The following is a 454,029-nucleotide window of genomic DNA, read 5'->3' as shown; positions in this document are numbered from 1 at the left end:
GGCGGCGTCGACGTGCTCGCGCCGCCGTACCGCTTCGACGGCGCGCGCCTGCCGGTGCGCGGTGCGCCGCCGGTGCTCGGCGCCGATACGGACGACGTGCTCGGCGGCTGGCTCGGGATGTCGATGGACGAGCTGGTGCGGCTGCGCGCGGATCGCATCGTGTAGATCGATTTTTGCCGCCGCGGCGCGGGCGGAGCAGTCGCGCGCCGGCCATCCAACAGACACCGCTCGCAATGACGAGGCGGTTGCCCTGCGGGGACTGGAGTACGCGCTAAAGCGCCAACTCTGGTCGACCGCGAAGCATGGGACCCGGGTAAGCGCTGAAGCGCCAACTCGGGTCGACCGCGAAGCATGGGACCAGAGTAAGCGCTAAAGCGCCAACTCGGGTCGACAGGAGGAGACACCATGGAGCTTTCCGTCATCGAATCGGTCACGGCGTGCCGTGACTACCAGCAGCTCGTGCGTGCGCGGCGCCGCTTCAGCTTCACGCTGACGGCGCTGATGATCGCCACCTACTACGGCTTCATCCTGCTCGTCGCGCTCGCGCCGCACGTGCTGGCCGCGCCGCTGTACCGCGGCGCGACGACCACGGTCGGGATCGTCGCGGGCGTCGCGATCATCCTGATCGCGATCGGCCTGACCGCGTGCTACGTGCTGCGCGCGAACCGTGCGTTCGACCGCCGCGTCGCCGCGATCCTGCAGCGTTCATGACATGACGGAGGCCCCCATGCGACTCACTTCGAGCGTGCTCGGCGCGCTGACCGTTCTCGTTTCCTCCGCCGCGCACGCGACCTCGGTCGCGGGCCCGATGCCCGACAAGGTCGAGCTGAACCCGGTCGCGATCGCGATGTTCTTCGCGTTCGTGTTCGCGACGCTCGCGCTCACGCGCTGGGCCGCGCGCCGCACGCGCTCGACGCGCGACTTCTACACGGCCGGCGGCGGCATCACCGGGCTGCAGAACGGGCTCGCGATCGCGGGCGACTACATGTCGGCCGCGTCGTTCCTCGGGCTCTCGGGGATGGTGTTCATGTTCGGCTTCGACGGGCTGATCTACTCGATCGGCTTCCTGGTCGGCTGGCCGTTCGTGATGTTCCTGATCGCCGAGCCGCTGCGCAATCTCGGCAAGTTCACGTTCGTCGACGTCGTCGCGTACCGCTTCGCGCAGCGGCCGATCCGGCTGCTGACGTCCGCGAACGCGCTGACGATCGTCGTGCTGTACCTGGTCGTGCAGATGGTCGGCGCAGGCAAGCTGATCCAGCTGCTGTTCGGGCTGTCGTACGGCACGGCCGAGCTGATCGTCGGCGTGCTGATGGTCGTCTACGTGTTCTTCGGCGGGATGACCGCGACCACCTGGGTGCAGGTGATCAAGGCCGTGCTGCTGCTGTGCGGCGCGACGCTGCTCGTCTTGCTCGCGCTCGGGGAATTCGGCTTCAGCATCGACGAGATGTTCCGCCGCGCGGTGGCCGTGCATCCGGGCGCGCTGTCGATCATGGGCCCCGGCAAGCTGATTCGCGATCCGGCCAACGCGCTGTCGCTCGGCATCGCGCTGATGTTCGGCACGGCCGGCTTCCCGCACATCCTGATGCGCTTCTTCACGGTGCCGAACGCGAAGGAGGCGCGCAAGTCGGTGCTGTACGCGACGGGCTTCATCGGCTACTTCTATTTGCTGACCTTCGTGATCGGCTTTTCGGCCATCGTGCTGCTCGCGCAGCATCCGGAATTCTTCCGGCTCGGCGCGAACGGCACGTTCAACCTGACGCACGACCTGCTCGGCGGCTCCAACATGGTCGCGGTGAAGCTCGCGCAGGCGGTCGGCGGCAACTGGTTCTACGGCTTCATCGCGGCCGTCACGTTCGCGACGATCCTCGCGGTGGTCGCCGGGCTGACGCTCGCCGGCGCGACCACGATCTCGCACGACCTGTATGCGCAGATGTGGGCGCGCGGCAAGCCCGACGAGCGGCTGGAAATGCGCATCTCGCGCGCGGCGACGATCGGGTTGTCGGCGATCGCGATCGCGTTGTCGATCCTGTTCGAGCACGTGAACGTCGCGTTCATGGTCGGCCTCGTCGCGGCGGTGGCCGCCAGCGCGAATTTCCCGGTGCTCGCGATGTCGATCTTCTGGCGCGGGATGACGACGCGCGGCGCGGTGCTCGGCGGCGGCCTCGGCCTCGCGTCGGCGGTCGCGCTCACGGTGCTGTCGAAGTCGGTGTGGGTCGACGTGCTGCACCACGCGCATGCGCCGGTGTTCCTCGACAATCCGGCCCTCGTGTCGGTGCCGCTCGCGTTCTTCGGGATCGTGGTCGGCTCGCTCGCGGACCGCGGCGAGCGCGCGCGGCGCGAGCGCGACGCGTTCGCGCAGCAGGAGTTCTACGCGCAGACGGGCGTGCTGGCCAGTCGCGCCGTGCAGCACTGATCCGTCCGACGAATGGCCGAATCCGTCCGGATCGCCGGACGGATATTTTCCGGAAATCCGGAATCCCGGATTTCCTTGCCTGCCGTATTATGAGAAATACAATGAAAACAACGGCTTGAGGGGTTCCGGAAACCTGGCATCGACCTTGCGATATAAACAGCACGGCCGTCCCCCCGGCCTGACTATTAAACCAAGGAGACAATCGATGACCAATGCCTTCCTCCCCTGTCGGATGACTTGAGGCATCGCTTGTTGCGGCACGGCAGCCGCGCGGGCGAATGTTTCTTTCCCCCTGACATTCGCCTGCGCGCGTGACGCCGTTTCCACCGGCTCATCTACTTCAGCAGGAACCATCGTGAAGAAGAAACCCTTCTACAAAGTGCTCTATGTGCAGGTGATTTTCGCCATCATCGTCGGCGTGATCCTCGGCCACTTCTACCCGGCGCTCGCCACCGACATGAAACCGCTCGGCGACGGCTTCATCAAGCTGATCAAGATGGTGATCGGGCCGATCATCTTCTGTACGGTCGTCACCGGCATCGCCGGCATGGAGGACATGAAGAAGGTCGGCCGCGTCGGCGGCAAGGCGCTGCTGTACTTCGAGGTCGTGTCGACCTTCGCGCTGCTGCTGGGCCTCGCGGCCACGCACATCCTGCGTCCGGGCGTCGGCTTCAACATCGATCCGGCGACGCTCGACGGCAAGGCCGTCGCATCGTACGCGGCGAAGGCGCACGGTCAGTCGACGGTCGACTTCCTGCTGCACATCATCCCGAACACGATGGTCGATGCGTTCGCGCAGGGCGAAATCCTGCAGATCCTGCTGATCGCGCTGCTGTTCGGCAGCGTGCTCGCGCACCTCGGCGAGCGCGGCAAGGTCGTCACCGACTTCATCGACGGTCTCACGCGCGTGCTGTTCGGCATCGTGCACATCGTCACGAAGCTGGCGCCGATCGGCGCGTTCGGCGCGATGGCGTTCACGATCGGCAAGTACGGCGTCGGCTCGCTGGTGCCGCTGCTCAAGCTGATCGGCACGTTCTACCTGACGTCGATCGTATTCGTGCTGGTCGTGCTCGGCACGATCGCGCGCGTCACGGGCTTCTCGATCATCCGCTTCGTGTCCTACATCAAGGAAGAGCTGCTGATCGTGCTCGGCACGAGCTCGTCGGAAGCCGCGCTGCCGCAGCTGATGGAAAAGCTCGAGAAGGCCGGCTGCTCGCGTTCGGTCGTCGGCCTCGTCGTGCCGACCGGGTACTCGTTCAACCTCGACGGCACCAACATCTACATGACGATGGCCGTGCTGTTCATCGCGCAGGCGACCAACATCGAACTGACGTGGATGCAGCAGCTCACGCTGCTCGCGGTCGCGATGCTGACCTCGAAGGGCGCGAGCGGCGTCACGGGCGCGGGCTTCATCACGCTCGCCGCGACGCTCGCCGTCGTGCCGACGATCCCGCTGTCGGGCATGGTGCTGATCCTCGGCATCGACCGCTTCATGAGCGAATGCCGTGCGCTGACCAACATCGTCGGCAACGGTGTCGCAACGGTGGTCGTGTCGGCGTGGGAGAAGGAGCTCGACCGCAACAAGCTGCGTCAGGCGCTGAGCGGCGGCGGCGAAGTCAAGACGACCGAGGCGGCCGGCGTCTGACACCATGAACGAGCAGGCGGCGGTTGCGCCCGCGGCCGCCGCGCCGCGCGGCGGCCGGGGCGGCCAGGGCGGCGATGCGGAGCCCTATGACACAATAGGCGATCCGCATCGCCAGGAAGTCACGTCCGTGAAGCGCCGCCTGCTCATCCTCGTCGTGCTTGCCGTCGCGCTCGCGGCGGCGTGCGCGCTGACGTGGACCATCACGTGGCGGCGCGGCGTCGCCGAGCTGCAGCGCAACGCCGCGGTGCGGGTCGACCGCACCACCAACGCGCTCAAGAGCACGCTCGATCGCTACGAATCGCTGCCTTATCTGCTCGGCAGCCATCCGTACGTGCAGGACCTGCTCGCCGAACCGAAGCGCGCCGATTTCACCGGGCGCGCGAACCGTTATCTCGAAGACCTCAACGAACACGCGCACGCGACCGTCACCTACGTGGTCGGCGCGGACGGCCTGTGCGTCGCCGCCAGCAACTGGCGCGCGCCCGACAGCTTCGTCGGGATCGAATACCGCTTCCGTCCTTATTTCCTCGACGCGATGAACGGCCGGGTCGGCCGCTTCTTCGGGATCGGCACGATCTCGCGCGACCCCGGCTACTACATCTCGCAGCCGGTGTGGCGCGACGGCAAGATCGCGGGTGTCGTCGTCGTGAAACTCAATCTCGAATGGTTCCAGGGCGCCGACGCGTCCGAGCCGCTCGTCGTCGCGGACGATCACGGCGTCGTGTTTCTCTCGTCCGTGCCCGCGTGGAAATACCACACGCTGCATCCGTTGACGGGGCCCGTCGCCGCGTCGATCTACGAAACGCGCCAGTACGCGCAGCAGCCCGTCACGCCGCTGCCGCTGCGCGTCGAGCAGGTGCTCGGCGCGGACGCGGAGATCGTGCGCCTCGGCCCCGGCCTGCGCGCGCCGCGCTTCCTGGCCAGCAAGCGGCGGATCGGCGAACCCGACTGGCTGCTCGTCACGCTCGCGCCGATCGCACCGATCGACGCCGATGCGCGCAACGCGACCATCGTCACGGGCTTCGGCTTCGTGTCGGTCGCGTTGCTCGCGTTCTACTGGCGCATGCGCCGCGCTCGCGTGCGCGAGATGATCCGCGGCCGCGCGCTGCTGCAGCAGGCTTATGCGGAGCTGAACCGGCGCGTCGAGGAACGCACGGCCGATCTGTCGGAAGCGAACGAGCAGTTGCAGAAGGAAGTCGGCGACCGGATCCGCGCGGAACAGGAATTGCGCGCCGCGCACGACGAACTGATCCAGGCGAGCAAGCTCGCCGCGCTCGGCCAGATGGCGGCCGGCATCACGCATGAACTGAACCAGCCGCTCGCGGCATTGCGCAGCTTCTCGGACAACACGCGCGTGTTGCTCGATCGCGGCGAGCAGGCGGCCGCGCGCGAGAACCTCGAGGCGATCGCCGCGCTGACCGAGCGGATGGGCAAGATCACCAACCAGCTGAAGCTGTTCGTCGGCCGCGCGAAGCCACGCAACGAACAGGCGCTCGTCGTGCGCGCGCTGCGCAGCGTGCTGTCGCTGCTCGGCGAACGGTTGCGCGGCGTCGCGCTCACGCTGACGCTGCAGGATGCGACCGTGTCGCCCGCGCAGGATGCGCCGCTCGACCTCGCGCGCGATTATCCGGACCTCGTCGCCCGCTGCGAGGACCTGCGCCTGGAACAGGTGCTGATCAACCTGCTCGGCAACGCGCTCGACGCGGTCGCGGGTGTCGCGGCGCCGGCGATCGAAGTGACGATCGCGGTGTCGGTCGCGACGCTGGCGGTCGAGGTGCGCGACAACGGCCCGGGCATCGCGCCCGACCTGCTGCCGCGCTTGTTCGAACCGTTCTTCACGACCAAGGAAATGGGGCGCGGGCTCGGGCTCGGCCTCGCGATCTCGTCGTCGATCGCGAGCGACGCGGGCGGCGCGCTGACCGCGCGCAATGCGCCGTCGGGCGGCGCGTTGTTCGTCTTGACGCTGCGGCGCACGCGCACGCATCATCCGGACTCCCTGTCCGAGCCGGCGGGCTCGCACTAGGGCCCGTTCGCCGCACGACCGGCATCAACGAGAGCCGCGCGCGTTTCCCGCCGCGCGGCGTGCCAGGAGCAAGTGACTACGATGGCCAACCGGCTGCAAGTGATCTATATCGAAGACGATGCGCTCGTTCGCCGGGCGAGCGTGCAGAGCCTCCAGCTCGCGGGGTTCGACGTCGTCGGGTTCGAATCGGCCGAGGCGGCCGACAAGGCGATCGTCGCGGAAACCGCCGGCGTGATCGTCAGCGACATCCGGCTGCCCGGCGCGAGCGGGCTCGACCTGCTCGCGCAGTGCCGCGAGCGCGTGCCCGACGTGCCGGTGATCCTCGTCACCGGCCACGGCGACATCTCGATGGCCGTACAGGCGATGCGCGACGGCGCGTACGACTTCATCGAAAAGCCGTTCGCGGCCGAACGGCTGATCGAGACCGTGCGCCGCGCGCTCGAGCGGCGCGAACTCGTGCTCGAGAACCATGCGCTGCGGCGCGAGCTGGCCGGGCAGAACATCGTCGCGCCGCGCATCATCGGCCGCAGTCCGGCGATCGAACAGGTGCGCAAGCTGATCGCGAACGTCGCGCCCACCGACGCATCGGTGCTGATCAACGGCGACACGGGCGCCGGCAAGGAGCTGATCGCGCGCAGCCTGCACGAGCTGTCGCCGCGTCGCGACAAGCCGTTCATCGCGGTGAATTGCGGCGCGCTGCCCGAGCCGATGTTCGAGTCGGAGATGTTCGGCTACGAGCCCGGCGCGTTTACGGGTGCCGCGAAGCGCCGCGTCGGCAAGCTCGAATATGCGTCCGGCGGCACGCTGTTCCTCGACGAAATCGAAAGCATGCCGCTCGCGCTGCAGGTGAAGCTGCTGCGCGTGCTGCAGGACGGCGTGCTCGAGCGGCTCGGCTCGAACCAGCCGATCCGCGTGAACTGCCGCGTCGTCGCGGCCGCAAAGGGCGACATGAGCGAGCTCGTCGCGGCCGGCACGTTCCGGCGCGACCTGCTGTACCGGCTCAACGTCGTGACGATCGCGCTGCCGCCGCTCGCCGAGCGCCGCGAGGACATCGTGCCGCTGTTCGAGCACTTCATGCTCGACGCGGCCGTGCGCTACGGGCGGCCGGCCCCCGTGCTGACCGACCGGCAGCGCGCGAGCCTGATGCAGCGCGACTGGCCCGGCAACGTGCGCGAGCTGCGCAACGCGGCGGACCGCTTCGTGCTCGGCGTCGCCGACATGCCGCAGGATGCGGGCGCGAGCGGCGACGATGCCGAGAGCGACCAGACGCTGAAGGAGCGCATCGAGCAGTTCGAGCGCGCGGTGATTGCGCAGGCGCTGAACCAGACGGGCGGCGCGGTCGCGGCGACGGCCGACCGGCTGCATGTCGGCAAGGCGACGCTGTACGAGAAGATGAAGCGCTACGGGCTGTCGGCGAAAGGCGAAACCGAGCGCTGAAAAACGAACGGACCGCAGTGCGGTCCGTTGTGGGGAGCAGGGCTGCATGCGCCCTGCGAGGGGAATCGAGTGGCGACGCTCAGGCCGCGTTGCCGTCGAGCGCCTTCTTGAGCAGCGCGTCGAGTTCCGCGAACTGCGGTGCGCCGACGTAGCGCTTCAGGATCTTGCCGTTCTTGTCGACGACGAAGGTCGTCGGCGTGAGCTGCACGTTGCCGAACTGCTTCGCGACGCTGCCGTCGTCGAGCGCGACCTTGAACGGCAGCTGGCGCGTCTGCGCATAGTTCGCGACGTACATCGGCGGGTCGTAATTCATCGCGACCGCGACGAATTCCAGCCCCTGACCCTTGAAGCGATTGTAGGTCTCGACCATCTGCGGCATTTCCTGCATGCAGGTCGCGCAGCTCGTCGCCCAGAAATTGACGAGGTAGACCTTGCCCTTCAGGTCGCCGGCCGTCGACACCTTCTGGCCCGACAGCAGCGTGAACGTGGCGTCCGGCACGCTGGACTTGCCGTTGAACGCAAAGAAGCCGGCAACGGCGATGGCCGCGACGACGACCGCCGCCACGATATAGCGGGCGGGGCCGGTGCGGCGCTGGGCGGGAGGCGTGGTGTTCATCTGGTGCTCTCGGAGTCGGTCGATGACGCGGATCGATGCAAAGGACGTCGAAATTCGGCGCTCATTTTAGCGCGAATGCGCGGCACGCACCGGCGGCGGCCACGGATCCGCGGTGTCAGCCTTCGCGGATAATGAGCGTTTTGCCTGCTCGATCCCTGCCATGCCGAAGGAAGTCATCGATTCGTTACGCCCCCTTTTTCGTCCGCTGCGACACTTCGCCGCGCTCGCGTGCGTGAGCGCGGCGCTGACTGCGTGCTCGCCATCCTATGACTGGCGCACGCTGCACAACGACGCCGGCTATACGATCGACCTGCCGGCGAAGCCGACCGTCGAGGACCATCCGATAGCGGTGGGCGGCGCATCGATGCCGATGCGGATGCAGGCCGCGCACGTCGACGGGGCGGTATTCGCGGTCGGCACCCTCACGCTGCCGGACGAACGCGACGACACGCGCCGCATGGCGCTCGAGTTCCTGCGCGCCGGGCTGTCGCGTAATCTCGAAGGCGCGCCGCAGACGGCCTCGGTGCCGGTGCCGCTCGCGGCCGGCGGCGCGGTAAACGGGCTCGAGCTGCGGGTCGCGGGCGCGGCCAGCGGCGGCGACCACGCGCACAAGACGATCGTCGCGCGGCTCGTGGCGCGCGGCCGGCATGCGTATCAGGCCGTCGTGATCGCCGACGGGCCGCTCGCGCAGGAACAGCTCGACCAGTTTTTCGGCTCGTTCAAACTGGACTGACACCGGCCGGCGAGGGCGCTCTGACACGTTGTGACAACTGAAAGTTCATTCGCAGCTTTCGACGCTAATCTCCGGATTTTGCGAGGATTTTTCAGCTATCCACAGCGCATGTGGATAACTTTGTTGAAAAGTCGGGCGAATCTTGCGCAAAGCCGCACCAGACGGCCTTCCGGTGCATTTCACAACTTCGGTGCCATTTGAGAAAAATCAATGGAAACAAGGGGATACGTATTTCGCGATAGCAAGCCGCTCGCGAGCGGCGATCCGGGGCCAGATTCGCTAAATTGTGCATAAGTCAAGTCTTGACAGCCGGATTTTGTCCTCCGAGGGCGCTCACAGCGCCGTGAGCGCGCGCCGGTAGCGGATTGCCTCGGCGATCTGCGCGGCCGTCGGCAACGGGTCGCCGGCCAGGTCGGCGATCGTCCGCGCGACCTTCAGCACGCGGAAATACGCGCGCGCCGACCAGCCGAAGCGCTCGCCGGCCTCGCGCAGCAGCCGCTCGCCGTCGTCGGTCGGGCGGCACAGGTCGTCGGTCTCGCGACCGCTCAGCATGTGATTCGTCTTGCCCTGCCGTTCGAACTGCAGCGCGCGCGCCTGGGCGACCCGCGTGGCGACCGTGGCGCTCGATTCGCCGTGCGCGGTCGCGCGCGCGGCGAGTTCGGCCGGCGACAGCGCGGGCAGATCGATGTGGATGTCGATCCGGTCGAGCAGCGGCCCCGACAGCTTGCGCAGATAGCGTGAGGCGACGTCCGGCGAGCAGCGGCAGCGCCCGGACGGATCGCCGTGCCAACCGCACGGGCACGGATTCATCGCGGCGATCAACTGGCACGCGGCGGGGAAATCGGCCTGCTGCGCCGCGCGCGAGATCGTGATGCGGCCGACTTCCAGCGGCTCGCGCAGCATTTCCAGCACGTGCCGGTCGAATTCGGGCAGTTCGTCGAGAAACAGCACGCCGAGGTGCGCGAGCGTGATCTCGCCCGGCTGCGGCGGATTGCGGCCGCCAACCAATGCAGCGGCGCTCGACGAATGATGCGGCGAACGGAACGGCCGCCGCCGCCACTGCGCGGGCGAGAAGCCGAGGCGGCTCGCGGAAAGGAGCGCGGCCGACGTCAGCGCCTCGTCGTCGGTCAGCGGCGGCAGGAGGCCCGGCAGCCGCGCGGCCAGCATCGACTTGCCGGCGCCGGGTGGCCCGATCATCAGCATGTGGTGTCCGCCCGCGGCGGCCACTTCGAGCGCGCGCCGGGCGCCGCGCTGGCCGATGACGTCCGCGAGATCGGGGGCGGCCGGCGCCGGCTCGCCGTCGAGGCAGGGCGCCGCGACCGGCGCGAGCCGCGCGTCCGGCGCACCGGCGAGGTGCGCGCACAGCGCGGGCAGGTCGGGCGCGCCGAACACCGTGACGCCCGGCACCAGCGCGGCCTCGGCGGCGCTGTCGAGCGGCAGGTACAGCTCGGGCGGGCGCGACGCGGCCGCCGGGCTGGCCGCTGCGTCGGACATCGCGTCGGGCCGGGCGCCGGAACCGACGCCCGATCCGGTTTTACCCGCGCGCCAGTCGCGTGCCGCGCCGCACGCCATCGCGAACGCGCCGCGCATCGGCCGCAGCGCGCCGGTCAGCGACAGCTCGCCCGCGAATTCGCGGCCGGCCAGCGCGTCGGCCGGGATCTGGCCGTTCGCGGCGAGGATGCCGAGCGCGATCGGCAGATCGAAGCGGCCCGACTCCTTCGGCAGGTCGGCCGGTGCGAGGTTGACCGTGATGCGGCGCACGGGGAATTCGAATCCGCAGTTCTGCAGCGCGGCGCGCACGCGCTCGCGGCTTTCGCGGACTTCGAGATCGGGCAGGCCGACGATCGAGAACGACGGCAACCCGTTGGCAAGATGGACTTCGACGGTGACGTCCGGCGCGCGGCCGGCCGCCGGCGCGCGACTGCGCACCACGGCGAGCGACATGGCGAGGCTCCTGTAAATGAATCGGACGGGCAACGGCCGTTCGGGGCCGCGTGCCGCGGGAATCGGAGGAATCGGTGCGCGCTTGCCGGCGTGGCGCGAGAAAGAACGAGGAACGACGAACTGCGAAGAGCGAGGAACGACGAAGAGCGAGGAACAGCGAAGAGCGGGGGACTGCGAAGAACGACGAAACGGCTTGCCGACTGGCCGACTGGCGGGGGGCGGGCGCGGGCCGCACGAGGCGGCCCGCGCCCGGACCGGTCGGTCAGGGGGCGTCAGGCCTGGGGCGCTGCGAGCTTCTGCTCGAGTTCCGCGACGCGCTTTTCGAGTTCCTCGAGACGCACGCGGGTGCGGGCGAGCACCTGTGCCTGCGTGTCGAACTCCTCGCGCGTGACGAGATCGAGTTTCGAGAAGCCTTGCGACAGCATGGCCTTCACGTTGCGCTCGACATCCTTGGCCGGCGAGTTTTTCAGCAGGTCGCTGACGCGCGACTGCAGGTCGTTGAAAACATCGCTGGGTTGCTTCATGAGATATCCCTTCCTTGCACAAAAAATGTGCATCTTCAGTTGCGTACGTGCCCATGATGCACGCATGACCGGAAATGGTGCGCCGCTGGCGCGAATTCCGGGCATGGCGCCCGCATGGGTGAATGGCCCGGTGAACCGGGACGTGCGTGCACTCTAGCAACGATCCTTTCGACGCGCCAGCAAACTGGGCCCACGTTGACCGTTCGGCCGGGCTTCCACACCTTTCAACGGGTGATGCGCCCCCTTTTCGGAGCCGTTCGAGACGGTCCTCGCGCAAACATGGCATGCGAGTTGCTGGGAAGAGACCGTCACACCATTCCAACCAATTCGACGGGACCACCCAGCGAGAGGACTTCATGAAACTGATTACCGCAATCATCAAGCCGTTCAAGCTCGATGAGACGCGCGAAGCGCTCTCCGCGCTCGGCGTCTCGGGCATCACGGTGACGGAGGTGAAGGGCTTCGGGCGCCAGAAAGGGCACACCGAGCTGTACCGCGGCGCCGAATACGTGGTCGACTTCCTGCCGAAGATGAAGATCGAGGCGGCCGTGTCCGACGATCTCGTCGATCAGGCGGTGGAGGCGATCGAGCGGGCCGCGCGCACCGGCAAGATCGGCGACGGGAAGATCTTCGTCACGCCGATCGAGCAAGTGATCCGGATCCGGACCGGGGAGACCGGCGCAGACGCGCTGTAACAGACAAAGACAAGCAACAAGAGGAAACCCGAGATGCGCAAACTTCTGATGTCCCTGCTGATGGCAGGCTCGCTGATCGCGGCCGGTGTCGGCCCCGCGCTCGCGGACGACGCGGCTTCGGCCGCGTCCGCGCCCGCCGCAACGGCGTCCGATGCAACGGCAGCCGCTTCGGCCGCCACCGAGGCATCGGCGCCTGCCGCTGCCGCCGCCCCCGCGTCGGCCGCCGACGCATCGGCTGCCGCGGCTGCGTCCGCGCCGGCCGCACCCACCGCGCCGACCGCGCCGTTCTCCGTCGATTCGTCGAAGATCAGCGCGGGCGACACCGCGTGGATGCTGACGTCCACCGCGCTCGTGCTGTTCATGACGATCCCCGGCCTCGCGCTGTTCTACGCGGGCATGGTCCGCAAGAAGAACGTGCTCGCGACCGTGATGCAGAGCTTCGCGATCACCGCGCTGATCACGGTGCTGTGGACGGTGGTCGGCTACAGCCTCGCGTTCACGCCGGGCAACGGCTTCATCGGCGGCCTGTCGCGCGTGTTCCTGCACGGGATGACCTACGTGAAGGGCGACAAGGCGACCACGCTGACCGTCAGCCACCTGGCGACGACGATTCCGGAATCGGTCTACTTCGTCTACCAGATGACGTTCGCGATCATCACGCCGGCGCTGATCTGCGGCGCGTTCGCCGACCGGATGAAGTTCTCGGCGATGCTCGTGTTCATGACGCTCTGGTCGCTGATCGTCTACGTGCCGATCGCGCACATGGTGTGGGAGCCGACCGGCTGGCTGTCGGCGGACGGCGTGCTCGACTTCGCGGGCGGCACGGTGGTGCACATCAACGCCGGTATCGCGGGCCTCGTGTCGTGCCTGATGCTCGGCAAGCGCGTCGGCTTCGGCCGTGAATCGATGGCGCCGCACAACCTCGTGCTGACGATGATCGGCGGCTCGATGCTGTGGGTCGGCTGGTTCGGCTTCAACGCGGGTTCGGCAGTCGCAGCCGATGGCCGTGCCGGCTTCGCGATGCTGACGACGCAAGTCGCGACGGCCTGCGCGGCGCTCGGCTGGATGTTCGCCGAGTGGCTCACGCACGGCAAGCCGTCGGTGCTCGGCATCGTGTCGGGCGCGGTCGCGGGTCTCGTCGCGATCACGCCGGCGGCCGGCTTCGTCGGTGTGCCGGGTGCGCTCGTGATCGGCATCGCGGCCGGCGTCGTGTGCTACTGGTCGGCGACGTGGCTCAAGTCGAAGCTCGGCTACGACGATTCGCTCGACGCGTTCGGCGTGCACGGCGTGGGCGGGGTGCTCGGCGCACTGTTGACCGGCGTGTTCGCGGTCAAGGACATCGGCGGTTTCGACGGCAGCCTGCTGCTGCAGGCGAAGGGCGTGCTGATCACGCTGGTATACAGCGGCGTGCTGAGCTTCGTGCTGCTGAAGCTGATCGACCTGACGATCGGCCTGCGCGTGAGCGAAGAGGAAGAGCGCGAAGGCCTCGACGTGGTGCTGCACGGCGAGCACGTCGAATAAGTCGTACGGATGACGGCGGGCCGCCGCGCAGACGGCGCCCGCCACGAATGAGCGCAGCGATTTCGGCCCGCCCACCCGGCGGGCGTTTTTTTCTCCTGCGTCGTGCCGCCGCAGCGCATAACCCTTCGACCTATCGGGTCAATAGCCGAAAACTTCCTCCAAATCCTTGTGAAGCCGGGAACAATCCCCAAATGGGCAAAGCAATTGCTCTACAATCTTCATTCTCCCGCTCGCGAGTGATTCATGGTTCCCCACCTCGTTACCGCGTTGAACGGTCCGCTGCTCGAACTCGAGCAGAAGATCCTCGACGCGACGCCTGCGATCGAACGCTGGTTCAGGCTCGAATGGCAGGAACACACCCCGCCGTTCTATTGTTCGGTGGACCTGCGCAACGCCGGCTTCAAGCTGGCGCCCGTCGACGCGAACCTGTTCCCCGGCGCATTCAATAATCTGCCGTCCGAAGTGCTGCCGCTCGCCGTCCAGGCCGCGATGGCCGCGATCGAGAAGATCTGCCCGGACGCGAAGAACCTGCTCGTGATTCCCGAGCTGCCGACCCGCAACGCGTTCTACCTGGAAAACGTCGCGCGGCTCGCGACGATCATGCGCCAGGCCGGCCTGAACGTGCGTTTCGGCTCGCTCGATCCGAGCATCACCGACATGACGCCGATCACGCTGGCCGACGGCCAGAAGATCGTGCTCGAACCGCTCGAGCGTTCGCAGCGCCGCCTCGGCCTGAAGAATTTCGATCCGTGCTCGATCCTGCTGAACAATGACCTGTCGGCCGGGATTCCCGCCGTGCTGGAAAACCTGCACGAGCAGTATCTGCTGCCGCCGCTGCACGCGGGCTGGGCCGTGCGCCGCAAGTCGACGCACTTCTCGTGCTACGACGACGTCGCGAAGAAGTTCGCGAAGATGGTCGGCGTCGATCCGTGGATGGTGAATCCGTATTTCGCGCATGTCGAAGGCGTCGACTGGCAGGCGCATGAAGGCGAGCAGGCGCTCGCCGACGCGATCGACGGCGTGCTGAAGAAGATCGCGCGCAAGTACCGCGAATACGGGATCAGCGAAAAGCCGTACGTCGTCGTGAAGGCCGACGCGGGCACCGCCGGGCGCGGCGTGATGACCGTGCACGATGCGGCCGAGATCGGCCGCATGTCGAAGGCCGAGCGCACGCAGATGGCCGAGTCGAAGGCCGGCCTCGCGGTGCGCGACGTGATCGTGCAGGAAGGCGTCTATACGTTCGAGCGCGTCGGCGACGAAGTCGCGGAGCCGGTCGTGTACATGATCGATCGCTACGTGGTCGGCGGCTTCTACCGCACGCACGGCGGTCGCGAGCGCGACCAGAACCTGAACGCGCCGGGCATGCACTACGTGCCGCTCGGCTTCGAGCACACCGCGCTGCCGGATGCCGGCGCCAAGCCGGGCGCCGCGCCGCCGAACCGTTTCTACATGTACGGCGTCGTCGCGCGCCTGTCGCTGATCGCGTCGTCGATCGAACTGGAAAAGACCGATCCCGAAGCCATCCAGGTGTAACGGCTTCGCTACGTACAGGACCCGCATGGACATTCTCTTTATCGCCGACCCGCTCGAGCGCTTCAAGATCTACAAGGATTCGACCTACGCGATGATGGCGGAGGCCGCGCGGCGCGGGCATGCGGTGTACACATGCCAGCCGCACCAGCTCGCATGGACGGGCTCGGGCGTCGAGGCGGACGTGCAGCGCGTGACGATCGTCGGCGACACGGCCGACCTGCATCGCCATCCGTGGTACGAGGCGGGCGCCCATGAATCGCGTCAGATGACGTCGTTCGGCGCGGTGCTGATGCGCAAGGATCCGCCGTTCGACATGGAGTACGTGACGGCGACCTGGATGCTCGAGCTGGCCGAGCGTGCAGGCGCACGCGTGTTCAACAAGCCTCAGTCGATCCGCGATCACTCGGAGAAGCTCGCGATCGGCGAGTTTCCGCAGTTCGTCGCGCCGACGCTCGTCACGCGCGACCCCGCGCGCTTGCGTGCGTTCCACGCCGCGCACGGCGACGTGATCGTGAAGCCGCTCGACGGGATGGGCGGGATGGGTGTGTTCCGCGTGAAAGCCGACGGGATGAATCTCGGCGCAATCATCGAGATGCTCGGTCATGACGGCACGCGCTCGCTGATGATTCAGAAGTTCATCCCGGAGATCACGGCCGGCGACAAGCGCATCCTGCTGATCGCGGGCGAGCCGGTGCCGTATTCGCTCGCGCGGATCCCGCAGGGCAGCGAGGTGCGCGGCAATCTGGCCGCGGGCGGGCTGGGCGTCGCGCAGCCGCTGACGCCGCACGACCGCGAGATCGCCGAGACGCTCGGGCCGGTGCTCGCCGCGCGCGGGCTGCTGCTGGTCGGGCTCGACGCGATCGGCGACTGGCTGACCGAGGTGAACGTGACGAGCCCGACGTGCTTTCGCGAAATCATGGAGCAGACGGGTTTCGACGTCGCCGCGATGTTCATCGACGCGCTGGAGCGGGCGGCCGCGTAGCCCGCGTCGCGCGCAATTCCGGCGGCGGCCGCGCAGGCCCCCCGTCGCCGGAGCCGTTCGACCGGCCTGCTACAATGCCCGCTTGCCCGGTGCCGCGACCAGCGCGCCGAAGGCCCGGCGGTCGGGCCGAAACCGTTGCAAGGCTGAACATGAAACGATTCCCATACTCGCTATGCTCGTGGCCCCGCCGCGGGGCGTCGGCCCGCCAGGGGCGGCCGGAGGCGGTCTGACATGGCCGGGATTCTGATCATCGCGCACGCGCCGCTCGCCACCGCGTTGCGGGACTGCATCGCGCACATCTACGGCGGCGTGCCCGCGCGCATCGGCTGTATCGACGTGCTGGCGGACAGCGACCCCACCCAGGTGATGGCGTTCGCGCACGCGGAGCTCGCGCGGCTCAGGGAAGAGAACGGCGTCGTCGTGCTGACCGACATGTACGGCGCGACGCCCGCGAACATCGCGGGCCAGCTCGCGAAGCTCGACAACGTGCGCGTGCTGGCGGGCGTGAACCTGCCGATGCTGGTGCGGGCCGTCTGCTACCGTACCGTGCCGCTCGACAAGCTCGTCGACAAGGCGCTGTCCGGCGGCGCGAAGGGTGTCCATGAAGTGGCGGCCGGCACGCCGCCGCCGCCGACCGAAGCCGGCTGCGGCCAGTGCGCGCCGATTCCGCCCGAGCCGCAACCGCGCACCGAATCGCACTGACCGCCCGTTTTCCCGTTTTAGACCGAGCCGCCGCACCTCGCCGGCGGCCTCGACCGACCCGACCGAGAATCATGCTTCAACAAGAAACCACCATCGTCAACAAATTGGGGCTCCATGCACGCGCATCGGCCAAGCTTACGCAGCTGGCCGGCAACTTCCAGTCGGAAGTCTGGATGACGCGCAACGGGCGCAAGATCAACGCGAAAAGCATCATGGGCGTGATGATGCTCGCGGCGGGCATCGGCAGCTCGGTGACGATCGAGACCGAAGGTCCCGACGAGCGCGAAGCGATGGATGCGCTGCTCAAGCTGATCGCGGACAAATTCGGCGAAGGTCAGTGATCCCCGCGCGGGATCGTTGCCGTTTCCGAGCAGAATGCCGCGTTTTCCGCGGCATTTTTTTCGTCCCGAGCATTGGTGCGGAACGCACAATGCTGCGGTGCATGCAGCCAGCATGGAGGGACGGAATTTATAATCGCTACCCGGGGTCATAAGCGCATCGCAGCGGTGTGCCGCGGCTTTACTTGTACAGAGGAGGTGCGCGTGTCCTTCACGCTGCATGGCATTCCCGTCTCACGTGGTATCGCGATCGGGCGAGCGTATCTGATCGCGCCGGCGGCGCTCGACGTCGCCCATTACCTGATCGAGGCGAACCAGATCGACGCCGAGGTCGAGCGTTTTCGCACGGCGCGCGAAGTCGTGCATCGCGAACTCAACGCGCTGCGCGCCGACCTGACCGACGACACCCCGAGCGAAGTGGGCGCGTTCATTGACGTGCACACGATGATCCTGAGCGACGCGATGCTCGTGCAGGAAACCATCGATCTGGTGCGCACGCGCCGCTACAACGTCGAATGGGCGCTGACCGAGCAGCTCGAGCTGCTCACGCGCCACTTCGACGACATCGAGGACGAATACCTGCGCGAGCGCAAGGCCGACATCGAACAGGTGGTCGAGCGCGTGCTGAAGGCGCTCGCCGGCGCGCCGTCCGCGTCGCAGGCGCTCGATCGCGCGGCCGCGCGCGGCCAGAACGAGATGATCGTCGTCGCGCACGACATCGCGCCGGCCGACATGATGCAGTTCAAGTCGCAGTCGTTCCAGGCGTTCGTCACCGATCTCGGCGGCCGCACGTCGCACACGGCGATCGTCGCGCGCAGCCTCGGCATTCCGGCCGCGGTCGGCGTCCAGCATGCGAGCGCGCTGATCCGCCAGGACGACCTGATCATCGTCGACGGCGACCAGGGGATCGTGATCGTCGATCCCGCGCCGATCGTCCTCGAGGAATACTCGTACCGCCAGTCCGAGAAGCTGCTCGAGCAGCGCAAGCTGCAGCGCCTGAAGTTCTCGCCGACGCAAACGTTGTGCGGCACCAAGATCGAGCTGTACGCGAACATCGAGCTGCCCGACGACGCGAAGGCCGCCGTCGAGGCCGGCGCGGTCGGCGTCGGGCTGTTCCGCTCCGAATTCCTGTTCATGCATCAGAAGGAGATGCCGGAAGAGGAGGAGCAGTTCGCCGCGTACAAGCGTGCGGTCGAGTGGATGAAGGGCATGCCGGTGACGATCCGCACGATCGACGTCGGCGCGGACAAGCCGCTCGAGGCGCTCGACGAAGGCTACGAGACGGCGCCGAACCCCGCGCTCGGCCTGCGCGCGATCCGCTGGAGCCTGTCCGAGCCGCAGATGTTTCTCACGCAGCTGCGTGCGATCCTGCGCGCGTCCGCGTTCGGGCAGGTGAAGATCCTGATCCCGATGCTCGCGCACGCGCAGGAAATCGACCAGACGCTCGACCTGATCCGCGAGGCGAAGCGCCAGCTCGACGACGCGGGGCTCGCGTACGACCCGAACGTGCGCATCGGCGCGATGATCGAGATCCCGGCCGCGGCGATCGCGCTGCCGCTGTTCCTGAAGCGCTTCGACTTCCTGTCGATCGGCACCAACGACCTGATCCAGTACACGCTCGCGATCGACCGTGCGGACAACGCGGTCGCGCACCTGTACGACCCGCTGCATCCGGCGGTGCTGCACCTGATCTCCTATACGCTGCGCGAAGCGAAGCGCGCGGGCGTGTCGGTGTCGGTGTGCGGGGAGATGGCGGGCGATCCGACGCTCACGCGCCTGTTGCTCGGGATGGGGCTCACCGAGTTCTCGATGCATCCGAGCCAGTTGCTGGTCGTGAAGCAGGAGATCCTGCGCGCGCATCTGAAGGCGCTCGAGAAGCCGACGGCCGACGTGCTGGCCGCGTTCGAGCCCGAGGAAGTGCAGGCGGCGCTCAAGCGGCTGGCGGTCGCGGAACCGCGCGCGGACGACGCGGCCGCCTAGGCGACGCGGGCCGCGCCGTGAAACCGCCGCGAACGTAGCGAAACGTCACGCATGCGCCCGTTCGGCGCATGCATCGCGCGCGTCAGTGCCGGCCCTGGCACACGGGGCAGTCGGCCTGGCGCGCGATCTTCATCGTCGTCCACTCCATCCGCAGCGAATCGAGCATCATCAGCCGGCCGCTGAGCGTCGTGCCGATCGCGCCGATCACGCGCAGCGCTTCGGCGGCCTGCATCGCGCCGATGATCCCGACCGTCGGCGCGAACACGCCCATCGTCGCGCACGCGACTTCCTCGAACGGCTGGTCTTCCGGAAACACGCACGCGTAGCAGGGCGCGGCCGGGTCGCGGAAGTCGAACGTGCTGATCTGGCCGTCGAAGCGCAGCGCGGCGCCCGACACGAGCGGCACGCCGTGCGCGACGCACGCGCGGTTGATCGCATGGCGCGTCGCGAAGTTGTCGGTGCAGTCGAGCACGACGCCCGCCTGCGGCACGTGTTCGTCGAGCCACGCGTCGTCGACGCGCGCCGCGACCGCATGCACGGTCACTTCCGGGTTCAGCCGCGCGAGCGTGTCGCGCCCCGATTCGACCTTGCTGCGCCCGACGGAGGCCGTCGCGTGCAGGATCTGCCGCTGCAGGTTCGTGAGGTCGACCGTGTCGGCGTCGACCAGCGTGATCGTGCCGACGCCGGAGGCCGCCAGATACATCGCGGCCGGCGAGCCGAGCCCGCCCGCGCCGACCACCAGCGCATGCGCGTCGAGGAAGCGCTGCTGCGCGTCGATGCCGATTTCGTCGACGAGGATGTGGCGGGAGTAGCGAAGGAGTTGATCGTCGTTCATGGGAAGTCGTGAGCGAGGCGGCGGACGTAGCGTTATTTTAGGCGCGCATGAAAAACGGGCCATCGCGGTCTTCCCGCGATGGCCCGTCGGATGCCGGCCGGCGCTTACTGCGGTGCCGACGCGGGCTTCGGTGCGGCGGCCTTCGCGCCCGACGCCTTCGCGGGCGTCGCAGCCTTGGTGGCCGGGCTCTTCGTCGTGCTCTCGGCGAGGCGCGACTTCGATTCCTGCACCGGCTTGCCTTCGAGCTTGTTGAGCGCCTGCTGCATCATGAAGTCGTCGGCGCTGCCGAACTCGATCGGCTTGCGATCGCGGTCCTTCTGGCGTTGCTCCGGCGTCTTCTTGTCGTTCTGCTCTTCGAGGACGCGCAGCTGGTCCATCCGGCGCTGCTCGCGCTCTTCCTGTTCCTTCTTCTCGTTCGGATCCTGCGTGTTCGCGAGGTGGTTCGTGTAGTCGACCTCGCGCGTCACGAGGACGTCGTCCGGATCGCCGTCCGCGTACTGATCGACCGGCACGTCGGGCGTGATGCCCTTGTTCTGGATCGAACGGCCGCTCGGCGTGTAGTAGTAGGCGGTCGTCAGGCGCAGCGCGGTGTCGGCCGTCATCGGACGGACCGTCTGCACCGAGCCCTTGCCGAACGTCGTCTTGCCCATGATCTGCGCGCGCTTCGCATCCTGCAGCGCGCCGGCGACGATTTCCGACGCGGACGCCGAATACGCGTTCGTCAGCACGATCATCGGCACGGTCTTGAACACCGGCGGCAGGTTCTTCAGCGGATCGCCGTCGAAGGACGGCAGGCGGTAGTTGTCGTAGGTGTCGCGGTAGACCTGCTTCGAATCCGGGATCTGGCCGTTGGTCGACACGACGACGGAGTCGGGCGGCAGGAACGCGCCGGCGACGCCGACCGCGCTCTGCAGCAGGCCGCCGCCGTTGTTGCGCAGGTCGACGATCAGGCCCTTCAGGTTCGGCTGCTGGCGCGCGATGTCCTGCAGCTTCGCGGCGAGATCGGGCGTCGTGCGCTCCTGGAAGCTCGTGATCCGGATGTATGCATAGCCCGGGTCGAGCAGCTTCATCTTCACGCTCTGCACGCGGATGACCGCGCGCGTGACCGTAATCGGGAACGTGCGGTCGTCGCTCTTGCGGAAGATCGTCAGCGTGACCTTGGTGCCCGGCTCGCCGCGCATCTGCTTGACGGCCTTGTCGAGCGTCATGCCGCGCACCGGCTTGTCGTTGATGCGCGTGATCAGGTCGCCCGGACGGATGCCGGCGCGGAACGCGGGGGTGTCCTCGATCGGCGAGATCACCTTGACGAGGCCGTCTTCCTGCGAGATCTCGATGCCGAGACCCGCGAAGCGACCCTTGGTCTGCTCCTGCAGCTCGTCATAGTCGGTCTTGTCGAGGAACGACGAATGCGGGTCGAGGCTCGACACCATGCCCTTGATCGCCGCCGTCAGCAGCTTCTTGTCGTCGACCGGCTCGACGTACTCGCGCTTGATCTGGCCGAACACTTCCGCGAACAGGCGGAGCTGGTCGAGGGGAAGCGGCGCAGTGGCGGTCTGCTCGGCCGACGCCGAAACCTGCAGCGTGGCGAACACGCCCGTGGCGAGGCCCGCGGCAATCAGGCCGATGTTCTTCAATTTCATTCGCATAGAGAGTCTGGTGCGGTCGGGAAGCGCGTGGCGGTAGCGGGGATGTAGCGGACAAGTATAACTGTTCGTCCGAATACTCAGTGGAACGCTGCGGAAATGGCTCAGGTCCGGCGGTCCCGAGGCCCCGGCCCCCGGGCCCTGGCCGGGTGCCGCCGGACGCGCAGCGGATTCGAAAGCCGATTCGACAGCACAGGGGCCGCGAAGGTTCGCGCCGCCGCGCGCCCGGGCGGGCCCCGAACAGGCCGCGCGACGCGGCCTGCCGGGCGTGACGGGTGTCAGCCCGCCTTGCCCTGCTTCGCGACGGCGGCCTGCGCCTTCGCGATCGCGTCCTGGTCGCCGAGGTAGTAGTGCTTGATCGGCTTCAGGTCTTCGTCGAGTTCATACACGAGCGGCACGCCGTTCGGGATGTTCAGGCCGACGATGTCGCTGTCCGAAATGCCGTCGAGGTACTTGATCAGCGCGCGCAGCGAGTTGCCGTGCGCGGCGATCAGCACCTGCTTGCCCGAGCGGACGGCCGGCGCGATCGATTCGTTCCACAGCGGCAGCACGCGCGCGACCGTGTCCTTCAGGCACTCGGTGAGCGGCAGTTGCTCGCGCGGCACCTTCGCGTAGCGCGGGTCGTTGAACGGCGCGCGTTCGTCGGTCGGCTCGAGCGCGGGCGGCGGCGTGTCGTAGCTGCGGCGCCACACGAGCACCTGGTCGTCGCCGAACTTGGCGGCCGTTTCCGCCTTGTTCAGGCCCGACAGCGCGCCGTAGTGGCGCTCGTTCAGGCGCCACGAGTGGACGACCGGCAGGTACATCAGGTCCATCCGGTCCTGCACGTGCCACAGCGTGCGGATCGCGCGCTTGAGCACCGACGTGTACGCGATGTCGAACGTATAGCCGGCCTCCTTGAGCAATTCGCCGGCCTGGTAGGCCTCGTTGCGACCCTGTTCGGTCAGGTCGACGTCGACCCAGCCGGTGAAGCGGTTTTCCTTGTTCCACGTCGATTCGCCGTGGCGGATGAGAACGAGTTTGTACATGGATCTTGCGGTCGGTAGTGATAGGGAAGCGGGGCGCGTCGCGCGGTACCCGGCCCGGGTCCGCCATCGCGCAAGACGGTTATTTTATAATGGCGGGATTGTCCTTTTCCGATTTCTCTTTTTCCGGCGGATTTCCGTGACGTTCTTCACCGATTACACGAACCTGGCCCTTATCGCGATCCTGCTGGTTTCCGGCGGCCTGCTTGCATGGCCCGCGCTGCGTCGCGGCCGCGGCGGCCTGTCGGCCGCGGAGGCGACGCAGCTCATCAATCGCCGCAACGCGGTCGTGATCGACCTGCGCGCGGCGACCGACTTCGCTGCCGGCCACCTGCCGTCGGCGCGCCAGGTCGCCGCCGGCGAGATCGGCGCGAAAATTGCGCAGGTCGCTAAAAACAAGAGCACCCCGGTGCTGCTCGTCTGCCAGAACGGCCAGCAGTCGCAGAAGGCGGCGCGCGAGGTCCAGGCGGCGGGCTATGCCGAGGTGCACGTGCTCGAGGGCGGCGTCGCCGCGTGGCAGCAGGCCGGGATGCCGGTCGTCAAACAAGGAGTCGCGAAGTGAGCAAGGTATTGATGTACAGCACGCAGGTGTGTCCGTATTGCATTCAGGCCGAGCGCCTGCTGAAGCTGCGCGGCGTCGAGCAGATCGAGAAGGTGCTGATCGACCGCGATCCGGCCCGCCGTGACGAAATGATGACGCGCACGGGCCGCCGCACGGTGCCGCAGATCTATATCGGCGAGACCCACGTCGGCGGTTACGACGATCTGTCGAAGCTCGACCGCGAAGGCGGCCTCTTGCCGCTTCTGCAAGCCGCCTGATTAGGGCAGAATGGCCGCCGGCCGCGCCGCGGCTTGGGCGCACAGGATCCAACCGAGGCGGCCGGCGTGAAGCCGGGCCGCCCCGTCACCACTTTTAGGGAAACACCATGTCCGACGTCGAAAATCAACCGTTCTTCAACATCCAGCGCGTCTACCTGAAGGATATGTCGCTCGAGCAGCCGAATTCGCCGGCGATCTTCCTCGAGCAGGACATGCCGTCGGTTGAAGTCGAAGTCGACGTGAAGGCCGAGCGCCTGGCGGAAAGCGTGTTCGAAGTCGTCGTGTCGGGCACCGTCACCGCGAAGGTGAAGGACAAGGTCGCGTTCCTGATCGAAGCGAAGCAGGCCGGCATTTTCGACATTCGCAACATTCCCGACGAACAGCTCGACCCGCTCGTCGGCATCGCTTGCCCGACGATCCTGTTCCCGTACCTGCGCTCGAACATCGCCGACGCGATCACGCGTGCGGGCTTCCCGCCGATCCACCTGGCGGAAATCAACTTCCAGGCGCTGTACGAGCAGCGTCTCGCGCAGCTTCAGCAGCAGGCCGGCGCAGCAGGTGCGCCGAACGGCGCGCCGAATGGCACGACGCTGAACTGACGTTTCACTCCGGACCGGTGCTGGGTATGAAAGTAGCCGTTCTCGGCGCCGGTGCCTGGGGCACCGCGCTCGCGGGCCATCTGGCCGCGCGGCACGATACGCTTCTCTGGGCGCGCGACGCCGCGCTGATCGCCGGGCTGCAGGCCCGGCATGAAAATTCCCGCTATCTGGACGGCATCGCGCTGCCCGATGCGCTGCGCTACGACGCCGATCTCGGCGCCGCGCTCGCGCACGGCGCCGCGGACGACGCGCTGTGCGTGATCGCCGCGCCGGTGGCCGGCCTGCGCACGCTGTTCGGCGCGATGCGCGACGCGGGCTGCGTGCCCGCGCATGTCGTCTGGGTCTGCAAGGGTTTCGAGGCCGATACGCATCTGCTGCCGCATCAGGTGATCGCGGCCGAACTGCCGGGGCAGCACAGCAATGGCGTGCTGTCGGGGCCGAGCTTCGCCCGCGAGGTCGGGCTTGCGCTGCCCGTCGCGCTGACGGTCGCGAGCACGTCCGCCGAATGCCGCGAGCGCACGCTCGCCGCGTTCCATCACGGCGCGATGCGGATCTACACGGGTGACGACGTGGTCGGCGTCGAGGTCGGCGGCGCGGTGAAGAACGTGCTGGCGATCGCGACGGGCATCGCCGACGGGCTCGGGCTCGGGCTGAACGCGCGCGCCGCGCTGGTCACGCGCGGCCTCGCGGAAATGTCGCGCCTCGGCGTCGCGCTCGGGGGCCGCGCGGAAACCTTCACGGGCCTCACGGGCCTCGGCGACCTGATCCTCACCGCGACGGGCGACCTGTCGCGCAATCGCACGGTCGGCCTGCAACTGGCGGCCGGCCGCTCGCTGAACGACATCCTCGGTGCGCTCGGCCACGTGGCCGAAGGCGTGCGCTGCGCGCAGGCCGTGCTCGCGCTCGCGCGCGCGCAATCGATCGAAATGCCGATCACCGAAGCCGTGTGCGGCGTGCTGTTCGACGGCGTCGCACCGCGCGATGCGGTCAGCGGCCTGCTGCGGCGCGACGCGCGCGCCGAATAACAGCGACGAAACCTACCGATTTCTTGCGGCCGCGCGCGCTCGCGCAAAGCGGGCGGCGCCAAAGCGCACTACGCTTGAACAGTCTCCGGCATTTCGGGAGGGTGTCATGCTTCGGATCGGTTCCACCACGCTCGACGCGCAACGCGTCGACATCACGACGCTCGACGTCGACGCGATCGTCAACGCCGCGAACGGTTCGCTGCTCGGCGGCGGCGGTGTCGACGGCGCGATTCATCGCGCGGCCGGCCCGGGCCTGCTGGCCGAGTGCCGCACGCTCGGTGGCTGCGCGACCGGCGACGCGAAGCTCACGCGCGGCCACGGGCTGCCGGCGCGGTACGTGATTCATGCGGTCGGCCCGGTGTGGCACGGCGGTGGGCGCGGCGAGCCCGACCTGCTCGCCGCGTGCTACCGGCGCGCGATCGAGCTCGCCGAGGAGGTTGCGGCGACATCGATCGCATTCCCGGCGATCAGCTGCGGCATATACCGCTATCCGGCCGAGGAGGCCGTCGACATCGCGGTCGGCACGGTCGTCGACATGCTGCCGCAGGCGCCGAACCTCGCACGCGTGGTGTTCGCGTGTTTTTCATCCGACATCTACGACCTGTATCGCGCGCGGCTCGCGCGCAGCTAGCGCAGCCGGGCGGGTGGGGCTGGGCGTGTCACGCGCCGCCTTCGAAGCCGGCCTGGCGCCACGCCTCGAACACGACCACCGCCACCGTGTTCGACAGGTTCAGGCTGCGATTGCCCGGCCGCATCGGCAGGCGCACGCGTTGTTCGTTCGGGAAGCGCTCGAGCACGTCGGCCGGCAGGCCGCGCGTTTCCGAGCCGAACACGAACCAGTCGCCCGGCACGAACGCGTGGTCGTGAAAGCGGCCCGAACCGCGGGTCGTGAACGCGAACATGCGCGCGGGATCGGGCGCTTCGGCCGCGACGAATGCGTCCCAGTCGCGGTGCACGCGCATTTCCGCGTACTCGTGATAGTCGAGGCCCGCGCGGCGCATCTTCGCGTCGTCGAGCGGAAAGCCGAGCGGCTCGATCAGGTGCAGGCGCGCGCCGGTGTTGGCGCACAGGCGGATCACGTTGCCGGTGTTCGGCGGAATTTCGGGTGCGACGAGGATGACGTTGAACATGGTTGGGTCTGGCTGGGCCGGCCGGGGCGGCGCAACGTGCACGCGATCCCTGCCGGCCGGTTCGTGATGGCCGTCGCCGCGTGCGGGCGGCCGGCCTCTCTATCTAATTAATCCCTGGCGGTGCGCAGCGCAACCAGATTCGTCACGCGCGCGGCGCCCGCCGCCGTCAATGCCTGCGCGGCGGCCGCGAGCGTCGCGCCGGACGTCATCACGTCGTCGACGAGCGCCACGTGGCGGCCGGCGAGATCGTCCGTCACCGCGAACGCGGCGATCACGTTGTCGCGCCGCGCGCGCCGGTCGAGCCGCGACTGCGGCGCGGTTTCGGTCACGCGCGCGAGCAGTGCCGCGTCGGCGCGCACGCCGAGCCGGCGCGCGAGCGGACGCGCGATCGCCCACGCCTGGTTGTAGCCGCGCGCGACGAGCCGTCCGTGCGACAGCGGCACCGGCGCGATCACGTCGAAGCCGCCCGCCGTGCGCAGCGCGTCCGTGTCGTCGATCCGCTGCGCGAGCCGGGCCGCGAATTCGGCGCCGAGCGCGAGCCGCGCATGAAACTTCAGCCCGCGCGCGAGCCCGTCGAGCGGCGCGCGGTAATCGGCGAGCGCGAGCGTCGCGTCGAACGGCGGCGGGCTCGCGCGGCATGCATCGCACCGGTAGGCGAACGAAGCCGCGACGCCGGCATGCCGACCCCGCGATCCGTGCGGACGCGGCCGCCCGCTGCCGAGCGGCACCGCGCAGACGTCGCAGCGCAGTCGCGCTTCATTCCAGTACGCGGCATCGCAGGCGCTGCAAATCACGGCGTGTGACAAATTGCCGCACAGCGCGCACCGATTCGGCAACGCGAGCGCGACGACGCGCACGGCGAGCGCGCGAACCTGCGACAAAACGACGCGCATCTGGCGCGGGGCGAAACGGCGATCCATTCGCGAAGACTCCTGGGGGCCCCGTCTCGCTGAAGGCCGCGAGGCGAGCGAGTATACTTCGGGCTCTTCGCCAGTGTGCCCGACATGTCCCCAGCTTCGACTTCAACAGGCCGTCCGGCCAATGACGCCCGGCGTTTGCGGCGGATCTTCGATCGCCGTGCGGCCGCGTTCGACGCGGTCGCGTTCCTGCCGCGCGAGATCGCGCAGCGGATGAACGAGCGCCTCGAATACATCAAGGTGAGCCCCGCGGCCGTGCTCGATGCCGGCTGCGGCGCGGGCGACGACCTGCCGGCGCTGCGCGCGCGCTTTCCCGAAGCCCCGGTGTTCGGCGTCGACCTGTCCGGCGCGATGCTCGCGCGGGCGGGGCAGCGCGAGGTCGAGCAGACGAGCTGGCGCCGCTGGCTGCCCGCGTCGCTCGGCCGGGCACTGGGCCAGCGCGGCCCGCGCGTCGCGCACGCCGACTTCTCGATGCTGCCGTTCGCGGCCGGCGCGTTCGACCTGATCTGGTCGAATCTCGCGCTGCACTGGCATTCGCGTCCCGACACGGTGTTCCCCGAATGGCAACGCGTGCTGCGCGTGAACGGCCTGCTGATGTTCAGCACGCTCGGCCCCGACACGTTGCGCGAATTGCGCGCGGCCTGCGCGGACGCCGAAGCGGCGCTCGGCATCGCGCCGCCCGCGGCGCGCGTGATCGATTTCGTCGACATGCACGACCTCGGCGACATGCTCGTCGAGAGCGGCTTCGAGATTCCGGTGATGGACCAGGAAGTGCTCACCGTCACGTACAAGACACCCGATTCCATGCTGGCCGACGTGCGCCGCTGGGGCGCCTATCCGTTCGAGCGCGCGGCGCCGCAGCGCGCGACGCGGCGCTTTCGCGCGGCGCTCGGCGACGCGCTGGAAGCGCGCCGGCGCGCGGACGGCACGATTCCGCTTACGTTCGAGGTGATCTACGGCCACGCGTGGAAGGCCGTGCCGCGCACGACTGCCGAGGGGCACGGGATCGTGCGCATCGAAGATATCGGCAAGGGGCGTCCGAAGAATCGGTAAAGCGGTAAAGAGGGGTTTTGTTATGTCCGAAATTAGCGGTGCAAAGCGGGGTCGAATTGACGCGAAAAACGGCCGGAAAGCTTGTGGCGCTTGGCTCGCGGGCCGATAGCCGCTTGCTTGTGGATGCCATTGAACCCGCCTATAATGCGTCAGCTTGTCGTCCCGGGGTCCCCGCAATACGGGGCGACGAGTCCGATGCAGGCATGCATCGCATGCCATTCGCGTGAGGCGGCGATGGGAGCAGCGAGGGGTTTGGCGGAGACGACGAACGGTGAACCGGTCCTCGCAGACTGGCTCATGAAACGCAATTGTTCGGTGTCGCCGCGCCAGTTCGTGCTGTTTTACGCGTCGCTCGCGAGCTTCTCGCTGGTGATCGCGGCATTGCTGATGTGGCGTGGGGCCTGGCTCGTCATGCCCTTCACCGGAATCGAATTGCTGGCGGTCGGCGTCGCGTTTGCGATCTATGCCCGTCATGCGGTCGATTACGAGCGCATCAGGCTGTTTCCGCACCGGCTCGTGATCGAGCGGATGGATGCGGAGCGGTTCACGCAGATCGAATTCAACCCGCGCTGGGTGCGGGTCGAGCCGGGTGCGACGCCACGCGATCCGATTCGACTGGTATCGCGCGGGCAGACCGTCGTAATCGGGCAGCATCTCGCGCAGCACAAGCGTGCGCAGTTCGCCGACGAACTGCGCGTGTCGCTCAGGCGCTGCGGCTGACGAGGCGCGGGCACCGGCCGGAACAGGCCGGCGGCTTGCGACGGGGGAGGGGTTTGAATGGAAATTTTGGGTAAGGATGCTATGAAAACAATCAAGCGAGCCCTCACGGGCGTGCTGGCATGCAGCGGATTGCTCTTTGCCGGCGCTGCTCTGGCGGTCGGTGATAGCCCGGGCGGCCCCCGCGTCAACGAGATCAACTTTCAGCCGCCGGTCACGAAGATCGCCGAGGAGCTCTACGATCTCCACACGATGATGCTGATCCTGTGTACGGTGATCTTCGTCGGCGTGTTCGGCGTGATGTTCTATTCGATCTTCGCGCACCGCAAATCCAAAGGCCACAAGGCCGCCAATTTCCATGAAAGCACGACCGTCGAGATCATCTGGACGATCGTGCCGTTCGTCATCGTCGTGCTGATGGCGCTGCCGGCCACGAAGGCCGTCGTCGCGATGAAGGACACGACCAACGCCGATCTCACGATCAAGGTCACCGGCTACCAGTGGAAGTGGGGCTACGACTACGTGAAGGGCCCGGGCGAGGGCATCGGCTTCCTGTCGACGCTCAGCACGCCGCGTGACGAAGTGATGGGCAAGAAGCCGATCACCGAGACCTACCTGCAGGAAGTCGACAACCCGCTCGTCGTGCCGGTCAACAAGAAGATCCGCATCATCACGACCGCGAACGACGTCGTTCACTCGTGGTACGTGCCCGCATTCGGCGTGAAGCAGGATGCGATCCCCGGCTTCGTGCGCGATACGTGGTTCAAGGCCGACAAGGTCGGCACGTTCCGCGGCTTCTGTACCGAGCTGTGCGGCAAGGAACACGCGTTCATGCCGGTCGTGGTCGTTGTGCTGTCGGACGACGACTACGCGAAGTGGGTCACCGCGCAGAAGGCCAAGCTGGCCGGCGCCGCGGTCGATCCGAACAAGGTCTACACGATGGCCGAACTCGTCGCGCACGGCGAGGAAGTCTACAAGGCGAACTGCGCGGCCTGCCACCAGGTGAGCGGCAAGGGCCTCGGCGCATTCCCGGCGATGGACGGCAGCCCGATCGTGAACGGCCCGATCGCCGGCCACGTCGAGCGCGTGCTGCACGGCAAGGGCGCGATGCCGTCGTGGGCGTCGCTGTCGGACCTCGACATCGCATCGGTCGTCACGTACGAGCGCAACTCGTGGGGCAACCACAAGAACGATCTGCTGCAGCCGAAGCAAGTGGCTGACGCGCGCAACGGCAAGATGCCGGAAGACACGGCGGGCGCCGCGGCACCGGCCGAAGCGGCCTCGGCACCGGCGCAAGCCGCGTCGGGCGCGGCCGAGCAGTCGGCGGCGGCAGCGCCGGCATCGACCGCGCTGTCGACGGTCTACTTCGAAACGGGCAAGAGCGTGCTGCCGGCCGACGCGAAGGCGGCGATCGCCGCAGCGGCCGACTATGCGAAGGCACATCCGGACGCGAAGCTCGCGCTGTCGGGTTTCACCGACAAGACGGGCTCGGCCGACGCGAACGCCGAACTCGCCAAGCATCGTGCACAGGTCGTGCGCGACGCGCTGAAGGCAGCAGGCGTGGCGGAAGACCACATTATTCTCAAAAAGCCGGAAACGATCACGGGCGGGGCTGACGCGAAGGAAGCCCGGCGAGTCGAGATCGGGCCGGCGGCTTGACGTGTCGCTGAGTTAGTCGACGTATTCGCATTAGGAGATTCTCATGTCTAGCATCGGGCACGACGTAGTCGCGGACCACGCGCACGACGACCACGCGCACGAAACACCGCATGGCTGGCGGCGCTGGTTGTTCGCCACCAACCACAAGGACATCGGTACGCTGTACCTGCTGTTCTCGTTCATCATGTTCCTGTCGGGCGGCGTGATGGCCCTCGGCATCCGTGCCGAGCTGTTCGAGCCGGGCCTGCAGATCATGCGTCCGGAGTTCTTCAACGAACTCACGACGATGCACGGCCTGATCATGGTGTTCGGCGCGATCATGCCGGCGTTCGTCGGCTTCGCGAACTGGATGATTCCGCTGCAGATCGGCGCGTCCGACATGGCATTCGCGCGGATGAACAACTTCAGCTTCTGGCTGCTGCCGGTCGCGGCCGTGCTGCTGGTCGGTTCGTTCTTCGCGCCGGGCGGCGCGACGGCCGCCGGCTGGACGCTGTACGCACCGCTGTCGACGCAGATGGGCCCGGGCATGGACTTCGCGATCTTCGCGGTCCACATCATGGGCGCGTCGTCGATCATGGGCGGGATCAACATCGTCGTGACGATCCTGAACATGCGCGCACCGGGCATGACGCTGATGAAGATGCCGATGTTCGCATGGACGTGGCTGATCACGGCGTACCTGCTGATCGCCGTGATGCCGGTTCTGGCAGGCGCGATCACGATGGTGCTGTTCGACCGTCACTTCGGCACGTCGTTCTTCAACGCGGCAGGCGGCGGCGACCCGGTGATGTACCAGCACATCTTCTGGTTCTTCGGCCACCCCGAGGTGTACATCATGATTCTGCCGGCGTTCGGGATCGTGTCGCAGGTGATCCCGGCGTTCGCACGCAAGACGCTGTTCGGCTATAGCTCGATGGTGTACGCGACGGCTTCGATCGCGATCCTGTCGTTCATGGTCTGGGCGCACCACATGTTCGCGACGGGCATGCCGGTCACCGGCCAGCTGTTCTTCATGTACGCGACGATGCTGATCGCGGTGCCGACGGGCGTGAAGGTGTTCAACTGGCTCGCGACGATGTGGCGCGGCTCGATGACCTTCGAAACCCCGATGCTGTTCGCGATCGGCTTCCTGTTCGTGTTCACGTTCGGCGGCCTGACGGGCCTGATGCTGGCCATGGCGCCGCTCGACATCCAGTACCACGGCACCTACTTCGTGGTGGCGCACTTCCACTACGTGCTGGTGGCCGGGTCACTGTTCGCGCTGTTCTCGGGCTGGTACTACTGGGCGCCGAAGTGGACGGGCTGGATGTACAACGAGACGCGCGGCAAGATCCACTTCTGGGCGTCGATGATCTTCTTCAACCTGACGTTCTTCCCGATGCACTTCGTCGGTCTCGCGGGCATGCCGCGCCGCTATGCGGACTACCCGGCGCAGTTCACGGACTTCAACCAGGTGGCGACGATCGGCGCATTCGGCTTCGGCCTCGCGCAGGTGTACTTCCTGTTCGCGGTCGCGCTGCCGGCCTACCGTGGTGGCGGCGAGCTGGAAAAGGCGTCGGACAAGCCGTGGGATGGCGCGACGGGCCTCGAATGGACGGTGCCGAGCCCGGCTCCGTTCCACACGTTCGAGCAACCGCCGCACGTCGAATAAGTTTCACCCGGCGTTCCGCCGCTGCCTGCCGCGCAGGCAGGCGCGGCGGGCGCGGAATCGAGTTTCAGCGAAGTTTCAGATGAACCGGAATCCACAAGAAAGACGAACGCCCGAGCAGATTCGCGCGGGCAACAAGCGGCTCGGCCTCACCCTGCTCGTCATCGCCGCCGTTTTTTTCGTGGGTGTCGTGATCAAGCAGTGGTGGCTGTCCACCCACTGATGCAGTAACTGACGCAGTAGCGAGGAAGTCGTCGTATGTCGAAGCCGGAAGAGGGCGCAGCCGATCGCGCGTTCAATCGTTCGATGCTGGTGAAGCTCTTCGTCGTGGCCGGACTAATGTTCGGCTTCGGCTTCGCGCTGATTCCGATGTATCGCGCGATTTGCCAGATCACCGGCATCAACAACCTGGTGCAGCGGGATGTCAGCGAGCGCGAGGCGAAGAACTCGCAGGTCGACTATGGCCGCACGGTGTCGGTCGAGTTCGATGCGAATGCGCGCGGCCCGCTCGGTTTCAAGCCGGAGCACAACAGCCTCGACGTGCATCCGGGCGAACTGACGACGATCGTCTACGACGTGACCAACGGGCAGGGCCGGCCGGTGGTGGCGCAGGCGATTCCGAGCTACGCGCCGAAGCAGGCGACGGAGTTCTTCAAGAAGATCGAGTGTTTTTGCTTCACGCAGCAGACGCTGGCCGCGAACGAGTCGCGCAAGATGCCGGTGGTGTTCGTGATCGATCCGAAACTGCCGAAGGACGTGAAGACGATCACGCTGTCGTACACGTTCTTCGAACTGAATACGCCGGCCGAGCCGGCGCCGGCACCGCGCAAGACGGCGGCGCAGGGCGCGGCGAAACCGGACGCATGACGAGGGAGACGGGGCGATGACGGAGACCAAGCGGAGCGGGTCGTTCGGCCAGGCGGTGCGCGCGGTGTTGTGGTCGTTCTTCGGGGTGCGCAAGCGGCGCGACCTGGAGGCCGATGCGACGCAGCTCAATCCGCTGCATGTGCTGATCGTCGCGTTGATCGCGGCCGGCGTGTTCATCGGCGTGCTGATCCTGATCGTGCGTGCGGTCGTGGGCTGAGGCCCGCGGCCACGAAAGAATGCAGTGCGTGGCGCCCGGGCGCCGCGTGCGGGAAAGAGCGGCGGCGGTCGCGCCGCGCAAGAAATACAGCCGGAGCGGTTTCCGGTACATAAATTGGACTGAAGTGGAGAATCAAGCATGAGCGGTCAAAACCAGACCCCGTACTATTTCGTGCCGCATCCATCGCAGCATCCGATCAGCGCGGCCGTCGGCCTGCTGGTCATGCTCGGATCGGTGGCGCTGTGGATCAACGGTCACGACTGGGCGCCGTACACGGCGCTGCTCGGCCTGCTGTGGTTGCTCTTCACGCTGTATCACTGGTTCGGCGACGCGATCGCCGAGTCGGAAGGCGGTCATTACGGCAAGAACGTCGACAAGTCGTACCGCTGGAGCATGAGCTGGTTCATCTTCTCGGAAGTCATGTTCTTCGGCGCGTTCTTCGGCGCGCTGTTCTATGCGCGTGAAATCGCGTTGCACCAGCTCGGCAGCCTCGACTACAAGCTGATCTGGCCGGATTTCTCCGCCGTGTGGCCGAACGAAGGCCCCGCCGCGCTCGCCGGTCACTTCAAGACGATGGGCCCGTGGCCGATCCCGACGCTGAACACCGCGTTCCTGCTGTCGTCGGGCGTGACGCTGACGATCTCGCACCACGCGCTGCGCGACAATTACCGCAAGAAGGCGATCGCCTGGCTGGCCGCGACGCTCGCGCTCGGTATCTGCTTCCTGTTCCTGCAGGGCTTCGAGTACTACCACGCGTACAACGAACTGAACCTGACGCTGAACTCGGGCGTGTACGGCTCGACGTTCTTCCTGCTGACGGGTTTCCACGGCTTCCACGTGTTCCTCGGCGGCACGATGCTCGCGGTGGTGCTGGTGCGGATGATCCGCGGCCACTTCAAGCCGGATCACCACTTCGCATTCGAAGGCGCCGCGTGGTACTGGCACTTCGTCGACGTCGTCTGGCTCGGCCTGTACGTCGTCGTCTACTGGCTGTAAATGGAACAACGGCCCGCGCAGCGATGCGCGGGCCGTTTTCATTGGCGAAGGCGACGCAGCGGCCGGCTGCTTGCGCTCGACGCCCCCGGCGCCGCCGCGACTCAGTCAGGCGGCGCTTTTGCTTGGTGGCGCCGCCATGCGGCGAAATGTCACGGCAGCCGCCGTGGCGAATGCATCAACGCCCGATCGGCAGTCCGGTCGAATGGATCCAGCCCATCCAGTTCGCGAACAGGATGAACAGGAACAGCGACACCGACAGCCCGACGCGGGTGGCCAGCGACCAGACCATGCGCTTCGTATGGCCGCGGTCGTGCATCATGAAGTAGAGCGCCGAGCCCATGCTGGCGATGATGAGGACGAAGGCGATGGGAACGAGGATGTGCATGACACGAACCGGACGACGGCAATTCGAAAGGAAGAGGATAATTATCGCACTTCGCTTTCGCGAATGCGCCCGGCGGGCAGCCCGATGAAGATCCGCTGGCTGCCTGCGCTGCTGATTCTCGTCGTCGTCGCGATCACGATCCGCCTCGGGTTCTGGCAGCGCGACCGCGCGCACCAGAAGGAAGCGCTGCAGGCGAGCGTCGTGCGCTACGAGCACGCGGCGCCCGTCGACGTCGGTGCGCAGCCGATTCCGCTCGCGTCGATCGAGTTCCACCGCGTGCGGGCGCGCGGCCGCTTCATGCCGGAGCAGGCGGTGTTCCTCGACAATCGGCCGTATAACGACCAGCCGGGTTTTTACGTCGTGATGCCGTTTAAACTCTCGGGCGGCGGCGTCGTGCTGGTGAACCGCGGCTGGCTGCCGCGCAACATTGCCGATCGCACGGCGATCGAGCCGTTCGCGACGCCCGACGGCGACATCGAGATCGAAGGCATCGCGCGCGCCGACGCGTCGCGTGCGTTCGAGCTCGGCGAAGGCGGCTCGGCCGCGCACCAGAAGATCCGGCAGAACCTGGACGTCGCCGCGTATGCGAAGGAAACGGGGCTGCCGCTGCAGCCGTTCGTGATCCAGCAGACGAGCGACGACGGCGACAAGCTCGTGCGCGACTGGCCGGCGGCGACGACCGGCGTCGAGCGCAATTACGGTTACATGTTTCAGTGGTGGGCCATGGCGGCCGCCGCGCTCGGCTTCGGCCTGTACGCCGCGCGGCGTGCGGCGAAGAAGTCGGCCGGCGCGTGAGCGCCATGCCCGGACGCGGCGGCGGCGCCGCGGGTTCGTTTCGAGAGGTCTGATTTGTCCATGCAATCTTCCCGTCAGGGTCCGGCCGCGACGCCGGTTTCGCCGGCGGCCCGCAAGCGCGGCCGCTGGATGCTCGTGCTGCTCGGGCTCGTGTGTGCGGCGCCGATACTCGCGTCGTACTTCACCTATTACGTGATCAAGCCGAAGGGCGGCTCGACCAACTACGGCACGCTGATCGAGCCGCAGCGGCCGATCCCGGCCGACCTGCAGGTCACCGACGAAACCGGCAAGACGGTGCCGCTGTCGTCGCTGCGCGGCGTGTGGCTGTTCGTGATGACCGACCGCAGCGCGTGCGACGACGCATGTGCGCAAAAGCTCTATTTCATGCGCCAGATCCGCGTCACGCAGGCGGGCGAGCGACACCGGCTCACGATGGTGTGGCTGCGCAGCGATGCGGGCGCGGTGCCGCCGAAGGTGCTGGAAGCCTATCCGGACACGCGCCGGCTGGTCGCCGATCCGGCCGCGGTCGCCGCCTGGCTGCCGGCCGACGCCGGCACGAAGGACAGCGACCACCTCTACATGGTCGATCCGAACGGTAACCTGATGATGCGGTTCCCGAAGAACCCGAACCCCAGCAAGATCAAGGCGGACGTCACGAAGCTGCTGAAGTGGTCGAGCATCGGCTAAGGCGAGACAACGAGGCAACCATTCGATGTCGTATCTACTGCAACTCGGCCTGATCGGCTTGTGCATCGCGCTGCTGCCGCTGTCGTACGTGTGGGTGAAGGCCGACGACGACAAGTTCCGCAAGCTGGTGTGGATCACCACGTTCCTGACGCTCGACCTGGTGATGTTCGGCGGCTTCACGCGGCTGACCGATTCGGGGCTCGGCTGCCCGGACTGGCCCGGCTGCTATGGCACGTCGTCGCCGTTCATCGCGCACGCCGCGATCACGGCCGCGCACCAGGCGATGCCGACCGGCCCCGTCAGCATGACGAAGGCGTGGATCGAGATGATCCACCGCTATTTCGCGATGGCGATCGGCGTGCTGATCATCGCGCAGGTGGTGATCGCATGGTCGGCGCGGCTGCGCCGCCGCCCGCTGCACGTGTCGCCGTGGTGGCCGACGAGCCTGCTGCTGCTGATCGTCGTGCAGGGCGTGTTCGGCGCGTGGACGGTCACGATGAAGCTGCAGCCGGTGATCGTCACGACCCACCTGCTGCTCGGTCTCGCGCTGCTCGGCACGCTCGGCTGGCTCGCGGCGCGGCAGACGCCGCTGCCGTCGCATGATCCGGAGGCCGGCCGCTACCGCGCGGCCGCGCTCGCGGCGCTGGTGCTGCTGGTCGTGCAGATCGCGCTCGGCGGCTGGGTGAGCACCAACTACGCGGTGCTCGCGTGTACCGACTTCCCGACCTGCAACGGCCAGTGGCTGCCGTCGATGAACTTCGGCCAGGGCTTCCATCTGTGGCGCGCGCTCGGGATGACGAAGGACGGCGACGCGATCACGCAGGACGCGCTGGTCGCGATCCACTGGACCCACCGCACGTTCGCGTTCGTCGTCGTCGCGTATCTGGTCGCGTTCGCGCTGAAGATGCGCCGCTTCGAGTCGCTGCGGCGGCCCGCGAACGGCGTGCTGCTGGTCGTCGTGCTGCAGTTCCTGACGGGCCTCACCAATATCGTGCTGCAGTGGCCGCTGCCGGTCGCCGTCGCGCACAACGGCGGCGCCGCGATCCTGCTGCTGCTCGTCGTCATGTTAAACTTTCGCATCCTTTCAAGCCGCCCCGGCCGTGTCGTGCAGCCCGCGCGCGACGCCGCCCCGGCGTGACCGTCCCCATGCAAAGCACCCTCTCCCAATCGCCCGGTAGCCGGTTTTCGCAGTACATGGCGCTGACGAAGCCGCGTGTCACGCAGCTCGCGGTGTTCTGCGCGGTGATCGGCATGTTCCTCGCGACGCCGGGCATGGTGCCGTGGCATGTGCTGATCGGCGGCACCATCGGCATCTGGCTGCTGGCCGGCGCCGCGTTCGCGATCAACTGCCTGGTCGAGCAGAAAATCGACGCGATGATGCGCCGCACCGCGTGGCGTCCGTCCGCGCGCGGCGAGATCACGACCCCGCAGATCCTGCTGTTCTCGGCCGTGCTCGGCAGCGTCGGCGCCTGGACCCTCTATACGTTCACCAACCCGCTGACGATGTGGCTGACGATCGCGACGTTCGTCGGCTACGCGGTGGTCTATACGCTGCTGCTCAAGCCGATGACGCCGCAGAACATCGTGATCGGCGGTGCGTCGGGCGCGATGCCGCCGGCGCTCGGCTGGGCCGCGGTCACCGGCGCGGTGCCCGGCGACGCATGGATCCTCGTGCTGATCATCTTCGTGTGGACGCCGCCGCATTTCTGGGTGCTCGCGCTCTATCGCCGCAAGGACTACGAAAACGCGGGCCTGCCGATGCTGCCGGTCACGCACGGCGAGAAATTCACGCGGCTGCACATCCTGCTGTACACGGTGATCCTGTTCGCGGTCACGCTGATGCCGTTCATCTCCGGGATGAGCGGCGTCGTCTACCTGGCGAGCGCGGTGCTGCTCGGCGCGGTGTTCCTCGCGTATGCGTGGAAGATCTACCGCGATTATTCGGACGAACTCGCCCGCAAGGCTTTCCGCTACTCGATCGTCTACCTGTCGCTGCTGTTCGCCGCGCTGCTCGTCGATCACTATGCGCGCCCGCTGCTCGGCGTGTAACCGCACGGTTTGAACGCAATGCTCCATTCACGGTTCGGGCGCCGCGCGCGCCAAGGCTGGATGCTCGCCTGCGCATTCGCGGCAGCCACGCTGCTCGCGGGCTGCGACAACGCGCCGAAATTCCAGAATCTCGACATCACCGGCAACACGCAGTTCGGCAGCGATTTCTCGCTGCCCGACACGACCGGCAAGGTGCGCACGCTCGCCGATTTCAAAGGCCGTGCCGTCGTGATGTTCTTCGGTTATACGCACTGTCCGGACGTATGTCCGACGACGATGGCCGAGCTGTCCGAGGCGCTGAAGCAGCTCGGGCCCGACGCGGCGAAGCGCGTGCAGGTGTTGTTCGTCACCGTCGATCCGGAGCGCGACACGCCCGCGCTGCTCGGCCAGTACGTGCCCGCGTTCGATCCGTCGTTCATTGGCCTGCGGCCGGCCGACGAAGCGCAGCTCAAGAAGGTCACGAAGGATTTCCGCGTGTACTACGCGAAGGTGCCCGGCAAGACGCCCGGCAGCTACACGATGGATCACACCGCCGCGAGCTACGTGTTCGATCGCGACGGCAAGCTGCGCCTGTTCGTGCGCGACGGCCAGGGCCCGGGCCCGTGGGTCCACGACCTGAAACTGCTGGTCGACTGAGCGGCGCGCGCCGCATCGGCCGGGCGCCCGCCCGGCGACACGCGTGACGGCCGCGATACGCCGTCACGCATGCCTCCCTCTTTCCCTCGATCTGCATTCACCGCCTCGCGCTGCCGCGGCGGCGTGCTTGCGCACGTGCAGCGGCGCTCGCGCGCGTTACGGCAGCGCCGGCACGTTGAAACCCTGCGCGGCACGCGTGATCTTGAATTCGGTCACCCGATACGTCGCGAGCCCTTCGGTCACGAACGGGTCGGTGTCGAGGATCGCGTCCAGTTCGTCGCGATCGATGCGGGCCGCGAGGATCACGCCGCCTTCGCGCGGCACCTTCGGCCCCGCCGCGATGAAGATGCCGCGCTCGAACAGCGGCTGCAGATACGCGCGGTGGCGCTCGAGCGCATCGTCGATGTGTTCGAGCGACGCGTGGTAATGGATGTCGATGACGTACATGGATGGCCCCGGAATGTCGCCGGCGCGTGTCGCGCCGGCCCGCCGGTCTTTTTAGCACAGCGGCCGCTGCGTGTCGTGCCGGCCGTCATGCGCCGGCCGCGTGTATTCAAGTTGTAAGTCTCGCTGCCGTAAATACGGGGGCAACCGTTTGCGCGCGACCGGCCGTTCGCGCGCATCGCGGCATCGACTTCGACGACGAGGCACGCAGATGAGCAGAATGAGTTTGAACCGCAAGCTGTGGCTCGCGCTTGCGCTGGTATGGGTCGGGCTACTCGGCGTCGGCGCATGGAGCGCGTACGAGACGCGCGCGACGATGCTCGCCGAACGCAAGGCAGGCATCGCCAACCTGGTCGAATCGGCGGCCGGCATCGTCAACGCCTATCACGCGCTCGCGCAGAGCGGCACGCTGCCCGAGGCCGACGCGAAGCGCGACGCGCTCGCGAGCCTGGCGGCGATGCGCTACGGCGAGTCGGGCTACGTGTTCGTGATGGATTCGAAACCCGTCGTGCTGATGCATCCGACGCTGCCGAAGCTGGTCGGCACGCAGGTCGGCGACTATCTCGATCCGGACGGCAAGCCGCTGTTCGTCACGATCCTGAACGCCGCGAAGGCGACCGGCAGCGGCTTCGCCGAATATCGCGGGCGGCTGCCGCACAGCGAGACCGCGGTGCCGAAGATCAGCTACGTCACGCGCTTCGCGCCGTGGGACTGGAACATCTCGAGCGGCGTATTCCTGAAGGATATCGATACCGTCTACTACCGGACGCTGTTCGGTCACCTCGCGGTCGTGCTGGTGATCGGCTTCGTGATCAGCGCGGCGATGCTCGTGATCATCCGCAACGTGCGGGGCAGCCTCGGCGGCGAGCCCGATGAAGCGGCCGCGCTGGCGAGTCGCATCGCGCAGGGCGACCTGACGCGGCCGGTGCCGGTGCGCGCGGGCGACAGCACGAGCATGATGGCGGCGATGCGCGACATGCAGGCGCGCCTTCAGGCGACGATCGGCGGGATCCGTCAGTCGGCCGAGTCGATCGCGTCGGCGAGCCGCGAGATCGCGTCCGGCAACGACGACCTGTCTCAGCGCACCGAGGAGCAGGCCGCGTCGCTGGAAGAAACGGCCGCGAGCATGGAGCAGCTGACCGCGACGGTGAAGCAGAACGCCGACAACGCGCGGCAGGCGAGCGGGCTCGCGAACAACGCATCGGAGATCGCGCGGGCGGGCAACGACGTCGTGAATCGCGTGATCGGCACGATGGGCGAGATCGACGACAGCTCGCGCAAGATCGCCGACATCATCGGCGTGATCGAGGGCATCGCATTCCAGACCAACATCCTCGCGCTGAACGCGGCGGTCGAGGCCGCGCGCGCCGGCGAGCAGGGGCGCGGCTTCGCGGTGGTCGCGGGCGAGGTCCGTTCGCTCGCGCAGCGCAGCGCGACGGCCGCGAAGGAGATCCGCGAACTGATCGTCGCTTCGGTCGAGCGCGTGCGCAACGGCTCGACGCTGGTCGGCCAGGCCGGCACGACGATGGGCGAGATCCTGCAGGCGGTCGCGCGCGTGACCGACATCATGGGCGAGATCGCGGCCGCGTCCGAAGAGCAGGCGAGCGGCATCACGCAGGTCGGGCGCGCGGTCACGCAGATGGACCAGGTCACGCAGCAGAACGCGGCGCTGGTCGAAGAGGCCGCCGCGGCCGCGGCGTCGCTTCAGGAGCAGGCCGGGCGGCTGAGCGGTGCAATCGGCGCATTCCGGGTCGCCGAGGCCGGCGGCCTTCGCTGAAATGCAACTAACGGCCGAGTCGCCCGCACGCCGCGGGGCACTGCCGCGGTGCATACCCATATGAGCGGGATGTATTTCACTTCCGGCCGATCCTGTGACACCATTTGCCCCTTCCTGCGAGTCCGGGCATACCCGTATCGCGCCCCCATTTTCAGTTAGCAAGAAAGCGAGAAACAGATGAAGCGTCGCAGTCTCCTGAAGGTATTTTCCGTGCTGGCCACCGGTGCCGCGCTGACGCTGTCGGCAGGCGCGCACGCCGAAGACAAGGTGATCAAGGTCGGCACGGTGGCCGGTCCGGATTCCGAAGTGTGGCAGGTCGTGCAGAAGGTCGCGAAGGAGAAGCAAGGCCTGAACGTGAAGGTCGTCGAGTTCAACGACTACGTGCAGCCGAACGCGGCGCTCGATTCGGGTGACCTCGACGCGAACAGCTTCCAGCACCAGCCCTACCTCGACAGCCAGGTGAAGCAGCGCGGCTACAAGCTTGTCACCGCGGGCCTGACCTACATCTCGCCGATCGGCGTGTACTCGAAGAAGTTCAAGTCGCTGAAGGACCTGCCGCAAGGCGCGAAGCTCGCGGTGCCGAACGATCCGTCGAACGAGAACCGCGCGCTGCTGCTGCTGCAGACGCAAGGCGTGATCAAGCTGAAGGCGGGCGCCGGCACGGGCGGCAACAACGCGACGGTGCTCGACATCGCCGAGAACCCGAAGAAGCTGAAGATCTCCGAGCTCGACGCCGCGCAACTGCCGCGCGTGCTGTCGGACGTCGACGCGGCCGTGATCAACACGAACTACGCGCTCGCCGCCAACCTGCAGCCGACCAAGGACGCGATCGCGCTCGAATCGCTGACGAGCCCGTACGCGAACGTGATCGCCGTGCGCGCGAAGGACAAGGATCAGCCGTGGGTGAAGAAGCTGGTCAAGGCGTACCAGTCGCCGGAAGTGCGGGAATTCATCAAGAAGCAGTTCAAGGGCTCGATGGTCGCGTCGTTCTGAACGCCGCACCGCGGTCGGACCGCTGAAATCTGAAACGAAAGGGCCTGTCTCGCACAGGCCCTTTTTCATTGGCGTGGCCGCTGGACGGCCACCCGGCGCCAGGCGGTCAGCGCGTGCTCACATCTCGCCGCGCCGCGAGCAGATCGACATGATCTGCTGGATCGCGTAGTTGTCGCGCACGCCCGGCAGCGACTGCACGACGCACTCGTGAAAGCGCCGCTCGCGCGGCAGCAGCATCGCGTTGTTGCGGTACAGCGCATCGCACGAGCGCTGGATCAGTTGGGCCGCCGCGCCGTTACGGCTTTCGCGCAGCGCATTGAGCATGCAGTCGTCGTACTGCGCGTAGTCGTCGCCCAGCGCGAATACCGCGCCCGGCAGCACCAGCGCGACGGCCGCGCACGCGATCGCACGGATCGCCCGTTTCATGTGCCCTCCGATAGTGGGGATGGGGTCGGCGGACAGCATAGCGTAAAGCCGCAAGAGCGGTTGACGCGTTGCGCCGATACCGTGCGCGGACCGCCGTCGGATTCCGCTGTTTTTCTTCTGACGAAAATACCGGTTTCGTACCAGTACTGTGCGACGCGAGCGCATTACCATATACTGTATATCCATACAGTTGTGGGTGGCGTCATGCTCGCATCCTCCATTTCTCCCGAATCCCTTCATCCATCGCTCTGGCGCGGCTCGCAGCTTGCGCGCGGCGGTCCGCGCACGATCGACACGGGCTTCGCGCCGCTGTCCGCCGAACTGCCGGGCGGCGGCTGGCCGGTCGGCGGGCTCGTCGAACTGCTGGCCGCGCAGCCGGGCTGCGGCGAGATGCGGCTGCTCGCGCCGGCGCTCGCGCGTACCGTCAGCGCACGGCGTCCGCTCGCGCTCGTCGCGCCGCCGCAGTCGCCGCATGCGAGCGCGCTGGCCGGTCTCGGCGTGCCGTCCGATGCGCTGCTGTGGCTGCGCGCCGGCAGTCGCACCGATGCGTTGTGGGCCGCCGAGCAGGCGCTCAAGACGGGCTGCTGCGGTGCGCTGCTGCTCTGGCAGGACGCGCGGCCCGACGCGCTGCGGCGTCTGCATCTCGCGGCCGCGCGCACCGGCGACACGCTGTTCGTGATGCTGCGCCCGCTGGCGGCCGCGCGGCAGCCGTCGCCGGCCGTGCTGCGCGTCGCGCTGCATCCGGTGCCGGGCGGTGTGTCGCTCGATATCGTCAAGCGTCGGGGGCCCGCGCGCAGCGAGCCGCTCACGCTCGATTTGCCATCGCCCATCGTGGAGAGCCGCTATGCGCGTCTTGCTCGGCATCCATCTGCCGCGCCTGCCGCTCGACGTGTGCGCCCCGCCGCCGTCTGACGCGGAGGCCGGTGCGGCCGGCTGCGCGGTGCTCGAGCAGGGTGTCGTGCTGATCGCCGATGCGGCCGCGCGCCGGCAGGGCGTGCGCGCGGGCATGAAGCGCGGCGGCGTGCTGACGCTCGCGCCCGACACGCGGCTCGTCGAACGCGATCCCGCCCGCGAGGCCGATGCGCTGCGCGCGGTCGCGCTCGCGTTGCTGCGCTTCTCGCCGTGCGTCGCGCTCGACGACGAAGCGACGCTGCTCGTCGACGTCGGCCCGAGCCTGCGCCTGTTCGGCGGCCTGCCGTCGCTGTGCCGCCAGGTGCGCGCGACGCTCGCGGCGCTCGGCTATGCGGCGCGCCTGTCCGCCGCGCCGACCGGGCGCGGCGCGTGGCTGCTCGCGCGCACGTCGGCGCGTGCGCGTATCCGACGCCGCGTGGCCGGGCCGGCTTCGCTCGTCCGCGCGCTCGATCGTTTGCCGTGCGTGCTGCTGCCCGACGCGCGCCCGTATGCGGGCTGGTTCGACGGCCTCGGCTGCCGCACGCTCGCCGATCTGCGCCGCCTGCCGCGCGCGGGGCTGCAGCGCCGCTGCGGTCCCGCGCTGCTCGCCGCGCTCGATCGCGCGTACGGCGATGCGGTCGAGCCGCTCGCGTGGATGGCCGTGCCGCCTGTGTTCGACGTGCGGCTCGAATTGGCGGAACGCGTCGAATACGCGGAAGCCGTGCTGTTCGTCGCGCGGCGGCTCGTCGTGCAGCTTTGCGGCTGGCTGGCCGCGCGGCAGCTGTCGCTGGCCGCGATGACGTTCGAGCTCGAGCACGAGCGCGGCCGCCAGGCCGTGCCGCCGACGCCGCTCGAACTCGCGTTCGCCGCGCCCGTGCGCGACGAAGCGCACTTCATGCGGCTGCTCGGCGAGCGGCTCGCGCGCGTCGAGTTGCCGGCCGCGGTGATCGCGGTGCGGCTCACGGCCACGCGCGTCGAATCTGTCGCGCCGCCGGCCGACGATCTCTTTCCCGAGCCGGGCGGCACGAAAGAGACGCGTGCGCGGCTGTTCGAACTGCTGGTCGCGCGGCTCGGCACGGAGAACGTGCTGCGCGCGGCACCCGTTGCCGATCACCGGCCCGAAGCGGCGAACCGCTGGCTGCCGCTCGATGCGCAGGCGGCCAAGCCGGCCGGCGGCCTGCCGGCTGCGCCGCCGCGTCCCGCGTGGCTGCTGGCCGAGCCGCAGCCGCTGCTGATGCGCGCGAACCGGCCGGTGTTCCATACGCCGCTCAGGATGATGTCGTCGCCCGAGCGGATCGAGGCCGGGTGGTTCGACGGTCAGCTCGTGGCGCGCGATTACTACGTCGCGCAGGACGAGGCCGGCGCGTGCTACTGGGTCTTTCAGGAACGGTTGAGCAGCCAGGCGGATCCGCACTGGTTCCTGCACGGCCTGTTCGGGTGAGCGGCGATGGTTGCGGAATTCAGTTGGCTGCCCGATTACGCGGAGTTGTTCTGTCGTTCGAACTTCTCGTTCCTGCATGGCGCGTCGCATGCGGAGGAACTGGTCGAGCGCGCCGCCGAGCTCGGCTATCGCGGGATCGCGATCACCGACGAATGCTCGCTCGCCGGCGCGCCGCGCATGCACGTCGCGGCGAAGGCGCAAGGGCTGCCGCTGATCGTCGGTTCGTTCTTCGAAGTAACGCCCGATGAAGTCGCCCCCGGCCACGATCCGGGCCCCGGCGCGTTCGGGCTCGTGCTGCTCGCGCAGAACCGCGAGGGCTACGGCAACCTGTCAGAGCTGATCTCGTGGCGGCGCATGGCGTCGCCGAAGGGCACGTACCGGCTGACGTCGAGGATGCTGTCGGCGCCGCCCGCGGAGTTCGCCCACTTGCGCGGCATGCCCGACTGCTTCGCGATTCTCGTCCCCACGTATCCCGTGCGCGCGGACGTACTCGATGCGCAGGTCGCCTGGTTTCGCGCGACGTTCGGCGCGCGGGCGCGACTCGGGCTCGTGCAGCTGCAGCGCCCGCTCGACGGCGCGCAGCGCGAGGAGATTCGCGCGGCCGGCGAGCGGCGCGGCGTGCGCATTGTCGCGCTCGGCGACGTGACGATGCATCGGCGCTCCTGCAAGCCGCTGCAGGACGTGATGACGGCGATCCGCGTCGGGATGCCGGTTTCCGAGTGCGGGTATGCGCTCGCGCCGAATGCGGAACAGCATCTGCGCGCGCGTGGGCGAATCGCGAAGCTGTTTTCGCCGGAGGAGCTCGACGAGACCTGCGCGATTCTCGATGCGTGCGATTTCAAGCTCGACTCGCTTCAGTACGAGTATCCCGACGAGATCGTGCCGAAAGGGCTCACGCCGACGCGCCATCTGGAGCAGGAAACCTTCGCGGGGGCCGCCGCGCGTTATCCGCAGGGCATTCCGGAGAAAGTCGAGAGGCAGATCCGCTATGAACTCGACCTGATCGCGCGGCTGAGCTACGAGCCGTTCTTCCTGACCGTCTACGACATCGTCAAATACGCGCGCAGCCAGAACATCCTGTGCCAGGGCCGCGGTTCGGCGGCGAACTCGGTCGTGTGTTATTGCCTCGGCATCACCGAGGTGAATCCCGAGCAGAGCACGATGCTGTTCGAGCGCTTCATCAGCGAGGAGCGCGGCGAGCCGCCCGACATCGACGTCGACTTCGAGCATCAGCGCCGGGAAGAGGTGATCCAGCACATCTACGAAAAATACGGACACGATCGCGCCGCGCTCGCGGCGGCCGTCTCGACGTATCGCCCGCGCGGCGTGCTGCGCGAAACCGGCAAGGCGCTCGGTGTCGATCCAATGCTGGTCGATCGCGTCGCGAAGGCGCATCGCTGGTTCGACGGCAGCCGCGACCTGCTGCAGCAATTCGCGTCGACCGGGCTCGACCCCGCCACGCCGATCATTCGCGCGTGGGCCGAGCTGGCCGGTCGATTGCTGAACTTTCCGCGTCACTTGTCGCAGCACTCTGGCGGCTTCGTGATCAGCCGCGGCAAGCTCACGCGGCTCGTGCCGGTCGAGAACGCGGCGATGGACGGGCGGCGCGTGATCCAGTGGGACAAGGACGATCTCGAGGCGCTCGGGCTGATGAAGGTGGACGTGCTCGCGCTCGGCATGCTGTCGGCGCTGCATCGCGCCTTCGACCTGCGCACCGCGTGGCGCGGGTCGCAGGACGACGGCCAGCCGTTCACGCTGAAGCACATTCCGCAGGATGACGAAGCAACCTACGACATGATCTGTCGCGCCGATACGGTCGGCGTGTTCCAGATCGAATCGCGCGCGCAGATGTCGATGCTGCCGCGCCTGAAGCCGCGCAACTATTACGATCTGGTGGTCGAGGTGTCGATCGTGCGGCCGGGGCCGATCCAGGGCGGTGCCGTGCATCCGTACCTGAAGCGGCGCAGGATCCAGGCGGGCGAAGAGGAAGGGGAGATCACCTATCCGAGCGATGCGCTCAGGGTCGTGCTCGAACGCACGCTCGGCGTTCCGATCTTCCAGGAACAGGTGATGCAGATCGCGATCGTCGCAGCCGGTTTCACGCCCGGCGAGGCCGACCGGTTACGTCGTGCGATGGCGGCCTGGAAGCGCAGGGGCGATCTCGGCCCGTATCACGACAAGATCGTCGACGGCATGCTCGAACGCGGCTACACGCGCGAATTCGCCGAACAGATCTTCGAGCAGATCAAAGGCTTCGGCGAATACGGTTTCCCCGAAAGCCACGCAGCCAGCTTCGCGAAACTCGCCTATGCCAGCAGCTGGCTCAAATGCCACGAACCGGCGATCTTCCTCGCCGCGCTGCTGAACAGCCAGCCGATGGGGTTCTATCCACCGTCGCAGCTCGTGCAGGACGCGAAGCGTCACGGCGTGCAGGTCCTGCCGATCGACGTCACGCTCAGCAACTGGGAAGCGTCGCTCGAAGCGCTGCCCGATCAGCCGCCGCCGCACGGCCAGCCCGCCGTGCGGCTCGGCCTGTCGCTCGTGCGCGGCCTGGGCGAAGCCGCCGCGCGCCGGATCGAAGCGGCGCGCGCGGCCGGCCCGTTCGACAACGTCGACGTGCTGGCCCGCCGTGCGCAACTCGAACGCCGCGATCTCGAGGCGCTTGCCGCCGCGAACGCGCTCGCGACGCTCGCCGGCCATCGTCGCGATGCGTTGTGGCAGGCGGTCGCCGCGGCTCCCGAGCGCGACCTGCTCGCGGCCGCGCCGATCGACGAACCGGAGAAACCCGCGCTCGGCGCACCGTCGGAAGCCGACGACATCCTCGCCGACTACGACACCACCGGCCTCACGCTGAACCGTCATCCCGTCGCACTGCTGCGGCCCGCGTTGCGCGCGCAGCGGCTGTCGTCCGCGGCCGAGCTGCGCGATCGCGCCGACGGCCGGCTCGCGCGCGCGTGCGGCATCGTGACGGCCCGCCAGATGCCGGGCACCGCGAAAGGCGTGATGTTCATGACGCTCGAGGACGAAACGGGGTGCGTGAACGTGATCGTGCGGCCCGAACTGCTTGCGCGGCAGCGCCGCGAAACACTCGATTCGCGGCTGCTCGCGGTGTCGGGCGTGTGGCAGGTCGTCAGCGACGTGAGGCACCTCGTCGCGCAGCATTTCGAGGATCTGACGCCGCTGCTCGGCGGCCTGCGCACGTCGAGCCGCGAATTCCATTGATGCCCGCGGGCGCCGTGCCGCCAGCCTCGCGCGATGCATACCAGTCGGCTCAACTGGTTCTATCCGCGCCTCATATTCGCCGCCAAAAACCGGCCGAATCGCGCCCCGGAACTGTCCCCTTGCATACCAATCCGGGTAAATCCCTATCCCGCATTGCGTTGTAAACAAAGGCTTTCCCGCTACTAAAACGCTTGCCGGGCAAGGCTTCCGGCGATTTCCGCCGCGCTAATACCAGTTCGTTGACTGGTATTATGGTGGTTATATAATGCGTTCACTTTCGACGGTCCGAGATCGTCGTCCGACACCCGGAGGCACATGGAAACCGGCTGGTCCGAACTGGCGCCCGATCCCCTCGACGACACGCCGCTGTATCTGCAGCTCGCCCGCAACCTGGCGAGCGCGATTCACGCCGGCGCGTGGCGGGCCGGGGAGGCACTGCCGTCGGAGCGGCTGCTGTCGGGGTCGGTCGGCGTATCGCGGATCACGGCCCGCCGTGCGCTCGCGCTGCTGGTCGAGCAGGGGTTGATCAAGCGGGCGCGCGGCGCGGGCAGCTTCATCACGCCGCGTGTCGCCGATCCGCTGTCGCGTCTCGTCGGCTTCACCGCGAAGATGCAGCAGCGCGGTTTCGTTCCGGATTCGGTGTGGCTGTCGCGCACGCTGCGCGCCGCGAGCCGCGACGAGATCACGCATCTCGGCCTCGCGCCCGGCGCGACGGTCGCGCGGCTCGAACGGCTGCGCCGCGCGGACGGCATCGTGATGGCCGTCGAGCATTCGACGCTGCCGGCCGCGGTGGTGCCCGATCCGCAGGCGCTCGGCGCGTCGCTGTACGAATACCTCGACGCGCGCGGGATGACCGTGGTGCGCGCGCTGCAGCACTTTCGCGCGGCGAACGCGACGCACGAGATCGCGAAGTGGATGGCGGTGAAGCCGGGCTCGGCGCTGCTGGTCATCACGCGCATCGGCTACGGCGTCGACCAGCGCGCGATCGAAGTGACCGAAACGTATTGCCGCGACGACTATTACGACTTCGTCGCCGAACTGAAACGCTGACGCGCGAGACTGCCCGCGCGCCGTGCGCACCGAACACGACGAAGCGCAACGAAGCGCAACGGATTTGCAAATCGCGACGCGGATGTCCGCGTCACCAGATCATCAAGAGAAACGTCATGCTGACTGGAAACATCCTTACCCCCGACGGCTGGATTCACGGTTCGCTCGACAGCGAGAACGGCCGCATCACCACGCTCGACGGCACGCCCGCCGATCCCGCGAAGAACGACGCGCCGTACATCCTGCCCGGTTTCATCGACCTGCACGTGCACGGCGGCGGCGGCGCCGACGTGATGGAAGGCGGCGACGCAATCGAGACGATCGCCCGCACGCATGCGCAGTTCGGCACGACGAGCCTGCTCGCGACGACGATGACCGCGCCGCGCGACGAACTCATGGAGGTCGTCGCCAATCTCGGCAGCGTCGCGCGCACCCGCACGCCGGGTGGCGCACGCGTGCTCGGCGTGCACCTCGAAGGGCCGTACATCAACCCCGGCAAGCTCGGCGCGCAGCCGGACGCGGCCGTGTCGGCCGTGCTCGACGAAGTGCTGAAGTACCTGTCGATCGCGCCGATCCGCGTCGTCACGCTCGCGCCGGAAATCGCCGGCCACATCGAGATCATCGGCGAGATGGCCGCGCGCGGCGTGCGCGTGCAACTCGGCCACTCGCTCGCGACCTACGACGACGCCGTCGCCGCGCTCAAGCACGGCGCATGCGGCTTCACGCACCTGTTCAACGCGATGTCGCCGCTGCATCACCGCAATCCGGGCCTCGTCGGCGCGGCGCTCGCGCATGCCGAGTACGCGGAAATCATCCCCGACCTGCTGCACGTGCACCCGGGCGCGATTCGTGCGGCGCTGCGCGCGATCCCGCGCCTGTACGTCGTGACCGACAGCACGTCCGCCACCGGCATGCCCGACGGCGAATACCGGCTCGGCAGCCAGCACGTGACGAAGTGCCTCGGCGGCGTGCGGCTCGCAGACGGCACGCTCGCCGGCAGCACGCTGACGATGGACCAGGCGCTGCGCAACCTCGTGTCGCTCGGCTTGCCGATCGCCGACGTGTCGAACCGGATGTCGCGCTATGCGGCCGACTACCTCGGCATCGCCGATCGCGGCCGCCTCCAGCGCGGCGCATGGGCCGACCTCGTCGTGTTCGATCGCGACCTGAACCTCACCGCGACCTACGTCGAAGGAGAATCGATTGTCGAATATGCTTAACGAAGCGCGCGAGTCCGCCCAGGTCGTCGCCGCGCAACTCGCCGACACCACGCGCGTCGAAGCGCTCGCCGGCCAATTGCTCGATCACCCGCCGGCCGTCGCGCTGACGGTCGCGCGCGGCAGCTCGGATCACGCCGCCAGCTATTTCGCGAGCCTGACGATGAGCCGCCTCGGCGTGCCCGTCGCGTCGCTGCCGATGTCGGTCGCGACGCTGCAGCAGGCGCCGCTGAAGGTGCAGGACCAGCTCGCGCTCGCGTTCTCCCAGTCGGGCAAGAGCCCCGATCTCGTCAACACGATGGCCGCGCTGCGCGAAGCCGGCGCGCGCACCGTCGCCGCTGTCAACGTGCTGCCGTCGCCGCTCGCCGACGCGTGCGAGCACCAGTTGCCGCTGCTGGCCGGCCCCGAGCTGTCGGTGGCCGCGACCAAGAGCTATATCGCGATGCTGTCGCTGTCCGCGCAGATCGTCGCGTACTGGCAGCGCGACGCCGCGCTGGTGACCGCGTTGCGCGGCCTGCCCGACGTGCTCGCGCAAGCTGGCCAGCTCGACTGGTCGCCGGCCGTCGCCGCGCTCGCCGACATCGAACGGATGATCGTGATCGGCCGCGGCCTCGGTCTTGCGATCGCGCAGGAAGCCGCGCTGAAACTGAAGGAAACCTCCGGCATCCAGGCCGAGGCGTTCTCGAGCGCCGAAGTCCGTCACGGCCCGATGGAGCTGATCGACCGCGACTATCCGCTGCTGGTGTTCGCGCCGCCGGGGCCCGAGCAGGCCGGCCTGCTGCAGCTCGCGCAGGACATGCGCGCACGCGGCGCCGCCGTGCTGCTCGCGGCGCCTGCCGGCACGCCCGGCGCGACCTTGCCGCTGGCGCAGTCCGCCCATTCGGCGCTCGACCCGATCGCCGCCATTCTTTCGTTCTACGTGATGGCGGCGGATCTCGCCGTCGCGCGCGGCCGCAATCCCGATACGCCGCGCCACCTGAACAAAGTCACCGAAACGCACTGATAGCCGAGACAGCCGATGAGACGCGCCGAGGAGTCCCAGTTGAAGAGTTCCACCCATGATCCGATCGTCCTGCATGCCCCGCTGACCGGGCCGATCGTCGCGCTGGCCGATGTGCCCGATCCGGTGTTCTCCGGCGGGATGTTCGGCGACGGCATCGGCATCGATCCGCTCGCGGGCCGGCTCGTCGCGCCGTGCGCCGGCGTCGTGTCGCATCTCGCGCGCACCGGCCATGCGTTGACCATCACGACGCCGCAGGGCGCGGAAGTGCTGCTGCACATCGGCATCGACACCGTCGAGCTGAACGGGCAGGGTTTCACCGCGCATGTCGAAGCCGGCGCGCGGGTCGCGGCGGGCGACCTGCTGATCGAGTTCGACCAGGACGCGGTCGCGCGCAGCGCGCATTCGCTGGTGTCGGTGATCGCGATCGCGAACTCCGACGCGTTCGAGGTCGTCGAGCGCGCGAGCGGTTTCGCGACCGCCGGCGAGACGCCGCTGCTGACGCTGCGCGGCAAGGGCGAAGCCGCCGCGCAGGCGGCGCAGGCCGGCGCCGCGGCGATGCAGGAAGTGCGCCGCGAGCTCGTGCTGACACAGCCGGGCGGCCTGCATGCACGCCCGGCCGCGCGGGCGCGCGAATCCGTGCGCGGCATCGACGCGACGGTCGACGTGCAGTTCGACGGCCGCAAGGCGTCGATCACGAGCGTCGTGGGCCTGCTCGGCCTCGGCGCCGGCGAAGGCGCGACGATCGAACTGATCGGCCGCGGCGCGCACGCGCAGCAAGCCGTCGAAGCGGTCGAACGTGAATTGCTGCGCGAAGCGCACGGCGAAGTCGAGGAGAAGCCGGCGCGGCTGCGTTCGCCCGCGCCGCAGATGGCCGTGCGCAATACCGGCGCGTCGCTCGACCCGAACACGCTCGCGGGCGTCTGCGCGGCGCCCGGCATCGCGGTCGGCACGCTCGTGCGTCTCGACGATGCGGACATCGTGCCGCCCGAACAGGCGTCCGGCACGCCCGCGTCGGAAAGCCGCCGGCTCGACCAGGCGCTGAAGGCGGTCGACGCCGAACTCGACGAAACGGTGCGCAACGCGTCGGCGCGCGGCGCGGTCGGCGAGGCGGGGATCTTCGCGGTGCATCGCGTGCTGCTCGAGGACCCGACGCTGGTCGACGCGGCGCGCGACCAGATCAGCCTCGGCAAGAGCGCGGGCTTCGCGTGGCGCGCGACGATCCGCGCGCAGATCGACACGCTGTCGAAGCTCGACGACACGCTGCTCGCCGAGCGCGCGGCCGACCTGCGCGACATCGAGAAGCGCGTGCTGCGCGCGCTCGGCCACACCAGCGGCGCGACGCGCACACTGCCCGACGAGGCCGTGCTCGCCGCCGAGGAATTCACGCCGTCGGACCTGTCGTCGCTCGATCGCCAGCGCGTGACCGCGCTCGTGATGGCGCGCGGCGGCGCGACGTCGCATGCGGCGATCATCGCGCGCCAGCTCGGCATTCCGGCGCTCGTCGCGGTCGGCGACGCACTGTACGCGATTCCGGACGGCACGCAGGTCGTCGTCGATGCGAGCGCGGGCCGTCTCGAACACGCACCGACCGCGCTCGACGTCGAGCGCGCGCGCCACGAACGCCAGCGTCTGGACGGCGTGCGCGAAGCGAACCGGCAGATGGCCGGCGCCGCAGCCGCGACCACCGACGGCCGCGCGATCGAGGTCGCCGCGAACATCGCGACGCTCGACGACGCGAACACCGCGGTCGACAACGGCGCGGACGCGATCGGCCTGCTGCGCACCGAGCTGATGTTCATCCATCGCCAGTCCGCGCCGAGCGCAGTCGAGCATCAGCAGAGCTACCAGTCGATCGTCGACGCGCTGCAGGGCCGCACCGCGATCATCCGCACGCTCGACGTCGGTGCCGACAAGGAAGTCGACTACCTGACGCTGCCGCCCGAACCGAACCCGGCGCTCGGCCTGCGCGGCATCCGCCTCGCGCAGGTGCGCCCCGACTTGCTCGACGATCAGCTGCAGGGCCTGCTCGCGGTGCGGCCGTTCGGCGCGGTGCGCATCCTGCTGCCGATGGTGACGGATGCCGGCGAACTCGTGCGGCTGCGCAAGCGCATCGACGAATTCGCGCGTGCGCAGGGCCGCACCGAGCCGATCGAGGTCGGCGTGATGATCGAGGTGCCGTCGGCGGCGCTGCTTGCCGACCAGCTCGCGCAGCACGCGGATTTCCTGTCGATCGGCACCAACGACCTCACGCAGTACACGCTCGCGATGGACCGCTGCCAGGCCGATCTGGCCGCGCAATCCGACGGCCTGCATCCGGCCGTGCTGCGCCTGATCGACATTGCGGTGCGCGGCGCGGCGAAGCACGGCAAGTGGGTTGGCGTGTGCGGCGCGCTGGGCGGCGATCCGCTCGCGGTGCCGATTCTCGTCGGCCTCGGCGTGACCGAACTGTCGGTGGATCCGGTGTCGGTGCCGGGCATCAAGGCGCGCGTGCGCCGTCTCGATTACCAGTTGTGTCGCCAGCGTGCGCAGGATCTGCTCGCACTCGACTCGGCACAGGCGGTAAGGGCAGCAAGCCGCGAGGTCTGGCCGCTCGACTGAACGTCGACGGCGGGCGCGCGACCCGTTTCACCACGAAAGCAATTCGTTCAACGACGATTAACGACGAGACATGGACTGGAGGACTGAATGGACGGGAATCCGTTTCTGAAGATACAGGGCCTGGGCCGGGCGCTGATGCTGCCGATCGCGGTGTTGCCGGTCGCCGGCATCCTGCTGCGGCTCGGGCAGCCGGATGTGTTCAACATCAAGATGATCGCCGACGCCGGCGGCGCGATCTTCGACAACCTGCCGCTCTTGTTCGCGATCGGCGTGGCGGTCGGGTTCGCGAAGGACAACAACGGCGTGGCGGCACTTGCGGGCGCGATCGGCTACCTGATCGAAACCGCGATCATGAAGGACATCGATCCCAAGCTGAACATGGGCGTGCTGTCCGGGATCATCGCGGGTGTGGTCGCGGGGCTGCTGTACAACCGCTACAAGGACATCAAGCTGCCGGACTACCTCGCGTTCTTCGGCGGCAAGCGGTTCGTGCCGATCATCACGGGGCTCGCGTGCGTGATACTCGGCATCGTGTTCGGCTACGTGTGGCAGCCGGTCCAGCATGCGATCGACGCGGCCGGCCAGTGGCTCACGACGGCGGGCGCGATCGGTGCGTTCGTGTTCGGCTTCCTGAACCGCCTGCTGCTCGTCACGGGCCTGCACCACATCATCAACTCGCTCGCGTGGTTCGTGTTCGGCAACTTCACGCCGCCGGCCGGCGGCGAGATCGTGCACGGCGACCTGCACCGCTTCTTCGCGGGCGATTCGACCGCGGGCACCTTCATGGCCGGCTTCTTCCCGATCATGATGTTCGGCCTGCCGGCCGCGTGTCTCGCGATGCTGCACGAAGCGCCGAAGGAGCGCCGCGCGATGGTCGGCGGCCTGCTGTTCTCGATGGCGCTCACGTCGTTCCTGACCGGCGTGACCGAGCCGATCGAATTCAGCTTCATGTTCCTCGCGCCGGTGCTGTACGTGATCCACGCGGTGCTCACCGGGCTGTCGCTCGCGATCTGCCAGCTGCTCGGCGTGAAGCTCGGCTTCACGTTCTCGGCCGGCGCGATCGACTACGTGCTGAACTACGGGCTGTCGACGAAGGGCTGGATCGCGATTCCGCTCGGCATCGCGTACGGTGTCGCGTACTACGGGCTGTTCCGCTTCTTCATCCGCAAGTTCAACATGGCGACGCCCGGCCGCGAGCCGGCCTCGGCCGATGCGGCGACCGAGTCGTTCGCGTCGGGCGGTTTCGTCGCGCCGGCTGCCGGTGCCGCGGCGGCCGCGCCGCGTGCGCTGCGCTACATCGCCGCGCTCGGCGGGGCGGGCAACCTGACGGTCGTCGACGCATGCACGACGCGCCTGCGCCTGAGCGTCGTCGATCCGGAGAAGGTGTCGGAGCCTGAATTGAAGTCGATCGGCGCGCGCGGCGTGCTCAAGCGCGGCGGCAACAGCGTGCAGGTGATCATCGGGCCCGAGGCCGACATCATTGCCGACGAGATGCGCTCGGCGATCGGCAGCGGCGCAAGCGGCGCCGCGGCGCCGGCCACGGCCGCGGCCGCGCAGCCGGTCACGGGCGCGGCGGCCGGCCCGCTCGATCCCGATCCGCTGCGCTGGCTCGCGGTGTTCGGCGGCGCGACCAACGTCGCAACGCTCGACGCGATCGCGACCACGCGTCTGCGTGTCGTCGTGCGCGACGCATCGGCGGTCGATCGGGATCGCCTCGGTGCACTCGATGTCGCATGGGTGTCGCCGGACACGTTCCATATCGTCTGCGGCAACGCGGCGGCACGCTACGCCGAACAGCTCGGCGCACGTCTGCCGTCGACGGGCGGCGGCGCGGCCGCGCAACCGGCCTGATGCGCTGAGGGCGGCCCGGTCCGCCGGGTCGCAGGGCAGCAAAACGAAAACGGCTTGCGATGCGTCGCAAGCCGTTTTTCATTGGTGGGGGCGTATGGGCGATGCGTTCGTCTGCATCGCGCATCGCGCATCGCTTAGCCGGTCAGTCGCTCAGCCGCTTAGCCGCTCAGCGGCTCGAACACTCGATCCCTCGACCGCTCGTCGACTGATCGGCCGCTCAGCCGGTCAGCCGCTCAGCCGCTCAGCGGTCGGCGGTCGGCGGTCAGCGGTCGGCGGTCAGCGGTCAGCGGTCGGCGGTCGGCGGTCGGCGGTCAGCCGGTCAGCCGGTCAGCCGGTCAGCCGCTCAGCCGCTCAGCCGCTCGACCGCTCGACCGCTCGACCGCTCGACCGCACAGCCGCTCGACCATTCACGGGTTCGTCACCGTGAAAGTCGGCTTCCGATAGCCAATGCCGGCACGGTCGAGCTTCGGCAATTCGCGCTGCGTGACCAGCGTCGCGAAACCGGCCCAGTCGCGCTGCAGCGCGGCCGTGTCGACGCGGTGCGTGTCGCCGCGCTTGTAGCGCACGCCGGCCGTGTACGGCAGCTCCCAGTCGGCGCGGTGCCACGCGCGTTCGGCGAGCGCGAGCAGGCGCGGATACACCATGTACTCGAGGAACGTGTCGTTGCGCATCACCTCGCCCCAGGCCTGCCCCTGAATACCTTCGATGCGCGGCGCGGGGCCCGTGCCGGTCACCTCGAACGCGTTGCCGTCGCGATCGCCCATCACTTCGGCGTTCTGCGGCAGGTTCTCCGGCGCGAGCGAGAACACCTTGTACTCGTCGGTTGCCTGCGAGCCCCAGTAATAGCCGCGCTCGCGCGGGTTCAGCGTGTACGGGAAGTCGAAGTACAGGTAATCGGGCAGCGCCAGCACCGTCTGGTAGCCCTTGCCGCTGAGGTCGCGCGCGCTGTCGGATGCGCCCCAGAAGATCGTGTCCCACAGCGACACCATCACATGCCGCGTGCTGAAGTCCTGCGGCCCGTTCGCATGCTTGATGCCGTCCTGCCACGCGGCCATCGTGCCGATCCCGTTCGCGTCGACCGCCGCGCTCACCTGTTTCGCGAAGCGCGTCGGCAGCTCGTCGATCGACTTGATCTCGCCGCGCTGGAGCAGCGCCGTGCACGCGGGCGAGCGCGCCCACGGCTTGTCCTGCGCGGCGAGGTCGATGCGCCCCTTGTTCGGATCGGTGCCGTTCAACGGCTGGAAGCCGCCGCCGAGCAGGATGTTCTTCGCTTCGTCGCCGCCGTAGTGCCAGATGCGCAGCGGCGCCTGCGCGTCCGCATGCATCGCCGCGATCTCGCGGATCACCTTCGACGCGAAGTTGAGCGCGCCCGGCACGCACGGGTTCAGGTCGCTGCGCCGGTCGTAGAACTGCACCGTCGTCAGGTTCGACGTGTCCTGCGGATCGAGCAGCCGGTACGCGTTCGCGTCCTGATCGCGGCCGGCCGCATGCAGCCGGCGGTAGCGCGCCTCCATCGACACGACGGCCGCGCGCGCGTGCGCGGGCATGTCGATTTCGGGAATCACGTCGATGAAGCGGTCGGCCGCATAGCGCACGAGCGCGACGTAGTCGGCGCGCGTCAGGTAGCCGCCGCCCGAGCGATTGTCGGGTCCGGAGCCGAGTTGCGGCAGCAGGCAGCGCGTCTCGCTCGGATCGTGGCAGCGGCGCGCACCGATGTCGGTCAGCTCGGGCAGGCCGGGAATCTCGATGCGCCAGCCTTCGTCGTCCGACAGGTGCAGGTGCAGGCGATTGAGCTTGTACGCACTCATCTGGTCGATCAGGCGGCGCAGCGTCGCCGGCTGCTTGAAGTTGCGCGCGAGATCGACGTGCATCCCGCGATGCGTGAAGCGCGGCGCATCCTCGATGAGCAGCGCCGGGACCGTGCCGCCGCCGGCCGGCGCAAGCGAGAACAGCGTCTGCACGCCGTAGTAGAGGCCGGCGCGATCGTAGCCTTCGATGAGGACGCCGCGCGGCCCGATCGCGAGCCGGTAGCCGCCCGGCGTCGCGATGTCGGCCGGCAGCCGACGCGGTGCGACCGCGCCGAGCACCGGCACGCGTGCGCCGTCGAGGCCGAGCGTCGTCGCGCGCTCGCGCAGCGCCGCGACCTGCGCGTCGGGCAGGCCGGCCAGCAAGAGCTCGACGCCGCGCAGATCGAGCGCGCCGGGCAGCGGGTGCTCGCGCTTCACGCTCGGCAGCGCGCGGCTCGCGTCGGGCCGCGCGGCGACGGCCGGCGCGTTGCCCGTCGAGTTGTTCTGCGCGTCGGCCGGCAGCGATTCGACGTAGCGAAGCTCGTTGTCAGTGTCGTTGTAGCGGAGCACCGCGGGCGATGCGCCGTCGACGACGACGTACGGCCGCGGAATCACGTCGCTGTAGCGCCGCACCCAGTATTCGGCGACGAACGGCAGCTCGATGCGTTCGCCGGGCGCGAGCCGTACCGATCCCGGCTGCGGCGTCAGCTCGTACAGGTCGCCGGTGAGCCGGCGCAGCGCGAAGCCCGGACGGTCGATTCGCAGCAGGCGGCGGATGCTGTGCAGGTAGAGCTTCCAGCCGCCGTCGGCGATCGGCTGGTGGCCGCGGTTCTGCAGAAAGAGGCGGCCCGTCGCGCAGGCCGCGCCGTCGGCGCCGAGGTCCGCACACGGCACGCCGGCCGCGGCTGCGTGGTTGTTGTCCACGGACACGCGCAACGCGAGGCCGTTCGACAGCAATGCCGCGAGATCGGCCGGCTGCATGGCCGCCCGGGCGGTGCCGGCGATCGCGCCGGCGGCGGTTTGCACCGGCGCGGCGCAGGTCGCGGCCGGCAACAGCGCCGCGATCAGCAAGCCGGTCAGCAGGGAGGGCAACGTGCTCTTCATTCGAACTCCTGAGAAAAAAGGGGGGCGTCGCGGCGTCGTGGGACGACGTCGCCGCGGTCGGGTCTTTCAACGGAGCTGCGGGGACACCTGCGCCCGGCGCGAGGCGGTCGCGCCGGACGTATTCGGCACGCGAGTCGCGTGCGTTACGGAACGGGAGGCGGGCACGCGTGCCGATCCGATCGGCGAGGGCACGTCGGCGCGTTCATTGGGAAGGGGTGGCAGAGGCGGCGGCGTCGATGCGCACGTCGCCGGTGGTATCGGGGTGGTCGTGCGCGACGGCAACGGCGAGCGCCGTCACCCGGCAAGCAGCCGCCGCACGCAAGCGGCGACGCGACGCGCAGGCGCGCGCCCCACACGGGATTCGCATGTCTCCCCCACTCAAATGGATTCGGCCTGTTGGCGGCCGCGTCCAACGATCATATGAAACCTTTTATTGGTATTCAAGTGGTATCAATCTGGCGCTAAATTGGGATCGACCGGCCGCGCTCGCCCCCAAGTGTCCGGACGAAAAAAAACCTCGCATGAAGCGAGGTTCGTTCCGGATGCAGCGGCGGCGGCGCGGCGAGGTGCGCCGCCGCCGCGCTGCGTCAGTCGTGCCGTGCGCGCACCGGCGCTTCCTGCGGCTTCTGCCGCGCTTCGAGCCACATCGCGTTGACGATGCCGAACGACAGCGCGACGCCGATACCGAGAATCCAGCTGAAATACCACATGGTCCGACTCCTTGCGAAACGGTGGGCGAGGGCGCGTGCGCGCCCCCGGCCGGGTTCAATACATCGAGTGTTCGTTCTCTTCGAGCGTCTGGCGCGTGACCTTGCCGCGCATCACGCGATAGACCCAGCTCGTATAGAGCAGGACGATCGGCAGGAACACGATCACCGCGAACAGCATCACCTGCAGCGTCATGTGGCTCGACGTCGAATCCCACACGGTCAGGCTGCTGCGCGGGTCGAGCGACGACGGCATGATGAACGGGAACATCGAGAAGCCCGCGGTCAGGATCACGCCGGTGATCATCAGGCCGGTGCAGAAGAACGCCGTCTTTTCCTGCCTGGAGCCGGCGAGCAGGAGCGCGAGCAGGCCGCCCGCGATCCCGACCAGCGGCGCCGCCATCATCCACGGATACTCGCCGTAGTTCGCGAGCCACAGGCCCGAGCCGGCGGCCACATCCTTCAGCAGCGGGTTCGCGACCGTGTCGTTCGGCGCGGCGTGCGTGATGTGGAAGCCGCCGATCGTCGACGCGACCAGCACCCCGGCCAGCACGAACAGCACGACCGCCAGCAGCGCCGACACGCGCAGCGCGATCGACGCGCGGCGCGCGATCACGCCGTCGGTCTTCATCTTGATGAACGCGGCGCCGTGCGCGACGAGCATCGTGAGGCTGACGAGCCCGCAGAGCAGCGCGAACGGGTTCAGCAGCGCCCAGAAGCCGCCGTAGTAGGTCACGCGCAGGTCGCTGTCGAACTTGAACGGCACGCCCTGCAGCAGGTTGCCGAACGCGACGCCGAACACCAGCGCCGGCACGAAGCCGCCGACGAACAGGCCCCAGTCCCAGCCCGCGCGCCAGCGCGGGTCGGGCCGCTTGCTGCGATAGTCGAAGCCGACCGGCCGGAAGAACAGCGCGAACAGCACGAGCAGCATCGCGAAGTAGAAGCCGGAGAACGACGCGGCGTAGACGAGCGGCCACGCGGCGAACATCGCGCCGCCGGCCGTGATCAGCCACACCTGGTTGCCTTCCCACGTCGCGCCGACCGTGTTGACGATGATGCGGCGCTCGTCGTCGGTCTTGCCGAGGAACGGCAGCAGCGCGGTGGCGCCCATGTCGAAGCCGTCGGTGACGGCGAAGCCGATCAGCAGCACGCCGACGAGCAGCCACCAGATCAGCTTGAGAGTTGCATAGTCCATAGCGATTCCTTGTTCCGTTGCGGGTGCGTGCTCAAACCGTGGCACGCTCGCCGGCGGCGATTTCGTGGTGATAGCGGCCGGTATGCAGCGACGACGGGCCGAGGCGCGCGTACTTGAACATCAGCTTGATCTCGATGACGAACAGCGCGGTGTAGAACAGGATGAAGCCAGCGAGACTCAGGTACAGGTCGCTCGGCTGCAGGCTCGACGCCGACAGATGCGTCGGCAGCACGCCGGCGATCGTCCACGGCTGGCGGCCGAGCTCGGCGACGATCCAGCCGAATTCGATCGCGATCCACGGCAGCGGAATCGCCCACACCGCGTAGCGGAGGAACCAGCGGCGGTTGTCCTGCAGCAGCTCGCGGCGCGCGCAGAACCAGAACGCGGCAACGAACGTCGCGACGAACAGGAAGCCCAGGGCCACCATGATCCGGAACGAGAAGAACACGGGCGCGACGGGCGGGATCGTCTTCTTCGCGGCGGCCTTGATCTGCTCGGGCGTCGCGTCCGTCACGTTCGGCGTGAACTGCTTGAGCATCAGCCCGTAGCCGAGATACTGCTTGTGCTGGTCGAACAACGCGCGGGTCGCGTCGCTCGTGTCGCCCTGCTTGATCTTCTGCAGCGCGCCGTACGCGAGCATCCCGCTCTGGATGTGCTCCTCGCTGCGCTTCGCGAGCTCGCGCAGGCCGATCACCGGCTCGTCGATCGAGCGCGTCGCGATCAGGCCGAGCGCGTACGGGATCTTGATCGCATAGTCGGTGCGCTGCGCTTCCTGGTTCGGAATCCCGATCAGCGTGAACGACGCGGGCGCCGGCTGCGTTTCCCATTCGGATTCGATCGCGGCGAGCTTCATCTTCTGCACTTCGCCGGTCGTATAGCCCGATTCGTCGCCGAGCACGATCACGCACAGCGTCGCCGCGAGGCCGAAGCCGGCCGCGACCGCGAACGAGCGCAGCGCGAAGTCGACGTCGCGCTTCTTCAGCAGGTACCACGACGACACGCCGAGCACGAACATCGCCGCCGACACGTAGCCGGCCGACACGGTGTGCACGAACTTCACCTGCGCGACCGGGTTGAACAGCACGTCGAACAGGCTCGTCATCTCCATGCGCATCGTCTGGTAGTTGAACGCCGCGCCCACCGGGTTGTTCATCCAGCCGTTCGCGACGAGAATCCACAGCGCCGACAGGTTCGAGCCCAGCGCGACGAGGAACGTGACCATCAGGTGCTTGATCTTCGACAGGCGGTTCCAGCCGAAGAAGAACAGGCCGACGAACGTCGATTCGAGGAAGAACGCCATCAGGCCTTCCACCGCGAGCGGCACGCCGAAGATGTCGCCGACGTAGTGCGAGTAGTACGACCAGTTCGTGCCGAACTGGAATTCGAGCGTGATGCCGGTCGTCACGCCCATCGCGAAGTTGATCCCGAACAGCTTGCCCCAGAACTGGGTCATGTCCTTGTAGACCTGCTTGCCCGTCATCACGTAGACGGCTTCCATGATGACGAGCAGCCAGGACAGGCCGAGCGTCAGCGGCACGAACAGGAAGTGGTAGAGCGCCGTGATGCCGAACTGTAGACGTGACAGATCGACGACTTCGCTACTTATCATGGTGGTCTCCCTCGGTAGATGCAGGAGCCGGCACCGAGAGCAGCTTCTCGGCGACGACGGCAGGCGGCAGCGACATGTGCTCGGCCTGCGGATGATTGAAGAATGCGTATTTGAGCGACATCAGGAGGATCAGCTTGACGATCAGCACCAGCGTGATGTCGCGCATGAGGGTCGGGCCGCGCGCCCACGCGGCGATGCGCGCGCGCCAGCCGATCGTGCCGGCGGCCTGCGGGGGAGGCGGCGCAGGCTCTTTGTTGATCGAGATCAAGGCGATTATCCTGAATCGATTTACGTGGGTTTTGGGGCGACTTTACGTCGGATTTATGACGGCACTTAAGCTGTTTTAATCCTTTTAAGCCGACATGCCAATTTTAAAACGCCGGCTTTCCGCTGCCGAGTGCCGCGCTGCGGCAGACCGTCGCGAATCGCGGGTCAAAACTTGAGGTAGATCAACGGTATGCGGATGGGGCGGGAAACCGGCCGATAGCCGGTCAATAACGTCGATTAATTAGCGCGGCGACGCGCGAGACGACAGACAAACGACAGACGAAAAAAAACCGCTGCCGGTCGGGCAGCGGTTTTGGGTGAAGCGTGCTGAATCGCGGATTTATGCGTATTCGGCGAGGGCGGTGCGCATCTTCTTCATGGCGCTCGCTTCGATCTGGCGGATGCGTTCCGCCGACACGCCGAATTCGGCCGCGAGATCGTGCAGCGTCGAGCCGCCCGAGCCGTCGTCGTCGACGTTCAGCCAGCGCGCCTCGATGATCCGGCGGCTGCGTGCGTCGAGCGCCTCGAGCGCCTGCGCGATGCCGTCCGTCTGCAGCATGTCGCGCTGACGCGCGGCGAGCACGGCGCTCGGCTCGTTGTGCGAATCGGCCAGGTAGGCGATCGGCGCATACGACTCCTCGCCGTCGTCCACTTGCCCCTCGAGCGCGATGTCGCCGCCCGACAGGCGCGTTTCCATCTCGGTGACGTCTTCGCGCTTGACGTTGAGCTCTTGCGCGAGGCCGTCGATTTCCTCGGGCGTCATCGCCTGCATGCTCTTCTTGTGGCTGCGCAGGTTGAAGAACAGCTTGCGCTGCGCCTTCGTCGTCGCGACCTTCACCATCCGCCAGTTGCGCAGGATGTACTCGTGGATCTCGGCCTTGATCCAGTGGATCGCGTACGACACCAGGCGCACGTTTTGCGTCGGGTCGAAACGCTTCACCGCCTTCATCAGGCCGATGTTGCCTTCCTGGATCAGGTCGCCGTGCGGCAGGCCGTAGCCGAGATAGTTGCGCGCGATCGACACGACGAGCCGCAGGTGCGACAGGACGAGGCGGCGGGCCGAGTCGAGGTTGTTGTCTTCGCGGAATTCGGTCGCATAGCGGCGTTCTTCCTCGGCGGTCAGCAGCGGGATCCGGTTGACGGCCTGGATATACGCGTCGATGTTGCCAAGCTGGCCTGGCAACATCGATTGAGTTGCGAGCGCCAGCGAGCCTGCCGATGCGGCCTTGGCCGGCGTCGGGCTCAGGGTGTTCGGAAGGGTCAGGGCGTGGCTCACTAAAAAACTCCTTTGGAATCAGGGACAAACCCCTGGTCTCGGATGAGATTCCGGGGCCCATCTTAGCACTCCCGGAATCCGAGTGCTAATCCTTAGAGGGCGCGTGGGCATCCGAGTTCCCGGTTTTTCTATCGAACTTGTCGAGTCGATAGTCTAATTTGCGACTAGGGGTACGGGGAGAAGTTCCGTAAACCGTTGTTTCTGATGGTAATCAGTAGACGTTTTCGATTTTTGTAGTTTTGGAAGCAAACAATTTCGCTTCGTGATGCCGATCCGAAAAGTCCTTTACCATACCATTCAGTTCGCTCGGGCCGGCCGCTGCGGCAAGGCTCCATTCAACCCGCAAAGTTGGAGTGTCAGATGAACAATAAGAAGAATCGCCGGTCCCCTCGCCGGCTTGCGCTGGATGCGCTGCTGGCGGCATCGCTGCTGGGCGGATCGGGGGCCGCGTTCGCGGACCGCTGGGGAATCCAGGCGGGCGGCGGTTTTTCCGATCGCCACGGGATCGACAAGGCCGATCTCGCGGTGGTGTGGGATCCGGGCTGGAACTGGTGGGAAATCGGCGGCTGGCACTTCACGTTCGTGATGGAGGGCCACGCCGGCTACTGGCATACGGGCGGCAACGTTCACGCCAATATCGGGGAGTTCGGCGCGACGCCGATGTTCCGTTTCATCAAGAGCGCGGGCCAGGTTCGCCCGTTCATCGAGGCCGGCGCCGGCATCCGCTTCCTCACCCATCCGACGATCTCGAACGATCTGTCGTTGTCGACCTCCTTCCAGTTCGCGGATGTGGTCGGCGTCGGCGCGCAGTTCGGAGAACGCCAACAGTATCAGCTCGGTTACCGTTTTCAACATGTGTCTAACGCGGGTATCAAAGAGCCGAATCCTGGTATAAATTTCCACCAGTTCTACGTGCAGTACAACTTCTGATCCGCACGCCCGCGCACGGCGGGCGCGTTGCCGAGGAGTCAGGCGATGACGAAGGTGGTCGATGCGATTCGCGCACTCGAGCGCGATCGGTTCCGGGCGATGGTCGACGGCGATGGCGAGGCGCTTGACGCGCAATTGTCGGACAAGGTGTTCTTCGTGCACACCAACGGCAAACGCGAAACCAAGCAGCAGTTCATCGACGCAATCGTCGCCGGCCGCCGCCGCTATCGCCAGATCGAAATCCAGTCGCAGGATCTGCTGACCCTCGGCGACGCCACGTGCGTCGTCACCGGGCGCGCGCTGATCGAGATGGAAACGAACAACGGCGGGCTGGTGTTTCCGATCGCCTATACGGCCGTCCACACCCACGAGCAGGGCCACTGGCGCCTGCTGGCGTGGCAGGCGACGCGGTGCGCGACCGAGACATGAGCGCGCGTGGCGCTCCTTTTCATGTCCCCACCGAAGCGGCCTCCTGGGCCGCTTTTTATTGGCCCGTGCGACGCGGATCGCGCGGCGCACGAGCGGTCACGCCCGCTCCCTGACGTTCGAACCCTGAAGTGAAACCCGCTGCTCAGGCCGCCGCGCGTCGATCGGCGCAGTGCCAGGCCGAGCGGTTGATCGCGCTGACGACCGCGTCGAGCGCGGCGCTCGCCGCGTCGGCGTGCACCCCGACGCCATGCCGCAGCGGCGCATCGCCGATCCGGCAGCCGACCGATACCGCGATCCTGCCGTCCGTCGTGCGCGCGTGTTCGCACGACGCGACATCGATCGTCGCGCCGGCCGCCGTCGCGAAGGCCGCGACCATCCGCCGCACGGCATCTTCGGGCGTCGCGTCGGCCGGCGGCGCGGCCGCGATGTCGCGGTTCTGCCAGCGCGCGGCGTCGCCGTGGCGCGCGGCCGGGCCGGCGGTCTCGAAGAATTCGCGGGCGAACAGCGCGCAGATCGCATCGCCGGTCACTTCCTCGCCGGACGCGTCGGCGAGCGTCTGCACCGCGTGGCTGAATTCGATTTGCACGCGGCGCGTCGGCGTGAAGCCCATCCCGCGCTCGAGCAGGAACGTCGCGCCGCCCTTGCCGGACTGGCTGTTCACGCGGATCACCGCGTCATAGCTGCGGCCGAGGTCGGCCGGGTCGATCGGCAGGTACGGCACTTCCCACACCGCGTCGGGCCGCTGTTGCGCGAAACCCTTGCGGATCGCGTCCTGGTGCGAGCCGGAGAATGCTGTGAACACGAGGTCGCCCGCGTACGGATGGCGCGGATGCACGGGGATCTGGTTGCAGCGCTCGACCACGCGCCGCACCGCGTCGATGTCGGAGAAATCGAGGCCCGGGTCGATGCCCTGCGTATAGAGGTTCAGCGCGAGCGTGACGAGATCGACGTTGCCGGTGCGCTCGCCGTTGCCGAACAGGCAGCCCTCGATGCGATCGGCGCCCGCGAGCAGCGCGAGTTCGGCGGCCGCGACCGCGGTGCCGCGATCGTTGTGTGGATGCACGGACAGCACGATGCTGTCGCGATACGCGAGATTGCGGTCCATCCACTCGATCTGGTCGGCGAACACGTTCGGGCTCGCGGCTTCGACGGTCGCCGGCAGGTTGACGATCATCTTGTGATCGCGGGTCGGCCGCCAGGCCTGCGCGACCGCGTCGCACACTTCGCGCGCGAACGTCAGTTCGGTCATGCTGAAGGTTTCCGGCGAGTACTGGTAGGTCCAGTGTGTGTCCGGGCGGGCCGCCGCATGTTCCTTGATGAGCCGCGTGCCGTCGACCGCGAGTGCCTTCACGTCGTCCTTCGACATCCCGAACACGATGCGGCGGAACGACGGGCAGATCGCGTTGTACAGGTGCACGATCGCGCGCGGCACGCCTTCGAGCGCGTCGAAGGTGCGCGCGATCAGGTCTTCGCGCGACTGCACGAGCACTTCGATCGTCACGTCGTCGGGGATGCGCTTGTCGTCGATCAGCTTGCGCACGAAATCGAAGTCGGTTTGCGACGCCGACGGAAAACCGACTTCGATTTCCTTGAAACCGATCGCAACCAGCATGTCGAAGAATTCCAGCTTCTGCTCGATGCTCATCGGCTCGATCAGCGACTGGTTGCCGTCGCGCAGGTCGGTGCTCATCCAGACCGGCGCACGCTCGATGGTGCGGGTCGGCCAGCGGCGGCCATTGAGGCGGACGGGTTCGAACGGACGGTACTTGTCTTGCGGGTTGCGCTTCATCTTCGGGACCTCGGGTCTCAAGTCGCGAGCGAAGACGGGCGGCAGGAGCGACGGTTGGCGCTGCCTCGCACCGTGGCGCGGGAAACGCGCCGCGGATGCGGATGATCTTCGCGAATCGACCGACGGATAGACGGACGAATGCTGACGACTTCGGGTTGTAAAAACTGCGAGAAGGGTGCTGCGAGGAACTGCTGGAGGGACCGTGCGGACAGCACACGGCGCTACGAGAGCCTTAGGCTAGTCGTAGCGATAGCGACCGCGCTAGGCGGCCGGAGGTAATTCGGAGGGTGTTCGGAAAGGAACGCATGGCGACAACTCTATGCCAGGATGCGTGCGCGTGTCAAATGGTCGGTTCAAAGGTCGGCGCGAAAGGGGCGACCCGGGGCGCCGTTCACGGTGCGGTCCGGACGATTCGCACGATCGTCGCGACCTGCCGCGCAAGCGCGTCGGGCACGGGGATCTCGCCGCGCAGCACGGCGTCCGTCCAGGCGGCCGTCGTCTCCGCGTCGCGCGATTCGGGCAGTGTGACGGGCGGCGCGTCGGTCGACGAGCGCTCGGCCTCGATCAGCGTGTCGCACACGCCGTCGTGCAGCCAGTCGACCTGCACCTGGCGCCGCGTGTCGGCCGCCGCTTCGCCTTCGGTGCCGCGCGCGAGCAGCGCACCGCCGAGCGCGGCGTCCGGATGATCGCGGAACAGTTGCGCGAGGCTCTCGCGGTACGGCGGATGCGTGTAGTTGACGAGCCGCAGCCCGGCCGGCGCGAACGGCTGCAGGATCTTCACCAGCGTATGCGTGGAGTTGCGCACGCCGAGCACGCGGCGCATCGACAGCAGGCGCGCGATGCGCGGCGCCAGCGCATCGATCGGCGCGAACGCGACGCGGCGCTCGGCGAGCGTGTCCTCGATCGCGTCGTGCGACGTCGACGGCGCGATCGACAGCGCCGAGAAGATCTCCGCGCTCGTCACGCGGCCCGGATCGCGCTCGACGCCGTGCACGAGCACCGGCACGCCTTCGCGCGCGAGCAGCAGCGCGAGCAGCGGCACCAGGTTCGGCTGCTTGCGCGCGCCGTTGTAGCTCGGAATCGACACCGGGCGGAACGCGGCATCCTGCACGTGCACGGGTTCGAACGACGCCTGCGCGGCGGCGAGCATCGCGGCCAGCTCATCGGCGCTTTCACCCTTCAGGCGATAGGCGATCAGGATCGCGCCGAGCTCGACGTCCGACACGCGGCCATCGAGCATCGCGCGATAGAGCTCGAACGTGTCTTCGGCGGACAGCGCGCGTGCGCCGTTCGGGCCGCGACCGATTTCCTTGATGAAGCGGGCGCAAGGGAACGGCGAGGCTGCGGAGTCGTGGGGAGCGGTCATCGGCGTGGGGCGGGCGGTCGGCATCGGGCCGCGCTGTGAGCGGTAAGGAATGCCCCGAGTATCGCATGGGCGCGGCTGGCCCAAGCGCGCGGCCGCGCGCGTCGGCACCGCGCGGCGCGCTAAACTCGGGTTTCCCGGCGGTGCCCTGCGCATCACGTTGCCGGCCGAATACGACTACGAGAGACATCCCATGAAGCTCTACAGCTATTTCCGCAGTTCCGCGTCGTACCGCGTGCGGATTGCCCTGAACCTGAAGCAGCTGCCGTACGAAACCGTCCCCGTGCACATGCTGCGCGACGGCGGCGAGCAACTGAAGGACGCGTACCGCGCGGTGAATCCGGATGCCGTCGTGCCGACGCTGATCGACGGCGATGCCACGCTGCAGCAATCGCTCGCGATCATCGAATATCTCGAGGAAACGCATCCCGAACCCGCGTTGCTGCCGAAGCAGCCGGGCGACCGCGCGTATGTGCGGGCGATCGCGCTGCAGGTCGCGTGCGAGATCCATCCGCTGAACAACCTGCGCGTGCTCAAGTACCTGAAGCACACGCTGAAGGTGCCCGACGAAGCGAAGAACGAATGGTACCGGCACTGGATCGAGGCGGGTTTCGCGTCGCTCGAGACGCGCCTCGCGAACGATCCGCGCACCGGCAAGCTTTGCTTCGGCGACACGCCGACGCTCGCCGATATCTGCATCGTGCCGCAGGTGTTCAACGCGAACCGTTTCTCGATCGACACGACGCGCTTCCCGACGATCCAGCGGGTGGCCGATTACGCGTCGACGCTCGACGCGTTCAAGGCCGCCGAGCCCGGCGTGCAGCCCGACGCCGAATGAACGCCGAGCGACATCGAGCGATGCCTCGGCTGGCGCTTTCCGGCGCGCATGAAAAAGGGCGCCCGAAGGCGCCCCGTGCGATGCGGCCGGCAGTGTTCAGTCGAATAGCGCGTCCGCGAATTCCACGGCGTTGAACGGCTGCAGGTCCTCGACCTTTTCGCCGACGCCGATGAAGTAGACGGGCACCGGGCGCTGCCGCGCGATCGCGGCGAGAATCCCGCCCTTGGCGGTGCCGTCGAGCTTCGTGACGATCAGGCCCGTGAGGCCGAGCGCATCGTCGAAGGCCTTCACCTGCGTGAGCGCGTTCTGGCCGGTGTTCGCGTCGATCACGAGCAGCACCTCGTGCGGCGCGCCGTCGTGCGCCTTCGAGATCACGCGCTTCACCTTCTTCAACTCTTCCATCAGGTGCAGCTGCGTCGGCAGGCGGCCGGCCGTGTCGGCCATCATCACGTCGATCTTGCGCGCGCGCGCGGCGCTGACCGCGTCGAAGATCACCGCGGCCGGGTCGCCGCTTTCCTGCTGGACGACCGTCACGTTGTTGCGCTCGCCCCAGACCGCCAGCTGTTCGCGCGCGGCCGCGCGGAACGTGTCGCCCGCGGCCAGCAGCACCGACTGGTCGAAGCTCTGCAGATGCTTCGCGAGCTTGCCGATGCTGGTGGTCTTGCCCGCGCCGTTCACGCCCGTGATCATCATCACGAGCGGCTGCGCGCGGCCGAGCATCAGCGATTTCTCGAGCGGCTTCAGCAGTTCGACGAGCAGGTCGTGCAGCGCGCTCTTCACCTGCTGCGGATCGGTCAGCCGGCCCGTTTTCACTTTCTCGCGCAGCGCACCGAGCAGGTACTCTGTCGCATCGACACCGGCGTCGGACATCAGCAGCGCGGCTTCGAGTTCTTCGTACAGATCCTCGTCGATCTTCGTGTTGACGAACACGCCGGTAATGCTCGAACCCGTCTTCGCGAGCCCCGTTTTCAGGCGGGTGAGCCACGATTTCTTCGCGGATGCGTCCTGCGTCGGCGGCGGCACGATCTCGACCGCTTCGACGACGTCGTCGCTGCCGTCGTTGGTCGGCGTGACCGTCATCACGACGGCCGGCGCGGCCGGTTGCGGTTGCGCGGGGGCTGGCGGGGCTTCGATCGCCGGACGGGCATCGGCGGCGGGCGCGTCGGACGGCTCGTCCGGTTGCAGCGCGTCGGCCGATTGCGATTCCGTGGAGTCGGACTCCTGCGTTTTCTTGAATCGTTTGAAGAAGCTGAACATGGTCTGACGTCGGGAAGAGGGCGGGGCGCGGGTCGGCGCGCGGCAGGGGCTGTCGGGCGTGCGCACGGCGGCCGAAACCGTGCATTTTATCAGTGCGGCGAGGCACTCGCGTCAGCCGGTGCCGCCGCTGTGGTAACGTGCGCCTGTTTGGCGGTGCGCCCCCGTGCGCACCCGGTCCCTCCGTCGTCGATATTCCGTATGTCCCGTTCCTCTTCCGGCCGCCCGGCGGCCCCCGCCAGCCGCGGCAAGCCGCACACGATCCGCATCATCGGCGGTGACTGGAAACGCACGCCGCTTGCCGTGCTCGATCTCGACGGCCTGCGGCCGACGCCCGATCGCGTGCGCGAGACGCTGTTCAACTGGCTCGGCCAGGATCTCGACGGCCGGCGCTGCCTCGACCTGTTCGCAGGCACCGGCGCGCTCGGGTTCGAGGCCGCGTCGCGCGGCGCGGCGAGCGTCGTGATGGTCGAGCGCCATCCGCGCGCGGCGCAGCAGCTGCGCGCAATCAAGGACAAGCTCGGCGCGCGCGCGGTCGAGGTCGCGGAAGCCGACGCGCTGCGGCTCGCGGCCGGGCTGACCCCGGGCGCGTTCGACGTCGTGTTCCTCGATCCGCCGTTCGGCGAGGCGGCCGTGCTCGATCGCGTGATCGCGCTGGCGGCGCCGCTCGTCGCGCCGGACGGCCTGCTCTACGTCGAGACGGGGGCGGAGCTCGACCCGGCCGCGCACGAAGCGCTCGCCGGCTGGCAGGTGGTTAAGCACGGCAAGGCCGGTGCGGTTCACTACCATTTGCTGCAGCGCGAAAATGATGAATAATGCGCGTTCCATACGAGGCGGCGCGCCGGACAGGCGACGCGTGCCCATCTCGGCAGTGGCGTGCGCATCGCACGGCTGCCACCCCGTTTGCGTGATGACAGGAGGAGCGACATGGTAGTCGCCGTGTATCCCGGTACGTTCGATCCGCTGACGCGCGGGCACGAAGACCTCGTGCGGCGTGCGTCGAGCATTTTTGATACGCTGGTGGTCGGTGTGGCCGACAGCCGCGCGAAGAAGCCGTTCTTCTCGCTGGAAGAACGTCTGAAGATTGCGAACGAGGTGCTCGGCCATTATCCGAACGTGAAGGTGATGGGGTTCAAGGGCCTGCTGAAGGACTTTGTCCGCACCAACAACGCGCGCGTGATCGTGCGCGGCCTGCGCGCCGTGTCCGATTTCGAGTATGAGTTCCAGATGGCGGGGATGAACCGCTATCTGCTGCCCGACGTTGAAACGATGTTCATGACGCCGTCCGATCAATACCAGTTCATCTCGGGGACGATCGTGCGCGAAATCGCGCAGTTGGGCGGCGATGTCAGCAAATTCGTGTTCCCGTCCGTCGAGAAGTGGTTGACCGAGAAAGTCGCCGCGATGGGAGGCCCGGCCGCGTGATGCGGCGCCGGCCGGTTTCATTGCGAAGCCGGCCGCTGGCCTGAAGAAGTGAGATCAGTATGTCCTTGATGATTACCGACGAGTGCATCAATTTGTTATCCTGAATAATTTTGAGCGCATCGCCTATAAAGGCTTTCTAGCTTTTTCAATTGCCAGAAATTACCCTCTTGCAACTCAACCGCAACTCCGGCATAAAAGCGGCAACGCCGACGCAATGGCTGTCAGCAAGTAAAAATAAGTCGAAATGGATTTTCGGTACAGTATAAGTCGTTTTTCCCATGTTCGCGCAGATCTTGCCTTGCTCGTGCCGCTTGTTCGCAGCCTCTCGAATCGTGGCGGTGCGCGCTCTTTTGATGACTGAAGGTTCAACAGTCGACTTGATGGCCCATCCGCCCGTCAAGCACGCTCGGCAAAGGTAATCAAGGGCCTTGTCCGAAACAGTGTCGTAGGTGTTAAGCGCCGTGTCGGCAAGTATGTAGGCGACCCTAATATGCGCCTGTTCTTTTGCGTTTGGGATTTTGAATACATGTCGCTATACAGCTCTGCGACTACGTCCTAATGATCGCGTCCAACGTATTGGTGCAATGAGTCTAAGAAAGGAGCCCTGAATGGCTCGTCTTTAATAATTGAAATTTCCTGACAGGTTTTTTCAGAGGGCGTACGAGCTCGACATACTTATTCGCTATTTTTCACATCTACATGGATTGTTTCGATTTGCGTTTGGTATGTGAGCGCAAACGCGCGGGCTGTTTGGTAATCGCGCTCCGCGTTGATCGGTTCACGCCCTGCCGATCAGCGCCGGCCGGCTGCTAGAGAACTCCCGTCACGCTACCCTTCCCACCAAGTCCCATCTTGAGGAAGCCTTCATGCGCATGGGCAGCGTGATATTCGTTGAAGTTGCGTCTGTCGCAGGGGTGCGCGAGCGGGAGATAGGGCACGGTGCGTTGGCCACAGTGTAGTTCGAGCGGACGGCCGAACCCCTCCTTCGTGCGTGCGTGAACGCAAACGCCAAGGGGCTTGCCCCTCTCCATCACCTGCTTGCAGAGCAGTTGCCAGACGTTTGATCCCCAGCTGATGACTTGAACCTTAAATTCGCGGCTTGCCGCCTCGACAAGCGCGTTGAAACCTTGGGCGCAACGGTCGTACGGCTCGAAGGCGCCTTTTACCGGTTCGTTGGGCGGCCGAAAATCCGGCTTGAAGTTCAAGAACAGCAACACATCTGACTTGTTCATGATCGCCGCCGGCACCGCGCCGACGTTGATGTACTTCGTGAGGCCACGTAAACCGGCATAGCGCGACAGAGGCACGTCGACGGGGTGCGGCCTTTTGGCCCGTCGGGGGACAATGGGATACCAGTCATGCCCAAGGATAATGGTCAATCGCTGTTGATGCCTGCTCTGCCCGTAGGTCTGGAACAGCCCATGATCTGTCCACGGGCACACGCCAAGACTGAGCCCAACGCCAGTTTTTCTAGTGACCTCTCGGAGAGCGAGGCCCCGCTGCACGGGATCAGAAACGGTGGTCTCAATTTCGATGGCGCGTTTGCTCGCTTCTTCGTATTGCTCGAAGGAGGCGCTGTGAAAATCGGTCGTTAAACAGCCCCAATCTCGCCTCCGGTCGAGGTCCCAATAGTCGCGCAGTTCGGCGCCGATCGGCCCGAAGATGTGCTGGTAAGCACCGGTAATCTGCTTGACCTCGTCGCGTGTGTAGAAGACTCGTTCGATGTTTTTCATCGTGCGCATATCGGCTTTGTAGTGTGTAGGGCATCGGGTCTGCGGGTCCGGCACCCGATTACCGACGGCATTGTGGTCGTTTCGGCGATTCGTTGCGAAGCCGAGCCCAGGAGCACAAACACTGGCGATGAGCGAGCAAAATCAGAGAAACGCAAGGCGACTCTTCTGCCGAGCTACGGGGCGAATTGTCGGTCGAACCGACAGTTGCCGGCAATCAGCGACGCGCGAGCTTGATCGTGCTGCGAGACTCGGGTGATCAAAAGGCTTGCGCTGGTGCAAAGTCTTTGCCGCATGGATAGTCCTTGAGGGCAGCGATGATTTGCGCGCCGAGCTTGAGTGCCTCGCTAGCCTGTTCAGGATTGACTGTTTGCGCGTGCATCGCGGCATTGCAGACCGCAAGGACGTTCCGCAACGGTGTTCGCAAGTAGGCCAGCGTGTCGTCCTCGCCAACCAGCATATCGAACATCTTGTCGATAGATTGAAACCTACGTTGTTCCAGCTTAGAGGTGCCGCCATCCGATGAATCAATCCGACGGCCAAGGATGGTGCGAAGGAGGCGCTCAATATCGATTCGGACCTTGGCGAGCGCATACGTGACATCGTCCGACTGCAGTTCCGCCTCCACATCGTCGGCTCGCTGTCTGCCGGGGGCCTTCAAATTTTTCTCAACCTTCTCCTGCTGTCGCCTGAGCTCATCAGCGCCTGGTAGGTGCACGTTGATGTGCTGACTGATTGCGTTTGTGCTGATAACCGAAACAGTATTGCGAACTTCGTTCTTGAACTCGCGGAGCTCTTCCTTCACGGCAGCGGTTTCCTCTTTCGCCTTCTTGATTTCTAGCTCTAACTCGATTAGTGAGCCAATCTTGATTTTGCTAAAAAAGGGCAGAAAAAGAAAAAAAATGGTAAGGCCGACAAAAAGCGCATCACCGATAAGAAGATCTGCCTTCGGCGGAAAGCCAGCCTTCGCAACAAAGCCGATGCCGAAATAAAGCGCCACGATCCAAGAGGGGACTGTGAGCCACCAATTCATAGTCTTGAGTTCAACAAAACGTTGTTCACGAGATCAGTGATTAAGTCTTCGGCTTGAGCTGAAGTGAAGACCACTGCAGATGGATGCGCGGCCATGTTTCTCCGGTCTAGTCGTTCTTGAAGTATCTTGTATATTGACTTGTCGACGATGGAGGCGGTCCGGCAGACGTCGATCACTTGTCGCTCACCATACTCCTGGAAGTCGGTGCGCTTAACGATCTCCGGTAGTTTCGGATGGATCTTCGTTCTATTTGCATTGAAGGCTACCAAGTGAGCGTCGAAGATCCGGTCGCACAAGTGTGAGTACGCCAAATTCCAGCCCATCACGATTGCGGCGCGATGGGCCTTGCCGTTGCAGCACACAATCGTTTCGTCGAGGAAAGTCTGTTGATCTTTATTCGTGACAGACGACAGCAAGCCAGTCAGTAACGCATTCACCGCCGTGTTCGTTTTGCGATTGACGAGCTTGCCAACCTGTTCACGTACCGCTGCGGATAGTCGGTAACCCTGCCCATCCTTCAGCAAGCGGGCAGGACGATCCGTAGATAACCGATGTACGATGGAGTGGATGTTGCTCGGCTTCGATTCATGGGCCACCTCAAAGCACCTCAATAGATCGGTGGGGCCGAACTTCGGCTTTCCACCGTTCTCGTGCAAATACCAGCCAAAGATTTCAACCTTATCTGTGAAGCTCTTCCCACCAAAGCCGTTAATTCGACTTACGAACTCCAGAAGATCGCTCACTGACCGTTGCCCATCTTGGTTGTCACGAAGCCCTCGCCGACGTGGTTGATGGCGTAGTGACCTTTCTCAGCCCCTTTGCTGAAGCGCTTGTCACGAGTCGCCGCAAGCTCTCTCATCGGCTGGACGGGGTTCGTCGGCAGCGCCCAACCCATTACCTTATATGCGGTGTACATGTGGTCGATGCTGACCTCGTTGACAGTCTTGTAAGTCTTTAGCCAGAACGCTGCGCAGAGGTACTTCTGCATATCGCTCTTCGGCTCCTTTTGCTCGACGAATTCTGCGAAAGTAGGCTGCTCGTCATCAAATCTGATGTCCACAAGGCTCGGCGCTGCCATCTTCGGCGGCTTTCTCTGCTTTTTGGGCGCGGCAGGAGCAGAACCAGTGTGCTCTTCTTCGTGTTCGATTTCTTCGACCTGGCCAAGGTCCTCTGACGGCTCACTAGACTCATCCATTACGACCTCAGCAATGCTTCTTGTCGTGCCGAGGCGTTGCTGCATTCGCGGAGCGGCGACAACTGGCGGCCGGGAAAGTGCAGCGGTGATGCTCTTGAGGCTTTCCTGCAGCGACGCGTCGCTGCCTTCCAGTTCGAATTCGATGATTCGAACCTTCATCTTTCCGTTTTGATCGGCCTTTGGCGGCTGCTTTCCCATTGCATCCCCTTACCTGGACATGATGCTCAAATACTACATCTGTTATGGCACGTTTTGTGACGCAACATAAGTCGACGTGCGTCACCGGTGGCTGTATGACCGCGTTGGTTGTAAAGTTCTCTTAGGTACCCGCGCACGATCGCCTAGGCACAGTGTTCGCCGATAACTTTCTGAAGTGCAGTTCTGGCTCGCTCAAGGGTCATGGAGTCCCGCAGGTAGCCGTCTTCAAAGACTTCACGACTCTTGTCAGATTCGATGCGACACCGGATTGATATCTCTTGCAAGCACACCCGGAGCGGATCGTCTCTTGCTAGTCCGACGTTGGACGCCCAGAGGGCTATTGCCGATTCTGAGAGACCAAGCAACGGTGCCGGCCATGCCCGCGCTTGATTGACGTCCCGCAAAATGCTGCGTTCGAATCGAACCTTCTCTTTAAAAGACAGTTTCATTGCATTCGTCCAATGTCCATGCTGCAACAGACCGAATCCAGCGTAGCGCTCGTTCCCCAATGTCATTGGCACGTATTCGATCAAGGTCGGGAGCTGGAGCACCGCGGGTGACTGAGTGGCGAGCGGCGATGATTAGCATATATTCGTCGTCGTTCAGCGGGAACGGAATGCTAGGGATAGTGACCTGCATGGGAGACTGCGGCCCGAAAATCGGAGCGTCATTTGCCCGTGTCGACGCTATCAAGGCGACGTTCCGGCAGCAGACATACAAGATGCCACACTCGTAGATGATGGTCGACCCTAGGTTTCGCAGCGAAGTCGCAGCCTCGCTCGCGATTTCCAACAGTTCAATTATGTCTTTTCTTGCGCCGACATAACGTGCGGGCCTGCCGAGCGATTCGACGAAACTTCCGGCGCCGTCAGACCACACAGGCTTGGATTCGATGTACAAGTGCCAAGCGAAAAGATGTCCGGTTTCAAACATTTCGCGCAGCCGCCGCTCGCTGTAGAGCGAAATATCACTTTTGTTCCCCTGGAGCAGGTCGGAAATCCGGGTGTCCGCCTGCGATCGATCGCCTACTCGCGAAGTATCGACGACGTATAGAACATCTAGGTCACTGGCTGCTCCGTCATCGCCACGAGCGTGAGAACCAAAGAGGCGAATTTCTCGCACATAGGCTGTCAGTAAGCTCATCGGTGCGAAAGAAAGCGAAAAATCATGTTAGTGAAAAGGCCCAGGGAGACATAGCGAAATGTCGCGATCGCAACGGCGAGCACGTCTGGAACCTTTTCATCGAATTTGACCGGCGCGTCGATAAAGATATAAGTCGCCACAAGAATTCCGCGCCACGCCTGATGCAGATTTCGACCCAGCGGCTGCGCTAAGTCGACACCCGAGTCAAGGAGGAAAACAAGCAATCCGAGCACAGACACGGTAACGAGCATTGAGCGAACAAAGCGCCATGGATGTTCGCCGTGGCCCCAAAACCACCAGTCGCAGGTCAACCAAACAGACCGCAGAAGGTGACCGACCCGTTCCCACGACGTGTATTTGTCAACATACCACTGCGTTTTCCCGATCGCCGCTTCTAGATGGAACTGCCGCTCCGCCCTCAATTCCTCACGAACGATCAGCCGCGTTGCGCGGACGTCGCCGAGACTCTCGGCATTTACGCGAGCTGCAGTCATAAAGTCCCTTCGCAAGTTCGGACGCGCGGGCGCACTCGCGATAAGCTCCTTCGCTTCCACGTGGGTCTCGAAAAACTGTGCATAGTCGAACCTGCACTGGGAAAATGCGGTTCCGCGGAAGTTCGACCGGCTACATTTAATCGCCCTGAAATCGCAGTCCTCGAAAGTAGCGTCGCGGAAATACGCGTCCTCGAATTCGCAAAAGGAAAAGTCGCAGTTTTTAAAGTGCACTTTTGCGGCCGACACGTGCTTGAACTTGACGTGCTGGTATTTCCCGTCGGTAACGGTGCCAGAGAATTTCACGCCTTCCGCTCTTCGGATTGGAAACACGGAATATTGCGCGAGAGGCTCAGTCCGGTCGGCGTGTGTCTGATCGGTCATGGGTTGGCGTCGGTGCAATAAGACAGGGACGGATTGCAGTTTAACGTACAGCGCTACCGCCTACGGCCGCTTTGGCGCTGTTGTAGACCATAGCATCAGCGCGACAATTCAATCGGGATGGTTTTTCATTTTGTAGCGGCGTGTCGTTTCGACCTGGGTGCAGCGACGTACGCTGCATGTTGCCGAACTCCCGCCGAGGACTTGATTGGCCTGGCAAAGTGCACTTAGATCAGACAGATAGCGTGGCCCATCGAAATCGCGCGGTTCGGGCGCTGGCTCAATCCTCAGTCAAGAGCCTAGCTTGTCCATTCGGTGCTCGGAGCCCCGCCCACTTGCTCGATCAGAATGAGCACTGTTGACCGTCGTGGGTCCGACCGACAGCAATTGGCGCGCGTCTCATCTTCAGATGAGACTACTCCTTTTGCGCAGGGTGAGGAACGGTATACGATTCTCTGATTGGCTCGCAACGCCGTTGAAGGCAGCACTCCGCAGATCGCACATGGGCCGAACGAGCAGCAACAAGGCAATCTATAAGCGTCTGTAGTAAGGGAGAAGTCGCCAACCGAGGTGAAAGACATGCAAATCTCAAGAAACGAGCAGAAGAAGGCCGAAGTCCTCGCTTATCTAAACGAGATGGTGTTCAATCCGATCCTTGATTCTGACCGGGCCTCTTCGAAGCTCAAAGCAGGCATTCGCATGACGTTGACGCGTATGAGCAGTCGCGATGCAGCTGGCATCGTCCATTTTTTCTGGGCTGCAGTGACTGGAACAGAGAGGAGTGTTTCGTTTGCGCGTCAGATGCGCGAAGAGGGCTTCACACGCTTTGAAGAAATAATTGAGCCCTTCCGTGAGCGGTTCAATGACAAGTGGCTGCGGAGTTGAGTGGATCGCTCTAGATTTCAGGGCCCATCAACTGGCGTCGTTCCCGCACGCGGGCGGCCGACATCACAATTGTGCTGAAACCGTCTTACTACTCGCGGGTGGGTATGCTGTTTGGACTTTGCGCGCCGCACAATTTCTAACGTTTTTGCAACTCAGCGGCACACGGACTTTGGGAGAATTTTGCACGACCGTGCGGAAGGCTGAACAGCTATAATGCATTGTTTTTTATAGAAAAGTTGGTGGCAGTATGTCCTTGATGATTACCGACGAGTGCATCAATTGCGACGTGTGCGAGCCCGAGTGCCCGAACGGCGCGATTTCGATGGGCCCGGATATCTACGTGATCGACCCGAACAAGTGCACCGAGTGCGTCGGCCATTTCGACGAACCGCAGTGCCAGCAGGTGTGTCCGGTCGAATGCATTCCGCGCGATCCGCAGCATGACGAATCGCACGCGCAGTTGATGGAGAAGTATCACGCGTTGACCGCCGCGAAGGGCGACGACGCGCAGTGACTCCGTCGTGACGCGTGCGTCACGACGTCACGATTTCCTCGACCGGCGCCTCTCGGCGCCGGTTTCGCTTCCCGCTTGTGCTTCAGCCGATCAGCTCGCGCAGCGCCGCGACGAGCGCGTCGCATTCCGCGTCGGTGCCGACGGTGATGCGCAAGTGCTGGTCGATGCGCGGCGCGCGGAAGTGCCGCACGAAAATTTCCCGATCCTTCAGCTTTGCCGCGATCGCGCCCGCATCGTGCGCGGGATGGCGCGCGAACACGAAATTCGCGGCCGACGGCACGACGTCGAAGCCGAGCGCCTCGAGTGCTTGCGTGAGGCGCGCACGCGTGTCGATCACACGCCGGCAGGTCGCGTTGAAATAATCGGTGTCTTCGTATGCCGCCCGGGCGGCGGCCTGCGCGAGCCGGTCGAGCGGATAGGAGTTGAAGCTGTCCTTCACGCGATTGAGCGCGTCGATCAGCGCCGCATCGCCGAACGCGAAACCGACGCGCATGCCCGCGAGCGAGCGCGCCTTCGACGTCGTATGCACGACGAGCAGGTTCGGATAGCGGTCGATCAGCGTGATCGCGGATTGCGCGCCGAAATCGACATACGCTTCGTCGATCAGCACGACCGACGACGGGTTCGCGGCCGCGATCCGTTCGATGTCCGCGAGCGGCAGCGCGCGCCCGGTCGGCGCGTTCGGGTTCGGAAACAGCACTCCGCCCGCGTCGTCGAGGTAATCTTCGACACGGATCGAGAAGTCGTCCGCGAGCGGCACGACCGTGGTCTCGACGCCGTACAGGCGCGCGTAGGTCGGATAGAAGCTGTACGAAATGTCGGGAAAGCGCAGCGGCCGCTCATGCTTGAGCAGTGCCTGGAATGCATGCGCGAGCACTTCATCGGAGCCGTTGCCGACGAAGACCTGTTCGGGCTTGATGCGGTGATGGGCCGCGACCGTCTCGCGCAGTGCGCGCGCGAGCGGATCGGGATAGCGGCGCAGCGTGTCGCCGGTGTCGCCGAGTTCGCGTGCGATCGCCGCGACGACGCGCGGCGAAGGCGGATAGGGATTCTCGTTGGTGTTCAGCTTGACGGGGTGTGCGAGTGCGGGCTGTTCGCCCGGCACGTAAGGCACGAGTTGCTGAACGACGTCGCTCCAGTAACGGCTCACCGCTTGGCTCCTGACGGGCAAAAACGACCAGATTACCGCATGTGGGCGTCGCGGTGCGCAATGGCACGGCGCCGAGAGGTCGCCCGGCGCCGCCGGACGGCACGTTGCACCCTGCCGGGGCGGCTTCAGTTGCGATGCAGCTGCATCGTCGCGCGGTCGAGCTCACCCTTGACGACCATCGGCATCACGGCGAGCGCGCGCTCGATCGATGCGTCGATCACGTCCTGCTCCTCGCGGCGCGGCGGCTTCAGCACGAAGTTCGCGACGTCGGGCTTCGCGCCGGCACGCGCGCCTTCCGGGATCAGGTCGCGCGGATGGCCGATGCCGATGCGCAGCCGCCAGTACTGCTGCGACGACAGGTGCGCGGAGATGTCCTTCAGGCCGTTGTGGCCGCCGCTGCCGCCGCCGAGCTTCAGCTTCACGGTGCCGGGCGGCAGATCGAGCTCGTCGTGTGCGACGAGAATCTGGTCGGGCAGGATCTTGAAGAAACTCGCGACCGCGACGACCGACTGGCCGGAGCGGTTCATGTAGGTTTGCGGCTCGAGCAGGTGGACTTCCTCGCCGTGCAGGCGCGCTTTCGCGTAGAAGCCGTGGAAGCGGCGCTCGTCGCGCAGCGTCGCGCCGGCTTCGCGGGCGAGCTGGTCGACCAGCCAGAAGCCGGCGTTGTGGCGCGTCGCGGTGTATTCCGCCCCGGGATTGCCGAGGCCGACGATCAGTTTGATCATGACGTTTCGTAGGCGGCAGCGCCGCCTGGGCGCAGAAAAAGAAAAACCCGCCGGGCGAGCCGCGGCGGGTTGCGTCGACCGTTTCGTGAAACGGATCGAACGGGCGCGAGGGCAGCGCGTGGGCAGCGCGTGGGCAGCCCTTAGGCAGCCGGCGTTTCGCCTTCGCCTGCTGCGTCCGACACGGCGCCAGCCGGGATCGTCGCCGATGCGACAACCGGGTTTTCCGCGTCGATGTGCGCGACCAGCGCCACGCCCTTCGGCAGAGCGATGTCCTTCGCGTGCAGCGACTGACCTGCTTCGATCTTCGACAGGTCGACTTCGAGGAATTCCGGCAGTGCCGACGGCAGGCACTCGATTTCGATTTCCGTCGCGACGTGCGAGACGACTGCGCTCGACAGCTTCACTGCCGGGCTGACTTCAGCGTTCAGGAAGTGCAGCGGCACCTTCGTGTGCAGCTTCTTCTTCGCGTCGACGCGCTGGAAGTCAACGTGCAGCACGAGTTGCTTGAACGGGTGGTATTGCACGTCGCGCAGCAGAACCTGTTGCGACTGGCCGGCCACTTCGAGATCGAGGATCGACGAGTGGAAGGCTTCCTTCTTCAGTGCGTGCCACAGCGCGTTGTGATCGAGTTCGATCTTTTGCGGGGCTGCTTCGCCACCGTAGACGATACCCGTGGTCTTACCAGCGTTGCGCAGGCGGCGGCTCGCACCCGTACCTTGCTCTTGGCGCTCGAAAGCGACGACTTTCATGTGATTCTCCATTAGCTGCCCGCGACCAGGCAGTAAAACGGGGCCTGCGAAATGGCGGCCCCTGATGAAACGGGCGGGGTTTCGTCTATCCCGTCCGATTGTGCAAAAAGCGAAGCGTTGCCGCTTCGCTTTCCGCGCATGCTTTTTTGGTCGTTACGCGATCAGGATTCCGCGAACAGCGACATCACCGAGTCGCCGCGACGGATTCGCGAGAACGTTTCTGCCAGCAGGCTCGCGCTCGTCAGCGAGCGGATCTTCGAGCAGGCCAGCGATTCGGCCGACAGCGGGATCGTATCGGTGACGACCAGCTCGTCGAGTTCCGATGCGGCGATACGCTCGGCGGCGCCACCCGACAGAACCGGGTGCGTCGCGTACGCGAACACCTGCTTCGCACCGCGATTCTTCAGGACTTGCGCGGCCTTGCAGAGCGTGCCGGCGGTGTCGACCATGTCGTCCATGATCACGCAGGTGCGGCCTTCGACTTCACCGATGATGTTCATCACTTCGGCGACGTTCGCCTTGGGACGACGCTTGTCGATGATCGCGAGATCGCAGTTGAGCTGCTTCGCGAGTGCCCGGGCGCGGACCACGCCGCCGACGTCCGGCGACACGACGAGCAGATCCGCGTAGTTCTGCTTGCGCAGGTCACCCAGCAGGATCGGCGTTGCGTAGATGTTGTCGACCGGGATGTCGAAGAAGCCTTGAATCTGGTCGGCGTGCAGATCCATCGTGATGATCCGCTCGACGCCGGCGATTTCCAGCATGTTCGCGATGACCTTCGCCGAGATCGCGACGCGCGCCGAGCGCGGGCGACGGTCCTGGCGGGCATAGCCGAAGTAGGGGATGGCTGCGGTGATCCGGCCGGCGGACGCGCGCTTGAGCGCGTCGACCATGATCATCAGTTCCATCAGGTTGTCGTTCGTCGGCGCGCACGTGGATTGCAGGACGAAGACGTCCTTGCCGCGCACGTTTTCCTGGATCTCGACTTGAATCTCGCCGTCGGAGAAACGGCTGACCATTGCTTTGCCGAGGGGGATTCCAAGGATATTGACGACTTCCTGTGCGAGCGCGGGATTCGCGTTGCCAGTAAAGACCATCAGGCCATCAAGGCTGTGGCTGCTCATCGTGCACCTGCTTCAGGCTTGGGCGGGAAATGCGGGAAAATTTTTGGCAGGGGAGGAAGGACTCGAACCCTCGCATGCCGGAATCAAAATCCGGTGCCTTGACCAACTTGGCGACTCCCCTACACTTAACTGATAACTTCACCGGACTTGTAGGCCATCCGGCAAAGCAAAACTTCATGACGCGAAAGCGAAGAGCGGATGCTCGTTCAGGCTCTCGGCAACTGCACCGTTCCAACCGGTGGGCAGCTGGGCTTTCGCCGCTTCTGCCTCGTGCTTGCTTTGAAACGCTGCAAACACGCTTGCTCCGGAGCCGGTCATCCTCGCGGGGGTCACATTATACAACCATTTGACCACCTGCGCAACTTCCGCGTACTTACTTGTCACAACTTGCTGCATATCGTTCCGGCCGAAACTGTCTGGCCATCCCGCATCGCTGTTTTGCTGTGCAAGAAAGTCAGCAATTGTGACTGGCTTCGTATTTCTTGTCAACAACTCATCTGAAAAAATTTCAGCGGTGGGGACATGAACTCGCGGCGTCACAACCAGGAACCAGCGAGTCGGCAATTCTACCTCAGCTAATTCTTCTCCGATACCCTCTGCGAACGCATTTTTTCCAAAAACAAAAAACGGGACGTCGGCGCCGAGTTTCACCGCGAGCGATTGCAGTTCGGCTCGCGACAGGTCGAGCTGCCACAGGCGGTTCAGCGCGAGCAGCGTCGTCGCCGCGTCGGAGCTGCCGCCGCCGAGGCCCGCGCCCATCGGCAGGCACTTGTCGATCTCGATGTCGACGCCGGCCGTGGTGCCCGTATGCGTTTTCAGCAGGTTGGCCGCGCGCACGACGAGATCGCTTTCCTCGGGCACGCCCGGCACGTCGGTGACGCGTGCGACGCGACCGTCGTCGCGCAGCGTGAAGTGCAGCGTGTCGCCCCAGTTCAGCAACTGGAACACGCTTTGCAGATCGTGATAGCCGTTCGGGCGACGGCCGGTGATGTGCAGGAACAGGTTGAGTTTCGCGGGCGCAAGGCAGTTGCGCAGCGAGCGGGTCGAATCGGTCATGCGTATGTCGGGGCTAGGTTCACGTGCTTACTGGTCGAGCACGAGCTTGATGTCGAGCGGCGGCGTCGCGCGCACGAGGTTCACGCGTTTGACGCCGGTGGCCGGTGCGTCCGCGTAGGCGAGGTAGTCGATCGTCCAGCCGTCCTGGCGAATCTGCTTCACGTGCGTCGTGTCGGCCGGGTCGCGCACCGTCTGCGCGGGCGTCGCGGGCGCGGGCGTCGGCAGCAGCCAGTAGCGCAGGCCGGCCAGCGGCAGCGAGAAGCCGAGCGTGTTCTGCATCAGCTCGCCGACGTCGGTCGCGTACTGCGGCTGGCGGTTCGGCAGTTCGAGCGTTGCGGTCTGCGGCGTCGATTTCACGATTGCGAGCGTCTGGCCGAGCGGGCTGCGCAGCTCGAGCGACACGTCGTCGCCGTGCTCGAGCCAGTCGAAGTTGCCGTACACGTTTTGCTGCCTGCCGAGACGGTCGTTGTACTGCACCGCGAAGCGGCCATGGTATGCGTGCGTCGCGGCCGTCTGCAACGCGGCGCCGGCCGGCGCGTTCGCCGACGGCGGCGTGCTTGCGCAGCCGGCGAGCGCGAGCGCCGCGCCGGCCGCGGCCAGCGTGCGCAGCGCGCGGGAAGACAGGGAAAGCATCGGGAACATCCGCATCAGAGGCCGTTGATCTGCAGGCGCTTCAGCGTCTGCACGAGCGTGTCGTTGTCGGGCTCGAGCTTCTGCGCGGCGCGCCATGCGATACGCGCGTCGTCCTGCGCGCCGCTTTTCCACAGCACTTCACCGAGGTGCGCGCCGATCTCGGCGTTCGGCTGCAACTCGAACGCGCGCTGCAGCACCTTGGCCGCGCCGGTCGTGTCGCCCATCCGGTACTTCACCCAGCCGAGGCTGTCCATGATGTACGCGTCGTTCGGCGCGAGCGACAGGGCCTTGTCGATCAGCTTGCTGGCCTCCGGCAGGCGCTGATTGCGATCGGCCAGCGAATAGCCGAGCGCGTTGTACGCCTGCGGGTTGTCGGGCTGCGTGCGGATCAACTCGCGCAGCTGCTTTTCCATCGTCGCGTAGTGGCCGGTCTTTTCGGCCGCCATCGCGTAGTCGTAGCGCAGGTCGGGATCGTCCGGGAAGTCCTGGACCGCCTGGCCGAGCCGTGCCTCGGCTTCCGGATAGCGCTTCGCGGTGAACAGGATCGACGCGTCGGTGCGCGCGACCACGGCCGCATCGCGCGGATCGCTGATCGGCAGATCGTCGAGCACCTTGCGGGCCGCGTCGGTCTTGCCTTGTTTCTGCAGCAGCTGCGCGCGCGTGATCTGCGCCGGCAGGTAGTGCTGGCTCGTCTGGTCGACCTTGTCGAGCCATTGCGACGCCTGCGCGTCGTTGCCCTGCTCGATCGAGATCTGCGCGAGGTAGATGTAGCCCTGGCCGACGTCGAGGTTCGACTGCTTGTCGCCGAGCTGCACGTACTGTTTCAGGTACGCGCTCGCGTCGTCGAGCTTCTTCTGCTGGATCCTGATCAGCGCGAGCGCCATCAGCGGCGTCGGGTCCTTCGAGTCGAGCTTGCGCATCGTCTCGAACTGCTTCTGCGCGTCGTCGAGGCGGTCGTCGGCGAGATAGAGCTGCGACAGCGCGAGCCGCCCGTCGCGCGACTTCGGATTCTGCTGAACATATTTCTCGAACGACGCGATGCCGGCCGCGCGCTCCGCGGGGCCCATCTGCGACAGCATCAGCGCCGCCGGCAGGTAATCGGGACGGAGCTGCAGCGCCTGCTTCAGCGAGCGCGCCGCGCCTTCCTTGTCGTCGACCGCCAGTTGCTGCCGCGCGATCGCGAGCTGCGCCTCGGGGCGGTTCATGTCGTTCTTCAGCATGTCCTTCAGCACCGCGAGGCCGCCGACGCGGTCCGAGCCGCGCACCAGCAGCGCCTGCAGCGCGAGAATCGCAGGGCCGCGCGTTTCGCCGGTCGCGCGGGCCAGCTCGCGCGCGAGCATCGGCTGCGCGTCGGCCGGCTTGCCGGCGAGCACCAGCAGCGCGGCGTCGACTTGCGATGCGCGATTCGAATCGGGCGCGTACTGGCGCCACAGATTGGCCGCGGAGAGCGCATCCGCCGGGCTTTGCGCGCCGAGTGCGATCTCGGTCGCACGCTGCGCCATGCGCGGATCGCGCGTGTCGCGGGCGAGGGCGAGGTAGGTCTGGTAGGCGGGCGCCGGCTGGTTGCGCTGGAGCGCGACTTCGGCGGCCAGCACCTGGTAGACGATCTGGCTCGTCAGCGGGACGCCGGGGAGATTCTTCTGCTCGTCCGCCATCACGTGCTCGAACGCGCCCTGCGGCTGCGCGTCGTCCGATGCCGGATCCTGCGCGTGAGCCGGGAAGGCGGTGAGGGTCCAGGCGGCGAACAGCGCGGCGCCGAGCGCACGGCGGACCGGGAAGACGCGCGCGCCGTGCTCGGCGGCGGGGCGCTTCAGAAGCAGCTTCGAGGGCAGAGTCATGGAAATCCGTTCGATGTTTCAACCGATTGTAACGCGCTCGCTACAATACACGCACGATCGTGAATGCCGTTTCAGACCCGCAAAACATGCCAGAGTTGCCAGAAGTCGAAGTCACGCGCCGGGGCATCGAGCCCTTTGTCGCGGGCCGCCGCGTCGAGCGTGTCGACGTCCGTACCGCGATGCTGCGCTGGCCCGTGCCGGCGGGGCTCGCGGAGCAATTGCGCGCGCGCGAGGTGCTCGCCGTCGCGCGTCGCGGCAAGTACCTGCTGTTCGAGGTCGACGCGGGCTGGTTCATCGTGCATCTCGGGATGACGGGCACGCTGCGCGTGCTGCCCTCGGCCGGCGTGCCGGTCGCCGCGAAACACGACCACATCGACTGGATCTTCGACGAGTTCGTGCTGCGCTTTCGCGATCCGCGCCGCTTCGGCGCCGTGTTGTGGCACCCGCGCGAAGCGGGCGACGTGCACGCGCATCCGCTGCTCGCGAGCCTCGGCGTCGAGCCGTTCTCGCCGGCATTCACCGGCGCGCTGCTGCACGCGCGCACGCGCGGGCGCACGGTGTCGGTCAAGCAGGCGCTGCTCGCGGGCGACATGGTCGTCGGCGTCGGCAACATCTATGCGTCGGAGAGCCTGTTTCGCGCCGGTATCCGGCCGACGACCGCCGCCGGCAAGGTCTCGCTGCCGCGCTACGAGCGACTGGCCGACGCGGTGCGCGCGACGCTCGCCGACGCGATCGAGCGCGGCGGCAGCACATTGCGCGACTTTGTCGGCAGCAACGGCGAAAGCGGCTATTTCCAGCTCGACTGCTTCGTCTACGACCGTGCGGGGCTGCCTTGCCGCGTATGCGGCACGCCGATCCGCCAGATCGTGCAGGGCCAGCGCTCGACCTATTTCTGCCCGACCTGCCAGCGTTGAGCCCCGTTGAAACCTTTTTCCGAAGATTCGAACACTTGAAGCCGCCCCGCATTGCTCCCGCACCGTTCCCCGTCACGCCGCTGCACCGCACGTTCGCCACGCGCCTGATCGCATGGCAGCGCACGCACGGCCGCCACGACCTGCCGTGGCAGAACACCCGCGATCCGTACCGGATCTGGCTGTCGGAAATCATGCTGCAGCAGACGCAGGTATCGACGGTCATCCCGTACTACCTGCGCTTTCTCGAACGCTTTCCCGACGTCGCCGCGCTCGCGGCCGCGCCGGCCGACGACGTGATGGCGCTATGGGCCGGCCTCGGCTACTACTCGCGCGCACGCAACCTGCACCGCTGCGCGCAGGTCGTCGTCGCCGAGCATGGCGGTGTATTCCCGCCAACACCCGACGCGCTCGCCGAACTGCCGGGCATCGGCCGCTCGACGGCCGCGGCGATCGCGTCGTTCGCGTACGGTGCGCGCGCGACGATCCTCGACGGCAACGTGAAGCGCGTGCTCGCGCGGGTGTTCGGCGTCGAAGGCTTTCCGGGCGAGAAGCGTGTCGAGAACGACATGTGGGCGCTTGCCGAATCGCTGCTGCCGGATGCCGCGAACGAGGCCGACGTGAGTGCCTATACGCAGGGGCTGATGGATCTCGGCGCGACGCTGTGCGTGCGCGGCAAGCCGGATTGCGCGCGCTGTCCGTTCGCGGGCGACTGCGTCGCGCAATCGACGGGCCGGCAGCGCGAACTGCCGGCCGCGCGGCCGAAGAAGGCCGTGCCGACGCGCAAGACCTGGATGCTCGTGCTGCGCGACGGCGATGCCGTGCTGCTCGAGCGGCGTCCGCCCGCCGGCATCTGGGGCGGCCTGTGGTGCCTGCCGCAGGCGGACGGCGATGCCGCGCTCGCGGCACTCGCACGCGGCTTCGGCGGCGGCGGCCCGGTGCCGCTCGCACCGTTTACGCACACGTTCACGCATTTCAGGCTCGAGATCGAGCCGCGGCTGAGCGACATGACGAACGGCGGGCTGCCGGCCGCGCACGCGCAGGATGCCGAGACGGCGTGGGTGCCGCTGAGCGGGCTCGCTGCTTACGGCGTGCCGGCGCCGGTGCGCAAGCTGCTCGACGCGCTGAGCGGGCCGCTGCTGTAACGAAAGGGGAAGGGGGCGCGCTCGGGCAGGCGCCCGGTCGCCGCAGGGCATCCATCCGTTCGGCGACGGGCGGCAGCGGCAGCGCTGCAACGCTCAGACGCTCAGATGCTCAGATGCTCAGATGCTCAGATGCTCAGATGCTCAGATGCTCAGACGCGACCGGGTGGCCGCGATGCCTACAGCCATCCGTGCCGGTCGAGCACGTGGTGCACGGCATCGATCCGCGCGCCGACATCCGGAAACTCCATCAGCTTCTGCCGCGCGCGCAGGTCGAGCGGCAGCAGTTCCGCGAGGCGGTTCGCCACCCAGCTCGGATCGTCGAGGCGGAATGGTTCGGCGAACGGCAGCTTGCCAGGTTCGGATTTCTTCAGCGCTTCGATGATGCGCTCGAGCACCTCGGCGCACGAGCCGAATTGCGCGAGCGCCTGCTCGCCTTCGAGCGGGATGTCGTCGGGCAGCGGCTCGGCGATCCCGACCAGCAGCCCGTTGCCTTCGACGCGATACGACAGCAGCTCGAAACGCTGCGTGCCGATCGCCTCCAGGTACAGCATCCCGAATTCGCCGGTATCGCACTCGGTGATGCGCGCCATGCAGCCGATGGTCTCGGGCACCGACACGGCGCCGTCCTGCGCGACTTCGGGGCCGCTCTTGAGCAGGCACACGCCGAACGGTGCGTCGTCGCGCAGGCATGCGCGCGACATGTCGAGATAGCGCGCCTCGAACACCTTGAGCGGCAGCCAGCCACCGGGAAACAGCACCGTGTGCAGCGGAAACAGCGGCAGGTCGATCAGGGTGGTCGATAGGGTGGACATGGCGCGCCGGGAAGAGGGCGGTGTCGCTAAGGTCGGTCGACCTCGGTGACGAGCCGCGACGACGCGTCGACATCCACTGGCGCGTCACGATGCCGCACGATCACGTTCGCATCGTGCGCGAGGCGCGCGGCGAGCGTTTCCGCGATGAACACCGAGCGATGCTGACCGCCCGTGCAGCCGATGGCGACGGTCAGGTAGCTGCGGTTGTCTTCGCGAAAGTGCGGCAGCCATTTCATCAGGAACGCATGGATGTCGTCGATCATCTGGTGGACGATCGGCAATGCGTCGAGAAAGGCGATGACCGGCTGGTCCAGCCCGGTGAGCGGGCGCAGCTCATGGTCGTAGTACGGATTCGGCAGCGCGCGCACGTCGAACATCAGGTCGGCATCGAGCGGCACGCCGCGCTTGAAGCCGAATGACTCGAACATCACCATCAGGTCGTTGTTCTTCTGCTCGATGAAGCGCTTGACCCACGTGCGCAGCACGTTCGCGCGCAGGGTGCTCGTATCGATCTGGTGACCGAATTCGGCGAGCGGCGCGACCAGGTCGCGCTCGCGCTCGATCGCTTCCTCGAGCGACGACAGCAGCCCGATGTTCGCGTCGTGCGACGGCGAACCGGACAGCGGGTGGCGTCGGCGCGTTTCGGAGAAGCGCTGGATCAGCGCCTGCGTGCTCGCGTTGAGGAACAGCACGCGGACATCGTGCTCGAGCGACAGCGAGCGGATCAGGCCGGGCAATTCGTCGAGCGACGCGCTCGAGCGCGCATCGATTGCGACCGCGAGCCGATGCTGGCCGCCATCGGCCAGGTAGCGGGCGAGTTCGGGGAGCACGTGCGGCGGCAGGTTGTCGACGCAGTAGTAGCCTGCGTCTTCAAGCGCATTCAGCGCGACGGACTTGCCTGAGCCGGAGATGCCGGTGATGAGGACGATACGCATGGGAAGCTGAGAATCCTGACGTTTCATCATAGCACCGGCTCGACGCGTCGGCGCTGCGAGGCCGGCGCGGGGTGGTTACACGAGCTTGCCGGGGAACTGACTGTCGGGATCCTGCATCGCGAGCCGTTGCCGATCCATGAAATCGCGCAACGTGTCGATGCCGCGCAACTGCAGGATCGTGTTCCGCACGGCCGCCTCGACCAGCACCGCGAGGTTGCGGCCGGCCGCCACCTGGATCGTGACCTTGCTGATCGGCAAGCCGAGCACGTCGACCGTCTGGCTTTCCAGCGGCAGCCGCTGGAATTCGCCGTCCGGGCGGCGCACGAGCTGGACGATCAGCTTCAGCTTCATTTTCCGGCGCACGGCGGTTTCACCGAAGATCGTCTTGATGTCGAGCAGGCCGAGGCCGCGCACTTCGAGCAGGTTCTGCAGCAGCGGCGGGCAGCGGCCTTCGACGAAATCGGGGCCAAGTCGGACGAAGTCGACGGCGTCGTCGGCGACGAGGCCGTGGCCGCGGCTGATGAGTTCGAGGCCGAGTTCGCTCTTGCCGAGCCCGGAGTCGCCGGTGAGCAGCACGCCCATCCCGAGGATGTCGAGGAACACGCCGTGCAGCGTCGCGCGCGGGGCGAGGATGCGCGACATGTAGAGCCGCAGGCTGTCGATCACCGCGGCGGCCGACATCGGCGTCGTGAACAGCGGCGTGGACGAGCGCGTACAGCGCAGCACGAGTTCGGGCGGCGCGGCGGCGCCGCCGGCGACGACGAGAAACGGCGGTTCGAGTGCGATCAGCTCGGCCATGTGGCGCGAGCGGTCTTCGTCGGTCTGCCGCTGGTAGTAGTCGATTTCGGCTTCGCCGAGCACCTGGATCCGGTTCGGGTGGATCAGGTTCAAGTGGCCGACGAGGTCGGCGCTCGACGTCGCGTTGGCGACGGTGTCGGACGAAAAACCGCGCTCCCAGCCTTCATGCCCCGTGAGCCAGCTCAGTTTCAGCGTGGCCGCGTTGTCGTCGAAGATGCTCTGGGCGTTGATGCTGGACGTATCCATGACTTTCGTCACTCCAATGAGCCGGTGCATGTGCGCGGCGACGGGCGTCGCCATGCCGGACCGGCGCCGGGCGGCCCTGGACGGCGGCGCGTGCCGCCTCGTTCGGGAAAATATTCCGCCCGGATCAACTCAAGGTTGCCACTGAGTGAGCACGCGATGCAACTCGGCGAGATCTGTTTCGTTGTGCAGACGCTCGCGCGCGTCGCGATCGGATAGCAGTTGCGCGATTTCCGACAGGATCTCGAGGTGCTGTTGGGTAGCTTGCTCGGGGACGAGCAGGAAAATCAGGAGGCCGACCGGCTGGCCGTCGGGCGCTTCGAACGGGATCGCGTCGGCGAGCCGCACGAATGCGGCGAGCGGGTGCTTGAGCCCCTTGATGCGCCCGTGCGGAATCGCGACGCCTTCGCCGAGCCCGGTCGAGCCGAGGCGCTCGCGCGCGAACAGGTTGTCCGTGACGGTGCTGCGGGCGACGCCGTTCTGATTCTCGAACATCAGCCCGGCTTGTTCGAAGACGCGTTTCTTGCTGGTGACGGAGAGGTCGATGACGACGTTCTCTATGGGCAGGATTTTGGCTAGGCGATTCATGTTGGCAGGCGATAGGGCGGCCTGGGGTCTCCTTGCGGCGGCAGACTGATTTTCCATGTTCGGCGATATCAAGGCGTTTGGCATCGGCAACCTGCAACGCAGCTACCGCATTCAACGCCCCCCGGCGATAACCGGGACATTATAGAGCACAGCCGCGTGCGTGGCGCGGCATGGACGGACCGGTCGCACCACTGCCGCTCGGACTCAAAAAAAACGCCCGGCGAACCGGGCGGCGTGGGTGTTGCGGTGAACGTTATTGCGGCGGCAGTTCGATCTGGTCGATCGACGGCTGCAGCTTGATCGGGTCGTGCGCATGGGTCTGCAGACGCTCCATGTGCTTGACGACCTGGCGGTCCAGCTTGTCGATCAGCAGATCGATCGCAGCGTAGAGGTTGCCGTTTGCGCTTTCGACGAAGATGTCCTTGCCCTTCAGGTGCAGATTGATTTCCGCGCGCTGCTGCTTGTCCTTTTCCTTGTGGTTGTCGACCGAGAGGATCACAGTGCCATCGATCACCTGATCGCTATGGCGTAGCACCCTGTCCAGCTTGGTGATCACGTATTCGCGAATTGCAGGCGTGACTTCGAGATGATGTCCACTGATCTTCAGGTTCATAGTGCTTCTCCAAGCGAGTGACCACCCGGCCGCATCGAGGCGGCGCTCCGGTCGACTTGCCCTTGCCGCACGTGGCGGCAAATTCGCGGACAGGTCGCCCGGCTGTCCCCCGTGTGCGCGGTGGCCGGAAGACGCCTGCCGCCGGGCAGGCAGCAGGCTAAAGAGACTTGCGCAGATTCACTGCCGGGATTTTGAGGGCTTCGCGATACTTGGCAACCGTGCGGCGCGCAACCACGAAACCCTGTTCTGCCAGCAGCTCGGCAATGCGGCTGTCCGAAAGTGGCGATTTTGGGTCTTCAGCTCCTATCAGTTGCTTGATCAGGGCTCGGATGGCGGTCGACGATGCGGCGCCTCCGGTGTCGGTCGAAACGTGTGACCCGAAGAAGTACTTGAATTCCAGCGTACCGAACGGGGTCAGCATGTACTTGCCTGTTGTCACACGGCTGACAGTCGACTCGTGTAGGCCCAGCGTATCAGCTATTTCCCGCAAAACCAAGGGGCGCATGGCGATTTCACCATGCGCGAAGAAATTCTTTTGACGTTCGACAATGGCCTGCGCGACACGCAGGATCGTGTCGAATCGCTGCTGGATGTTCTTGATCAGCCAGCGTGCTTCCTGGAGCTGCTGCTTGAGCGACCCGGCCGACGGATCGCCGCGGCTGTTGCGCAGGATGTTCGCGTACAGGTTGTTGATCCGCAGCCGCGGCATCACTTCCGGATTGAGTTCCGCGAGCCAGCCCTGGCCGGCCTTCTTCACGATGATGTCGGGCACGACGTAGTCGGCCTCGGCCTTGCCATAGGCGGCGCCGGGGAACGGCTCCAGCGAGCGGATCAGCGCGTGCGCGTCGCGCAGCGCGTCGTCGCTCGCCTTCAGGTGCTTGCGCAGCCGCGTGAAGTCGCGCGCGGCGAGCAGCTCGAGGTGCTGCGACACGATCTCCAGCGCGAGCGTGCGGGTGGGGGACGGATCGAGGCGCAGCAACTGCAGCTTCAGGCATTCGGAGGCCGAGCGGGCCCCGACCCCGGCCGGGTCGAAGCTGTGCAGCAGCGCAAGCGCCGCATTCAGTTCGTCGCAATCGACTTCCAGTTCCGGCGGCAGGTCGGTGAGCACTTCGTCGAGCGACGCGGTCAGGTAGCCGTCGTCGTCGAGCGATTCGATCAGGAACATCACGAGTGCGCGATCGCGCGGGCTGGCCTGCGTGACGCGCAATTGCGCGGACAGGTGATCGCGCAGCGACGTCGCGGCTTCCTGCACCTGCAGCGGCGGGAGGTCGTCATCGTCCGATGCGCCGCTCGAGCGGCCGTACTCGTCCAGATTCCACTGCGGGCCGTCGCCGGCGTCGCTCGACCCGTAGCCGTCGTATTCGTCGGCGCCGGCCGGCTCGTCGCGCTCGGCGCGCTCGCTCGACGGGCTGCTGCCGTTCGCGGGGCCCGGCTCGATGTTCTGTCCGGAAGGCCCCTGCGCGATCAGCGATCCGTCCGACGCGACACGCAGCGGACTCGTGATCCATTCGTCTTCGTTTTCGAGCAACGGATTTTGCGCGACGGCCATCGCGACTTCCTGCTGCAGTTCGAGCGTCGACAGTTGCAGGAGCCGGATCGACTGCTGCAGTTGCGGGGTCAGCGCCAGGTGTTGCGACAGGCGGAGTTGAAGGCTGGCTTTCATGGCAGAGAGGGAGTCATACCGGCAGTTTGCCACGACCGACCCGCATTGAGCCATCGGCGATTACGCGCGGCGCGGCGCCCGGCCGCGCAGAGGGCCGCCGAGCGGGGCCGCCGAGCGGGGCACACGGGCAACACCCCGCGCGGCGATGCCGGGCGGGGTGCAGCCAGCCAAAAAAGGGGGAGGTTACATGCGGAAGTGTTCGCCGAGGTACACGCGGCGCACGCTTTCGTTTTCGATGATTTCGCTGGGCGCGCCGGCGGCGAGCACCGAACCGTCGCTGATGATGTACGCGTGGTCGCAGATGCCGAGCGTTTCGCGGACGTTGTGATCGGTGATCAACACGCCGATATTGCGCTGCTTCAGGAACTTGACGATCTTCTGGATCTCGAGCACCGCGATCGGATCGACGCCGGCGAACGGTTCGTCGAGCAGGATGAAGTTCGGGCTGGTCGCGAGCGCCCGTGCGATCTCGACGCGACGGCGTTCGCCGCCCGACAGCGACAGCGCCGGGTTCTCGCGCAGGTGGCCGATCTGCAGCTCGTCGAGCAGCTCCTCGGTGCGCGCGGCGATCGCGTCCTTCGACAGGCGCTTGCCGTCTTCGCCGTGCTGCAGCTCGAGCACCGCGCGGATGTTTTCCTCGACGGTCAGCTTGCGGAACACCGACGCTTCCTGCGGCAGGTACGACAGGCCGAGCGATGCACGCTTGTGGATCGGCAGCAGGCTGATCGAGCTGCCGTTCAGCGAGATCTCGCCCGCGTCGAGCGGCACGAGGCCGACGATCATGTAGAACGACGTCGTCTTGCCCGCGCCGTTCGGGCCGAGCAGGCCGACGACTTCGCCGCTCTTCACGTCGAGCGACACGTCCTTGACGACCGTGCGCGAGCCGTAGCGCTTCTTCAGGTTGCGCACGACGAGCGAACTCGTCGCGCCGGCCGGCTGGCGATTCGGTAGCGCGCTCATTGTCCCGGCGCTCCCTGGATCGTGGTCGACGGCGACAGCTTCGCCGGCGCGCCGTTCAGCTGGCCGGGGCCGCCGCTCTTCGGCGACAGCATCGCGCGCACGCGCCCGTTCGGATTGCCCGGCGCCGCGACGTCCTTGCCGCCCTTCGCGGTGTAGAAGTCGCGCTGGCCGTCGTACGTGATCACGCTGCCGTGCACGGTGTCGGCGATCGTCGACGTGCCCTGCAGGCGGCGCACGGTCGCGGCGGTCGTCAGGGTCGTCAGATCCTGCTTGCCGTCGTAGTCGATGCGCTCGGCGTCGCCGTCGATGTACTCGTCGAGACCTTCGCGCTTCTGGCGGAACGTCGCGTGCTTCTTGCCGCTGCCGAACGACGTCGCGTACTGATAGCCTTCCGGATCCTGGCGCACTTCGACGCGATCGCCCTTGATGATGATCGTGCCCTTCGTGATCACGACGTTGCCGGTCGCGACCGTCACCTGCTTCAGGTCGTCGTAGGTGAGGTTGTCCGCCTCGACGTTGATCGGCTTGTTCTGGTCAGCCTTCTCGGCATGGGCGAGCGGCGCCAGCCCGATGAGCGGGAGCGCCACGAGCGTCGCGGCGAGCGCGGCGCGGACGGCGCGCGCAGCGCCGCCGGAATTCTGTCGAGGGAACGGTTCGTTCATGCAGTCACGTGAGGGATGCGTCACCTGGATTGACCTTTCGAGCCGCCGGACGTGTCCGCCGCGGCGATCGTGCCGCGCACGTTGCCGTAAAGCTCGATGACCCGGGTGACGTTGTTGTACTTCATGCCGTCGGTCGCGTTGACGAGCGACAGGCCGCGCTGAAGTTTAACCGGCTTTTCGGTCTGGATCACATCGTCATTGACCAAGATCCGGAAATGCTGGGAATCGGCCTGCATCTGCGGATCGCCGCCGCCGGCCACGCGCAGGATGCGCGCGTCGTCGTACAAGTCGACGATCGACACGTCGCCGTTGACGGTGCCGCGCTTCGCGGTGGTCGTGACGACCGGCTTGCCGGGCTGGAATGCGCGCATGGCCGGAGCGGTCAGGTCGCTGTTGTCGGTGTCTTCATAGTGGATCAGCTTCGCGGCCGTCAGCCGGTACTGGGTCGTGCCCGACTGGTCGAGCTCGGTGACCGAGAAGTTGTCCGCGAAATAGTCGGGCGTATGGCGCTTCGGCTGCGCGGCGCCTTCGCCGGGCGGCGGCAGCGTCGCCTGCAGCAGCCACCACGTGATGCCCGCGAGCGCGGCGACCGCGATCAACGGCAGCAACTGGGTCCAGCGGAAATGCGTGTTCATCCGTCAGGCTCCGCAGGCAGCCGCGAGCAGCGCGTCGTAGCGGCGCTGCGCGCGCAGGATCGCGTCGCATACTTCACGCACCGCGCCGTGGCCGCCGCGGGCCTCGGCCACCCAGTGCGCGCGGGCGATCACCTCCGGGTGCGCGTTGGCCGGCGCGGCCGCGAAGCCGCAGCGCAGCAGCACCGGCAGGTCGGGCCAGTCGTCGCCCATGTAGCCGCATGCGTCGGCGCCGATGTCGAGCGACGCGGTCAGCTCGGCGAACACGGCGAGCTTGTTCTCGACACCCTGGAACAGGTGCGCGATCTTCATCTCCTTCGCGCGCGCCGCGACGATCTCGGAGTTGCGGCCGGTGATGATCGCGGTCGCGATGCCGGCCTCGCCGAGCAGCTTCACGCCATGGCCGTCGAGCGAATTGAACGACTTCATCGCGTCGCCGGACGCGGTAAACAGCAGGCCGCCGTCGGTCAGCACGCCGTCGACGTCGAAAATCATCAGCTTCACGCGGCTCGCGCGTTCGGCCGCAGTCAGCGCTGCGCTCATCAGATCACCTTCTTCGAAAACAGGTCGTGCATATTCAGCGCGCCGATCAGCGCGCCGTCGGCATCGACCACCAGCATCTGGTTGATCCGGTGGCGCTCCATCAGTTCCACGGCCTCGACCGCGAGATGGTCGGGGCCGATCGTACGCGGTTCGCGCGTCATCACGTCGACGATCGGCAGCGTGCGGAAATCGCCTTCGCGCGCGAGCACGCGGCGCAGGTCGCCATCGGTGAAGATGCCGGCCACGCGGCCGTCGGGGCCGACCACGGCCGTCATGCCCAGCCGTTTCGCGGTGATCTGGAACAGCGCGTCCGACAGCGTGGCGTCGAGCCCGACGCGCGGCACGTCGTCGCCCGAGCGCATCACGTCGCGCACATGGGTGAGCAGGCGCCGGCCGAGCGCACCGCCCGGATGCGAGCGCGCGAAATCCTCGGAGCCGAAGCCGCGCGCGTCGAGCACCGCGACGGCGAGCGCGTCGCCGAGCGCGAGCGCGGCGGTCGTGCTCGCGGTGGGCGCGAGGTTCAGCGGGCACGCTTCCTTCGACACCGCGGCGTTCAGGTTCACGTCGGCGAGCGTGCCGAGGCTCGATTCCGCACGGCCCGTGATCGCGATCAGCTTCGCGCCGATCCGCTTGACGAGCGGCAGGATCGCGACGAGCTCTTCCGATTCGCCCGAATAGGAGATGCCGATGAAGACGTCGTCCGACGTGACCATCCCGAGGTCGCCATGGCTGGCCTCGGCCGGGTGGACGAAGAAGGCCGGCGTGCCGGTGCTTGCCAGCGTGGCCGCGATCTTGCGGGCGATATGCCCCGATTTGCCGATGCCGGATACCACGACGCGGCCGCGGCAGCCGAGCAGCAGCGCGACGGCCTGCACGAAGTCGCCGTCGAGCTGGTCGCGCAGCGCGCGCACGGCGTCCGCCTCGATGTCGAGCACGTCGCGGGCGAGCGCGAGCGCCCGGTCATCATTGATTTTCGCTATCATGCGCGGAGTATAGCAAAGGCGTTTGTTCGCCGCGCCGCGCCTTCGGACTCGTCCGAGGTCGTTTGCCCCCCGCCACCACCCGCGCCCGCATTGCCGTGGCCCCGACGAACGAGGTCGCTTTGCCTGTGATTTCCCCGCTCGAAATGACCCTGCTGCTGCTGCTGGCCTCGGTGGTGGGCGTCGTCGTCTTTCGTTCGTTGAACCTGCCGCCGATGCTCGGCTACCTGACCGTCGGCATCCTGGTTGGCCCGCACTCGTTCGGCATCGCCGCGGACCTCGAACGGGCCGAGCACCTCGCGGAATTCGGCGTGGTATTCCTGATGTTCTCGATCGGCCTCGAATTCTCGCTCGCGAAGCTGAGGGCGATGCAGCGGCTCGTGTTCGGGCTCGGGCTGCTGCAGGTGGTCGTGACGCTCGTGCTCGCGGTCGCGCTCGGCGCGCTGTTCGAGCGTTGGGTGCACATCACGTGGCAGGGCAGCGTCGCGCTCGGCGGCGCGCTCGCGATGTCGTCCACGGCGATCGTGTCGAAGATGCTCGCCGAGCGGCTCGAGATCGAGACCGAGCACGGCCGCAACATCTTCGGCGTGCTGCTGTTCCAGGATCTCGCGGTGGTGCCGCTGCTGATCGTGATCGCCGCGTTCGGCGCGGAGTCGTCGAAGGATCTCGCGATCACGCTCGGCTTCGCGGCGGTCAAGATCGTGATCGCGCTCGCGCTGCTGCTCGTCATCGGCCAGCGCTTCATGACGCGCTGGCTCAACGTGGTCGCGCGGCGCCGCTCGCAGGAACTGTTCGTGCTGAACCTGCTGCTCATCACGCTCGGCGCCGCGTTCATCACCGATCGCTTCGGGCTGTCGCTCGCGCTCGGCGCGTTCATCGCGGGGATGCTGATCTCCGAGACGCCGTTCCGTCACCAGGTGGAAGAGGACATCAAGCCGTTTCGCGACGTGCTGCTCGGGCTGTTCTTCGTGACGACCGGGATGCTGCTCGATGCGCGCGTGATCTGGGAGCACCCGTTGCTCGTGCTCGGCTTCTTCGTCGGGCAGATCCTGTTCAAGGGGACGATGATCGCGGGGCTCGCGCGCCTGTTCGGCGCGACGCCGGGCGTCGCGATGCGCACCGGCATCGGGCTCGCGCAGGCCGGCGAATTCGGCTTCGTGCTGCTGAACCTGATCCTCGACCGGCATCTCGTCGATTCGACGCTGCTGCAGGCGATCCTCGCGTCGATGCTGCTGTCGATGCTCGCCGCGCCGTTCCTGATCCAGAACGCCGACCGGATCGTGATGCGGCTGTCGTCGACGGAATGGATGCAGCAGTCGCTGCAGATGACGCGGATCGCGACGCAAAGCCTCAAGCAGCGCGGCCACGTGATCATCTGCGGCTACGGCCGCGCGGGCCAGAACCTGGCGCGCATGCTCGAGCAGGAAGGCATTTCGTACGTGGCGCTGGACCTCGATCCCGATCGCGTGAGCGCGGCCGCGACGGCCGGCGAATCGGTCGTGTTCGGCGACGCCGCGCGTCGCGAGTCGCTGCTCGCGGCCGGTATCCATCGCGCGGCGGCCGTCGCGATCACGTACGCGAACACGCCGTCCGCGCTGCGCGTACTGCACCACGTGCACGAGCTGGAGCCGACGCTGCCGGCGATCGTGCGCACGGTCGACGACGCCGATCTCGAGAAGCTGCTCGCGGCCGGCGCGACCGAGGTGATTCCGGAAATCGTCGAGGGCAGCCTGATGCTCGCGTCGCACACGCTGGTGCTGGTCGGCGTGCCGATGCGCAAGGTCGTGCGGCGCGTCGAGGAGATGCGCGACGCGCGTTACCAGCTGCTGCGCGGCTATTTCCACGGCGCCGACGACGCGGACGACGACGACCACGAGCAGGTGCGGCTACAATCGGTGCCGGTCGACGCGCGCGCGGACGCGGTCGGGCGCTCGCTGGAGGAGCTCGGGCTGTATGCGCTCGGGCTGGAAGTCACGGCGATCCGCCGGCACGGGATCCGCGGTGTCGAACCCGACCCGCTGACCAAGCTGCGCGCGAGCGACATCGTCGTGCTGCGCGGGCTGCCCGAGGCGCTCGCGCTCGCGGAAGAGCGGCTGTCGCGCCATCGGCGCGAGCCGCCGGCCGCGGTCGCCTGACTCGCGCTTCGTTGACCTGACCCGTATTGATTCGAAACGGTGCCCGATCTTCGCGCACCGTTTTTTTCGGAGAGTTTCATGCCGCATTCGTCGCCGGGCGCACCGCTCGATCCGGTCGCCTTCATCCACAGCCAGATCCGCACCGTGCCCGACTGGCCGCAGCCGGGCGTGCAGTTCCGCGACATCACGACGCTGCTGCAGAGCCCGAAGGCGCTGCGCATCCTCGTTGACCTGTTCGTCGAACGCTATGTCGATGCGAAGCTCGACTACGTCGCGGGGCTCGACGCGCGCGGCTTCATCATCGCGCCGATCGTCGCGTACGAGCTGAGCGTCGGCTTCGTGCCGATCCGCAAGGTCGGCAAGCTGCCGTACAAGACGCGCTCGGAATCCTACGACCTCGAATACGGCAGCGCGACGGTCGAGATCCACGAGGACGCGTGCCGCCCCGGCGACCGCGTGATCATCATGGACGACCTGATCGCGACCGGCGGCACGATGATGGCGGGGCGCAACCTGCTGCAGCGGCTCGGCGCGGTCGTCGTCGAGGGCGCGGCGATCATCGACCTGCCCGATCTCGGCGGCTCGACGCTGCTGCGCAACGCGGGGCTGCCCGTCTATACCGTTACCGAATTCGCCGGCCACTGAACGCCGGCCCACGCCGCGAGGTCACGATGCCCAACTTCATGCTGTTTCTCGCCACGTCGATTGCGATCACGTTCGCGCCCGGTCCCGACAACCTGCAGGTGCTCGCACGCGGCATCTCGCAGGGCCGCGCGGCCGGCTTCGTCGCGGCGCTCGGCTTCACGGCCGGAATCCTGTTCCATACGACGCTCGCGGCGCTCGGCGTCGCGGCCGTGCTGCGCTCGTCGCCGGTCGCGTTCCAGATGCTGAAGCTGGCGGGTGCCGCGTACCTCGTATGGATCGGCATCAAGGCGCTGCGCAGCCAGGGCCTCGCGAACGCGCATGCGCGTGCGCCGCAGCCGCTTCGCGCGATCTTCCGGCAGAGCGTGATCGGCAACCTGATGAACCCGAAGGTCACGCTGTTCTTCGTCGTGTTCCTGCCGCAGTTCGTCGACCCGCACGGCGCGCAGGGCGTGACGCTGCAGATGTTCGAGCTCGGCGCGCTGTTCATGCTGCAGACGGCCGCGATCTTCTCGCTGTTCGGCGTCGGCGCGGGCGCGATCGGCGCATGGCTGAAGCGCCGTCCGAAGGCCGGCGTGTGGCTCGACCGCATTGCCGGCGCGACCTTCATCGCGATCGGCATCCGCGTGGCGCTGAAGGACTGAATCCGATGACGTTTCCATGTATCGCGGCCGCGCGCCGCTTCGATCCGGCCGCGCATCTGCGTTTCGAGATCGCGGGCGAGCAGGTCGGCTGGGTGCGTCGCCGCGACGTCGCGAAGCTCGAGCGCTGGCCCGACGTGTTCGAGCTGAGTGACGAGCGCGTCGTGCTGTCGGCGCGCTATGACACGGTCGATGCGCGCAGCATGGCGCTCGCGAGCGCGATCGGCGCGCTGGCGGCCGAAGGCGCGATTCCCGGCTGGCGCGACGAGATCTATGCGATCCGCAACCGCTTCGACGATCCGCCGCTCGCGTATATCGAGCGCGCCGCGTCGCGTTTTTTCGGCACGCAGACTTATGCGGTGCACCTGAACGGCATCGTAGAATATGCGGCTGCGCCGGGTTCGCCCGCCGCGCCGCAGATGTGGCTCGGCCGCCGCAGCGCGACCAAGGCCACCGACCCCGGCATGCTCGACAACGTCGTCGCGGGCGGCATCGGCTGGGGCTTGGGCGTTCACGAGACGCTCACGAAGGAATGCTGGGAAGAGGCCGGCATGCCGGCCGAACTGGCGGCGCGCGCGATCGCGGGCCGGGCGGTGCAGGTGCTGTGCTCGCTGCCGGAAGGCACGCAGTCCGAACTGATCTTCGTGTACGACCTGCCGCTGCCGCGCGACTTCGCGCCGCACAACCAGGACGGCGAAGTGGCCGAGCACCTGCTGGCCGGCGTGCCCGAGGTGATCGGCTGGTTGCGCGAAGGCCGCGCGACGATGGATGCGAGCCTCGCGATACTCGACACGCTGCTGCGCCACCGCTGGCTCGCGGCGGCCGACGCAGCGGGCATCGACGCGCTGTTCGCGCCGGCCGCGTAACGCGCCGGACGGCCTATTTGACGAATACCGAAACGAAGGGAGTAGCGGTCATGTCGACCGATCACAGCTTTATCTTGAAACTGTCGTGCCCCGACCGGCACGGCATCGTTCACGCGGTCTCGGGCTTTCTGTTCGAGCGCAGCAACAACATCCTCGACTCGGCGCAGTTCGGCGACAGCCGCACCGGCGAGTTCTTCATGCGCGTGCACTTCGAGCAGGATGCCGACGGCGCGGATGCCGCGTCGGCGCTCGACACGCTGCGCCAGGAATTCGCGCCGCTCGCCGAGCAGTTCGCGATGCGCTGGGAGCTGCACGACGCGGCCGTGAAGCCGCGCGTCGTGATCATGGTGTCGAAGATCGGCCATTGCCTGAACGATCTGCTGTTCCGCTACCGCACCGGCCAGTTGCCGATCGAGATCCCGGCGATCGTGTCGAACCACAAGGAGTTCTACCAGCTCGCCGCGAGCTATAACATCCCGTTTCATCACTTCCCGCTGGTGGGCGGCTCGTCCGATGCGGCGAAGGCCGCGCAGGAAGCGCGCGTGCTGGAAGTGATCGACGAGCACCAGGCCGATCTCGTCGTGCTCGCGCGCTACATGCAGATCCTGTCGCCGAACATGTGCCAGCAGCTCGCCGGCCGCGCGATCAACATCCATCATTCGTTCCTGCCGAGCTTCAAGGGCGCGAAGCCGTATTACCAGGCGTTCGACCGCGGCGTGAAGCTGATCGGCGCGACCGCGCACTACGTGACGACCGACCTCGACGAAGGCCCGATCATCGAGCAGGAAGTCGAGCGCGTCGACCACAGCATGACGCCCGACCAGCTCACCGCGATCGGCCGCGACGTCGAGTGCGTGACGCTCGCGCGGGCGGTGAAGTGGCACGTCGAGCACCGGATCGTGCTGAACGGGACGAAGACCGTCGTGTTCCGCTGATCGGCGGTGCGCGTCGGCCATCGGCCATCGGCCGTCAGCCGGCCCCGTAAGTAACAACGCCGCGCCCTCGGGCGCGGCGTTTTTTTTGTCGCGTGATGCGGGGCGCGTCAGATCAGCCGCAGCATGTACAGCTCGCGCTTCAGGTACGCATAGAAGATCGGCGCGGCGATCACGCCCGGCAGCCCGAACGCGGCTTCCATGATCAGCATCGCGAGCAGCAGCTCCCACGCGCGCGACTCGATCTGGCCGCCGATGATCTTCGCGTTCAGGAAATATTCGAGCTTGTGGATCACGACGAGGAACGCGAGCGACGCGATCGCGGTGCCCATGCTGACCGACAGCGACACCGCGACGATCAGCGTGTTCGAGATCAGGTTGCCGATCACCGGCAGCAGCCCGACGATGAACGTGACGAGCACGAGCGTTTTGGACAGCGGCAGCCGCTGGTGGAAGATCGGCAGCGCGACGAGCAGGTAGATGCCGGTGAAGGCCGCGTTGATCGCCGAGATCTTGATCTGCGCGAACACGATCCGGCGGAACGACTCGGCGAAGCGCGACACGCGCGTGACGAGCGCGGTCGACAGCGGCCGGCGCACCTTGCCGTGCTCGACGCCGATCGCGATCATCGCGCCGATGATCATCCCGAACAGCACATGGCCGAAGCCGCGCGCGACGCTCTTGCCGCCTTGCTGGAGCTGATCCATGTGCGAGTGCATCAGCAGCGCCGCCTTGGCTTTCATCTGTTCGACGTCGACGGGCAGCAGGTTCGCGATCCAGGCCGGCGTGCGCGCGCGCGTCTGCTCGACGATCTGCATCAGCTGGCCGAGCAGGCTCTGCAGGTTCGGCACCGTGTGCTCGAAGTGATCGATGATGCCGATCGTCAGGCCCGTGAGCCCGCCGACGATCGCGATCGACAGCAGCACGACGGAGACCCAGCGCGCGCGCATGCTCGTCGTGTGGCGTTCGATCACCGGGGCGATCGTGTGGATCAGCTGATAGACCAGCAGGCCGGCCAGCAGCCCGCCCAGCAGCTTGAGTTCGATGACGAGCACCATCGCGACGAGGGCGAACAGATAGCTGCCGATCTCGATCGCGGACAGCTTCGGCAGGCTGAAGTCGCTCGTCAGCCGCACGCTGCGCAGGTGGGGCTCGCGGCTCTGCGCGTCGCGCGACTCTTGTTGCTTCTCCATCGTGGATTCCTGTCGTTCGTGTGTCGCGCCGCGCGGTGGGCGGCAGGACGGTGCTCGCCCGGCGTCGCACCGGATTGGTGCGGATAGCGAACCTTACGACCGTAAAGTATAGCCGCCATTATGGTCTGTCACGGGACAGTTTGGCTCGTGGTGTATACGCAGAAGGGAAAACGAGGGGGCCGGCGCCGCGGGCGGGCGCCGGCAGGCGGCCGGGGCGGCCGCGCGCGGGAACGGAAGCGCTCAGCCGGCCGCCGCCTTGCGGGGCGAACGCTTGAGCAGCGGCGCGAGGTACTTGCCGGTGAAGCTGGCCTTGGTCTTCGCGATCTCCTCGGGCGTGCCCTGCGCGATGATCTGGCCGCCGCCGGCACCGCCTTCGGGGCCGAGGTCGATCACCCAGTCGGCCGTCTTGATCACGTCGAGATTGTGCTCGATGATCACGACCGTGTTGCCCTGGTCGCGCAACCGGTGGATCACCTCGAGCAGCAGCGCGATGTCGTGGAAGTGCAGGCCGGTGGTCGGCTCGTCGAGGATGTACAGCGTGCGGCCCGTGTCGCGCTTCGACAGCTCCAGCGACAGCTTCACGCGCTGCGCCTCGCCGCCCGACAGCGTCGTGGCCGACTGGCCGAGGCGGATGTAGCCGAGGCCGACGTCGAGCAGCGTCTTCAGTTTGCGGGCGATCACCGGCACCGCGCTGAAGAATTCGTACGCCTGCTCGACCGTCATGTCGAGCACTTCGCTGATGTTCTTGCCCTTGTAATGCACGTCGAGCGTTTCGCGGTTGTAGCGCTTGCCGTGGCACACGTCGCACGGCACGTAGACGTCCGGCAGGAAGTGCATCTCGACCTTCAGCACGCCGTCGCCCTGGCACGACTCGCAGCGGCCGCCCTTCACGTTGAACGAGAAGCGGCCCGGATCGTAGCCGCGCTCCTTCGCGGTCGGCACGCCCGAGAACAGCTCGCGGATCGGCGTGAACAGGCCCGTGTAGGTGGCCGGGTTCGAGCGCGGCGTGCGGCCGATCGGCGACTGGTCGACGTTGATCACCTTGTCGAAGTGTTCTAGCCCCTCGATGGCCTCGTGCGGCGCCGGCTCGGCCGACGAGCCGTACAGGTGGCGCGCGACCGCGTGATACAGCGTGTCGTTGATCAGCGTCGACTTGCCGGAGCCCGACACGCCGGTGATGCAGGTCAGCAGGCCGACCGGCAACTCGAGGTCGACGTGCTTCAGGTTGTTGCCGTGCGCGTCGACGATGCGCAGCATCCGCTCGGGATCGGGCGAGAACCGCTCGTCCGGATACTCGATCGTGCGCTTGCCGACCAGATACTGGCCCGTGAGCGACTGCGGGTTCGACTGCACCTGCTTCGGCGTGCCTTCGGCGACCACCACGCCGCCGTGCTCGCCCGCGCCGGGGCCCATGTCGACGACGTAGTCGGCCGTGCGGATCATGTCCTCGTCGTGCTCGACGACGATCACCGAGTTGCCGAGGTCGCGCAGGTGCTTGAGCGTCGCGATCAGGCGGTCGTTGTCGCGCTGGTGCAGGCCGATCGACGGCTCGTCGAGCACGTACATCACGCCGGTCAGGCCCGAGCCGATCTGCGACGCGAGCCGGATGCGCTGCGCCTCGCCGCCGGACAGCGTCTCGGCGCTGCGCTCGAGCGACAGGTAGTCGAGGCCGACGTTGTTCAGGAAGGTCAGGCGCGCGACGATTTCCTGGATCACCTTGTCGGCGATCTCGCGTTTTGCGCCGTCGAGCGACAGGCCGGCGAAATAGCCGAGCGCGTCGCGCAGCGGCCAGCCGCTGATTTCATAGATGCCGCGCGCGTAGTCGCCCGCGCCGACCCGCACGTGGCGCGCCTCGCGGCGCAGCCGCGTGCCTTCGCACGACGGGCACGGCTGGTTGTTCTGGTACTTCGAGAGCTCTTCGCGCACCGCGACCGAATCGGTCTCGCGGTAGCGGCGCTCGAGGTTCGGGATGATCCCTTCGAACACGTGCTCGCGGATCGTCGTGCGGCCGCGCTCGTTGATGTACGAGAACGGGATGGTCTGCTTGCCCGAACCGAACAGCAGCACCTTGCGGATCTTTTCCGGCAGATCCTCGAACGCGGCGTCGATGTCGAATTCGTAGAACGCCGCGAGGCTCTGCAGCATCTGGAAGTAGAACTGGTTGCGGCGGTCCCAGCCCTTCACGGCGCCCGCGGCGAGCGACAGCGACGGGTGCGCGACGACCCGCTTCGGGTCGAAGAACGTGATCTGGCCGAGGCCGTCGCATTCCGGGCACGCGCCCATCGGGTTGTTGAACGAGAACAGGCGCGGCTCGAGCTCCTGCAGCGAGTACGAGCAGATCGGGCACGCGAACTTCGAGCTGAACAGGTGCTCGTGGTCGGTGTCCATCTCGAGCGCGATCGCGCGGCCGTCGGCGAGGCGCAGCGCGGTCTCGAACGATTCCGCGAGGCGCTGCTTCATGTCCGGGCGCACCTTCAGGCGGTCGACGACGACGTCGATCGTGTGCTTGTCGTTCTTCTTGAGCTTCGGCAGCGACTCGACCTCGTAGATCTTCGCGACGCCTTCGTTCGCGGTGCCGCCGCCCGAGCGCACGCGAAAGCGCACGAAGCCCTGCGCCTGCATGTCCTCGAACAGCTCGGCGTGCTCGCCCTTGCGGTTCGCGACGACGGGCGCGAGGATCATCAGCTTGGTTTCCTCGGGCAGCGCCAGCGCCGCGTCGACCATCTGCGACACGCTCTGCGCCTCGAGCGGGATGTCGTGGTCGGGGCAGTAGGGCGTGCCGACACGTGCGAACAAAAGTCGCAGGTAGTCGTGGATCTCGGTGACCGTGCCGACGGTCGAACGCGGGTTGTGGGACGTCGCCTTCTGCTCGATCGAGATCGCGGGCGACAGCCCCTCGATCAGGTCGACATCGGGTTTCTCCATCAACTGCAGGAACTGGCGGGCGTAGGCGGACAGGCTTTCGACGTAGCGGCGCTGGCCCTCTGCATAAAGGGTATCGAACGCGAGCGACGACTTGCCCGACCCGGACAACCCGGTAATCACGATCAGCTTGTGGCGCGGCAGGTCGAGATTGACGTTTTTCAGGTTGTGGGTGCGTGCCCCACGGATACGGATCTGTTCCATGAACCTGGCGAAAATGGAGGGAACCAAACCTGCTACTATAACGGCTTTTCGAGGCCGTCGTTGGGGGCCCCCAGCCTTTGCAGCAACTGGCAGCAAGGCGGTGCCCACGCCGGGGAAGCGGCCGCGCCGCACGGCTTCGGACGGCCCGCGGGCTGCCCGTCGGACGTCCCGGAAAGCGCCAGCCAGGCCTGCCGGGCCGGTGGCCCTGATCTTCCGCCGCCCGCCGCCGGGCGGACATTCCGATCATTCGAAATTCATTCCCGATGTCCAATCCGTCCGCCACGTCTTCCCGCATGAGTGCGCCCGAACTGCGCGCGACCACGTCGCTCGCGGCGATCTTCGCGCTGCGCATGCTCGGCCTGTTCATGATCATGCCGGTGTTCTCGGTCTACGCGAAAACCATCCCGGGCGGCGACAACGTGCTGCTCGTCGGCATCGCGCTCGGGGCCTACGGCGTCACGCAGTCGCTGTTCTACATCTTCTACGGGTGGGCGTCCGACAAGTTCGGCCGCAAGCCGGTGATCGCCACGGGCCTCGTGATCTTCGCGCTCGGCAGCTTCGTCGCCGCGTTCGCGCACGACATCACGTGGATCATCGTCGGCCGCGTGATCCAGGGGATGGGCGCCGTGTCGTCCGCGGTGCTCGCGTTCATCGCCGACCTGACCTCCGAGCAGAACCGCACCAAGGCGATGGCGATGGTCGGCGGCTCGATCGGCGTGTCGTTCGCGGTCGCGATCGTCGGCGCGCCGATCGTGTTCCACTGGGTCGGGATGAGCGGGCTGTTCGCGATCGTCGGTGTGCTGTCGATCCTCGCGATCGGCGTCGTCGTGTGGATCGTGCCCGACGCGGCGAAGCCCGTGCACGTGCCGGCGCCATTCGCCGAGGTGCTGCACAACGGCGAGCTGCTGCGCCTGAACTTCGGCGTGCTCGTGCTGCACGCGACGCAGACGGCGCTGTTCCTCGTCGTGCCGCGCCTGCTGGTCGACGGCGGGCTGCCGGTCGCCGCGCACTGGAAGGTCTATCTGCCGGTGATGGGGCTCGCGTTCGTGATGATGGTCCCGGCGATCATCGTCGCGGAAAAACGGGGCAAGATGAAACCGGTGCTGCTCGGCGGGATCCTCGCTATCCTGATCGGCCAATTGTTGCTCGGCAGCGCACCGCATACCATTCTCATTGTGGCGGCGATCCTGTTCGTGTACTTCCTGGGCTTCAACATCCTGGAAGCATCGCAGCCGTCGCTCGTGTCGAAGCTCGCGCCCGGTTCGCGCAAGGGCGCGGCCACGGGCGTCTATAACACCACGCAATCGATCGGGCTCGCGCTCGGCGGCATCGTGGGCGGCTGGCTGCTGAAGCACGGCGGCGCGAACACCGTCTTTTATGCGTGTTCTGGGCTCGTGGCGGCGTGGCTTATAATCGCGGCCAGCATGAAAGCGCCGCCGCGCAAGGCCTGAACCTACTTTTCGGACACGCACGGGCGGCGCTCGCCGGCTTGTCCGGCGGGCCGCTCCGACGTCTGTCGCGGGCGGCCCGGCATCGAATTTACTGGAGAAACACATGGCATCCGTCAACAAGGTCATCCTCGTCGGCAATCTCGGCGCCGATCCTGAAGTCCGTTACCTGCCGAGCGGCGACGCGGTTGCGAACATCCGTCTCGCGACGACCGATCGCTACAAGGACAAGGCGAGCGGCGATTTCAAGGAAATGACCGAGTGGCACCGCGTGGCGTTCTTCGGCCGTCTCGCCGAAATCGTCAGCGAATACCTGAAGAAGGGCTCGTCGGTCTATATCGAAGGGCGCATCCGCACGCGCAAGTGGCAGGGCCAGGACGGCCAGGATCGCTACTCGACCGAAATCGTCGCCGACCAGATGCAGATGCTCGGCGGCCGCGGCGGCGCGGGCGGCGGCGGTGGCGGCAGTGACGAAGGCGGTTACGGCGGCGGCTACGGTGGTGGTGGCGGCGGCGGTCGCGGCGGCGAGCAGATGGAGCGCGGCGGTGGCGGTGCTGGCGGCGCACCGCGCGGCGGCGCAGCAGGCGGCGGCCAGAGCCGTCCGAGCGCGCCGGCAGGCGGCGGCTTCGACGAGATGGACGACGATATTCCGTTCTAAGAGGAACGTTGGTTCCCGCTGTACGGATGGGCCCGAACTTCCGAGCTAAATCAGTGATTTGGCCTGGAGCTTCGGGTCTTTTTTCGTGTGCAGGTTTTTCGATTCGGCTGGAACGTGCCTAATCGGATGGTTCCGTTCCGTCGAACGGAGGCTGGCGTGACGCGATACGCAGTTCGTGAACTGCCGATGGCATCGACCAACGCCTTCGGCGGAATCATCGATGCGATGGCGTCGCGTGTGCGCGCTGAACTAACTGGCGCCGAGCGCGCCGGAGAACCAGCGAATTACGCTTCCGTGATCGCGACCAGATTGCTGACGCGCTCAACCGACTTTCCGCCCTTCGGCCACCGCACCAACGCGTCGCTACCGTGGACCGACAGGACCACGCCGTCGCTGCGGTCGACTGTGCCCGTGAACGTGACGCGGTTCACTTTGGCCGCGGGCGCGAACGTCGCCTTGCTGCGGCCCGGCAGCATGTCCATCAGAAACGAAAATACGGGGTACACGATTGCTCCTTCGCGAGCTTGAACTAAGGGTTTTCACCTAGTTTAGCACCGCGTATGCGGCACTGCAACATTTCGCCCCCCTTCCGCCGAGGGCGCGCCGCGTGCCGGCAACGTTTTCATTTCTGGTGCGGTGCCGCGCATCTGACTTATGTCACCCCGTCGCCACGATTGACCGGCTAAACTGGTTCTTTCGACGTTTCGATCGAAGGAGACACCATGCGGCGGGTCGTATTCAACCAGAAGGGCGGCGTGGGCAAATCGACGATCGTCTGCAACCTGGCGGCGATCAGCGCGAGCGAAGGACTGCGCACGCTCGTCATCGATCTCGACGCGCAGGCGAATTCCACCCGCTATCTGCTCGGCGACGCCGCGAGCGACGTGCATCCCGGCGTCGCCGAATTCTTCGAGACGGCGCTGACGTTCAACTTCCGGCCGGTCGACGTCGCGTCGTTCATCCATCCGACGCCGTTCGACGGGCTCGACGTGATGCCCGCGCATCCGGACCTCGACACGCTGCACGGCAAGCTCGAGTCGCGCTACAAGATCTACAAGCTGCGCGACGCGCTGAACGAGCTCGACACCTATGACGCCATCTACATCGACACGCCGCCCGCGCTGAACTTCTACACGCGCTCGGCGCTGATCGCGGTCGAGCGCTGCCTGATTCCGTTCGACTGCGACGACTTCTCGCGCCGCGCGCTCTACACGCTGCTCGAGAACGTGAAGGAAATCCAGCAGGACCATAACGCGGCGCTCGAGGTCGAAGGGATCGTCATCAACCAGTTCCAGCCGCGTGCGAGCCTCCCGCAGCGGCTGGTTGACGAACTCATCGACGAAGGATTGCCGGTGCTCGCGTCGCGGCTGTCGGCATCGGTGAAGATCCGCGAGTCGCATCAGCAGTCGACGCCGGTGATCCATCTCGAGCCGGCGCACAAGCTCGCGCAGGAGTTTCGCGCGCTGCATCGCGAGCTGGTCGGGTGACGCCGTCGGCATTATGCGCGGCAATTCATCCGATAATTGAATCGGTTGTTAATAATTCCGATTACGATTTCGGAAATAATCCTGGTAACGATTTCAGAATAAATCCGCAGAAAAACGATTACATAGCGGATTGGGCCGTTTCCATGCACACCTGTTTTACCATAACGGAAATAGTGACGCGGTAAATATTGCGAATCAGTACGGTGCATGCTGCTGTAAAATTGGGAAAATTGTTTAAGCGTGAGGCGTTGCGGCCTGACCCCACTGCGCAAAGCCCGGCCGGAATGGCGGTCATGTCGAGTTGTAAGGGTTTTCACCTAGCATTAATGCCATTTAATTGACAATTAATGCATCTAAAATGCCTTCTTCAGCTTCTCGCACTCAATGCCGTGTGCGGGTTGAAAATAAGGGAGCAGGCTGTCGATCTGACTTCCATTTCCTTTGTGTCGTCTCTCGCAATTGCCACCAGGAGCTATCCGATGTCCGTATTTGCCCCCGAAAAATTCGCCGCCGATTACCAGTCCGGAATCGCCGCATGGTTCGCACTTGCCCGTCCGGCGATCAACGGTTTCGAGGCTGTCGTCGAACTCAATGTACAGGCGGCCAAGACGGCGCTGGAGGAATACGAGGACACGCTGAAGAACGCGTTCAACACCAGCAACCCGGCCGCGGGCTTCGCGCAGCAGGTCGCCGTTCCGCAGGAAGCGGCCGGCAAGGCCGTCGCGTACGGCCGCCATCTGTTCGACATCGCGGTGTCGACGCAGGCCGAGTGGGCGAAGGTCGCGCAGGTTCAGTACGAGCAGAACGACAAGCGCATGAAGGACGTGTTCGGCGAACTGTCGAAGCACGCGCCGGCCGGTTCGGCCCCGGTGGTCGCCGCGCTGAACTCGGCGCTGTCCGCGGCGACGGCCGCGGCCGACACCGTGCGCGCAGCGGCGGGGCAGGCGATCGAGGCCGCGCAAAGCGGTTTCGACGCGGTCAGCGAAACGGCGGCGCGCGGTGCCAAGCAGACGGCCACCGCCGCACGCAAGGAAGCGGCTTCGCGCGACTCCGCTGCGTGAGCGCGTGTCGCGCGCAGGCGCGACACGAGTAAGGAATGAGCGGTGCCGGAAGGCGCCGGCCGCCGCGTGTGCCGCGTGGCGGCCGGCGAGCTTTCCGCTCGCCGCGGCGTGTCCGGATACGGCCGGAGCACGCGGATGTGCCGCGCGCATGCGCGCGCGAACGTGCAGCCGCATCGCGAGCCGCGCGGCGCTCACGCGCCGTCGCCGGCCGCAGTGCCGTGCCGGCATCGGCACACAATTCGGATCGACCCACTGATTTCAAAGCAGGAACTGAACATGACGGACGTAGTGATCGTATCGGCCGCGCGGACCGCGGTCGGCAAATTCGGCGGCTCGCTCGCGAAGATCGCGGCACCGGAACTGGGCGCGACGGTGATTCGCGCGGTGCTGGAGCGCTCGGGCGTGAAGCCCGACCAGGTGAGCGAAGTGATCATGGGCCAGGTGCTGGCGGCAGGCTCGGGGCAGAACCCGGCGCGTCAGTCGCTGATCAAGGCCGGCCTGCCGAGCGCGGTGCCGGGCATGACGATCAACAAGGTGTGCGGCTCGGGCCTGAAGGCCGTGATGCTGGCGGCGAACGCGATCGCGGCGGGCGACGCGGAGATCGTGATCGCGGGTGGCCAGGAAAACATGAGCGCGGCGCCGCACGTGCTGCCGGGCTCGCGCGACGGATTCCGGATGGGGGATGCGAAGCTGGTCGACACGATGATCGTCGACGGCCTGTGGGACGTGTACAACCAGTACCACATGGGCATCACGGCGGAGAACGTCGCGAAGGAATACGGGATCACGCGCGAAGAGCAGGACGCGTTCGCGGCGCTGTCGCAGAACAAGGCGGAAGCCGCGCAGAAGGCCGGCCGCTTCAACGACGAGATCGTGCCGGTGTCGATTCCGCAGCGCAAGGGCGAGCCGCTGCAGTTCGCGACCGACGAGTTCGTGCGTCACGGCGTGACGGCGGAATCGCTGGCGGGCCTGAAGCCGGCGTTCGCGAAGGAAGGCACGGTGACGGCGGCGAACGCGTCGGGGCTGAACGACGGCGCGGCGGCGGTACTGGTGATGTCAGCGCAGAAGGCGGCGGCGCTGGGCCTGACGCCGCTGGCGCGGATCAAGGCGTACGCGAATGCGGGCGTGGATCCGAGCGTGATGGGCATGGGCCCGGTGCCGGCATCGCGTCGCGCGCTGGAGCGTGCGGGCTGGACGCCGGGCGACCTGGACCTGATGGAAATCAACGAGGCCTTCGCGGCGCAGGCGCTGGCCGTGCACAAGCAGATGGGCTGGGACACGTCGAAGGTGAACGTGAACGGCGGGGCGATCGCGATCGGTCACCCGATCGGCGCATCGGGCTGCCGGATCCTGGTGACGCTGCTGCACGAGATGGTCAAGCGCGATGCGAAGCGCGGTCTGGCGTCGCTGTGCATCGGCGGCGGGATGGGTGTCGCACTCGCGGTCGAACGCGGTTGAGTCAGGCCTGACGAGCATGCACGTGTTCGGCGCGGGCCTGCGACGCGCACGCGCGAAGCAGGTTGCGCGCGCAACGGGCAACCCGCGACAGGTGTGATGTTCCGGTGCGCGCCGCGTCAGCGACGCGGGCGCATCGAAGCGGTGGGGCGGCGGCATGTGCCATGTCGTCGCCGCGCACCATTGATTACTTTACTTCTCGGTAACTAATAGGATGACTAAGCGAATTGCAGTTGTGACGGGTGGGATGGGCGGTCTTGGCGAAGCGATCAGCATCCGGTTGAACGACGCTGGCTACCAGGTCGTTGTCACGTATTCGCCGAACAATACCGGTGCCGATCGCTGGCTGACCGAGATGCACGCGGCCGGTCGCGAATTCCACGCTTATCCGGTGGATGTGGCCGATTACGATTCGTGCCAGCAATGCATCGAGAAAATCGTCCGGGAAGTCGGCCCGGTCGACATCCTGGTGAACAACGCGGGCATCACGCGCGACATGACGCTGCGCAAGCTCGACAAGGTCAACTGGGATGCGGTGATCCGCACCAACCTCGATTCCGTGTTCAACATGACGAAGCCGGTTTGCGACGGCATGGTCGAGCGCGGCTGGGGACGCATCGTCAACATCGCGTCGGTCAATGGCTCGAAGGGCTCGGTCGGCCAGACCAACTACGCGGCCGCGAAGGCCGGCATGCACGGCTTCACGAAATCGCTCGCGCTCGAGACCGCGCGCAAGGGCGTGACGGTGAACAGCGTGTCGCCGGGCTATCTCGCGACGAAGATGGTCACGGCGATCCCGCAGGACATCCTCGATACGAAGATCCTCCCGCAGATTCCGGCGGGCCGGCTCGGCAAGCCCGAGGAAGTCGCGGGGCTGGTCGCGTATCTGTGCTCGGAGGAGGCCGGCTTCGTGACGGGCTCCAACATCGCGATCAACGGCGGCCAGCACATGCAGTGACGCGCGGCGGCCCGGGCGGCGTTCGCGCGTGCGTCCGGGCCGTGCTCCCGCTGTATCCAGCGCCGGAGCGGCGCGGCATGCGTGCGGTGATGGATCATGGACGCAGGGTCGCCGCACATGCGGCGGGCCGGATGCGTCCGCGCTCCTGCTACCGCGTCGCGGCAGGCGTGCCGCCCCGGCCTCGCATTCCGGAGGAGGCATGGGTGAAACCTGGATGGGACTCGCGATCGGCGGCTCGGCACTGGCCGTCGCGCTGACGATGGCGATAGCGCTTCACTGGCTCGAGCGGCGCCGCGCGCGGCTGCTGCGAAATTTCGATCATCGCGATTGCTGGTTCGTCGCGTACGGCAAGTGCCTCGCGCGCAGGCCGGCGCGGCGCACGCGCAACGGCGCGCGATGACGGTGGCGGTGCGGCAGCGGCGCACTCAAGCGTCGTGCCGCATCCCGCGCATCCTGCCTGCGCTGCGCGGGACGCTCACACTCAATCGCTCTTCTGCGCGCCTTCGCCCGAATCGTTCTTGTGGAAGATTCGCTTCGTCGTGCGCTTGGTGGCATCCCAGCCCTCGCGCGACACATGCGCGATGCCGTGACCGACCGTCTTCGCGGCGCTCGCGGTCGCATGGCCGAAGCTGCGTGCAGCCTCGCCGGTCTTGTGCGCGGCTTCCTTCGAATCGCGCTTGATGTCCTGCTTCACTTCCGACATGTCCGCGTGCGCGATCGGGCTGATCAGGGCGAGGACGATTGCGCTGCAAATGAACTGACGTGCTTTCACGACCTGGTTTCCTTGGGCAAATTCATCGGGGGCCTGCGTGGCCGGCCGGCGGCGGAACGCGTGCGCCGGCCGCCGATGCATCGAGCATCACCACCGCGCGGCCGCTAAGCAGCACGCGATCGTCGCAGCGCAGCGCGAAGCCGTACAGCACGGAATGGTCGTCGCCGCCGATGCGTTCGGCGTCGACGATCAGCGGCAGCGCGAACGTGTCGAGCCGATCGACGAACGCGTCGACGTTGCGCACGCTCGCGAGATAACCGGCGCGCGGCCGCGCTTGTTCCGTGTGCTCCTGTTGCGCACTGAGCAGCGCGCCATGCACGGCCATCGCCTGCGCCGCATATTCGATCCCGCAGACCGACGCGAGCCGGCCGCGCGAGCGCAGCGGGTTGTGCGGATCGCGGTGGCTCGTCGCGCTGCAGCGGATGCGCGCGGCATCCCATGCTTCGACTCGATCGAGCACGCACATCGCGCCGTCATGCGGAATGTGCGCGGCGATCCAGGCGCGATCGAGCGTCGTCGTCGGCGGCGGCATCGGCGTCGAGACGGGCGCCGTCATGGCGCGTGCTCAGCGGCGGCATACGGCAGCGCGATATCGACCTGCACGCGCGCGTCTTCCAGATAGTCGAGCACGACGCGCGTCGCACGCCGCGCGGCGAGCGCGTCGAGCAGCGGCAGCGCACGCGCGGCCGGATTGCCGGTGCGCAGCGCGTCGAGTTCGCGGTTCGCGAGCGTCGTCGCCGGCGCGTCGGTCAGCTGCACGTCGATGCGCGCGAGCGTGCGTTCGCTTGCGTCGGGCGCGAACACGAACGCGACGCCGAATGCGTCGACGATCGGCCGCACCGCGCGCAGCGGCTCCGGGTAGTCGGTGTCGTAAGCGATCAGCAGGCTCGGCACGCGATCGACCGCGACCTGGCACAGGCTCTCGAGCAGGCCCGCGGCAAAGCTGCCGTCGTGCGCGCACAGCACGTTCGACGTCGCCATCGCACGGGTGGCGATGCTCCAGTAGCCGGCCGGCGCGTTGTGCACGGAATTGTGAAAGCGCGTGGGCGACAGGTGGCGGTCGTCGCCGGCGAGCGTCTCGCAGATCGCATGGCAATTCTGGCCGTCGCCGCCGGACGCGCTGAACACGGTCGCGAGCGTGGCGGGATCGCGCCCGCTCGCGGCTGCCGCTTCGAGTCCGACCGCGAGCGCGACGCGCACCACGGGGCCGGTGCGGCGGCGTTCCGCTGGCGGCAGGCCGGCCGGCGGCGGCAGCACGGTGCGCGCGCTCGCATAGGGCGTGCGCCCGGCGAGCACGTCGGCCGCGTGCGGCCAGTCGTTCAGTCCCGGCCCGATGAGGCCGACACTTTCGATGAAGGCGGTGACGGTCATGTCGGCTCCCGGCGGCGGGCGTGCTCGGCGCGGCCGAGGATCAGGCTGCAATTCGTGCCGCCGAAGCCGAACGAATTGGACAGGACCGCACGCAGGTGCGCGTCGCGGCTCGCGAGCACGTAGTCGGCGGCCAGCGCCGGGTCGGGTTGCGTCGTGTTGACGCCGGCCGGCACGAACTGCTCGCGCAGCGCGAGCGCGGCGACGACCGCTTCGAGCGCGCCGGCGGCGCCGAGCGTGTGACCGGTCGCCCCCTTCGTCGAGCTGCACGGCGTGCGCGCGAGCAGCGCGCCCACGGCGCGGCTTTCGGCGGCGTCGTTGCTGGGCGTCGCGGTGCCGTGCAGGTTCACGTAGTCGATGTCGCTCGCGTCGAGGCCGGCCGATGCGAGCGCCTGTTCGATCGCGACGCGCGCGCCGAGCCCGTCCGGATGCGGCGACGACATGTGATGCGCATCGCTCGATTCGCCGACGCCGAGCAGCAGGATCGCGTCGTCATCGAGCGCAGTGCGTGCGTCCGGCACGCGTTCGAGCAGCGCGAACGCGGCGGCCTCGCCGATCGAGATGCCGTCGCGCGCGACGTCGAACGGCCGGCACGGCCGGCGCGACAACAGTTCGAGCGAATTGAAGCCGTACAGCGTCGTCAGGCACAGCGAATCGACGCCGCCGACGACGGCCGCATCGATCAGCCCCGCTTCGATCATCCGGCGCGCGGAGCCGAATACCTTCGCGCCGGACGAACACGCGGACGAGATCGCCATCGCCGGCCCGCGCAGCCCGAAATACGCGCGCACGAATGCGGCCGGCGAATACGGGTTGTGGGTGTGCGCATAGCGGAACCCGGCGGGCAGTGCGCCGCTCGCCGGATCGCGTTGCTCGTACGCGCGTTCGGTCTCGAGGATGCCGGACGTGCTCGTGCCGATGAACACGCCGACGCGTGCGGCGCCATGGCGCGACACGGCCGCCGCGACGCGCGCGTCGAAGCCGTCCTGGACGAGGCCGAGCTGCGCGAGGCGGTTGTTGCGGCAGTCGAAGTCGGCGAGATCCGCGCGCACGGGCTGCGCATCGACGCCGTCCACCGAGCCGATCCACGTGTCGAGTTCGGCGCGTTCGAAGTCGCACGGCGTGAGAGCGCCGCGCGCGTGGCGCAGCGCGTTGAGGGTCGCGTCGAGGCCGCGTCCGATGCAGCTGGTGGCGGTGAAGTGCGAGAGCAGCAGAGGTTTCACGAGGGTCGCATCCGGTGGCCGGAACGGGCGCCGCAGCAGGGCTGGCGGGCGCGCCGCGCATGGTCAGATTTTATCAAACGGGGGTGCCGGCATCCCCGGCTGGCCGGGCGGTTCGGACGGTTCGGGCGTGAGCGCGGCGCGCAGCGTGGTCCACTGCAACCGCGCTTCGGCGGCCGCGCGCAGCAGCGCCGGCAGCACGTCGAGCACGACCGGTTCGCCGCGCGCATCGCGCGCCGCATGGCCGTCATGCACGAGCAGGATGTCCTGGGGCGCGAGGCCGTTCAGCAGGCGGCGCGTGACGGTGTCCGCATCGTGCTCGCGCGTGTCGAAGCCGCGTCGCGTCCAGCTGGCGAGCTGCAGGCCGAGCTCGCAGAGCACCGGCTCGAGAAACGGATTGCGCAGGCCGGCCGGCGCGCGGAAGAAGCGCGGTCGCGTGCCGGCGATCTCGGTCAGCGTCTGCTGCGCGGCGGCGATTTCGCGCCGCAGCGCGGCGGGGCCCGACAGCGAGAACGTATGCCGGTGCCGCTGGCTGTGATTCTCGACCGCGTGGCCGCGCGCGACGATCGCTTCGATCCATTGCGGATGGCGTCGCGCGAGATCGCCGATGCAGAAGAACGTCGCGCGTGCATCGTAACAATCGAGCAGGTCGAGCACGCGCGGCGTGACGTCGGGGTCCGGGCCGTCGTCGATCGTCAGCGCGATCCGGCGGCCGGCACCGGCCGGCAGCCGCGTCCAGTTCGGCCCGAGCAATGCGCTGCGCGGCCACAGGCCGGCGGCCGTCAGCGCGAGATGCGAGGCGACCACGCCGCCGGCGGCCCACGGCCACGCGGCCGGCTGCGCGACGACGGCCGCGAGCGCGCCCGCATGCAGCGCGGCGGTGCCCGCGATCAGCGGCGTCGGCTTCCAGCGGCGCGCATCGCCGGGCTGCGGCGGTGAAACGGATGACGGCGCGTTCATGCGCGAGCTCCTGTCGGATCATGGGGACGGCCGTTCGCGGCCGCGGCGCGCGGCGCGAGAATCGCCGCGAACGCCAGCGCGAGCATCGCGCCGGGGCCGACGGTCAGCCCGAAGGTTTCGAGCAGCGGCACGCGTGACAGCGCGAGCAGGCCGAAGCCGGCGACCGTCGCGAGGTTCGCGATCAGCAGCGACACGAGCGTGTATGGCGTGACCGGTTGCGCGTCGTCGCGCTTGCAGAAGAACAGCGCATAGTTCGAGCCGACCGCGACGATCAGCAGCATCCCGACGAGGTGCAGGATCGTCAACTGCACGCCGGCGAGCGCGAAGCCGGCCGTCACCACGACTACGGCCGCGACGAGCGGCGCGAGCGCGCGCACGACGCGGCGCGGCGAGCGCAGCGCGATCAGCAGCAGCACGGCGATCGCCGCGAAACCCGCGAGCGACAGCCGGATGTCCTCGTGCACGTAGTTCACGTACAGGCGGTCGGCCTCGGCCTTCATGTCGACGAACAGCGCGTCGGGTACGCCGGCGCGCGCGACGGCCGCGCGGATCGGCGCGGCATCGAGTGCTGGCTCGGCGGCTGACGCAGTGCGCGCAGCGTCCGGCGCGCGCAGCGGCAGCATCGCGCTCCAGCGGCCCGCGCGCTCGGTCAGCAGCGCGTCGACGGCGAGCGCCATCGACGTGCCGCGCAGGTCGGCGCGCGTGAGCAGCGGCGCGTGGCGCGCGGCTTCGACATCGGCGACGAACGGTGCGAACACCTCCGGCCTGACCGAGATCGGCTGGTTCGCGACGGCCGCGCGCATCCGCGCGGCGAGCGCGTCCGCGTCCGGCAGGCTCGCCTGGCGCGCGCGCTGCGCGGCGTCGCTCGGCAGATAGCGCGCGGGACTTTCGAAACCCGCGAGCGCGCCGCGATCGACGAGCGGCTGCAATTGCGCGGCGACCCGTTCCGTGCGTTCGAGCGCGGCCTGTTCGGTCGGTGCGGAAATCACGACGAGGTAGCGCACGTCCGGCGCACCGACATCGGCGCGCAGGCGCGCGTCGAGTGCCTGCGCGCGGGCGGGAACGGGGCTGAGCGCCGCGAGCTCGCGGCTCCACAGGCCGTCGCGATGCAGCACGAGCGTCGTGCACGCGGCGAGCACGAGCACGGCGAGCGGCCAGCGCAGCCGCGGCGCCGCGGCGGCCGCACGCGCGAGCACCGCGCCGATGCGCGACACGTCGCGAATCGCGACGTGCTCGCCGCGCAGATGCGGCAGCACGTAGCGCGTGACGAGCGCGGCGGCCGTCAGCCCGACGATCGAATAGAGCCCGAGCTGCACGAGGCCCGGAAAGCCGGAGAACAGCATCGACGCGAAGCCGCAAACGGACGTGAGCACGCCGAGCCGGATCGTCGGCCAGTATGCGGCGAGCCACGCGCGCATTGCGTCGGCGGGCCGCGCCGCGCCGCGCGAGCCGGCCTGCGACGATTGCACGAACAGGTAGATCGAATAGTCGACGGCCTCGCCGATCAGCGTCGTGCCGAAGCCGAGCGTCAGCCCGTGGACGGTGCCGAACGCGACGCTGACCGCCGCGATGCCGGCCGCGATGCCCGTCAGCACCGGCAGCAGCCCCAGCGCGAGCGTGCGCGGCGAGCGGTACAGCGTCAGCAGCAGCGCGACGATCAGCACGAGGCTCGCGGTCGACAGCCGCTCGACGTCGTGCCGGATCGTGTCGCGCGTATCGACGGAGAACACGCCGGGGCCGGTCATCGCGAGCGTGTACGCGGCCGGGTTCGGCAGCGTCTGCGTCGCGGCGGAGAACGCGCGGCGCACCGCGTCGATCGCGCGGGCCTGCGCGTCGGTGTCGGAGCCGGCGGCGGCCGTCTGCACGACGAGCACCGCGCGCGTGCCGTCGCGCGATGCCCACACGCCGTCGCGCACGGCCGGCTGCGCGCCGCTATCGAGCTGGTCGACGAGCGCGGTCACTTCGCCCGTCGGGTCGCGCGGCAGCATCGCCTTCGCGACGAGGCCCGCCGACGAGCCCAGCAGGTCGAGGCTGTCGCCGAGCGCCTGGTGCAGGCCGTCCGCGCTGAAGCGTTGCGGCGTGACGGCCGGGCTCAGCAGGTAGCGATGATCGAACACGAACTGCTGGTCGCGCGCGTCGTTCACGGCCTCGCCGTTGTTGATCGCCGAGAATTGCCGGTCGGCGCGCAGCGTGCCGGCGACGCGCCGCGACAGCGCGGCGCGCGCGGCCGCATCGCCGCCGTCGATCGCGACGAGGATCAGTCGCGACACGATGCCGTCGCGCAGTTGCTCGACGAGCACGCGCTGCCCGGCGCTCGGCGCGCGCGGCAGGAACGCGGACAAATCGGCCGTGAAATTCGCGCGGGCGATCGCGATCGCGCATGCGACGAGCGCGAGCAGCCACACGAGCACCGCGCGTTGCCGCCAGGCGGGCAGGCGCCGGGTGACGGGAGCGGTCAGCCGGGTGCGTTCGTCCATCAGTTCGCCGGGACGGGTTGCAGGCGCATCGTCGAATGGTCGCCGTCGGCCTGCCGGATCGCGACGCTGCGCAACACGTCGCGCGTGCCGTCGAGCGTGATCGTGCTGACGACCTTCAGCATCCGCGAATCGAGCGGCGTGAGCGTCAGCGTCCAGTCGTCGCCACGGCCGGCGAGCGCGACCTTGTACACCTGCTCGAGCGCATAGCGGTTGCCGGCGAGCGTCGCGCGGATACTGTCGATGAATGCGCCGAGCTCGGGGTAGCGCGCGAGCGCGAGCGTGAATTTGCGGTTGTTGCGCTCGACGGTGAGCATGTCGCCGTCGACGACCAGATGTTCGGGCTTCGGGCTCAGCGTGTGCTTCTCGAGATGATCGGGCGCGACGAACACGAGCTCGCCCGACGATTCGAGCGGCTGCGCGGCGATCGACAGCGTCTTCGTCTCGGTGAACGTCGCACGCCCGGACTTGTGCTGCGCGAGCGTCGACATCAGCCGGTCGAGGGTCCATGCCGAACCGGTGTCGGCCGCCTGCGCGGGCAGCGCGAGCGCGAAGGCGGCCGTGACGGCGAACACGCGTGCGGCGCGGTGCGGCGTGAACAGGGGCGACTGCGGGAACAGCGACAGGAAGCGGCGAACGGCGGTCATGCGTCGGAATCCCTCGGGGTGGACAGCCCGGTGCACGCGCGCGCATCGTCGCGGCGCGCGGCGGCGTTGCCGGTCTGCCAGAAATCGAAATAGTTGAACCAGTTGTACGGCGCCGCGCGGCAATACCGGTCGAGCAGCGCGACGTAGCGCGCGAGCGCCGCATCGACGGCCGCCGCGCGCGTGTCGCGGCGCACGTCGGAGAAATCGGCGAGCGTCTCGAAGTGCACGTCGTAGCGATTGCCGTCGCGATAGAGGCCGGTCATGAACAGCACCGGGCGCCGCAGCATCGCGGCCATGTAGAGCGGCCCGAGCGGGAATGCGGCCGGCGCGCCCAGCAGCGGCAGCCGCCGCATCGACGCGGCCGCGTCGTCGAGCAGCGTGCGGTCGGCGAGCATCCCGACCATGCAGTTCGCGTCGAGGCGCTCGCGCACCTTCAGCATCGAGTCGACCTGCCCGAGCGGAATCACTTCCGGCTTCGCGGCCGGATTCACGGCGGCGAGCGTCGCGTTGATCTTGCGCGCGTTCTCTTCGAACATCGTGACGACGACGCGCAGGTCCGGACGCGTGCGGCCGATCGCGCGCACGACTTCGAAGCTGCCGAGGTGCGCGCCCATCAGCACTGCGCCGCGCCCGCCGGCGAGCGCTTCGTCCACCCGCGTTTCGCCGTGCAGCCGGATGTCGAACAGGTCGAAGCGGCCGTTCATCAGGTAGATGCGGTCGTGGATCGTCGCCGCGAACGTGAACACGTGCCGGTACACGTCGCGCCAGCGCGCCGGACGGCCTAGCACGCGGCGCAGGTAGTCGCGCGATGCCGCGCGGGCGACCGGCGAGAACAGCACGAAATAGGCCGCGATCGCGTGCAGCACGACGCGCGACGGCTGCCGGCCGAACCGCAGCGAGATCCAGGTCATCGCGCGCAGCAGCGCCGCGTTGCTGCGTTCCTGGCGCTCGGCCCATGCGGTGCGCTTCATGGCTGCGCGCCTTCCGGTGCGGCCGGCGGCGCGGACAGCACGCCGGTCGCGACGTCGCGCGCGCCGGCGCGCAGCGTGAAGCGGATCGCACCGCCGGCCGCCGCGTCGAACGCGAGATCGAGCGGTTCGCCGGGCGCGACCGGGCTCAGGAATTTCGCGGAAGCGAGCCGCCACGTATCCAGCGGGCGGTTCAGCGAGGCGCCGAGCGCGGCGATCGCGTGATCGAGCAGCACGACGCCCGGCACGATCGGATGACCGGGGAAATGACCGGGCAGCGCCGGGTGATCGGCGGGAATCGTGAACGCGAGCGGCGCATCCGTCTCGCTGCGCTCGCCCCCGTCGGCCGCGCCGGCGCGCGTGTGCCGTGCGACGAGCGCGGCGAGCACGTCGCGCGGCAGCTTGCCCGTTTCGTTGCGCGGCAACGCGTCGACGAATACGAGCGGACGCGGCATGAACGCGGGATCGATCCGTTCGCGCAGCGCGCGTTGCAGATCGGCCGCGGCGAGCGTCGGGGCGACCACGAGCGCGACGAGGCGCGTGACCGGTTCGCGGGCCGCATCGGCGTGGGCCGGCGCGGCTTCGTCCGGCATGAAGAACACGCCGTCGACGACGCCGGCAATCGCGTTCAATTGATGATTCAGATAGGCGAGCGACGTGCGCTTGCCGGCGATGTTGACGAGGTCGGCCTTGCGGCCATGCAGCAGGAACCGGCCGTCGCCGAGCAGCTCGAGCGCGTCGCCCATTGGCACGGGGGCCTCGACGTGTCCGCCCGATACCCACATGGTCGGGCCACTGTCGTCGGCCGCGGCCTCGCCGTGCGACGCGTCATGCGCATCACGCGCATCGAGCCGGATGTCCGGGAACAGTTGCCAGGTCGCACCCTGCGACGTACGGCGCGTCGCGATCTGCCCGGTCTCGGTGCTGCCGTAGATCTCAACGAGCGGCGCGCCGAGCGCGGCCTCGGCTTCGCACGCGAGTTTTTCCGACAGCGGCGCGGTGGCCGACAGCACGAGCGCGGCCGGCGGCAGCGCATGGCCGGCCGACAGCAGCGCGCGCAGGTGGATCGGCGACGTGACGAGCACGCGCGGCTGCGGGATCGCGTCGAGTTCGTCGCGAATGTCGCCCGGATAGAACGGCTGGCGATTGCTGAACGCGAGGCCGCCGATCAGCGCGAGCAACACCGTCGACTCGAAGCCGTACATGTGCTGCGCGGGCACGGTGCCGATCAGCGTGGCCGCGCGGCCGTCGAGCAGGCCGAGGCGGTCGGCCGCCGCGCGCACGCAGCCGACCAGGAATCCCCAGGTCTTGCGGTGCGGCACCGGCGCGCCCGTCGAGCCGGAGGTGAACACGTACGCCATGATCCGCGCCGCATCGATCCGCGGCACCACGCAGGGTGTGTCGTCGGGAAGATCGCCGGCCGCGGCGTCCGGATACGCGAAGCGCGGCAGGTCGATCGTGCAGTCGGGCGCGTCGTGCAGGCAGAACGCGTCCGGTGCGAACGACGCGAGCTGGCGCACCATCTCCGGCGTATGCGTCGACGGCAGCAGGCTGATCCTGCCGGAGACGAGCGCCGCGCACAGGCTGACCGCGAAGCGGTAGCGGTCGCGGCACACGTTGAACACGTGGCCGCCGGCGGGCAGCGCGGCGGCCACGCGCGCGACGTCGGCGACGAACGTGCGCACGGTGACGGGCGCGCCGTCGCGCCAGGCGATCGTCTGGTCCGGCGACGAATGGAATACCAGCGGGTGAGTCGGCATAAATCGGCTAGAGCGGGAAGCGGTGACCGGCGTGGCCGCGATGCGGCGCCGCGCCGGCCATGAATTCATCGTGACGGTTGGGTCGACGCGCGGTACGCGCGCACCGCGTCGACCATGCCTGCCCGCGCTTCGTGCGGCAGCGCGAAGCGCCGGCACGCATGCTCGGCGGCGAACATCACGGCGACGAGCGGCAGCGACAGGTAGTTCGCGAACGTCGACCACGCGACGATCGGCGCGGTCGCGAACATCAGCGTCGACACGGCGGCGATCGCGACGAAGAACAGCGTCCACGCGAGCGTGATGCGCCGCGTGTAGCGCGCGACGGCCGGCGTGATCGTGCCGTGGATCATCGTCGCGAAACGTGTGCACAGCGGCACCTGGCCGGCCGCGAGCGTGCGGCCGAACAGCAGCGCCATCGCGAGGTTGAAGCTCGCGTGTTCCAGATACAGTCCCCATTCGAAATGGCGCGCGAGCGGGATGCGCGCGGCCCACAGTGCGACGGCGGCCAGTAGCCACGCCGGCACGAGCCACGCGCGCCGCGGCGAGCGCCATGCCGCACCGAGCGCGAGCAGCAGCGGCGGCACGAGCGCCATCGCGAGGCCGACGCCATGCGCGCCGGGCGTCGCAGCCGCGTAATGCGCGCCGATCTGGTACGCCGCCACCGCGGCGAGCGCGCCGACGCCGCGCACGATCGCGAGCGGCGTGCTCATCGCGGCGCTCCCGGCGCGCGATGTGGGCGCGCGTCGCCGCCGGCGGCCGCGGCACGGCGGCGCACGGGCGGGCAAACGGGGGCGAGGCAAATGGACGGGCGCGGCATGGCTGCTGGAAACATCGGGCGTATCGTGAGGCCGGACGCGTTCGTCGGGCCGTCAAACATCATATGAATGGCGGCCGGGACGCTTGTCCGGGCCGGCTGTCGTGCTCGCCATTTTAGGGCCGCTGCGTGGCCGTTCGAGACCGGCGCGGTCAGGTTTTGTAACCGAATGTATGGCAGCGCACCGACGCTTTCGCGGCGGCGATCCATTTCCATCCGAAGCGGCTCAAGCATCTGCTGCGATCGGGGCCCGAAACCGGCCGCGGCGCGGCCCTTCAGTCTGTAACCATTCACGGTATACGCACCGATACCCATCCACTAGAATCCGCGTAACTTTTACAAACGACCCCCAATAACGCAGGCGGGGAAGCCGGCAGACGCCGGAGGGACGGAGATTCGCGCGGGCTTCGCACGCGCCGGGCATGCATGACGGTTGCCGTTTCCGGGTGCCTCCCGCTGCCACGGGCCGCCTGCCCGCAAGCATGATGAACGCACTGGAACAAGAGCTCGCCACGCTGATCATCGGCGAACTGAATCTCGAAGACGTCCCGCTCGAAACGGTGACGGCCGGGACCCCGCTGTACGGCGAGGGCTTCGGGCTCGACTCCATCGACATCCTCGAAATCGCGCTGCTGATCTCGAAGAAATACGGCTTCGAGCTGCGCTCGGACAATCCGGATAACAAACAGATCTTCGCGACGCTCGGCGCGCTCGCCGCATACGTCGCCGCGCATCGCACGAAGTGACGGGCGCGCACGGCGCGGCACACGGATGATTACCGCACGCGGCGGCCGTCGCTGGACGACAGGCCGCCACGTCGATCGAGGTGAAACGCGATGAACGGAGCAAGTCGATGCGGGCGCTCGTAACGGGCGGCAGCGGCGCACTCGGGCAGGCGATCTGCACGGCGCTCGCGCAGGCCGGTCACGAAGTCTGGGTGCACGCGAACCGGAATCTCGCGCAGGCGGAGGCCGTCGCGCAGCAGATCGTCGCGGCCGGCGGCACCGCGCACGCGATCGCATTCGACGTGACCGATGGCGACGCGACGCTCGCCGCGCTCGCGCCGTTCGTCGACGACGCGCCGGTGCAGATCCTCGTCAACAACGCGGGCATTCACGACGACGCGCCGATGGCCGGCATGTCGCGCCGGCAATGGCACAGCGTGATCGACGTGACGCTCAACGGTTTTTTCAACGTCACGCAACCGCTGTTGCTGCCGATGATCCGCACGCGGCGCGGCCGGATCGTCAACATCGCGTCGGTCGCGGGCGTGACCGGCAACCGCGGGCAGGTCAACTACGCGGCCGCGAAGGCGGGGCTGATCGGCGCGACGAAGTCGCTGTCGCTGGAGCTTGCATCGCGCGGCATCACGGTGAACGCGGTCGCGCCCGGCATCATCGAATCGCCGATGGCCGCCCCTGCGTTTCCCGCCGAACGGATCAAGCAGCTCGTGCCGGCGCAACGCGCGGGCCGGCCCGACGAAGTCGCGGCGATGGTCGCGTATCTGGTATCCGATGCGGCCGCCTATGTGACGGGACAAGTGCTGTCCGTCAACGGCGGGCTCGCATGACGACGCGCGCAGCGTCGGCTTGACGCGAAGCAACGGCGCGCAACGCGGCGCGTGGCCCCGGTGCCGCGAGCCTGCGCCGCATAGTGAGGAAATCGAAGTGTCAGTGCATCCAGTCGACGCCGAACGGCGAGCGTGTTCCCTGTCGTCCGCCCCGACCGCGGTCGCGCACGGACACACGGCAGCCGCGCCTGCCGCTTCGCGAGCGGGCATCCCGCTCGCAGCGAAGGGCGGCAGCCGTGGGCTGCGGCTCGCCCGGATCGATCACGCACGGCTGGCCGCGCTGCTGCACGCTGCGCAGCAGCGGGGCGACGCATTCGAGCACCTCTTTCCCGGTGCGCTGGGCGCGGTGTGCATCGGCGCGGCCGGATCGCCGGCCGATGCGCTGGCACGCATGCTCGCCGTCGCCGCGCCCGACCTGCCACTCGCACCGGTGCCGATGACGCTGCTCGATGCCGGCGGCCACGCACGCGGCGGCGCGGTCTGCGAAATCTGGCAGTGCGACGCGCCCGACTTGCGCAGCGCGCGACGCGGTGCGCTGCAGTACCGCTACAGCGAAACCGCGGGGCTCGTGTTCGGCAGCATCGTCGTGCAGGAAACGCAGGAAACGGCCGATATGGATCACGACGGCGGCACGCCGCTCGAACGCGCGACATACGGCGCCTACCGCGCGCTGTTCGACGTGCTCGATACGCTCGGTCTCCCGCATCCACTGCGCATCTGGAACACGGTGCCGGCGATCAATGCGCAGCAGTTCGGGATCGAACGCTATCGTCAGTTCAATATCGGCAGGCAGCGGGCGTTCGACGCGTGCCGCCGCGCGCTGACGGGCGGCGTGCCGGCCGCCTGCGCGCTCGGTTCGGTCGTGCCGGTCACGGGCGACACGCCGCCGGCCGCGCCGCTCGCGATCCATTTCATCGCGAGCCGCACGCCGGCCGATCCGGTCGAGAACCCGCGCCAGGTCAGCGCGTATCACTACCCGGCCGAGTACGGCCCGCGTGCGCCGACGTTCGCGCGCGCGGCCGCATGGACCGACGGCGCTGCGGCACCGCTGCTGTTCGTGTCGGGCACCGCCAGCATCGTCGGGCACCGCACCCTGCATCGTGGCGATGTCGTCGCGCAAACGCGCGAGACGATCGCGAACCTGGCGGCCGTGCTCGAGCAGGCGGCGCGGCAGGGGCATGGCCCGTTCACGCTTGCGGACTTGAGCTATCGCGTCTACGTGCGCGACGCGGGCGACACCGCGGCGCTCGCCGCGATCGAACGCGCGCTGCGCGATGCGGCCGGCGCCGACGTGCGCGCCCTGTTCGTCCACGCGCACGTGTGCCGCGACGATCTGCTGGTCGAGATCGACGCGAGCGCCGGCCATCCGCTGGAGCAACTGTCGTGAAGCGCGAGGGCCTGTCGCTGCGCGAACCGTCGCCGCAGCCGGGCGGCGTCGAGGAAGCCTGTCGGCGCGCGCCCGCAGGTCATACACTTTTGTCAGGATCATCGTCTTCGCAATCGGCCGTTCCCATGTCCAAGCTGCACGCCTCGTCCACCCATCTCGTGTTGATTCCGAGCTACAACCCGGGCATCAAGGTCGACACGACCGTGCGCAACGCCCGCGCGCAGTGGAATCCGGTGTGGGTCGTCGTCGACGGCAGCACCGACGGCAGCGCCGAGCGGCTGCAGGCGATGGCCGAGCGCGATCCGGGGCTGCGCGTGATCGTCCTGCCGCAGAACCGCGGCAAGGGCGCGGCGGTGCTGGCCGGCCTCGACGCGGCGGCCGCGAGCGGCTTCACGCACGTGCTGACGATGGATTCCGACGGCCAGCATCCGGCCGAGCTGATCCCCGAATTCATGGCCGTATCGCAGGCGAGCCCGGACGCGATGGTGCTCGGCCTGCCGAAGTTCGACGCGAGCGCGCCGCAGTTGCGCGTGCAGGGCCGGCGGTTGTCGAACGGCTGGGCCGACCTCGAGACGCTGTGGGCCGGGATCGGCGATTCGCTGTACGGCTTTCGCGTGTATCCGGTCGCGCCGCTCGCCGCGATCATGCATCGGCAGCCGTGGATGCGCGGCTTCGACTTCGATCCGGAAGCGGCCGTGCGGCTGTGCTGGGCCGGCGTGCGGCCGATCCGCATCGAGGCGCCGGTGCGCTACTTCGGCGCGCACGAGGGCGGTGTGTCGCATTTCCACTACGGTCGCGACAACGCGCTGCTCGCGTGGATGCACCTGCGGCTGTTTGCCGGTTTCGTGGTGCGGCTGCCGATGCTGGCCGCGCGGCGGCTGATGCGCCGGCCGCGTACCGCATTCAGCCGGTCGCCCGGCCGCCGCGATTGACCGCCGGTTCGTCATCAATCGGTTGAGGAATTGCGCCGTTCATTCCGCATCGGCCGGTAATCAACCTGTCATTCGATGTAAACATCTGGTAATTTTCTGCCGGATTATGCAAAATCGCCGCTCCCAACTACAACTACCGAGGGATCCGGGATGCATATCAAGAAAGCAGCGGCAGCGTGTGGCATGGCGTTCCTGTTGAGCGCATGCGGCGGCGTGCAGAATCTCGACGCGAACAGCCTCACGTCGGCGGGGACCAACCTGTACAAGGCGGCGACGCTGTCGGACAGCGACATCGCGGCACTGTCGAACGACTCGTGCAAGTCGAGCGACGCCGAATCGAAGATCGCCGCGCCGAACAGCGCGTACGCGAAGCGCCTGACGAAGGTGATGAAGGGCTTCGGCGACATGACGCTGAACGGCCAGAAGATCAACTACAAGGTCTACATGACCAAGGACGTCAACGCGTGGGCGATGGGCAACGGCTGCGTGCGCGTGTACAGCGGCCTGATGGACATGATGAACGACGACGAACTGCGCGGCGTGATCGGTCATGAAATGGGCCACGTCGCACTGGGTCACTCGAAGAAGGCGATGCAGACCGCCTACGCGGTCAGCGCGGCGCGCACCGCGGCCGGCGCGGCATCGCCGGGCGTCGCGACCCTGACGAGCTCGCAGCTCGGCGACATCACCGAGAAGTTCATCAACGCGCAGTTCTCGCAGACGCAGGAAAGCGCGGCCGACGACTACTCGTTCGACCTGATGAAGCAAAAGAGCATGAACCAGAAGGGCCTCGTCACCGCGTTCCAGAAACTCGCGCAACTCGATGGCGGCAAGAGCTCGATGATGAGCTCGCACCCGTCCTCGTCGAGCCGTGCGCAGCACATCCAGGATCGCATCGCGAAGGGCAGCTGATCGCCGATCGCGGCGCCGGCTTCGTCCGGCGCCCGGGATGAACCAAACCCCACGCTCTTTCGGGCGTGGGGTTTTGTTTTTTGGAGCCCGGAAAGCGGCCGCGCCGCGTGCTTACGGCACCATTCCCGGCAGCACGTAGGCCTGCACGAGCGTGATCAGGCCGACGATCACCGCGAACAGCAGGCTGTGGCGCACCGTGAAGCGGAACAGATCGGACTCCTTGCCGACCAGGCCGGTCGCCGCGCATGCCACCGCGATCGACTGCGGCGAGATCATCTTCGCGGTCACGCCGCCCGTCGTGTTCGCGGCGACCGCGAGCGTCTCGGGCACGCCGAGCTGGTGCGCGGTCGCCTGCTGCAGCGAGCAGAACAGCGCGTTCGACGACGTGTCCGAGCCGGTCAGGAACACGCCGAGCCAGCCGAGGAACGGCGAGAAGAACGGGAACGCGGCGCCGGTGCCGGCCAGCATCAACGCGAGCGTCGACGACATCCCCGAGTAATTCGCGACGAACGCGAACGCGAGCACGAGGCCGATCGACAGGATCGGGCGCGTGAGTTCCTTCAGCGTCTCGCCGAACGTGACGAGCGCGTCGCGCGGCTTCATCCGCAGCAGCGCCATCGAGATCAGCGCGGTCACGAGGATCGCGCTGCCCACCGCCGACACGAGGTCGAGCTTCAGCACCGCGTCGAGTGCCTTCGGCGTCGCGGCGATCGGCGCGGTCTTCACGACGAGCTGGTCGAGCCCGGCAACGTGGAACTTCAGGACGGTCGACGCGAGCGCGCCGTGCGCGGCGAACAGCGCCTTGAACGGCGCGATGCTCCACACGGTGACGACGGCCGTCAGGATCAGGAACGGCGACCACGCGCGCACGGTCTGCGCGAGCGAGTACGGCGACGCCTGGCGGCTTGCGCCCGACCCGTTGCCGCCCGCGCCGAACCCCGCGAGCGCCGCGCCGCCGCCGGACGTGACGACGCCGCCTGCCGTCTGCTTCGCGCTGCTCGGCTGCCACACCTTCAGGAATACGGCCAGCGACACGAGGCTGACCAGCGACGACGTGATGTCCGGCAGCTCGGGCCCGATGTGGTTCGACGTGAAGTACTGCGTGACCGCGAAGCTGCCGCCCGCGACGAGCGCGGCCGGCCACGTCTGACGCACGCCGCGCAGCCCGTCCATCATGAACACGAGCCAGAACGGCACCGCGAGCGACAGCAGCGGCAACTGGCGGCCGGCCATCGCGCCGATGTGGAGCGGGTCGATGCCCGTCACCTGCCCGGCGACGATGATCGGAATGCCCATCGCGCCGAACGCGACCGGCGCGGTGTTCGCGATCAGGCACAGTCCGGCCGCGTGCAGCGGCTTGAAGCCGAGGCCGACGAGCAGCGCGGCCGTGATCGCGACGGGCGCGCCGAAGCCGGCGGCGCCTTCGAGGAACGCGCCGAACGAGAAGCCGATCAGCAGCATCTGCAGCCGCTGGTCGTCGGTGATCGACAGCACCGACGCGCGGATGATGTCGAACTGGCCGGTCTTCACGACGATCTTGTACAGGAACACGGCCGCGACGATGATCCACGCGATCGGCCACAGGCCGTACGCGAAGCCGAAGCCGGCCGCCGCGAGCGCCTGCGGCACGGGCATCCCGTACGCGACGATCGCGACGCCGAGCGACAGCAGCAGCGTGATCGCGGCGGCCACGTGCCCCTTCATCCGCAAGGCGGCGAGCGCGATGAAAAAGAAGATGATCGGAATTGCGGCGACGAACGCCGACAGCCCGAGGCTGCCGAGCGGCGTGTAGATCTGATGCCAAACCTGCATGGTTGTCTCCTCCATGGATTTATCGGGGTACGGGTTTGAAAGCGGGGTGTTCTATTCGGGCTGGCCGCGCGCGCGCAGCAGGTCGGACAGGCTGCGCGGCGCCGGCTCGAGCGGCGTGCGGTGCTGGGTCCAGCCCATCTGCTTCGCGGGCGTCAGCGCGCGCAGCCGCGTCGCGGTCCAGCGGAACGCGCGATACGCGCGCGGATGCGCGAACGCGCCCGACCAGAAGCGCCACACGAGGTCTTCCGCGCGGTTGTAGTTCGCGCCCTGGCCGCGCAGCGGATGCGCGACGGGTTCGTCGGGCTTGCGGTTCGCCTCGGTGCGCAGCCGCACCAGCAGCTGCGGGATCGGAATCCGGACCGGGCACACCTCGCCGCACGCGCCGCACAGCGTCGACGCGGTCGGCAGGTCGGCCGTCGCGTCGAGGCCGAGCAGGTGCGGCGAGATGATCTTGCCGATCGGGCCGGGATAGGTCGTCCCGTACGCGTGGCCGCCGATGCGCGTATAGACGGGGCAATGGTTCATGCACGCGCCGCAGCGGATGCACTGCAGCGTCGCGCGCAGCTGTTCGTCCGCGTAGGCCTGCGTGCGGCCGTTGTCGAGCAGCACGAGATGCAGCTCGCGCGGGCCGTCGCGTTCGCCTTCGCGGCGCGGGCCCGAGATCAGGTTGAAGTAGGTCGTGATCGCCTGGCCGGTGGCCGAACGCGTCAGCAGGCTCGACAGCGGCACGATGTGCTCGAGCTTCTCGACGACCTTCTCGATCCCCATGATCGCGACGTGCGTATCGGGTACGGTGGTCGACAGCCGGCCGTTGCCCTCGTTCTCGACGAGCCACAGCGTGCCCGTGTCGGCCGCCGCGAAGTTCACGCCGGACAGGCCGATGTCGGCTTCCGCGAACGCGCGGCGCAGCGCGCGCCGGCCGGTCTGGATCAGCTCGTCGACGTCCTCCGTGTAGCGCGTGCCGGGGATGTGCCGCTCGAACAGCTCGGCGATGTCGCCGCGGGTCTTGTGGATCGCCGGCATCACGATGTGCGACGGCTTCTCGCCCGCGAGCTGCACGATGAACTCGCCCATGTCGGACTCGATGCAGTCGACGCCGTGATCCGCGAGGTAATGGTTCAGCTCGATTTCCTCGCTCGCCATCGACTTGCCCTTGATCACGCGGCGCGCATGGTTCGCCTGCGCGATGCCGAGCACGATCGCGTTCGCGTCGGCGGCCGTCTCGGCCCAGTGCACCTGCACGCCGGCGGCGGTGAGCTTTGCCTCCAGCTGTTCGAGCAGCGCCGGCAGTTGCGCGAGCGCGTGCTGCCGCACGGCTTCGCCGAGATCGCGCAGCTGCTGCAGCTCGGTGTCGTCGGGGAACTGGGACGTACGCTTGCCCTGCAGGAAGTCCATCGCGCCGCGAAAGCTTTGGCGCAGCGCGGGATCGTCGAGCGCGGCGCGCGCACGGGCCTTGAAGTCGCCGGGGGTGACGAATTGCAGCGGTTGGTCGCTCATCGCGGCAGCTCCTGGCAGGCGGTTGCGGCCGGTTCGGCGGCCGGCCCGGTGACGATCACGACCCAGAGGTGGCGCGGGCCGTGGGCGCCGTACGCGAGGGTCTGCTGGATATCGGACGTCTTCGACGGGCCCGACACCAGCACGACGTTGGTCGGCATGCCGGCGTGCCAGCGCTCCGCGTGCACGGCCGCGTGAAGGTCGGCATGCAGCGTGTTCGCGTGGACGAGTGCGATGTGCAGCGGCGGCACCAGCGACACCGTGCGCGGCGTGCCGGCATCGGGCGCGAGCACCACGGTGCCGGTCGTCGCGATCCCCGAGCGCGCGACGGTGAAGCCCGCGTCGATCGTGTCGAACAGCTCGGCTTTCCACGCGTCGATCGGCCGGTCGAACGGCACCGGCGCGACCCCGTCGGGCAGCGCCCGCGCGAGCGCCGCGGATTCGGCGCGTGCCGGGTCGAGCAGCAGGCGGCGCACGCCGGCGTCGGCCAGACGCGCGGCCAGCTGCGCGGGCCACGCGTCGGCGCTCGCGCACCAGACATCGGCATGCGACGCGGCGAGCGCGGCCTGCATCGTCTGCGCGAGTACAAGCGGGTCGGGTGCGGCAGGCGCGCGCCGCGCGGCGTAATGCGTGTCGATGCGCGCATCGAGCGCCGATGCGGCGTTCGCGGCGACGCCGGGCGCGGCGGCGCGCAGGCGCGCGAGGATCGCGTCGCGCGCGCTCATTGCGCATCCCCGCGCAGCGAGCCGGCGCCAGCCGTGCGGCGCCACAGGAAGCTCGCGAAATGCTCGACGGGCAGGGGAGCGCCAGCCTTCTCGGCCGCGTGACCGATGTTCAGCAGGCAGCCGCAGTCCGCCGACACGAGGCGCTCGCAACCGGTCGCGCAGGCCGATGCGACCTTGTCGCTCACCATCGCGCCGGAGATGTCGGGATGTTTCAGCGAGAACGTGCCGCCGAAGCCGCAGCATTCCGATTCGCGTTCGTGTTCGATGCGCGTGACGCCCGGCAGCGCGTCGACGAGCGCGACGCCGTGCACGCGGGTGCCCATCTCGCGGCGGGCCGCGCACGACGTGTGCAGCACCACGCGTTCGTCCGGGCCGGCATTCGCGGTGACGGCATCGAGCCGCACGTGGAGCACATGGACGAGGAATTCGGCGAGTTCGTAGGTGCGCTCCGCGATCGCGCGGGCCTTCGGGCCGTGCACGGGATCGTCGGCGAACAGCGCCGGCCAATGGTGCCGGATCATGCCCGCGCACGAGCCGGACGGCACGATCACCGGCCAGGGCTCGGCGAACAGGTCGAGCTGCGCGGCCGCGACACGGCGTGCCTCGTCGGGATTGCCGCTGCTGTACGCAGGCTGCCCGCAGCAACTCTGGCCGCGCGGATAGTGGACGGTCAGGTCTTCGCGTTCCAGCAGGCGGACCGTGTCGAGCCCGGCTTCGGGGACGAACAGGTCGACCAGGCAGGTCGCGAACAGGTAGACGTGCGCGGGGGCGGCGGTGGGGTAGTGCCTTTCGTTCATGTCTCGCTCCAGGTGCGGCGGCCCGGCATGCGCATGCGGGACGACGATTTCGCTTTCGCTGCATAATTCCCGCGACGGCGCCGAAGCTCAAATTGGTTGGGCCAATCGACGCGACGAGTATTCCGGATGGGGAGACGGCGATGGCGGCGATGACGGCACGGGGCCGGACCGAAGTGGTGATGCGCAAGATCGAGACGGCGCTGCTCGACGGCACGTGGCAGGCCGGCGCGCGGCTGCCGGCCGAGCGCGTGCTCGCGCAGCAGTACGGCGTCGCGCGCAACACGGTGCGCGAGGCGACCCAGCGGCTCGTCGCGCGCGGGCTGCTGCAGAGCCGGCGCGGCGCGGGCGTGTACGTGACGGACCAGTTGCGCGCGGGCATCGCGTCGCCGTGGGGCCAGCTGGTCGCCGACCACCCGGCGTTGCGCGACGACATTCTCGAATTCCGTCGCGTGCTCGAAGGCGCGACCGCGTATTTCGCCGCGCTGCGCGCCGACGCGAGCGACCGGCGCCGGATCCGCGCGCTGCTGCGCGAGCTCGAAACCGCGCACGCAAACGACGATGCGGCCGTCGAGGCATCGGCCGATGCGAAGCTGCACGAGGCGATCGCGCTCGCGTCGCACAACACGATGTTCCTGCACCTGCATACGAGCGTGATCGGGATGCTGCGCGAGCACATCTCGATCAACGTCGCGGGGATGACGACGCACGAGCAGGCGTCCGAGTTGCTGCTGCAGCAGCACCGGGTGGTGTGTGACGCGATCTGCGCGCAGCGGCCCGAGGAGGCGCGCACCGCGATGCAGACGCATATCGACTACGTGCGCAGCCACTTCGAGCGAAGTGGCGACGCGCCGTGAGATTGGTTGGACCATGGCCGCCTCAGGCCCGCACGGCGGACGATCGCGAGCCGCAGGCCGCCGGGCCGGGGCGCGCGCCGCGGGCGACGCGCGTTTTGCTGCGGCGCGGCGCCACCCGCGCCGGCCGCGCGATTGACCGGTTCATCCGGCGCCCACTAGAATCGGCTGGAGCCGCCTGTCAGCCGCGCGCCGCGGTGATCGCGGACCCATTGATCCGCCTGTCGAGGAAGTTTCCGTGCTTACGTCTTTGATTCGGCGCGCGCCGGCCGCGCTGTCGTGGCGCGCCGTGTGCCGCCCGGCCCGCGCGCTGATCGTCTGCGCGCTGCTGCCGCTCGTCGCCTGCGCGACGCACCCGCCCGCCACCTCGCTCGATCGCCCCGTGTCCCACGCGTTGTCTGCCGATACCGCGACCCCGCTGCGCGATGCGCTGGCCGCGCCGGGAGCCGCGCATCCGGGGCAGTCGGGCTTCCGCTTGCTGGCCGACGGCGCCACCGCATTGCAGATGCGCATCGCGCTCGCGCGCGCGGCGACGAAGACGCTCGACATGCAGTACTACATCGCGACCGAGGATACGACCGGCAAGCTGCTGCTCGGCGCGGCGCTGTACGCGGCCGATCGCGGCGTGCGCGTGCGGATGCTGGTGGACGACCTGAACTTCGACGACATCGACCGCGTGATGGCCGCGCTGAATACGCATCAGAACATCGAGATCCGCGTGTTCAACCCGTTCGGCGCGTCGCAGCGCGGCATGGTCGAGCGCACGGCCAACTTCTTCACGCGGATCGACAGCTTCACGCGCCGGATGCACAACAAGGCGATGATCGCGGATAACCAGCTCGCGATCGTCGGCGGCCGCAATCTCGGCGACGAATATTTCAGCGCGAGCCCGACGCTGCAGTTCCGCGATCTCGACGTGCTCGCGGCCGGCCCCGTGACGCACGACATCTCGAAGAGCTTCGACGACTACTGGGCGAGCGCGAGCAGCTATCCGCTGCGCGTGCTGAATCATCAGAAGTTCGATCCGAAGGATCTCGACGCGATGCGCGACGAGCTGCGCGAGCACTGGCGCAAGAACGCCGACCCATACAACGCGAAGCCGCTGAACGCGACGCCGCTCGCGCAGCAGATCGCGCGCGACCAGCTCGAGCTCGTGTGGGCGCCGGCCGAATTCAAGGTCGATGCGCCGGACAAGATCGCGCGGCCGACCGACGCGTACGTGAGCCCGCCGATGCAGCGCCTGGGCGAGCTCGCGCGCGGCGCGCGCAAGGAATTCCTCGCGTTCTCGCCGTACTTCGTGCCGCACGACGCCGGCGTGAAGATCCTCGGCGATACGACCGCGCGCGGCGTGCGCGTCGCGATCGTCACGAATTCGCTCGCGGCGACCGACGCGGTCGCGGTGCAGGCCGGCTATGCGCCTTATCGCATCCCGTTGCTGCAGCGCGGGGTCGAGCTGTACGAATTCAAGGCGCAGCCGGACCAGCAGCCTGCCCGACTGTTCGGCTCGCGCTCGCGGGCGAGCCTGCATGCGAAGGCGTACGTGATCGACCGGCAAATCCTCGTGATCGGGTCGCTGAACCTCGACCCGCGCTCCGCGCACCTCAACACCGAGCTCGCGCTCGTGATCCACAGCCCGGTGCTCGCGCAGCAGGCCGCGGCGATCTTCGCGCGCGTGACGGCGCCCGACGAAAGCTATCGCGTCACGCTCGCGAAGCAGGCTGACGGCGGCCGGCCTTCGCTCGAATGGACCGGCGTGGACGGCGGTCAGCCGAGCACGTATCACGTCGATCCGCATGCCGGGCTGAAGCGCAACGTGATGACCGGCATCTTCATGTTGCTGCCGGTCGACGATCAGCTGTAAGGGCCGGAACGGCTCAGGCCAAACCCGCGATTCCGCTGCGCGGGGAAAGGTGATATGGTTGTGTGCGCAACGATATGCGCATCGTGAAGGCGCCGGCGGACGGCTCGCGCAATGCGCGCCGAACCGGCGCCGAACCACGCGCCTGACGACGCCGAACCAGCCGCCACGCCGCGTGCGACGCCAGCAGACGCCCGACAATGCACGCAGCCGCCGCCCGCGCGGCCGCGCCCGTCCGCCACCGGAGTGCCCCATGCAACGTGTACCGAACCAGCCGTTCACGCGTCCCGCCCGTTTCTCCGAGGCCGAATGGCAGGCGCGCGTGCAGCTCGCGGCCGCCTACCGGATCTTCGACCATCTCGGCTGGACCGAGCTGATCTACAACCATATCTCGCTGCGCGTGCCGGGCGAGGACGGCCATTTCCTGATCAACCCGTTCGGGCTCCATTACCGCGAGGTATGCGCGTCGAACCTCGTGAAGATCGACATCGACGGCAACGTGATCGGCCATTCCGACTGGCCGATCAACCCGGCGGGCTTCACGTTCCACAGCGCGATCCATGCGGCGCTGCCCGACGCGCACTGCGTGATGCACGTGCATACGACGCCGACGATGGCCGTGTGCTGCTCGCGCGACGGGCTGTCGTTCTCGAACTTCTATTCGGCGCAGCTCTACGGGAAGATCGCGTATCACGATTTCGAGGGCATCACCGTGCATCTCGAGGAAGGGCGGCGCATCGTCGAGAGCGCCGGCGGGCGGCCCGTGCTGCTGCTGCGCAACCACGGGCCCGTGACGATCGGCGCGACGCTCGCGCAGACTTTCTCGCTGATGTGGCTGCTCAATCGCGCGTGCGAGGTGCAGGTCGCGACCCACGCGATCGGCGGCGCACTGCCGATCGCGCCGCCGGTGCTCGAGGGCTGCGTGCGCGATTCGCTGAATTTCGATCCGAAGCACGGCGCGGGGCAGGACGCGTTCGACGCATTGCAGCGCATCGTCGATCGCATCGATCCCGGCTATCGCGCGTGAGGCAGGCGGCGCGCGCCGGCTAGAACCGGTAGCCGAGACCGGCCTGGATCACGTCGGTGTCGCGGTTGTAGCGCGTGACCACGCGGTTCCACGTGACGCGTGTGAGCCAGCGATCGGAGATCCGGTAGCTCGCCGAAATCGACACGATGCCGGAGAGCCGGCCGCCGGCCGCGTTCGGCTCGGCTGCGCGATTGTGCTGGTCGATCGTGACGTATGCGCCGGCGCCGGCCGACAGCGTGACCTTGTCGTTCAGGAATGCGCGCGTGAGCCACAGCTGGGATGCGATGCCGTTGCGACGGACGCCCTGTTTCGCGCCTTCGTACAGCCACGTCGCGGTCCAGTCGATCGAGCGGGTGAGGCCGCGCCGGTATTCGAGACTGCCGCCGAGCGTCGACGGCGACGAGCGGCTGTTGAGGATCGTCTCGCCGAGCATCGCGGTGACTTCGTTGTTCGTGACTTTGCGCGTGCGCGGCAGCGCGGTGTCGCGCGGGCCCGGCGTGTCGGGCGCATCGAGCTGGTAGCCGACGCCGAACATCACCGACGTCGTGGCCGGGCCGCTGAACACCTGCGCGCGATTGAGCTGAAGCTGCGCGATCCAGCGGTGCGACGTGTAATACGCGGCGCGCACGCTCATCAGCACGCCCCAGCCGTGCGTGTTCGAGTAGCCGCGGCCTTCGCCGGCCGGCACGGTGTCGAAGTAGCGATACGGGCCGACGCCGGCCGACAGCACGAAGCGGCGATTCTCGAGCGGCACGCGGCCCCAGAACTGCACGGCCTGGCCATCGCGGTGATGATTCGGTATGTGGCCCTCGTTGTACCAGGTAAACCCGAGCGCGGTATGCGCGCTCAAGCCTTCCTGATAATCGAACGCCCACGCATACGAGCGGTCGCCGCCGCCCCACAGCGAGCCGGCGAACAGCGAGAAGTCCTGCGCGTCGGCAGGTGCGCCGTAAAACGCGGCGATGGAGCAGAGGCTCGCCAGCAGCGGGCGGACACGGACGGGGCGGGTCGGGCAGGGCATCGGGAGGTGGGCCGGCACGGTTCACTTTGCAGTCACGACAACACCCGGGCATTGTCCCGCGCGCGCAAGCCGGTGTCGACGCGGGTTTGCACAACAACCTGTTACGAAGCATGACCGTGCGCGCGGTGCGTCGTCACGTCGTCGTGTCGGACGGTGGCCGTGCCGCGCGGGCAAAAAAAAACGCGGCCGGATGGCCGCGTGAATACTCGCAGACTCCTTCGGACGAAGGAAACAAGCAACTGTGAAACGAAGTGTAGCGAAAGGCCGCGCACGGATTCAGCGCTCCCGCTGGAAAGGTCTGTTCCAGATTCCGGCAGGCGCCGACGCCGCGCGGGGCTGCCGGATCGGCGGCGATCGTCTACCATCATGTCACGTCCCCATCCGGGTGGCGTACCACGTCGTTCAAGGAGGATTCATGCCGAAGCTGCGTTTGCTCCAGGTGGCGTTGCTCGCGGGCGTGCTGGCCGCCGGCGGTGCCGCTGCCGAAACGGTGCGCCTGTCCGCCAACCTGCAGCCGTCGAGCGAGGTGCCGCCCACCGCGACGAAGGGCTCCGGCGCCGTCGACGCCACCTACGACACGGCCACCCACATGCTGCACTGGACGGCGACGTACGAACACCTCACCGGGCCGGCGACCGCCGCGCACTTCCACGGGCCCGCGCCGGTCGGCCAGAACGCCGGCGTGCAGGTGCCGGTCCCGAAGGACGAGCTGGCGAGCCCGATGAAGGGGGCGAAGGAGCTCACCGACGCGCAGGTGACCGACCTGATGAGCGGCAAGTGGTACTTCAACGTGCACACGAAGGAGCATCCATCCGGCGAGATCCGCGGCCAGATGATGCCGGCGAACTGAGCCGGCCGGGCGCGCGCCGGCGTTTGATATAGAGGCTCCCGTCGAGCGGCGCGGCGGCGATCGCACGTACCATCGTGACACTGCGATGACGGAGTGTGTTCGATGAGTTGGCAAAGCAAGTTCGCGTGCTGGCTGCTGCGCTGGCAGTTTCGTCCCGAGACGACGCGCCCGGTGCTCGATCCTGCCCGCGCGCGGCGCTTCACCGACCTGAGAATGATCGTGCCGCGTCGCGCGCCGTCGGGCTACCGGCTGCGCGAGTGCTACGGCCCCGGCGACGCGCCGCTGCGCGGCGAATGGCTCGAACGCACCGACGCGGTCGCCGCTCGCGGGCCCGGCCGCACGCTGCTGTACTTCCACGGCGGCGGCTACTACTTCTGTTCGACGAAAACCCATCGGCCGCTCGTGTTCGGCCTCACGAAGCGCGCCGGCGTGCGCGCGTTCTCGCTCGACTACCGGCTTGCCCCCGAAAACCGTTTCCCGGCCGCGCTCGACGACGCGCTGGCCGCCTACCGGCAATTGCTCGCGCTCGGCACGCCGCCCGAATCGATCGTGTTCGGCGGCGATTCGGCGGGCGGCGGCCTCGCGCTCGCGACGCTCGTTGCGCTGCGCGACCGCGGCGAACCGTTGCCGGCCGGCGCGATCCTGTTCTCGCCGTGGACCGACCTGGCCGGCACGGGCGGCACGATGCGCAGCAACGACGGCCCCGACCCGATGTTCGCGGGCGCGGCGCTGCCGAAGGCGGCGAAGCTGTATCTGGGGGATGCGTCGGCCACGCATCCGTATGCGTCGCCGTTCTATGCGGATTTCACCGGGCTGCCGCCGCTCTTTATCCAGGTTGGCAGCACCGAGGTGCTGCTCGACGATTCGCGCCGCGTCGCCGACAAGGCGAAGGCGGCCGGCGTGCCGGTGGAGCTCGAGGTGTGGCCCGACATGCCGCACGTGTGGCAGCTGTACGCGCCGATGGTGCCGGAGGCGCGCGATGCGCTCGACCGGGCGGCCGCGTTCGTGCGCCGCGTCGCGGTCGAGCGGGCGGTTCAGCGCGTCGGCGAGCCGTCGATCGCCTGATACGCGGCTTTCACGGCCACCGAGCCGTACTTGCGCTCGAGCCGGCGCACGGTGAAGTGGCCGTGCGCCATCTGCTGGAAGTGGTCGATGAACAGCGTGTTGACGGTCGCGCCGAGCACCGCGCCGATCGCCGGGATCGACTTCGCGGCCATCTGCTCGGTGACCTGCACCGAGAAGCGCGACGCGACCGTCTGCACGAGCTTGAACACGGCCGCCGAGCTGTGCGCGGCGATCCCTTTCGTCGTGATGTCCGACGATGCCTTCGAAATCGCCTGCGCGAGCGCGCCGCGCAGCACGAAATAGCCGAGATCGGCGTCCTCTTCGTCCTTGTCCGGGTTGCCGCCCATGCCGAGCACGGCCAGGCACTGCAGCTGCGTATCCACCGAGCCCAGATCCTCGCCCTCGCTGCGCGCGATGTCGCACACCGAGCGGAAGATCAGCGTCGTCGTCACCGGCAGCTCGACCGGCAGCGCAAGGAAGCCGAATGCGCCGCCGGCGGCGCCGGTCGTCGCGACCGCGAGCTTGTGCAGCAGGTTGCTCGGCTTGTCCGGCTCGGCATCGGGCGTCTGCGGCTTGCCGAGCGTGCGCAGCGCGATGTTCAGGCACTTGCGCAGCGCGAGCTGCGTTGCGTCGTTGATCTTGCCGGTCGCGAAGTCCGGCAGCCGCGCGATCATCTTCTCGACTGGCGCGCCCAGCATGCCCGTCAGCTTCATCGTCAGTGACGGGCTTTCCAGCACCTGCTTCGCGCGCCGCAGCGCGTCCTGATCCTCCGGCGACAGCGTCGCGGCAGGCGTGATTGAAATCGGTTCCATCTTTCTCCTTGGCGGCCGGGGCGGGGTGAACCGTCGCCATCCTAGATTACTCCGGCGTGCTAGAATTTTGAGATTGTTTGACTCGTCAAAAGTTGCATCAACAAAAAATGGCCGTCCATACTGCCGCCCACCATTCGAGCGGGCAAGTCCTGCCGTTCCGCGAATCGCTGCTGGCGATGATCGGGATCTCGTTCGTCACTATGCTCGTCGCGCTCGACCAGACGGTTGTCGGCACCGCGTTGCCGACCATCGTCGCCGAACTCAGGGGCTTCGACCTGTATGCGTGGGTGGCGACCTCGTACCTGCTCAGTTCCGTAATCACCGTGCCGATCTTCGGCCGCCTCGGCGACTATTACGGCCGAAAGCCGTTCGTCATCGCGTCGATCGTCGTGTTCACCGGCGCGTCGGTGCTGTGCGGAATGGCGAACGACATGCTGTACCTGGTGCTCGCGCGCGGGCTGCAGGGGATCGGCGGCGGGATGCTGGTCGGCACCGCGTTCGCGTGCATTCCCGACCTGTTCCCCGACTCCATCGTGCGGCTGCGCTGGCAGGTGCTGATGAGTTCCGCGTTCGGCATCGCGAACGCGGTCGGGCCGTCGCTCGGCGGGATCCTGACGCAGTCGTTCGGCTGGCGCTCGGTGTTCTACGTGAATCTGCCGATTGGCCTGCTGTCGCTGTTCTTCGTGTGGCGCTATCTGCCGCACCTGAGGCATGTCGCGCACGACCGCAAGATGCGGCTCGACTGGCCGGGCGCGCTGCTGATCGCGCTGTCGCTCGGCGCGCTGCAGCTGTTCGTCGAATGGCTGCCGAAGTACGGCGTCATGAGCTGGGCGTCGCTGCTGCTGGTCGTCGCGGTCGGCGCCGGTATCGGGTTGTGGCAGTGGGAAAAGCGCTGCGCGCAGCCGATCCTGCCGTTCGACATGTTCGGCAACCGCGCGCTGTCGGCGCTGTTCGTGCTCGCGATCCTCGCCGGCTTCTCGATGTTCTCGCTGCTGTTCTACGCGCCGCTGCTGTTCCAGGGCGGCTTCGGGATGTCGCCGAAGGAGGCGGGGCTCGTGATCACGCCGCTCGTCGTGTTCATCACGATCGGCAGCATCATGAACGGCCGCGTCATCACGCGCATCCGCCATCCGAACGCGATGCTGCACGTCGGCTTCGTGCTGTTCGCGATCGCGTGCGCGGGTATCGTCGTGTCGACGCACGCGACGCCGACCTGGATGCTGATGGCGCTGATGGTCGCCGGCGGCATCGGCCTCGGTTTCGTGCTGCCCAACCTCACCGTGTTCGCGCAGCAGACGGCCGGCCGCGAGCACCTCGGCATCGCGACCGCGCTGCTGCAGTCGCTGCGGATGGTCGGCGGGATGCTCGGCACGGCGCTGACGGGCACGCTCGTCAACCAGATGTATTCGAGCGGCGTGCGCGATGCGCTGTCGGGCGACCACGCGCTGCAATGGCATGCGCGGCTCGCCGATCCGCAGATCCTGATCGACCGCGCCGCGCAAGGCGGTCTCGTCGCGGAGCTGACCCGCGCCGGGCATAATGGCGCGCTGCTGCTGGAAGCGGCCCGCGAATCGCTGGTCGGCGCGATTCACCTGGGGGTCGCGATGGCGGCCGTCGTCGCCGTGGTGTCGGTGTGGCAGTGCCGCCGCGTGCCGCCGATCGCGCTGCGGCACAAGATCGAGCCGCATGTCGCGGCCGATTGACCGATTCAATGATTCACCGGACACGAATTCACCGCATGGAAGAACAGGACCGCGTCGCGATCTTGCAGCAATTCGGACGCACGTATCGCGCGTTCATGACCGCATTCGAAACGAACGTCGGGCAGCCGATGCCGCGCTGGCGGATCATGGTCGCGCTGCACACGATGGACGGGCATGCGTCGCAGAAGAAGCTCGTCGAAGTGCTGCGCATCGATCCGGGCGCGCTCACGCGCCAGCTGAAATCGCTCGATGCGCTCGGCTGGATCGAGCGCGCGTCCGATGCCCGCGACAACCGCGTGACCAACGTCACGCTGACCGACGCCGGCCGCGCCGCATTCGACGCGTGCCTGCCGCGCCGCAAGGCGTTCCTCGAACAGACGATGGCGCAATTGCCGGACGACGTGCTGAATGCGCTGTCGGGCGCGCTGGCGATGCTGGAGTCGCGGATCGCGGATGTCGGGTCGCCGCCGGCATCGCATTGAAGAGCAGGGCGGTAAGCGGCGCGCACTCGGCGTTCGATCGCGGCCTGGACCGTGGTCGGCGCGGCGCCTGAGGCTGGCGGGCCGCACCGGGCGCACGAACCCGCCGCCGCCCGGCGCTCCACCACACTTCATTTCAACGTGATTTACAGTTCGATGCGCGTGCCGAGCAGCACGAGGAACTGCGCGAGCCAGGCCGGATGCGCGGGCCACGCGGGTGCGGTGACGAACGGTGCGTCGGTCACCGCCGCATCGACCGGAATGTCCGCGTATTCGCCGCCCGCGAGCTTCACTTCGGGCGCGCAGGCCGGGTAGGCCGAGATGCGCTTGCCGCGGATCACGTCGGCGGCCGCGAGCAGCTGCGCCGCATGGCAGATCGCGGCGATCGGCTTGCCGGCTTCCGCGAACGCGCGCACCAGCGCGATCACCTTCGAATCCAGGCGCAGGTATTCGGGCGCACGGCCGCCCGCGATCGCGAGCGCGTCGTAGCCTGACGCATCGACGTCGTCGAACGTCGCGTTCAGCGTGAACAGGTGGCCCGGTTTTTCGGTGTAGGTCTGGTCGCCCTCGAAATCGTGAATCGCGGTCTTGATCTTGTCGCCCGCGCGCTTGCCCGGGCACACTGCATCGACGTGATGGCCGACGGCCTGCAGCGCCTGGAACGGCACCATCGTTTCGTAGTCTTCGGCGAAATCGCCGGTCAGGAACAGGATCTTCTTCGCGGCCATGGCTTTCTCCATTGAACAGCATTGAGGGCCGTTCGCGCCGCGCGCGGCAGACGGCGCTACGGCGGCGAAGCGGCCCCGAGGACGAAAGCGCAGTGTACTCCGGCAGATTGAAGCGCGCGTGACGGCCGCCCCGCGCGGCGGCGGGGCGGCGTGCGCGGGGCGTCAGAAGAACGTTTCGACGACTTCCGTCACGCGGAATTGCGGATCGAGGACGAGCAGCTGGCGCCACTTGTCGAACGTCAGGCACGGGTGCGAAATGTCGAACGCGACCATGTCGCCGACCTTCACGTCCGCGCCCGGCGGGATCTGCAGGTACGCGTGCTGGTCCATCATCCCGGTGACGGCCCAGCCTTCGCTCGCGGCGACGTCGCGCGGCGCGCTGTCGCGGCCCGGGCGGAAGTGGCGCGCCGGCTCGGGCAGGCCCGCGTCGAACGCCGCGTCGCGCTTGCCGAGCGCGATGATCGCGCGATCCTGCTCCGGCACCGACTGCACGTACGCCCACAGCTGGAGTGCCGGCAGCAGCCCTTCACCCATCCTGCGGGCGATCGGGTTGCGCGCGAACACGTCGGTCTGCGCCTTCTTGTAGATGCCGACGTCGTGCGTCAGGTAGCAGCCCGGACGCAGCACGACTTCCGCGAAACCGGCGTCGGACGCCTTCGCGAATTCCTCCGCGACCACGTCGTACCACGCCGAGCCGGCGCCCGACAGGATCGCCGGCGTGCGCGCGAAACGGCCGGCTTCGGCCAGCTCGCGCGTGAGCGCGACCGCGTCCTGCAGGAACGCGCGGATCTCGCCTTCCTCCTTCAGCACGCCTTCGTAGAGTTCGATGCCGGCCAGCTTCAGCGTGTCCGGATAGCGCGCGATCGCGTCGAGCACGGCTTTGCGCTGCGCGGCATCGCGCACGCCCGCGCGGCCGCCCGGCACGCCGAGCTCGAGCAGCACGTTCAGCGTTTTCTTCGCGTCGCCGAAGAAGCGGCCGAGCTGGTCGACGCTGTCAGCCGAATCGACGAGGCAGAAGAATTCGAAGTCGGGGTCGGACAGCAGCTCCGCGATGATCGTCATGTTCTGGCGGCCGACCAGCTGGTTCGCCAGCAGCACGCGCCGCACGCCGCCGTGATACGCGGCCTGCGTCTGGTGCGCGGTCGCGAGCGTGATGCCCCATGCGCCGGCGGCGAGCTGGCGGCGGAACAGTTGCGGCGCCATCGTCGTCTTGCCGTGCGGCGCGAACTGGGCGCCGTACTGCTGGACGAACGCCTGCATCCAGTTCAGATTGTGTTCGATGCGATCCGCGTACAGCACCGCGGCCGGCAGGCTGACGTCTTCCGCGAGCAGGTTCCACTCGAGGCGGGTTGCGTCGCCGAGCGGCACGCTCGCGCTCGGCAGGTTGCCGAGGCCCTTGCCCAACGGATTGATTGTCGGTTCCTGATAGTTTGTAACTTTCATGTCATCCCGCTCCATCATCACTATGCATTGCACTGAAGTTGACATGCCGATGGTACAGAAAGTAGCATCGGCGCGGTGATGTTATTTAGTAACATAAAGCGCCCACCCTTTCAGCAGATGAATTCGCGAACCACCCCGTCAACGCCATTCGCCGCCGACCCCACGGCTGCGGTCGCCCCGCCGCTCCTCGATATCGTCGCGCGCATCGCCGAATGCGCGCCCGAGCTGCGCGAAGCCGAACGCAAGGTCGCGGCATACATCCTCGCCGATCTCGCGCGCGCCGCGCATGCGAGCATCGGCGCGCTGGCGCGCGACGCGGGGGTCAGCGTCGCGACGGTCACGCGTTTCGCGAAGGCCGTCGGCTGCCGCGACGTGCGCGAACTGAAGGTGCTCGTCGCGCAGGCCGCGGCCGTCGGCCAGCGCTTCCTCGTGCCGTCCGACGCGCATCCCGCCGAAGACGCGAGCCCCGCATCGGTCGTCTACGACGAGATCCGCGTGGCGCTCGCGCACAACCACCAGCTGCTGCGCAACACGTCGTTCGACGCGGCGGCCGACCTGCTGGCCGGCGCGAAGATGGTCTACGTGTACGGGCAGGGCGGCGGTTCGACCGCGCTCGCCGACGAGCTGCGCTTCCGGCTCGTGCGCTTCGGCCGGCCGGTCGCGAGCTACCAGGACAGCCTGCTGCAGCGCATGGTGGCCGCGACGCTGTCGCGCGACGCCGTGGTCGTCGCGCTGTCGGTGAGCGGGCGCGTGCCCGAGCTGCTCGAGAGCTGCCGCCTCGCGAAGCGCTACGGCGCGACGCTGATCGCGATCACCGCGCCGGCTTCGCCGCTCGCAAAGCTCGCCGACCACCTGATCCCGGTCGTCGCGTTCGAAACCGATTTCATTTACAAGCCTTCGACATCGCGCTACGCGATGATGATGGCGATCGACGTGCTCGTCACCGGAGTCGCGCTGCGGCTCGGCGATGCGGGCCGAGAATCGCTGCGCCGCATCAAGCATGCGCTCGATGCGCACCGCGGCGGCGGAGACCGTCAACCGGTAGGAGACTGACCATGCATTCGCATCCCGAAGCCGCCGATACGCTGATCGTCGGTGCGCAGCTGTACGACGGCACCGGCGCGCCGCCCGTCACGCGCGACGTCGCGATCCGCAACGGCGTGATCGCGGCGATCGGCAACTTGTCGAACTGGCTCGCCGAAACCGTCGTCGATGCGAACGGCCGCGCGCTCGCGCCGGGCTTCGTCGACGTGCACACGCACGACGACACGCACGTGATCCGCGCGCCGGAGATGCTGCCGAAGATCTCGCAGGGCGTGACGACCGTGATCGTCGGCAACTGCGGGATCAGCGCGTCGCCGGTGACGCTCGCGGGCGATCCGCCCGATCCGATGAACCTGCTCGGTGATCGCGACGCGTTCCGCTACCCGACCTTCGCTGCCTATGTCGCGGCCGTGAACGATGCGCGTCCGGCCGTCAACGTCGCGGCGCTCGTCGGGCACACGGCGTTGCGCAACAACCAGATGGACCGCCTCGACCGCGCGGCGACCGACGGCGAAATCGCCGGGATGCGCACGCAGCTCGAGGAGGCGCTCGCGAACGGGGCGCTCGGGCTGTCGTCGGGCCTGGCCTACGGCTCCGCGTTCGCGGCGCCGGCCGAGGAAGTGATGGCGCTCGCCGAGCCGCTCGCGAATGCGGGCGCGCTGTACACGACGCACATGCGAACCGAGTTCGACGCGATCCTCGACGCGATGGACGAGGCCTACCGCGTCGGCCGTCACGCGCAGGTGCCGGTCGTGATCTCGCACCTGAAGTGCGCGGGCCCGTCGAACTGGGGGCGCAGCACCGAGGTGCTCGCGTCGCTCGAAGGCGCGCGCCGCTACCAGCCGGTCGGCTGCGACTGCTATCCGTACAGCCGCAGCTCGTCGACGCTCGACCTGAAGCAGGTGACGGGCGACATCGACATCACGATCACGTGGTCGGAGCCGCATCCGGAAGTCGCCGGCAAGCTGCTTAAGGCGATCGCGGCCGACTGGGGCGTGACCGAGCAGGAGGCCGCGCAGCGGATCCGCCCGGCCGGTGCCGTGTACCACAACATGTCCGAGGACGACGTGCGCCGGATCCTGTCGCACCCGGCGACGATGGTCGGCTCGGACGGCCTGCCGAACGATCCGCTGCCGCACCCGCGGCTGTGGGGCGCGTTCCCGCGCGTGCTCGGCCATTACGTGCGCGACACGAACCTGCTGCCGCTCGAGGAAGCGATCCGCAAGATGACGTCGCTGTCCGCGCGCCGCTACGGAATCGCGCGGCGCGGCGAAGTGCAGGTCGGCTACCACGCGGATCTCGTGCTGTTCGATCCGGCGCGCGTGATCGATGCCGCGACGTTCGACAAGCCGCAGCAACCCGCGCACGGGATCGACGCGGTGTGGGTGAACGGCGTGCTGACCTATGAGAACGGCCAGCCGACCGGCGAGCGCGCCGGCGGTTTCGTCGCACGCGGCGAGCGCGTGCCGGCGAGTGCCGACGCCGCGTTCTGAGCGCGGTCTCCAACCGATTTGCCGCGTGCGCCATGTCGGCGCGCGCATCCGCAACCGTGCGTTGCATGGGCTGGCGCGGGCGCTGACGTGCCGATGCCGGTCGACAAACCAGGAGTGAAACGATGAAGCGATATGGCGTGGGCGAAGCGAAGGGTACCGGCGGCCAGGTGATGCCGTTTGCACGCGCGGTCGAGGCCGACGGCTGGCTGTACGTGTCGGGCCAGACACCGATGGTGAACGGCGAGGTCGTCGAAGGCGGGATCGTCACGCAGTCGAAGCAGACGATCGAGAACGTGATCGCGATCCTGAAGGAAGCCGGCTACGGCCTCGAGCACGTCGTGCGCTGCGGCGTGTGGCTCGACGACGCACGCGATTTCGCGTCGTTCAACAAGGTGTTCGTGTCGTACTTCGGCGAGCATCCGCCGGCACGCGCGTGCGTGCAGTCGAGCATGGTCATCGATTGCAAGGTCGAGGTCGATTGCATCGCTTATAAGGCGCCGGCGAAGTAACGCGCACGTTTCCCGCGCACACAGCAAAACAGCCCCGTCGGCGCGAGCCGGCGGGGCTGTTTCGTTACGGGCTCATGATTGCCGGTGGCCGCGGCTCGCGGCGATTGCCCGCCAAGCGCCGTTACTGCCGCGCAGTCCGCGCATTATCCGGCATCGGCTGGTTGTAGTTCGTGCGGAACGGGTTGATGTCCAGCCCGCCGCGGCGCGTATAGCGCGCATACACCGCGAGCTTCAACGGTTTGCACGCATGCAGGATGTCGAGGAAGATGCGCTCGACGCACTGCTCGTGAAAGCCCGTGTGATTGCGGAACGAAATGATGTAGCGCAGCAGCCCCGCATGGTCGATCTGCGGCCCCACGTAGTGGATCTGCACGCTGCCCCAGTCGGGCTGGCCGGTGACCGGGCAATTCGAGCGCAGCAGGTCCGACACGAGCGTCTCCTCGACCGGCGCTTCGTCCTGGGCCGCCGACAGCAGCGACGGATCCGGTTCGTACACGTCGGTGTCGAGGTCGAGCCGGTCGAGCGACAGCCCGTCGAGCTCTTCCATCTGAAGCTTGCCGAAGTCGTGCGGCGACACGAGCTGCACCGACACGCTCGCGCCGCACGCGGCCGACACGTCGCGCTTCAACGTGTCGCGCACCGCGTCGAGCGAGTCGAACTTCGATTGGGCGAACGAGCCGAGATACAGCTTGAACGACTTCGATTCGACGATGTTCGGCGATTCGGCCGGCACGTAGAACGTCGCGACCGCGAGCTGCGGCTTGCCGCGCGCGTTGAGCCACGACAGCTCGTACGCGTTCCAGATGTCGGTGCCGAAGAACGGCAGCGCCGACGTGATGCCGAGCTGCTCGCGCGCGCCGGCGCGCGGGATCGGGAACAGCAGCGACGCGTCGTACTGGGCGGCATAGACGGTGGCCTTGCCGAGCGGGGAATGTTCGGGATTCATTGCACGAAGCCTTTACGACAGGAAGAGCCGGTACGCCGGATTGGCGCTCTCTTCGACATACGGATAGCCGAGCGCCGCGAGGAAGCGTTCGAACTCGGCGCGATCGGCCTGCGGCACCTGCAGCCCGACGAGGATCGAGCTGTAGTCCGCACCCTGGTTGCGATAGTGGAACAGGCTGATGTTCCAGTCCGGCGCCATCGACGACAGGAACTTCATCAGCGCGCCCGGCCGTTCCGGGAATTCGAAGCGGAACAGGCGTTCGTCGAGCGCGAGCGGCGAGCGGCCGCCCACCATGTAGCGGATGTGTTCCTTCGACAGCTCGTCGTGCGTCAGGTCGACGGTCTTGAAGCCGTGCGACTCGAAATTCGCGGCGATCTCGGCCGATTCGCCGCGCCGCTTGATCTGCACGCCGACGAAGATATGCGCGGCCTGCGCATCGGCGATCCGGTAGTTGAACTCGGTCACGTTGCGTTCGCCGACGAGCGAGCAGAAGCGCTTGAAGCTGCCGCGCTCCTCGGGGATCGTGACCGCGAACACGGCTTCGCGCGCCTCGCCGACTTCCGCGCGTTCGGCAACGAAACGCATCCGGTCGAAGTTCATGTTCGCGCCGGACGTGACCGCGACGAGCGTCTGGTTCTCGATCCCTTCGCGCTCCGCGTAGCGTTTCGCGCCCGCCACCGCGAGCGCGCCGGACGGCTCGAGCACGCTGCGCGTGTCCTGGAACACGTCCTTGATCGCCGCGCACAGCGCGTCGGTGTCGACCGTCACGACGCCGTCGAGGAACTCGCTGCAGAGCCGGAAGGTTTCCTCGCCGACGAGCTTCACCGCGGTGCCGTCCGCGAACAGCCCGACCTCGCTCAGCTCGACGCGCTCGCCTTTCTCAAGCGACTGCGCCATCGCGCACGAATCCTCGGCCTGCACGCCGAACACCTTGATCTCCGGCCGCACCGCCTTGACGTACGCGGCCACGCCGGCCGCGAGGCCGCCGCCGCCGATCGGCACGAAGATCGCGTGAATCGGGCCCTGGTGCTGCCGCAGGATTTCCATCGCGATCGTGCCCTGGCCGGCGATCACGTACGGATCGTCGAACGGGTGCACGAACGTGAGGTCGCGTTCGGCCTGCACCTTCACGGCATGCGCATACGCATCGCTGTACGACTCGCCCGCCTGGATCACCTCGACGCTCGGGCCGCCGTGCGCGCGCACCGCGTCGACCTTCACCTGCGGCGTCGTGACGGGCACGACGATCACGGCCTTGATGCCCATCCGGGCCGCCGAGAACGCGACGCCCTGCGCATGATTGCCGGCCGATGCCGTGATCACGCCGCGCGCGAGCGCGTCGGCCGGAATGTGCGCCATCTTGTTGTACGCGCCGCGCAGCTTGAACGAGAACACCGGCTGGTTGTCCTCGCGCTTCAGGTAAACGGGGTTGCGCAGTCGCGCCGACAGGTTGCGGGCGGGTTCGAGTTCCGTCTCGAGCGCGACGTCGTAGACGCGCGCGGTGAGGATTTTCTTCAGGTAATCGTGGGATGCCATGGGCGCTCGCGTGCGGTGCGGAAGCAGACGGTAAAACGCCAATGATAGCGCCAAGGCTCCGCCCGTACGCAAGCGACATGCCGGGCGCGCCGTCGCGAAACCGCGCCGGCGGGGGTGTTTGCCGCGCGACGCGTCCCTGTTTACCGGCTTAACCGCATGGTTACCGACCGGACGGACGGCGAATGTCGCCGCAAAATCGTGCCGAACCAGGCCTGGTGCGGGTTGCGGCGAAAGCCCCACGACCTGTCCGGCCTGTCACGGACGGCGCGATCATGGGTTAGAATTCTGTTTTGAATCAAGGATCGGAAGATGCAGAGGCACCCTCGGATCGCCCCGTTGAAGCCGACGCCGCGCGCAGCCAGCCCTGCGGCGGAACGGCATGCGCGCCGCGCGCGATCGTGCTGATGGCTCCGAGTGCCGCCAGGCCCTGCCAACCCGGAACGGTGAGTCCAGACCCGCTCCGGCCCCATGCGAAATAATCGCGCGCCTGGCAACAGAACAGATTTCCCCAAGATTGCGCCAACGCGCTTGCCGACGCCCGTGCACGGTGTATCGGCCCTCCGAGTCGTCCGAACATGAACGCACCACAAGTTTTCGATCCGCATGGCGCGGCTGCCGCCGTCGCCGCCGACCCCGCGCCCCGACTGCGCGAGATTCCCTATAACTACACGTCCTTCTCCGACCGCGAGATCGTGATCCGCCTGCTCGGCGCGGACGCGTGGTCGGTGCTCGACGAGCTGCGCGCCGAACGCCGCACGGGCCGCTCGGCCCGGATGCTGTATGAAGTGCTCGGCGACATCTGGGTCGTGCGCCGCAACCCGTACCTGCAGGACGACCTGCTCGACAACCCGAAGCGCCGCGCGCTGCTGATCGAGGCGCTGAACCACCGTCTGACCGAGATCGGCAAGCGCCGCCGCGCCGACCTCACCGCGCACCACGACGACGCCGGCCGCGAACGCGCGGAACGTGTCGAGATGCTCGAAGCCGCCGCGCAGCGCGCGGTCGACGAATTCGCCGACGAATTCGACAAGATGGCCGACCTGCGCCGCCGCGCGACCAAGGCGCTCGGCCGCTGCACGCAGAAGGACAACATCCGCTTCGACGGGCTGTCGCGCGTGTCGCACGTGACCGATGCGACCGACTGGCGCGTCGAATACCCGTTCGTCGTGCTGACCCCCGATACCGAAGCCGAGATCGCGGCACTGATCAAGGCGTGCTTCGAACTCGGCCTGACCGTGATCCCGCGCGGCGGCGGCACCGGCTACACGGGCGGCGCGGTGCCGCTCACGCCGTTCTCCGCGGTGATCAACACCGAGAAGCTCGAACAGCTCGGCGCGGTCGAGCTCACCGAACTGCCGGGCGTCGCGCACAAGGTGCCGACGATCTTCTCCGGCGCGGGCGTCGTCACGCGCCGCGTGACGGAAGCGGCCGAAGCGGCCGGCTACGTGTTCGCGGTCGATCCGACCTCGCTCGACGCATCGTGCATCGGCGGCAACGTCGCGATGAACGCCGGCGGCAAGAAGGCCGTGCTGTGGGGCACCGCGCTCGACAACCTCGCCTGGTGGCGGATGGTCGACCCGGAGGGCAACTGGCTCGAAGTCACGCGCCACGAGCACAACCAGGGCAAGATCCACGACATCGCGGTCGCGCGCTTCGAGCTGAAGTGGTTCGACGGCGCGTATGCGCCGGGCGAGAAGCTGCTGAAGACCGAGATGCTCGAGATCGAAGGCCGCCGGTTCCGCAAGGAAGGCCTCGGCAAGGACGTCACCGACAAGTTCCTCGCCGGCCTGCCGGGCGTGCAGAAGGAAGGCTGCGACGGGCTGATCACGTCCGCGCGCTGGGTGCTGCACAAGATGCCCGCGCACACGCGCACCGTCTGTCTCGAATTCTTCGGCCAGGCGCGCGAGGCGATCCCGAGCATCGTCGAAATCAAGGACTACCTGTTCGAGACGTCGAAGCAGGGCGGCGCGATCCTCGCGGGCCTCGAGCACCTCGACGAGCGCTATCTGCGCGCGGTCGGCTACGCGACCAAGAGCAAGCGCAACGCCTTCCCGAAGATGGTGCTGATCGGCGACATCGTCGGCGACGACGCCGATGCGGTCGCACAAGCGACGTCCGAAGTGATCCGGATGGCGAACGGCAAGAGCGGCGAAGGCTTCGTCGCGGTCAGCGCGGAGGCGCGCAAGCGCTTCTGGCTCGACCGCAGCCGCACGGCCGCGATCGCGAAGCACACGAACGCGTTCAAGATCAACGAGGACGTCGTCATCCCGCTGAACCGGATGGGCGAGTACACCGACGGCATCGAGCGGATCAACATCGAGCTGTCGCTGAAGAACAAGCTTCAATTGGTCGACGCGCTCGAGGCGTTCTTCCGCGGCGGCAACCTGCCGCTCGGCAAGACCGACGACGCGAACGAGATTCCGAGCGCCGAGTTGCTCGAGGATCGCGTGCAGCAGGCGCTCGAGTTGCTCAAGCGCGTGCGGGCCCGCTGGGAATTCGTGCGCGACCGGCTCGACCAGCCGCTGCGCGAGGCGCAGCACTACCTCGTGCAGCTCGGCTACGAGGCGCTTGCCGAGAAGTTCGCCGATCGTGCGGACGACCAGCCGGGCGCGACCGTGTTCCACATCACGCAGGACCGCACGGTCCGCATCTCCTGGAAGCAGGAGATCCGCGCGGAGCTGCGCGCGATCTTCAACGGCGGCGCGTTCAAGCAGATCCTCGACGAAGCGCAGGCGATCCACAAGCGCGTGCTGCGCGGCCGCGTGTTCGTCGCGCTGCACATGCACGCGGGCGACGGCAACGTCCACACCAACATCCCGGTCAACTCCGACAACTACGAGATGCTGCAGGACGCGCACGCGTCGGTCGCACGCATCATGAAGCTCGCGCGCTCGCTCGACGGCGTGATCTCCGGCGAGCACGGGATCGGCATCACGAAGCTCGAGTTCCTGACCGACGACGAGATCGCCGAATTCCGCGCGTACAAGCAGCGCGTCGACCCGCACGGCCGCTTCAACAAGGGCAAGCTGCTCGACGGCGCCGACCTGCGCAACGCGTACACGCCGAGCTTCGGGCTGATGGGCTACGAGTCGCTGATCATGCAGCAGTCCGACATCGGCGCGATCGCCGATTCGGTGAAGGACTGCCTGCGCTGCGGCAAGTGCAAGCCGGTGTGCGCGACCCACGTGCCGCGCGCGAACCTGCTGTACAGCCCGCGCAACAAGATCCTCGCGACCTCGTTGCTGGTCGAGGCGTTCCTGTATGAGGAACAGACGCGCCGCGGCGTGTCGATCAAGCACTGGGACGAGTTCAACGACGTGGCCGACCACTGCACGGTGTGCCACAAGTGCGCGACGCCGTGCCCGGTGAAGATCGACTTCGGCGACGTCACGATGAACATGCGCAACCTGTTGCGCAAGATGGGCAAGAAGAAATTCAACGCCGGCAATGCGGCGGGCATGTTCTTCCTGAACGCGACCAACCCGCAGACGATCAACCTCGCGCGCGGCGCGATGATGGGCGTCGGCTACAAGGTGCAGCGCTTCGCGAACGACATGCTGAAGAAGGTCGTGACGAAGCAGACGCAGCACCCGCCGGCGACGGTCGGCAAGCCGCCCGTGGTCGAGCAGGTGATCCACTTCGTCAACAAGAAGATGCCGGGCAACCTGCCGAAGAAGACGGCGCGCGCGCTGCTCGACATCGAGGACAACAAGATCGTGCCGATCATCCGCAACCCGAAGTCGACGACGGTCGATTCGGAAGCGGTGTTCTACTTCCCGGGCTGCGGCTCCGAGCGCCTGTTCTCGCAGGTCGGCCTCGCGACGCAGGCGATGCTGTGGGAAGCGGGCGTGCAGACGGTCTTGCCGCCGGGCTACCTGTGCTGCGGCTATCCGCAGCGCGGCTCGGGCCAGTACGACAAGGCCGAGAAGATCGTCACCGACAACCGCGTGCTGTTCCACCGGGTCGCCAACACGCTGAACTACCTCGACATCAAGACGGTGGTCGTGTCGTGCGGCACCTGCTACGACCAGCTTGCAGGCTACGAATTCGACAAGATCTTCCCGGGCTGCCGGATCATCGATATCCACGAGTTCCTGCTCGAGAAGGGGATGAAGCTCGACGGCGTGACGGGCACGCGCTACATGTATCACGACCCGTGCCACACGCCGATCAAGACGATGGATCCGGTCAAGCTCGTCAACGAGCTGATGGGCGCGGAGAAGGACGGCTACAAGATCGAGAAGAACGATCGCTGCTGCGGCGAATCGGGCACGCTCGCGGTCACGCGTCCGGACATCTCCACGCAGGTCCGCTTCCGCAAGGAAGAGGAAATCCGCAAGGGTGCCGCGAAGCTGCGCAGCATCCCGGTCGTGGCCGGCAACGCGCCGGCGCCGGCCGCCGCCGCGAACGGCCCGGACGTGAAGATCCTGACGAGCTGCCCGTCGTGCCTGCAGGGCCTGTCGCGCTACAACGAGGACGCGAATATCGAGGCCGACTACATCGTGGTCGAAATCGCGCGCCAGGTGCTCGGCGAGAACTGGATGGCCGACTATGTCGCACACGCGAACAATGGCGGGATCGAGCGCGTGCTGGTCTAATGCGGGCATGACGACCGCCCGGCCGGGCTTGGGATGAGCGGGCGCCGGCGCATGAGCGCCGGCGCCCGTCCACATGGGAGCGACGATGGAATGCGTGTTTTGCCGTGAAGACGGCGGCGAGGTGCTCTGGCAGGACGACATGCTGCGCGTCGTCCTCGCGGCGGGCGAGCACGACTACCCGGGCTTCTGCCGGGTGATCTGGGGCGCGCACGTGGCCGAGTTCTCCGATCTCGGCGAGCCCGAGCGGGCACATCTGATGCGCATCGTCTACGCGGTGGAGCGTGCGGTGCGCCGCGTGATGCAGCCGAACAAGGTGAATCTCGCGAGCCTCGGCAACATGGTGCCGCACGTGCACTGGCACGTGATCCCGCGCTTCTCGAACGACGCCCATTTCCCGCAGCCCGTGTGGGCGCCGCGCCAGCGCAGCGTGTCCGAGGCGCTGCTGCGCTCGCGCGCGGCGCAGGCCTCGCTGCTGCACAATGCGGTGCGCGAGGAAATTCAACGAACGACCGATTCGAGGCAGCCATGAGCGGTTTGACTTCCACGACGCCGATTCCGTCCGGCGTCGTCGTGCACGCGGTGTCGCGCGTGCTCGAATTGCAATACCCGAACGGAGAGAACTTCCGGATCCCGTTCGAGCTGATGCGCGTCTATTCGCCGTCGGCCGAGGTACGCGGCCACGGGCCCGGCCAGGAGACGCTGCAGACCGGCAAGCGCGAGGTGACGATCACCGCGCTCGAGGGCGTGGGCAACTACGCGCTGCAGCCGACGTTCTCCGACGGCCATTCGACCGGCATCTACTCGTGGGATCTGCTGTACGAACTGGCGACGCAGCAGGACGCGCTGTGGCGCGACTATTTCGACAAACTGAAGGCGGCGGGCGTCGAGCGCGACGCGCCGATGCAGGCGGCACCCGCGCCGCACGGCCACTGCCACTGAAATCGACGGCGCCCGCTCGGCGCCGTCTTGCCATTTACTGAGGATCAACGCGATGAGTAAAACCCACTTCGGCTTCGAAAGCGTCGAGGAAACCGAAAAAGCGAAGAAAGTGGCAGGCGTGTTCCATTCGGTCGCGAGCAACTACGATCTGATGAACGACCTGATGTCGGCCGGCATGCACCGCGCGTGGAAGGCGTTCACGATCGCGCAGGCGAACGTGCGCCCCGGCTTCAAGGTGCTCGACATCGCGGCCGGCACGGGCGACCTGACCAAGTCGTTCGCGAAGGCGGCCGGCCCGACGGGCGAGGTCTGGCACACCGACATCAACGAATCGATGCTGCGCGTCGGCCGCGACCGGCTGCTCGACAAGGGCATCGTGACGCCGTCGCTGCTGTGCGACGCGGAGAAAACTCCGTTTCCGGACAACTACTTCGATGTGGTCACGGTCGCGTTCGGGCTGCGCAACATGACGCACAAGGACGCCGCGCTCGCCGAGATGCGCCGCGTGACGAAGCCTGGCGGCCGCGTGATGGTGCTGGAATTCTCGAAAGTCTGGGATCCGCTGAAAAAAGCGTACGATCTGTATTCTTTCAAAGTATTACCGTGGCTTGGCGACAAGTTCGCGAAAGATGCTGAAAGTTACCGGTATCTTGCTGAATCTATCCGGATGCACCCCGATCAGGACACGCTGAAGACGATGATGGAACAAGCGGGCCTCGATGCCGTCAAATATTACAATTTGTCAGGTGGCGTGGTAGCTTTACACCTAGGAACCAAGTACTAAGGGGTTCTTCCCATACATTCGCCTTACATCTGGAGAAACTGATGTCCGAATCGCGTTCGTTGTTCAACCGTAGCAAGCCGTCGAAGCCGTGGGCTCGACGGGCCGGCACGCTGCTGATGGTCGGCCTGCTCACGGCCGGCACGTTCGCATCGCTCGACGCCGAGGCCAAGCGCATGGGCGGCGGGCGCAGCATCGGCCGTCAGAGTTCCACCGTCACGCAGCGCCAGGCCACGCCGCCCGCGCAGCAGCCGATGCAGCAGGCCGCACCGAATCAGGCGCAGCGCGCGAACCCGGCCGCACCGGCACCGGCCGCGCAGCCGAATCGCTCGCGCTGGCTCGGGCCGATCGCCGGTCTCGCGGCCGGCCTCGGCATCGCGGCGCTGCTGTCGCACTTCGGCCTGGGCGGCGCGTTCGCGAGCATGATGGCGAACGTCATCGTGATCGCACTGCTCGCGATGATCGGCATCTGGCTGGTCCGCAAGTTCATGAACCGCCGCCGTGCGCAGGAGCCGGCGTATTCGGTCGGCGGCTCGGCATCGTCGTCGGGTGGCTACTCGCAAAGTCCGTCGTTCCAGCAGGGCAGCACCGGCAACAACTATGCGGGCAGCGGCAGCAGCTATGCGAACGAAGCGCAAGGCGTGTTCGGCGGCGGCGCGGCGGCTGCCGGTGCGGCGGGCGCGATGGCGGCCGCACCGCTGCAGGTGCCGGCCGGCTTCGACACCGAAGCGTTCCTGCGTAGCGCGAAGGTCTACTTCGTGCGCCTGCAGGCGGCATGGGACCAGGGCAACCTGGCCGACATCCGCGAGTTCACGACGCCGGAAATGTTCGCCGAGATCAAGATCGATCTCGATTCGCGCGGCAACGAAGCGAACCAGACCGATGTCGTGCAGCTCGACGCGGAGCTGGTCGCGATCGAGGATCGCGGCATCGAGCAGTCGGCGAGCGTGCGCTTCCACGGGCTGATCCGCGAATCGGCGAATGCGCCGGCCGCGCCGCTCGACGAGGTGTGGAACCTGTCGAAGTCGGGCAGCCAGGGGTGGCTGCTCGCGGGTATCCAGCAGATCAACACGCACTGAGCGTGACCGGCGGCCGGCTTGCCGGCTGCCCGGGCGACGGTCGTCGCACTGCGACCGCTTGCCGCCCGGGTGTGCGGTTGGCCGCGGTCTGCCGACGATCCGACGTTACAATAGAAACCCGCGTAGGCGCCCGCCTGCGCGGGTTTTTCTTTCCCAGCCCGATGACCTTTGCCGCCAAGCCTTTTGCTGCTGCTGTCAATCACCTGCTCGCGCGCGAATCGTGGGCGCGCGACCGCCTGATCCCCTACGCGGGCAAGACCGCCCGGCTCGACGTGCCGCCCGTCACGCTCACGCTGCTCGTGCAGCCCGACGGCTATCTGTCCGCGGTGGACGCGCACGATGCGCAACACGTCGACGTGTCGATCGCGCTCGCGGGCGATACGGTCGCCGCATTCCTGCAGGGCGGCCAGCCCGCCGTGATGAAGCACGTGAAGATCGAGGGCGACGCGGAGTTCGCGACGCAGATCGCGAAGCTGGCCGAGCACCTGCGCTGGGAACCTGAAGAAGATCTCGCGAAGCTGGTCGGCGACGCGGCGGCGCACCGGATCGCGACGCTCGTGCGTGACGCCGGCGCGCGCGCGCGCCGCACCGGCCGCAACGTGCTCGATTCCGTCGCCGAGTACTGGCTCGACGAGAACCCGCAAGTCGTTCGGCGCACGGTGCTCGGCGGCTTCGACGCCGAACTGGCGCGTGCGCGCGACGCGCTCGCGCGGGTCGAAAAACGGATCGAGCGACTCGAACAAAAAATCGGCGCGCGCACGGGTTCCGGCCCGCGCGGCGCGCACTGAGGGCCGCAGGGCATGCGCATTTTCCGTTTCATCAAGATTGTCTACACCGTCATCCGCTTCGGCCTCGACGAGGTGATGCTGTCCCGGATCGACGACCGGCGCGTGAAGCTGCTGCTGCGGATCACGACGATCGGCCGCCGCTATTCCGATCCGCCCGCCGTGCGGCTGCGTCACGCGCTCGAGAGCCTCGGCCCGATCTTCGTGAAGTTCGGCCAGGTGCTGTCGACGCGCCGCGACCTGCTGTCGGTCGATTTCGCGAACGAACTCGCGAAGCTGCAGGACCAGGTGCCGCCGTTCGATTCGGCTGTCGCGATAGCGATCATCGAGAAGTCGCTCGGCGCGCCGGTCGACGAGCTGTTCGACGAATTCGAGCGCGAGCCGATCGCGAGCGCGTCGATCGCGCAGGTGCATTTCGGGAAGTTGAAGCAGGGCGTGCACGCGGGCAAGGCCGTCGCGGTCAAGGTGCTGCGCCCGAACATGCTGCCGGTGATCGATTCCGACCTCGCGCTGATGCGCGACATCGCGACGTGGACCGAGCGCATGTGGGCCGACGGCCGGCGCCTGAAGCCGCGCGAAGTCGTCGCCGAATTCGACAAGTACCTGCACGACGAGCTCGACCTGATGCGCGAGGCCGCGAACGGCAGCCAGCTGCGCCGCAACTTCGCGGGCCTCGACCTGCTGCTCGTGCCCGAGATGTTCTGGGATTTCTCGACGTCGCAGGTGCTCGTGATGGAGCGCATGACCGGCGTGCCGATCAGCCAGGTCGAGACGCTGCGCACCGCGGGCGTCGACATCAAGAAGCTCGCGCGCGAAGGCGTCGAGATCTTCTTCACGCAGGTGTTCCGCGACGGGTTCTTCCATGCGGATATGCACCCCGGCAACATCCAGGTGAGTCTCGACCCGAAGACGTTCGGCCGCTATATCGCGCTCGATTTCGGGATCGTCGGCGCGTTGTCGGATTTCGACAAGAACTACCTCGCGCAGAACTTCCTCGCGTTCTTCAAGCGCGATTACCACCGCGTCGCGACGCTGCACCTCGAATCGGGCTGGGTGCCGCCCGAGACGCGCGTCGAGGAACTCGAAAGCGCGATCCGTGCGGTGTGCGAGCCGTATTTCGACCGCGCGCTGAAGGACATCTCGCTCGGCCAGGTGCTGATGCGCCTGTTCTCGACGTCGCGCCGCTTCAACGTCGAGATCCAGCCGCAGCTCGTGCTACTGCAGAAGACGATGCTGAACGTCGAGGGGCTCGGCCGCTCGCTCGATCCCGAACTCGACCTGTGGAAGACCGCGAAGCCGTATCTCGAGCGCTGGATGACCGAGCAGATCGGCCTGCGCGGCTGGTACGAGCGCTTCAAGGTCGAGGCGCCGCAGTGGAGCAAGACGCTGCCGCAACTGCCGCGCCTGATCCACCATGCGATGGCGGCGCGCCACGATGCGCCGCGTGCGGCGAGCGAGGACCTGATGCGTCAGGTCCTCGTCGAGCAGAAACGGACCAACCGGCTGTTGCAGGCATTGCTGATCTTCGGTCTTGCCGTCGGCGTCGGGGCGCTCGTCGCGCGCGTGCTGCTCGCGCTCGCGTACGGCGCGTGACCGAAAGGAGCCGCGCGATGTCCGAGCCGAAGCCACCGTCCACGCCGGGCGCCGCCGATTTCGCGACGCGCGACCCGAGCGACGCATCGTTCTGGGACGAGCGTTTCGCGCGCGGCGTGACGCCGTGGGAATTCGGCGGCGTGCCGCAAGGGTTTCGCGCGTTTGCGCAGCGGCTCGGGCCGTGCGCGGTGCTGATTCCCGGCTGCGGCAGTGCGCGGGAGGCCGGCTGGCTCGCGCAGGCCGGCTGGCCCGTGCGCGCGATCGATTTCGCCGCGCAGGCGGTGGCGGCCGCGAAGGCGCAGCTCGGTGCGCATGCGGACGTCGTCGAGCAGGCCGATTTCTTCGTGTATCGGCCGCCGTTCGACGTGCAGTGGGTGTACGAGCGCGCGTTCCTGTGCGCGCTGCCGCCGAGCCTGCGCGCCGGCTATGCGGCGCGGATGGCCGAATTGCTGTCCGCCGGCGCGTTGCTGGCCGGTTATTTCTTCGTGACGAAGAAACCGAAGGGCCCGCCGTTCGGCATCGAGCGCGCCGAACTCGATGCGCTGCTCGCGCCGCGCTTCGAGCTGATCGAGGATCTGCCCGTGACCGATTCGCTGGCCGTGTTCGAAGGACACGAGCGCTGGCTCACGTGGCGCCGTCGCTGAAGCCCGGCGTGTCGCGGCCGTTGCCGGAGCGCGCCGGGGTTTCGGATATAATTCAAGGTTTTGCAAGCCGTTTCCAGTTTCCGCGGGAAAAATATCATGCCGATCTACGCCTATCGATGCGAAGCGTGCGGTTTCGCGAAGGACATGCTCCAGAAGATGAGCGACGCGCCGCTGTCGCAGTGCCCCGAATGCGGGAAGGATGCTTTTCGCAAGCAGGTCACCGCCGCCGGCTTCCAGCTGAAGGGCTCCGGCTGGTATGTCACCGATTTCCGCGGTGGCTCGGGCGGCACCAGCGCGCCGGCGACGGCGACGGGCGAAGCGGGGGCTGCGGCACCCGCTGCCGCGGCGCCGGCGGCCGCCGCCACGAGTTCCGAAAGTACGACGACGAGCGCCGCGCCGGCCCCGGCTGCGGCGCCCGCCGCCGGCAGTTGACAGTCGCGGCCCGTCCGGGCCGCGTCCACACCGCGCTTCCGGCGCGGTTCATTGACGGCAGATGATGAAAAAGACGACCCTGAAATCGGTGTTTCTGACCGGCCTGCTGGTTCTCGTCCCGCTCGCGATCACGCTGTGGGTGCTCGGTCTCATCATCGGCACGATGGACCAGACGCTGCTGCTGCTGCCCGAATCGTGGCAGCCGGAGCGGGCGCTCGGCTTCCGCCTGCCGGGGCTCGGCGCGGTGCTGACGCTCGCGTTCATCTTCGTCGTCGGGCTGGCCACGCAGAACTTCATCGGCCAGAAGCTCGTCACGTGGTGGAACGCGGTCGTGCGTCACATCCCGGTCGTCGGGCCGATCTACACGAGCGTCAAGCAGGTGTCGGACACGCTGCTGTCGAGCAGCGGCAACGCGTTCCGCAAGGCGCTGCTGATCGAATACCCGCGTCGCGGCTCGTATACGATCGCGTTTCTGACCGGCGCGCCCGGCGGCGACGTGGTCAACCATCTGACGGAAGAGTACGTGAGCGTGTACGTGCCCACGACACCGAACCCGACGTCGGGCTTCTTCCTGATGCTCCCGAAGAGCGAAGTCATCGAACTCGACATGTCGGTCGATGCCGCGCTCAAGTACATCGTCTCGATGGGCGTCGTGGCGCCGTCGGCGCCGGCTCCGGTGCCCGCCCGCCGCCCCGTCGAGCCGCCGCTGTAAGTAAAGAATCATCGCCCGGGCCGCGCGTTGCGGCACCCGTTGATCAAACCGAACGAAAGCAAACATCATGTCGATGCGTACTGAATACTGCGGTCTCGTGACCGAACACCTGCTGGGCCAAACCGTGTCGCTGTGCGGCTGGGTGCAGCGCCGCCGCGATCACGGCGGTGTGATCTTCATCGACCTGCGCGATCGTGAAGGCCTCGTGCAGGTGGTGTGCGACCCGGATCGCGCGGAAATGTTCGCGACCGCCGAAGGCGTGCGCAACGAGTTCTGCGTGCAGATCAAGGGTCTCGTGCGCAACCGTCCGGAAGGCACGGTCAACGCCGGCCTGAAGAGCGGCAAGATCGAAGTGCTGTGTCACGAACTGAACGTGCTGAATGCGTCGGTCACGCCGCCGTTCCAGCTCGACGACGACAACCTGTCGGAAACGACGCGCCTCACGCACCGCGTGCTCGACCTGCGCCGTCCGCAGATGCAGCACAACCTGCGCCTGCGCTACCGCGTCGCGATCGAAGCGCGCAAGTACCTCGACGAGCAGGGCTTCATCGACATCGAAACGCCGATGCTGACGAAGAGCACGCCGGAAGGCGCGCGCGACTACCTGGTGCCGTCGCGCGTGAACGCGGGCCAGTTCTTCGCGCTGCCGCAGTCGCCGCAGCTGTTCAAGCAGCTGCTGATGGTCGCGAACTTCGACCGTTACTACCAGATCACCAAGTGCTTCCGCGACGAAGACCTGCGCGCCGACCGCCAGCCGGAATTCACGCAGATCGACTGCGAGACGTCGTTCCTCGGCGAGCAGGAAATCCGTGATCTCTTCGAAGACATGATCCGTCACATCTTCAAGACGACGATCGACGTCGAACTCGACGCGAAATTCCCGGTGATGCCGTACTCGGAAGCGATGGCGCGTTTCGGTTCGGACAAGCCGGACCTGCGCGTGCAGCTCGAATTCACCGAGCTGACCGACGCGATGAAGGACGTCGACTTCAAGGTGTTCAGCACGCCGGCCAACGCGAAGGACGGCCGTGTCGCGGCGCTGCGCGTGCCGAAGGGTGGCGAGCTGTCGCGTGGCGACATCGACGGCTACACGGAATTCGTGCGCATCTACGGCGCGAAGGGCCTCGCGTGGATCAAGGTCAACGAGAAGGCGAAGGGCCGCGACGGCCTGCAGAGCCCGATCGTCAAGAACCTGCACGACGCATCGATCGCGGCGATCCTCGAGCGCACCGGTGCTGAAGACGGCGACATCATCTTCTTCGCGGCCGACCGCGCGAAGGTCGTCAACGACAGCCTCGGCGCGCTGCGCCTGAAGATCGGTCATTCGGAATTCGGCAAGGCGAACGGCCTCGTCCAGGCCGGCTGGAAGCCGCTGTGGGTTGTCGATTTCCCGATGTTCGAATACGACGACGAAGACGCGCGCTACGTCGCGGCGCACCACCCGTTCACGAGCCCGAAGGACGAGCACCTCGAATACCTCGAGACCGATCCGGGCCGCTGCCTCGCGAAGGCGTACGACATGGTGCTGAACGGCTGGGAAATCGGCGGCGGCTCGGTGCGTATCCACCGCGAGGAAGTGCAGAGCAAGGTGTTCCGCGCGCTGAAGATCGGCGCGGAAGAAGCGCAGCTGAAGTTCGGCTTCCTGCTGGACGCGCTGCAGTACGGCGCGCCGCCGCACGGCGGTATCGCGTTCGGTCTCGACCGCATCGTCACGATGATGGCCGGTGCCGACTCGATCCGCGACGTGATCGCGTTCCCGAAGACGCAGCGTGCGCAGGATCTGCTCACGCAGGCGCCGAGCCCGGTCGACGAGCGTCAGCTGCGCGAACTGCACATCCGTCTGCGTCAGCCGGAACAGCCGAAGGCGTAACGCCTGTCGCAGGTCGTGCGCACGGCGACGCGCGCACGACACCCCAACGAAACAGGCGCCCCGATGCGCCTGTTTCGTTTTTTGCGGTACAGTCGCAGCACTTGCCGCACGTTCGGGCACAGGCCCGGCGCACGGCCCTGTGTCGCATGAAACAAAGATGACGAAGCCGCCGAAAATTCCCGAATCCGTTCTCGTCGTGATCTACACGCCCGAACTCGACGTGCTGGTGATCAAGCGTGCCGACCAGCCCGATTTCTGGCAATCGGTGACCGGATCGAAGGACGCGCTCGACGAGCCGCTCGCGCTCACGGCCGCGCGCGAAGTCGCCGAGGAAACCGGCATCCTGGTCGGTACGCACGACGTGCCGGCCACCGCGCTGATCGACTGGCACCACCAGATCGAATACACGATCTATCCGCAATACCTGCATCGCTATGGGCCGGGCGTCACGCGCAACGTCGAGCACTGGTTCGGCCTGTGCGTGCCGCACCGCGTCGACGTGACGCTGTCGCCGCGCGAGCATGTCGACCATGCATGGCTGCCGTACCGCGAAGCGGCCGCGCGCTGCTACTCGCCGTCGAACGCCGAGGCGATCCTGCAATTGCCCGTGCGCGTGTCGCTCGCGCGGGCGCCGCACGGCTCGTCCGCATGAATTCGGAAACCCGCAAGCGCTTCGCGCAATTGCGGCAGATGTTCCTGCAGGAACGCGGCTCCGCGTCGCGGCTCGCATTCACCGCCGGCAACACGGTGCGGCTGTGCACGACCGGCGGCGAATTCTTCCAGGCGCTGATCGAGCGGATCGAGGCGGCGCGCGAGCAGGTGATGCTCGAAACCTACATCTTCTGCGACGATGCGGCCGGCCGACCGGTGTCGGATGCGCTGATCCGCGCGGCGCAGCGCGGCGTGCGCGTGCGCGTGATCACCGACGGCGTCGGCACCGCGCGCCTGCCGCTGTTCGACACGTGGGCCGACGCCGGCGTCGAGCACTGCATCTACAACCGCTACCTGTTCGGCCGCTTCGGCTTTTCGCGCACGCACCGCAAGCTCGCGGTGATCGATCATGCGGTCGCGTACTGCGGCGGCATCAACATCGTCGACGACTACACGCAGGGCACCGCGACGCTGCCGTTTCCGCGCTGGGATTTCGCGGTCGAGATGGCCGGGCCGGCGGTGTCGGACGTGCGCGCCGCGTTCGAGCTGCAGTGGCACCGGATCCAGTTCGGCCACAAGCCGTATGCGCAGTACGCGGCCGGGCTGCACGGCGGCGAGGCGTTCCCGGACATGTTCCGGCGCTGGATGCGCAGCCACCGATGGATCAAGGCCGGTGCGCTGCGGGTCGTCACCGAGCCGAGCGTCGCGTTCGTCGCGCGCGACAACGTCGTGAACCGCCGCGCGATCGAGAAGGCGTATCTCGCCGCGATCGGGCGGGCGCGACAGCGGATCCTGCTCGCGAACCCGTATTTCATGCCGGGCCGCAAGCTGCGCCGTGCGCTGACGGGGGCCGCGCGGCGCGGCGTCGACGTGCGGATCCTGATCGGCCGCAACGAGTTCACGGCGCTCGATACGGCCGTGCCGTTCCTGTATCACGCACTGCTGCGCGCGGGCGTGCGCGTGTCGGAATACGACAAGACGATCCTGCACGGCAAGGTCGCGGTGATCGACGACAACTGGGCGACGGTCGGCTCGTCGAATCTGGACGCGCTGAGCCTGATGCTCAACAATGAGGCCAATGTCGTGCTGGTGCGCTACGATGCGCTCACCAACGAGCTGCGCGACGCGATCACGAGCGCGTTCGCCGAAGGCCGCGAGATCGACGCCGCCCGCTACGCCGCCCGGCCACGCATCGAGCGTATGCTGAGCTGGCTCGCGTACAACACGTACCGCGTCGTGATGAAGGCGTTGACGGTCGGCGGTTACGACTAAGCATCCGCTTCAAAAAATCTGTCCGCACGTTCGTGCGGAAAAGCCGCTCCGGCCCCGCCGGAATCGCGCAAAATAGCGGCTCGGTTAGACACCGGTTTCTAATAATTTCCTTGTTTCGCGAGCGGCCGCACTCAATAATAGTACGGCCGTTCGATTTTATTCGAACCCCCGAACGGTTAAGAAAAAGCTATGCGAAAAGGCGAACAGACGCGTGCCGCGATACTCGAAGCTGCTTTGGACCTCGCCAGCCGTGACGGGCTGGAGGGGCTGACGATCGGCCTGCTGGCCGAGCGCATGCAGATGAGCAAGAGCGGTGTGTTCGCGCACTTCGGATCGCGCGAAGACCTCCAGGTCGAGGTCGTCCGCGAATATCACCATCGTTTCGAAAACGAGGTGTTCTTTCCGAGCCTGCGCGAGCCGCGAGGCTTGCCGCGCCTTCGGGCGATGCTGGCGCGCTGGACGGAGAAGCGCATCCAGGAGGTGACGACCGGATGCATCTACATCAGCGGAGCCGTCGAGTACGACGACCGGCCTGACAGCCCCGTGCGCGAGCAGCTGATCGCGAGCGTGACGGCCTGGCGTGCCGCGATGCTGCGTGCCATTTCGCAGGCGAAGGAAGAAGGCCATTTGCGTGCGGATACCGATCCGGACCTGATGCTCTTCGAGTTGTACAGCTTCACGCTCGGCCTGCATCACGACGCACGCTTCCTGCATTCGCCGGATGCCGTGCGCCTCACGTGGGCCGCGCTGGAAAAGACGATCGTTTCGTATCAGAGCGAGAGCCGTTAGCGGCGCGTGACCCGCCCGCCAGGAGCTCGAGCCGTTTGCCCACTTTGGAGAGAGTCATGGGACAGTACGCCGCGCCGCTGCGCGACATGCAATTCGTGTTGCACGAGCTTCTGAACGTCGAAGCCGAGGTCAAGCAAATGCCGCGGCATGCGGACCTCGACGCCGACACGATCAACCAGGTTCTCGAGGAGGCGGGCAAGTTCTGCTCCGAGGTGCTGTTCCCGCTGAATCAGGTCGGCGACCGCGAAGGCTGTACGTATGAAGGCGACGGCGTCGTGAAGACCCCGACCGGCTTCAAGGAAGCGTACCGGCAGTACGTCGAGGCCGGCTGGCCGGCGCTCGGCTGCGATCCGGACTACGGCGGCCAGGGCCTGCCCGCGTTCGTGAACAACGCGCTCTACGAAATGCTGAATTCGGCGAACCAGGCATGGACGATGTATCCGGGCCTGTCGCACGGCGCCTACGAATGCCTGCACGCGCACGGCGCGCCGGAACTGCAGCAGCAATATCTGCCGAAGCTCGTGTCGGGCGAATGGACGGGCACGATGTGCCTGACCGAGCCGCACTGCGGCACCGACCTCGGCATCCTGCGCACCAAGGCCGAGCCGAACGTCGACGGCTCGTACTCGATCAGCGGCACGAAGATCTTCATCTCGAGCGGCGAGCACGACATGTCGAAGAACATCGTCCACCTCGTGCTCGCGCGCCTGCCGGACGCGCCGCAAGGCACGAAGGGGATCTCGCTGTTCATCGTGCCGAAGTTCGTGCCGGACGCCGCGGGCGAGCCGGGCGAGCGCAACGGCATCAAGTGCGGCTCGATCGAGCACAAGATGGGCATCCACGGCAACTCGACGTGCGTGATGAACCTCGACAACGCGAAGGGCTGGATGGTCGGCGAGCCGAACAAGGGCCTCAACGCGATGTTCGTGATGATGAACGCCGCGCGTCTCGGCGTCGGCATGCAGGGCCTGGGCCTGACGGAAGTCGCGTACCAGAACTCGCTGGCGTACGCGAAGGAACGCCTGCAGATGCGCTCGCTGACGGGCCCGAAGGCACCGGACAAGCCGGCCGACCCGATCATCGTGCACCCGGACGTGCGCCGCATGCTGCTCACGCAGAAGGCCTACGCGGAAGGCGCGCGCGCGTTCACGTACTGGTCCGCGCTGCAGATCGACAAGGAGCTGTCGCACGGTGACGAAGCGGTGCGCAAGGAAGCGGCCGACCTCGTCGCGCTGCTCACGCCGATCATCAAGGCGTTCCTGACCGACAACGCGTTCGAGTCGACCAACCACGCGATGCAGATCTACGGCGGCCACGGCTTCATCTCCGAGTGGGGCATGGAGCAGTACGTGCGCGACGCGCGGATCAACATGATCTACGAAGGCACGAACTCGATCCAGTCGCTCGACCTGCTGGGCCGCAAGGTGCTCGGCGACATGGGCGCGAAGCTGAAGAAGTTCGGCAAGCTCGTGACCGAATTCGCGGAAGCCGAAGGCGTGAAGCCGGAGATGGCCGAGTTCATCAACCCGCTCGCCGACATCGGCGACAAGGTGCAGAAGCTGACGATGGAAATCGGCATGAAGGCGATGCAGAACCCGGACGAAGTCGGCGCCGCCGCCGTGCCGTACCTGCGCACCGTCGGCCATCTGGTGTTCGCGTACTTCTGGGCGCGCATGGCGCGCATCGCTCTCGACAACGAAGCGTCGGGCGACCCCTTCTACAAGTCGAAGCTCGCGACGGCACGCTTCTACTTCGCGCGCCTGCTGCCCGAGACGGCAGCGACGATCCGCGCCGCGCGCGCCGGCTCGAAGACGCTGATGGAAGTCGACGAATCGCTGTTCTGATGCGAGTCGGGGCGGTGCGCGCCGCGCGCCGCCCCGACGCAACGGTTCCTGGTACTCACTTCGCCGTGCAGCCCTCACAACCCGCGCTGCACGACACTATCCGGAGACATCCCGTGAGCAATTTCCTGATTCGCAAGGTCGCCGTGCTGGGCGCCGGCGTGATGGGCGCGCAGATCGCCGCGCACCTCGTCAACGCGCGCGTGCCGGTACTGCTGTTCGACCTGCCGGCCAAGGAAGGCCCGAAGAACGCGATCGCGCTGAAGGCGATCGAGAACCTGAAGAAGCTGTCGCCCGCGCCGTTCGGCGTGAAGGACGACGCGAAATACCTCGAAGCCGCGAACTACGAGGACGACATCGCGAAGCTCGCCGAGTGCGACGTCGTGATCGAGGCGATCGCCGAGCGGATGGACTGGAAGCACGACCTGTACAAGAAGGTCGCGCCGCACATCGCGCCGAATGCGATCTTCGCGACCAACACGTCGGGCCTGTCGATCACGAAGCTGTCCGAAGGTTTCTCGGACGAACTGAAGTCGCGCTTCTGCGGCGTGCACTTCTTCAACCCGCCGCGCTACATGCACCTGGTCGAGCTGATCCCGACCGCGCATACGCGTGCCGACATCCTCGACCAGCTCGAAACGTTCCTGACGAGCATCGTCGGCAAGGGCGTCGTGCGCGCGAAGGACACGCCGAACTTCATCGCGAACCGCGTCGGCATCTTCTCGATCCTCGCGGTGATCACCGAGGCCGCGAAGTTCGGCCTGCGCTTCGACGAAGTCGACGATCTGACGGGCAGCCGCCTCGGCCGCGCGAAGTCGGCGACGTTCCGCACCGCGGACGTGGTCGGCCTCGACACGATGGCGCACGTGATCAAGACGATGCAGGACAACCTCGCCGACGATCCGTTCTTCCCGGTCTACCAGACGCCTGCCGTGCTCGCCGAGCTGGTGAAGCAGGGCGCGCTCGGCCAGAAGACGGGCGGCGGTTTCTACAAGAAGGAAGGCAAGGCGATCAAGGTGCTCGACGCGAAGACGGGCACCTACGTGGATGCGGGCGCGAAGGCGGACGAAACCGTCGGCCGCATCCTGAAGCGCCCGCCGGCGGAGCGCCTGAAGCTGCTGCGCGAGACGGATCATCCGCACGCGCAGTTCCTGTGGTCGATCTTCCGCGACGTGTTCCACTACATCGGCGTGCATCTCGAGTCGATCGCCGACAACGCGCGCGACGTCGACCTCGCGATCCGCTGGGGCTTCGGCTGGAACGAAGGCCCGTTCGAAGGCTGGCAGGCCGCCGGCTGGAAGCAGGTCGCCGAGTGGGTGCAGGAAGACATCGCGGCCGGCAAGGCGCTCGCGAACGTGCCGCTGCCGTCGTGGGTGCTCGAAGGCCCGGTCGCCGAGCAGGGCGGCGTGCACACGGCCGAAGGCTCGTGGGCACCGGCGTCGAAGCGCTTCGTGCCGCGTTCCGACCTCGCCGTGTACGGCCGGCAGGTGTTCCGCGCGCCGCTGATCGGCGAAACCGGCGCGGACCCGAAGACGTACGGCAAGACGCTGTTCGAAACCGACGCGGTGCGTGCGTGGGTCGACGACCGTGCAGGTGAAGACGACGTCGTGATCGTGTCGTTCAAGTCGAAGATGAACACGATCGGGCCGAGCGTGATCGACGGCCTCGTGCAGGCGATCGAACTCGCGGAGAAGGATTACAAGGGCGTGGTGATCTGGCAGCCGACGTCGCTGAAGCTCGGCACGCCGGGCGGCCCGTTCTCGGCCGGCGCGAACCTCGAGGAGGCGATGCCCGCGTTCATGATGGGCGGCGCGAAGGGCATCGAGCCGTTCGTGAAGAAGTTCCAGGAAGGCATGCTGCGCGTGAAGTACGCGAACGTGCCGGTCGTCGCGGCCGTGTCGGGCATCGCGCTCGGCGGCGGTTGCGAGCTGATGCTGCACAGCGCGAAGCGCGTGGTGCACGTCGAGAGCTACATCGGTCTCGTCGAAGTGGGCGTCGGCCTCGTGCCGGCGGGCGGCGGCCTGAAGGAAGCGGCGCTGCGCGCGGCGGAGGCGGCCACGGCCGCGAACGCGACCACCGACATCCTGAAGTTCGTCACGAAGTCGTTCGAGAACGCGGCGATGGCGAAGGTGTCGTCGTCGGCGCACGATGCGCGCGCGATGGGCTACCTGAAGCCTTCCGACACGATCGTCTTCAACGTGTTCGAACTGCTCGACACCGCGAAGAAGGAAGCGCGTGCGCTGGCCGACGTCGGCTATCGCGCCCCGCTGCGCGCGAAGGACGTGCCGGTGGCGGGCCGCTCGGCGATCGCGACGATCAAGGCCTCGCTCGTCAACATGCGTGACGGCCGCTTCATCAGCGATCACGACTACCTGATCGCGAGCCGCATCGCCGAAGCCGTGTGCGGCGGCGACGTCGAAGCCGGCAGCCTCGTCGACGAGCAGTGGCTGCTCGCGCTCGAGCGCCGTGCGTTCGTCGAGCTGCTCGGCACGCAGAAGACGCAGGAACGGATCATGGGCATGTTGCAGACCGGCAAGCCGGTGCGTAACTGAGTGAGCGAATGCATAGCATGGGACCAGAGTAAGCGCTGAAGCGCCAACTCCGGTCGACAGGCCAAGGAGTTTCAAATGAGCAAACAATTGCAAGACGCATACATCGTCGCCGCCAGCCGCACCCCGATCGGCAAGGCCCCGCGCGGAGTCTTCAAGAACACGCGTCCCGACGAGCTGCTGGTTCACGCGATCCGCTCGGCGGTCGCGCAGGTGCCCGGCTTCGACACGAAGCTGATCGAGGACGCGATCATCGGCTGCGCGATTCCGGAAGCCGAGCAGGGCCTGAACGTCGCGCGCATGGGCGCGCTGCTCGCGGGCCTGCCGCAGACGGTCGGCGGCGTGACGGTCAACCGCTTCTGCGCGTCGGGCATCACGGCGCTGGCGATGGCGGCCGACCGCATCCGCGTCGGCGAATCCGACGCGATGCTCGCGGGCGGCTGCGAATCGATGAGCATGGTGCCGATGATGGGCAACAAGCCGTCGATGTCGCCGCACATCTTCGATCGCAGCGAAGACTTCGGCATCGCGTACGGGATGGGCCTGACCGCCGAGCGCGTCGCCGAGCAGTGGAAGGTGAGCCGCGAAGACCAGGACGCGTTCTCGGTCGAATCGCATCGCAAGGCGCTCGCCGCGCAGCAGGCCGGCGAGTTCGGCGACGAAATCGCCGCGTACACGCTCACCGAGCGTTTCCCGAACCTCGCGACAGGCGAAGTCGACGTGAAGACGCGCGAGATCGCGCTCGACGAAGGTCCGCGCGCGGATACGTCGCTCGAAGGCCTCGCGAAGCTGCGCACGGTGTTCGCGAACAAGGGCTCGGTCACGGCCGGCAACAGCTCGCAGACGTCGGACGGCGCGGGTGCGCTGCTCGTCGTGTCGGAGAAGGTGCTCAAGCAATTCAACCTGACGCCGCTCGCGCGCTTCGTGAGCTTCGCGGTGCGCGGCGTGCCGCCGGAAATCATGGGCATCGGTCCGAAGGAAGCGATTCCGGCCGCGCTGAAGGCCGCCGGCCTGAAGCAGGACGATCTCGACTGGATCGAGCTGAACGAGGCATTTGCCGCGCAGTCGCTGGCGGTGATCCGCGATCTTGGCCTCGACCCGTCGAAGGTCAACCCGGTCGGCGGCGCGATCGCGCTCGGCCACCCGCTCGGCGCGACCGGCGCGATCCGCGCGGCGACCGTCGTGCACGGCCTGCGCCGCCGCAACCTGAAGTACGGGATGGTCACGATGTGCGTCGGCACCGGCATGGGTGCGGCGGGCATCATCGAACGCCTGTAAGCGGGACGCGACGACAAGCGACGACGGTGCGCGGGCCACGAGCTCGCGCACCGTTTTTTCATTCCGGTAGAGGACGTCAAAGGAGACGGTTGTGGCCGAAATTCAAGTGGAACGCGCCGACGGCGTGATGACGATCACGATCGCACGCCCGGCGAAGAAGAACGCGCTGACGGCGGCGATGTACCAGACGATGGCCGATGCGCTCGCCGACGCGCAGGAAGACAAGGCGATCCGCGTGATCCTGCTGCGCGGCAGCGACGGCAACTTCAGCGCGGGGAACGATCTCGAGGATTTCCTGAAGGCGCCGCCGAACGACGAGAACGCGCCGGTGTTTCAGTTCCTTGCGCGGATCAGCCAGGCAAGCAAGCCGATCGTCGCCGCGGTGCCGGGCGTCGCGGTCGGCGTCGGCGTGACGATGCTGCTGCACTGCGACCTCGTCTACGCGGCCGACGTCGCGACGTTCTCGCTGCCGTTCGCGCAGCTCGGGCTGTGTCCGGAAGCCGCGTCGAGCGCGCTGCTGCCGCGTCTGGCCGGCCATCAGGTCGCGGCCGAGAAGCTGCTGCTCGGCGAAGCGTTCGATGCGCTGGAAGCGTACCGGATCGGCATCGTCAATCGCGTGCTGCCGGCCGCCGAGCTCGACGCATTCGCGGCGAAGCAGGCCGCGAAGCTCGCGGCGCTGCCGGCGTCGTCGCTGCGCGTGACGAAGGCGCTGTTGAAGGATACGGGCGGGGTCGCGGTTGCCGCGCGGATCGCCGAGGAAGCCGGCCACTTCTCCACGATGCTGCGCGCGCCGGAAGCGCGCGAGGCGATGACGGCGTTCTTCGAGAAGCGCAAGCCGGATTTCCGTCAGTTCGACTGACGCGGCGGGCCGCGCCGGCACGGACCCGCCGGCGCGCCCCGCACGGCAGGATGGCCGGCGTCAGGCCGTGCCGTAATCGACGTGGCCGGTTTCGCGGCAGAAGCTGACGAGCCGCAGGCCGGCCGCCTTTGCGATCTCGATCGCGAGCGACGACGGCGCGGAGATCGTCGCGACCATCGGGATGCCGACCCGCGCCGACTTGCGCACGAGCTCGTAGCTGGCCCGGCTCGACAGGAACACGAAGCCGTCGGTCGCGTCGGCGCGTGCCAGCACGAGCGAGCCGATCAGCTTGTCGAGCGCGTTGTGGCGGCCGACATCCTCGAACGCCATCCGGATCGTGCCCGTTGCATCGCACCATGCGGCTGCATGCAGGCCGCCGGTCAGCCGCGTGAGGGCCTGATGGGCCGGCAGCGCGTGGGCCGCGCGCGCGAGCGCGTCGGGCGCGAGGCGCGCGAGAAAGCCGGTGTCGGGCACCCGTTCGGGTGCGAGATCGAGCAGGTCGATACTTTCGATCCCGCATACGCCGCAGCCGGTGCGCCCGGCAAGCGCGCGGCGCCGGTCCTTCAGCGCGGCGAACGCCTGCTGGACGACCTCCAGATGCACCTCCGCGTGCGGCAGCGGCGCGTCGGCGTGCAGGATCACGTCGATGTCCTTGATGTCGCTGCCGCGCTCGACGATCCCTTCCGAGATCGCGAAGCCGACCGCGAACGCCTCGAGGTCGCGCGGCGTGCACATCATCACCGCGTGCGAGATACCGTTGAAGACCAGTGCGACCGGCCATTCCTGGCCGACGTAGTCGTGGGCCGTCTCGACCGCGCCGCCGCGCGTGCGGCGCACGGACAGCTCGATCGCGCCGCGCGGTTCTTCTGTTTCAGTCGGATTCACGAGCACTCCCGTTGATTCGACGCAGCGGCGGCGACGATCGTGTGCGCCGCTTGCGCGCAGAGGTTCTAAAATACCCCAGGCAGGCCGGCCGCGCCGGCATCCGCCACTCGGGTAACGACCATGGGACTCAGCGACGCTCCGCTGCTATTCAATTTCGAACACGAATCGTCGGAAAACCTGACGTACATTCCGATGATCGTGCGTTTCAATCTCGACCGCTTCGGTCTGCGGATTTCACTGGAGCAGTGGCAACTGCTGCCACTCGAGGACCGCAAGCTGCTCGCGCGCTTTCCGGCCGACGACGACACCCTGATCGAGCCCAATTTCGATCACGCGCTGTTCGAAATGCTGCGCACGCATGCCGATCTCGAACCGTCGTGGTTCCAGCCGGACGAGCAGCCGAGCTGGCGCGCGACCGACACGGTGCCGGATGCGCTCGTGCAGCAGAGCGCGCTGGCCGGGCTGCCGGCGCCCGCGCTCGCGCAGTGGCAGCGGCTCGCGCCGTTCCAGCGCTACGTGCTGATGAAGCTGTCGCGCAAGCCGACGCTCAATCACGACTTCGTGCCAGCGATGCGCGAGTTCGGGCTGACGGCCACGCACTGACGGGCCCCGGGGAGCGCCGCCTGCGGCGCCGCGGCGCGGCGCGTGCGGATCAGAGCGGCGGCAGTTGACGCGGCTTGCGGTCGGGGCCGGTTGCCACATAGGTGAGCGTCGCTTCGGTCACCTTCACGATTTCGCCCATCAGGCGCATGCGCTGCGCGTAGACCTCGACGTCGACCGTCACCGACGTGTTGCCGGTGCGGATGATGGTCGCGTAGAAGCTCAGCAAGTCGCCGACGAACACCGGCTGCTTGAACACGAACGAATTGACCGCGACCGTCGCTACGCGGCCGTTCGCCCGCTGGCTCGCGGGGATCGAGCCGGCGATGTCGACCTGCGACATGATCCAGCCGCCGAACACGTCGCCGTGGACGTTTGCGTCGTGCGGTTGCGGGACGACGCGCAGCGCGGGCTGCTTTGCCGGGAGTTCGAGGGTCGAATCGGTCATGGCGGGGGCTTTCATCCTGTAATGAATTTGCCGCCGCGCGCAGCCCGGCCGGCGAGGGCGCCGGCAGCGGCGCGAGGCGGCTTCTGCGACAATACAACGTTCGCAAATTGTACGAGAAAGCGGGCGAGTCGGCCGCTGCAGCACGCGTCCGGCAGCACCGCCGATCCTTCCCCCCATGCGCCGATATTCCGCTTCCGGCGAGCCCGCGCCGGCTCCGACCGGGCCACGCAACGACTGGCAGACCATCCGGTCGCTGCTGCCGTACCTGGCCACCTACAAATGGCGCGTCGCGCTCGCGCTCGGCTGCCTGATCGGCGCGAAGGTCGCGAACCTCGGCGTGCCGGTCGTGATGAAGCGCATCGTCGATCACCTGTCCGCCGTGCAGCAGCTCACCGCGCTCGGCCGCGCCGAGCAGTCGGCCGGCATCGTGCTCGCGGGCGGCGTCGGCCTGCTAGTCGTCGCATATGCGTTCGTGCGGCTGTCGACGTCGCTCTTCACCGAGCTGCGCGAAATCCTGTTCTCGAAAGTCACCGAGAGCGCGGTGCGCCAGCTCGCGCTGCAGGTGTTCCGGCATCTGCACGGGCTGTCGCTGCGCTTCCATCTCGAACGCCAGACGGGCGGCATGTCGCGCGACATCGAGCGCGGCACGCGCGGCATCCAGCAGCTGATTTCCTATTCGCTGTACAGCATCCTGCCGACGCTCGTCGAGGTCGGGCTCGTGCTCGGCTTCTTCGTGGTCAAGTACGAGGCGTACTACGCGTACGTGACGTTCGCGGCGCTCGTCACGTACATCGTGTTCACCGTGAAGGTCACCAACTGGCGCACGCACTTTCGCCGCACGATGAACGAGCTCGATTCGCGCGCGAACTCGCGGGCGATCGATTCGCTGATCAACTACGAGACGGTGAAGTACTTCGGCAACGAGGAGTGGGAGGCGCAGCGCTACGACGAGAACCTGAAGCGCTACCGCAAGGCCGCGATCCGCTCGCAGAACTCGCTGTCGGTGCTGAACTTCGGCCAGCAGGCGATCATCGGCACCGGGCTCGTGTTCATCCTGTGGCGCGCGACGCAGGGCGTGCTGGCAGGCAAGCTGACGCTCGGCGATCTCGTGCTGATCAACACGTTCATGCTGCAGTTGTACATTCCGCTGAATTTTCTCGGCGTCGTGTATCGCGAGCTGAAGCAGAGCCTCACCGACATGGACCGGATGTTCGGGCTGCTGGCGGCCGCGAAGGAAGTCCCGGACGCGCCCGACGCGCGGCCGCTCGCGGTGGCCGGCGCGCAGGTGCGCTTCGAGCACGTGAACTTCTCGTACGAAGCGTCGCGGCAGATCCTGCACGACGTGACGTTTACGATCGACGCGGGCACGACGACGGCGGTGGTCGGTCACAGCGGCTCCGGCAAGTCGACGCTGTCGCGCCTGCTGTTCCGCTTCTACGATCTCGACCGGCAGGCGGGCGGCGCGATCCGCATCGACGGCCAGGACATCCGCGACGTCACGCAGGACTCGCTGCGCGCGTCGATCGGGATCGTGCCGCAGGACACCGTGCTGTTCAACGACTCGATCTACTACAACATCGCGTACGGCCGGCCGACCGCGAGCCGCGACGAAGTGATCGCGGCCGCGCGCGCCGCGCACATCCACGACTTCATCGAGAGCTTGCCGAAGGGCTATGACACGCCGGTCGGCGAGCGCGGGCTGAAGCTGTCGGGCGGCGAGAAGCAGCGCGTCGCGATCGCGCGCACGCTGCTGAAGGATCCGCCGGTGCTGCTGTTCGACGAGGCGACGTCGGCGCTCGATTCACGCTCGGAGCGCGCGATCCAGCACGAGCTCGACAACATCGCGCGGCACCGCACGACGCTCGTGATCGCGCACCGGCTGTCGACGGTCGTGCATGCGCAGCAGATTCTCGTGATGGACCACGGGCGCATCGTCGAGCGCGGCACCCACGACGAGCTCGTGCGCGCGGACGGCCTCTATGCGCAGATGTGGGCGCTGCAGCAACAGCGCGCGGCAGCGGGCGGGGAAGCGGCCGAAGCCGCGTGAGCGTGGCTGCCCGCGCGCGGCGCGAGCGGGTGGTTTGCCGGCCGTCCGGAATCGGCCGGCGTTGCGCGGTCACCGCCGGGTCGCCCGGCGGTCGGCCGCGAAACGATCAGCCCGCGGCGCGCAGCCGCGCGTCGAGTTCGCCGAGCTGCGCGGGCGTGCCGACGTTCTCCCAGATACCTTCATACAATTCGCCACTCGCGCGGCCGGCCTCGATGGTCGCCCTGAAGTAGGGCGACAGCGCGCGGTGCGTGCCGGGCACGATGTCGTGGAACATCCGCGTGTCGTACACGCCGATGCTGCCGAACGTGACGCGTGCGGCGCCGGCGAGCGCGAGCCGGCCGTCGTCGCGGAGCACGAAATCGCCGTCCGGATGGAACGGCGGGTTCGGCACCATCACGAGATGCATCGCGGGCGCATCCAGCGTGGCCATTCGAGCGGCACGGGCGGCGAGCGTCCCGTAGTCGAATGTGCAGTACACGTCGCCCGCGACGCCCGCGAACACCGTGGGCCGGCCGTCGCGCTCGAGCAGCGGCAGCGCCTGCGCGATGCCGCCTGCGGTTTCCAGCGCGTCGCCTTCGGCCGAATACGCGAGGCGCACGCCCCAGCGCGAGCCGTCGCCGAGCGTCGCCTCGAACTGTTCGCCGAGCCACGCGTGGTTGATCACGATCGTCTCGATGCCCGCGCGGGCGAGTGCTTCGATCTGCCAGACGATCAGCGGCTTGCCGCCGGCTTCGAGCAGCGGCTTCGGGCGGGCGTCGGTCAGCGGACGCATCCGCTCGCCGCGCCCGGCGGCGAAGATCATCGCCGTGGTGAGGGTAGTGCTCATGTTGTTCGTCTGAATATGAGAGCGGTCAGAACGGTCAGAATGTATAGCCGACGTCGGCCGCGCCCTTGCCCTCGAGCTCGTCGAGCAGCTTCGCGAACGGCACGAGCGGGCGGTAGCGCAGCGCGACCTTGCGCGCATAGGCGACAAAGCGCGGCAGGTCGTTCAGGTAGTGCGGCTTGCCGTCGCGGTAGTTGATGCGCGCGAACAGGCCGAGGATCTTGATGTGGCGCTGCAGCCCCATCCATTCGAGCTGGCGGTAGAACTCGCCGAAGTCCGGATCGACCGGCAGACCGGCCTTCTTCGCCCGCTCCCAGTAGTACGCGAAGCAGTCGAGCTCGAACTCCTCGTCCCAGCTGATGAACGCGTCGCGCAGCAGCGACACGACGTCGTACGTGAGCGGCCCGTACACGGCGTCCTGGAAGTCGAGCACGCCCGGGTTCGGCTCGCAGACCATCAGGTTGCGCGGCATGAAATCGCGCAGCATGAAGCCCTGCGGCTGCGCATGGGCGCTCGCGACCAGCAGCGCGAAGGTGCGATCGAGCGTGCCGCGCATCGCGTCGGTGACGGGCCTGCCGAGGTGCCGGCCGACGAACCATTCGGGCAGCAGCTCCATCTCGCGGCGCAGGAACGCCTCGTCGAACGGCGGCAGCACGTCCGGCCGCGACGTCAGCTGGAAGCGGATCAGCGCGTCGAGCGCGTCGCGCATCAGCGGGCGTGCCGCGACCGGGTCGGCCGGATCGAGCACCGAGATGTACGACGTGCGGCCGAGGTCGGTCACGAGCATGAAGCCTGCGTCGAAATCGTGGGCCAGCACGTCCGGCACGTGGTCGCCGGCCGCGGCGAGCAGCTGCGCGACCTGGACGAATTCACGGCACTTCTCGGGCGGCGGCGCGTCGACCGCGATCAGCGAGCCGCCGGGGCGCGTGGCCGACGCGACACGGAAATAGCGGCGGAAACTGGCGTCCGACGACGCGGGTGCGAGGGTCGACAGGTCGAGGGCGAAGCGCTCGGCGAGCGGGCGCAGCCACGCGGTCAGTGCTTCGAGGCGGGCGTCGGGCTGGGATGCGGCGGATGGGGGCGTCATGAAACTCGGCGGAGGGGGGAACGTCTTGCCATATAATACCCCACGACTTTTTTGACGCGCCCCGCGTCAGCTTGCGCCGCGCAGGCCCGCCGCCTGTCGCGCCGTCCGCCCGATCGCCTCCCCGGTTTGCGCTCCGCCGCAGTCGCGGTGCGACGGCGTGGGCCGCCGCGCGCGAACGAATGTGCCGCCGGTGCGGTTGACAAGGGGCGATTCGCCAAACGATAGATGCCGCCCAAACCGCTATTCCCGAATGTTTTCCCCGGTGACGGGGCGCCGCGCAAACGGCGGCTCGCGCTCGCGCTCCTGGCCGTGCCGGGCCTCGTGCCGGCCGTGTCGTACGCGCAGCTGTCGGGCGCGGCCGCGCAGCCGCAGCCGCTCGACTCGCCGTGGGATCTGCGTCTCGCCCCGCAGCTCGAGGATCATCCGCTGAAGGACGGCGCGAAGCCGGCCGCCTTCGTGATTGCCGACCATACGAGCGGCACGGCCGAACAGGACCTCGCCGCGAAGGGCTCGGCCGAGCTGCGCCGCGGCGATGCCGTCGTGAAGGCCGACGCGCTCCACTACGATCAGGATACCGACATGGCCGATGCGTACGGCCAGGTCCGGGTGATCAACGGCGGCACGTCGTTCGCGGGCCCCGAAGCGCATCTGAAGGTCGAGGCGAACCAGGGCTTCATGACGGCGCCGAAGTACCACTTCAACGTGACGGGCGGGTCCGGCAGCGCGGAGCGCGTCGACCTGCTCGACAGCGAGCGCTCGGTGTTCGTCAACGGCACCTACACCGCGTGCCAGTGCGCGACGGACCCCGCGTGGTACATCAAGGGCAGCCGCTTCGATTTCGATACGGGCGCCGACGAAGGCACCGCGCGCAACGGCGTGCTGTTCTTCCAGGGCGTGCCGATCTTCGCGAGCCCGTGGTTGACGTTCCCGCTGTCGGGCGAGCGGCGCAGCGGCCTGCTGCCGCCGACGTTCTCGTTGACCTCGAACAACGGGTTCGAGCTGACGCTGCCGTACTACTTCAACATCGCGCCGAACCGCGACCTGACGATCACGCCGCGCATCATCTCGCGGCGCGGCGTGCAGACCGAAGCGTCGTTCCGCTACCTGTCGCCAACGTATTCCGGCACGCTGACGGCCAATTACCTGCCGGATGACCGGCTCGCGCACCGCAACCGCTACGCGATCTACTGGCAGCACCAGCAGAACTTCGGCGGCGGTTTCGGCGGCTACGTCTACTTCAACAAGGTCTCGGACAACACGTATCCGGAAGACCTCGGGTCGACGAACGAGTTCATCAACGGCACGCAGACGCTGTACCAGCAGGAAGCCGGGCTCACGTACAACAACGGCCCGTGGTCGGTGCTCGCGCGCTACCAGCACTGGCAGACGCTGCCGCCGTCGATCGCGCCGTACAGTCGCGAGCCGCAGTTGAACGTGAAGTACACGAAGTACAACGTCGGCGGCTTCGACTTCGGCGCGGAAGCCGACTATTCGCGGTTCCGCATCACGACCGCCGATGCGACCGAAGGCGACCGGATCGTCTTCAACCCGTACATCGCGTACGGCGTGTACGGCCCCGGCTACTTCGTCGTGCCGAAGGTCCAGTACCACTTCGCGTCGTACGACCTGAACTACCTGTCGTCGAGCACGCCGAACAGCCCGAAGCGCTTCACCGAGTCGATCCCGACCGTGAGCTTCGACACGGGCCTGATCTTCGACCGCTCGGTGCGCCTGTTCGGCCAGGACTTCATCCAGACCCTCGAGCCGCGCCTGTACTACGTGTACACGCCGTATCGCGACCAGTCGAACGCGCCGCTGTTCGACACCGCGGAATCCGACTTCGGCCTCGCGGAGATCTACCAGCCGAACACGTTCGTCGGCAACGACCGCATCGCGGACGCGAACCGGATCACGGCCGGCCTGACGTCGCGCTTCATCGATCCGCGCACCGGCGACGAACGCGCGCGCTTCGTGATCGCGCAGCAGTACTACTTTGCCAATCAGCGCGTCACGCTGAACTCGGTGCAGGCGCCCGTGCAGGCGCGCCACTCGGACCTGATCGTCGGTGCCGCGCTCAAGCTCGGCTCCGGCTTCATGTCGGAAACCGCGTTCCAGTACAACCAGAACAACAACCAGCTCGTGAAGTCGAGCATCGGTTTCGGCTTCAGCCCGGGCGAGCGCCGCGTGATCAACGTCGGCTACCGCTATACGCGCGCGAACACGACGCTCGACAACCAGCCGATCAACCAGTTCCTGGTGTCCGCGCAATGGCCGCTCACGCGCCGCCTGTACGCGGTCGGCCGCTTCAACTACGACCTGGCCGCCAACCGGGTCGTCGACGGTCTGCTCGGCTTACAATACGACGCGGATTGCTGGGCGCTCGGCGTCGGTGCCCAGCGCTTCGCGAACGGCGTGAACTCGTCGGGGCAGCAGAACTCGTCGACGCGATTCATGATGCAGCTGACGTTGAAGGGGCTGTCGAGCATCGACAACGGTCTGGTGGCGGCTTTCCGCGCCGGGGTGCCGGGCTATACGGCGCTGCCGTCCGCGCCGCCGCCGATGTCCCGCTTCAGTAACTACGAGTAACGCCGGCTTGTCTGCACCGGTCAGCACGATTTCAATGGAGTATCAGTGGCAATGAAGAAAACCCTTCGTTTCGCGGCAGTCGTGTCCAGCCTCGCCGCGTCCGCCGCGCTGCTCGCCGCCGCGCCGGCCGCGGCGCAGGCGCTTGGTTCGCGAGGCGCGCAGCTCGCCGACGAAGTCGTCGCGGTCGTCAACAACGACGTGATCACGGGCCGCGAACTCGACCAGCGCGTCGGCCTGATCGCACGCCGGCTGCAGCAGCAGAACGCACCGGTGCCGCCGGCCGACCAGTTGCGTGCGCAGGTGCTGAACCAGATGGTCCTCGAACGCATCCAGGTGCAGAAGGCCAAGGACGACGGGATCCGCATCGACGATGCGACCGTGCAGTCCACGCTGCAGCGCCTCGCGCAGGCGAACGGGATGACGCTCGAACAGTATCGCGCGCGTCTCGAGGCGCAAGGCGTGCCCTGGAGCGTGTTCACGAGCGACGCCCGCACCGAGCTGATGCTGTCGAAGCTGCGCGAGCGCGAGGTCGACGGCAAGATCACCGTGTCGGACGCCGAGGTCGTGAACTACATCGCGAGCCAGCGCGGGCCGAGCGCGGCGCAGCAGCAGGACCTGCGCTTCCAGCACATCTTCATCAAGGCGCCGACCAACGCGCCGCAGGCCGAGATCGAAGTCGCGCAGAAGAAGGCCGAAGCGCTGCTCCAGCAGGCCACGTCGGGCGCCGATTTCGAGAAGCTCGCGAAGAACAATTCGGAAGCGAACGACGCGAAGAAGGGCGGCGACCTCGGCTTCAAGGCGCCGGGCGCGCTGCCGGCGGAGGTTGTCGACGCCGCATCGAAGCTGCGTCCGGGCCAGGTCAACCCGACGCTGATCCGCGTGCCGGACGGCTTCGAGATCGTGCGTCTCGTCGACCGCCGCCAGAGCCAGGGCACGAGCGCCGCCGCACCGAAGATCGTCCAGACGCACGTGCGCCACATCCTGTTGCGCGTCGGCGAGGGCAAGTCGGAAGGCCAGGCCCGTCAGCAGTTGCAGGACATTCGCCGGCAGGTCGAGGCCGGCGGCGATTTCGCGAAGTTCGCGCGCACCTACTCGCAGGACGGTTCGGCGTCGCAGGGCGGCGATCTCGGCTGGATCAGCCCGGGCGAGACCGTGCCGGAATTCGAGCGCGCGATGAACAACCTGCAGGACGGCCAGATCAGCCAGCCGGTGCGTACCGAGTACGGTTACCACCTGATCCAGGTGATCGATCGCCGCGAGTCGGAAGGCTCGGTGCAGCAGCAGATGGATATCGCACGCCAGGCGATCGGCCAGCGCAAGGCCGAGCAGGCGTATGCCGACTGGCTGCGCGAGCTGCGCGATTCGTCCTACGTGCAGTACAAGATCGGCGGCGTCGGCCCGGCGAACTGAGCGAGCTTCACATGACGGCATCCGCGCTGCAGATCGCGATCACGACCGGCGAACCCGCGGGTGTCGGCCCGGAGCTGACCGTGCAGGCGCTGCAGGATGCCGCGCGGCGCTGGCCCGGCGCGCATTTCACCGTGCTGGGCGACGCCGCGCTGCTCGACGCGCGCGCGGCGGCCGTCGGGGCCGACCGGGCGGTGCTCGCCGGCGGCGGGCCGGTGTCGGTCGAGCATCATCCGCTCGCCGCGCCCGCGCAGGCGGGCAAGCTCGACGCGGCCAACGGCCGCTACGTGCTCGCGCTGCTCGATGCCGCGATCGACGGCGCGCTGGCCGGCCGGTTCGACGCGATCGTCACCGCGCCGCTGCAGAAGAGCACGATCAACGATGCCGGCGTGCCGTTTACCGGCCATACCGAATACCTGGCGGAGCGCACCCACACGCCGCGCGTCGTAATGATGCTGGCGGGCACGGGCGAGCGGCCGCTGCGCGTCGCGCTCGCGACCACGCATCTGCCGCTGAAGGACGTATCGGCCGCGCTGACGATCGACGGCCTCGTCGACACGCTCGCGATCATCGATCGCGACCTGCGGCGCGACTTCGGTCTCGCGGCGCCGCGCATCCTCGTGACGGGGCTGAACCCGCACGCGGGCGAGAACGGCTATCTCGGGCGCGAGGAGATCGACGTGATTTCCCCGGCGCTCGCACGCGCGCAAGCGCAGGGCATCGACGCGCGCGGCCCGTATCCGGCCGACACGCTGTTCCAGCCGCGCCATCTCGAGGGCGCCGATTGCGTGCTCGCGATGTTCCACGATCAGGGCTTGCCCGTGCTGAAGTATGCGACGTTCGGCGAGGGCATCAACGTCACGCTCGGCCTGCCGATCATCCGCACGTCGGTCGATCACGGCACCGCGCTGGATCTGGCCGGTACCGGCAGCGCGGATCCGGGCAGCATGGTCGCCGCCCTCGACACGGCCGTCGCGATGGCGCGCCATCGCCGCGCGTCGTGACACACCCAGGCGCAGGCCTGACCTAACTCGTCGTATTTTTCGTTTTTCTCAGTCGATGTCGAACAGCAGACAGCACCAAGGCCACTTCGCGCGCAAGCGCTTCGGGCAGAACTTCCTCGTCGATCACGGCGTGATCGACTCGATCGTCACGACGATCGGCCCCGCGCGCGGCCAGCGAATGGTCGAGATCGGCCCCGGGCTCGGCGCGCTGACCGAGCCGCTGATCGCGCGACTCGCGACGCCCGAGTCGCCGCTGCATGCGGTCGAACTCGACCGCGACCTGATCGGCCGCCTGCAGCAGCGCTTCGGCCCGCTGCTGGAGCTGCATGCGGGCGACGCGCTCGCGTTCGACTTCCGCTCGCTCGCGGCACCCGGCGACAAGCCGTCGCTGCGGATCGTCGGCAACCTGCCGTACAACATTTCCAGCCCGCTGCTGTTTCACCTGATGACGTTCGCCGATGCGGTCATCGACCAGCATTTCATGCTGCAAAACGAAGTCGTCGAACGGATGGTCGCGGAGCCGGGCACGAAGGCGTTCTCGCGGCTGTCGGTGATGCTGCAGTATCGCTACGTGATGGAGAAGATGCTCGACGTGCCGCCGGAATCGTTCCAGCCGCCGCCGAAGGTCGATTCGGCGATCGTCCGGATGATTCCGTACGAACCGCACGAGTTGCCGGACGTCGATCCGGTGCTGCTCGGCGAAGTCGTCACGGCCGCGTTCTCGCAGCGCCGCAAGATGCTGCGCAATACGCTCGGCGACTATCGCGAGACGATCGATTTCGACGGGCTCGGCTTCGATCTCGCGCGACGCGCGGAGGATGTGAGCGTGGCCGAATATGTCGGTGTCGCGCAGGCGCTGGCGGCACGGCGCAAGGCTGCGGAGTAACGGCGAGCCGCGGGCCGGGAAACGCGCGCCGGCTCGAGATTCATGAGGCTGTCCTGACGGGCAGCCTTTTTATTTTCCCGATCCGCTTTCGTGGATTTCGTCACTTTCGTCGATGAAGGACCGCGGCCGCGCGCGTTACGCGCGCCGGCGTGGCGGCGCGTTGACGAGCGCGATCCCGGTCAGCACCAGCGCGGCCGCCGACATGAAGCGCCAGCCGACCGATTCGCCGAGCAGCAGCACGCCGAACGCGACGCCGAACAGCGGCGACAGGAACGTGAACACGGACAGCCGCGACGCGCTGTAGCGCGTCAGCAGCCAGAACCACGACAGATAGCTGACGAACGCGACGATCACCGACTGGTAGGCGAGGCTCGCGAGCGCGACCGGCGTGACCTGCGCGAACGACATCTGGCCGAGCAGCGCGGCGAGCGCGACCAGCACGACGGCCGACACCGCGAGCTGGTAGAACAGCGTCTTGCTCGCGCTGGCCCGCGCGAGCGACGTCGAGCGCACGACGACCGTCGTCGCGGCCCACATCGCGCCGCCGAGGATCCCGAGTGCGTCGCCGGCGAGCCCCGCCAGAACCGACGCGCCGGGCGCGCGCGGCTTGAGGAAGCCGTCCGCGAACGCGAGCGCGATGCCGGCGAACGCGAGGCCGACGCCGGCCCACTGAACCCGTTGCAGCCGCTCGCCCGGCGTGAACAGGTGCAGGCCGAGCGCCGTGAAGCACGGTGCCGTGTACAGGAAGATCGCCATGTGCGATGCGCTCGTCAGCGTCAACCCGAAGAACACGCAGATGAACTCGCCGGCGAACAGCGCGCCGGCGGCGATGCCCGCGCCGAGCGTGCCGTCCGCGCGGAACAGCGGCGTGCCGCGCGAGTGCGCCCAACCCCACAGCAGCAGCGCGGCGATCACCGAGCGCAGCCCGGCCTGGAACATCGGCGGGATCGCCGCGTTCGTGCTCTTGATCGCGACCTGCTGGAAGCCCCAGATCGCGCACAGCAGCAGCATCACGCCGATGGCGCGCGTGTCGAGCGCGCGGCGCACGGGCGAGCCGGCAAGCGCGGTCATCGGCGGACCTCGCCGACGCGGCGGAGCGGGGGCACGGACATCGGCAGGGGCAGCGGCGGGCGGACGGCGTGTCCGGCACGCCCGAATCGGCGGTTTCGCACGGCAGGCGGTGGGGCTGAATGGGGTGGTGGTGGTCGCGTTCCAGCGGCGGCGCGCATGCCCGCTTTTGGTGCGAAGTGGAAGGATGTTACCCGATCGGCCGGGATGGCGGGCATCGTCGAACGGCAGGCTTTCACCGGCGCACGGACGTCGGGCCACTGCGCGGCTGCGCGATATCAGCGGGCGACAGACGAGGCGGCGTCGGCGAGATTCACGTGACTCCGGTAGAATTTCCGGCTCTGGAAAGTCCCCACAGGAGTACAACAATGCGTTTGCTGCATACGATGCTGCGAGTCGGCGATCTCGACCGCTCGATCAAGTTCTACACCGAATTGCTCGGCATGAAGCTGCTGCGGCGCGAGGATTATCCGGAAGGCAAGTTCACGCTCGCGTTCGTCGGCTATGAAGCGGAAAGCACGGGCACCGTGATCGAGCTGACCCATAACTGGGATACGCCGTCCTACGATCTCGGCAACGGCTTCGGTCACCTGGCGGTGGAAGTCGACGACGCGTACGCGGCCTGCGACAAGATCAAGGCGCAAGGCGGCAAGGTGACCCGCGAAGCGGGCCCGATGAAGCACGGCACGACGGTGATCGCGTTCGTCGAGGATCCGGACGGCTACAAGATCGAGTTCATCCAGAAGAAGGCGCGCTGAGCGCGGGATGAGCGGCTCGCGGCGCACGATGTGCGTCGCGGGCAACGAAAACGGGCGATGCGAAGGAATCCGCATCGCCCGTTTGCATTGTGGGTGCGACTGATCGCGCTACAGTGCCGGCAGCAGTTCGGGCGGGTGATGCTTGAGCGTGTGCCGTGCTTCGCGGAATTCCGGGAAGATCGATTCGACGGTCTGCCAGAAGGCCGGGCTGTGGTTCATTTCGCGCAGGTGCGACAGCTCGTGCGCGACGACGTAGTCGACGATCGACATCGGGAAATGGATCAGCCGCCAGTTCAGCCGGATCTTGCCGTCGCTCGAGCAGCTGCCCCAGCGCGTCGCGGCCGACGACAGCGCGTACATCGAATACGTGACGCCGAGCTTTTCCGCGTAGACCACCAGCCGTTCGCCGAAGATCCGCTTCGCTTCGCCCTGCAGCCAGCCCTGCACGCGATCCTTGATCTGCTGCATGTCCGCCTGCACGGGCAGCGGCAGCGACAGCCGCAGCGCGTCGGCGTCGAATGCGACGGCACCCGCGCCGAGCGCGATCGTGATCGTCTTGCCGAGATACGGGAGTTGCGCGCCGTCGCGCCAGTCGATTTGCGGCAGCGCGCGCTGCTCGGTGCGGGTCTTCCACTCCGCGAGCTTCGCGAAGATCCAGCGCTGCTTCTCGGCGATCGCCGCTTCGATGTCGGCGAGCGTGACCCAGCGCGGCGCGGTGATCGACAGGCCGCTGCCGTCGATCGTGAAGCCGATCGTGCGGCGCGCGGAGCGCTTGAGCCGGTATTCGAGCACGCGGCTGTCGAGTGCGAACGTACGGACGCGGGAGCGATCGCGCGCGGGGCCCGGATCGAGCGGTGCGGTGGGCACCGCGGGTGCCGCAGCCGCTTCAGGTGGCGCGGGCGACGCGGCGGGCGCCGACGCTGCCGGCGAGGCTGCGGCCGGCCCGTCGAAGAGCGGCAGGTCCATCTGGCGATGATCGAGGGCCACGACGGCAGGCCGTGGCCGCGGACGCTTTTTCATCAGTTCGCTTCGTTTCGTCGTTCGCAACGGCTGCAATCCGGGTGATTCAGACGCGCGCGGCATCGCGCGTGCCGGCGTTGCCCGGCTGGCGATACGCATCGGGATCGATGCGGCGCATTTCCGCTTCGATCCAGGCTTCGACCTGCGAGTTCAATACGTCGGGCGTCTTGCCGTCGACGGGAATCGGCTTGCCGATCGACACGGTGACGACGCCCGGGAACTTCGTGAACGAATTGCGCGGCCACACACGACCTGCATTGTGCGCGATCGGCACGACCGGCGTATTGGTTTCGATCGCGAAGCGCGCGCCGCCCGTCTTGTACTTGCCCTGCTTGCCGACCGGCGTGCGCGTGCCTTCCGGGAACATGATCATCCACGCGCCTTCCGACAGGCGCTTCTTGCCCTGGCGGATCACCGACGTGAACGCGTTCTTGCCTTCCTTGCGGTCGATGTTGACCATGTGCAGCAGCCCGAGCGCCCAGCCGAAGAACGGCACGTACAGCAGTTCGCGCTTGAACACGTAGCACAGCGGCTTCGGCATCAGCGCCGGAAACGCGAGCGTCTCCCACGCCGACTGGTGCTTCGACAGCAGCACGGCCGGGCCGTCGGGCAGGTTTTCCATCCCTTCGATCCGGTAGTGGATGCCGTTCAGCCAGCGCACGACCCATAGCGTCGACTTGCACCAGCCGGCCGCCATCCAGTAGCGCGCGTCGGGGCGCATGAACGGGAACGCGATGAAGCACGCGGTGGCGTACGGCACCGTGTACAGGATGAAGTAGATCAGCAGCAGCAGGGAGCGGACGAAGCGCATCGGCGTGGGTCTGAGGGTAAGGAGGATGCGCGCGGCGGCCGCATCACTCGTGTTCGTGTGAAAGGAAGTCGAGCGCGAACGCGCGCAGGTCGTCGTGGACCTTCGTGCCGTCCGGCAGATTGCCCGCGGCGAGCGTCTTCTTGCCCTTGCCGGTCAGCACGAGGTGCGGCCGGAAGCCGACCGCGACGGCGGCCTGCAGGTCGCGCAGCGAATCGCCGACGGCCGGCGTGTGACCGGGATCGATCTCGAAGCGCTCGGCGATCATCTGCATCATGCCGGGTTTCGGCTTGCGGCATTCGCAACGATCTTCCGCCACGTGCGGGCAGAAGAACACCGCGTCGATGCGCGCGCCGACCGCGGCCGCCGCGCGATGCATCTTCTGGTGCATCTCGTTGAGCGCGGCCATGTCGAACAGCCCGCGGCCGATGCCGGACTGGTTGGTCGCGACGACCACGCGATAACCTGCGTGGTTGAGCCGTGCGATCGCCTCGAGGCTGCCGGGCAGCGCGATCCATTCGTCGGGCGTCTTGATGAACGCGTCCGAATCGACGTTGATCACGCCGTCCCGGTCGAGGACGACGAGCTTGCGGTTGGGGCTGATCGGCATCGTTCGGCCTTTATGCGGCGAGCTTCGAGATGTCGGCGACACAGTTCATCTGCTGATGCAGCGCGAACAGCAGCGCGAGACGGTTGGCGCGCAGCGCGGGATCCTCGGCGTTGACCATCACGTCGTTGAAGAACGTATCGACCGGTGCGCGTAGCGCGGCGAGCGCCGACAGCGCGCCCGTGTACGCATGTGCTTCGAGCTGCGACTGCACGTGCGGCGTCACGGCCGCGAGCTGTTCGTGCAGCGCCTTTTCGGCGGCTTCGACGAGCAGCGTCGGCTGCACCGTGCCGTTCGCGCCGCCTTCCGACTTCTTCAGGATGTTCGAGATCCGCTTGTTCGCGGCCGCGAGCGCCTCGGCTTCCGCGAGAAGCGTGAATTCGCGCACCGCGTCGAGGCGCGCGACGAGATCGTCGACGCGCGTCGGGTTCAGGCTCAGCACCGCGTCGACTTCGCCGGCCGAGTAGCCGCGTTCGCGCAACAGGCCGCGCAGGCGGTCCATGAAGAACGCGAAGATCGCGTCGGTCGATTCGGCGACGCCCGGCACGCCTTCGAAGCGTGCATGGGCCGTGCGCAGCAGCGCGACGAGATCGAGCGGCAGCTGCTTCTCGAGCAGCAGGCGCAGCACGCCGAGCGCGTGGCGGCGCAGCGCGAACGGATCCTTTTCGCCCGTGGGCGCGAGGCCGATGCCCCAGATGCCGACGATCGTCTCGAGCTTGTCGGCCAGCGCGACGGCGGTCGACACCGGCGTGGTCGGCAGCGCGTCGCCGGAGAAGCGCGGCTGGTAGTGCTCGGCGCACGCGAGCGCGACGTCGTCGGGCTCGCCGTCGTGACGCGCGTAGTACGTGCCCATCGTGCCCTGCAGTTCCGGGAACTCTCCGACCATGTCGGTCAGCAGATCGGCCTTCGCGAGGCGCGCGGCGCGCTTCGCGTGCGCGGCGTCGGCGCCGATCGCGGGCGCGATCTCGCCGGCCAGCGCCTCGAGGCGCTCGACGCGCGCGAGCGCCGAACCGAGCTTGTTGTGATAGACGACGTTCGCGAGCAGCGGCACGCGGTCGGCGAGCGGCTTCTTCTTGTCCTGCTCGAAGAAGAACTTCGCGTCGGCGAGGCGCGGGCGCACGACGCGCTCGTTGCCTTCGATGATCTCGCCCGGCGTCTTCGTGTCGATGTTCGACACGATCAGGAAGCGCGAGCGCAGCTTGCCGCCGACGTCGGTCAGCGCGAAGTACTTCTGGTTCGTCTGCATCGTGAGGATCAGGCATTCCTGCGGCACCTGCAGGAATTCGTCCTCGAAGCGGCACGGATAGACGACCGGCCATTCGACCAGCGACGTCACTTCGTCGAGCAGCGATTCGGGCATCACGACCGTGTCGCCGTTCGCGTGTTCGTTCAGCTGCGTGCGGATCGTTTCGCGGCGGTCGGCGAAGTGCGCGATCACGCGGCCCTTGTCGCGCAGCGTGTCGGCATACGCGTGCGCATGCTGGATCGCGACGAGGCCGTCGGACAGGAAGCGGTGGCCGAGCGTGGTGTCGCCGGCGTCGATGCCGAACGCGGTCACGGGCACGACGCGATCGTCGTGCAGCACGGTCAGGCGGTGCACCGGGCGCACGAACTTCACGTCGGTGCCGTCCGGGCGCTGGTAGGTCATGAACTTCGGGATCGGCAGCTTCGCGAGGGTTTCGTCGAGCGCGGCCTGCAGGCCGTCGGCGAGCGTCGCGCCGGCTGCCGAGTAATTGACGAAGAACGCTTCGGCCTTGCCGTCCTGCGCGCGCTCGAGATCGGCGATCGACAGGTGCGGGTGACCGAGCGCCGCGAGCTTCTTCGCGAGCGGGGCCGTCGGCTTGCCTTCGGCGTCGAGCGCGACCGAGACGGGCAGGACCTTTTCGCGGACCTGCTTTTCAGGCGCGACGGCGCGCACGTTCTGCACGACGACGGCGAGGCGGCGCGGCGTCGCGTAGCGTTCGAACACGAGTTCGCCTTCGACGAGGTCGCGCGCCGCGAGGCGTTGCGCGAGACCTTCGGCGAATGCGTCGCCGAGGCGCGCGAGGGCCTTCGGCGGCAGCTCTTCGGTCAGCAGTTCGACGAGCAGGGGGGCGGGATGGTTATGCGTCATGTGTGGAATCAATCTCGTCTCGTCAGTCCTGATCGATCTTGCGTTCGACCTTGAGCGGCGGCGCCCATGCCGGCTGCGCGGCGTCCTGGGCGTCGGTGGTGAGGCCCGGCACGCCCGGCGGGTTGCCGAGCATCGGGAAGCCGAGCTTCTCGCGCGAGTCGTAGTAAGCCTGCGCGACGAGACGCGACAGCGCGCGGATGCGGCCGATGTAGGCCGCGCGTTCGGTGACCGAGATCGCGCCGCGCGCATCGAGCAGGTTGAACGTGTGGCCGGCCTTCAGCACGAGTTCGTACGCGGGCAGCGCGAGCTGCGCGTCGATCATCTTCTTCGCTTCCGCTTCGTAGCTGTTGAAGAACGTGAACAGCAGGTCGACGTTCGCGTGCTCGAAGTTGTAGGTCGACTGCTCGACCTCGTTCTGGTGGTAGACGTCGCCGTACGACAGGCGGCGCAGCTCGGGGCCGCTCGGGCCTTGCTCTTCCCACTCGGTCCAGACCAGGTCGTACACGTTCTCGACCTTCTGCAGGTACATCGCGAGGCGCTCGAGGCCATACGTGATTTCGCCGAGCACCGGCTTGCATTCGAGGCCGCCGACTTCCTGGAAATACGTGAACTGCGTGACTTCCATCCCGTTCAGCCACACTTCCCAGCCGAGGCCCCACGCGCCGAGCGTCGGGTTCTCCCAGTCGTCCTCGACGAAGCGCACGTCGTTCTGCTTCAGGTCGAAGCCGAGCGCTTCCAGCGAGCCGAGGTACAGGTCGAGGATGTTTTCCGGCGCCGGCTTGAGCACGACCTGGTACTGGTAGTAATGCTGCAGGCGGTTCGGGTTCTCGCCGTAGCGGCCGTCCTTCGGGCGGCGCGACGGCTGCACGTACGCGGCGCGCCACGGCTCGGGGCCGACCGCGCGCAGGAACGTGTGGACGTGCGACGTGCCCGCGCCGACTTCCATGTCGATGGGCTGGAGCAGGGCGCAACCCTGCTTGTCCCAGTAGGACTGCAGCGTCAGGATGATTTGCTGAAACGTAAGCATGAAGAGCCTTCGTGGCGCTGGCGCTCCGTTGCGAACGGCGCTCCGGGCGGAGCCCGGAGGGTCGGCTCGCGCGGCGGCGCGGCTTGTTAGTGTGCTGAAACGCGTAATTTTACCGGATCGGCGACCGGATGCGGCCGGAACGCCGACGAAGGGGCCGTCGGCGGTGTTCCGGCGACCCGTGCGAAGCGGGTGCAAGGGGTGCCGGCGCGCGCGTCGCGGCCGCTTGTGCGGCGTCGCGATGCGCGTGTCGCGTCGGCGGCCGCAGCGCTTTGCGCGGGCGTTAAGATGCACGTATTGCGGCGCGCGCGACGCGTGCCGCGTGACCGATTGCCCACTCCGGACCGCATGGACGATTCGAACGACCTCCTCATTCCGCTGATCCCGCCGCTGCTCGCCATGCTCGGGCAGGCCGCCGACGCGCACGCGCGCGGCGAGCACGATGCGCACGCGCTGTGGCTTGCCGCCGCCGGCCATCTGCACGCGGTCGACATGGCCGCGCTCGCGCAGCTCACGTCGGCGCTCGTCGCGCGACAGCGCACGGCCGACGCGCTCGCGCTGGCCGAATGCGCGGTGCGCGTGCATCCGGGCGCCGGTGCCCGTTTCAATCACGGCTACGTGCTGCAGATGCTCGGCCGTCACGCCGACGCCGTCGCGCCGTATCGCGCCGCCTATGCGCTCGATCCGCGCTGGCCGTCGCTGCGCAACAACCTCGCGATCGCGCTGCGGCTGTCGGGCGGCGACCGCAACGAGGAAATCGCGCTGCTCGACGCGGCCGTCGAGGCCGATCCGCACGACGTGCAGGCGTGGATCAACCTGGTCGTCGCGCGGCTCGCGGCACAGGACCTCGACGGCGCGCTCGCGTGTGCGGCGCGGCTCGCGCAAATCGCGCCCGACAATGCGCTCGCGCTGAACAACATCGCGATGGCGATGAAGGAAGCGCAGCGCTGGGACGACGCCGGGCGCTACGCGTCGCGCGCGTGCGAACTGGCGCCCGACGACGCCTCGTTCCGTTTCAATCTCGCGATCATCCAGCTCGTGCGCGGCAACTACGCGGCCGGCTGGCGCGGCCACGAGGCGCGCTGGGACGGTGCGGGCGAGCTGCGCGGGCGCCGGCCGGCGCTGCCGGGCCCGCGCTGGCAGGGCGAGCCGCTCGCGGGAAAGACGCTGCTCGTGTGGGGCGAGCAGGGGCTCGGCGACGTGCTGCAGTTCGCGCGCTTCGTCGCGCCGCTCGCCGAGCGCGTGCACCGCGAGGGCGGCCGGCTCGCGTGGAACACGTTTCCGCAGGTGGGCACGCTGATGCAGCGCAGCCTCGGTGCGCATGCGGACGCGTTCAGCGCGGGCGGCAGCGTCGACGAACTGCCCGCCTTCGACTACGAAGTGCCGTTGATCGGCCTGCCGCTGATGCTCGGGATGGAGACGTCGACGCTCGGCGAATCGGTGCCGTACCTGCATGCCGACCGCCACGCGCGCGACGCGTGGCGCGCGCGGCTCGCGGGCGACGGTCGCTTGAACGTCGGGCTCGTCTGGACGGGCAGTCCGGGACACCAGCGCAACCCGTTCCGGCGCGTCGGGCTCGATCGCTACGCCGATGCGTTTCGCGGTATCGACGGCGTCACGTTCCATTCGCTGCAGCCGGGCGCGGATGCGGATGTCGCCGCGGCGCGCGCGGCCGGTTTCGCGATCGAAGACTACACGGCCGAACTGAAGAGTTTCGACGATACGGCCGCGTTCATCGGCGCGCTGGATCTGGTGATCACGGTGTGCACGTCGGTCGCGCATCTGGCGGGCGCACTGGGCGCGCGCACCTGGGTGCTGCTCGACGTGAATCCGCACTGGCCGTGGCTGCTCGAACGCACCGACAGCCCGTGGTATCCGACCGCCACGCTGTACCGGCAGCCGACGTTCGGCGCTTGGGCGCCGGTGATGGCGGCGCTCGGGCGGGATCTGCGCGGCCTGGCCGCGCAGGCGAAGCGGCCGGCCTGAGCGGCCGGCCGAGGCGTCATACGTTGGGGGCGTCGCCGGCCTTCGAGCCGTTGCGGCGGCGCAGGCCCGGCCCGAACGTGAAGCCGAACGCGAGCAGCACCAGCGATACCGCGAGCACGACGTTGTTGCCGCTCGTCACGTACGGCGTGAAGCCGCTCGTGCCTTCGATCCGCAGGTCGAGTGAGCCGATCGTGAACGGTTTCAGCTGGCCGAGCACGCGGCCGCGCGCGTCGATCGCGGCCGTCATCCCGGTGTTGGTCGCGCGCAGCATCGGCCGGCCCGTCTCGAGCGCACGCATCCGCGCGATCTGCAGATGCTGGTCGAGCGCGATCGTGTCGCCGAACCACGCGAGGTTCGTCACGTTGACGAGCACGCCGGGCGGCTGCGGATTGTCGCGGATTGTCGCGGCGATTTCCTCGCCGAACAAGTCCTCGTAGCAGATGTCGGCCATCACCGGCTGGTTGTGCACGAGGAACGGCTTCTGCACCGGCGCGCCGCGCGCGAAGTCGCCGAGCGGCATCTTCATCAGGTCGACGAACCACCGGAAGCCCCACGGGATGAATTCGCCGAAGGGCACGAGATGGTGCTTGTCGTAGTGATAGATGTCGCGCGAATGCGGCGTCACGCCGTACAGGCTGTTCGTGTAGTCGACGTAGCGGCCTTCGGGCGTGACCGATGCGCCGACCGCGCCGAACAGCACGGCCGAGCCCGTCGTGTCGCTGAACTTGCGGATCGCCACGGCGAACGGCTCGGGCAGCTCCTGGATCATCACCGCGATCGCGGTCTCCGGCGTGACGATCAGGTCGGCGGGCTTTTCGACGATCATCTGCTGGTACATCTTGATCGCCGCGTCGATGCCCGCCTGCTCGAACTTGATGTCCTGCTTCACGTTGCCCTGCAGCAGCCGCACGCTGAGCGGCGCGTTCGCGGGCACGGTCCACGTGGCCTGCGACAGCCCGATGCCGGCCGCGACGAGCGCGACGGCGACGCCGGCCGGCGCGGCGATCCGGATGCGTGCGTTGCCGTCGGTGTGTTCAGGAGCGGGCGACCGGCGCGCGGCGACGAGCGCCTGCACGACCAGCGCAGCGAACAGCGCGAGCACCCAGCCGATCCCGTACACGCCGACCACCGGCGCGAAGCCCGCGAACGGGCCATCGACCTGCGCATAGCCGCTCGCGAGCCACGGAAAGCCGGTCAACACGGTGCCGCGCAGCCATTCGCCGAGCGCCCATGCGCTGGCGAATGCGAACGCGCCGTGCCAGGTCGGCGAGAACGGCCGCGGGTCGGCCTCGCGGCGATGCCACGCATGGCCCGCGCAGAACGACCACAGCCCGGCCGAGAACGCCGGGTACAGCGACAGGTACAGCGAGAACAGCACCAGCGCGCCGCCCGCGAGCGGCGCGGCCATCTCGCCGTACACGTGCATGCTGATGTAGAGCCACCACACGCCGGTGATGAAGTTGCCGAAGCCGAACGCGCCGCCGGTGAGCGCGGCGCCGCGCCAGCTCGACGTGCGCGTCAGCTGCGCGAAAAACCAGACGAATACGACGAGCTGCAGCCAGCCGCCATGCGGGGTCGGGGCGAAGCCGAGCGTATTGGCCGCGCCGGCGAGCAGCGCGGCCGGATAGTGCCAGCGCGGCAGCGCGCGGCCGGGCGCCGGCGCGAGAAGGCCGCCAGCCGGGCGGGACGGGATCGGATCGTCCATGTGAAGCGAAAGGGGGCGAGCGGTTGAAGGAGACGCGGGCGGCGCGAGACGGTCAGTCTTCGTGCGAGGTTTCGGCGCGGCGGCTCGCGTGCGGGTTGCGGCGCACCAGCAGCACGTGGACCTGGCGCGCATCGCCGCGCTGGATCTCGAACACGAGGTTGCCGAGCTGCAGCTTCTCGCCGCGGTGCGGCACGCGGCCGAAATGATGGGTGATCAGCCCGCCGATCGTGTCGACTTCGTCGTCGGGGAAGTCGGTGCCGAACGATTCGTTGAACTGTTCGATCTCGGTGAGCGCGCGCACGCGGTAGCGGCCGTCCGGCCCCGAGATGATGTTGCCGGCCTCTTCGTCGAAGTCGTATTCGTCCTCGATGTCGCCGACGATCTGTTCGAGCACGTCCTCGATCGTGATCAGGCCCGCGACGCCGCCGTATTCGTCGACGACGATCGCGAGGTGGTTGCGGTTCACGCGGAAGTCGTGCAGCAGCACGTTCAGGCGCTTCGATTCGGGGATGAACACGGCGGGGCGCAGCATCCCGCGCACGTCGAATTCCTCTTCGGCATAGAAGCGCAGCAGGTCTTTCGCGAGCAGCACGCCGATCACGTTGTCGCGGTTCTCCTCGAACACGGGGTAGCGCGAATGCGCTTTCTCGAGGACGAACGGGATGAAGTCTTCAGGCTTGTCGGCGATGTTGATCGCGTCCATCTGCGCGCGCGGCACCATGATGTCGCGGGCGCACAGGTCGGACACCTGGAACACGCCCTCGATCATCGACAGCGAATCGGCGTCGATCAGGTTGCGTTCGTGGGCGTCCTGGAGGATTTCCAGCAGCTCGGTCCGGGATTCCGGCTCGGGCGAGATGAAGTCGGTCAGGCGCTCGAGCAGCGAGCGCTTTTCTTGCGGTTTGTCGGTGAGCTTACGACTGGGATACGAATCGTTCATGGTGGTGCGCCCGGGTCATGCCGGGGCGCGCGGTCACGGAGTAGGCAAGGATACACCAAGGGCATGGCGCGGCCGTGTCACCCCGGCCGTCCGGCCGGGGGCACGCGGCGCGCGCGGGCCCCGCTCGGGAACGGCCGCGCCGGGCGCCGCCGTCCTTCGTCTCCATCCTATCCCAGAACGACGCGCCGGGGCAGCGGCGGCAAAAAAGCGGGGCGCAACGGCGACCGGCCGGTCGGTCGGTGCCGGCGACATTTCGTCGCGGCTCGGGCGGGCCGGGGCGGCTCGCGCAGGCTCCGGAAATTCAGAAGCGCATGCCGGCCGAACAGCCGCCGCCCGCCGCGCCGTTGGTCGCGACGCCGCCGCAGCCCAGGACGCCGCAGCCGGACAGCGCGACACTCGCGGCGACGAGCAGCGCGGCCAGCGCGCCGCGCGATCCGCGTGACGGTTTCATCGGCATGGCGCCTCCCGCGGGGCCTCCTTTCGCATGCTTGGACGTGGCGCGCGCCCGCCTGTCGAACGTCACCGGCATCGCGCGAGCAGCCCTTCCAGCGCGCGATCGGGGATGCCGCTCGCGCGCAGCGCCTCCACGGTGCGGCTCACGTAGTCGAGCGTCGTGCCGTAGCGGCCGGCCGCGCAGCCGAACACCTCCTTCACGACGGGGTCGGTCAGCTTGCCCGTGTAGGCCGGCGCGTCGCGGCGCATCACGAAGGCCAGCGCGTTCACGCGCTCGCCGGTCTCGAGCGAGCACGGCAGCCACGCGGGCCGGTACGAGCCCATCGGCATCTCGCGTTTCCACAAGGTCTCGAGATGCGGCTGCGCGGTCGGGCCGGCGAGCCGGAATGCGATGCCCGAGCACGAGCCGCCGCGATCGAGCGCGAGCACGAGGCCCGGCCGTTCGGGCGTGCCGCGGTTCACGCGCGACCACAGGTAGAGCCCGCGATGGTAGCCGTGCACCTTGCCGCGCACGGCGGCGACGGTCGGCAGCCCGGGGTTCCAGATCAGCGAGCCATAGCCGAACAGCCAGAGATCCTGCTGGCCGTCCCAGTCGCGCATCGTGTGCGCGAGCGAGGCCGCCAGTTCGTCTTGCGTCAGCAGCCGTCCCTCGCCGATCGACGGCGGGTAGGCGGGCGGCAGCATTGCGGCGTGGCGCATGGCGCGGACGGCTCTTACTGGTACGGGTTGGGGAAGCCCAGCTTCGCGAGGATGGCGACTTCGAGCGCCTCCATTTCGGCGGCGTCTTCTTCGCTCGTCTCGTGATCGTAGCCCTGCGCGTGCAGCGCGCCGTGCACCAGCAGGTGCGCGTAGTGGGCCGCGAGCGGCTTGCCCTGTTCTTGCGCTTCCTTCTCGACGACCGGGCAGCACAGCACGAGGTCGCCGATCACGGTGCCGTCGGGCAGCGGATCGTACGCGAAGGTCAGCACGTTGGTCGGGTAGTCCTTGTGGCGGTAGCCGTCGTTCAGCGTGCGGCCTTCTTCCTCGCCGACGAAGCGCACGGTGAGCTGCGCGCTCGAGAACAGCGCCGGCTCGATCCATTCGGCGATCAGCTTGCGCTTGGGGCACGCCTTGCGGACGTCGCCGGTGACTTCGTCGCCGTACTGCACGGACAGGTCGAACTCGAGCTCGCGCGGCTCGTCCGCCATTTCCGCGATTTCCTCATCGCGCGGCGCGGGCTCGGCGCCGACGTGCAGGGTCACGCTGTCGTAATGCTCGGGCTGCAGCGCGAGTTTCGCGCGCATCGCCGGATCGTTGTGCTGCGCGACGATCGCGACGGCCGTGTCGCCCGAGCTGCCCGACAGGTCGAACATCAGGCTGCGGCCATCCGGGAAGTCGATTCGCAGCCCTTGCGCGGCGACGGTCCGGGCCTTGCCCTTCGCATCGAACAGCGAAACACGGGGGGAATCGGGCGCGGCGGACTGGTCGCGCCCGGACTTGCGAGAACGGGAAGATTTCATGACGGGTGCGGCGATTGGAACGCGTTGAGGATACACCAAACGGCCGATCGCTCCCGAATTCGCACCGGCCGCGTGCGGGCGAAAAAAGCCCGGCGCGCCGTCGGGCGGGCCGGGCCGTGGGCCGGTGCGGCGCGCGGGCGCCGCCCATGCGTCACGCGTCCTTGTGCTGCGCGTGGAAGTCGTCGTACGCCTCGACGATGCGCGCGACGAGCGGATGACGCACGACGTCCACGCTCGTGAAGCGCGTGAGCGCGATGCCGCGCACGCCGCCGAGCACTTGCTGCGCCTCGACCAGGCCGCTCTTGTGCCCGCGCGGCAGGTCGACCTGGCTCGTGTCGCCGGTCACGACGGCCTTCGAGCCGAAGCCGATCCGCGTGAGGAACATCTTCATCTGCTCGGGCGTCGTGTTCTGCGCCTCGTCGAGGATGATGAACGCGTGGTTCAGCGTGCGGCCGCGCATGTACGCGAGCGGCGCGATCTCGATCATCTGGCGCTCGAACATCTTCGCCGTCTTGTCGAAGCCAAGCAGGTCGTACAGCGCGTCGTACAGCGGCCGCAGGTACGGATCGACCTTCTGCGCGAGATCGCCCGGCAGGAAGCCGAGCCGCTCGCCGGCCTCGACGGCCGGGCGCGTCAGCACGATCCGCTTGACCTGGTCGCGCTCCAGCGCGTCGACCGCGCACGCGACCGCGAGGTAGGTCTTGCCGGTGCCGGCCGGCCCGATGCCGAACGTCACGTCGTGCGACAGGATCTGCTTCAGGTACTCGCGCTGCGCGGGCGTGCGCCCGCGCAGGTCGGCGCGCCGCGTGTACAGCTTCGGCCCGGGTTCCTCCTCGGGGCCTGCGTCGTCGAGCTGCACGGCCGGTTCGTCGAACGGATGGTCCGGGTCGCCGCGAAAGCGCACGTCGAGCGTGTCCTGGCGGCCGTTGCCGGCGGTGTGACGCACTTCGACCAGCGCGAGCTGGATATCGTCGACCGACAGCGGATCGCGCGAGCGGTTGTAGAAGTTCTCGAGCGCCGCGAGCGCGAGCTTCGCGCCGCGCCCGCGGATCGTGATCCGGTGGCCGCGCCGCGCGAGCGTGACGTCGAGCGCCTGTTCGATCTGCCGCAGGTTCTCGTCGAGCGGGCCGCAGAGGTTGGCGAGGCGCGCGTTGTCTTCGCGCGGCGCGGTGAATTCCAGTGCTTGGACGGTCTTCAAAGTAGCGTCGGGCTCCTGTCGGGCGTCAGTCGGTCAGTGGGTGGCCGCGCTCGCGTCGTCGCTCACGAGCAGCAGCTCGCCGCGCAGCGAATGCGGGTACGCATGGTTGATCTTCACGTCGATCATCTGGCCGATCAGGCGCGGGTGCGACGCGAGCGGCGCCGGGAAATTCACGACCCGGTTGTTCTCGGTGCGGCCCGACAGTTCGTTCGGATCCTTGCGCGACGGGCCCTCGACGAGGATCCGCTCGACCTTGCCGACCATCGACCGGCTGATGCGCGCGACGTTTTCCTCGATGGTCGCCTGCAGATGTTGCAGGCGTTTGAGCTTGACCTCGCGCGGCGTGTCGTCGTGCAGGTTCGCGGCCGGCGTGCCGGGGCGCGGGCTGTAGATGAACGAGAAGCTGGTGTCGTAGCTCATCTCGTGCACGAGCGCCATCATCTTGTCGAAATCCTCCTCGGTCTCGCCGGGGAAGCCGACGATCATGTCGGTCGACAGCGACAGGTCCGGGCGGATCGCGCGCAGCTTGCGGATCACCGACTTGTATTCGAGCACCGTGTAGCCGCGCTTCATCGCCATCAGGATGCGGTCGGAGCCGTGCTGGACCGGCAGGTGCAGGTGGCTCACGAGCTTCGGCACCTTCGCGTAGGTGTCGATCAGGCGCTGCGTGAATTCCTTCGGGTGCGACGTCGTGTAGCGAATCCGCTCGATGCCGGGGATGTCGGCGACGTATTCGATCAGCGTCGCGAAATCGGCGATTTCCGTCGAGCCGGCCGTCAGCGCGCCGCGGTATGCATTCACGTTCTGGCCGAGCAGCGTGACTTCGCGCACGCCCTGGTCGGCGAGGCCGGCCACTTCGGTCAGCACGTCGTCGAGCGGGCGCGACACTTCGTCGCCGCGCGTGTACGGCACGACGCAGTAGCTGCAGTACTTCGAGCAGCCTTCCATGATCGACACGAACGCGCTCGGCCCCTCGACGCGCGCGGGCGGCAGGTGGTCGAACTTCTCGATCTCGGGGAACGAGATGTCGACCTGCGCACGGCCGCTCGCGCGGCGCTGGTCGATCATCTGCGGCAGGCGGTGCAGCGTCTGCGGGCCGAACACGAGGTCGACGTACGGTGCGCGCGACACGATCGACGCGCCTTCCTGGCTGGCGACGCAGCCGCCGACGCCGATCAGCAGGCCCGGCTTCGCTTCCTTCAGCTCGCGCACGCGGCCGAGGTCGGAGAACACCTTTTCCTGCGCCTTCTCACGCACCGAGCACGTGTTGAACAGGATGATGTCCGCGTCTTCCGGGGTATCGGTCTTTTCGAGGCCTTCAGCCGCATTGAGCACGTCCACCATCTTGTCCGAGTCGTACTCGTTCATCTGGCAGCCGAAGGTCTTTACGTAAACTTTTTTCGTCATGGGGATTCGCCGTTCGCAGTGGTTGACCTGGGGGCGTCGTCAAGGGTGTATCGGGACGGCTGCAGCGGTGCAGCGGCTCGTGCCGGCGCCGCATGGCGGACCGGGGCGCGCGGTGCGCGTCGAGCGAGCGTGGCGTGCACGCGTGAAAAGCCGTCGGGCAAGCCTTCCATTATAGCTTTACGCGCCGTCCCGGGCGGGCGGCGGGTTGCGGCCGCGCGACGCCGTTCTGCCCGCTCCGACCCTGATAGGGCGGCGCACGCGAGCGTCAGTGTCGGCGTCAGCGGCACGCATTCAGCAGGTCGTCGAGCGCCGCTTCCTCGCGCGCGAAGCGTTCGGCGAGGAAATCGAGCAGCACGCGCACGCGCGGCGCCATGTAGCGCTTGCTGTGATAGATCGCGTGCAGCGGCGCGTCCTGGTACCGCCAGTCGGGCAGCAGCACGCGCAGCCGGCCCGCGCGCACGTCGTCGGCGATGTCCCACAGCGACTTCAGCGCGATGCCGTGGCCGCGCAGCGTCCATTCGCGGGTGAGGCCGCCGTCGTTGGTCTCGAACGCGGTCGACACCGGCACCGTGTGAGTCTGCACTTCGTCGCCGCGCGTGAAGCGCCACGTGTTCATCGGCCCCGACGCGATCGTGATCACGTTGCAGGGAAAGCGGGCCAGATCGTGCGGATCGGCCGGCACGCCGTGGCGCGCGACGAACGACGGCGCCGCGCACAGTACGCACCGGTTCGCGGCCAGCCGGCGCGCGATCAACGCGCCGTCGGGCGGCGCGGCGAAGCGGATCGCGAGGTCGATTTCGTCCTGCCACAGGTTCGACGCCGAATCGGACGCCGTCAGCGAGAACGTGACGCCCGGATGCAGCGTGGTGAATTCGTCGAGCCAGTCGAGCAGCTGGTTGCGGCCGAAATCGGACGTCGACGACAGCCGCACCTTGCCGGCCACCACGTTGCGGCCTTCCTGCAGAAGCGCGTGCGCGTCGTCGAGCGCCTGCAGCGCCTGCCGGCAGCAGTTCAGGTAGAGCCGGCCTTCGTCGGTGAGCCGCAGCTGTCTGGTGGAGCGCTCGAACAGCCGCGTCGCGACCTTGGCCTCGAGCTTCGCGAGGCGCGCGCTCGCGGCGGCCGGCGTGACGTTCAGCTTGCGCCCGGCCGCTGACAGGCTGCCCAGTTCCGCCGCTTCGACGAACAGCCGGATGTCGCCCAGTCGATCCATTGGATTTTCCAGAATTTTTTGAAAATGGTTCAAATGCCACGCCAATTATCAAAGATAGGCGTATTCGGGACAATGCGCGCACATCCCGCTTTTTTGTGCGGTGCGGCACCGACCGGGCGCCGCGTCCGCCGCCATCCGGAGAACGTCATGCCCATCCCGTTACTGGCGCTCGCGATCAGTGCGTTCGCCATCGGCACCACCGAATTCATCATCATGGGGCTTCTGCCCGAAGTCGCGCACGACCTCGCCGTGTCGCTGCCGTCGGCCGGGCTGCTCGTCACCGGCTACGCGCTCGGCGTCGCGGTCGGGGCGCCGCTGCTCGCGGTGCTGACGAGCCGCATGCCGCGCAAGGCCGCATTGCTGCTGCTGATGGCGATCTTCATCGTCGGCAACGTGCTGTGCGCGAGCGCGTCCGGCTACGCGATGCTGATGGTCGCGCGCGTCGTCACGTCGTTCGCGCACGGCTCGTTCTTCGGGATCGGCGCGGTGGTCGCCGCGTCGCTCGTGCCGGCCGACAAGCGCGCGAGCGCGATCGCGCTGATGTTCACGGGCCTCACGCTGTCGAACGTGCTCGGCGTGCCGTTCGGCACGTTCGTCGGCCAGCTGCTCGGCTGGCGCGCGTCGTTCTGGATCGTCGCCGCGCTCGGCGTGCTGTCGCTCGGCGGCGTCGCGCTGCTGGTGCCGAACCGTCATGACGGCGGGCCCGTCCGCCTCGGCCACGAAGTGCGCGTGCTGAAGGAGCCGCAGGTCTGGCTCGCGCTGCTGATGACCGTGCTCGGCTTCGGCGGCGTGTTCGTCGTGTTCACGTACATCGCGCCGATCCTCGAAACCGTCACCGGCTATTCGCCGCGGGCGGTCGCGCTGATCCTCGTGCTGTTCGGCGCCGGGCTGACGGTCGGCAACACGCTCGGCGGCAAGCTTGCCGATCGCGCGCTGATGCCGTCGCTGATTGCGATCCTGGTCGCGCTGATGGCCGTGATGGCCGTGTTCGCGAAGACGAGCCACCTGCCGGTCGCGGCCGCGGTGACGGTGTTCGTGTGGGGGATCGCCGCGTTCGCGACGGTGCCGCCGCTGCAGGCGCGCGTCGTCGCGAAGGCCGCGAGCGCGCCGCATCTGGCGTCGACGCTGAACATCGGCGCCTTCAACGTCGGCAATGCGGGCGGTGCGTGGCTCGGCGGACTGGCGCTGGAGCACGGCTTCGCGCTCGATGCGCTGCCGTGGGTCGCCGTCGCGGTGACGTTCGCGGCGCTCGTCGTCACGTGGTTCGCGATGCGGCTCGATGCGCGCGCCGGCGCGCGGCGCGGCGCCGGCCGCGCATTGAGCGGCGCTGCGTCGACGCCATCGCGACGGGAAAACGTTCGCGACGAACGCATTCCTCCGCGATGCTGATAACGGTGTGAAGATAACTTCGTTTGCCGCGGCAGGGCCGGGTGATAGCGTCTCGATACGCGCCGTTCGTGGCGCAACCCGATTCCGGCTCACCCCATTCGCAGGGCCGCACGGCGGCCCGGAGGCCATGCTATGTCTTCATCCCTGGCGCTGGTGCGCGACGTGTCTTCCTTCGAGTCCGGCGAGGCCGCCGGCGCGCGAGCGGCCGCGTCGCTCGACGTCCTCGAGCAGGTCGTCGGCGTGAATCTCGCGCGCTTGCGTGCCGAGCGGCAACTGTCGCTCGATGCGCTTGCGCGACTGTCCGGCGTATCGCGTGCGATGCTCGCGCAGATCGAATCCGCTCGCAGCGTGCCGTCGATCAAGGTGCTCTGCAAGATCGCCGCGGCGCTGAAGGTGTCGGTCGCCGCGTTCCTGCGCCGCCACGCGGTGAACGGCTTCGAGCACCTGGCGGCGGAGCGCGCGGCGCGCGTCGTCAGCTCGAGCGGCCGTTTCTCGGCGCGTGCGCTGTATCCGGAGGGCGAACCGGCCGCGGCCGAATTCCACGAGCTGCGGATCGCGCCGCTGCACACGGAGCCCGGCACGCGCCGCGCGCCCGGCACGACGGTCAACCTGGTCGTCAGCGAGGGCACGCTCGAAGTCAGCGTGCACGATCGCCGCCAGTTGCTCGCGACCGGCGACGCGATCGTGTTCGACGCCGACCAACCGTACAGCCTGCGCAATCCGGGCGACACCGAGGCGCGCGCGTTCCGCGTGACGGTGAGCCCCGAAGTGCCGCCGCGCTGGCTCGTGCCCGACGCCGCGCACGCGGCCGGCTGAGCGCGGGCGGGTTGCCGGTCCGGTGGGGCCGGCGCCCGGTGCCGTTCGGGACGGCCGCACCGGCCTGATGTCGGCCTGCTATCGGCCGTTCGGACGATGCCGTTAGACGGAGTCGTCAGTAAGGTTTTAGGTGTGGTTGGCTGCGCGGCGCGCGCAGCTGAGGTATGCTTGGCCCGCCGGTTTTCCGGGGCATTCCCGGCCGGCAATCAGTGCGTCTTCAGGGCGGGGCGAAATTCCCCACCGGCGGTAGGCTGGCGAAAGCCGGCGAGCCCGCGAGCGCCCGCGCAACCGCGCGGGGTCAGCAGATCTGGTCGAATGCCAGAGCCGACGGTCATAGTCCGGATGAGAGAAGATGTGCAGATAGTCATGTCCGTCAGGGCCGCTTCGCCGTGCGTGCGGAGCGGGTTGTCGTTCTGTCTGTTTGCAATGCCCTGAAACGTTTTTCGCCCAAATCGAAATTGCGAGGAGCGTTTCACATGTCCTTCCTGTCCGTTTCGTCGGCACCCGCCGACGCCTTTGCCGATCTCCCGTTGCTCGAGTCCGAACCGGTGCCGCCGCGCATCGCCGCCGCGCTCGACGCGTTGCGCGCGGGCCGCGCGGTCGTGTTGCAGGACGATCACGACCGGGAAAACGAGGCCGACCTGATCGTCGCCGCCGAGCGCATCACCCCCGAGACGATGGCGCTGCTGATCCGCGAATGCAGCGGCATCGTGTGCCTGTGCCTGACCGACGACAAGGTCCGCGCGCTCGAGCTGCCGCCGATGGTGCAGACCAACGAGAGCCGCAACGGCACCGCGTTCACCGTATCGATCGAGGCGCGCGAAGGCGTGCATACCGGCGTGTCCGCGGCCGACCGCGTGACGACGATTCGCGCGGCGATCGCCGACGACGCGAAGCCGTACGACATCGTGCGCCCTGGCCACGTGTTTCCGTTGCGTGCGCAACCGGGCGGCGTGCTGGCGCGCCGCGGTCACACCGAAGGGACGGTCGACCTGGCGATCCTCGCGGGTTTGAAGCCGGCCGGCGTGCTGTGCGAGCTGATGAATCCGGACGGCACGATGACGCGCGGCGACGACGTCGAGCGTTTCGCGCAGCAGCACGGGCTGCCGATGCTGACGATCGCGGAGCTGGTCGAATTCCGCGAGGCGCTGGCGGCCGTGCGCGAGCGCTGCTGCGAACCGGCCTGACAGCCGGCGTAGTGGGCGGGCCGATGCGCCCGCGGTACGGCGTGCGCATCGAGCCGCACGCCGCTTCTTTCGCTTCCGGCGCGGCCGCTCGTCAGGACTGCACGTCGCCGAATTCGCCGCGCAGGCCGGCCGCGACGAGCGCCGGCAGTTCATCCATCCTGCGCATGATCCGCGTGATGCCCATCGCGCGCAGCGCGTCCGCGTAGTTGTCGGGGATGTGGCTCGCGCCGACGAACGCGATCGTCTTCATGCCCGCCGCGCGCGCGGCGTTCAGGCCCGACACGCTGTCCTCGACGACGATGCAGCGCTCCGGTGTGACGCCGAGTGTGTTCGCCGCATGCAGGTACACGTCGGGGTAGGGCTTCGGCCGCGCGACCTGCTCGGAGCTGAACACGCGATCGCCGAAGATTTCGGTGAGCGACGCGCGCTTCAGCGAGCTGCGCACGCGCACGAGCCGGCTGTTCGATACCACCGCGGCCGGCAGGCTCACCTTCAGCAACGCGTCGCGCACGCCGGTGATCGGCGCGAGCGATTGCGCGAGACCGGTCTCGATGTTGCGCTCGATGGTGTCGATGAAGTCTTCCGGCATCCGGATTCCGAAATGCGCTTCGAGCCCGGCGAGAAAGCGCGACGTCTGCTGGCCGAACGCGGACTTCGCGGCGTCTTCGAAATCGAGGTGGGGGAAGGTGGCGGACAGCGTTTCGAACAGCACGCGGTCGGCAATGACTTCGCTGTCGACGAGCACGCCGTCGCAGTCGCAGATAAGGTGATCGAGCATGGTGGTGAAAAGGCGGGTGTCGGCGACGCCGATCATGCCGCCATGATACGTGCTTTCGCGGCGGTGCCGCGCACCGTTCGGCGAGCTGCTTGCGCGGCCGGATCGATCCGGCGTACCGGCATTTCCGGAGGGAGAGGGAGGAAGGAAGGCGGAGAAACCGTAAGCGCGCGGCAGCCACTGCCGCGCGCTCGAACTCGACTGAAACCGCGTTCAGGCCATCGCGTGCAGACGCAGATACAGGCCGGCCGCGGCAGCGCCGCCGAGCAGCGGACCGATCACCGGCACCCACGCATAGCGCCAGTCGCTGTCGCGCTTGCCGGGGATCGGCAGCAGCGCATGCATCAGGCGCGGCGACAGGTCGCGCGCCGGGCTCATCGCATAGCCGGTCGGGCCGCCGAGCGAGATGCCGATGCCGAGCACGAGCAAGCCGACGGGCAGCGCGTCGAGCGCGCCGAGGCCGACCTGCGGCGACGCGAGGTACAGCACGCCGAGAATCAGCACGAACGTGCAGATCGCTTCGGTCAGCACGTTGTGCGTGACGCTGCGGATCGCGGGCGCCGTGCAGAACACCGCGAGCTTCAGGTCCGCATCGGCTTCCTTCGCGAAGTGCTGGCGATACGCGAGCCACACGAGTAACGCGCCGGCCATCCCGCCGAGCATCTGCGCAACAATGTAGCCGCCGACCTTCGACCACGCGAACTTGCCCGCGAGCGCGAGGCTGATCGTGACGATCGGGTTCAGGTGCGCGCCGCTGAACGAAGCCGTCACGTAGACGGCGACGAACACCGCCATCGCCCAGCCCATCACGATGACGATCAGATCCGCGCCTTTGCCCTTGGTCTTCGCAAGCAGCACGTTTGCGACCGCGCCGTTGCCGAGCAGCACGAGGATCGCCGTGCCGATGAATTCCGCAATATAAGGTGACATGTTGTCTCTCGTAGATGACGGCGGACTCGCGCGCCGCGCGGTCCGCCGGTGTTGTTGTATTTCGTTTGTATAGGTGTACTGCGGTTACTGCGTGTCGTCGGCCCATGCCTTGGCGGCGCGCACCGCGCGCTGCCAGCCGGCCATGCGCTGCTCGACCTGCTCCTTCGGCATCGACGGCGCGAAGCGGCGATCGAGCTGCCACTGGCTGCGCACTTCGTCGAGGTTCTTCCAGTAGCCGATCGCGAGGCCGGCGAGGTAGGCCGCGCCGAGCGCGGTCGTCTCGGTGATCTGCGGACGCACCGCGTCGACGCCGAGCAGGTCGGCCTGGAACTGCATCAGCAGGTCGTTCGCGCTCGCGCCGCCGTCGACGCGCAGCTCGCCGATGCTGATGCCCGAATCGGCTTCCATCGCGGCCAGCACGTCGAGCGACTGGTAAGCGATCGCATCGAGCGCCGCGCGCGCGAGATGCGCGGATGTCGTGCCGCGCGTCACGCCGAACACCGAACCGCGCGCCCGCGCGTTCCAGTGCGGCGCGCCGAGGCCGGCGAACGCCGGCACGAGATAGACGCCGTCGGTATGCGGCACGCTCGCGGCGAGCGCTTCGATTTCGGCGGCGGTCTTGATGATGCCGACGCCGTCGCGCAGCCACTGCACGACCGCGCCCGCGATGAAGATGCTGCCTTCGAGCGCGTACTGCACGTCGTCGCCGATCTGCCAGGCAATCGTCGTGACGAGGTTGTTCTTCGACTCGATCGGCTTGTCGCCGGTGTTCATCATCAGGAAGCAGCCGGTGCCGTAGGTGTTCTTCACCATGCCCGACGTCGTGCACATCTGGCCGAACAGCGCCGCGTGCTGGTCGCCGGCGATGCCCGCGAGCGGGATCTTCGACGCGAACACGGTGGTTTTCGTGTGGCCGTAGATTTCCGACGACGCCTTCACGTCCGGCAGCATGCTGCGCGGGATGTCGAGCAGTTCGAGCAGCTCGCTGTCCCACTCGCGCGTGTGGATGTTGAACAGCATCGTGCGCGACGCGTTCGTCACGTCGGTCACGTGCAGCTCGTGCTTCGTGAAGTTCCATACGAGCCAGCTGTCGACGGTGCCGAACGCAAGCTTGCCCTGGCGCGCCTTGTCGCGCGCGCCCGGCACGTTGTCGAGGATCCAGCGGATCTTCGTCGCGGAGAAGTACGAGTCGATCGGCAGGCCGGTCTTCGCGCGCACCTTCGCCTCGAGGCCCTGCTTCTTCAGCGAATCGCAGAAGTCGGCGGTGCGGCGGTCCTGCCAGACGATCGCGTTGTAGACGGGCTGGCCCGTCTCGCGATCCCAGACGATCGTCGTCTCGCGCTGGTTGGTGATGCCGATCGCGGCGATCGACGTGCCGTTCAGGCCGGTGCGCGTGACGGCTTCCGCCGCGACGCCCGCCTGCGTCGACCAGATTTCCTGAGGGTCGTGCTCGACCCAGCCGGGTTGCGGGTAGATCTGTTCGAATTCCTTCTGGGCAATCGATACGATATTGCCCTGGCGATCGAACAGCATTGCGCGGGAACTCGTGGTGCCCTGGTCAAGCGCGAGGATGTACTGGTCCTGCATGTCTCTCATCTCCATCCGTGGATCGGCGTAGTTGTGATGCGCGCCGCATGTCGGGCGGCGCGTCGGTGAATCAACATCGGTAAGACAACTGCAACTGCAAGCGGATCATGCGTGCGGCGCGTGCGCGGCGGCGAACCACGCGTCGACCGCGGCCGTCACCGCGTCGAGTGTGCCCGGCGCGACGTGCAGGCCGAGCTTCGAGCGGCGCCACAGCACGTCCTGCGCGCAGGTCGCCCATTCGACGTCGCGCAGGTAGCGCAGTTCGGCGTCGTACAGGCCCGGCGCGATTTCGGTGCCGAGATCGGCGAGCGATTGCGCGCCGTCGACCACGCGTTCGGCACGCGTGCCGTATGCACGCGCATAGCGGCGCGCGAGCGCGGCGGGCAGCCACGGATGGCGCTTCGCGAACGCATCGGCGAACACGTCGAACTTCGCGTTCGCGATGTCGCCGCCCGGCAGCGGCGCGCCGGCGGTCCAGGTCTTCGCGTCGCGGCCGAGCGCGCCGCACAGCAGGTCGCCGGCTTCTTCCGCGAGCTTGCGGAAGGTCGTGATCTTGCCGCCGAATACCGACAGCAGCGGCGCGCCGGCGCCGTCGTCGAGCTCGAGGCGGTAGTCGCGCGTGACGGCCGATGCGTTCGCGGCGTTCTCGTCCTCGAGCAGCGGGCGCACGCCCGAATAGGTCCAGTGCACGTCGGCCGGCGAGATCTTGCGCTTGAAGTAGCGGTTGATCGAATCGCACAGATACTGCGTTTCGTCGCGATCGATCGCGACCTTCGCGGGATCGTTCGTGTATTCGACGTCGGTCGTGCCGATCAGCGTGAAGTCGTGCTCGTACGGAATCGCGAAGATGATCCGCTTGTCCGGGTTCTGGAAGATGTATGCGTGGTCGTGATCGAACAGGCGCCGCGTGATGATGTGGCTGCCCTTCACGAGCCGCACGCTGTGCTGCGCGCCGCGGCCGAGCGCGCCGTGCAGCACGTCGCCGACCCACGGCCCGGCCGCGTTCGCGACCGCGCGCGCACGCACGACGCGAATCGAGCCGTCCGCATGCTGCAGCCGCGCTTCCCATTCGTCGCCGTGACGCTCCGCCGACACGAGCTTCGTGCGCGTGAGGATCTCGGCGCCGCGCTCCTTCGCGTCGAGCGCGTTCAGCACGACGAGGCGCGCATCGTCGACCCAGCCGTCCGAATACACGAAGCCGCGCTTGATCGAGTCGATCAGCGGCGCGCCGGCCGCATGGCGGCGCATGTCGATGCCGCGCGAGCCGGGCAGCAGTTCGCGTTTCGCGAGGTGATCGTAGAGGAACAGGCCGATGCGGATGAGCCAGGCCGGCCGCAGGTTCGGCATGTGCGGCATCACGAAGCGCAGCGGCCACATGATGTGCGGCGCCGCGCGCAGCAGTGTCTCGCGCTCCTGCAGCGCTTTGCGGACGAGTCCGAATTCGTTGTATTCGAGATAGCGCAGGCCGCCGTGAATCAGCTTCGTGCTGCACGACGACGTGTGCGACGCGAGGTCGTCCTGCTCGCAGAGCAGGACCGACAGGCCGCGGCCGGCCGCATCGCGCGCGATGCCCGCGCCGTTGATGCCGCCGCCGACGACGAGCAGATCGTAGCGATTCGGTTGGGTCACCTGCTGTCCTTATCGTCTGATGGAAATGGGCGAACATGAAATGTTCGAATTCGAAATTTAACGAACGAAATCGAAAAAGTAAAGTTCGAAAAAGCGGGGCCAGTAGCGCGCCGGGCGATCCCGGACGATACTGGCGGCATCGACCGTTTCGCGAGGTGAATCATGCGTATTGGGATGTGGGCCGGCTTTTGCGCCGTCGTTCTGGCAGGGTGCAGCGCCGGCACGCCGCCGCTTGCCGGCAACTGGCGTGCGCCATCATTCGTCGACCTGCAGACGTCGTGCGGCGGCACCGCGCACGAGTGGGGCGCGGACGCGCAGCCGGTCTATTCGACGCTGTACGACGCGTACGTGGCGAAACGGTATCGCGGGCTCACGCAAGCGAACTATTGCGCGTTCGTAAACGAACTTTCGGCGCGCTATGCGGCACCCGATGCGGCGGGGCGCGCCGGCTGGGTCGCGTATTTCAACGGCGCACGCGCGCAGGCCGTCAGCTGGCGGGCCGCGGTCGATCCGACGCTGCGCGGCGGCTGACGCGGGGAAGCTGACAGAGGCGGGAAAGGCGGAAAAGCGGCGCGGCCGGAAATCCGGCCGCGCGCGCTCAGGTCAGGAGCAGCGGTAGTTCAGGAATATCGGTATTTGATGGATCGCAACGCGGCGTCGCCGGTCTCGGTCACGCAGTATTTGCGTCCCGAGCCGAGCCCTTCCAGGCGGACGAGCTGCTGTTCGAGCAGTGCGTCGATTTCGTCCCGATCCATGTTGGTTTGATCGGGTGCGTCCTTCACAAGCAATAGCGTGGCGAATTCATGCGGACTCAGCATCGTTCTCTCCATGGCGACCAGTATGCCCGCGCGGCCGGCGCGAACGCCGCAGCGCGATACCCCACACGGGGGTATGGCTTGGGGGGAAAGCTGTATTGGCCGGCCTGGGAGTTCGCACACGCCTTGGCACGGGCGGATCGGGCGAACGGGCCGGGGAACTGGAGTCTAGTCGAGCGCGCGGGCAACGACAAATCGTGCCCCGTTAATTTTCCGTTTGACAGGCACGCGGGTCGCTAGCGGTTCGGTCGGTGCGCCAACTTCTTGATTTCACTTGAAGTTTCAGGTGCGGTGCAGCATCGCAAGCGTTATTCAGCGACGTACACTTCGGTGCCCGCGGCGGCCACCGCGTCGGCCATCTCCGGCGGCAGCGGCTTGTCGGTGAAGAGCGCATGAACCTGGCTCAGGTGCCCCTGGCGCACGAGCGCCGGGCGGCCGACCTTCGAGTGGTCGGCGACGAGATAGACCGTGCGCGCATGCTGCATGATCGCCTCGGCCACGCGCACCTCGCGCGTGTCGAAGTCGCGCAGCGTGCCGTCGGCCTCGATCGCCGACGTGCCGATGATCGCGTAGTCGACCTTGAACTGGCGGATGAAGTCGATCGCGAGTTCGCCGACGATCCCCTTGTCCCACGGCCGCACGATGCCGCCCGTGATCAGTACCTCGCAGTCGGGATAGCCGCTCATCATCGACGCGACGTTCAGGTTGTTCGTGATCACGTGCAGCCCGTGATGGCGGTTCAGCGCGCGCGCGACTTCCTCGGTCGTCGTGCCGAGGTTGATGAACAGCGACGCCTGGTCAGGGATGTGCGACGCCGCCAGCGCCGCGATGCGCCGCTTCTCGTCGTGGAACATCCGCTGGCGCGCGGTGTACGACACGTTCTCCGAGCTGGTCGGCAGGCTCGCGCCGCCGTGGTAGCGGCGCAGCAGGTTCAGATCCGCGAGCCAGTTGACGTCGCGGCGGATCGTCTGCGGCGTGACCGCGAAGTGCGCGGCGAGATCGTCGACGGTCACGAAGCCGTCGCGCTGCACCCATTCGAGCAATTCCTGCTGGCGCGCGTTGAGGGTGAGGCGGGGATCTCGGGTCATGGCTGGGCGGTCGGATCGTGAGGCGGAGCGCGTATTGTAAGGGGCGGAAAGGGCGTTCGGCCGGCGCGCGGCGCACGGTGGCCCGTCATTCATGCAGAAAGTGCATGGATTCATTTGACAAATGAATTTGTGCGATCGCGCGGATCGCGCTGCAATGGCGGACTGTCCGCGCACGCCGAGCCTGCGCGCGGCGCGTTCATTCTGCTTTCGACGAGGTGGCACCGATGACTGACTTCAACTGGCACAACCCGTATCCGACGATCCGCATTCCGGTGTTTGCGCGCAACGTCGTGTCGACGTCGCACCCGCTCGCCGCGCAGGCCGGGCTGCGGATGCTGTGGAAGGGCGGCAATGCCGTCGATGCGGCGCTGGCCGCCGCGGCCGCGATCACGGTGGTCGAGCCCGTGTCGTGCGGGCTCGGCGGCGATGCGTTCGCGCTCGTGTGGGATGGCGGGCGGTTGTCCGGGCTGAACGCGTCGGGTGTCGCGCCGGCCGCGTGGAACCCCGACTACTTCCGCAAGCGCCACGGCGAGGACGCGCACGGCATCGCGAAGAAGCCGACGCGCGGCTGGGACACCGTGACGGTGCCGGGCGTGATCGCGGGCTGGGAAGCGCTGCATGCGAAGTTCGGTTCGCTGCCGTTCGCGGACCTGCTCGAGCCGGCGATCGAGCTCGCCGAGCGCGGCTATTCGGTGTCGCCGATCGTCGCGCACAAGTGGGCGGCCGCGGTGCCGGAGCTGCAGGGGCTGCCGGGCTTCGCCGATACCTTCATGCCGCGCGGGCGGGCGCCGCTCGTGGGTGAGCGCATGTGCCTGCCGGGCCATGCGCGCACGCTGCGCACGCTCGCGAAGGACGGCCCGCGCGCGTTCTACGAGGGCGCGCTCGCCGAACAGCTCGCGGCGTTCGCGCGCGAAGGCGGCGGCGCATTGACCGAAGCCGATCTGCACGGCTACCGCCCGGAATGGGTCGAGCCGATCGGCAAGCGCTTCGGCAGTCACACGATCCACGAGATCCCGCCGAACGGGCAGGGCATCGCCGCGCTGATCGCGCTCGGGATCGCCGAGCACGCGGGCGTGACCGAATGGCCCGTCGATTCGGTCGACTCGCAGCACCTGCAGATCGAGGCGATGAAGCTCGCGTTCGCGGACGTCTATCGCTACGTCGCCGATCCGCGTGCGATGGAGTTGACGCCGGAGCAGATGCTCGACGACGCGTATCTCGCCGAACGCGCGAAGCTGATCGACCGCACGCGCGCGACGCACTTCGCCGCCGGCCGCCCGCATTCGGGCGGCACGATCTATCTGTCGGCGGCGGACGAGCGCGGGATGATGGTGAGCTTCATTCAGTCGAACTACATGGGCTTCGGCTCGGGGCTCGTCGTGCCCGGGACGGGCATTGCGTTGCAGAACCGCGGGCACGGCTTCTCGATGGACCCGCGCTCGCCGAACGTCGTCGCGGGCGGCAAGCGGCCGTTCCACACGATCATCCCGGCGTTCGTCACCGAGGAGATCGACGGCCGCACCGAGGCCGTGATGAGCTTCGGCGTGATGGGCGGCGACATGCAGCCGCAGGGCCATCTGCAGACCATCGTGCGGATGCTCGGCTACGGACAGCAGCCGCAGGCCGCCTGCTGCGCGCCGCGCTGGAAGGTCAATCGCGACTTCACGCTCGACGTCGAGGCGACGATGAACCGCGACACGGTCGACGCGCTCGCCGCGCGCGGCCATACGATCAAGTCGGTCGACGATCCTTACATGGACTTCGGCTCGGGGCAGTTCGTGTGGCGCCTCGATCCCGACGATCCCGACCGCGGCTACGTGGCCGCGAGCGACAGTCGTCGCGATGGCCTCGCGGCCGGTTTCTGACGGAACGCTTCCAGATTCCTGCGTGCGACGGGCGGCCGAATGGCCGCCCGTCTTGCCTGATGCCGCGCATGCCACCGAGCGCGCGCAACCGGTTCGAAGAACTCGTCTAACGAACCGCAACACCCGCGGCGGAACTGCGCCAGCCGGGCATGGTCAGTGCTTTGAAGCACGAACATTCAAGTGCGGCTAAGATGCCAGCATGGTTCGGCCGGACCAATCCACTATAAATGCAAGCAACACGTCGCCTGCGGGCGCGCCGGGCCCGTGCCGAGGGCATCGGCCGCGCGGCCGCGCGACGACTGGGAGCGCATCACCATGCCTACTGAAACGACGCATGTCATGCCGTGGCGTATCGAGGACATCGACCTGAACCGGATCGATCGTCAGCGTGCCGCCGCAAACGAGGATCTGCTGCTGCTGCTGTGCGCGTCGTCGTTCATCGAAAGCGGCTCGGATCTCTACACGAGCAACCTGAGCGAGTTCTTCAACGACGACCCGGAAGTGTCCGCGTGGCTCAACACGGCGTGGGAGCCCGAGGAACTGCAGCACGGGCGCGCGCTGAAGGCGTACATCGCGCACGTGTGGCCCGAGTTCGACTGGGATACCGCGTTCGCGAATTTCTTCGCCGAGTATTCGAAGACCTGCTCGGTCGACGCGTTCGAGAAGACCCGCGCGCTCGAGATGGTCGCCCGCTGCGTCGTCGAGACGGGCACGGCCACGCTTTATCGCGCGATCAACGAATGCTCGGACGAGCCGGTGCTGAAGGAAATCACCGACAACATCCGTACCGACGAAGTGCGCCACTACAAGCACTTCTTCAAGTTCTTCAAGAAGTACAACAAGCTCGAAGGCAACGGCCGGCTCGCGGTGCTCGGCGCGTTGATGCGCCGCGTGATGGAAATCAAGAACGAGGATTCGGAGATCGCGCTGCGCCACGTGTTCGCGATCCGCTATCCGGAGCGCGTCGGCGACAGCCAGTACAACCGCGAGCGCGTCGCCCGCATCAGCTCGCTCGTGCGGCGCAACCTGTCGGCCGACATGTGCGTGAAGATGCTGCTCAAGCCGCTCGACCTGCCCGCGAAGATCCAGCCGGGCGTCCACTATCCGCTGACGAAGATCACGCGGCACGTGTTCATGCGCTGATCGTCACCGCGCGGCCCAGCGCGTATGCTGCGGCATCATCGTCTGCTTTTCACCGGGGCCGCCATCATGACCGATTCCCATCGCCACGCGCTCGAACAATGGACGTTCGACGCGTGGCCGCCGGCCGTCGTCGCGCTGTTCGACGGCACCGCACTCGAGCGCCATGCCGACGTCGCCGCGTCGCTGATCGTCGCGACCGACGACGGCCAGCTGCGCACGACGCTGCTCAGCGTCGGCGAGATCCATGCGCGCGACGCGCATACGCTGCTGCTCGCGCTATGGCCGCAATCGCGCGCGGCGCGTGCGATCGCGCAGCGGCGTGCGGCCGCGCTGACGCTCGTCGCGGACGGCGCATTCTTTCAGGCACAACTGAGGATCGAGCCGCTCGAAGGAGACTTCGGCGGACTGGCCGGCTTCGCTGCGACGATCGCGCACGGTGATGCGCAGCGGGTCGGCTATGCGCGTCTCGCGACGGGTGTCACGTTTGCGCTGGAAGGAGAGGTGCGCGCCGAGGTGCTCGCGCGCTGGCAAAGCCAGGTCGAGCACCTGCGGCGCGCGGCCGCGCGGCTTCAGTGACCGCGCTGGCCGCTGCGCGACGAACGGTTGCGGTTCGGGTGCGCGGCGTTGCCGCTCGCGGGGCGTGCGGCGTTGCCGCCGGACGGACGGCCGCCGCCGGCATTGCCGCCGGCGCCGCCGGCCGTGCGCGGCTTGGCTGCCTTCGCGGCCTTCGGCTGTGCGCCGCCTTCGCGCTTCGCGGCCGGCTGGCCTGAGCCGCCTGCACGCGGCTGGCGATTGCCGCCGCCGCCGCCGGCATTGCCGCCACGCGGCTGCTGCCCGCGGCGCTGCTGGATAGGTTCCGGCTTCGCGCTCGGATCGGGTTCGAAGCCCGCGATCACTTCCTGCGGAATCTCGCGCTTGATCAGCCGCTCGATGTCGCGCAGTAGCTGCTTCTCGTCGACGCACACGAGCGACACGGCTTCACCGGTCGCGCCCGCGCGGCCCGTGCGGCCGATCCGGTGCACGTAGTCTTCCGGCACGTTCGGCAGGTCGAAGTTGACGACGTGCGGCAGCTGGTCGATGTCGATCCCGCGTGCGGCGATGTCGGTCGCGACCAGCACCTGCAGCGTGCTGCTCTTGAACTCCGCGAGCGCGCGCGTGCGGGCCGACTGGCTCTTGTTGCCGTGGATCGCCATCGCGCTGATGCCGTCCTTCGTCAGCTGTTCGGCGAGCCGGTTCGCGCCATGCTTGGTGCGCGTGAACACGAGCACCTGGAACCAGTTGTGTTCGCGGATCAGGTGCGTGAGCAGCTCGCGCTTGCGATCGCGATCGACCGGGTGGATCTTCTGCGCGACGCTTTCCGCGGTGGTGTTGCGGCGCGCGACTTCGATCAGCGCCGGCGAATCGAGCAGGCTGTCGGCGAGCGACTTGATCTCGTCGGAGAACGTAGCCGAGAACAGCAGGTTCTGGCGCTGCGGCGGCAGCTTCGCCAGCACGCGCTTGATGTCGTGGATGAAGCCCATGTCGAGCATCCGGTCGGCTTCGTCGAGCACGAGGATGTCGAGATTCGACAGGTCGATCGTCTTCTGCTGCATGTGGTCGAGCAGACGCCCCGGCGTCGCGACGACGATGTCGACGCCGCGCTTGAGCGCGTCGATCTGCGGATTGATGCTGACGCCGCCGAACATCACGGTCGAGCGCAGCTTCACGTACTTGCTGTACGCGCGCACGCTTTCCTCGACCTGGGCGGCGAGTTCGCGCGTCGGCGTGAGGATCAGCGCACGCACCGCGCGCTTCGCGCCGCGATGCTCGGCGTAGTACGTGTGCAGGCGCTGCAGGATCGGCAGCGTGAAGCCGGCGGTCTTGCCGGTGCCGGTCTGTGCGCCGGCGAGCAGGTCGCCGCCGCCGAGGACGGCGGGGATGGCTTGCTGCTGGATGGGGGTCGGCGACGTGTAGCCGAGCTCATTGACCGCCTTGACCAGCGGTTCGGCCAAGCCGAGAGATTCGAAAGACATAGATACCACTCTTGAGTTTTATGATTTGCGACGCCTCGCGCGGCCTGCGCGGGGAATGGCGTCGCAAAAAGCAAAGGGGCGCGGCTGCGGTTTTCCCGCAGCCGCGCCCCCGTCTGTGTCGCGCGTTATTTAGTCAAGCGGCGCGGAACGCAGGTCGCTCACCTGTTGCGGCGAGATCGGCGTACCGTTGTTGCCCCACGACACCCGGATATACGTGACGACTGCCGCAACTTCCTGGTTCGACAGCGACTGTGCGAACGGCGGCATCCCGTACGGACGGGGATTCTTGAACGTGCTCGGCGGGTAGCCACCGTTCAGCACCATGCGGATCGGGTTGACTGCCGATTCCATCACGATCGAATGGTTGCCCGCGAGCGGCGGATACGCGGGCGGCTTGCCTGCGCCGGTTTCGGCGTGGCAGGTCGCGCAATTGTCCGCGTAGATCTTCTTGCCCTGGTCGAACAGCGTGTTGCCGAACTGCTTCGACGGCTCGTACTGCATGTTCTTCGGCGCTTCAGCCTTCTGCGGGATCGACTTCAGGTACGTCGACATTGCGCGCGTATCTTCGTCGTTCATGTACTGGAGGCTGTTGTGCACGACGTCGGCCATCGGGCCGAATACCGCGCCCTTGTTCGACACGCCGGCTTGCAGCAGGTCGGACAGCTCCTGCACGTGCCAGTCGCCGAGGCCGAGTTCCTTGTCGTTGGTCAGCGACGGAGCATACCAGTTCTGCAGCGGGATCAGGCCGCCCGCGAAGGCTGCCGAGTTCACCGGGCCGCCCATCATGTTGATCGACGTGTGGCACATCGAGCAGTGGCCGAGGCCTTCGACGAGGTACGCGCCGCGGTTCCATTCGACCGACTTGGTCGGATCCGGCTTGTATTCGCCTTCCTTGAAGAACAGCGTGCGCCAGCCGATCAGCAGGTTGCGGTTGTTGAACGGGAACTTCAGTTCGTGCGGACGGCTCGGCACCGAGACCGGCGGGACCGAACGCAGGTACGCGTAGATCGCGTCCGAATCGGCGCGCGTGACCTTCGTGTAGCTCGCGAACGGGAAGCCCGGGTAGAGCAGGCTGCCGTCCTTCGAACGACCGGTGTGCATCGCGCGGTAGAAGTCGTCCGACGTCCACTTGCCGATGCCGTCCTTGTCGTCCGGCGTGATGTTCGGCGTGTACATCGTGCCGAACGGCGTCGCCATCGGCAGGCCGCCCGCGAACGACTTGCCGCCGCGCACGGTGTGGCACGCGATACAGTCGCCGACGCGCGCGAGGTATTCGCCCTTCTTGATCAGCGCGGCCTGGTCGGCCGGCGTGGCCGCGACGGCAGCAGCGCCGTGCAGCGTGTCGTTACCCGGCCACAGGACCGGCACGAGGGCGACGGCCGCGACGATCGCGACAGCCGAGAGTGCAAACAGGGACTTGCGTTTCATTGTGTCTGTCTCCCTTGCCTTATTGCGGTTCGCTGCCGCAGGCGAGCGGAGTCTTCATCGAACGCGCCGGGGCCGGCACGGGGTTGGCGGGCGCCGGTTGCGCGGCGAGCCACGCGGTCACGGCCGTGACGTCTTCATCCGACAGCTTCGACGCGATGTCGTGCATGCAATCCGGTGCCTTCGCGTGGCGGTTGCCTGAGCGCCATGCGCCGAGCTGTGCGCTCAGGTAATCGGCGTGCAGGCCGACGAGGCCCGGGATCGCCGGCTGCATGCCGGTCAGCCCGGCGCCGTGGCAGGCCACGCAGGCCGGCAGCTTGCGCGACGGATCGCCTTGCGTGACGAGCTGCTTGCCGCGCGCGAGCGTGGCGGCCGGCAGCGTCGGCTTGGCGGGCGTCGGGTACGGCGGACGCTCGGCCGAGAAGTGCTCGGCGATCTCTTTCAGGTAATCGTCGTTCAGGTACGTCAGCAAGTAGTTCATCGGCGGGTACTTGCGCCGTCCGTCACGGAAGTTGACGAGCTGGTTGTACAGGTACTCGGCCGGCTTGCCGGCAAGACGCGGGAAATAATCGTTGTCGGTGCCCTGGCCGTGAACGCCGTGGCATGCAGTACAGCCGCGCACACGCTCGGCCATCGTATCGGGTGCCTTGAGCGGCGCCTGCTGGGCGTGCGCTTGCTCCGTGGGCTTGGTCTGCGCTTGAGCAGCGCTCATAAGGCCCGCGCCACCGATCAAGAGAACGGCGAGCAACGGACGGAAGAGGCGTCTTGAAGACACACGAGACTCCATGTTTATTCGTCGGGGACCTGTCCGGGCTACGATCGGCTCGGCGCATGGATGGCAGGGCAGCCGGGCTGCTGCGACGCGGCATTCTATCATCGATGGGTAATGGCGGCTATTTGGCAAAAGGACATCGGTTCCTGTCTGTTTGCGACTTGCGACAATTTGCCGCGCGATATGTACGGATGATGTGAACCGGCGTGCGCTTTGACCATCGAAGACCGTACACTCGCGGGTCGCGCGGCGCCGCCTCCGCCGCAGACCCAGTCATTTCTCCCGTTTCCGGATTCATCGATGACGTTCCCTACCGTGCCGTTGCCGTCTCCCCGCTGTCGTTCCACTTGCCGCCGCGCCGCCGGCCGGCTGTTTCCGGGAGGGCGCGCGCAATGAGGATCGACAGCTTGTGGATCGGGCAGGTCGCGCTCGCGGCCTTGATGGACGCGACGTTCGCGATGGCGGTCGGCTCGGCGCTGCTCAAGGCGTGGCTCGGCAAGGACGGCGCGCGGCCGGTCGTCGCGCCGTCGCATCACGCATGGCTGCGCGCGCAACATTCGCTGGTCGCGGCGGCGCTGGCGCTCGTGCTCGCCGATCTCGGCTGGCTCGTGTATGAAGCCGCGTCGATGAGCGGCGCGGGGCTCGGCGGCGCGTTCGATGCGATCCCGACCATGCTGATGCAGACGCATGCGGGCTTTGCGTGGAGCGTCGCGTTCGCCGGTGCCGTGCTGCTCGCGATCGTCGCGCTGGCGAAGCCCGAGGGCCCGGTCGCGCATGCGGTGCTGTGGCTCGCGGTGATCGTGGTCGCGGCCGGCAAGGCGTCGCTCGGCCATGCGGCCGACACGGGCCCGCTGTCCGCGGCGGTCGGCGTGCAGACGTTGCACCTGCTCGCCACCGCGGTGTGGGGCGGCCTCGTGCTCGCGGCCGGCCTCGCGGTGCTGCCGGTGCTCGGTTCGTCGGTCGCGCGCGGCGCACTGATCCGGATCGGCCAGCAACTGTCGCGGACGTCGGCGATCGCGGTCGTCTTCGTGCTCGGCACCGGCGCGCTCAATGCGCTGCGCGGGCTCGGCGGCTCGCTCGCGCCGCTCGACGGCAGCACGTGGGGGCGCGTGCTGTTGCTCAAGCTGCTGCTCGTCGCGCTCGCGCTCGTACTCGGCGGGCTGAACCGCTTCTCCGCGCTGCCGCGCCTGCGCCGTACCGCGTCGACCGAAGACGCGCACACGTTCCGCAACATCCTGCATCTCGAAGCGCTGACGATGATCGCGGTGTTCGTCGCGGCCGCCGTGCTGTCGTTCTGCGTGCCGGGGTTCGCGGCGCTCGGCTGACGGCCGGCGCGGCGCGGGGCCCCGTCCCCGCATGAGCCGCATGCCGCGGATGTAAAAGCGGCCGCCTGTTGGGCGGCCGTCTCGACCTGCGATGCGCGGCTGGTCCGCCGCGCAACGCACGTCATCTCATCTCACCTCCGCATCACCACTCGGCGACGCTGCCATCCGCATGGCGCCACACCGGATTGCGCCAGCGATGGCCCGTCTTCGCCATCTCGCGCACCTTCTCCTCGTTGACGTCGATGCCGAGCCCCGGGCCCTGCGGAATCGCGACGAAGCCGTCTTCGTAGCGGAACACCTCGGGGTTGCGCAGGTAGTCGAGCAGGTCGTTCCCCTGGTTGTAGTGGATGCCGAGGCTCTGTTCCTGGATGAACGCGTTGTAGCTGACCGCATCGAGCTGCAGGCACGCGGCCAGCGCGATCGGGCCGAGCGGGCAGTGCAGCGCGAGCGCGACGTCGTAGCTTTCCGCGAGCGTCGCGATCTTGCGGCACTCGGTGATGCCGCCCGCGTGCGACGCGTCGGGCTGGATGATGTCGACGTAGCCGCCCGCGAGGATGTGCTTGAAGTCCCAGCGCGAGTAGAGCCGCTCGCCGAGCGCGATCGGCGTGTTGGTCTGGTTCACGATGTCGCGCAGCGCCTCGGCGTTCTCCGACAGCACCGGCTCCTCGATGAACATCAGCTTGTACGGATCGAGCTCCTTCGCGAGCACCTTCGCCATCGGCTTGTGCACGCGGCCGTGGAAGTCGACGCCGATCCCGACGTGCGGGCCGACCGCATCGCGCACCGCCGCGACGTTCGCGATCACCTGCTCGACCTTGTCGTAGGTGTCGACGATCTGCAGCTCCTCGGAGCCGTTCATCTTCACGGCCTTGAAGCCGCGCTCGACCACCGCGCGCGCGTTGTTCGCGACATCGCTCGGCCGGTCGCCGCCGATCCACGAATACACCTTGATGCGGTCGCGTACCTGGCCGCCGAGCAGCGCGTGCACCGGCACGCCGTGATGCTTGCCCTTGATGTCCCACAGCGCCTGGTCGACGCCCGCGATCGCGCTCATCATGATCGGGCCGCCGCGGTAGAAGCCCGCGCGGTACATCACCTGCCAGTGATCCTCGATCAGCAGCGGATCCTTGCCGACCAGATAGTCGGCGAGTTCCTGCACGGCGGCTTCGACCGTGTGCGCGCGGCCCTCGACCACCGGCTCGCCCCAGCCGACGATGCCCTCGTCGGTTTCGATCTTGAGGAACAGCCAGCGCGGCGGGACGACGAAGGTTTCGAGGCGGATGATTTTCATGTCGCGAGTCTCCTGGGTTGCGCGGCGCGGACGTGCGGATGCGGCGCCGTCGAGTACTTGACGGTTATCCTAGCGTAGCGTGATAAAAAATAGTATTAATAGCACTATTGTGCAGATAGTGGACAGCCGCGGCATGCCCGGCGAACGGAGAACGATCATTCAACGCGACCTGCATGGACAGACGTCCTTCCGCCTTGCGACGGCGATCCTGCGCGGCGACTATCCGCCCGAATCGCTGCTGCCGCGCGAGCCGGACCTGATGGAGATGTTCGGCGTGAGCCGCACGGTGCTGCGCGAGGCGCTGCGCACGCTGACGTCCAAGGGGCTGGTCGAATCGCGGCCGAAGGTCGGCACGCGGGTGCGGCCGCGCCGCGCATGGAACCTGCTCGACGCCGACCTGCTCGACTGGTACGCGCGGGTCGCGCCGCCGCTCGCGTTCGCGCTCAAGCTGCAGGAGATGCGCGAAATGATCGAGCCCCACGCGGCCGCGCTGGCCGCGCGTTCGCACGGGGCGAGCGCGTTCGACGCGATCGATGACGCGGTGCGCGCGATGGCCGCCGCGCGCAACGTCGACGAATGGGTGCGCGCGGACCTGCGCTTTCACCTGAGCGTGCTGGAGGCCGGCGGCAACGAGCTGCTGGTGCCGCTCGGCGCGCTGATCGACCGCACGCTCGAGGCGCAGCTGCACCTGAACGCACGCCGGGCGCACGTGTTCAATGCGTCGCTCGCCGAGCATGCGGCCGTCGCCGACGCAATCGGCGTGCGCGACGAGGACGGCGCGCGCCGCGCGATGGCGTCGCTGCTCGCGATCACGCGCGCGCGCATCGAGATGTCGTGACGGGAAGCGGCGCGCGATGCGGCGCCGTCAGGCGGCGTTCGCGCAGCCGCCCGGCTTGTGGATGCGCTCCGTCGACGCCGGATACTTCGCGAGCAGGCTCGCCGGCCGGCGCGGGCGAGCGACCAGGTCGCCGCCGCAGTTCGGGCAGCGGCCCTTCAGCACCTCGTCGGCGCAGGTCGCGCAGAATGTGCATTCAAACGTACAGATGCGCGCTTCCTCTGAATCGGGCGGCAGGTCCTTGTCGCAGCATTCGCAGCCGGGGCGCAGTTCGAGCATGACGGTTTTCCTTGGTTGGGGCGGGTCGGGACGGGCGCCGCCGGACATTGCGTGCGGCGCATGTGCGCGCTACTGTACCTGCATGGATCGGCCCGGCCAACGGTGTCCCGCCCGGGCGCCGTCGTCGTGCACGGGCCGCACCGGGAGACGACCATGCTCTATCGCGGAAGCTGCCACTGCGGCGACGTGAAGTTCGAGGCGGAAGGCGACCTGCAGGGCGTGATGGCCTGCAACTGCTCGATCTGCCGGCGCAAGGGCGCGCTGATGTGGTTCGTGCCGCGCGACCACATGACGCTTCTCACGCCCGACGACAATCTGTCGACCTACATGTTCAACAAGCACGTGATCCGCCATCGCTTCTGCAAGCGCTGCGGGATTCACGCGTTCGGCGAGGGGACGCATCCGAACGGCACCGAGATGGCCGCGATCAACGTGCGATGCCTCGAGGATGTCGATATCGACGCGCTGCCCGTCACGCATTTCGACGGCCGCTCGGCCTGAGCGGCGCGCGGTCGCGTGAGCGCGCGGGCCGCGCTCAGGACGGCGAAACCGGCGCGGCCTGCGGCGTGGGCGTTTCCGCCTGCGGCGCGGGGCCCGCCGTGCGCGTGCCGGCTTCGACCGGGCGCTCGATCAGCGGCGCGAGCGCCGGCGCCATCGACTTCAGCAACTGCACGGCCATCGCGCTCGTGAAGTCGTAGCGCGCCGCGTACGGCTCGTGCGCGGTCGCCGTCAGCACGCCGAAGAAGCGGTCGCCGAGCACGAACACGAACGTGCCGCTGCGGTTGACCTTGCGCGACTCGATCAGCCGCGCGCCGCGTGCGTACACATTGAAGCGCTGGTCGCCCGTCCCGGTCTTGCCGTACACCGGGAGCGTCTTGCCGTCGGGCAGCGTGAAGCCGCCCGCGAGGCGCCGCGCGGTGCCGTGCTGCACGACGTCGCCCAGCAGCGTGCGCGCCACGTTGACGATCTCGGGCGACAGCAGCGGCTGCGGCTGCGCGGCCGCGCGCACGAAACGCGTTTCATACGGCGTGCCCTTCGCGAAGTCGAGGCGCGTGATCGTCTCGGTCGGCGCCTTCTGGCCGCCGTTCGCGATCAGGCCGATCAGTTTCGCGAGCGCGTCCGGCTGATCGCCCGATGCGCCGATCGCGGCCGCGAACGACGGCGTGACTTCCTCGAACGGATAGCCGAGCGCGCGCCACGCCTTCGTGATTTCCCCATACGCGCGCAGCTCGACCATGTGGCGGATGCGCCGGTCCTGGGTCGCGTGGTAGCGGGTCTTGTACAGCCACGAGTACGTGTAGAAGCGCGCATCGCGGCTGTCGCGCTGGACGTCGGCGAGCGGCGCGTTCGGGTGGGCGCGCAGGTAATTGAGCGTCCACAGCGCGAGCGGGTGGACGCTCGCGATGTAGCCGCGATCGTTGAGGTTGAAGCGGTCGATCGCGTACTTCGCGTACAGCTCGGCGAGATCGTAGTCCGACATCGTCGCGGCCGGCGTGCCCTTCAGCTGCGCGCGCATGTGCGCGCTGAACCACGCGAGCGACTCGTTCGGCGCGACGCTGCGCAGCACCGTCGCGATCTTCGGCGGCGACTTGCGCACGTCCTGCAGCATCAGCGCGAGCGCGTCGTCGGGCGTCTTGCCCGCGTAGCGCGTGTAGTAGCGCTTCACGTACACCTTGCTTTCGCCGTCGACGAACTGCTCGAGGTAATGCTTGCGCTGCTCCGGATCGCCGAGCCACGACGTCGACGGGCCGGCCGCCTTCAGCATTTCGTAATGGACGATGTCGCGCATCAGCCGCACGAACACCAGGTTGACCGAATGCTCGAACGCCGTATGCAGCGTCAGGATGCGGCCGTTGTCCGACTTTTCGAAGTTCGAGAACACCTGCGCGCCGCCGCCCGTGTAGAACACGTCGGGGCTCGCCGAGTACTTGCGTTCGACCGCCGCATCGAGCATCGCCTGCAGCGAGCGGTCGCGCGTGTGCGACAGGTAGTCGAGCGCCCAGCGCGACAGCCCGTCGATCGGATCGGGCTTCACGTGCGCGAGTTGTGCGTTCGGCAGGCTGCCGTAGCGCGCATGCAGCTCGGAGACGATCTGCAAATAGGTGATCAGCGTGCGCAGCTTCGCGGTCGAGCCGAGGTTGATGCGGCCGCCGCGGTTCACGTCGAACGGCTGGTTCACGCTGTCGGTCTGCACGCGCAGCATGTTCGCGCCGTTGCGATGCTCGTACAGCGTGAAGCTGTACGTCAGATGAGACGGGTCGTCCTTCGGCGCGAGCATCTCGAAGCCGTACAGCCCGGCCGCCTGCGCGCCGTCGCGGGTCGATGCCCGCGCGAGCCGGTCGGCGACCGCCTGCTGCACGCCGTTGTCGAGCGTGCTGGTGGCTTCCAGATCGAGCTGGTCGAGCTGGTACAGGTCGCTGATGCCGAGCGCCGAGAGCAGCGACGCGCGCGCGGACGACACGGCCTTGCGCGACACGAACGACTGCACGCGCGCGGCGGCCGGCGGCGCGGCCCGCTCGATCTGCGCGGCGAGCGCCGCATCGCGCAGCGCGGGAGAGATCACGCCGCCGTTCGACAGCAGCCGCAGGTAGCTGTCGGTCAGCTTCTGCAACGCCGGATAGCCGCGATTCAGGAAGTACGACGGCGCGCGCTGCGCGATGATCAGCGACAGTACCTCGCGGAACGCCTTGCCTTGTTCGTCGACGTTGTCGCCGGTGGTCGGCGCGGACAGGATGCGGTTCACGTCGTTGAAGTCGCGGCCGTACCACGCGGCTAGACCGTCGCCGATACCGTTGATTTCACCCACGTGCGGCCGCGCGGCGAGCGGCACCGAGTTCAGGTAGCGCACCAGGATCGTGCGGCGCGCGAGCATCGTCTGCGGGCCGTTCAGGTACGCGAGGATCGACGCGGACGCGATCTGGCGCAGCTTCTCCGGCGGCGTCGCGGTGCGGCCGTCGGGCGAATGGCGGAACTTCTCGATCTGCGTCGCGAGCGTGCTGCCGCCCGGGCGCGCCTGGTGATGGTTGACGACGTGCAGCGCCTGATCGGCGAGCGCGCGGCTGAAGCGGCCCCAGTCGATCGCCGGATTGCGGTTCGGCTGGTTCGGGTCGAGCAGGTAGCGATCCTCGATGAACATCAGCGAATCGGCGACCACGCGCGGCACCGTGTCGAAGTCGGCGTACACGCGCTGCGGGAACACGGTCGCGAACAGCGGCGAGCCGGTCGAGTCGAACAGCATCAGCCCGGCCTGATCTTTCTCTTCGTAAGGAAGGAACAGGCCGCGATCGGCGAGCGACAGCATTCGGTCGGAATCGCGCGCCTGCTTGCCGACGACGAAGCCGCGTGCGAGCAGGCGCTCCTGGAACGCGGGAATCATCGAATAACCGAGACGCTCGTCGTACGGCCCGTTCGCAGGGAAACGGATGTGGTCGCTCGCGCCCGCCTCGACCGTGTAGCCGACGTCGCGCGTGAGTTCGGACAGGTAGTGCGCCTGCATGCGCGACGTCGCGATCTCGGTCATCACGAGCCGCACGAGGATCGCCACGGCGATCACCAGCGCGGCCAGCAACGACCACTTGACCCACGTCCAGACCGATGCACTACCGGTCATGCGCGGCAGGATGCGATTCAGTGGCCGATTCATGGCGGCGTCTCCCTGGAGGCACGGGCTCCGGCCGCACCTCATTAAGGATTAGTGTAGTCCTCAACGGCCGGCTGCCAAGAGCGGTTCACTACTGAGATGCAGCGGCGCAACAGGTGTGCCCGCACCATGCGAAGGCGGCGATGCAGCCGCCCGTGGCCCGGCTGGCGCGGGTGCGCGGCGGGCCGCGGCTTCGCCGACGGCGCGCGGCGTCGATGCAAAAAAGGTGCGCGATTGAACCCTTCTTTCACCTGACGAAATACTCGACCAGGTGATCGACGAAAAGCCGCGTCTTGCGCGGAAAGTGCCGCCGGCTCGGGTACGCGATATTCATCTCGAGCTCCTCGAGCCGATAGTCGGGCAGCAGCGCGAGCAGCCGTCCGTCGGTGAGATCCGCTTCGACGAGGAAGTCGGGCAGCACCGCGATACCCATGCCCGACAACGCCCAGTTCCGGATCAACCCGATGTTGTTCGACGATGCGGATTTGTTCGGCCGCACGGCGACGCGCGTCGGCTCGTGATCGAACGACAGGTATTCGCCCGCGAAATCGGCATGGAACGTCAGGCACGCGTGCGACGCGAGATCGTGCGGATGGATCGGTGCGCCGTGGGCTTCGACATACCGGGGCGCCGCACAGACGATCCGCTTGAGCCGCGTGAGCGGGCGCGTCACCAGCGTGTTGGTGCTGATGCGCTGCGACAGCAGCAGCCCGACGTCGAAGCCCTCGGATACGAGATCGACATGGCGGTCGACGATCGTGACTTCCGGCACGATGGCCGGATGCTGCGTCTTGAACGCATCGATCGCCGGTGCGAGCACGTGCATGCCGAACATGACCGGCGCGGCGATCTTCAGCGATCCGATCGGCTCGTGATGCATCGACGCGATCGTGTCCTCGACGCGGTCGATCTCCTCGACCACGTGACGGATCTGCGCGAGATACAGATGACCGGCATCGGTGAGTGACAGGCTGCGCGTCGTGCGGTTCAGCAGGCGTGCGCCGAGCCTGTCCTCGATGCCCATGATGAGGCGGGTGGCCGACGAGTTGGAGATGTTCAGTTCCGTGGCTGCACGCGCGAAACTGTGAAGTTCGGCCACCTTGATAAATAGCCGCATTGGCAGGAGTTCGTCCATTTTTTTATCGGTAAATAGAATTGTTTGTTTAATTCTATCTGCCAATGCGTCGTATTTGAACGAACGAGTCACGCGAATAAGTATTACGAAATGATGTGTTGATTGGCCGCCGGAACGGTCTCAAAATAACGGGTTCCGGGGCCGTTGCCTTGTTGAATCTTTTCGGCAGGATTGGTCCTATATAAACCTTCTGCCTCGATTTGTATTTAGTAATTGTACGAAATTAGACGTGATTTTTCTTATAAAGAAAATCCATATTCGTAGTGCGATTCGAATCGAATAGGACAGGTCACTATCGCCACAGCAGTTTCGCGGGATCGTACCGGCGCACGGCCTCGACGAAGCAGTGGATCAGGTAGTCGCATGCGACCGTGTTCAGCGCATCGCGCCGCGTGAGCACACCGGCCGACACGGTCGGAATCGTTTCCTTCACATCGATCGTGGCCATCCGTTCGCGTATCCAGTCGATCTCCATGAAGAGCTGCGGCACGCACGACACGCTGTCGGTATGCACCGACAGCGCGAACGCCGCGCTGAACGACGTGCATTCGACGATCGGCTGCGGCGCCGCGTAGCCGTGCGCGACGAACACGTTCTGCAGCAGCCGGCCGATGCTTTCCGGCGACGTGTTGAGCACCCACTGCGCATCCTGCAGCTGCGCGAGCGACGTGCAGTGGCGCAGCGGATTGCTCGCGCGCGTCATCAGGATCAGCGCGGATTCGATGAGCGGCCGGAACGTGAATTCGGGCGACAGCCGCGTCGCATCGACGATCGCGATCACGAAGTCGAGCGAGCCGTCGCGCAGGCGCGGCAGCGCCGTGTCGAGAAAGCCTTCGCGCACGTCGAGGCGGATCGTCGGCATCCGCTGGCGAAACGCGTCGAGCGCGGCCGGCAGGAAGCCGAGCGACATCAGCGGCGTCAGCGCGCATGCGAGCGCGCCTTCCTTGCCGCCCGACAGATGGATCACGTCGTCGCGCGCGTGCTGGATTTCCGCGAGGATCAGCCGCGCACGTGCATAGACGGCCTGGCCGAAGCGCGTGAGCTGCGCGCCGCGCGCGTTGCGCGTGACGAGCGGCACGCCGAGGTCCTGCTCGAGTTCGCGGATCGCCTTCGTGAGCGCGGGCTGGGACAGATGGATCGCACGCGCGGCGGCGCGCAGGCTCCCGTGTTCGGCGATGGCGGCAAGCGCCCGGAGCTGATGGTGTTTCACGGCGTGGCGGGGCGCGGCGGCAATGGCGACGCTCGTATCCTACACCGCGATCGCGCGGGCAAAGCGCGCGATAACCAAGCGTTATCACGATCGAAAAATGTCGCTCCGGGCTGCGTATTTTGAATGCCTAGACTGCATGCGCAGGCCGTCGAACGGGCCGCGCAACAGATACGCAACCGATACGCACAACCAGTACGGAGACATACCCTCATGAAGGCGCCCCGAGCGGACAGCACGTTCGGCGGGCATGTCGGCACCGTTGCCGCATCCCCGTCCAATCGCCAGCTGATCGTCGCGATCACGATCGGCAACGGCCTCGAATTCTTCGATCTCACCGTGTTCAGCTTCTTCGCGGTGCTGCTTGGAAAACTGTTTTTCCCGGCCGCGTCCGCGCAGCAGCAATTGCTGATGTCGGTCGCGACGTTCGGCGTCGGCTTCATCGCGCGGCCGGTCGGCGGCGTCGTGATCGGGCTGGTCGCCGACCGCTTCGGCCGCGTGCCGGCGATGAACCTCACGCTCGTCACGATGGCGATCGGCACCGGGATGATCGGCGTCCTGCCGACCTACGCGCAGATCGGCGTCGCGGCGCCCGTGCTGGTCGTGCTCGCTCGGCTGCTGCAGGGCTTCTCCGCCGGCGGCGAAGTCGGCGTATCGACGTCGCTGCTCGCCGAGCGTGCACCGCCCGGCGAACGCGGCTACTACACGAGCTGGCAGTTCGCGAGCCAGGGCGCGGCGGCGCTGGCCGGTTCGTTCGTCGGCTTCCTGCTGTCGTATTTCCTCGAGCCGGCCGCGCTCGAATCGTGGGGCTGGCGCGTGCCGTTTCTCGCCGGCGTGCTGATCGCGCCGGTCGGCCTGTATCTGCGCGCGCGCTTCAATGCGCTCGAACAGCACGCGCCGGCCGCGGCCGCGCGGCGCTCTTCCGCGGTGCTCGGCACCGTGCTGCGGCGCGACGGCGGCGCCGTGCTGACCGCGCTCGGCCTCGTGGTCGGCGGCACCGCCGCGCACTTCATCGTCCTCTATTACATGTCGACGTATGCGATCCGCGTGCTGCACCTGTCGATGGATACCGCGCTGTGGTGCGGGATTCTCTCCGGTGCGGTGATGTTCGTCGCCGCGCCGATCGGCGGACGGCTGTCGGATCGGCTCGGCAGCAAGCGCGTCGCGCTGTGGACGCGCGTGGCGCTGACCGTGCTGATCCTGCCGGGCTTCTGGCTGATCGGCGCGGTGCCGTCGATCGCGACGATGTACGCGGTCGTGATGCTGCTCGCCGCGCTGCACTCGGTCAATGCGGGCGCGAACGGCGTGATCCTCGCGGAGCTGTTTCCGAAGAGCACGCGCGCGACCGCGCTGTCGATCGCGTATGCGGGCGGCGTGTCGATCTTCGGCGGCTTCGCGCAGTTCATCGTCACCTGGCTGATCGGGGCGACCGGCAATCCGGCCGCGCCGGCGTGGTACGTGATCGTCTGCGGGCTGCTGTCGCTCGTCGCGCTCGCGTTCGCGTCGGACCGAAGCGATCAGGATCACTGACCGACTGACTTCCATCTTCTTCGATCCCTTCCATGACCACGACCATTTCGTTTTCGCCGTCGCCGGCCGACGTTGCCGCCGGCGATCTGTGCGACCTGCCCGCGCGCACCATGCTCGAATTGCTGAAGCAGCGGCAGATCAGCGCCTGCGAGCTGCTCGATGCGCATCTCAAGCGCATCGCGATGATCAACCCGCGTGTGAATGCGCTCGTCACCGTCGTCGATCCCGATGCGCTGCGCACCCGCGCACGTGAGCTCGACACGCGCTGGGCGCGCGGCGAATGGCAGGGGCCGCTGCACGGGCTGCCGGTGTCGCAGAAGGACCTGACCGCGACGCGCGGCGTGCGCACGACCTTCGGTTCGACGCTGTTCGCCGAGCACGTCCCGCAGCACGACGCGCTGATCGTGCGGCGCTGCGCGAGCGCCGGCGCGCTGATGATCGGCAAGTCGAACACGCCGGAATTCGGCGCCGGCTCGCATACGTTCAACGACGTGTTCGGCGCGACGCGCAACCCGTGGGACCTGACGCGTTCCGCCGGCGGCAGCAGCGGCGGCGCGGCCGCTGCGCTCACCTGCGGGATGAATCCGCTCGCGTGCGGCAGCGACATGGGTGGCTCGCTGCGCAACCCGGCCGCGTGGAACAACGTCGTCGGGCTGCGGCCGTCGCCCGGGCGCGTGCCGCGCGCGCCGGACCTGAACGGTTGGGCGACGCTCGGCGTCGACGGGCCGATGGCGCGCGATGTCGCCGATACGGCGCTGCTGCTGTCCGTGATCGCCGGGCCGAGCGGCGAAACGGCGACCGAAATCGCGGAGCCGGGCGTACTCTTCGCGCAGCCGCTCGAACGCGATTTTCGCGGCACGCGCATCGCGATGTCGCGCGGTTTGCCCGGCGTGCCGGTCGATCCCGAGATCCGGCGCGCGGTCGATGCGCAGGCGCGCGTGTTCACGTCGCTCGGCTGCGAAGTCGAATTCGACGACCCCGATCTCGCCGAAGCCGAAGACCTGTTCCGGATCGAGCGCGCGTGGATGATCGGCACGCTGCTGGACGGCTTCGACGAGCGGCAGCGCGCGGCGCTGAAACCCGAGCTTCACGACGAATACCGGCTGCATCGTTCGCTCTCCGCCGCGGATCTCGGCCGCATGTTCGTGCGCAAGACGCGCCTGTTCGAGCGGATGCGCGCGTTCATGCAGCGCTACGCGTTCTACGTGCTGCCGACGACGCAGGTGATGCCGTTCGACGCCGCGCTGCGCGCGCCTGGCGATGTGCTCGGCGTCGAGAGCACGACCTATATCGACTGGATGCGCGTGTGCTGGCTGCTGTCATCGACCGAGGCGCCGATCCTGTCCGTCCCGTGCGGATTCTCCGAGGCGGGCCTGCCGATCGGCATGCAGATCGTCGGCCGCCATCGCGACGACTGGGGCGTGCTGCAGTTCGGCCATGCGTACGAAGTCGCGGCCGGCCGTCGCTGGACGCCGCCGCCCGTCGTTGCCGACGCACTGCGCTGACCGTCTTTCCTGGCTGACCCCGACCGTTCCGGTTTGCACCGGAGCAGGCCGCGCGCCTGCGGGCGGCGTGCGCCCGTGTATCGCCATTCGACCCGCGCACTGGAGATCGTTCGATGAAGAAGAAGCTGTTGGCCGGCGCGGGTGTCGCGCTGATCGCGGGTGCGGCGCATGCCCAGAGCAGCGTCACGCTGTACGGGATTATCGATGAAGGGCTGACCTATGCGAGCAACATCGCGACGCCCGGCCCGCACGGCGCGGTGAGCGGCAAGCCCGCGTTGCGGATGCTCGGCGGCGTGCAGCAGGCGAGCCGTTGGGGGCTGCGCGGCAGCGAGGATCTCGGCGGCGGGCTGGCGGCGGTCTTCACGCTCGAGAACGGTTTCGATCCGAGCACCGGCAGGCTCGGGCAGGGCGGGCTGATGTTCGGCAAGAAGGCGTTCGTCGGGCTGTCGGGGCCGTTCGGCACCGTCACGCTCGGGCGGCAGTACGACACCAACGTCGACATCCTCGGGCCGCTCGAGGCCGCCGCGCTGTTCGGCGGCTACATGGTCGCGCACCCCGGCGACCTCGACAACGTGAACAACGCGAACTCGACCAACAACGCGATCAAGTTCACGAGCAAAGACTACGGCGGGGTTCGCGTCGCAGCGATGTACGGGGTGGGCGGCATCGCGGACGCGGCCACGCGCAACCAGGTGTGGTCGGCAACAGTCGGCTACACGCGCGGGCCGCTCGCGGTGGCGGCCGGCTACCTCAATGCGCGCAACCCGAACGTGTCGTTCTTCGGCACGACCGGCAGCCCCGCGCCGACCGTCGGCGGCGTGCCGGGCAGCAACATGCTGTCGCCGGTGTATTCCGGCTATGCATCCGCGCGCACGCTGCAGGTCGCGGCGGTGGGCGGCACCTATGCGATCGGTGCGATGACGCTCGGCGCGATGTATACGAACACGTCGTTCCGCCAGCTCGGCGACCTGTCGTCCGGACCGAACCCGGGCGGCGTGTCCGGCAACGCGGTGTTCAACAACGCGGAGGCAAGCGTGCGCTACCAGTTCATGACTTCGCTGTTCGGCGGCGTGGCGTACGACTACACGCGCGGCGGCGGCGTGAACGGCCGCGACGGCGCGACGTATCACCAGGTCGCGGCGGGGCTCGACTACTTCCTGTCGAAGCGCACCGACGTCTACGTGAGCGCCGTCTATCAGCGCGCATCGGGCACCGACTCGACGGGGCACGTCGCTGTCGCGGCGATCAACGGGCCCGGTGCATCCGCGAACGATCGGCAGCTGCAGGCGCGCGTCGGCATGCGGCACAAGTTCTGATCCGCACGACGGCGCTCGAGCGCGCGGTGATATCCTCGCGAAACGCCCGCGACCGACGGGCGGATACCGACTGCGCGTACGCGGCCCGACGCCGTGCCGCGCGGCATTTCCGAGGGAGAGCCGAACCAATGAGCCGCAAATTCATTCTGAAGGGCGACACGACCGACCATGGTGGCGTCGTGCTCGACGGCATCGCCAATTCGTCGTTCGACGGCCGCGAGCTCGCCTATCTCGGCGCGCCCGTGTTCTGCGCCGCGTGCAAGACCCAAGGCGTGATCGTGTCCGACGGCGGCGAGCGGACGATGACCGTGATGGGCAAGGTCGTCGCGCTCGAACACGACCTGTGCCAGTGCCTGTGCACGCCGCAGCCGAAGCTGATCCCGTCGCAGGGCACCGGCACCATCTCGGGCTGACGCCCGTCGAATCGGCGCGACGCGCGCCGCCGGGTTCCCGTCGTCAGACGCTGCCTTCGGTCTCGATCACCAGGATGCGTGCTTCGCCGAGCGGGTGCGCGACGTGTTCGGTGCCGATCGTCGCGTGGAATACGTCTCCCGTTTCGAGCACCGTCGCGTGCTCGATGCCCGCTTCCCGGTAGCGCATCTCGACACGGCCGTCGAGCACCGCGAAAATTTCCTCTCCGTCGTTCACGTGCCACCGGTACGGCTGATCGGTCCAGTGCAGGCGGACCGTGATGCCGTTCAGGTTCGCGATGTCCAGCGCGCCCCAGGGGCGCTCGGCGGTGAACGCGGTGCTGCGGATGATATTCATCGATAGGTCCGTGAGTGGGGAGGTCCGCAGGGCGGGCGGCGTGGTCGAATGCTCGGGATCAGTGCGCCATCGCGCGCAAGGCTGCGTCGATCGTTTGCCTGCGCTTCTTCAGCCCCGCCGCCGAGCGCTCGGTCACGCGCTTCAGCACCGACGCGGGCGCGGTATCCGGCGAGCCCGCGTCGAACGGCGGCGCCGGCGCGTATTCGAGCGCGAGCTGGATCGACTGCGCCTCGTCGTCGCCCGCGAGTTCCGCGGCGATCGTCAATGCGAAGTCGATGCCGGCCGTCACGCCGCCGCCGGTGATCAGGTTGCCGTCGCGCACCACGCGTTCGCGCACCGGCACCGCGCCGAGCGGTTCGAGCAGTTCGTGAAACGCCCAGTGCGTCGTCGCGCGGCGTCCGCGCAGCAGCCCGGCCACGCCGAGCAGCAGTGCGCCCGTGCAGACCGACGTCACGTAGCGCGCGGTGGCCGCGCGCTGCTGCACGAACGCGATCGTTTCCGCATCGAGCAGCAGGTCGTTGATGCCGATGCCGCCGGGCACGCAGATCACGTCGAGCGGCGGGCAGTCGTCGAACGTGCAGGTCGGCGCGAGCGCGAGGCCGCTGCTCGATGCGACGGTGTCGCGCGATTTCCAGACCAGATGGACAGCCGCGTCGGGCAGCGACGCGAGCACGTCGTGCGGGCCGGTGAGATCGAGTTGCTGGACGCCGGGAAACACGAGAAGGCCGATATGCAGGGTCATGCGAACGCTCCGTAGGGAAGGGGGCGCCGCGATCGGCGCACGATGGACAGATCGATTCTAGGCGCGTAGTGTTTGGCGAAATTGCCATATCACCCACGTTTTCAGCCAATCGCCATGTCCACCGCGCCGCGCTCGATCCTGATTCTCGCGTTCCCCCGTGCGCAGCTGCTCGACGTGAGCGGGCCGCTGCAGGTGTTCGCGTCCGTCAACGAGCTCGCCGAGGAACGGGGTCAGCCCGCGCCGTATGCGCCGCGCGTCGTCGCCGCCGAGGCTGGGCCCGTCGAGACGTCGTCCGGCCTCGTCGTGATGGCCGATTCGCTGCGCTCCGCGGGACGGCCGGATACGGTGATCGTGGCCGGCGGCAAGGGCGTGCGCGCCGCGTCGCAGGATGCGCGGATGGTGCGCTGGGTCCGGCAGCAGGCGCAGCGCGCGCGACGTGTCGCGTCGGTGTGCACCGGCGCGTTCCTGCTCGCCGAGGCCGGCCTGCTCGACGGGCGGCGTGCGGTCACGCACTGGGCGCGCTGCGACGAATTCGCGGCGCGCTACCCGAACGTGCGCGTCGAGCCCGATCCGATCTTCATCCGCGAAGGCGCGCTGTGGACGTCGGCCGGCGTGACGGCCGGCATCGATCTCGCGCTTGCGCTCGTCGAGGAGGATCTCGGGCGGGCGGCCGCACTCGACGCCGCGCGCGAACTCGTCGTGTTCCTGAAGCGGCCGGGCGGGCAGGCACAGTTCAGCGCGATGCTGTCGATGCAGCGCACCGACGACCGTTTCGGCGAACTGCATGCATGGATCGCCGAGCACCTGACGGCCGACCTGTCGGTGCCCGCGCTCGCCGAGCGCGTCAGCATGAGCGAGCGCAGCTTCGTGCGCCACTACCGCGCGGGCACCGGCCGCACGCCCGCGCGCGCGGTCGAGCAGATTCGCGTCGAGGCCGCGCAGCGTTTGCTCGGCGAAACCGCGTGGCCCGTCAAGCGGATCGCCACGCGGTGCGGCTTCGGTTCGGAAGAGACGCTGCGGCGCAGTTTCGTGCGCGTGCTCGGCGTGTCGCCGCAGGGCTATCGCGAGCGGTTCGTGCGGTAACGGGCGGGCATGCCGCGGGCGGCGGGCGGGGACGGAACGAATCGTCGTGCCGAACTGAGCGAAAGCCGGTTACTTTCCAGTCCGAAGCGCGTCGACTATTCAGAAGTCGAGAACAATGGACGGGGGCTTGTGCCGCGCCCGTTGCGCGCTCTATTCTGTCCTGTTGGCGATTCGAAGGGGGCGCAGCATGGACCGCATCCAGGCAATGGAAGTTTTCACCCGCGTGGTCGACGCGAACAGCTTTACGCGCGCGGCCGACACGCTCGCGATGCCGCGCGCGTCGGTCACGACCATCATCCAGAATCTCGAGGCGCTGCTCGGCGTGCGGCTGATGCACCGGACGACGCGCCGGCTGTCGCTGACGCCGGAGGGTGCCGCGTACTACGAGCATTGCATGAAGATCATCTCGGAGATCGCGGAGGCCGACGCGAGTTTCCAGTCCGGCAACCGCAAGCCGAGCGGCGTGCTGCGCGTGCACATGCCGAGCTCGCTCGGGCGGCGCGTGGTGTTGCCGGCGCTGTCGATCTTCCGGCAGCGCTATCCGGACATCACGCTCGATCTTGGCTTGTCGGACCGCTACGTCGATCCGGTCGAGGAGGGCATCGACTGCATGATCCGGGTTGGGCCGCTCGAGGATTCGTCGATGGTCGCGCGGCGGATCGGGATGCTCAAGCGCGTGACCTGCGCGTCGCCCGACTATCTGGCGCGTCACGGCGAGCCGCAGGAGATCGCCGACCTGGCCGACCACCATGCGGTCAATTTCCGCGCGAGCCACGGCGCGCGGGCGATTCCGTGGGTGTTCATGATCGACGGCAAGCCGCTCGAGGTGCGGATGAACGGCAGTGTCACCGTGAACGATTCGGATGCGTACGTGACGTGCGGGCTCGAAGGGTTCGGGATGATCCAGCCGACGCTGTTCATGGTGCTGCCGAACCTGCGCGACGGCTCGCTGGTCGAGGTGCTGCCCGATTGCAATCCGAAGCCCAAGCCGATCTCGATCGTGTATCCGCACAACCGGCATCTGTCGCAGAAGGTGCGGGTGTTCGCGGACTGGCTCGCGGAGCTGTTCGAGTCGACGCCGGCGCTGGAGGGCGGGGAGAACTGGCGCGGGAAGGTGCGTGTGGATTCTGTCGAGGAGCGCGGGTCGGTGGTGGCGTAGCGCAGAGCGCGCGTGGCCTGAAGGACGGGCGACGCGCGATATTGCGTGTGCCGGATGAAGCAATGAAAAAAGCCGCTGTTCCTTGCGGAACAGCGGCTTTTCGCATTTGGTGGCGAATCAGGGATTCGAACCCCGGACCTGCGGATTACGCGCCTGAATCTTCGCCGACCGACCGCAAGCAATGGGTCAAATGTCCAATTGGGAAGACAGAAGGCGTTCACTGCCCTCACCGTAAGCCGATGTCGCAACCATTCGTTCGCTCTGCACCGACGACTGGCTTACAGCGGCGTCGCCCAGCGGGCAACCGGCTAGAAGCAGTCACTTGCGACGGTATCTCGATCGGCCGTTGCTGAATGGCTACCACGGTTCTGTCTCTAAATACGCCTTATAGTGGTCGCAGTGCTGCACCTTCAGTTCGTGCAACACTGCGGGAAAACATCACACAATTCTTCCTTCGGAGTCCACCATCATTTTGTCGTCATTTTTAAGTACAACTTCAGCTGCCGCGCAAAATATTCATCTTCTTTAAAGTGCTTAATTCCGAAATTTATGCATTCTCTGAGCTTCTCCGCTGTTTCGGTATCTTTCGGCTGCGCCTGGCAAATTCTAATGAGATATCCGCAGATAGTTGCAGTCGGATAGGGATCGGAGATTCCTCTTCTAAGTCGCTCATATTCCAGGTATTCTAAACCCTCCACGAGCAGTTCACGATCGTTGAACTTTTCGTGGATATATTTTGCGACCAAGGCAACCCCAAGTGAATGCCTCGTCTGGAAGGAATCGTAGAAATCCAAGCCGGTTCTGAAGCAATCAATTGCATCGTCGAAACGACCAATTTTTCGATAGAAACGTCCGAATTGCAGCCAGAACACTCCATCCTGACCATACAATTTCTGTGCATGGTGGTATACCCGTTCGGCATCATTCTTTCTCGTTTGGTATGGAAAATATTGTTCGTAGAGGAAATCGAAAGAAATTATGCTTTTGTAAAATTGATAAGGAAGCGGGTGATATTTGATGTCCTCGACAGTGAATTTGTTGGATAAATATTCAAGAATGTCGAGAATCTGCTCTTGCGTGCCATTTTGTGCGATACAGTTTTCAAAATAGCAATCCGCGATCACGCGATGCCGGCAGGTAAGTACGCCGCGCGACGCAAAGTCGACAACTATTCCGGAAAGATTTGTGGCAATTTGGTGCTCGATATCCGGGACAGTGATGTTCGTTATTCCCGCCACATAGTTGACGGGGACGGAGAATCCGAGGTGATTAAGGATTGCGACGACGCTGAGTATGGATTTCGCATTTTTGTCTTTAACGGCATGATACTCGTTGAAGATCTTTGTCTCGAAATTCTCGTGAGTTGTAAGGGAGTATAGGGCGGAAAGCAGATCTCCATTGAATCCGCGCTCCCGGTCCATCAAGGTGCCGGCCTGCTTTTCAAGTGATAATTCTGAAAAGTCTCCCAATTTGATGGCGTGGTTGCTAATTCTGGTGCAAATTGACTTTGCATCTTCGTATGTCAATGACCCGAATTCAAAAATTGCTGGATCAGCTTGAACGTCGGGTAAGTGGCGAGAATTAACTTTGAAGTCGTAAATTCTATCCTCAAGGATAAATAGACAGTACGACCTGATTTTCTCCTGGAGATCGCGCGCGATGGAGTTGATTGCGTAATAGAACTCGGCGGCGCTATAAAATACAAAAACGGCCTTTGATTTTTCTGAAAATCCGGAAATTATTGATATGAACTTGTTGATATCGATACCATTCGACGAGCCGTACTCGTAAATGTATGGGTATTTATCTGCGATGCTAAGAAGGGCGGACCGAATGCCGGTGGTTTTCCCTGATCCGCTGGGGCCAATTATATGCATTAGGCCGATCCCTTCGCTCGCATTTGAAAGTGCGGTCGAAATAAATTGCGTAAGCTTTTCGATGCGAGGGGTTTTTGCGTGTGCGTCGTTGGTGATGTAAAACCACTCTGGATGGGCGCCAGTTACGAAGTGCCGCAAAATTCCGGATTCGTTGTGCGATTTTTCTATCGATTGTAGGATCGGACTGAAGGCCTCCTTGAACCAAGTCATTGCCCCGACCGATGCGAATTTGGCTTTCACGGCAGGAATGGATTCAAGAACCAGGTCAGCAATCTTTTTCGGGCGTAGGTGCCTGTATATGACACTGAAAAATTCTTCGGCCGTCGCGTCGATTACGCAATATCCCGCCTCGACATAATTTTCTTTTTTTATGGCATCGGGAGCTGGCATAACAATCCAGTTGCTGGCGGACTTATCTGAGGTGCCGTAAGTTTCGCTGCGTCGCGAAAGGTATGTGTCAATGTCTGACTCGTCCAGCTGATTTCCAATAACTACCAAGCCGCCAAGCAGCATTCGCGCCGCAAGTTCGTTGTGCCAGTCAAAGAGTTTGTTTGCGGCGATCGCATATTCAAGATTGGAGAAAATAAATCCTCTTTCTAGCTGCTCAATCGTTCCGTGAATCGCTACAACTGGGGTGCTGCCTATGACATTTGAGGCCGAAGCTTGATCGCAATAATTGAAAAATTCAAATTCGGCAGACGTCAGCCCGCGCGCTTTGCACGTTTGATGGGCAACATTTAACACGTTATCGATGTTGGTTGTATATATGCGATTCCAAACGTACTGGAAAATTTTCTCTTGCCATGGTTCGGCTTTGTCAACAATAAAAAAATCGCGCAGGTAATTGCTGAAGTCTTGAATCCTTCTCGATGCGTATGTGTATGCATCCTTTAGTGTCGTTTTAGGACCCGGTTCGACACCGCATTTGGCAAGCAATGCCTCCTTCAGACCGTCCCCGGTCGGTATCTCACCGTTGATCGACTCGTTGCGATAGCTAAATCCGGCGCCAAGCAGAAGAGCTATTTCTCCCTTCTCTATAAGCGGACAGATTTGGTCTCTAATCACCTGCGCATCTTCTTCTTTCATAGTCGTTCGGCAAAAAAATGACAGTCGGGTTCTTCCTGCCAAGGATATCACTCGGGGCACGCGGGCCGGCAGCTTGCCAAGCGAGCGGACCAGGCACGCTTGTCTAGAGCAATTTGTCGGGCGCGCTCAGATGGTGAGTGACTTGCCGCTTTGGGTGCAGGGCTGGCGGCTAGTCGGGCGCGGTAGATGACCGAAACGGGGCGGAGAACGAAGCCGATCGCGCAGTAGGGCTACCGCTGCGAATAATTGGTTCCTGCGAGTTCAGCCATGCGGTTCTGTATGTTGACGAATGAGGCAATCCGCCGTAAACGGAGCCACATCATGACGTCCTTCCAACTGGCCATCAGCCCGCGACACTGGCTTCATTTCGGCGATTCAGGGGCTGGTCATGATCAATGCGGTTGGTCCGTCTGACAACCATTGTCGGAGCGACATGGTGGCCCGTACGCGTCAAGGTGTCGTGTACGGAGTGTCGCAAGCTCAATGAGACCATGCGGGCGCACGACGAAGCGACGGCCTTAGCTGGCGCGTCAACGCGATCTAGACAGCGGCATGGGGCTTGGTTGTGCGTTACGACGGCTTGATCGATCCCGTCTGGCTCGTTGACCAGGAATTCGACTGAACGCGGAGCGTTGGAAGAATCGCTCCAGCGTCTGGATGGTTGCAACGGCCTTCGACTGACCAATACTTCCGCGTCGATCTAGTTGCAGGGCGTTCAGACCGCTGGCCAATGCGCCTTCATAATCGTCAGCGAAGGTGTCTCCGACCATCAGCAGCGCTTCGATCGCCGCAACGTCGAGCCGGTCACATATCCATGAAAAGATGCACGGATCCGGCTTCAGATGGCCGACCTCAAACGACCATGCGTGGGCATCCGGAGCGAACGGCAACAACTGTAGCAACGGTTCCGCGTATGGCGCGGCCAGATTTGACACGATTCCGATCCGGAGGCCGTCCGCACGCAACGCTTCCAGCACCTTGATGGCCTGGGGATACAGTTCAATACTAGCCAGCTCAGTCTCAAGGTCTTCTTCCAGCTTGGCCAGATCGGCGCCCTGCACATTCAATTCGCGCGCGGCATCCCGCAGCGAGAGCGCCCGGGTCAAGATCAATTCGCGCGCGCGCCGACGATCCGGATAAAACTGGGCAAGCCGTGCAAATGGCCGACGTTTGATGCGAATGTCGCAAAGGGTACCGAAGGCGTCGAAGAACACGGCGTTGACTGACATGGCATGCAAATTCCATCAATGGCCCTGCTGACTGATTCGATCTCGCCGGTCATCGTGGCCGCCAAGTTGTCCATTATGCGTCGTTTCCGTCCTCGTCAGCGAGGGTATTGGATTTACCGTCCGGGAGACGCAAGGGCATCTAGTTTACTGACGAGGTCTTCCGCACGGAGGTGGGTGTACCGTCGCAGCATCTGCATCGATTTGTGCCCGCTGATCGAAGCCACTTCCTGATCAGTTAGCCCAGCCTCGACTAGGCGGCTGACGGCCTCGTGTCGTAGATCATGGAAGCGGAAATCGACCAGTCCGCTGCGTTTTTTAAGTCCGTTCCAGATCTTGGTGAACTGATATGCGCGCCGCTTTCCGTCGCGGCCCGGCTCGCCAAAAAAGACGAGATCAGCGTCGATCGGTCTGACGGGATTGGTGAGGGCGTTTTGCAGGACCGCCGCGGCGAGTCTGGTCAATGGCACCGTGCGGGCTGCGTTGTTCTTGGGTTCCGTTAGGCGTACGACGCGCCGTTCCAGATCGACTTGGCCGCGGCGCAGTCCGAGTATCTCGGACTGACGCATGCCGGTTTCTATCGCGAGGCGCACGATCCAGCCCAGCATTGGATTTGAGTGCCCGTCGACGACTGTGAGTAGCGTCGCTTGCTCGCGTCCGGACAGGCGCCGATTTCGGCCCTCGCCGGGGCTGGGCTTACGGATGTTGGCAACAGGTTTAAAGATTAGCCCGATATGCCATTCCTTGATCGCCACGTTGAACAGGTGGCCGAGCAGGGCGAGCTCAAGGCGGACCGTGTTGTTTGCCTTGCCTTGGGCCAGTCGATCGTCACGATAGCGGCCCACGAGGTCGGGGGTGACAGCGGCAAGCGAATACTTCCCGAAGTGGGCCTTCAGCTCACGGATGCGCGCACCTTCCCTGCGCTGCGTGCTGGCTTTCTTGGTAGGGACGATTTCGCGCTCGTATCGGTCGAGCGCGTCGGCAACCGTGGTCTTCCCGGACGGTGCGCGCTGGATGAACACGCCTCGTACCATCTCGTCCTCGGTGCGTCGAGCCCAATCCTCGGCATCGCGCTTCGTGCGAAACGTCTTGGCTGACGTCGGCCAGCCAACACGCCGGATGGTCGCTTTCCAGGTACCAGAGGGGGTTTTTGTCAGTGCTGCCATGGTGCTCCTTCCTTGAGGTCTGCACCGCGTATTGCACCGAAATTGCACTGCGAGAGGATCGTAAAAGAAATCGACTCGCAGCGAACCAGCAGGGCCGAAATTTAAAAAGCCCGGTAGATCAAAGATCTACCGGGCTTTCGCATTTGGTGGCGAATCAGGGATTCGAACCCCGGACCTGCGGATTATGATTCCGTCGCTCTAACCGACTGAGCTAATTCGCCGAAGAATTGAATTATGCAGATGTGCCGCCGGGCTGTCAACACCTTTTTCATCTTCCCCGAAAAAAGTTGCTGGCGGCCCGGCTTGCAGGCGGGTTGCCCCCCGCCTGCCCGACCTCATCAATCCTGCGCGTAGATGTTCGAGTCCTTCGTCTCCTTGACGAACAGCAGACCGATCACGAACGTGCCCAGTGCGATCACGATCGGATACCAGAGGCCCGAATAGATGTTGCCCTTCGCCGCGACGATCGCGAACGCGGTCGCCGGCAGGAAGCCGCCGAACCAGCCGTTGCCGATGTGATAGGGCAGCGACATCGACGTGTAGCGGATCCGCGTCGGGAACATCTCGACCAGCATCGCGGCGATCGGGCCGTAGACCATCGTCACATAGATCACGAGGATCGTCAGTATCACGATCGTCATCGGCCAGTTGAGCTGCGCCGGGTCGGCCTTGGCCGGATAGCCGGCGCCCTTCAGCGTCGACGCGAGCGTCTTGTCGAACGCCGCGCCCTGCGCCTTCGCATCGGGCGCCTTGCCGTCATAGGCCGGGATCACGGTGTCGCCCACCTTGATCTGCGCGGTCGAGCCTGCCGGCGCGGCGACGTTCTCGTAGTTCAGGCCGGCCTTCGCGAGCGCGCTCTTCACGATGTCGCACGAGCTCGTGAACTTCGACGTGCCGACCGGGTTGAACTGGAACGAGCAGGTGGCCGGATCTGCGATGACCGAGATCGGTGCCTTCTGCGTCGCGAGTTCGAGCTGCGGGTTCGCGTAGTGCGTGAGCGCCTTGAACAGCGGGAAGTAGGTGAGCGCCGCGATCAGGCAGCCGGCGAGAATGATCGGCTTGCGGCCGATCCGGTCCGACAGCGAGCCGAAGAACAGGAAGAACGGCGTGCCGATCAGGAGGGCGATCGCGATCAGGATGTTCGCGCTGGCACCGTCGACCTTCAGCGTCTGCGTGAGGAAGAACAGCGCGTAGAACTGGCCCGTGTACCAGACGACGGCCTGGCCGGCGGTCAGGCCGACGAGCGCGAGGATCACGATCTTCAGGTTCTTCCACTGGCCGAACGCTTCGGTCAGCGGCGCCTTCGACGTCTTGCCCTCGGCCTTGATGCGCAGGAACACCGGCGATTCGTTCAGCTGCAACCGGATCCACACCGACACCGCGAGCAGCAGGATCGACGCGACGAACGGCACGCGCCAGCCCCAGTTGCCGAACGATTCCTCGCCGATGAGCGTGCGCACGCCGAGGATCACGAGCAGCGACAGGAACAGGCCGAGCGTCGCGGTCGTCTGGATCCACGCGGTGTAGAAGCCGCGCCGGTTCGCCGGCGCATGCTCGGCGACGTAGGTCGCCGCGCCGCCGTACTCACCGCCGAGCGCGAGGCCCTGCAGCAGCCGCATCGCGATGAAGATCACGGGCGCCGCGATGCCGATCGTCGTGTAGCCGGGCAGGAAGCCGACCACGAAGGTCGAGATGCCCATGATCACGATCGTCACGAGGAACGTGTGCTTGCGGCCGACGAGGTCGCCGAGCCGGCCGAACACGATCGCACCGAACGGCCGCACGGCGAAGCCGGCCGCGAAGCCGAGCAGCGTGAAGATGAAGGCGGCGGTCGGATTGACCCCGGAGAAGAAGCTCTTGCTGATGTAGGCCGCGAGTGACCCGGCCAGGTAAAAGTCGTACCACTCGAACACGGTGCCGAGCGACGACGCGAAGATCACCTTCTTTTCTTCGGCCGTCATCGGCGAGTGCGAAATTTGCCCGCCTAAGGTTGCCATGAATCGTCTCCAAGTCCCTTGATATAGATATGCGGCCGCCTTGGGTGGGCGGGCCTGTCGACGATTATTGGCACGGAAACTTACGGCGCACTGACTTGCGGGCACAAAACGACTGCGCGTTAACCCGCGCCGAATCGGCCGCTTCGCCCCGCGATCGGGTCGCAAACGGGCGGTAAAGCACTGGTTTCGATGCGATCGCGGCGGGGTGCGCGGTGCGGGTGAGGTGAGGGCCCGCGCGTGTCAGGCTGGATCCGCGGCGGGCTCCGACAGCGGCAGGCTGATGCGCACGAGCGTGCCGGCAAGGCGCGGCGCCTGTTGATAGACATGATCGTCGAGCGTCAGCGTGCCGCCGTGCTGCGCAGCGATCTCGCGCACGATCGCGAGCCCGAGGCCGCTGCCGTCGCCTTCGCGGCCGAGGATCCGGTAGAAGCGCTCGACCACGCGCTCGCGTTCGGCGGCCGGGATGCCGGGCCCGGTGTCCTCGACTTCGAGATGCACGCGCCGCGCCGCCTGCTCGGCTCGCACGCGCACGGTGATGCGGCCGCCTTCGGGCGTGTAGCGGATCGCGTTGTCGACCAGGTTGCCGAGCATCTCGCGCAGCATCACGGGATTGCCGTCGACGTCGAGCGGCGCGTCGTCCTCCGGGCCTTCGTAACCGAGGTCCATGCGCTTCGCGAGCGCGGCCTGCACCCAGTCGCGCACCGTGCGGCGCGCCAGCGCGCCGATTTCGACCGGCTCGAAGGTCAGCCCGCTCGCGCGGTTCTCGGCGCGCGCGAGCGCGAGCAGTTGCGTGACGAGCCGCGCGGCCTGCTCGGAACTCGTCGCGATCTGTTCGAGCGAGCGCTGCACGTCGGGCGGCACGGGGTGGCGTAACGCGAATTCGGCCTGCGTGCGCAGCCCCGCGAGCGGCGTCTTCATCTGATGCGCGGCGTCGGCGATGAAGCGCTTCTGCAACGCCATGTTCTGCTCGAGCCGCGCGAGCAGGTCGTTGAACGACGTGACGAGCGGCTCGATCTCGGGCGGCGCGCGTTGCGCCTCGACGGGCGACAGGTCGTCGGGCCGCCGCCCGCGGATGTGCGCCTGCAGCGCATTGAGCGGCGCGAGCCCGCGCGACAGCCCGAACCAGACGAGCAGGATCGCGAGCGGCAGGATCACGAACTGCGGCAGGATCACGCCCTTGATGATGTCGTTCGCGAGCGCGTTGCGCTTGTCGAGCGTCTCGCCGACCTGCACGAGCACGGGCACGGGCTGTGCGCCGCCCGGCTCCGGCAGTGCGACGGTCGTATACGCGACGCGCACGTCGTTGCCGCGCAAAAGGTCGTCGCGGAACACGACGACGCCCGGCGGCGGGCGGTCCTCGTCGCGCGGCAGCGGCATGTCGGCCTCGCCCGCGACCAATTCGCCGCGGGTGCCGAGCACCTGGAAGTACACGCTGTCGACGTTGTCCGCGCGCAGGAAGTCGCGCGTCTGCTGCGGCAGCGTCAGCTCGGCGACGCCGTTGACCGGATGGATCTGCCGCGCGAGCACGTACGCGTTGGTCTCGAGCGCGCGGTCGAACGGGCCGTTCGCGATCGTCTTCGCGACGAGATAGGTGACGGCGATGCTCATCGGCCACAGCAGCAGCAGCGGCGCGAGCATCCAGTCGAGGATTTCGCCGAACAGCGAGCGCGGGCGCGGCGCCTCGGGCGCATCGGTTTCGTCGGGCGGCGCGAACGGGTTTTCGTAGCGCGCGTCGCGTGCATCGTCGGCGGCCGACGCCGGCGCGCCGCTCGGGCGGCGGGAATGGGCCGGGGTGGCCATCGCGGCGCGCCCGGCTTCAGCGCAGCGGCGTGCCGGCCACCACGGGCTGGGGCGCTGCCGTATCGGTCGGCGCGACGGGCGCGACCTTCTCGAGGCAATAGCCGAGGCCGCGCACGGTCGAGATCCGCACGCCGCTCGGTTCGATCTTCTTGCGCAACCGGTGCACGTAGACTTCGATCGCGTTGTTGCTGACTTCCTCGCCCCATTCGCACAGGTGGTCGACGAGCTGCTCCTTCGACACGAGCCGGCCGATCCGCTGCAGCAGCACCTCGAGCAGGCCGAGCTCGCGCGCGGAAAGATCGAGCACGTGATCGTTCGCATACGCGATGCGGCCGACCTGGTCGAACGCGAGCGAGCCGTGGCGCACGACGGTCGGGCCGCCGCCCGCGCCGCGCCGGGTCAGCGCGCGCACGCGCGCTTCCAGCTCGTTGAGCGCGAACGGCTTGGCCATGTAGTCGTCGGCGCCGAGGTCGAGCCCCTTCACGCGTTCGTCGACGCTGTCGGCGGCGGTCAGGATCAGCACGGGGAGGTTGGAATTGCGGGCGCGCAGGCGCTTGAGCACGTCGAGCCCGGACATTTTCGGCAGCCCGAGATCGAGGATCAGCAGGTCGAATGTCTGCATCGACAGCGCCGTATCGGCGTCGACGCCGCTCTTCACGTGGTCGACCGCATAGCCCGATTGGCGGAGTGACCGGGTGAGGCCGTCCGCGAGTATGCTGTCATCTTCGGCGATGAGAATTCGCATGGTGCTGACCGATGGCCGGCGGGCATTCGCGCCGGCGCGGCTGTCTCCGAAGTTATTCGTGTACAACGCTCTGCATTGCGGGCTTGCACAAAACACTGTTTTTTTATACAGTGTCTGCATTCATGGGCAGCGCTTGAAGTGGGCGCGCCTCTAACAGACGCTGCTCATCATAGCAAAGGACGATTCATGGAAGATAGCAAGAAGGGCTCCGGGATGACCGCCGAGAAGAGCAAGGCGCTGGCGGCCGCACTCGCACAGATCGAGAAGCAGTTCGGCAAGGGCTCGATCATGCGCATGGGCGACGGCGAAGTGGCCGAGAACATCCAGGTCGTGTCCACGGGCTCGCTCGGTCTCGATATCGCGCTCGGCGTCGGCGGCCTGCCGCGCGGCCGGGTCGTCGAGATCTACGGTCCGGAATCGTCGGGTAAAACCACACTGACGCTCCAGGTCGTCGCCGAGCTGCAGAAGCTGGGCGGCACGGCGGCGTTCATCGACGCGGAGCACGCGCTCGACGTTCAATATGCGGCGAAGCTCGGCGTGAACGTGCCGGAACTGCTGATCTCGCAGCCGGACACCGGCGAGCAGGCGCTCGAAATCACCGACGCGCTGGTGCGCTCGGGCTCGATCGACATGATCGTCATCGACTCGGTCGCGGCGCTGGTGCCGAAGGCCGAAATCGAAGGCGAGATGGGCGATTCGCTGCCGGGCCTGCAGGCCCGCCTGATGTCGCAGGCGCTGCGCAAGCTGACGGGCACGATCAAGCGCACGAACTGCCTCGTGATCTTCATCAACCAGATCCGGATGAAGATCGGCGTGATGTTCGGCAACCCGGAAACCACGACGGGCGGCAACGCGCTGAAGTTCTATTCGTCGGTGCGTCTCGATATCCGCCGGATCGGCTCGATCAAGAAGAACGACGAGGTGATCGGTAACGAAACCCGCGTGAAGGTCGTCAAGAACAAGGTGTCGCCGCCGTTCCGCGAAGCGATCTTCGACATCCTGTATGGCGAAGGCATTTCGCGTCAGGGCGAGATCATCGATCTCGGCGTGCAGGCGAAGATCGTCGACAAGGCGGGCGCCTGGTACAGCTACAACGGCGAGAAGATCGGTCAGGGCAAGGACAACGCGCGTGAATTCCTGCGCGAGAATCCGGAAATCGCGCGCGAGATCGAGAACCGTATCCGCGAATCGCTCGGCGTGGTCACCATGCCTGAAGGTGCGGCTGCGGTCCACGACGAAGCCGAGGCGATGGACGAAGAAGAGTGATGGTCGGGCGCCGAGGTCAGGCAGGCAAGCCGGAGGAGAGCGACGCGCCCGCAACGGCGGGTCGCTCCGGCCGGCGAGCCGGATCCTCGGGTGCCGACCGGCAGGTCGCAGGCAGCAATGCCGCGAACCGCACCGCGACGAGGGCATCCGATGATGCCCTCGTTTCGTTTGAGATTGCCGCGCCGGACGATCCGTTCGACGACGACGAATCGTTCGACGCGCACGACCGCTCCCGCCGTCGTGTTTCCGGCGTCAGCTTCCCCGGCGAGCGCGCAGCCGCTGCGTCGGCGCCGGCCAGGGAAGACGTCTATACCCGCAGCAGCCAGCATCCGCGCCGCACGCGCCGGGCGTCCGGCGCGTCATCAAGCACATCTGCCGGCGACGATCCGGGCGCCGGCAAGCGCCAGGCGTCGAAGCCGCCGCGTTCGTTGAAGGGCCGCGCGCTCGGCTATCTGTCCAGGCGCGAATACAGCCGTGCGGAACTCGCGCGCAAGCTTGCGCCGTACGTCGGCGAAGACGAATCCGTCGAGCCGGTGCTCGATGCGCTGGAAAAGGAAGGCTGGCTGTCCGACGCGCGCTTTGCCGAGAGCCTCGTGCATCGCCGTGCGTCGCGCGTCGGCGCCGCGCGCATCGTCAGCGAACTGAAGCGTCACGCGGTCGGCGATACGCTCGTCGAGGAAGTCAACGCGCAGTTGCGCGAGACCGAATGGACACGTGCGCAGGCCGTCTGGCGCAAGAAATTCGGTGCACTGCCGCAAACGCCGGCCGAGCGCGCGAAGCAGGCGCGCTTCCTTGCCGCACGCGGCTTCTCGAGCGGGATCATCGTGAAGTTGCTGAAGGTCGGCGACGATTTCCTGGTCGACGACTGACCGGCGCGTCACGCGCGCTGCGCGCGATTTTGCTGCAATGCAACCGTTTCCGGACAGGCGGGAATACCCGCCGTCGCGGCCGGCTGCCTCAAATACCCGATATGCTAAAATCCACGGGTTTTCCTCTTCGGCCTCAACCTCCAGCATGCCGCTATCCGAGCCCGTGCCCCGTCAGTTGCGACATCGACGCGCAATCCGAGCGGAAGCCTACGAGCGCGGCGACGGCTTGTGGGACATCGAAGCCTGCCTGACCGACCACAAGCCGCGCGATGTCGCGCTTGCGTCGGGCATCCGGCCCCAGGGCCTGCCGATCCACGAACTCTGGCTGCGCGTGACTATCGATCGTGATCTCAACGTCGTCGACGCCGAAGCGTCCTCGGAATGGGTTCCCTATCCCGGTCACTGTCAATCCGCCACTCCTGCCTATCGGGCCCTCATCGGGCTCAATCTCTTCCGCAATTTCCGCCGCAACGCGAACCGGCTGCTCGCCGGCGTCGCAGGCTGTTCCCATCTCACCGAACTGTGCGCCGTGCTGCCGACGGCAGCGATCCAGGCGTTCGCCGGCGATGTGTGGAACGTGCGCGAGGAAGGCGGCGAAGGGCCGGATCATGGCGGCGCGCACGACGACGCGCCTTTCCAGCTCGGCCGCTGCCGGGCGTTGCGGTTCGACGGCGAGGTCGTGCGGCAGTACTACCCGCGCTGGTATGGCGCGAGCCGGCCGGACGTGCCCGGTGAAGGCAGCACGAAGGAATGAACGGAAATCATTTCGAAGAAGCGTCTTAAGCGACTTTTCATCCAACTCTCAGACTGAAGGGAATCACGCATGAAGATTCACGAGTACCAGGGTAAGGAAATCCTGCGGAAATTCGGCGTCGCGGTACCGCGCGGCAAGCCGGCGTTCTCGGTTGACGAGGCCGTCAAGGTGGCAGAAGAGCTCGGCGGCCCGGTGTGGGTCGTGAAGGCTCAGATTCACGCGGGTGGCCGTGGCAAGGGCGGCGGCGTGAAGGTGGCGAAGTCGATCGAGCAGGTCCGCGAATACGCGAACCAGATCCTCGGCATGCAGCTCGTCACGCACCAGACCGGTCCGGAAGGCCAGAAGGTCAACCGTCTGATGATCGAAGAAGGCGCCGACATCAAGCAGGAACTGTATGTCAGCCTCGTCGTCGACCGCATCTCGCAAAAGATCGTGCTGATGGGTTCGAGCGAAGGCGGCATGGACATCGAAGAAGTCGCCGAAAAGCACCCGGAACTGATCCACAAGGTCATTGTCGAGCCGTCGACGGGCCTGCTCGACGCGCAGGCGGACGACCTCGCCGCGAAGATCGGCGTGCCGGCTGCTTCGATCCCGCAAGCGCGCGCGATCCTGCAAGGCCTGTACAAGGCATTCTGGGAAACCGACGCGTCGCTGGCTGAAATCAACCCGCTGAACGTCTCCGGCGACGGCAAGGTCATCGCACTCGACGCGAAGTTCAACTTCGACTCGAACGCGCTGTTCCGCCACCCGGAAATCGTCGCGTACCGCGACCTGGACGAAGAAGATCCGGCTGAAATCGAAGCGTCGAAGTTCGACCTCGCGTACATCTCGCTCGACGGCAACATCGGCTGCCTCGTGAACGGCGCAGGCCTCGCGATGGCGACGATGGACACCATCAAGCTGTTCGGCGGCGAGCCGGCGAACTTCCTGGACGTCGGCGGCGGCGCCACGACCGAGAAGGTCACGGAAGCGTTCAAGCTGATGCTGAAGAACCCGGACCTGAAGGCGATCCTCGTGAACATCTTCGGCGGCATCATGCGCTGCGACGTGATCGCGGAAGGCGTGATCGCCGGTTCGAAGGCCGTGAACCTGAACGTGCCGCTCGTCGTGCGCATGAAGGGCACCAACGAGGACCTCGGCAAGAAGATGCTGGCCGATTCGGGCCTGCCGATCATCTCGGCGGACAGCATGGAAGAGGCTGCGCAGAAGGTCGTCGCGGCTGCCGCAGGCAAGTAAGCGCGCGCTAATGAACACGCATGGCGGCGCGGTTTGCACGCGACGCCAATCGAACAGAGGTCAAAATACATGTCGATTCTGATCAACAAGGACACGAAGGTCATCACGCAGGGCATTACCGGCAAAACCGGTCAGTTCCATACGCGCGCCTGCCGTGAATACGCAAACGGCCGCGAAGCATTCGTCGCGGGCGTGAACCCGAAGAAGGCCGGCGAAGATTTCGAAGGCATTCCGATCTACGCGAGCGTCAAGGAAGCGAAGGCAGAAACCGGCGCGACCGTGTCGGTCATCTACGTTCCGCCGGCAGGCGCCGCCGCCGCGATCTGGGAAGCCGTCGAAGCCGACCTGGATCTCGCGATCTGCATCACGGAAGGCATTCCCGTCCGTGACATGATCGAAGTGAAGGACCGCATGCGTCGCGAAGGCCGCAAGACGCTGCTGCTCGGGCCGAACTGCCCGGGCACGATCACGCCGGACGAACTGAAGATCGGCATCATGCCGGGTCACATCCACCGCAAGGGCCGCATCGGCGTCGTGTCGCGTTCCGGCACGCTGACGTATGAAGCCGTTGCTCAGCTGACGGCACTGGGCCTCGGCCAGTCGTCGGCAGTCGGTATCGGCGGCGACCCGATCAACGGTCTGAAGCACATCGACGTGATGAAGATGTTCAACGACGATCCGGATACGGATGCGGTCGTGATGATCGGCGAAATCGGTGGTCCGGACGAAGCCAATGCGGCAGAGTGGATCAAGGACAACATGAAGAAGCCGGTCGTCGGCTTCATCGCTGGCGTCACGGCGCCTCCGGGCAAGCGCATGGGCCACGCCGGCGCGCTGATCTCGGGCGGTGCGGATACGGCCGAAGCGAAGCTGGAAATCATGGAAGCGTGCGGCATCACCGTCACGCGCAACCCGTCGGAAATGGGCCGTCTGCTGAAGAAGGCGCTGTAATTTCCGCGTGGTTCGTCCTGCAAAAAACGCCGGCTTAGCCGGCGTTTTTTGTTATGCTCGCGCAATGAATTTGTAAGCCCCGGGCATGCGCGACGCATGTGCCGGTAATGAACCGGGCCGCCCGTCACAGGGTCGTCGCCCCGCACCTATATCCACTCATGCTTGAATTCCTGACGTCGCTGCACTGGGGCGCCGTGTTCCAGATCGTCATCATCGACATCCTGCTCGGCGGCGACAACGCCGTCGTGATCGCGCTCGCGTGCCGCAACCTGCCGGCCAACCAGCGGCTGCGCGGCGTCGTGTGGGGCACGGCCGGCGCGATCCTGTTGCGGGTCGTGCTGATCGCGTTCGCGGTCGCGCTGCTCGACGTGCCGTTCCTGAAGTTCGGCGGCGGCCTGCTGCTGCTGTGGATCGGCGTCAAACTGATGGCGCCGGATGCCGACGCGCACGACAACGTGAAGCCGGCCGACCGGCTGTGGGACGCGGTGAAGACGATCGTGATCGCCGACGCCGTGATGAGCCTCGACAACGTGATCGCGATCGCCGGCGCGGCCGAGCAGGCCGATCCGTCGCACCGGCTGGCGCTGGTGATCTTCGGGCTCGTCGTCAGCGTGCCGATCATCGTGTGGGGCAGCACGCTGGTGCTGAAGCTGCTCGACCGGTTCCCGATCGTCGTCGCACTGGGCGCCGGGCTGCTCGGCTGGATCGCAGGCGGCCTGATGGTGCACGACCCGGTCGGCGATCGCTGGCCGGTGCTCGATACGCAGGCCGCGATCTACGGTGCGAGCATCGCCGGCGCACTGTTCGTCGTTGCCGCAGGATACGCGCTGCGGCGCCGCCGCAGCGGTCCGCATCCGCAATGACGTTGGCCGTCCGGCCGACTGCCGGGGCCGCGGCCCACTGGCTACGATCGAAACGCCTGCCTGATTCGGCAGGCGTTTTTCGTTTCGGGAGCCAGTCATGTTCGAAGCCTTTTCAGTTTCCCTGTTCCGTCGTGTCGCCGCCGATCTGCGGCGCGCGCGCCGGCCGGTGCCGCGTTGGCGGCCGGCCGGCTTCACGCTGATCGAGTTGATGATCGTGCTCGCGATCGTCGGCGTGATCGCGGCCTATGCGATTCCCGCGTACCAGGATTACCTCGCGCGCTCGCGCGTCGGCGAGGGGCTCGCGCTCGCGTCGTCCGCGCGGCTCGCGGTCGCCGACAACGCCGCGAGCGGCGCGGGCCTCGACGGCGGCTACAGCCCGCCGGTCGCCACCCGGAACGTCGAATCCGTCCGGATCGACGCCGATACGGGCCAGATCACGGTGGCGTTCACCACCCGCGTCGCCGCGGCCGGCTCGAATACGCTCGTCCTGGTGCCGTCCGCGCCGGACAAGGCCGATACGCCGACCGCACGGGTGCCGCTGAAAAAGGGCGCGATGCAGGCCGGGGCGATTGCGTGGGAGTGCTTTGCCGCCGGCAAGGCCGCGTCATCGCTGCCGGCGCCGGGCGCGGGCCCGTTGCCGGCGGAGGCGGCGACGTTGCCCGCGAAATACGCGCCGGCGGAATGCCGCGCATAGTGCAGGCGGCCCGCGGGCCGGTGCGTGGGCGTGCGCACGCATTGCCGGCCTGCCGAGCCGGCCCGGCCGTATCGGGTGACGGGGCGGCGGGGCCGCACAGACGGGGGAAAGTTTTGTATAGTGCGCCGGTTGCTGACATCCGGTTCGCTCATGCCTTCTACTTTTTCCCGTTCGTTGCCGCTCGTTGCGCTGGCTGTCGCCCTGATCGTGCCGTACGCGATCACGAATCACACGTATCCGATCCCGACCTTCTATTCCGAGTTTGCCGCGCTGGTGCTGTATCTGCTGGTGGGGCTCTCCGTCGTGCTGCTCGCGCGCACGGGCCGCCCGGCCGAACCGTTCGCCGCGCCGGCCGCGTTCGTCGCGCCGCTCGGGTTCGCGGCGGTGCTGCTCGCGCAGGTCGCGCTGATGCCGCTGAAAGTGCCGTCGATGAACTGGCTGGCGCTCGGCTATCTGGCCACCGCGCTGGTCGCGATGCAGGCCGGCTACACGCTCGCGCGCGAGGGGCTCGCCGAAGCCACCGCGCGAATGATGGCCGGCGCGCTGCTCGTCGGCGGCGTGTTCGCGGTCGCGAGCCAGGTCGTGCAGTTGTTCCATCTGGAAACCGCGGTGTCGCCGTTCGTCGTGGTCTACAACATCGCGGTCGATCGCCGTCCGTACGGCAACATGGCGCAGGCGAACCACCTGGCGACCTACATCGCCTTTGCGCTCGCGGGCGCGCTGTATCTGGTGCAGACGCGCCGGCTCGCGGTATGGGCCTGGTTCGCGCTGTCGATCGTGCTGTCGGGCGGTCTCGCGCTGACGGTGTCGCGCGGCCCGTGGCTGCAGGTCGCGGTGATGGTCGTCGCGGGCTTCTGGATGGCGTGGCTCGAGTCGCGCCGTGCGCCCGGCAACCGCCGCGCCTGGCTGATACCGGCCGCGCTCGCGGTGGCGTTCGTCGCGGTGAACGTCGCGGTGCGCTGGGCCAACGTGCACTTCCACCTGGGGCTTGCCGAGTCGGCCGCCGAGCGGATGCGCGACGCGGGGCAGATCGCGCCGCGGCTCGCGCTGTGGAAGTACGGGCTTGCGATGTTCCGCGAGCATCCGCTGCTGGGCGTCGGCTGGGGCGAATTCCCGTCGCACCAGTTCGCGCTCGTGCGCACGCTCGGCGGTGTCGAGATCGCGAACAACTCGCACGACATCTTCATCGACCTGCTCGCGAAGTCCGGTCTGCTGGGTCTCGGCGTGCTCGTCGTCGCGCTCGTGACGTGGTTCGTGCGCGCGGTGCGTGCGCCGCAGTCGAGCACGCGCGTGTTCGGCCTCGCGTTGATCGGCATCCTGCTGATGCATGCGCTCGTCGAATATCCGCAGCAGTACATGTTCTTCCTGCTGCCGGCGATGTTCGTGATCGGCCTGCTCGACGTGAAGCCGCTGCGCCTCCTGCCGGGCCGCGCGGCGTTCGGGCTGTTCGCGGTGCTGGCGGTCGGCGGCGTGCTGGCGGTGGTACCCGTGCTGCGCGACTACCAGCGCGCGGAAGTGCTGTATTACGGCAGCGATCCGGCCGCGCAGTACCGCGATGCGCCGTCGCAGCTGTTCGGCGCGTGGGGCGATTACGGGGTGGCCACGCTGCTGACGATTTCGCCGGAGAACCTGCCGCTCAAGCTCGCCGCGCACGAGCGCGCGATCGCGCTGCTGCCGGGCGAGACGGTGCTGCGCCGCTATGCGGCGCTGCAGGCGCTGGCCGGCCGGGAAGCCGATGCGCTCGACACGGTCGCGCGCCTGCATGTGTTCGCGAAGGAATTGAAGGACTGGCCGCAGCAGTTGGCGTTGCTGTACAAGCTGTGCGACCAGCAACCGGCGCTGAAGGCGTTCAAGGCGGCCGTCGTCGCGCAGTACGGGGAAGTGCCGGCCGATGCGGACGAGGACGACTCCGACGACGATTCCGAGTGACACCACGCTGAACACCGTGCCGACACCGCGCGGCGCCGGGCGGGGAATCCCGGCGCTGGCCGCATTGCCGTGAGGCGGGTGGGCGATGGCGGGGCGGGAAGGGGGTGGCGATTGCTTCCCCCGGGGAATGGATGCCGGCCGAATCCGGTGTGATTCGCGTCAACCATTGTCAAATCGCGGCCACGCGCAAGGCGGCGCGTGCACAATGCGGCAAAGCGTTCGCGTGCGCGGCCGCCCGCTGCGGGCCGCTGCCGCGAACGCCGCCCCGGATCTCCGGGAACCCGCCAGGCAGGATCGCGACCGGCAGCCGTCGGTCGTGCGGCCGTAACGGTGCGCCGGTCCGATGGCCGCGGCGCAGGACGATGTCCGCCGGCGCGGTGTTCGTCCGCAACAGTACTGAAGAACGATATTCGACCATGGCCCTTCGCTCGACCCTCCTGATCCTGCCTGCCGTCGCCGTGCTGTTTTCCGGCTGCGCGATGCTGTCGTCGTCGCAGGAAAGCAAGCTGACCTGCCACATTCCGCGCGCCGTCTATCCGGATAGCGCGAAGCCGCTCACGCGTCCGGTCACCGTGCTCGTGCGCGCGCTGATGACGACCTCGGGCGAAGCGCAGAACGTCACCGTGACGACGAGCAGCCGCAATGCGGCGGCGGATCGCGCGGCCGTCGACGCGATGACGCACGCGACCTGCGCGCAGACCGGCGCCACCGCGAATCCGTTCCTGCTCACGCAACCGTTCGTGTTCGAGCCGCGACGCGCGCAATGACGGGCGGCCGGGCACGCAGAGGCGCGCCTGCCGCTTGCCGCTTGCCCTCGATTCCTGTCCGGCGCCGCCGTGCCGCCGACGTTCAGTGCCGCGGCATCAGGTTCGCGCCGTGGCACGCCGGCTCGACCGCCTTGCGCAGCCCGAGCATCGTGAACCCGTTGCGCTCCTGGCGGATCAGCGCGTAGCGTCGCGCAACCGTGTTGCCGTCCTTGCCCGTCAGTTCCAGTTCGACCTGGAAGCGATCCTTGCTGTCCGAGCAGCCGCGTACCGGTCCATAGGCGAACCCGGTACCGGGCGCCTTGCTTTCCGCAATGAATGCCTGCCGCGCTTGCAGCGCCGCCGCGGCGGACGCGGGTTCGCTCCATGCGCGCGCGAGCGCATCGTCCACGCCCAGCCATTCATCGACGAAATCGCGTCCGTTGACCGCGACCGGCTGCACGCGTTGCACGGTATCGCCGTCGACCCGATAGCGGAAGATGCCCGGCCGTGTCATCACGTCGCTGTCGCGCGAGCCCACCGTCATGCGCAGCTCGAAGCCGTCGGCGCGCACCTTGAAGCGGATCGCGTCGTCGTCGAGCACGTAGCCGTGAGCCGTATGGAACAGCGTGTGTTGCGCGGCCGCGCCGTTGGCCGGCGCGACCACGTCCGCGCCGAACCGGCTCCAGCGCGACGAGCACCACGGCGTGCCGTGGACGATCGCCACCTGGCCGCCGGGCAAGGCGCCGAACCAGAAGCCGCCGCCGTAGGCGTCGCCGATGTCCTTGTAGTCGTCGGCTTGCCAGCGCAGCACGCGCCGCCAGCCGCCGTTTTCCCATGCGTAGGCCGTGAGCAGGTTGTCGTCGCCGCACGCGATGTCGAAGCCGGCGCGTACGAAGAGGAGCGGGCGGGACGTGCCGTCGCGTTGGACGTCGACGTCCGGGTTGCGGCCGAATGCCGATTCGCCATTTTTCGGCTGGGCAGATTGGGTGGATTGGGCGGGTACGCCGAGCGTGGCCGCAAGCGTGCGTTTCAGCGCAGCCGGCTCGACGTGTTCGTCGCTGCACGCAAGCCGCGCGTCGATCGCGCCGACGAGCGCCTGCTTGTATGCGCGAAGCGCGTCGCGCAAGGGCGGCGAGACGTCGACGGTGCCACCGCCATCGCCTTGCGGATTACGGACTTGCTGTACGCGGTGCTGCGCGTCGAGCGCCGCGCGTGCGGCGGTGTCGGCGGCGGGGCAAGGGCTGGCGGCGGAGGCGGTGGTGGGTATGGCGCAGGCGATGGAGAGCGCGAGTGTTACGCGGTTCAGCAAGTTTTTCATCGAAAGATCTTTTTTGTTCTTTTCTTCGTTCATCACGGCGAGCAGTTGGCCGGAGACCGAATCGGAATCGACGCCCGGCGCGCTGAACGGACGATTCTACCGATCCATCGTGGGGCGGATATAACTCAATGTCGCCACGACCAGGACGGCGAGGCTCACGACGAATCCTATCCGGCGAGTGTGTTTTTGCATGTCATTGGATACGCGGTCACCCCGAGACATGACCGACCCGGCAGGACCGGTACCCGACGGTTCTGGCAGGCGTCGCGTCGCGATCGTGCGGCCGGGCCCCGCATTGCCCGGCCATTTCGGATCGGCCGCAGGCCGCGGAGCCGACGCCCGAATCGCGACGGGGGCCCCGCGGTAATCGCATCGGAACCGTCAGAACTGCCGCTTCTTGAGCGTATAGGCAACCAGCGAATACAGCGTGTTCGTCTGGGCGTTGAAATATCCGCCCTGAGTCGTCTTCTCCCTGCTCGAGTTCCAGGTCTTCCCCCCGTCGCTGCTGACGAACGTGAGATCGAGCGGTGTGCCGTTGCGGCTGGCGTCGGTTGCGTAGACGAGCAGCAACCCGTCCCGGCCGACGCTCAGGCTATCGAGCGTCAGCGTGTCGTCAAACGAATGCAATTGCCGCACCTGCTCGGGTGCGCCGTTCGTCCAGGTCGAAATGGCGCCGACGCGTTTTCCCTTGTCGGCGGGATTATCGAAATTGCGCGGTTCGCCGAGGCGCGACAGCGCGTAAAGCGCATAGTGATCCGACGCGGTCGGTGACGAGGACAGGCTGACGATCACTTGTTCGGGCAACACGGCGTCCAGGGCGAACCCGGATTGTTCCCAGCCGAGCCGATAGACGACGCTTCCGGCGGAAGCATGCTCGGATTTCTCGACGTGGTATGCCACCCGCAAGGTACCGTCCGGGCCCAGGTCGATGCCGTCAAAGGTGCGGTGGGGTTTGCCGGCGTCGGCGGCACCCGGCGGCAGTTCGATTTCCCGCCACGACTGACCGCCGTCGGACGTGCGCCACACGTGCGGGCCCCAACCGATCGCATAGCCGCGCTGCGGATCCAGAAAGAGCAGGCGACCGATGTTCCGGTCTTCGGGCCACGCGAGCTGCACCCAGTCGCGTCCGCCGTTGGACGACTTCCAGAGCTTGGTCACTTGCGGCGTCAGCCCGTCGGCAGGCTGAGGCGACTTGTAGTCCATCCAGCCGGTGCTGATGAATTCGACCGTCCAGTCCTTGGCGTGCCACCAGGCGGCGGTCTGGCCCACCTGCTTGAAATGGCGCGTCATGTCTCCGTTCACCGGGCCGCGCCAGAATTCGACCGACGTCCGGTTCAGCGTTTCGCGACTGTCGTTCATCCACGCTTCGGCCGGCTCGGCTTTTTCCTTGTCCTTCCATTCGGCATATGGCTTGAACGTGATTTCAGGATCGCTGATCTTCAGCGTGATCGCCTCGTTTCCCGATATCACGAAGTCGCCTCCGCCGTAAGGCTTGCTGTTCTTCATGAAAGTGTTGGAAACGACCTGCCAGTCATTCGACATATACGAGAACCCGACAATCAAAACAATGAGCACGACTGCCGCAGCCAGCGACAGCTTCAGGAATTTTTTCGTCATTTCATTTCGGCATCAGTTTTTCGAGTGCCTGTGCAACAGGGTCGATGACATGTTCGTTGACGGCATCACCGGCCTTTTTCGCATATTCCACGGTATTGTCGACGTACTGTTTGCCCACGCCGACACCGCTGTCCAATGCCTGGGAGAATGTCCTGAGATCCCCCCATTCCTGGGCGTTGGGTTGCTTCAGGATGTAATACATATCGACAGGCCCGAGCCCGGCCAGACCGCCGTCGAGATAGGCGAGAGGGTGGGTCTTGAACGCGTACGTCTTGAAGGTGTCGTCATCCAGTTCGAGCGCGTACTGCGGCACGTTCATCACGCAGCTGCCGCTGTTCGGCTTCTTGCCCCTGATCGAAATGGTGTCGCCGCGCATGTTCTGCTGCAAACCCTGTTCCAGATAATGCTGCAGGAACCAGCGTGCGCTCGCAAGCCACGCTTTGCCCTTGTCGCTCAATTCCGGCAGCAGGTATTTGCCGTAATTCGAGCAGTAGTAGTAACCGTAGCTGACGTAATATCCCGGCGGCTTATGCCCGCACCCGATATGACGCATCATGAAATTGCCGTGGCGGGACCAGTCGGAATCGGTGCTTTCCGCTTGTATCAGGTTTTCCCGCCGATGCAGCAGTTCACGGGCAACTTTCGTGTCTTTCCACGGATCCCATGACGTCGCGAATTTCTTGACGGTCGCCCAGATACTCGACGTGCTGACTTTTTCGACCGTTTCCCAGTACTCGCCGTGCAGCGGCCGGTAGTAGTACGGGCACGTTCCGATAATGGAATCCGCCGCCGGCGTCACATGCTTGTCGCAGATGTTGATCTGCACCTTCGGCCGATCCTTGTACCCCGTCGGCGTCAGCATCCCCGAGCCGGTCCCGAGCACCTTGTTCTGTTGTCCGTCAGCCATTCGATTTCCCTAGAAACTTGACGACGACGTCATGCGGCACGTGGCTCTGCGTGAGCCCCGTCTCACCTGCCGCATTGGTGACGCCTTCCGAGAGCAGCTTGCCGTTCGAGAACATCTGGTACCGCGTGTTCGCAACCGGAATGTCGGTGCCGGCCCAGTGCGCGATGAACGCCTGATCGTAGTTGCCGGTCGAGTTCGGCAGGGTCGGCATCGCTTGCGACAGGTGCGTGGGGCCGCTGAACACGTGCTGCGCACCCTTGATGTCGATCTTGCCCGGTGCGTGCACTTCGATGTTGCCGTTCGCGATGCGGATGTACGCGCCGCCGGAGGTCAGCAGGATTTCCTTCGCCGCGGCGCCTTCGATCGATTCGGTGACCGCCATCAGCTTCAGCGCCTTCTGGGCGGTCAGCTCGATGTTGTCCGCGTGCGCCTGCACTTCGACCTTGCCCTTGCCGGCGAACAGCTTGATCCCGGAGTTCTGCGCGAACAGGCTGATCCGGTCGAGGACGCTCGCGATCAGCGACTTTCCGGCGGCCACGTGCGTGCTCTGCCCGCTGACGAGGTTGACGTGCTGGTCCGCGGCAAGCTGCACGGACTGTTGCGTGGACATCCCGATACCGGCCGGGCTGCCGAACAGCATCACGGGCTCCTTGAACGCATTGGCGCTACCGGTTCCGCCGCCGGCGGTCCGGCCGCCCGACGCGCTGCCGCTCGCGCTGCTCTGCGTTGCGTCGGTGAACTGCTTCAGCGCCGAGTGGCCGGGGTCGAGCGACTCGGCCTGATGCTGGGCGCCGACATCCGACATGGCTTCCATCAGGCCTTCCGCACGGACGAGTTGCTGTTGCGTTTCCTGAACGTCGAGCGGCTGGCTTGCCGGCTGTTTCGGATGCGTGGTGACGTACAGGCCGCGGTTCGCGCGCACGGCACCGTATGCGTCGGACCGCAGGTCGAAACCACTGCCGAGATAGCTGCCGCGGTTGTTGCCCGTGTGGTCGATCAGGTAACCGAGATGCAGGTGCGCGTTGGTCTGGCTGCTGTACAGGTGCACGCGGTTCTGCGAGGTCGCGTCGTCGAGCACGAGCTGGTTGTAGCCGGCGCCCGCGTATTCTTTCGACCGGTATCCGGACAGGATGCCGTTGCTGTGCCATTGCGGACTGGTCGCGCCGTTGTAGACCTTGCCGACGATGATCGGGCGATCGCAGTCGCCGCCGAGGAAATCGACCAGCACCTCCTCGCCGCTGCGGTGCGGGTGAACGGCCCCATAACCATTGCCCGAATCCGACGCGGTGGCACGCAGCCAGCACGACGCCTTTTCGTCGCCGTCGTTCAGGCGGTCCCAATGGAAGCGAACCTTGACCCGGTTGAGTGCGTCGGTGTGGACTTCTTCGCCCTGCGGCGCGACGACGATCGCCGTTTGCAAATGCATCGCGGGTTTCGCATGCTCGAACGGGCTGCGAAACGGTACGGTCGTGCGCTGGGCTTCGACGCGGATCTGAAAGAAGCCTTCGCTGCCGTCGGGATGACGCACGCGCGACAGGGCCGTATCGGTTGCCTGCACGATGCTGTCGACCTCGGCGTGCAGGCTGTGCGGGAAAACCGCCTGTTCGTCCGCAACGGGCAGGTTGTTGACGATGACCCACGCCGTCTCGATCACGGCGAATTCGCGCTGCCCGGCATCGTCCTTGTCGTGTTCGGGGTGATCCGCCAGTTCGAAGGTCCACCCGGCATCCATGCGCCGCACGCCGCCGACGCCATGAAAGCGTTTCGCGCGTGACTCCTGTTCCTCCATCCATATCTTCGACAGATGGTCACCGCGGGACTGTTCGGGATACGTGTACGCACCGGTGTATTCGTAGACCTCGAGCTGCGGCGGCAGGTCGCCCTGATTGGCGATCGTCGGCGTATGGGTCGCCTTCGGATTGGCCGCGCTCGGCGGCTGCTTGTAGTCGAACGTGCGTGTGGCGCGAGCGACACTTCGCAGCGTGCGCGTGCCGGAGAACTGGACGAACGTGTCGGCCTCGTCACCCGTGCCCGCATGATGAAAGCGCACCGTTCGCGGCGACAGCGCGGGCAACGCGTCGACGCGGTCGATGACGACGAGCCGGTGCGACTTGCCGTCCTGGTCCTGTTCCCAGAAGCCATACAGGCCTTCCGATTCCATCAGGCGATGCACGAAATTCCAATCATCCTCGTACTGCATGCAGAACGAGCGGAGCGGCAGCGGCTGGTGGAGCTTGAAGGTGAAGCGACCCTTGGCCTGCGGATGCTGGTTCAGCACGTCGGCAATGATGTCGTCCGCGGACTGGTCCTGCCAGATTCGCTGGTCGCGGCGGAACTTCAGGAAGTGGAGGAACGAGGCGAAGACGATCTGGTAGTGCGTGACGCCGCTGTCCGAGCCGAGCCGGCGGGCGCAATGCACGTAGCCGTGGTGAGGCGCATAAGACTGATCGGCCTGCAGGATCCACAGCGTCACCGGCTGCGCGATCAGCTTCTTGAGCTCGAGGTTATCGGATACCGATACGGTATCGACCGTGAACTCGAAGTGACGCCCGAGCCGCGATCGGCCGATGACGCGATGCGGCAGCAGGACGTTGGGGCCCAGCGGCGTATCCAGTTTGACAAGGCGCTCGTGCTGAACCGGTCCGGCCAGCAGTGCGCTTCTTAACATTTGCGAATTCATCACCCGTGCTCGCTTTTTTTGTGCTGGGTCGCACGCTCTCCCGTGCGGAATCCGGTAATTGTATGAGATAAACGGGCGCTATCCCGAATTTACCGGCCGACAGGGTTCCGACCGGTCAGCCGGCGGTGTCCTCCGCCTTCCAGTCCCCCGACTTCCCGCCACGCTTTTCTCTCACGCTCACCTCGGTGATCACCATCCCCCGATCGACCGCCTTGCACATGTCGTACACGGTCAGCAGCCCGACCTGCACGGCGGTCAGCGCTTCCATCTCGACACCGGTGCGCCCGAACGTCTCGACCTGCGCGACGCAGTGCACGCCCGGCAGCGCGTCGTCGAGTTCGAAGTCGACGGCCACGCGCGTCAGCGCGAGCGGGTGACACAGCGGAATGAGGTCGGCGGTGCGCTTGGCACCCTGGATCGCGGCGATGCGCGCGACGCCGAGCACGTCGCCTTTCTTCGCCTTGCCGTCGCGGATCAGCGCGAACGTCGCCGGCAGCATCCGGATCGTGCCGCGCGCGATCGCGATGCGTTGCGTTTCCTGCTTGCCGCCGACGTCGACCATGTGCGCGTGGCCGGCGGCGTCGAAATGGGTAAGTCCTGACATGTCCTGCTCCGATCTCTTGTGTCGCGGCCGGTCGATTCACCGCGTCGGGCACCGTGCCGCAACCATCTGCAACGTTTCAACGGGCGCCTATCATAGCAGCGGCCTGCGCGACGCCGGGCGTGCAGACGACGCATCCGCCGCAGCGAACAGTCGCGATCCCGCCGGTACAATGACCGGGATCTTCAGACCAAACGCCGCGATGCGCGCCCGGCGCGCGGGACGCGTCGTCTTCATCCTGCCATGCGTGTCAAACAGTTGCTTGCCGTGTTGCTGTCGACGGCGCTCGTGCTGCCGCCGAGCGGCCATGCACAGCGCTTGTCCGCGCTGCCGCTCGAGCCGGCGGCCGGCGCGTCGCCGTCGATTTCCACGGTGCCGTCGGGCATTGCGACCGGTGTATTCGGCACCTACGGCGGCGCGGAAAGCCGGTTCTCCGGCGGCGACGGCGCGTCCGCGCCGGTCGCGAGCCTGCGTGCACCGCTGCGCGCGCTGGAACTCCCCGACCTCGGCGACGGCTCCGGCGGTTCGCTCACGCCGCAGGCCGAGCGCCGTCTCGGCGAGCGCGTGATGCGCGAGGTGCGGCGCGACCCGGACTACCTCGACGACTGGCTCGCGCGCGACTACCTGAACGCGATCGCGAAGCGGCTCGCGGCTGCGGCCGCGGCGCGCTACATCGGTGGCTACACGCCGGACTTCGAGCTGTTCCCGGTGCGCGATCCGCAGATCAACGCATTCTCGATGCCGGGCGGTTTCATCGGGATCAACAGCGGGCTGGTGGTCACGACGCAAACGGAATCCGAACTCGCATCGGTGGTCGGCCACGAGATGGGCCACGTGCTGCAGCGGCACATCGCGCGGATGATCGGCGCGAACGAGAAGACGGGCTACACCGCGCTCGCGACGATGCTGCTCGGGGTGCTGGCGGGCGTGCTCGCGCGCAGCGGCGATCTCGGCAGCGCGATCGCGATGGGCGGGCAGGCGTTTGCGGTCGACAACCAGCTGCGCTTCTCGCGCTCGGCCGAGCGCGAGGCCGATCGCGTCGGTTTCCAGCTGCTCGCGGGCGCCGGCTACGACCCGTACGGGATGCCGGGCTTCTTCGAGCGGCTCGAGCGCGCGTCGATGGGCGATGCGGGCGTGCCGGCCTATGCGCGCACGCACCCGCTGACGGGTGAACGGATCGCCGACATGGAGGATCGCGCGCGCCGCGCGCCGTACCGGCAGCCGCGCCAGTCGGCCGAATACGGTTTCGTGCGCGCGCGGCTGCGCATTCTGCAGAACCGTGCGCCGAACGACATCGTGGCCGAGGCGCGCCGGATGCAGCTCGAGATCGACGATCGCACGGCGCCGAACGTCGCGGCGAACGAGTACGGGATCGCGCTGGCGAACACGCTGCTCGGCCAGTACGACGCGGCCGACAAGGCGCTCGCGTCGGCCCGCGCCGCATTCGACGCGCGCGAGCGGCGCGCGGACGATCCGCAGACGAGTTCGCCGAGCCTCGACGTGCTCGCCGCCGACCTTGCCCGTCGCGCGGGCCGGACCGACGACGCGGTGCGGCTCGCGGCGCTCGCGCAGCGGCGCTGGCCGGCGTCGCACGCGGCGATCGTCGCGCACCTGCAGGCGCTGATCGCCGCGCGCCGCTTCGACGAAGCGCAGACGCTCGCACGCCAGCAGGCGAAAGCGGACCCGGAGCAGCCGGACTGGTGGGACTACCTCGCGAAGGCGAGCGACGGCAAGGGCGACGTGCTCGCGCGGCGCCGTGCGCTCGCGGAGAAGCTGGCGCTCGACGGCGCGTGGCCGTCGGCGATTCGGCAGCTGAAGGAGGCGCGCGACGCGAAGGACGTGTCGTTCTACGACCAGTCGATCATCGGCGCGCGGCTGCTGGAATTCGAGGCGCGCTACAAGGAAGAGCGCGAGGACGAGAAGAACGGCCGCGGATAACGGCCGCGAGGCGGGCAGGGCGGCGGCGTTTCAGCTTGCGGCGCTGCCGTTGCTGTTGCCGTTGCCGTTGCCACCCTCCGGCGTGTCGCGCCGCGCCCGCTGCGCGGGGCTCGCGACGAAGCCGAACGTTGCCGGCACATCGGCACACGCGAGGTTGCCGAGCGCCAGCGTGCGCCCGTCACGCCAGCGCAGCACAGGCGGCGTCGCGTCGAAATCCGCATGATCGGCGAACAGGCCGAGGTCGTGGTCGTGCAGCGCCGCGACGCGCGGCGGCGTGCCCGCCGCGCGGAACAGCACGCCGCCCGCATCGTCGAGCCATGCGGCGTCGGGCTCGAACGGCGCGCCGGTCTGGTCGGCCAGCGTGAGCTGCCCGTCGCGTTCGGCCAGACGCACGACCCACGGTGTGTACGCGAGCTCGACGTACACGCGCTGCGGCCCGTTCTGGAAGAACCACTGGCCGTGCGCGTCGCATTCGTAGTTGCGTCCGATGAACGCGTTGAGCGCCGCATGCCGGATCGGCGAGCCGAGCTCGCCGGCGGCCTGCGCGGCGTCGTCGCGCAGCCGCCACTCGCCGCGCCGGTCGAGCAGCAGCCAGCCGGTGCAGTCGGGTACGTTCGGCCACTTGGCGAGGGCCTGCCTGACGATGTCATCCATGGTCGACGAATTTCGAGCAATAGCCGAACACCCGCGCCGACAGCCAGTCGAGGCGGCCGGGGAACGGGCCGGTCATGAATCCCGCATGGCCGCCGTCCATGGGCTGGTCGAGCTCGACGGCCGGCGACACGTCGGCGGCGCTCGGCAGCGCGGATTCCGGCAGGAACGGATCGTTGCGGGCGTTGAGGATCAGCGTGGGCACGTCGATGGCCGGCAACAGCGGGCGCGTCGTGGCCTGGGTCCAGTAGTCGTCGGCGTCGGCGAAGCCGTGCAGCGGCGCGGTCACGACCTCGTCGAAGTCGCGCATCGTCACGGCGCGCAGCATCGCGTCGCGATCGAACAGGCCCGGATACTGGTCGAGCTTCGCGAGCGCCTTGCGCTTGAGCGTCTTCAGGAAGCTGCGCGTATAGACCATCGCGAAGCCCTGCGACAGCGCGCGGCCGCCCGCATGCACGTCGATCGGCGTCGAGATAGCGGCGGCCGCGTGCACGATCGACGTGTCGCTGCGGTGTTCGCCGAGCCAGCGCAGCAGCACGTTGCCGCCGAGCGACACGCCGGCCGCGACGATCGGCCCGCGATGCTGCGCGGCGAGCCGCTGCAGGATCCAGTCGACTTCGGCGCTATCCGCGAGATGGTAGAAGCGCGGCTGGCGGTTCAACTCACCGCTGCAGCTGCGAAAGTGCGGGACGACCGCGTGCCAGCCCTTCGCGCGCGCGGCGGCCATCATCGCCAGCGCGTAGTGCGAGCCGGAACTGCCTTCGAGGCCGTGGAACAGCACGAACAGCGGTGCGTCGGGCGGCGGCGCGGCACTGTCGAGGTGCGCGACCCAGTCGAGATCGATGAAGTCGTGGTCGGGGGTTTCCCATCGCTCTCGTCGGTAGGCGACAGCCGGACGCCGTGCGAACAGCGCGGGCACGATGGTTTGCACATGGCTGTTCGGCAGCCAGCGCGGTGCGCGATAGCGCAATGAATCGTCGTCGGGGGCCGGGGCCCCGGTCAGCGGCGAGGTGGGCGGAGAAGCCGTACTCATGATCGCCCCGCTAATGCGTTGCTTCGTTGTTCGTCAGTGCAGCGGACCCTGCCCGTGACGGATCTTCGCGGCGAATTGTCCGGCCGCCTGTTCAGGAATCGGGCTCGCGTGGATATGCGCGATGCGCCACTCGCCGCGTTCGTGGATCATCACGTACGTCGCGAAAACCATGTCGGGTTCGGCCGTCAGGTCGGCCTGCTGATGCGCTTCGGCGATCGTATAGACGACGGTGCCGAGACTGTCGTAAACACGGATGTCGAGCGGCTCGATCGTCACGGGGCGCGTCGCGAGCCGGTTGGCCAGCCCGCTGCGGATCTGGTCGAGCCCGTGCAGATGCTCGCCGTCGGCCCAGACGCAGCTGGCGAAGTCCTCGTCGATCCACAACCCCAGCAGCGCGTCGAGATTGGCATCGGCGACGGCCTGGTAGTAGGCGTTCAGCGTATCGGCAGCGGCTTCGAACAGGCGGGCAAAACGTGGCATCGGGGTTATCTCTCGCGCGCGTCGCGCGCCGTATTCAGCACGGCGGCCCGGGTGGGGCCGCCTTGCACCGGTGAATCGGATTGCCCGGCGCGTCGTGCGACGCTGCCGGTCAGGGTCAGCGCTGCCCGACGAGCATGCCGCGCAAATCGCCGAATACCTGCTCGGGACCGAGTTCGCGCAGGCATTTCAGATGGCCGAGCGGGCACTCGCGTTCGAAGCAGGGACTGCATTCGAGATGAAGCCATTGTACCTTCGCCAGGTCCGACAGCGGAGGGGTGTGGCGCGGATCAGTCGATCCGTACAACGCGACGAGCGGCCGCCGCAGCGCGGCGGCGACGTGCATCAGCCCGGAATCGTTGGTCACGACCGCGTTCGCGCGCGCGATCAGCGCGCACGCCTCGGACAACGACGTCTGCCCGCACAGGTTGCGCACGTTCGGCGCGTGGTCGGCGATCGCCTGCGCGGCGGCGGCGTCCTTCTGCGAGCCGAGCGCGACGATCTGCGTATACGGGAAAGACTGATGGACGATCGTCGCGAGCGTCGCGAAGTGCTCGGGCGGCCAGCGCTTGGCCGGGCCGTATTCCGCGCCGGGGCAGAACACGACGAGCGGCTTGCGCGTATCGAGATTGAAACGCGCGGAGACGCGCGCCGTCTCGTTCAGGTCGGCGTCGAGGCGCGGCGGCGGCAGCATCTTCATCGACTCGGGCAGCTTCGCCCCCGGCGCATACGCGAGCGCGGCGTAGTGGGTCGTCATCGGCGGCCGCTCGGCCGATTTGTCGGGGTTCGCGTGCCGCACGTTGAGCAGGCCGTAGCGGTGCTCGCCCGTGTAGCCAATCCGCAGCGGAATGTTCGCGAGCCACGGGATCACCGCGGACTTCAGCGAATTCGGCAGCACGTACGCCGCGTCGTAGCCGACGTCGCGCAGGTCGCTCGCGAGCTGCCAGCGGCGCAGCAGCTGCAGCTTGCCGTGCGCGAGGTCGGTCGCGTAGACATCGTGGATCTCGGGCATCCGCTCGAGCACCGGCGCGACCCAGGTGGGTGCGACGGCATCGATCACGATGCGGGGATGGATTTTTTTCAGCAGCGCAAAAAGCGGCTGCGCCATCAATGCGTCACCGATCCAATTCGGTGCGATAACCAGCGCTCGACGCATCAGGTCGACTTCCGATGTCGTAATGAAGCACGGCGCGCATGCACCGCGTTCGGGTTGTCAGAACAGGAAAAGGGCGGCGCGCCGGGGTTCCGGCTGCGCCGCCTCGCGTGCGGCGGGCCCGCGGGCCCGGTCGGGCTCAATGGCCCTTGACCACCTCGCCGTCGCGCAGCTTGTAGCGCGTGCCGCAGTACGGGCAGCGCGCCTCGCCGTGCGAGACGTCGATGAACACGCGCGGGTGCGCGCTCCAGCGCGCCATGGCCGGGTTCGGGCAGTAGGCGGGGAGATCCTTGGCCGTCAGTTCGACCAGCGGCATTTCCTTGATTTCACTCATGAGACTTTCTCTTATCACTCTGTGGTGGGGCGGTCGGTCGCGCGGCGCGCTCAGACCTTCGTCAGCCAGTGCGCGTACTTCGCGTTCTTGCCCGACACGATATCGAAAAACGCCGACTGGAGCTTTTCCGTCACGGGGCCGCGCGCACCGCTGCCGATCGTGCGGTTGTCGAGTTCGCGGATCGGCGTGACTTCGGCGGCCGTGCCCGTGAAGAACGCTTCGTCGGCCGTGTAGACCTCGTCGCGCGTGATGCGCTTCTCGATCACCTGGATGCCCGCGTCCCGCGCGAGCGTGATGATCGTGTCGCGCGTGATGCCGTCGAGGCACGACGACAGGTCGGGCGTGTACAGCTTGCCGTTGTTCACCAGGAAGAAGTTCTCGCCGGAGCCTTCCGACACGTAGCCGTCGACGTCGAGCAGCAGCGCTTCGTCGTAGCCGTCGGCGGTCGCTTCCTGGTTCGCGAGGATCGAGTTCACGTACCAGCCCGACGCCTTCGCGCGCACCATCGACACGTTCACGTGGTGGCGGGTGAACGACGACGTCTTCACGCGGATGCCCTTCGCGAGGCCTTCCTCGCCGAGGTACGCGCCCCACGGCCATGCGGCGATCGCGACGTGGATCGTGTTGCCCTTCGCGGACACGCCGAGCTTTTCCGAGCCGACCCAGATGATCGGTCGCAGGTAGCCCGACTCGAGCTTGTTCTCGCGCACGACGTCGAGCTGCGCGGCTTCGAGGGTTTCCCGGTCGAACGGCACGTCCATCTGGAAGATCTTCGCCGAATTCAGCAGACGTTTGGTGTGCTCGTGCAGGCGGAAGATCGCGGTGCTGCCGTCGGCCGTCCGGTACGCGCGCACGCCTTCGAAGACGCCCATGCCGTAGTGCAGCGTGTGGGTCAGGACGTGAATCGTGGCGTCGCGCCAGTCGATCAGCTTGCCGTCCATCCAGATCTTGCCGTCGCGGTCGGCCATTGACATGGGGTTCTCCTGTGAAGCAATTGGTACAGCGGCTTGTGTGCAGCATTGAGCCGGAAAGACGCTTATTTTAGCGTCATTTGGTGTCGAGCCGGTCGGTCGGCGCAGGGCCGGCGCTATAATCGTCCGGTACCGATTCCAATAACGACGGGCCGTGCCGGCAGGAGACGCCGGAGCCCGCACGAACCGCCCGCCGCGGCCCGCTTTCCGATGCTCGCTCGATTGTCCGCCACCGACCGCTTCGCGCTGATCCAGGGCGCGCGCGACTATTCCCCGACACTGATGGCAATCCTCTCCTGGGGGCTCGTGACCGGTGTCGCGATGAGCAAGTCGGTGATGACGCTCGGGCAGGCGAGCGCGATGTCGATCCTCGTCTACGCGGGCTCGTCGCAGCTCGCGGTGCTGCCGCTCCTCGTCGCGAAGCTGCCGATCTGGACGATCCTGCTCACGGCCGCGATGGTCAACCTGCGCTTCGTGATCTTCAGCGCCGGGCTTGCTCCCCATTTCTCCTACCTGCCGCTGTGGCGGCGCCTCGCGATCGGCTATTTCAACGGCGACGTGATCTACCTGCTGTTCCAGAAACAGGGCTTCGCCTATGGTCACGTGCCGGGCAAGGAAGCGTACTTCTGGGGGATGGCGCTCGCGAGCTGGCTGTCGTGGCAGGTGTCGTCGCTCGCCGGCATCCTGCTCGCGAGCGTCTTTCCCGCGAGCTGGGGGCTGGAGCTGGCCGGCACGCTCGCGCTGATCCCGATCATGGTGTCGGCGGTCGCGAACCGCTCGACGCTCGCCGCCGTCGCGGTCGCGGGCATCGTGTCGCTGATCGCGTTCGACCTGCCGTACCGGCTCGCGCTGCCGATCGCGGTGCTGGCCGCGCTCGCGGCCGGCTGCACGGCCGATTTCTTCGTCGAACGCGCCGACTGGCGCCGCATCCGCACCGAAACCGTGCACGAGAAGGAAATCGAATGAGCGCGACGGACATCTGGATCGTGATCGTCGGGATGACGATCGTCACGGCCGTCACGCGCGCGCTGTTCCTGCTCGGCGGCGAGCGCACCGTGCTGCCCGAGCGCGCGCAGCGTGCGCTGCGCTATGCGCCGGCCGCCGCGCTCGTCGCGGTCGTGCTGCCCGACGTGCTCGAAACCCCGGCCGGGCTGTCGTTCGCGCTGTCCAACCATCCGTTCTACGCGGCGCTCGCCGGCCTCGGCTGGTTTTTGTGGCGGCGCAGCATGCTGGGCACCATCGTGATCGGGATGCTCGTCTTCACCGTGCTGCGCCTGATCTTCTGACGAATCGCCGCGCCGGCCGGCCGGGCATCGGCCGCTTGCGGCTATACATTGCTGCATTGCGGCAATGTGTCGGCGGGCGGGCGCGATCCCAAATAGGCGGAATTCGCCGCCGCACGGGTCAGTCTGCCGGATGGATCGGCTAGAATGCCCGTTCAAGATTTTTTACCCGTGCGCGCCATGCGAACCGCCAGCCACGGCCGCATCCGGCGCCCTTTCGCGGCTGCCCGCGCACGTCCAGCGTGAACCCCCTTTCCCCATCCACTACTTCAATCTGTTCAACATGAGCCAAGTCAAGCGTCTTACCGACCTGATCGCCGCCGGCCAGCTCGCCGGCAAGCGGGTGTTCATCCGCGCCGACCTGAACGTCCCGCAGGACGATCACGGCAACATCACCGAAGACACGCGCGTGCGCGCGTCCGTGCCGGCCATCCAGGCCGCGCTCGACGCCGGCGCGGCCGTGATGGTCACGTCGCACCTCGGTCGTCCGACCGAAGGCGAATTCAAGCCCGAAGACTCGCTCGCGCCGGTCGCGAAGCGCCTCGCCGAACTGCTCGGCCGCGACGTGCCGCTGGTCGCGAACTGGGTCGAGAACGGCGTGAACGTCGCGCCGGGCCAGGTCGTGCTCCTCGAGAACTGCCGCGTGAACAAGGGCGAGAAGAAGAACTCGGACGAGCTCGCGCAGAAGATGGCGAAGCTCTGCGACGTGTACGTGAACGACGCGTTCGGCACCGCGCACCGCGCGGAAGCGACCACCCACGGGATCGCGAAGTACGCGCCGGTCGCGTGCGCGGGCCCGCTGCTGGCCGCCGAACTCGACGCGCTCGGCAAGGCGCTCGGCAACCCGGCCCGGCCGCTGGTGGCGATCGTCGCCGGCTCGAAGGTGTCGACCAAGCTGACCATTCTCAAGTCGCTCGCCGGGAAGGTCGACCAGCTGATCGTCGGCGGCGGCATCGCGAACACGTTCATGCTCGCGGCCGGCCTGTCGATCGGCAAGTCGCTCGCGGAAGCCGATCTCGTCGCCGAGGCGAAGGCGATCATCGACGAAGCGCGCGAGCGCGGCGCGTCGGTGCCGATCCCGTCCGACGTCGTGACGGCCAAGGAATTCTCGCCGACGGCCGCGGCCACGGTGAAGCAGGTCGCCGACATCGAAGCGGACGACATGATCCTCGACATCGGCCCGGATACGGCCAAGGCGCTCGCGAGCCAGCTCGAGAAGGCCGGCACGATCGTGTGGAACGGTCCGGTCGGCGTGTTCGAGTTCGACCAGTTCGGCAACGGCACGAAGACGCTCGCCGAAGCGATCGCCAAATCGTCCGCGTTCTCGATCGCGGGCGGCGGCGACACGCTCGCGGCCATCGCGAAGTACGGCATCCACGACCAGGTCAGCTATATCTCGACCGGCGGCGGCGCCTTCCTCGAGTTCCTCGAGGGGAAGAAGCTGCCGGCGGTGGAAGTGCTCGAAACGCGGGCGGCCTGAGCGTGGCGGCGCGCGCAGGGGTGACCAGGGCCGCGCGCTCCGCTAAAGCGGAGCAGCCGGCCGGCGCGGGCAAGCGCAAACGCGCGCCCGCGCGGGCGAACTCAGCCCCGCGCGCACCGGCGGCCGCCGGCGACGCGGCCGTGCAGCACCACGAGATTCAGAACAAAGCGATGCCGGGCGCAAGCACCGGCACGCCCCCCGGAACGGCGGCCGCTGGGCCTGCCGATTCCGGCTCTCGCAGCGTTTCACCCAGCGCATCCACCTTGATCCAGATGAGGAGTTTCATGCAGCGCGCCACCAAGATAGTCGCCACGATCGGCCCGGCTTCCAGTTCGCCGGAGATTCTGCTGCAGATGATGCAGGCGGGCCTCGACGTCGTGCGGCTCAATTTTTCGCACGGTACGGCCGACGATCACCGCCAGCGCGCCGAGATGGTGCGCGAGGCCGCCCGCAAGGTCGGCCGTGAAATCGCGATCATGGCCGACCTCCAGGGCCCGAAGATCCGCGTCGGCAAGTTCGAGAACGGCAAGACGATGCTCGTGCCGGGCCAGGCCTTCATCCTCGACGCGGGCTGCGAGCTCGGCAACGACGAGCGCGTCGGCCTCGACTACAAGGAACTGCCGCGTGACCTGAAGCCGGGCGACCTGCTGCTGCTGAACGACGGCCTGATCGTGCTGACCGTCGAGCGCGTGCTCGGCGACGAGATCCACACGGTCGTCAAGGTGGGCGGCGAGCTGTCGAACAACAAGGGGATCAACCGGCAGGGCGGCGGGCTGTCGGCACCCGCGCTGACCGCGAAGGACATGGAGGACATCCGCACGGCGATGTCGCTCGGCGCGGATCTCGTCGCGGTGTCGTTCCCGAAGAACGCGACCGACATGGAAATGGCGCGCCAGCTCGCGAACATCGCGGGCGCGCCTTACGGCATCAAGCCGAAGATGATCGCGAAGATCGAGCGCGCGGAGGCGATTCCGGCGCTGCAGAGCATCCTCGACGCATCCGACGGCATCATGGTCGCGCGCGGCGACCTCGCGGTGGAAGTCGGCAACGCGGCCGTGCCGGCGCTGCAGAAGCGGATGATCCGGATGGCGCGCGAGTCGAACAAGCTCGTGATCACCGCGACGCAGATGATGGAGTCGATGATCCTCGCGCCGGTGCCGACCCGCGCGGAAGTGTCGGACGTCGCGAATGCGGTGCTCGACGGCACCGACGCGGTGATGCTGTCGGCCGAGACGGCCGCCGGCAAGTACCCGGTCGTCACGATCGAGACGATGGCGGCCGTGTGCGTCGAGGCGGAAAAGTCCGAGCACGTCGAGCTGGACAAGGATTTCCTCGACCGCACGTTCACGCGGATCGACCAGTCGATCGCGATGGGCGCGCTGTTTACCGCCTATCACCTCGGTGCCAAGGCGATCATCGCGCTGACCGAATCGGGCGCAACCGCGCTGTGGATGTCGCGTCACTACACGCACGTGCCGATCTTCGCGCTGACGCCGCGCGTCGGCAGCGAGCGCACGATGGCGCTGTACCGCAACGTGACGCCGCTGCACGTCGACTTCAACAGCGACCGCGACTCGGCGCTGCAGGCGGCGCTCGAGATCGTCGTGAAGCAGGGCTACGTGCAGCACGGCGACATGGTCGTGCTGACCGTCGGCGAGCCGATGGGGCAGGCGGGCGGCACCAACACGCTGAAGATCGTGCGGGTCGGCGAGCATTACTGATCGCTAGGCGCTGGCGTGCGCCGGGCCGGTCTGCAGACCGGTCGCTCGAGCCGATCCGGCACCGTTTATTGACGAAAAGCCGCGCGGGGTCCGATACCCCGCGCGGCTTTTTTTCTGTTTTTTGCCCGCATTGTGCCGTGCGAAGGTAACAAATTGCGAGCAGGCGCCACCGGGCGGTCGGAATCGGAGGCGCTTCGCGATAAAATGCCGCTATTCGACGCTCAGCCGCGCCGTGCCCCCCGTTCGAACGGGAGCGAGCGCCGCGCCGGCGTCAGGGCGCACCGGTTTTCATTCCAAGGAGTTCCACAATGCCTCTCGTATCAATGCGTCAATTGCTGGACCACGCGGCAGAGCACGGTTACGGCCTGCCGGCCTTCAACGTGAACAACCTGGAGCAGGTCCAGGCGATCATGGCGGCGGCGGATCAGGTCGGCGCGCCCGTGATCATGCAGGCATCGGCCGGCGCGCGTAAGTACGCGGGCGAGCCGTTCCTGCGCCACCTGATCGAAGCGGCGGTCGAGTCGTATCCGCACATCCCGGTCGTGATGCACCAGGACCACGGCCAGTCGCCGGCAGTCTGCATGGGCGCGATCCGCAGCGGCTTCACCAGCGTGATGATGGACGGTTCGCTCGAAGCCGACGGCAAGACGGTCGCCTCGTACGAGTACAACGTCGACGTGTCGCGCAAGGTCGTCGAGATGGCGCACTCGATCGGCGTGACGGTCGAAGCCGAACTCGGCGTGCTCGGCTCGCTCGAGACGATGAAGGGCGACAAGGAAGACGGCCACGGCGCGGAAGGCACGATGACCCGCGAGCAGCTGCTGACCGATCCGGAGCAGGCGGCCGACTTCGTGAAGCTCACGCAGTGTGACGCGCTCGCGATCGCGATCGGCACGTCGCACGGTGCGTACAAGTTCTCGAAGAAGCCGACGGGCGACATCCTGTCGATCCAGCGCATCAAGGAAATCCACGCACGCATCCCGAACACGCACCTGGTGATGCACGGTTCGTCGTCGGTGCCGCAGGAACTGCTGGAAGAAATCCGCCAGTTCGGCGGCGACATGAAGGAAACCTACGGCGTGCCGGTCGAGGAAATCCAGGAAGGCATCAAGCACGGCGTGCGCAAGATCAACATCGACACCGACCTGCGTCTCGCGATCACCGGTGCGATCCGCCGCTACCTGTTCGAGAACCCGGGCAAGTTCGATCCGCGCGACTACCTGAAGCCGGCGCGTGAAGCGGCGAAGAAGGTGTGCGTCGACCGCTACCTCGCGTTCGGCTGCGAAGGCCAGGCCGCGAAGATCAAGCCGGTGTCGCTCGACAAGATCGCCGAACAGTACAAGTCCGGCGCGCTCGCGCAGGTCGTGCGCTGAGACTGTAGTACGATTGCCCCCGCCGAAAGGCTGGGGCCGGCTGCCCGCTGCCGGATTTGATCCGGCCCCGGCAGCCGTTCCGTCCGGCCGAACGAGGGCCGGCCGGCAACCAGCGGGCACGATCGCCCGCCGGTTCGCCGACGCATTGCAAGACCGCCGTTCCCGCCTGCCGCGGGGAACGGCGTTTCCCTTTTTGTTTGGCTCCTTATCTGCGAAAAGACGATGTCTACCCTTTACGAATCCACGCTCCGCTCGCTGCCGCTCCTCGGTCGCGGCAAGGTCCGCGATAACTACGCGGTCGGCAACGACAAGCTCCTGATCGTCACGACCGATCGCCTGTCGGCATTCGACGTGATCATGGGCGAGCCGATTCCGAACAAGGGCCGCGTGCTGAACCAGATGGCGAACTTCTGGTTCGACAAGCTCGCGCACATCGTGCCGAACCACCTGACGGGCGACGCACCGGAAGCGGTCGTCGCGGCCGACGAGGTCGAGCAGGTCAAGGGCCGCGGCGTGGTCGTCAAGCGCCTCGAGCCGATCATGATCGAAGCGGTCGTGCGCGGCTACCTGGCCGGCAGCGGCTGGAAGGAATACCAGGCGTCAGGCGCCGTGTGCGGCGTGCAGTTGCCGGAAGGCCTGCAGAACGCGCAGAAGCTGCCCGAGCCGATCTTCACGCCGGCCGCGAAGGCCGAGCTGGGCGAGCACGACGAGAACATCACGTTCGAGGAAACCGAGCGCCGCATCGGCACCGAGCTGGCCGCGACGATTCGCGACATCTCGATCCGCCTGTACAAGGAAGCGGCCGACTACGCGGCGACGCGCGGCATCATCATCGCCGACACGAAGTTCGAATTCGGCCTCGACAATCACGGCAAGCTGTACCTGATGGACGAAGTGCTGACGGCCGATTCGTCGCGCTTCTGGCCGGCCGACCAGTACCAGGTCGGCACCAACCCGCCGTCGTTCGACAAGCAGTTCGTGCGCGACTGGCTCGAGACGCAGCCGTGGGGCAAGACCGCACCGGCGCCGGCGCTGCCGGCCGACGTCGTCGAGAAGACGGCCGCGAAGTACCAGGAAGCGCTCGAGCGCATCACCGGCCAGCCGCTCGCCTGAGCGAGCTTTGCATGGGACCCGAGTAAGCGCTGAAGCGCTAACTCGGGTCGACAAGGACATACGAAAATGAGTGAAGTCCAGACCGCCCACACGCACAGCGCACCGCTGATCGGCGTGCTGATGGGTTCGAGTTCCGACTGGGACGTGATGAAGAACGCGGTCGCGATCCTGCAGGAATTCGGCGTGCCGTACGAAGCGAAGGTCGTGTCCGCGCACCGGATGCCCGACGAGATGTTCGACTATGCGGAGAAGGCGCGCGAGCGCGGGCTGCGCGCGATCATCGCGGGCGCCGGCGGTGCCGCGCACCTGCCCGGCATGCTGGCCGCGAAAACCACGGTGCCGGTGCTCGGCGTGCCGGTCGCGAGCAAGTACCTGAAGGGCGTCGATTCGCTGCACTCGATCGTGCAGATGCCGAAGGGCGTGCCGGTCGCGACGTTCGCGATCGGCGAGGCCGGCGCCGCGAACGCCGCGCTGTTCGCGGTGTCGATCCTGTCCGGCACGTCGGCCGACTACGCGAACCGGCTCGCCGCGTTCCGCGTGCGCCAGAACGAAGCCGCGCACGCCATGGTGCTGCCGCCGCTGGCGTGACGGCGCACCGGCGGCCGCACTGTCATTCCGGCGGCCGCCTGACTTTCCTCACTGCGGCGGGCAGCGCCCGTCGCGACCGACCACTGACATGACCGCAACTCCTGATTCCGTTTCCCCGATCCTGCCCGGCGCGTGGCTGGGCATGGTCGGCGGCGGCCAGCTCGGCCGCATGTTCTGCTTTGCCGCCCAGTCGATGGGCTATCGCGTCGCCGTGCTCGATCCCGATCCGGCGAGCCCGGCCGGCGCGGTCGCCGACCGCCACCTGCGCGCGGCCTACGACGACGAAGCCGCGCTCGCCGAGCTGGCCGGACTGTGCGAGGCCGTGTCGACGGAATTCGAGAACGTGCCGGCCGCGAGCCTCGACTTCCTCGCGCGCACGACGTTCGTCGCGCCGGCCGGCCGCTGCGTCGCGGTCGCGCAGGACCGGATCGCGGAGAAGCGTTTCATCGAGGCCTCCGGCGTGCCGGTCGCGCCGCACGTCGTGATCGAATCGGCGGCGGCCCTGGCCGCGCTCGACGATGCCGCGCTCGACGCGGTGCTGCCGGGCATCCTGAAGACGGCGCGTCTCGGCTACGACGGCAAGGGCCAGGTGCGCGTGAGCACCGCGCGGGAAGCGCGCGATGCACATGCGGCGCTCGGCGGCGTGCCGTGCGTGCTCGAAAAGCGCCTGCCGCTGAAGTACGAAGTGTCCGCGCTGATCGCGCGCGGCGCGGACGGCCGCTCGGCCGCCTTCCCGCTCGCTCAGAACGTGCATCACAACGGCATCCTCGCGCTGACCATCGTGCCGGCGCCGGCGGCCGACGCCGCGCGTGTCGAAGAGGCGCAGCAGGCGGCCGTCCGGATCGCCGATACGCTCGGCTACGTCGGCGTGCTGTGCGTCGAATTCTTCGTGCTGGAAGACGGCTCGTTCGTCGCGAACGAAATGGCGCCGCGCCCGCACAACTCCGGCCACTACACGGTCGATGCATGCGCAACGAGCCAGTTCGAGCAGCAGGTGCGCGCGATGACGCGCATGCCGCTCGGCAACCCGCGCCAGCATTCGCCGGCCGCGATGCTGAACATTCTCGGCGACGTGTGGTTCCCCAATGGTGCGGCGGCCGGGTCCGTCACGCCGCCGTGGGACACGGTCGCCGCGATGCCGGCCGCGCACCTGCACCTGTACGGCAAGGAAGAAGCGCGCGTCGGCCGCAAGATGGGCCACGTGAACTTCACGGCCGAGACGCGCGACGACGCCGTCGCCGCCGCCACCGCGTGTGCGCAGCTGCTGCGCGTGCCGCTCGACTGAGGCGCCAGCCGATGTCCATCGATCTCCCGAACTCCGTGACGCGCGCGCAGATCGACGCGGCCGCCGCGCTGCTCGACGCGGGGCAGCTTGTCGCGTTCCCGACCGAAACCGTGTACGGGCTCGGCGGCGACGCGGCGAATCCCGAAGCCGTCGCGCGCATCTACGCGGCGAAAGGGCGCCCGGCGAACCATCCGGTGATCGTGCATCTGCCGCCCGGCGGCGATCCGGGCTACTGGGCCGACGACCTGCCGGCCGATGCACAGGCGCTGATCGATGCATTCTGGCCGGGCCCGCTCACGCTGATCCTGAAGCGCCATGCGCGCATTCCCGACGCCGTGAGCGGCGGGCAGGACTCGGTCGGCCTGCGCTGCCCGTCGCATCCGGTCGCGCAGGCGCTGCTGGCCGCGTTCAGCGCGCGGCGCGGCGGCCACGGCGGCGTCGCCGCGCCGTCCGCGAACCGCTTCGGCCATGTGAGCCCGACGACCGCTCAGCACGTGCGCGACGAATTCGGCGACACGGTGCACGTGCTCGACGGCGGCGCATCCGAAGTCGGCATCGAATCGACGATTCTCGACCTGTCGCGCGGCTTCCCGGCGCTGCTGCGCCCGGGCCACGTGACGCCGCGGCAGATCGCCGACGTGCTCGGCCGCGCGCCGCGCCTGCCCGACGGTGGCGACGCGACCGCGCCGCGCGCGTCCGGCACGCTGAAGGCGCATTACGCGCCGCGCACGCCGCTCTCGCTGATGCCGTTCGACGCGCTCGAGCCGCTGCTCGCGGCCGCGCAGACCGACGGCGAACGCGTCGCGCTCGTCGCACGCGCATCGCGCGCGGGACGCTGGGCGCAGGCCGACGGCGTGCATTTCGTCGCGGCGCCGGAAGATCCGCAGGCGTATGCGCGCGACCTGTACGGCATGCTGCGCGCGCTCGACCGCGCGCAGGTCGCACGCATCCTCGTCGAGAAGCTGCCCGAGACCGTCGAGTGGATCGCGGTCAACGATCGTCTCGGTCGCGCGGCCGCGGCATTCGAAGCGCGCGACTGACGCGGCGTCGCGCATCCGCTCCGGAATAAAAAACGCCCGACCGGCGAAAAACCGGTCGGGCGTTTGCGTTTCAGCGCGTGGCGGGCGGCTTACTTGCCGACGCCCGATGCCGCGATCTGCTTCTCGACGAATTGCGAGAACAGCAGGTGCAGGCGCGTCGTCGGGTGGACCAGGTCGGCGAACATGTAGGTCTGGTCCGCGTTCGCGACCGTGTAGGTCTGCGGCGAGCAGAACAGCGACGAGCCGAATGCGGTCGCGTTCGCGACGCCGAACTGGGTCGCTGCCGCGACCATCGCCTTCAGGTTGCACCCGGTGTCGGTGTTCGACACCGCGAAGCCGTTCGCCTGGTAGTTGGCCGCGACGCCGTCCTGCCACGTGAACGTGTCGAGCAGCGCGTACTTGGTCTTGTCGACCTTCAGCGCGGCCAGCGTGCCGGCGAGCGTCTGGTTGAACAGCCCCGACAGTTGCGTGAACACGGCCTGCGTGCCGCCTTGCAGCGCGAGCGGCGTGCCGCCGATGTCCGGCACGTTCGACACGAATACGTGCGTCGCGCCCGCCGCGACGATCTGCTGGACGAGGCCGCCGAGCTGCTGCGCGGCCAGGCCGATCGCCTGCGCCGCCGCGAGTTGCGCGGCCGGCGTGTTGCCTTGCGCCTGCGCGACCTGCGCCTGATAGAAGATGTCGTTCGCGCCGCCGTTGACCAGCACGATCTGCCCTGAGTTGAAGCTGCCGTGCTGCGTCAGGTACTGCTTGACCTGATCGGCGATCGGCGTCGTCGTGGCCTGCGCGTAGTCGGCGTTCGGCACGCTGGCGTCCGCATGGCCGATGCCCGGCTGCAGCGTCACGCGCGAGCCGCCCTGTGCATAGCCGAGGCCGCCGGTGGCCTGCAGCGGGATGCCGAAGCCGCCCTGGTTCGCGGGCTGCAGCGTGTCGCCGTAGTACTGCGCGACGTTCTGCGTCCACACCTGGCCGGGGTTGGTCGTGAAGCGGCCGCCGCCGAAGCCGAGCTTGATCTGCGAGTAGGTGCCGGCGTCCGACAGGCTGTCGCCGAACGATACGATCTGCATTTTCACGCCGGACGGCGGCGTATTCGACGCGCTGTTGTTGTTGTCGTCACCGCCGCCGCACGCGGCGAGCAGCGCGAGCGCGGCGCCCGCGATCGCGACCTGTGCGGTGCGCAGCAGGCGCTGCCGAATGCGGGAAGGTGCGTGTTGTCGTGATTGCATCGTTCTATCTCCTCGTAGATATGGCCTGATGTATTTCTCATCTGCCGCGTGCCTGCCCGGTTCCGGGCTGCGCGGCGGCCGTTGGCTGAAACGGTTTATTGGTCACGCGCAGCCGCAAGCGGCACGGCGCGCGGATCCTGGTTCGCGGCCTCTGCAATCTGCGCATGATAAGCGCTCGCCCATTCGGGCGGGCCGAAAATCGCGCGCAGCTTGTTGCGCCATCCGTCGATGCGCAACGCGTCGGCCGCCATCGACACCCACTCGTGGAACGTCGCGACGAGCGGGTTATTCGAGCCGAGCGGCTCGACGATTCCATAGCGCGGCGGATCGTCGGGCGACTCCTCGACGTAGCTGCCGAACAGGCGATCCCAGATCACGAGCACACCTGCGTAATTGCGGTCGATATAGCGCGGGTTGCGGGCATGGTGCGCGCGATGGATCGACGGCGTGTTGAACACGTATTCGAGCCAGCCGAGCTTGCCGATCGCCTGCGTGTGCACGAAGAACTGGAACGCGAGGTTGATCAGCACGACGCCGACGATCTGCTGCGGCGGAAAGCCGACGAACGCGAGCGGCAGCCAGAACGCCCACATGCCCGCGACGGGATACATCAGGCTCTGCCGGAACGCGGTCGAGAAATTCATCCGCTCGGACGAGTGGTGCACGACGTGCGCGGCCCACAGCCAGCGCACGCGATGGCTCGCGCGATGGAACACGTAGTAGAGGAGGTCCTGGCCGATGAACAGCACGGCGAACGACAGCCAGCCGTCGTGCCACGTGAACAGCCGGAAATGTGCGTAGCAGTACGCATAAACGGGGATCACGAACAGCCACGCGAGCTTGTCGGCGCCCTGGTGCATCAGCGCGAGCGCCGCGTTGCACAGCGTGTCGCGCCACGCATAGACACGGTCCTGCGCACGCGTGCGGGCGAGGTGCCAGGCCTCCCACGCGATGCAGAGCAGGAAGACGGGCGCCAGCGCGAGCAGAAGCAATTCGACGTCGAATCGCATGGACGTGTCTCCTCCTTTCCCCTGCAAGCCGTGAGGCCGGGCCTTTGGCCCGTTCTAGATATCAGTCAGGCCAACAGCCTACGCAATCGCCACGCGCTAGGCGAGGGGGCAGCGTAGAGGGTTCCCTCTGAGGACAGGGTTTCTACGGAAAACCATGTGCAACGGGGCCGCGCGGTGCGGCCCCGTTTTGTGGCGCGATGCGCCGGCGGTGCGCGGGTGGGCCGCGTCGCGGCGCGCGCCGTCCCGTCAGTGCGCGCCCGCGTAGATCCATTCGAGCAGCGTGTCGTGCGCGGCGCGCGCGGCTTCCGCGTGATCGTCGTTGATGAAACTGACGACGACGTAGCTCTGGCCGTCCGCACCCGCGACGTAGCCCGCGATCGCGCGCACGTCGCGCAGCGTGCCCGTCTTGATGTGCGCGTTGCCGAGCACGCCGGCGTTGGTCAGGCGGTTCTTCATCGTGCCGTCGATGCCGGCGACCGGCAGCGAATCGACGAACGCCTGTGCGACCGGGCTCGCGTTCGCGGCCTGCAGCAGCGCGGCGAGCGACAGCGCGCTCACGTGCTCGTCGCGCGACAGGCCCGAGCCGTTCTCGAGCGCGAGGTCGGGCATCGCGATCCCGCTCTTGCGCAGGAATGCCTGAATCGCGCGGCTCGACTGCTCGGGTGTCGCGGGCGGCTTGCCGGCGACCGCGCCGATCGTCAGGAACAGGTTGCGCGCCATCACGTTGTTGCTGAACTTGTTGATGTCGTAGACGATGCTGCCGAGCACCGGGCTGTGATGGACGGCGAGCGGGCGCGCGGTGGTCGGCACCTTGCCTTCGCTGACCGGCCCCGCGATCGTGCCGCCGTCCTGCTGCCACAGCGCGAGGAAGCCGCGCGCGAAGAACGTCGTGTGATCGAGGATCGCGAGATTGGTCGTGCGCGCGCCGCAGCGCAGCGGATAGTCGCCGGCGAACGACGCGGTCATGATCCCGCTGCCGGCCGACAGCGTCGGACGCGCGGCCGCCGCCGCCGCGCCGCACGATCCGCTGCCTTCGTACAGCTGGTTGTCGATCGACAGATTGGCGAGCGGCGGCAGCACATCGACGGCGATCTTGCCGTCGTCGCCCGGCGTCACCGTGAACGACACGGCCTTGAACGCGTACAGCAGCGGATCGGGGCCGACGTTGTACGGTGCGCTCACGTCGTCGTCGAACGACGGCAGGTCGCGCGTCGACGCGGCGAAATAGCTCTTGTCGAGCACGAGGCCGCCGGCCACGCGCTTGACGCCCGCCTTGCGCAGCTTGTCGACGAGGTCGATCAGCTCCTCGGGCACGAGCTTCGGATCGCCGGTGCCCTTGATGTACAGGTTGCCTTGCAGCGTGCCGTCCGGATCGACCGGGCCGTCCGCATACGCGGTGGTGCGCCAGCGGAAGTCGGGGCCGAGGATCGACAGGCCCGAGAAGGTCGTGACGAGCTTCATCGTCGATGCCGGCAGCATCGGCCGGTTCGCGTTCCATTCGATCAGCGGCTCCGGATCGCCGACGCGCTCGACGACGACGCTCATCGCCGACGCCGGCACCTTCGCGCGCTGCAGCGCGACGAGCACGGACGCCGGCAGGCCGGCCGCGCGCGCGGCGGGCGACACGACGGCGGTCTTGCGGGCTTCCTTGTGGAGCTTCTTGCGGGCCTGCGCGGGAGGTGCGAACGCAAGGGCCGTGCAGGTGGCGACGACGGCGGCCGTACGCAGGCAGACGCGGGCGCAGACGCGGGCGCGGGGTGCGAACCGGGCGGAGAGATCGGAAATCGGCATGGGCGAATACGGGAAATGCAGGGGTTCGGGCAGGGCGCGCGGCGCGCCGGAGCGCACATTGTAGAGACAAGTGCGCACACGCTCCTTGCAATCCGCCTTTCTGTTGCATTGCAGGCGGCGCACGCGATTCGCGGCGCTACAATGGTCGCCATGTTGACTCGCCCCATGGGTTCCGGTTCCGATGCGGATTCTCCTCGTTGAAGACGATCGAATGATTGCCGAAGGCGTACGCAAGGCATTGCGCGCCGACGGCTTCGCGGTCGACTGGGTGCAGGACGGCGACGCGGCGCTCACGGCGCTCGGCGGCGAGGCGTACGACCTGCTGCTGCTCGATCTCGGCCTGCCGAAACGCGACGGCATCGACGTGCTGCGCACGCTGCGCGCGCGCGGGCAGTCGCTGCCGGTGCTGATCGTCACCGCGCGCGATGCGGTCGCCGATCGCGTGAAGGGGCTCGACGCGGGCGCCGACGACTACCTCGTCAAGCCGTTCGACCTCGACGAACTGGGCGCGCGGATGCGCGCGCTGATCCGCCGCCAGGCCGGGCGCAGCGAGTCGTTGATCCGCCACGGCGCGCTGACGCTCGATCCCGCGTCGCACCAGGTGACGCTCGACGGCGCGCCCGTCGCGCTGTCCGCGCGCGAGTTCGCGCTGCTCCAGGCGCTGCTGGCGCGGCCCGGCGCGGTGCTGTCGAAGAGCCAGCTCGAGGAGAAGATGTACGGCTGGGGCGAGGAGATCGGCAGCAACACGGTCGAGGTCTACATCCACGCGCTGCGCAAGAAGCTCGGTTCGGACCTGATCCGCAACGTGCGCGGGCTCGGCTACATGGTCGTCAAGGAAAGCTGACGCGTGAGGTCGATTCGTCATCAATTGCTGATCTGGCTGCTCGCGATCGTCGTCGCGGGCGTGGGCCTCGCGGGCTGGCTGATCTACCGGCAGGCGCTCGCCGAAGCGAACGAGCTGTTCGACTACCAGCTGCAGGAAATCGCCGCGGCGCTGCCGTCCGAGCCGTTCTCGCAGGTGTTCGGTTCGCGCACCAACGGCGACGAAGGCATCGTGATCCAGATCTGGAATCGCAACGGCGTGCTGATGTACTTCTCGCATCCGCGCGCGCCGATCGCGCCGCGCGCGGAGCTCGGCTTCTCGACCGAGCGCACCGATCGCGGCGAATGGCGCGTGTACGGCGCGATCGTCGGCGACAACGTCGTGCAGCTCGCGCAGCCGCTGTCGGTGCGCAACCGGCTCGCGGCGAACGTCGCGCTGCGCACGCTGTGGCCGCTGATCGTGCTGCTGCCGTTCCTCGGCGCGGCGGTCTGGATGATCGTCGGGCGCGGGCTCGCGCCGCTCGCCCGCGTGACGCGCGCGGTCGAGGCGCGCCGGCCCGAAGCGCTCGATCCCTTGCACGATGCGGGCCTGCCGCTCGAGGTGCAGCCGCTCGTGCGCGCGCTGAACGGGCTGCTCGCGCGGCTGTCGGCGGCGCTCGACACGCAGAAGGCCTTCGTCGCCGATGCCGCGCACGAACTGCGCACGCCGCTCGCGGCCGTGCAGATCCAGGCGCAGCTCGTCGCCCGCGCGAAGGACGATACATCGCGTCGCGAGGCGATTGCGGATCTCCAGGATGGCGTGTCGCGCGCGACGCGTCTCACCGAGCAACTGCTCGCGCTCGCGCGTGCCGAACCGGACGGCGCGACGATGCGCGAGCCGGTCGATCTGCAGGCGCTGCTCGTCGAATGCGTGGCCGCGCATGCGCCGCTCGCGCAGCGGCACCACATCGATCTCGGCTTCGAGGAGAGCTCCGCGGCGACCGTCGTCGCGGACGTCGGCGCGCTGCGCGTGATGTTCGGCAACCTGCTCGACAACGCGGTGAAGTACACGCCCGACGGCGGCCGCATCGACGTGTCGCTGACGCACGACGCGGCCGGCCGCGCGTGCGTGCAGATCGGCGACAGCGGGCCCGGCATCCCGGCCGACGAGCGCGAGCGCGTGTTCGACCGCTTCTACCGCGACAGCTCCGCGCGGGCGCGCGCCGACGTGTCGGGCAGCGGGCTCGGGCTCGCGATCGTCAAGCGCGTCGCGGCGCAGCAGGGCGCGACGGTGTCGCTCGGCGACGCGGCCGCGGGCGGCCTGCTCGTGAGCGTCGTGTTCCGCGACGCCGAGATGCCGGCGCAGGCTTCCGAATCCGCATGATGCATGGCGCCGCGCGGGCGCCGGCGGTGGGCGGCGCCAGTCCGTCATCCGCGTGAACCGGGTCTAGGCCTCGCTCGAGGTCGATTAAGCCTCCTTTAAGTCAGGGTCGTTACGCTGCGTCCTAACAAAGAGGAGGTCCTACGATGAACACTCGATTCCTTGCGCGCGGCGCCGTCGCGGTCGCCGTGGCGGCCGCCCTGTCCGCCGGCTATGTCGCGGGCACGCGCCACGCCGATCCGCAGATCATCACGCCTGCGCAGGCCGCTGCGCTGATGCCGGCCGAGGCCGCGGCGAAGACAGGCATTCCCGATTTCTCCGGGCTCGTCGAAACCTACGGCCCGGCGGTCGTGAACATCAGCGCGAAGCACGTCGTGAAGCAGGTGTCGCGACGCGTGCAGCAGCCGCAACTGCCGATGGATCCGAGCGATCCGTTCTACCAGTTCTTCAAGCACTTCTACGGCCAGGTGCCGGGCATGGGCGGCGACGCGCAGCCGGACGACCAGCCGAGCGCGAGCCTCGGTTCGGGCTTCATCGTCAGCGCCGACGGATACATCCTCACGAACGCGCACGTGATCGATGGCGCGAACGTCGTCACGGTCAAGCTGACCGACAAGCGCGAGTACAAGGCGAAGGTCGTCGGCTCCGACAAGCAGTCCGACGTCGCGGTGCTGAAGATCGACGCGAGCGGCCTGCCGACCGTGAAGATCGGCGACCCGGGCCAGAGCAAGGTCGGCCAGTGGGTCGTCGCGATCGGCTCGCCGTACGGCTTCGACAACACGGTCACGTCCGGCATCATCAGCGCGAAATCGCGCGCGCTGCCCGACGAGAACTACACGCCGTTCATCCAGACCGACGTGCCGGTGAACCCCGGCAACTCGGGCGGCCCGCTGTTCAACCTGCAGGGCGAGGTGATCGGTATCAACTCGATGATCTACTCGCAGACGGGCGGCTTCCAGGGCCTGTCGTTCGCGATCCCGATCAACGAGGCGATCAAGGTCAAGGACGAGCTCGTGAAGACCGGCCACGTGAGCCGCGGCCGCCTCGGCGTCGCGGTGCAGGGGCTGAACCAGACGCTCGCGAGCTCGTTCGGACTGCAGAAGCCGGATGGTGCGCTCGTCAGCTCGGTCGACCCGAACGGCCCGGCCGCGAAGGCCGGCCTGCAGCCGGGCGACGTGATCCTCGGGGTGAACGGTTCGCCGGTGGCCGACTCCACGTCGCTGCCCGCGCAGATCGCGAACCTGAAGCCGGGCTCGAAGGCCGACCTGCAGGTATGGCGCGACAAGTCGAAGAAGACGATCAGCGTGACGCTCGGCGCGATGACCGACGCGAAGCTGGCGTCGAACGACGGCGGCCCGGTCGAGCAAGGGCGCCTCGGCGTCGCGGTGCGGCCGCTCACGCCGCAGGAGCGCAGCGCCACCAACCTGTCGCACGGGCTGATCGTGCAGCAGGCAGGCGGCCCGGCCGCGACCGCGGGCATCCAGCCCGGCGACGTGATCCTTGCGGTCAACGGCCGCCCGGTCACGAGCGCCGAGCAATTGCGCGAGGCGGTCAAGGGAGCGGGCAACAGTCTTGCTCTCCTGATTCAGCGCGATAATGCACAGATCTTCGTGCCGGTCGACCTGAGCTGACCGGCGGCCGTTGCGGGCCGGCTTCGCCGGCCCTCGCGGGCGCTGCCGGCGTTCGGCCCCGTGGTGCTGTGTTCCGACCCGAAAGGAGAGAGCCATGCAATATCTACGCAACGTGTCCCGAATTGCCGCCGCCGCGGCACTGGCCGCCGGCCTCGTCGGCGCCGCGCCCGGCGCCTACGCGCAATCGGAGGCCTCGGACGGCTTGCCCGCAGCGAGCCAGCAGGGCGATGTCAGCTACGTATCGGGCGGCATCGGCAAGGATCAATCGACGGCATTCGAGCGAAGCGAAGCGGCGTGGCCGCTGGCACTGCGTTTCACCGGCCAGGGCGGCGAATTCCTGGCCGACGTCCATGTGCGGATCGTCGACGCCAAGGGCACCGAAGTGCTGAAGACGGACGCACGCGGGCCGTACATGCTCGTGAAAGTGCCGCCGGGCCGCTACACCGTTCACGCGTCGTACCAGGGCAGCGACGAATCGCGCGCAGTCACGGTCGGGGCGAAGGGCGGCGCGAAGGCCGCGTTCCGGTGGAATACGCAATAGCGGATTGCGCGGGCCCGGTCCGGTCGCGCAATCGGGTGGAGTTTCGCCCATAATGAGAGCCACGGCCCCTGTGCCGTGGCTTTTTCGTTTCCTGCACCCGGCTTGCCCGCCGGGGCCGCCGCCCGGAGAAGAAACGATGTCCGATGCCGCCGACCCTCGCCTAGAAATCGTGCCGAACCGCCATCGCGTGCGCGTGATCCATCGCGGGATTACGTACGCCGACTCGCAGGGCGCACTGACCGTGCGCGAAACGGGCCTGCCGGACATCCATTACCTGCCGCGCGGCGACGTCAACATGCACCGGCTCGTGAAGTCGAGCGTCACGACGGCGTGTCCGCTGCGGGGCCAGGCCGTGTATTTCCACCTGCAGACCGAAGACGGCGTGATCGAGAACGCCGCGTGGAGTTACGAGGAACCGGGGGAGGCCGCGTCCGCGCTCGCGCACTACGTCGCCTTCGATGTCGCACGGGTCGACAATCTCATCGAGACGTCCTGAGACGGCGTGGGTTCATCGGGGGAGGCATCATGGAACTGACCGACACGTTACGCGTACCGCTCGCGCCGGCTGTCGTGCGGGAGGCGCTCGAGGATCTCGCGTTGCTGCGGGCGAGCTTCGACCATTGCGAATCGTTCGTGAAGCTCGCGCATGGCGAGTTCGCGCTGACGATCACGGTCCCGCTCGGCCCGCTGCGTGCGCGCTACGACGTGCGTGCGCATTCGGCGAGCGAGCAGGGCGACGCGGAAGGGCAGCCGCGCCGCGTGCTCAACTTCAAGGCGCGGGCCGACGGCCTCGGCGCGCTGCGCGGGCAGGTCGAGCTCGTGCTGCTGCCGGACGACGACGAGGCCGCGACGCGCGTCGAATACGTGGTGTGGGCGACGGCGAGCGGGCCGCTCGCCGAGCTGCCGGCGCGGCAGATCGAGAATGCGCTGCACGAGTGGACCGACGATTTTTTCCGCGAATTCTGCGCGGTCGTGCAGGCGAAGCACGGCCTCGTGCCGAACCGCGCGCGCTCGAGCCCGGCGCGTCGCCAGCACGTGTTCCTGCGGCCCGCGTCGCTGATGGCCGCGGCGAAGCGTCCGCTGCCGTCGCACCTCGGCGGCGCGCTGAGCGGCCGCGCGGCGAGCGCCGTTCATCATCGCGAATCCGGCCCGCTGCCCGTCTGGGCGTGGGCGGCGATCATCGTGTTCGTCGCGTTGCTGCTGTATGCGGCGCGCTGGATCAACGGCGCGTGAGCGGCCGCGCCCGCTAGCCAGTCGCCCGGCCGAGCACCGGCGGCGCCCACGCTAGCGCCGCGCGTCGGGCCCGGCGCCGCGAAATTCCCTCCGATAGGCCGACGGCGACGTGCCGAGCGCGCCCGCGAAATGCTGGCGCAGCGACACGCTCGACCCGTAGCCGGCTGCCTGCGCGATCGCGTCGATCGATTGTCCGGTGGTTTCCAGCAGATGCTGCGCACGCGTGAGCCGCTCGGCCTGCAGCCACGCGGTGACGGTCATGCCCGTCGCCTGGCGGAAGTGGCGCGTGAACGTGCGCCGGCTCATCAGCACGCGTTCGGCGAGCGAATCCACACTGTGCGCGACGTCGAGATGCGCGCGCACCCAGTCGAGCAGGCCGGCGAGCCGCGCGTCGCGCGGATGCGCGGCGACCGGCTGCGGCACGTACTGCGCCTGTCCGCCCTGGCGGTGCGGCGGGATCACGAGACGGCGTGCGATCTGGTTCGCGGCGTCCGAGCCGAAGCGCCGCCGCACCACGTGCAGGCAGCAGTCGAGCCCCGCGGCCGTGCCGGCCGACGTCATCAGGTTGCCGTCGTCGACGTACAGCACGTCGGGGTCGAGCTTCACGCGCGGAAAGCGCTGCGCGAAGTCGTCGGCCCACGCCCAGTGCGTCGTGGCCGGGCGCCCGTCGAGCAGCCCGGCCGCGGCGAGCACGTACGCGCCGAGGCACAGGCCGACGACCTGCGCACCGCGCGCGGCCGCCGTGCGTACTGCGTCGACCAGCACGTCCGGCGGCGCTTCGGCCGGATCGCGCCACGCCGGCACGATGACGATGTCCGCGTCGTCGAGTGCGTCGAGCCCGTGCGGCGCGGTGATCGTGAAGCCGCCCGTCGTCGACAGCGGGCCGCGCTCGGCCGAGCACACGCGGAACTCGAACGCGGGCGCCGCGGCCGCATCGCGCTCCTTGCCGAACACGACGGACGGCACCGACAGGTGGAACGGGCTGATGCCGTCGTACGCGATCACGGCGACGACGGTCGGGGCGGGGGCAACGGACGACGCAGCTGCGCGCATGACGGGCTCCGGAATGGCGATGGCCCGATTCTATCGAAGAATGGCTATCGGGCCACTGTCGGCAAGCGCGATGCGATCCGACAATGCATCGCATCGCGCTGCCGTCCGCCCCGTTCCGGAGCGGGGCCGCGCGGCCGAACCCGGAGCCTGCCATGTCGAACGCCGTATCGTCTTCTGCTTCCCGCCGTGCCCTGATCGTGATCGATGTCCAGAACGAATACGTGACGGGCAACCTGCCGATCGAGTATCCGCCCATCGACACATCGCTCGCGAACATCGGTCGCGCGATCGACGCCGCGCATGCGGCCGGCGTGCCCGTGATCGTGGTCCAGCACGTCGCGCCGGCGGGCGCGCCGATCTTCGCGCCCGGCACGGACGGCGTCGCACTGCATCCGGTCGTCGCCGACCGGCCGCACGCGCACCTGATCGTGAAGGCGCAGGCCAGCGCGTTCGCCGGCACCGATCTCGCCGCGTGGCTCGACGCGCACGGCATCGACACGCTGTCGGTCGCCGGCTACATGACGCACAACTGCAATGCGGCGACGGTCTATCACGCGGCGCATGCGGGGCTCGCCGTCGAGTACCTGACGGACGCGACCGGCGCGTTGCCGTACGAGAACGAAGCGGGCGCGGTGAGCGCCGAGGAGATTCACCGCGCGTACACGGTGGTGTTCCAGTCGAATTTCGCGGCCGTGATGTCGACCGACGCATGGATCGCGGGGCTCGGCGGCGCGGCGATGCCGACGCGCGATTCGGTGGCTGCGTCGAACCGGCGCGCCCGCGCGCAACGCGCGAAGGCGGCCTGACAAGCGCGGGGGAAAGTAGAGGAATCGCTCGGGCGGCGCGGGACTGCCGCCCGCGCTTGGCCGGATCGCCCCGCCGAGCACGATGAAACGGCGCACGTCGCGCCGTCGGCGCAGCGCCCGTCAGTCGCCCGTCTTCAGCATCGCCGGGCTGTAGCGCAGCATGTCGAAGCAGCCGTCGACGAGTTTTTCCGCATGCTGCTCGGCGTCGATTTCGTCGGGCAGCATCAGCATGTCGCGCACGAAACCGCTGACGAGCGTGTGCAGCATCAGCGTCGCGCGCCACGTGTCGAGCCGCTCGGGCAGCAGCTTGAGCCGGACGGCGACCGCGAGATCGGCATCGATCGCGTGCAGCGCCTCGCTCATCCCCGCGCGGTTGCGCTGCAGCAGCGGCTCCATGTCCGCGACGTATTCGCACTTCATGAACAGGATGCTGAACACACGTCGCAACTGCGAGTCGCGCTGCACGCCGAGCAGGCACCAGATCAGAATCTTGCGAATCGTGTCGAGCGGATTGCCGCCGGGCGCGTCGTGCGGCATGCGCTTGAGTTCGTCGATCGGCAGGAACACGCGGTCGAACATCGCGTCAAACAGCTCGCTCTTGTTCGCGAAATGCCAGTAGATCGCGCCGCGCGTCACGCCGGCGTGCTGGGCGATGTCCGCGAGCGACGTGTGCGACACGCCCTTCTCGAAGAATACGTGTTCGGCGGCATCGAGAATGCGGTTGCGCGTCTCGAGCGCCTCCTCCTTGGTACGTCTGACCATGTGCAGGCCTGAATGGATCGATCGTAGGTGAATATAGGGTCTGCAACCCTCGTCGCCGTCTCCGGGAGCCGCTATGCTCTCGATTGGAAATAATTCGTAAGATTGGGCGGGTCGCGACGGGCGATCGGGCTTTTTACATACATTCGTGAATGTATATACAATACCACCCTACGATCGAATGGCCCAAGTGGCAATCAGTTAATATCCCACTCTGCTGATTCCCGCCAAAGTACCATCCGCAGTTCGCGGCATCTCGTCGGCATGGAGGTCTCGTGCCGACTTGCTGTATCCAGCAGTCCCGTAATTCAGGTGTTCGATCTGCGCCGCGAGGCGCATCCGTGTTGCGCTCCCGCGGGGCGCTGCACTCATTCCATTGGTTACAAACAGAGGTCGCTCCATGCGCGTCGAACGGGTTCCATACCGCTTGATCACTGTCGCGGCAGCCGCGGTTTTCCTGGCTGCCTGCGGAAAAAAAGAATCGGCACCGCCGCCGCAAACGCCGGAAGTCGGTGTCGTCACCGTCCAGCCGCAAGCCGTCCCGGTCTTCACCGAACTGCCGGGCCGCACCAGCGCCTTCCTCGTCGCGCAAGTGCGCGCACGGGTCGACGGCATCGTGCTGCGCCGTGAATTCACCGAAGGCGGCGACGTCAAGGCCGGCCAGCGCCTCTACAAGATCGACCCGGCACCGTACATCGCTCAGCTGAACAGCGCGAAGGCGACGCTCGCCAAGGCGCAGGCGAACCTCGTCACGCAGAACGCGCTCGTCGCGCGCTACAAGGTGCTGGTGGCCGCGAACGCGGTCAGCAAGCAGGAATACGACAACGCGGTGGCCACGCAAGGCCAGGCCGCGGCGGACGTCGCGGCCGGCAAGGCAGCGGTCGATACCGCGCAGATCAACCTCGGCTATACGGACGTCGTGTCGCCGATCACCGGCCGCGTCGGCATTTCGCAAGTCACGCCGGGCGCCTACGTGCAGGCGAGCCAGGCGACGCTGATGTCGACGGTGCAGCAGCTCGATCCGGTCTATGTCGACCTGACGCAGTCGAGCCTCGAGGGGCTGAAGCTGCGCCAGGACGTGCAGAGCGGCCGTTTGAAGACGAGCGGCCCGGGCGCGGCGAAGGTGTCGCTGATCCTGGAGGACGGCAAGACCTATTCGGACGCCGGCAAGCTGCAGTTCTCCGACGTCACGGTCGACCAGACGACGGGCTCGGTGACGATCCGCGCGGTGTTCCCGAACCCGGGCCGCGTGCTGCTGCCGGGGATGTTCGTGCGTGCACGGATCGAGGAAGGCGTGAACGAGAACGCGTACCTGGTGCCGCAGATCGGCGTCACGCATGACGCGAAGGGCCAGGCGGTCGCGCTGGTCGTGAACGCGAGCAACAAGGTCGAGCCGCGTCCGCTGAAGACGACCGGCATGCAAGGTCAGAACTGGATCGTCGAAGGCGGCCTGCAAGCGGGCGACCGCGTGATCGTGCAGGGCGTCGAGAAGGTTCGTCCGGGCGCGACGGTGAAGTCGGTCGCCGCGCAGTTGCCGGCCGCCGACGCCGCATCGGGTGCGGCCGTATCCGCCGCGCCGGCCGCCGCCGCTGCCTCGGGCGCCGCCGCCTCGGGCGCTGCTGCCTCGGGTGCCGCAGCATCGGGTGCCGCCGCCTCGGGCGCAGCGCCGGCGAGCGCCGCCGCCGCTTCGAGCGCGAAATAACAGGGAGCCTGTTTCATGGCAAAGTTTTTTATCGATCGCCCGATCTTCGCGTGGGTGATCGCCATCATCCTGATGCTGGCCGGGGTCGCGGCGATCTTCACGCTGCCGATCTCGCAGTATCCGACGATCGCGCCGCCATCGATCCAGATCACCGCGAACTACCCGGGCGCTTCCGCGAAGACCGTGGAAGACACGGTGACGCAGGTGATCGAGCAGCAGATGAGCGGTCTCGACAACTTCCTGTACATGTCGTCGACGAGTGACGACTCGGGCAACGCGACGATCACGCTGACCTTCGCGCCGGGCACCAATGCCGACATCGCGCAGGTCCAGGTGCAGAACAAGCTGTCGCTCGCGACGCCGGTTCTGCCGCAGGTCGTGCAGCAGCTCGGTCTGTCGGTGACGAAGTCGAGCAGCAGCTTCCTGCTGGTGCTCGCCTTCAACTCCGAAGACGGCAGCATGAACAAGTACGACCTCGCGAACTTCGTGGCGTCGCACGTGAAGGATCCGATCAGCCGGTTGAACGGCGTCGGTACCGTCACGCTGTTCGGCTCGCAGTACGCGATGCGGATCTGGCTCGACCCGACCCGCCTGACGAACTACGGCCTCACGCCGGTCGACGTGTCGAGCGCGATCGCCGCGCAGAACGTGCAGATCGCGGGCGGCCAGATCGGCGGCACGCCGGCCAAGCCGGGCACCGTGCTGCAGGCGACGATCACCGAATCGACGCTGCTGCAGACGCCCGAGCAGTTCGGCAACATCCTGCTGAAGGTCAACCAGGACGGCTCGCAGGTTCGCCTGAAGGACGTCTCGAAGATCGAGCTCGGCGGCGAAAACTACAACTTCGACACGAAGTACAACGGTCAGCCGACCGCGGCACTCGGTATCCAGCTCGCGACCAACGCGAACGCGCTGGCGACCGCGAAGGCCGTGCGCGCGAAGATCGACGAGCTCGCACCGTTCTTCCCGCACGGCCTCGTCGTGAAGTATCCGTACGACACGACGCCGTTCGTGAAGCTGTCGATCGAGGAAGTGGTCAAGACGCTGCTCGAAGGCATCGTGCTCGTGTTCCTCGTGATGTATCTGTTCCTGCAGAACCTGCGGGCGACGATCATCCCGACGATCGCGGTGCCGGTGGTGCTGCTCGGCACGTTCGCGATCATGTCGATGGTGGGCTTCTCGATCAACACGCTGTCGATGTTCGGCCTCGTGCTGGCAATCGGCCTGCTGGTTGACGATGCGATCGTGGTGGTGGAGAACGTCGAGCGGGTGATGGCGGAAGAGGGGCTGTCACCGAAGGAGGCGACCCGCAAGGCGATGGGCCAGATCACCGGCGCACTCGTCGGCGTGGCGCTCGTGCTGTCGGCGGTGTTCGTGCCGGTCGCGTTCTCCGGCGGTTCGGTCGGCGCGATCTATCGTCAGTTCTCGCTGACGATCGTGTCGGCGATGGTGCTGTCGGTGCTGGTCGCGTTGATTCTGACGCCCGCACTGTGCGCGACGATCCTCAAGCCGATCCCGCAGGGCCATCACGAGGAGAAGAAGGGCTTCTTCGGCTGGTTCAACCGCACGTTCAACAACAGCCGCGAGAAGTACCACGTCGGCGTGCACCACGTGATCAAGCGCTCGGGTCGCTGGCTCATCATCTATCTGGTCGTGATCGTCGCGGTCGGGCTGCTGTTCGTGCGCCTGCCGAAGTCGTTCCTGCCCGATGAAGACCAGGGCCTGATGTTCGTGATCGTGCAGACGCCGTCGGGTTCGACGCAGGAAACGACCGCGCGCACGCTCGCGAACATTTCCGACTACCTGCTGAAGGACGAGGAGGAAATCGTCGAATCGGCGTTCACGGTCAACGGCTTCAGCTTCGCCGGCCGCGGCCAGAACTCCGGTCTGGTGTTCGTGCGACTGAAGGACTACTCGCAGCGTCAGCACGCGAACCAGAAGGTCCAGGCGCTGATCGGCCGGATGTTCGGCCGCTACGCGGGCTACAAGGACGCGATGGTGATCCCGTTCAACCCGCCGTCGATTCCTGAACTCGGCACGGCCGCCGGCTTCGACTTCGAGCTGACGGACAACGCCGGTCTCGGCCACAACGCGCTGATGGCCGCGCGTAACCAGCTGCTCGGGATGGCCGCGAAGGATCCGACGCTGCAGGGCGTGCGTCCGAACGGGCTGAACGATACGCCGCAGTACAAGGTCGACATCGATCGCGAGAAGGCGAACGCGCTCGGCGTGACGGCGGAGGCGATCGACCAGACGTTCTCGATCGCGTGGGCGTCGAAGTACGTGAACAACTTCCTCGACACCGACGGCCGGATCAAGAAGGTGTACGTGCAGTCGGACGCGCCGTTCCGGATGACGCCGGAAGACCTGAACATCTGGTACGTGCGCAACGGGGCGGGCGGGATGGTGCCGTTCGGCGCGTTCGCGAGCGGTCACTGGACGTACGGTTCGCCGAAGCTCGAGCGCTACAACGGCGTGTCGGCGATGGAAATCCAGGGTCAGGCCGCACCGGGCAAGTCGACCGGTCAGGCGATGACCGCGATGGAAGGGCTCGCGAAGAAGCTGCCGGTTGGTATCGGCTATTCGTGGACCGGCCTGTCGTTCCAGGAAATCCAGTCCGGCTCGCAGGCGCCGGTCCTGTACGCGATCTCGATCCTGGTCGTGTTCCTGTGTCTCGCGGCGCTGTATGAAAGCTGGTCGATCCCGTTCTCGGTGATCATGGTGGTGCCGCTCGGCGTCGTGGGTGCACTGCTCGCGGCGACGATGCGCGGCCTCGAGAACGACGTGTTCTTCCAGGTCGGCCTGTTGACCACGGTGGGCTTGTCCGCGAAGAACGCGATTCTGATCGTCGAGTTCGCGCGCGAACTGCAGATGACGGAGAAGATGGGGCCGATCGAGGCCGCGCTGGAAGCGGCGCGCCTGCGGCTGCGTCCGATCCTGATGACGTCGCTCGCGTTCATTCTCGGTGTGATGCCGCTCGCGATCAGTAACGGCGCGGGTTCGGCGAGCCAGCACGCGATCGGTACCGGCGTGATCGGCGGGATGATCACGGCGACGTTCCTCGCGATCTTCATGATCCCGATGTTCTTCGTGAAGATTCGCGCGATCTTCAGCGGCGAGAAGGAAGACGTCGACGAGGCGCTGCGCCTGGCTCAGGAGCACTCGCACCACGAAGAGAAGCCGGGCAACGGCGACGAAGGCAACAAGGGACAGTGATGATGCAAAAACACGCTTTGACTGCAATCGCGGTCGCGCTCCTTGCCACGGGCTGCACGATGGCGCCGCACTACAAGCGGCCCGACGCACCCGTCGCGCAGGCGTACCCGGCCGACGGCGTCTATGCGACGCAGCCGGGTGCTGCCGGCGCGCGCAGCGCGAACGGCCAGGCGGCGACCGCCATCGGCTGGCGCGAATTCTTCGTCGATCCGCGCCTGCAGCGGCTGATCGAGATCGCGCTGAAGAACAACCGCGACCTGCGCGTCGCGGTGCTGAACATCGAGGCGGCGCGCGCGCAGTACCAGATCACGCGCGCCGGCCTGTTCCCGACGCTCGACGGCACGGGCACCGGCACTATCCAGCGCGTGCCGCAGGGTCTTTCGCAGACCGGTGCGCCGTACATCTCGCGCGCCTACAACGTCGGCCTGTCCGCGTCGTGGGAGCTCGACCTGTTCGGCCGCGTGCAGAGCCTGAAGGACCAGGCCCTCGCGCAGTACCTGTCGACGTCGTATGCACGGCAGGCCACCGAGATCTCGCTGGTGTCGCAGGTCGCGGATCAGTACCTGACGCTGCTGTCGACCGACGACCTGCTGAAGGTCACGGAAAACACGCTGAAGACCGCGCAGGCGTCGTACGACCTGACCAAGCTGCAGTTCGACAACGGCACGGGCTCCGAGCTCGAGCTGCGTCAGGCGCAGACGGTGGTCGAGCAGGCGCTGTCGAACCAGCAGGCGCAGGCGCGCGCGCGTGCGCAGGCATTGAATGCACTGGTGCTGCTGGTCGGCGAGCCGCTGCCGGACGATCTGCCCGCAGGCATGCCGCTCGACGCGCAGAACCTGCTGACGGACGTGCCGGCCGGCCTGCCGTCGGACCTGCTGACGCGTCGCCCCGACGTGATGCAGGCCGAGCAGACGCTGCTGGCCGCGAACGCGAACATCGGCGCGGCACGCGCGGCGTTCTTCCCGCGCATCTCGCTGACGGGCGCGTTCGGCACCGGCAGCCCCACGCTCGGCGGGCTGTTCAAGGCCGGCACGGCGGCGTGGTCGTTCGCGCCGCAGATCACGATGCCGATCTTCGAAGGTGGGCAGAACATCGCGAACCTGAACCTCGCGAACGTGCAGAAGCGCATCGAGATTGCCAACTACGAGAAGGCGATCCAGTCGGCGTTCCGCGAAGTGTCGGACGGGCTGGCGGCACGCGGCACGTACGACCAGCAGATCGCCGCGCTCCAGCGCAACGAGCACGCGCAGCAGCGTCGTTTCGATCTGTCGGACCTGCGCTACAAGAACGGGGTCGACAGCTACCTGTCGGTGCTGACCGCGCAAACCGATCTGTACACCGCGCAGCAGACGCTGATCAACGCGCGTCTGGCCCGCTGGACGAACCTGGTCGACCTGTACCGCGCACTGGGCGGCGGGTGGATCCAGCAAGCCGGCGAGACGCCGCGCGCGCCGGACCAGACGGTCGACTACGACAAGGCGGCCGCACCGGCGCCTGCGTCGGCGGCGGCGACGAACGGGTAAGCACGACGGCGGGCAGGGGCGGGCGACCGCTCCGGTTCGCTGAAGTCGCGGTCCCCGGGATGCGACAACGCCACGGACGAAAGTCCGTGGCGTTTCTTTTTGGGCGGCCGGTTTGTCGCGACAGCGCATCGCCATCACCGCTGCGGTCCTTCGCCGCAAAGCAAAACGCCACGGCTTGCCGTGGCGTTTTTCGTTTGCCGTGTCGCGCCGTGCGTCCGGCGCGGACCGATCAGTGATGCACGTCGGCCGGGCGCCCGTCGAAGTCATGTCCTGCGCGACGGATCTCGCACTTCGCATCCTTCTCGCCCTTCACGCCGTTGAACACGATGTTCAGGATCACGGCGGAGGCCGACGCGAGCAGGATGCCGCTGTGCAGGATCGGTGCGAGCGCGGGCGGCAGCTTCGAGAAGAAGTGCGGCGACACGACCGGCACGAGGCCCATGCCGACGCTCACCGCGACGATGAACAGGTTGTGCGTGTTGTTCACGAAGTCGACCTTCGACAGCACCTTGATGCCGTTTGCCGCCACCATCCCGAACATCACGATGCCCGCGCCGCCCAGCACGAACGGCGGCACCGACGCGACAACCTGCGCCATCTTCGGGAACAGGCCGAGCAGCACGAGGATCACGCCGCCCGTCGCGCAGACGTACCGGCTCTTCACGCCCGTCACGCCGATCAGGCCGACGTTCTGCGAGAACGACGTGTGCGGGAACGAGTTGAAGATGCCGCCGATCAGCGTGCCGAGGCCGTCGACGCGCAGGCCGCGCACCAGACGGTCCTGGTTGACAGGACGATCGACCATGTCGCCGACCGCGAGGAACATGCCGGTCGATTCGATGAACGTGACGAACATCACCGTGACCATCGTCGCGATCGACAGCGGGTCGAAATGCGGCAGGCCGAAGTGGAACGGCATCACGAAACCGACCCACGGTGCGAGCGCCACGCCGTCGGTATTCACACGGCCGACTGCAAACGCGATCACGAAGCCGGCTACGATGCCGAGCAGCACCGAGATGTTCGCGAGGAAGCCGCGGCCGAACTTGTTGATCAGCAGGATCAGCGTGAGCACGAGCAGCGACAGGCCGAGATAGACGGGGCTGCCGTATTCGGGGTTGCCGACGCCGCCGGCGGCCCAGTTGATCCCGACTTCCATCAGCGACAGCCCGATCACCGCGATCACGGTGCCGACCACGACCGGCGGGAAGAACCGCAGCAGCTTGCCGATCGTCGGCGCGAGCACGATGCCGATGATGCCGGCCGCGATGGTCGAGCCGAAGATGTCGAGAATGCCGAGGCCGGGGTTGGTGCCGATCGCGATCATCGGGCCGACCGCGGCGAACGTGCAGCCCATGATGACGGGCAGGCGGATCCCGAAGATCCACAGGCCGAGCGTCTGGATCAGCGTGGCGATGCCGCACGAAAACAGATCGGCGCTGATCAGGAACGCGATCTGGTCTTTCGGCAGCTTCAGCGCGCCGCCGACGATAAGCGGCACGGCGACGGCGCCGGCGTACATGACGAGGACGTGCTGCAGACCAAGCGTTACAAGCTTGCCGGTCGGCAGCACCTCATCGCACGGATGGACCGTGTTCGATTGCATCTGTCTCACTCCATGATCTTGTTTTCGGGGTGGTACGAAGTTATGCGGAATGCACCATCGCAACAAGAGCACTGGGTTCTATTCCGCTCTTTGCAGGTTCGATATGCCGGTTCGGCATGCAACAGGGGGAAGATCATCGGGAAACACCGCTGGAGTGAGGTTCCCCGGTTTTATAGCCCTTCAAAATAGTGCGGGCCCCCATGTCAAATATCGTCGGCTTTATGGTCTGTATCGGCGCGTCGGCATAGTGGCAAAAACGACCTGCGAAAAATCGCGCCGGGTTAACCCGCGAGCGGCCGTTTTCACGCGCAAGATGCAGCCTCGTGAAGCCCGGCGCGCGCGGTCGCGTTTTCGCATTCCCGCAGCGGCAAAAGCGTCGCGCAAATCAGAGCCACGCGTCGCGATCCCGCTATCATCGACATCCGTTTACTCGACTACGCCACCCAGCCATGCGCCTGCTCGGAATCGACCTCGGTACCGGCTCCATCAAACTCGTCACGCTCGATGCCGACGGCATCGAGCGCGCGGTTGCGAGCGAACCCTATGCATTGTCTTCGCCGCAGCCCGGCTGGGCCGAAATCGCGCCCGACGTGTGGTGGCAGGCGCTCGTGCGCGCCGCGGCACGGCTGCCGGCCGCCGAGCGCGAGCAGGTCGCCGCGATCGGCTTCTCCGGCCAGATGCATGGCGTCGTGCTGATCGACGCGGCCGGGCAGCCGGTGCGGCCCGCGCTGTTGTGGCCCGACACGCGCGCGGTGCGTGAAGCTGACGCGGCCGACTGGCCCGTCGCCGGTGTGCCCGTCGCCGGATTGCCCGTCGCCGGTGTGCCCGTCGCACCGAATCCCGTCGCGCCCGGCATGGCGGGCCCGCTGTTGCGCTGGCTGGCCGCACACGAGCCGCAGGCGCTGCAGGCCGCGCGCCGGGCCGTGCAGCCGAAGGACTGGCTGCGCATCGCGCTGGGCGGTGACGTCGCGGCCGATCCGAGCGATGCGTGCGCGACCGCGCTCGCGACGCCGGACGGCGCGTGGGATACGGCGCTGATCGACGCGCTGGGCCTGTCGGCCGACCGCTTCGCACCGGTGCAGCCGTCGAGCGCGCGCTGCGGCGTGCTCGCCGCGACGGCCGCGACGGCGCTCGGGCTGCCGGCCGGCGTGCCGCTGGCGACCGGGGCGGCCGATACCGCGTGCGCGGCGCTCGGCAGCGGGCTCGTCGCGGCCGGCGACGCGCTGCTCACCACCGGCAGCGGCGGCCAGATCGTCGTGCTCGCGGATCGCTTGCCGCCCGCGCGGCGCGGGCTTCATCGCTATCGCACGGCGGCCGGCGGCGGCTATTACACGATGGCCGCGATGCAGAACGTCGGCATCGCGCTCGAAGCGGTGCGCGGCTGGCTCGGCTATGACGGCTGGCCGGCGGCGTACGACGACGCGTTCGCGCAGCCGCCGTCCGAGCGGCTGTGCTTCCTGCCGTACCTCACGGGCGAGCGCTCGCCGTGGATGAATCCCGATGCGCGCGGCGGCTGGCTCGGACTCGGGCTCGGTGACACGCGCGGCGCGATGATGCGCGCCGCATTCGAAGGCGTCGCGTTCGCGTTGCGCGCGGGGCTCGATGCGATCCGCGACGCGAACCCGGCCGATCCGGTGACGACGCTGCGCCTCGCCGGCGGCGGCTCGGTCGATCCGCGCTGGCGCCAGTTGCTCGCGGATGCGCTCGGCGCCTCGCTCGACGCGGTCGATTGCCCGAACGCCGCGACGCGCGGCGCCGCGCTGCTCGCGGGCATCGCGATCGGGCACTGGCGCGAAGACGCGCTGCGCACGCTGGCGCCGGCTGCGTCGCCGGTCGCCGCGCCGCGCGACGATCGCGCGCTGGCCGCCCGCCATGCGCGTTTCGTCGATCTGTATACGCGAACGGATGCGTGGTTCACGACCGGCGTTTAAACTCGGGCACTTGTCCTGTCGCGACGGCGGTGACGCATCGCGGCAAGCCGGCGACTGTTTCGCGCACGCGATCGGCGGCGGGATCGGCGATCATGGCGGGCACGGTTTCGCCGTGTCGCGCGGCACGGCCCCGCATGACACGCACGCGCTGCCGCCCGCGAAGCTCGACGACGGCTTCGACTCGATGAAGACGGGCGAATCGATTCGCCCGATCGTGCTGTATTGAACGGAAGGGAACTCCATGCTCGAACTCGTTTCTTCGCATGCTTGCCACGGTGGCGAGCAACGCTTCTATCGCCACGATTCGAAGGCCATCGGCCTGCCGATGAAGTTCTCGGTGTACCTGCCGCCGCAGGCGGCGCACGGCCGCGTGCCGGCGCTGTTCTACCTCGCGGGGCTCACGTGCACGGAGGAAACGTTCGCGATCAAGGGCGGCGCGCAGCAGTATGCGGCGCAGCACGGCCTCGCGCTCGTGATGCCCGATACGAGCCCGCGCGGCGCGGACGTGCCGGGCGAGTCCGATGCGTGGGATTTCGGCGTCGGCGCGGGCTTCTATGTCGACGCGACGCAAGCGCCGTGGTCGACGCATTACCGGATGGAATCGTACGTGACGGGCGAGCTGCGCGAACTCGTCGCGGCCGAGCTGCCGATCGACGGCGCGCGGCTCGGGATCTTCGGCCACTCGATGGGCGGGCACGGCGCGCTGACGCTCGCGCTGCGCCATCCCGACCTGTACCGCTCGGTGTCGGCGTTCGCGCCGATCGCCGCGCCGACGCGCTGCCCGTGGGGCGAGAAGGCGTTCTCGGGCTACCTGGGCGCCGACCGCGACGCGTGGAAGGAGCACGACGCGAGCGAACTCGTCGCGCGTGCGGACGCGCCGAAGTTCGCCGACGGCATCCTCGTCGACCAGGGCCTCGCCGACCAGTTCCTCGCGAACCAGCTGAACCCCGACGTGTTCGAAGCCGCGTGCGCGAAGGCCGGCCAGCCGCTGACGCTGCGCCGACACGCGGGCTACGACCACGGCTACTACTTCATCTCGACGTTCATCGCCGATCACATCGCGCATCATGCGCGCGTGCTTGCGCGATGAACGGCGCACGAAGGCTGTAACCCGCGGCGCGGGTCGCACGTCGCGCTCGCATCAAGCATGAAAAAACGCCGGCTGAGCCGGCGTTTTTCATTTGTGCCGCCCGACGCTCAATGGCGCCGCAACAGGCTCGCGCCGTACACAAGCGCGGACAGCGCGGTAATCCAGAAGCTCGTCGGCCAGTCGGTGTGATACGCGAGCGTGATCCCGAGCCACGCTTCGAACAGCGCGAACAACGCGGCGAGCAGCACGCCGGTCGACAGCCGCGTCGACACGTTCTGCGCGGCCGCGGCCGGCCCGACCAGCAGCGTGAACACCAGCAGCACGCCGACGATCTGCGTCGCCGCGGCCACCGCGAGCGCGCATACCGCGAGGAACAGCATCGACACCGTGCGCAGCGACACGCCCTTGGCTTCGGCCAGCTCGGGCTGCAGCGACGCAAACAGCAGCGGCCGCGCGATCAGTGCGAGCGCGACGAGGCTCACCGCGCCGATGCCGGCCAGCACCGCGAGCGTGTCGCGGCTGACCGCGAGCACGTTGCCGAACAGCAGCGCGGTGACCTGCGTCGCGAACGACGTGTAGAAGTGCAGGAACAGCAGCCCGAAGCCGAGCGCGCCGGACAGCACCACGCCGATCGCGACGTCGCGGCCAGCGAGCCGTTCGCCGAGCGCGCCCATCCCGATCCCGGCCGCGAGCGTGAAGCCGACCATCCCCCACATCGGCGAGATGCCGAGCAGCACCGCGCCGGTCGCGCCGGTGAAGCCGACGTGCGACAGCGCGTGGCCGGCGAAGGTTTGTCCGCGCAGCACCAGGAAGTAGCCGACGATGCCCGCGAGCACCGCGACGATCCCCGACGCGGCGAACGCGTTGATCATGAAGTCGTATTCAAACATCGTGCGAATGCCCGGGATGAGCGTGTCCGTGGTGGTGATGGCCGTGGCCGCCGCCACCGCCATGCGAGTGGCCGTCGTCGTCCTCGTGTTCGTGATCGTGCTTCTCGACTTCGACGTCGCCCGACATCACGAAGATCTTGCCGTTCACGCGCATCACGTCGATCGGCGAGCCGTAGAGTCGCGACAGCACCGGCTTGGTGATCACCTCGTCGACGGTGCCGAGCGCGGCGACGCCGTTGCCGAGATACAGCACGCGGTCGAGCGCGTTCAGCAGCGGATTCAGTTCGTGCGCGGAAAACAGCACGGTGATGCCGAGCTCGCGCTGCACGTTGCGCACGAGCTCGACGACGCCGCGCTGATGGTTCGGGTCGAGGCTGATCAGCGGCTCGTCGAGCAGCAGCAGCTTCGGGCTGCCGAGCAGGCACTGCGCGAGCAGCAGCCGCTGCCGCTCGCCGCCGGACAGTTCCGACAGCGGCCGGCGCGCGAGCGCCGCGCCGCCGACGAGCTCGAGCACGCGCTCGACGTCGCGCCGCGTCGCGGCGTTCGGGTGCGGCAGCCCCCAGCGATGGCCGTCGGCGGCCATCGCGACGAAGTCGTAGCCGCGCATCCGGCGATTCGCGAGGCCGCTTCGGATCTGCGGCATGTAGCCGATCGACGCGTTGCCGCGCACGACCGGCACGCCGCCGACCGACAGCGTGCCGCCCGAGACGGGCACGAGGCCGAGCACCGCGCGCATCAGCGTCGTCTTGCCCGCGCCGTTCGGTCCGAGCACGCCGACGAATTCGCCGGGTTCGATCGAGAAGCTGACGTCGCGCAGGATCGTGCGGCCGCCCAGTTCGAGCGTGACGCGATCGAGTGCGAGTGCGTGGGGAGTGGGGCTCATGTCGTTGCGTCGATCATTTCTTGCTGGCGGAAAGCGCGGCCGCGAGCGCGTCGAGCTGGCCGGTCATCCATTGCTGGAAGGTCTTGCCGGCCGGCTGCGTCTCGGTGACGCTCACGCTCGGCACGCCGCCGTCGCGCGCGACTTTCAGCAGGCGCTTGGTCATCGGCGCTTCGGCCTGGCTGTTGTAGATCAGCACGCGCACCTGCTTCTTGCGCAGGTCGTTCTCGAACGCGGCGACGTCCTGCGCGCTGGCTTCGGTGTCGTTCATCGTCGCGAGCTGGAAGCGCTGGTTGCGCATGTCGAGGCCGATCGCGTCGGACATGTAGCCGAACACAGGCTCCGTGGCCGTCACCGGCACGCCCTTGTACTGCGCGCGCAGCGCGGCGACCTTGTCGTCGACGGGTTTCAGCGACGCGACGAACTTCTGCAGGTTCGCGTCGTAGTCGGCCTTGTTCGCCGGATCGGCACGGCCGAGCTCGGCCGCGATCGCGCGCGCGGCGGCCGGCATGGTCGCCGGGTCGTACCAGACGTGCGGATTGTCGCCGGCCTTCTTGCCGACGAGATCGGCGACGACGATCGTCGCGCGCTTCGTCTGCTTCGACGCGCCGAGCAGCTTGCTCATCCACGGATCGTAGTTCGCGCCGTTGTAGATCACGACCTGCGCATGCTGCAGCGCGCGCGCGGTCTTCGGGCTCGCTTCGAACAGGTGCGGATCCTGGTCGGGATTGCTGAGGATGCTGGTCACCGCGACATGGCGGCCGCCGATCTGCGACGCGACGTCGCCATAGAAATTCTCGGCGGCGACGATGTTGACGGTCGCGGCCTGCGCGCAGGCAGGCGCCACAAGCGACAGCACGGCAGCCGAGGCGGCCAGCAGGCGAACCAGCGGCAGGGCGCGTCGTGGCGCGCGCTTCAGGGCAATGGACATGGAACTCCTCGTTGGAAGGGGGCGGCGCCGAGCGCCGCGCGGGGCGGCGTCAGCGATGCGCGGGCTTGCCCTTGCAATGCCCGCACAGGCCGTTCAGCTCGACGACCTGGTGATGGACTTCGAACCCGTGCGCGGGCGCGCTCGCGGACAGCTGCTTCGCGAGGTCGCTTCCCGGGATCTCGACGGTCTCGCCGCACGAATCGCAGATCAGGAACTGGCCTTCGTGCGGCACGCCGATCTCGCAGCACGCGAAGAACGCGTTCTTCGATTCGATCCGGTGGATGAAGCCGTGCTCGACGAGGAAATCCAGCGCGCGATAGACGGTCGTGGGCGGCACGCGGCCGCGCTGCGGCTCGAGCTCGGCGAGCAGGTCGTACGCGCCGATCGGGCGCTGCGCGGCCAGCACGCGTTCGTAGACCTGGCGGCGCAGCGGCGTCCACGCGAGCCCGTGCTCGGCGGCGAATGCGTCGGCCCGGGACAGCCGGGCGTCGATGGGCGATGAGGTGGCCATGGCGTGAAGCAGGCATGAAAAACGAAGTATGGCGATGATATAACGTATCTCCCTGGCGTGCAGCCCGAATTCCATCCCGCGCGCACGCTCCGTCCCCTTCAGCGCCGGTTCAGCCGCGCCGCACCCGGTGAGCCGCGCCTTGCCGGACGCGGGTCACGAGCCGGCGCCGCGCTGCGCCTTGCCGCAGCGCATCATCGAAAGCCGCCGCGTCGCCTTGACAGCGCGAATCGCGTATCCGATCATTCGATCACTAACAGAGCAATTGATCGGTCAGCGAGCGTTCGCTCACCTCGCGACCTTCGAGCAGCAGAACGAACCGGAGACAACCAGTGAGACTGGAACAGAAGGTCGCGATCCTGACGGGCGCGGCAAGCGGCATCGGCGAGGCGGTCGCACAACGCTATCTGGACGAAGGCGCGCGCTGCGTGCTGGTCGACGTGAAGCCGGCGAGCGGTTCGCTCGCACGGCTGATCGAGGCGAGCCCCGGCCGCGCGGTGGCCGTTACCGCGGACGTCACGCGCCGCGACGACATCGAGCGGATCGTCGCCACCGCGGTCGAGCGCTTCGGCGGCGTCGACATCCTGTTCAACAACGCGGCGCTGTTCGACATGCGCCCGCTCCTCGACGAATCCTGGGACGTGTTCGACCGGCTGTTCGCGGTCAACGTGAAAGGGCTGTTCTTCCTGATGCAGGCCGTGGCGCAGCGGATGGTCGAGCAGGGCCGCGGCGGCAAGATCGTCAACATGTCGTCGCAGGCAGGGCGTCGCGGCGAGGCGCTCGTTTCGCACTACTGCGCGACCAAGGCCGCGGTGATCAGCTACACGCAGTCGGCCGCGCTCGCGCTCGCGCCGCACCGGATCAACGTGAACGGCATCGCGCCGGGCGTGGTCGACACGCCGATGTGGGAGCAGGTCGATGCGCTGTTCGCGCGCTACGAGCATCGCCCGCCCGGCGAGAAGAAGCGGCTCGTCGGCGAGGCCGTGCCGCTCGGCCGGATGGGCGTGCCGGGCGACCTGACGGGCGCCGCGCTGTTCCTCGCGTCGGCCGACGCCGACTACATCACCGCCCAGACGCTGAACGTCGACGGCGGCAACTGGATGAGCTGACTTGACGATGCTCGCACGCGCAACTCAGGCGGGGTCGCTAAACGCGGCCGCCGCCGCACGAGGGCCCGCATGATGGCCGAGATCGTGGTCGCCGGCGAACTGCTGGCCGAATTCGTCGCCGCCGAGCGCGGCCAGGGTTTCGACACGCCGGGTTTGTTCGCGGGCCCGTTTCCGAGCGGCGCGCCGGCGATCTTCGCCGACCAGGCCGCGCGGCTCGGCGCGCGCGTCGCGTATGCGGGCTGCGTCGGCCGCGATGCGTTCGGCGACGCGATCGTCGCGCGGCTCGAGCGCGACGGCGTCGACGTCGCGCGCATCCGCCGCGTCGCACGCCCGACCGGCACCGCGTTCGTCGCGTATCGCGACGACGGCTCGCGCAGCTTCGTCTTCAGCCTGTCCACCAGCGCGGCCGCGTGCGTCGACGCATCCGACGTCGACACCGCGATATTCGACGGCTGCCGCTACTTCCACGTGATGGGCTCGTCGCTGACGAGCGAATCGGCGATCGCGGCGGTGCAGCGCGGCGTGATCGAAGCGGCGCGCGTCGGCGCGAAGGTGTCGTTCGACCCGAACGTTCGGCCGGAGATGTTGAGCTTCCGGCCGATGCGCGCGGCACTCGACGCGATGCTCGCCGCGTGTCACCTGTTCCTGCCGAGCGAGGCCGACCTGCCGTTCTTCTGCGGGCCGCAGCCGGCCGAGCGTGCGATCGCCGGGCTGCTCGCGACGCATCCGCTGCTCGAGCGCGTCGTGCTCAAGCGCGGCGCGGCCGGCAGCGCCGCATTCGATCGTGCGAGCCGCGTCGACGCGCCGGCCTGGCCGGTCGACGAACTCGATCCGACCGGCGCCGGCGACTGCTTCGGCGGCACGCTGGTCGCGAGCCTCGTCGCGGGCATGCCGATCGACGTCGCGCTGCGCCGCGCGAATGCGGCCGGGGCGATCGCCGTCACGCGGCGCGGTCCGATGGAGGGCAACAGCAGCGCGGCCGAGATCGATGGCTTCCTGACCGAACGAGGTGTCGCATGTCCGGCCTGACCTCCACCGCCGAACGCCCGCGCCACGCGCACGCCGACGCCGTGCTGCGGATGATCTTCGACGCGAATCGCGCGGATGCGCAGCGCGGCATCTATTCGATCTGCAGCGCGCACCGGCTCGTGCTGGAAGCCGCGTGCGAAGCCGCGCGTGCGGACGGCTCGCCGCTCCTGATCGAGGCGACCTGCAACCAGGTGAACCATCTCGGCGGCTATACGGGCATGACGCCGGCCGATTTCCGGCGCGACGTCGATGCGATCGCGCAGCGCTGCGGGCTTGCGCCGTCGGCGCTCGTGCTCGGCGGCGACCACCTCGGCCCGAACCCGTGGCGGCACCGCCGCGCGGCCGACGCGATGCGCGAAGCGGCCGCGATGGTCGCCGCGTATGTCGAAGCCGGGTTCGAGAAGATCCACCTCGATGCGAGCATGGCGTGCGCGGACGATCCGCCGCGGCTCGACGACCGGACGATCGCCGCGCGCGCGGCCGAGCTGTGCCGCGCGGCCGAAGACGCGGCGGCGCGTGCCGGCGTCGCGCCCGTCTACGTGATCGGCACCGAAGTGCCGACGCCGGGCGGCGAAGTGGCCGGCGATGCCGATGGCGATGGCGATGCGATCGCGCGGATCGCGGTCACCCGCAGCGACAGCATCGCCGCGACGCTCGATGCGCACCGCCGCGCATTCGCGGCGGCGGGGCTCGACGATGCGTGGACCCGCGTGGTCGCGATCGTCGCGCAGCCGGGCGTCGACTTCGACGATCGCCACGTGCTCGACTACGACAGCGCGAAGGCCGCGTCGCTCGGCGCGAGCATCCTGCGCACGCCGCGCCTCGTGTTCGAAGCGCATTCGACCGACTACCAGACAGAAGACGCGCTCGCCGCGCTCGTGCGCGACCACTTCGCGGTGCTGAAGGTCGGCCCCGCGCTGACCTTCGCGCTGCGCGAGGCGCTGTTCGCGCTCACCTTCATCGAGGACGCGCTGATCGGCGACGTCGCGCAGCGCTCGCGCCTGCGCGACGTGGTCGACGCCGCGATGCGCGCGCAGCCCGAGCACTGGGCGCCGTACTACCGCGGCGACGAAACCGAGCAGCGGCTCGCGCGCCAGTTCAGCTACAGCGACCGGATCCGCTACTACTGGCTGCAGCCGGCCGTCGCGGCGGCGGTCGAGCAGCTGTTCGACAACCTCGCGCGGCAGCCGGTGCCGGAGACGCTCGTCGCGCAGTGGCTGCCTGACGTGTACGCGGCGTGCCGCGCGGGCGGCCTCGCGAAGGAACCGCGCGCGTGGGTGCGCCACCGGATCCGCGAGGTGATCGCGCACTATGCGCGCGCGTGCGGCATGCAGCGGCCGGCGTAACGGGCGAGAAGGGAACGCAGCAACGCGACACACGCAATACGTAATCAGTAATACGCACGCAACACAATACGCAACACCGACGACAGTTCGAACAATCACAGGAGACATGCCATGCAACGAAAGATGCTCGATGCCGCCGCACGCTGCTTCGCCGGAGCCGCGCTCGCGACGGCCGCGTGCGCGGCGTCCGCCGGCACGCTGACGATCGCGACGCTGAACAACCCGGACATGATCGAGTTGAAGAAGCTGTCGCCGGCGTTCGAAAAGGCGAACCCCGACATCAAGCTGAACTGGGTGATCCTCGAGGAGAACGTGCTGCGCCAGCGCGCGACCACCGACATCACGACCGGCAGCGGCCAGTTCGACGTGATGGCGATCGGCACCTACGAGACGCCGCAGTGGGGCAAGCGCGGCTGGCTCGCGCCGATGACGGGGCTGCCCGCCGACTACGACCTGAACGACATCGTGAAGACCGCGCGCGACAGCCTGTCGTACAACGGCCAGCTGTACGCGCTGCCGTTCTATGTCGAGAGCTCGATGACGTTCTACCGCAAGGACCTGTTCGCGGCGAAGGGGCTCAAGATGCCCGACCAGCCGACCTACGACCAGATCGCCGAATTCGCGGACAAGCTCACCGACAAGGCGAAGGGCACCTACGGGATCTGCCTGCGCGGCAAGGCCGGGTGGGGCGAGAACATGGCGTACGTGTCGACGGTCGTGAACACGTTCGGCGGGCGCTGGTTCGACGAGAACTGGAACGCGCAGCTGACGTCACCGGAATGGAAGAAGGCGATCGGCTTCTACGTGAACCTGCTGAAGAAGGACGGCCCGCCGGGAGCGAGCTCGAACGGCTTCAACGAGAACCTGACGCTGACCGCATCGGGCAAGTGCGCGATGTGGATCGACGCGACGGTCGCGGCGGGGATGCTCTATAACAAACAGCAGTCGCAGGTCGCCGACAAGATCGGTTTCGCGGCCGCGCCTGTGGCCGCCACGCCGAAGGGCTCGCATTGGCTGTGGGCGTGGGCGCTGGCCGTGCCGAAGACATCGAAGCAGCAGGACGCCGCGCGCAAGTTCATCGCGTGGGCGACGTCGAAGCAGTACATCGAGATGGCCGGCAAGGACGAAGGCTGGGCATCGGTGCCGCCGGGCACGCGCACGTCGACCTACCAGCGTCCCGAGTACAAGGCCGCCGCGCCGTTCTCGGATTTCGTGCTGAAGGCAATCGAGACGGCCGATCCGAACGATCCGTCGCTGAAGAAGGTGCCGTACACGGGCGTGCAGTACGTCGGGATTCCTGAATTCCAGTCGTTCGGCACGGTGGTCGGCCAGGCGATCGCGGGGGCGGTCGCCGGCCAGACGACGGTCGACCAGGCGCTCGCCGCCGGGCAGGCCGCCGCCGACCGCGCGGTCCGGCAGGCCGGCTACAAGAAGTAACGCGGCCCACACCGTGCGCGCCGCCGCGCACGGTGCACGTGGCCGAAGCACCAACGCGGGCCGGCCGTTCGCGCCCGCGCCTCAACCGGAGGGACTCCGATCATGCGTCATTTGCGTCTTCCCCTGAGCCACGCGCCGTCGGTCGGCGATGCGTCGTCGCCGCCGGGCGCGCCGCGCCGCGCGCGCGGCGGCCCGAGCTGGCTCGTGTCGCCGTCCGTCGCCGTGCTGCTGCTGTGGATGTCGATTCCGCTCGCGATGACGATCTGGTATTCGTTCTCGCGCTACAACCTGCTGAACCCGGACGTGAAGGGCTTCGCCGGGCTCGACAACTACCGCTTCCTCGCGACCGATCCGTCGTTCCTGCCCGCGATCTGGCACACGCTCGTGCTGATCGGCGCGGTGCTCGCGATCACGGTGGTCGGCGGCGTGCTGATGGCCGTGCTGTTCGACCGCAAGTTCTACGGGCAGGGCATCGCGCGGCTGCTCGCGATCGCGCCGTTCTTCGTGATGCCGACGGTCGCCGCGCTGATCTGGAAGAACATGATCCTGCATCCGGTGTACGGGCTCGTCGCGAACGCGATGCGCGCGCTCGGGATGACGCCGGTCGACTGGTTCGCCGATTATCCGCTCACCGCCGTGATCATGATCGTCGCGTGGCAGTGGCTGCCGTTCGCGTTCCTGATCCTGTTCACCGCGATCCAGTCGCTCGACCAGGAGCAGAAGGAAGCCGCCCGCATCGACGGCGCGGGCCCGATCGCGATGTTCTTCTACATCACGCTGCCGCACCTGAAGCGCGCGATCGCCGTGGTCGTGATGATGGAGACGATCTTCCTGCTGTCGATCTTCGCGGAGATCTACACGACGACGGGCGGCGGCCCGGGCAATGCGACGACCAACCTGTCGTACCTGATCTACGCGCTCGGCCTGCAGCAGTTCGACGTCGGCCTCGCGTCCGCGGGCGGGATCATCGCCGTCGTGGTCGCGAACGTCGTGTCGTTCTTCCTGGTGCGGATGCTCGCGCGCAACCTGAAGGGGGAGTACGAGAAATGAGCGACCTGACTCTGGAAGGCCGGCGCGCGCCGGCCGCATTCGACCTCGTGCGGCGCGCGCTGCCCGGCGCGCTGGCATGGCTGATCGCGCTGCTGCTGTTCTTCCCGATCTTCTGGATGGCGATCACCGCGTTCAAGACCGAGCAGCAGGCCTATGCGTCGACGCTGTTCTTCGTGCCGACGTTCGACAGCTTCCGCGAGGTGTTCGCGCGCAGCAACTACTTCGGCTTCGCGTGGAACTCGGTGCTGATCTCGGCGGGCGTCACGGTGATCTCGCTGCTGCTCGCGGTGCCGGCGGCCTACGCGATGGCGTTCTTCCCGAACCGCCGCACGCAGAAGGTGCTGCTGTGGATGCTGTCGACCAAGATGATGCCGTCGGTCGGCGTGCTCGTGCCGATCTACCTGCTGTGGAAGAACGCGGGGCTGCTCGATACCGTGTCGGGCCTCGTGATCGTGTACACGCTGATCAACCTGCCGATCGCGGTATGGATGACCTTCACGTACTTCAACGAGATTCCGAAGGACATCCTCGAAGCGGGGCGCATCGACGGCGCGTCGACGTGGCAGGAGATCGTCTACCTGCTGATGCCGATGGCGCTGCCGGGCCTCGCGTCCACGGCGCTGCTGCTCGTGATCCTGTCGTGGAACGAGGCGTTCTGGAGCATCAACCTGTCGAGCTCGAACGCCGCGCCGCTTACCGTGTTCATCGCGTCGTACTCGAGCCCCGAGGGCTTGTTCTGGGCGAAGCTGTCCGCGGCGTCCCTGCTCGCGGTCGCGCCGATCCTGATCGTCGGCTGGCTGTCGCAGAAGCAGCTCGTGCGCGGGCTCACGTTCGGGGCGGTCAAATGACGGCGGCCGGCGAAGGCGTGGTCGGCCACGGGTTGAACGTGCTGATCTGCGATTGCGACGGCGTGCTGATCGACAGCGAGGCCGTCGCCGCCGACGTGATCGTGCGCGAGCTCGACGCGCGCTGGCCGGGCGTCGACGCGCGGCCGGCGGTGATGCCGCTGCTGGGGCTGCGCATCGAGCGCGTGCTGGCGGGCGCGAGCGAGGCGGTCGGCCGCACGCTGTCGGCCGACGACGTCGACGCGATCCGCCGCGCGGTCGAGGCGGCGGCCGTCAACGCGCCGGTGGTCGACGGCATCGAGGCGGCGCTCGCGGCGATCAGCCTGCCGACAGCGTGCGCGAGCAACAGCTACCGCGCGTATGTCGAGACGGCGCTCGCGCGCACCGGCCTCGCGCGCTTCTTCGGCGACCGGCTGTTCTGCGCGGACGCCGTCGCACGGCCGAAGCCCGCGCCCGACGTGTATCTCGCGGCCGCGCGCGCGCTCGGCGCGGTGCCCGCGCAATGCCTCGTCGTCGAGGACAGCGTGACGGGCATCACCGCGGCCGCCGCGGCCGGCATGACCGTGCTCGGCTTCGTCGGCGGCGGGCATGCGTCGGCCGCGCAAGTCGACGCGCTGCGCGGGATCGGCGCGCGTCACGTATTCGACGACATGCACGAGCTGCCCGGCTACGTCGCGCGCTGGCAGGCGACGGGCGCGGTGCTGCCGGGCTAGCTCAACAGACCCTCACCACGAACGATTGCGCGCCGCGTCGAACGCGGCGCATCACGAACGAACGGAGACAGACCATGGCAAGCGTGCTCCTGCGCAACATCGCGAAACGCTACGACGACACCGAAGTGCTGCGCAACGTGAACCTCGACATCGCCGACGGCGAATTTGTCGTGTTCGTCGGCCCGAGCGGCTGCGGCAAATCCACGCTGATGCGGATGATCGCTGGGCTCGAGGACATCTCGAGCGGCGAGCTGCTGATCGACGGCGCGAAGGTCAACGACGTGCCGAGCGCGAAGCGCGGCATCGCGATGGTGTTCCAGTCATATGCGCTGTATCCGCACATGACGCTGTACGACAACATGGCGTTCGGCTTGAAGCTCGCCGGCGCGAAGAAGCCCGAGATCGACCAGGCGGTGAAGCAGGCCGCGAAGATCCTGCACATCGATCACCTGCTCGAGCGCAAGCCGAAGCAGCTGTCGGGCGGCCAGCGGCAGCGCGTCGCGATCGGCCGTGCGATCACGCGCAAGCCGAAGGTGTTCCTGTTCGACGAGCCGTTGTCGAACCTCGATGCGGCGCTGCGCGTGAAGATGCGGCTGGAATTCGCGCGGCTGCACGACGAGCTGAAGACGACGATGATCTACGTGACGCACGACCAGGTCGAGGCGATGACGCTCGCCGACAAGATCGTCGTGCTGTCGGGCGGCGCGGTGCAGCAGGTCGGCACGCCGAACACGCTGTATCACGCGCCGGCGAACCAATTCGTCGCGGGCTTCATCGGCTCGCCGAAGATGAACTTCCTGAAGGGCACGGTCGAGTCGGCCGATGCGACCGGCGTGCTGGTGCGCTTCGACAGCGGCGAGACGCAGCGCGTGGCGGTCGATGCGGCGGGGCTGCAGCCCGGCGCGGCCGTGACCGTCGGCGTGCGGCCCGAGCATCTGCTGGTGGGCGCGGCGGGCACCGGTGTCGCCGTGCGGACGATGGCCGTCGAATCGCTCGGCGATGCCGCGTATCTGTATGCGGAGTCGGCGGTCGCGCCGGACGGGTTGATCGCGCGGATTCCGCCGCTCGACACGTACCGCACCGGCGAGGCGCTGCACGTGCATGCGCAGCCCGAGCATTGCCACCTGTTCGACGAGCAGGGTCAGGCGTTCCGGCGGCTGAGCGCGCACGCGAAGGCGGCGTAACGGCTTGCGCCGGTTACAGGCGCAAGTGCTCGGCCATGTGGTCGACGAATGCACGCAGCTTCGGCGTCGGATGGCGGCCTGATGGCCACAGCACGTAGAACGGCGTGCGGCTCACGATGTGTTCGGCGAGTACCGCACGCAGCGTGCCGTCGTCGAGCGCGTCGCGCACGAAGAATTCGGGCAGGCACGCGATGCCGAGCCCGCGCCGCGCGAAGCACAGACGCGTCTCCGCGCTGTTACTGACCATCGAGACCGGCACCGCCGGTGGCGTGCCCGAGCGCGACGCGCGCAGCGGCCAGATCTCGAGCTTGCCGCTGCTCGGGAAGCGGTAGTGCAGGCAGCGGTGCCGTGCGAGATCGGTCGGCGTGCGCGGCGTGCCGTGCCGTTCGAGATAGTCGGGCGACGCGACGAGGTGCTGGCGAAAATGGCCGAGCAGCCGCGACGACAGCCGCGAATCCGTCGGCTGGCCGGTGCGCAGCACCGCGTCGAAGCCTTCTTCGACGACGTCGACCAGGCGGTCGCTGAAATCGATGTCGAGTTCGATCTCCGGATACGCTGCCATGAAATCGGCGAGCAGCGGCAGCAGCAGCGTGCCGATCGTCGGCAGGCTCACGCGCAGGCGCCCGCGCGGCGCTTCGGCGCTGTGCGTCAGCTCCTGCTCGGCCGCGTCGATCTCGGCGATCACGCGCCGGCATCGCTCCAGGAAACGCGTGCCTTCCGCGGTCAGCGTGATGCTGCGCGTGCTGCGGTGAAACAGCCGCACGTTCAGCCGGGCCTCGAGCCGCGCGATGCGCTTGCCGATCGCGGACGCCGACAGCCCGAGCGCGCGGCCGGCCGCGACGAAACTGCGCGTTTCCGCGACCTGGACGAACACGACGAAGCCGCCAAGATTTTCCATGCAGGTTCCCGATTGCGGACATCGATGTCCGGAGTGTCCGGAACTCTAACCCGGTTTTTCTTCTTGCGCCGGCTCCCTACGATGGGCGTTCCTTCACTGTTCGAGGTCACGCCATGTCATCCCTGCCTGTCACCGCCCACCGCGCAGAACCGGACGCCGCGCTGCCCGAGCGCCTCGACGCGGTGCTCGATCGCACGCTGGCCGACGCGCGCGTGGTCGGCGCGGTCGTGCTGGTCGCCCGCGACGGCGAACTGCGCTATGCGCGCGCGGCCGGCCTCGCCGATCGCGAGGCCGGCACGCCGATGCGGGAGGACACGCTGTTCCGGCTCGCGTCGGTGTCGAAGCCAATCGTGACGGCCGCCGCGATGCGGCTGGTCGCGGCGGGACGCATCGAACTCGACGAGCCGATCGCGCACTGGTTGCCCGCGTTCCGGCCGACGCTGCGTGACGGCACGCCCACCGACATCACGTTGCGTCATCTGCTGTCGCATACGGCCGGGCTCGGCTACCGCTTCCTCGAAGCCGACGCCGACGGCCCGTATGCGCGTGCCGGCGTGTCCGACGGGATGGATCGCGCGGACCTGTCGCTCGCGGAGAACGTGCGGCGCATCGCCGGCGTGCCGCTGCGGTTCGCGCCCGGCACGTCGTGGGACTACTCGCTCGCGATCGACGTGGTCGGCGCGCTGATCGAGGCGGTCGACGGCCGGCCGCTCGGCGAGGCCGTGGCCGCACTCGTCACGACGCCGCTCGGGATGACGGACACCGCGTTCTTCTCGCACGACGCCGCACGCTTCGCGACGCCGTACGTCAGTACGCCGGTCGCGCCGCGCCGGATGGCCGACGACGATCTCGCGCCGGTGTACGACGGCACGGTCGGCATCCGCTTCGCACCGGCGCGCGCGTTCGACGCGGCCGCGTGGCCGTCGGGCGGCGCGGGGATGGTCGGCACCGCACGCGACTGCCTGACGCTGCTCGATACGTTGCGCACCGGCCGCGACGGCTGGCTCGAACGCCGCTGGATCGACGAGATGTCCCGCGTGCAGCCGGGGGCGAACGACTTGCCGGACGCGCCGGGATTCGGCTTCGGACTCGGCTTTTCGGTGCTGCGCGATCCGGCGGCCGCGCAGTCGCCGGAGTCGGTCGGCACGTGGCGCTGGGGCGGTGCGTACGGGCATGCGTGGTTCGTCGACCGCGCGGCCGGGCTGACGGTCGTCGCGCTGACCAATACGTTGTACGAAGGGATGCACGGGCGTGTCGTCACCGACGTGCGCGATGCGGTGTACGGTGTCGACGACCGGGGCGCGGCATGAGTGAGTGCGTATCCGTCTCCGACCGGGTTGCGGACCGCGCGTCCGACCCGTCCGCGCCGGTGCGCGAACGCCTGCCGGTCGCGAACCTGCTGGCGCTCGCCACCGCCGGTTTCATCACGATCCTCACCGAGGCGCTGCCGGCCGGCCTGCTGCCGTTGATGAGCGTCGACCTGCGCGTGACCGAGGCGCTGATCGGCCAGCTCGTGACCGTCTATGCGCTCGGCTCGATCGTCGCCGCGATTCCACTCGTCGCCGCGACGCGCGCGATGCGCCGGCGCCGGCTGCTGCTCGCGGCGCTGGCCGGGTTCGTCGTGTCGAATGCGTTGACGGCCGCGTCGCCGTACTACGCGCTCGCGCTCGCCGCGCGCTTCGTCGCGGGCATGTCGGCCGGGCTGCTGTGGGCGCTGCTGGCCGGCTATGCGAGCCGGATGGTCGACGCATCGCTGCGCGGCCGGGCGATCGCGGTCGCGATGCTCGGCGCGCCGGTCGCGATGTCGATCGGCATTCCGGCCGGCACCGCGCTCGGCGCGATGTTCGGCTGGCGTATTGCGTTCGCGGGCATCACGGTCGCGGCGCTCGCGCTGATCGGCTGGATCCGGCTGCGCGTGCCCGACTATCCCGGGCAGCCGGCCGGCGCGCGCGAGCCCGTGCTCGGCGTGCTCGCGCTGCCCGGCGTGCGGCCGGTGCTGGTCGTGATGTTCGCGTACGTGCTCGCGCACAACATGCTGTACACCTACGTCGCGCCGTTCCTCGCGGGCGTGCGGATGGGCGCGCAGGTCGATGCGGTGCTGTTCGTGTTCGGCGTCGCGTCGCTGGTCGGCATCGCGTTGACGGGCGCATGGATCGGCGCCGCGCAGCGGCGGCTGACGCTCGCGAGCATCGCGCTGTTCGCGCTTGCGGCGGCGATGCTCGGCGCCGGGTCCGGGATGGCGATCGTCTATGCAGGCGTCGCGCTGTGGGGGCTCGCGTTCGGCGGCGCGCCGACGCTGTTCCAGACGGCCACCGCGAACGCGGCGGGCGATGCGGCCGATGTCGCGCAGTCGATGCTCGTGACGGTGTGGAACCTCGCGATCGCGGGCGGCGGCATCGTGGGCGGGATGCTGCTCGGCGCGACGGGCGCGGGGGTGATTCCGTGGGTGCTCGTCGCGCTGCTGGCGGCGGCGTGGCTCGGGGCGTGGCGCGCGCGCCGGCATGCGTTTCCGGCGCCGCGCGCGGCCGCGTGAGCGTTCCGCGCCGTCAGGCCGCCTTCGCCTCCAGCGCCGCGCGCGCGCAGGTCTCGTCGGTGACGAGCCCCGACAGCCAGCCGCCGCGCAGCGCGGCGATCACCGCGTCGCGCTTCTTCGGGCCGCCCGCGAACGCGATCGTCGGACGTTTCGGCGGCGCGTCGAGCGCGACGCTCGTCACGCGCGCGCTCGTCGACACGTCGACCAGCCTGCCCCGCGCATCGATCGGCACGCCGAGCAGCTCGGCCACCGCGCCGAGCGCGGTCATCTCGTCGCGTTCCTGTTCGGTGATGAAGCCGTCCTCGTAGAGCGGGCAGTGCGGGCCGATGTTGCCGATCCCGACGAACGCGACGTCGGCCTGCGCCGACAGCGCATCGACGATCCGGTACAGACGGTGATTGCACCATTGCGCGCGCTCGGCGTCGCTGTCGGCGAACAGCGGCGCGGGCAGCAGGAAGTGCTTGCCGCCCGTTTTCTCGGAGATGTACTGCGCGACGTCGTAGCGGTTCGACGAGCCGTCGGCCGCGATCGCGCCGACCATCGACACGAGCCGGTGCTGCGGCCGCTCGATCTGCGCGATCTGCGCGACCGCCGCCTTCAGCGTGCGGCCGCTGCTGACCGCGATCACCATCGGCCGCGTTTCGTTCAGGTAACGCTCCATCACCTGCGCGCCGGCGACCGCGAGCTTGCGGTCGATCGCTTCGGGTGCGTCGGCATCGACCGGCACGACTTCGCACATCGCGAGCCCGTAGCGTTTCGACAGTTGCGCGCCGAGATCGAGACAGTCGGCGAGCTGGTGATCGACGCGCACGCGGATCAGGTTCTTCTCGACCGCGAACGCGACGAGGCGCTGCGCGACCGGGCGCGACACCTGCAGCTTCTCGGCGATTTCATTCTGCGTGTCGCCCGCGACGTAGTAGAGCCACGCGGCGCGTGTGGCGAGATCGAGTTTTTCTGAGGACTTGGACACGATAGCGGTTCGGTTTGGATCTGGGGGCCGCCCCGCGGGCCGGCCGTCAGGCGGCGCCGACGGCATCCACTGTAACGCATGCCGGGCGCGCGGCCGACGGCCGCTGCGGCGCTTACGCGAGCCGCGCGCGCGACGGTTCGTAAAGCGGGCGCACGTGGCGATACAGCGCGCGGAACGCGTCGAGGCGCTCGCGCAGCTGCGCATGGCGCGCGGCGTCGGGCGTGTATTCGGCGCGCACCGGCGGCTTGGTCAGCACCACCTGCGGATCGCCGCCGACGGCGAGCCAGCCCAGCCGCGCCGCACCGAGCGCCGCACCGGTTTCGCCGCCGCCGTGCTGGCGCGTGTGCACGTTCAGCGCATCGGCGATCAGCTGCGCCCAGAACGCGCTGCGCGCACCGCCCCCGATCAGCGACAGTCGGTCGGTTTCGACGCCGGCCGTGTGCAGCGCGTCGAGGCCGTCCGCGAGGCCGAGCGTCACGCCTTCGAGCACCGCGTAGCCGAGATGCGCGCGTTCGGTCGCGTGCGTCATCCCGAAGAACACGCCCTGCGCATAGGGATCGTTGTGCGGCGTGCGTTCGCCGGACAGGTAGGGCAGGAACAGCGGCGCGGTGGCGAGCGCGTCCGCGTCGAGCGCCTCGATTTCGGCGAGCAGCGCCGGCTCGTCGGTGCCGGTCAGCTTGCAGACCCAGCGCAGGCAGCTCGCAGCCGACAGCACGACGCTCATCAGCTGCCAGCGATCGGGAATCGCGTGACAGAACGCATGCACGGCCGATGCGGGATTCGGCATGAAGCGGTCGCCGACCACGCTCAGCACGCCCGACGTGCCGAGCGACACGAAGCCGTCGCCCGCGTGGATCGCGCCGATGCCGAGCGCGCTCGTCGCGTTGTCGCCGCCGCCGCCCGCCACCACGACGGCCTCCGACAACCCGAGCTCGCGCGCGACGTCCGCGCGCAGCGTGCCGGACGGCGCGTTGCCTTCGACGATGCGCGGCATCTGCTCGCGCGTCATGTCGCACGCGGCGAGCAGCGCGTCGGACCAGTCGCGGCGCGCGACGTCGAGCCACAGCGTGCCGGCCGCGTCGGACGGGTCGGACACCTTCGCGCCGGTGAGCCGGAAGCGCAGGTAGTCCTTCGGCATCAGCACGCACGCGGTCGCGGCGAACACGTCGGGTTCGTGCTTCGCGACCCACAGCAGTTTCGGCGCGGTGAAGCCGGGCATCGCGAGGTTGCCGGCCAGCGCGTGCAGATCGGGTGCGCGTTCGGTGAGCAGCGCGCATTCGTCGGCGCTGCGCATGTCGTTCCACAGGATCGCGGGGCGCAGCACGCGGTCGTCGCGGCCGAGCAGCACCGCGCCGTGCATCTGGCCCGACAGGCCGATCCCGCGCACCTGCGCGAACGCTTGAGGGTGCCGTTCGCGCAGCGCCGCGAGCGCGGCGAGCGTGCCTTGCCACCAGTCGTCCGGATGCTGTTCAGCCCAGCGCGGGTGCGGCCGCGACACGCCGAACGGCGTGCCCGCGGTGCCGACCACGGTGCCGTCCGGGGCCAGCAGCAGCACCTTCACTTCCGAGGTGCCGAGGTCGATGCCGAGATACATGAGCGATCCGTTCCGTCAGTGAGGAGCCGCTACTTTAGCCGCACGCACGCGCGCATGCCAACGCAGGTTCGCCCGGACGCGTGGGCGCTGGCGAGCGCCGGCCGCCGGGAGAGGGCCGGAGGGCCGCGCCGCGCCTCAGCGCTGCGCGAGCCACGCGTCGACGCGCGCGAGCCCGGCGCGCAGCGCGTCGAACAGCGCGGCGTTGCCGGCGAGCGAGCCCCACAGCGCGCGGCTTGCGCACAGCGCGACGACCGGATCGTCCGCTTCGACGATCGCCCGCGCGGTGCCGTCATCCATCACGCCGTCCTGGTACGCATACGGCAACAGCCCGCGCGCCCAGCGTTCGAGAAAACGCAGGAACAGCGCCGGCAGCACCGCGGTGGCGACCGGCGCCGCGCCGCGCGCGAACGATTCGACGAGGGTCGGCGCGATGAAGCCGGGAATCTTCGAGAAGCCGTCGGCCGCGACGCGCTGGTTCGTGTCGAGCACGTACGGGTTGCCGAAGCGTTCGAGCACGACGTCGCGATAGCGTTCGAGGTCGAGCGGGCTCGGACTGAGGCACGGGATCACGTCCTGCGTCACGTAGTCGTGCGCGAAGCGGCGGATCGCCGCGTCGTGCGTGCCCTCGTGGATGTACATGTGGCCCGCGAGCGTGCCGGCCCACGCGATGCAGCTGTGCGTCGCGTTGAGGATGCGGATCTTCGCTTCCTCGTACGGGTGCACGTCGTCGACCAGTTCCGCGCCGGCCAGCTCCCAGCGCGGCCGGCCGGCCGCGAAGCGGTCCTCGATCACCCACTGGATGAACGATTCGCCCATCACCGGGCACGCGTCGTCGACGCCGGTGGCCGCGCGCACGCGTTCGCGCACGTCGTCGGTCGGGCGCGGCGTGATGCGGTCGACCATCGCGCTCGGCGTCGCGACGTTCGCATCGAACCACGCGAGCAGGCCGGCCTCGCCGCGCCGTTCGAGGAATTCGCGCATGCCCGCGCGAAAGCGCGCGCCGTTGTTGCGCAGGTTGTCGCAGCTCTGCAGCGTGAGCGGCCCCGCGCCGCGCGCGACGCGTTCGGCGAGCAGCGCCGCGAGCGCGCCGTACAGCGTCGTGCGCGCGCCCTGCAGGTCGGCCGCGAGATCGGCGTTCGCGATATCGAGCCGGTTGTGTTCGTCGAGGTAGTAGCCGCCTTCGGTGACGGTGAACGACACGATGCGGCACGCCGGGTCGGCGCCGGCGTCGATCAGCGCGGCGAGGTCGATCGACCACGGCAGCACGCGCGAGATCGCGCGGATCGTCTCGTATGCGCGCTCGCCTTGCGGCGTGACGGTCTCGAGCGTGTACGCGCCGTGCTGCGCGGCGAGCGCGTCCATCGTCGCGCGCATGTCGTCGCGGATGTTGCCGACGGTCAGCGACCAGCGCTCGCCGGCCGGCACGGCCGCATTCACGCGATGCAGATACCACGCCTGGTGCGCGCGGTGGAACGAGCCTGCGCCGATGTGCAGCAGCACGGGCGTGCGGGCGGAGGGCGATTCGGTCATCCGGTGTCTCCTGTCGCGATCGGATCCCGGTCGGCCTGGCTGCAGCACCCGCGATCCGCGTCGTCGAATACGATCATTTGCTCGTCATGTGAGCGAATGATCGTATTCGGGCGAACGAAAGTCAAGGCGGCGGCGCGGCATTTCGATGGTGCGCTGCGGGGCGGGAGGGCGGGTGTCAGCGCGCGTCGCGTGTCAGCGCGACGAGTTCGTCGAGCAGCTTGCCGGCCGGCCCCGGCAGGATCCCGTGGCGGCGGCGAAACGCGGTGAGCGTGCGCACCGCGACCACTTCGCGCACCGGCAGCGTGTCGATCGTGCCGGCGCGCTGTTCGGCGCCGTACATCGGTTCGGCCATCCAGCTCAGGAAGCCCGCGTGCGCGACGAGACTCTTCAGCGTCGTGACCGAGCGCGTCTCGACCGCGATGTCGGGTAGCGCGAGCCCGTGCGCGTCGAAGGTCGCGCGCATGTGGTCGAACGGCGCGGTGCCGCGCGGCGGAATCGCCCAGCGCGCGTGCAGCGTGTCGGCGAGCGTCGGCGCGCGTCCGAGCGCGCGCAGCGGATGGTGCGGCGCCGCAACGATATGGCTGCGATCCTCCCAGCGGCACTCCGGAATCGCGACGATTTCGTCGGTGTCGGGCCCGTGCGCGGACAGCGCCAGATCGATCTCGTGCTTGTTCAGGCCATCCGCGAGCCGGTCCCACACGCCTTCGAGAATCTCGACGCGCAGGTTTGGCCAGCGGTCGAGCACGCGGCCGACCGCGACCGGCAGCACGAGGCTCGCGATGCTGCCCACCGTGCCGACCTTGATCGTGCCTTTCGCGAACCCGCGCATCGCATCGAGCTCCTCGCGCGCGTGCTCGGCCTCGTGCTGCAGCAGCGTCGCGTGCGGCAGCAGTGCCTCGCCGAACGCGGTCAGGTGCACGCCTTTCGAGTGACGCTCGAACAGCGGCGCGCCGACCTGATCCTCGAGCCGCTTCAGGATGCGGCTCAGCGCCGGCTGGGTCACATGCAGCGCGTCGGCCGCGCGGCCCAGGCTGCCGCACGTGACGATGGTCGTGAAAGCACGCAATTGCCGGAGATCGAAAGTCATGCCGAATCGTAATGGCTTTTCTCAGAAAATACAGTATCCGAGAATGACTCCCGCTTCGATACTGTGGAAACCGCCAAGCCACCGAGGAGACGCCCGAGCATGTCCGGCACCCCGTCCCAATCCGCCGCCCCGATCACCGTCCGCGACGCGGTCATCGACCTGTTTCGACAGTTCGGCATCGATCGCGTGTTCGGCAACCCCGGCTCGACCGAGCTGCCGATGTTCCGCGATTTCCCCGCCGATTTCCGCTACGTGCTCGGCCTGCAGGAGGCCGTCGTGGTCGGGATGGCGGACGGTCATGCGCAGGCCACCGGTAATGCGGCGGTGGTCAATCTGCATTCGGCGGCCGGTGTCGGCAACGCGATGGGCAACCTGTTCACCGCGTTCCGGAACCGCACGCCGCTGATCGTCACCGCCGGCCAGCAGGCACGCGCGATCCTGCCGTTCGATCCGTTCCTCGGCGCGACCCAGGCCGCCGAGATGCCGAAGCCGTACGTGAAATGGAGCATCGAGCCCGCGCGTGCGCAGGACGTGCCGGCCGCGATCGCGCGCGCCTATCGGATCGCGATGCAGGAGCCGCGCGGGCCGGTGTTCGTGTCGATCCCGGTGGACGACTGGGACCAGCCGGCCGAGCTGCTGCCGCGCCGCGACGTGAGCAGCGTCGTGCGGCCCGATCCCGACGCGCTCGCGCGGCTCGGCGACGCGCTCGATGCCGCGCGGCGCCCGGCGCTCGTGGTCGGCGCGGCCGTCGATCGGGCCGGTGCGTGGGACGACGTCGTGCGGCTCGCCGAGCGGCACCGCGCAAGCGTGTACGTCGCGCCGATGTCGGGGCGCTGCAGCTTTCCCGAGGACCATCCGCTGTTCGCCGGCTTCCTGCCCGCGATCCGCGAGAAGATCGTCGCGCGGCTCGACGGGCACGATCTCGTGTTCGCGTTCGGCGCGCCCGCGTTCACCTATCACGTCGAAGGCTTCGGCCCGCATGTGCCGCCGGGCGCCACGCTCGTGCAGCTCGTCGACGATCCGGGCGTCGCCGCGTGGACGCCGTCGGGCGACGCGGTCGTCGGCAACCTGCGGCTCGCGGCGCGCGACCTGCTGGCCAGGCCGGCGCCGCCCGAGCGGCCGATGCCCGCGCCGCGGCCGCCGCGGCCGCGCGCCGACGCGCCGGCCGCCGGCGAGCGGATGTCGGTGGCGTTCGCGCTGCAGACGCTCGCCGAGCTGCGCGACGCGCACGACATCGTCGTCGAGGAAGCGCCGAGCGCGCGGCCGGTGATGCAGACGCATCTGCCGTTCACGCGCAGCGGCACGTTCTACACGATGGACAGCGGCGGCCTCGGCTACGGGATGCCGGCCGCGGTCGGCGTCGCGCTCGCGCAGCCGGGGCGGCGCGTGATCGGGCTGATCGGCGACGGATCGAGCCTCTATTCGGTCCAGGCATTGTGGAGCGCCGCGCAGCAGAAGCTGCCGATCACGTTCGTGATCCTGAACAATCGCCGCTACGCGGCGCTGCAGGACTTCGCGTCCGTGTTCGGTTTCGGTCCCGACGATCCGGTGCAGGGCACCGATCTGCCCGACCTGGATTTCGTCGCGCTCGCGCAAGGGATGGGATGCCGCGGCATCCGCGTCACCGATGCCGCACGCCTGCGCGACACGCTGACGGATGCGCTGCGGGCCGGTACGCCCGTCGTCGTCGACGTCGAGGTTGCCTGACGCGCAGCGCGCGTCGTTCCGGAGAATTCATGCAAACCGTATCGATGCTGATCGGCGGCCAACGCCGCCATTCGTCCAGCGGCGCGACCTTCGTGCGCCACAACCCGCTCGACGGCGAAGTCGCGTCGGCCGCGCCGGCGTGCACGGTCGACGATGCGCGCGCGGCGGCCGACGCGGCCGCGCGCGCGTTTCCCGAATGGGCGGCGCTCGGCCCCGGCGCGCGGCGTGCGCTGCTGCTGAAGGCGGCCGCCGCGCTCGAAGCGAAGCACGAGCAGTTCGTCGCCGCGATGGCGGCCGAAACCGGCGCGTCGGCGCTGTGGGCCGGCTTCAACGTGCAGCTTGCCGCGAGCGGGCTCGTCGAGGCCGCGTCGCTGACCACGCAGATCGGCGGCGAGCTGATCCCGTCCGACGTGCCCGGCTCGCTCGCGATGGGCGTGCGACAGCCGGCCGGCGTCGTGCTCGGCATCGCGCCGTGGAACGCGCCGGTGATCCTCGCGACGCGCGCGCTCGCGCTGCCGCTCGCGTGCGGCAACACGATCGTGCTCAAGGGCTCCGAATTGTGCCCCGTCACGCACGGGCTGGTGGTCGAGGCGCTGCAGGAGGCCGGGCTGCCGACGGGTGTCGTGAACTTCGTGACGAACGCGCCGGAGGACGCGGGCGCGGTGGTCGATGCACTGATCGCGCATCCGGCCGTGCGCCGCGTGAATTTCACCGGATCGACGCGCGTCGGGCGGATCATCGCCGAAGCGTGCGCGCGTCATCTGAAACCGTCGGTGCTCGAGCTCGGCGGCAAGGCGCCGTTCGTCGTGCTCGACGATGCGGATCTCGACGCGGCCGTCGCGGCGGCCGCGTTCGGCGCGTTCGCGAATTCCGGGCAGATCTGCATGTCGACCGAGCGGATCATCGTCGATGCATCGATCGCCGACGCGTTCGTCGCGAAGCTCGCCGCCCGGGCCGCGTCGCTGCCGCTCGGCGACCCGCGCCACGGGCCCGTCGTGCTCGGCTCGCTGATCGACATGAAGGCCGTCGAGCGCTGCAACACGCTGATCGACGATGCGCTCGCGCACGGCGCGACGCTGCTGTGCGGCGGCCAGTCCGACACCACGCTGTTCCCGGCGACGCTGCTCGATCGCGTGACGCCCGCGATGCGGATCTATGCGGAGGAGTCGTTCGGGCCGGTGAAGGGCATCGTGCGGGTCGACGGCGAGGCGGCCGCGATCGACTGCGCGAACGACAACGCGTTCGGGCTGTCATCGGCCGTGTTCAGCCGCGACGTCGCGCGCGCGATGCGCGTCGCGGCGCGCATCGAATCGGGCATTTGCCACGTGAACGGCCCGACCGTGCACGACGAGGCGCAGATGCCGTTCGGCGGCGTGAAGGACAGCGGCTTCGGGCATTTCGGCGGCAAGGCCGGCATCGCCGCGTTCACGGACCTGCGCTGGATCACCGTGCAGACCACGCCGCGCCACTATCCGTTCTGAGAGGCAACCGACTATGAGGATTGCGATTCTGGGTGCCGGCGCGATGGGTTCGCTGTTCGGCGCGCGGCTGGCCGAGCACGGCGAAGCCGTGACGCTGATCGACGTGAACGACGCGCATCTCGATGCGATCCGTCGCGACGGGTTGCGCATCGACGACGATCGCGGCGAACGCCGCATCCGCACGCTGCAGGCCGTGCGGCCGGAAGCCGCGAATGCGGCGGCAGGCGCCGCGCCCGATGCCCCGTTCGACTTGCTGATCGTGTTCACGAAATCGCTGCACACATGCGCGGCACTCGAAGGCGTGCGCGCATTGCTGACGCCGCGAACATCGGTGCTGACGCTGCAGAACGGTCTCGGCAACGTCGAGGCGCTGAACGCGTTCGTGCCGCTCGAGCGCATTCTGGTCGGCGTCACGACGTGGCCGGCCGACTTCGCGGGCGCCGGGCACGTGCGCTCGCACGGTGCCGGCACGATCCGCATGATGACGGCGGACGGCGCGCCGCGCCCGTTCGCGGCGGCCGTGGCCGACGCGCTGTCGCGCGCCGGGCTCGCGTGTTCGCTCGATGCGGACGTCTGGGCCGCGATCTGGGAGAAGGTCGCGTTCAATGCGGCGCTCAACACGCTGTGCGCGGCGACGGGCTGCACGGTCGACCAGCTCGGCCGCGATCCCGAAGGTCCGCGGCTCGCGCTCGCGATCGCGGCGGAGACGGCGGCCGTCGCGCGCGCGAAAGGCATCGCCGTGGACGGCGAGCGTATCGCGCGCAATGTCGAGCATGCGATTGGCGAGCATCGCGGCCATCGGCCGTCGATGCTGCAGGACGTGCTCGCGGGCCGCCGCACGGAGATCGGCGCGATCAACGGTCAGGTCGTCGCGGCCGCGCGCGAGACGGGCGTCGCGGTGCCGCACGTCGAGACGCTGCTCGCGCTGGTCCGGCTGATCGACGCGCAGCTCGACTGAGCATCGGGCCGGCGGCCGGCTGGCGCCGCACGACGATACGCGCGCGCCGCGTGACGCGATGCCCGCCGGATCGGCGCAGATTGAACAGGATGCCGGCGCCGATGCATCGACATCGACCGGCCGCGAAGCACGAGATCCGGGGCACGCGCAGCCGCGTCAGCCCGGGCAACAGGAGACGCCATGAAACGCATCGAATACCGTTGTCTTGCCACGCGCCGTTCGCGCACCTTGCCGCCGATGCGCGGCAGCCGGGAGGTCGCATGAGCACGCACGACGGAGTGCAGCCGCCGGCCGTCGACATCGGCGCGACCCTCGACGACGGGCCGTTCACGACGATGCAGCGTTGCGTGGTGCTGCTCGCCGCGCTCGCGATCGTGCTCGACGGCTTCGACGGCCAGTTGATCGGCTTCGCGATTCCGGTGCTGATCCGCGAATGGGGGATCACGCGCGGCGCATTCGCGCCGGCGGTGGCCGCCGGGCTGATCGGCATGGGTATCGGCAGCGCATGCGCGGGGATCGTCGCGGATCGTTTCGGCCGCCGCCAGGCCGTGATCGGCAGCGTGTTCCTGTTCGGCGTCGCGACCTGCGCGATCGGCTTCGCGCCGGATGTCGCGACGATCGCGCTGCTGCGCTTCTGCGCGGGGCTCGGGATCGGCGGCGCGCTGCCGACCGCCACGACGATGACGGCCGAATACACGCCCGCGCGGCGCCGCACGATGATGGTGACGGCGACGATCGTTTGCGTGCCGCTCGGCGGCATGCTGGCCGGACTGTTCGCGCACGAGGTGCTGCCGCGCTATGGCTGGCGCGGGCTGTTCTTCGCCGGCGGCGCGCTGCCGCTCGTGCTCGGTTTCGTGCTGCTGCGCGCACTGCCCGAATCGCCGCGCTATCTGGCGCGCCGCCCGGCGCGCTGGCCGGAACTCGGCGCGCTGCTCGCGCGCATGCAGCGGCCGGTCGCGCCGGGCACCGTGTTCACCGATCTGCGCGACGCACGCGCACCCGGCGCGCGCGGCGGGTTCGGCGCATTGTTCGCCGGCCATCAGGCGCGCGACACGATCGCGCTGTGGTGCGCATTCTTCATGTGCCTGCTCGCCGTGTATGCAGCATTCAGCTGGCTGCCGACGATGCTGGCCGCGAGCGGGCTGAGCGTGTCGGTCGCGGGCTCGGGATTGACCGCGTACAACCTCGGCGGCGTGATCGGCGCGCTGCTGTGCGCATGGGCGATCACGCATGCCGGTTCGCGCTGGCCGCTCGCGCTGTGCAGCATCGGCGGCGTGGCGAGCGCGATCTGGCTGATGGGTATCGATGCGGGACGCCACACGGGCTGGCTGATCGTCGGGCTCGGCCTGCACGGTTTGTTCGTCAACGCGGTGCAGTCGACGATGTATGCGCTGTGCGCGTACATCTATCCGACGGCGGTACGTGCGACCGGCACCGCGAGCGCGCTCGCATTCGGCCGGCTCGGCGCGATCCTCAGCGCGTTCGCGGGCGCGATCGTGATCACCGCGGGCGGCGCGACGGCGTACCTGACGATGCTGGCCGTCGCGATGGGCGTGGTGTGCGTCGCACTGCTCGCGATGCGGCGTCACATTCCGCGGTTCGCGCGCGAACGGGCGTTGCCGCGCGACGGGGAGGAGCTGGCCCGCACGTCGTCGTGACGCGCGGGCGCATGCGGTGCGTTACAGCGTGGTGCGCACGTGCCAGAGCTCGGGGAACAGCACGACGTCGAGCATTTTGCGCAGATACGGCGCGCCGCTCGTGCCGCCGGTGCCCTGCTTGAAGCCGATGATGCGCTCGACGGTCGTCACGTGACGGAAGCGCCACTGGCGGAACGCATCCTCGAGATCGACGAGTTCCTCGGCCATCTCGTACAGCTCCCAGTGCTGCTGCGGGTGACGGTAGACCTCGAGCCACGCGGCCTCGACCGTTTCGTCGTGACGCATCGGCTGCGTCCAGTCGCGCTCGAGCCGCTCGGGCGCGATCGGGAAACCGCGCCGCGCGAGCAGGCGCACGACCTCGTCGTAGAACGACGGCGCCTCGAGCGTCGCGCGCACCTGCTCGAGGATGTCGGGCCGGTGCGCATGCGGCTGCAGCATCTGCACGTTCTTGTTGCCGAGCAGGAATTCGAGCTGCCGGTACTGGTACGACTGGAAGCCCGACGACTGGCCGAGATACGGCCGCATCGCCGAATACTCGGACGGCGTCATCGTCGACAGCACGTTCCACGCCTGCACGAGCTGCTCGAGGATCCGCGACACGCGTGCGAGCATCTTGAATGCGGGCGGCAGCGCGTCGCCACGCACTGCGTCGAGCGCGCCGCGCAGCTCGAACAGCGCGAGCTTCATCCACAGCTCGCTCGTCTGATGCTGGATGATGAACAGCATCTCGTTGTGATCGGGCGACAGCGGATGCTGCGCGTCGAGGATCGAATTCAGCGACAGATAGTCGCCGTAGCTCATCGACTTCGAGAAATCGAGCTGCGCGTCGTGCCAGCCGGCTTCGCCTGCCGCGTCGCCCGGCACGTGCGGCGCTTCATGAGCGGGTTGGGCCGCGCGTGCGCCCGAGAACGGGCAGCCCGCCGGCGCATTGTCGCCGGGTGGCTGCATATGACCAGAATTCACGACTCTCTCCAGATTTGAATGACGGGGGGCGCGGCGCGCGGCCTGCGCGCGCCGGTCGACGCCGATCAGGTCACCGCGCCGCGCTCGGCGAACTCGGGTGCCTTCCACGCATCGGTGGCCAGGATGTCGCGCAGCGTCTCGACGGCATCCCACACGTCGGCGAAGCGCGTATAGAGCGGCGTGAAGCCGAAGCGCAGCACGTACGGCTCGCGGTAGTCGCCGATCACGCCGCGCGCGATCAGCGCCTGCATCACCTCGTAGCCGTGCGGATGCTCGAAGCTCGCCTGCGAGCCGCGCTGGTGATGCGCGCGCGGCGTGACGAGTTTCAGCGACAGGCCCGCGCAGCGTGCTTCGACGAGTGCGATGAACGCATCGGTGAGCGCGAGCGACTTGCGGCGGATCGCGTGCATGTCGGTCTGCAGGAACACGTCGAGCCCGCATTCGACCATCGACATCGACACGATCGGCTGCGTGCCGCACAGGAAGCGCGCGATGCCCGGATCGGGCGCGAAGCCCGGCTGCATCGCGAACGGTGCGCGGTGGCCCCACCAGCCCGACAGCGGCTGCGAGAAATGCGCGTGATGGCGCTGCGGCACCCACACGAACGCCGGCGAACCGGGGCCGCCGTTCAGGTACTTGTACGTGCAACCGACCGCGCCGTCCGCATGCGCGCCGTTCAGGTCGACCGGCACCGCGCCGGCCGAGTGCGCGAGATCCCACAGCATCAGCGCGCCCGCGTCGTGCACGAGCTGCGTGACGGCCGGCATGTCGTGCATGTAGCCGGTGCGGTAGTTCACGTGCGTGATCATCGCGACGGCCGTGTCCGCGCCGAGCGCGTCGGGCAGGTCGGCCGGATCGTCGATCAGGCGCAGCTCGTAGCCGCCGCCGAGCTGCTCGATCAGCCCTTGCGCGATGTACAGGTCGGTCGGGAAGTTCGAGCGCTCCGACACGATCACGCGGCGCTCCGGCGCGCGCGCGGCCTGGTGACGCAGCATCGCCGACAGCAGCTTGAACAGGTTGATCGAGATGGTGTCGGTCACGACGGTCTCGCCCGGTGCGCCGCCGATCAGCGTCGCGAGCTTGTCGCCGAGGCGGCGCGGCAGCGCGAACCAGCCGGCGGTGTTCCAGCTGCGGATCAGGCCTTCGCCCCATTCGGCGCCGATCACCTGTTGCGCGCGGGCGGCCGACGCGCGCGGCTGTGCGCCGAGCGAGTTGCCGTCGAGATAGATCACGCCGTCGGGCAGCGCGAACTGGTCGCGCAGCGCGGCGAGCGGGTCGTCGCGGTCGAGGGCGAGCGCGTCTTCACGGGTCTTGATCATGATGTCGGGTCAGTGGGTCGGGTAATCAGGAGGAGTGGCCGGGCAGCGCGCGCAGCACCGCACGCACGGGGCTTGCGTCGAGCGTCGCGAACTTCAGCGGCAGCGCGATCAGCTCGTAGTCGCCGGGCGGCACGTCGTCGAGCACGATCCCTTCCAGGATCGCCATCCGGTGTGCGCGCACGCGATGATGCGCATCCATGGTCTTGGATTCCTGCGGGTCGAGCGACGGCGTGTCGATGCCGATCAGCTTCACGCCGCGCGCGGCGAGCAGGTCGACGGTCTCGGGCGCGACCGCGCAGAAGCCGCTGTCCCATTGCTCGACGCTGGCGCGCGCATAGGTGCGCAGCAGCACGCGCGGCGGCACGCCGTCGAGCGCGGCCTCGATGTCGGCCGGGCGCACGACCGGCGCTGCGCCGATGCAGTGGATGACGCGGCACGGGCCGAGATAGGTATCGAGCGGCACCGCGCCGATCGGCGCGCCGTCGGCGTCATAGTGGAGCGGCGCGTCGCAGTGCGCGCCCGTATGCGGCGACAGCGTCAGGCGCGCGACGTTGACCGGCGAGCCGGCCTCCATCCGCCACACGCGTTCGACGGAAACGGGCGTATCGCCCGGCCACACGGGGGTGGCGGGGCTGACGGGCGGCGAGATGTCCCAGAGTGTGTCCATGGCATGACGAATCGGTGAATCGATCCTTCGAATGATAGGTGGACGCTCGCAGAAAGTGCTTGCGAAATAAACATGGACAATCCGCCGAATTGGCAGATAATTCGAATGAGAGGGAAAAGGGGGACCAAAAATGCATGCGATCACGCTCGACGCCACCGACTGCAGGATTCTCGCGGTACTGCAGGAGGAGGGCAGAATCAGCAATCTCGACCTGGCCGAACGCATCTCGCTTTCGCCGTCGGCTTGCTTACGCCGGATGCGCCTGCTCGAGGAGCAGGGCGTCATCGAACACTATCGCGCGTGCCTGAGCCGCGAGAAGCTCGGCTTCGAGCTCGAGGCGTTCGTGCAGGTGTCGATGCGCAACGAAGAGAATCAATGGCACGAGCGCTTCGCGGAAGCGCTGCGCGAATGGCCGGAGGTGGTCGGCGCGTTCGTCGTGACGGGCGAGAGCCACTATCTGCTGCGCGTGCTCGCGCACAACCTCAAGCACTATTCGGATTTCGTGCTGAACCGGCTCTACAAGGCGCCGGGCGTGATGGACATCCGTTCGAACATCGTGCTGCAGACGCTGAAGGACGAAGCGGGCGCGCCGGTCGGATTGGCGCGCACCGGGGCGATCAAAGCGGTGTGAGGCCGTGGAAACCGCCGCCGTGGAACACGAGCGGCGGCGTGGTATCCGACACCGCGCGCACGCCGCAGCGTTCCACTTCGCCGACGAAGATCACGTGATCGCCTTCGTCGTAGCGGCTGCGGTTGTGGCATTCGAACCACGCGAGCGCACCGTCGAGCACCGGCATGCCCGAGTTGCCGGCCACGTGCGCGATGCCTTCGAAGCGGTCGCCCTTGTAGGTCGAGAAGCGCTTGCACAGGTCGATCTGCGAGGCTGCGAGCACGTTCACCACGTAATGGCTGTTGCTGCGGAACACCGGCGTCGACGCCGATTTGTGCGCGAGGCTCCACAGCACGAGCGGCGGATCGAGCGACACCGAGTTGAACGAGCTTGCGGTGATGCCGATCAATTGCCCGGACGGCGCCTGCGTCGTGATGACGGTGACGCCCGTCGCGAACTGGCCGAGCGCCTGGCGGAATGCGGCCGAATCGAAGTCCGGCGGGTTGGCATGGTTCATCGGGCGGCCATCCGGAACGAAACGGACGGGCGCGGCGCGCGGCGGATGCAACGGGCGCGGCGGACGAAAGGCGACAAGGCCGGGGTGATCGGTTGGGAAGGGGTGCGCATGGTCGGATTTTAGCGGAATCGCGACCGCCGGGCCCGTGCGCACGGCGCATTGCGGCGTGAGCGTGAGGTGAACGTGAGGTAGCGAACACTGTCGCACGGTGCCGCGATCGACAGGGAACGGCCGTTCTGTCGCGTTTTACTGCGCGTGATCTGCGGCCGCGCCGTGCGGCGGTGCTAGCGCGCCGCCGCCAGCCCGAGCGACAGCGCGCCCGTCAGGATCAGGCTCGACGCCCACACCGCGTCGAGGTTGAACCAGCTCCGCGCGACGAACTTCAGCCCGAGATAGCGGTACACGAGCCACGCGAGCACGCCGCCCGCGCCGATCATCGCGGCTGCGTGCACGGCCGCGACCACGAGGGCCATCCCGAGATGCGCATCGATGAGCGTGGCCGCCGCGCGATGGCCGGCATCCCGGTCGAGCCCGCAGAGCCCGAGATAGATCGGCACCAGCATCAGTCCCGCGCCGTGCGCGAGCGCGATCGCGAACGACCATAGCCCGAGCCGCGCGGGCGCGATCCGCGCAAGCGCGCGCGGATGGCGCCGCCGGATCAGCAGCACCGCGCCGAAGCCGATCACGAGCGCGCTCGCGCCGATCCGGATCACCGACTGCCACGCGAGCAACGCGGCGAGCAGCCCGAACGGCAGCATCACCATGAAGACAGCGAGCGCATGGCCGAGCGCGAGATAGCCGAGCGCCGCGACCAGCGCGCCGCCGCGGCGCGTCATCAGCGCGTTCGACACCGCGAGCGGCCAGCCCATCGCCGGGTTGAGTCCGTGATAGACGCCGCTCGCGAGCACGGCCGCCCACAGCGCGAGCGGTGCGGAGAGGCCGGTGCTCAACGCTTGACCGACGGATAGCAGAACGAGTCCGTCGAGCAGTCGCCGCCCTCGAGCCGGATCTGGTGCGCGCGATAGCCGTCGGGGAACTCGACCCAGTAGTCGTCGGCGAGCGTCAGTCCGCCCTGCGGCCCCACATGCGCGAGCACCTGCGCGGCCGGCACGCCGTCCGGATAGAACTGGTCGTCCCACGTCGAGTAGAGCGAGTTGGTCCAGTACACGCGCCGGCCGTCACGGCTGATCTCGACCATCTGCGGGCCGCCCGCGAACGCGCGGCCGTTCGTATGCGGCGCGCGGCGCACGATGCCGCCGATGCGCACCGACCCCGCGAGCACCGGGTGATGCGGATCCGACACGTCGTACTGGCGCATTTCGCCCGTGCCCCAGCACGACACGTACAGGAAGCGGTCGTCGAGCGACAGGTCGATGTCGGTCACGAGCGGCGGCACCGCGCCGAACCCCTGCAGCAGCGGCGGCAGCTCGTCGGCCGCGGCCGGCTCGGGCGGGATCGTCGCGGTCTTCTTCACATGGAACTGGCCGTCCTCGCGCCACCAGGTCCAGATCGACCCTTCCAGGTTGGTCGTATCGACCACGACGCCGACGAACCCGTATTCGCGCACCGGATCGTGCGCGGGCCGCACCTCCAGCGCCATCTGGTGCTGCGCACCGAGATCGATCGTCTGCACGTTGCGCCGCGCGCGCAGGTCCCAGAAATGCAGGCGGTGGCCGTAGCGGTTCGCGAGCAGGTCTTCCGGCACGATGCCGTTCTCGAACTGCGGCGGCAGCGCCCATTCGCTCGACACCATGTAGTCGCGCGGCAGGTTCCACCAGAAGTCGTAATGCTTGTCCTGCGGGCCGCGGTCGATTTCCCAGCGGCCGAGCACGTCGAAGGTCTCGCAGTCCATGATGAAGATGCCGGGCGCGCCGTCGGTGCCGTCCTTGCCCGCGCCGCCGAGCGTGCTCACGTAGATGCCCTCGGGGCCGCAGTGGACCGTATGCGGCCGCGAATAGCCGGTCTTCGCGAAGATCTCGTCGGGTTCGATGATCTTGTGGATGCGCGCCTGCGTCGGGTGCGGCTTCGTGTCGATCACGTAGATCCGCGACGAGCGCAGACCGGGGATGATCAGGAAGCGGCGCTCGAGAAACGCGTGGCCGGTCAGCGGCGACAGCGACGACGAACACGCATTCCAGCCGAAGTGGTGAAACTCGTCGCCGGTGTTCGGCATCGTCACCGTGTGCACGATCTTGCCGTAGGTCGAGGAACCGGGCCTCACGTCGATCACGGCGAGCGCGTCGGGTCTGGAAAAATCGGGGCTCAGCAACAATGTATAGGCGAACTCTTCCGCCGGCGCCTGCATCGCGAGTTCCGGCGAAGCGTGAAATGTCGGGTCAGGCCGCATGCTCATCGTAATGCCTCTCTCGGTTGTATCGGATCACGGGCGCACGGCCGTTCGTTGCGGACGTGCGGGTCGAACAGTTGCGTAATGCGCATGCACCGGCGGCCGAACGCGTGGCAGGACGCGCGGTGCGGTGCATCAGATCGGGACAGCGGGGAAACGCGGTGCACCGGCTCGCCGCGCGTGCGGCGCAACGGGCGCGATAGACGCATGGCGGCGCAATGGTGCGATGGAAGTGCCGGCGCGCGGGGCACCGGTGGTCGGAGCTGCAATCCGGACGACTTCTGTCGGGGCGTGCATATCGATGTTCCGGCGGATGATGTTGGCATCGGGACGGGCATGCATCGGGCACTGCGTGCAGCCGGGACGGTGTGCCGTCGCGGGCAAGCGTGCCTAAGTGTAGTCGAGAAACGCACCGCGGGTGGTGCGTGGCACGCGCGCGTTTCTGCCTGATTCGCGCGCGAGTGAGATACTTGAACGCGTGCCGCTTCGCGCCGGGCAACCGGGCAGCGGCGATACGGACCGGCGGCGCCGGCGCGCGCATGCGTGCGGTCGCCGCTATCAACGAGGTGATGATTTCATGGTGAACGAGATGCTTGAAACCGCGACCGTGGGTGGTGGGTGCTTCTGGTGCACGGAGGCCGTGTTTCTCGATGTCGACGGTGTGACGGCCGTCCAGTCGGGCTATGCGGGCGGCCACATGCGCAATCCCGGCTATCGCGACGTGTGCGAAGGCGACACCGGTCACGCGGAGGTCGTGAACGTGACGTTCGATCCGGCGCGCATCGGTTATCGCGAGATCCTCGAGATCTTCTTCGCGACGCACGATCCGACCCAGCTGAACCGGCAGGGCAACGACGTCGGCACGCAGTACCGTTCGGTCGTGTTCACGCATTCGGACGAGCAGCGCGACATCGCGCTGGACGTGATCCGCGAACTGGAGCGCGAGCAGGTGTTCGGGCAGCCGATCGTCACGCAGGTCGTGCCGCTCAACGACAACTACTGGCCGGCCGAGGACTATCACCAGAACTATTACGCGCGCAATCCGGGGCAGGGCTACTGCTCGGTCGTGATCGGGCCGAAGCTCGCGAAATTCCGTCAGAAGTTCTCGCACCGGCTGAAGTCGCTGCGCGGCGCGTAATCGGCCGGCAAGCCAGCAGGCGGCGCTCCTACTGCGGGGCCGCCGCCGAACCCTACGCCGCCTCGCTGCGCCACTGCGCGCACGCGGCGGCGATCTCGCGCGCGAGCGCGACGCACGACAGCGGCGCGGAACCTTCCGCCTTGTTATTGATCGTGATGATCACCGGCTGTCCGGCCAGCGCGTAGCGCGCGGCCAGCTCGGCCAGCGCCGAGCGCGTGGCCGGATCCTCGTCGACGAGCTTGTCGAACGGCTCGTACTTCGCCTTCGCCTGTTCGTACTTGAATCCGCCATGCAGGCTCCAGCGCACGATCAGCGGGCCCGGCGCGTTGCCGTCGAGCAGCGCGAGCGCGGCCGCCTGGCGCAGCGGGTCGGGCATCCGCGCATGCAGGCCGACGCAGTAGCGCACGCCGAGCGCCGCGAGCGCGCGGATGAAGCGCGGCGTGAGCAGGCACGCGTCGCGGATCTCGATCGCGTAGCGCGTGCCGTCGGCATCTGGCGGCAGCGGCGGCAGCGCCGCGAAGAACGCCGACAGCCGGTCGATCAGCGCGGCCGGTTCGACGAGCAGCTGATCGGGCATCGGCGAAAACTGGAACACCAGCACGCCGGCTTTCTTGCCAAGCCCTTCGATGCACGGCTGCACGAATTCGCGGGTGGCCAGCTGCGCGTCGAGAAAGGTCGGGTTCGGGCCCGACGGTTCGCCGCGCCGGCCGCGCACGACCGCATCGGTGACGGACGCCGGCGCCTTCACGACGAAGCGGAAGTCGTCCGGCACCTGCTGCGCGTAGCGCAGGTAGTCGGCCACCGACAGCGGGCCGTAGAACGAGCGGTCGAGGCTCACGCTCTTCAGCAGCGGATGCGCGCCGTACGCTTCGAGCCCCTCGCGCGACAGCTTCGTCTGCGCGAAATCGCCGTCGTAGACGATGCCGTCCCAGCCGGGGAAATACCATGACGACGTGCCGAGCCGCACATTCGGCGGCAGGGCGGCCGCCACGTCGGCGACTTCCGCGGAAACCGGTGCGGGCGGCACGCCGCGCTGGCGCCGGCCCTTCTTCGGCGGCGTGGCAGGCGGCAACGGTTCGTCCCACAGCAGGCCTGAGGCGGGGGACGGTTCCGGTTCCTGATCGGAGGAAGGGCGGCGGGGCGACGCACGGCCCGCGCGCGCAGGCGACTTTGCCGGTTGCGCGGCATCGTGCTCGCCAGGCGTCACGCGTTCGCCGGCACCGGCTGGGTGGTCATCGTCGAAGGGCGCAGCCGCTGCGCGTGCGTCGTCGGGCGGCGCGCCGAACAGGTCGAACTGCCCGTCGGCGTGCGACCCGTCCGCTTCGTCGCGCTGCTGTCGTTGCGGCGGCGTGGTGCGCCGCGTCCTGCCGTCACCCATGCGTGCCCAGCGTGAAGTGCCGCCTAGCGCGGCAGCGTGTGTTCGTACATATAGCGCCGCGACCACGGCAGCGTTTTCGCGCTGCGTCCGGCCTTGCGGCACACGATCTGGAAGATCGACACGTCGTCGTGCTCGAATGCATACGCGCAACCGGCGAGGTACACGCGCCAGATGCGGAATTTTTCGTCGTCGACGAGCGCGCGCGCTTGTTCCGCCTTCGTCTCGAAATTCTCGGTCCAGATCTCGAGCGTGCGCGCATAGTGCCGCCGCAGGCTTTCGACGTCAACGGCCTCGAGCCCGCCGCGCTGCGCCGCTTCGAGCGCGAGGCTGATGTGCGGCAGCTCGCCGTCCGGGAATACGTAGCGGTCGATGAATTCGCCGCCGCCGAGCGCGGTCTCGCCGCTTTCGGCGTCGGTCGACGTGATCCCGTGGTTCATCGCGATGCCGTCATCGGTCAGCAGGTCATGCACGCGCGAGAAATAGAGCGGTAGATTCTTGCGGCCGACGTGCTCGAACATCCCGACGCTCGTGATGCGGTCGAACTGCCCGTCGATCTCGCGGTAGTCCTGCAGGCGGATCTCGATCTTGTCCTCGAGCCCGGCGGCCTTCACGCGTGCGGTCGCCAGATCGAACTGGTTCTGCGACAACGTCACGCCCAGACAGGTCGCGCCGAATTTCTGCGCGGCGCGCAGCACGAGCGCGCCCCAGCCGCAGCCGATGTCGAGCAGCCGCTGGCCGGGCTCGAGCTGGATCTTGGTCAGGATATGGTCGATCTTCTTGATCTGCGCGGTGGCGAGATCCTCGTCGCCGTTCTCGAAGTACGCGCACGAGTACACCATGTTCTCGTCGAGCCACAGCTGGTAGAACTCGTTCGAGACGTCGTAGTGATACTGGATCGCCTTCCTGTCGCTGTTCTTCGTATGATTGAAGTAGCGCTTCACGCGCGCGAGCTTGCTCGCGCTGGTGACCGTGCTGCGCGCGAGCGAGTAGCTGATGTTGATGATGTCCGACAGCCTGCCCTCGATGTCGATCTTGCCCTTCACGTACGCCTCGCCGAGATTGTCGAGGCTCGGTTCGAGCAGCAGCGGCAACGCGGACGCGCTGTTGACCTTCAGCGTGACCTGCGGCGCGCTGAAGGTGCCGAAATCGAGTTGATCGCCGTTCCACAGCACGAGGCGCGCCGGTATGTTCGCCTTCGCCCGTACTTCGTCCGCCCACTGTGCCAGCTTCTTTTCCCAGAACATTTGGATTCTCCGTTTGTTCGTTGAATCGAATACAGCCAAGTATCTTGACCGGCGCCCGCTCCCCGCGAGGCGGGCGCCCTCATGCAACACGAGATACGGCCGGCAGGCACCGGCGCCGCTGCCTTGCTTACGGCGACAGGCGCGAGATGGTCCAGCCCGGCGCCGCCGCGGCGTCGCGCGTGTAGAGCAGGCGATCGTGCAGCCGCGACGGGCGGCCCTGCCAGAATTCGATCGCGTCGGGCACGACGCGATAGCCGCCCCACTGCGGCGGGCGCGGCGGATTCTCGCCGTAGCGTTCGGCCACGGCCTTCTCGCGCGCTTCGAGCGTCGCACGGCTGTCGATCACGGCGCTCTGCTCGGACGCCCACGCACCGATGCGCGAGCCGAGCGGGCGCGATGCGAAATAGCGGTCGCTTTCGTCGCTGCTGGTTTTCTCGATCCGGCCTTCGATGCGCACCTGGCGCTCGAGCTCGATCCAGTAGAACAGCAGCGCCGCGTACGGATGGGCGGCGAGATCGCGGCCCTTGCGGCTTTCGTAATTGGTAAAGAAGACAAACCCGCGTTCGTCGACACCCTTGATGAGCACGATTCGGGCCGACGGCCGGCCGTTCTCGCCGACGGTGGCGAGCGTCATCGTGTTCGGCTCGGGAAGCTTGGCGGCGAGCGCCTCCTTGAACCAGCGATCGAACTGGGCGAAAGGGTCGGGGGCGACGTCGGCTTCATCGAGCGAAGCACGCGAATAGTTGATGCGAAGATCGGCGAGAGTTGTCATGTTATGCAAACGCTTCAATCCGGGGCCAGTATAGCGAACGCGCGAGAATCGTGCGTGCACAGTGGCGCGTGTAGGCGGTGAGTTCAGGCAAAATAGAGGGCTGTACGCTTACGTTTTCCTTGCTGCCATGTCCGCCCCCGACGCTGCCCCGCCTAGTTCTTCTGATCTTACCCCGAGCCCGACAATCCAGCTTGACGTGGATCGCGAACGCCGTTTCGGCGGCGTCGCGCGATTGTACGGCGCCCCCGCGCTCGCCGCGTTCGAGCGCGCGCACGTCGCCGTGATCGGCATCGGCGGCGTCGGTTCGTGGACGGCCGAGGCGCTCGCGCGCAGCGCGATCGGCACGCTGACGCTGATCGATCTCGACAACGTTGCGGAAAGCAACACGAACCGGCAGATTCACGCGCTCGACGGCAATTACGGCAAGCCGAAGGTCGATGCGATGGCCGAGCGGATCGCGCTGATCGATCCCGCGTGCCGCGTGAACCGGATCGAGGATTTCGTGGAACCCGACAACTTCGACGCGCTGCTCGGCGGCGGCTTCGACTACGTGATCGATGCGATCGACAGCGTGCGGACGAAGGTCGCGCTGATCGCGTGGTGCGTCGCGAAAGGGCAGCCGCTCGTCACGGTCGGCGGCGCGGGCGGGCAGCTCGACCCGACGCGCATCCGGATCGACGATCTCGCGCTGACGATCCAGGATCCGCTGCTGTCGAAGGTGCGCGCGCAGTTGCGCAAGCAGCACGGCTTCCCGCGCGGGCCGAAGGCGCGCTTCAAGGTCAGCGCCGTGTATTCGGACGAGCCGCTGATTTATCCGGAAGCGGCCGCTTGCGACATCGAGGATGGCGCGGAGCCGTCCGCGGCCGCGCATGTCGCGGGGCTCAACTGTGCGGGATTCGGTTCCAGCGTGTGCGTGACCGCGAGCTTCGGTTTCGCGGCCGCCGCGCATGCGCTGCGCGCGCTCGCGGCGCGGGCCGCGGGCTGATCCGGAAAGCGATCGACGCGCAGCAGCATGCTGCGATGCCGCGGCGCGGCAGATCCGCCGCGCGCGATGGCGCGGCAGCCGGGCCATTGCAGCCCGGCCGCCCGTTCGTCAGTTGAGCGCCATGCTCAGCTTGCGCCGCCACGCGGCGACGAGCTCGGGGCTGTCGCCCGCCATCTCGAACACCGACAGCATCGTGCGGCGGCCGAGGTCGTCGCCATACGCGCGGTCGCGCAACACGATTTCCAGCAGCTGCTCGAGCGCGCCTTCGTACGCGCGTCGCGCGATCAGGCTCTGCGCAAGGTCGAAGCGTGCGTCGAGATCGGCGGGATTCGCCGCGATACGCGCTTCGAGCGCGTCGGTCGGCGGCAGGTCGGCCGTCGCGTCGAGCGCATCGAAACGGGTCTTGATCGCCTGGTAGCGCGGATCGGCGCCCTGCACGGTCTGCGGCGACAGGCGCTCGGCCTCGGTGCGCGCGGCATCGACCTGGTTGTTCGCGAGCAGCAGTTCGATCAGGTCGAGCCGTGCATCGTCGAAACCGGGGTTCAGCGCGAGCGCCGCCTCGAGGTGGGTGAGCGCATCGTCGTAGCGTGACTCGGCGATCGCGTATTGCGCGGCGCGGCGTTCTGCTTCCTCGGGCGCCGGCAGCAGCCGGTCAAGGAACGCGCGCAACTGGCCTTCCGGCAGCACGCCGATGAACTGGTCGACCGGGCGCCCGTCGGCGAACGCGATCACGTGCGGGATGCTGCGCGTCTGGAAGTGCGCGGCGAGCTCCTGGTTCTCGTCGACGTTCACCTTCACGAGCTTCCAGCGGCCCTGGTAGTCGGCTTCGAGCTTTTCGAGCAGCGGACCGAGCGTCTTGCAGGGGCCGCACCACGGCGCCCAGAAGTCGACCAGCACGGGGGCGTCCAGCGACGCCTCGATGACGTCTTTCTCGAAAGTGGCAAGCGTGGTGTCCATGTCGTTCTCTTCCAGTCGAATGTCGTGAGGATGGGGGCGGCGCGCGCCTTTTTCAACGCGGCTTCGCTGCGGGCAGCGGAATCCACTCGGTTTCGCCGGGCACCTCGCCCATTTCCTGGTTCGTCCACGCTGCTTTCGCGCGCTCGATCGCGTCGCGGCTGCTCGCGACGAAATTCCATTCGATGAAGCGTTCGCCGTCGATCTTGTCGCCGCCCAGCAACATCGCGCGCGCGCCGTTGCCGCTCCCGAGCGTGACGGTCGCGCCCGGCGTGAGCACGGCCATCTGCTCGGCCGGCACCGGCGTGCCGTCGATCGTCAGGTCGCCGTCGACCACGTAGACCGCGCGCTCCTCGTGCGACGCGTCGAGTTCGAGGCGGCTGCCGGCCGCGAATTCGGCGGCGACGTACAGCGTGCGCGAGAACGTCGTGACGGGCGAGCGCAGGCCGAACGCGTCGCCGGCGATCACCGTCAGCGTCACGCCGTGTTCGGTGCGCGTGGGCAGCGTGTCGGCCGCATGGTGCTCGAACGACGGCTCGGTGGTTTCGTGGGCGACGGGCAGCGCGACCCAGGTCTGGATCCCGTGCACCGTATGGCCGCTCGCGCGCTGCGCATCGGGCGTGCGCTCCGAGTGGACGATGCCGCGGCCGGCCGTCATCCAGTTCACGTCGCCCGGCACGATCTCCTGCCGCGAGCCGAGACTGTCGCGGTGCAGGATCGCGCCGTCGAACAGGTAGGTGACGGTGGCGAGCCCGATATGCGGGTGCGGACGCACGTCGAGCCCGGTGCCGGCCGGCAGCGCCGCGGGCCCCATGTGATCGAAGAAGATGAACGGGCCGACGAGGCGTGCGGCGAGCGCGGGCAGTGTGCGGCGCACCTGCAGGTTGCCGATGTCGCGAATGTGCGGCTTCAGCAAGGCTTTGATCGGTTCGGTCATGACAGGCCTCGTGGCGAACGGCGGGGATGCCGGTCATTGTACTGGCGGCGTGGCCCCGGCGCGCGCACCGGGCGTGGCGCTGCGCCAGCCGGCGGTGCGGGCGGCAGCGGGCACGCGCGATGCGGCGTGCCAGTCGATGCGCGGCCACGCCCGCGGCCGATTCCATGCACGCCGCGCGGGTATCGGGCCGTGCGGCGAAACCCGGTAGACTGAGCCGCTTCGGAACCACCATTCAAAACGAGGAGACGCCGATGATGGCCCCGAAGGACTTGCTGCTCGCGCTGGTCGTGATCCTGGCGTGGGGCGTGAACTTCGTCGTGATCAAGGTCGGGCTGCACGGCATGCCGCCGATGCTGCTCGGCGCGCTGCGCTTCACGCTCGCGGCCGTGCCCGCGGTGTTCTTCGTCCGCCGCCCGCAGATTCCGTGGCGCATGCTGATCCTGTACGGCGCGACGATCCAGCTCGGCCAGTTCGTGTTCCTGTTCACCGGCATGTACGTCGGCATGCCGGCCGGTCTCGCGTCGCTCGTGCTGCAGTCGCAGGCGTTCTTCACGCTCGTGTTCGCGATGCTGTTCCTCGGCGAGCGGCTGCGCATTGAGAACCTGATCGGGCTCGCGATCGCCGCGGCCGGGCTCGCCGTGATCGCCGCGCAGGGCGGCCGCGCGATGACGCTCGCCGGCTTCCTGCTGACCATCTGCTCGGCCGCGATGTGGGCGATCGGCAATATCGTCACGAAGAAGGTCGGCCGCGCGAACCTCGTGTCGCTGGTCGTATGGGCGAGCCTCGTGCCGCCCGTGCCGTTCTTCCTGCTGTCGCTGTGGTTCGAGGGGCCGCAGCGGATCGGGGCCGCGCTGGCGGGGCTGGACGGCGCGTCGATCTTCGCGGTCGTCTATCTTGCGTTCGTCGCGACGCTGCTCGGCTACGGCCTGTGGAGCCGCCTGATGTCGCGCTATCCGGCCGCGCAGGTCGCGCAGTTCTCGCTGCTGGTGCCGATCGTCGGGCTCGCGTCGTCGGCGCTGCTGCTCGACGAACACCTGACGCGCACGCAGCTGGCAGGCGCCGCGCTCGTGATGGGCGGGCTCGCGGTGAACGTATTCGGCGGGAAGCTGGTGCGCCGCTTCGCGGCGTCGTGACGGGCCGGCACGCAGCGCGTGCCGGCGGCAGGGAAAAGCAGGCGGCCGTGCGTCAGGCCATCCGGTTCTTCGCGAGCGGCGGGTTCGCGGCGAAGTAACGCTTGATGCCGCGGAAGATCGCGTCGGCCATCTGGTCGCGATAGCTTTCGTCGTTCAGCCGGCTCTCTTCTTCCGGGTTGCTGATGAACGCGGTCTCGACGAGGATCGACGGAATGTCGGGCGCCTTCAGCACCGCGAATCCGGCCTGCTCGACCGAGCCCTTGTGCAGCTTGTTGATGCCGCCGACTTCCTTCAGCACGTAGCCGCCGTAGCGCAGCGAATCGCGGATCTGCGCGGTCGTCGACATGTCGAACAGCGCGCGGCTCACGGCCGCGTCCTGCGTCTTGATGTTGATGCCGCCGATCAAGTCCGACGAGTTTTCCTTGTTCGCCATCCAGCGTGCGGCGGCGCTCGTCGCGCCGTGGTCGGACAGTGCGAACACCGACGAGCCGCGCGCGGACGGCGTCGTGAACGCATCCGCGTGGATCGACACGAACAGGTCGGCGCCGACGCGGCGCGCCTTCTGCACGCGCACGTTCAGCGGCACGAAGAAGTCGGCGTCGCGCGTCATCATCGCGCGCATGTTCGGCGCGCCGTCGATCTTCGCGCGCAGCTTCTTCGCGATGTCGAGCGCGATGTGCTTCTCATACGTGCCGCCGCCGCCGATCGCGCCCGGATCCTCGCCGCCGTGGCCGGGATCGATCGCGACCGTCAGCAGGCGCATGGTGCCGCCCTTGCCGGATTTCGGTGCGGTGAACTTGTAGGTGTCGCCGTCGTCGTCGCTGTCGTCGCGGCGCGCGATGACGGGCGGCGGCTTGACGGCCGGCTTCGCGGGCGTGGAAGGCGTCGCGGCGGCCGGCGGCGTGCGCGGCGTGGCCGGCGTGTTCTGCGCGAAGCGCTGGAAGAACGCGTCGGTGTTGTCGCCCGCGGCGGGCGCCGACGGCGCGGCCGGGCCCGCGAGCGAGGTCGGCGGCTGCATCTGCTGCGCGCGCGCGGTGTCGTTGAGCGCCTGTTCCTTGCGTTCCGTCTGCGCGATCAGGTCGGACAGCGGATCGGGCGCGACGGCCGGATACAGGTCGAACACGAGCCGGTACTTGTAGGTGCCCACCGGCGGCAGCGTGAACACCTGCGGCTTCACCGAGCCTTTCAGGTCGAACACCATCCGCACGACGTGCGGCTGGTACTGGCCGACACGCACCGACTGGATCTGCGGATCGTTCGGCGCGATCTTCGATACGAGGTCGCGCAGGGCCTGATCGAGATCGAGCCCGCTCAGGTCGACGACGAGCCGGTCGGGGCCCTGCAACAGCTGTTGGCTATTCTGCAGCGGCTGGTCCGATTCGATCGTGACGCGCGTGTAATCGCGCGCGGGCCACACGCGCACGCCGAGCACCGACGACGCGTGTGCGAGCCGCGGTGCGGCGAGCCCGAGCACCAGCGTCGACGCGCCCGCGCGCAGGATCTGGCGGCGGCGCCAGTTGTGCGTCGCGGTGGCCGCCGATTCGATCGAGCGGAACGGTTTGATCAACATCTTTCGAGACATGCCTTTCCTGAAGCGCTGAACGCCCGGACGGTGAGGGCGCGACCGTCGCCGTCCACGTCGAGCGAGAAAACCAGATCGGGCACGCCGAGCAGGGTGCCCGCCTGTTGCGGCCATTCGACGAGGCAGATCGCGCTGGAATTGAAATATTCGCGAAAGCCCGCGTCGGACCATTCGGCCGGATCGTTGAATCGATACAGATCGAAGTGATAGACCTCAAGTTCCCCATCGTCGCGTGCGAATGCATACGGTTCGACGAGCGTATAGGTCGGGCTGCGCACGCGTCCCGGGTGGCCGAGGCCGCGCAGGATCGCGCGCACGAGGGTCGTCTTGCCCGCGCCGAGGTCGCCGATCAGCTGGATCTGCAGCCCGTCGAACGCGTGCGCGCGGGCGAGTTCGCCGCGCGCCGCGTCGAGCGCGTGCGCGAAGCGGGCGCCGAAGGCCTCGGTCGCCGCTTCGTCGGCGAGTGCGATCACGCGCTCCGCGAGCGGGGCGGGCAGCGTGTCGGCATGAGGCGTATGGGACGTGGCTGGCATTCTCGTAAAATAGTGCGATGAACCGCTTACCGGAACTCGCCGCATCCGACAGGCCTTCGACTCGTACCGAAGGCGCGGCGCCGTGCGCGCTCGATGATGCGACGTTGACTGCGCTCGCCACTCGCATCAAGGCGTGGGGGCGCGAATTGGGTTTCGGGGCGATAGGCATCAGCGATACCGATCTCTCGGATGCCGAAGCAGGCCTCGCCGCCTGGCTGGAAGCCGGGTACCACGGCGAAATGGATTATATGGCGAAACACGGAACGAAACGCGCGCGGCCGGCCGAACTTGTGGCCGGTACGCGACGTGTGATCTCCGCGCGGCTCGCGTATCTGCCGGCCCAGACGCTCGCGCCCGACGCGCCCGATGCATCCTCCGGCGCACTCGTGCCGCACGACTGGCGCGCCCGCGAGCGCGCGCGCCTGGACGATCCGCAGGCGGCGGTCGTGTCGATCTACGCACGCGGGCGCGACTATCACAAGGTGCTGCGCAACCGGCTGCAGACGCTCGCGGAGCGCATCGAGCACGAGATCGGCGCGTTCGGCTACCGCGTGTTCACCGATTCGGCGCCGGTGCTCGAGGTCGAGCTCGCGCAGAAGGCCGGGGTCGGCTGGCGCGGCAAGCACACGCTGTTGCTGCAGCGCGACGCGGGTTCGCTGTTCTTCCTCGGCGAAATCTACGTCGACATTCCGCTGCCGACCGACGCGCAAACGGCGCCCGACGTCGCGCCCGAGACGCCCGGCGCGCACTGCGGCAGCTGCACACGCTGCATCGATGCATGTCCGACCGGCGCGATCGTCGAGCCGTATCGCGTCGACGCGCGCCGCTGCATCTCGTACCTGACGATCGAACTGAAAGGCAGCATCCCGGAGCCACTGAGGCCGATGATCGGCAACCGCGTGTACGGCTGCGACGACTGCCAGCTCGTGTGTCCGTGGAACAAGTTCGCGCAGGCCGCGCCCGTCGCCGATTTCGACGTGCGGCACGGGCTCGACCGCGCGACGCTCGTCGAGCTGTTCGGCTGGGATGCCGACACGTTCGATACGCGGATGCAGGGCAGCGCAATCCGGCGCATCGGCCATGAAAGCTGGCTGCGCAATCTCGCGGTCGGGCTCGGCAACGCATTGCGCGCGCCGGCCGACCGGCTCGCGCCCGAAGCGCGCGAAGCGATCATCGCCGCGTTGCGCGCGCGGGCCGACGATCCGTCGCCGATCGTGCGCGAGCATGTCGAATGGGCGCTGCGTGCCGCATGAACGCGGCGTAAAGTAGCGTCGGCGCGCGGCGGCGGCGCGCGTTTCACCGGTGAGGAGAAGCTCATGTTCAACGCAGTCATCGACGCACCGTTCGGCAAGGTCGGCATCCGCACCGACGCCGCCGTGGTGCGCGAGATCGTCTATCTGCCCGAGTCGGTCAAGTCGGTCGAGCCGGACTCGCCGCTCGCGCGGCGCGCGGTCGAGCAGATCGAACGCTATTTCGAGCGTGCATCGGCGCGCTTCGACCTGCCGCTCGCGGACGTCGGCAGCGCATTCCAGCATCGCGTGTGGAACGTGATCAGCGACATCGCGCCGGGCACGGTGCTGACCTACGGACAGGTCGCGAAGCGGATCGGCAGCGCGCCGCGCGCGGTCGGCCAGGCGTGCGGCGCGAACTATTTCCCGCTCGTGATTCCGTGCCATCGCGTCGTCGCGGCAGGTGGCCTCGGCGGCTTCGCGAATCACGACGACAATGGCTATTACCAGAAAGTAAAGCGCTGGCTGCTGGCGCATGAGGGCGTGCCGTACCGATGAGTGAACCGTTGCTTTCCCCCGACTCCGCGCCCGACGCCGATGGCGACGCGGCCGCCGCATCGCCCGCGCTGCTCGCGAGCCGCGCGTCGATCGACGTGTTCTGCGATGCGCTGTGGCTCGAGCACGGGCTCGCGCGCAATACGCTCGATGCGTACCGGCGCGATCTGGTGCTGTTTTCGCAATGGCTGGCCGCGACGCACGACGTGCCGCTCGACTCGGCCGACGAAGCGATGTTGATCGGCTACATCGCGGCGCGCAGCGACGGCAAGGCGACGTCGTCGAACCGGCGCTTGTCGGTGTTCCGTCGCTATTACGGCTGGGCCGTGCGCGAGCACCACGCGAGCGCGGACCCGACGCTGCGGATCACGTCGGCGAAGCAGGCCGCGCGGTTTCCGTCGACGCTGTCCGAGGCACAGGTCGAGGCGCTGCTCGGTGCGCCCGACATCGGCACGCCGCTCGGCCTGCGCGATCGCACGATGCTCGAGCTGATGTACGCGAGCGGGCTGCGCGTGAGCGAGCTCGTCACGCTGAAGACCGTCGAGGTCGGGCTCAACGAGGGCGTCGTGCGCGTGATGGGCAAGGGCTCGAAGGAACGGCTCGTGCCGTTCGGCGAAGTCGCGCACGGCTGGATCGAGCGCTACCTGCGCGACGCGCGGCCGGCGCTGCTCGGCGCACGCGCGGCCGACGCGCTGTTCGTGACCGCGCGCGGCGACGGGATGACGCGCCAGCAGTTCTGGAACATCATCAAGCGCCACGCGCAGCAGGCCGACGTGCGCGCGCACCTGTCGCCGCATACGCTGCGGCACGCGTTCGCGACGCACCTGCTGAATCACGGCGCCGACCTGCGCGTCGTGCAGCTGCTGCTCGGCCACAGCGATATCTCGACCACGCAGATCTACACGCACGTCGCGCGCGAGCGGCTCAAGACGCTGCACGCGACGCACCATCCGCGCGGCTAGCGCGGTGCGCGCGCCGGCCCATGCGCGGCAGGCGGCCGGCGCCGCGCGTCATGCGTCACGCGAGTTCGCGCAGCTTGTGCTTCAGCACCTTGCCCGTCGACGCGGCCGGCAGCGCATCGAGCACGCGAATCCGCTCAGGGCGCTTGTAAGGCGCGAGCCGTTGCGCGCACCACGCCTGCAGCGCGGCCTCGGTCGCGCTCGCGCCGGGCACCAGCTCGACGAACGCGAGCACTTCCTCGTTGCCCTCGACCGCGCGGCCCACGACGGCCGCCTGCACGACGTCCGGGTGCGCGTTCAGCACCTGTTCGACCTCGACCGGATACACGTTGAAGCCCGAGCGGATGATCAATTCCTTGCTGCGGCCCGCGATCGTCACCGAGCCGTCCGCTTCCTGGCGCGCGAGATCGCCGGTGCCGAGCCAGCCGTCAGGCGACACGGCCGCGCGCGTCGCATCCGCGTCGCGGTAGTAGCCGAGCATCACGTTCGGCCCGCGCACGCGGATTTCGCCCACGTCGCCCGGCGGCACGTCGGTGCCGTCCGGTGCGACGATCCGCATTTCCACGCCCGGGATCGGCACGCCGACCGAGCAGTCGGTACGCGGTGCGTCGAGCGGCGTCTGCGTGATCGTCGGGCTGCTCTCGGTCATTCCGTAGCCGTTGTGCAGCGGCACGCCGTACACGCGCTCGACGCGCGCTTTCAGGTCGGCGTCGAGCGGCGAGCCACCGGAATACGCGAAGCGCAACCGCGGCGCGCGCCACGCGTGCGCGTGCGTGTGCAGATGTTCGAGCAGCTTCGCGTGCATCGCGGGGACGCCCTGGAAGATCGTCACGCCTTCGTCGGCGAGCGCGACGCGCACGGCCTCCGGCGAGAAGCGCGGCGCGAGCCGCAGCGTCGCGCCCGCGTACAGGCTGCCGAGGCAGACCGACGCGAGCCCGTACACGTGCGACACGGGCAGCACCGTATAGACGACGTCGTCGGGCGACACGCGGCGCAGCGTGCTCGACATCGCGGCGATGAACAGCAGGTTGCGATGCGACAGCATCACGCCTTTCGGCGTGCCCGTCGTGCCGGTCGTGTAGATCAGCGCCGCACATTGGGCGGCGCCGTCGGCCGCCACCGGTTCGCTGGGCGCGCTCGGGTCGACGCGGTGCGACCACGCGCCGATGTCGACCGAAAGCGCGTCGGCAGGCGTCGCGTCGTGGCGCGTCGCGTGTGCGCGCGCGTCGGGCGACGCTTCCGTGGCGAACGCGATCAGCTTCGGGCGCGCGTGCGCGGCGATCGCATCGAGCTCGCTGGCCGACAGCCGCGCGTTCGACACGAGCGCCCATGCGTCGACGCGGGCGACCGCGAACAGCAGCACGATCTGCGCGACGCTGTTTTCCGCGACGATCATCACGCGATCGCCGCCGCGCACGCCCAGGCGCGCGAGCCGCGCGGCAGCCGCCTCGACGGCGTGCGCCAGCTCGCCGTACGACAGGCGACGCGCGTCCTCGATCAGCGCCGGATGCGCGGGCGCGTGCGCGGCCCAGCGGGCAGGCACGTCGGCGATGCGGCCGGGCAACGCGGCGAGCAGTGCCGCGACGTCGAGCGGCGCGGATGAGCGGGCAGGCGAGGACATGGCGTCTCCAGAAGAAGGGCCGGGCGGTGGCACGGCGAGTTTTGCGAACGATCGTGCCATGACGGCGGGCGCGCCACAATCGGCCATTCGGGCAATGGCATTTCGCGAAGTCCGCAATGATGATGGACGGGCGCGCCCGTCCGGGACTGCCCGTCCGGGACAAAAGGGCCGCGAGTATACCGTCGGCGCGCGGCAACCCGCCGCAACCACGCGCAGGGGCGATGGCGCGCGCCCGCTGGTCGTTCGCCATTAAAATGCCGCGATGAGCAAATCCAGACACGTGTCCGAGACACCCGCGACCCAGCTGCTGCGCCGCCACGGCGTCGCATTCGGCGAGCATCCGTACGATTACGTCGAGCACGGCGGCACCGGCGAGTCGGCGCGCCAGCTCGGCGTCGACGAACACAGCGTCGTGAAGACGCTCGTGATGGAGGACGAGCATGCGAAGCCGCTGATCGTGCTGATGCACGGCGACCGCACGGTGTCGACCAAGAACCTCGCGCGGCAGATCGGCGCGAAGCGCGTCGAGCCATGCAAGCCCGACGTCGCGAACCGCCATTCCGGCTATCTGGTCGGCGGCACGTCGCCGTTCGGCACGCGCAAGCCGATGCCCGTGTACGTCGAGTCGACCATCCTCGAATTGCCGACGATCTACCTGAACGGCGGCCGCCGCGGTTATCTCGTCAGCCTTGCGCCGGCGGTGCTCACGACGCTGCTCGGCGCGACGCCCGTGCAGTGCGCAAGCGTCGACTGAGGGTTTCACCTTCGTGGCAGGCCGTGCGCGTTCGGTAGAATGGGCGCCGTTTCGGCCGGTCGGCCCGCACGGCCGGCCGCCACGGCCTGCCGCCGGTTCGCCGCGACGGCGCCTGCCGCGCCCGGCCGCCCCTTCACCGATACGTTGAAAGAAGAGTTCTCCGCATGCAGATCCTGCTCGCCGCACTTGTTGCCTACCTGATCGGTTCGGTGTCGTTCGCCGTCGTCGTCAGCGCCGCGATGGGCCTGGCCGATCCCCGTTCGTACGGGTCGAAGAATCCCGGCGCGACCAATGTGCTGCGCAGCGGCAACAAGAAGGCCGCGATCCTGACGCTCGTCGGCGACGCGTTCAAGGGCTGGCTCGCCGTCTGGCTCGCGCGGCACTTCGGGTTGCCCGACGTCGCCGTGGCGTGCGTCGCGATCGCCGTGTTCCTGGGCCACCTGTATCCGGTGTTCTTCCGCTTCCAGGGCGGCAAGGGCGTCGCGACCGCGGCCGGCGTGCTGCTCGCGGTGCATCCGGTGCTCGGGCTCGCGACCGCGCTGACCTGGCTGATCGTCGCGTTCTTCTTCCGCTATTCGTCGCTCGCGGCGCTGGTGGCGGCCGTGTTCGCACCGCTGTTCGACGTGTTCCTGTTCGGCACGAGCCACAACCCGGTCGCGTGGGCCGTGCTCGCGATGAGCGTGCTGCTCGTGTGGCGTCACCGCGACAACATCTCGAAGCTGCTGGCAGGGCAGGAAAGCCGGATCGGCGACAAGAAGAAGGCGGCGGCCGACGGCGGCGCGCAGGACGGCGGGAAGCTCTGAGGAAGGGGTTGCTGCTGTCGCCGCCCGCCGGGGCATCCCATGCGGGGCCCGGCGGCGCGGCGTGACCGGTCGACGGCGTCGATCAGTCGCGGAAGTTGTTGAAGTCGAGCGGGGTATCGGTCACGTCCTTGCGCAGCATCGCGATCACGCTCTGCAGATCGTCGCGCTTCGTGCCGGTCACGCGCACCGCGTCGCCCTGGATGCTCGCCTGCACCTTGATCTTGCTGTCTTTCACGAGCCTGACGATCTTCTTCGCGAGGTCGCCCGTCACGCCTTTCTTCACGGTGACGATCTGCTTGACCTTGTCGCCGCCGATCTTCTCGACCTTGCCGTAGTCGAGGAAGCGCACGTCGACGTTGCGCTTCGCGAGCTTGTTGATCAGCACGTCCTTGACCTGACCGAGCTTGAAATCGTCGTCGGCGAACAGCGTCAGCTCGCGCTCCTTCTGCTCGACACGCGCGTCGGAGCCCTTGAAGTCGAAGCGCGTCGAAATTTCCTTGTTCGACTGCTCGATGGCGTTCTTCACTTCGATCATGTTCGCTTCGGAAACGACGTCGAACGATGGCATGGCATTCTCCCTTGAGATGCAGGCGCCCGGCTTGCGCGCGGGCACTCGCTATAATTGCGGACTGTTTGCCATTTTACCGATGCCCCTGCGTTTGCCCAAGGCCGGCCTTATGCCGCCCGGCGGACGCGACCGCGAATGCCGATGCCACCTGACGATTCCGCCCTGTCGCTGCTCCCCGACCATCCGCTCGCCGCGCACAACACGTTCGGCATCGGCGCGACCGCGCGCTTTGCCGCCCGCGTCACGCATGCGGCGCAATTCGCGGCGCTGCATCGCGATCCGCGCGTCGCGCACCTGCCGCAACTCGTGCTCGGCGGCGGCAGCAACGTCGTGTTCACGCGCGATTTCGACGGCATCGTGCTGCTCGACGAGATCGCCGGGCGCCGCGTCGTGCGCGAGGACGACGACGCGTGGTACGTCGAGGCCGGCGGCGGCGAGACCTGGCACGCATTCGTCGCGTGGACGCTCGAGCATGGCATGCCGGGCCTCGAGAATCTGGCGCTGATTCCGGGCACCGTCGGCGCCGCGCCGATCCAGAACATCGGCGCATACGGCCTCGAGATGAAGACGTACTTCGACTCGCTGGTCGCCGTCGAACTCGCGACGGGGCGCAGCGAGCGCTTCGATGCCGCGCGCTGCGCGTTCGGCTATCGCGACAGCTTTTTCAAGCGGGAAGGGCGGGGCCGCTTCGCGATCGTCGCGGTGACGTTCAGGCTGCCCAAGCGCTGGACGCCGCGGCTCGGCTACGCGGATGTCACGCGCGAGCTCGATGCGCGCGGCATCGCGCCCGACGCGGCGACGCCGCGCGACGTGTTCGACGCGGTCGTCGCGATTCGCCGCGCGAAGCTGCCCGATCCGCTCGAACTCGGCAACGCGGGCAGTTTCTTCAAGAATCCGGTGATCGACGCCGCACGGTTCGATGCGCTGCGCGCGCGCGTGCCGGACGTCGTGTCGTATCCGCAGCCGGGCGGGCAGGTGAAACTCGCGGCCGGCTGGCTGATCGACCGCTGTGGCTGGAAGGGGCGCACGCTCGGCGCGGCGGCCGTGCATGACCGTCAGGCGCTCGTGCTGGTCAATCGCGGCGGTGCGACGGGCGCCGACGTGCTCGCACTGGCGCGCGCGATCCAGGACGACGTGCGCAAGCAGTTCGGCGTCGAGCTGGAACCCGAGCCGGTGTGCGTGTAACGCGGGCGTTCGACCCGCACCTTTCACGCGTTTTCGCCCACGCAAATAAGAAAAGCGCCGATCATCGATCGGCGCTTTTCTTTGCATGCCGCCGGATTCAGGCGGCGTGCGAGCGCTGCGTTCAGTGCTTCAGGCGGCCGAGCAGCAGGAACTCCATCAGCGCCTTCTGCACGTGCAGGCGGTTTTCCGCCTCGTCCCATACGACGCTCTGCGGGCCGTCGATCACGCCGGCCGTCACTTCCTCGCCGCGGTGCGCGGGCAAGCAGTGCATGAAGAGCGCGTCCGCGTTCGCGTGGCCCATCATTTCCTCGTCGACGCACCAGTCGGCAAACGCCTGCATGCGCGCTTCGTTCTCGGCCTCGAAGCCCATGCTCGTCCACACGTCGGTCGTCACGAGATCGGCACCCTTGCACGCTTCGTTCGGATCGTCGAACACTTCGTAGAACGGCGCGCTGTCCGGCGACACGAGCTTCATGTCGAGCGCATAGCCCGGCGGCGTCGACAGGCGCAACTTGAAGCCGAGGATCTGCGCGGCTTCGATCCACGTGTACAGCATGTTATTCGCATCGCCGACCCACGCGACCGTCTTGCCGGCGATCGGGCCGCGGTGCTCGTAGTACGTGAAGATGTCGGCGAGCACCTGGCACGGGTGGTAATCGTTGGTCAGGCCGTTGATCACCGGCACGCGGGAGTTCTGCGCGAAGCGCGTGATCACGTCCTGCTCGAACGTGCGGATCATGATGATGTCGACCATTCGCGAGATGACCTGCGCGGAATCCTCGACGGGCTCGCCGCGGCCGAGCTGCGTGTCGCGCGTGCTCATGAACACCGCGTGGCCGCCCAGCTGGAAGATGCCGGCTTCGAACGACAGCCGCGTGCGCGTCGAGCTCTTCTCGAAGATCATCGCGAGCGTGCGGTCGTGCAGCGGGTGATAGGTCTCGTAGTTCTTGAACTTGCGCTTCAGGATACCCGTGCGTTCGAGCACGTACTCGTAGTCTTCCAGCGAGAAATCCTTGAACTGCAGGTAGTGACGAATGGTTTTGGCGGTCATGAAACGAAATACGGCGGGTAGGAGCCGGCTGCGGAGCCGGACGCCGCAGCCGTCGGGTGTGGATAACTGCAAAGCAGCATAAAGGATTTTCTGTGCTTTGACGAGCCGCGACACAAACCGGGGCGGCATCGTCGCGCACGCTGGAGCACGCCGGGAGAGGGGCGGCGAGACGACGCGCAATGGCGCGCTGCGGTATAATCCAAAAGTTTTCTCCAGCCCGGCAGGCAAGGCTTTTCGCGCTCTGCCGGACACAAGCCATGCGCTGCACACATCCGGTGCGGCGCGCCGGCGGCACGCATCGACGGCCTGTTTTCGGGATATCGAAGCGCGTGTGTCGTCCACTCCAGCTTTGTGTTCGCGTATCCAGGCGCCGTCGCCTGGACATCGCCGGGCCGTCACTTGGGTAACCACATGGCTGAAACCCCTCCGACCGAATTCTTCATCCAGGGCATCACGAAAGACGGGAAAAAGTTTCGCCCGAGCGACTGGTCGGAGCGTCTGGCCGGCGTGATGGCCTGCTTCGGGCCCGGCGCGAGCGGCCCGAACGCGCGCCTGAAATATTCGCTGTACGTGCGCCCGACGATGCTCGGCGACCTGAAATGCGTGATCCTCGATTCCCGGCTGCGCGACATCGAGCCGATGGCGTTCGATTTCGTGCTGAATTTCGCGAAGGACAACAACCTCGTCGTCACCGAGGCGTGCGAGCTGCCGGACTACAACGAGAAGAAGTGAGATCGACGGGCGGGCGCGCATGGCGCGCCCGCGTCTGGTGGTCGTCCGGCGCGATGCGCGGACGACACGCAAAAAAGCCCGCCTAGGCGGGCTTTTTTGCGATCGCAGGAAACAGGAACGCCCGCCGAAGCGGGCGCACCAGATTTACGCTGCTGCCTGCAGGCCCTTGACGGCCGCGGCGAGGCGGCTCTTGCTGCGAGCGGCCTTGTTCTTGTGAACGATCTTCTTGTCGGCGATCGTGTCGATCGTCTTCACGGCAGCCTTGAACAGCTCGGCAGCCTTTGCCTGGTCGCCGGCTTCAACAGCCTTGCGAACCGACTTGATCGCGGTACGGAATTTCGAGCGCAGCGCCGAGTTGTGCGAATTTGCCTTCGCGGCTTGGCGGGCGCGCTTGCGTGCTTGTGCGGAGTTAGCCATGACGGTTCCTTATCCTGTCCTGTTTCCAGAGCTTGGAGCCTGACGGCCAAGCGCTGCTTTTCGATCCGTCCCCTGAGAACGATTGCCCAGGGGCGCATAAAAAACGGTGAGTTTAACCGAGGCCGAGACATGAAAACGACAGCTGCCGTGCATGTAACAGGCTCAGAAACCGGCAATTATAGCAACAAAATCAAGCGCGTGGCAAGTTCAACGTGACGCCCGCCGGGCGGGGCCGCCGGCGACGCACGTCCTTTTCGGCATCCGTCCGTGCCGGGACACGCAACGTCCGTATAATAAGCGCCCCATGAATCTATTCCGAGCCCTGCTGACGGTCAGCGGCTTCACGCTGCTGTCGCGCGTGACCGGACTGGCCCGCGAGACGCTGATCGCCCGTGCGTTCGGCGCCAGTCAATACACCGACGCGTTCTACGTCGCCTTCCGTATTCCGAACCTGCTGCGCCGCCTGTCTGCCGAAGGCGCGTTCTCGCAGGCGTTCGTGCCGATCCTGGCCGAGTTCAAGAACCAGCAGGGGCACGATGCGACCAAGGCGCTCGTCGACGCGATGTCGACCGTCCTCGCGTGGGCGCTCGCCGTGCTGTCGGTTCTCGGGATCGTCGGCGCGTCGTGGGTCGTGTTCGCGGTTGCGTCCGGCCTGCGTACCGACGGGCAGGCGTTCCCGCTCGCGGTCACGATGACGCAGATCATGTTCCCGTACATCGTGTTCATCTCGCTGACGACGCTCGCGTCCGGCGTGCTCAACACCTACAAGAGCTTCTCGCTGCCCGCGTTCGCGCCGGTGCTGCTCAACGTCGCGTTCATCGCCGCGGCCGTGTTCGTCGCGCCGCATCTGAAGGTGCCGGTGTACGCGCTCGCGTGGGCCGTCATCGTGGGCGGCGTGCTGCAGTTCCTCGTGCAGCTGCCGGGGCTGAAGAAGATCGACATGGTGCCGCTGATCGGCATCAACCCGCTGCGCGCGCTGCGCCACCCGGGCGTGAAGCGCGTGCTCGCGAAGATGGTGCCCGCGACGTTCGCGGTGTCGGTCGCACAGCTGTCGCTGATCATCAACACCAACATCGCGTCGCGGCTCGGGCAGGGCGCGGTGTCGTGGATCAACTATGCCGACCGGCTGATGGAATTCCCGACGGCGCTGCTCGGCGTCGCGCTCGGCACGATCCTGCTGCCGAGCCTGTCGAAGGCGCACGTCGACGCCGATACGAACGAGTATTCGTCGCTGCTCGACTGGGGGCTGCGCGTCACGTTCCTGCTCGCGGCTCCGAGCGCGCTCGCGCTGTTCTTCTTCGCGACGCCGCTCACCGCGACGCTGTTCAACTACGGCAAGTTCGACGCGCATACCGTCACGATGGTCGCCCGCGCGCTCGCGACCTACGGGATCGGCCTCGTCGGCATCATCCTGATCAAGATCCTCGCGCCGGGCTTCTATGCGAAGCAGGACATCAAGACGCCGGTGAAGATCGCGGTCGGCGTGCTGATCATCACGCAGCTGTCGAACTACGTGTTCGTGCCGCTGATCGGTCATGCGGGCCTCACGCTGAGCATCGGCGTCGGCGCGTGCCTGAACTCGCTGCTGCTGTTCCTCGGGCTGCGCAAGCGCGGCATCTATCAGCCGTCGCCGGGCTGGCCGCGTTTCTTCGTGCAGCTCGTCGGCGCGGCGCTCGTGCTCGCGGGGCTGATGCATTGGTGCGCGATCAGCTTCGACTGGACCGGCATGCGCGCGCAGCCGCTCGATCGCATCGCGCTGATGGCCGCGTGCCTCGTGCTGTTCGCTGCACTATATTTCGGTATGTTGTGGGTAATGGGCTTCAAATACGCTTACTTCAGAAGGCGCGCCAAGTGACGACCGCAATGACCCGCGTCCTCGACTACTTCAGCACGCTCGTGGCGGACGACGACAGCCTGCCCGTCACGGAGACCGCGCTGTCGCTCGCACAGGACGCCTATCCCGACCTCGACCTGCAGGGCACGCTGGCCGAACTCGACATGCTGGCCGCGCGGCTGCGCCGCCGGCTCGCCGACGATGCGAGCCTGAAGGAGCGCGTCGCGGCGCTCAACGAATTCTTCTTTCGCGAACTTGGCTTCGCGTGCAATCACAACGATTACTACGACCCCGATAACAGCCACCTGAACGCGGTGCTGAAGCGCCGGCGCGGGATTCCGATCTCGCTGTCGGTGCTGTACCTCGAGCTCGCCGAGCAGATCGGCGTGCCGGCGCGCGGCGTGTCGTTCCCCGGCCATTTCCTGCTGCGCGTGACGCTGCCGGACGGCGACCTGATCATCGATCCGACCAATGGCCATTCGCTGTCCGAAGCCGAGATGGTCGAGATGCTCGAGCCGTACGTCGCGCGTGCGGCGGGCGCGGTCGACAGCGCGTTGCGCGCGTTGCTGCAGCCGGCCACGAGCCGCGAGATCATCGCGCGGATGCTGCGCAACCTGAAGACGATCTATCTGCAGACGGAACGCTGGCAGCGGCTGCTCGCGGTGCAGCAGCGGCTCGTGATTCTGCTGCCGCAGCAGCTCGACGAGGTGCGCGACCGCGGCTTCGCGTATGCACGGCTCGACTACCTGCGCCCCGCGCTCGAGGATCTCGAGCAGTATCTCGGCGAGCGGCCCGATGCGGACGACGCAACCGTCGTCGAATCGCAGGTGACGGAATTGCGGCAGCGGATGCAGCGCGACGACGAGGACTGAGCCGCTGGCGCGGCCCGGCGTCGGGAGCCTTGAACAACAAAACGCCCGCATTGCGGGCGTTTTTGTTTGCAGTTGTTTGCATTTACTTCGGCTGCATCCGGATCGCGCCGTCGAGGCGGATCACCTCGCCGTTGAGCATCGGGTTCTCGACGATCTGGCGCACCAGCATCGCGTATTCGTCCGGTTTGCCGAGCCGCGGCGGGAACGGGACCATCGCGCCGAGCGCGTCCTGCACGTCCTTCGGCATGCCGAGCAGCATCGGCGTCTCGAACAGCCCCGGCGCGATCGTCATCACGCGGATGCCTTGGCGCGCCAGGTCGCGCGCGATCGGCAGCGTCATGCCCGCGACGCCGGCCTTTGACGCCGCGTACGCGGCCTGGCCGATCTGGCCGTCGTAGGCGGCGACCGACGCGGTGCTGACGATCACGCCGCGCTCGCCGCCGTCGTTCGGCGTGGTCGCGGCCATCGCGGCGGCCGCGAGCCGGATCATGTTGAAGGTGCCGACCAGATTCACGTTGATCGTCTTCGCGAACACGTCGAGCGGATGCGCGCCGTCCTTGCCGACGGTTTTCGCGGCGGGCGCGATGCCCGCGCAGTTCACGAGGCCGCGCAGCGGGCCCGCGCGCGTCGCGGCGTCCACAGCTGCCTGCGCATCGGCCTCGCTCGATACGTCGCAGCGCACGAATGTGCCGCCCAGTTCGTTCGCGAGCGCCGTGCCGGCCGCTTCATTGAGGTCGGCGAGCACGACCTTGCCGCCGGCCTGCGCGAGCATGCGCGCCGTGCCGGCGCCGAGGCCCGATGCGCCGCCCGTGATCAGAAAGACGTTGCCGCGAATCTCCATCACTGTCTCCTTGGTTGGGTCCGATGCCGGTCGGCACCTGCGTCCGGTCGATTGTACGAGGCGCCGCGGGGCGCAGGAGCGACCGGCACGCTCGTGCGCATCCCCGTCAGTCGAAGCGGATCAAGCAGACGAAAAAAAACCGCCCGGAAAGGGCGGCTTGCGGGTGCGCGACGCTGTGCTTACTTCAGTGCGTCAAACGCGCGCTCGCGGATTTCATCGACGGTGCCGAGACCCGAGATCTTGCGATACTGCGGGGCCTTCAGGCCGTTTTCCTCGCCGCGCTGCGCCCAGTCGCCGTAGTACGTGATCAGCGGCTTGGTCTGCGCTTCGTACACTTCGAGACGCTTCTTGACGGTTTCTTCCTTGTCGTCGTCGCGCTGGATCAGCGGTTCGCCCGTCACGTCGTCCTTGCCCTCGACCTTCGGCGGGTTGAACTTCACGTGGTACGTGCGGCCCGATGCCGGGTGCGTGCGGCGGCCGCTCATGCGCTCGACGATTTCCGAGAACGGAACGTCGATTTCGAGCACGTAGTCGATCGCGACGCCGGCGTCCTTCATCGCGTCAGCCTGCGCGATCGTGCGCGGGAAGCCGTCGAACAGGTAGCCGTTCGCGCAGTCGGCGTCTTTCAGGCGCTCCTTCACGAGGCCGATGATCAGCGCGTCCGGCACGAGCTTGCCGGCGTCCATGTAGCCCTTCGCCTCGACGCCGAGCGGCGAGCCCGCCTTGACGGCCGCGCGCAGCATGTCGCCCGTCGAGATTTGCGGGATGCCGAACTTTTCCTTGATGAAGTTTGCCTGGGTGCCCTTTCCCGCGCCGGGCGCGCCCAACAGGATCAAACGCATGGTGATATCTCCAGAATGTAGATTCGTATGGCGAGACGCGAAAGTGTCGGCGACAGCGTGCGCGGCGCTTGCCTGGCGCGCGGCGGACCGGTCTGACGCGGCGCGTCGGCTAAAAGCGACGCGCGGCTGCCGGGACAGGCCGTGGCGGGTCAAGCGAGAACGCGCGGGTCGCGGACGGCTCGCACAATCGCCCGATTATGCCACGGGTTATTTTGAACCCGGACGAAAAAGGGCCTGCACGCGTGCGAGATCGGCCGGCGTGTCGATGCCGGCTTCGGGCGCGTGCTCGGTAATCAGCACGGCAATGCGCTCGCCGTGCCACATCGCGCGCAGCTGTTCGAGCTGCTCAGCCTGCTCGACGGGCGCCTGCGCGAGCGACGGATAAGTGCGCAGGAAACGCACGCGATACGCGTAGAGGCCGATGTGGCGATGGACCGGAAAGGCCGGCGCAGGCATGGCCGCGACGTCGGGCCAGTGCGGCTGATACGCGTCGCGGCTCCACGGAATCGGCGCACGCGAGAAGTACATCGCGACGTTGCGCGCGTCGAGCGCGACCTTCACGACGTTCGGGTTGAACACGTCGGCCGCGTCGTGGATCGGGTGCGCGGCGGTCGCGATCGCGCAGTCCGGATGCGCGGCGAGGTGCGACGCTACGTCGCGCACGAGCACCGGGTCGATCAGCGGTTCGTCGCCCTGTACGTTGACGACGACGGTGTCGTCGCTCCATCCGAACGTCGCTGCGACTTCCGCGAGCCGGTCGGTGCCGGACGGATGGTCGGCGCGCGTCAGCACCGCTTCGAAACCGTGATCGCGTGCCGCGTCGAGCACGCTCTGCGCGTCGGACGCGACGAGCACCTGCTGCGCACCCGCTTCGCGCGCGCGCTCGGCGACGCGCACGACCATCGGCTTGCCGCCGAGATCGGCGAGTGGCTTGTTCGGCAGGCGCGTCGACGCGAGCCGGGCAGGAATGACGGCGATGAAGGGCTGCGGATGAGTCATCGGGGCTGGGCGGTGAGAAGGGCTGGGGCGGGCGACGCGTCGAAAGCAAGTTGCCCGGCAGGGTTCGGCACGCGGCCGCGGCGAATCGCGGCGGCCGCGTGCCGGTGCAGCGGCGCGGCGTTCAGCTGCCGGCCGGGCCGGCGGGGTCGACCGGCGTGCCTTCGACGGTCTGGCGTGCCTCATCGACGAGCATCACGGGGATGCCGTCGCGGATCGGGTAGGCGAGCTTGTCCGCGTTGCAGATCAGCTCCTGCGCGGCGCGGTCATAGTGGAGCGGGCCTTTGCAGATAGGGCACACAAGGATTTCAAGCAGGCGAGCGTCCACGGAGTTTCTCCACAACGAGGGCAATGAGGCGAGGATCGAGCGCGGCTTCGACGGGGACGACCCACAGCCGAGCGTCGCGCCAGGAAGCGCCCAATTTTACTGCATCCTTCTCGGTGATCAGGATGGCGTCGACTGCGTCGTCGACGAACGGATTGTCGGCGAACGCGTAATGGTCGGGCAGCGCGCGCGTCGCCGGCGCGAGGCCGGCCGCGCGCAGCGTCGCGAAGAAGCGTTCCGGCGCGCCGATGCCGGCCGCGGCGAGCACGCGCTCGTGCGCGAACTGCGACAGCGGGCGGCGCAGCGCCGGCTGGTCGATGTGCCACGCGGCGCCCGGCGTCAGCGCGAGCGCGTAGGTGTCGGGCCACGGCGGCAGCGCGCCGCTGTACGGATCGTTGACGAGCGTCGCGTCGCGGTGGCGCGACAGCGGCTCGCGCAGCGGGCCGGCCGGCAGCAGGAAGCCGTTGCCGCCGAGCCGGTGGTCGAACACGACGAGCTCGACCGTGCGCGCGAGGCGGTAGTGCTGCAGGCCGTCGTCGCTCACGATCACGTCGACGTCCGGGTGCGCGGCGCGCAGCGCCTGGGCGGCCGCGACGCGGTCGGGACACACCCACACGGGCGCATCGGTGCGGCGCGCGATCAGCAGCGGTTCGTCGCCGGCGGCGCTCGCGCGCGACGCGGGCGTGACCGCGGTGGGTGTCTTCACGTTCGCGCCGTAGCCGCGCGACACGACGCCCGGCGTGAACCCGGCCGCGCGCAGCGCATCGACGAGCGCGATCACGGTCGGCGTCTTGCCGGTGCCGCCGACGGTCACGTTGCCGACCACGACGACGGGCACGCCGACGTCGACCGGTTGCTTCCAGCCCTGTGCGTAGGCGGTACGGCGCAGCGCCGCGCACAGGCCGAACACGCACGCGAACGGCGTGAGCGCCCACGCGAGTGCGCCGCGTCGCTGCCATTCGCGCGTGACGCGCGCTTCGAGCCGCGCGAGCGGGCCGCCGGGCGCGCTCATCGGGCCGGGCGCGGCGTGTCGTGCGCCGCGGCGTGGGACGGATTCGTCAAGACGGATTCTCCGTTGCGCGGCGCATGCCGCAAGGTCTTCGGAAGGCGGCACTCTAGCGCGCCGCACGCGGGCGCGGCAAGCGCGGCCGGGCGACGCACCCGACGGGGTCGGATCGTCGCGCGCTGTGGATAACTCTGTGAAGAACTCCCGGCCTGTTCGCGCCAAACGCCCGCCGGGCGGACATCGAATCGGTCGAGAATGGATTCGTAAGGTTTAAAAATATATAAAAATCAACGTGTTGCGGGCAATTGTCTGGATTTTTGTGCGGTTTTCAAGTGTTTTTGGCGGACGATTGCCAGCATGTGGACACATTTCGCGCATCGCGGCGCGCACGGTCGGCGCTGGACGTCGGGCGCGTGTCGGACTATCGTGTCGCCGCCAGCATTCATTCGACCGCCCATGCTTTCCGACTCTCCTTTTTCCGTTCCCGGCGCCACCCGCGGCGGCGACGAAGTGATTCCCGTTTCGGCGCTCAATCGCGCGATTTCGACGATGCTCGAGCGCTCGTTTCCGCTGCTGTGGATTTCGGGCGAAGTGTCGAATTTCACGCGCGCCGCGAGCGGTCACTGGTATTTCTCGATCAAGGACGGGCAGGCGCAGATGCGCTGCGTGATGTTCCGCGGTCGCGCGCAGTATGCGGAATTCACGCCGCGCGAAGGCGACCGGATCGAGGTGCGCGCGGTCGTCACGATGTACGAGCCGCGCGGCGAAGTGCAGCTCAATGTCGAGGCCGTGCGGCGCACCGGGCAAGGGCGGCTGTACGAGGCGTTCCTGCGGCTCAAGGCGCAGCTCGAGGCCGAAGGCCTGTTCGCGCCCGAGCGCAAGCGGCCGCTGCCGGCGCATCCGCGCGGGATCGGCATCGTCACGTCGCTGCAGGCCGCCGCGCTGCGCGACGTGCTGACCACGCTCGCGCGCCGCGCGCCGCACATCCCGGTGATCGTCTATCCGGCGCCCGTGCAGGGCGCGGGCTCGGCCGAGAAGCTCGTCGCGGCCGTGCAGGCCGCGAACGCGCGGCGCGAGGTCGACGTGCTGCTGGTCTGCCGCGGCGGCGGGTCGATCGAGGATCTGTGGTCGTTCAACGATGAAGCGCTCGCGCGCGCGATCGCCGCGAGCGAACTGCCGGTCGTCAGCGGCGTCGGCCACGAAACCGATTTCACGATCGCGGACTTCGCGGCCGATCTGCGCGCGCCGACGCCGACCGGCGCGGCCGAACTCGCGAGTCCGCAGCGCGCGTTGCTGTTGCGCGAGGTCGCCGACCGGCAGCGCGCGCTCGCGCGCTGCCTGGAACGCGGGCTCGAGCAGCGTGCGCAGCAGCTCGACTGGCTCGCACGCCGGCTCGTCAGCCCGGCCGAACGGCTGCGCCGGCAGCGCACCCACGTCGAACAACTGGCGGTGCGGCTCGCGTCGGCGGCGTCGCGGCCGGTGCGCGACGCGCGTGCGCGTTTCGCGCTCGCGCAGCTGCGCTGGCAGCGCGCGCGGCCCGATCCGACGCAGGCACGCCATGCGCTCGCAGGGCTGTCGCAGCGTCTCACCGTGGCGTTGCAGCGCCGTCACGAGCGCGACACCGCGCGGGTATCGGCCTGCGCGGCGCGGCTCGAGGTGCTGAGCCCGCAGCGCACGCTCGAGCGCGGCTACGCGGCGCTGATCGACGCGCAGACCGGCCGCGCGGTGCGCGCGCCGAGCGCGCTGAAGCCGCAGCGCCGCCTGACCGTGCATCTCGCCGAAGGCTCGGCCGACGTGTCGCTGGCCGACGTGCAGCCGCGGCTGACCGATTCGATCTGACGAGGACGGCGTAAGGGAAGCGAAGCTCGCGCGCCCGGCGTACCGGATTGACCGGTCGCGCCGCGCGCGGGAACGGATGCTGCGCCTCGTCGTCTCGTCCTGCCGGATGAAGCGCCAACGGCGATTTTCTGCATACCGCGGATAAATGCCCGTGAGTTTGCGGGGATATTCGGACTCGCCTACAATCGGACGCTCGGCAGCATCCAATACAGCCCCCTACATACTCAACGAAGGAATCGCCATGGCTCATACGCTCCCGCCGCTCCCGTACGCTGAAGACGCACTCGCGCCGACCATCTCGAAAGAGACGATCGAGTACCACTACGGCAAGCATCACCAGGCTTATGTGACGAACCTGAACAATCTGATCCCCGGCACGGAATTCGAAAACCTGTCGCTGGAAGAGATCGTGAAGAAGTCGTCGGGCGGCATCTTCAACAACGCCGCGCAAATCTGGAACCACACGTTCTTCTGGAACAGCCTGTCGCCGAACGGCGGCGGCGCACCGTCGGGCGCGCTGGGCGACGCGATCAACGCGAAGTGGGGTTCGTACGACGCGTTCAAGGAAGCGTTCTCGAAGGCAGCGGTCGGCACGTTCGGTTCGGGCTGGGCATGGCTCGTGAAGAAGGCCGACGGTTCGCTCGACATCGTGTCGACGAGCAACGCCGCAACGCCGCTGACGACGGCCGACAAGGCGCTGCTGACGATCGACGTGTGGGAACACGCGTACTACATCGACTACCGCAACGCACGTCCGAAGTTCGTCGAAGCATTCTGGAACATCGTGAACTGGGACTTCGCAGCGAAGAACTTCGCGTAAGTCCACGTGTTGTTCCGTCACAATAAAGTTTGGAAACGGCAACAAAGTTTGGAAAGTTGACGGGGTGACCCGCAACAAACTTTGGAAATCGTAACCGATATGAAGGCCCTCCGTCGCGAGGGCCTTTTTCTTCCCAAATGTTCGAGAGTGTCGTTTCCCGGCTCAACGCGGTCGCTCGGGCCGCGCAGTCACGGCCGGCACCCCTCCTATGCCTCTAGCCGTGCCGCGACGTCAGTGATACGTTTGCCGCACGTCGGTATTGCGTTAGGCGCGCAGAGGGATAGAGGCAGAAGATCTCTTGGGTCGAGTCGTAGGCCACTAGCATTTATGTCGCAGCCGAGCGGCACCGCGTGCGGGCCGAGGCGGCGAAGTGCCACGCGCGGTTCCTACGCGCCTAGGCGTAGCCATGGCGGGACGTCAATACAACAACATCTGAGAAGAAGAATGGCCGCGTACGATTTCCACCAGTTGTCCCCTCACGACCTGGAGTTGCTTGCCCGTGACCTGCTGCAAGCGGAGTGGGGCGTCAGCATCGAAGACTTCAAGCCCGGCAAGGACCGTGGCATAGATTTGCGTTGTGCCGGCGCAGCGACGAGCACTATTGTCCAAGTCAAGCACTATGTTCGTACGGGGCTAGCCGGGCTGCTGCGCGACCTCAAGAAGGAGGCCGCCAAAGTGCGACGGCTCAAACCAGGGCGCTACGTGCTAGTCGCCTCCGTGCCGTTGTCCGCCCAGAACAAAGATGAAATCGTTGCCATCATCGGTGCGCAATACCTGAAGGTCGAGGATGTCTTCGGTCAGGAAGCTCTGAATAACCTGCTCGGCAAGCACCCGGACGTGGAGAAGCAGCATTTCAAGCTCTGGCTCGCGAGCAAGGCCGTGCTGGACAAGGTGCTGCACAACGCCGAAGTGACGCGGAGTCAGTTCAAAGCTCAGCGCGTGTATAACGACGCGCGTCGCTATGTGCAGAACGAAGCTTTTCCTGCCGCAAGCAAGAGCCTACGCGAACAAGGGGTTGTCATCATCGCCGGGCCGCCCGGCATCGGAAAGACCACGCTCGCCGACCTGCTGCTGTACCAACATCTTGAGCTGGGCTATCAGGCGGTCGTCATCCAGCACGGCATCGAGGAAGGCTTGACGCTGGCGCAAGCCGGCGTCAAACAGATTTTCTACTACGACGATTTCCTGGGCGCCACATTTGCTGGCGAGCAGAAGTCGTCGCGCGCCGGAGCGTGGGATCGCGCGTTCCTGGAGTTCGTTGACCTGGTCCGCGCTCGCCCGGAGGCACGGCTGATTCTGACCACGCGCGAGCATGTGTACTCGCAAGCCGTCGAACGCTCCGAACGATTGCGCCACGCTGGGCTAGAGGATCTGCGGATCCACGTGCATCTGGGCAGTTATACCAAGGTCCAGCGAGCCAAGATTCTCTACAATCATTTGTATTTCAGTGAGCTGCCGGCGGCATATCAGGACGAGTTGCTGCGCGGGGAGTTCTACCAGACCATCGTCCGACACGACAAGTTCAGCCCGCGGCTGATCGAATGGCTGGCTACCTACCGACGGGTGCGCAAGGTGCCGCTCGATCAGTATCAGGCTTTTGTGTCTGGTCTGCTCAAGGACCCGTCGGAGATCTGGATTCACGCCTACCAGCACGAAATCAGTGATGCGGCACGCTCGTTTTTGCTGGCACTTTATTCGCTCGGCGTGGAGGCACACATGGCACGCGTACGGGAGGCGTTTGGCCCCCTGCACGCCGAGCGCGCGCGCCGGTACAAGTTTCCCTCGCGGCCTGAAGATTTTTCGACGGCCCTGCGTGAACTCGACGGCGCGTTCATCAAGCCCAGTAGCAGCCATGCGATCACGGTCCTCGATCCATCGGTATTGGACTTGATGAACCGGGTGGTCAGCGACGCGCCCGACAATGTGCGGGACATTCTGGCGAGCGCAGTGTCATTTGATCAGGTAGAGCGCCTGTTGAATATTGCTGCGTGGGCGGCAGGCGCTGACGCCCTTGCCGCAGCGGTGCGCGACAGCTTCGCCAGTCACTTGCCACGCCTAGTTGCGCTTGTTATCGCGGAGCGGCGAGTTGCCGACCAGACAGGCCTGGTGAGATACCACGGCTCCTCGTACGAAGTTCGCTTGGAGGCCTTTGCACGTCGGCATGCGCTGCTACCGGACGACGCCTTGGCAACCGTGCTGCAAGCCATTATCCAGAAGCTCCGTGTCGAATGGGAATCGGAATGGGCAGACGTGGAAGAGACGACGGATGCTGTGCGCGCGCTGCTGGGACTACCGACGTCGCTGCAACCACTTGCCAGCACGATGATTCCGCTACTGTGTCGAGAGATCATCTGCACCATCGAGGGCCACGAGCGGTGCATATCGCGAGAGTTGTATCTCGTCGGGGAGCTGCTGCCTTTGCTCGGTGAGCACGGCGGGACGGTCCGCGCTGCTCTTCAGAGCGCCGCGAATCAGTACCTTTTAGCGTGGTACCGGGACGAGCTGTTGGAATGCAGTACCGTCGACGAATTCGAATCGATGTTCGTACATGTCAAATCGTTCTCCAAGCAGCTCTCGCTCGATGCCACCCACGTGTGCGAACAACTTGAGCAGAAGCGGGACGAGGCGGCGTATAGCGAAGACCGTTACCAAGACGAAGCTAACGATGCCTGGCGCGAGCAGCGTTACGCGTGGCAGGCCGAAGACACTGTCATCGGTGCCATGTTCGATTCCCTCAAGGACGATCGTGCATAACCGCTGCCCGGCCACGCTACCGGGAACAGCATGTGAGATTCAGTCGGTGCTTGGTATGGGAGAGGTGGGGTTGGAGGTCGAGGCGCACGGGATACTGCGGAATTTAATGAACGGAAGCGATCACGAGCGCCGGCTTGTCGTCGACGTTTTGAGACGACTCAAGGTGCTGCGTGACACCTGGAGATCTGCTGATGATTCCTGTACGTGACCGGCCCTTGTTTGTACCTACGATCCCCGATGGGGCGACCTTCTTTTCACTTGTTGCTGTTACGCATGCTCTGTCGGGCAATATGTCGAAATCCGTAACGAGCTTCCAGTTGTTCGACTGCGCGACTCCGTTTCCTGCATCGCCCTTCGCGCAGTGCCTTTACCGTGCACAAGTAAAAGGATGTATCCCAAAGAGCAACTCGTTGCTTGAGCGTGGAACGCTATTCGGCTTCTATTCATCGGCAATGTCGACGCAACAGGCGCACGAGTGGCGACTGACGATACGGCCGAAGCGGTTTCAAGGACGTAACACGAGGAGTTTCATCCCGACTTCTGTTCAGAGGCACTTGGCCAAGTACGGCATGTATTGCTGTACAGCGTGCATGGAAGTGGATGTGGGCAAGTATGGTCTAGCGTATTGGCATACGATCCACCAGGTTCCGGGCATACATCATTGCCCAATCCACGGCCTTCCTCTCTTAGGAGCCTGTAACGCTTGCGGGCGAAGTCAGGGGTCTGACAGTGACTGGCATCTCCCTCAACCGAGTTGCCCGCACTGCGGGAATGATCATTTCGACTCGCGGCCTGCCATCCTGACGCGTGGATATCAGCGTCACTTGGGCTTAACTTCTGAGCTCTTTTTGAGTAACCGCTGGGCGATATCGCCTACTCGGCGGATGGTGTTGTACCGTCGAGCATTTGCGACGGAGCGGAAGCGTTATCCGGAACGCATAATTCGATCGCTGCTGAGGGATTGGGAGTGCACGTCATTGCGTCAACTTTCGAATTTCGTTGGGGCTGAGATTACACCCACATTCTTGGAGCGAGCGATAACAGGCAATGACGGTGGTGTGAATCCTATTGGACATCTGGTGCTGGTGGCGTTGGCGCGGTCTCGCTTGACCGGCGGGGATCATTTTGCTGAGGACTGCATGCATTGATCGATATGAACCATGGCCCAATGAGCGCCACACTGGAGACACTCTCATGCAAATCCGACGCGAGCTGGGCAATCCTCTATGCGCTAAACCGGCGGGAGGCACGCACGCGCTATCGAGAAGTCGAGCTGTCGATTAAGAAGTCGGGGGAGAAAAGAAGTGGGGGGCGATTCCTCGGGTATGGGACTACGCGGGCTTGGACCCCGAAATTGGCCGACATCGCCGCCAATTGATCCTGCTGCAGTGCGCGCTGAGCTTCAAGCAGGGAACACATATGTAAAGGCCGTTCGACGCGGCGCATTACTCGCACTAGCGGAGATGACAACGTGGCACAATCGTCGAAGCGCCAGCTTACACAAACAATTTAAACGAACCGGGGTATCTCATGTCAGGAAATTCTGCGTTTTTCTTCGATGCTACACGAAGTGTGGCCGACGAAATAGGTGAAATGTTCAACTTCAATTGGGCAAGCTACCTCGGACTGCGCGAGCTATGGTGGCAGGTACGTGCATATAAAGACACGTTTTCGTCTCTCGGGATGGCTGACGTCGAAAGGAGATTCCTGAGCGGGATGAAGCTCCCCGGAGGGCTAGACCTTAAGAAAACCATATTGGATAAAAGCTGGGAATCGCATGAAAGCGAGTTTGCGAAGGCGATTTTGTTCGAGGCTTGCACGATTTACGAATGCTGGCTGGAAGAGGTTTGCTCCATCGCCTTTAGTAAGAAGGCTGCCGATGTAGCGGCGACGCAATTGCAGTTTCCGCTCGGGAGTCTGGGCAGAGATGGAAATCCGAACGATTACACGCTGGCGATAGCAAAGGCGAACAACGGAGCCAACCTTTCTCTCTTGATGAAAAGAGAGTTCCTCCCAAATTTGGAAGCGCATGGGCTTAATTGCTATGGTGATTTGAATGTCTATCTGATGGTCTATCGATTCTTCAAAGAATGCCGCAACTCATACATTCACTCGAGCGGACTGGCAAACAAGAAGCTGGTAGATACTTATGAGGCGATCAAAAATCTTCCCAGCTGGCCCAACCTACCGTTCAATCATCAACTCCAGTTTCCTGAGCCGGTTAAGGGGCAGAAAATTATCCTGCTGCTAGAAGACTGCAAGTTGTTTGCGACATTGGTGCATCGCATGATCGTTACTCTCGATGCGGCGTTGTGCGTCACCAAGCGATCACAGATGTGGCTCAAGCGTTCTCTTGAGGAGTACATCGCTGCTCAACCAAAGAACAAGTGGAAAAATCTTTCGCCAAATTTGGCAAAGCGACAGGCGGCGGTAAAAGGACTATTGAAGAGTATCAAAATGCCCAAGCCTTTGAGTGTCACGCCAATCGAAGCGTGGCTGCGCGATCACAAAAGCCTTGGTTTCTGATCTTACGCGGACGAACCGGGAGAATCGCCAACTGTGGTCAAGGGCTTTTGCCGCCGGCAGAAAGTGCCTCCATGCTTGCAAGAGAACCCAATCCAGATGCTGGACTTCCTGGCCAGTGAGCGTCACCCGCACGCTACCCGCGAGAAGAGTGTAACGGTCAGGGGTACCATTCGGCCAAACATATGGCCTCTGATGTTTTGCAGGGCCAAGTAGCGAAACCCACCGAGCCCACGCAATCAGCGTGCGGGCATCGACGGCGAAGGTAATTCCGCTGAGGTCATGTCGAGCAAAGCTGAATAGAGCGCTGAGGTTCGATGACTCCTCGTCGGGGAGGATGAGATCCAACCGCAAACTGATATTTTCGATAGCGCGCTGATTTCCTAGCTCCCAAACATACTCCGATTTAAACTGCGACGGATACAGTCGTGACGGGAAAGCAGGAGTGCAGAAGCGCCTTGTACGCTCCGGTCCGAAAAAGCGATTGACAATTGCGGGTCGATCCCGGAGCAACTGATCAAGCTGATCCGAATCCCACACCTCCGCCTCGATGTCGACTTCTCGGAGCCGCTCAACGCCTTCGGCCCAACGTAACATGGCGTTGGTGTCTTCCCCAAGACGGCAGGCAAGGAAAAGTATGAATTTGGACGTCGTTTTGACGCGCTTATCGCGCAAAAAGCGATCGACCCACGGCGTCACGTCGGACGGGTAGACCTGCTTTACCCGTTTTGATTGGGCTACGAGATGCCGGGCAGAATCTGTACGAATTGCCAGAATGTCAATACCGTGCTGGTTTTGTCCTTCTCGGCCGTATAACCACGCTTGGCTAATGCGTAACTCCGGGTCGTCGTTCAGGATGTGAGTGCATAACGCCTCGAACCTCGGCCAGGGAATCTGGCCGTAGGGAAGATGTTCGATCGGCAGATCGTCAACAACGACGTCGACAGTCGATTGTTCTTCAAAAAGATTGTCAACCGGAATCTCGATGCGCTCCTCTGTTCCGTTTGCAGAGTCTGCATGGTGTTTTTCGTCGTGATTCATATATTGTCTGTTCAAGATCGGCTACTGCTGACCCCTTGGGGCGACATCCGGCCAGTTGCTGGCGATCGCGGACAACGGCGCAACGGGCCAACTTTCTACTATGCGGTGTTCGAGCGCCGGACAATATCCTCGGTTGAGCGACCGCCAGTCCGGATCCTAATCAATCGTACAAAATGCGCATAACGTACCGCAAAAGACATGAATCTGATCACTCAACTCCCCGACTGCACCACTCAAGCCACCGAAGATCTCACCTACTCACGCGTCTTGTGCTGGCGTGTGTTACAGCCCACCGGAAGCGAAAATCGCGTCTTCAACGTTCTGCTGCGCTCGTCGCGCGAGGGATACCTTGTACGCCTGTCGGAGGTGCTCCGGAAACGCGAAGGCGACAGGGTTAATACCCGTGAATACGTCACGCTTACGAACCCTCCAAACATAGGCGCCCCGTCCGGTGAGTCGTTCTATAGGGAGCGGGTGCGGCTGCGCAACGAGATGATTGGCTGGATTAAGGCGCAGCTGGCGGTAGGTGCCGTTGCACTAACACGCGAGCTTCCAGTTCCGGTCGGGGTTACTGTCACGCGCGCGACTGGCGAGTACCACCTCCTGGCTTTCCCTTACCCGGGAGCGCGGATTGTCGAAGTCGTGGCGACGGCAGACGATCTGTCCGATCTCGACGGGGACATTAGCTGGCGGGTACCGACGGACGGTGATCAGTCGTGGGCCGACTGATCGATTCGACAGGGAAGATGCGGCTGGCACCGCCGCCGCAAGAGCGCCTGTGACCTAAGACACGGAAAGCGCGCTTAGCCAGGTCGATGGCATCATCGTGGCGCTATGCGTCTCTCCTTAAACTAGGAGCGGTCGAAAATCCGAACCGGGAGCCTCGATCGACATTCAAGTATGTCGTAGCCATTTCAAGATGTCGGGGTGCCGGCCAGATAGATGGAATGGTCCCTCAGTGCACAACGCAAAAGGGCGAGGCCAGCAGTCCGTGCAGACTTCGAACAGAGCCCCCGGTACTCTGAATAGACGGTCGCATTCGCTTCCCGACGGTGACTTCAGTTCACGGAGGCGCAGGATAGCCCCTCCCGTGAACTAAGCTAAGCATCGCATGAACGGCGCGCAACGAGCATAAGTTATTGCTACATAAAGCTTTTCAAGATATTCTGGCTTGTAGATCCTGCACCTATATCTAGATACACTTTCCTAAAGTCGATAAATTCCGGTTCATCAGCTCAACGTCCGAAAGGAAGGACCAGATGAACAAGGAGTTGCTGCTTTTCTGCTTGGATTGGTTGTCGGCAAATGCGCCGTCGCTGGTCCAGCTGCTCACCGCGCTGGTGCCCGTCATGGCGCTTGGGGTCGCCGGGTACGCGCTTTACGTCGCGTCGAAGAAGGGGGGCCAGAAGTGATCCGATCCTCGCAATGGCATCGACTGCCCTCCGCACCTGTGCTCGCGGCTCTGCCTGAGATGAAATGGAGCACTGCTGACAATGCGAGGCCTGCAGCTGAAACGTCGGCGCTGATGTTGTTTGTTGCGCTCAACTTCATGGCGACGGCATGGCTCGACGAGCAAGGGTGGTACGTGGCAGTCGCCGAAGGGACGTACGTTGATCTCGGCGAGGCGACCGGCTTATCGCGCGCGCTGATCTCGGCAGGACTGCAACGCCTGGTGGCGCTCGGCCTGATTTCGCCTGAGGGTTCACATCAGAAGCGCCGCTATAAGATCAATTGGCCGGAGGAGCACCGCTTCTTCAAGTTGCCCTGCCATGCGATCGTGGCGGGCAATGTGATCAAGCCGTTCGCGCATTTCACAATGCGCTCGAAGCACGAACTGCACGCGATGAAGCTTTACCTCTACTTCGCGGCGGTTCGTAGCAACCACGCCTATTTTTCGATGGCATCGTACGAAACCATCTCCGAGCGGACTGGCATCTCCGAGCGGGACATCCGCAAGGCGATCAGTCTGCTGATCGGCACCGGGCTGCTGGTCGGAATCAACCGCGACCACAGCCACGTCTCGACCGTGAATGAGCCAAACAAGTACTACCTGACGGGCTATCAGGCGCTGGTGCAGCAGAAGAGCGGCACCCCCGACGGAGGGACCGCCGTCACGCCGGCATCGACGGTCGCAGTTGCCATTACCTAGCGTGAGTGGGTGCACCGAGCAGGATTCCCGCGGCGGCTTCGTTCTGCCGACAGAAGAAGGAAACATCGCGGGCATGGCGTGCATGGCGGACAGGACGGAGTATGGGATGCAGGTAAGACAACTGAAGATCAGCAACTTTCGTGGGATCGCTGCACTCGACTGGAAACCGCAGTCTCCGCTCTGCTGTCTCATCGGCGTGGGCGATACCGGTAAATCCACGGTCCTCGACGCCATCGAGGCAGCCCTGTCCTCACGCTGGCTCACCTTCAGCGAAGTTGATTTCCTCGATGGAGATACGGCGACGCCAATCTGCGTCGAGGTCACGGTCGGAGAATTGTCGAAGGCGCTGAAGTCAGACGAGCGCTTTGGCCTGTACATCGGCGGCTGGTCGGTAACTGGGACGCTGAACGACGAGCCGGAAGACGGCGATGAACCGGTGCTCACCGTGCGACTAACTGTCGACGCCACGATGGAACCAATATGGGAGCTAGTGCGCGACTCTGCCACCCACCCGCGCACACTCTCGAACAGGGACCGAGGGTTGTTCGGCCTGGTGCGGCTGGCAGGTGACGACGCCCGACACCTGACTTGGGGCCAAGGCTCGGTGCTTGCCAAGCTGACGGGTGATGCCGACGACGCCGCTCGCAACCTTGCCGATGCCTACCGCACGGCGCGCAGCAGCGCGAAGCTCGACAAGGTGACGGCACTTGCGGATGCCGCGAAAGTGGCGCAGGCGCAGGCCTCCTCCCTCGGCGCTTACGTGCAGGATGAGTACGGCCCCGGCCTTGAGCTGCTGCGGGGTGGGTTCTCCACCAGTTCGATCGCACTCCATGACGGCAGCGTCCCCTTGCGGCTCGCGGGCCTAGGAACCCGGCGGCTGGCGACGCTGGCAATTCAGCGTTCCGCCATCACGGAAGGTGCCATCGTCCTGATCGACGAAATCGAACATGGCCTTGAACCGCACCGTGTGATCGGCGCGATTGCACGCCTCAAGGAGGCACAGGCGGCCGCCGCGACGGAGAAGAGGGCGGTGGGACAGCTTCTCATGACCACGCATTCCGATGTCGCTATCGGCGAGATCGAGGCGCGCAACCTCTATGTCGGGCATCGCGACAGGGCCAGCAAGTGCGTCGAATTCCACGCACCTTCGATGCTCTCATCCTTTGCGAAGTTAATGAAGAAAACGCCGCGGGCTCTGTTCGCGCGCCGCATCGTCATCTGCGAGGGCGTGACAGAGGTGGGTCTATTGCTTGGCTTTCGCGATCCCTTGTGCGCACGCAATAGGGGTGTCCCCGTCGAACAGCGCGGCGTCGCTTTTGCAGATGGCGAAGGAGCGCAAGCCCCGCAACTGGCAATAGCGCTTGCGGCGCTCGGCTACCCCGTCGCCTTGTATCGGGACTCCGACCGTCCGATGACACCGGACGAGACGCGCGACATCGTCGCCGCCGGCGTCGTAGTCTTCCAGTACGACGGCGCGATGGATACGGAGACGTCGCTGTTCACAGCAGCCAGCGATGCGCAGGTGCAGGCGCTGCTAGACTATGCTCGCGCCGAGAAGACCGAAGAATCGGTCGCGGCGACCTTGAAGGCCAGGGACGCCGAGCTGACGCCTGAGACGACGAGCCTTGCCTTCGACACGTGGGAACTGTTTGTTACCGCAGACGGCGCTGCCCTTCGCGCGACTCTGGCGGAAATTGCATCAAAGAAAAACTGGTTCAAGGAACTGCATTCGGGGCGCGCCATCGCGCCCATCGCATGGGAGATTGTCGAGCAAGCGCCCGCATCGGCTTTCTCGAGGTGCGTACGAGCGCTGGAGGCTTGGCTCTATGCCTGAGGCCCGCATCTTGGCCGAGCTTCCCGTCGGCTCTCTAATCGCACCGGCGGGCCACGGAAAGACCGAGGCCATCGCGAAGACGGCGGCGCTAGGTATCCGGACGCTTATCCTCACGCATACACATGCAGGCGTAAACGCGTTGCGCAGCAGGCTGAAGCGTCTCGGCATACCTGCAGGTGCGGCGAACGTAGACACCATCGATGGATGGTGCATGCGCTATGTGCGCGCCTTCCCCAAGCGCGGCCACCCGCCAGCGGGCATGCCTACCGGGGCCGAATGGAGCGCGCTTCGGCAGAACGCCCTCAACGTGCTGAAGATCTCGGCGGTCCGCGACGTGGTGCGATCCTCGTATGACCGTATCCTGATTGACGAGTATCAGGACTGCGATCCCGGCCAGCATGCGCTTGCCATCGCGCTCTCCGAGATTGTTCCTACGATCGTATTCGGCGATCCGATGCAGGGCATCTTCGAATTCGCGAACGCCCGGCTGCGCTGGCAGCGCGATGTTTATCCGATCTTCCCGCTCGCGCTCGAACTGGAAGAGCCGCGCCGCTGGCAGAAGAAAAACCCGGCCCTTGGTGCTTGGATCGCCGAGACGCGCCAGCGCCTCATCCGCGGCGAGCGCATCGATCTGGACTCCGGTCCGGTCACGTTTCGGTACACCGACGAAGCCTTCGACATGGGCGCGTTCTTCGAAGGCATCGGGGATCGCGAGGGAACATCCGCTGCGATCCATTGCCGCCGGGGCATGTGTGACAACCTGGCCCGCGCAACGCGAGGCATGTACCAGTCCATCGAGGAGGTTGCTGCTAGGCGGCTGACGAGATTCGCTTCCGACTGGGATGGCAGCGCAGACGCACAACAGCGTCTGGACACCGTCTTGGCCCTGAGCAAAGATTGCTTCCATAAGCGCGAGAAGCAACCCAACGAGGAGTTGTCGCCCGACCAAACGCAGGTCATCGACGAAATGAAGACTGCCGCGCGACAACTGGGAGGCGCTGACTGTGCCGAAGCGGCTCGCGAGTTCATGCGGCTCGCGCGGCGTCACCCGCGCTGGCGGTTATTCCGGGGGGAACTATGGCGCGACGCCGAGCGTGCACTGGGCGAACTGGCTGCCGATCGGGCGGCTACCCTCGCCGAAGCCGTGCTGAAGATCCGACTGCGTGTGAGTGCTGCGGGCCGCTCTCTGCAGCGACGGACGATCTCGACGCCCCTGCTGCTCAAGGGCCTGGAGTTCGATCACGTGCTGATTCCCGACGCCTCGCACTTCGGCAACGAGGACTACGCGCAGGCGAAGCTCTTCTACGTCGCAATCTCCCGAGCGACGCAGAGCCTGACTATCACCGCACCGGGTCGGTATGTTCAATTTCCACGGCCCGATCTATGAGGGGGATGCTCTTTAGGTGGGTCAATCGGGACACCGCGCGCACGACCTTGATGGCCGCCGTTCGTCGTGCCTCGACGGCGGGGTTCTTGTACGGCGGCGGTGGAAGTCGTCGACAACCCAGAGTCTTCCGCAATTAACGCTGGCGGTGTGATCGTCTTTACCCGCCCACTGCGATTGCACAGATGAACAAAAAAGCCAGGAAATATGCTTTCAATGAGATTTCATGTCGGGCTGAAAACGCAGATGACATAGGAAGCATACGCAATTCTTTATGAATGAATAGAATTTTATGCGATATTTTATATAAAGAGCCGATGATTTCCTGTTCCAACCGCGCATGCGCGAGGTTGGTGCGTTCCAAACTTAATTGCGAAACATTCCAGACTTTATTGTCACGGGACACGTGTCCTGCGTGCTTATGCGGCACGCGGCACCGTAAAAAAAGCCCTCGTCACGAGGGCTTTTTTGTTTTTGTCGGACGTGAATCGGCGCACGACATTCGCGGGATCAGGCGATCATCCCCGCCAACCATCCGAGCGCCGCGCTTGCGATCACGACCGCCCACGGCGGCACGCGCCAGAACACCAGCGCGACGAACGCGACGAGTGCGGCCGCGAAATCGCCCGGCGACACGATCGTGTCCGTCCATACCGGGTGATAGAGCGCGGCGAGCAGCAGCCCGACGACGGCCGCGTTCACGCCCGCGAGCGCGGCCTGCATGCGCGTGCTGCGGCGCAGGCGTTCCCAGAACGGTGCGGTGCCGGCCACGAGCAGGAACGACGGCGCGAAGATCGACACGAGCGCGATCGTCCCGCCGAGCCAGCCGTTCGGCGCATCGCGCAGCGACGCACCGAGGAAGGCCGCGAATGTGAAGAGTGGCCCCGGCACAGCCTGCGCGACACCGTAGCCGGCCAGGAACGCCGAATCGCCGACCCAGCCCGGCGCGACGACGGCGGCCTGCAGCAGCGGCAGCACTACGTGGCCGCCGCCGAACACCAGCGCACCGGTGCGGAAGAACGCGTCGACGACGGCGAGCGTGTTCGAATGGAACGCGCGGGCCGCGAACGGCAACACGACGATCAGCGCGGCGAACAGCGCGAGCCACAGCACGCCCGCGCGGTGCGACACATGCAGCGGCAACGGCTCGTGCGCGCCGCGCTCGGGCTGCGGCAACAGCACGAGACCGGCTGCACCCGCCGCGACGATCACGGCAACCTGCAGCCACGCGGCCGGCACGAGCAGCGCGATGGAGGCCGCGATCGCCATCAGCGTGACGCGGCGCGCATCCGGGCACAGCGTGCGCGCCATGCCCCATACCGCCTGCGCGATCACCGCGACCGACACGATGCGCAGCCCGTGCAGCGCGCCGGCGGCGACCGGCATGCCCGTCGCATGCACGCCGAGTGCGAACAACATCATCAGCAGCGCCGACGGCAACGTGAAGCCGAGCCACGCGGCGAACATCCCCGCATAGCCCGCGCGCGCGAGGCCAATCGCCATCCCGACCTGGCTGCTCGCCGGCCCCGGCAGGAACTGGCACAGCCCGACGAGATCCGCATAGGCGCGCTCGGTCAGCCAGCCGCGCCGCGTGACGAACGTATCGCGGAAGTAGCCGAGATGCGCGACGGGGCCGCCGAACGACGTGAGGCCGAGCCGCAGGAATACGACGAACACGGGCCAGGCGTGGCGGGACGGGGCGGTGACGGTCGACGTGTTCAAGCGCGGATCGGGGAGGGGGAACGAGCCGCCACGATAGCGCAATGCCATGACGGCGGGAACGCGATGTTGCGGCGCTTGCTGCGATTGTTGCGCTTGCGTGGCAGTATCAGTCCGTGCTGCCGGGCAGTCCGCTCGCGCGGCGCAGCGCGTCGACGTCGACGAGTTCGATCTCGCCGACGTGCAGCCGCACGACGCCGTCGGCCTGCAGCGCCTTCAGCAGCTGGTTGGTGGTCTGCCGCGTCAGCGACAGCATCGCCGCAAGCTTTTCCTGCGATAGCCGGATGTGCGTGCGGCCGGCGCTGATCCCGCCGTAGCCTTCGGCGATCATCAGCAGCCGCGCGGCGAGCCGCTGCGCGGCCGGCATCACGCTCATCGATTCGACGTTCAGGAGGCTCAGCCGAAGCTTTTGCGCCATCAGCAGCGCGAACTGCCGCCAGTACTGGGGCGTCGTGTCGAGAATCGCGAGCAGCGCGGCCTGCGGGACGTGCAGCAGCAGCGTGTCGTCGAGCGCGATCGCATCGTGGGTCCGCGGCTGGCCGTCGAACAGCGCGATCTCGCCGAACCACGTGACGGGCTCGGCGACCATCAGCAGCGCTTCCTTGCCCTGCGGATCCACCGCGCCTATGGTGAGGGAGCCGGCCAGCACCGCATACAGCCCGCATGGCGGGTCGCCGCGGCGGAACAGCGCGCGGCCGGCCGGCAGGCGCCGCACCGCGGCGCGGGCGAGCAGGTCGGCGCGCAACGCCGGCGGCAGCGCGGCGAACCACGGGTGCGCTTCGATCTGCGGCAGGTAAGGGGCGAGCGACGAGGGCATGGGCACGCGATGTCGGGTAGCTGACAGAGGTTCTCGGGCGTGACGCGCATCATAGCGCTCAATGATCGTTCAGGAGACACCATGAAGACGCTCGAGGACCACCTTTCCCAGTATGCGGCCTACCATCGCGACGCGCGCAACATCGCGACGCACCTGGTCGGTATTCCGATGATCGTGTTCGCGGTCGAGGTGCTGCTGTCGCGGCCGGCGCTCGGCACGCTGGCAGGCGTCGCGCTGTCGCCCGCGCTGTTGCTTGCCGTGGCGTCCGTCGTGTTCTACCTGCGCCTCGACCTGCGCTTCGGCGTGGTGATGGCCGCGCTGTTCGCGCTCGGCCTGTGGGCCGCGCAGACGCTCGCGCTGCTGCCCACCGCGCAGTGGCTCGCAATCGGCGTCGCCGCGTTCGTGGTCGGCTGGATCGTGCAGTTCGTCGGGCACTGGTTCGAGGGGCGCAAGCCCGCGTTCGTCGACGACCTGGTCGGCCTGATCGTCGGGCCGCTGTTCGTCGTCGCCGAAGTCGCGTTCTTCGCGGGCCTGCGCGGCGACGTGCGCCGCGAAGTCGAGCGGCGCTCGGGGCCCGTCCACGGCGGCGCGCATTCGCATGTCTGACCCGTCGGCCGCGCCCGTCTGCGTGTTCGGCGCGGGCGCGGTCGGCTGCTATCTCGGCGGCCGGCTCGCGGCGGCCGGTACGCCGGTGACGCTCGTCGGTCGCGCCCGCATCGGCGACGCGATTCGGGCGAACGGGCTGACCTTGACCGACTCGCGCGGCTATCGCGCGACGCTGGAGCCGGCCCGGGTCGCGTTCTCGACCGATCCGGCCACTGCGGCCGCCGCGCGGCTCGTGCTCGTCACGGTCAAGTCGGCCGCGACGCATGACGTCGCGGCGCAGCTCGCCGGCGTGCTGCGGCCCGGCACGGTCGTCGTCAGTTTCCAGAATGGCCTTTCCAACGCCGACGTATTGGGCGAGGCGCTGCCGCAAGCGACCGTGCTGGCCGGCATGGTGCCGTTCAACGTGATCGAGCGCGGGCCCGGCGCGTTTCACCAGGGTTCGACCGGCGCGCTCGCGGCCGATGCGTCGCCCGCGCTGCGGCCGTTCACCGGCGCGTTCGCGCGTGCCGGGCTGCCGCTCGCGCTGCGCCGCGACATGCGCGCCGTGCAATGGGCGAAGCTGCTGCTGAACCTGAACAACGCGGTCAATGCGCTCGCGAACCTGCCGCTGCGCGACGAACTCTCGCAACGCGCATACCGGCGCTGCGTCGCGCTGGCGCAGCGCGAAGCGCTGCACGTGTTGGCCCGCGCCGCGATCCGGCCCGCGCGGCTCACGCCGTTGCCGGCCGCATGGATTCCCGCGGTGCTCGAGTTGCCCGATCCCGCGTTTCGCGCGCTGGGCGGCCGGATGCTCGCGATCGATCCGCTCGCGCGTTCGTCGATGTCCGACGATCTCGCCGCACGTCGGGCGACCGAAGTCGAATGGATCAACGGCGAGATCGTCCGGCTGGCCGCGCGCTTCGGCGCGCCGGCGCCGGTCAACGCGCGGCTGTGCGCCCTCGTTCACGACGCGGAAACGGCGGCATCGCGGCCGGCCTGGCGAGGCGACGCGCTGTGGGCCGAACTGACGGCCGATGCGACCCGCGCGGGCGGCATGCGAGCGGCGTAGCGCCACGCGCGGCGCGCCATACCACGCGCGATGCGCAGCGGCTAAGATGCGTGATGCGTCGCCCGATCAGACGCGTACGCGGAGCAATCGCCATGGTGGATCGCCCGACTGTCGATGCCTACGAAGCCCATGCCGCGCAATACGCGCAGGACTGGCTCGACGAGGCCGCCCCCGACGACATGTACGCGCTGCTGGAGCAGTATTTCTCGCCGGGGCCCTCGGCCCATGTCGGCTGCGGCGCGGGGCGCGACACCGCGTGGCTCGCTTCGCAAGGATTCGACGTGCGCGGCTACGACGCGAGCGTCGCGCTCCTCGCCGAGGCGCGCTTGCGTTACCCGTCGCTGACGTTCGAATTGGCCGCGCTGCCGGCGCTCGCCGGCGTGCCGTCCGGCGCGTTCCGGAACGTACTGTGCGAAACGGTCGTGATGCACCTCGAACAGACCGATGCGGCCGCGGCGGCCGCACGGCTCGCCACATTGCTGATGCCCGGCGGCACGGTGTACCTGAGCTGGCGGGTGGCCGGCCACGGTGCGTTGCGCGACGAGCGCGGCCGCTTGTACACGCCGCTCGATTCGGCGCGCATGCGTGCGGCGCTCGGCGCCGGCATGCAGGTGATCGACGAGCATGAAGTCGTCAGCGCGTCGTCCGGCAAGCGCGTGCATCGGCTGATCGCGCGCCGGGCTGGCGATGTCAACGGCGCCGCATGAGCGCGGCGCGCATCCTCATTCGCGGTTGAGCGCCGCTTCCCAGTTGATGTCGACGCACAGCACCTGCATGCCGGTCGCGACCGGCGCGGCGATCGATGCGGTCACGCACAGGTGCGCCTCGTTGATCGACAGGTACGGCGGCGTCAGATGCACGCGGCCCGGCGCACGCATCGCGTGGCTGAAGTACGGGCGGCGCTCCCAGCTCGCGCCTTCCGAATGCAGCAGCGGCCGGAAGCGTTTCGCCCGCTGCGAGACGCTGCCGCGCGCGAGCACGTTGTCGCCGATCTGGCGGCCCGATGCATCGAGCAGGAAGCAGCGCGCGGTTTCCGGCAAGCCGAGCACGGCGCCGGCGGCGTCGATCAGCGGCTCGCCGGCGGCGAGCTTCTGGCTCGCTTCCTCCAGCGCGGCGACGTACGGCGCGAGGCGTTCGGCCTGCGTGCGCTCGCGTTGCGCGACGCGCAGCCGCAACGCGGCCGACAGCGTGTCCATGCAGCCGGCGGCGGCCTGCGGCTGAACGGGATCGACGCTCGGCCCCGCGAAGTACTGCCCTTGCACGAAATCGACGTCGCATTCGAGCGCGATCAGCGCGTCGCGCTCGGTCGCGAGGCCGCCCATCAGCACGAGCTGGCCGGATTCGTGCAGCAGCGACACGAGCCCGGGCAGCACGCGTTCGAGATGCGAATGCTCGCTCGCCTGCGCGAGGATGCCGCGATCGAGCGTGACGATGTCCGGGTGCAGGTGCCACACGCGATCGATGTTCGAATGCTTCGCGCCGAAGCCGCCGAGCGCGATCAGGAAGCCGGCCTTGCGCAACCCGTCGACGATCGCCGCGTAGCGCGGCGTCTCGCCGCCCGCCTGTTCGGGCACTTCGAGCACCACGCGATGCGGCGGCAGGCCGAGCGCCTTCAGGTTCGCGAGCAGCGCGTCGCCGTAGACGGTGTCCATCAGCGCGGCCGGATGCAGGCTCAGGAAGAGCCATTCGTCGTGACTGTCGAACGCGTGGAAGTTGCCGAGATGCAGCGATTCGGCGAGCCGGCCGAGCTCGAGCAGGTCGCCGCGCCGCGCCGCCTGCGTGAATACCTCGTGCGACGCGACCTGGCGGCTTTCCTCGTCGTGCGCGCGCAGCGACGCGTGATAGCCGATCGCGCGGCGGTGCGACACCGAGAAAACCGGCTGGAACACGCTGAACACGGTGTACGCGCCGTACAGCACGGTGCGCCGCTTTCCGTCGTCACCGGCGACGGGGCGGGGCGGCTGGAAGCCGGGGGGATCGATGTCGATCATGCTCATGATGTCGGCCGAAGGGAGACTGCCAGTTTACCTACAGAATAGGCGAGCAAGAAGCATGCACGGCATCGTGCCCCGTGCGGCGGGCCGCCGCGGCCGCCGGCTGCCGCGCGGTGCAGCATGGCCGCACCGACATGGTGCGCGCCGCGCCGCCGTGGCGATCGCGGCGATCTCGCCGGCGTGCGCCGGGCGTCACGCGCGTTCGGACGGGTCGGTCTTCTGCGCGCGGCCGCGGATTTCGGGGGCGAGTTGCGCGAAGATCCACGCCGACGCGGCCGTGATGATCCCCACGCAGATGAAGGTTGCATGGAACGCCGGCAGCGTATTGCTCGGCGTCACCGTGCGCAGCATCCCGGTGAAGGTCGCGAGCAGCGCACCGGCAACGGTGACGCCGAGGCTCATCGACAACATCTGCACGAGCGAGAACAGGCTGTTGCCGCTGCTTGCGCCGCCGGTGCCGAGATCCTTCAGCGTGAGCGTGTTCATCGCGGTGAACTGCATCGAGTTGAAGCCGCCGAACAGCGCGAGGTGCACGACCTTCACCCAGACGGGCACCGTGTCGCGCATCAGCGCGAAGCTCGCCATCATCACGCCGACCATGATCGTGTTCACGAGCAGCACCTTGCGGTAGCCGTGCCGCGTGATCAGCTGCGTGATGATCCGCTTCGAGAACATCCCCGCCGCCGCGACCGGCAGCATCATCAGCCCGGCCTCGAACGCCGAATAGCCGAGGCTCACCTGCAGCAGCAGCGGGATCAGGTACGGCATCGCGCCGCTGCCGATCCGCGCGAACAGGTTGCCGAGCAGGCCGACGCTGAACGTATGGATCTTGAACAGTTCCAGCGAGAAGATCGGCTGCGGCGCGCGCACCGCGTACAGTCCGTACGCGACGAAGCACGCGAGGCTCAGGATCAGCAGCACGAGCACGGCCGCGTGCTGCATGCCGAGATCGGCGAGCCCGTCGAGCGACAGCGAGATCGCGACCATCCCGATCGTCAGCAGCAGATAGCCCTTCAGGTCGAAGCGGCCGACGGCCGGATTGCGCGAGTCGGGCATCGAGTAGAAGGTCGCGATGCAGCCGGCGACGCCCACGGGCACGTTGATCAGGAAGATCCAGTGCCACGACGCGATCTTCACGAGCCAGCCGCCGAGCGTCGGCCCGATCAGCGGCCCGATCAGCCCGGGAATCGCGACGAACGACAGCGCGCTCAGGTAGCGTTCGGCCGGGAACGTGCGCAGCACGGCGAGCCGCCCGACCGGCAGCAGCATCGCGCCGCCCACCCCCTGCACGACGCGGAACACGACGAGCTGCTGCAGCGTATGCGCGTTCGCGCACAGCAGCGAGCCGAGCGAGAACACCAGGATCGCGCTGAAGAACACGCGCCGCGTGCCGAACGTATCCGCGAGCCAGCCCGAAACCGGAATCATCACCGCCATCGTCAGCGAGTACGCGATCACGACCGACTGCATCCGGAGTGGCGATTCGCCGAGACTCACGGCCATCGACGGTAGCGCCGTGTTGACGATCGTCGCATCGAGCGTCTGCATGAAGAAGCCCGTCGCGACGAGCCACAGCATCACGGTGAGGTTCTTTTCGCCGGGAGCGGCGGCGGGCGGGGGTTGGAACATGGGGGCGGACCGGGGGCGCGGGACAGCCGCCATTGTAGGCAAAGCCGCCGGAACACGCAGAATGGGGGGCCCCGCCAGCCGTCAGGACATGAAACCGGGCGTACCGGCACCGGGCGACCGGCAGCGGGCGTACCGGCAGCGGGCGGACGCCCGTCCGCCGGCGGACCGGTACAGTTCAGCCGAAAGTGTCTGCAGGCGTATCTGTCCGCGTGTCGCCGCCGTCCGGAATACTGGTGTCATCGAACCCACGCGACCCGGAGGCGGCCATGCGCGAACTGCGACTCTACGAAATGGACGGCAACGAGCCGGCCGCGCGGTGGCGGATCGTCGATCGCACCGCGCTGCAGGTCGCGGACGGCGACCTGTGGGTGACGGTCGAGGGCCGGCCCGACGATCATTGGCTGCGCGCCGGCGAGTCGCTCTCGCTGCTGCCCGGCATGCGCGTATGGATCAGCGCGGCGGCGGGCGGTGCGGTGTTCGCGTTCGGCCCGCAGGCGGCGCCGGCCGTGCACGCGACGCCGATCGCGTGGCGACGGTTTGCGGCATGGCGCGCCGGCCGCGCTCAGGCCGTCGCATCGCTGCCGACGTAGCGCGCGCGAGGCCGGATCAGCTTGCCATCCGCATACTGTTCGAGCGCATGCGCGATCCAGCCCGCGGTGCGGCCGGCCGCGAACAGCGTGAACGCGGCGCCGTCGGGCAGCGCAAGCGTGCGCTCCAGCACCGCGAGCGCGAAATCGATCGACGGGCGCAGGCCGGTCGCCGCTTCCACACGCGCGGCGAGCGCGCGAGCCATCTGGAGCGGCGCCCGGTCGGGGAGCGTCGCGTGCAGTGCGTCGAGCAGCGCACGGGCACGCGGATCGCCGTCGGGATAGAGCGGGTGCGCGAAACCCGACAGCACCGTGCGGGCGCCGTCCGCGCGTTCGTCGTGCGCGACGCGCAGCGCGAGATAGCGGTCGAGGTCGGCGGCATGCGCCGCTTCATCGAGCAGCGCGCCCGCACGGAACGTCTCGCCGCCGTGGCGCGGTCCCGACAGCGCGGCGAGCCCGCCCGCGATCGCGCCGAACAGGTGGGTGCCGGTCGACGCGATGCAGCGCACCGCAAAGGTCGACGGATTCAGCTCGTGATCGGCGCACAGCACGAGCGCGCGGCGCAGCAGGTCGGCTTCGTCGCGCCGGCGGATGCGCCACGCGGCGCCGAGTTGCCGATGCACGGGCGCGTCATTCGGCGTGCTGCCGGCCAGCGCGGCCGCCGTCACGCGCAGCAGCAGCGTGGCCGCGTCGAACTGCGCGTCGCGCCCCTGCGCCCACAGGCGCGGCAGCGACGCGGCCGCGGCGGGGAGCAGCACCAGCGTGCGCTCGAGCGGCGCCAGATGTGCCCAGCGGCTGGCCCAGTCGTCCCACTGCGCGGCGTCGAAACCGGTCGACGCCGGCGATGCGGCGGCCAGCCGCGCGGGCGGACAATCCCACAAACGTGCGGCCGCTTCCTCGAGCGTCGCGTCGTTCGCGAGCGCGATCGCATCGGCGCCGCGGTAGTGCAGGCGGCCGTCGGCGATCTGCGTGATCCGCGATTCGAGCACGGGCACGCCCCAGTCGAGCGAGCGTTCGGCGACGCCGCCCGCGCGTTTCGCATCGGCGCGGCGGCGCGCGAGCAGGCGCACCTCGTCCGCGTCGTAGCGGCGGCGCTTGCTCGCGCCATCGGGCAGCGAACGCAGCAGCCCGCGGCTCACATACGCATAAAGGGTGCTCATGCTGACACCGAGGATGCCGGCGGCTTCCGGCGCGCTGAGGGACGTCATGCGGATCGCTCCTGTCGGGGCGCATGAAACGCGGCCCGGCTACAACTATTCGTTATGCATTGATTCGCGCAATCAAGATTGATCGCACTCGTCGCGAATTCTAGACTCGATTGAGTCTCCTCAACGGCGCGCTTACACCATGACACCCGAACTCGCATTGACCCGTTTGTGGCAACTCGCGCACGGCGCGCCTGACGCGCTGGCCCGCGCGGCCGTGACGGGGCAGGACCCGACGCTGCCGTCGACGTTCCACGTCGGCACGCTGGCCGCGGCGACCATCGCGGCAGCCGGCCTCGCGGCGGCCGAATGTCACCGGCTGCGCACGGGTGTCGCGCAGCGCGTCGACGTGTCGATGCGCGACGCGCTCGTCGCGTTCCGCAGCGAACGCTACCTGCGCGTGGACGATGGGCCGCCGCCGGAGCTGCGTCATCCGGTGACGGGCTTCTACGACACGCGCGACGGACGCTGGATCCAGCTGCATGCGAACTTTCCCCATCACCTGCACGGAATTCTCGACGTGCTCGGCTGCGGCCCGCAGCGCGACGACGTTGCCGCGGCGATCCGCACATGGGACGGCGCGGCGCTCGATACCGCGCTGGCCGAGGCCGGCCTGTGCGCGGCATTGATCAGAACCCCTGACGAATGGGCTTCGCACGACCAGGCGCGCGCGCTCGCGTCGCTGCCGCTGTTCGAGATCGAGCGGATCGGCGAGGCGCCTGTCGAGGCGATCGGTCGCGGCGAGCCCGACCAGCCGCTAGCGGGCGTGCGCGTGCTCGATCTCACGCGCATCATCGCGGGGCCGGTCGCGGGCCGCACGCTCGCGTCGCACGGCGCGCAAACGCTGCTCGTCAACGGCCCGCACCTGCCGAACATCGCGTCGCTCGTGATCGACAACGGGCGCGGCAAGCGCTCGACGTGGATCGATCTGCGCGAGCCGGCGGGCGTCGCCGCGCTACGCGATCTCGCACGCCACGCCGACGTATTCCTGCAAGCCTATCGCCCGGGCGCGCTCGCGGCGCGCGGGTTCTCGCCGCAGGCGCTCGCGGAACTGCGGCCGGGCATCGTCTGCGTGTCGGTATCCGCTTACGGACACGCGGGGCCGTGGTCGATGCGGCGCGGCTTCGACAGCCTCGTGCAGTCGGCGAGCGGCATTGCGTGGAGCGAGCAGCGCGCCGCGCACGCGGACGGCCCGCGCCATCTGCCGTGCCAGGCGCTCGATCATGCGACGGGTTATCTGGCGGCGTTCGGCGCGATGATCGCGCTCGCGCGGCGGGCGACGGAAGGGGGAAGCTGGCACGTGCGGTTGTCGCTCGCGCAGACGGGTCGCTGGCTGCAATCGTTCGGCGTGGTGCCGGACGGTCTGCACGCGGCGGAGTTCACGCCTGACGACGTGCGCGACCGGATCGACCGGAGCGCGTCGCCGTTCGGCACGATCGATGCGGTGCGCCCGGCCGAACGCCTGTCGGCGACGCCGCCGCGCTTCGCCCGGCCGCCCGTTCCGCTCGGCACGGACGACGCGCGCTGGCTGTAAGCGCCGGCTGCGCCGTGCCCGTTACTTGCGCAGCTCGACGACGAAGTCGTAGTAGTCGTTGCGGCAGTAGGTATCGGTGAGCTCGATCGCGCGCTGGTCGGCCGTATAGCCGATCCGCGTGATCAGCAGCAGCGCATCGTGCGGCGCGATGCCCATCTGTTGCGCGATCTCGTCGGTCGCGTTGACTGCGCGGAAATGCTGCAGCGCGCGCACGATCGGCGTGCCGCGCGCTTCGAGATAGCTGTACAGCGAACCGCCGATCGCCTGCGGATCAGGAATCAGCGTGGCGGGGAATGTCGAGTTCTCGACGGCCATCACGATGCCGTCGGCGAGGCGCAGGCGCTTCAGCCGTGTAACGGATGCGGCCGGCGACAGCCCGAGCTGAATCACTTCGTCGCGGTTCGCCGGCTGGATTTCGCGCTCGAGCCATTGCGAGCTCGGCTTGAAGCCGCGGCGCTCCAGCATCTCGCTGAAGCTCGACAACCGCGACAGCGGATCCTCGTAACGCGGCTGGATGAAATTGCCGGCGCCCTGCGTGCGGCGGATCAGGCCCTGCTCGACGAGCAGCGCGATCGCCTTGCGCGCGGTGATGCGCGACACGCCGAGCGCCTCGGACAGCACGCGCTCGGACGGTAGCGCCTCGCCGGCCGCCCAGCGATTGTCGTGGATCGCGTCGCCGAGCTTGCGGGCGAGCTGCAGATAGAGCGGCGTGTCGTTGTCGGGGTCGGGGCGCAGGTCCTGCCAGCGGTCGTCCGTGGGTGACTTCATGGAATGGGTATCGATCAGGTTGCCGGCCATTCTAAGTCATCATGCGGCGCCGTTATAGCCGGTTTTTGCCGTGTAATACGTGAAGGCCGCACCGATTGACTACACTGATGCGTCGTATTCGATGCTTCGGCCGCGGTGCGCGGCCACGAACCGCAGCGAGGAACGCATGACAGACACGATCGCCACGGTCGTCCTGCCGGACGGCGAGACGATTCCGAAGCTCGGCCTGGGCACCTGGGAAATGGGCGAGCGCCCCGCGCGCCGCGCCGACGAGATCGCCGCATTGCGCGAGGGTATCGCGCTCGGGATGACGCTGGTCGACACCGCCGAGATGTATGGCGACGGCGCGACCGAGGAACTCGTCGGCGACGCGCTGGCCGGCCTGCGCGACGACGTGTTCCTCGTCAGCAAGGTGTACCCGCATCATGCGAGCCGACGCGGCGTCGTCGCCGCGTGCGAGGCGAGCCTCGAACGTTTGCGTACCGATCATCTCGACCTGTACCTGCTGCACTGGCGCGGTTCGGTGCCGCTCGAGGAGACCGTGGAGGGGTTCGATGCGTTGCGGCGCGCGGGCAAGATCCGGCACTGGGGCGTCAGCAACTTCGATACGGCCGACATGGCCGAGCTCGTCGACGAGGCGGGCGGTGGCGCGTGCGCGACCAACCAGATCCTCTACAACATCGCGCGGCGCGGTCCGGAATTCGACCTGCTGCCGTGGCTCGCCGACCACCGGATACCCGCGATGGCCTACAGCCCGGTCGATCACGGGCGGCTGCCGAAGCGCTCGCCGCTCGACGAGATCGCGCGGCAGCGCGGCGTGTCGGTGACGCGTGTCGCGCTTGCGTGGGTGCTCGCGCAACCGGGTGTGTTCGCGATTCCGAAGGCTTCGCGGATCGAGCACGTGCGCGACAATCGTGCGGCGCTCGACCTCGTGTTGAGCGATGACGAGCGCGCGCAGATCGACGGTTATTTCCGTCCGCCGCGCAGCAAGCGCGCGCTCGAAATGCTCTGACGGCACTGCTCAGGCGATGCGTCGGTCAGTGGCCATGGCCACCGGCCGATCCACCGCTGCCGCCGCCGCCACTGCCGTTGCCGACACCGTTGGCGCCGCCGCTGCCGGCGCCACCATTGCCGTTGCCATTACCGTTGCCACCGCCATTGCCGTGGCCACCGATTCCGTGACCGCCGGTGCTGCCGCCGCCGTTACCTTGGCCACCGCTGCCGCCGGCGCCGCCGCTGCCGCCGCTGCCGCCGCTGCCGCCGGCGCCGCCGCTGCCGCCGCTACCGCCGCTACCGCCGCTACCGCCGCTACCGCCGCTACCGCCGCTGCCGCCGCTGCCGCCGCTGCCGCCGCCGCCGCTGCCGCCGCCGCCGCCGCCGCCGCCACCGCCGCTGCCGCCACCGCCGCCACCGCCGCTGCCGCCACCGTTGCCGCCGCCACCGTTGCCGCCGCCGTGACCGCCGCCATTGCCGCCGCCGTGACCGCCACCGCTGCCGCCACCGCTGCCGCCGCCGTTGCCGCCACCGTGACCGCCGCCGTTGCCGCCGCCGTGACCACCGCCGTGACCACCGCCGTGACCACCGCCGCCACCGCCGCCCCCGCCACCGCCGCCACCGCCGCCACCGCCGCCACCGCCGCCACCGCCGCCACCGCCGCCGCCGCCGCCGCCGCCGTGACCGCCACCGTTACCTACGCCATTTCCACCACCATTGCCGCCACCGTCGCCATGACCACCACCGCCGTGACCACCATGACCACCCGAAGTGCCGCCACCCGAGGTGCCGCCACCCGAGGTACCGCCACCCGAGGTACCGCCACCCGAGGTACCGCCACCCGAAGTGCCGCCACCCGAAGTGCCGCCGCCCGAAGTACCGCCACCCGAGGTACCGCCGCCCGAGGTACCGCCGCCCGAGGTACCGCCACCCGAAGTGCCGCCACCCGAAGTGCCGCCGCCGGAAGTGCCACCGCCCGAAGTACCGCCACCCGAAGTACCGCCACCAGAAGTGCCGCCGCCAGAAGTGCCACTACCAGAAGTGCCACTACCAGAAGTACCACCACCCGAAGCGCCGTTACCCGAAGTGCCGCCACCAGAAGACCCATCACCCTTACCTCCGTTGCCGGACGCAGTCCCGCCACTGCCTGTGCCATTCATACCGCCGGATGTTGATCCCGTGGAACCACTGACCCCCGCGGGCCCGACCGCGCCGCTTCCGCCATTACCCGGACTGCCACCGCCAGTGGTATTGCCGGCACCGCTGCCTGCCGCGCCGCGGCCGGCATAGACGTGTACCGCGCATGCAGCCGGATTGGCGGCGCAGGACGCCGCATCCTCGACCAGCATCATCACGGGGTCCGCGCCCGCAATCGCGTCGGGCGCGGCGCCGGGCGTCGCGTCCTGCGCACTGGCGTACGAACAGCAGCAAGCAAACGCGGCTGCGGCCAGCAGGGTGGTGTGAAAGCGCCGGCCCGCCGTGCGGGACAATTGTTTCGTTCTGCTCATCATTGATCTCCCCGATGGGCGCGATGCCTCGTCACGCGCGACCGTCAACGTGTGATGCAGGGGACCAGCAACGATGCAATGTCGTATCGGCGGCCGATGCGTGTCGCGCTGGCGCCCGAGGGCAGTCGCGAACACGGATCGGCACGCGGGCCCGCCGTGCGAATCCCTATCTGCGAGATTCGTGCCACCGGCCGGCTATGCCCGTGGCGCAAGGCGTGCACTCGTTGCCCGACAGCGCGTGAAACGCTGTCGGGCGCATTTTGTTTCTGGAATGAAACGTCTGACCAGATCAGCGCGCCGTTGGATCGGCAGCGCGCGGCCAGCGATGGCAGAGGATCGACGCGATCCAGCCGACGAGGAACAGCGCGACGATGCCATAGCCGATCGCGCCGAAGTGTTCGCCGAGCGTATCGAGCGCATCGCGTACGGGGCCCGTCAGCGACAGTTTGTCGGCGAGCAGGCCGGCGGCCTCGATCCCGCCGACGGCCAGCGCGACGACCGCCGACAGCAGCGTGATGCTCGCGTTATAGAGCAGCTTGCGCTGCGGGTCGTCCATCGCCCAACCGTACGCATGAATCATCAGCACGTTGTCGGTCGAGTCGATCAGCGTCATGCCGGCCGCGAACAGCGCGGGAAACAGCATGACCGTATAGAGCGGCAGCGCGTGGCTCGCCTGCGCGGCCGCGATCGCGAGCAGCGCGATTTCGGTTGCAGTATCGAAACCGAGGCCGAACAGCACGCCGACCGGATACATGTGCCAGCTTTTCGACACGAACCGGAACAGCGGGCGCAGCAGCCGCGACACGAGGCCGCCCGCCCGATGCGTGTGCGCGCCGCCATGGGCATGGTCCGGCGCGCCGCGATAGCGCCGCCACACGCCGCGCAGGATCACCAGGTTCATGCATGCGAGCACGAGCAGGAACGTCGCGGACACCGCCGTGCCGATCGTGCCGCCAATCTCGCGGAATGCGTCGAAACGGTCGCGCAGCGCGAACGCGGTCAGCGCGATGCCGAGCGTCGCGGCAATCACGATCGTCGAGTGGCCGAGCGAGAAGAACAGGCCGACGGTCACCGGACGCTGGCCGTCCTGCATCAGCTTGCGCGTCGCGACGTCGATCGCTGCGATGTGATCGGCGTCGACCGCGTGACGCAGCCCGAGCCCGTACGCGATCGCCGCGGTGCCGAGCAGCAGCGGATGGTCGCGCAGCACCGCGAACGCCCACAGCCAGACGGCGATGTTGGCGACGATCAGGCCCGCATACAGCGTCAGCAGGCGGCGCAGGGCAGGGGTGGGCGGCATGGGGAAGGTTCCATCGGACGAATCGCGATCCATTGTGGCATGTGCAAAAAATGCCTGGCGTGCCGATCGAAAACGTCGGCGGCCGCGCGCATCGGCGCGCTCGACGGACGAAAAAAGGCCCGTCCGGAACCGGACGGGCCTTCGGCTTGCCGTCGGGCGCGTGCGCCCGGCGCTTACTTCACTTTCGCGTTGATCACGCCTTCCGACACGTTCGCCGGCGTTTCAGCGTACTGCTTGAACTCCATCGTGTACGTCGCACGGCCTTGCGTGGCCGAGCGCAGCGACGTCGAATAGCCGAACATCTCGGCAAGCGGCACTTCGGCGCGCACGAGCTTGCCGCCGCCGCCCGCGATGTCCTCCATCCCCTGCACGATGCCGCGCCGGCTCGACAGGTCGCCCATCACGTTGCCCATGAAATCCTCGGGCGTCTCGACCTCGACGGCCATCATCGGCTCGAGCAGCACGGGCTTCGCACGGCGCATCGCTTCCTTGAACGCCATCGAGCCGGCCATCCGGAACGCGTTTTCGTTCGAGTCGACGTCGTGGTACGAGCCGAACGTCAGGTGCACCTTCACGTCGACGACCGGGTAGCCAGCGAGCACGCCGCTCTTCAGCGTTTCGGTGATGCCCTTGTCGACGGCCGGGATGAATTCGCGCGGAATCACGCCGCCCTTGATCTCATCGAGGAACTCGTAGCCCTTGCCGGGGTTCGGCTCGAGCGTAATCACCGCATGCCCGTACTGGCCGCGCCCGCCCGACTGCTTGACGAACTTGCCTTCGACGTCGGACGCCGTCGTGCGCACCGTTTCGCGGTACGCGACCTGCGGCTTGCCGACCGTGGCCTCGACGCCGAACTCGCGCTTCATCCGGTCGACCAGGATTTCGAGGTGCAGCTCGCCCATCCCCGAGATGATGGTCTGGCCGGATTCCTCGTCGGTCTGCACGCGGAACGACGGATCCTCCTGCGCGAGACGGTTCAGCGCCAGGCCCATCTTCTCCTGGTCGGCCTTCGTCTTCGGCTCGACGGCCTGCGAGATCACCGGCTCCGGGAATTCCATCTTCTCGAGGATGATCGGCTTGGTCGGATCGCACAGCGTGTCGCCTGTCGTCGCTTCCTTCAGGCCGACCGCCGCCGCGATGTCGCCCGCGCGCACTTCCTTGATTTCCTTGCGCTCGTTCGCGTGCATCTGCAGGATCCGGCCGAGCCGCTCCTTCTTGTCCTTCGTCGCGTTCAGCACCGTGTCGCCCGAATTGACGACGCCCGAATACACGCGGAAGAAGATCAGCTGGCCGACGAACGGGTCGGTCATGATCTTGAACGCGAGCGACGAGAACGGCTCGTCGTCGCTCGGGTGGCGTTCCGCCGGTTTTTCCGGATCGGCGAAGTCGTGGCCGAGGATGGCCGGCACGTCGACCGGCGACGGCAGGTAATCGATCACCGCGTCGAGCATCGCCTGCACACCCTTGTTCTTGAACGCGCTGCCGCACAGCATCGGCACGATCTCGTTCGCGATCGTGCGCTGGCGCAGCGCGGCCTTGATCTCGTCCTCGGTCAGCGACTCATGGTCGTGCAGGTACTTCTCGAGCAGTTCCTCGCTGGCTTCCGCGGCGGCCTCGACCATCTTCCCGCGCCATTCGTGCGCGAGCTCGACGAGATTCGCCGGGATCTCCTCGTAGGAAAACTTCACGCCCTGGCTTTCGTCGTCCCAGACGATCGCCTTCATCTTGACGAGATCGACGACGCCCTGGAAATGCTCTTCCGCGCCGATCGGAATCTGGATCGGCACCGCGACGCCCTTCAGGCGCTCGCCGATCTGGCGCTGCACGCGGAAGAAGTCCGCGCCGACGCGGTCCATCTTGTTGACGAACGCGATGCGCGGCACCTTGTACTTGTTCGCCTGGCGCCACACGGTTTCGGACTGCGGCTGCACGCCGCCGACCGAGTCGTAGACCATGCACGCGCCGTCGAGCACGCGCATCGAGCGTTCGACCTCGATCGTGAAGTCGACGTGCCCGGGGGTGTCGATGATGTTGATCCGGTGTTCCGGATAGTTGCCGGCCATGCCCTTCCAGAAGGCCGTGGTCGCGGCCGACGTGATCGTGATGCCGCGTTCCTGCTCCTGCTCCATCCAGTCCATCGTGGCCGCGCCATCGTGCACTTCGCCGATCTTGTGGCTCACGCCGGTGTAAAACAGGATGCGCTCGGTCGTCGTGGTCTTGCCGGCATCGATGTGAGCGCTGATCCCGATGTTGCGATAGCGCTCGATGGGGGTTTTGCGGGGCACGTGAACCTCCTGGTGGTTCGGATCGTAAGCGGGCCGGCTGGGCCGGTCCGGATTGGAACAAGCGAGATTTAAAGGATAGCGCTTGTCCGTGGCTTTTGCAGATGCGGCCAGCGTCGGCCGAATCAAGGCGGGCGCCGCCGGCGCGCGAAAAAAAAGCCGGCGCGCAACGGGCGGCCGGCTTCGGTCGATGCGCGGCGGCGCCGCGGCACTCGCCGTTACTGGGGCTTGGGCAGCCCGTCGAGCTTCATGCCCGGCTTGATGCCCTTCGCGGCGAACCAGCCCTTGCTCATTTCGAGCGCATAGACGCCGTTGTTGCGCGGGCAGTGGTTGTCGGTCGTCTCGGCCCGCATCTCGTCGATGTCGGTAATCGTGCCGTCCGCGCGGATGAACGCGATCGACAGCGGAATCAGCGTGTTCTTCATCCAGAAGCAGTGCACGGCGTTCTCGTTGAACACGAACAGCATGCCTTCGTTCGGCCCGAGCTGCGACCGGTACATCAGCCCCTGTTCGCGGTCGGCGTCGTTCGCGGCGACGGCCGCGTCGATCACGTACATGCCGGCGCGCAGCTTCACGTGCGGGAACTCGCTCGGCTGCTTGGCGCCCGGCGGCATTTGCGCGTGGGCGGTGTGCACGCCGAGTGCGAGGACGGCGAGCGCGGCGGGGAACACGGCGGCGCGCGCAAGGCGGCCGAGCGACGAGCGCAGGGAGAATCGCACAGCAAGGCTCCTATCGGGAAAACGAGACCCGCATGGTACGCGAAGCGCGCCGGCGGGCACAAAAAGAAAAAGGCAGATCGCCTCGCGGTGATCTGCCTTTCAACGCCGTAAGAACGGCAAGACTGCGTGTTCTTGACTGCGTTATTACAACCAGCTTGCTTAGTTCGAAGCAGCTGCCGGCGCTTCGGCTTCGCTAGCTGCCTTCTTCGCTGCGTGGTGCTTCTTCTTTGCGTGGTGCTTCTTGGCCGTGTGCTTTGCCGGTGCCGAAGCAGCTGCCGGAGCAGCAGCCGAAGCAGCTTCCGGAGCCGAAGCTTGTGCGAAAGCAGCCGTTGCGAAGAGACCAGCGACCAGAGCGGCGATCAGTTTGTTCATGTTGTGTTCCTCAGCTTTAGTTAATTAACCAAATGACCCGGCATAGGAGTCATGTCGTCTAACGGTGCCATCCACCTTTCGGTTGACAGACGCTTCGAGAAATTTCTCATTGCGCTGCGGGCGCCGAATCGTATTCGAAGAAAACGTCGCTTTCGTGACGCAAACACGGAAATACCGGTTCGGCTGCCAATGCCGGATAGCTCAGGATGGCATCTGCGTGGTTTAACGCGCGATCTTCGCCGGCGGTTGACGAAAAAGATGACGAAAAAATCGAAAGTTGCCGACGCACTCATGCGTCGCGGGCAAAACCGTCCCACGGGGCGCGCGGCGGCAGCGCGATTGTTTCGCCTGGCGCAATGCCGAGCGCGAATATGTCCAGCGCGCCGATGCCCACGCGCACGAGACGCAACGTCGGGAAGCCGATCGCGGCCGTCATCCGGCGCACCTGCCGATTCTTGCCTTCGGTGATCGCCAGTTCGATCCACGTGGTCGGGATCGCGGCGCGGTAGCGGATCGGCGGGTTGCGCGGCCACAGCGCATCGGGCGGCTCGATGAATTCGGCGCGGCACGGGCGCGTCACGTAGTCGCCGAGATCGACGCCGCGCGCGAGCGCCTTCAGGTCGGCAGGGCCCGGCGCGCCGTCGACCTGCGCCCAGTAGCGCTTGACGAGCTTGTGGCGCGGCTCCGCGATGCGCGCCTGCAGCGCGCCGTCGTCGGTGAGCAGCAGCAGGCCCTCGCTGTCCGCGTCGAGCCGGCCGGCCGGGTAGACGCCGGGCGTTTTTACCCAGTCGCCGAGCGATGGCCGCGTCTCGTGCGCGGAAAACTGGCAAATCGTGCCGAACGGCTTGTTGAGGGCGATCAGGGTCATGGCGGGGCGCCCGCGCGGCGTGCCGCGGGAAGGCGGGCCGGCGGTCTATGGCAAATGGCGGAATCTTAATGCATAATACGGAACGGCAAGTCATCTGTCTTATATAAGACATAAGGGAAGACTTGATACGCAGCGTCGCGCTTCGTGCCGCCGGCCCCGATTGGGGCGCTAGAATAGCGGCTCGCTGTTGCCGTCACGAAGGGGGCAAGGCCACCTCGCCACGCGCGCAGTTTCGACCAGCATCACCTGCTCAGCCACGTCACTGGAGTCGATCATGCCGTATCAGCACATCAAGGTTCCGGAGGGCGGTGACAAGATCACCGTCAACAAGGACTACTCGCTCAACGTTTCCGATCAGCCGATCATTCCCTATATCGAAGGCGACGGTACGGGCTTCGATATCACGCCGGTCATGATCAAGGTCGTCGACGCGGCGGTGGCCCATGCCTACAAGGGCAAGCGCAAGATCCACTGGATGGAGATCTTCGCGGGCGAGAAGGCGACGAAGGTGTACGGTCCGGACGTGTGGCTGCCGGACGAAACGCTGCAGGTGCTGAAGGAATACGTGGTGTCGATCAAGGGGCCGCTCACGACCCCGGTCGGCGGCGGCATCCGTTCGCTGAACGTCGCGCTGCGCCAGGAACTCGACCTGTACGTGTGCCTGCGCCCGGTCCAGTATTTCAAGGGCGTGCCGTCGCCGGTGCGCGAGCCGCAAAAGATCGACATGGTGATCTTCCGCGAGAACTCGGAAGACATCTACGCGGGCATCGAATGGGCCGCGGGCTCCGAGCAGGCGAAGAAGGTGATCAAGTTCCTGCAGGACGAGATGGGCGTGAAGAAGATCCGCTTCCCGGAAACCTCGGGGATCGGCGTCAAGCCCGTGTCGACCGAAGGCACCGAGCGTCTCGTGCGCAAGGCGATCCAGTATGCGATCGACAACGATCGCAAGTCGGTCACGCTGGTTCACAAGGGCAACATCATGAAGTTCACGGAAGGTCTGTTCCGTGACGCCGGCTACGCGCTCGCGCAGAAGGAATTCGGCGGCGAGCTGATCGACGGCGGCCCGTGGATGCGCGTGAAGAACCCGAAGACGGGCAACGAGATCGTCATCAAGGATTCGATCGCCGATGCATTCCTGCAGCAGATCCTGCTGCGTCCGGCCGAATACGACGTGATCGCGACGCTGAACCTGAACGGCGACTACATCTCCGACGCACTGGCCGCGCAGGTCGGCGGCATCGGGATCGCGCCGGGCGCGAACCTGTCGGATTCGGTCGCGATGTTCGAGGCGACGCACGGCACGGCGCCGAAGTACGCGGGCAAGGATTACGTGAACCCCGGTTCGGAGATCCTGTCGGCGGAAATGATGCTGCGCCACCTCGGCTGGACGGAAGCGGCCGACACGATCATCGCCGCGATGGAAAAGTCGATCCTGCAGAAGCGCGTCACGTACGACTTCGCGCGCCTGATGGAAGGTGCGACGCAGGTGTCGTGCTCCGGCTTCGGCGAAGTGCTGATCGAGAACATGTAAGACCCCTTCCGGGGTGGGCCGGCGGATCGCCGGCCGCCCCGGCGCCTACTGCCGGCGCCGGGGCGTTTCGTGGATGGCAGGTTTGTTGGCAGGGCGGTCCGGCGTGCGGGCCGCGGCGCCGCGCTGCGGCCCGCATGCCCTGCAAGGTAGAACATGACGGCCCTCGCAACATCACCGCCCGGCTGAGCCGGCGCGCTCCTTTCGCGACCCACCCGGTCGCTCACCGCCGGTTATCGCCGGCGCTCCTCAGTCCAACATTCACGTAGCAACGCTTTGACCACCATGTCCACTTCGCCCAAGATCATCTACACCCTCACCGACGAAGCGCCCGCGCTCGCGACCTATTCGCTGCTGCCGATCGTCAAGGCCTTCACGCGCTCGTCCGGCGTCGCCGTCGAAACGCGCGACATCTCGCTCGCCGGCCGCATCATCGCGGCATTCGCCGACGTCCTGCCGCCGCAGCAGAAGGGTTCCGACGATCTGGCCGAACTGGGCCAGCTCACGCTGAAGCCGGAAGCGAACATCATCAAGCTGCCGAACATCAGCGCATCGGTGCCGCAGCTCAAGGCCGCGATCGCCGAACTGCAGGCGCAGGGCTACAAGCTGCCGGCGTATCCGGAAGATCCGTCGACCGACGAAGAGAAGGCGGTCAAGGCCCGCTACGACAAGATCAAGGGCAGCGCGGTGAACCCGGTGCTGCGCGAGGGCAACTCGGATCGCCGCGCGCCGCTGTCGGTGAAGAACTACGCACGCAAGCACCCGCACAAGATGGGCGCATGGAAGGCCACGTCGAAGGCGCACGTCGCGCACATGACCGAAGGCGACTTCTACGGCAGCGAAAAGTCGGCGCTGATCGCCGCGGCCGGCAGCGTGAAGATCGAACTCACGACGACCGACGGCGTGAAGAAGGTGCTGAAGGTAAAGACGGCCGTGAAGGCCGATGAAGTCATCGACGCATCGGTGATGAGCCGCAAGGCGCTGCGCAGCTTCATCGAAGCACAGATCGCGGACGCGAAGGCGCAGGACGTGCTGTTCTCGGTGCACCTGAAGGCGACCATGATGAAGGTCTCGGACCCGATCCTGTTCGGTCACTTCGTGTCGGTGTTCTACAGCGACGCGCTCACCAAGCACGCGGACGTGCTCGCGAAACTCGGCTTCAACCCGAACAACGGGATCGGCGACCTGTACGCGCGCCTGAAGGACCTGCCGGCCGACACGCGCGAAGCGATCGAAGCCGACGTCAAGGCCGAGTACGCGGTGCGCCCGCGTCTCGCGATGGTCAACTCCGACAAGGGCATCACGAACCTGCACGTGCCGAGCGACGTGATCGTCGACGCATCGATGCCGGCGATGATCCGCGACTCGGGCGGCATGTGGGGCCCGGACGGCGAACTGTCCGACGCGAAGGCCGTGATTCCGGACCGCTGCTACGCGGGCGTCTACCAGGCCGTGATCGAAGACTGCAAGCAGCACGGCGCATTCGACCCGGTCACGATGGGCAGCGTGCCGAACGTCGGCCTGATGGCGCAGGCGGCCGAGGAATACGGTTCGCACGACAAGACGTTCCTGATCCCGGCCGATGGCGTCGTGCGCGTCACGGACGAAGCCGGCAACGTGCTGCTCGAGCACGCGGTCGAGTCGGGCGACATCTGGCGCATGTGCCAGACGAAGGACGCACCGGTGCAGGACTGGGTCAAGCTCGCGGTGAACCGTGCCCGCGCGACCGGCGCGCCGGCCGTGTTCTGGCTTGACCCGGCCCGTGCGCACGACGCGCAGATCATCGCGAAGGTCGAACGCTATCTGAAGGATCACGACACGAACGGCCTCGACATCCGCATCATGACGCCGGTCGACGCGACGCGTTTCTCGCTCGAGCGCATCCGCGCGGGCAAGGACACGATCTCGGTCACGGGCAACGTGCTGCGCGACTACCTGACCGACCTGTTCCCGATCATGGAACTCGGCACCAGCGCGAAGATGCTGTCGATCGTGCCGCTGATGGCCGGCGGCGGGATGTTCGAAACGGGCGCAGGCGGCTCGGCACCGAAGCACGTGCAGCAGTTCGTCGAGGAAGGCTTCCTGCGTTGGGATTCGCTCGGCGAATTCCTCGCGCTGGCCGCGTCGCTCGAACACCTCGGCCACGCTTACCAGAACCCGAAGGCGCTCGTGCTCGCGAAGACGCTCGACCAGGCGACCGGCAAGTTCCTGGACGAGAACAAGTCGCCTGCACGCAAGGTCGGCGGTCTCGACAACCGCGGCAGCCACTTCTACCTGTGCCTGTACTGGGCGCAGGCGCTGGCCGAGCAGACCGACGATGCCGCGCTGAAGGCGCAGTTCGAAGGCGTCGCGAAGTCGCTGGCCGCCAGCGAAGCGCGCATCCTGGAAGAACTGTCGGCCGCGCAGGGCACCGCGCAGGCGATCGGCGGCTACTACCGTCCGAACGTCGAGCTGACGAGCCAGGCGATGCGCCCGAGCGCAACGCTGAACGCCATCGTCGACGCAGTCGCCTGACGCCGGCCGCGCCCATGCGCGCGTGACGGCAACGGCAGCCGCCGACGCGGCGGGCTTCACGGCTCGCCGCTTCGCCGACAATAAAAACGCCCCGGTCGCCCGGGGCGTTTTTCGTTGCACGCGTGCCATTCAGACGTGCACGATTTCCCATTCGCTGATTTCGGGCGGCACTTCGAGCGTGGCCGTATCGAGTTCGGTCGGTTGCTCGCAGTCGCCGCGGGAGATGTGGTCGGCGGCTACTTCCGGGCACGAGAACGCGCCGAGCAGAGCGTTGCCGAACGTCGCTTCCCAGCCGCCGTTACCCGGCAGGATGTAGAACGACCCGAGCGCTGAACCAAAGCGAAATCCCTTCATTTCCGTTCTCCCTTTCTGATTACAAGCGATTCTGTGGTGCCGCTCGCCGGTTGGGTTTCGTATCGACCGTCGTGGCGAAGCGTCGGTGCATGGAACCCAGTCTACGTCCGTGGCCGCGACCGATGGTGCGCGTAGAACGCTTTGTCGAAACAAAAATTCCTTTTTAAAAACAGCCATTTATTTTGTCCGTTTTGTATTGCGGAACGATTTTTGGCATCGCGAAACAGCGAATTTGTGCCGTGCACCACGAATTTTTATAACGCAGTGACTTGTTCCACATCGTGAAAAATCGAGGGGGGTCCGTGCATCGAAGGCGGACGGTGTGACGCTGGCGGGATGAACGGGTGGGGCGAACTGCGCGCGATGGGGCGGGGCGAACGCGGGCAGCGTGTGCGATCGACCGGGCAGCCGGCACGAATGCAGTGGGGGCGTTGCGGCGTCGACCGATGATCGAAAACACCGCGCGAAGGGCGCCCGGGCCGTCAGGCCCAATCGCGCACTGCGGCGTATCGCCGCTCGCGCTGTGCCGCGGTGCTTCGGCCGCGACCCGCGGTTATGATGACGCGGGCATCAGGTTTCGCGTCGCGCATGGGCGCTTGCGCACCGACCGGCGCGGGTGTCGCGACGGCCGCGCGACGCAGCACGAATAACGAGGAACGATTGATGATACGGAGAACCTTCCTGTCGCATGCCATCGGTGTGGCGGCCGCATCGCTGTTTGCGCGCACCGCGTGGGCGCAGCATGCCGCACACGCGGGCATGGCCGGCATGGATCAGATGGACGACATGCCCGGCATGTCAGGGATGGCGGGCCACACGCAGCACGCGAAGCCGGCGCCGGCCGCGCTCGCGGCGGCCGATGCGCTGCCGGCCGGCGCGCCGCTCGCGTCGCTGCGCACGCTCGCCAACGAAAGTCGCGAGCCCGGCACGTTCCGCGCGACGCTGGTCGCGCAGCCGGTCGCGCGTCCGCTGCTGCACAGCGCGCGTCCGACGACGTTCTGGCAATTCGGCACGGGCACGCAGGGCCCGGTGGTCGGCCCGCTGATCGACGTACGCGAGGGCGATACGGTCGAAATCCGCTTCGTGAACAAGCTGCCGCAACCGTCGACGATCCACTGGCACGGCCTGCCGGTGCCGCCCGACCAGGACGGCAACCCGTCCGACCCGGTCGCGCCGGGTGCGTCGCACGTGTACCGCTTCACGTTGCCGAAGGGCAGTGCCGGCACCTACTGGTATCACCCGCATCCGCACATGATGACCGCCGAGCAGGTGTTCCGCGGGCTGGCCGGCCCGTTCGTCGTGCGCGCCGCCGACGATCCGCTCGCCGGCTGGCCCGAGCGCAACCTGTTCGTGTCCGACCTGAAGCTTGCGCGCGACGGCACCATTGCGCCGAACGACATGATGGACTGGATGAACGGCCGAGAAGGCCAGTTCGTGCTGGTCAACGGTGCGCGCCGGCCGCGGATCGACGTCGCGAGCGACGAGCGCTGGCGCGTGTGGAACGCGTGCAGCGCACGCTACCTGCGCGTGGCGTTCGACGACGGCCGCGCGTTCGAGCATGCCGGCACGGACGGCGGGCTCTTCGATGCGCCGCGCCGCGTGACGTCGCTGCTGCTCGCGCCGGGCGAGCGCGCGGAACTGCTGGTGCGCGCCGGCGACCGCGCGTCACGCGCGGTGCTGCAGGCGGCCGAATACGACCGCCGCAAGATGGCGATGTCGCACGACGACGGCCACGGCAGCCTGCCGCCCGATCCGGCGCTGCCGCTCGCCGACGTCGCGTTCGCACCGGCCGCCCCTCGTGCGCTGCCGGCGACGCTGCGCGCGGTGCCGACGCTCGGCGAGCCGGTCGCGCACAAGGAAGTCGCGTTCGGCGAAGAGATGGACATGGACGCGATGATGAACAGCCCGATGCATGGCCGCCCGGCCGGGATGCGCTTCACGATCAACGGCGCGACCTATGCACCGCATCGCGCGACGCTGACGAGCCGCCGCGGCGACGTCGAGCGCTGGACAATCCGCAATGGCACAGACATGGATCACCCGTTCCATTTGCACGGCACGCAATTCCAGGTTATCGAGCGTGCATCGGACGGCACGCGCACGAGCGAACCGTTCCGCGCGTGGCGCGATACCGTGAACGTGCGCAGCGGCGAGACCGTGACGATTCTCGTTACGCAAGACATGCCCGGCGAGCGCATGTTCCACTGCCATATTCTCGAACACGAGGATCTCGGCATGATGGGCACGCTGAAGGTCGTGTAACGAGATCGATTATGTTTCACACGTATGACGGCATTCGATCTGCGTGTGCGACAAGACAATACGTGTTCAATAATCGGGATTGAACGTAAAGGCCGGCCAATCGAATTAACGAATGGCCGGCCTGAAAAAAAGAAACCCGGCGCAATGCCGGGTTTCTTCGTCCAATATCCGGTGCCTTACGCGGCCTGGATGTTCGACGCTTGCTTGCCCTTCGGCCCTTGAACGACCTCGAAGCTCACCTTCTGGCCTTCCTTCAGGGTCTTGAAGCCCTGCATGTTGATGGCCGAGAAGTGCGCAAACAGATCCTCACCGCCCTCGTCGGGGGTGATGAAACCGAAGCCCTTCGCGTCGTTGAACCACTTAACGATACCAGTTGCCATTTTCCTACTTCCCCTGTCACACAGTCGCTGCTACTTACCACGAGCACGCTCGAAAAGCTAAACGACCGGAAAATACAGCCGTTCCCCCCTCACAAGCTCACCTTCGGCCTCATTCATTTCGCCAACCGGCAAATGAAAAAGAGTGCCAGCTTGATTGTTGGCGCTCTTTATTTGAGTGTCAAGGGGAATTTTTAGACGGTTAGAGGGCCGTTGTAAAGAACCCATTTTCAGGGTTTTTCCGGCTTTGCTTCGCAGCATGCCGCCAAGCGCGCGGACTTGAAAAGTCGCATAATCGGCTCATATACCAGGCTCGAGTGACACGCGATCGAGTCGTCCCGGCTTGTGGGATACTGGATGCGGATGCGACGGTCCGGTGCAGTCTCCACCTGACGGTTCGTGTTCCGCGCCACGCGTGAAAGCCGGCACCGCAGCCGGCTTTCGTATGGTGCGAAGACGATCGCATGTCGTCGGGAACCAGGGAGGGCGCCGGCCGGTCGGTCGGGTAATGGCAGGATTGCGGGCCTGTCCGAGTTGTTTAGAATGGGTGTATGGCGATTATCCCGGACAAGCAGGACAGCACCGTCCTGGAACGCAAGCAGCAGAAGCTCAAGCCGCCTTCGATGTACAAGGTGGTGCTGCTCAACGACGACTTCACGCCGATGGAGTTCGTCGTGATGGTCGTACAGGAGTATTTCAAGAAGGATCGCGAGACGGCCACGCAGATCATGCTGAAGGTCCATCGTGAAGGGCGAGGGGTATGTGGGGTCTATACGCGGGACATCGCGTCGACCAAGGTTGAGCAAGTCGTTACCCATGCGCGGCAGGCCGGGCATCCGCTGCAGTGCGTGATGGAGGAAGCATGATTGCCCAGGAATTGGAAGTCAGCCTGCACATGGCGTTCATGGAAGCACGCCAGGCGCGCCATGAGTTCATTACGGTCGAGCATCTGCTGCTGGCCCTGCTGGATAATCCGACGGCAGCCGAGGTGTTGCGCGCGTGTGCGGCCAACATCGAGGACTTGCGTCAGAACCTGCGCAATTTCATCCACGACAACACACCGACCGTTCCGGGTACCGACGATGTCGATACCCAGCCGACGCTCGGTTTCCAGCGCGTGATCCAGCGCGCGATCATGCACGTCCAGTCGACGTCGAACGGCAAGAAGGAAGTCACCGGCGCGAACGTGCTGGTCGCGATCTTCGGCGAGAAGGATTCGCACGCCGTCTACTACCTGCAGCAGCAGGGCGTCACGCGCCTGGACGTCGTGAACTTCATTTCGCACGGCATCGCGAAGACGAACGGCGGCGAAGCCGCGAAGTCGACCGACGCGAACGCGGAAAGCGAAGACGCGAACGCGCAGAAGGAAACGCCGCTCGCGCAGTTCACGCAGAACCTGAACCAGATGGCGAAGGACGGCCGCATCGATCCGCTGATCGGCCGCGAGCCGGAGGTCGAGCGCGTCGTGCAGGTGCTGTGCCGGCGCCGCAAGAACAATCCGCTGCTCGTGGGCGAAGCGGGCGTGGGCAAGACCGCGATCGCGGAAGGGCTCGCCTATCGCATCACGCGCGGCGAAGTGCCGGACATCCTCGCGAACGCGCAGGTGTATTCGCTCGACATGGGCGCGCTCCTCGCGGGCACCAAGTATCGCGGCGACTTCGAGCAGCGTCTGAAGACGGTGCTGAAGGAGCTGAAGGAGCGTCCGCACGCGATCCTGTTCATCGACGAGATCCACACGCTGATCGGCGCGGGCGCCGCATCGGGCGGCACGCTCGACGCGTCGAACCTGCTGAAGCCGGCGCTGTCGTCGGGCACGCTCAAGTGCATCGGCGCGACCACGTTCACCGAGTATCGCGGCATCTTCGAGAAGGATGCGGCGCTGTCGCGGCGCTTCCAGAAGGTCGACGTGACGGAGCCGACCGTCGAGCAGACGGTCGCGATCCTGCGCGGGCTGAAGTCGCGCTTCGAGGAGCATCACGGCGTCAAGTATTCGTCGGGCGCACTGTCGGCCGCGGCCGAACTGTCGGCACGCTTCATCACCGACCGCCACCTGCCGGACAAGGCGATCGACGTGATCGACGAAGCGGGCGCCGCGCAGCGCATCCTGCCGAAGTCGAAGCAGAAGAAGACGATCGGCAAGAGCGAGATCGAGGAAATCATCTCGAAGATCGCGCGCGTGCCGGCGCAAAGCGTGTCGCAGGACGATCGCAGCAAGCTGCAGACGCTCGATCGCGACCTGAAGAGCGTCGTGTTCGGCCAGGATCCGGCGATCGATGCGCTCGCCGCATCGATCAAGATGGCGCGTGCGGGCCTCGGCAAGATGGACAAGCCGATCGGCTCGTTCCTGTTCTCCGGCCCGACGGGCGTCGGCAAGACCGAAGTGGCGCGCCAGCTCGCGTTCACGCTCGGCATCGAGCTGATCCGCTTCGACATGTCGGAATACATGGAGCGTCACGCGGTGAGCCGCCTGATCGGCGCGCCGCCGGGCTATGTCGGGTTCGACCAGGGCGGCCTGCTGACCGAAGCCGTCACGAAGAAGCCGCATTGCGTGCTGTTGCTCGACGAAATCGAGAAGGCGCATCCGGACATCTTCAACGTGCTGCTGCAGGTGATGGACCACGGCACGCTGACGGACAACAACGGCCGCAAGGCGGATTTCCGCAACGTCATCATCATCATGACGACGAACGCGGGCGCCGAGTCGATGCAGAAGGCGACGATCGGCTTCACGACGCGCCGCGAGACGGGCGACGAGATGACCGACATCAAGCGTCTGTTCACGCCGGAGTTCCGTAACCGCCTGGATTCGATCATCAGCTTCCGCTCGCTCGATGAGGAAATCATCATGCGCGTGGTCGACAAGTTCCTGATCCAGCTCGAGGAGCAGCTGCACGAGAAGAAGGTCGACGCGCTGTTCACCGACGCGTTGCGCAAGCATCTCGCGAAGCACGGCTTCGACCCGCTGATGGGCGCGCGGCCGATGCAGCGGCTGATCCAGGACACGATCCGTCGTGCGCTGGCCGACGAGCTGCTGTTCGGCAAGCTCGTCAACGGCGGGCACGTGACGGTCGACGTCGACGAAAACGACAAGGTGCAGTTGTCGTTCGACAAGCTGGCGAATCCGCCGCACAAGCCGAACGAAGAGACGGTCGAAGTCGAGTAAGCGATAATTCGTTGTTCATGCGAACGGCGCGGGAAGTTCTCCGCGCCGTTTCGTTTTATCTGGCGCCGGTGGCGCAATGGTGGGGCAGGGAGTAGCAACGCAGTGACACAACAACAACGGTCGTTCGACAACATCGTCGCGCGCGAACAAGGGTTGCGCCACGCGCTGACGTCGGGGCAGATGGCGATGATCGCGATCGGCGGCGCGATCGGCACGGGGCTGTTCCTCGGCAGCGGGTTCGCGATCGGGCTCGCGGGCCCGAGCGTGCTGGTCTCGTATGCGATCGGCGCGTTGATCGCGCTGCTGCTGATGGGCGCGCTCGCGGAAATGACGGTCGCGCATCCGACGGCCGGTTCGTTCGGCGCATACGCCGAGCACTACGTCGGCCCGCTCGCGGGCTTTCTCGTGCGCTATGCGTACTGGTTCGCGGTGGTGTTCGCGATCGGCACCGAGATCAGCGCGATCGCCGTGTTCATGAAGTACTGGTTCCCGGCCGTGCCCGGCTGGTACTGGGTGATCGGCTTCTCCGCGCTGCTGATCGCGGTGAACCTCGCGAGCGTCACGCTGTACGGGTCGGTCGAATACGCGTTTTCGTTGCTGAAGATCGGGGCGATCGTCTTGTTCATCGTGCTCGGCGCGTATCTCGTGTGGTCGGCGCCGGCGGCGTCGGGCATCGGCTTCGCGAACTACACCGCGCACGACGGCTTCATGCCGAAAGGGCCGTGGGGCACCTGGGTCGCGGTGATCGTCGCGATCTTCAGCTACATGAGCATCGAGGCGGTCGCGATCGCGGCCGGCGAGGCGCGCGATCCGCAGCACGCAGTCACGCGTGCGTTCCGCTCGACGGTGTTCCGGCTCGTGCTGTTCTACCTGCTGACGCTGTCGCTGATGCTCGCGATCGTGCCCTGGGCGCAGGCCGGCACCGACGAAAGCCCGTTCGTGAAGGTGATGGCCGCCACGCACGTGCCGTATGCGGCCGGCGTGATCAACTTCGTGCTGCTGATCGCGGCGCTGTCGGCGATGAACAGCCAGCTCTACGTGACGACGCGGATGATGTTCAGCCTGTCGCGTGCGCGGCTCGCGCCGGCGGTGTTCGGCCGGCTCGGCAACAACGGCGTGCCGCGTGCGGCGCTGTGGATCTCGACCAGCGGCGTCGCGGTCGCGGCCGTGCTGGTCGCGCTGTCGCCCGACACCGCATTTACCGTGATGATGGCGATCGCGATGTTCGGCGCGCTGTTCACGTGGCTGATGATCTTCGTCACGCATCTGCGCTTTCGCGCGCGGTATCGCGGCCCGGCGCTCGCATTCCGGATGTGGGGCCACCCGTTCGGCAGCCTGCTCGGTGCGGGGCTCGTGGGCGCGGTCCTGCTCACGACCGCGTTCACGCGCGAATTCCGGATGACGATGGTGGTCGGCGTCGTGTTCGTCGTGCTGCTGACGCTCGCGTACGCGCTGCACTATCGGCACCAGCACGCGCGTTGACGCGTGAGCGTGCGCCGCGGGCAGTGGCCTGCGCGGCGACGGTGATGCGCGGCCGCCAGCTCGCACCCGCGCGGTTCGCGCGGACGGCCGATCGGTGAATGGAAACGGAAAAAGCAAAGGGGGCCGCGAGGCCCCCGTTTCGCATCGCGCCGTTCAGTGACGGCCGGTGCTGCCGAAGCCGCCTTCGCCGCGATCGCTTTGCGCGAACTCGTCGACGATGTTGAACTGCGCCTGCACGACCGGCACGATCACGAGCTGCGCGAGCCGCTCGAACGGGTTCAGCACGAATTCGGTCTGGCCGCGGTTCCACGTCGACACCATCAGCTGGCCCTGGTAGTCGGAATCGATCAGGCCGACGAGGTTGCCGAGCACGATCCCGTGCTTGTGGCCGAGGCCCGAGCGCGGCAGGATCAGCGCCGCATAGCCGGGATCCGCGAGATGAATCGCGAGGCCCGTCGGCACCAGCGTCGTTTCGCCCGGCTGCAGCGTGACGGGTGCGTCGAGGCACGCGCGCAGGTCGAGGCCCGCGCTGCCGGTGGTGGCGTAGGCGGGCATGTAGTCGCGCATGCGCGCGTCGAGAATCTTCAGGTCGAGTTTCATGCGGTCGTCGAATCGGTCGGGAAGGGCGCGGCGGCGCGTGCCGCCGGGCAATGGATCAGATCAGGTGATTGTCGGGCAGGCGCTTTGCGATTTCGGCGACGAGCGCGTGCGCGAGCTCGTCCTTCGGCGCGCGCGGCAGGCGCGTGAGCCCGGCTGCCTCGAACAGCACGACTTCGTTGTCGTCGCGGCCGAACGTCAGCGGGCCGAGGTTGCCGACCAGCAGCGGCACGTTCTTGCGCTTGCGCTTTTCGTCGCCATGCACGTCGAGATCGCCGCTTTCGGCGGCGAACCCGACGCAGAACGGCGGATCGGGCAGCGCCGCGACCGACGCGAGGATGTCGGGGTTCTCGACGAACGCGAGCGCCGGCATCTTGCGATCGGCCGTCTTCTTCATCTTGTGCTCGGCCGGCTGGTCGACGCGCCAGTCGGCGACCGCGGCCACCGCGATGAAGATGTCCGCGTCGGTTACCGCATGCATGACCGCGTCGTACATCTGCTGCGCGGTCTGCACGTCCTGGCGCGTCACGCCCCACGGCGTGTCGAGCGCGACCGGCCCCGCGACGAGATGCACGTCGGCGCCGGCCTGCTGCGCGGCGCGCGCGAGCGCGAAGCCCATCTTGCCGCTCGAGCGGTTCGTGAGGCCGCGCACCGGGTCGAGCGGCTCGAACGTCGGGCCGGCCGTGATCAGCACGCGACGGTGCGCGAGCACCTTCGGTGCGAAGTGCGCGACGATCGCTTCATAGATCGCCTCGGGCTCGAGCATGCGGCCGTCGCCGACTTCGCCGCAGGCCTGCGCGCCCGAATCGGGGCCGAGCACCGACACGCCGTCGGCGCGCAGTTGCGCGGCATTGCGTTGCGTGGCCGGGTTCTGCCACATCTGGCGGTTCATCGCGGGCACGACGAGCAGCGGACAGTCGCGCGCGACGCACAGCGTCGACAGCAGGTCGTCCGCGAATCCGTGCGCGAGCTTCGCGAGGAAATCCGTCGACGCGGGCGCGATCACGATCGCGTCGGCTTCGCGCGACAGGTCGATGTGCGCCATGTTGTTGTCGATGCGCGCATCCCACTGGCTCGTATAGACGGGCCGGCCGGACAGCGCCTGCATCGTGACGGGCGTAATGAACTGCGCGGCGGCTTCGGTCATCACGACCTGCACGGTCGCGCCTGCCTTCGTCAGCAGCCGGGTGAGCTCGGCGATCTTGTAGCAGGCGATGCCGCCCGTCAGGCCGAGAACGAGGTGTTTTCCAGCGAGTTCTGCGTGTGCCAACTCAGGCCTCCAAGGGTCAAACGGAACGGCCGGCGCGAAGCCGGCCGTCGACACCGAGTATGCGCGCTCAGCGCGAGCCGCGCACGCGACGCAGTTCGTCGTAGACCAGCAGCACCGCGCCGACCGTGATCGCGGAATCGGCGAGGTTGAACGCCGGGAAGTGCCAGCCGCCGACGTGGAAATCGAGAAAGTCGATCACGTGGCCGTAGACCAGCCGGTCGATCACGTTGCCGAGCGCGCCGCCGAGGATCAGCGCGAGCGACAGGCTGAACAGCCGCTGCTGGCCATGGCGGCGCAGCAGGAAGCAGATCACGAGCGTCGCGCCGATGCCGAGCGCGGTGAACGCCCAGCGCTGCCAGCCGCTCGCGGTCGACAGGAAGCCGAACGCGGCGCCGCGGTTGTACACCAGCACGAGGCTGAAGAACGACGTCAGCGCATGCTGCGCGCCGTACGCGAACGTTTTCAGGATCGCGATTTTCGACAGCTGGTCGAACAGGATCACGATCAGCGAAATGCCGAGCCAGGGCGCGAGCGCGCCGCTGGCCGGCTTCGACAGGGTTTTTGCCATGGTTAAGCCGCGCTCCGGATTTCGCCGTTTTCAAACAGGTTCGAGAAGCAGCGTCCGCACAGCGTCGGATGATCGGCGTGCGCGCCGACGTCCTCGCGGTAGTGCCAGCAGCGTTCGCACTTCTGGTACTTCGACGCCGCGACGTCGACGCTTTCCTGCGCCTCGTCGTTGACCTTCACGACCGTCGCCGCCGAGGTGATCAGCACGAACTTCAGGTCGTCGCCGAGGCTCGTGAGCGCATCGTAGCGCGCGCCGCTCGCATGCACGGCCACTTCGGCCTGCAGCGACGAACCGATGCGGTTCGCGGTGCGTGCTTCCTCGAGCGCCTTCGTCACGTTGCCGCGTACGTCGCGCAGCAGCGCCCACTTCTCGATCAGCGCGGTCGAGCCGGCCACCTCGGGATACGCGTAGTACGTTTCCGTGAACACGGTGTCGCTGGCCGGCTGGAACACCTTCCACGCTTCTTCCGCGGTGAACGACAGGAACGGTGCGAGCACGCGCAGCAGCCCGTGCGTCAGGTGGTACAGCGCGGTCTGCGCGGAGCGGCGCGCGCGCGAATCGGCCGCGCTGGTGTACAGGCGGTCCTTCAGCACGTCGAGGTAGAAGCCGCCGAGATCTTCCGAGCAGTACGTCTGCAGCTTCGCGACGACCGGGTGGAACTCGTACTTCTCGTAGTGGCCGAGCAATTCCGTCTGCAGTTGCGCGGAGAACGCGACCGCATAACGGTCGATCTCGAGCCATTCGTCGACCGGCACCGCGTGCTGCGCGAAGTCGAAGTCCGACAGGTTCGCGAGCAGGAAGCGCAGCGTGTTGCGGATGCGGCGATAGCCTTCCGTCACACGCTTCAGGATTTCCTCGGAGATCGCGAGCTCGCCCGAATAGTCGGTCGACGCGATCCACAGGCGGATGATTTCCGCGCCGAGGCGGTTCGCGACTTCATGCGGGTCGACACCGTTGCCGAGCGACTTGCTCATCTTGCGGCCTTCGCCGTCGACCGTGAAGCCGTGCGTGAGCAGGCCCTTGTACGGCGCGCGGCCGTCGATCATCGACGCGGTCAGCAGCGACGAGTGGAACCAGCCGCGGTGCTGGTCCGAGCCTTCGAGGTATAGATCGGCCGGGAACTGCAGCTGATCCTTGTGCGAGCCGCGCAGCACGTGCCAGTGCGTCGTGCCCGAGTCGAACCACACGTCGAGCGTGTCGCGGTTCTTTTCGTACATATTTGCGTCGTCGCCGATCAGCTCGCGCGGATCGAGCGACTGCCACGCCTCGATGCCCGACTGCTCGACGCGCTTCGCGACTTCCTCGAGCAGCTCGAGCGTGCGCGGGTGCAGCTCGCCGGTTTCCTTGTGCACGAAGAACGCCATCGGCACGCCCCATTGGCGCTGACGCGACAGCGTCCAGTCGGGACGGTTCGCGATCATGCTGAACAGGCGCTGCTTGCCCCACGACGGGTAGAACGCGGTTGCCTCGACGCCTTCGAGCGCCGCTTCGCGCAGCGTCTTGCCGTCGTCGCGCGGCGTCACGTCCATGCCGGCGAACCATTGCGACGTCGCGCGGTAGATGATCGGCGTCTTGTGGCGCCAGCAGTGCATGTAGCTGTGCGTGTACTTCTCGCTGCGCAGCAGCGAGCCGGCCGCGTTCAGCGCGTCGACGATCTTCGGGTTCGCGTCCCAGATCGACAGGCCGCCGAACAGCGGCAGCGATTCGATGTAGCGGCCGTCGCCCATCACCGGGTTGATGAAGTCCGAATCGGTCATCCCGTGCGCCTTGCACGACATGAAGTCTTCGATGCCGTAGGCGGGCGACGAGTGCACGACGCCGGTACCCGTGTCGGTCGTCACGTAGTCGCCGAGGTAGACGGGCGCGGTGCGCTTGTAGCCGGGGTGGGCCGACGCGAGCGGGTGGTGGAAGCGCAGGTTCGCGAGCTTCACGCCGGGCGCGGTCGCGACGACGCGGCCGGTCAGCTTGAAGTCGGCCATGCACGCGGCGACGCGTTCTTCCGCGATGATCAGCAGCCCGCGCTCGGTGTCGACCAGCGCGTAGACGATTTCCGGATGGAGGTTCAGCGCCTGGTTGGCCGGGATCGTCCACGGCGTGGTGGTCCAGATCACGATGCCGCCCTCGGCGCGCGGCAGCGCCGGCAGGCCGAACGCCTGCGCGGTCTTTTCCGGCTCGGCGAACGCGAACATCACGTCGATCGTCGGGTCGGTGCGGTCCTTGTACTCGACTTCCGCCTCGGCGAGCGCCGAGCCGCAGTCGAAGCACCAGTTCACCGGCTTCAGCCCGCGGTACACGTAGCCCTTCTCGATGATCTTGCCGAGCGCGCGGATCTCTTCCGCCTCGTTGACGAAGTTCATCGTCTTGTACGGATTCGCCCAGTCGCCGAGCACGCCGAGGCGCTTGAAGCCGACCTTCTGCTTCTCGATCTGCTCGGTCGCGTACGCGCGCGCCTTGCTCATCACTTCGGCGGCCGGCAGCGACTTGCCGAACTGCTTCTCGATCTGGATCTCGATCGGCATCCCGTGGCAATCCCAGCCCGGCACGTACGGTGCGTCGAAGCCGGCCATGTTGCGCGACTTGACGACGATGTCCTTCAGGATCTTGTTGACCGCGTGCCCGAGGTGGATGTCACCGTTCGCATACGGCGGGCCGTCGTGCAGGATGAACTTCGGGCGGCCCTTGCTGGCCGCGCGGATCTTTTCGTAGATGCCGCGCTCTTCCCATTCCTTGACCCACTGCGGCTCGCGCTTGGGCAGGTCGCCGCGCATCGGGAACGGCGTGTCGAGCAGGTTGACCGGATACTTGGCCTGCGGTTTCGAATCGGCTTTCTTGTTGCTCATGATGGGATCGCTATCTAAATCGGTGGACGCTCGTGCGTCGTGAATCGGGGATGCGCGCGTGTGGGCGGCGCGAGGGCGCGGCGCGTGGCGCCGCCGGCCGGATCAGCTAATTCGGTCGGTCGCCGACGTCGAGAAGCCGGTCGCGCGGCTGCCCGGCGCGCGGGCGCGCTCGACGAAATACGCGCGTGCGTTCGCGACGTCCAGGGCGATCGCGCGCGACAGCGCCTCGAGATCGTCGAACTTCGCCTCGTCGCGCAGCTTCTTCAGGAATTCGACGCGGATCAGCTTGCCGTACGCATCGCCGTGCCAGTCGAGCAGGTGGACTTCGAGCAGCACGCGGCCGGAATCGTCGACGGTCGGGCGCAGCCCGAGGCTCGCGACGCCCGGCAGCGGGGCGGGGCCCAGCCCGTGCACCTGCACGACGAAGATGCCCGCGAGCGCCGGCCGCTTGTGCGCGATCGGCAGGTTCAGGGTCGGGAAGCCGAGGTCGCGGCCGAGCTTCAGCCCGTGCGCGACGTGGCCGCTGATCGCGTAGCCGTGGCCGAGCGCCTGCGCGGCCGCGTCGAGATCGCCCGCGGCGAGCGCGGCGCGCACGCCGGAGCTGGAGATGCGCGCGCCGTCGCTGCCGGAGACCGTGCCCATCTGCTCGACTTCGAAACCGTACTGTTCGCCGGCCGCCTTCAGCGTGTCGAAGGTGCCCGCGCGCTTCGCGCCGTAGCAGAAATCGTCGCCGACCATCATCCAGCGCGTGTGCAGCCCGCCGACCAGCGTGCGTTCGACGAATGCCTGCGGCGACTGGCTCGCGAACGTGTGGTTGAAGTGCTCGACGACGACGCGGTCGACCCCATGCTCGCGCAGCGCTTCCAGCTTGTCGCGCAGCATCGCGATGCGCGGCGGCGCGCCGGCCGGATTGAAGAATTCGCGCGGGTGCGGCTCGAACGTCATCACGCACACGGGCAGGCCGCGCGCGTCCGCTGCCGCGCGCACGCGCGCGAGCAGGGCCTGGTGGCCGCGATGGACACCATCGAAGTTGCCGATCGTCAGCGCGCACGGCGCGCGGCTCTCGGCGTTGGGCAGGCCGCGGAAGACTTTCACGATAGCGGAAGCAGCGTCGGGGGAATGGGCGGTGGAATGCCGCAAAGCAGAAGATTATAAACGTTCGGGCGGCCCGGCGGCCGAGAAGGAGGGAAACGCGGGGGCGAATGGTAAAATTCGCGGATGAAAAAACTCGTGATCCTGATTTCCGGTCGCGGCAGCAATATGGAGGCCATCGTTCGCGCGTGTGCGCAGGAACGCTGGCCGGCCCAGGTCGCCGCCGTGATCGCCAACCGGCCTGACGCAGCCGGCCTGGTTTTTGCCGCGTCGCACGGGGTGGCGACCGCGGTGGTCGACCACCGGTCGTTCAACGGCCGCGACAGCTTCGACGCGGCGCTCGCCGCCGAGATCGACCGTTTCGCGCCCGATCTCGTCGTGCTCGCCGGCTTCATGCGCATCCTTACGCCCGATTTCGTCAGACGATACGAAGGCCGGCTGCTGAACATCCACCCGTCGCTGCTGCCGAGCTTCAAGGGTATCCACACGCACCAGCAGGCGCTGGATGCCGGCGTCGCGCTGCATGGCGCGAGCGTGCATTTCGTGATTCCCGAACTCGACAGCGGCGCCATCGTCGCGCAGGGCGCGGTGCCGGTGCGCGCGGGCGACGACGCGGCCGCGCTCGCGCGGCGCGTGCTGACGGTCGAGCACGTGCTGTATCCGCGTGCGGTGCGCTGGTTCGTCGAGGGGCGCCTGCGCCTCGAGAACGGCCGGGCAGTGGTGGCGCCGGAAGAGGCGCGCTGGATTTTCGCGGATCAACCGCATACCGAAACGAGCGAGGGCGTATGAAGCTGCACGGATTCCTGATTGGCCAGACCGAGACCTTGCTGGCGGAGGTGCTGAAGTTCACCGGCCCCGCCGACGCGACGACGAGCCGGTTCTTCCGCGCGCACCCGAAGCTGGGCCATGCCGAGCGCGGCGTGATCGCCGAGGCGGTGTTCGCGGTGCTGCGCCGGAAGATGGAGTTTTCGCACCTCGCCGAGAGCGGCACGGGCAGCCCCGCACGGCGCCTCACGCTGCTGGGCCTGATGCAGACGCTCGGCCGCAATGCGCTGAAGCCGTTCGTGTCCGACACCGAGGCCGCGTGGCTCGAGCACGTGTCGAAGATCGACCCGGCGAGCCTGCCGGTGCGCGTGCGCACGAACCTGCCGGACTGGATCTACCAGGCGCTGTCGGCCCGTTTCGACGCCGAGGAGCTCGCGCAGCTCGCCGCCGCGCTGAACTACCCGGCGCCGCTCGACCTGCGCGCCAACGCGCAGAAGGCGACGCGCGACCAGGTGATCGACGCGCTGCGCGCGGAGGGCATCGACGCGGGCGAGACGCCGTTCGCGCCGCAGGGCGTGCGCGTCGTCGGCAAGCCGGCGCTCACGCGCCTGCAGGTGTTCCAGGAAGGGCAGATCGAGGTGCAGGACGAGGGCAGCCAGCTGCTGTGCTCGCTGGTCGCGCCGCGCCGCGGCGAGATGATCGTCGATTTCTGCGCGGGCGCCGGCGGCAAGACGCTCGCGCTCGGCGCGATGATGCGCTCGACCGGGCGCCTTTACGCGTTCGACGTGTCGGAAAAGCGCCTGACCAAGCTCAAGCCGCGCCTCGCGCGCAGCGGGCTGTCGAACGTGAACCCGGTGCTGATCGATAGCGAGCACGATGCGAAGATCAAACGGCTCGCCGGCAAGATCGACCGCGTGCTGGTCGACGCGCCGTGCAGCGGCCTCGGCACGCTGCGCCGCAATCCCGACCTGAAGTGGCGCCAGACGCGCACGTCGATCGAGGAGCTCACGCCGAAGCAGGCGTCGATCCTCGCGAGCGCCGCGCGTCTCGTGAAGAAGGGCGGCCGGCTCGTGTACGCGACCTGCAGCGTGCTCCGCGCGGAGAACGAAGCGATCGTCGAGCAGTTCCTGGCCGACCATCCGGAGTTCGTGCTGGTGCCCGCGCAGCAGGTGCTGGCCGACCAGCGCATCGCGATCGAGACCGGCGACTACCTGTCGCTGTGGCCGCACCGCCACGCGACCGACGGCTTCTTCGCCGCGGTGCTCGAGCGGCGCGCGCAGTAACGGCGGCACGGACGGACGATGGAGAGTCTGCAAAGCCGCCTGCTGTCGCGCCGGCTGGCCTCGGTGATTCGCGATTTCCACCAGCCGGTGATGATCTGGCAGGCGGCGATCCTCGTCGGCGCACTGTGTTTTGCGTGGCTGGCCGCGCGCTTCGTGCACGGCCGGATCGATGCGCGCCGCACGGCGTCCGGACGCGCGCCCGGTGCGGGCTCGGATAGCCTGAAGCGCGCGCTGTTCCCGTTGTTCGGCGGCATCTTCGTCGGCGTCGCGCAGCTCGCGTTCGAGCCGTTCATGTCGACGTCGCTGCTGTCGCTCGCGCTCGTGCCGCTGTTCGGCATCGGGCTGATCTACGTGCTGTTCTTCTTCGCGCGGCGCGTGTTCGCGCGCGACGGCCACACGCATGCGTGGCTGTCGATCGTCGAGAAGATCGTGTCGACCATCGTGTGGGCCGCGATGGTGCTGACCGTGCTCGGCATCCAGCGCGACGTGCTCGGCTGGCTCGACAGCGTGCAGTTCCGCGTGGCCAATGCGCATCTCACGCTGCTGTCGGTGATCTCCGGCGCGCTGTGGGTGTGCGTGACGCTGATGGTCGCGATGTGGCTCGGCTCGGTGCTCGAGGATCGCCTCGCGCGCGCGAGCACGCTCGATGCGAACCTGAAGGTCGTGCTGTCGCGGGTCGGCCGCGCGCTGCTGGTGTTCGCGGCGGTCCTGATCGGGCTGTCGCTCGTCGGCATCGACGTGACGGTGCTCGGCGTGTTCGGCGGCGCGTTGGGTGTCGGCCTCGGCTTCGGCCTGCAGAAGGTCGCCAGCAATTACGTGTCGGGCTTCATCATCCTGCTCGATCGCTCGCTGCGGCTCGGTGACGCGATCAGCGTCGGCGGCTTGCAGGGCGTCGTCACGCAGATTCGCACGCGTTATACGGTCGTGCGCGGCCTCGACGGCAACGAGACGCTGATCCCGAACGAAAAGCTGATCACGGACGTCGTGCAGAACCAGTCGTCGTACCTGACGCGCGGCTACGCGAAGGTCGCCGTGCAGATCGCCTATACGAACGACGTCGAGCAGGCACTGGCGGTGCTGGCCGAAGCCGCGAAGGGCGTGCCGCGCGTGCTCGCGGAGCCGGCGCCGGCCCCGTACCTGGTCGGCTTCGGCGCGGACGGGATCGATCTGGAACTCGGTTTCTGGATCGAGGATGCGGCGACGGGCACGTCGGGCGTGCGTTCGGCCGTGAACCGCAACATCTGGCGGCTGTTCGGCGAGCACCGGATCTCGATCCCGTTCCCGCAGCGCGAAGTGCGCGTGGTCGGCCTGCCCGACGGTCTTGCGGCGAGCGGCGTGGTGGCGAAGGGCTTGCCCGTGGCGGGCGTCGGGACGGTGGACGGGCAGGCGTCGGCGGCCTAAGTGGCCTCAGGCGGCCCGAGGCGCGGCGCGTCGCCCCGAATCGGGTAAATCTGACCGGCCAGAACGGGATCGCGGGGCGTTCCAGGTCCGGAGATGGACTGTCCGCCTTGCGTCAACACAAGAAAATATTCATTTTTTACAAAGACTTGGAACGGTTGAAGTAAAATTCCGGTCTACACGCGGTATGCTTTCATTTTTATGACGTCGGCCGGCGCCGGCGTCGCTCTCACCACAGGTAACTGCCTTGTTGAATTCCCTGCTCGATTTTCTTTCCCACGGGCTCCTGCGTTTTTCGTGGTGGCAGGTCGCGCTGTTCGCGCTCGCCGTCACGCACGTCACGATCATCGGCGTGACGGTCTACCTGCATCGCTGCCAGGCGCACCGCGCGCTGGAGCTGCATCCGATCGCGAGCCATTTCTTCCGCATGTGGCTGTGGATGACGACCGGCATGCTGACGGGCCAGTGGGCCGCGATCCATCGCAAGCACCACGCGAAGTGTGAAACCGAGGAAGATCCGCACAGCCCGCAGACGCGCGGGATCTGGAAGGTGTTCCTCGAAGGCGCCGAGCTGTATCGCGCGGAAGCGAAGAACGAAGAAACGATGCGCAAGTTCAGCCACGGCACGCCGAACGACTGGATCGAGCGCAATCTGTACTCGAAGTACCCGATCCTCGGCGTGAGCCTGATGATGGTGCTCGACGTCGCGCTGTTCGGCGTCCTCGGCCTGACCGTATGGGCCGTGCAGATGGTCTGGATTCCGTTCTGGGCCGCCGGTGTCGTGAACGGCTTCGGCCACTTCTGGGGCTACCGCAACTTCAACTCGGCCGATGCGAGCACGAACCTGTTCCCGTGGGGCATCGTGATCGGCGGCGAAGAGCTGCACAACAACCACCACACGTTCGCGACGTCGGCGAAGCTGTCGAACAAGTGGTACGAGTTCGACATCGGCTGGATGTACATCCGCATCATGTCGGCATTCGGTCTCGCGAAGGTGAAGAAGGTCGCACCGACGCCGCGCCTGAACAAGCCGAAGACGGTGCTCGACCAGGAAACGCTGCAGGCCGTGTTGTCGAACCGCTACGAAGTGATGGCGCGCTACGGCAAGGCCGTCAAGCGTGCATACCGCCAGGAGCTCGCGCACCTGAAGGAGCTCGGTGCGAGCGACAAGTACCAGCTGATGCGCAGCGCGCGCAAGTGGTTCCACAAGGACGCCGACGGCCTCGACGAGCCGCAGAAGAAGCTGCTGCCGGAAATCTTCGCGAACAGCCAGAAGCTGCAGACGTACTTCCAGCTGCGCCAGGATCTGGCCGCGATCTGGGATCGCTCGACCGCATCGCGCGAACAGCTGCTCGCGCAATTGCAGGATTGGTGCCATCGCGCAGAACAAAGCGGCATCAAGGCGCTGCAGGAATTCGCGACACGTCTGCGTCGCTACGCCTGATTCGAAATCGATTAGAATCTAAGGACGTCACAAACCCCGCGTTGGCGGGGTTTTTTCATTTGGGCCGCCGGTTTTTGATGGCCGATCGGCAGGGTGGATTGGTATGAGGCTTGGGGCAGTGGATTCGATGCCCCATGGGACCATGGGTAAGTGCTAAAGCGCCAACTCTGGTCGACCGCGAAGCATGGGACCAGAGTAAGTGCTAAAGCACTAACTCTGGTCGACAGGAGATATGGAGATGCAATCGACGATCAAACCCGTCGAGTACGACCGGCCCGTCGCAGCAGGGACCGTGTGCGGCGTGGGACAAGCATGGGCCAAGGTGCCCGACGCGCCGTCCCCCGAGGAGCGCGCTGCACTGAAGGCGCGCATCAAGGCGCTGCTCGCACGTGAAAAGGCCGTGCTCGTCGCCCACTACTACGTGGATGCCGAGCTGCAGGAGCTGGCCGACGAAACAGGCGGCTGCGTCGCCGATTCGCTCGAAATGGCCCGCTTCGGCCGTGACCACGACGCGCAGACGCTCGTCGTCGCCGGCGTGCGCTTCATGGGCGAAACCGCGAAGATCCTGAGCCCCGGCAAACGCGTGCTGATGCCCGATCTCGATGCGACCTGCTCGCTCGATCTCGGCTGCCCGGCCGACGAATTCTCCGCGTTCTGCGATGCACATCCCGATCGCACGGTCGTCGTCTACGCGAACACCAGCGCCGCCGTGAAGGCGCGCGCGGACTGGATGGTCACGTCATCGATCGGCCTCGAGATCGTCGCCGACCTGCACGCGCGCGGCGAGAAGATCATCTGGGCACCCGATCGCCATCTCGGCAGCTATATCCAGAAGAAAACCGGCGCGGACATGCTGCTGTGGCAGGGTTCGTGCCTCGTCCACGACGAATTCAAGGGCATCGAGCTCGACCTGCTGCGTGCCGAATATCCGGACGCCAAGGTGCTCGTGCATCCCGAGTCGCCGGAAAACGTCGTCGCGCAGGCGGACGTCGTCGGCTCGACGACGCAACTAATCGACGCAGCCGTGAAGCTCGACGCGACGCACTTCATCGTCGCGACCGATCTCGGCATCCTTCACAAGATGCAGCTCGCGGCACCCGGCAAGACCTTCATCGCCGCGCCGACGGCCGGCAACAGCGCGACCTGCAAGAGCTGCGCGCATTGCCCGTGGATGGCGATGAACGGCCTCGCGAACCTCGCCGACGTGCTCGAGCGCGGTCACAACGAGATCTTCGTCGATCCCGCGATCGGCGTGCGTGCGCGTCTGCCGATCGACCGGATGCTCGATTTCGCAGCGGCGCACAAGAAGCGCGTGCAAGCGAGCGGCGATCTGCAGCGCGACCAGCAACTGTTCGCGAACGTGGGGGCTGCGTAATGAGCGACTCCCGCGCCCACATTCGTTCGCTGTCACCCGAAACTGGCGCTGCGGCGCTTACTCTGGTCCCAGGCACGGCGCCTTCCGAGGGGAAGGCCGCGGTGCTTGAGAGCGGCGCGCCGGAAGGCGCCGTGACGACCGCAATCTCCCCGCTGTTCGACGCCGTCCGCGCACAATACGGCGCGGCATTCGACGAAGCGATCGCGCGCAACGTGGCCGATGCAATCACAGAAGACGTCGGCACCGGCGACCAGACCGGGCGGCTCGTGCCGGCCGGCGAGCGGCGCCGTGCGCGCATCATCGTGCGCGAGGAAGCGGTGCTGTGCGGCGTGCCATGGTTCGAGGCCGTCATCGCGCGGATCGATCCGTCGATCGTCGTGCAATGGCGCTATCGCGAAGGCGACCGGATGACGCCGGATTCGACCGTCTGCGAGCTCGAAGGGCCGGCGCGTGCACTGTTGACGGCCGAGCGCAACGGGCTGAATTTCCTGCAACTGCTGTCGGGCGTCGCGAGCGCGACGCGTCGTTACGTCGATCGCGTCGAAGGCACGCGCGCGAAGATCCTCGATACGCGCAAGACGCTGCCGGGCCTGCGGCTCGCGCAGAAGTACGCGGTGCGGGTCGGCGGCGGCGAGAACCAGCGTCTCGCGCTGTACGACGGCATCCTGATCAAGGAGAACCACATCGCGGCGGCCGGTGGCGTCGGCGAAGCCCTCGATGCGGCGTTCGCGCTCGATTCGGGCGTGCCGGTGCAGATCGAAGTCGAGACGCTCGCGCAGCTCGACACGGCGCTCGCGCATGGCGCGCAATCGGTGCTGCTCGACAACTTTACGCTCGACATGATGCGCGAAGCGGTGCGCGTCGCGGCCGGCAAGGCCGTGCTCGAAGTGTCGGGCGGCGTCAATTTCGATACGGTGCGCACGTACGCGGAAACGGGTGTCGACCGCATCTCGATCGGCGCGCTGACGAAGGACGTGCGCGCGACCGACTATTCGATGCGGATCGTCGACTGACCTCGCGGCATGTCGTCTGACGAAAAAGGCCGTTGGCGTGCAAGCGCCAACGGCCTTTTTCTGTATGGCGGCCGCCCCCGGGAGGGCGTGCCGGTCAGCGGCGCGAGCGCGGCGTGAGCACGCTCGGCAGCGCCTTCGGCAGCGTGTGCGGCCAGTCGCGGCTGTAGTGCAGCCCGCGGCTTTCGCGGCGCGAGTAGGCGCTCTTCACGATCAGCGTCGCGACGTCGACCAGATTGCGCAGTTCGAGCAGGTCGCGCGTCACGCGGAAATTCGCGTAGTACTCGTGGATCTCGTCGCGCAACAGCGACAAGCGGTGCTTCGCGCGTTCGAGACGCTTGTCGGTACGCACGATGCCGACGTAGTTCCACATCAGCCGGCGCAGCTCGTCCCAGTTGTGCGCCACGACGACTTCCTCGTCCGCATCCGACACGCGGCTTTCGTCCCATGCGGGCAGCGTGGCCGGCGTTTCGGCATCGAAGCCGGCCGCCTCGATCGCCTCGGCCGCCGCGCGGCCGATCACGAGGCATTCGAGCAGCGAATTGCTCGCGAGCCGGTTCGCGCCGTGCAGCCCCGTGTACGACGTTTCGCCGACCGCATACAGGCCCGCGAGATCGGTGCGCCCGGCGAGGTCGGTGACGACGCCGCCGCACGTGTAGTGTGCGGCCGGCACGACCGGAATCGGCTGCCGGGCGATGTCGATGCCGAATTCGAGGCAGCGCGCGTGAATCGTCGGGAAGTGTTCGCGCAGGAACGCTTCCGGCTGATGGCTGATGTCGAGATACACGCAGTCGATCCCGCGCTTCTTGATCTCGAAGTCGATCGCGCGCGCGACGATGTCGCGCGGCGCGAGTTCCGCGCGCGGATCGTGCGCGGGCATGAAGCGCGTGCCGTCCGGCAGCTTCAGCAAGCCGCCTTCGCCGCGCACGGCTTCCGAGATCAGGAACGATTTCGCATACGGATGGAACAGGCAGGTCGGGTGGAACTGGATGAATTCCATGTTCGACACGCGGCAGCCCGCGCGCCACGCCATCGCGATGCCGTCGCCGGTCGCGGTGTCGGGGTTCGTCGTGTACAGGTAGACCTTGCCGGCGCCGCCCGTTGCGAGCACCGTGTGCGGCGCCTCGATCGTGATCGTGCGGTCGTTGTCGACGTCGAGCGCATACAGCCCATGACAGCGGCGGCCGGGCAGGCCGAGCCGGTCCGACGTGATCAGGTCGATCGCATGGTGGTTTTCGAAGAACGTGATGTTCGGATGCTGGCGCGCGCGGTCGGACAGCGTCGCGAGCACCGCATGGCCGGTCGCGTCGGCCGCATGGATGATCCGGCGGTGGCTGTGGCCGCCTTCGCGCGTCAGATGGAAGCCGAGTTCGGCCGCGTCGTCCTTCGTGAAGGGCACGCCTTGCGAGATCAGCCATTCGATCGCTTCGCGGCCGTGCTCGACGATGTAGCGCGTCGCGCCTTCGTCGCACAGCCCGCCGCCGGCGACCAGCGTGTCGTCGACGTGGTTCTGGATGCTGTCCGCCGAGTCGAGGACGGCCGCGATGCCGCCTTGCGCGTTATCGCTCGCCCCCTCCATCATCGAACGTTTCGCGATCAGCGCGACACGTCGCGTGCTGGCCAGGTTGAGTGCGACCGACAGCCCTGCCAGGCCGCTGCCGACGATCGCCACGTCGAATTTCATGCTGCATCTCCATCGTTACGCTTTAGACTTGTGCGTTCCGTCGGCTATGGCCGCGGAAAGGGGGGAGCATACCGCGTCGGGCCCGCGCGCGTATGCGCAAAACAAAAAGCCCCGCATGTGCGGGGCTTTTTGGTCGCCGTCAGGCTACAGAAACCGGAGATTACTTGATCTTGGTTTCTTTGTATTCCACATGCTTGCGGACGACGGGATCGAACTTCTTGATCGCCATCTTTTCCGGCATGTTGCGCTTGTTCTTCGTGGTCGTGTAGAAGTGACCCGTGCCAGCGGTCGACTCGAGCTTGATCTTGTCGCGTGCGCCTTTTGCCATGATTATGCTCCTTGGGCTTAGGCTTCGCCGCGTGCGCGCAGGTCAGCGAGCACGGAATCGATGCCGTTCTTGTCGATCAGGCGCAGGCCGGCGTTCGAGACGCGCAGGCGCACCCAGCGGTTTTCGCTCTCTACCCAGAACCGGCGGTTTTGCAGGTTCGGCAGGAAGCGACGCTTGGTCTTGTTGTTGGCGTGGGAAACGTTGTTGCCGCTCATCGGCGCTTTCCCAGTTACTTGGCATACGCGTGCCATGAGAGCACTCCTAATACGCTAAATTCGGGGTTCGATCGCCGATGAAGGTTCCATCGTACCGCCACGTGATCCATGGCTGCACTCAGAACGCCGAAGCCCTTACAGACAAGGCCCTTCGATGGCTAGAACTGGTTGGAAAAAAGACAGACGATGATTCTAGCAGAAAAAGTTCAGAAAAATCAAACCCAATTTCGCTTCATCGTCGCGGCGCCCCAGGGCGGGTCGCCGGGCCACAGTCTACAGCCAACCGGCACGCGCGAACGAAAATGTATCGGCGGTGCCGACGACCACGTGATCGAGCAGCTTCGCGTCGATGAGCGCGAGCGCCTCGTGAAGCACGCGCGTCAGGCGCCGGTCTTCGGCGCTCGGCTGCACCGCGCCGGACGGGTGGTTGTGCGCGATGATGAGCGCCGCGGCATTCAGCACGAGCGCGCGCCGCACGATCTCGCGCGGATAGACGGCCATCCGCGTGAGCGAGCCGCGGGCGCTTTCTTCCACGTCGATGAGGCCGTGACGGGCGTCGAGGTACAGCGTGACGAACACCTCGTGCGGACGCGTGCCGATCCTGAGACGCAGATAATCCTCGACCGCGCCCGGCGAGTCGATCTGCAGCCGCTCGCGCGCTTTTTCGACCAGCGCGCGCCGCACGATCTCGGTCACGGCGATCAGCACCGCCGAGCGCGCCGTGCCGATGCCCGGGTGCGTGGCGAACACGTCCGGCTCCGCATCGAGCATGTCGCGCAGCGAGTCGCCGAACCGGGCGAGCAGCGCGCGGGCGCTGGCGAATACGTCGCGGCCGCCGCCGCCGGTGCCGAGCAGCAGCGCGATCAGCTCCGCGTCGGTCAGCGCGGCCGGCCCGCGTTCCAGCAACCGCTCGCGCGGCAGATGCGGCTTCCAGTTTCGCGGACGGCGCTTGCGCGGCCGGGCCGGGCCCGTGTGGCGGGCCGGAGCGGCCGGCGCATCGGCGGGGTCGCGACATTCGGTCGCCGGGGCGGCGAGACAGGGTGACAGCATGAGCGAAACTCCATTGGCGGCGGGCGTGGATGCGACGTCGTCGCACTTTCAGCCTTGCGCGCTCAGGTGACTTACAATATTGGCTTTGCGCCGGGCCTTTCGGCCAGTTCGGGCGCCGACGAACACGAGTAATCCATGAGCCTCATCGATCTATCCGAAGTGAAGCCCGGTTCCCATGTCACGCTGCATTACCGGCTTGCACTTGCCGACGGCGCCGACATCGTCAATACCTTCTCCGACAAGCCCGCCACGCTGCTGCTCGGCGCGGGCCAACTGGCGCCCTCGCTGGAACAGATTCTGCTCGGGCTCCGGGTCGGCGACCATTCGACTTATCAGCTAACGCCCGAGCAAGGGTTCGGTCCCCGCAATCCCGACATGCTCCAGCGCGTGACGCTGTCGACGCTGCGTGAGAACGGGATGGTCGGCGACGATTTCACGCCGGGCGAGCTGATCGAGTTCAACGCGCCGGACGGCGGCCGCTATGCAGGGGTGCTGAAGGAAGTCAGCGAAACCTCGGCGCTGTTCGACTTCAATCATCCGCTCGCGGGCCAGGCGCTCACGTTCGAAGTGAAAATCATCGGAATCCTGTAATCATGAGTACCACCGATACGCTGTCCGGGCAGACCGTCGCCGCCGATGCCGAAATCCTGCTGGCCCAGCCGCGCGGCTTCTGCGCAGGGGTCGACCGCGCCATCGAGATCGTCGAGCGCGCGATCGCGATGCACGGTGCGCCGATCTATGTCCGTCACGAGATCGTCCACAACAAGTACGTGGTCGAGGATCTGAAGAAGAAAGGCGCGATCTTCGTCGAGGAACTCGAGGAAGTGCCGGCCGGCAACACCGTGATCTTCAGCGCGCACGGCGTGTCGAAGGCCGTGCGTGACGAGGCGGACGTGCGCGGGCTGCGCATTTACGACGCAACCTGCCCGCTCGTCACGAAGGTGCACGTCGAAGTGGCGAAGATGCGCCAGGACGGCGTCGACATCGTGATGATCGGCCACAAGGGCCATCCGGAAGTCGAAGGCACGATGGGGCAGGTCGAGCGCGGCATGCATCTCGTCGAAAGCGTGGAAGACGTCCAGAAGCTCGAACTCGCCGATCCCGAGCGCATCGCGCTCGTCACGCAGACGACGCTGTCCGTCGACGACGCGGCCGAGATCATCGGCGCGCTGAAGTCGAAGTATCCGAAGATCCGCGAGCCGAAGAAGCAGGACATCTGCTACGCGACGCAGAATCGCCAGGATGCGGTGAAGTTCATGGCGCCGCAGTGTGACGTCGTGATCGTCGTCGGCAGCCCGAACAGCTCGAATTCGAGCCGCCTGCGCGAAGTGGCCGAGAAGCGCGGCGTGGCCGCGTACATGGTCGACGCACCCGACCAGATCGATCCCGCGTGGGTCGCAGGCAAGCGCCGCATCGGCGTGACGGCCGGCGCATCGGCGCCCGAAGTGCTCGCCCAGGCCGTGATCGCGCGGCTGCGCGAGCTCGGCGTGCGCAACGTCCGCGCACTCGACGGCATCGAGGAAAACGTGTCGTTTCCGCTGCCGCGCGGCCTGAATCTGCCGCCTGCCGTCTGATTGCCGCATCGCACCCGCGGTACTCCAAAAGCGCGCCTCCGGGCGCGCTTTTTTTGCGTCGTGAAAAACGACATCGCAACCATTATTCACATTAATAGTGCAACCCGGTTGCTATCCCCGCGCTTAACCGTCTCTCAAAATTGGTTGCAATGCAGGAAAACCCCATCGAATCAGGAATATTGGCGTCCTGTAAATGGAGTTACAATGCGCCCGTTTTCAAGCCGGAATGGCTTTGAAATCGGGTTTTGGGAAGGCGCGGGAGACCTATTCGATGCATGTGAAGTTGGCTTACGCCAGGTTCGTCGCCGCACCGGTTGCAATGCTTGCCGGTCGCAGCAAAAAGAGCGACGACAGGGCGGGTGGGGAGGCTGCGGCATACGCAGTACCGGCGGGCAGCGACGTGCACGCTGCCGGAACCGGTCGTGCGACGCCGGCGGCGTGCCGCATGGCGCATTCGGACGGTGACAAGGATAACGGGGCACGTTTGGCGATCGAGGATTTCAACGCGCAGGGCCCGAAGATCGGCATGCATCCGGCACGGCGGGCAGCATTCGCCGGCAACGCTGCGGCCAACCGGGCGACGGGCACGCGGGTCGCCCGACAACGAGCCGCCGACCGTGATGCGGCGGCAGCAGGGCGCGTCATCCGACGGACGCCCGGGTTTCGGGGCAACACAGGCAGCGTGCAGATGTCGGTGATCCCCTTTCATTTCGATTCGACGAAACGGCATGTCGCCGCGACCCGCGGCGCGGCGGGCGGCGTGCTTCGTTTCACGAATTCCGATGCAGTCCTGACGAAAGTCGGACGCCACCTTCGCGATGCCCGTTCGGGCGCCGCACGGGCGGCAGCGGACGGCCGGCTTGCCAGACAGGCGCCGGCGTCCTGCATCGGAGCGCAAATCCCTGGCGGCAATGGCATGTGCGCCGTCAAGGTGGTCGAGCCCGCGGGCGACGCGGCGCGGAACCTGATCTGCCCGGACGCGGGGTTCGCCCCGGCCCGGACGGAAAAAGGCGTGGACTTCGGGAAACCGGAGGCCGGCCGTTTCGGCACGCTGCCCTACGACTTCAAGGAGGCCAAGTACACCGTCCTCGATGTCGTGACGATTTAGCGACAGGACCCTCGATGGCACCGGAACAGTGCGGTGCCGTTTTTGTATCCGCTCCGGCGGCAGGTCCGGCCGTACAGGCCGGGCGGCGCGCGCCGGGACGATCCACCCTTACCGGTATCGACTAGTACCCGCAGTGTCGCCGAGAAGGCGCGATTCCTCGCTTACCCGCGGGGCGCAACGTCCTCCGGCAGCATGGGCCAAGGAGCTTTAAATGGATATTTTCGTCCAGCAGGTTCTCAACGGGCTGGTGCTCGGCAGTGTGTACGCCATCATCGCGTTGGGCTACACGATGGTGTACGGCATTCTCGGCATCATCAACTTCGCGCACGGCGACGTGCTGATGATCGGCGCGATGGTTGCGCTGTCGGCCATCACCGTGCTGCAGAACCATTTTCCCGGACTCGGCAACGTCGCGACGCTGACGATCGGCCTGGGCATTGCGGCGGTTGTATGTGCGTTCGTCGGTTTCGCGATCGAGCGCGTCGCGTACCGGCCGCTGCGTCGCGCGCCGCGCCTCGCGCCGCTGATCACCGCGATCGGCGTGTCGATCCTGCTGCAGACGGCCGCGATGATCATCTGGTCGCGCAACCCGCTGCCGTTCCCGCAATTGCTGCCGACCGATCCGATCAACGTGATCAAGGCGACCGACACGACGCCCGGCGCCGTGATCTCGGTCACTGAAATCGTGATCATCGCGGTGGCGTTCATCGTGATGGGCGGCCTGCTGCTGCTCGTGCACAAGACCAAGCTCGGCCGCGCGATGCGCGCGATCGCCGAAAGCCCGAACACGGCCAGCCTGATGGGCGTGAACCCGAACTTCGTGATTTCCGCGACGTTCATGATCGGCTCCGCGCTCGCCGCGCTGGCCGGCGTGATGATCGCGTCCGAATACGGCAACGTGCACTTCTACATGGGCTTCATCCCCGGCATGAAGGCGTTCACGGCGGCGGTGCTCGGCGGTATCGGCAACCTCGGCGGCGCGATGGTGGGCGGCGTGCTGCTCGGCCTGATCGAGCAGCTCGGTGCCGGCTACATCGGCAACCTCACGGGCGGCGTCTTCGGCAGTAACTACCAGGACGTGTTCGCCTTCATCGTGCTGATCATCGTGCTGGTGTTCCGTCCGTCGGGCCTGCTGGGCGAACGTGTCGCGGATCGCGCGTAACGGAAGGGGAGCAAACAACATGACATCCATTCAACCGATCGAATCCTCGACGTCGCTCGTCGAAGAACGCAACATCACCAAGACGGTCATCATCGGCCTCCTGACCGCGGTCTTCGTGATCGCGGCGCCGATCATCATCGGCTCGGCCGGCGGCAACTACTGGGTCCGCGTGCTCGACTTCGCGATGCTGTACGTGATGCTCGCGCTGGGTCTTAACGTGGTGGTCGGCTTCGCCGGCCTGCTCGACCTCGGCTACATCGCGTTCTACGCGGTGGGCGCGTACACGGCGGCATTGCTGAGCTCGCCGCACCTCACCTCGCAGTTCGAGTGGATCGCGGCGCTCGCGCCGAACGGGCTGCACATCCCGTTCCTGCTGATCGTGCCGATCGCGATGGCGCTGGCGGCCACCTTCGGGATCCTGCTCGGCGCGCCGACGCTGCGCCTGCGCGGCGACTACCTGGCGATCGTGACGCTCGGCTTCGGTGAAATCGTCCGGATCTTCATGAACAACCTCGACCGTCCGGTGAACATCACCAACGGCCCGAAGGGGATCACGGGCATCGATCCGGTGCACGTCGCCGGCTTCAACCTGTCGCAGACGCACTCGCTGTTCGGCTTCCAGCTGCCGTCGGTGTACATGTACTACTACCTGTTCGTGCTGTGCTCGCTGCTGGTGATCTGGATCTGTACGCGCCTGCAGCACTCGCGTATCGGCCGCGCGTGGGCGGCGATCCGCGAAGACGAGATCGCCGCGAAGGCGATGGGCATCAACACCCGTAACGTGAAACTGCTCGCGTTCGCGATGGGCGCATCGTTCGGCGGCCTGTCGGGCGCGATGTTCGGTTCGTTCCAGGGCTTCGTGTCGCCGGAATCGTTCACGTTCTGGGAATCGATCGTCGTGCTCGCCTGCGTGGTGCTCGGCGGCATGGGCCACATCCCGGGCGTGATCCTGGGCGCGGTGCTGCTCGCGATCTTCCCGGAATTCCTGCGCTCGACGATGAGCCCGCTGCAGCATGCGCTGTTCGGTCATGACATCGTCGATACGGAAGTGATCCGTCAGGCGCTGTACGGCCTCGCGATGGTGATCATCATGCTGTACCGCTCGGAAGGCCTGTGGCCCGCGCCGAAGCATGAGGACAGGATCGCGAAACTGGCGAAGCGCGCCAGCAAGAAGCCGGTGCGCGCTTAATCGACGGACACAGGGGATACACACATGAGCGACAAGCAAATCCGACTGTCCGTGCAGGGCGTGAACAAACGCTTCGGCGGGCTGCAGGCACTGTCCGACGTCGGCCTCGAGATCAAGGAAGGCGAGATCTACGGGCTGATCGGCCCGAACGGCGCCGGCAAGACGACGTTCTTCAACGTGATCACGGGCCTCTACACGCCGGACTCCGGCGAGTTCAAGCTCGATGGCACGGAATACAAGCCGACCGCGGTGCACCAGGTCGCGAAGACGGGCATCGCGCGCACGTTCCAGAACATTCGCCTGTTCGGCGGGATGACCGCACTCGAGAACGTGATGGTGGGCCGCCACGTGCGCACCAAGCACGGGCTGCTGGGCGCGGTGTTCCAGACGCCGGCCGAGCGCAAGGAAGAGCGCGAGATCAAGGAGCGTGCGATCGAACTGCTCGAATACGTCGGCGTGCTGCAGTACGCGGACTACACGTCGCGCAACCTGTCGTACGGCCACCAGCGCCGTCTCGAGATCGCGCGGGCTCTTGCCACCGACCCGAAGCTGCTCGCGCTCGACGAGCCGGCGGCCGGGATGAACGCGACCGAGAAGGTCGAACTCACGCGCCTGCTCGACAAGATCCGTTCGGACGGCCGCACGATCCTGCTGATCGAGCACGACGTGAAGCTCGTGATGGGTCTGTGCAACCGGATGACGGTGCTCGATTACGGCAAGGTGATCGCCGAGGGTCTGCCGCAGGACGTGCAGAAGAATCCGAAGGTGATTGAGGCATATCTCGGCGCAGGGGTGCACTGATGGCAGCGGCAATGTTGAAAATCAAGGGCTTGCAGGTCAACTACGGCGGCATCCAGGCCGTCAAGGGCGTTGACATGGAAGTCCGTCAGGGCGAGCTCGTGACGCTGATCGGCGCGAACGGTGCCGGCAAGACCACGACGATGAAGGCGATCACCGGTCTGAAGCCGTATTCGGCGGGCGACATCGAGTACGACGGCAAGTCGATCAAGGGTGTGCCGTCGCATGAGCTCCTGAAGCGCGGCCTCGCGATGGTGCCGGAAGGCCGCGGGATCTTCGCGCGGATGTCGATCATCGAGAACATGCAGATGGGCGCGTACCTGCGCAACGACAACGAGCAGATCAAGAAGGACGTCGACCGGATGTTCGGCTTCTTTCCGCGTCTGAAGGAGCGGGCGACGCAGCTGGCCGGCACGCTGTCGGGCGGCGAGCAGCAGATGCTGGCGATGTCGCGCGCGATTCTCTCGAAGCCGAAGCTGCTGCTGCTGGACGAGCCGTCGATGGGGCTGTCGCCGATCATGGTCGAGAAGATCTTCGAAGTGGTGCGCGAGATCTCGAAGGAGGGCATCACGGTGCTGCTGGTCGAACAGAACGCGCGCCTCGCGCTGCAGGCGGCCGACCGCGGCTACGTGATGGACTCGGGCATGGTCACGATGGAAGGCGATGCGAAGCAGATGCTCGACGATCCGAAAGTGCGGGCCGCGTATCTGGGTGAATGAGCGGGCCTGGGGCGGCGCGGCAGCGGATGCCGGCGTGTCGCCCCAGGGCTTTCGAAAGGCTGTCACGGGATCCCGTGACAGCCTTTTTTTCGTGCGGCGCGCCCAACGGCGAACTGTGCGCGCGGATGCGACTCCATTGATTCGATAGTGACACCGGCCGTCCGCTACCTGCCGTCCGCAACCGGCCGTCCGCAACCGGCCGTCCGCTACCGGCCGTCCGCTACCGGCCGTCCGCTACCGGCCGTCCGCTACCGGCCGTCCGCAAACCGACACGCGGGCGGCGTAGCATGGTCGATCCATCGGCACACGGAGAGCACGCATGAGTCTGGACTACGGTTTCGTGAAGGCGAAGGTGACGTCGGTGGCGAAGCTGAAGGGCTCGCCGCACGGCAGCGAGATCCAGTATCACATTCACCTGACGCTCGCGTTGCCGACGGGCGACTGGGACGTCGCGATCAACGTCGGCACCAACGACGCGGACGACCTTTTGAACTACAAGCTCGTCTACGATTTCCATCATCCGGTCACGGCGATGCTCGCGGCCGCGGCCGAAGGCTATACGGATCTGACCGGGCAAACGGCGCTGCCGGCGCTCGACTATCTGCGCAGCGACATCCTGAACGAGACGGGCGCATGGCGTGCGAGCGCCGTCATGGACGGCACCGAAAGCGCGGAGCCGATTCCGTCGCTGCTGCGGCTCGTCAACGCCGCGCAGTCGCAGGGGCTCGACGTCGTCGTGTTCGGCCGCACGTATGCGCAAGGCAACGGCATCCACGACACGCACATGAACCAGGGTTCGACGGGCTCGAACTACCTGCACCGCGCCGGCAACGACCACAACGATCACAACGACGTGTGGCAGGACGGCGCGTTGATCGTGCGCGTGAGCGAGACGCAATGGGCCGCGTATTTCGCGGCGTTCGAGAAGCAGGCCGTGCCGACCGACGCGCTCGGCAATCCGCTGCCGGACGCGGGGCCGATTACGCGCTGAGGCGGGCGACTGTCGGCGTCGTCAGGCGGCCGGCAGCGTCTTGCCGAACGAGATGCGTTCCTCGACGCGATAGCCGAGCGCCGCATAGAAGCGGCACGCCTCGTCGTTGCTGGGCAGCACCTGCAGATTGATCTTCAGGCAGCCGCGCGCGGCGAGCGCGCGTTCCGCATGCGCGATCAGCGCGCGGCCGATGCCGAGTCGCCGCGCGTCGTTCGATACACCGAACGAGTAGAGCCAGCCGCGATGTCCGTCGAAACCCGCCATCAGCGTGCCGACCACCCGCGCGCCGCAGGTCGCGACGAAGAACAGCTCCGGCTGCGTCGCGAGCTTCAGCTCGATCGATCGCAGCGGATCGCGGTGCGGCGGCGCGCCGGCTTCGTCGTACTGCGGGAAGGCGTCGCGCCAGACCGCCAGCACGGCATCGGTGTCGGCGCGTTCGAACGGGCGGATAGCGACAGCATCGGCGGCGGCATCGGCGACAGCATCCATCGCGGCGGTCTCCTTAGAGCGTGTCGAGGATCGACCGCAGCATCGCCATCATCTGGTCGATTTCGTCGGTCGTCACGGTCAGCGCGGGCATGAAGCGCAGCAGGTTCGGGCGCGCCGCGTTCAGCAGCAGGCCGTCGGGCTGCATGTCGCGCGCCTTCTCGACGATCTGCGGGCCGATGTCCTTGCCGAGCAGCAGCGCGCGCAGCAGCCCTTCGCCGCGTTCGCCCTCGAAGCCGCGCTCCTCCGACAGTTCGAGCAGCTTGCGCTTCAGGTATTCGCCGCGCGCCCGCACGCCTTCGAGGAAGCCGGGTGCGACGAGCTGCGAGATCACCGAATAGCCGGCCGCCGTCATCAGCGGGTTGCCGTTGTACGTGCCGCCCTGGTCGCCGGCCTCGAATACCGCGACATCGGCCTTCGACAGCAGCGCCGCGAGCGGCACGCCGCTGCCGATGCCCTTGCCGAGCGTCATGATGTCCGGCTCGATGTCGGACAGCTCGTACGCGAACAGCGTGCCCGCGCGACCGCAGCCGCTCTGCACTTCGTCGACGATCAGCAGCAGGTTGTGCTGCTTCGTCAGCGCGCGCAGCTCGCGCATGAACTCGGGCGTCGCCGGAATCACGCCGCCTTCGCCCTGGATCGGCTCGAGCATCACTGCGACGGTCTTGTCGGTGATCAGCTTCTCGACCGAGTTGATGTTGTTCAGTTCGGCCTTCGGGAAGCCCGGCACCTGCGGCGCGTAGATCGTGTCCCAGCCCGGCTTGCCGCTGGCCGACATCGTCGCGAGCGTGCGGCCGTGGAAGCTGTGGTCGAACGTGATGATCTCGTACGCGCCGTTCCGGAACTTGCGGCCCCACTTGCGCGCGAGCTTGATCGCGCCTTCGTTGGCCTCGGCGCCGCTGTTCGTGAAGAACACCTTGTCGAATACGCTGTGCTGCGTGAGCAGCCCCGCGAGCTTCGCCATCGGCTCGTTGTAGAACGCCGGCGACGGGTTCAGCAGCTTTTCCGCCTGGGTCTTGAGCGCTTCGACCACGCCATCGTTGCAGTGCCCGAGGCTGTTGACGGCCCAACCCTGGATGAAGTCCAGATAGCGCTTGCCCGTGTGATCGTAGAGCCACGAACCCTTGCCGTGCGTAAACACGATGTCGGGGCGGTTCGTGATGTACATCAGCGAGTCGATCGGGTAATCGTTCAGGGGCATGGCAGCAGACTCCAGCGGGCGTTGAAAGGGAAACGGGCAATAAAAAAGCCACGGAAGGCCGTGGCTGGTGGATCGAACAGCTTGTGCGTAACCGGTGAAGCGACGAGGGTTACGCGCGAGTCCGTGACGAGCCGGCGGCATCCGGGCGGAGCGGCGAGCGGCGACGTCGGAGAGCGGACAGGAAGCGGTTCATGTGCGCAAGCATAAGGCATCCCGCGCCCCACTGTAAACCGCCGCGATGCCACGGATGTGACACGGCGGCGCGCAGCGGCAGGCGCGGGCGCGCCCGATGCTCAGACCGGATGCGCGAGATCGGCGGCGCTCGTGAACGAGTCCGCGTAGAACTCGTCGGCCGGCAGCGCGTGGTGTTGCGTGAAGTCGCGCTGCGCGGATTCGACCATCACCGGCGCGCCGCACGCGTACACCTGGTAGCCCGACAGATCGGGCAGATCCTCGATCACCGCGCGGTGGACGAAGCCGGTGCGGCCGGTCCACTGGTCGGCGTCGTCCGGCTCGGACAGCACCGGCACGTACTTGAAGTTCGGGATCTCGCGCGCCCATTGCTCGGCGAGCTCGCCGAGGTAGAGATCCTTCTTGCGGCGCGCGCCCCAGTAGAGCGTCATCGGGCGCGTGATGCCCGTGTGCTTCACGTGCTCGATGATCGCCTTGATCGGCGCGAAGCCGGTGCCCGACGCGAGCAGCACGATCGGCTTGTCGGAATCCTCGCGCAGGAAGAACGTGCCGAGCGGGCCTTCGAAGCGCAGGATGTCGCGCTCCTTCATCGCGCCGAACACGTGATCGGTGAACTTCCCGCCCGGCATGTGGCGGATGTGCAGCTCGACCGGGCCTTCCTCGTGCGGCGCGTTCGCCATCGAGTAGCTGCGGCGTGAGCCGTCCTTCAGGATGAACTCGACGTACTGGCCCGCGAGGTATTGCAGGCGCTCGTTGGCGGGCAACTGCAGCTTCACGACCATCACGTCGTCGGCGCGGCGCTCGAGCGCGGCGATCCGGCACGGCAGCTTCTTCACCTGCACGCCGTCGACGCCGGCGATTTCACGCACGTCGATCTCGAGGTCGCATTGCGCCTTCGAGCAGCACAGCAGCGCGAGGCCGCGCGTGCGCTCGTCGTTGGACAGCGCGGACGCAGCGTGCGGGCCCTGTTCGATCTGGCCCGACACGATCTGGCCCTTGCAGGAGCCGCACGCGCCGTTCTTGCACCCGTACGGCAGATGGACGTTCTGGCGCAGCGCCGCCGCCAGCACGGTTTCGTCCGACTCGACCTGGAACTGCCGGCCGCTTTGCTTGAGAGTAACGTTGAATGCCATAGAACCAAATAGAACAAAATGTGGGGACCGTGCATGTCGCGCACGGCAGCTACAATGCAAACCCGTTGCGCGCCGCGCAACGGTGGCTACTGATTTCGCAACCAACATGATCGCGACTCGAATCCTGCGCCGCCCGCGCGCACTGATCGTCGGCTGCGGCGACGTCGGCCTGCGCTGTGTCGCGCAATGGCGCGCCGCGCGCCGCGACCTGCGCATCGTCGCGCTGACGAGCCATCCGGGCCGCTGCGACGAATTGCGCGCGGCAGGCGCGACGCCGATCGTCGGCAACCTCGATCGCCGGCCGACGCTCCGACGGATCGCCGGGCTCGCCCGCACGATCCTGCATCTGGCGCCGCCGCAGTCCGACGGTAGCGACGATCGCCGTACCCGTGCGCTGATCGCCGCATTGTCCGTGCCTGCACGGCGACCCGCCGCACCGTCGGTGTCCGCGGTCGGCCGGCTTCGCACGCTGCGCGGGGCGACCCGACAGGCCGGCGCGCCCGGTCGGGCAGCGCGTATTGTACCCGACGCCCTTCGCGCGCCGACGCTCGTCTACGCCAGCACGACGGGCGTCTACGGCGATTGCGGCGGGGCGCGAATCGACGAAACGCAGCCGCTGCGGCCGGCGAATCCGCGCGCGTTCCGGCGCGTGTCGGCCGAGCGTCAGTTGCGGGCGGCGACGGTACGCGGCGCGCTGTCCGCGCGCATCGTGCGCATTCCCGGCATCTACGCGGCGAACCGGCTGCCGCTCGCGCGGCTCGAGCGCGGCACGCCGGCGCTGGATGCGGCCGACGACGTCTATACGAATCACATCCACGCGGACGATCTCGCGACGATCCTGCTCCGCGCGGCCGTGCGCGGCAAGCCGGCGCGCGCCGTGCACGCGTCGGACGACAGCGAACTGCGAATGGGAGAGTATTTCGACCGGGTCGCGCGGGTGTTCGGCCTGCCGCCGCCGCCGCGCATCAGCCGCGCGGACGCCGAGCATCAGCTCGAGCCGACGCTGCTGTCGTTCATGCGCGAATCGCGGCGCCTGTCCAATGCCCGGCTCAAGACCGAATTGTGCGTGACGTTGCGCTACCCGACCGTAGACGAATTCCTTCAAACGCTCGCGCCGCGCGGCGCGTCAGGTCAGCGCCGGTAGCGCCTCGATCAGCAGGAAGCACAGCAACGCGCCGATCAGCGCGCCGATCAGGTTCGGACTGTATTTGTGCTTCCTGTGCATCATGGCCAGCAGTCCGCCGATCACGATGGCGCCCACGACCGCGAACGCGATCATCACGTACGACAGTTCCAACGAATGATTGATGTTCATGATGTGTCTCCCCCTGCATCGCTGCTCGTACAGCTTGTGATTTCAGTATAGCGGGGGATCGTGCGGCCGCGATGCGGCCGGACACCGAACGGTCGTGCGGATTTTCCCTTAGAGGGTTTTGACGGGATCGCGCAGCGCTGACAGCTCGCCTTCCCCGAGCCAGCGCCACGCGCCGGGCGCGAGGTCGTCCGGCAGCGTGAAGCCGCCGATGCTTTCGCGGTGCAGCGCCTCGACGCGGTTGCTCGCCGCGGCGACCATGCGTTTCACCTGATGATATTTGCCTTCGAGGACGGTCAGCGCGAGCGCGTGCGCGTCGCGCGCGTGGGCGGCGACCGCCGCGATCGGCTTCGGCTCGCCGTGGAGCTGCACGCCGGTGCGCAGCGCGTTCAACTGGGTGTCGTCGAGCGGGTGGCGCACGGTCGCGACGTAGGTCTTCGGCACCTTGCGCTTGGGCGACGTGTACGCGTGCACGAACTGGCCGTCGTCGGACAGCAGCAGCAGGCCCGTCGTGTCCTGGTCCAGACGGCCGACGCACTGCACGCCGCGTGCGACGAGCGGCGCGGGCAGCAGGCTGAACACGCTCGCGTGGTGTTGCGGGTCGCGCGAACACTCGTAGCCGCCCGGCTTGTTGAGCGCCAGATACGCGCGCGCGTGGAATGGCCAGGCGGTGTCGTCGACCGTGAAGACGAGGCCGTCGGTGTCGAACGACGCGTCGGGGTCGGTCGCGCTCGCGCCCGCGACGGTGACGCGGCCCGTTTCGATCAGGCCGCGGCACTGGCGGCGCGAGCCGAAGCCCTGCGTGTAGAGAATGCTTTCGAGATCCATAGCGCGCGCATTCTATCAAGCGGCGTGCCGGCACCGGCACGAACGCGCTCGCGCTGGTGAGCGCCCGGAGCGCTGCGCCCGTCCATTCTTCACGGACAGTCCATGCCATTCGATTCGCTGCTGTTCGGCGGAAGGCCGCCGCCAACGTGCCGCGTCGGGCAGATCGAGTAGCCGCCGTCAGTGCGGCAGCCCACCATTCTGGCCGAATGATTGGATCGTTTTTCTGGATAATTCATCCAGCCGTGCCCGGCTGACCGTCGCGTCGTGCGTGCCTACACTCGTAGCTTCATTCAACGCTGAAAGGAGTCAACCGTGGCCACTCACACGCTCGCAGACAAGGTCGTCCTGATCGCAGGCGGCGCCAAGAATCTCGGTGGCCTGATCGCCCGGGACCTGGCCGGCCACGGCGCGAAGGCGGTGGCGATTCACTACAACAGCGCGGCGTCGCAGGCGCAGGCCGAAGAGACGGCTGCCGCCGTGCGCGCGGCCGGCGCGCAAGCCGCGACGTTCCAGGCCGACCTGACGACGGCCGCCGCGGTCGAGAAGCTGTTCGACGACGCGAAGCAGCGCTTCGGCAAGATCGACATCGCGATCAATACCGTCGGCAAGGTGCTGAAGAAGCCGTTCACCGACATCTCCGAGGCCGAATACGACGAGATGTTCGCGGTGAACAGCAAGTCGGCGTTCTTCTTCATCAAGGAGGCGGGGCGGCACCTCGAGGATCACGGCAAGCTCGTCACGCTCGTGACGTCGCTGCTCGGCGCGTTCACGCCGTTCTATGCGGCCTACGAAGGGTCGAAGGCGCCGGTCGAGCACTTCACGCGCGCCGCGTCGAAGGAGTACGGCGCGCGCGGCATCTCGGTGACGGCGGTCGGGCCCGGTCCGATGGACACGCCGTTCTTCTATCCGGCCGAAGGCGCCGACGCGGTCGCGTATCACAAGACGGCAGCCGCGCTGTCGCCGTTCAGCAAGACGGGCCTCACCGACATCGAGGACGTCGTGCCGTTCATCCGTCATCTCGTGACCGACGGCTGGTGGATCACCGGCCAGACGATCCTGATCAACGGCGGCTATACGACCAAGTAACGGGCCGTGCCGGCGGGCGCCGCGTGCGCGCGGCGACCCGCAATGGACCGTTTGCATGGACAATGGACGGGCGCGCGGGCACGAAGCCGCGCGCCCGCTTTTCCTGTGCCGCCGGGCTCGGCCGCGTCATGCGGCGGCTGCCGGCGACGGTCGTCCGAACCTACGTTTTGCTCCGATGGACAAGCTGGACCAGGTCAGAATCTTCCTTCAGGTTGCCGAGATGGGCAGCTTCATCAAGGCCGCGCACGCGCTCGACGTGCCGCGCGCGACCGTGTCGGCCGCTGTCCAGCAACTCGAGGCGGCGCTCGGCACGCGCCTGTTGCACCGCACGACGCGGCAGGTCCAGCTGACCGCCGACGGCGCGCTGCTGCTCGAGCGCGGCCGGCGCCTGCTCGCGGAAGCCGACGAACTCGACCGGCTGTTCCGGCGTCGCGATCGCGACGTGGTCGGGCGGCTGAACGTCGATGCGCCGAGCCGGATCGCGCGGCGTGTCATCGCGCCGGCACTGCCGTTGCTGTTTCGCCGCCACCCGAAGCTGCAGCTGTCGCTCGGCTCGACGGACCGCACGATCGATCTCGTGCAGGACGGCGTCGACTGCGCGATCCGGGTCGGACGGCTCGCGGACAGCAGCCTCGTCGTGCGGCCGCTCGGGCAGTTCGCGCTGATCAACTGCGCGAGCCCCGACTACCTGCGCGAATGCGGCGTGCCCGAGCATCCGGATGCGCTCGCGCACGGACACTGGGCGATCGGCTATGCGTCGCCGACGACCGGGCGCGAACTCGGCTGGGAATACTGTGCGGATGGCGGGCAGCACACGCTGGCGCTGCCGAGCCGCGTGATCGTCAACAACGCCGAAACCTATATCGCGAGCTGCATCGCCGGGATGGGGCTGATCCAGATTCCGCGCTTCGACGTCGCGCACCTGCTCGACAGCGGCGCGCTGGTCGAAGTGATGCCCGGCCATCGCGCCGCGCCGATGGACGTGTCGGCCGTGTATCCGCATCGCCGGCACCGGTCGCGGCGGCTCAACGCGTTCATCGAGTGGTTCGGGGAGTTGATGGCGAATGCGCTGAGCGACACGGATGTGGCCGCGCGCGGCGACTGAAAAGGGCGCCGCGCTCGCGTGCGCCGACCGAGGCAGGGGCGAGCTTGTCGACGTGGGCCGCGGCCGCAGCGCGCGTGTTCAGTCGGACCGCACGGCGAACTGCCGACTGCGCCCGGTGGCCCGCACCGCGTCGATCAGCGCGGCTGCCGCACCGTCGGGCTTCGACGCGAACGCATGAAAGCGCGCGGCCGGCAGCGCCGGCAGGCCGTCGTCGGGCCCGCATGCGCGCAGCCCGTCGCGCAGCTGGCTGCGCGCGAGCGCCGTGACCGCGAAGCCCGCGAGCGCGGCCGATACGCATCCGGCCATGCTGCCGCTTTCGAACAGCACGCGAAACGGCCGCAGCGCGGCGGAGAGCGCGGCCACCGCGGCTTCCCGGTACACGCACGGCTCCGGAAACAGCGCAAGTGGCACGTCGCCTTCGGCGTTAAGCGCCGTATCCGACGCGAACGCCCACACGAGCGGTTCTTCCCACAGCAGTTCGCCTGGTGCGTCGACCTGCCGGCATTGCTTGCCGAACACGACGTCGAGCCGGCCCAGCGCCTGCTCGCGCAATAGCGACGCGGTGATCCCGACCTTCAGCTCGATGGACGTGCGCGGATGGTGGTCGCGGAACGTGCGTAACACCTGCGGCAGCCACGTGCCCGCGAAGTCCTCCGACGCGCCGACGCGCAGCCGGCCATGCGCGGGCGCGCCCCGCAGCCGGGCACGCACCTCGCGCTCCATGTCGACGATGTTGCGCGCGTACGCGTACAGCGTGTCGCCAGCCGGCGTGAGCGCGATACGGCGCGTGGTGCGCGCGAGCAGCACCGTGCCGGCCGCCTGCTCGAGCCGCTTGATGTGGCCGCTGACCGCGGACGGCGTCAGCGCGAGGCGCTCAGCGGCCGGCGCGAAGCCGCGGCTGTCGACGACTTCGAGGAAGGTGCGCAACAGCGCGATGTCGAGCGCGGTCGATGCGCGATCGGTTGGTTCCATGGGTCGATTCAACGCGATATTCGAAGAATGGATCATGATACGCCGCGAATCATGATGAGAGGCCGCTCTACCATCGACCTTCAGACGATTCACCGGAGTGCACGATGACCGCTTATCGATTTGCGACGACCGCGTCGCTCGAACTCGCTTATCTCGAATGGAATCCGCGCGGCGAACGCGTGGCCGTGTTGCTGCACGGCTGGCCGGACAGCCCGGTCGGCTGGGAGACGGTCGCGCAGGCGCTGGCTGTCCGCGGCTACCGCGTGCTCGCGCCCGCGCTGCGCGGTTTCGCGCCGACCCGTTTTCGCGATACGACGGTGCCGCGCAGCGGCCAGCTCGCGGCGCTCGGGCGCGACCTGCTGGAATTCGTCGACGTGCTCGGCCTTGAGCGGCCCGTGCTGGTCGGACACGACTGGGGCGCCCGCGCGGTCGCGAACGCATGCGGGCTGCGCGACGGCGTCGCGTCGCACCTGGTGATGCTGTCGGTCGGCTACGGCACCAACGATCCCGCGCAGCCGCTGTCGCTGCAGCAGGCGCGCAACTACTGGTATCACTGGTTCATGGCGACGCCGCGCGGCGAGCAGGCGTTGCGCGACGACCGGCGCGCATTCGCGCGCCTGATGTGGGATACGTGGTCGCCGCCGGGCTGGTACCGCGAGGCGGAATTCGACGCGGCTGCCACCGCGTTCGACGGGCCCGACTGGATCGACGTCGTGCTGCATTCGTACCGGCAGCGGTGGGGCTTCGCGCCCGGCACGCCGGCCTATGCGGACGACGAAGCCCGGCTGAACCCGGCGCCGCGGCTGTCGGTGCCGACGCTCGTGCTGCATGGCGGCGCGGATGCGTGCAACCACCCGGACAGCTCGGCCGGGCGCGAGCGGTTCTTCACGGGGCGCTACGCGCGACAGGTGCTGGACGGCGTGGGGCACTTTCCGCAGCGGGAGGCGCCGGCGGCGGTCGCGGAGGCAATCCTCGGGTTCTGCGAGCGAGACTGACGCGCGCCGGCCGGCCCGGCGCTCGGCGCGATCAGTTGCCGACGCGCGGTGTGAGCAGGTCGGCGAGTCCGATGTTGCGGAACATCTCGCGGCGAATGCGATCGCCAACACGGAACACTTCCTCCGCGCCGTCCTGCGACGGATCGACGAATACGCGGTACGGGCGCTTGCCTGACGGCGCGGCGACGATGTCGACGATCGCCGTCGCGACGGTGGCGGCATCGGCGTCCGCGGGCTCGAGTGCGGCGAGGCCTTGCAACGCCTGCTCGGCGACCCTCGCGTAGGGGCCGTCGTCGTACGCGGCCTGCACCGCCGTGTCGGCCGGCTTGCCCGCGTGGGTGAAGTGATTCGTGCCGTGGGTGAACGCGCCCGGTACGACGATCGATGTTTCGATGCCCCAGCGCGCAAGCTCGGCCGCATAGGACACCGCGAGCGAATCCATCGCGGCCTTCGCGGCGAAGTAGGGTGCGAGGAACGGCGGCGTGCCGCCGCGCGCCGACGAGGACGACACCCACACGAGCAGGCCGCGGCCCCGGCTGCGCAGGTGCGGCAGCACGGCCCGGTTCACGCGCTGCGTGGACACGACGTTGATGTCGTAGAGCCGCGCCAGCTGATCGGGCGTGAACGCTTCCGCCGGGCCGAACACCATGTGGCCGGCATTGTGGACGACGATGTCGAGGCGGCCGTTGTCCGCGATCACGCGCTCGATCGCGGCGGCGACGGATGCGTCGTCGCCGACGTCGAGTTCGACGGTGCGCAGGTCGACGCCGTGCTCGCGTGCGTAGTCGGCGATGGCGGCGACGCGCGGCGCATTGCGGCCGGCGCTCTCGCGCATCGACGCGTAGACCGTATGGCCGGCGCGGGCGAGTGCCTGGGCCGTCAGCAGGCCGAAGCCGCTGGACGCACCGGTGACGAGAATGACTTCCTTCATGATCGATCTCCTGCAAGCGGGTGGGGGCGGGCCACGGCGGGCGGCCCTTGCGTGGTGTGCGCGGTTCCTGCGTCGGTCAGCACATGCCGCCGTTGGCGCGCAGGATCTGGCCGTTGACCCATGCGCCGTCGGGGCCGGCGAGGAACGCGACGACGCCGGCGATGTCCGCGGGCTGGCCCAGCCGCTCGAGCGGGTTCATCTTCGCAAGGCGATCGACCTGCTCGGGGCTCTTGCCCTCGAGGAACAGCTCGGTCGCGACCGGCCCCGGCGCGACGGCGTTCACGCTGATGCCGCGGCCGCGCATTTCCTGCGCGAGGACCTGCGTCAGTCCCTCGACGGCTGCCTTGGTCGCAACGTACACGCCGTAGGTGGGCAGACGCACGCCCACCATCGTCGACGACAGGTTGACGATGCGGCCGCCGCTGCGCACGCGCTTTGCCGCCTCGCGGCTGACGTTGAAGGTGCCTTTGAGGTTGATCGCGACGGTCTGGTCGAACGTCGTGTCGTCGTAGTCGGCGATCGCGCCGAGCTTCATCACACCCGCGCTGTTGACGACCACATCGATGTGTCCGAATGCCTGCTCGGCCGCATCGAACAGCGCGGCCACCGCCGCCGGGTCGGCGATGTCCGCCTGTACCGCGATGGCCTCGCCGCCGTCGGCGGCGATCGCGTCGACCACTTCGCGCGCCGGGCCGGCGCCGCCCGCGTAGTTCACGACGACCCGGAAGCCGTCCCGGGCGAGGCGGCGAGCGATTTCCGCGCCGATGCCGCGCGACGAGCCCGTGACGAGGGCGACCTGTTTCGATGCGTTCATGTCCTGCTCCTTGGTTCGTGGGTGCCGTGCGATCCGGCGACAGGACTAATGTAGGCTTCCTCGGTCAATAAAAATAATGAATAATGATCAGATCAAGAATGACTGAAAGTATGTCTGATGGCGTTCGACAGCAGGCTTCTGAGTGGTATCGGTGTGCTCTCGGCGGTGATCGAGGCCGGTACCTTCGCGCGCGCGGGCGAGGCGATGGGGTTGACGCAGCCGGCGGTGAGCCGCGCGGTCGCGCGGCTGGAAGAGCGCGTCGGCATCCGGATCTTCAACCGAACGGCACGTGCGATCACGTTGACCGACGAAGGGCGGCGCTTCTACGAGGCGGTCGCGCCGCTGCTGGCCGGCATCGAGGAGGCGGCGGTCGACGCCGGGCGTTCCCGGGCGCGCGTCAGGGGCCGGCTGCGGGTCAACGTGGACGGCACCTTCGGCCACTACGTGCTGGCGCCGAGGATGGCCGAATTCCTCGACCGCTTCCCCGAGCTGTCCGTCGAGATCAGCGTGCGCGACCGGATGGGCGACCTCGTCGCCGACGGGTTCGACGTGGCGGTGCGTTTCGGCATTCCGGAGCCGTCGTCATACCGTGCGCGGCTGCTGCTGGAGACGCACGTGCTGACCTGCGCGTCGGCGGCCTATGTCGCGCGTCACGGCGAGCCGCGGCACCCGCGGGATCTCGCGGACGGGCACCGCTGCGTGCTGATTCGCGATCCGGTGACGGGCCGTCCGTACGGATGGGAATTCCATCGCGGCGACGAAGTGGTGCCGTTCGATGCCACCGGGCGGCTGACAGTCAACGATACGGGGGCGCTGCTCGGCGCATGCGTTGGCGGTGAGGGCGTTGCGCAGCTGCTGGAGCTCTATGCGAGGGACATCCTTGCGGAAGGGCGGCTGGTGCAGTTGCTGCCGGAATGGGCGGACGAGACATTCCCGCTCTACGCGTATCACCACGCGTCGAATCTCGTTTCCGCGAAGGTGCGCGTGTTTCTCGACTTCGTGCGGGAGCTGACGGGCTGAGCGTGTACGGCGCAAGGCGGCCGGTCATTCGGCGCGATGCGGGACGTTGTCAGGGAAGGGATAGGGCGCATGCGGCCCCGGCCAGTCGGGCACCGGTGGTGCGGTCAGCACGGCGCATCCGCCCAGCGCGAGGGCGAGCACCACCGCGAGCGCGCCGCGGCCGAGCGCGGATGACATCGTGCGCATCGACATGGCCTGCCTCCGTGCCGCGCATTCATCACGATGCTTGGACCTCGGAAACGGCGGCACGCGTTGCGGCGCACGGCCGAAAAACAAAAAACCCGCGAAGCAGCGAGCTTGCGCGGGTTTCTCTACTTTGTACGACCGCCGTGTCAGCCAGACTGGTTGCTGGGCGTGGTGCGTTTGAGTCATAGCTGCGCCGATTGTGGCGATTCATGGCTCGCCAAGCGTTGTTTTCAAGGCCTCGACCCCTTCGGTATTGAGCCAAGTCTTGAGACGTTCTATCGCAACATTCGCATCTACCTTACCGCCGCTATGAACGAGTTCCGCACAAACACTTGACGCGGCGGCTAGGATCCGTGCGGCTTCTGGTACATAGGACAAGTCGTTGTTTGCATCGTGTCGTGATCGTATTACGGTGTAGCGCGTCGCTTCGGCAAGTGTCCATGCACTCGTTACTACCTCGAAAACGGATACATTTGTCCCATTCACAAGAGCCGATCGCGTCCGCGAGTTCTCGGAATAGCCGAGTGCCTCCAATTGCTCGCAAAAATTCACTGCAGCCGCAAGAACGTCTCGAATTTGTCCCCAATCAGTACTCGGTAGTTCGGACATCGAAAACTCCATCTAGGAAAAAGTGGCAGAAAGCTCTCGTACTTGTACATGTGGCTACGTCGAAGCATTGGCGATATACGGAAACCGCGGCTCACGATGCGAGGTGCCACTACAAGAACTAGCACTATAACTTGAGACTACAAGGGTTTGTGGCTAGTAAGGATCACTTACTTCGGAAGTCATTTCAAAGAGTCCTAAATATGCGTGTGACATAGCGGTAGACGGCCAGACTTGGTATCCGCAATGAATCGTCAAAATAGGAGTTCACCTATACGAAGTGTTACGACTTCGTGCACGATCAACTGGCGGATGGCCGGGCGTTGAAGATGCTAAGCGTGATCGATGAGTACACCCGCGCGTGTCTGGCAATCGAGGCCGGTGCCAGCTTACGCTCGCAGGATGTGATCCTGACGCTATCGCGACTCATGCGGCTGTACTGCAAACCTGCGTTCATACGGTCGGGCAACGGTGCCGAATTCATTGCTGCCAAGGTGATGCGTTGGCTGCCGGATGCTGCAATCGGCTCGGCCTTCATCGCGCCTGGCAGTCCGAGAGCGTGATTGTTCATCCGACGGCCCGTCCCGGGTTAGGCTAGGTGATAAAAAGAGGGCTTTGCGATTCTGGTAATCTCGGCGCTCATTCAAACAATCTTGAGAGCTGTATGGTGGAAAATCGCTATTCGTACAACGGGCATACCAATCTTCAACCGGTCGATTTGTTGTTCTGGGTCGCGGCCGACCAACTTTGCAAGCGGTTTGGTTTCAGCGATCTTGCTGCCGCCGCCGGCATCCTGCTAGGGCAAAACGACGTTCCAGTGCCAGGCAAACTGCGCGGCGCGGTTGCCGGAACGTCTGTCGTGGCGATGGCCGCTCGCAAACTTTTGCCGTTCAATATCGGTATGCGGCTGCCGACCATCACAAAGGCTGGCGTGGGTGGACTGCGGATCGCAATGACGCGCAATCTCGGGGCGTTTGTGGGGCGTGCCGTGCCGGTCGTCGGAACCGTCATGCTGGCTACGGACGCGGCAATCGTTATGTGGAACACGGTGCAGGTCTACAACGGCATCGTGAAGCCGGAAGACAGGGTGCTGTGATATGACAGACTCGATGTGGGAGCGGCTTGAGGCGTTCGCGCGTGAAGAGCTAGGACGGCCGATGTTTGGTGGTCCGCTGAAGCTGACGCGCGATAGCCGCATGGAAGAGGACCTTCGCATTACCGGAATCGACGCGATCGAGTTCATCGACAAGTGGGCCGTGACGTTCGGCGTCGACGTGACGAACTTCCCGTACAAGCGCTACTTCGGCCCCGATACCCTTGATGTGGTTCGGTCGATCCTCGGGTTGTTCTCTTCCAGGTATCGCGATCCGGAGTTGGTCCCTCTTACGCTCGGGATGTTGGAAGAGGCAATGCGCCTTGGCCGATGGGAGACGGACGCAATTGAGCGCGTAGCCCAATACCGGACACCGCGTCGCAGTTAGCCCGTGCCATTGCGGAATAGATTCCCGCGCGCTACAAAACACTTTTGATCTTGCCTCCAAAGGGCCGGAGAGCTGGGCTGTCAAGCGCGCTTAAAATTCGCCTATCAAGCGAAACCGCAGGCAAAGAGGGCGCCATATCAGCGTCGCAGTTTCGAGACTGCATAACCAAGGCGCATAAAACTGCATCACGAAATCGCCCCGTCGATACCCGCGCAGCCCGCGCTGGCCGCGGGCCGAGCGGCCGCGCGTGCGTGCACAAAAACCGTTCATTTTGCAGGCAGTTGGGCGGGGCTATAACTGCGCGCTCGGAGGCGCAGGCAGCATTCTAAGGGGGGCACCCCTCCGGCGCGTCCGGCGGCCCACCACGGCCTCGCGAGAGCGTTCGTCGCGGGCTCTCCCGGGAGCCGGGGACGAGCGTCGGCGTGTCACGCAGGGATGTCATCGTTTATGTCGACTAGGTTGGCGGCAATGAAACGCGATGTCGTAAAATTCCCAAAACAACGAATGGAAGCGCGCTAATGAACCTTGAAACGAACGTGCCGGCGGAGTTGTGGGAAGCGGTAAGAGCCAACTACGAGAGAGGAAATTTTACTGGATCGATTTTGGATGCCTTCTATTTTCTCAGTGAGTTGCTCCGTCAAAAGTCGGGCGCTGAGGGGGACGGTGCGTCGTTGGTAGGGCAGGCCCTTGGCGGGGCGGCGCCGAAAATCAAGCTCAACAGGTTGCAAAGCGAATCCGAATGGAATGTACAGAAGGGTGTGGAGCAACTACTTCGTGGTTTCTATCAGGCATTCCGCAATCCGCGCAGTCACGAAAAAATATCAGACACTGAAAACGATGCGCGTATTTTGATTCTTTTTACAGGATACCTTGTGCGACAGATCGACAAGGCTAAGTCGCAGTTTTCGAGGCATGATTTTATTCGGCGCGTCCTAGATCCTGATTTTGTTCCAAATTCACGATATGCAGAACTCTTGGTGGAAGATGTACCTGTTGGGCAGCGCCTTGAGGTGTTTCTGGACGCATACAGGGAAAAGGAGACGGTCAAAGGAGATCATTTGCGTCATTTTTTTAACGCGTTGTTACCCACACTTACCGTAGATGAGCGGATCCAAGTCGATCAGATTATCTCTGAAGAATTGAAGACAACAGACGACGATGCGACAGTTCGGGCGGTGATTGGCTCTTTGGGTGGTGAGATCTGGCCGCGACTCGCGGAGGTATCGCGTCTGAGAATAGAGCATAAACTTGTGCGATCTGTTCGGGAGGGCCGATTTGACTCGAAACAAAACGTATGTCGCAGCGGCGGTCTAGGCACCTGGGCGAGAAACTTGTTTGCTCATTTCTCTCTCAAGCGTGAGATGCTCGGTGCGATAACGGATAAACTTCGTTCCGGAAATCGCGCGGAGGAAGATTATGTTTTTCAGTACTTGTTCCCGGTCGTAGGGGAATTGCATAGTTCAATTCCGGCCACGCTCGATATCGTTTTTAAAACGAGAATTCGAAACGGAAGCGAGAGATTCCATGCGGCACTCACCGTCTATTCTCCATGGGAAAAAGGGGGGTGGAGTAAGGATCTTATTAAGGCTGTAGATGAATTTAAAGCCTCGCCAGACTTTGATGAGATGGATGACGATATTCCATTCTAGCGATGCACGCCCTAGGTCGGATTCCGACCGTTCCGCGAAGCGCAGTTCGATGGTGCGCACAACTGTGGGAGACAGCAGGCGCAATGCGAGCTTCGTTCGCCGGTCGTCGTCGTAGCCATCGATGGCAGCGTGCAGCTCCGGCGGTTCCCCCTGATTGACGCGGGCAATGTTCTTTACAGTTCGTGTCTTTAGTGCCCGCGCAGATCGGGCGATGGGTCACGCTCGGTATCGCAGATGGCCATCGCGTAGCGAAATATCTGCCCGCATGTCTGGTGCGTCTTGCGGGAAGTTTCGAGAGCGCCGCGGCTCTCAATACGCCGGATCACGGCCGGGAGTTCTGGCGCGGATATCTCCGAAATGGGTGCCGACCAAGATACGGGAACACGTCATTTTCGAGCCGATCCAGGACTCGACGGGCATGGTCGGAGCTCCACGTGCCGCGTTGCATTTCGTGCCATTCATTGGCTACGGGTTTCGAGCGCACTCTGGGCGGCGACGAGTTGGGTATGACGGGTCATGTCATGCAGCATCGCTGGATCGAGGCCAGCCGCGAGCGTGCGCTTTGCGTCGTCACGCTTGCCGCAAGCTTCGGCAAGAGAAACGACCGGATAGTCCCCGAACCCGTCAGCAGGTTCTCTTTGCCGTTGAAGCGGTATTTGAGACGCCACTTCTTGGCTCCGCTGGGGCGGGGAAGAGGCCGCCGCCGAACAGCTTGTTACCCGCGCCGTTGGCGGCATAGCGGGCGGTGCGGCATCGGACGTCTGTGAGGGATGTTGAAAGCATATGTTGGTCCCTGCCGTCGGCTTACCCACAAATCGGTAAGCCGTACCCCCGATTTTTTGCGGCTTTCCTGATTCTACGTGGGACCTCCTGAAACGAAAAAACCCGCGAAAGCCTAGAGCTGACGCGGGTTTTGGGAATTCTCGGGACTGCCTGAAACTATGTATTGGTGCCCAGGGCCGGAATCGAACCGGCACGCCTTGCGGCGGGGGATTTTGAGTCCCCTGCGTCTACCAATTTCACCACCTGGGCTTTTTGATTCTGGCCGCGCTGCAGTCGCGCGCGGCGAACGGCAGATTATGGCGGAAAACGGCTCGCCGGGCAAGCCGCCGGCGAACCGTTCGCGCGTTACTGGCTGAGATAGACGAACCGGCCCTGCTTGACGATTCCCATCACGCTTGCGCGCTGATCGAGCCCGACGTGATCCTTGTCGCTGGTATTGACCACGCCGTTCGGCACGACGAGCTCGTTCGCGCGTTCGAGTTCGCGTCGCAGCGCCGCGCGGAAGGCGGGGGTGCCGGGTTGCGCGGTTTTCAGCGCGCGGCCGACCGCATCCGCCAGCCGTGGGTACACGCCGGCCGCGTCGCCCGCGAACTGCGTGACCGTGCCGGCGCCGTACTTCGCTTCGTACGCGTCGACGAACGCGAGCGCCGCCTTGCGCGCCGGATGATCGGC

Annotated in this window: 415 protein-coding genes, 3 tRNA genes, 2 pseudogenes and 1 riboswitch (2 of these 421 running past the window's edge); of the genes and pseudogenes, 224 read left to right on the top strand and 196 right to left on the bottom strand. The window is 67.2% G+C overall.

What is annotated here, in order from left to right; translation table 11 throughout:
* The 6 genes from ACP26O_RS14775 to ACP26O_RS14750 all read left to right on the top strand — a co-directional run.
* Nucleotides 1–165, top strand: the 3' end of a protein-coding gene (locus ACP26O_RS14775; RefSeq protein WP_175665628.1) for a CaiB/BaiF CoA transferase family protein. 1,041 nt of this gene lie to the left of the window's left edge; the window shows 165 of its 1,206 coding nt (coding positions 1,042–1,206); its start codon lies off the left edge, out of view; it ends in the stop codon at nt 163–165.
* A gap of 240 nt (nt 166–405) precedes the next feature.
* Nucleotides 406–711, top strand: coding sequence for a DUF485 domain-containing protein (locus ACP26O_RS14770; RefSeq protein ID WP_175665627.1), 306 nt, complete (start codon nt 406–408; stop codon nt 709–711).
* A gap of 16 nt (nt 712–727) precedes the next feature.
* Complete coding sequence (locus ACP26O_RS14765) at nt 728–2,413, top strand: cation acetate symporter (protein ID WP_175665626.1); 1,686 nt, start codon at nt 728–730, stop codon at nt 2,411–2,413.
* Between the two features lie 355 nt (nt 2,414–2,768).
* On the top strand, nt 2,769–4,058 hold the full coding sequence (locus ACP26O_RS14760) for a dicarboxylate/amino acid:cation symporter (RefSeq protein ID WP_105832961.1): 1,290 nt from the start codon (nt 2,769–2,771) through the stop codon (nt 4,056–4,058).
* A gap of 4 nt (nt 4,059–4,062) precedes the next feature.
* Nucleotides 4,063–6,081 (top strand): sensor histidine kinase, encoded by a 2,019-nt coding sequence (locus ACP26O_RS14755; RefSeq protein WP_175665625.1) that lies wholly within the window; start codon nt 4,063–4,065, stop codon nt 6,079–6,081.
* A gap of 81 nt (nt 6,082–6,162) precedes the next feature.
* Complete coding sequence (locus tag ACP26O_RS14750) at nt 6,163–7,518, top strand: sigma-54-dependent transcriptional regulator (protein WP_011658019.1); 1,356 nt, start codon at nt 6,163–6,165, stop codon at nt 7,516–7,518.
* 79 nt (nt 7,519–7,597) lie between these two features.
* On the opposite strand, the gene ACP26O_RS14745 is transcribed toward ACP26O_RS14750, so the two are convergent.
* Complete coding sequence (locus tag ACP26O_RS14745) at nt 7,598–8,134, bottom strand: TlpA disulfide reductase family protein (protein ID WP_006754800.1); 537 nt, start codon at nt 8,132–8,134, stop codon at nt 7,598–7,600.
* A gap of 160 nt (nt 8,135–8,294) precedes the next feature.
* Here ACP26O_RS14745 and ACP26O_RS14740 point away from each other — a divergent pair, with 160 nt between their 5' ends.
* Nucleotides 8,295–8,867: a hypothetical protein gene (locus ACP26O_RS14740; protein WP_175665624.1), complete on the top strand. Its 573-nt coding sequence runs from the start codon at nt 8,295–8,297 to the stop codon at nt 8,865–8,867.
* 333 nt (nt 8,868–9,200) lie between these two features.
* Here ACP26O_RS14740 and ACP26O_RS14735 read toward each other — a convergent pair whose 3' ends face one another.
* Both ACP26O_RS14735 and ACP26O_RS14730 read right to left on the bottom strand, forming a co-directional pair.
* Nucleotides 9,201–10,811, bottom strand: a complete 1,611-nt coding sequence (locus tag ACP26O_RS14735; RefSeq protein ID WP_175665623.1) for a YifB family Mg chelatase-like AAA ATPase — start codon at nt 10,809–10,811, stop codon at nt 9,201–9,203.
* A 272-nt stretch (nt 10,812–11,083) separates the two neighbouring features.
* Nucleotides 11,084–11,335: an accessory factor UbiK family protein gene (locus tag ACP26O_RS14730; protein ID WP_006489451.1), complete on the bottom strand. Its 252-nt coding sequence runs from the start codon at nt 11,333–11,335 to the stop codon at nt 11,084–11,086.
* 356 nt (nt 11,336–11,691) lie between these two features.
* Between ACP26O_RS14730 and ACP26O_RS14725 the strand changes: the two genes are divergently transcribed.
* The 7 genes from ACP26O_RS14725 to ptsP (ACP26O_RS14695) all read left to right on the top strand — a co-directional run bounded on the left by ACP26O_RS14725 (nt 11,692) and on the right by ptsP (ACP26O_RS14695) (nt 19,086).
* Entirely contained in the window at nt 11,692–12,030 is a 339-nt protein-coding gene (locus ACP26O_RS14725) for a P-II family nitrogen regulator (protein WP_006398175.1), read from the top strand.
* Between the two features lie 33 nt (nt 12,031–12,063).
* Nucleotides 12,064–13,551, top strand: a complete 1,488-nt coding sequence (locus tag ACP26O_RS14720; protein ID WP_175665622.1) for an ammonium transporter — start codon at nt 12,064–12,066, stop codon at nt 13,549–13,551.
* Nucleotides 13,552–13,794: 243 nt separating this feature from the next.
* The gene (gene gshA / locus ACP26O_RS14715) at nt 13,795–15,084 is read left to right on the top strand and encodes a glutamate--cysteine ligase (RefSeq protein WP_006752078.1); all 1,290 of its coding nucleotides are present in this window, start codon (nt 13,795–13,797) and stop codon (nt 15,082–15,084) included.
* Between the two features lie 25 nt (nt 15,085–15,109).
* Entirely contained in the window at nt 15,110–16,066 is a 957-nt protein-coding gene (gene gshB, locus ACP26O_RS14710) for a glutathione synthase (RefSeq protein WP_175665621.1), read from the top strand.
* A 231-nt stretch (nt 16,067–16,297) separates the two neighbouring features.
* On the top strand, nt 16,298–16,768 hold the full coding sequence (locus ACP26O_RS14705; RefSeq protein ID WP_006752076.1) for a PTS sugar transporter subunit IIA: 471 nt from the start codon (nt 16,298–16,300) through the stop codon (nt 16,766–16,768).
* Nucleotides 16,769–16,839: 71 nt separating this feature from the next.
* Nucleotides 16,840–17,109 (top strand): HPr family phosphocarrier protein, encoded by a 270-nt coding sequence (locus ACP26O_RS14700; protein ID WP_006752075.1) that lies wholly within the window; start codon nt 16,840–16,842, stop codon nt 17,107–17,109.
* 201 nt (nt 17,110–17,310) lie between these two features.
* Nucleotides 17,311–19,086: a phosphoenolpyruvate--protein phosphotransferase gene (gene ptsP, locus ACP26O_RS14695; RefSeq protein ID WP_012364778.1), complete on the top strand. Its 1,776-nt coding sequence runs from the start codon at nt 17,311–17,313 to the stop codon at nt 19,084–19,086.
* Nucleotides 19,087–19,168: 82 nt separating this feature from the next.
* Here the strand turns inward: ptsP (ACP26O_RS14695) and ACP26O_RS14690 are convergent, their stop codons facing one another.
* From ACP26O_RS14690 to gpmA, 3 genes are all read right to left on the bottom strand, one after another.
* The gene (locus ACP26O_RS14690; RefSeq protein ID WP_175665620.1) at nt 19,169–19,921 is read right to left on the bottom strand and encodes a HesA/MoeB/ThiF family protein; all 753 of its coding nucleotides are present in this window, start codon (nt 19,919–19,921) and stop codon (nt 19,169–19,171) included.
* Nucleotides 19,922–20,025: 104 nt separating this feature from the next.
* On the bottom strand, nt 20,026–21,567 hold the full coding sequence (locus ACP26O_RS14685; RefSeq protein ID WP_011658012.1) for a S41 family peptidase: 1,542 nt from the start codon (nt 21,565–21,567) through the stop codon (nt 20,026–20,028).
* Nucleotides 21,568–21,842: 275 nt separating this feature from the next.
* A complete protein-coding gene (gene gpmA / locus ACP26O_RS14680; RefSeq protein WP_126228559.1) occupies nt 21,843–22,589 on the bottom strand; it encodes a 2,3-diphosphoglycerate-dependent phosphoglycerate mutase in 747 nt (248 codons plus the stop codon).
* A gap of 136 nt (nt 22,590–22,725) precedes the next feature.
* On the opposite strand from gpmA, the gene ACP26O_RS14675 reads away from it, so the two are divergent.
* The 5 genes from ACP26O_RS14675 (at nt 22,726) to ACP26O_RS14655 (ending at nt 25,660) form a co-directional block, all read left to right on the top strand.
* Entirely contained in the window at nt 22,726–23,148 is a 423-nt protein-coding gene (locus ACP26O_RS14675; RefSeq protein ID WP_011658010.1) for a rhodanese-like domain-containing protein, read from the top strand.
* Entirely contained in the window at nt 23,145–23,405 is a 261-nt protein-coding gene (grxC, locus tag ACP26O_RS14670; protein ID WP_011658009.1) for a glutaredoxin 3, read from the top strand. Before ACP26O_RS14675 ends, grxC begins: the two co-directional genes overlap by 4 nt.
* A gap of 107 nt (nt 23,406–23,512) precedes the next feature.
* Nucleotides 23,513–24,004, top strand: a complete 492-nt coding sequence (gene secB, locus ACP26O_RS14665) for a protein-export chaperone SecB (protein WP_006752068.1) — start codon at nt 23,513–23,515, stop codon at nt 24,002–24,004.
* Nucleotides 24,005–24,030: 26 nt separating this feature from the next.
* A complete protein-coding gene (locus tag ACP26O_RS14660; protein WP_006752067.1) occupies nt 24,031–25,029 on the top strand; it encodes an NAD(P)H-dependent glycerol-3-phosphate dehydrogenase in 999 nt (332 codons plus the stop codon).
* Nucleotides 25,030–25,135: 106 nt separating this feature from the next.
* Nucleotides 25,136–25,660: an O-acetyl-ADP-ribose deacetylase gene (locus tag ACP26O_RS14655; RefSeq protein WP_175665619.1), complete on the top strand. Its 525-nt coding sequence runs from the start codon at nt 25,136–25,138 to the stop codon at nt 25,658–25,660.
* A 28-nt stretch (nt 25,661–25,688) separates the two neighbouring features.
* Here ACP26O_RS14655 and trmL read toward each other — a convergent pair whose 3' ends face one another.
* Both trmL and ACP26O_RS14645 read right to left on the bottom strand, forming a co-directional pair.
* Nucleotides 25,689–26,159, bottom strand: coding sequence for a tRNA (uridine(34)/cytosine(34)/5-carboxymethylaminomethyluridine(34)-2'-O)-methyltransferase TrmL (gene trmL / locus ACP26O_RS14650; RefSeq protein ID WP_006752065.1), 471 nt, complete (start codon nt 26,157–26,159; stop codon nt 25,689–25,691).
* 107 nt (nt 26,160–26,266) lie between these two features.
* A complete protein-coding gene (locus ACP26O_RS14645) occupies nt 26,267–27,079 on the bottom strand; it encodes a ComF family protein (RefSeq protein ID WP_175665618.1) in 813 nt (270 codons plus the stop codon).
* An 84-nt stretch (nt 27,080–27,163) separates the two neighbouring features.
* Between ACP26O_RS14645 and ACP26O_RS14640 the strand changes: the two genes are divergently transcribed.
* From ACP26O_RS14640 to ACP26O_RS14605, 8 genes are all read left to right on the top strand, one after another.
* Nucleotides 27,164–28,129 (top strand): methyltransferase domain-containing protein, encoded by a 966-nt coding sequence (locus tag ACP26O_RS14640; protein ID WP_175665617.1) that lies wholly within the window; start codon nt 27,164–27,166, stop codon nt 28,127–28,129.
* Between the two features lie 195 nt (nt 28,130–28,324).
* Nucleotides 28,325–28,849: a DUF2244 domain-containing protein gene (locus tag ACP26O_RS14635; protein ID WP_011658003.1), complete on the top strand. Its 525-nt coding sequence runs from the start codon at nt 28,325–28,327 to the stop codon at nt 28,847–28,849.
* A gap of 57 nt (nt 28,850–28,906) precedes the next feature.
* A complete protein-coding gene (coxB, locus tag ACP26O_RS14630) occupies nt 28,907–30,505 on the top strand; it encodes a cytochrome c oxidase subunit II (RefSeq protein WP_175665616.1) in 1,599 nt (532 codons plus the stop codon).
* A gap of 43 nt (nt 30,506–30,548) precedes the next feature.
* The gene (gene ctaD, locus ACP26O_RS14625) at nt 30,549–32,156 is read left to right on the top strand and encodes a cytochrome c oxidase subunit I (RefSeq protein ID WP_006752060.1); all 1,608 of its coding nucleotides are present in this window, start codon (nt 30,549–30,551) and stop codon (nt 32,154–32,156) included.
* Between the two features lie 79 nt (nt 32,157–32,235).
* The gene (locus tag ACP26O_RS14620; protein WP_006752059.1) at nt 32,236–32,376 is read left to right on the top strand and encodes a cytochrome oxidase small assembly protein; all 141 of its coding nucleotides are present in this window, start codon (nt 32,236–32,238) and stop codon (nt 32,374–32,376) included.
* 35 nt (nt 32,377–32,411) lie between these two features.
* Entirely contained in the window at nt 32,412–33,020 is a 609-nt protein-coding gene (locus tag ACP26O_RS14615; protein ID WP_006760729.1) for a cytochrome c oxidase assembly protein, read from the top strand.
* A gap of 16 nt (nt 33,021–33,036) precedes the next feature.
* Complete coding sequence (locus ACP26O_RS14610) at nt 33,037–33,237, top strand: DUF2970 domain-containing protein (protein WP_006752057.1); 201 nt, start codon at nt 33,037–33,039, stop codon at nt 33,235–33,237.
* A gap of 138 nt (nt 33,238–33,375) precedes the next feature.
* Entirely contained in the window at nt 33,376–34,233 is an 858-nt protein-coding gene (locus tag ACP26O_RS14605) for a cytochrome c oxidase subunit 3 (RefSeq protein WP_105832975.1), read from the top strand.
* A 175-nt stretch (nt 34,234–34,408) separates the two neighbouring features.
* On the opposite strand, the gene ACP26O_RS14600 is transcribed toward ACP26O_RS14605, so the two are convergent.
* Nucleotides 34,409–34,618: a twin transmembrane helix small protein gene (locus tag ACP26O_RS14600; RefSeq protein ID WP_006752055.1), complete on the bottom strand. Its 210-nt coding sequence runs from the start codon at nt 34,616–34,618 to the stop codon at nt 34,409–34,411.
* A gap of 84 nt (nt 34,619–34,702) precedes the next feature.
* Between ACP26O_RS14600 and ACP26O_RS14595 the strand changes: the two genes are divergently transcribed.
* From ACP26O_RS14595 to ACP26O_RS14575, 5 genes are read left to right on the top strand one after another with little or no spacing between them, the layout of a single operon-like run.
* A complete protein-coding gene (locus tag ACP26O_RS14595; RefSeq protein ID WP_244099033.1) occupies nt 34,703–35,413 on the top strand; it encodes an SURF1 family protein in 711 nt (236 codons plus the stop codon).
* Nucleotides 35,414–35,473: 60 nt separating this feature from the next.
* On the top strand, nt 35,474–36,100 hold the full coding sequence (locus ACP26O_RS14590; protein WP_011658000.1) for an SCO family protein: 627 nt from the start codon (nt 35,474–35,476) through the stop codon (nt 36,098–36,100).
* Nucleotides 36,101–36,125: 25 nt separating this feature from the next.
* Nucleotides 36,126–37,238: a COX15/CtaA family protein gene (locus tag ACP26O_RS14585; RefSeq protein WP_138847120.1), complete on the top strand. Its 1,113-nt coding sequence runs from the start codon at nt 36,126–36,128 to the stop codon at nt 37,236–37,238.
* An 8-nt stretch (nt 37,239–37,246) separates the two neighbouring features.
* The gene (gene cyoE, locus ACP26O_RS14580) at nt 37,247–38,149 is read left to right on the top strand and encodes a heme o synthase (RefSeq protein ID WP_006752051.1); all 903 of its coding nucleotides are present in this window, start codon (nt 37,247–37,249) and stop codon (nt 38,147–38,149) included.
* 18 nt (nt 38,150–38,167) lie between these two features.
* A complete protein-coding gene (locus ACP26O_RS14575; RefSeq protein ID WP_105787167.1) occupies nt 38,168–38,785 on the top strand; it encodes an SCO family protein in 618 nt (205 codons plus the stop codon).
* Nucleotides 38,786–38,941: 156 nt separating this feature from the next.
* Here the strand turns inward: ACP26O_RS14575 and ACP26O_RS14570 are convergent, their stop codons facing one another.
* A complete protein-coding gene (locus tag ACP26O_RS14570; protein WP_105832978.1) occupies nt 38,942–39,232 on the bottom strand; it encodes a YciI family protein in 291 nt (96 codons plus the stop codon).
* Between the two features lie 208 nt (nt 39,233–39,440).
* Here ACP26O_RS14570 and ACP26O_RS14565 point away from each other — a divergent pair, with 208 nt between their 5' ends.
* Both ACP26O_RS14565 and ACP26O_RS14560 read left to right on the top strand, forming a co-directional pair.
* Nucleotides 39,441–41,006: a methyl-accepting chemotaxis protein gene (locus ACP26O_RS14565; protein ID WP_175665614.1), complete on the top strand. Its 1,566-nt coding sequence runs from the start codon at nt 39,441–39,443 to the stop codon at nt 41,004–41,006.
* Nucleotides 41,007–41,183: 177 nt separating this feature from the next.
* A complete protein-coding gene (locus ACP26O_RS14560) occupies nt 41,184–41,999 on the top strand; it encodes a MetQ/NlpA family ABC transporter substrate-binding protein (RefSeq protein ID WP_011657995.1) in 816 nt (271 codons plus the stop codon).
* Between the two features lie 117 nt (nt 42,000–42,116).
* On the opposite strand, the gene ACP26O_RS14555 is transcribed toward ACP26O_RS14560, so the two are convergent.
* Complete coding sequence (locus tag ACP26O_RS14555; protein ID WP_175665613.1) at nt 42,117–42,425, bottom strand: VF_A0006 family four-cysteine protein; 309 nt, start codon at nt 42,423–42,425, stop codon at nt 42,117–42,119.
* Nucleotides 42,426–42,629: 204 nt separating this feature from the next.
* Between ACP26O_RS14555 and imuA the strand changes: the two genes are divergently transcribed.
* The 8 genes from imuA (at nt 42,630) to nagE (ending at nt 55,698) form a co-directional block, all read left to right on the top strand.
* Nucleotides 42,630–43,337 carry a translesion DNA synthesis-associated protein ImuA gene (gene imuA, locus ACP26O_RS14550; protein ID WP_105832982.1) on the top strand — a complete coding sequence of 236 codons (708 nt, stop codon included), beginning with the start codon at nt 42,630–42,632 and terminating at the stop codon, nt 43,335–43,337.
* Nucleotides 43,270–44,757 (top strand): Y-family DNA polymerase, encoded by a 1,488-nt coding sequence (locus ACP26O_RS14545; protein ID WP_175665612.1) that lies wholly within the window; start codon nt 43,270–43,272, stop codon nt 44,755–44,757. The genes imuA and ACP26O_RS14545 overlap by 68 nt, the downstream gene beginning before the upstream one ends.
* A gap of 6 nt (nt 44,758–44,763) precedes the next feature.
* Nucleotides 44,764–47,979, top strand: a complete 3,216-nt coding sequence (locus ACP26O_RS14540) for an error-prone DNA polymerase (RefSeq protein WP_175665611.1) — start codon at nt 44,764–44,766, stop codon at nt 47,977–47,979.
* A 315-nt stretch (nt 47,980–48,294) separates the two neighbouring features.
* The gene (locus ACP26O_RS14535; RefSeq protein ID WP_011657990.1) at nt 48,295–49,029 is read left to right on the top strand and encodes a GntR family transcriptional regulator; all 735 of its coding nucleotides are present in this window, start codon (nt 48,295–48,297) and stop codon (nt 49,027–49,029) included.
* 116 nt (nt 49,030–49,145) lie between these two features.
* Nucleotides 49,146–50,249, top strand: a complete 1,104-nt coding sequence (gene nagA / locus ACP26O_RS14530; protein ID WP_006755180.1) for an N-acetylglucosamine-6-phosphate deacetylase — start codon at nt 49,146–49,148, stop codon at nt 50,247–50,249.
* Nucleotides 50,242–51,249 (top strand): SIS domain-containing protein, encoded by a 1,008-nt coding sequence (locus tag ACP26O_RS14525; protein ID WP_043175718.1) that lies wholly within the window; start codon nt 50,242–50,244, stop codon nt 51,247–51,249. Before nagA ends, ACP26O_RS14525 begins: the two co-directional genes overlap by 8 nt.
* A 15-nt stretch (nt 51,250–51,264) precedes the next feature.
* Nucleotides 51,265–53,847: a phosphoenolpyruvate--protein phosphotransferase gene (gene ptsP / locus ACP26O_RS14520; protein WP_175665610.1), complete on the top strand. Its 2,583-nt coding sequence runs from the start codon at nt 51,265–51,267 to the stop codon at nt 53,845–53,847.
* An 87-nt stretch (nt 53,848–53,934) separates the two neighbouring features.
* Nucleotides 53,935–55,698, top strand: a complete 1,764-nt coding sequence (gene nagE / locus ACP26O_RS14515; protein WP_175665609.1) for an N-acetylglucosamine-specific PTS transporter subunit IIBC — start codon at nt 53,935–53,937, stop codon at nt 55,696–55,698.
* Nucleotides 55,699–56,105: 407 nt separating this feature from the next.
* Here nagE and ACP26O_RS14510 read toward each other — a convergent pair whose 3' ends face one another.
* The 6 genes from ACP26O_RS14510 to rpoH all read right to left on the bottom strand — a co-directional run bounded on the left by ACP26O_RS14510 (nt 56,106) and on the right by rpoH (nt 63,643).
* A complete protein-coding gene (locus tag ACP26O_RS14510; protein ID WP_175665608.1) occupies nt 56,106–58,589 on the bottom strand; it encodes a family 20 glycosylhydrolase in 2,484 nt (827 codons plus the stop codon).
* Between the two features lie 587 nt (nt 58,590–59,176).
* The gene (cydX, locus tag ACP26O_RS14505) at nt 59,177–59,299 is read right to left on the bottom strand and encodes a cytochrome bd-I oxidase subunit CydX (RefSeq protein ID WP_175665607.1); all 123 of its coding nucleotides are present in this window, start codon (nt 59,297–59,299) and stop codon (nt 59,177–59,179) included.
* Nucleotides 59,300–59,354: 55 nt separating this feature from the next.
* Complete coding sequence (gene cydB / locus ACP26O_RS14500; RefSeq protein ID WP_006753297.1) at nt 59,355–60,491, bottom strand: cytochrome d ubiquinol oxidase subunit II; 1,137 nt, start codon at nt 60,489–60,491, stop codon at nt 59,355–59,357.
* A gap of 31 nt (nt 60,492–60,522) precedes the next feature.
* The gene (locus ACP26O_RS14495; protein ID WP_175662513.1) at nt 60,523–62,100 is read right to left on the bottom strand and encodes a cytochrome ubiquinol oxidase subunit I; all 1,578 of its coding nucleotides are present in this window, start codon (nt 62,098–62,100) and stop codon (nt 60,523–60,525) included.
* Nucleotides 62,090–62,368 (bottom strand): cytochrome oxidase putative small subunit CydP, encoded by a 279-nt coding sequence (cydP, locus tag ACP26O_RS14490; protein WP_012364745.1) that lies wholly within the window; start codon nt 62,366–62,368, stop codon nt 62,090–62,092. Before cydP ends, ACP26O_RS14495 begins: the two co-directional genes overlap by 11 nt.
* Nucleotides 62,369–62,707: 339 nt before the next feature.
* A complete protein-coding gene (gene rpoH, locus ACP26O_RS14485) occupies nt 62,708–63,643 on the bottom strand; it encodes an RNA polymerase sigma factor RpoH (RefSeq protein WP_175656262.1) in 936 nt (311 codons plus the stop codon).
* A gap of 360 nt (nt 63,644–64,003) precedes the next feature.
* Here rpoH and ACP26O_RS14480 point away from each other — a divergent pair, with 360 nt between their 5' ends.
* Together ACP26O_RS14480 and ACP26O_RS14475 are read left to right on the top strand one after the other, a co-directional pair.
* Nucleotides 64,004–64,573 carry an acyloxyacyl hydrolase gene (locus ACP26O_RS14480; protein WP_011657983.1) on the top strand — a complete coding sequence of 190 codons (570 nt, stop codon included), beginning with the start codon at nt 64,004–64,006 and terminating at the stop codon, nt 64,571–64,573.
* Nucleotides 64,574–64,618: 45 nt separating this feature from the next.
* Nucleotides 64,619–65,002 (top strand): nuclear transport factor 2 family protein, encoded by a 384-nt coding sequence (locus tag ACP26O_RS14475; RefSeq protein ID WP_011657982.1) that lies wholly within the window; start codon nt 64,619–64,621, stop codon nt 65,000–65,002.
* Nucleotides 65,003–65,144: 142 nt separating this feature from the next.
* Here ACP26O_RS14475 and leuA read toward each other — a convergent pair whose 3' ends face one another.
* Nucleotides 65,145–66,791, bottom strand: a complete 1,647-nt coding sequence (gene leuA, locus ACP26O_RS14470) for a 2-isopropylmalate synthase (RefSeq protein WP_175665606.1) — start codon at nt 66,789–66,791, stop codon at nt 65,145–65,147.
* Between the two features lie 391 nt (nt 66,792–67,182).
* Nucleotides 67,183–68,157: a DNA-binding protein YbiB gene (gene ybiB / locus ACP26O_RS14465; protein WP_175665605.1), complete on the bottom strand. Its 975-nt coding sequence runs from the start codon at nt 68,155–68,157 to the stop codon at nt 67,183–67,185.
* Nucleotides 68,158–68,347: 190 nt separating this feature from the next.
* On the opposite strand from ybiB, the gene maiA reads away from it, so the two are divergent.
* Entirely contained in the window at nt 68,348–68,992 is a 645-nt protein-coding gene (gene maiA / locus ACP26O_RS14460; protein WP_175665604.1) for a maleylacetoacetate isomerase, read from the top strand.
* 96 nt (nt 68,993–69,088) lie between these two features.
* On the opposite strand, the gene ftsY is transcribed toward maiA, so the two are convergent.
* Nucleotides 69,089–70,249, bottom strand: coding sequence for a signal recognition particle-docking protein FtsY (gene ftsY / locus ACP26O_RS14455; protein ID WP_175656266.1), 1,161 nt, complete (start codon nt 70,247–70,249; stop codon nt 69,089–69,091).
* A 198-nt stretch (nt 70,250–70,447) separates the two neighbouring features.
* Between ftsY and rsmD the strand changes: the two genes are divergently transcribed.
* Both rsmD and coaD read left to right on the top strand, forming a co-directional pair.
* On the top strand, nt 70,448–71,062 hold the full coding sequence (gene rsmD, locus ACP26O_RS14450) for a 16S rRNA (guanine(966)-N(2))-methyltransferase RsmD (protein WP_175665603.1): 615 nt from the start codon (nt 70,448–70,450) through the stop codon (nt 71,060–71,062).
* A 111-nt stretch (nt 71,063–71,173) separates the two neighbouring features.
* Nucleotides 71,174–71,671: a pantetheine-phosphate adenylyltransferase gene (gene coaD / locus ACP26O_RS14445; RefSeq protein WP_006398238.1), complete on the top strand. Its 498-nt coding sequence runs from the start codon at nt 71,174–71,176 to the stop codon at nt 71,669–71,671.
* 809 nt (nt 71,672–72,480) lie between these two features.
* Here the strand turns inward: coaD and ACP26O_RS14440 are convergent.
* The 6 genes from ACP26O_RS14440 to ACP26O_RS14415 form a co-directional block, all read right to left on the bottom strand.
* Nucleotides 72,481–73,404, bottom strand: coding sequence for a hypothetical protein (locus tag ACP26O_RS14440; protein WP_175701423.1), 924 nt, complete (start codon nt 73,402–73,404; stop codon nt 72,481–72,483).
* Between the two features lie 256 nt (nt 73,405–73,660).
* Nucleotides 73,661–74,434 (bottom strand): hypothetical protein, encoded by a 774-nt coding sequence (locus ACP26O_RS14435; RefSeq protein WP_175701424.1) that lies wholly within the window; start codon nt 74,432–74,434, stop codon nt 73,661–73,663.
* Nucleotides 74,431–75,177, bottom strand: coding sequence for a hypothetical protein (locus tag ACP26O_RS14430; RefSeq protein ID WP_175701425.1), 747 nt, complete (start codon nt 75,175–75,177; stop codon nt 74,431–74,433). Before ACP26O_RS14430 ends, ACP26O_RS14435 begins: the two co-directional genes overlap by 4 nt.
* On the bottom strand, nt 75,174–75,827 hold the full coding sequence (locus ACP26O_RS14425; protein ID WP_175701426.1) for a hypothetical protein: 654 nt from the start codon (nt 75,825–75,827) through the stop codon (nt 75,174–75,176). Before ACP26O_RS14425 ends, ACP26O_RS14430 begins: the two co-directional genes overlap by 4 nt.
* A 432-nt stretch (nt 75,828–76,259) precedes the next feature.
* Entirely contained in the window at nt 76,260–76,970 is a 711-nt protein-coding gene (locus ACP26O_RS14420) for a nucleotidyltransferase domain-containing protein (RefSeq protein ID WP_175701427.1), read from the bottom strand.
* Nucleotides 76,967–77,845, bottom strand: a complete 879-nt coding sequence (locus ACP26O_RS14415) for a pentapeptide repeat-containing protein (protein ID WP_175701428.1) — start codon at nt 77,843–77,845, stop codon at nt 76,967–76,969. Before ACP26O_RS14415 ends, ACP26O_RS14420 begins: the two co-directional genes overlap by 4 nt.
* A 576-nt stretch (nt 77,846–78,421) precedes the next feature.
* Between ACP26O_RS14415 and ACP26O_RS14410 the strand changes: the two genes are divergently transcribed.
* Nucleotides 78,422–78,727 carry a hypothetical protein gene (locus ACP26O_RS14410; RefSeq protein WP_175665601.1) on the top strand — a complete coding sequence of 102 codons (306 nt, stop codon included), beginning with the start codon at nt 78,422–78,424 and terminating at the stop codon, nt 78,725–78,727.
* Between the two features lie 247 nt (nt 78,728–78,974).
* The gene (locus ACP26O_RS14405; protein ID WP_006760398.1) at nt 78,975–79,241 is read left to right on the top strand and encodes a YfhL family 4Fe-4S dicluster ferredoxin; all 267 of its coding nucleotides are present in this window, start codon (nt 78,975–78,977) and stop codon (nt 79,239–79,241) included.
* A gap of 82 nt (nt 79,242–79,323) precedes the next feature.
* Here the strand turns inward: ACP26O_RS14405 and hisC are convergent, their stop codons facing one another.
* The 8 genes from hisC to ACP26O_RS14365 form a co-directional block, all read right to left on the bottom strand.
* Entirely contained in the window at nt 79,324–80,391 is a 1,068-nt protein-coding gene (gene hisC, locus ACP26O_RS14400) for a histidinol-phosphate transaminase (protein ID WP_175665600.1), read from the bottom strand.
* Between the two features lie 125 nt (nt 80,392–80,516).
* Nucleotides 80,517–81,116, bottom strand: a complete 600-nt coding sequence (pth, locus tag ACP26O_RS14395) for an aminoacyl-tRNA hydrolase (RefSeq protein ID WP_175665599.1) — start codon at nt 81,114–81,116, stop codon at nt 80,517–80,519.
* Nucleotides 81,117–81,256: 140 nt separating this feature from the next.
* Entirely contained in the window at nt 81,257–81,865 is a 609-nt protein-coding gene (locus ACP26O_RS14390; RefSeq protein ID WP_006753282.1) for a 50S ribosomal protein L25/general stress protein Ctc, read from the bottom strand.
* A 161-nt stretch (nt 81,866–82,026) separates the two neighbouring features.
* The gene (locus tag ACP26O_RS14385; RefSeq protein WP_006753281.1) at nt 82,027–82,989 is read right to left on the bottom strand and encodes a ribose-phosphate pyrophosphokinase; all 963 of its coding nucleotides are present in this window, start codon (nt 82,987–82,989) and stop codon (nt 82,027–82,029) included.
* 44 nt (nt 82,990–83,033) lie between these two features.
* Nucleotides 83,034–83,110: transfer RNA gene (locus tag ACP26O_RS14380), tRNA-Gln, on the bottom strand.
* A 53-nt stretch (nt 83,111–83,163) separates the two neighbouring features.
* A complete protein-coding gene (ispE, locus tag ACP26O_RS14375; protein ID WP_126228532.1) occupies nt 83,164–84,045 on the bottom strand; it encodes a 4-(cytidine 5'-diphospho)-2-C-methyl-D-erythritol kinase in 882 nt (293 codons plus the stop codon).
* 27 nt (nt 84,046–84,072) lie between these two features.
* Nucleotides 84,073–84,693 (bottom strand): lipoprotein insertase outer membrane protein LolB, encoded by a 621-nt coding sequence (lolB, locus tag ACP26O_RS14370; protein ID WP_175665598.1) that lies wholly within the window; start codon nt 84,691–84,693, stop codon nt 84,073–84,075.
* The gene (locus tag ACP26O_RS14365) at nt 84,693–86,516 is read right to left on the bottom strand and encodes a tetratricopeptide repeat protein (RefSeq protein ID WP_126228530.1); all 1,824 of its coding nucleotides are present in this window, start codon (nt 86,514–86,516) and stop codon (nt 84,693–84,695) included. The genes lolB and ACP26O_RS14365 overlap by 1 nt, the downstream gene beginning before the upstream one ends.
* A gap of 86 nt (nt 86,517–86,602) precedes the next feature.
* Between ACP26O_RS14365 and mutM the strand changes: the two genes are divergently transcribed.
* Nucleotides 86,603–87,430 (top strand): bifunctional DNA-formamidopyrimidine glycosylase/DNA-(apurinic or apyrimidinic site) lyase, encoded by an 828-nt coding sequence (gene mutM / locus ACP26O_RS14360; protein WP_175665597.1) that lies wholly within the window; start codon nt 86,603–86,605, stop codon nt 87,428–87,430.
* Between the two features lie 35 nt (nt 87,431–87,465).
* On the top strand, nt 87,466–88,572 hold the full coding sequence (gene mutY / locus ACP26O_RS14355; RefSeq protein WP_011657969.1) for an A/G-specific adenine glycosylase: 1,107 nt from the start codon (nt 87,466–87,468) through the stop codon (nt 88,570–88,572).
* Nucleotides 88,573–88,748: 176 nt separating this feature from the next.
* Here the strand turns inward: mutY and ACP26O_RS14350 are convergent, their stop codons facing one another.
* The 11 genes from ACP26O_RS14350 to kdsD all read right to left on the bottom strand — a co-directional run bounded on the left by ACP26O_RS14350 (nt 88,749) and on the right by kdsD (nt 98,004).
* Entirely contained in the window at nt 88,749–89,384 is a 636-nt protein-coding gene (locus tag ACP26O_RS14350) for an LON peptidase substrate-binding domain-containing protein (RefSeq protein WP_175665596.1), read from the bottom strand.
* A gap of 26 nt (nt 89,385–89,410) precedes the next feature.
* Nucleotides 89,411–90,319 carry an RNase adapter RapZ gene (rapZ, locus tag ACP26O_RS14345; RefSeq protein WP_041489859.1) on the bottom strand — a complete coding sequence of 303 codons (909 nt, stop codon included), beginning with the start codon at nt 90,317–90,319 and terminating at the stop codon, nt 89,411–89,413.
* A gap of 75 nt (nt 90,320–90,394) precedes the next feature.
* Complete coding sequence (gene hprK, locus ACP26O_RS14340; protein WP_011657967.1) at nt 90,395–91,363, bottom strand: HPr(Ser) kinase/phosphatase; 969 nt, start codon at nt 91,361–91,363, stop codon at nt 90,395–90,397.
* Between the two features lie 129 nt (nt 91,364–91,492).
* A complete protein-coding gene (locus tag ACP26O_RS14335; RefSeq protein ID WP_011657966.1) occupies nt 91,493–92,032 on the bottom strand; it encodes a PTS sugar transporter subunit IIA in 540 nt (179 codons plus the stop codon).
* Nucleotides 92,033–92,201: 169 nt separating this feature from the next.
* Nucleotides 92,202–92,561 carry a ribosome hibernation-promoting factor, HPF/YfiA family gene (gene hpf / locus ACP26O_RS14330; protein WP_006477786.1) on the bottom strand — a complete coding sequence of 120 codons (360 nt, stop codon included), beginning with the start codon at nt 92,559–92,561 and terminating at the stop codon, nt 92,202–92,204.
* 157 nt (nt 92,562–92,718) lie between these two features.
* Nucleotides 92,719–94,224 (bottom strand): RNA polymerase factor sigma-54, encoded by a 1,506-nt coding sequence (locus ACP26O_RS14325; protein WP_175665595.1) that lies wholly within the window; start codon nt 94,222–94,224, stop codon nt 92,719–92,721.
* Between the two features lie 183 nt (nt 94,225–94,407).
* Nucleotides 94,408–95,184, bottom strand: a complete 777-nt coding sequence (gene lptB / locus ACP26O_RS14320; protein ID WP_175656273.1) for an LPS export ABC transporter ATP-binding protein — start codon at nt 95,182–95,184, stop codon at nt 94,408–94,410.
* Nucleotides 95,181–95,846 (bottom strand): lipopolysaccharide transport periplasmic protein LptA, encoded by a 666-nt coding sequence (lptA, locus tag ACP26O_RS14315; protein ID WP_011657963.1) that lies wholly within the window; start codon nt 95,844–95,846, stop codon nt 95,181–95,183. Before lptA ends, lptB begins: the two co-directional genes overlap by 4 nt.
* A gap of 20 nt (nt 95,847–95,866) precedes the next feature.
* A complete protein-coding gene (lptC, locus tag ACP26O_RS14310) occupies nt 95,867–96,481 on the bottom strand; it encodes an LPS export ABC transporter periplasmic protein LptC (protein WP_126228527.1) in 615 nt (204 codons plus the stop codon).
* 3 nt (nt 96,482–96,484) lie between these two features.
* Nucleotides 96,485–97,021, bottom strand: a complete 537-nt coding sequence (locus ACP26O_RS14305) for a KdsC family phosphatase (RefSeq protein WP_105833002.1) — start codon at nt 97,019–97,021, stop codon at nt 96,485–96,487.
* Entirely contained in the window at nt 97,021–98,004 is a 984-nt protein-coding gene (gene kdsD / locus ACP26O_RS14300; RefSeq protein ID WP_126228526.1) for an arabinose 5-phosphate isomerase KdsD, read from the bottom strand. The genes ACP26O_RS14305 and kdsD overlap by 1 nt, the downstream gene beginning before the upstream one ends.
* 125 nt (nt 98,005–98,129) lie before the next feature.
* Here kdsD and ACP26O_RS14295 point away from each other — a divergent pair, with 125 nt between their 5' ends.
* From ACP26O_RS14295 to purU, 5 genes are all read left to right on the top strand, one after another.
* Nucleotides 98,130–100,136: a monovalent cation:proton antiporter family protein gene (locus tag ACP26O_RS14295; protein ID WP_175662521.1), complete on the top strand. Its 2,007-nt coding sequence runs from the start codon at nt 98,130–98,132 to the stop codon at nt 100,134–100,136.
* A gap of 78 nt (nt 100,137–100,214) precedes the next feature.
* Nucleotides 100,215–100,781 carry an adenine phosphoribosyltransferase gene (locus ACP26O_RS14290; RefSeq protein ID WP_011657958.1) on the top strand — a complete coding sequence of 189 codons (567 nt, stop codon included), beginning with the start codon at nt 100,215–100,217 and terminating at the stop codon, nt 100,779–100,781.
* A 26-nt stretch (nt 100,782–100,807) separates the two neighbouring features.
* On the top strand, nt 100,808–101,422 hold the full coding sequence (locus tag ACP26O_RS14285) for a LysE family translocator (RefSeq protein ID WP_012364729.1): 615 nt from the start codon (nt 100,808–100,810) through the stop codon (nt 101,420–101,422).
* Between the two features lie 5 nt (nt 101,423–101,427).
* A complete protein-coding gene (locus tag ACP26O_RS14280; RefSeq protein WP_126228525.1) occupies nt 101,428–102,285 on the top strand; it encodes an NUDIX hydrolase in 858 nt (285 codons plus the stop codon).
* Between the two features lie 50 nt (nt 102,286–102,335).
* The gene (purU, locus tag ACP26O_RS14275) at nt 102,336–103,220 is read left to right on the top strand and encodes a formyltetrahydrofolate deformylase (protein WP_011657955.1); all 885 of its coding nucleotides are present in this window, start codon (nt 102,336–102,338) and stop codon (nt 103,218–103,220) included.
* Nucleotides 103,221–103,327: 107 nt separating this feature from the next.
* Here the strand turns inward: purU and ACP26O_RS14270 are convergent, their stop codons facing one another.
* Nucleotides 103,328–104,410, bottom strand: coding sequence for an AI-2E family transporter (locus tag ACP26O_RS14270; protein ID WP_011657954.1), 1,083 nt, complete (start codon nt 104,408–104,410; stop codon nt 103,328–103,330).
* A gap of 240 nt (nt 104,411–104,650) precedes the next feature.
* Entirely contained in the window at nt 104,651–107,536 is a 2,886-nt protein-coding gene (gene uvrA / locus ACP26O_RS14265) for an excinuclease ABC subunit UvrA (protein ID WP_175665594.1), read from the bottom strand.
* A 263-nt stretch (nt 107,537–107,799) separates the two neighbouring features.
* Here uvrA and ACP26O_RS14260 point away from each other — a divergent pair, with 263 nt between their 5' ends.
* Both ACP26O_RS14260 and ACP26O_RS14255 read left to right on the top strand, forming a co-directional pair.
* Nucleotides 107,800–108,987 (top strand): MFS transporter, encoded by a 1,188-nt coding sequence (locus ACP26O_RS14260; RefSeq protein ID WP_034176676.1) that lies wholly within the window; start codon nt 107,800–107,802, stop codon nt 108,985–108,987.
* A 103-nt stretch (nt 108,988–109,090) separates the two neighbouring features.
* Nucleotides 109,091–109,642 (top strand): single-stranded DNA-binding protein, encoded by a 552-nt coding sequence (locus ACP26O_RS14255; RefSeq protein ID WP_426356249.1) that lies wholly within the window; start codon nt 109,091–109,093, stop codon nt 109,640–109,642.
* Nucleotides 109,643–109,926: 284 nt separating this feature from the next.
* Here the strand turns inward: ACP26O_RS14255 and ACP26O_RS14250 are convergent, their stop codons facing one another.
* Nucleotides 109,927–110,148: a hypothetical protein gene (locus ACP26O_RS14250; protein ID WP_011657941.1), complete on the bottom strand. Its 222-nt coding sequence runs from the start codon at nt 110,146–110,148 to the stop codon at nt 109,927–109,929.
* A gap of 216 nt (nt 110,149–110,364) precedes the next feature.
* Between ACP26O_RS14250 and ACP26O_RS14245 the strand changes: the two genes are divergently transcribed.
* From ACP26O_RS14245 to ACP26O_RS14225, 5 genes are all read left to right on the top strand, one after another.
* Nucleotides 110,365–111,129, top strand: a complete 765-nt coding sequence (locus tag ACP26O_RS14245) for a ParA family protein (protein WP_175665592.1) — start codon at nt 110,365–110,367, stop codon at nt 111,127–111,129.
* Nucleotides 111,130–111,608: 479 nt separating this feature from the next.
* Nucleotides 111,609–112,190: a TIGR01841 family phasin gene (phaP, locus tag ACP26O_RS14240; protein ID WP_175665591.1), complete on the top strand. Its 582-nt coding sequence runs from the start codon at nt 111,609–111,611 to the stop codon at nt 112,188–112,190.
* Nucleotides 112,191–112,466: 276 nt separating this feature from the next.
* Nucleotides 112,467–113,648, top strand: coding sequence for an acetyl-CoA C-acetyltransferase (locus tag ACP26O_RS14235; RefSeq protein WP_222152846.1), 1,182 nt, complete (start codon nt 112,467–112,469; stop codon nt 113,646–113,648).
* A gap of 211 nt (nt 113,649–113,859) precedes the next feature.
* Nucleotides 113,860–114,603, top strand: coding sequence for an acetoacetyl-CoA reductase (phbB, locus tag ACP26O_RS14230; protein WP_175665361.1), 744 nt, complete (start codon nt 113,860–113,862; stop codon nt 114,601–114,603).
* Nucleotides 114,604–114,802: 199 nt separating this feature from the next.
* Nucleotides 114,803–115,003 (top strand): hypothetical protein, encoded by a 201-nt coding sequence (locus ACP26O_RS14225; RefSeq protein ID WP_041491275.1) that lies wholly within the window; start codon nt 114,803–114,805, stop codon nt 115,001–115,003.
* 81 nt (nt 115,004–115,084) lie between these two features.
* Here ACP26O_RS14225 and ACP26O_RS14220 read toward each other — a convergent pair whose 3' ends face one another.
* From ACP26O_RS14220 to ACP26O_RS14175, 10 genes are all read right to left on the bottom strand, one after another.
* Nucleotides 115,085–115,375, bottom strand: coding sequence for a hypothetical protein (locus tag ACP26O_RS14220; protein WP_175665362.1), 291 nt, complete (start codon nt 115,373–115,375; stop codon nt 115,085–115,087).
* A 22-nt stretch (nt 115,376–115,397) separates the two neighbouring features.
* Nucleotides 115,398–115,931: a hotdog family protein gene (locus tag ACP26O_RS14215; RefSeq protein WP_175665363.1), complete on the bottom strand. Its 534-nt coding sequence runs from the start codon at nt 115,929–115,931 to the stop codon at nt 115,398–115,400.
* The gene (locus tag ACP26O_RS14210; protein WP_175665364.1) at nt 115,928–116,746 is read right to left on the bottom strand and encodes a beta-ketoacyl synthase chain length factor; all 819 of its coding nucleotides are present in this window, start codon (nt 116,744–116,746) and stop codon (nt 115,928–115,930) included. Before ACP26O_RS14210 ends, ACP26O_RS14215 begins: the two co-directional genes overlap by 4 nt.
* Nucleotides 116,743–117,966 (bottom strand): beta-ketoacyl-[acyl-carrier-protein] synthase family protein, encoded by a 1,224-nt coding sequence (locus ACP26O_RS14205; RefSeq protein WP_175665365.1) that lies wholly within the window; start codon nt 117,964–117,966, stop codon nt 116,743–116,745. The genes ACP26O_RS14210 and ACP26O_RS14205 overlap by 4 nt, the downstream gene beginning before the upstream one ends.
* 63 nt (nt 117,967–118,029) lie before the next feature.
* A complete protein-coding gene (locus ACP26O_RS14200; RefSeq protein ID WP_175665366.1) occupies nt 118,030–118,923 on the bottom strand; it encodes a polysaccharide deacetylase family protein in 894 nt (297 codons plus the stop codon).
* On the bottom strand, nt 118,920–121,400 hold the full coding sequence (locus ACP26O_RS14195; protein ID WP_175665367.1) for an MMPL family transporter: 2,481 nt from the start codon (nt 121,398–121,400) through the stop codon (nt 118,920–118,922). The genes ACP26O_RS14200 and ACP26O_RS14195 overlap by 4 nt, the downstream gene beginning before the upstream one ends.
* Nucleotides 121,400–122,044 (bottom strand): outer membrane lipoprotein carrier protein LolA, encoded by a 645-nt coding sequence (locus ACP26O_RS14190; protein ID WP_175665368.1) that lies wholly within the window; start codon nt 122,042–122,044, stop codon nt 121,400–121,402. The genes ACP26O_RS14195 and ACP26O_RS14190 overlap by 1 nt, the downstream gene beginning before the upstream one ends.
* A complete protein-coding gene (locus tag ACP26O_RS14185) occupies nt 122,041–123,015 on the bottom strand; it encodes an acyl-CoA synthetase (RefSeq protein WP_175665369.1) in 975 nt (324 codons plus the stop codon). Before ACP26O_RS14185 ends, ACP26O_RS14190 begins: the two co-directional genes overlap by 4 nt.
* Complete coding sequence (locus tag ACP26O_RS14180; protein WP_175665370.1) at nt 123,012–124,772, bottom strand: AMP-binding protein; 1,761 nt, start codon at nt 124,770–124,772, stop codon at nt 123,012–123,014. The genes ACP26O_RS14185 and ACP26O_RS14180 overlap by 4 nt, the downstream gene beginning before the upstream one ends.
* Before the next feature lie 65 nt (nt 124,773–124,837).
* Nucleotides 124,838–125,482 (bottom strand): hypothetical protein, encoded by a 645-nt coding sequence (locus tag ACP26O_RS14175; protein ID WP_175665371.1) that lies wholly within the window; start codon nt 125,480–125,482, stop codon nt 124,838–124,840.
* Nucleotides 125,483–126,071: 589 nt separating this feature from the next.
* On the opposite strand from ACP26O_RS14175, the gene ACP26O_RS14170 reads away from it, so the two are divergent.
* The 5 genes from ACP26O_RS14170 (at nt 126,072) to ACP26O_RS14150 (ending at nt 130,387) form a co-directional block, all read left to right on the top strand.
* A complete protein-coding gene (locus tag ACP26O_RS14170) occupies nt 126,072–126,332 on the top strand; it encodes a phosphopantetheine-binding protein (RefSeq protein ID WP_034177242.1) in 261 nt (86 codons plus the stop codon).
* Nucleotides 126,333–126,439: 107 nt separating this feature from the next.
* Nucleotides 126,440–127,156: a 3-oxoacyl-ACP reductase FabG gene (fabG, locus tag ACP26O_RS14165; protein WP_175665372.1), complete on the top strand. Its 717-nt coding sequence runs from the start codon at nt 126,440–126,442 to the stop codon at nt 127,154–127,156.
* Nucleotides 127,157–127,253: 97 nt separating this feature from the next.
* Nucleotides 127,254–128,543, top strand: a complete 1,290-nt coding sequence (locus ACP26O_RS14160) for an endoribonuclease L-PSP (protein ID WP_175665373.1) — start codon at nt 127,254–127,256, stop codon at nt 128,541–128,543.
* 125 nt (nt 128,544–128,668) lie between these two features.
* Nucleotides 128,669–129,475, top strand: a complete 807-nt coding sequence (locus tag ACP26O_RS14155; protein WP_175665374.1) for a glycosyltransferase family 2 protein — start codon at nt 128,669–128,671, stop codon at nt 129,473–129,475.
* Nucleotides 129,476–129,625: 150 nt separating this feature from the next.
* Nucleotides 129,626–130,387 (top strand): M48 family metalloprotease, encoded by a 762-nt coding sequence (locus ACP26O_RS14150; protein WP_011657922.1) that lies wholly within the window; start codon nt 129,626–129,628, stop codon nt 130,385–130,387.
* Nucleotides 130,388–130,498: 111 nt separating this feature from the next.
* Here ACP26O_RS14150 and ACP26O_RS14145 read toward each other — a convergent pair whose 3' ends face one another.
* The 4 genes from ACP26O_RS14145 to ACP26O_RS14130 are packed head-to-tail and all read right to left on the bottom strand — an operon-like array spanning nt 130,499 to nt 135,215.
* Nucleotides 130,499–132,199: a lactate permease LctP family transporter gene (locus tag ACP26O_RS14145; protein ID WP_175665375.1), complete on the bottom strand. Its 1,701-nt coding sequence runs from the start codon at nt 132,197–132,199 to the stop codon at nt 130,499–130,501.
* A gap of 51 nt (nt 132,200–132,250) precedes the next feature.
* Nucleotides 132,251–133,696, bottom strand: a complete 1,446-nt coding sequence (locus ACP26O_RS14140) for a LutB/LldF family L-lactate oxidation iron-sulfur protein (RefSeq protein ID WP_175665376.1) — start codon at nt 133,694–133,696, stop codon at nt 132,251–132,253.
* Complete coding sequence (locus ACP26O_RS14135) at nt 133,693–134,418, bottom strand: LutC/YkgG family protein (RefSeq protein ID WP_175665377.1); 726 nt, start codon at nt 134,416–134,418, stop codon at nt 133,693–133,695. The genes ACP26O_RS14140 and ACP26O_RS14135 overlap by 4 nt, the downstream gene beginning before the upstream one ends.
* Nucleotides 134,415–135,215 (bottom strand): (Fe-S)-binding protein, encoded by an 801-nt coding sequence (locus ACP26O_RS14130; protein WP_175665378.1) that lies wholly within the window; start codon nt 135,213–135,215, stop codon nt 134,415–134,417. Before ACP26O_RS14130 ends, ACP26O_RS14135 begins: the two co-directional genes overlap by 4 nt.
* A gap of 140 nt (nt 135,216–135,355) precedes the next feature.
* On the opposite strand from ACP26O_RS14130, the gene ACP26O_RS14125 reads away from it, so the two are divergent.
* The 3 genes from ACP26O_RS14125 to ACP26O_RS14115 all read left to right on the top strand — a co-directional run bounded on the left by ACP26O_RS14125 (nt 135,356) and on the right by ACP26O_RS14115 (nt 138,951).
* Nucleotides 135,356–136,069, top strand: coding sequence for a FadR/GntR family transcriptional regulator (locus ACP26O_RS14125; RefSeq protein ID WP_011657917.1), 714 nt, complete (start codon nt 135,356–135,358; stop codon nt 136,067–136,069).
* Nucleotides 136,070–136,304: 235 nt separating this feature from the next.
* The gene (locus ACP26O_RS14120) at nt 136,305–137,927 is read left to right on the top strand and encodes a phospholipase D family protein (protein WP_175665379.1); all 1,623 of its coding nucleotides are present in this window, start codon (nt 136,305–136,307) and stop codon (nt 137,925–137,927) included.
* 250 nt (nt 137,928–138,177) lie between these two features.
* The gene (locus ACP26O_RS14115) at nt 138,178–138,951 is read left to right on the top strand and encodes a class II aldolase/adducin family protein (protein WP_059557112.1); all 774 of its coding nucleotides are present in this window, start codon (nt 138,178–138,180) and stop codon (nt 138,949–138,951) included.
* Nucleotides 138,952–138,970: 19 nt separating this feature from the next.
* Here the strand turns inward: ACP26O_RS14115 and ACP26O_RS14110 are convergent, their stop codons facing one another.
* Nucleotides 138,971–139,972 (bottom strand): hypothetical protein, encoded by a 1,002-nt coding sequence (locus ACP26O_RS14110; RefSeq protein WP_175665473.1) that lies wholly within the window; start codon nt 139,970–139,972, stop codon nt 138,971–138,973.
* 415 nt (nt 139,973–140,387) lie between these two features.
* On the opposite strand from ACP26O_RS14110, the gene ACP26O_RS14105 reads away from it, so the two are divergent.
* Together ACP26O_RS14105 and ACP26O_RS14100 are read left to right on the top strand one after the other, a co-directional pair.
* Complete coding sequence (locus ACP26O_RS14105; RefSeq protein WP_011657914.1) at nt 140,388–140,822, top strand: CHRD domain-containing protein; 435 nt, start codon at nt 140,388–140,390, stop codon at nt 140,820–140,822.
* 102 nt (nt 140,823–140,924) lie between these two features.
* Nucleotides 140,925–141,887, top strand: a complete 963-nt coding sequence (locus ACP26O_RS14100) for an alpha/beta hydrolase (RefSeq protein ID WP_175665380.1) — start codon at nt 140,925–140,927, stop codon at nt 141,885–141,887.
* Here the strand turns inward: ACP26O_RS14100 and ACP26O_RS14095 are convergent.
* Entirely contained in the window at nt 141,857–142,699 is an 843-nt protein-coding gene (locus tag ACP26O_RS14095; protein ID WP_011657912.1) for an EcsC family protein, read from the bottom strand. The two genes, ACP26O_RS14100 and ACP26O_RS14095, sit on opposite strands and share 31 nt — an antisense overlap.
* Before the next feature lie 107 nt (nt 142,700–142,806).
* Between ACP26O_RS14095 and ACP26O_RS14090 the strand changes: the two genes are divergently transcribed.
* Nucleotides 142,807–144,402, top strand: coding sequence for an MDR family MFS transporter (locus ACP26O_RS14090; protein WP_175665381.1), 1,596 nt, complete (start codon nt 142,807–142,809; stop codon nt 144,400–144,402).
* Nucleotides 144,403–144,437: 35 nt separating this feature from the next.
* Complete coding sequence (locus ACP26O_RS14085; RefSeq protein ID WP_041491273.1) at nt 144,438–144,884, top strand: MarR family winged helix-turn-helix transcriptional regulator; 447 nt, start codon at nt 144,438–144,440, stop codon at nt 144,882–144,884.
* A gap of 143 nt (nt 144,885–145,027) precedes the next feature.
* Here ACP26O_RS14085 and ACP26O_RS14080 read toward each other — a convergent pair whose 3' ends face one another.
* On the bottom strand, nt 145,028–145,609 hold the full coding sequence (locus ACP26O_RS14080; RefSeq protein ID WP_006759688.1) for a DJ-1/PfpI family protein: 582 nt from the start codon (nt 145,607–145,609) through the stop codon (nt 145,028–145,030).
* 162 nt (nt 145,610–145,771) lie between these two features.
* Nucleotides 145,772–147,052 (bottom strand): amino acid deaminase, encoded by a 1,281-nt coding sequence (locus ACP26O_RS14075; protein ID WP_105832917.1) that lies wholly within the window; start codon nt 147,050–147,052, stop codon nt 145,772–145,774.
* Between the two features lie 117 nt (nt 147,053–147,169).
* Between ACP26O_RS14075 and ACP26O_RS14070 the strand changes: the two genes are divergently transcribed.
* The 3 genes from ACP26O_RS14070 to ACP26O_RS14060 all read left to right on the top strand — a co-directional run bounded on the left by ACP26O_RS14070 (nt 147,170) and on the right by ACP26O_RS14060 (nt 150,098).
* Nucleotides 147,170–148,105 carry a MurR/RpiR family transcriptional regulator gene (locus ACP26O_RS14070; protein WP_041491272.1) on the top strand — a complete coding sequence of 312 codons (936 nt, stop codon included), beginning with the start codon at nt 147,170–147,172 and terminating at the stop codon, nt 148,103–148,105.
* A 2-nt stretch (nt 148,106–148,107) separates the two neighbouring features.
* Nucleotides 148,108–149,589 (top strand): N-acyl-D-amino-acid deacylase family protein, encoded by a 1,482-nt coding sequence (locus ACP26O_RS14065; RefSeq protein WP_006759685.1) that lies wholly within the window; start codon nt 148,108–148,110, stop codon nt 149,587–149,589.
* A gap of 122 nt (nt 149,590–149,711) precedes the next feature.
* Complete coding sequence (locus ACP26O_RS14060) at nt 149,712–150,098, top strand: RidA family protein (protein ID WP_006751946.1); 387 nt, start codon at nt 149,712–149,714, stop codon at nt 150,096–150,098.
* A gap of 121 nt (nt 150,099–150,219) precedes the next feature.
* On the opposite strand, the gene queF is transcribed toward ACP26O_RS14060, so the two are convergent.
* Entirely contained in the window at nt 150,220–151,044 is an 825-nt protein-coding gene (queF, locus tag ACP26O_RS14055) for an NADPH-dependent 7-cyano-7-deazaguanine reductase QueF (protein ID WP_105832904.1), read from the bottom strand.
* Nucleotides 151,045–151,056: 12 nt separating this feature from the next.
* A complete protein-coding gene (gene ilvA, locus ACP26O_RS14050) occupies nt 151,057–152,580 on the bottom strand; it encodes a threonine ammonia-lyase, biosynthetic (protein ID WP_138847166.1) in 1,524 nt (507 codons plus the stop codon).
* 575 nt (nt 152,581–153,155) lie between these two features.
* On the opposite strand from ilvA, the gene ACP26O_RS14045 reads away from it, so the two are divergent.
* The 18 genes from ACP26O_RS14045 to ACP26O_RS13960 all read left to right on the top strand — a co-directional run bounded on the left by ACP26O_RS14045 (nt 153,156) and on the right by ACP26O_RS13960 (nt 175,252).
* A complete protein-coding gene (locus ACP26O_RS14045) occupies nt 153,156–157,178 on the top strand; it encodes a DUF3683 domain-containing protein (RefSeq protein WP_105832906.1) in 4,023 nt (1,340 codons plus the stop codon).
* Between the two features lie 85 nt (nt 157,179–157,263).
* Entirely contained in the window at nt 157,264–157,707 is a 444-nt protein-coding gene (locus ACP26O_RS14040) for an HIT family protein (protein ID WP_011657904.1), read from the top strand.
* Entirely contained in the window at nt 157,704–158,117 is a 414-nt protein-coding gene (locus ACP26O_RS14035; RefSeq protein WP_011657903.1) for a gamma-butyrobetaine hydroxylase-like domain-containing protein, read from the top strand. The genes ACP26O_RS14040 and ACP26O_RS14035 overlap by 4 nt, the downstream gene beginning before the upstream one ends.
* A 52-nt stretch (nt 158,118–158,169) precedes the next feature.
* Nucleotides 158,170–158,901, top strand: coding sequence for a bifunctional demethylmenaquinone methyltransferase/2-methoxy-6-polyprenyl-1,4-benzoquinol methylase UbiE (ubiE, locus tag ACP26O_RS14030; RefSeq protein WP_006751940.1), 732 nt, complete (start codon nt 158,170–158,172; stop codon nt 158,899–158,901).
* Nucleotides 158,902–158,942: 41 nt separating this feature from the next.
* On the top strand, nt 158,943–159,977 hold the full coding sequence (locus ACP26O_RS14025) for a Tim44 domain-containing protein (protein ID WP_175665383.1): 1,035 nt from the start codon (nt 158,943–158,945) through the stop codon (nt 159,975–159,977).
* Nucleotides 159,978–160,138: 161 nt separating this feature from the next.
* Nucleotides 160,139–160,765: a ubiquinone biosynthesis accessory factor UbiJ gene (locus ACP26O_RS14020; RefSeq protein WP_175665384.1), complete on the top strand. Its 627-nt coding sequence runs from the start codon at nt 160,139–160,141 to the stop codon at nt 160,763–160,765.
* Nucleotides 160,766–160,777: 12 nt separating this feature from the next.
* Nucleotides 160,778–162,355: a ubiquinone biosynthesis regulatory protein kinase UbiB gene (ubiB, locus tag ACP26O_RS14015; protein WP_006751504.1), complete on the top strand. Its 1,578-nt coding sequence runs from the start codon at nt 160,778–160,780 to the stop codon at nt 162,353–162,355.
* A gap of 17 nt (nt 162,356–162,372) precedes the next feature.
* Complete coding sequence (locus tag ACP26O_RS14010; protein WP_175665385.1) at nt 162,373–162,999, top strand: SAM-dependent methyltransferase; 627 nt, start codon at nt 162,373–162,375, stop codon at nt 162,997–162,999.
* A gap of 96 nt (nt 163,000–163,095) precedes the next feature.
* Complete coding sequence (locus tag ACP26O_RS14005) at nt 163,096–163,431, top strand: FmdB family zinc ribbon protein (RefSeq protein ID WP_105832911.1); 336 nt, start codon at nt 163,096–163,098, stop codon at nt 163,429–163,431.
* Between the two features lie 61 nt (nt 163,432–163,492).
* Nucleotides 163,493–164,143, top strand: a complete 651-nt coding sequence (locus tag ACP26O_RS14000) for a DUF502 domain-containing protein (RefSeq protein WP_006751501.1) — start codon at nt 163,493–163,495, stop codon at nt 164,141–164,143.
* 67 nt (nt 164,144–164,210) lie between these two features.
* Nucleotides 164,211–166,013 (top strand): aspartate--tRNA ligase, encoded by a 1,803-nt coding sequence (gene aspS / locus ACP26O_RS13995; protein WP_006477843.1) that lies wholly within the window; start codon nt 164,211–164,213, stop codon nt 166,011–166,013.
* Between the two features lie 157 nt (nt 166,014–166,170).
* Nucleotides 166,171–166,665 (top strand): dihydroneopterin triphosphate diphosphatase, encoded by a 495-nt coding sequence (gene nudB / locus ACP26O_RS13990; protein WP_126228487.1) that lies wholly within the window; start codon nt 166,171–166,173, stop codon nt 166,663–166,665.
* Complete coding sequence (clsB, locus tag ACP26O_RS13985) at nt 166,662–167,936, top strand: cardiolipin synthase ClsB (protein WP_105832913.1); 1,275 nt, start codon at nt 166,662–166,664, stop codon at nt 167,934–167,936. The genes nudB and clsB overlap by 4 nt, the downstream gene beginning before the upstream one ends.
* A 189-nt stretch (nt 167,937–168,125) precedes the next feature.
* Nucleotides 168,126–168,725: a TetR/AcrR family transcriptional regulator gene (locus tag ACP26O_RS13980; protein ID WP_006751498.1), complete on the top strand. Its 600-nt coding sequence runs from the start codon at nt 168,126–168,128 to the stop codon at nt 168,723–168,725.
* 56 nt (nt 168,726–168,781) lie between these two features.
* Nucleotides 168,782–170,569 carry an acyl-CoA dehydrogenase C-terminal domain-containing protein gene (locus ACP26O_RS13975; protein ID WP_175665386.1) on the top strand — a complete coding sequence of 596 codons (1,788 nt, stop codon included), beginning with the start codon at nt 168,782–168,784 and terminating at the stop codon, nt 170,567–170,569.
* A 113-nt stretch (nt 170,570–170,682) separates the two neighbouring features.
* A complete protein-coding gene (locus ACP26O_RS13970; RefSeq protein WP_175665387.1) occupies nt 170,683–173,118 on the top strand; it encodes a 3-hydroxyacyl-CoA dehydrogenase/enoyl-CoA hydratase family protein in 2,436 nt (811 codons plus the stop codon).
* Nucleotides 173,119–173,193: 75 nt separating this feature from the next.
* The gene (locus ACP26O_RS13965) at nt 173,194–174,393 is read left to right on the top strand and encodes an acetyl-CoA C-acyltransferase (RefSeq protein ID WP_011657892.1); all 1,200 of its coding nucleotides are present in this window, start codon (nt 173,194–173,196) and stop codon (nt 174,391–174,393) included.
* A 91-nt stretch (nt 174,394–174,484) separates the two neighbouring features.
* Nucleotides 174,485–175,252, top strand: a complete 768-nt coding sequence (locus tag ACP26O_RS13960) for an enoyl-CoA hydratase (protein ID WP_105834523.1) — start codon at nt 174,485–174,487, stop codon at nt 175,250–175,252.
* A gap of 60 nt (nt 175,253–175,312) precedes the next feature.
* On the opposite strand, the gene fdhD is transcribed toward ACP26O_RS13960, so the two are convergent.
* Entirely contained in the window at nt 175,313–176,143 is an 831-nt protein-coding gene (gene fdhD / locus ACP26O_RS13955; RefSeq protein WP_166488181.1) for a formate dehydrogenase accessory sulfurtransferase FdhD, read from the bottom strand.
* Between the two features lie 114 nt (nt 176,144–176,257).
* On the opposite strand from fdhD, the gene ACP26O_RS13950 reads away from it, so the two are divergent.
* Complete coding sequence (locus ACP26O_RS13950; protein WP_175665388.1) at nt 176,258–176,740, top strand: nitrate reductase associated protein; 483 nt, start codon at nt 176,258–176,260, stop codon at nt 176,738–176,740.
* Nucleotides 176,741–176,789: 49 nt separating this feature from the next.
* Here ACP26O_RS13950 and ACP26O_RS13945 read toward each other — a convergent pair whose 3' ends face one another.
* The gene (locus tag ACP26O_RS13945) at nt 176,790–177,185 is read right to left on the bottom strand and encodes an acyl-CoA thioesterase (protein WP_012364680.1); all 396 of its coding nucleotides are present in this window, start codon (nt 177,183–177,185) and stop codon (nt 176,790–176,792) included.
* A gap of 175 nt (nt 177,186–177,360) precedes the next feature.
* Between ACP26O_RS13945 and ACP26O_RS13940 the strand changes: the two genes are divergently transcribed.
* Nucleotides 177,361–179,232, top strand: a complete 1,872-nt coding sequence (locus tag ACP26O_RS13940; RefSeq protein WP_175665389.1) for an ABCB family ABC transporter ATP-binding protein/permease — start codon at nt 177,361–177,363, stop codon at nt 179,230–179,232.
* Nucleotides 179,233–179,338: 106 nt separating this feature from the next.
* On the opposite strand, the gene murU is transcribed toward ACP26O_RS13940, so the two are convergent.
* Together murU and ACP26O_RS13930 are read right to left on the bottom strand one after the other, a co-directional pair.
* On the bottom strand, nt 179,339–180,058 hold the full coding sequence (murU, locus tag ACP26O_RS13935) for an N-acetylmuramate alpha-1-phosphate uridylyltransferase MurU (RefSeq protein WP_175665390.1): 720 nt from the start codon (nt 180,056–180,058) through the stop codon (nt 179,339–179,341).
* Between the two features lie 34 nt (nt 180,059–180,092).
* Nucleotides 180,093–181,142, bottom strand: coding sequence for an aminoglycoside phosphotransferase family protein (locus ACP26O_RS13930; RefSeq protein WP_126228478.1), 1,050 nt, complete (start codon nt 181,140–181,142; stop codon nt 180,093–180,095).
* A gap of 225 nt (nt 181,143–181,367) precedes the next feature.
* Between ACP26O_RS13930 and ACP26O_RS13925 the strand changes: the two genes are divergently transcribed.
* From ACP26O_RS13925 to rsmA, 4 genes are read left to right on the top strand one after another with little or no spacing between them, the layout of a single operon-like run.
* A complete protein-coding gene (locus ACP26O_RS13925; RefSeq protein WP_175665391.1) occupies nt 181,368–183,728 on the top strand; it encodes an LPS-assembly protein LptD in 2,361 nt (786 codons plus the stop codon).
* Nucleotides 183,729–183,779: 51 nt separating this feature from the next.
* Nucleotides 183,780–185,138: a peptidylprolyl isomerase gene (locus tag ACP26O_RS13920; RefSeq protein WP_011657884.1), complete on the top strand. Its 1,359-nt coding sequence runs from the start codon at nt 183,780–183,782 to the stop codon at nt 185,136–185,138.
* Nucleotides 185,139–185,149: 11 nt separating this feature from the next.
* Nucleotides 185,150–186,139 (top strand): 4-hydroxythreonine-4-phosphate dehydrogenase PdxA, encoded by a 990-nt coding sequence (pdxA, locus tag ACP26O_RS13915; RefSeq protein WP_175665392.1) that lies wholly within the window; start codon nt 185,150–185,152, stop codon nt 186,137–186,139.
* Nucleotides 186,140–186,194: 55 nt separating this feature from the next.
* Nucleotides 186,195–187,025 (top strand): 16S rRNA (adenine(1518)-N(6)/adenine(1519)-N(6))-dimethyltransferase RsmA, encoded by an 831-nt coding sequence (rsmA, locus tag ACP26O_RS13910; RefSeq protein WP_126228476.1) that lies wholly within the window; start codon nt 186,195–186,197, stop codon nt 187,023–187,025.
* Between the two features lie 135 nt (nt 187,026–187,160).
* Here rsmA and ACP26O_RS13905 read toward each other — a convergent pair whose 3' ends face one another.
* Nucleotides 187,161–188,096, bottom strand: a complete 936-nt coding sequence (locus ACP26O_RS13905; protein ID WP_105785010.1) for a DMT family transporter — start codon at nt 188,094–188,096, stop codon at nt 187,161–187,163.
* A 365-nt stretch (nt 188,097–188,461) separates the two neighbouring features.
* Here ACP26O_RS13905 and gloA point away from each other — a divergent pair, with 365 nt between their 5' ends.
* Complete coding sequence (gloA, locus tag ACP26O_RS13900; protein ID WP_126228475.1) at nt 188,462–188,851, top strand: lactoylglutathione lyase; 390 nt, start codon at nt 188,462–188,464, stop codon at nt 188,849–188,851.
* A gap of 108 nt (nt 188,852–188,959) precedes the next feature.
* On the opposite strand, the gene ACP26O_RS13895 is transcribed toward gloA, so the two are convergent.
* From ACP26O_RS13895 to glyQ, 5 genes are read right to left on the bottom strand one after another with little or no spacing between them, the layout of a single operon-like run.
* Nucleotides 188,960–189,871 (bottom strand): M48 family metallopeptidase, encoded by a 912-nt coding sequence (locus ACP26O_RS13895; RefSeq protein WP_011657879.1) that lies wholly within the window; start codon nt 189,869–189,871, stop codon nt 188,960–188,962.
* A 46-nt stretch (nt 189,872–189,917) separates the two neighbouring features.
* Complete coding sequence (locus ACP26O_RS13890) at nt 189,918–190,682, bottom strand: lysophospholipid acyltransferase family protein (protein ID WP_011657878.1); 765 nt, start codon at nt 190,680–190,682, stop codon at nt 189,918–189,920.
* A 43-nt stretch (nt 190,683–190,725) separates the two neighbouring features.
* Nucleotides 190,726–191,289 (bottom strand): D-glycero-beta-D-manno-heptose 1,7-bisphosphate 7-phosphatase, encoded by a 564-nt coding sequence (gmhB, locus tag ACP26O_RS13885; RefSeq protein ID WP_006751479.1) that lies wholly within the window; start codon nt 191,287–191,289, stop codon nt 190,726–190,728.
* A 10-nt stretch (nt 191,290–191,299) separates the two neighbouring features.
* Complete coding sequence (glyS, locus tag ACP26O_RS13880; protein WP_175665393.1) at nt 191,300–193,399, bottom strand: glycine--tRNA ligase subunit beta; 2,100 nt, start codon at nt 193,397–193,399, stop codon at nt 191,300–191,302.
* A gap of 22 nt (nt 193,400–193,421) precedes the next feature.
* Nucleotides 193,422–194,426 (bottom strand): glycine--tRNA ligase subunit alpha, encoded by a 1,005-nt coding sequence (gene glyQ / locus ACP26O_RS13875; protein WP_006751477.1) that lies wholly within the window; start codon nt 194,424–194,426, stop codon nt 193,422–193,424.
* 345 nt (nt 194,427–194,771) lie between these two features.
* On the opposite strand from glyQ, the gene ACP26O_RS13870 reads away from it, so the two are divergent.
* Complete coding sequence (locus ACP26O_RS13870) at nt 194,772–196,409, top strand: tetratricopeptide repeat protein (RefSeq protein WP_175665394.1); 1,638 nt, start codon at nt 194,772–194,774, stop codon at nt 196,407–196,409.
* Between the two features lie 16 nt (nt 196,410–196,425).
* On the opposite strand, the gene lnt is transcribed toward ACP26O_RS13870, so the two are convergent.
* The 8 genes from lnt to ACP26O_RS13830 all read right to left on the bottom strand — a co-directional run bounded on the left by lnt (nt 196,426) and on the right by ACP26O_RS13830 (nt 204,821).
* Complete coding sequence (gene lnt, locus ACP26O_RS13865) at nt 196,426–198,114, bottom strand: apolipoprotein N-acyltransferase (protein ID WP_175665395.1); 1,689 nt, start codon at nt 198,112–198,114, stop codon at nt 196,426–196,428.
* A 52-nt stretch (nt 198,115–198,166) separates the two neighbouring features.
* On the bottom strand, nt 198,167–199,054 hold the full coding sequence (locus ACP26O_RS13860) for an HlyC/CorC family transporter (RefSeq protein ID WP_006755523.1): 888 nt from the start codon (nt 199,052–199,054) through the stop codon (nt 198,167–198,169).
* A gap of 301 nt (nt 199,055–199,355) precedes the next feature.
* On the bottom strand, nt 199,356–199,505 hold the full coding sequence (locus tag ACP26O_RS13855; RefSeq protein WP_165751998.1) for a hypothetical protein: 150 nt from the start codon (nt 199,503–199,505) through the stop codon (nt 199,356–199,358).
* A 68-nt stretch (nt 199,506–199,573) separates the two neighbouring features.
* Nucleotides 199,574–200,206: a gamma-glutamylcyclotransferase gene (locus ACP26O_RS13850; RefSeq protein WP_011657874.1), complete on the bottom strand. Its 633-nt coding sequence runs from the start codon at nt 200,204–200,206 to the stop codon at nt 199,574–199,576.
* A gap of 14 nt (nt 200,207–200,220) precedes the next feature.
* Entirely contained in the window at nt 200,221–201,006 is a 786-nt protein-coding gene (gene ybeY / locus ACP26O_RS13845) for an rRNA maturation RNase YbeY (protein WP_165751997.1), read from the bottom strand.
* A gap of 151 nt (nt 201,007–201,157) precedes the next feature.
* Nucleotides 201,158–202,204 carry a PhoH family protein gene (locus ACP26O_RS13840; RefSeq protein ID WP_126228470.1) on the bottom strand — a complete coding sequence of 349 codons (1,047 nt, stop codon included), beginning with the start codon at nt 202,202–202,204 and terminating at the stop codon, nt 201,158–201,160.
* A gap of 33 nt (nt 202,205–202,237) precedes the next feature.
* Nucleotides 202,238–203,611 carry a tRNA (N6-isopentenyl adenosine(37)-C2)-methylthiotransferase MiaB gene (gene miaB / locus ACP26O_RS13835; RefSeq protein ID WP_011657871.1) on the bottom strand — a complete coding sequence of 458 codons (1,374 nt, stop codon included), beginning with the start codon at nt 203,609–203,611 and terminating at the stop codon, nt 202,238–202,240.
* A gap of 277 nt (nt 203,612–203,888) precedes the next feature.
* Nucleotides 203,889–204,821: a LysR family transcriptional regulator gene (locus ACP26O_RS13830; protein WP_426356248.1), complete on the bottom strand. Its 933-nt coding sequence runs from the start codon at nt 204,819–204,821 to the stop codon at nt 203,889–203,891.
* 147 nt (nt 204,822–204,968) lie between these two features.
* On the opposite strand from ACP26O_RS13830, the gene ACP26O_RS13825 reads away from it, so the two are divergent.
* The 3 genes from ACP26O_RS13825 (at nt 204,969) to ribB (ending at nt 208,213) form a co-directional block, all read left to right on the top strand.
* A complete protein-coding gene (locus tag ACP26O_RS13825; protein ID WP_175665397.1) occupies nt 204,969–206,210 on the top strand; it encodes an MFS transporter in 1,242 nt (413 codons plus the stop codon).
* Between the two features lie 132 nt (nt 206,211–206,342).
* On the top strand, nt 206,343–207,026 hold the full coding sequence (locus ACP26O_RS13820) for a helix-turn-helix domain-containing protein (protein ID WP_175660384.1): 684 nt from the start codon (nt 206,343–206,345) through the stop codon (nt 207,024–207,026).
* Nucleotides 207,027–207,235: 209 nt separating this feature from the next.
* Nucleotides 207,236–207,384: riboswitch (FMN riboswitch) on the top strand.
* A gap of 118 nt (nt 207,385–207,502) precedes the next feature.
* Nucleotides 207,503–208,213, top strand: a complete 711-nt coding sequence (gene ribB, locus ACP26O_RS13815) for a 3,4-dihydroxy-2-butanone-4-phosphate synthase (RefSeq protein WP_175665398.1) — start codon at nt 207,503–207,505, stop codon at nt 208,211–208,213.
* 91 nt (nt 208,214–208,304) lie between these two features.
* Here the strand turns inward: ribB and ACP26O_RS13810 are convergent, their stop codons facing one another.
* From ACP26O_RS13810 to glpD, 4 genes are all read right to left on the bottom strand, one after another.
* Entirely contained in the window at nt 208,305–208,991 is a 687-nt protein-coding gene (locus tag ACP26O_RS13810; protein WP_175665399.1) for an HAD family hydrolase, read from the bottom strand.
* 210 nt (nt 208,992–209,201) lie between these two features.
* Complete coding sequence (locus tag ACP26O_RS13805; protein ID WP_006757965.1) at nt 209,202–209,918, bottom strand: MIP/aquaporin family protein; 717 nt, start codon at nt 209,916–209,918, stop codon at nt 209,202–209,204.
* A gap of 84 nt (nt 209,919–210,002) precedes the next feature.
* A complete protein-coding gene (gene glpK / locus ACP26O_RS13800) occupies nt 210,003–211,505 on the bottom strand; it encodes a glycerol kinase GlpK (protein WP_011657858.1) in 1,503 nt (500 codons plus the stop codon).
* Nucleotides 211,506–211,610: 105 nt separating this feature from the next.
* Nucleotides 211,611–213,134, bottom strand: a complete 1,524-nt coding sequence (glpD, locus tag ACP26O_RS13795; RefSeq protein WP_105834545.1) for a glycerol-3-phosphate dehydrogenase — start codon at nt 213,132–213,134, stop codon at nt 211,611–211,613.
* A 162-nt stretch (nt 213,135–213,296) separates the two neighbouring features.
* On the opposite strand from glpD, the gene ACP26O_RS13790 reads away from it, so the two are divergent.
* The gene (locus ACP26O_RS13790; protein ID WP_175665400.1) at nt 213,297–213,665 is read left to right on the top strand and encodes a hypothetical protein; all 369 of its coding nucleotides are present in this window, start codon (nt 213,297–213,299) and stop codon (nt 213,663–213,665) included.
* 89 nt (nt 213,666–213,754) lie between these two features.
* Here ACP26O_RS13790 and ACP26O_RS13785 read toward each other — a convergent pair whose 3' ends face one another.
* Nucleotides 213,755–213,952 carry a hypothetical protein gene (locus ACP26O_RS13785; RefSeq protein WP_006751304.1) on the bottom strand — a complete coding sequence of 66 codons (198 nt, stop codon included), beginning with the start codon at nt 213,950–213,952 and terminating at the stop codon, nt 213,755–213,757.
* A 305-nt stretch (nt 213,953–214,257) separates the two neighbouring features.
* Nucleotides 214,258–215,037 carry a DeoR/GlpR family DNA-binding transcription regulator gene (locus ACP26O_RS13780; RefSeq protein WP_012364650.1) on the bottom strand — a complete coding sequence of 260 codons (780 nt, stop codon included), beginning with the start codon at nt 215,035–215,037 and terminating at the stop codon, nt 214,258–214,260.
* Between the two features lie 224 nt (nt 215,038–215,261).
* Between ACP26O_RS13780 and ACP26O_RS13775 the strand changes: the two genes are divergently transcribed.
* The 3 genes from ACP26O_RS13775 to ACP26O_RS13765 all read left to right on the top strand — a co-directional run bounded on the left by ACP26O_RS13775 (nt 215,262) and on the right by ACP26O_RS13765 (nt 218,621).
* Entirely contained in the window at nt 215,262–216,902 is a 1,641-nt protein-coding gene (locus tag ACP26O_RS13775) for a gamma-glutamyltransferase family protein (RefSeq protein WP_175665401.1), read from the top strand.
* A 315-nt stretch (nt 216,903–217,217) separates the two neighbouring features.
* A complete protein-coding gene (locus ACP26O_RS13770) occupies nt 217,218–218,045 on the top strand; it encodes a ferritin-like domain-containing protein (RefSeq protein ID WP_011657853.1) in 828 nt (275 codons plus the stop codon).
* Between the two features lie 66 nt (nt 218,046–218,111).
* Nucleotides 218,112–218,621 carry a hypothetical protein gene (locus tag ACP26O_RS13765; RefSeq protein WP_175665402.1) on the top strand — a complete coding sequence of 170 codons (510 nt, stop codon included), beginning with the start codon at nt 218,112–218,114 and terminating at the stop codon, nt 218,619–218,621.
* Here the strand turns inward: ACP26O_RS13765 and ACP26O_RS13760 are convergent.
* From ACP26O_RS13760 to ACP26O_RS13750, 3 genes are all read right to left on the bottom strand, one after another.
* Nucleotides 218,615–220,057: a DEAD/DEAH box helicase gene (locus ACP26O_RS13760; protein WP_011657851.1), complete on the bottom strand. Its 1,443-nt coding sequence runs from the start codon at nt 220,055–220,057 to the stop codon at nt 218,615–218,617. The two genes, ACP26O_RS13765 and ACP26O_RS13760, sit on opposite strands and share 7 nt — an antisense overlap.
* A gap of 129 nt (nt 220,058–220,186) precedes the next feature.
* Entirely contained in the window at nt 220,187–221,485 is a 1,299-nt protein-coding gene (locus ACP26O_RS13755; RefSeq protein WP_175665403.1) for a c-type cytochrome, read from the bottom strand.
* A 19-nt stretch (nt 221,486–221,504) separates the two neighbouring features.
* Nucleotides 221,505–222,269 carry a c-type cytochrome gene (locus ACP26O_RS13750; RefSeq protein WP_041489853.1) on the bottom strand — a complete coding sequence of 255 codons (765 nt, stop codon included), beginning with the start codon at nt 222,267–222,269 and terminating at the stop codon, nt 221,505–221,507.
* A 377-nt stretch (nt 222,270–222,646) separates the two neighbouring features.
* Here ACP26O_RS13750 and ACP26O_RS13745 point away from each other — a divergent pair, with 377 nt between their 5' ends.
* Nucleotides 222,647–223,579, top strand: a complete 933-nt coding sequence (locus ACP26O_RS13745) for a CopD family protein (RefSeq protein ID WP_175665404.1) — start codon at nt 222,647–222,649, stop codon at nt 223,577–223,579.
* A 142-nt stretch (nt 223,580–223,721) separates the two neighbouring features.
* On the opposite strand, the gene dgoD is transcribed toward ACP26O_RS13745, so the two are convergent.
* Nucleotides 223,722–224,870: a galactonate dehydratase gene (gene dgoD, locus ACP26O_RS13740; protein ID WP_006751313.1), complete on the bottom strand. Its 1,149-nt coding sequence runs from the start codon at nt 224,868–224,870 to the stop codon at nt 223,722–223,724.
* 133 nt (nt 224,871–225,003) lie between these two features.
* On the opposite strand from dgoD, the gene ACP26O_RS13735 reads away from it, so the two are divergent.
* On the top strand, nt 225,004–225,708 hold the full coding sequence (locus ACP26O_RS13735) for a FadR/GntR family transcriptional regulator (RefSeq protein ID WP_175665405.1): 705 nt from the start codon (nt 225,004–225,006) through the stop codon (nt 225,706–225,708).
* A 27-nt stretch (nt 225,709–225,735) separates the two neighbouring features.
* Here ACP26O_RS13735 and ACP26O_RS13730 read toward each other — a convergent pair whose 3' ends face one another.
* Nucleotides 225,736–225,984, bottom strand: coding sequence for a DUF1272 domain-containing protein (locus ACP26O_RS13730; RefSeq protein WP_175665406.1), 249 nt, complete (start codon nt 225,982–225,984; stop codon nt 225,736–225,738).
* Nucleotides 225,985–226,137: 153 nt separating this feature from the next.
* On the opposite strand from ACP26O_RS13730, the gene ACP26O_RS13725 reads away from it, so the two are divergent.
* Nucleotides 226,138–226,485, top strand: a complete 348-nt coding sequence (locus ACP26O_RS13725) for a GFA family protein (protein WP_175656338.1) — start codon at nt 226,138–226,140, stop codon at nt 226,483–226,485.
* Nucleotides 226,486–226,519: 34 nt separating this feature from the next.
* On the opposite strand, the gene ACP26O_RS13720 is transcribed toward ACP26O_RS13725, so the two are convergent.
* From ACP26O_RS13720 to ACP26O_RS13710, 3 genes are all read right to left on the bottom strand, one after another.
* Nucleotides 226,520–229,627: a transglycosylase domain-containing protein gene (locus ACP26O_RS13720; protein WP_175665407.1), complete on the bottom strand. Its 3,108-nt coding sequence runs from the start codon at nt 229,625–229,627 to the stop codon at nt 226,520–226,522.
* Nucleotides 229,628–229,871: 244 nt separating this feature from the next.
* Nucleotides 229,872–230,759, bottom strand: coding sequence for a LysR family transcriptional regulator (locus ACP26O_RS13715; RefSeq protein ID WP_175665408.1), 888 nt, complete (start codon nt 230,757–230,759; stop codon nt 229,872–229,874).
* Nucleotides 230,760–231,051: 292 nt separating this feature from the next.
* Nucleotides 231,052–231,969 (bottom strand): LysR substrate-binding domain-containing protein, encoded by a 918-nt coding sequence (locus ACP26O_RS13710; protein ID WP_175665409.1) that lies wholly within the window; start codon nt 231,967–231,969, stop codon nt 231,052–231,054.
* Between the two features lie 210 nt (nt 231,970–232,179).
* Between ACP26O_RS13710 and ACP26O_RS13705 the strand changes: the two genes are divergently transcribed.
* The 4 genes from ACP26O_RS13705 to ACP26O_RS13690 all read left to right on the top strand — a co-directional run bounded on the left by ACP26O_RS13705 (nt 232,180) and on the right by ACP26O_RS13690 (nt 236,730).
* On the top strand, nt 232,180–233,496 hold the full coding sequence (locus ACP26O_RS13705) for an MFS transporter (protein WP_165751978.1): 1,317 nt from the start codon (nt 232,180–232,182) through the stop codon (nt 233,494–233,496).
* Nucleotides 233,497–233,528: 32 nt separating this feature from the next.
* Nucleotides 233,529–235,001: an amidase gene (locus ACP26O_RS13700; protein WP_175701249.1), complete on the top strand. Its 1,473-nt coding sequence runs from the start codon at nt 233,529–233,531 to the stop codon at nt 234,999–235,001.
* Between the two features lie 113 nt (nt 235,002–235,114).
* Nucleotides 235,115–236,317, top strand: coding sequence for a porin (locus ACP26O_RS13695; RefSeq protein ID WP_175665411.1), 1,203 nt, complete (start codon nt 235,115–235,117; stop codon nt 236,315–236,317).
* A gap of 128 nt (nt 236,318–236,445) precedes the next feature.
* Entirely contained in the window at nt 236,446–236,730 is a 285-nt protein-coding gene (locus ACP26O_RS13690) for a PAAR domain-containing protein (protein ID WP_011657840.1), read from the top strand.
* 43 nt (nt 236,731–236,773) lie between these two features.
* Here the strand turns inward: ACP26O_RS13690 and ACP26O_RS13685 are convergent, their stop codons facing one another.
* Together ACP26O_RS13685 and ACP26O_RS13680 are read right to left on the bottom strand one after the other, a co-directional pair.
* Nucleotides 236,774–237,085 carry a cupin domain-containing protein gene (locus tag ACP26O_RS13685; protein ID WP_011657839.1) on the bottom strand — a complete coding sequence of 104 codons (312 nt, stop codon included), beginning with the start codon at nt 237,083–237,085 and terminating at the stop codon, nt 236,774–236,776.
* 58 nt (nt 237,086–237,143) lie between these two features.
* A complete protein-coding gene (locus tag ACP26O_RS13680; RefSeq protein ID WP_175665412.1) occupies nt 237,144–237,827 on the bottom strand; it encodes a DJ-1/PfpI family protein in 684 nt (227 codons plus the stop codon).
* Between the two features lie 114 nt (nt 237,828–237,941).
* Here ACP26O_RS13680 and ACP26O_RS13675 point away from each other — a divergent pair, with 114 nt between their 5' ends.
* Nucleotides 237,942–238,910: a GlxA family transcriptional regulator gene (locus tag ACP26O_RS13675; RefSeq protein WP_175665413.1), complete on the top strand. Its 969-nt coding sequence runs from the start codon at nt 237,942–237,944 to the stop codon at nt 238,908–238,910.
* Nucleotides 238,911–239,097: 187 nt separating this feature from the next.
* Complete coding sequence (locus tag ACP26O_RS13670) at nt 239,098–240,069, top strand: LysR family transcriptional regulator (protein WP_175656345.1); 972 nt, start codon at nt 239,098–239,100, stop codon at nt 240,067–240,069.
* A 467-nt stretch (nt 240,070–240,536) separates the two neighbouring features.
* Here the strand turns inward: ACP26O_RS13670 and ACP26O_RS13665 are convergent, their stop codons facing one another.
* The 7 genes from ACP26O_RS13665 to ACP26O_RS13635 all read right to left on the bottom strand — a co-directional run bounded on the left by ACP26O_RS13665 (nt 240,537) and on the right by ACP26O_RS13635 (nt 249,966).
* Entirely contained in the window at nt 240,537–243,032 is a 2,496-nt protein-coding gene (locus ACP26O_RS13665) for a tetratricopeptide repeat protein (RefSeq protein WP_175665414.1), read from the bottom strand.
* A gap of 530 nt (nt 243,033–243,562) precedes the next feature.
* Nucleotides 243,563–244,261: an HAD family hydrolase gene (locus ACP26O_RS13660; RefSeq protein WP_175665415.1), complete on the bottom strand. Its 699-nt coding sequence runs from the start codon at nt 244,259–244,261 to the stop codon at nt 243,563–243,565.
* Nucleotides 244,262–244,374: 113 nt separating this feature from the next.
* Nucleotides 244,375–245,424: a tyrosine-type recombinase/integrase gene (locus tag ACP26O_RS13655; protein WP_175665416.1), complete on the bottom strand. Its 1,050-nt coding sequence runs from the start codon at nt 245,422–245,424 to the stop codon at nt 244,375–244,377.
* 144 nt (nt 245,425–245,568) lie between these two features.
* Nucleotides 245,569–245,645: transfer RNA gene (locus ACP26O_RS13650), tRNA-Met, on the bottom strand.
* Between the two features lie 117 nt (nt 245,646–245,762).
* Entirely contained in the window at nt 245,763–247,421 is a 1,659-nt protein-coding gene (locus tag ACP26O_RS13645) for an MFS transporter (RefSeq protein WP_175660363.1), read from the bottom strand.
* A gap of 240 nt (nt 247,422–247,661) precedes the next feature.
* Nucleotides 247,662–249,221: a sensor histidine kinase gene (locus ACP26O_RS13640; protein ID WP_175665417.1), complete on the bottom strand. Its 1,560-nt coding sequence runs from the start codon at nt 249,219–249,221 to the stop codon at nt 247,662–247,664.
* A 16-nt stretch (nt 249,222–249,237) separates the two neighbouring features.
* Nucleotides 249,238–249,966 (bottom strand): response regulator transcription factor, encoded by a 729-nt coding sequence (locus ACP26O_RS13635; RefSeq protein WP_175665418.1) that lies wholly within the window; start codon nt 249,964–249,966, stop codon nt 249,238–249,240.
* A 186-nt stretch (nt 249,967–250,152) separates the two neighbouring features.
* On the opposite strand from ACP26O_RS13635, the gene recA reads away from it, so the two are divergent.
* The 8 genes from recA to ACP26O_RS13595 all read left to right on the top strand — a co-directional run bounded on the left by recA (nt 250,153) and on the right by ACP26O_RS13595 (nt 258,528).
* Nucleotides 250,153–251,232 carry a recombinase RecA gene (recA, locus tag ACP26O_RS13630; protein WP_011657832.1) on the top strand — a complete coding sequence of 360 codons (1,080 nt, stop codon included), beginning with the start codon at nt 250,153–250,155 and terminating at the stop codon, nt 251,230–251,232.
* Nucleotides 251,232–252,101, top strand: a complete 870-nt coding sequence (gene recX, locus ACP26O_RS13625; RefSeq protein ID WP_175665419.1) for a recombination regulator RecX — start codon at nt 251,232–251,234, stop codon at nt 252,099–252,101. The genes recA and recX overlap by 1 nt, the downstream gene beginning before the upstream one ends.
* A 145-nt stretch (nt 252,102–252,246) precedes the next feature.
* Nucleotides 252,247–252,855 carry a DUF2889 domain-containing protein gene (locus ACP26O_RS13620; protein WP_012364627.1) on the top strand — a complete coding sequence of 203 codons (609 nt, stop codon included), beginning with the start codon at nt 252,247–252,249 and terminating at the stop codon, nt 252,853–252,855.
* Nucleotides 252,856–252,924: 69 nt separating this feature from the next.
* Complete coding sequence (gene sucC / locus ACP26O_RS13615; protein ID WP_006755512.1) at nt 252,925–254,091, top strand: ADP-forming succinate--CoA ligase subunit beta; 1,167 nt, start codon at nt 252,925–252,927, stop codon at nt 254,089–254,091.
* A 69-nt stretch (nt 254,092–254,160) separates the two neighbouring features.
* Nucleotides 254,161–255,042, top strand: a complete 882-nt coding sequence (sucD, locus tag ACP26O_RS13610; RefSeq protein WP_006477916.1) for a succinate--CoA ligase subunit alpha — start codon at nt 254,161–254,163, stop codon at nt 255,040–255,042.
* Nucleotides 255,043–255,200: 158 nt separating this feature from the next.
* Nucleotides 255,201–255,905: a TerC family protein gene (locus ACP26O_RS13605; RefSeq protein WP_165751967.1), complete on the top strand. Its 705-nt coding sequence runs from the start codon at nt 255,201–255,203 to the stop codon at nt 255,903–255,905.
* A gap of 97 nt (nt 255,906–256,002) precedes the next feature.
* Entirely contained in the window at nt 256,003–256,599 is a 597-nt protein-coding gene (locus ACP26O_RS13600) for a pilin (RefSeq protein WP_175665420.1), read from the top strand.
* A 150-nt stretch (nt 256,600–256,749) separates the two neighbouring features.
* On the top strand, nt 256,750–258,528 hold the full coding sequence (locus ACP26O_RS13595) for a PglL family O-oligosaccharyltransferase (RefSeq protein WP_175665421.1): 1,779 nt from the start codon (nt 256,750–256,752) through the stop codon (nt 258,526–258,528).
* Between the two features lie 169 nt (nt 258,529–258,697).
* On the opposite strand, the gene ACP26O_RS13590 is transcribed toward ACP26O_RS13595, so the two are convergent.
* Nucleotides 258,698–258,946 (bottom strand): hypothetical protein, encoded by a 249-nt coding sequence (locus ACP26O_RS13590; protein ID WP_175665422.1) that lies wholly within the window; start codon nt 258,944–258,946, stop codon nt 258,698–258,700.
* On the opposite strand from ACP26O_RS13590, the gene ACP26O_RS13585 reads away from it, so the two are divergent.
* Nucleotides 258,945–259,295: a TonB family protein gene (locus ACP26O_RS13585; protein WP_105787010.1), complete on the top strand. Its 351-nt coding sequence runs from the start codon at nt 258,945–258,947 to the stop codon at nt 259,293–259,295. The two genes, ACP26O_RS13590 and ACP26O_RS13585, sit on opposite strands and share 2 nt — an antisense overlap.
* Nucleotides 259,296–259,377: 82 nt before the next feature.
* Here ACP26O_RS13585 and ACP26O_RS13580 read toward each other — a convergent pair whose 3' ends face one another.
* The 5 genes from ACP26O_RS13580 to moaC form a co-directional block, all read right to left on the bottom strand.
* Complete coding sequence (locus ACP26O_RS13580) at nt 259,378–260,592, bottom strand: hypothetical protein (protein WP_175665423.1); 1,215 nt, start codon at nt 260,590–260,592, stop codon at nt 259,378–259,380.
* A gap of 381 nt (nt 260,593–260,973) precedes the next feature.
* Nucleotides 260,974–262,134, bottom strand: a complete 1,161-nt coding sequence (locus tag ACP26O_RS13575; RefSeq protein ID WP_105832517.1) for a WD40/YVTN/BNR-like repeat-containing protein — start codon at nt 262,132–262,134, stop codon at nt 260,974–260,976.
* 76 nt (nt 262,135–262,210) lie between these two features.
* Nucleotides 262,211–263,116, bottom strand: coding sequence for a hypothetical protein (locus ACP26O_RS13570; RefSeq protein ID WP_175665424.1), 906 nt, complete (start codon nt 263,114–263,116; stop codon nt 262,211–262,213).
* Nucleotides 263,109–265,796, bottom strand: coding sequence for a type VI secretion system Vgr family protein (locus tag ACP26O_RS13565; RefSeq protein ID WP_175665425.1), 2,688 nt, complete (start codon nt 265,794–265,796; stop codon nt 263,109–263,111). The genes ACP26O_RS13570 and ACP26O_RS13565 overlap by 8 nt, the downstream gene beginning before the upstream one ends.
* A gap of 115 nt (nt 265,797–265,911) precedes the next feature.
* A complete protein-coding gene (gene moaC, locus ACP26O_RS13560; RefSeq protein WP_011657821.1) occupies nt 265,912–266,400 on the bottom strand; it encodes a cyclic pyranopterin monophosphate synthase MoaC in 489 nt (162 codons plus the stop codon).
* Nucleotides 266,401–266,640: 240 nt separating this feature from the next.
* Here moaC and ACP26O_RS13555 point away from each other — a divergent pair, with 240 nt between their 5' ends.
* Nucleotides 266,641–268,335, top strand: a complete 1,695-nt coding sequence (locus ACP26O_RS13555; protein WP_175665426.1) for a M48 family metalloprotease — start codon at nt 266,641–266,643, stop codon at nt 268,333–268,335.
* A 30-nt stretch (nt 268,336–268,365) separates the two neighbouring features.
* On the opposite strand, the gene ACP26O_RS13550 is transcribed toward ACP26O_RS13555, so the two are convergent.
* From ACP26O_RS13550 to ACP26O_RS13525, 6 genes are all read right to left on the bottom strand, one after another.
* Entirely contained in the window at nt 268,366–268,989 is a 624-nt protein-coding gene (locus tag ACP26O_RS13550; RefSeq protein WP_175665427.1) for a DUF2946 family protein, read from the bottom strand.
* Complete coding sequence (locus ACP26O_RS13545; RefSeq protein ID WP_011657819.1) at nt 268,982–270,019, bottom strand: hydrolase; 1,038 nt, start codon at nt 270,017–270,019, stop codon at nt 268,982–268,984. Before ACP26O_RS13545 ends, ACP26O_RS13550 begins: the two co-directional genes overlap by 8 nt.
* Before the next feature lie 33 nt (nt 270,020–270,052).
* On the bottom strand, nt 270,053–270,499 hold the full coding sequence (locus ACP26O_RS13540; protein ID WP_006749968.1) for a nuclear transport factor 2 family protein: 447 nt from the start codon (nt 270,497–270,499) through the stop codon (nt 270,053–270,055).
* Nucleotides 270,500–270,614: 115 nt separating this feature from the next.
* Nucleotides 270,615–271,652 (bottom strand): lipopolysaccharide heptosyltransferase II, encoded by a 1,038-nt coding sequence (gene waaF / locus ACP26O_RS13535; protein ID WP_041491262.1) that lies wholly within the window; start codon nt 271,650–271,652, stop codon nt 270,615–270,617.
* A gap of 136 nt (nt 271,653–271,788) precedes the next feature.
* Nucleotides 271,789–271,983, bottom strand: a complete 195-nt coding sequence (locus ACP26O_RS13530) for a zinc-finger domain-containing protein (RefSeq protein WP_006749970.1) — start codon at nt 271,981–271,983, stop codon at nt 271,789–271,791.
* A 50-nt stretch (nt 271,984–272,033) separates the two neighbouring features.
* On the bottom strand, nt 272,034–272,957 hold the full coding sequence (locus ACP26O_RS13525; RefSeq protein WP_006749971.1) for a branched-chain amino acid transaminase: 924 nt from the start codon (nt 272,955–272,957) through the stop codon (nt 272,034–272,036).
* A 207-nt stretch (nt 272,958–273,164) separates the two neighbouring features.
* On the opposite strand from ACP26O_RS13525, the gene ACP26O_RS13520 reads away from it, so the two are divergent.
* From ACP26O_RS13520 to ACP26O_RS13510, 3 genes are all read left to right on the top strand, one after another.
* Complete coding sequence (locus ACP26O_RS13520; RefSeq protein WP_006749972.1) at nt 273,165–273,920, top strand: AzlC family ABC transporter permease; 756 nt, start codon at nt 273,165–273,167, stop codon at nt 273,918–273,920.
* The gene (locus ACP26O_RS13515) at nt 273,917–274,240 is read left to right on the top strand and encodes an AzlD domain-containing protein (protein ID WP_006749973.1); all 324 of its coding nucleotides are present in this window, start codon (nt 273,917–273,919) and stop codon (nt 274,238–274,240) included. Before ACP26O_RS13520 ends, ACP26O_RS13515 begins: the two co-directional genes overlap by 4 nt.
* Before the next feature lie 280 nt (nt 274,241–274,520).
* Nucleotides 274,521–275,717, top strand: a complete 1,197-nt coding sequence (locus ACP26O_RS13510; protein ID WP_041489852.1) for a phosphoglycerate kinase — start codon at nt 274,521–274,523, stop codon at nt 275,715–275,717.
* 157 nt (nt 275,718–275,874) lie between these two features.
* Here the strand turns inward: ACP26O_RS13510 and ACP26O_RS13505 are convergent, their stop codons facing one another.
* Nucleotides 275,875–276,003 carry a hypothetical protein gene (locus ACP26O_RS13505; RefSeq protein WP_256097633.1) on the bottom strand — a complete coding sequence of 43 codons (129 nt, stop codon included), beginning with the start codon at nt 276,001–276,003 and terminating at the stop codon, nt 275,875–275,877.
* Here ACP26O_RS13505 and pyk point away from each other — a divergent pair.
* From pyk to ACP26O_RS13475, 6 genes are all read left to right on the top strand, one after another.
* On the top strand, nt 276,002–277,438 hold the full coding sequence (pyk, locus tag ACP26O_RS13500; RefSeq protein ID WP_006749975.1) for a pyruvate kinase: 1,437 nt from the start codon (nt 276,002–276,004) through the stop codon (nt 277,436–277,438). The two genes, ACP26O_RS13505 and pyk, sit on opposite strands and share 2 nt — an antisense overlap.
* Nucleotides 277,439–277,746: 308 nt before the next feature.
* Nucleotides 277,747–278,811 carry a class II fructose-bisphosphate aldolase gene (gene fba / locus ACP26O_RS13495; RefSeq protein WP_011657813.1) on the top strand — a complete coding sequence of 355 codons (1,065 nt, stop codon included), beginning with the start codon at nt 277,747–277,749 and terminating at the stop codon, nt 278,809–278,811.
* 222 nt (nt 278,812–279,033) lie between these two features.
* Complete coding sequence (locus ACP26O_RS13490; RefSeq protein ID WP_006749977.1) at nt 279,034–279,924, top strand: phosphoribosylaminoimidazolesuccinocarboxamide synthase; 891 nt, start codon at nt 279,034–279,036, stop codon at nt 279,922–279,924.
* Between the two features lie 66 nt (nt 279,925–279,990).
* Nucleotides 279,991–280,512 (top strand): 5-(carboxyamino)imidazole ribonucleotide mutase, encoded by a 522-nt coding sequence (gene purE, locus ACP26O_RS13485; protein ID WP_011657812.1) that lies wholly within the window; start codon nt 279,991–279,993, stop codon nt 280,510–280,512.
* 88 nt (nt 280,513–280,600) lie between these two features.
* The gene (locus ACP26O_RS13480; RefSeq protein ID WP_105832456.1) at nt 280,601–281,797 is read left to right on the top strand and encodes a 5-(carboxyamino)imidazole ribonucleotide synthase; all 1,197 of its coding nucleotides are present in this window, start codon (nt 280,601–280,603) and stop codon (nt 281,795–281,797) included.
* Between the two features lie 11 nt (nt 281,798–281,808).
* Nucleotides 281,809–282,837 (top strand): L-threonylcarbamoyladenylate synthase, encoded by a 1,029-nt coding sequence (locus tag ACP26O_RS13475; protein ID WP_175665428.1) that lies wholly within the window; start codon nt 281,809–281,811, stop codon nt 282,835–282,837.
* An 89-nt stretch (nt 282,838–282,926) separates the two neighbouring features.
* Here the strand turns inward: ACP26O_RS13475 and ACP26O_RS13470 are convergent, their stop codons facing one another.
* The 3 genes from ACP26O_RS13470 to dacB form a co-directional block, all read right to left on the bottom strand.
* Nucleotides 282,927–284,063: an SGNH/GDSL hydrolase family protein gene (locus tag ACP26O_RS13470; RefSeq protein ID WP_175665429.1), complete on the bottom strand. Its 1,137-nt coding sequence runs from the start codon at nt 284,061–284,063 to the stop codon at nt 282,927–282,929.
* Between the two features lie 95 nt (nt 284,064–284,158).
* Nucleotides 284,159–285,073, bottom strand: a complete 915-nt coding sequence (locus tag ACP26O_RS13465; protein WP_175665430.1) for a sterol desaturase family protein — start codon at nt 285,071–285,073, stop codon at nt 284,159–284,161.
* Nucleotides 285,074–285,319: 246 nt separating this feature from the next.
* Nucleotides 285,320–286,864 carry a D-alanyl-D-alanine carboxypeptidase/D-alanyl-D-alanine endopeptidase gene (gene dacB / locus ACP26O_RS13460; RefSeq protein WP_175665431.1) on the bottom strand — a complete coding sequence of 515 codons (1,545 nt, stop codon included), beginning with the start codon at nt 286,862–286,864 and terminating at the stop codon, nt 285,320–285,322.
* A 181-nt stretch (nt 286,865–287,045) separates the two neighbouring features.
* Here dacB and ACP26O_RS13455 point away from each other — a divergent pair, with 181 nt between their 5' ends.
* The 6 genes from ACP26O_RS13455 to ACP26O_RS13430 all read left to right on the top strand — a co-directional run bounded on the left by ACP26O_RS13455 (nt 287,046) and on the right by ACP26O_RS13430 (nt 292,451).
* Nucleotides 287,046–287,708, top strand: coding sequence for a response regulator (locus tag ACP26O_RS13455; RefSeq protein ID WP_034177105.1), 663 nt, complete (start codon nt 287,046–287,048; stop codon nt 287,706–287,708).
* A gap of 3 nt (nt 287,709–287,711) precedes the next feature.
* Nucleotides 287,712–289,049, top strand: a complete 1,338-nt coding sequence (locus ACP26O_RS13450) for an ATP-binding protein (RefSeq protein ID WP_175665432.1) — start codon at nt 287,712–287,714, stop codon at nt 289,047–289,049.
* Between the two features lie 143 nt (nt 289,050–289,192).
* Nucleotides 289,193–290,677 carry a DegQ family serine endoprotease gene (locus ACP26O_RS13445; RefSeq protein ID WP_011657805.1) on the top strand — a complete coding sequence of 495 codons (1,485 nt, stop codon included), beginning with the start codon at nt 289,193–289,195 and terminating at the stop codon, nt 290,675–290,677.
* A 94-nt stretch (nt 290,678–290,771) separates the two neighbouring features.
* Nucleotides 290,772–291,218, top strand: coding sequence for a carboxypeptidase-like regulatory domain-containing protein (locus tag ACP26O_RS13440; RefSeq protein WP_175660347.1), 447 nt, complete (start codon nt 290,772–290,774; stop codon nt 291,216–291,218).
* 136 nt (nt 291,219–291,354) lie between these two features.
* Complete coding sequence (locus ACP26O_RS13435; protein ID WP_175660346.1) at nt 291,355–291,714, top strand: DUF427 domain-containing protein; 360 nt, start codon at nt 291,355–291,357, stop codon at nt 291,712–291,714.
* 29 nt (nt 291,715–291,743) lie between these two features.
* Nucleotides 291,744–292,451, top strand: a complete 708-nt coding sequence (locus ACP26O_RS13430) for a CoxG family protein (protein WP_175665433.1) — start codon at nt 291,744–291,746, stop codon at nt 292,449–292,451.
* A gap of 51 nt (nt 292,452–292,502) precedes the next feature.
* Here ACP26O_RS13430 and ACP26O_RS13425 read toward each other — a convergent pair whose 3' ends face one another.
* Nucleotides 292,503–293,504, bottom strand: coding sequence for a helix-turn-helix domain-containing protein (locus ACP26O_RS13425; RefSeq protein ID WP_105832465.1), 1,002 nt, complete (start codon nt 293,502–293,504; stop codon nt 292,503–292,505).
* Between the two features lie 152 nt (nt 293,505–293,656).
* On the opposite strand from ACP26O_RS13425, the gene ACP26O_RS13420 reads away from it, so the two are divergent.
* Complete coding sequence (locus ACP26O_RS13420) at nt 293,657–294,310, top strand: cysteine hydrolase family protein (RefSeq protein ID WP_105832518.1); 654 nt, start codon at nt 293,657–293,659, stop codon at nt 294,308–294,310.
* A gap of 120 nt (nt 294,311–294,430) precedes the next feature.
* On the opposite strand, the gene ACP26O_RS13415 is transcribed toward ACP26O_RS13420, so the two are convergent.
* Complete coding sequence (locus tag ACP26O_RS13415; protein ID WP_011657800.1) at nt 294,431–295,072, bottom strand: TetR family transcriptional regulator; 642 nt, start codon at nt 295,070–295,072, stop codon at nt 294,431–294,433.
* Between the two features lie 397 nt (nt 295,073–295,469).
* Here ACP26O_RS13415 and ACP26O_RS13410 point away from each other — a divergent pair, with 397 nt between their 5' ends.
* From ACP26O_RS13410 to ACP26O_RS13400, 3 genes are read left to right on the top strand one after another with little or no spacing between them, the layout of a single operon-like run.
* Nucleotides 295,470–296,771 carry an efflux RND transporter periplasmic adaptor subunit gene (locus ACP26O_RS13410; RefSeq protein ID WP_175665434.1) on the top strand — a complete coding sequence of 434 codons (1,302 nt, stop codon included), beginning with the start codon at nt 295,470–295,472 and terminating at the stop codon, nt 296,769–296,771.
* A 15-nt stretch (nt 296,772–296,786) separates the two neighbouring features.
* On the top strand, nt 296,787–299,987 hold the full coding sequence (gene bpeB / locus ACP26O_RS13405; RefSeq protein WP_175665435.1) for an efflux RND transporter permease BpeB: 3,201 nt from the start codon (nt 296,787–296,789) through the stop codon (nt 299,985–299,987).
* A complete protein-coding gene (locus ACP26O_RS13400) occupies nt 299,987–301,510 on the top strand; it encodes an efflux transporter outer membrane subunit (RefSeq protein ID WP_175665436.1) in 1,524 nt (507 codons plus the stop codon). Before bpeB ends, ACP26O_RS13400 begins: the two co-directional genes overlap by 1 nt.
* A gap of 229 nt (nt 301,511–301,739) precedes the next feature.
* On the opposite strand, the gene ACP26O_RS13395 is transcribed toward ACP26O_RS13400, so the two are convergent.
* Complete coding sequence (locus tag ACP26O_RS13395; RefSeq protein ID WP_165751948.1) at nt 301,740–303,116, bottom strand: nucleobase:cation symporter-2 family protein; 1,377 nt, start codon at nt 303,114–303,116, stop codon at nt 301,740–301,742.
* Nucleotides 303,117–303,565: 449 nt separating this feature from the next.
* On the opposite strand from ACP26O_RS13395, the gene ACP26O_RS13390 reads away from it, so the two are divergent.
* From ACP26O_RS13390 to fghA, 3 genes are read left to right on the top strand one after another with little or no spacing between them, the layout of a single operon-like run.
* The gene (locus tag ACP26O_RS13390; RefSeq protein WP_175665437.1) at nt 303,566–305,047 is read left to right on the top strand and encodes a xylulokinase; all 1,482 of its coding nucleotides are present in this window, start codon (nt 303,566–303,568) and stop codon (nt 305,045–305,047) included.
* Nucleotides 305,048–305,057: 10 nt separating this feature from the next.
* Nucleotides 305,058–305,273, top strand: coding sequence for a hypothetical protein (locus ACP26O_RS13385; RefSeq protein WP_175665438.1), 216 nt, complete (start codon nt 305,058–305,060; stop codon nt 305,271–305,273).
* A 15-nt stretch (nt 305,274–305,288) separates the two neighbouring features.
* Nucleotides 305,289–306,137, top strand: coding sequence for an S-formylglutathione hydrolase (gene fghA, locus ACP26O_RS13380; RefSeq protein ID WP_175660338.1), 849 nt, complete (start codon nt 305,289–305,291; stop codon nt 306,135–306,137).
* Between the two features lie 107 nt (nt 306,138–306,244).
* Here the strand turns inward: fghA and ACP26O_RS13375 are convergent, their stop codons facing one another.
* The 4 genes from ACP26O_RS13375 to ACP26O_RS13360 are packed head-to-tail and all read right to left on the bottom strand — an operon-like array spanning nt 306,245 to nt 309,349.
* Complete coding sequence (locus tag ACP26O_RS13375; protein ID WP_175660337.1) at nt 306,245–307,027, bottom strand: metal ABC transporter permease; 783 nt, start codon at nt 307,025–307,027, stop codon at nt 306,245–306,247.
* The gene (locus tag ACP26O_RS13370) at nt 307,020–307,910 is read right to left on the bottom strand and encodes an ABC transporter ATP-binding protein (protein WP_012364586.1); all 891 of its coding nucleotides are present in this window, start codon (nt 307,908–307,910) and stop codon (nt 307,020–307,022) included. Before ACP26O_RS13370 ends, ACP26O_RS13375 begins: the two co-directional genes overlap by 8 nt.
* Before the next feature lie 13 nt (nt 307,911–307,923).
* A complete protein-coding gene (locus tag ACP26O_RS13365; RefSeq protein ID WP_175665439.1) occupies nt 307,924–308,838 on the bottom strand; it encodes a metal ABC transporter solute-binding protein, Zn/Mn family in 915 nt (304 codons plus the stop codon).
* Nucleotides 308,839–308,887: 49 nt separating this feature from the next.
* The gene (locus ACP26O_RS13360) at nt 308,888–309,349 is read right to left on the bottom strand and encodes a Fur family transcriptional regulator (RefSeq protein ID WP_011657790.1); all 462 of its coding nucleotides are present in this window, start codon (nt 309,347–309,349) and stop codon (nt 308,888–308,890) included.
* A 329-nt stretch (nt 309,350–309,678) separates the two neighbouring features.
* Between ACP26O_RS13360 and ACP26O_RS13355 the strand changes: the two genes are divergently transcribed.
* The 8 genes from ACP26O_RS13355 to ACP26O_RS13320 all read left to right on the top strand — a co-directional run bounded on the left by ACP26O_RS13355 (nt 309,679) and on the right by ACP26O_RS13320 (nt 318,059).
* Nucleotides 309,679–310,455: an L-iditol 2-dehydrogenase gene (locus ACP26O_RS13355; RefSeq protein ID WP_012364583.1), complete on the top strand. Its 777-nt coding sequence runs from the start codon at nt 309,679–309,681 to the stop codon at nt 310,453–310,455.
* 72 nt (nt 310,456–310,527) lie between these two features.
* The gene (locus ACP26O_RS13350; protein WP_175665474.1) at nt 310,528–311,484 is read left to right on the top strand and encodes a sugar kinase; all 957 of its coding nucleotides are present in this window, start codon (nt 310,528–310,530) and stop codon (nt 311,482–311,484) included.
* Nucleotides 311,472–312,830 carry a D-tagatose-bisphosphate aldolase, class II, non-catalytic subunit gene (locus tag ACP26O_RS13345; protein WP_175660335.1) on the top strand — a complete coding sequence of 453 codons (1,359 nt, stop codon included), beginning with the start codon at nt 311,472–311,474 and terminating at the stop codon, nt 312,828–312,830. Before ACP26O_RS13350 ends, ACP26O_RS13345 begins: the two co-directional genes overlap by 13 nt.
* A 111-nt stretch (nt 312,831–312,941) precedes the next feature.
* Nucleotides 312,942–314,267 (top strand): ABC transporter substrate-binding protein, encoded by a 1,326-nt coding sequence (locus ACP26O_RS13340; protein ID WP_011657786.1) that lies wholly within the window; start codon nt 312,942–312,944, stop codon nt 314,265–314,267.
* A 102-nt stretch (nt 314,268–314,369) separates the two neighbouring features.
* Nucleotides 314,370–315,317: a carbohydrate ABC transporter permease gene (locus ACP26O_RS13335; RefSeq protein ID WP_006759345.1), complete on the top strand. Its 948-nt coding sequence runs from the start codon at nt 314,370–314,372 to the stop codon at nt 315,315–315,317.
* Entirely contained in the window at nt 315,314–316,165 is an 852-nt protein-coding gene (locus ACP26O_RS13330; RefSeq protein ID WP_175665440.1) for a carbohydrate ABC transporter permease, read from the top strand. Before ACP26O_RS13335 ends, ACP26O_RS13330 begins: the two co-directional genes overlap by 4 nt.
* Nucleotides 316,162–316,875, top strand: a complete 714-nt coding sequence (locus ACP26O_RS13325) for an HAD family hydrolase (protein ID WP_175665441.1) — start codon at nt 316,162–316,164, stop codon at nt 316,873–316,875. Before ACP26O_RS13330 ends, ACP26O_RS13325 begins: the two co-directional genes overlap by 4 nt.
* A gap of 74 nt (nt 316,876–316,949) precedes the next feature.
* Nucleotides 316,950–318,059, top strand: coding sequence for an ABC transporter ATP-binding protein (locus ACP26O_RS13320; protein ID WP_175665442.1), 1,110 nt, complete (start codon nt 316,950–316,952; stop codon nt 318,057–318,059).
* A 13-nt stretch (nt 318,060–318,072) separates the two neighbouring features.
* Here ACP26O_RS13320 and ACP26O_RS13315 read toward each other — a convergent pair whose 3' ends face one another.
* On the bottom strand, nt 318,073–318,957 hold the full coding sequence (locus ACP26O_RS13315; protein ID WP_175660331.1) for a LysR family transcriptional regulator: 885 nt from the start codon (nt 318,955–318,957) through the stop codon (nt 318,073–318,075).
* Nucleotides 318,958–319,070: 113 nt separating this feature from the next.
* Here ACP26O_RS13315 and ACP26O_RS13310 point away from each other — a divergent pair, with 113 nt between their 5' ends.
* Nucleotides 319,071–320,267, top strand: a complete 1,197-nt coding sequence (locus ACP26O_RS13310) for a serine hydrolase domain-containing protein (RefSeq protein ID WP_175656375.1) — start codon at nt 319,071–319,073, stop codon at nt 320,265–320,267.
* The gene (locus ACP26O_RS13305) at nt 320,264–321,490 is read left to right on the top strand and encodes an MFS transporter (protein WP_175665443.1); all 1,227 of its coding nucleotides are present in this window, start codon (nt 320,264–320,266) and stop codon (nt 321,488–321,490) included. Before ACP26O_RS13310 ends, ACP26O_RS13305 begins: the two co-directional genes overlap by 4 nt.
* Before the next feature lie 13 nt (nt 321,491–321,503).
* Here ACP26O_RS13305 and ACP26O_RS13300 read toward each other — a convergent pair whose 3' ends face one another.
* The 4 genes from ACP26O_RS13300 to ACP26O_RS13285 all read right to left on the bottom strand — a co-directional run bounded on the left by ACP26O_RS13300 (nt 321,504) and on the right by ACP26O_RS13285 (nt 326,671).
* Nucleotides 321,504–322,460, bottom strand: a complete 957-nt coding sequence (locus tag ACP26O_RS13300) for a sugar-binding transcriptional regulator (protein ID WP_041491260.1) — start codon at nt 322,458–322,460, stop codon at nt 321,504–321,506.
* Between the two features lie 112 nt (nt 322,461–322,572).
* Nucleotides 322,573–324,054: a xylulokinase gene (gene xylB, locus ACP26O_RS13295; protein WP_126228406.1), complete on the bottom strand. Its 1,482-nt coding sequence runs from the start codon at nt 324,052–324,054 to the stop codon at nt 322,573–322,575.
* 135 nt (nt 324,055–324,189) lie between these two features.
* Complete coding sequence (dalD, locus tag ACP26O_RS13290) at nt 324,190–325,584, bottom strand: D-arabinitol 4-dehydrogenase (protein ID WP_175665444.1); 1,395 nt, start codon at nt 325,582–325,584, stop codon at nt 324,190–324,192.
* Between the two features lie 175 nt (nt 325,585–325,759).
* Entirely contained in the window at nt 325,760–326,671 is a 912-nt protein-coding gene (locus ACP26O_RS13285) for a LysR family transcriptional regulator (RefSeq protein ID WP_175665445.1), read from the bottom strand.
* Between the two features lie 99 nt (nt 326,672–326,770).
* On the opposite strand from ACP26O_RS13285, the gene mdlC reads away from it, so the two are divergent.
* From mdlC to ACP26O_RS13265, 4 genes are all read left to right on the top strand, one after another.
* Nucleotides 326,771–328,378, top strand: coding sequence for a benzoylformate decarboxylase (gene mdlC, locus ACP26O_RS13280; protein WP_175665446.1), 1,608 nt, complete (start codon nt 326,771–326,773; stop codon nt 328,376–328,378).
* 29 nt (nt 328,379–328,407) lie between these two features.
* Complete coding sequence (locus ACP26O_RS13275) at nt 328,408–329,859, top strand: aldehyde dehydrogenase (protein WP_175665447.1); 1,452 nt, start codon at nt 328,408–328,410, stop codon at nt 329,857–329,859.
* A gap of 13 nt (nt 329,860–329,872) precedes the next feature.
* Complete coding sequence (locus ACP26O_RS13270) at nt 329,873–330,817, top strand: ketopantoate reductase family protein (protein ID WP_175665448.1); 945 nt, start codon at nt 329,873–329,875, stop codon at nt 330,815–330,817.
* 260 nt (nt 330,818–331,077) lie between these two features.
* Nucleotides 331,078–332,475 carry an MFS transporter gene (locus ACP26O_RS13265; protein WP_175665449.1) on the top strand — a complete coding sequence of 466 codons (1,398 nt, stop codon included), beginning with the start codon at nt 331,078–331,080 and terminating at the stop codon, nt 332,473–332,475.
* A gap of 21 nt (nt 332,476–332,496) precedes the next feature.
* On the opposite strand, the gene kynA is transcribed toward ACP26O_RS13265, so the two are convergent.
* The 3 genes from kynA to kynB form a co-directional block, all read right to left on the bottom strand.
* Entirely contained in the window at nt 332,497–333,423 is a 927-nt protein-coding gene (kynA, locus tag ACP26O_RS13260; RefSeq protein ID WP_034177043.1) for a tryptophan 2,3-dioxygenase, read from the bottom strand.
* Nucleotides 333,424–333,503: 80 nt separating this feature from the next.
* Entirely contained in the window at nt 333,504–334,757 is a 1,254-nt protein-coding gene (gene kynU, locus ACP26O_RS13255; protein ID WP_425100791.1) for a kynureninase, read from the bottom strand.
* A gap of 25 nt (nt 334,758–334,782) precedes the next feature.
* Nucleotides 334,783–335,424, bottom strand: coding sequence for an arylformamidase (gene kynB, locus ACP26O_RS13250; RefSeq protein ID WP_175665450.1), 642 nt, complete (start codon nt 335,422–335,424; stop codon nt 334,783–334,785).
* A 130-nt stretch (nt 335,425–335,554) separates the two neighbouring features.
* On the opposite strand from kynB, the gene ACP26O_RS13245 reads away from it, so the two are divergent.
* Nucleotides 335,555–336,055 carry an Lrp/AsnC family transcriptional regulator gene (locus ACP26O_RS13245; protein ID WP_006477992.1) on the top strand — a complete coding sequence of 167 codons (501 nt, stop codon included), beginning with the start codon at nt 335,555–335,557 and terminating at the stop codon, nt 336,053–336,055.
* Here ACP26O_RS13245 and ACP26O_RS13240 read toward each other — a convergent pair.
* The 3 genes from ACP26O_RS13240 to ACP26O_RS13230 form a co-directional block, all read right to left on the bottom strand.
* Entirely contained in the window at nt 336,042–336,551 is a 510-nt protein-coding gene (locus tag ACP26O_RS13240; RefSeq protein WP_006761047.1) for a flavin reductase family protein, read from the bottom strand. The two genes, ACP26O_RS13245 and ACP26O_RS13240, sit on opposite strands and share 14 nt — an antisense overlap.
* A gap of 284 nt (nt 336,552–336,835) precedes the next feature.
* Nucleotides 336,836–337,501 (bottom strand): hypothetical protein, encoded by a 666-nt coding sequence (locus ACP26O_RS13235; protein ID WP_175665451.1) that lies wholly within the window; start codon nt 337,499–337,501, stop codon nt 336,836–336,838.
* On the bottom strand, nt 337,498–338,904 hold the full coding sequence (locus ACP26O_RS13230; RefSeq protein ID WP_175665452.1) for a selenium-binding family protein: 1,407 nt from the start codon (nt 338,902–338,904) through the stop codon (nt 337,498–337,500). The genes ACP26O_RS13235 and ACP26O_RS13230 overlap by 4 nt, the downstream gene beginning before the upstream one ends.
* A 571-nt stretch (nt 338,905–339,475) precedes the next feature.
* Between ACP26O_RS13230 and msrA the strand changes: the two genes are divergently transcribed.
* Nucleotides 339,476–340,036, top strand: a complete 561-nt coding sequence (msrA, locus tag ACP26O_RS13225; protein ID WP_175660319.1) for a peptide-methionine (S)-S-oxide reductase MsrA — start codon at nt 339,476–339,478, stop codon at nt 340,034–340,036.
* Nucleotides 340,037–340,088: 52 nt separating this feature from the next.
* Here the strand turns inward: msrA and ACP26O_RS13220 are convergent, their stop codons facing one another.
* The 3 genes from ACP26O_RS13220 to pdxH all read right to left on the bottom strand — a co-directional run bounded on the left by ACP26O_RS13220 (nt 340,089) and on the right by pdxH (nt 343,430).
* The gene (locus tag ACP26O_RS13220) at nt 340,089–341,414 is read right to left on the bottom strand and encodes a DUF72 domain-containing protein (RefSeq protein WP_175665453.1); all 1,326 of its coding nucleotides are present in this window, start codon (nt 341,412–341,414) and stop codon (nt 340,089–340,091) included.
* A 23-nt stretch (nt 341,415–341,437) separates the two neighbouring features.
* Nucleotides 341,438–342,658, bottom strand: a complete 1,221-nt coding sequence (locus ACP26O_RS13215; protein WP_011657762.1) for an SAM-dependent methyltransferase — start codon at nt 342,656–342,658, stop codon at nt 341,438–341,440.
* 127 nt (nt 342,659–342,785) lie between these two features.
* Nucleotides 342,786–343,430, bottom strand: a complete 645-nt coding sequence (gene pdxH / locus ACP26O_RS13210; RefSeq protein WP_175665454.1) for a pyridoxamine 5'-phosphate oxidase — start codon at nt 343,428–343,430, stop codon at nt 342,786–342,788.
* Between the two features lie 127 nt (nt 343,431–343,557).
* Between pdxH and tcdA the strand changes: the two genes are divergently transcribed.
* Nucleotides 343,558–344,415, top strand: coding sequence for a tRNA cyclic N6-threonylcarbamoyladenosine(37) synthase TcdA (gene tcdA, locus ACP26O_RS13205; RefSeq protein WP_175660315.1), 858 nt, complete (start codon nt 343,558–343,560; stop codon nt 344,413–344,415).
* Nucleotides 344,416–344,523: 108 nt separating this feature from the next.
* Here the strand turns inward: tcdA and trxA are convergent, their stop codons facing one another.
* Together trxA and ACP26O_RS13195 are read right to left on the bottom strand one after the other, a co-directional pair.
* The gene (gene trxA, locus ACP26O_RS13200) at nt 344,524–345,372 is read right to left on the bottom strand and encodes a thioredoxin (RefSeq protein ID WP_006750955.1); all 849 of its coding nucleotides are present in this window, start codon (nt 345,370–345,372) and stop codon (nt 344,524–344,526) included.
* 52 nt (nt 345,373–345,424) lie between these two features.
* Nucleotides 345,425–346,306, bottom strand: a complete 882-nt coding sequence (locus ACP26O_RS13195; protein ID WP_175665455.1) for a pirin family protein — start codon at nt 346,304–346,306, stop codon at nt 345,425–345,427.
* A gap of 254 nt (nt 346,307–346,560) precedes the next feature.
* On the opposite strand from ACP26O_RS13195, the gene ACP26O_RS13190 reads away from it, so the two are divergent.
* The gene (locus tag ACP26O_RS13190; RefSeq protein WP_175665476.1) at nt 346,561–347,439 is read left to right on the top strand and encodes an EamA family transporter; all 879 of its coding nucleotides are present in this window, start codon (nt 346,561–346,563) and stop codon (nt 347,437–347,439) included.
* 52 nt (nt 347,440–347,491) lie between these two features.
* Here the strand turns inward: ACP26O_RS13190 and ACP26O_RS13185 are convergent, their stop codons facing one another.
* A complete protein-coding gene (locus tag ACP26O_RS13185) occupies nt 347,492–349,021 on the bottom strand; it encodes an N-acetylmuramoyl-L-alanine amidase (protein WP_041491257.1) in 1,530 nt (509 codons plus the stop codon).
* Nucleotides 349,003–349,554 (bottom strand): bifunctional tRNA (adenosine(37)-N6)-threonylcarbamoyltransferase complex ATPase subunit type 1 TsaE/phosphotransferase, encoded by a 552-nt coding sequence (locus tag ACP26O_RS13180; protein ID WP_012364555.1) that lies wholly within the window; start codon nt 349,552–349,554, stop codon nt 349,003–349,005. The genes ACP26O_RS13185 and ACP26O_RS13180 overlap by 19 nt, the downstream gene beginning before the upstream one ends.
* A gap of 17 nt (nt 349,555–349,571) precedes the next feature.
* Between ACP26O_RS13180 and queG the strand changes: the two genes are divergently transcribed.
* The 3 genes from queG (at nt 349,572) to xerD (ending at nt 352,300) form a co-directional block, all read left to right on the top strand.
* Nucleotides 349,572–350,807 carry a tRNA epoxyqueuosine(34) reductase QueG gene (queG, locus tag ACP26O_RS13175; protein ID WP_175665456.1) on the top strand — a complete coding sequence of 412 codons (1,236 nt, stop codon included), beginning with the start codon at nt 349,572–349,574 and terminating at the stop codon, nt 350,805–350,807.
* Between the two features lie 63 nt (nt 350,808–350,870).
* Nucleotides 350,871–351,341 (top strand): methylated-DNA--[protein]-cysteine S-methyltransferase, encoded by a 471-nt coding sequence (locus ACP26O_RS13170; protein ID WP_126228390.1) that lies wholly within the window; start codon nt 350,871–350,873, stop codon nt 351,339–351,341.
* Nucleotides 351,338–352,300 (top strand): site-specific tyrosine recombinase XerD, encoded by a 963-nt coding sequence (gene xerD, locus ACP26O_RS13165; protein ID WP_165751918.1) that lies wholly within the window; start codon nt 351,338–351,340, stop codon nt 352,298–352,300. The genes ACP26O_RS13170 and xerD overlap by 4 nt, the downstream gene beginning before the upstream one ends.
* 55 nt (nt 352,301–352,355) lie before the next feature.
* Here xerD and ACP26O_RS13160 read toward each other — a convergent pair whose 3' ends face one another.
* On the bottom strand, nt 352,356–353,918 hold the full coding sequence (locus ACP26O_RS13160; protein WP_175665457.1) for a class I adenylate-forming enzyme family protein: 1,563 nt from the start codon (nt 353,916–353,918) through the stop codon (nt 352,356–352,358).
* Between the two features lie 262 nt (nt 353,919–354,180).
* Here ACP26O_RS13160 and ybaK point away from each other — a divergent pair, with 262 nt between their 5' ends.
* Nucleotides 354,181–354,672, top strand: coding sequence for a Cys-tRNA(Pro) deacylase (gene ybaK, locus ACP26O_RS13155; protein ID WP_012364550.1), 492 nt, complete (start codon nt 354,181–354,183; stop codon nt 354,670–354,672).
* 164 nt (nt 354,673–354,836) lie between these two features.
* Nucleotides 354,837–355,475: a glycerol-3-phosphate 1-O-acyltransferase PlsY gene (gene plsY, locus ACP26O_RS13150; protein ID WP_175665458.1), complete on the top strand. Its 639-nt coding sequence runs from the start codon at nt 354,837–354,839 to the stop codon at nt 355,473–355,475.
* 82 nt (nt 355,476–355,557) lie between these two features.
* Here plsY and ACP26O_RS13145 read toward each other — a convergent pair whose 3' ends face one another.
* Complete coding sequence (locus ACP26O_RS13145) at nt 355,558–356,043, bottom strand: YajQ family cyclic di-GMP-binding protein (protein WP_012364548.1); 486 nt, start codon at nt 356,041–356,043, stop codon at nt 355,558–355,560.
* A 135-nt stretch (nt 356,044–356,178) separates the two neighbouring features.
* Between ACP26O_RS13145 and murB the strand changes: the two genes are divergently transcribed.
* Nucleotides 356,179–357,228, top strand: coding sequence for a UDP-N-acetylmuramate dehydrogenase (murB, locus tag ACP26O_RS13140; RefSeq protein ID WP_175665459.1), 1,050 nt, complete (start codon nt 356,179–356,181; stop codon nt 357,226–357,228).
* 121 nt (nt 357,229–357,349) lie between these two features.
* Here murB and argF read toward each other — a convergent pair whose 3' ends face one another.
* A complete protein-coding gene (gene argF / locus ACP26O_RS13135) occupies nt 357,350–358,279 on the bottom strand; it encodes an ornithine carbamoyltransferase (protein WP_041491254.1) in 930 nt (309 codons plus the stop codon).
* Between the two features lie 411 nt (nt 358,280–358,690).
* Between argF and ACP26O_RS13130 the strand changes: the two genes are divergently transcribed.
* Entirely contained in the window at nt 358,691–359,011 is a 321-nt protein-coding gene (locus ACP26O_RS13130) for a DUF3579 domain-containing protein (RefSeq protein ID WP_006762342.1), read from the top strand.
* A 144-nt stretch (nt 359,012–359,155) separates the two neighbouring features.
* Here ACP26O_RS13130 and rpsT read toward each other — a convergent pair whose 3' ends face one another.
* Nucleotides 359,156–359,428, bottom strand: a complete 273-nt coding sequence (gene rpsT / locus ACP26O_RS13125; RefSeq protein ID WP_006482211.1) for a 30S ribosomal protein S20 — start codon at nt 359,426–359,428, stop codon at nt 359,156–359,158.
* A 259-nt stretch (nt 359,429–359,687) separates the two neighbouring features.
* Between rpsT and murJ the strand changes: the two genes are divergently transcribed.
* Both murJ and ACP26O_RS13115 read left to right on the top strand, forming a co-directional pair.
* Complete coding sequence (gene murJ, locus ACP26O_RS13120) at nt 359,688–361,283, top strand: murein biosynthesis integral membrane protein MurJ (protein WP_425100844.1); 1,596 nt, start codon at nt 359,688–359,690, stop codon at nt 361,281–361,283.
* An 8-nt stretch (nt 361,284–361,291) separates the two neighbouring features.
* Entirely contained in the window at nt 361,292–362,134 is an 843-nt protein-coding gene (locus tag ACP26O_RS13115; RefSeq protein ID WP_175665461.1) for a SirB1 family protein, read from the top strand.
* Between the two features lie 82 nt (nt 362,135–362,216).
* Here ACP26O_RS13115 and ACP26O_RS13110 read toward each other — a convergent pair whose 3' ends face one another.
* The 5 genes from ACP26O_RS13110 to lpxK form a co-directional block, all read right to left on the bottom strand.
* Complete coding sequence (locus tag ACP26O_RS13110; RefSeq protein ID WP_175665462.1) at nt 362,217–362,975, bottom strand: SDR family NAD(P)-dependent oxidoreductase; 759 nt, start codon at nt 362,973–362,975, stop codon at nt 362,217–362,219.
* A gap of 179 nt (nt 362,976–363,154) precedes the next feature.
* Nucleotides 363,155–363,817 (bottom strand): adenylate kinase, encoded by a 663-nt coding sequence (gene adk, locus ACP26O_RS13105; RefSeq protein ID WP_006750937.1) that lies wholly within the window; start codon nt 363,815–363,817, stop codon nt 363,155–363,157.
* Between the two features lie 207 nt (nt 363,818–364,024).
* Complete coding sequence (gene kdsB / locus ACP26O_RS13100; protein ID WP_175660306.1) at nt 364,025–364,816, bottom strand: 3-deoxy-manno-octulosonate cytidylyltransferase; 792 nt, start codon at nt 364,814–364,816, stop codon at nt 364,025–364,027.
* 121 nt (nt 364,817–364,937) lie between these two features.
* A complete protein-coding gene (locus ACP26O_RS13095; RefSeq protein WP_006750935.1) occupies nt 364,938–365,141 on the bottom strand; it encodes a Trm112 family protein in 204 nt (67 codons plus the stop codon).
* Nucleotides 365,122–366,150, bottom strand: coding sequence for a tetraacyldisaccharide 4'-kinase (gene lpxK, locus ACP26O_RS13090; RefSeq protein ID WP_175665463.1), 1,029 nt, complete (start codon nt 366,148–366,150; stop codon nt 365,122–365,124). The genes ACP26O_RS13095 and lpxK overlap by 20 nt, the downstream gene beginning before the upstream one ends.
* 450 nt (nt 366,151–366,600) lie before the next feature.
* On the opposite strand from lpxK, the gene xseA reads away from it, so the two are divergent.
* From xseA to ACP26O_RS13065, 5 genes are all read left to right on the top strand, one after another.
* Nucleotides 366,601–367,983, top strand: a complete 1,383-nt coding sequence (xseA, locus tag ACP26O_RS13085; RefSeq protein WP_105832510.1) for an exodeoxyribonuclease VII large subunit — start codon at nt 366,601–366,603, stop codon at nt 367,981–367,983.
* Nucleotides 367,984–368,224: 241 nt separating this feature from the next.
* Nucleotides 368,225–368,803, top strand: a complete 579-nt coding sequence (gene sodB / locus ACP26O_RS13080; protein WP_014896247.1) for a superoxide dismutase [Fe] — start codon at nt 368,225–368,227, stop codon at nt 368,801–368,803.
* A 444-nt stretch (nt 368,804–369,247) separates the two neighbouring features.
* The gene (locus ACP26O_RS13075) at nt 369,248–371,557 is read left to right on the top strand and encodes a restriction endonuclease (RefSeq protein WP_176307997.1); all 2,310 of its coding nucleotides are present in this window, start codon (nt 369,248–369,250) and stop codon (nt 371,555–371,557) included.
* 191 nt (nt 371,558–371,748) lie between these two features.
* The gene (locus ACP26O_RS13070) at nt 371,749–372,705 is read left to right on the top strand and encodes a TniQ family protein (RefSeq protein WP_426356247.1); all 957 of its coding nucleotides are present in this window, start codon (nt 371,749–371,751) and stop codon (nt 372,703–372,705) included.
* A gap of 382 nt (nt 372,706–373,087) precedes the next feature.
* Nucleotides 373,088–374,083 carry a hypothetical protein gene (locus tag ACP26O_RS13065; RefSeq protein ID WP_426356246.1) on the top strand — a complete coding sequence of 332 codons (996 nt, stop codon included), beginning with the start codon at nt 373,088–373,090 and terminating at the stop codon, nt 374,081–374,083.
* On the opposite strand, the gene ACP26O_RS13060 is transcribed toward ACP26O_RS13065, so the two are convergent.
* Nucleotides 373,997–375,121: a hypothetical protein gene (locus ACP26O_RS13060; RefSeq protein WP_426356245.1), complete on the bottom strand. Its 1,125-nt coding sequence runs from the start codon at nt 375,119–375,121 to the stop codon at nt 373,997–373,999. The genes ACP26O_RS13065 and ACP26O_RS13060 overlap by 87 nt on opposite strands.
* Nucleotides 375,122–375,319: 198 nt before the next feature.
* Here ACP26O_RS13060 and ACP26O_RS13055 point away from each other — a divergent pair, with 198 nt between their 5' ends.
* The 5 genes from ACP26O_RS13055 (at nt 375,320) to ACP26O_RS13035 (ending at nt 380,491) form a co-directional block, all read left to right on the top strand.
* Complete coding sequence (locus tag ACP26O_RS13055; protein ID WP_176308000.1) at nt 375,320–375,850, top strand: hypothetical protein; 531 nt, start codon at nt 375,320–375,322, stop codon at nt 375,848–375,850.
* 530 nt (nt 375,851–376,380) lie between these two features.
* On the top strand, nt 376,381–376,533 hold the full coding sequence (locus tag ACP26O_RS13050) for a hypothetical protein (RefSeq protein ID WP_155626355.1): 153 nt from the start codon (nt 376,381–376,383) through the stop codon (nt 376,531–376,533).
* 59 nt (nt 376,534–376,592) lie between these two features.
* Nucleotides 376,593–377,270, top strand: a complete 678-nt coding sequence (locus tag ACP26O_RS13045; RefSeq protein WP_176308001.1) for a helix-turn-helix domain-containing protein — start codon at nt 376,593–376,595, stop codon at nt 377,268–377,270.
* 106 nt (nt 377,271–377,376) lie between these two features.
* A complete protein-coding gene (locus tag ACP26O_RS13040) occupies nt 377,377–379,104 on the top strand; it encodes an ATP-dependent nuclease (protein ID WP_176308002.1) in 1,728 nt (575 codons plus the stop codon).
* Nucleotides 379,097–380,491, top strand: a complete 1,395-nt coding sequence (locus tag ACP26O_RS13035; protein WP_059894212.1) for a UvrD-helicase domain-containing protein — start codon at nt 379,097–379,099, stop codon at nt 380,489–380,491. Before ACP26O_RS13040 ends, ACP26O_RS13035 begins: the two co-directional genes overlap by 8 nt.
* A gap of 507 nt (nt 380,492–380,998) precedes the next feature.
* Here the strand turns inward: ACP26O_RS13035 and chrA are convergent.
* A complete protein-coding gene (gene chrA, locus ACP26O_RS13030; RefSeq protein WP_175665465.1) occupies nt 380,999–382,210 on the bottom strand; it encodes a chromate efflux transporter in 1,212 nt (403 codons plus the stop codon).
* A 106-nt stretch (nt 382,211–382,316) separates the two neighbouring features.
* Nucleotides 382,317–383,024 carry a Crp/Fnr family transcriptional regulator gene (locus ACP26O_RS13025; RefSeq protein WP_126228846.1) on the bottom strand — a complete coding sequence of 236 codons (708 nt, stop codon included), beginning with the start codon at nt 383,022–383,024 and terminating at the stop codon, nt 382,317–382,319.
* Nucleotides 383,025–383,105: 81 nt separating this feature from the next.
* On the opposite strand from ACP26O_RS13025, the gene ACP26O_RS13020 reads away from it, so the two are divergent.
* The 3 genes from ACP26O_RS13020 (at nt 383,106) to ACP26O_RS13010 (ending at nt 385,385) form a co-directional block, all read left to right on the top strand.
* Nucleotides 383,106–383,630: a DUF962 domain-containing protein gene (locus tag ACP26O_RS13020; RefSeq protein ID WP_175665466.1), complete on the top strand. Its 525-nt coding sequence runs from the start codon at nt 383,106–383,108 to the stop codon at nt 383,628–383,630.
* Entirely contained in the window at nt 383,623–384,678 is a 1,056-nt protein-coding gene (locus ACP26O_RS13015) for a 2-dehydropantoate 2-reductase (RefSeq protein ID WP_175665467.1), read from the top strand. The genes ACP26O_RS13020 and ACP26O_RS13015 overlap by 8 nt, the downstream gene beginning before the upstream one ends.
* A 92-nt stretch (nt 384,679–384,770) precedes the next feature.
* Nucleotides 384,771–385,385, top strand: a complete 615-nt coding sequence (locus ACP26O_RS13010) for a methyltransferase domain-containing protein (RefSeq protein ID WP_175665468.1) — start codon at nt 384,771–384,773, stop codon at nt 385,383–385,385.
* A gap of 15 nt (nt 385,386–385,400) precedes the next feature.
* Here the strand turns inward: ACP26O_RS13010 and ACP26O_RS13005 are convergent, their stop codons facing one another.
* Nucleotides 385,401–386,675, bottom strand: a complete 1,275-nt coding sequence (locus ACP26O_RS13005) for an EAL domain-containing protein (protein ID WP_012364534.1) — start codon at nt 386,673–386,675, stop codon at nt 385,401–385,403.
* Between the two features lie 189 nt (nt 386,676–386,864).
* The gene (mdtD, locus tag ACP26O_RS13000; RefSeq protein ID WP_105832515.1) at nt 386,865–388,301 is read right to left on the bottom strand and encodes a multidrug transporter subunit MdtD; all 1,437 of its coding nucleotides are present in this window, start codon (nt 388,299–388,301) and stop codon (nt 386,865–386,867) included.
* Nucleotides 388,302–388,567: 266 nt separating this feature from the next.
* Between mdtD and ACP26O_RS12995 the strand changes: the two genes are divergently transcribed.
* On the top strand, nt 388,568–388,891 hold the full coding sequence (locus ACP26O_RS12995) for a DUF2917 domain-containing protein (RefSeq protein WP_011657732.1): 324 nt from the start codon (nt 388,568–388,570) through the stop codon (nt 388,889–388,891).
* Here ACP26O_RS12995 and ACP26O_RS12990 read toward each other — a convergent pair.
* Nucleotides 388,864–390,096, bottom strand: coding sequence for a citrate/2-methylcitrate synthase (locus tag ACP26O_RS12990; RefSeq protein ID WP_175665469.1), 1,233 nt, complete (start codon nt 390,094–390,096; stop codon nt 388,864–388,866). The two genes, ACP26O_RS12995 and ACP26O_RS12990, sit on opposite strands and share 28 nt — an antisense overlap.
* 139 nt (nt 390,097–390,235) lie before the next feature.
* Between ACP26O_RS12990 and ACP26O_RS12985 the strand changes: the two genes are divergently transcribed.
* Nucleotides 390,236–391,627 (top strand): CoA transferase, encoded by a 1,392-nt coding sequence (locus tag ACP26O_RS12985; protein WP_175665470.1) that lies wholly within the window; start codon nt 390,236–390,238, stop codon nt 391,625–391,627.
* Between the two features lie 21 nt (nt 391,628–391,648).
* On the opposite strand, the gene ACP26O_RS12980 is transcribed toward ACP26O_RS12985, so the two are convergent.
* Nucleotides 391,649–392,395, bottom strand: coding sequence for a GntR family transcriptional regulator (locus tag ACP26O_RS12980; RefSeq protein WP_034177022.1), 747 nt, complete (start codon nt 392,393–392,395; stop codon nt 391,649–391,651).
* A 166-nt stretch (nt 392,396–392,561) separates the two neighbouring features.
* Here ACP26O_RS12980 and ACP26O_RS12975 point away from each other — a divergent pair, with 166 nt between their 5' ends.
* Nucleotides 392,562–393,407: an aldo/keto reductase gene (locus tag ACP26O_RS12975; protein ID WP_175665471.1), complete on the top strand. Its 846-nt coding sequence runs from the start codon at nt 392,562–392,564 to the stop codon at nt 393,405–393,407.
* Nucleotides 393,408–393,416: 9 nt separating this feature from the next.
* Here ACP26O_RS12975 and ACP26O_RS12970 read toward each other — a convergent pair whose 3' ends face one another.
* The 6 genes from ACP26O_RS12970 to ACP26O_RS12945 form a co-directional block, all read right to left on the bottom strand.
* Nucleotides 393,417–394,079 carry a hypothetical protein gene (locus ACP26O_RS12970; RefSeq protein WP_426356244.1) on the bottom strand — a complete coding sequence of 221 codons (663 nt, stop codon included), beginning with the start codon at nt 394,077–394,079 and terminating at the stop codon, nt 393,417–393,419.
* A gap of 1,106 nt (nt 394,080–395,185) precedes the next feature.
* Nucleotides 395,186–396,196, bottom strand: a complete 1,011-nt coding sequence (locus ACP26O_RS12965) for a HoxN/HupN/NixA family nickel/cobalt transporter (protein ID WP_175665089.1) — start codon at nt 396,194–396,196, stop codon at nt 395,186–395,188.
* A gap of 173 nt (nt 396,197–396,369) precedes the next feature.
* The gene (fusA, locus tag ACP26O_RS12960) at nt 396,370–398,481 is read right to left on the bottom strand and encodes an elongation factor G (RefSeq protein ID WP_011657726.1); all 2,112 of its coding nucleotides are present in this window, start codon (nt 398,479–398,481) and stop codon (nt 396,370–396,372) included.
* A gap of 215 nt (nt 398,482–398,696) precedes the next feature.
* Nucleotides 398,697–399,197 carry a DUF192 domain-containing protein gene (locus tag ACP26O_RS12955; protein WP_126228369.1) on the bottom strand — a complete coding sequence of 167 codons (501 nt, stop codon included), beginning with the start codon at nt 399,195–399,197 and terminating at the stop codon, nt 398,697–398,699.
* A gap of 159 nt (nt 399,198–399,356) precedes the next feature.
* Nucleotides 399,357–399,569 (bottom strand): hypothetical protein, encoded by a 213-nt coding sequence (locus tag ACP26O_RS12950; protein ID WP_082089614.1) that lies wholly within the window; start codon nt 399,567–399,569, stop codon nt 399,357–399,359.
* Between the two features lie 289 nt (nt 399,570–399,858).
* On the bottom strand, nt 399,859–400,437 hold the full coding sequence (locus ACP26O_RS12945) for a pseudouridine synthase (protein ID WP_011657724.1): 579 nt from the start codon (nt 400,435–400,437) through the stop codon (nt 399,859–399,861).
* Nucleotides 400,438–400,711: 274 nt separating this feature from the next.
* On the opposite strand from ACP26O_RS12945, the gene icd reads away from it, so the two are divergent.
* On the top strand, nt 400,712–401,968 hold the full coding sequence (gene icd / locus ACP26O_RS12940; RefSeq protein ID WP_006754594.1) for an NADP-dependent isocitrate dehydrogenase: 1,257 nt from the start codon (nt 400,712–400,714) through the stop codon (nt 401,966–401,968).
* Between the two features lie 282 nt (nt 401,969–402,250).
* On the top strand, nt 402,251–404,479 hold the full coding sequence (locus ACP26O_RS12935) for an NADP-dependent isocitrate dehydrogenase (RefSeq protein WP_175665088.1): 2,229 nt from the start codon (nt 402,251–402,253) through the stop codon (nt 404,477–404,479).
* A 129-nt stretch (nt 404,480–404,608) separates the two neighbouring features.
* On the opposite strand, the gene ACP26O_RS12930 is transcribed toward ACP26O_RS12935, so the two are convergent.
* Entirely contained in the window at nt 404,609–404,833 is a 225-nt protein-coding gene (locus ACP26O_RS12930; protein WP_011657722.1) for a hypothetical protein, read from the bottom strand.
* Between the two features lie 663 nt (nt 404,834–405,496).
* Between ACP26O_RS12930 and ACP26O_RS12925 the strand changes: the two genes are divergently transcribed.
* Complete coding sequence (locus ACP26O_RS12925) at nt 405,497–407,095, top strand: multicopper oxidase family protein (protein WP_175665087.1); 1,599 nt, start codon at nt 405,497–405,499, stop codon at nt 407,093–407,095.
* A 176-nt stretch (nt 407,096–407,271) separates the two neighbouring features.
* On the opposite strand, the gene ACP26O_RS12920 is transcribed toward ACP26O_RS12925, so the two are convergent.
* Entirely contained in the window at nt 407,272–407,475 is a 204-nt protein-coding gene (locus ACP26O_RS12920; RefSeq protein WP_004196460.1) for a cold-shock protein, read from the bottom strand.
* Nucleotides 407,476–408,023: 548 nt separating this feature from the next.
* Between ACP26O_RS12920 and clpS the strand changes: the two genes are divergently transcribed.
* The 3 genes from clpS to ACP26O_RS12905 all read left to right on the top strand — a co-directional run bounded on the left by clpS (nt 408,024) and on the right by ACP26O_RS12905 (nt 412,117).
* A complete protein-coding gene (clpS, locus tag ACP26O_RS12915) occupies nt 408,024–408,338 on the top strand; it encodes an ATP-dependent Clp protease adapter ClpS (protein WP_006398529.1) in 315 nt (104 codons plus the stop codon).
* A complete protein-coding gene (clpA, locus tag ACP26O_RS12910; protein ID WP_011657720.1) occupies nt 408,335–410,635 on the top strand; it encodes an ATP-dependent Clp protease ATP-binding subunit ClpA in 2,301 nt (766 codons plus the stop codon). Before clpS ends, clpA begins: the two co-directional genes overlap by 4 nt.
* 102 nt (nt 410,636–410,737) lie before the next feature.
* Nucleotides 410,738–412,117, top strand: coding sequence for an amino acid permease (locus ACP26O_RS12905; RefSeq protein ID WP_175665086.1), 1,380 nt, complete (start codon nt 410,738–410,740; stop codon nt 412,115–412,117).
* Between the two features lie 153 nt (nt 412,118–412,270).
* Here the strand turns inward: ACP26O_RS12905 and dut are convergent, their stop codons facing one another.
* From dut to ACP26O_RS12880, 5 genes are all read right to left on the bottom strand, one after another.
* Nucleotides 412,271–412,717, bottom strand: coding sequence for a dUTP diphosphatase (gene dut / locus ACP26O_RS12900; RefSeq protein ID WP_165751895.1), 447 nt, complete (start codon nt 412,715–412,717; stop codon nt 412,271–412,273).
* A gap of 55 nt (nt 412,718–412,772) precedes the next feature.
* The gene (coaBC, locus tag ACP26O_RS12895) at nt 412,773–413,984 is read right to left on the bottom strand and encodes a bifunctional phosphopantothenoylcysteine decarboxylase/phosphopantothenate--cysteine ligase CoaBC (protein WP_175665085.1); all 1,212 of its coding nucleotides are present in this window, start codon (nt 413,982–413,984) and stop codon (nt 412,773–412,775) included.
* 67 nt (nt 413,985–414,051) lie between these two features.
* A complete protein-coding gene (gene lspA / locus ACP26O_RS12890) occupies nt 414,052–414,552 on the bottom strand; it encodes a signal peptidase II (RefSeq protein WP_006750063.1) in 501 nt (166 codons plus the stop codon).
* Between the two features lie 2 nt (nt 414,553–414,554).
* Nucleotides 414,555–417,392, bottom strand: a complete 2,838-nt coding sequence (gene ileS, locus ACP26O_RS12885; RefSeq protein ID WP_175665084.1) for an isoleucine--tRNA ligase — start codon at nt 417,390–417,392, stop codon at nt 414,555–414,557.
* A 102-nt stretch (nt 417,393–417,494) separates the two neighbouring features.
* Nucleotides 417,495–418,487: a bifunctional riboflavin kinase/FAD synthetase gene (locus tag ACP26O_RS12880; RefSeq protein ID WP_175665083.1), complete on the bottom strand. Its 993-nt coding sequence runs from the start codon at nt 418,485–418,487 to the stop codon at nt 417,495–417,497.
* A 123-nt stretch (nt 418,488–418,610) separates the two neighbouring features.
* Here ACP26O_RS12880 and purN point away from each other — a divergent pair, with 123 nt between their 5' ends.
* The 6 genes from purN (at nt 418,611) to nadC (ending at nt 425,762) form a co-directional block, all read left to right on the top strand.
* A complete protein-coding gene (gene purN / locus ACP26O_RS12875; RefSeq protein ID WP_175665082.1) occupies nt 418,611–419,273 on the top strand; it encodes a phosphoribosylglycinamide formyltransferase in 663 nt (220 codons plus the stop codon).
* Nucleotides 419,270–420,532, top strand: a complete 1,263-nt coding sequence (locus ACP26O_RS12870; RefSeq protein WP_175665081.1) for an RsmB/NOP family class I SAM-dependent RNA methyltransferase — start codon at nt 419,270–419,272, stop codon at nt 420,530–420,532. The genes purN and ACP26O_RS12870 overlap by 4 nt, the downstream gene beginning before the upstream one ends.
* Nucleotides 420,533–420,550: 18 nt before the next feature.
* Nucleotides 420,551–421,933: a mechanosensitive ion channel family protein gene (locus tag ACP26O_RS12865; protein WP_175665080.1), complete on the top strand. Its 1,383-nt coding sequence runs from the start codon at nt 420,551–420,553 to the stop codon at nt 421,931–421,933.
* A gap of 244 nt (nt 421,934–422,177) precedes the next feature.
* Nucleotides 422,178–423,374: a DesA family fatty acid desaturase gene (locus tag ACP26O_RS12860; protein ID WP_105834862.1), complete on the top strand. Its 1,197-nt coding sequence runs from the start codon at nt 422,178–422,180 to the stop codon at nt 423,372–423,374.
* A gap of 238 nt (nt 423,375–423,612) precedes the next feature.
* The gene (gene nadA / locus ACP26O_RS12855) at nt 423,613–424,749 is read left to right on the top strand and encodes a quinolinate synthase NadA (RefSeq protein ID WP_165751891.1); all 1,137 of its coding nucleotides are present in this window, start codon (nt 423,613–423,615) and stop codon (nt 424,747–424,749) included.
* Between the two features lie 131 nt (nt 424,750–424,880).
* Nucleotides 424,881–425,762, top strand: coding sequence for a carboxylating nicotinate-nucleotide diphosphorylase (gene nadC, locus ACP26O_RS12850; RefSeq protein ID WP_175665078.1), 882 nt, complete (start codon nt 424,881–424,883; stop codon nt 425,760–425,762).
* 94 nt (nt 425,763–425,856) lie between these two features.
* Here nadC and nadB read toward each other — a convergent pair whose 3' ends face one another.
* From nadB to radC, 4 genes are all read right to left on the bottom strand, one after another.
* Nucleotides 425,857–427,443, bottom strand: a complete 1,587-nt coding sequence (gene nadB / locus ACP26O_RS12845; protein WP_006750054.1) for an L-aspartate oxidase — start codon at nt 427,441–427,443, stop codon at nt 425,857–425,859.
* Between the two features lie 160 nt (nt 427,444–427,603).
* Nucleotides 427,604–427,771 carry a 50S ribosomal protein L33 gene (gene rpmG / locus ACP26O_RS12840; protein ID WP_006478046.1) on the bottom strand — a complete coding sequence of 56 codons (168 nt, stop codon included), beginning with the start codon at nt 427,769–427,771 and terminating at the stop codon, nt 427,604–427,606.
* 17 nt (nt 427,772–427,788) lie between these two features.
* Nucleotides 427,789–428,022: a 50S ribosomal protein L28 gene (rpmB, locus tag ACP26O_RS12835; RefSeq protein WP_004186391.1), complete on the bottom strand. Its 234-nt coding sequence runs from the start codon at nt 428,020–428,022 to the stop codon at nt 427,789–427,791.
* 237 nt (nt 428,023–428,259) lie between these two features.
* Entirely contained in the window at nt 428,260–429,036 is a 777-nt protein-coding gene (radC, locus tag ACP26O_RS12830) for a RadC family protein (RefSeq protein ID WP_011657707.1), read from the bottom strand.
* A gap of 135 nt (nt 429,037–429,171) precedes the next feature.
* On the opposite strand from radC, the gene ACP26O_RS12825 reads away from it, so the two are divergent.
* From ACP26O_RS12825 to ACP26O_RS12790, 8 genes are all read left to right on the top strand, one after another.
* Nucleotides 429,172–429,627, top strand: a complete 456-nt coding sequence (locus tag ACP26O_RS12825) for an FKBP-type peptidyl-prolyl cis-trans isomerase (protein ID WP_175656417.1) — start codon at nt 429,172–429,174, stop codon at nt 429,625–429,627.
* 2 nt (nt 429,628–429,629) lie between these two features.
* The gene (gene ispH, locus ACP26O_RS12820; protein WP_006750051.1) at nt 429,630–430,610 is read left to right on the top strand and encodes a 4-hydroxy-3-methylbut-2-enyl diphosphate reductase; all 981 of its coding nucleotides are present in this window, start codon (nt 429,630–429,632) and stop codon (nt 430,608–430,610) included.
* Between the two features lie 271 nt (nt 430,611–430,881).
* Nucleotides 430,882–431,718, top strand: a complete 837-nt coding sequence (locus tag ACP26O_RS12815; RefSeq protein ID WP_175665094.1) for a branched-chain amino acid ABC transporter — start codon at nt 430,882–430,884, stop codon at nt 431,716–431,718.
* Nucleotides 431,719–431,929: 211 nt separating this feature from the next.
* Entirely contained in the window at nt 431,930–432,880 is a 951-nt protein-coding gene (locus ACP26O_RS12810; RefSeq protein WP_006757318.1) for a branched-chain amino acid ABC transporter permease, read from the top strand.
* Between the two features lie 19 nt (nt 432,881–432,899).
* The gene (locus ACP26O_RS12805; RefSeq protein WP_175656418.1) at nt 432,900–434,069 is read left to right on the top strand and encodes an ABC transporter permease subunit; all 1,170 of its coding nucleotides are present in this window, start codon (nt 432,900–432,902) and stop codon (nt 434,067–434,069) included.
* A gap of 24 nt (nt 434,070–434,093) precedes the next feature.
* Nucleotides 434,094–434,870, top strand: coding sequence for an ABC transporter ATP-binding protein (locus ACP26O_RS12800; RefSeq protein WP_006750047.1), 777 nt, complete (start codon nt 434,094–434,096; stop codon nt 434,868–434,870).
* Entirely contained in the window at nt 434,870–435,586 is a 717-nt protein-coding gene (locus tag ACP26O_RS12795) for an ABC transporter ATP-binding protein (protein ID WP_105787560.1), read from the top strand. Before ACP26O_RS12800 ends, ACP26O_RS12795 begins: the two co-directional genes overlap by 1 nt.
* 319 nt (nt 435,587–435,905) lie before the next feature.
* Nucleotides 435,906–436,577 (top strand): DUF2278 family protein, encoded by a 672-nt coding sequence (locus ACP26O_RS12790; protein ID WP_175665077.1) that lies wholly within the window; start codon nt 435,906–435,908, stop codon nt 436,575–436,577.
* 21 nt (nt 436,578–436,598) lie between these two features.
* Here the strand turns inward: ACP26O_RS12790 and ACP26O_RS12785 are convergent, their stop codons facing one another.
* From ACP26O_RS12785 to ACP26O_RS12775, 3 genes are all read right to left on the bottom strand, one after another.
* Complete coding sequence (locus ACP26O_RS12785; RefSeq protein ID WP_175665076.1) at nt 436,599–437,066, bottom strand: GNAT family acetyltransferase; 468 nt, start codon at nt 437,064–437,066, stop codon at nt 436,599–436,601.
* 13 nt (nt 437,067–437,079) lie between these two features.
* Nucleotides 437,080–438,264 carry an acetylornithine transaminase gene (locus ACP26O_RS12780; RefSeq protein ID WP_012364504.1) on the bottom strand — a complete coding sequence of 395 codons (1,185 nt, stop codon included), beginning with the start codon at nt 438,262–438,264 and terminating at the stop codon, nt 437,080–437,082.
* A gap of 293 nt (nt 438,265–438,557) precedes the next feature.
* Nucleotides 438,558–439,589, bottom strand: coding sequence for a CDP-6-deoxy-delta-3,4-glucoseen reductase (locus tag ACP26O_RS12775; RefSeq protein WP_011657699.1), 1,032 nt, complete (start codon nt 439,587–439,589; stop codon nt 438,558–438,560).
* A 106-nt stretch (nt 439,590–439,695) separates the two neighbouring features.
* Between ACP26O_RS12775 and ACP26O_RS12770 the strand changes: the two genes are divergently transcribed.
* Entirely contained in the window at nt 439,696–440,733 is a 1,038-nt protein-coding gene (locus tag ACP26O_RS12770) for an NAD-dependent epimerase/dehydratase family protein (protein ID WP_175665093.1), read from the top strand.
* Here ACP26O_RS12770 and ACP26O_RS12765 read toward each other — a convergent pair.
* Both ACP26O_RS12765 and ACP26O_RS12760 read right to left on the bottom strand, forming a co-directional pair.
* Nucleotides 440,716–440,904: a hypothetical protein gene (locus tag ACP26O_RS12765; protein WP_175665075.1), complete on the bottom strand. Its 189-nt coding sequence runs from the start codon at nt 440,902–440,904 to the stop codon at nt 440,716–440,718. The two genes, ACP26O_RS12770 and ACP26O_RS12765, sit on opposite strands and share 18 nt — an antisense overlap.
* 108 nt (nt 440,905–441,012) lie before the next feature.
* The gene (locus ACP26O_RS12760; RefSeq protein WP_175665074.1) at nt 441,013–441,729 is read right to left on the bottom strand and encodes a pseudouridine synthase; all 717 of its coding nucleotides are present in this window, start codon (nt 441,727–441,729) and stop codon (nt 441,013–441,015) included.
* 312 nt (nt 441,730–442,041) lie between these two features.
* On the opposite strand from ACP26O_RS12760, the gene ACP26O_RS12755 reads away from it, so the two are divergent.
* Together ACP26O_RS12755 and ACP26O_RS12750 are read left to right on the top strand one after the other, a co-directional pair.
* Nucleotides 442,042–442,815, top strand: a complete 774-nt coding sequence (locus ACP26O_RS12755; protein WP_011657695.1) for an SDR family oxidoreductase — start codon at nt 442,042–442,044, stop codon at nt 442,813–442,815.
* Between the two features lie 175 nt (nt 442,816–442,990).
* Entirely contained in the window at nt 442,991–443,920 is a 930-nt protein-coding gene (locus ACP26O_RS12750; RefSeq protein ID WP_175665073.1) for a LysR family transcriptional regulator, read from the top strand.
* A gap of 78 nt (nt 443,921–443,998) precedes the next feature.
* On the opposite strand, the gene ACP26O_RS12745 is transcribed toward ACP26O_RS12750, so the two are convergent.
* Nucleotides 443,999–444,892: a LysR family transcriptional regulator gene (locus ACP26O_RS12745; RefSeq protein WP_175665072.1), complete on the bottom strand. Its 894-nt coding sequence runs from the start codon at nt 444,890–444,892 to the stop codon at nt 443,999–444,001.
* Nucleotides 444,893–444,996: 104 nt separating this feature from the next.
* On the opposite strand from ACP26O_RS12745, the gene ACP26O_RS12740 reads away from it, so the two are divergent.
* Nucleotides 444,997–445,887 carry an alpha/beta fold hydrolase gene (locus ACP26O_RS12740; RefSeq protein WP_175665071.1) on the top strand — a complete coding sequence of 297 codons (891 nt, stop codon included), beginning with the start codon at nt 444,997–444,999 and terminating at the stop codon, nt 445,885–445,887.
* Nucleotides 445,888–445,918: 31 nt separating this feature from the next.
* Here ACP26O_RS12740 and ACP26O_RS12735 read toward each other — a convergent pair whose 3' ends face one another.
* Both ACP26O_RS12735 and ACP26O_RS12730 read right to left on the bottom strand, forming a co-directional pair.
* A complete protein-coding gene (locus ACP26O_RS12735; protein ID WP_175665070.1) occupies nt 445,919–446,818 on the bottom strand; it encodes an SDR family oxidoreductase in 900 nt (299 codons plus the stop codon).
* Between the two features lie 76 nt (nt 446,819–446,894).
* Nucleotides 446,895–447,632, bottom strand: a complete 738-nt coding sequence (locus ACP26O_RS12730) for an SDR family oxidoreductase (RefSeq protein ID WP_175665069.1) — start codon at nt 447,630–447,632, stop codon at nt 446,895–446,897.
* Nucleotides 447,633–447,749: 117 nt separating this feature from the next.
* Between ACP26O_RS12730 and ACP26O_RS12725 the strand changes: the two genes are divergently transcribed.
* A complete protein-coding gene (locus ACP26O_RS12725; protein ID WP_006750030.1) occupies nt 447,750–448,652 on the top strand; it encodes a LysR family transcriptional regulator in 903 nt (300 codons plus the stop codon).
* 24 nt (nt 448,653–448,676) lie between these two features.
* Here ACP26O_RS12725 and ACP26O_RS12720 read toward each other — a convergent pair whose 3' ends face one another.
* Together ACP26O_RS12720 and ACP26O_RS12715 are read right to left on the bottom strand one after the other, a co-directional pair.
* On the bottom strand, nt 448,677–448,844 hold the full coding sequence (locus ACP26O_RS12720; protein WP_175665068.1) for a hypothetical protein: 168 nt from the start codon (nt 448,842–448,844) through the stop codon (nt 448,677–448,679).
* Nucleotides 448,845–449,045: 201 nt separating this feature from the next.
* Entirely contained in the window at nt 449,046–449,447 is a 402-nt protein-coding gene (locus ACP26O_RS12715) for a hypothetical protein (RefSeq protein WP_175665067.1), read from the bottom strand.
* 281 nt (nt 449,448–449,728) lie between these two features.
* Between ACP26O_RS12715 and ACP26O_RS12710 the strand changes: the two are divergent.
* From ACP26O_RS12710 to ACP26O_RS12695, 4 genes and pseudogenes are all read left to right on the top strand, one after another.
* A pseudogene (locus ACP26O_RS12710) lies at nt 449,729–449,998 on the top strand (DDE-type integrase/transposase/recombinase); the annotation flags it as partial.
* A gap of 110 nt (nt 449,999–450,108) precedes the next feature.
* Nucleotides 450,109–450,540 carry an STM2901 family protein gene (locus ACP26O_RS12705; RefSeq protein WP_175665066.1) on the top strand — a complete coding sequence of 144 codons (432 nt, stop codon included), beginning with the start codon at nt 450,109–450,111 and terminating at the stop codon, nt 450,538–450,540.
* A gap of 1 nt (nt 450,541) precedes the next feature.
* Nucleotides 450,542–450,925, top strand: coding sequence for a DUF1493 family protein (locus ACP26O_RS12700; protein WP_175665065.1), 384 nt, complete (start codon nt 450,542–450,544; stop codon nt 450,923–450,925).
* Between the two features lie 518 nt (nt 450,926–451,443).
* The gene (locus tag ACP26O_RS12695) at nt 451,444–452,574 is read left to right on the top strand and encodes a TIGR02391 family protein (RefSeq protein WP_175665064.1); all 1,131 of its coding nucleotides are present in this window, start codon (nt 451,444–451,446) and stop codon (nt 452,572–452,574) included.
* Nucleotides 452,575–452,762: 188 nt separating this feature from the next.
* On the opposite strand, the pseudogene ACP26O_RS12690 reads toward ACP26O_RS12695, so the two are convergent.
* The 3 genes and pseudogenes from ACP26O_RS12690 to ACP26O_RS12680 form a co-directional block, all read right to left on the bottom strand.
* Nucleotides 452,763–453,022 (bottom strand): annotated as a pseudogene (locus ACP26O_RS12690) (phage integrase central domain-containing protein).
* 499 nt (nt 453,023–453,521) lie between these two features.
* A tRNA-Leu gene (locus ACP26O_RS12685) sits at nt 453,522–453,606 on the bottom strand.
* Between the two features lie 96 nt (nt 453,607–453,702).
* Nucleotides 453,703–454,029, bottom strand: partial view of an ABC transporter substrate-binding protein gene (locus ACP26O_RS12680; protein ID WP_011657689.1) — the final stretch only. 831 nt of this gene lie beyond the right edge of the window; only the last 327 of its 1,158 coding nucleotides appear in the window; its start codon lies beyond the right edge, outside the window; the stop codon is at nt 453,703–453,705.

This window comes from Burkholderia sp. R-40, assembly GCF_049942845.1.
Classification (GTDB): domain Bacteria; phylum Pseudomonadota; class Gammaproteobacteria; order Burkholderiales; family Burkholderiaceae; genus Burkholderia; species Burkholderia ambifaria.
The sequence above is the reverse complement of the archived record's forward strand: the minus strand, read 5'-3'. Positions and strand labels throughout refer to the sequence as shown.

Bases quoted from the DNA above. Each gene is read 5' to 3' on its own strand.
- ACP26O_RS14770 (WP_175665627.1), top strand. From the start codon at position 406: ATGGAGCTTTCCGTCATCGAATCGGTCACGGCGTGCCGTGACTACCAG.
- ACP26O_RS14765 (WP_175665626.1), top strand. From the start codon at position 728: ATGCGACTCACTTCGAGCGTGCTCGGCGCGCTGACCGTTCTCGTTTCC.
- ACP26O_RS14755 (WP_175665625.1), top strand. From the start codon at position 4,063: ATGAACGAGCAGGCGGCGGTTGCGCCCGCGGCCGCCGCGCCGCGCGGC.
- ACP26O_RS14750 (WP_011658019.1), top strand. From the start codon at position 6,163: ATGGCCAACCGGCTGCAAGTGATCTATATCGAAGACGATGCGCTCGTT.
- ACP26O_RS14745 (WP_006754800.1), bottom strand. From the start codon at position 8,134: ATGAACACCACGCCTCCCGCCCAGCGCCGCACCGGCCCCGCCCGCTAT.
- ACP26O_RS14740 (WP_175665624.1), top strand. From the start codon at position 8,295: ATGCCGAAGGAAGTCATCGATTCGTTACGCCCCCTTTTTCGTCCGCTG.
- ACP26O_RS14735 (WP_175665623.1), bottom strand. From the start codon at position 10,811: ATGTCGCTCGCCGTGGTGCGCAGTCGCGCGCCGGCGGCCGGCCGCGCG.
- ACP26O_RS14730 (WP_006489451.1), bottom strand. From the start codon at position 11,335: ATGAAGCAACCCAGCGATGTTTTCAACGACCTGCAGTCGCGCGTCAGC.
- ACP26O_RS14725 (WP_006398175.1), top strand. From the start codon at position 11,692: ATGAAACTGATTACCGCAATCATCAAGCCGTTCAAGCTCGATGAGACG.
- ACP26O_RS14720 (WP_175665622.1), top strand. From the start codon at position 12,064: ATGCGCAAACTTCTGATGTCCCTGCTGATGGCAGGCTCGCTGATCGCG.
- gshA (WP_006752078.1), top strand. From the start codon at position 13,795: ATGGTTCCCCACCTCGTTACCGCGTTGAACGGTCCGCTGCTCGAACTC.
- gshB (WP_175665621.1), top strand. From the start codon at position 15,110: ATGGACATTCTCTTTATCGCCGACCCGCTCGAGCGCTTCAAGATCTAC.
- ACP26O_RS14705 (WP_006752076.1), top strand. From the start codon at position 16,298: ATGGCCGGGATTCTGATCATCGCGCACGCGCCGCTCGCCACCGCGTTG.
- ACP26O_RS14700 (WP_006752075.1), top strand. From the start codon at position 16,840: ATGCTTCAACAAGAAACCACCATCGTCAACAAATTGGGGCTCCATGCA.
- ACP26O_RS14690 (WP_175665620.1), bottom strand. From the start codon at position 19,921: ATGAACGACGATCAACTCCTTCGCTACTCCCGCCACATCCTCGTCGAC.
- ACP26O_RS14685 (WP_011658012.1), bottom strand. From the start codon at position 21,567: ATGCGAATGAAATTGAAGAACATCGGCCTGATTGCCGCGGGCCTCGCC.
- gpmA (WP_126228559.1), bottom strand. From the start codon at position 22,589: ATGTACAAACTCGTTCTCATCCGCCACGGCGAATCGACGTGGAACAAG.
- secB (WP_006752068.1), top strand. From the start codon at position 23,513: ATGTCCGACGTCGAAAATCAACCGTTCTTCAACATCCAGCGCGTCTAC.
- ACP26O_RS14660 (WP_006752067.1), top strand. From the start codon at position 24,031: ATGAAAGTAGCCGTTCTCGGCGCCGGTGCCTGGGGCACCGCGCTCGCG.
- ACP26O_RS14655 (WP_175665619.1), top strand. From the start codon at position 25,136: ATGCTTCGGATCGGTTCCACCACGCTCGACGCGCAACGCGTCGACATC.
- trmL (WP_006752065.1), bottom strand. From the start codon at position 26,159: ATGTTCAACGTCATCCTCGTCGCACCCGAAATTCCGCCGAACACCGGC.
- ACP26O_RS14645 (WP_175665618.1), bottom strand. From the start codon at position 27,079: ATGGATCGCCGTTTCGCCCCGCGCCAGATGCGCGTCGTTTTGTCGCAG.
- ACP26O_RS14640 (WP_175665617.1), top strand. From the start codon at position 27,164: ATGTCCCCAGCTTCGACTTCAACAGGCCGTCCGGCCAATGACGCCCGG.
- ACP26O_RS14635 (WP_011658003.1), top strand. From the start codon at position 28,325: ATGCAGGCATGCATCGCATGCCATTCGCGTGAGGCGGCGATGGGAGCA.
- coxB (WP_175665616.1), top strand. From the start codon at position 28,907: ATGGAAATTTTGGGTAAGGATGCTATGAAAACAATCAAGCGAGCCCTC.
- ctaD (WP_006752060.1), top strand. From the start codon at position 30,549: ATGTCTAGCATCGGGCACGACGTAGTCGCGGACCACGCGCACGACGAC.
- ACP26O_RS14620 (WP_006752059.1), top strand. From the start codon at position 32,236: ATGAACCGGAATCCACAAGAAAGACGAACGCCCGAGCAGATTCGCGCG.
- ACP26O_RS14615 (WP_006760729.1), top strand. From the start codon at position 32,412: ATGTCGAAGCCGGAAGAGGGCGCAGCCGATCGCGCGTTCAATCGTTCG.
- ACP26O_RS14610 (WP_006752057.1), top strand. From the start codon at position 33,037: ATGACGGAGACCAAGCGGAGCGGGTCGTTCGGCCAGGCGGTGCGCGCG.
- ACP26O_RS14605 (WP_105832975.1), top strand. From the start codon at position 33,376: ATGAGCGGTCAAAACCAGACCCCGTACTATTTCGTGCCGCATCCATCG.
- ACP26O_RS14600 (WP_006752055.1), bottom strand. From the start codon at position 34,618: ATGCACATCCTCGTTCCCATCGCCTTCGTCCTCATCATCGCCAGCATG.
- ACP26O_RS14595 (WP_244099033.1), top strand. From the start codon at position 34,703: ATGAAGATCCGCTGGCTGCCTGCGCTGCTGATTCTCGTCGTCGTCGCG.
- ACP26O_RS14590 (WP_011658000.1), top strand. From the start codon at position 35,474: ATGCAATCTTCCCGTCAGGGTCCGGCCGCGACGCCGGTTTCGCCGGCG.
- ACP26O_RS14585 (WP_138847120.1), top strand. From the start codon at position 36,126: ATGTCGTATCTACTGCAACTCGGCCTGATCGGCTTGTGCATCGCGCTG.
- cyoE (WP_006752051.1), top strand. From the start codon at position 37,247: ATGCAAAGCACCCTCTCCCAATCGCCCGGTAGCCGGTTTTCGCAGTAC.
- ACP26O_RS14575 (WP_105787167.1), top strand. From the start codon at position 38,168: ATGCTCCATTCACGGTTCGGGCGCCGCGCGCGCCAAGGCTGGATGCTC.
- ACP26O_RS14570 (WP_105832978.1), bottom strand. From the start codon at position 39,232: ATGTACGTCATCGACATCCATTACCACGCGTCGCTCGAACACATCGAC.
- ACP26O_RS14565 (WP_175665614.1), top strand. From the start codon at position 39,441: ATGAGCAGAATGAGTTTGAACCGCAAGCTGTGGCTCGCGCTTGCGCTG.
- ACP26O_RS14560 (WP_011657995.1), top strand. From the start codon at position 41,184: ATGAAGCGTCGCAGTCTCCTGAAGGTATTTTCCGTGCTGGCCACCGGT.
- ACP26O_RS14555 (WP_175665613.1), bottom strand. From the start codon at position 42,425: ATGAAACGGGCGATCCGTGCGATCGCGTGCGCGGCCGTCGCGCTGGTG.
- imuA (WP_105832982.1), top strand. From the start codon at position 42,630: ATGCTCGCATCCTCCATTTCTCCCGAATCCCTTCATCCATCGCTCTGG.
- ACP26O_RS14545 (WP_175665612.1), top strand. From the start codon at position 43,270: ATGCGCGTCTTGCTCGGCATCCATCTGCCGCGCCTGCCGCTCGACGTG.
- ACP26O_RS14540 (WP_175665611.1), top strand. From the start codon at position 44,764: ATGGTTGCGGAATTCAGTTGGCTGCCCGATTACGCGGAGTTGTTCTGT.
- ACP26O_RS14535 (WP_011657990.1), top strand. From the start codon at position 48,295: ATGGAAACCGGCTGGTCCGAACTGGCGCCCGATCCCCTCGACGACACG.
- nagA (WP_006755180.1), top strand. From the start codon at position 49,146: ATGCTGACTGGAAACATCCTTACCCCCGACGGCTGGATTCACGGTTCG.
- ACP26O_RS14525 (WP_043175718.1), top strand. From the start codon at position 50,242: ATGCTTAACGAAGCGCGCGAGTCCGCCCAGGTCGTCGCCGCGCAACTC.
- ptsP (WP_175665610.1), top strand. From the start codon at position 51,265: ATGAGACGCGCCGAGGAGTCCCAGTTGAAGAGTTCCACCCATGATCCG.
- nagE (WP_175665609.1), top strand. From the start codon at position 53,935: ATGGACGGGAATCCGTTTCTGAAGATACAGGGCCTGGGCCGGGCGCTG.
- ACP26O_RS14510 (WP_175665608.1), bottom strand. From the start codon at position 58,589: ATGAAGAGCACGTTGCCCTCCCTGCTGACCGGCTTGCTGATCGCGGCG.
- cydX (WP_175665607.1), bottom strand. From the start codon at position 59,299: ATGTGGTATTTCAGCTGGATTCTCGGTATCGGCGTCGCGCTGTCGTTC.
- cydB (WP_006753297.1), bottom strand. From the start codon at position 60,491: ATGGACTATGCAACTCTCAAGCTGATCTGGTGGCTGCTCGTCGGCGTG.
- ACP26O_RS14495 (WP_175662513.1), bottom strand. From the start codon at position 62,100: ATGATAAGTAGCGAAGTCGTCGATCTGTCACGTCTACAGTTCGGCATC.
- ACP26O_RS14480 (WP_011657983.1), top strand. From the start codon at position 64,004: ATGAACAATAAGAAGAATCGCCGGTCCCCTCGCCGGCTTGCGCTGGAT.
- ACP26O_RS14475 (WP_011657982.1), top strand. From the start codon at position 64,619: ATGACGAAGGTGGTCGATGCGATTCGCGCACTCGAGCGCGATCGGTTC.
- leuA (WP_175665606.1), bottom strand. From the start codon at position 66,791: ATGAAGCGCAACCCGCAAGACAAGTACCGTCCGTTCGAACCCGTCCGC.
- ybiB (WP_175665605.1), bottom strand. From the start codon at position 68,157: ATGACCGCTCCCCACGACTCCGCAGCCTCGCCGTTCCCTTGCGCCCGC.
- maiA (WP_175665604.1), top strand. From the start codon at position 68,348: ATGAAGCTCTACAGCTATTTCCGCAGTTCCGCGTCGTACCGCGTGCGG.
- ftsY (WP_175656266.1), bottom strand. From the start codon at position 70,249: ATGTTCAGCTTCTTCAAACGATTCAAGAAAACGCAGGAGTCCGACTCC.
- rsmD (WP_175665603.1), top strand. From the start codon at position 70,448: ATGTCCCGTTCCTCTTCCGGCCGCCCGGCGGCCCCCGCCAGCCGCGGC.
- coaD (WP_006398238.1), top strand. From the start codon at position 71,174: ATGGTAGTCGCCGTGTATCCCGGTACGTTCGATCCGCTGACGCGCGGG.
- ACP26O_RS14440 (WP_175701423.1), bottom strand. From the start codon at position 73,404: ATGAAAAACATCGAACGAGTCTTCTACACACGCGACGAGGTCAAGCAG.
- ACP26O_RS14435 (WP_175701424.1), bottom strand. From the start codon at position 74,434: ATGAATTGGTGGCTCACAGTCCCCTCTTGGATCGTGGCGCTTTATTTC.
- ACP26O_RS14425 (WP_175701426.1), bottom strand. From the start codon at position 75,827: ATGGGAAAGCAGCCGCCAAAGGCCGATCAAAACGGAAAGATGAAGGTT.
- ACP26O_RS14420 (WP_175701427.1), bottom strand. From the start codon at position 76,970: ATGAGCTTACTGACAGCCTATGTGCGAGAAATTCGCCTCTTTGGTTCT.
- ACP26O_RS14415 (WP_175701428.1), bottom strand. From the start codon at position 77,845: ATGACCGATCAGACACACGCCGACCGGACTGAGCCTCTCGCGCAATAT.
- ACP26O_RS14410 (WP_175665601.1), top strand. From the start codon at position 78,422: ATGCAAATCTCAAGAAACGAGCAGAAGAAGGCCGAAGTCCTCGCTTAT.
- ACP26O_RS14405 (WP_006760398.1), top strand. From the start codon at position 78,975: ATGTCCTTGATGATTACCGACGAGTGCATCAATTGCGACGTGTGCGAG.
- pth (WP_175665599.1), bottom strand. From the start codon at position 81,116: ATGATCAAACTGATCGTCGGCCTCGGCAATCCCGGGGCGGAATACACC.
- ACP26O_RS14390 (WP_006753282.1), bottom strand. From the start codon at position 81,865: ATGAAAGTCGTCGCTTTCGAGCGCCAAGAGCAAGGTACGGGTGCGAGC.
- ACP26O_RS14385 (WP_006753281.1), bottom strand. From the start codon at position 82,989: ATGAGCAGCCACAGCCTTGATGGCCTGATGGTCTTTACTGGCAACGCG.
- ispE (WP_126228532.1), bottom strand. From the start codon at position 84,045: ATGACCGATTCGACCCGCTCGCTGCGCAACTGCCTTGCGCCCGCGAAA.
- lolB (WP_175665598.1), bottom strand. From the start codon at position 84,693: ATGCGGATGTTCCCGATGCTTTCCCTGTCTTCCCGCGCGCTGCGCACG.
- ACP26O_RS14365 (WP_126228530.1), bottom strand. From the start codon at position 86,516: ATGACTCTGCCCTCGAAGCTGCTTCTGAAGCGCCCCGCCGCCGAGCAC.
- mutM (WP_175665597.1), top strand. From the start codon at position 86,603: ATGCCAGAGTTGCCAGAAGTCGAAGTCACGCGCCGGGGCATCGAGCCC.
- ACP26O_RS14350 (WP_175665596.1), bottom strand. From the start codon at position 89,384: ATGTCCACCCTATCGACCACCCTGATCGACCTGCCGCTGTTTCCGCTG.
- rapZ (WP_041489859.1), bottom strand. From the start codon at position 90,319: ATGCGTATCGTCCTCATCACCGGCATCTCCGGCTCAGGCAAGTCCGTC.
- hprK (WP_011657967.1), bottom strand. From the start codon at position 91,363: ATGGATACGTCCAGCATCAACGCCCAGAGCATCTTCGACGACAACGCG.
- ACP26O_RS14335 (WP_011657966.1), bottom strand. From the start codon at position 92,032: ATGCCAAACGCCTTGATATCGCCGAACATGGAAAATCAGTCTGCCGCC.
- hpf (WP_006477786.1), bottom strand. From the start codon at position 92,561: ATGAACCTGAAGATCAGTGGACATCATCTCGAAGTCACGCCTGCAATT.
- ACP26O_RS14325 (WP_175665595.1), bottom strand. From the start codon at position 94,224: ATGAAAGCCAGCCTTCAACTCCGCCTGTCGCAACACCTGGCGCTGACC.
- lptB (WP_175656273.1), bottom strand. From the start codon at position 95,184: ATGAGCGCGCTACCGAATCGCCAGCCGGCCGGCGCGACGAGTTCGCTC.
- lptA (WP_011657963.1), bottom strand. From the start codon at position 95,846: ATGAACGAACCGTTCCCTCGACAGAATTCCGGCGGCGCTGCGCGCGCC.
- lptC (WP_126228527.1), bottom strand. From the start codon at position 96,481: ATGAACACGCATTTCCGCTGGACCCAGTTGCTGCCGTTGATCGCGGTC.
- ACP26O_RS14305 (WP_105833002.1), bottom strand. From the start codon at position 97,021: ATGAGCGCAGCGCTGACTGCGGCCGAACGCGCGAGCCGCGTGAAGCTG.
- kdsD (WP_126228526.1), bottom strand. From the start codon at position 98,004: ATGATAGCGAAAATCAATGATGACCGGGCGCTCGCGCTCGCCCGCGAC.
- ACP26O_RS14290 (WP_011657958.1), top strand. From the start codon at position 100,215: ATGCCGCATTCGTCGCCGGGCGCACCGCTCGATCCGGTCGCCTTCATC.
- ACP26O_RS14285 (WP_012364729.1), top strand. From the start codon at position 100,808: ATGCCCAACTTCATGCTGTTTCTCGCCACGTCGATTGCGATCACGTTC.
- ACP26O_RS14280 (WP_126228525.1), top strand. From the start codon at position 101,428: ATGACGTTTCCATGTATCGCGGCCGCGCGCCGCTTCGATCCGGCCGCG.
- purU (WP_011657955.1), top strand. From the start codon at position 102,336: ATGTCGACCGATCACAGCTTTATCTTGAAACTGTCGTGCCCCGACCGG.
- ACP26O_RS14270 (WP_011657954.1), bottom strand. From the start codon at position 104,410: ATGGAGAAGCAACAAGAGTCGCGCGACGCGCAGAGCCGCGAGCCCCAC.
- uvrA (WP_175665594.1), bottom strand. From the start codon at position 107,536: ATGGAACAGATCCGTATCCGTGGGGCACGCACCCACAACCTGAAAAAC.
- ACP26O_RS14260 (WP_034176676.1), top strand. From the start codon at position 107,800: ATGTCCAATCCGTCCGCCACGTCTTCCCGCATGAGTGCGCCCGAACTG.
- ACP26O_RS14255 (WP_426356249.1), top strand. From the start codon at position 109,091: ATGGCATCCGTCAACAAGGTCATCCTCGTCGGCAATCTCGGCGCCGAT.
- ACP26O_RS14245 (WP_175665592.1), top strand. From the start codon at position 110,365: ATGCGGCGGGTCGTATTCAACCAGAAGGGCGGCGTGGGCAAATCGACG.
- phaP (WP_175665591.1), top strand. From the start codon at position 111,609: ATGTCCGTATTTGCCCCCGAAAAATTCGCCGCCGATTACCAGTCCGGA.
- ACP26O_RS14235 (WP_222152846.1), top strand. From the start codon at position 112,467: ATGACGGACGTAGTGATCGTATCGGCCGCGCGGACCGCGGTCGGCAAA.
- phbB (WP_175665361.1), top strand. From the start codon at position 113,860: ATGACTAAGCGAATTGCAGTTGTGACGGGTGGGATGGGCGGTCTTGGC.
- ACP26O_RS14225 (WP_041491275.1), top strand. From the start codon at position 114,803: ATGGGTGAAACCTGGATGGGACTCGCGATCGGCGGCTCGGCACTGGCC.
- ACP26O_RS14215 (WP_175665363.1), bottom strand. From the start codon at position 115,931: ATGACGGCGCCCGTCTCGACGCCGATGCCGCCGCCGACGACGACGCTC.
- ACP26O_RS14210 (WP_175665364.1), bottom strand. From the start codon at position 116,746: ATGACCGTCACCGCCTTCATCGAAAGTGTCGGCCTCATCGGGCCGGGA.
- ACP26O_RS14200 (WP_175665366.1), bottom strand. From the start codon at position 118,923: ATGAACGCGCCGTCATCCGTTTCACCGCCGCAGCCCGGCGATGCGCGC.
- ACP26O_RS14195 (WP_175665367.1), bottom strand. From the start codon at position 121,400: ATGGACGAACGCACCCGGCTGACCGCTCCCGTCACCCGGCGCCTGCCC.
- ACP26O_RS14190 (WP_175665368.1), bottom strand. From the start codon at position 122,044: ATGACCGCCGTTCGCCGCTTCCTGTCGCTGTTCCCGCAGTCGCCCCTG.
- ACP26O_RS14185 (WP_175665369.1), bottom strand. From the start codon at position 123,015: ATGAAGCGCACCGCATGGGCCGAGCGCCAGGAACGCAGCAACGCGGCG.
- ACP26O_RS14180 (WP_175665370.1), bottom strand. From the start codon at position 124,772: ATGCCGACTCACCCGCTGGTATTCCATTCGTCGCCGGACCAGACGATC.
- ACP26O_RS14175 (WP_175665371.1), bottom strand. From the start codon at position 125,482: ATGAGCACGCCGCTCGCGATCGTGCGCGGCGTCGGCGCGCTCGCCGCG.
- ACP26O_RS14170 (WP_034177242.1), top strand. From the start codon at position 126,072: ATGAACGCACTGGAACAAGAGCTCGCCACGCTGATCATCGGCGAACTG.
- fabG (WP_175665372.1), top strand. From the start codon at position 126,440: ATGCGGGCGCTCGTAACGGGCGGCAGCGGCGCACTCGGGCAGGCGATC.
- ACP26O_RS14155 (WP_175665374.1), top strand. From the start codon at position 128,669: ATGTCCAAGCTGCACGCCTCGTCCACCCATCTCGTGTTGATTCCGAGC.
- ACP26O_RS14150 (WP_011657922.1), top strand. From the start codon at position 129,626: ATGCATATCAAGAAAGCAGCGGCAGCGTGTGGCATGGCGTTCCTGTTG.
- ACP26O_RS14145 (WP_175665375.1), bottom strand. From the start codon at position 132,199: ATGCAGGTTTGGCATCAGATCTACACGCCGCTCGGCAGCCTCGGGCTG.
- ACP26O_RS14140 (WP_175665376.1), bottom strand. From the start codon at position 133,696: ATGAGCGACCAACCGCTGCAATTCGTCACCCCCGGCGACTTCAAGGCC.
- ACP26O_RS14135 (WP_175665377.1), bottom strand. From the start codon at position 134,418: ATGAGCGCGCGCGACGCGATCCTCGCGCGCCTGCGCGCCGCCGCGCCC.
- ACP26O_RS14130 (WP_175665378.1), bottom strand. From the start codon at position 135,215: ATGAACGAAAGGCACTACCCCACCGCCGCCCCCGCGCACGTCTACCTG.
- ACP26O_RS14125 (WP_011657917.1), top strand. From the start codon at position 135,356: ATGGCGGCGATGACGGCACGGGGCCGGACCGAAGTGGTGATGCGCAAG.
- ACP26O_RS14115 (WP_059557112.1), top strand. From the start codon at position 138,178: ATGCAACGTGTACCGAACCAGCCGTTCACGCGTCCCGCCCGTTTCTCC.
- ACP26O_RS14110 (WP_175665473.1), bottom strand. From the start codon at position 139,972: ATGCCCTGCCCGACCCGCCCCGTCCGTGTCCGCCCGCTGCTGGCGAGC.
- ACP26O_RS14105 (WP_011657914.1), top strand. From the start codon at position 140,388: ATGCCGAAGCTGCGTTTGCTCCAGGTGGCGTTGCTCGCGGGCGTGCTG.
- ACP26O_RS14100 (WP_175665380.1), top strand. From the start codon at position 140,925: ATGAGTTGGCAAAGCAAGTTCGCGTGCTGGCTGCTGCGCTGGCAGTTT.
- ACP26O_RS14095 (WP_011657912.1), bottom strand. From the start codon at position 142,699: ATGGAACCGATTTCAATCACGCCTGCCGCGACGCTGTCGCCGGAGGAT.
- ACP26O_RS14090 (WP_175665381.1), top strand. From the start codon at position 142,807: ATGGCCGTCCATACTGCCGCCCACCATTCGAGCGGGCAAGTCCTGCCG.
- ACP26O_RS14085 (WP_041491273.1), top strand. From the start codon at position 144,438: ATGGAAGAACAGGACCGCGTCGCGATCTTGCAGCAATTCGGACGCACG.
- ACP26O_RS14080 (WP_006759688.1), bottom strand. From the start codon at position 145,609: ATGGCCGCGAAGAAGATCCTGTTCCTGACCGGCGATTTCGCCGAAGAC.
- ACP26O_RS14075 (WP_105832917.1), bottom strand. From the start codon at position 147,052: ATGAAAGTTACAAACTATCAGGAACCGACAATCAATCCGTTGGGCAAG.
- ACP26O_RS14070 (WP_041491272.1), top strand. From the start codon at position 147,170: ATGAATTCGCGAACCACCCCGTCAACGCCATTCGCCGCCGACCCCACG.
- ACP26O_RS14065 (WP_006759685.1), top strand. From the start codon at position 148,108: ATGCATTCGCATCCCGAAGCCGCCGATACGCTGATCGTCGGTGCGCAG.
- ACP26O_RS14060 (WP_006751946.1), top strand. From the start codon at position 149,712: ATGAAGCGATATGGCGTGGGCGAAGCGAAGGGTACCGGCGGCCAGGTG.
- queF (WP_105832904.1), bottom strand. From the start codon at position 151,044: ATGAATCCCGAACATTCCCCGCTCGGCAAGGCCACCGTCTATGCCGCC.
- ilvA (WP_138847166.1), bottom strand. From the start codon at position 152,580: ATGGCATCCCACGATTACCTGAAGAAAATCCTCACCGCGCGCGTCTAC.
- ACP26O_RS14045 (WP_105832906.1), top strand. From the start codon at position 153,156: ATGAACGCACCACAAGTTTTCGATCCGCATGGCGCGGCTGCCGCCGTC.
- ACP26O_RS14040 (WP_011657904.1), top strand. From the start codon at position 157,264: ATGGAATGCGTGTTTTGCCGTGAAGACGGCGGCGAGGTGCTCTGGCAG.
- ACP26O_RS14035 (WP_011657903.1), top strand. From the start codon at position 157,704: ATGAGCGGTTTGACTTCCACGACGCCGATTCCGTCCGGCGTCGTCGTG.
- ubiE (WP_006751940.1), top strand. From the start codon at position 158,170: ATGAGTAAAACCCACTTCGGCTTCGAAAGCGTCGAGGAAACCGAAAAA.
- ACP26O_RS14025 (WP_175665383.1), top strand. From the start codon at position 158,943: ATGTCCGAATCGCGTTCGTTGTTCAACCGTAGCAAGCCGTCGAAGCCG.
- ACP26O_RS14020 (WP_175665384.1), top strand. From the start codon at position 160,139: ATGACCTTTGCCGCCAAGCCTTTTGCTGCTGCTGTCAATCACCTGCTC.
- ubiB (WP_006751504.1), top strand. From the start codon at position 160,778: ATGCGCATTTTCCGTTTCATCAAGATTGTCTACACCGTCATCCGCTTC.
- ACP26O_RS14010 (WP_175665385.1), top strand. From the start codon at position 162,373: ATGTCCGAGCCGAAGCCACCGTCCACGCCGGGCGCCGCCGATTTCGCG.
- ACP26O_RS14005 (WP_105832911.1), top strand. From the start codon at position 163,096: ATGCCGATCTACGCCTATCGATGCGAAGCGTGCGGTTTCGCGAAGGAC.
- ACP26O_RS14000 (WP_006751501.1), top strand. From the start codon at position 163,493: ATGATGAAAAAGACGACCCTGAAATCGGTGTTTCTGACCGGCCTGCTG.
- aspS (WP_006477843.1), top strand. From the start codon at position 164,211: ATGTCGATGCGTACTGAATACTGCGGTCTCGTGACCGAACACCTGCTG.
- nudB (WP_126228487.1), top strand. From the start codon at position 166,171: ATGACGAAGCCGCCGAAAATTCCCGAATCCGTTCTCGTCGTGATCTAC.
- clsB (WP_105832913.1), top strand. From the start codon at position 166,662: ATGAATTCGGAAACCCGCAAGCGCTTCGCGCAATTGCGGCAGATGTTC.
- ACP26O_RS13980 (WP_006751498.1), top strand. From the start codon at position 168,126: ATGCGAAAAGGCGAACAGACGCGTGCCGCGATACTCGAAGCTGCTTTG.
- ACP26O_RS13975 (WP_175665386.1), top strand. From the start codon at position 168,782: ATGGGACAGTACGCCGCGCCGCTGCGCGACATGCAATTCGTGTTGCAC.
- ACP26O_RS13965 (WP_011657892.1), top strand. From the start codon at position 173,194: ATGAGCAAACAATTGCAAGACGCATACATCGTCGCCGCCAGCCGCACC.
- ACP26O_RS13950 (WP_175665388.1), top strand. From the start codon at position 176,258: ATGGGACTCAGCGACGCTCCGCTGCTATTCAATTTCGAACACGAATCG.
- ACP26O_RS13945 (WP_012364680.1), bottom strand. From the start codon at position 177,185: ATGACCGATTCGACCCTCGAACTCCCGGCAAAGCAGCCCGCGCTGCGC.
- ACP26O_RS13940 (WP_175665389.1), top strand. From the start codon at position 177,361: ATGCGCCGATATTCCGCTTCCGGCGAGCCCGCGCCGGCTCCGACCGGG.
- murU (WP_175665390.1), bottom strand. From the start codon at position 180,058: ATGAGCACTACCCTCACCACGGCGATGATCTTCGCCGCCGGGCGCGGC.
- ACP26O_RS13930 (WP_126228478.1), bottom strand. From the start codon at position 181,142: ATGACGCCCCCATCCGCCGCATCCCAGCCCGACGCCCGCCTCGAAGCA.
- ACP26O_RS13925 (WP_175665391.1), top strand. From the start codon at position 181,368: ATGCCGCCCAAACCGCTATTCCCGAATGTTTTCCCCGGTGACGGGGCG.
- ACP26O_RS13920 (WP_011657884.1), top strand. From the start codon at position 183,780: ATGAAGAAAACCCTTCGTTTCGCGGCAGTCGTGTCCAGCCTCGCCGCG.
- pdxA (WP_175665392.1), top strand. From the start codon at position 185,150: ATGACGGCATCCGCGCTGCAGATCGCGATCACGACCGGCGAACCCGCG.
- rsmA (WP_126228476.1), top strand. From the start codon at position 186,195: ATGTCGAACAGCAGACAGCACCAAGGCCACTTCGCGCGCAAGCGCTTC.
- ACP26O_RS13905 (WP_105785010.1), bottom strand. From the start codon at position 188,096: ATGACCGCGCTTGCCGGCTCGCCCGTGCGCCGCGCGCTCGACACGCGC.
- gloA (WP_126228475.1), top strand. From the start codon at position 188,462: ATGCGTTTGCTGCATACGATGCTGCGAGTCGGCGATCTCGACCGCTCG.
- ACP26O_RS13895 (WP_011657879.1), bottom strand. From the start codon at position 189,871: ATGAAAAAGCGTCCGCGGCCACGGCCTGCCGTCGTGGCCCTCGATCAT.
- ACP26O_RS13890 (WP_011657878.1), bottom strand. From the start codon at position 190,682: ATGCGCTTCGTCCGCTCCCTGCTGCTGCTGATCTACTTCATCCTGTAC.
- gmhB (WP_006751479.1), bottom strand. From the start codon at position 191,289: ATGCCGATCAGCCCCAACCGCAAGCTCGTCGTCCTCGACCGGGACGGC.
- glyS (WP_175665393.1), bottom strand. From the start codon at position 193,399: ATGACGCATAACCATCCCGCCCCCCTGCTCGTCGAACTGCTGACCGAA.
- glyQ (WP_006751477.1), bottom strand. From the start codon at position 194,426: ATGCTTACGTTTCAGCAAATCATCCTGACGCTGCAGTCCTACTGGGAC.
- ACP26O_RS13870 (WP_175665394.1), top strand. From the start codon at position 194,772: ATGGACGATTCGAACGACCTCCTCATTCCGCTGATCCCGCCGCTGCTC.
- lnt (WP_175665395.1), bottom strand. From the start codon at position 198,114: ATGGACGATCCGATCCCGTCCCGCCCGGCTGGCGGCCTTCTCGCGCCG.
- ACP26O_RS13860 (WP_006755523.1), bottom strand. From the start codon at position 199,054: ATGAACGATTCGTATCCCAGTCGTAAGCTCACCGACAAACCGCAAGAA.
- ACP26O_RS13855 (WP_165751998.1), bottom strand. From the start codon at position 199,505: ATGAAACCGTCACGCGGATCGCGCGGCGCGCTGGCCGCGCTGCTCGTC.
- ACP26O_RS13850 (WP_011657874.1), bottom strand. From the start codon at position 200,206: ATGCGCCACGCCGCAATGCTGCCGCCCGCCTACCCGCCGTCGATCGGC.
- ybeY (WP_165751997.1), bottom strand. From the start codon at position 201,006: ATGAAATCTTCCCGTTCTCGCAAGTCCGGGCGCGACCAGTCCGCCGCG.
- miaB (WP_011657871.1), bottom strand. From the start codon at position 203,611: ATGACGAAAAAAGTTTACGTAAAGACCTTCGGCTGCCAGATGAACGAG.
- ACP26O_RS13830 (WP_426356248.1), bottom strand. From the start codon at position 204,821: ATGGATCGACTGGGCGACATCCGGCTGTTCGTCGAAGCGGCGGAACTG.
- ACP26O_RS13825 (WP_175665397.1), top strand. From the start codon at position 204,969: ATGCCCATCCCGTTACTGGCGCTCGCGATCAGTGCGTTCGCCATCGGC.
- ACP26O_RS13820 (WP_175660384.1), top strand. From the start codon at position 206,343: ATGTCTTCATCCCTGGCGCTGGTGCGCGACGTGTCTTCCTTCGAGTCC.
- ribB (WP_175665398.1), top strand. From the start codon at position 207,503: ATGTCCTTCCTGTCCGTTTCGTCGGCACCCGCCGACGCCTTTGCCGAT.
- ACP26O_RS13810 (WP_175665399.1), bottom strand. From the start codon at position 208,991: ATGCTCGATCACCTTATCTGCGACTGCGACGGCGTGCTCGTCGACAGC.
- ACP26O_RS13805 (WP_006757965.1), bottom strand. From the start codon at position 209,918: ATGTCACCTTATATTGCGGAATTCATCGGCACGGCGATCCTCGTGCTG.
- glpK (WP_011657858.1), bottom strand. From the start codon at position 211,505: ATGCAGGACCAGTACATCCTCGCGCTTGACCAGGGCACCACGAGTTCC.
- ACP26O_RS13790 (WP_175665400.1), top strand. From the start codon at position 213,297: ATGCGTATTGGGATGTGGGCCGGCTTTTGCGCCGTCGTTCTGGCAGGG.
- ACP26O_RS13785 (WP_006751304.1), bottom strand. From the start codon at position 213,952: ATGCTGAGTCCGCATGAATTCGCCACGCTATTGCTTGTGAAGGACGCA.
- ACP26O_RS13780 (WP_012364650.1), bottom strand. From the start codon at position 215,037: ATGACCCGAGATCCCCGCCTCACCCTCAACGCGCGCCAGCAGGAATTG.
- ACP26O_RS13775 (WP_175665401.1), top strand. From the start codon at position 215,262: ATGACTGACTTCAACTGGCACAACCCGTATCCGACGATCCGCATTCCG.
- ACP26O_RS13770 (WP_011657853.1), top strand. From the start codon at position 217,218: ATGCCTACTGAAACGACGCATGTCATGCCGTGGCGTATCGAGGACATC.
- ACP26O_RS13765 (WP_175665402.1), top strand. From the start codon at position 218,112: ATGACCGATTCCCATCGCCACGCGCTCGAACAATGGACGTTCGACGCG.
- ACP26O_RS13760 (WP_011657851.1), bottom strand. From the start codon at position 220,057: ATGTCTTTCGAATCTCTCGGCTTGGCCGAACCGCTGGTCAAGGCGGTC.
- ACP26O_RS13755 (WP_175665403.1), bottom strand. From the start codon at position 221,485: ATGAAACGCAAGTCCCTGTTTGCACTCTCGGCTGTCGCGATCGTCGCG.
- ACP26O_RS13750 (WP_041489853.1), bottom strand. From the start codon at position 222,269: ATGGAGTCTCGTGTGTCTTCAAGACGCCTCTTCCGTCCGTTGCTCGCC.
- ACP26O_RS13745 (WP_175665404.1), top strand. From the start codon at position 222,647: ATGAGGATCGACAGCTTGTGGATCGGGCAGGTCGCGCTCGCGGCCTTG.
- dgoD (WP_006751313.1), bottom strand. From the start codon at position 224,870: ATGAAAATCATCCGCCTCGAAACCTTCGTCGTCCCGCCGCGCTGGCTG.
- ACP26O_RS13735 (WP_175665405.1), top strand. From the start codon at position 225,004: ATGCCCGGCGAACGGAGAACGATCATTCAACGCGACCTGCATGGACAG.
- ACP26O_RS13730 (WP_175665406.1), bottom strand. From the start codon at position 225,984: ATGCTCGAACTGCGCCCCGGCTGCGAATGCTGCGACAAGGACCTGCCG.
- ACP26O_RS13725 (WP_175656338.1), top strand. From the start codon at position 226,138: ATGCTCTATCGCGGAAGCTGCCACTGCGGCGACGTGAAGTTCGAGGCG.
- ACP26O_RS13720 (WP_175665407.1), bottom strand. From the start codon at position 229,627: ATGAATCGGCCACTGAATCGCATCCTGCCGCGCATGACCGGTAGTGCA.
- ACP26O_RS13715 (WP_175665408.1), bottom strand. From the start codon at position 230,759: ATGGACGAACTCCTGCCAATGCGGCTATTTATCAAGGTGGCCGAACTT.
- ACP26O_RS13705 (WP_165751978.1), top strand. From the start codon at position 232,180: ATGAAGGCGCCCCGAGCGGACAGCACGTTCGGCGGGCATGTCGGCACC.
- ACP26O_RS13700 (WP_175701249.1), top strand. From the start codon at position 233,529: ATGACCACGACCATTTCGTTTTCGCCGTCGCCGGCCGACGTTGCCGCC.
- ACP26O_RS13695 (WP_175665411.1), top strand. From the start codon at position 235,115: ATGAAGAAGAAGCTGTTGGCCGGCGCGGGTGTCGCGCTGATCGCGGGT.
- ACP26O_RS13690 (WP_011657840.1), top strand. From the start codon at position 236,446: ATGAGCCGCAAATTCATTCTGAAGGGCGACACGACCGACCATGGTGGC.
- ACP26O_RS13685 (WP_011657839.1), bottom strand. From the start codon at position 237,085: ATGAATATCATCCGCAGCACCGCGTTCACCGCCGAGCGCCCCTGGGGC.
- ACP26O_RS13680 (WP_175665412.1), bottom strand. From the start codon at position 237,827: ATGACCCTGCATATCGGCCTTCTCGTGTTTCCCGGCGTCCAGCAACTC.
- ACP26O_RS13675 (WP_175665413.1), top strand. From the start codon at position 237,942: ATGTCCACCGCGCCGCGCTCGATCCTGATTCTCGCGTTCCCCCGTGCG.
- ACP26O_RS13670 (WP_175656345.1), top strand. From the start codon at position 239,098: ATGGACCGCATCCAGGCAATGGAAGTTTTCACCCGCGTGGTCGACGCG.
- ACP26O_RS13665 (WP_175665414.1), bottom strand. From the start codon at position 243,032: ATGAAAGAAGAAGATGCGCAGGTGATTAGAGACCAAATCTGTCCGCTT.
- ACP26O_RS13660 (WP_175665415.1), bottom strand. From the start codon at position 244,261: ATGTCAGTCAACGCCGTGTTCTTCGACGCCTTCGGTACCCTTTGCGAC.
- ACP26O_RS13655 (WP_175665416.1), bottom strand. From the start codon at position 245,424: ATGGCAGCACTGACAAAAACCCCCTCTGGTACCTGGAAAGCGACCATC.
- ACP26O_RS13645 (WP_175660363.1), bottom strand. From the start codon at position 247,421: ATGGCAACCTTAGGCGGGCAAATTTCGCACTCGCCGATGACGGCCGAA.
- ACP26O_RS13640 (WP_175665417.1), bottom strand. From the start codon at position 249,221: ATGGCCACCCCGGCCCATTCCCGCCGCCCGAGCGGCGCGCCGGCGTCG.
- ACP26O_RS13635 (WP_175665418.1), bottom strand. From the start codon at position 249,966: ATGCGAATTCTCATCGCCGAAGATGACAGCATACTCGCGGACGGCCTC.
- recA (WP_011657832.1), top strand. From the start codon at position 250,153: ATGGAAGATAGCAAGAAGGGCTCCGGGATGACCGCCGAGAAGAGCAAG.
- recX (WP_175665419.1), top strand. From the start codon at position 251,232: ATGGTCGGGCGCCGAGGTCAGGCAGGCAAGCCGGAGGAGAGCGACGCG.
- ACP26O_RS13620 (WP_012364627.1), top strand. From the start codon at position 252,247: ATGCCGCTATCCGAGCCCGTGCCCCGTCAGTTGCGACATCGACGCGCA.
- sucC (WP_006755512.1), top strand. From the start codon at position 252,925: ATGAAGATTCACGAGTACCAGGGTAAGGAAATCCTGCGGAAATTCGGC.
- sucD (WP_006477916.1), top strand. From the start codon at position 254,161: ATGTCGATTCTGATCAACAAGGACACGAAGGTCATCACGCAGGGCATT.
- ACP26O_RS13605 (WP_165751967.1), top strand. From the start codon at position 255,201: ATGCTTGAATTCCTGACGTCGCTGCACTGGGGCGCCGTGTTCCAGATC.
- ACP26O_RS13600 (WP_175665420.1), top strand. From the start codon at position 256,003: ATGTTCGAAGCCTTTTCAGTTTCCCTGTTCCGTCGTGTCGCCGCCGAT.
- ACP26O_RS13595 (WP_175665421.1), top strand. From the start codon at position 256,750: ATGCCTTCTACTTTTTCCCGTTCGTTGCCGCTCGTTGCGCTGGCTGTC.
- ACP26O_RS13585 (WP_105787010.1), top strand. From the start codon at position 258,945: ATGGCCCTTCGCTCGACCCTCCTGATCCTGCCTGCCGTCGCCGTGCTG.
- ACP26O_RS13590 (WP_175665422.1), bottom strand. From the start codon at position 258,946: ATGGTCGAATATCGTTCTTCAGTACTGTTGCGGACGAACACCGCGCCG.
- ACP26O_RS13580 (WP_175665423.1), bottom strand. From the start codon at position 260,592: ATGAAAAACTTGCTGAACCGCGTAACACTCGCGCTCTCCATCGCCTGC.
- ACP26O_RS13575 (WP_105832517.1), bottom strand. From the start codon at position 262,134: ATGTCGAATGACTGGCAGGTCGTTTCCAACACTTTCATGAAGAACAGC.
- ACP26O_RS13570 (WP_175665424.1), bottom strand. From the start codon at position 263,116: ATGGCTGACGGACAACAGAACAAGGTGCTCGGGACCGGCTCGGGGATG.
- ACP26O_RS13565 (WP_175665425.1), bottom strand. From the start codon at position 265,796: ATGAATTCGCAAATGTTAAGAAGCGCACTGCTGGCCGGACCGGTTCAG.
- moaC (WP_011657821.1), bottom strand. From the start codon at position 266,400: ATGTCAGGACTTACCCATTTCGACGCCGCCGGCCACGCGCACATGGTC.
- ACP26O_RS13555 (WP_175665426.1), top strand. From the start codon at position 266,641: ATGCGTGTCAAACAGTTGCTTGCCGTGTTGCTGTCGACGGCGCTCGTG.
- ACP26O_RS13550 (WP_175665427.1), bottom strand. From the start codon at position 268,989: ATGGATGACATCGTCAGGCAGGCCCTCGCCAAGTGGCCGAACGTACCC.
- ACP26O_RS13545 (WP_011657819.1), bottom strand. From the start codon at position 270,019: ATGAGTACGGCTTCTCCGCCCACCTCGCCGCTGACCGGGGCCCCGGCC.
- ACP26O_RS13540 (WP_006749968.1), bottom strand. From the start codon at position 270,499: ATGCCACGTTTTGCCCGCCTGTTCGAAGCCGCTGCCGATACGCTGAAC.
- waaF (WP_041491262.1), bottom strand. From the start codon at position 271,652: ATGCGTCGAGCGCTGGTTATCGCACCGAATTGGATCGGTGACGCATTG.
- ACP26O_RS13530 (WP_006749970.1), bottom strand. From the start codon at position 271,983: ATGAGTGAAATCAAGGAAATGCCGCTGGTCGAACTGACGGCCAAGGAT.
- ACP26O_RS13525 (WP_006749971.1), bottom strand. From the start codon at position 272,957: ATGTCAATGGCCGACCGCGACGGCAAGATCTGGATGGACGGCAAGCTG.
- ACP26O_RS13520 (WP_006749972.1), top strand. From the start codon at position 273,165: ATGCTCGCTCGATTGTCCGCCACCGACCGCTTCGCGCTGATCCAGGGC.
- ACP26O_RS13515 (WP_006749973.1), top strand. From the start codon at position 273,917: ATGAGCGCGACGGACATCTGGATCGTGATCGTCGGGATGACGATCGTC.
- ACP26O_RS13510 (WP_041489852.1), top strand. From the start codon at position 274,521: ATGAGCCAAGTCAAGCGTCTTACCGACCTGATCGCCGCCGGCCAGCTC.
- pyk (WP_006749975.1), top strand. From the start codon at position 276,002: ATGCAGCGCGCCACCAAGATAGTCGCCACGATCGGCCCGGCTTCCAGT.
- ACP26O_RS13505 (WP_256097633.1), bottom strand. From the start codon at position 276,003: ATGAAACTCCTCATCTGGATCAAGGTGGATGCGCTGGGTGAAACGCTG.
- fba (WP_011657813.1), top strand. From the start codon at position 277,747: ATGCCTCTCGTATCAATGCGTCAATTGCTGGACCACGCGGCAGAGCAC.
- ACP26O_RS13490 (WP_006749977.1), top strand. From the start codon at position 279,034: ATGTCTACCCTTTACGAATCCACGCTCCGCTCGCTGCCGCTCCTCGGT.
- purE (WP_011657812.1), top strand. From the start codon at position 279,991: ATGAGTGAAGTCCAGACCGCCCACACGCACAGCGCACCGCTGATCGGC.
- ACP26O_RS13480 (WP_105832456.1), top strand. From the start codon at position 280,601: ATGACCGCAACTCCTGATTCCGTTTCCCCGATCCTGCCCGGCGCGTGG.
- ACP26O_RS13475 (WP_175665428.1), top strand. From the start codon at position 281,809: ATGTCCATCGATCTCCCGAACTCCGTGACGCGCGCGCAGATCGACGCG.
- ACP26O_RS13470 (WP_175665429.1), bottom strand. From the start codon at position 284,063: ATGCAATCACGACAACACGCACCTTCCCGCATTCGGCAGCGCCTGCTG.
- ACP26O_RS13465 (WP_175665430.1), bottom strand. From the start codon at position 285,073: ATGCGATTCGACGTCGAATTGCTTCTGCTCGCGCTGGCGCCCGTCTTC.
- dacB (WP_175665431.1), bottom strand. From the start codon at position 286,864: ATGCCGATTTCCGATCTCTCCGCCCGGTTCGCACCCCGCGCCCGCGTC.
- ACP26O_RS13455 (WP_034177105.1), top strand. From the start codon at position 287,046: ATGCGGATTCTCCTCGTTGAAGACGATCGAATGATTGCCGAAGGCGTA.
- ACP26O_RS13445 (WP_011657805.1), top strand. From the start codon at position 289,193: ATGAACACTCGATTCCTTGCGCGCGGCGCCGTCGCGGTCGCCGTGGCG.
- ACP26O_RS13440 (WP_175660347.1), top strand. From the start codon at position 290,772: ATGCAATATCTACGCAACGTGTCCCGAATTGCCGCCGCCGCGGCACTG.
- ACP26O_RS13435 (WP_175660346.1), top strand. From the start codon at position 291,355: ATGTCCGATGCCGCCGACCCTCGCCTAGAAATCGTGCCGAACCGCCAT.
- ACP26O_RS13430 (WP_175665433.1), top strand. From the start codon at position 291,744: ATGGAACTGACCGACACGTTACGCGTACCGCTCGCGCCGGCTGTCGTG.
- ACP26O_RS13425 (WP_105832465.1), bottom strand. From the start codon at position 293,504: ATGCGCGCAGCTGCGTCGTCCGTTGCCCCCGCCCCGACCGTCGTCGCC.
- ACP26O_RS13420 (WP_105832518.1), top strand. From the start codon at position 293,657: ATGTCGAACGCCGTATCGTCTTCTGCTTCCCGCCGTGCCCTGATCGTG.
- ACP26O_RS13415 (WP_011657800.1), bottom strand. From the start codon at position 295,072: ATGGTCAGACGTACCAAGGAGGAGGCGCTCGAGACGCGCAACCGCATT.
- ACP26O_RS13410 (WP_175665434.1), top strand. From the start codon at position 295,470: ATGCGCGTCGAACGGGTTCCATACCGCTTGATCACTGTCGCGGCAGCC.
- bpeB (WP_175665435.1), top strand. From the start codon at position 296,787: ATGGCAAAGTTTTTTATCGATCGCCCGATCTTCGCGTGGGTGATCGCC.
- ACP26O_RS13400 (WP_175665436.1), top strand. From the start codon at position 299,987: ATGATGCAAAAACACGCTTTGACTGCAATCGCGGTCGCGCTCCTTGCC.
- ACP26O_RS13395 (WP_165751948.1), bottom strand. From the start codon at position 303,116: ATGCAATCGAACACGGTCCATCCGTGCGATGAGGTGCTGCCGACCGGC.
- ACP26O_RS13390 (WP_175665437.1), top strand. From the start codon at position 303,566: ATGCGCCTGCTCGGAATCGACCTCGGTACCGGCTCCATCAAACTCGTC.
- fghA (WP_175660338.1), top strand. From the start codon at position 305,289: ATGCTCGAACTCGTTTCTTCGCATGCTTGCCACGGTGGCGAGCAACGC.
- ACP26O_RS13375 (WP_175660337.1), bottom strand. From the start codon at position 307,027: ATGTTTGAATACGACTTCATGATCAACGCGTTCGCCGCGTCGGGGATC.
- ACP26O_RS13370 (WP_012364586.1), bottom strand. From the start codon at position 307,910: ATGAGCCCCACTCCCCACGCACTCGCACTCGATCGCGTCACGCTCGAA.
- ACP26O_RS13365 (WP_175665439.1), bottom strand. From the start codon at position 308,838: ATGTCCATTGCCCTGAAGCGCGCGCCACGACGCGCCCTGCCGCTGGTT.
- ACP26O_RS13360 (WP_011657790.1), bottom strand. From the start codon at position 309,349: ATGGCCACCTCATCGCCCATCGACGCCCGGCTGTCCCGGGCCGACGCA.
- ACP26O_RS13350 (WP_175665474.1), top strand. From the start codon at position 310,528: ATGGCCGAGATCGTGGTCGCCGGCGAACTGCTGGCCGAATTCGTCGCC.
- ACP26O_RS13345 (WP_175660335.1), top strand. From the start codon at position 311,472: ATGTCCGGCCTGACCTCCACCGCCGAACGCCCGCGCCACGCGCACGCC.
- ACP26O_RS13340 (WP_011657786.1), top strand. From the start codon at position 312,942: ATGCAACGAAAGATGCTCGATGCCGCCGCACGCTGCTTCGCCGGAGCC.
- ACP26O_RS13335 (WP_006759345.1), top strand. From the start codon at position 314,370: ATGCGTCATTTGCGTCTTCCCCTGAGCCACGCGCCGTCGGTCGGCGAT.
- ACP26O_RS13330 (WP_175665440.1), top strand. From the start codon at position 315,314: ATGAGCGACCTGACTCTGGAAGGCCGGCGCGCGCCGGCCGCATTCGAC.
- ACP26O_RS13325 (WP_175665441.1), top strand. From the start codon at position 316,162: ATGACGGCGGCCGGCGAAGGCGTGGTCGGCCACGGGTTGAACGTGCTG.
- ACP26O_RS13320 (WP_175665442.1), top strand. From the start codon at position 316,950: ATGGCAAGCGTGCTCCTGCGCAACATCGCGAAACGCTACGACGACACC.
- ACP26O_RS13315 (WP_175660331.1), bottom strand. From the start codon at position 318,957: ATGGAAAATCTTGGCGGCTTCGTCGTGTTCGTCCAGGTCGCGGAAACG.
- ACP26O_RS13310 (WP_175656375.1), top strand. From the start codon at position 319,071: ATGTCATCCCTGCCTGTCACCGCCCACCGCGCAGAACCGGACGCCGCG.
- ACP26O_RS13305 (WP_175665443.1), top strand. From the start codon at position 320,264: ATGAGTGAGTGCGTATCCGTCTCCGACCGGGTTGCGGACCGCGCGTCC.
- xylB (WP_126228406.1), bottom strand. From the start codon at position 324,054: ATGTATCTCGGCATCGACCTCGGCACCTCGGAAGTGAAGGTGCTGCTG.
- dalD (WP_175665444.1), bottom strand. From the start codon at position 325,584: ATGACCGAATCGCCCTCCGCCCGCACGCCCGTGCTGCTGCACATCGGC.
- ACP26O_RS13285 (WP_175665445.1), bottom strand. From the start codon at position 326,671: ATGACTTTCGATCTCCGGCAATTGCGTGCTTTCACGACCATCGTCACG.
- mdlC (WP_175665446.1), top strand. From the start codon at position 326,771: ATGTCCGGCACCCCGTCCCAATCCGCCGCCCCGATCACCGTCCGCGAC.
- ACP26O_RS13275 (WP_175665447.1), top strand. From the start codon at position 328,408: ATGCAAACCGTATCGATGCTGATCGGCGGCCAACGCCGCCATTCGTCC.
- ACP26O_RS13270 (WP_175665448.1), top strand. From the start codon at position 329,873: ATGAGGATTGCGATTCTGGGTGCCGGCGCGATGGGTTCGCTGTTCGGC.
- ACP26O_RS13265 (WP_175665449.1), top strand. From the start codon at position 331,078: ATGAGCACGCACGACGGAGTGCAGCCGCCGGCCGTCGACATCGGCGCG.
- kynA (WP_034177043.1), bottom strand. From the start codon at position 333,423: ATGCAGCCACCCGGCGACAATGCGCCGGCGGGCTGCCCGTTCTCGGGC.
- kynU (WP_425100791.1), bottom strand. From the start codon at position 334,757: ATGATCAAGACCCGTGAAGACGCGCTCGCCCTCGACCGCGACGACCCG.
- kynB (WP_175665450.1), bottom strand. From the start codon at position 335,424: ATGGACACACTCTGGGACATCTCGCCGCCCGTCAGCCCCGCCACCCCC.
- ACP26O_RS13245 (WP_006477992.1), top strand. From the start codon at position 335,555: ATGCATGCGATCACGCTCGACGCCACCGACTGCAGGATTCTCGCGGTA.
- ACP26O_RS13240 (WP_006761047.1), bottom strand. From the start codon at position 336,551: ATGAACCATGCCAACCCGCCGGACTTCGATTCGGCCGCATTCCGCCAG.
- ACP26O_RS13230 (WP_175665452.1), bottom strand. From the start codon at position 338,904: ATGAGCATGCGGCCTGACCCGACATTTCACGCTTCGCCGGAACTCGCG.
- msrA (WP_175660319.1), top strand. From the start codon at position 339,476: ATGGTGAACGAGATGCTTGAAACCGCGACCGTGGGTGGTGGGTGCTTC.
- ACP26O_RS13220 (WP_175665453.1), bottom strand. From the start codon at position 341,414: ATGGGTGACGGCAGGACGCGGCGCACCACGCCGCCGCAACGACAGCAG.
- ACP26O_RS13215 (WP_011657762.1), bottom strand. From the start codon at position 342,658: ATGTTCTGGGAAAAGAAGCTGGCACAGTGGGCGGACGAAGTACGGGCG.
- pdxH (WP_175665454.1), bottom strand. From the start codon at position 343,430: ATGACAACTCTCGCCGATCTTCGCATCAACTATTCGCGTGCTTCGCTC.
- tcdA (WP_175660315.1), top strand. From the start codon at position 343,558: ATGTCCGCCCCCGACGCTGCCCCGCCTAGTTCTTCTGATCTTACCCCG.
- trxA (WP_006750955.1), bottom strand. From the start codon at position 345,372: ATGGACACCACGCTTGCCACTTTCGAGAAAGACGTCATCGAGGCGTCG.
- ACP26O_RS13195 (WP_175665455.1), bottom strand. From the start codon at position 346,306: ATGACCGAACCGATCAAAGCCTTGCTGAAGCCGCACATTCGCGACATC.
- ACP26O_RS13190 (WP_175665476.1), top strand. From the start codon at position 346,561: ATGGCCCCGAAGGACTTGCTGCTCGCGCTGGTCGTGATCCTGGCGTGG.
- ACP26O_RS13185 (WP_041491257.1), bottom strand. From the start codon at position 349,021: ATGTCTCGAAAGATGTTGATCAAACCGTTCCGCTCGATCGAATCGGCG.
- ACP26O_RS13180 (WP_012364555.1), bottom strand. From the start codon at position 349,554: ATGCCAGCCACGTCCCATACGCCTCATGCCGACACGCTGCCCGCCCCG.
- queG (WP_175665456.1), top strand. From the start codon at position 349,572: ATGAACCGCTTACCGGAACTCGCCGCATCCGACAGGCCTTCGACTCGT.
- ACP26O_RS13170 (WP_126228390.1), top strand. From the start codon at position 350,871: ATGTTCAACGCAGTCATCGACGCACCGTTCGGCAAGGTCGGCATCCGC.
- xerD (WP_165751918.1), top strand. From the start codon at position 351,338: ATGAGTGAACCGTTGCTTTCCCCCGACTCCGCGCCCGACGCCGATGGC.
- ACP26O_RS13160 (WP_175665457.1), bottom strand. From the start codon at position 353,918: ATGTCCTCGCCTGCCCGCTCATCCGCGCCGCTCGACGTCGCGGCACTG.
- ybaK (WP_012364550.1), top strand. From the start codon at position 354,181: ATGAGCAAATCCAGACACGTGTCCGAGACACCCGCGACCCAGCTGCTG.
- plsY (WP_175665458.1), top strand. From the start codon at position 354,837: ATGCAGATCCTGCTCGCCGCACTTGTTGCCTACCTGATCGGTTCGGTG.
- ACP26O_RS13145 (WP_012364548.1), bottom strand. From the start codon at position 356,043: ATGCCATCGTTCGACGTCGTTTCCGAAGCGAACATGATCGAAGTGAAG.
- murB (WP_175665459.1), top strand. From the start codon at position 356,179: ATGCCGATGCCACCTGACGATTCCGCCCTGTCGCTGCTCCCCGACCAT.
- argF (WP_041491254.1), bottom strand. From the start codon at position 358,279: ATGACCGCCAAAACCATTCGTCACTACCTGCAGTTCAAGGATTTCTCG.
- ACP26O_RS13130 (WP_006762342.1), top strand. From the start codon at position 358,691: ATGGCTGAAACCCCTCCGACCGAATTCTTCATCCAGGGCATCACGAAA.
- rpsT (WP_006482211.1), bottom strand. From the start codon at position 359,428: ATGGCTAACTCCGCACAAGCACGCAAGCGCGCCCGCCAAGCCGCGAAG.
- ACP26O_RS13115 (WP_175665461.1), top strand. From the start codon at position 361,292: ATGACCCGCGTCCTCGACTACTTCAGCACGCTCGTGGCGGACGACGAC.
- ACP26O_RS13110 (WP_175665462.1), bottom strand. From the start codon at position 362,975: ATGGAGATTCGCGGCAACGTCTTTCTGATCACGGGCGGCGCATCGGGC.
- adk (WP_006750937.1), bottom strand. From the start codon at position 363,817: ATGCGTTTGATCCTGTTGGGCGCGCCCGGCGCGGGAAAGGGCACCCAG.
- kdsB (WP_175660306.1), bottom strand. From the start codon at position 364,816: ATGACTCATCCGCAGCCCTTCATCGCCGTCATTCCTGCCCGGCTCGCG.
- lpxK (WP_175665463.1), bottom strand. From the start codon at position 366,150: ATGAGCGCGCCCGGCGGCCCGCTCGCGCGGCTCGAAGCGCGCGTCACG.
- xseA (WP_105832510.1), top strand. From the start codon at position 366,601: ATGCTTTCCGACTCTCCTTTTTCCGTTCCCGGCGCCACCCGCGGCGGC.
- sodB (WP_014896247.1), top strand. From the start codon at position 368,225: ATGGCTCATACGCTCCCGCCGCTCCCGTACGCTGAAGACGCACTCGCG.
- ACP26O_RS13075 (WP_176307997.1), top strand. From the start codon at position 369,248: ATGGCCGCGTACGATTTCCACCAGTTGTCCCCTCACGACCTGGAGTTG.
- ACP26O_RS13070 (WP_426356247.1), top strand. From the start codon at position 371,749: ATGATTCCTGTACGTGACCGGCCCTTGTTTGTACCTACGATCCCCGAT.
- ACP26O_RS13065 (WP_426356246.1), top strand. From the start codon at position 373,088: ATGTCAGGAAATTCTGCGTTTTTCTTCGATGCTACACGAAGTGTGGCC.
- ACP26O_RS13060 (WP_426356245.1), bottom strand. From the start codon at position 375,121: ATGAATCACGACGAAAAACACCATGCAGACTCTGCAAACGGAACAGAG.
- ACP26O_RS13055 (WP_176308000.1), top strand. From the start codon at position 375,320: ATGAATCTGATCACTCAACTCCCCGACTGCACCACTCAAGCCACCGAA.
- ACP26O_RS13050 (WP_155626355.1), top strand. From the start codon at position 376,381: ATGAACAAGGAGTTGCTGCTTTTCTGCTTGGATTGGTTGTCGGCAAAT.
- ACP26O_RS13045 (WP_176308001.1), top strand. From the start codon at position 376,593: ATGAAATGGAGCACTGCTGACAATGCGAGGCCTGCAGCTGAAACGTCG.
- ACP26O_RS13040 (WP_176308002.1), top strand. From the start codon at position 377,377: ATGCAGGTAAGACAACTGAAGATCAGCAACTTTCGTGGGATCGCTGCA.
- ACP26O_RS13035 (WP_059894212.1), top strand. From the start codon at position 379,097: ATGCCTGAGGCCCGCATCTTGGCCGAGCTTCCCGTCGGCTCTCTAATC.
- ACP26O_RS13025 (WP_126228846.1), bottom strand. From the start codon at position 383,024: ATGCCCTCGTCGCTCGCCCCTTACCTGCCGCAGATCGAAGCGCACCCG.
- ACP26O_RS13020 (WP_175665466.1), top strand. From the start codon at position 383,106: ATGAAGACGCTCGAGGACCACCTTTCCCAGTATGCGGCCTACCATCGC.
- ACP26O_RS13015 (WP_175665467.1), top strand. From the start codon at position 383,623: ATGTCTGACCCGTCGGCCGCGCCCGTCTGCGTGTTCGGCGCGGGCGCG.
- ACP26O_RS13010 (WP_175665468.1), top strand. From the start codon at position 384,771: ATGGTGGATCGCCCGACTGTCGATGCCTACGAAGCCCATGCCGCGCAA.
- ACP26O_RS13005 (WP_012364534.1), bottom strand. From the start codon at position 386,675: ATGAGCATGATCGACATCGATCCCCCCGGCTTCCAGCCGCCCCGCCCC.
- mdtD (WP_105832515.1), bottom strand. From the start codon at position 388,301: ATGTTCCAACCCCCGCCCGCCGCCGCTCCCGGCGAAAAGAACCTCACC.
- ACP26O_RS12995 (WP_011657732.1), top strand. From the start codon at position 388,568: ATGCGCGAACTGCGACTCTACGAAATGGACGGCAACGAGCCGGCCGCG.
- ACP26O_RS12990 (WP_175665469.1), bottom strand. From the start codon at position 390,096: ATGACGTCCCTCAGCGCGCCGGAAGCCGCCGGCATCCTCGGTGTCAGC.
- ACP26O_RS12985 (WP_175665470.1), top strand. From the start codon at position 390,236: ATGACACCCGAACTCGCATTGACCCGTTTGTGGCAACTCGCGCACGGC.
- ACP26O_RS12980 (WP_034177022.1), bottom strand. From the start codon at position 392,395: ATGAAGTCACCCACGGACGACCGCTGGCAGGACCTGCGCCCCGACCCC.
- ACP26O_RS12975 (WP_175665471.1), top strand. From the start codon at position 392,562: ATGACAGACACGATCGCCACGGTCGTCCTGCCGGACGGCGAGACGATT.
- ACP26O_RS12965 (WP_175665089.1), bottom strand. From the start codon at position 396,196: ATGCCGCCCACCCCTGCCCTGCGCCGCCTGCTGACGCTGTATGCGGGC.
- ACP26O_RS12950 (WP_082089614.1), bottom strand. From the start codon at position 399,569: ATGAACAAACTGATCGCCGCTCTGGTCGCTGGTCTCTTCGCAACGGCT.
- ACP26O_RS12945 (WP_011657724.1), bottom strand. From the start codon at position 400,437: ATGACCCTGATCGCCCTCAACAAGCCGTTCGGCACGATTTGCCAGTTT.
- icd (WP_006754594.1), top strand. From the start codon at position 400,712: ATGCCGTATCAGCACATCAAGGTTCCGGAGGGCGGTGACAAGATCACC.
- ACP26O_RS12935 (WP_175665088.1), top strand. From the start codon at position 402,251: ATGTCCACTTCGCCCAAGATCATCTACACCCTCACCGACGAAGCGCCC.
- ACP26O_RS12930 (WP_011657722.1), bottom strand. From the start codon at position 404,833: ATGAAGGGATTTCGCTTTGGTTCAGCGCTCGGGTCGTTCTACATCCTG.
- ACP26O_RS12925 (WP_175665087.1), top strand. From the start codon at position 405,497: ATGATACGGAGAACCTTCCTGTCGCATGCCATCGGTGTGGCGGCCGCA.
- ACP26O_RS12920 (WP_004196460.1), bottom strand. From the start codon at position 407,475: ATGGCAACTGGTATCGTTAAGTGGTTCAACGACGCGAAGGGCTTCGGT.
- clpS (WP_006398529.1), top strand. From the start codon at position 408,024: ATGGCGATTATCCCGGACAAGCAGGACAGCACCGTCCTGGAACGCAAG.
- clpA (WP_011657720.1), top strand. From the start codon at position 408,335: ATGATTGCCCAGGAATTGGAAGTCAGCCTGCACATGGCGTTCATGGAA.
- dut (WP_165751895.1), bottom strand. From the start codon at position 412,717: ATGAAACTCGACCTGAAGATTCTCGACGCGCGCATGCGCGACTACATG.
- lspA (WP_006750063.1), bottom strand. From the start codon at position 414,552: ATGGCAAAAACCCTGTCGAAGCCGGCCAGCGGCGCGCTCGCGCCCTGG.
- ileS (WP_175665084.1), bottom strand. From the start codon at position 417,392: ATGAGCAACAAGAAAGCCGATTCGAAACCGCAGGCCAAGTATCCGGTC.
- purN (WP_175665082.1), top strand. From the start codon at position 418,611: ATGAAAAAACTCGTGATCCTGATTTCCGGTCGCGGCAGCAATATGGAG.
- ACP26O_RS12870 (WP_175665081.1), top strand. From the start codon at position 419,270: ATGAAGCTGCACGGATTCCTGATTGGCCAGACCGAGACCTTGCTGGCG.
- ACP26O_RS12865 (WP_175665080.1), top strand. From the start codon at position 420,551: ATGGAGAGTCTGCAAAGCCGCCTGCTGTCGCGCCGGCTGGCCTCGGTG.
- nadA (WP_165751891.1), top strand. From the start codon at position 423,613: ATGCAATCGACGATCAAACCCGTCGAGTACGACCGGCCCGTCGCAGCA.
- nadB (WP_006750054.1), bottom strand. From the start codon at position 427,443: ATGAAATTCGACGTGGCGATCGTCGGCAGCGGCCTGGCAGGGCTGTCG.
- rpmG (WP_006478046.1), bottom strand. From the start codon at position 427,771: ATGGCAAAAGGCGCACGCGACAAGATCAAGCTCGAGTCGACCGCTGGC.
- rpmB (WP_004186391.1), bottom strand. From the start codon at position 428,022: ATGGCACGCGTATGCCAAGTAACTGGGAAAGCGCCGATGAGCGGCAAC.
- radC (WP_011657707.1), bottom strand. From the start codon at position 429,036: ATGCTGTCACCCTGTCTCGCCGCCCCGGCGACCGAATGTCGCGACCCC.
- ACP26O_RS12825 (WP_175656417.1), top strand. From the start codon at position 429,172: ATGAGCCTCATCGATCTATCCGAAGTGAAGCCCGGTTCCCATGTCACG.
- ispH (WP_006750051.1), top strand. From the start codon at position 429,630: ATGAGTACCACCGATACGCTGTCCGGGCAGACCGTCGCCGCCGATGCC.
- ACP26O_RS12815 (WP_175665094.1), top strand. From the start codon at position 430,882: ATGCATGTGAAGTTGGCTTACGCCAGGTTCGTCGCCGCACCGGTTGCA.
- ACP26O_RS12810 (WP_006757318.1), top strand. From the start codon at position 431,930: ATGGATATTTTCGTCCAGCAGGTTCTCAACGGGCTGGTGCTCGGCAGT.
- ACP26O_RS12805 (WP_175656418.1), top strand. From the start codon at position 432,900: ATGACATCCATTCAACCGATCGAATCCTCGACGTCGCTCGTCGAAGAA.
- ACP26O_RS12800 (WP_006750047.1), top strand. From the start codon at position 434,094: ATGAGCGACAAGCAAATCCGACTGTCCGTGCAGGGCGTGAACAAACGC.
- ACP26O_RS12795 (WP_105787560.1), top strand. From the start codon at position 434,870: ATGGCAGCGGCAATGTTGAAAATCAAGGGCTTGCAGGTCAACTACGGC.
- ACP26O_RS12790 (WP_175665077.1), top strand. From the start codon at position 435,906: ATGAGTCTGGACTACGGTTTCGTGAAGGCGAAGGTGACGTCGGTGGCG.
- ACP26O_RS12785 (WP_175665076.1), bottom strand. From the start codon at position 437,066: ATGGATGCTGTCGCCGATGCCGCCGCCGATGCTGTCGCTATCCGCCCG.
- ACP26O_RS12780 (WP_012364504.1), bottom strand. From the start codon at position 438,264: ATGCCCCTGAACGATTACCCGATCGACTCGCTGATGTACATCACGAAC.
- ACP26O_RS12775 (WP_011657699.1), bottom strand. From the start codon at position 439,589: ATGGCATTCAACGTTACTCTCAAGCAAAGCGGCCGGCAGTTCCAGGTC.
- ACP26O_RS12770 (WP_175665093.1), top strand. From the start codon at position 439,696: ATGATCGCGACTCGAATCCTGCGCCGCCCGCGCGCACTGATCGTCGGC.
- ACP26O_RS12765 (WP_175665075.1), bottom strand. From the start codon at position 440,904: ATGAACATCAATCATTCGTTGGAACTGTCGTACGTGATGATCGCGTTC.
- ACP26O_RS12760 (WP_175665074.1), bottom strand. From the start codon at position 441,729: ATGGATCTCGAAAGCATTCTCTACACGCAGGGCTTCGGCTCGCGCCGC.
- ACP26O_RS12750 (WP_175665073.1), top strand. From the start codon at position 442,991: ATGGACAAGCTGGACCAGGTCAGAATCTTCCTTCAGGTTGCCGAGATG.
- ACP26O_RS12745 (WP_175665072.1), bottom strand. From the start codon at position 444,892: ATGGAACCAACCGATCGCGCATCGACCGCGCTCGACATCGCGCTGTTG.
- ACP26O_RS12740 (WP_175665071.1), top strand. From the start codon at position 444,997: ATGACCGCTTATCGATTTGCGACGACCGCGTCGCTCGAACTCGCTTAT.
- ACP26O_RS12735 (WP_175665070.1), bottom strand. From the start codon at position 446,818: ATGAAGGAAGTCATTCTCGTCACCGGTGCGTCCAGCGGCTTCGGCCTG.
- ACP26O_RS12730 (WP_175665069.1), bottom strand. From the start codon at position 447,632: ATGAACGCATCGAAACAGGTCGCCCTCGTCACGGGCTCGTCGCGCGGC.
- ACP26O_RS12725 (WP_006750030.1), top strand. From the start codon at position 447,750: ATGGCGTTCGACAGCAGGCTTCTGAGTGGTATCGGTGTGCTCTCGGCG.
- ACP26O_RS12720 (WP_175665068.1), bottom strand. From the start codon at position 448,844: ATGTCGATGCGCACGATGTCATCCGCGCTCGGCCGCGGCGCGCTCGCG.
- ACP26O_RS12715 (WP_175665067.1), bottom strand. From the start codon at position 449,447: ATGTCCGAACTACCGAGTACTGATTGGGGACAAATTCGAGACGTTCTT.
- ACP26O_RS12705 (WP_175665066.1), top strand. From the start codon at position 450,109: ATGGTGGAAAATCGCTATTCGTACAACGGGCATACCAATCTTCAACCG.
- ACP26O_RS12700 (WP_175665065.1), top strand. From the start codon at position 450,542: ATGACAGACTCGATGTGGGAGCGGCTTGAGGCGTTCGCGCGTGAAGAG.
- ACP26O_RS12695 (WP_175665064.1), top strand. From the start codon at position 451,444: ATGAACCTTGAAACGAACGTGCCGGCGGAGTTGTGGGAAGCGGTAAGA.